Consider the following 404,071-nt stretch of genomic DNA (forward strand, 5'->3'; position numbering starts at 1 on the left):
CGGGCGGTTTCGCCGGCGGGTCATCGGGAGGAGCGTGGCCGATCGGGGACACGGCGAGTCCCGACCGACCGGGGTGATCGATTCCCACGTGAGGGAGTCTCTGGACTCCTGCGCTACTCCCTCTCAGTAGTCGCCGAGCGTCGACTGGCCGCCGTCGCTCTCGACCGCGCCAGCGATCTCGGCCGCCTTGCGGATCGCCCCCTCGAACGTCTCGGCCTGGCTCCGGTCGTACAGCGTCGCGGCGGGGTGGACCGAGATCAGCACCCGGCGGGAGGCGTCGGCGATGCGGGCGTCGACGACGTCGCCGGCCTCTTTCGTCACCGCGACGGAGCGATCGAGGAGGTGTTCACTCGGGACCTTTCCGAGGGTGATGACGAGCTCCGGATCGACGAGGTCGACCTCCCGCTCCAGGTACTCCCGGCAGTTGTTCAGCTCCTCCTTCGTCGGATCGCGGTTCTCGGGTGGCCGACACCGGACGCAGTTCGTGATGCGCACGTCGGGACGCGAGAGGCCGACGTCGCGGAGCGCCTCGTCGAGCACGGCGCCGGAGCGCCCGACGAACGGCTCGCCCTGCTTGTCCTCGCTCGCGCCCGGTCCCTCGCCGACGAAGAGCAGGTCGGCGTCCTCCGGCCCGTCCCCGTTCACGATCTGGCTCCGGCCTTCGACCAGCGCCGGACAGCGCTCGCACTCCAGTACGCAGAGACCCTCCATCGTTCCCATGTGCGGGCGTCCGGGCGGCAGCGGCTTAACTCTCCGCACTCCCTTCGCCGGCGATCTCTCGCGGCGTCACCCGTCGGCGCGACGATCTCCCGGACGACCGGCGTCGGCCCACCGCCGGGCGGCCCGGGCCGCCATGCGGGCGACGCGCAGCGGTTCCGGGCGTCCGCCCTCGGGGGTGTACGCGCGGACGATCCGCGCGGCCTCCCCGTCGCCGACGCCGACGGCGCGCGCGAAGACCGTCTCGCCGTTCACCTCGACCCGCCGACGCGGCGGCAGCGATCGGTACGTCGCCAGCCGCCGGTCGAGGTCGGCTCCGGAAAAGTGCTCGCGTAACGCCGATTCCAGCCCGGGGCTCGGTTCGAACGAGACCGAGACGACGGGGCGGCCGGTCGCCTCGCGGACCTCGCGGAGGTCCACGACGTTGAACCACGCGGGGGCGACGCCGGCGATCAGGAGGTGACGCACGTCCTCGCGGTCGAGGTCGCGGAACAGGTCCCCGACCGCGTCGGTGGCGTCGGTGCCGCCGACGGTACACGCGCCGAAGACGAGGCCGTCGACGACCCGGTCCGCCCGAACCAGCGCGCCGCACAGCACGCTCCGGTCGACGCCGTCCGAGGCGGCGACGCCGAGCGTCCTGGCCCCGGGTTTCACCTCACCGCTCCTTTATGTCCTGCAGGCGGTCGAGGAGTTCGTCGTTCGAGGCCCCGATCTCGAACTCGACGCTTCCCTCGTGAGCCGACTGGCTCGCCGACACCCCTTCGCCCTCGTCGATGTCGGTGTCGTACTCCTGTCGCTCTCGTTCGGACTCGTCGTAGCTCCCAAATCCCATACGTGAGAGTATTGTCGATTCGGACTAAAAAATCCGGCGCAGTATCAGCCGTTCGGTAATTCCGGGCGGCGACGTCCGGCTCCGTTTCCGACGCGCGGACGCGCCTCGTTCAATTACCGGGTGGTATTGTCCGCCGTCAGCGATTTTTTCACCGTCCGCCGCCTGGCTCCGCCTATGGAACCCATCGTCGTGACGGCCGACGCCGAGCAGTTCACCTGCAACGCGTATCTCGTCCCGGGCGAGCGGACCACGCTCGTCGACGCGGGGACGATGCCCGGCGTCGAGGACGTGATCGCCGACCACACGGACCGCCTCGACGCCGTCGTCATCACGCACCAGCACGCGGACCACGTCGAACAGCTCGACGCGGTGCTGGACGCGTTCGACGCCGACGTCTACGCGTACGGCGACCACCCCCGACGGACCCACGAACTCGAAGACGGCGACGCCGTCCCAGTCGGCGACGACGAGTACGAGGTCGTCTACACGCCGGGGCACGCCGCGGATCACGTCTCGCTCGTCGGCGAGCGGGCGCTCTTCAGCGGCGACGTCGTCGTGTACAACGACAGCGCCTTTTCGGACGGCAGTTTCGGCCGAACCGACATGCCCGGCCAGTCGCGCGAGCGCCTCATCGAGAGCCTCCGGACCCTCCTCGACCGGCTGCCCGACTCCGTGACGGCGATGTACGCGGGACACGGCGATCCCTTCGTCGAGAACGAGGGGGGCGAGGACACCGTTCGCGACGTGATCGAACGGGCGCTCGGGCGGGCGGAGCGGCGGGAGCCGAAGTACCCCGACGGGGCGTAGCGCCCCGCGGACGGTGCGCGGACGGGCGCGACCGCTCCGGTCCGCCGGTGCAGTTTATCCCTTCGGGCGACGTGTTAACGGTATGGCAACTGATTCGAAGATCTCCCGGGACGGGAACGCGACCGTGCGCGACGCCGACGCCGGAACGCGATCGCTCACCCGGCTCCACTACGTCGGCGTCGTCCTGGCGGCGGTGAGCGGGCTCATCCACCTCTTCCTGGGCGTCGCAAACCTCCCCTCGCCGCTGGCGATCGGCTTCGTCCTCGCCGGCCTCGGCTTCTTCGGCGGCGTCGCGCTGCTGGTCGCGGGCTACGACCGGCGACTCCTCTACGTCGCTGGGATCCCGTTCGTCGGGGTGCAGATCTTCGGCTACTTCGCCCTCAACTGGCCGGACGTCGTCTCCGCCGTCGGGCTCTTCGACAAAGCCGTCCAGCTGGCGCTCCTTGCCGTGCTCGTCGCGCTGTACCGTCGAGAGGCGTGAGAAAGGGCGGGGCTACGCGTTTCGCGGCTCCTTGGACTTCGGCCGGAGGTGCTTGTACCCGCACTTCCGACAGCGATCGGCCCGCTGGGGGTTCCGGGCGTTACAGCGCATGCAGATCTTCTTCTCAAGCGTCCGCTTGACGGCGTGCTCGAAGGTGGGCATACGGCGTCCTTGCGGGCCTGTTCGTATAATGCTTGCGAGACGACGCTCACCCCCGTCGGACCGTCGAGCGCGACGAGGGCGGTTTTCGGGGCCCGAGCCGTCGTCACAGGGAGTATCGGAGGTGTTCATAGCTCCCCGGCGAAGAACCGAGAGACGCCGCCGAGGGACGGGCTTCGGAACCGCCGGCTGGCTCCGATACTCCCTCTCAGTGGCCGCCGAAGCGCGCGTCGAGTTCCGCCCGGAGGTCGTCGAGGGTCACGTCCTTCGCCGCGAGCGTCACGAGGAGGTGGTACACGAGGTCCGCCCCCTCGGCGGCGATCTCCTCGCGGTCGTCGTCCTTCGCGGCCAGTATCAGCTCCGTCGTCTCCTCGCCGAGCTTCTCCAGGACGGCGTTGTCCCCCTTCTCGTGGGTGAAAAGCGAGGCGGTGTACGACCCCTCCGGGAGCTCCGCCTTCCGGCGCTCGATGAGCGCGAACAGCTCGTCGAGGACGTCTCCCTCCGGGCGATCGGGTGCGGGCGCGTCGCGATCGTTCATACCCCTTCGGTCGAAGGGGGGACGGAAAAACGTCTCCGTCCGTGGCGAACGGGACCGCCGTCGGCGTCGTGCGACCATCGACCTACCGTTCGGCTGCGTCCCGTCCGCCGATCGGAAAAAACGCGCGCCCGTCTCAGTCGAGCAGCGCCGAGGGTGCGACCACGTCCACGTCCTTGTTCGCCACGTGGTTGACGACGTTCCGGAAGTCGTCGGGCGAGGTTTCGAAGTCCTGCCCGTTTCCGATGTCGTGGTAGGTGACGACGGCGAGCTGGTTGAACTCCGCCGCGAGGTTCGTTATCCGGCGGGTTCCCTGCGGATCTCGGCCGAGGATGCGAGAGATCGTGTGCATGCCCGACGGCTGCTCCGCGTTGTTCGGACAGCCGGCGTACAGGAAGCCCGTCTCGTGGTGCTTCTGCAGGAGCTCCAGCGTCTCCCCGTTGATGCGGTGGTACGGCGTAACGAAGTGACGCGAGCCCTTCTCGAAGCCCTTGAGTTCGAGGTATCGCTTGGCCTCCGTGATCATCTTCTCCTGTTCCTTCTTCGGATACTCGGGCAGCGGTCTCCCGGTCTGCGGGTGCGACATGATGTCCCAGCCGGCGTCGCGCATCTCCCGCAGCTGACCAGTGTCCAGCTGTTCGGAGCCGCCGACCGTGTCCGGGATGACGGCAACTCCCCCCGGCCAGTTGCGCTTCTGGAACTCCTTGAAGGCGACGTCGTACTGGGTCACGTGGTTGTCGTCGAAGGTGAAGATGACCTTCCCCTTGTCGGGCTTTTTGATCTTCCGCAGGTCGTCGATCCAAAAGCGGATGGGCGTCCCCTGTTCCGACTCCACGACGATGCGGATCTCCTGTACGTGCTTCAGGTCCGGGTTCCCCGTTTTCCCCGTGTACCCGACGTCGAACCGGAGCCAGCCGTCGAACTCCTTGTTGATGTACCGCCTGCACGTCAGCATGTCGCTCCGTCCCGGCGCGAGCACCTCGATCGCGATCCGCCCCTCGGCCGGCTTCTCCAGTTGCGCGGCCAGCGTGAGGTCGTGCTTCGTGAGGTCCAGCCCGTCCGGGAACGCCCTGAACACCCCGGCGACGCGACCGTTCTTGTTCTCCAGCCGAAGCGACTGCGATCCCTGGTGCGCGTTCTGGCCGTCGAGCGCGGCGTTGCCCTCGATGACTCCCCACGAGGACTCCTGGAACTTCTCGAACTCGAAGTCCTCGACGACCTCGCCGCGCGAGAACGCGTTCTGCGAGGAGCCGCCGTTCCCGCCGTTCCCGTCGTCGCCGGGCGTCGCCGTCTCGGTGCCGTCGTTCGCGTCGGTTTCGGGGGCCGAGCTCGTCTGCCCGTCGTCGCTGCCGCCGCCGATTCCCATGCACCCGGCGACCGCGCTAGCACCTGCACCGAGCGCCGCAAGGAAGCTCCGCCGCTTCGTTGCTCGTTTCATCGACCGTGCCTCGTTCCGGAACCCAGTTTATAATGCGGTGGGTAAGGAAACGATTCCAACACGTCAACGTTCTCGAAACCGGATCGTTCAGCCGAATCGAAAGTCCCGCTCGTCGTCCGGTGACCGTTTATCGCCGCCGTTCGAAGTTCGAACGGTCCCGAAAGCCGCCGAACGGTGGCTTAGGACCTGAATAATCGGGACACTCGGTGGTTCGGTTCTCGGATCGCGGCGGTCCGTCGGCGGAGCGACCCCGACGGTCGCCCGATCTCCGCACCGCGCGCTGATCGGTACCGCGTCGCTCAGTCGAAGAACGCCAGTCGGTGGAAGCGGACGTCCGGCGTCAGTTCGGGGTGGAACGACGTGCCGACGACGGGACCCTCGCGCACGGCGACGGGCGTGCCGTCCCACGCCGCGAGCACCCGCGCGTCCGCCCCCACCTCGTCGATGAGCGGCGCGCGGATGAACACCGCGGGGAACGGCTCGTCGAGGCCGCTCACGTCGAGCATCGCCTCGAAGCTGTCCTTCTGTCGGCCGAAGGCGTTGCGGTCGACCGTCACGTCGAGGAGGTCGAGCGTCCTCACGCGCTCGTCCTTCGCGTCGCGGGAGGCGACGATGAGCCCGGCGCACGTGGCGAGAACGGGCTTCCCCGCCGCGACGTGCGCGCGGATCTCCTCGTCGATCCCTTCGTCCCGGAGCAGCCGCGAGATCGTCGTCGACTCCCCGCCCGGCAGCGCGAGCGCGTCGCAGTCGGGGACGATCCCCGACCGACGGATCTCGACGACCTCGGCCGTCTCCCCGCGGGAGCGGGCGGCGCGGTCGATCGCGGCGGCGTGCTCGCTCACGTCCCCCTGAACGGCGACGACACCTACGCGTGGCATGGCCGATCGTCGGGACCGGCCGGTCAAAAAGAACGCGACCCGAGGCGGGATCGTCCTCTCAGAACGCCAGGATGTTCAGGATCTCGACGCCGACGCCGAAGAGGACGCCGAACGCGACGACGCTCTTCGGGTCGATCCGGATGGCGTTGCGGTCCTCCGCGTCGAAGTATCGGACGAGCCCGGCGCTCGACATCAGCCCGCCGGTGTTCTGCCCTCTGCTCATGTGTGTGTCTCCACCGGTCACCCGCCTAAACGTTTCGCTCCGGGGCGACTCTCGCGGGAGACGATCCTCGGCGAGGGTCGCCCCCGATCGGGGACGGCCGGACCGCGGTGGGAAACCCTTATGCGCGCCGATAGGCAACTCCGAAGAGGGTACAATGACTGTTCGACTCAAGGACTTCTACGCCGACTGGTGCGGGCCGTGCAAGACGCAGGACCCGATTCTGGAGGATCTGGAGGGGGACTACCCCGACGTATCGTTCGAGAAGGTGAACGTCGACGAGGAGCAGGACGTCGCCAACGAGTACCAGGTCCGCTCGCTCCCGACGCTCATCGTCGAGAACGACGACGGGGTGGTCGACCGCTTCGTCGGCGTCACCCAGCGCGAGGACATCGAAGCGGCGCTGGCTGAAGCCGGCGCGTAGAACCGCTCGGCTTTTCGCCCGACGTCGCTCTCGATCCGAGAGCCGCGGCGCTCCGGTTCTCCGTCCCTCATCCGAGAGCGCTCGACCGCCTCGGACCTTCCTCGGAGGGCGCTCCGCCGCCCCCGGCGCTACACGAAGCGCACGCCGAGGTCGTGCATCCCCTCGTTGTTCATCGCGACGTTGATGAGAAGCGGCGTGATCGCCTCGATCTCGGGCGCGTTGGCGAGCCCGCCGGCGTCGAGGACGCGCAGCCCCTCGATCCCCTCGGCGAGCAGCCGCACCGTCTCCTTGGCGTCCTCGTCGTCGCCGACGAGCAGCGTGTCGACGCCGAGCTCGGCGTCGAGGTCGGCGAGGCGACCGGCCGCGAGGTTGTGGAACGCGCCGACGACCGGCACCCCCTCGGGGGCGGCGTCGGCCGCGAGCTGCGTCACGCTCCCGGCGCTCGGCCGGTGGTAGTGAAAGCCGTCCTCGTCGCGCTTCATCCCGGTCGCCGGGCTGACGAGCACGTCGCCGTCGTCGAGCCGCTCGGCGATGGCCTCGACGGTGTCGGCGACGTGGTACGGCGGGACCGCGAGGACGATCACGTCGGCGCGGTCGGCCGCCATCCCGTTTTCGAACCCCTTGATCGACACCTCGACGCCGCGGCTGTCGAGCTCGGTCTCGTACTCCTCGGCCTTCGTCCGCGCCCGCTCCGGGTCGCGGGAGCCGACGAGCACCTCGTGGTTCGTGTGGAAGGCCCACCGGAGGGCGAGCCCCTCGCCGATGTCGCCGGTGCCCCCGAGTAACGCGATTCGCATACCCCGTCTGCGGCCGGACGGGAAGTAAGCCTTGCGCGACCGGAGGCTTCTGCCTGCGTTACTCTCGATCGTCGCGGTCGTCGCCGACGACGCCGACGCCGAGGCGCTCGAAGCCGCCCCGGTAGACGAGCCAGTACGCGACCACGGGGACGACCGCCAGCGTCGGCAGCAGCACGACGAGCTGGGTGAACGGATCCGGCGGCAGCAGCATCGCTTCGACCGTGAGGACGACGGCGTCGAGCGCCAGGAGCGTCAGCACGTACGTCGGCAGGCGCCTCCGGAGCATCGTCAGTCGAGCAGGTCGGGGAGGTCGTTCACCGAGTCGATCACGGCCGCCGCGCCGACCGACTCGTACTTCCGTCGCCCCTCCTCGCCGGTGAGGCCGCCGGTGAGCACGCCGACGCCGTAGTACTCCCGGTCGGAATCGACCTCGGCGGCGTTCGTCGCGGTGCGCACGTCGTCGAGCGTGTCGCCCGCGAAGGCGACGGCGGCGGCTCCGAGCCTGTCCGCGAGCGTCGTCAGGGCCCGCGGGTGGGGTTTTCCCTCGTCCCAGTCGTCCATCGTGAACCGGCGCTCGTCCGGAACGTCGAGGCCGACGCGCGAGAGGGCGATCTCGGCCTCGGCCGCCGGCCGTCCCGTCAGCACGCCCACCTCGAAGCGATCCGTCAGCGCCTCGGCGGTCTCCGGCTCCAGGAGCGCCGGCTCGTCGTGGATGTACCCCGGCGCCTCGAACGGCGGCTCCCCGCCCTCGAGCTCCCGGTAGCGGTCGCTTCCGAGGTACAGCGCCTGGAACGTCTCCCGGAGCGCCTCGCGGTCCCACCGGTCCCGAACGCGCGCCTGCGAGACCCGCGGCAGCTCCGCGACGACCTCGCGCGCCGCTTCGAGGCCGCCCCCCCGCTCGGCGATCGCGTCCGTGAACTCGGCTACCGAGAGCTTCAGTCCCTCGCGCCGGCCGAGGACGAAGAGCGCCGCCGCGTCCGTCAGCTCCCAGTCGTTGTTGAATCCCCCGGCGTCCTTGAACAGCTGGACGTCGCCGATCTCGATCGTCCGCCCGTACAGCCGGTCGACCGACTCGACGATCGCCCGGCGGTACGAGCCGGCGACGTCGACCAGCACCCCGTCGATGTCCAGGACGACTGCGTCCGCGTGCATGCGTCTGGGGTGACCCTTCGAAACCAAGGGTGTTCCGGGTTCCCTCTCGTCGGGGGCGTCGCCCGCCTCGGCGGGCCCCGGTTCGTCGGAGACGCGGTCGCGGATGCGGCCGCCGGTTTGGACTCCCTGCCGGGCTTGGCGGCCTGCCGACGCGGCCGGCGGGCGTTGCGGGCGCTCACTTCGGGGTAGCGACGAACAGCGTCTCGCGCCCCACGGTCTCCCGACGTACCGGGATCGCGGGCTCGTCGTAGCCGAGGGTGGTGAAGAGGAAGTCGGCCCCGGCGGCGCGGGCGACGCGGCGCGTCGGCCGGTGGAGCTCCGGCGGGAGATTCAGCGCGTAGACGGCGTCGACGTAGTACAGCGGCCCCGGATCGTCCTGCTCGCTCCTGGCGACGACGTCGTCGCGGACGAACCGGACGCCCGCCGGGACCTCCCGGTCGTGGACGTCCGTCGCCGTCACCGCTTTCCCGGCCGCCGCGAGCGCGCCCGCCACGTCCGGCCGGCGGCCGATCCCCACCTCGACCAGCCGGTCGTACCGCCCGAGTCGCGCCGCCAGCGCCTCGCGTGTCGCGTTCGTCACGTCGGGATATTTATTGGCCGGCCCCGCTTAACGCCTTCCATGCTTGTCGATATCGTGCCCATCGGTGACGTTCCCGCGCAGGTCAAGCGGGAGGCGTCGGCGGCGCTGCGTTCAGTGTACGACGTCGACGTGACCGTCCACGACGAGCAGGGCATCCCCGAGGGCGCGTTTGACCGCGGTCGCAACCAATACCGGGCGGAGGAGTTCATCGAACTCGCGAGTCGGGTCGGGTCGGGCGAGAAGAACATCGGCCTCACGACGCAGGATCTCTACTACCGGCGCCGAAACTACGTCTTCGGGCTGGCGTACCTCAACGGTAACGGCTCGGTCATCTCGACGTACCGGCTCCAGACCTCCTCCGACGGCGGTATCTCGACGAAGCCGGCGAGCGAGGTGTTTTCGGACCGCGTCCGCAAGGAGGTCGTCCACGAGATCGGCCACACCTTCGGCCTCGAACACTGCGACAACTCGAAGTGCGTGATGAGCTTCTCCCCGACGGTCCGCGAAGTCGACGTGAAAGAGGAGAACCTGTGCGGGACGTGTAGCCGGATCCTCGGTTGAACGACCGCTGTCGTCCCGCTTCCCCTCTCGCGGCTCCCGGCTTCCTCTGTTTCTCGTCTCGTCCGCTCCGAACGCCGCGAGAACGCGGCGCGGGCGGAACTCGACGGCTGGTAGCACCGGTCCAGAGCGTGACTCGACCCCGTCCGCAGGACGTTTCCCCGTACGCGTCCCCCTTTTCGTCATGATCGAACTCGACGGCTCGGGCGGCGGCGGCCAGCCGGTTCGCACGGCGCTCGGCCTCTCGATGGTGACGGGCGAACCGTTCCGAATGGCCGGGATCAGGGCGGCCCGGCCGAATCCGGGGTTCCGGCCCCAGCACCTGACCGCGGTCGAGACGGCGGCGCGCCTCTGCGACGCGCGGGTCGAGGGGGTCGAACTCGGCGCGGACGAGGTGACGTTCCGCCCCGGCGCGGTTCGCGGCGGGGAACTGGCGGCCGACATCGGCACGGCCGGCAGCGTGACGCTGCTTTTCGACGCGCTGCTGCCGGTCGCGGCCGCCCTCGACGCGCCGCTCCGCGTCCGGGCGATCGGCGGCACCGACGTGAAGTGGGCGCCGCCGGTCGGGTACGTCCGACGGGTCAGGCTCCCGCTCCTCTCGCGGTTCAGGTTAGACGCGGGAATCGACGTCGAACGAACCGGGTTCTACCCGGCCGGCGGCGGCCGGGCGACGCTCCGCCTCGAACCGTCGGCGCTCGAGCCGATCGACCTCCGGTCGCGGGGTGACCTGGAGGCGGCGACGGCGTACTCGAAGGCGAGCGACTCGCTCGCCGGGGCCGAGGTCGCGGAGCGACAGGCCGACCGCGCACGGGAGCGCCTCGAAGCGCGCGGCGTCCCGATCGAGATCCGCGAACCGCGGTACGTCGAGACCCGTTCGCCGGGGTCGTCGTTCCTCCTCGTCGGCTCCTACGGGGAGTCGATCGCCGGCTTCGACGCGCTCGGCGAGCGCGGGCTCCCGGCCGAACGGGTCGCGGACCGCGCGGTCGATCGGTTCCTGTCGTTTCAGGAGGGGCCGGGGACCTCGACGAACACCTGGCCGATCAACTGATGACTCACCTCGCGCTCGCGGGCGGCGCGGTCCGAATCCCCGCCGTCACGGACCACGTGCGGACCAACCGCGAGGTCGTCGAGGCCTTCGGGTACGACCTCGATGTAGACCGGCGGGACGACGGCTCGGCGCTGCTGATCGCGTGATCGGTCGGCGGCCGCCGCCGTCGCCTCTCGAAGGCGGCTCGCGGGCTCAGGCGTCTCGACTCTCGCCGTCGTCCGGGTCGCCGCTCTCGACGTCGATGCGCTGAACGTCGCTCTCGCCCCGGCTCTCGCCGCCGCCGAGCAGCTTCGACCGCAACCCGTCGGCGACCGACTGGACCTGGTCCCGGAGCGTCTTGACCTCCTCCTCGAACGCCTCGACGGATCGCTCGACGTAGTATACCCGCTGGTAGGGGATTCGTCGGACGAGGTCGCGGCCCTGCTCGTCCTCGCCGGTCTTGACGATCCAGTGGTCCTGGAAGTAGGCGACGTGCTCGTTCTGTACCGTCCGCTCGACGGTGCCGTCGTCCGGATCCTCGTACGCGATGGTCGCCTGCCCGAGGTCTTCTTCCACCATATCGATACAGTGTCCTCGCACGCAGGTAGGCGCTGTGGCCGTCCCAGGGCGGTCGCTCGTCCCGAGGGAGACCGCTCGTCCCGGGGCGGCGTGCCGTCTACTCCGCCGTCGCCGGCGGTGGATGACGCGGTGGCGGACGACGCGGCAGATCGCTCAGCTCGGCGCGTACGTCCCCGTCAGCGTGGCCTCGGCGAGGACGTGCCCGTCCATCGCCTCCTGCACCTCGGCCTTCGTCGATCCGGGATCGAGCGGGAGGCGGGTGTCGAGCGCGTACAGCCGGAACCGGTACGCGTGCTCCCGATCCGGCGGGTTCGGCCCCCCGTACCCCCGCTCGTCGTAGTCGTTCCGGCCCTCCGCCGCCTCGTCGGCCGTCCAGTCCTCCGTGATCTCCTCCGTGTCGGGGTCGACGTTCCAGACCGCCCAGTGGGTCCACACTTTCCCCGCGGGCTCTCTCGCGTCCGGGTCGTCGACGAGGAGGACGAGCGACGCCGCGCCGTCCGGCACGTCCTCGATCCGCAACGGGGGGTTCACGTTCTCCTCCCTGTAGCCGTGCCGCCGCGGGATCGGCTCGCCGTCGCCGAACGCTGGGCTCGTGAGTCGCATGACGCAGTCGAGCGTTCGACCCCGACACCGAATACGTTTGCGGGTGGGTGCCAAAGCGCGCGCAGAACGACGCGATCTCAGGGCCCGCCGATCCGCTCCTCCGGCGGGACGAACGCCCCGACGGAGACGGTGTGGAGGGTGACCGTTCCGACCCGGAGGAGGTACGAAAGCAGGAGCGCGAGCGGCGAGAAGATGATCGCCGTCCCGACGCTCGCCACGAGCGGCAGCGACTGCGCCGGCACCGTGGTCGACGGCACCTGCCGGTACACCAGCGTCAGGTAGTACGCGACGAGCACCGCGAGCAGGCCCAGGTAGATGAGCCGCCGCGACAGTCGGGCGAGGTCCTGCTGGATGGCGATCGTCTTGAAGAACTGCCTGATCGTCGCGACGGCCTTGAGGAGCTCCAGGACCGCGTCCAGCTCGTCGCGGATCGACTCCGAGACGAGATCGCCGTACTCGCGCTGCAGGCGCATCGTCTCCGTGATGTACGCGGCGTAGGACGATCCGAAGATGACGAGCAGTGTGTCGACCGTGCTCCGGTTTTCTTCGGCCTGCTGGAGGTGTTCGGCGTACGACGCGAGGTCGTCGACGTACGAGTCGAACTCCCGGCGGACGTCGCCGTCGCGGCCGCCGCCGGACTCCTCGACGCGGCGACGAAGCTCCGTAACGCGGTCCTGGAGCGTATCGGCTACGAGGACGAGAAACGCCCCCGGATCGTTCGGGCTCGAAGCGCGGCCAGCGAGGCGTTCGACGTTCCGTCTGAATGCGAGGTTCCCCTCCAGCGTGTCCGTCAGCTCCGACGGGGAGCCGAACACCCGCGACAGGATGAGCTGGTTGATCGACAGCGTCACGGTGACGAGCGTGAGCAGTCCCGCGAGGACGCCGCTGCGGAGCATCGGCGCGAGCCGGCTGTTCGGTCCGAGATCGATCAGCGTCGCCTTGTTGAGCGCCAGCGTGAGCAGGAACACGCCGAGCACGATGACGGCCGCCACCACCGTTCGGCTGCCGCTCAGCAGGTACCAGTGGACGATCGTGGGATGCCGCTTTCCCTCGGCGGGCGCATTCATGGCGTCCCGGCGACCGCGCGATCGGCGGCGTCGCCCCGCGCGACTCGTCTCTCGGCGTCGAAGGCCGTCGCTCTCCGGCTCGAAACCCGACCCCGACCCGTCGTTCGTCCGTTCGTCATCTCAGTCGAGTGAACGAACCGCCGACGCGGAAATAAGTACAACGGCCGCCCGACGCGACCGTATGGGGCACTCGGGGACGACTGGAACCGCGGACCCGCCGCTCAGGGCGCGTAGTAGTACTCACCCTGTTTTTTCTGCTTGCGGTCGAGCTGGCTGCCGGGCTTGTTGATTCGCGGGCGGCCCGTCCGCTCGTCCCGGCGGAAGGTGATGTCGAGGTCGGCGAGGAAGTCGTTCATGCCGTCGCGCATCCCCTGCGGCTTCGACGCGCGTCCGCGCCGCGCGGGCTCGCCGTCGAACACCATCAGGCGGTCGGCGAGCAGGTCGATCATGTAGATGTCGTGGTCGATCACCATCACCGTCGCGTCGTGGTTCTCGGCGTACCGGCGGACGGCGCTCGTCGCCTGCACGCGCTGTTCGACGTCGAGGTGGGCGGAGGGCTCGTCCAGGAGGTAGAGGTCCGCCTCCTTCGAGAGGCAGGCGGCGATGGCGACGCGCTGCCGTTCGCCCCCCGAGAGGTCCGTGAGGTTCTGCTCCATGATGCGGTTGAGCTGGAGCGGCCCCGCGATCTCGGTGTTCCAGAACGACGTGCCGAAGTCGTCCGTGATCGACGAGAGGAAGGCGTCGACCCGCATCGGCTGGTCGATCTCGATGTACTGCGGCTTGTAGGAGATGTCGAGGTGGAAGTCGAGCTCGCCCTCGTCGGGTTCGAGCGCCCCCGCGAACATCTTCGCGAGGGTCGACTTCCCGATGCCGTTCGGCCCGACGATGCCGAGCACCTCGCTGTGGTGGATCGCGCCGCCTTCGACCGCCAGCGAGAACTCGCCCTCGCCGTAGGACTTCGTCAGGTCGGGGTACTCGACGAGCACGTCGTCCTTCGCGGTCTGTCTCGGGGCGTGCTCCTCGAAGGTGATCGCCTCCGGTCGGATGCGCATGTTCTCGTTCGTGAGGTACCCCTTCAGGTACTCGTTGATGCCGTTCCGGACGGATTTCGGGTCCGTGACGACGCCGAACGCGCCGGGCTCGCCGTACGCCACGTGAAGGGTGTCCGCGAGGAGGTCTAGCACCGCGAGGTCGTGTTCGACGACGAGCATCGACCGCTCGTCGTCCTCGGCGAGCTCCTGGATCAGCCGCGCCGCGACGACGCGCTGGCCGATGTCGAGGTACGGGGTGATCTCGTCCAGGAAGTAGAAGTCGGCGTCGCGGGCGAGCGTCGCCGCGATCGCGACGCGCTGGAGCTCGCCGCCGGAGATGGAGTCGATCGGCTGGTCCATCACCGGCCGGATGCCGAGCCGATCGACGAGGCCGTCGAGCACGCCGCGCTCGTCCGTCCGCTCCAGCAGCGCGCGGGTGTTGCCCGAGAAGCGCTTCGGAATCTGATCGACGTACTGCGGCTTGCGGGCGACCGTGATCTCGCCCTCCATCAGCTCCTCGACGTAGTTCTGGAGCTCCGTCCCGCGGTAGCGGTCGAGGACGGCGTCCCAGTCGGGCTCGGCTCCGTAGTCGCCGAGATTCGGCGTGATCTCCCGGGCGAGGATCCGAACGGCCGTGGACTTCCCGATGCCGTTCGGTCCGAGGATGCCCGTCACCCGGCCGCCTTCGGGAACCGGCAGCCCGTAGAGGGCGAAGGCGTTCTCGCCGTAGCGGTGGGTCGGCTCGTCGGTCAGCTCCTGCGGGAGGTTGATGATCTCGATCGCGTCGAACGGGCACTTCTCGACGCAGATGCCGCACGTCTCGCCGAGGCAGATCTCCTCGCTGATGCGGATCTGGTTCGGGTCGCCCTCGTCGGCGTCCTCGCCGCGGAGCGTGATGCACTCCTTCCCGGTGCGGTTCGGCGGGCAGTAGTTGCTGCACTCGTAGTTGCACCGGTCGGGCTGGCACCTGTCGAGGTCGACGACGGCGATGCTGTGTTCGGCCATGGTCAGAAGGTGACGCCGGCGGAGAGCAGGATCGCGTACGTGATGAACCAGAGCGTGAAGGTCATGAACGCGACGTAGATGTAGTCCTTGGGCCCGAACTCCTCCACGTCGACGCCGACCAGCCGCAGCAGCGGGAACTGCGCGAGCACGAAGGCCCCGAGCACCAGCACGGACTGGACGTCCCGGGCCGCCGCCACAGTCGTGCCGAAGAGGAATCCGGACACGAGGCCCGCAGCCACGCCGGCGAGGCAGGCGAGCGTCGTGACCGTCACCCCCCGCATGTGGTCGGAGAGGCCGGTAGCCGTTTGCGTAGCCATGTTCGAAGGTGCGGTAGCGGGCGTCAAAAGGCGTTCGATTGCGCCGGGATTCGGCTCGAAACGCGCGCTGCGCCGGACGGGTTTCCGACGCGTTCGTCCGTCCGTTGTCTCCGTCCGGCGTCTCCGTCAGACGTCTTCCCCCGCCCGACATACCAGTCGTCCGATCGGCGTCCCGCTTTTATGCGAGAACGGTGTACCCTCCACGTGATGACTTCGTCCGCCACCAGCGCGTGTCCGCTCTGCGACCACGCGTGCGCCGACCGGAACCACCTCCGCCAGCACCTGCACAGACACCACCGGAAGATCGAACTGATCGACACGTACCTGGAGACGACGGACCGGCGTCGACCCATCGAGGCGTAGCGAAAGTCCCGGCCCGTCCCCGTCCCCGCATCCGCTTGCTGTCGACGCCCCGTCCCGCTGTCGACGCTCCGCCGCGACGTCGGCCTCTCGTCGTTCGGTCGACGAACGTCCGGAGCGGCGGTCGGTCATCAATCTTTATGCCGGTGGCGCGTTTCGATTCGTAACGATGGCTGGAACAGACAAAGAGAGCCTCGACGATCTCCCGCCGAGCGCGAAGTTGGTGTTCAAAGTACTGGAGTACAACGGCCCGCTCACGCAGAAAGGGATCGTCGAGGAATCGATGCTGTCGGCCCGGACGGTTCGGTACGCCCTCGAACGGCTGGAGGGCATCGGCGTCGTCGACGAGGACGTGTACTTCGCCGACGCCCGCCAGAACCTCTACCAACTGAACACCGAGGCCGACGGGGGTCAGGAGTCGATCGACTCCCGGACCCGCGGAAACTCCGAGAGCTCGGAGGAGAAAACCGAGGCGTGCTGCGCCGAATAACTCAGTTCTGCTCGCCGTAGACCCGATCCTACCACCGCTCGGTCCGTCGCGCGGCCGGCACGGCACCCCGGACCCCACGTTTTTCGCGCCTCCGAGCCGCCGGGCCGCCTATCGTCCCCGTGGGATCCTCTCGTCGGCGAATTAGAGCGTTTCAGCGGCTCTGGGGTCGCCGACGCGGTGATCAGCTACTTCCAACCGGCCCGGAACGTCGAGTGAGAACACGGAGATCCAGGGGGCCGCGACGAGTCAGAAGCGATTCGTCGGTTTCGTACCCGATCGGGCGAATTGAAGCCACCGGGCCAGTTCTCGCCTACGTCCCGAAGTGAAGTCGCCCCATGCGCCGACGAACCCCCGTCGTCGCGGCTACGCCGGCACGACGGTGATCTGCCGCTTCCGATCGATCGCGTTCTCCAGTTCGTCGGCGATGGCGCTGCCGCGCGACACCTGGATGTCGCCGCCGCGGCCGACGGTCGCGGTGAAGAGGTACTCGCCGCCCGCCCGCACCTCGACGGTCTCGCCGACGTGCTCGTCCATCCGGATGACCACGTGGCGGGAGGTGATCTCGGGCGTGACGACCTCGCCCTCGGGCTCGCCGACCTCCCCGCCGTACGACGCGCCGCCGCTTCCGCCACCGCCACCGCGGCCGCCGCTACCGCCGAACTGCGGGTTGTCCTCGTGGGTCCGGACGTCGATGTCGATGCCGAGGCGCTCTTCGATGTCGTTGATGCGGCCGCCGCCCTTGCCGATGACGTAGGAGATGTCGTCCTCCTCGACGTACACGACCGCCTTGTCGCCCCCTTTGAGCCGCACGTCGACGTGCCCGCGGGCGACCGAGCGGATCTCGCGCTCGATCTCCTGGCGGGCGATGCGGTTGACGCCCGTGTCGTCGCCGTCGCCCTCCCGGAGCGGGACCGTGACGACCTGCCGGTTGAACGAGTAGATCTCGTACACCGGGCGGCCGGTCTCGAAGTCGCGGACCTGGATGACCGGGCGGGCGAGGTCTTCGGCCGTGAGTCCCTCCGGCACCTTCACCTCGGTCGTCACGTCGTACACCGTGTGGACCTCCCCCGCGTCGATGTAGACGACGGTGTCGACGACCTGCGGGATCATGCCGAGTTCGACGCGGCCGACGAGCCGCTGGAGCGCGTCGATGGCGCGCGTGGCGTGGACGACGCCGACCATCCCGACCCCGGCGAGGCGCATGTCGGAGAAGACGCCGAAGTCCTCCGTCTTCCTGACCTCGTCGTAGATCGTGTAGTCCGGGCGGACCAGGAGCAGCGAGTCGGCGGTCTTCTCCATCTGCCCGGCGAGGGCGGTGTACTGGGTGATCTCCGGGCCGACCTGCAGGTCGCGCGGCTTTTCCATCGTCTTGACCGCGTAGTCGTTGTCGTTGAGGAACTCGGCGACCGCCTGCGCGAACGTCGACTTGCCCGCCCCCGGCGCGCCGGAGATGAGGACGCCGCGCTGGCGCTCGGCGAGGCGCTCTTTGAGCTCGTCCGCGAACTCGTAGTCTTCGAGGTCGGTCTTGACGATGGGGCGGACCGCGGTGATCTCGAGGGCGTCCGCGAACGGCGGACGGGCGACGGCTATCCGGAAGTCGTGGAACTGGACGATCGTCATCCCGGGCTCCTGGAGCTCGATGAACCCCTCGGGGCTGGCGCGGGCGCTCTCCTCGACGTCGTGCGCCCACGACCGCAGCTGCTCCTCGGTGGTGACGTCGTCGCGGATGGTCTGGTAGTGCATGTCGCCGATCTCGCCGCGCTTTGCCTTCGGCCGCGTCCCCACCTTCAGGTGGACGCTCATCGTCCCCTCGTCGAAGAACTCCTCGATGGCGAGGTGTTCGACGTCGCGCCCGCGCGGCTCGACGTACTCGACCGCGAGGCCCTTCGCCTTGCTGACCTCCGCCTGGACGGCGTCGCTCGTCAGGAGCGTCGCGTCGTGTTCGGCCGCGATATCACGGATGAGGGCGTCGACGTCGCCCTCGTGGGCGGCGTCCTGTTCCCCCGCGCTCGGCCGACGGCCGACGAACTCGACCGACACCTCGCCCTCGTCGGCGTACCCGACGAGGCGCTGTAGCTCCTCGAGGCCCTCCCAACCGCTGTCGTGTCCGGCGTTCGCCTGCGATTCGAGCTCGCCGACGACCGCCTCCGGGACGAACACGGTCGCGTCGGCGTACGCCCCCGAGTCGATCCGCTCGGACACGCGACCGTCGATGACCGCGCTCGTGTCCGGCACTACGTTCATATGAGTACTGCGTAGGCGAGCCTGATAAGAGTATATAACGGCCCGCGTCCGCGGCCGGAGCCACGCGGCGCCTCGTCGCCGTCCCCGGGCGGAATCTGTCGAGCGCGGATTCTTCCGAGACGGCGTCCGCTCACAGGGGTTATCGTAGCCGACCGGAGGGAACGAGCCCCCGGCCGGGTACGGGAGATCGATCCCGCGAGAAGAGTGCCTTTGAACTCCTCCGATAACCCCTCTCAGCCCTCCTCGGCGTCGTCCGGCGAGCCGTGTTCCGATTCGACCCACTCCTCCTCGTCGGCGCTCGCCTCCCCGTCCTCACCTTCGTCCTCGCTTTTCTCCGCTTCTTTTTCCTCCTCCTCTTCCCCCTCGTCCGAGTCGCCCTCGCGGCGGTTCGTCTGTTCGACGGCGTCCACGTCCTGCTCGCCGCCGCCGTACTGTTCCTGATCCCCTTCGTTCTCCGAGTTGTCGGTGTCTTCGGTCACGATTGCTCCCTCCGCCTCCGAGTTGGGCGCGGCGGCGGTTAACTTCGCTGCGCGGAAAAGCAAGGGGCCGTCGGGTCGCTTAATGCGACGGGCGTCCGTGTCGCACCCATGCAAACGGTCACAGAACTCGCCCGCGCGCTCGTTTCGATCCCCAGCCACGAGGACGAGACCGCGGCGGGCGACGCCATCGAGGCGTGGCTCCGCGAGCACGCGGACGCCGACGTGCTGCGCGACGCCGCCGGGAACGTCATCGCCCGAAAGGGCTCCGGGGACGTCTCGCTCGCGCTGGTCGGTCACCACGACGTGGTCCCCCCGGCCGACGAACAGACCGACGAGGACGGCGGGTACGTCGTCGAGGTGCGCGACGGCCGGCTGTACGGCCGCGGCGCCGCGGACATGAAGGGGGCCGTCGCGGCCGCGATGGTCGCCTTCCGGGACGCGGACCCCTCGTGCGAGCTCGTCTTCGCCAGCTTCGTCGGCGAGGAGGTCGGCGGGACGGGCGCGCGGGCGGCCATCGAGGGGACCGCCGACGCACGCGGACGGAGCGGATCAGAAGCTCGCGGAGACGCGTCCGAAGCTCGCGGGAGCGGCGCCGACTCCCGCGGCGGGTTCGCACCCGACTACGCCATCGTCGGCGAGGGCTCGACGAACTACTCCGCGGAGGGCGTGACCGACGTGGTCGTCGCCCACAAGGGCCGCCGCGGGAGCACCATCACGGCGCGGGGCGAGGCCGTCCACGCGAGCGTCCCCGAAACCGGGGTGAACGCCGTCTACCGCGCGTGCGACGCGGTCGACGTCGTCCGGGACATGGCGTTCCCGGCGGTCGAGGTGTTCGGCGAGCGGGTCCGCGGGAGCGTCGCGGTCACCGGAATCGACGGCGGGTCGGCGTGGAACGTCGTTCCCGAGACGTGCACCGTGACGGTCGACGAGCGGACGGTCCCCGGCGAGCGCGCCCCGCTGGAGCGCGTCGAGGAGATCGAGGGCGTCACCTGGCGGGTGGATCAGGACCTCCCGCCGATGGCCTGCGACGACGAGGCGTTCGCCGAGACGGTGCTCGACGCCGCCCGCCGCGTCCAGGAGGGCGAGCCGCAGCTCGTGACGAAGCCGCACGCGACCGACGCCGGGTGGCTCGCGCAGGCCGGGACGACGTGCGTCGTCTGCGGCGCGTCCGAACCGGGCGAGGCGCACACGAAAACCGAGAGCGTGGGTCTGGACGTACTGGACCGCTGCTACCGGATCTACCGCAACGCGGCGGAGTCGCTGTGACGGGTGCCGTGACGGCTCCCACCGCGCTCTTTCGGGCCGCCCCGACTCGCGCTGACCGCCTACCCAGCCTGAAGCGCCTCGAACTCCGTCCCGTCGCGCTACCTCGACCGGCGCGCGCCGCCGACGTCGAGCACGCGGACGCTGTCGATTCCGACGACCGTGCACCCGTCGCGTGCGGACGCTCCGACGAGGATCAGGAAGGCGTCGTCGGGTTCGAGTTCGAGGTCACGGACGCGGAACTTGAACACCGTGTCGTTCGTGCCGCTGCCGTTGACGTCCTCGACCGTGAACCGGATCGGCTCGGCGTACCGGCCGTCGGACGTCTCCAGCAGGCCCCGGATCTCCCGGCAGTTGCGGTCGTACGTCGGGTCCCGGTAGTCCTGGCAGCGGCCGAACGCCGCGTCGTACTCCCCCTTGACGGGGTAGAGCTTCACCGATCCGGGGGCGAACCGCGGCCAGCCGGCGGCCACGCTCACCACCCCGTTACTCCCGGGGTTGATGGCATTCGGACAGCTGTCGGGCTTCACGTCGACCCAGCAGGCGCGACAGCAGTCGGTCGCCGCAGCCCGTCCCGCCACAGCCGGCAGGACGAGGGCGGCGCCGGCCGCGACGGCCGCGCCGCTCCGCAGGACGCGCCGGCGGCTGACGCCGGTTTCGATTTCCGCTCCGCTCGACACCGCTGATTCGTTCCCGCGAATCATAGTTCAGTATACACGTCGCGGGCGGGAATATCTCTTCCGCCTGTAAGTCCACCCACGCGTCTGTACGCCGCGGGGGTCTCTCGGGAGGACGCCGAGGCCGACTTGCGCCGATCCGCGCCAGTCGGCCAGCGCCGACGCTGGTTGCTGCCGATCCGCGCCGACCGACGCCGACCGACGCCCACCACCGTCGACTGACGCCCACCAGCGTCGACCGACGCCGCCCACCGCTCGACGCGGTCCCGTCGATCGATCCCGTCCCGTCGATCGATCTCTTCCCGGTCGCTCAGCCGTCCGTGCGGACGTCCACCGCGTCGATTCCGATGACGCTGCAGTCGCCCTCGGCGTCGTGGCCGGCGAGGATCAGGTGCGCGTCGTCGGGTTCGAGTTCGAGGTCGGCGACCCGGACGGTGAATATCGTGTCGGGCGTTCCGTCGCCGTTCATGTCGAGCACCGCCCAGCTCTCGGGCCGCGCGAAGCGCCCGTCGCGCTCCGCGAGCAACTCCCTGATCCCCCGGCAGTCCCTGTCGTACCGCGGGTTCTGGAAGCTCTGACACCCGTCGAAGCCGGCGTCGACGGACCCCTTCGTCGGAATGAACTTCACCTTCTCCGGGTCGAAATGCGGCCACCCGGCCGCGATCAGGATCACCTCGTCGTCGGGGACGATCGCGTTCGGACAGCAGTTGGGTTTCACGTCGACCCAGCAGACGCGACAGCAGGCGTGGGCGCTCGCTCGACCGGCGAGCGCGGGCAGGGCGACCGCGGCCGAGGCCGCGACGCCTCTCATGAACAGTCGGCGGTCGACGCCGCTCCGCGTTTCCGGGTCGCTCGGCGCCGTCTCCACGGGTTCGAAGGCCATGTGGGGTAACATCGTCAAACACGGAATTAGCACTGCCGGTACCGCCACGTCGAGCGATACGTCGTTTCGACGGGAAGAACGGTCGGTCCGTGTCGCGCGTTTCAACGGGGAGAGCGGTCGACTCGTGCCCGTCGCCCGCCTCGGCGGGGCGGGCGCGCGGGCGGCCCGTCCGTCCCGGCGATCACCAACGCGTCCCGGCGATCCTCTCCGCGCCGGGCGGCGACACCCCGAGCCGACGCCGACAGCGGTTCCGTGTTCCGGAAGCACCGAGTTGATAACGGACGCCCGCACACAGGCAGGGTATGGCAACCGAAGCGAGTTCGGAGGAGGCTCCGGACGCCTATCGTCGCCTGATCGAGAAGGTCCAGCGGATCACGAACGTCGGCAACGCCGCCGGTCTGCTCTCCTGGGATCAGCAGGTGATGATGCCCGACGAGGGGACGCCCGCCCGTTCGAAGCAGCTGTCCGCCCTGTCGGCCATCAGCCACGACCTCCTCGTCGACGACGAGATGGGCGAGCTCCTCGACGAGCTGGAGTCGTCGGAGCTCTCCGACGACCAGGCGGCCGTCGTCCGCGAGGTCCGCCGGCGCTACGAGCGGGAAGCCCGCGTCCCGACGGACCTGGTCGAGGAGATCTCCGAGACCTCCTCGGAGGCGCTCCCCGCGTGGAAGGAGGCGAAGGCGGAGAACGACTTCTCGACGTTCGCCCCGTACCTGGAGAAGCACGTCGAACTCAAGCGGGAGTACGCCGAGCACGTCGACCCCGACCGCGACCCCTACGAGGTGCTGTTCGAGGACTACGAGCCGTACCTGTCGCTCGAACGGGCCGAGGAGATCCTGGACCGCCTCAAGGAGACGCTGGTGCCGATGATCGACGAGATCCGCGAGTCGGACGCCGACCTCGCCGTCGACGCCTTCGCGGGGACGTTCGAGGAGGCCGAACAGGAGGCGCTGTTCCGCGACGCGCTCGACTTCCTCGGGTACCCCTGGGAGCGGGGCCGCCTCGACACCGCGCCGCACCCCTTCTCGATGGGGACGACGTTCGACGCGCGCGTGACCACGCGGTACGACGAGTCGGACCCCCTCGACGGGCTCATGTCGACCGTCCACGAGTTCGGCCACGCCACCTACACCCTCGGCCTGCCCGACGATGCGTACGGCACGCCGCTCGGCCAGGCGCGGGACCTCTCCGTCCACGAGTCGCAGTCGCGCCTCTGGGAGAACCACATCGGCAGATCGAAGGCGTTCTGGGAGGCGTTCCTCCCGACGTTCAAGGAGCACTTCCCGCAGAGCGAGGGCGTGACGGTCGAGGAGGCCTACGAGGCCGCGAACCAGGTGTACGAGGACAACGTCATCCGCGTCGAGGCGGACGAACTCACCTACCACCTGCACATCGTCGTCCGGTTCGAGATCGAGCGCGCCCTCGTCAGCGGCGACCTCGACGTCGAGGACGTCCCGGAGGTCTGGAACGACAAGTACGAGGAGTACCTCGGCATCCGCCCCGACACGGATTCCGAGGGTTGCCTCCAGGACATCCACTGGAGCCACGGCAACTTCGGGTACTTCCCGACCTACTCGCTCGGCAGCGTTATGGCCGCCCAGCTGTTCGCGGCCGCCGAGGAGGACGTCGGCGATCTCGACGGGAAGATCCGCGAGGGCGACTTCGACGACCTCCACGAGTGGCTGACGGAGAACGTCCACCGCCACGGTCAGCGGTACGAGACGAACGAGCTGGTGCGGAAGGCGACCGGGGGGGACTTCACCGCCGACGCCTTCGTCGAGTACGTGACCGACAAGTACGGCGAGCTCTACGGCCTGGAATCGGCCTGAACCACCCTCGCGTCCTCTCACCGTCCCCCTCGCTTTCTTTTTCCGCCCGTTTTCTCTCCCCCTCTCGATCCCCGACGCGCTCGATCGCCTCGACTACCCGGCGCTCGGACGCGTTCCGGCGGCGATCCGCGCCCCGCTCCCGCGCCGTCTCTACTGTGACAACAACTGTCAAAGCCAGTACCTCTAAGTACTGGTATGGCATAGCACAACGTGTATGGCGTCAGCACCGAGCAGAGACGACGAACTGTTCGACCAGTTCCTCTCCGATCGGGGTCACCAGACGGAACCCGTACGCTGGGACCGATCCTATAACAAGAAGCAATGTCCCGAGTGCGGCGCTCTTCACGACCAATCCGCGACGGAATGCTCGGTCTGCGGGTGGGGACCGGACGCCTGAATCGGCGCTTTCCGTTCCGGTAGAGTTATATTCTATTATTTCTGGAGTTATGCTCGGGGAAATATGCCTGAATGTCAGAACTGCGGTTCCTTCGTTACCGCGGACTACGTCCGCGTCTTCTCGCCGAACGACCTGGAGAACCCCCGCGTCTGCCCGCGCTGTAAGGACAAGATCCGCGACGGATCGACCATCCGCGAGGCCCGCTCGACCCGCCGGACGTAATCCGGCGGATCGATCCCGGTCGCGGGATCGCGGGCTCCGCTTCCGCGACGGTCGCCGCGCGCCCGGCGTTTCTTTCCGTTCCCGCCGTTCCTGTCATATGGTCTGCACCCGCGGCTGAGAAGCCACGCCGTTTATCAGGGGGCGGGGCGTGCACGGGGACAATGAGCGATTCCGACGCCCACATCACCCGCCTGTTCGGCGGACCGGGCAGCGGGAAGACGACGGCGCTGCTCGACCGCGTCGACGAGATTCTCGACCGCGACGACGTGGAGATCAGGGACGTGCTCGTCGTCTCGTACACCCGGGCCGCCGCCGCGGAGGTCCGCGAGCGCCTCGCGGAGCGACTCGACGCCTCGCCGCGCTCGCTGCAGGGGAACGTCTGCACGATGCACGCGAAGGCGTACGAACTGTTGAACCTCTCCCGCGGCGACGTGGTGAGCGAGAAGGACAAAAAGGGGTTCTGCGAGGAGTACGGCATCGAGTACGAGGACGAGTACGGCGGGGCCGGCCGCCGGACCGCCCGCTCGACCACCATCGGCAACAAGATCATCGCCACGAGCCAGTGGCTCCAGCGCACCCGCCGGGAGGTCGCGGACTGGTACGACGTGCCGTTCCAGTGGAACGTCGAGAAGGTCCGCCTCCCGCCGGAGATCGATCCGAACGCCCAGGAGGGCAACAAGTACACGCCGACCTGGCCGTCGGACGACGACCGCGTCGACGTGCCGGAGGCCATCAGGGCGTGGCGTGCGTACAAGGGCGAACACGGGCTTGTCGGCTTCGCCGACATGCTCGAACGCGTCAAGCAGCGCTCGCTCGTGCCGAACGTGGACTTCCTCGTCATCGACGAGTTCCAGGACATCACCTCGCTCCAGTACGAGGTGTACGAGGAGTGGAAGCCCCACATGGAGGGCGTTCTCATCGCCGGCGACGACGACCAGGTCGTCTACGCGTGGCAGGGCGCGGACCCGAACCTGCTCCTCGACGCCGACCGCGACGAGGACGTGGTGCTCCCCAACTCCTACCGGCTGCCGTCGCGCATCCTGCACGTCGTCAACCGGGAGATCAGGCACATCGACAAGCGCCAGGAGAAGGACCTCAAACCCCGCAAGGAGGGCGGGGCGGTCGAGGCGGTCGAGAGCCCCTCGATGCTCAACCTCGTCCGCAACGTGCGCTACACCGTCCAGCAGGACGAGGGGAGCATCATGGTGCTGTTCCGGGCGCGCTACCAGATGTTCCAGTTCATCGACGAGTTCATCCGCGAGGGGATCCCGTTCAAGGTGCTCACCGACCAGCGGATGTGGACGGACCGCCTCACGCAGTACGTCCGCGCCGTCGAGCGCCTCTCGGACGACGAGCCGGTCACGGCCCTCCAGGCGCGCCGCCTCGCCGACATGCTCCAGGAGTCGGCCTTCGGGACGAACGACCGCGACGACCTGTTCACCCTCGTCGACGACTACGAGGCCGAGGCCGACGTCGACGACCTGGCCGAGATCGAGGTGCCGGCCGACGAGGTCCGGAACCTCGCGCCGTTCATGCCCGACGCCGCCTCCGCCGGCGACATGGTCCGGAAGGTGACGAGCTTCCAGCGCAAGTCGATCGCCGCCTACTTCGCCGGCGACTACGACGGGATGGACCCCAACCGGGTTCGCGTCGGCACCATCCACAGCGCGAAGGGTCGCGAGGCCGACCACGTCTTCGTCTCGACCGACCTCACCGAGAAGGTGGTCGAGCAGATGGCGGCGACCATCGAGGACCAGGGCGACGTGGAGGGGGTCGAGGAGTTCACGAAGACGACCGACCCCGTGCCGGTCCTGACGGACAACGAGCGCCGCGTCTTCTACGTCGGGATGAGCCGCGCCCGCGAGCGCCTGGTGCTCCTGGAGAACCTGATCGACGGCGCGCCGACGCTCCCGATCAGCGTCCTCCTGTACAACGAACTCCGCGACGCGCCGGCCGAGGAGATGCTGGCCGAGGCGCAGGAGCCCCCCGCGCCCGAGCCGTGATCGAGTCGTGACCCCGCCAACCGGCGATCCCTCTCCGCCGTTCACCGACTCCCCCGAATCGTCCACTGACTCCTCCCCGTCGTCCACCGATTCCCCCCCGTCGCCGCCCGCGGGCTTCGACTTCCTCGACCGGGCGCTCGCCGAGCGCGGGGCGGCCGCGTTCGTCCACGTCGGCGACCGCTTCGACGCCGACCTCCGGTACCTCTGCGGCGTCGCCGGGTACGACGGCGAGGCGGCGTTCGTCTCGACCGGCGACCGGGCGGTCCTCTCGGTTCCGTCGCCCGCGAGCGGGCGGGCGGACCCCGCGTTCGGGGGCGAGGTGCGGGCGCACGACCTCGACGCCTCCGCCGGAGAGCGGGCGTCCCGGATCCTCTCCGATCTGCTCGACGGAACGGACGGGAACACGGTGCTGGTCCCGCGACACGTCCCGCACGACGCGGCGGTCTACCTGCGGCGGACGGGGCACGAGGTGGCGTCGACCCGCGCGGTCGCCCGCGCCCGCGCGGTGAAGACCGGCGACGAGCTCGACCGCCTCCGTCGGGCGCAGCGCGCCGCGACGCGAGCGATGGCTCGCGCGGAGGCGATCCTCGCCGAGTCGACGCCCGAAGGCGACGCGCTCGTCTGGAACGACGACCCCCTCTCGGCCGAGCGCCTCCGTCGGCGGGCGAACGAGACGCTCGCCGGCCGCGGCGCGAGCGACGCCGGGAACACCGCCGTCGAAGTCGGCGGAGGGGGAGGTTTCCCGGGCGAGGGACGAGACGCCGGCGAGGAGCGGTCGGCGGACGCCGCCGAACTCAGCCCGGGCGAAACCGTCACCGTCCGCCTCGCCCCGCGCGGGCCGCACGGCTACCACGGCTTTCTCCGCCGGACGTTCGTCGTCGAGGGCGACGGCGGCTGGGAGCGGCGAGCCCACGTGGCCGCCGAGGCCGCGCTGAACGCGGGGCTCGCGCACGCCAAACCGGGGGAATCGGCGCGAACCGTCCGCGAGGAGGTGCTCGCGGAGGTCGCGGCGTACGGGTTCGATCCGGACGCGTCGGTCGTCGGCGACGCCGGACACGGGGTCGGCCTCGACCGCCGCGAGGCCCCGCGGCTGACGGGCGAGAGCGCCCTCGAAGCCGGGAACGTCCTGGCAGTCACCGCGGGCGTCGACGACCCGGACGAGGGTCGCGTCCTGCTCTCGGATCTGGCGGCCGTCACCGACGAGGGGTGCGAACTGCTCGGCGAGTACCCGCGGTCGATCGTCCCTCGGAGCCGCTAGTCCTGTTCCCCGGAGCCGCTCGTTCCGTTCCCGGTACCACTACTCCTCCCGCGTCCGGCGCGCGTCGTCCCCCTCGGGGTCCTTCACCGCCTTTCCGATCGTCGCCTCGGCGAGTTTCGACGGCACGTCGCCCGGCGTCGTCAGCTTCTGCGGCAGCAGCACCATCAGGACCGCTACGACGAGCAGCGCCCCCCCGAGGAACGTCCGCCCGTCGAGCAGCGCGTTCAGCCCGAACATCCCGACCGGAAGCGCGAAGATCAGCGTCGCCCCCAGGCCGATCATCTCCAGAATACCTATTCTCGCCCGCATCGTTCGTGCGTACTCGGTCGGCGGTGAAAACACCCGCGCCTCGGCGCGCCGTTCGACAGCGGAACCCTTTCGGCCCGACCGCCCCAACGCGGGGGTATGTTCACCGGGATCGTCGAGGGGACCGGCGAGATCGTCGGGGTCGAGGACGCCGAGAGCGGCCGTCACCTTCGCATTCGGGCGTCGGATCTGGACGACCTCCACCACGGACAGTCGATCAGCGTGAGCGGCGTCTGTCTCACGGTCGAAGCGTTCGGCGACGACTCCGACGAGGGCGACCCGGCCGACCGCTGGTTCGAGGTGTTTCTCGCGGCCGAGACGGTCGACAGAACCTACCTCGGCGCGGTCGATGAGGGCGACCGGGTGAACGTCGAACGCGCCCTCCGGGCGGACGGTCGGCTCGACGGGCACGTCGTTCAGGGTCACGTGGACGCGACGACCACCGTCGAGGGGATCGAGCGAGTCGGGGACGACTGGCGCTTCGAGTTCGCCGTCCCCGAGGGCCTGGAACGGTACATCGTGAGCAAGGGATCGATCGCGCTCGACGGGATCAGCCTCACGGTGGCGGAGCGGACCGACGACCGGTTCGCCGCGGCGATCATCCCGACGACGTACCGGCTCACGACCCTCTCGGAGAAGGCGGTGGGGGACCCGGTCCACGTCGAGGTCGACGTGATCGCGAAGTACGTGGAGCGAATGCTCGGGGGGTACCGGGAGCGACTGACGGGCGTCGGGTCGCCGTCGCCGGAGTGATCGGCCGGGGGCGGCGGCGCTCTCTTCGGGACGCTTCCGCGCGCCGTCGTGCCCACCGGACCCATGGTAGGTGATCGCACAAACCGCAAGACGGCGGCGAGTTGGGCCGTACTCCGTATCGAAATGGTTTTAGGGCAAACGTCCGAAAGAGTCCCACAGAGCGCCTTAGCGCGTGAACTTACCATGAGCGAAGACAAACCGCACCAGAACCTGGCCATCATCGGCCACGTCGACCACGGCAAGAGTACGCTCGTGGGCCGACTCCTCTTCGAGACGGGGAGCGTCCCCGAGCACGTAATCGAGCAGTACCGCGAGGAAGCCGAAGAGAAGGGTAAGGGCGGCTTCGAGTTCGCCTACGTGATGGACAACCTCGCCGAGGAGCGCGAGCGCGGCGTCACCATCGACATCGCCCACCAGGAGTTCGACACGGACAAGTACTACTTCACCATCGTCGACTGTCCCGGCCACCGCGACTTCGTGAAGAACATGATCACGGGCGCGAGCCAGGCCGACAACGCCGTGCTCGTCGTCGCGGCCGACGACGGCGTCGCCCCGCAGACCCGCGAGCACGTGTTCCTCGCCCGCACCCTCGGCATCAACGAGCTCATCATCGCGGTCAACAAGATGGACGTCGTCGACTACGAGGAGTCCACGTACAACGAGGTCAAAGAGCAGGTCTCCCAGCTCCTGAAGCAGGTCCGCTTCAAGTCCGAAGACGCGACCTTCGTGCCGATCTCGGCGTTCGAGGGCGACAACATCGCCGACAGCTCGGACAACACCTCCTGGTACGACGGCCCGACGCTCCTCGAAGCGCTCAACGACCTCCCCGAGGTCGAGCCGCCGACGGACGCGCCGCTGCGCCTGCCGATCCAGGACGTCTACACCATCTCCGGCATCGGCACCGTCCCCGTCGGCCGCGTCGAGACCGGGACGCTCGAACCCGGCATGAACGTCTCCTTCCAGCCGTCCGACGTCTCCGGCGAGGTCAAGACGGTCGAGATGCACCACGAGGAGGTGCCGCAGGCCGGCCCCGGCGACAACGTCGGGTTCAACGTCCGCGGCGTCGGCAAGGACGACATCCGCCGCGGTGACGTCTGCGGTCCCGCCGACGACCCGCCGAAGGTGGCGGAGACGTTCAAGGCCCAGATCGTCGTCATGCAGCACCCCTCGGTCATCACCGCCGGCTACACGCCGGTCTTCCACGCCCACACCGCGCAGGTCGCGTGTACGGTCGAGGAGATCAACCAGAAGCTCAACCCCAAGACGGGCGAGGTCGCAGAGGAGAACCCGGACTTCATCAAGTCCGGCGACGCCGCCATCGTCACCGTCCGCCCGCAGAAGCCGCTGAGCATCGAGCCGTCGGGCGAGATCCCCGAGCTGGGCAGCTTCGCCATCCGCGACATGGGCCAGACCATCGCGGCCGGCAAGGTGCTCGAGGTCAACGAGCGATAAATGCAGCAAGCACGCGTTCGGCTCGCCGGGACGAAGCCGGAGGACCTCGACGAGATCTGCGACGACGTCCGCGAGATCGCGAACAAGACGGGCGTCAACCTCAGCGGCCCCATCCCGCTGCCGACGAAGACGCTCGAGGTCCCGACACGGAAGTCCCCGGACGGCGAGGGCACCGCGACCTGGGAGCACTGGGAGATGCGCGTCCACAAGCGCCTCATCGACATCGACGCCGACGAACGCGCGCTTCGCCAGCTGATGCGCATTCAGGTGCCCAACGACGTCAGCATCGAGATCGTCCTCGAGGACTGAGCACCGCACCGGACGGACGACGCTCTCGAACGCCCCGGTATCGCACCCCGCGGCGTTCGATTCGCCGCCCGTTCGGCTCCGATGGCCGCGCGATAGGCGCTAAGGCGTTTGCGCCATCGTCCTTTTCTTTCGCCGCGACGTCTCGGGAGCGCCGTTTTTGTTCCTCCGGATCCGACGTACCGTATGGGCCGACTCTCGGGCAGTCCGACGGTCGAGACGCTCGTCGCCTTCGTCGTCGTGTTCGCGCTGCAATCGGTCGCCCGACCGCTAGGTCTCGGCGGGCTGTTCGTCCTCGCTCCGCCGCTGTACGAGACTCCGGTCGCGCTCGTCCTGCTCGGGCTCCCGGTCGAGCACGAGACGACCCGCGCGCGGTTCCACGCCTTCTTCCTCGTCACGGGCTCGCTCGCTGCCCTCGCCGAGATCACCGTCGGCGCGCTGTTCGCGCCCCGCGCCGTCGGCGTTCTCGGCGCGAGCGGCGCGCTCTTCGCCCTGCTCGGGTACATGCTGACCGGGAACCCGCTCTCGGGGTCGGCGCTCGACCGGCTGAACCTGAGCCGGCGGGCGCAGCTTCTCGTCTTCGCGGCGGTCGCCGTGGTGATCACCTTCGCGACGAGCGCCCCCCGCGTCGCCCTCGTGGCGCACTTCACCGGCCTGTTGCTCGGTCTGGTCGCCGGCCGGACGCGGCTACTCCGGGTGCGGTGATCGGTTCGGAACCGTCCGCCCGAAACCGACGACGGTTGAAGCGGCGTCCTCGAAACCCCCGACGGCCGTCGGCGGGTGCCAATCGCTGTCGGGCGGCGCGGCGCCGTCGAAACAGAAGCTACAAGTAAACCGGCGGACTTGATTGGAGTGCGGGCTCGTAGATCAGCGGCAGATCGCTTCCTTCGCAAGGAAGAGGCCCCGGGTTCAAATCCCGGCGAGTCCACTTCCTTCCCTCACTTCGTTCGGTCAGTCGTGAACTCGCCGACCCTCGCGAACGCTCCGCGTTCGCTCAGTCCCGGCGAGTCCATCCGGAATAAAAGCGGTTTCGAACGCCCCCTGGGGCCCGTTCCGGCTGACGCTCCCTCGTCGTCCGTGCCCTGGTTCTGGAGGCAGGAGCCGAACATTCATCGGCCCATCTTTTCGGCGTTCAGCGCCGTCAGCACGATTGTCGCGTCCGCTTCCAAGGCTCGCACCTCGACAGAGGCACTCGTCCGGACGACGCCTGACGTCCCGATCGAGAGGTTCCATCGCTACCGGTGCGTCTACCGCAACCTCCGCAGTATCACACGGGAGAACAGCGACATCGACGGCCCGGAATGGTGTCCGAACGGGTGCGAACAGCAGGGAAGGGACGATCAGTAATGCGCGGTCTCGACGACCTCACGCGGGCCGAGATGGGCGGATGTGACGAGTCGGGTCACGAGATGGGGCGGCAGAAGAAGATTCCGGCGAGCGAACTGTTCGACGGATAGCTCAATCGAACGGATTCACCGCCGTGTTGAGCGGCGTCACCCACTCGATGGCGTCAAACTCGGAGTCGAAAGTGTAGATGTATTCGAGTCCGACACGGCGCATGTAGGCGGCGAGCACACCGTCGACGAACGACAGGCTCTGATGGCGCTGGTACAGGTCGACGCCGTTTTTGAAATCGCTCTTCGCCGCGTAGCGAAGCTCGAATCCGGCACTCTCGTTCAGGAGGTCGTAAGTCTCTTCACCCAGCTGATGCGCCCCACGGCTGTGCATGAGGTTCAGCGTCTCCGCGATCACGTAGTCGGTGACGTGAGCTGTGGGTAACTCGCCGCGGTCAATCGCGCGAACGATTTCGAGCGCTCGATCGTGCCGGTCTCCGGAATCTTCGTTCCGGGCGTAGATGATGACGTTGGAGTCGATGAGCGCCGCGCGCATCACTCGCTGCTCGCGTTGACGCCCATCGCGTCGATGTCGTCCTCGGTTACTTCTCCGAGATGTCCGGGTTCGGCGTCTTCCCAGACGCCGTATCGCTGTTTGACGACTTCGACGCGTAGGTGTCCGTCCTCGGTCGCGGTCCACCGGAGCTTGTCTCCCGGCTGGACGTCGATGCGTTCGCGAACGCGCGCGGGGATGGTCGCGGCGTAGTTGTCGTTAATCACCGTTTCGTCGGACGTTTCCCCGGTGTCCTCGGTCCCCATGCTTAGCCGTTTGATCCTCGGAGGGATAAGCAATTGGGGACTCAATTGGATAGGGAATCGTACGAATCCGAACGGACGGTGACACCGCTTATCGAATGGAGACGATCGAGCGAGATCGCTGCGGACGACCGTCTCGCCTCTTGCACTGCCCAGACGCAGGCCAGTTCGGCCTCGACGAGCGACGACTACTACGGCGAGGAGTGACTGATGACGCGCGACCGCGGCACCGTCGTGAAAGGTCCCGACCTCCTCGTCAGGTGTCAGATGATCGGTCTAGCAGTCCTCGTCAGCCGCGTTTTCTTCCTCCGGTCCGTCGTCTGACTCCTCCTCGTTCTGCTCACCGTCGTCGTCACGCTCGGAACTGCCGTCCTGTTCCTCGTCGTCACTCTCGTCGACTTCCGTCATCTCGACGGTGAGTTCCGTATCCCCGTCAACCTCGAAAGAGGAATCGTCGGAGGAGGGTTCGTATCCATCGACCTCGTAGATGTTGTAAGCGTACCTCCCTTGCTCGCGGACGACCCATGACGCCTGCCCGTCTTCGTCGAGCTCTCGTTCGCCGAGGATCTCGGCCTCGGTCCCGAGGAGCGTGATTTTCCCCTGTAACGGTTTTCCATCCCGATCGACGACGGTGATCGTGATATCGTACTCCTCGGGGCCGCTCTCGTCCTGTTCCTCCCCCTCGTTGGAGTCGTCGGCCCAGTGACTCTCGTCGTCGCTGCGGAGGATCTCCTCGCCGTCGGGGTCAAGGATCGCGATCACGTCACTTCCGTCGTCACGAATGAGGCCCCCGTCCGAGTCAAAGTCGACGTCGGCATCGACATCCTTGTAGCCCGTCGCGACCGTCAGCGTCTCACCCGCGCCGATCACGGTCCCGTCTGGGAAGGGTCGATCTTGTTCGTTCTCACCGTTCGCCTCGAAGTCGATCGCGTAGCCCGTCAGGTCGAAGTCACTCTCGGCGGGGTTCTTGAGCACGACATACTCATCTTTCGTGTTCACTTCTGCGAAGGCGAGCCCTGAGTGATCTGAGGCGACTACCGTACTGCCCGCCCCGAAACCCGCGAGACTCAGTGCTGCCCCTGCGCCGATCATGAACCGTCGTCGATTACTCTTCATGCTACGACTATCAGTGCTGCCAACAAGATATTAGTAATTTTTATATAATTTCAGGTATTAAAACACAACGTATTAACAGTTATCGCATGTCTGTTCAGTGACTGTTTTCGAGCGTGATGATCGCTTCTACAACCTAACTCTTGCCCAGCGTAAGCAAGCCGCTCCCGAGCGGTTTGATGTCTCTCTAGAAGGTCCGACGACTCAAAGGATTACACTCGCTTCGAAACGGTGCGGGAGGTAGTTTCCCCCGATCCCCCCGGCGCACACTGACACACCACACTCCTCTGGTGCCGAACCCCGTGTGGGGGATCGTTCTTATCGCTCATATATTATTCGCTTAAAATATAATGAAACTAAAATTCCGGGAGATTTTAATATAGTGGGCGATATCGTGAGTTTGAACGTGCTCAGAGGCACCACGAGGACGTTCACGGTTTGACACACCACCCCTCTGCCCCATTTTGACGGTACCGCGAAAGGCGTTAGAGTCCCTGCCGATGGTTGTGTTCGGCTTGGTCTGCAGCTTGCCGAAGCGAGTGGCCGAGTCGCCTGGCTTGGTAGGCGCTGATCTGCCGGACAAGGTCCTTCGTTTCATCGTCGTTGGTGAGGTACACTCCGCCACAAGGGGATCGATTCTCGAACTCTGAACCGGTCGTGGCTCGGCCAGTTGTTTTCACGGTGGAGGTCGAACGGGGGGTATGCCGTCTGCCGAGTTAGACGAGGTCGATCGGGGGATCCTTCACGTGCTTCAGCAGGACGCGCGTCGCATCACCACGCAGGAGATCGGCGAGAAGGTCGACGTTTCGGCGAGCACCGTTCGCAACCGCATCGGCACCCTCGAACGGTCGGGCGTCATTCGCGGGTACCACCCGAACATCAACTACGAACGGGCGGGTTACCAACTCCACCTCCTTTTCATGTGCGCTGCCCCCGCCACCGACCGGGAAAAGCTTGCGAGAGAGGCGACCGGCGTGAAGGGCGTCGTCCGGGTCGACGAGATCGTGGGGAGCGAGCAGAACATTCTCGTCGAAGCTGTCGCGGCGGACACGGATCAGCTGGGCGAAACGCACGATGGGCTCGCGGAATTAGGGTTGACTATCGCCCACTCGAATATATTCAGAAACCGATACGTCCAGCCGTTCAATCACTTCGGGATCGATCGGGCGACCGACTAAATGTCGTCGAAAAATCCTATTCGTCCTTAACTGTTGCTATTTTCGCAGCCGAACGGCGGAATGCTGCGGACCTGTCCGCGATCGAACTGCGAAAATAGCAACGAATTTCGTGGGGGACGGTTCTTCCTAGCGCATGGACGACCGCCGTAGAACGAGTGGAGAGCGCCCCGAAAGTGACGCGGGAGTTGATGAGTCGGACGACTAGACACGACCGTTAAACTACGAATATTCATGATTACAGCGAAATTCCTCGCCGAGATCCCCCTGCTCCGGCGGTCTCTCTCGTCGGTTCCGAACATGGTGCTAACCGTCGAACCCGGGCAGTTCCCGTTCGTCGGGAGCAAATCTGCCAAACTCCTCGTGTGGGCGACCGGAGACGAGTTCGAGCGCTTCGAAGCGGACGCTCGAGACGATCTCACAGTGATGGGGATCGATCTGCTCGTCAGCGAAGACTCGAGCCGTCTCTACCGAATCGAGTTCCTGAAAGAGGAGCTCGAAGCGCTCTTTGCGACGCTGTTCTACGATCACGATACGATCCTCGTCAAGTGTGAGATCACCGATGCGGGGTGGGAAATCCGGCTGCAAGCGCTCCACAAGTCCGCGATCTCGCTAATCCACGACCGGTTGGAAAGCCGGGACATTCAGGTCCACGTCAAGTCGATCTACTCCGATTCGTACCACAGATCGCCCCGGAACACCCTCTCCGAAAGGCAACACGAAGCGCTCTCGATAGCGTACGATCGGGGCTACTTCGACGTTCCTCGTCGAACCACCCTCGAGGAACTCGCGGAGGAGTTCTCGGTTTCGAGCCAGGCGCTGTCCGAGCGGCTTCGGCGAGGAACGGCGGCCGTCCTCGAAGAGGCCCTCGACGGCTCTACCGCTTAGTTCGACGACCGCGCGTGACGCGACCAAACGGTGCGGACGCGCCGACCGTCACCGCGTTTCCTCGCGCGGGCAACGTATGCCGCTCTCGAGAGCGTCATCAAGCACCGACGTGGAAAGTCGTCAGATTGAGGCGGGCCTACCCTGTACACCCGCGTGGGCATGGACAGGAAGCGTACGGACTCGCGGCTGGATTCGCGAAGCGAGCCGAACGGGCAGGCGAGCTCTCCGCCCGAGCCGGCGGCACCGGCGGAGCTGAACTCGTACCAGTTGGACTGTCTCGCCTGCTCCTACGCCCGGATCGTGGACGGAATTCAGCCCGCGCTCGAAACGAGCATAGAACACGAAGAGAAGCACGGCGACGATCACTTCGTCGAGCTCGAACTGCTCGAGGACTGAGCCGGAGTGGTAGACCAGGTAAATTCACGACTGACCGTGGGGATAATTAACGGCTGACTGTGCAAGCACCACCGTTAAACGGGACTCCCGAGTCCACGTGAACGGCGGGGCGCGGTCGGTGCCCGAGAGGATCCCAGCGAAATCCGTGAAGGTGGTGTGTCAAGCCAATCCTCGAAAACACAGTGAGCGCCTGCCCCCGCCGACTCGCTCTCCGCGTCTCCGAGCGAACATCGGTCCGAGAACCGGACCGTGAGCGTTCCCGCAAAAAGAGAACGTCCACGGACGCCCCGGCCGTTCGAGGCGGGAGGGGCTGTTCGTGTTAGGGACTCTCAGATAGGAGATTTCCGCTTTTGTAGCTGCGGCGCGTGCTTACGGAGGATGGGAGGGGCCTGAGATGGGAGGAACGAGGCGTTACACCGTCACTGTCCGCGGGACTACCGTCGTACTCGTGATCACGTACGACGGGCAGCGCGAGGCGATCCAGATGTGCCCGGATCGGGCCGAGAGTCTGGGCGTCTCTCTGAACCAGGCGGCCGACACCGCTCGAAACAACCGCGATAGCGGCTGAGCGACCGCGGCTTCCGAGGTCGCCGGGGTAGCGCGCGTCCGAAAAACGCGACGAGCGCGGCCCAACCCTCTCCGGTGGACCCGCATCCGGGTCGTCAGCGCGCGACGGCTCGGCCTGCCGGACGAAACCGTTCGCCGCCCCGACTTGCCGTTTGACGCGGGGTTCGGCGGTCGTCTCCCGAGCCGCCGGACAAAAGCGCGCTTCGATGTAAGGCCGGAGACTCATCCGCCCGGACGGTGACGTAGGTGGTACGGGTCGCTCGCAAAGCGCCACCACACACAATGCACGGGGAACTCGCCGACGAAGCCGGAACGCCGACGGGGGACGCGCTCCGGTCGCGAATCGCCCGCTGGGCGCTGCTCGACGGCGACCGGATGGAAGTCTCCGCGGCGCTCGTCGCCGGGATCTTCGGCGCGTTCGTGTCCCTCGCGGTCGCCGGCCTGATCGGCGTCAGCGCCTCGCGGATGATGTGGTTCCTCAACGGCACTATCAACGGGCTCCTCACGCTGATACCGATCACGATCGGAATCAACCAGATCATCCTCTCGCAGGAGCTCAATCCGCTCGGAACGTTCTCCGATCGGTTCGAGCAGACGGTGACGTTTCGCGAGCGAGTCGAAGCGGTCACCGACACGACCGTGAGCCCGTCGCAGGCCTCGGAGTTCTGCTCGGACCTCTTCGCCGCGCTCCGACGCCAGGCGCTCTCCTTCGGGGAGGCGTGCGACGCTATCGACGACACGGATCTGGAGGACGAGGCGTGCGACTACGCGGAGACGGTCGCGGACCTGGCCGAGCGGATGGAAGTCGAGATGGACCGGCTCGACTACGATCTCCTCGACACGTTCCTCGCGCTGCTCGACTACCAGGACACGGAGCAGTTTCACAGGACGCGAGAGCTCCGGAACGCGCACGCGGGGGCGCTCCCGGACGAGGCGACGGAGCGGCTCGATCGAATCGAGGAGCTGTTCAAGGACATCGACACGATCCGCGAGTACCTCAAGACGCTGTCCGTGCAGCGGGAACTCGCACAGCTCTCCCGGGTGCTGCTGTACACGGGTCTCCCGGCGATCGTGGTCGCCGGTCTCACCATCCTCGCGTACAAGAGCGCCCCCGGAATCGCGCTCTCCGACTCCGCCCTGATCCTCTTCGCCGGCGGTGCGTTCGCGCTCTCGCTGCTCCCGCTCGCGGTTCTCGTGGCGTACATGCTCCGCGTCGCGACGGTCGCCAGGCGGACCGCCGCGTTCGGTCCGTTCGTCTCCCGCGACGAGCGCCGTCGCATCCGTCGACAGAACCGCTGACTGTCACCCGCGCCGTCCGTTCGTGTCGCTAGATTATGTTTTTCCCCGACGTAGTAACGGTATGAACTTCCACCTGCCGTCGGTCTACACCCCGGAGGGAGCGTACGAGTACTACCTCGCGTTCATCTTCCTCGCGCTTCTGACGGTCTGTGCGCTCTTCGTCGTGACGGGAATCGTTCAGCTTCCGTGAGCGTGTCGGTGACGACCGCTGTCCGACCACCGCCGTCAGATCACTGTCGTCCGACCACAGCCGTCCGACGACTCCCGCCGACTCCCGCGGCGCTCGACCCGCCCCGAGGATCCGTCAGACCACGCCGTGGTGCTCGTAAAAGCGCCGAACGCGCGGGTCGGCGAGCAGCGGCCGGTACGTCTGCATCGCCTGGATGCTCGGCTTGTTGTTTCCTTCGACGATCGTGAACTCGCCCTCGCCGGTGACGACCACGTCCCAGCCGGCGTACGGCGCCTGCGAGAACGCGTCCGCGATCTCCAGCATCCCCTCGCGGATCTCCTCCCACCCGGGGATCCGAACCCCCTCGATCTGCGCGCCGGTCTCCGGGTGCCTCGCGTGCCAGTCCGTTCCGTAGGCCGGCTTCGTCGTCGCCGGACCGAGTTCGCCGGTCTCGACGTCGATCTCCGACATCACGCCGCCCTGCGACCAGTTGTCGAGCGGCGCGGAGTGCGACGAGCCGATGCGCTGGGTGGCGATCGGAATGAAGGGTTCGTCCGCTTCGTAATCCCACATGGTCATCACCCGGAGCGTGTTGGGCGTGTCGGGGAAGAACGCGTCGGCGTAGTCGGCCTGTTCGACGAACGCGGAGACGAGGTACTCGTCGAGGTCGTCGACGAACGATTCGAACGCCCCCGCGGACGTCGGCTCGCCGTCCACCACGTAGCCGCCGTCCGCCTTCGAGCAGATGTGGACGTCCTTGCCGAAGCCGCCGAAGATGGGCTTCAGCACGAACCGATCGCCCGCCGTCAGCTCCTCGGCGAACCACTCGCCGGCGTCAGTTCCGCCCGGTTCGGCGGCGCCGTTTTCGACCTCGGACCCGACGGTCCCGACCCCCGAGGGGATCGCGGATACCCGCGTCGGCCGGCTCGCCGCCGACAGGTCGGGCGCTCGAAACTCGCCGCCTCTGAGCACGCCGTGCACCGTCGATTGGTGCGCCGGGAACGCCCGCATCATCCAGTGGAACACGAGCTTGTTCTCGAACACCGTCCGCCACCGTCCGTTGATCCGCCCCGTGCGCTGTATCTGCAGATCGGAGAGATACTGCTCCGGCCCGTACGCGTCGAAGTCGTAGAACGCGGCGGTGCGGCTCTGAAAACCGTGTCGCCAGAGCCAGAGCCGTCGTCGCGGCGGCAGTTGGTACTCCGACATCGTCGCGACTTCCCCCTCGATCGCGTTCGCGACCTCGTGGAGCCGCTGCGTTGCGTCCGGTACGGACCGTCGCGCCGCCTTGTAGAGCTTTTCTGCGGCCTGACTCGGATCCATGTCGTCCACCTAGCGTACAGTTCCGACAACTGAATAATTAAATTCGACCATCATTCTCACGTAGCGAAACGAATTTCACGCGATGAGAACGCTCTCCGTCTCAACACTCTCCGTTCCCCGCTGATCCGAGAGCGCGCCGCAAGCGGCGTCCCCGTCCGAGTCGCCGCGGACGCTCAAAGGACGTCGTGGTGCTCGAAGAAGCGCCGGACGCGCCGGTCGGTCAGCAGCGGCCAGTACGCTTGCATCGCCTGGAGGCCCGGCTTGTTGTTCCCCTCGATGATCACGAACTCGCCCTCGCCGGTGACGATCGCGTCCCAGCCGGCGTACGGCGCCTGCGGAAGCGACGCCGTGATCTCCAGCGTGCGCTCGCGGATCTCCTCCCACCCGGGAATCCGAACCCCCTCGATCTGCGCGCCGGTCTCCGGGTGCCTCGCGTACCACTCCATCCCGTCGGACGGCTTCGGCGCCGCTGGACCGAGTTCGCCGGTCTCGACGTCGACTTCGGCCATCATTCCCCCCTGCGACCAGTTGTCGAGCGGCGCGGAGTGCGACGTGCCGATCCGGTGGGCGGCGATGGGAACGAACGGCTCGTCCGCGTCGACGTCCCACATCGTGATCACGCGGAGCGTGTTCGCCGCGTCCGGGAAGATCGCGTCGACGTAGTCGGCCTGCCGAGCGAACTCGGAGACGAGATAGCCGTCGAGGTCCGAGACGAATTCGGCGAACTCGCGGGGCGTCTTCGGGTCCCCGCCGACGACGTACCCGTCGTCGGTCTTCGAACAGATGTGGACGTCGTCGCCGAAACCGCCGAAGATGGGCTTCAACACGAACCGATCGCCCGCCGACACCTCCCGTGCGAACCACGCTGCGGCGTCGATCGGATCGCCCCTCGCCTCCGCACCTCTCTCGGCGTGCGTCGTACCGGACGACTCGTCGGTCGCCGGGACGCCTTCTCGCTCCGACGCCGCGGGCGGACCGATCGGGACGGCGTGCCCTTCCCGGAGCGCGCAGTGGACCGCCGGACGGTTCGCCGGGAACGCCCGCATCATCCAGTGGAACACGAGCTTGTTCTCGAACACCGTCCGCCACCGTCCGTTGATCAGCGGCGTCCGCTCTATCTGCCGGTCGGTGAGATACTGGCTCGGATCGTGCGCGTCGAGGTCGTAGAGCGCGCCGTTCCGGCTCTGAAAGCCGTGCCGCCAGAGCCAGAGCCGCCGGCGAAGCGGCATCGGATAGTTCGATATCGTCGCGGCTTCCACCTCGACGACGTTCCTCACCTCTCTCAACCGCCGCCGCAGCGACGGGAGTGCGCGTCGCGTCGCCGCCCTGTACGCCCTCTCTACGGTCTGGTTCGCGTTCATCTGACGTCCCCGTGAGTTACGGTTCCATCGAACGCACGGTTAGTTCTGTACGCCAGTCTCACTCGGTGAAAATTCTGCCCCGTCGAGCGACCCTCCGAAAGACGGTCACGTCGTAGCGGCGGGTCGTCGCGTGGCTTCGTCGTCCCACCGCGACCCAGATACCCCCGCGGCGTGCGATTTCGCGCCGCGCGTCGGTTTCGCGTTGTTCCCGCGGTTTCCCGACGACGAGGCGTGTGGGCGGTCGGCGGCCGTTTCGGGGGGCGAGTCGAGCTAGGTCGTCGCCCCGTCTTCGCCCCCGCTCGCGTCCGCTTCGTCCTCGACGACCACCAGTCCGCGGCTGTTCACGGCGTGGGGGTCCAGGCCGATCTCCTCCATGAACTGCTTGTAGAGCCGTTCGGCCGTCTCGGCGTCCTTCTGCTTGTCGGAGGCGCGGTCGCAGAGTTCGAGGAGATCCTCCGGCACGTCGTTCTCGTGGACGATCCAGTGGTTGACGAGGTCCGACAGGCGTCGGATCGGGCTGGTGAAGTGCCCGTAGATGTCGAAGTTGAGCGCGTGGTGGCCGCCGAAGGGATCGTTCATGTACTTCGCGCGGGGCATCACCCGAAGCACGGCGCGCTGGATCTTCCTGAGCGCGCGCGGCGGGGCCTCTTCCAGCGCCGCGTTGACCGCCTTTCGGGGGTCGTCGAGCGTGCCGCTCGGGATCTTGACGCCGTCCAGCTCCATGATCTCCCGGAGCGCCTTGTCCCACTGGTCGGGCGTCGGCTGCGGGTGGACCCGGTACATCGCCTCGACGCCGCGGTTCCACATGAGCTCGTGGGTGACGGCCTTGTTGGCCTTGAGCATGCACTCTTCGACGATGGTGTGCGCGCGGTCCCGGCGGGGGTTGAGCACGAGCGAGCCGTCCTCCTTGCGCTGTTCGTGCATCCGATCTGCGAGTTCGAACACGAGCGACACCTCCTCGTGCAGCGGCGCGTCCGGCTCGTCGAGCCGGTTTTCGCACTGGGTGTACGTCAGGCGCTCGTCGCTTCGGACGACGGACTTGTAGATGTCGATAGAGTCGAATGAGAGCGTCTCCCTGTCGACCCGCATCTCGACGGTGTGCGCCAGGCGGTCCTCCTCGGGCACCAGAGAACAGACCGTCTCCGCCAGCACCGGCGGGAGCATGTGCACCGTGTAGGCCGGCAGGTAGACCGTGTTACACCGCTTTACGGCCTCCTCCCACATCGCAGAGTCCGGGTGGACGTAGTGGCTCACGTCCGCGATGTGCACCCACAGAGTGTAGGCGTCGTCGCCCTCCTCGATGCTGATGGCGTCGTCGAAGTCCTGTGCGTCCACGGGGTCCGTCGTCCACGTCGTCAGGTCGCGGAGGTCCGTTCGACCCTCCGCTTCGTCCTGGATCTCCTCCTGGACGCCCTCGGTCCGATCTTTCGCCTCCCGGAGAACCGCCGCCGGGAACTCGTCGCGGAGTTCGAACTCCTCGAACAGCTCCTCGCGCTTGTTCTCCAGGTGCCTGGCCACCTCCGGGGTGATCTCCACGGGACCTTGGCCCTCGGCCGTTCCGGCCTGGGCCTGCGCGTCGTTCGACATAGTTCCGATAAGGGGGGAGAGGTAGTTAGTCGTGTCGGGGTACCGTCGTCCGGTTCGTCCGATCGACGAGTCCGATTTCCATCGAGGAGTCCGATCCGGACCGAGTACGCGCGCTCTCGAAACGGGAAGCTCCCGTTAGCGGCGGAGGTGCGTCACCGTTCCTCGGCCGAGTCGTAGCGCTCCTCTACCGCCCCGAGATACCGCGCGAGGAACTCTTCCTGGCTCGTCCCGTCCTGTTCGATCTCCAGCAGCATGGATTCGAGGCCGTCCCGGGGCTGATGACAGAGGTCACGATAGCACGCCTTACAGAGGTGCTCGAACTCCTTTCCGTAGCGGTCCCAGCGGTTGCCCTCCTTGTCGTACTCGCGCGCCTCCGAGCGGAGGACGGACGTGCCGCAGGCGATGCAGACGACCGTCTTCCGGTCCCGGTTGGTCCGGGGGCGCCACATGGATGGAATCTCGTCGCGCGGTCACTTAGCGTTTGTCACGGCTTCGGGTTCGGTCGACGACGTTCAGTCGGGCGATTATGACCGTATCCGCGACGTTCTCTCGAACCACAATTTGTCGATAAATGCCCTCCTAACCGGGGACTGTTCGACCGGCCGACCGATGCCCGCCGACCGACGGCCGGCTCGGCGCGACTGGTCGCCGGCCGTCGGGAGCGCGCCGCGGTAACGGATAGTTTAACCCTCGGGCGGCCGCACGCTGAGCCATGCAGGTCAAGTCACGTCACCACCTCCGAAGCGACGAGATCAGGGAGCTCGAAGACGTGCTCGCCTCGCAGCTCGGCGTCGAGCTCGACGCCGACACGTACGAGTTCGTCGAGCTGAAGGACTCGCCGTTCGACCTCGTGCTCGTCGACGGCGACCCGCTCGTCTTCTACGTCGACGACGAGCCGTTCCTCACCGTCCGCGGCGCGAACGAGCGCCCGCCGACCCGGGGCGTCGTCACCGTCGACAGCGGCGCTGTGTCGTTCGTCAGCAACGGCGCCGACGTCATGCGACCCGGCATCGTCGAGGCCGACGAGGGGATCGAGGCCGGCGATCTCGTCGCCGTCGCCGAGGAAGCGCACGGCAAGGTGCTCGCCGTCGGCCGGGCCCTGGAGGACGGCGCCGACCTCGTCGGCGACTCCGGCAAGGTCGTCGAGTCCGTCCACTACGTCGGCGACGAGCTGTACGGCTTCGACGTCTGAACCGCCCGAACTCTCCCCATTCCGCCGGATGTCTCTCTCCGGACGCGGTTCGCCCGTTCCTCCTCGGATCACTCCTCGATCGGCGAGCCGCGCGGCGACGCCTCGCGGCTCGTCACGTACACCGCCGGCCGGCGGCGGACGAACTCGTCGACGAAGGCGTCGACGACGACCGCCGCCTGGAGGCCCAGGTAGAGCGGGAGCGTGATCGGTACGAGGTACTCGCGCGGGTCGTGCGCGCGGCCCGCCCGCGCGTCGCGGAGAAAGACGGCGTAGGGCAGCAGTAGCGCCGCCGCTGCGGCCGCGGTCGACGCTGCGAGGGCGGACGGCGGCGGCGCGGGCGCACCGCCGAGAACCGACAGCGGGACGAGCGGCGACGCGAGCGCGAGCGCCGGGAGCGTCAGGACGGTGCAGAACGTGTAGAGCGCGTCGAGCCGGACCGTCGTCGGCAGGTCGGAATCGGCGGGGAGCCGCGCGAGGTACCGCCGGGCGACCTGCATCCCCCCGCGGGCCCACCGCTTGCGCTGGCTCCACCAGGCGGCGAGCGTTTCGGGGTTCCGCTCGGCGGTGACGATCCCCGGATCGACGCGGATCCGCCCGCCGCGGGCGTGGATGCGCGCCGCCATGTCCAGGTCCTCCAGGAGCACCGTCTCGTCGAACGGGCCGAGCGCGTCGAGCGCGGCCCGCCGAAAGAACGCCTGCCCGCCGGTGAAGAGGTCGAACCCGCCGCTCGCGTCCCGGGCGACGAACTCGATCCGCTCGACGACGTGTCGCTCGACCGTCGCGTGGAGCGCGACGAGCGACGCGGCGGCGTTCGTGCCGTAACAGCGGCCCTTCACGCACCAGGTCCCTCCGTCGGCGAGGAACCACCCCGCCGCGCGGCGGACCGCGCCGGGTTCGAACCGCTGGCCGGCGTCGATGCTCGCGACGATCTCGCCGCGAGCGCGCCGGAGCGCCCGATTCACCGCGGCCGCCTTCCCGGCCGGCGGGGCGTCCCGCCGGACCGCCTCGACTCGCGGGCTCTCGGCGGCGAGCCGCTCGGCGATCGCCGGCGTGCCGTCAGTCGACGCCGCCTCGTAGCCGACGACGACGTCGAGCCGCTCGGGCGGATACGACTGCCGGAGGCAGGCCGAGACGGTTTCGGCGAGCGCGTCGGCCTCGTTGTACGCGGTGACGACCACGGTGACGCTCGGGAGCGCGGCGTCGGAGTCGACCTCGGGCGGCCTGTCCGGCTCTCGGAGGGCGAACAGCGCGGAGAGGAGCATCCGGATCGCGAATCCCGTCGTCGCCGCGAGAATCAGCCCGGAGAGCAGGCGCGCGTACTCGCCGACGGCGAGGGCGGGGACGACCAGCCCGCCGCCGACGAGCGCGGCGAGCGCGGCGGTGCCGACGGCGTCCCGCGCCGAGCGCGCCGCCTCGGCGGGCGTCAGCACGTCCATGGGTCACTCGCCGCCGTCTCCCCCCTCGTCGCGGAGCCGCGATCCGACCCAGGTCCCCAGGGTGAGCCCGTAGATGAGGTGGCTGACGTGGAAGACGAGCGACTCGTCTGGCTCCAGTGACATCCCGAGCAGGCGTCCGAGCACGACGCGGGTCCCGAAAACGGAGAGGATCGCCCCGAACAGCGCGCCCGCGGCGACGCCTCTTCCCTCGGTCGGGGGGCGCTCGCTCGCCCGCGCCAGCGCGGCGAAGACGCAACCGCCGCCGACGCCGTACAGCAGGTGCAAAAAGAGCGCCACGACCGGGTAGTCCGACGGTTCTCCACCCCCGACGTACGTCGCCCAAAACTTCGCCGTGGGCGGAAGCGAGCGGGCGATCGGAAGCCGGTAGGCGGTCATGACGAGCGTCGCGAGCAGCCCGCCGACGACGCCCTCCTCGATCGTTCGCGCGGCGGTCCGTCCACTCGGCCGTCGGCGCGTGGGTCGGAGTATGCGCACGTCGGTTCGTTTCGACGGGACGGCCGTTATCCCTTCGGCCCGCCGACCGGACGGTCCGGCGGCGCGAACCGTCTGACGTAAGAACTAATGGCACCCCGGCGAGTGTAGGGCTCATGGGTATCATGAGCAAAATCCTCGGCGGGGGTGGTGCCCGCAGCACCGAGGACTACGTCGAATTGGACCTGGACGACTTCGACACCGCCCGCGGCGAGGCGGGGATGACGGTCCACATCGCCGAAATCGGCGGCCAGCAGGACGTGGTCGCGATCAAGGACGCGGTGTACGACGGCGACTTCGTCATCGCCGACATCACCCGCCTCCGGACGCGGGACCGCACGGTCGAGCACATCATCGACGAACTCCGGCAGGTCGCCCGCGAAGTCGACGGGGACATCGTCCAGAAGGGCGACGACCAGCTCATCGTCGCGCCGACCGGCGTGACCATCGCCCGGCGGAAGCTCGGCGCTAAGACGCGATAACGCGGACGTTCCGGATCGAACAGTCTCGTCCCGGGTCGGACGATCCCGTTCGGTTCCGTCGTCGATTCTGCCTCCGTTCTCCCGACTCCTCGCGTTCTCGGCCGGTTCGCTCCCGGCTCTCGGTGCCGTCGAAGCGCGGAGCGGGTGTGCTTCGGTCCATCACAATCAGGTTAAGTGCGTCCGCCCCCGAGGGTGGATCAGATGACGAGTCGCGAGCATCCGGTATCGCTGGCCGCACAGGCAGGGACGGGGACGCTTCCGATCGGGTGTCCATGAGCAAGGAGTACATCGAGGTCCGGGGCGCGGAGGAGCACAACCTGAAGGATCTCGACGTTCGGATCCCGCGGGAGTCCTTCAACGTCGTCACCGGCCTGTCGGGGTCGGGCAAGTCCTCCCTCGCGTTCGAGACGGTTTACGCCGAGGGGCAGCGGCGGTACATCGAGTCGCTGTCAGCCTACGCCCGGAACTTCCTCGGGCAGATGGACAAGCCGCAGGTCGAGTCCGTCGAGGGGCTCTCCCCCGCGATCTCGATAGATCAGAAGAACGCCGCGAACAACCCGCGTTCGACGGTCGGCACCGTCACGGAGCTGCACGACTACCTCCGGCTCCTCTACGCCCGCGTCGGCACCCCGCACTGCCCCGAGTGCGGCCGCGAGGTCGGCGAACAGAGCGCCCAGCAGATGGTGCGTCGACTGCTCGAACTCCCCGAGGGGACGCGGGCGATGATCGCGGCCCCCGTCGTGCGCGATCAGAAGGGCGCGTTCGAGGACCTGTTCGACGAACTCGTCTCTGAGGGGTACTCCCGCGTCGAGGTCGACGGCGACATGTACGACCTCACCCTGGAGCGCCCCGATCTGGACGAGAACTACGACCACACCGTCGACGTGATCGTCGACCGCGTGAAGGTGACGGAGGAGGCCCGCTCGCGCGTCACCGACAGCGTCGAGACCGCGCTGGAGGAGGCCGGCGGGGTGCTCAAGGTGATCCTCCCCGACCCGCCGGAGGGCGTCCACCTCGGGACCGTCGCGCGCTCGACCGGCGACCTCGCCGGCGAGGGCGACGACCGCCTCGTCGTCGAGTTCTCCGAGGAACTGGCCTGCACGCACTGCGGCATCGACTTCTCCGAGATCGAGACGCGGAGCTTCTCGTTCAACAGCCCGCACGGCGCGTGTCCGGAGTGCGAGGGCATCGGCAACACGAAGGAGATCGACGAAGACCTCGTCGTGCAGGATCCTTCGAAGCCCCTGAAACACGTTTTCGAGCCGTGGAGCTACAAGCGCTCGTACTACCGGACTCGGATCGACTCCGTCGCGGATCACTTCGGCGTGAGCGTCGACACGCCGTGGGAGGACCTCGACGCGGACGTCCGGCGGCAGTTCCTCCACGGCACCGACCGGCAGGTCGTGTTCAAGCGGACGACGCGAAACGGCGTCCGCCGGAAGGAAAAGCGCTTCGAGGGCGTCATCCCGAACCTCGAACGCCGGTACGTCGAGACCGACAGCGAGGGCACCCGCGACCACATCGAGGAGTACATGGCGGTCACGACGTGCCCGGCCTGCGACGGCACGCGCCTCAAGCCGCAGAGCCGGTCGGTCCTCGTCGACGGCACCGCCATCACCGAGGTCAACCGCATGAGCATCGGCGACGCTCTCGACCACTTCGAGGGAGTAGAGGCCGATCTCACGGAGCGCGAGCGGGTCATCGCCGAGGAGATCCTCAAGGAGATCCGCGCTCGGTTGGGATTCATGACGGAGGTCGGCCTCGAATACCTCACGCTCGACCGCGAGGCCTCGACGCTCTCGGGCGGCGAGAGCCAGCGCATCCGCCTTGCGACCCAGGTCGGCTCCGGCCTCGTCGGCGTGCTGTACGTCCTCGACGAGCCGTCGATCGGCCTGCACCAGCGCGACAACGACAAGCTGCTCGACACGCTGGAGGGGCTGCGCGACCTCGGGAACACGCTGCTCGTCGTCGAGCACGACGAGGAGACGATGCGCCGGGCGGACAACGTCATCGACATGGGACCCGGCCCCGGCAAGCGCGGCGGCGAGGTCGTCGTGCAGGGCGACTTCGACGAGGTGTGCGCCTGCGACGAGAGCCTCACCGGCGACTACCTCGCCGGCCGCAAGGAGATCCCCGTCCCCGACGCGCGTCGGGGGGCCGACGGCGAACTCGTCGTCCGCGGCGCGCGCCAGCACAACCTGAAGGACCTGGACGTGCCAATCCCGCTCGGGACGTTCACCGCCATCACGGGCGTTTCCGGGTCCGGCAAGTCGACGCTGATGCACGACGTCCTGTACAAGGGGCTCGTCCGCGAGATGAACGACAACACCTCGGTCGATCCCGGCGAGCACGACGCCATCGAGGGGATGGACGAGATCGAGACGGTGCGCCTCATCGACCAGAGCCCGATCGGGCGCACCCCCCGCTCCAACCCCGCGACCTACACCGGCGTGTTCGACTACGTCCGCGAGCTGTTCGCCGAGACGAAGCTGGCGAAGCAGCGCGGCTACGAGAAGGGCCGCTTCTCGTTCAACGTCAAGGGCGGACGCTGCGAGGAGTGCGGCGGGCAGGGGACGGTGAAGATCGAGATGAACTTCCTCTCCGACGTGTACGTCCCCTGCGAGGAGTGCGGCGGCGAGCGCTACAACGACGAAACGCTCGACGTCACCTACAAGGGCAAGACCATCGCCGACGTGCTCGCGATGGACGTCGAGGAGGCCTACGAGTTCTTCGAGGCGAACTCGCAGATCCGCCGGCGGCTCGAGCTGTTGAAGGACGTCGGGCTCGACTACATGCAGCTCGGCCAGCCCTCGACGACGCTCTCCGGCGGCGAGGCCCAGCGCATCAAGCTCGCGGAGGAGCTGGGGAAAAAGCAGACCGGCGACACGCTCTACCTGCTCGACGAGCCGACGACCGGCCTCCACAAGGAGGACGAACGGAAGCTCATCGACGTCCTCCAGCGGCTCGTCGACAACGGCAACACGGTCGTCGTCGTGGAGCACGAGCTCGACCTCGTGAAGAACGCCGATCACGTCATCGACCTCGGGCCCGAGGGCGGCGAGGGCGGCGGCGAGATCGTCGCGACGGGCGCGCCCGAGGAGGTCGCCCGCGACGACGAATCCCACACCGGTCGGTACCTCCGCGACCTGCTGCCCGAGGTGGAGATCGAAGGGCCGCGCTCGGACCGACGCAAACCCGCGAAGGTGGCGAGCGACGACTGAACGCGGTCCGTCGTGATGACGGACGAAAGAAAGATAGAGATTCGCGCGACGAGACCGATCACCCGCGCCCGACGGGTCAGCCGTCAGACGCGGTATGGTCCGATGGAGTGGCGAACAGGCGGTGCCTGCCGAACTCGCGGGCGGCGCACCGCACTCCCGCCTCGACCGACCCGCGACGAAGCGTCACATTCGAGACGGGTTGGTCGCCTTCTGGTTGATAAACCTTCGCACCGCTTCACATCCAGCGCAGAAGCCGCTCGCGGGTCGATCAGTGCCGACAGGCGACTGCTTCGAGCGCCCGCCGTCTCGTTTTTGCCCGCCGCGCCCGAAGTGTGCGGTATGCCCACCGTTTACGCCGCGCTGGATGACGCCCTGCTCGTCGTCCGCGGCGACCCCGGCGACCGCACCGCCGACAGAACGCTCGACGATCACGACCTCGACTGCCTCGCCGTCGCGCCCGGCGCCGGCGAAAACGGCGACCGCGTGTTCTGCGGGACGTTCGACGCCGGCCTGTGGCGCAGCGAGGACGGAGCCGACTCGTGGGAGCGCGTCGGCGAGGGAACCGTCGGGAACAAGGTGATGTCCGTCGCGGTCAATCCCGACGATCCCGACGAGGTCTGGGCCGGGACGGAGCCGAGCGCCGTCTATCGCTCGACCGACGGCGGAGAGGCGTGGACCGTGCGGGAGGGACTCACCGACCTGCCCTCCGCGTCGTCGTGGTCGTTCCCGCCGCGCCCGTACACGCACCACGTCCGGTGGATCGAGGTGGATCCGGCGGATCCGGCGCACCTCTACGTCAGCATCGAGGCCGGCGCGCTCGTCCAGACGTTCGATCGCGGGGAGACGTGGGAGGACCGCATGCCCGATTCTCGACGCGACAACCACAGCCTGACGACCCACCCCGAAGCGCCCGGTCTCGCGTGGGCCGCCGCGGGCGACGGCTACGCCGAGACCGTCGACGGCGGCGCGACGTGGTCCCACCCGCAGGAGGGGCTCGACCACCGCTACTGCTGGAGCGTCGCGGTCGACGCCGAGGATTCGCGGACGGTCCTCGTCTCCGCGGCCCGGGGGGCGCGCTCGGCGCACAACCCGGCGAGCGCCGAATCGTACGTCTACAGGAAGCGCGGGGACGAACCCTGGGAGCGCTGTGACGCCGACCTCCCGGCGGGAGAGGGGATGGTCAGGGCCGTCCTCGCCCGCGGCGACGACGGAGGCGAGTTCTACGCCGCGACGAACCGCGGGCTGTTCGAGACGGCGGACGCGGGCGAGACGTGGGAGGCGTTCGACGTCGAGTGGCCGGCGGCGTTCGAAGAGCAGACGCCGAGCGGACTGCGGGTGGTCTTCTGACCGGCCGGTTCGCACCCCGTCGCCCCGACTGACGCGCGACCGCGTCGCAGAGCGACGGTCGCGACGCGGCCCGACTGACAAGCTATTTACTCCGCCGGGAAGCAGAGGCGCGCATGTACGACTTCGTCGTGGTCGGCGTCGGGCCCGCCGGCGCGCGCCTCTCGCGGCGCGCCGCCGAGGCCGGATACGACGTGCTCGCCCTGGAGAAGGGAGAGGTCGGCACGCCGCTCGCGTGCTCGGGCCACGTCAGCACGGACGTCTGGTCGTTCGTCCCCGACGGCGCGAAGGACCGCCTCCTCCAGAACCGCGTCTACGGGGCGAACTTCCGGGTCGGGGGCCCCGACAGCGACGCGCACCCATTCTACAAGAACGAGGAGGTGTCGAACGTCGTCGACCGGGTCGAACTCGACCGGACGCTCGCCGAGGCGGCCCGCGAGGCCGGCGCGGACGTGCGCGAGGGACACACCGTGACGGCGGTCGAGGAGCACGCCGACCGGGTGACCGTGACGGCGAGCGTCGGCGGCGAGCGCCGGACGTTCGAGGCGCGAATGGTCGCCGGGTGCGACGGTCCCGTCTCCCGGGTCCGCCGGGCGGTCGGCCTCCCCGAACCCGCCGAGAAACTCCACGGCGTCCTCGCGTTCGACGACGAACCGGACTTCGGCGACTACGTCGACGTGCACCTGACCGTCCCGCGCTTTTTCGCGTGGCGCATCCCGCGGGGGGACGCCGGCGTCGAGTACGGACTGGCCGCGCCGCCGGGGCGCGAGGTGAACGAGCTCTTCGACCGGCTCACGGCGGCGTACGGCGTCGAAACCGACCGCTTCTGCTCCGGGGCGATACCGATCGGACCCCCGGAGACCGTCACCACCCGCCGGGTCTTCCTCGCCGGCGACGCCGCGGCGCAGACCAAACCGTTCACCGGCGGGGGCATCCTCTACGGGATGACCGCGGCGGACCTCGCCGTCCGGGTGATCGATCCGGATCGCCCGCGGACGCTCGCCGAGTACGAGCGGGCCTGGCGGGACGCGCTCGCGAACGAGATCCGCCTCGGCCACCTCATTCGCCGGGCGTACTCGCTTCCGGCCCCCGTCCAGCGGGCCGGGCTGCGAGCGCTCTCCGGCGAGATCGGCGTCCACATGGACCGCCCCTCGTCGTTCTTCTCCCGCGAGCACCTCCGGGCCGCCCTCTCGTCGATCGCCTGAGCGCGCCGCTCCGGTCGTGCAACCCCCCTGTTCATTCTCTTTCACGATAATGTTATGTAGCCGAAGAATCGATAGCGCTACGAGCGATGGTGGCGAGCGAACAGGGGGACGGTTCTCTCACGTCGACGGCCAGATCCATGGCGGAAGCGCTCTGTGCGGGATTTCGGGCGCACGACGACGCTCGGTACTCGGACGCGGTGGAGGCGTTCTACGCGGTCGACCGCCGGCAGTTCCCGCGCCTGGAGGACGCCGACGTCCGCGACGGGGCGACGGCATACGCGGACGCGCTCTGGGCGAAAGACGCGGCGGAGTCCGAGTGTCGGAACGCCGACGGGACCCTCCGCGCCGTCGACCTGGCGGACGCGGACTGGGGGGCCGTGCATCGGTGTTTCCGCCGGCGCGCGGACGCGCTCGGGATCGATCCGGCGTACGCGAAAAAGAGCGCTCTCGCCTGGCGGCGCCACAAGACGGGCGGCGACTACTGGACGCCCATGCAGGAGGCGCAGCTGTACGAACTCCGCGCCGCCCTGGGGACCGACCGGTACCCGGACAAGCCGAGCGAGGGACAGTCCGGGTTCGGCCCGGAAGCGGCCCGGTACGCGCTCGGCGTCGAACTCCACGACATGCACACGTCGCACCACTGGGCGCAGGCGGTCGCGGTCATGACGCCGTACTACGAGCGGATCCTCCGCGAGCACCGCGACCGGGATCGGCGCGACGCCGCGCGGTCGTCACCACGAAGTATTTGAACCGACCCCTCGACTTTCGAATATGTCCACGGACTTCGCCCCGCTCGTCGACCGCGCCCGCGAGGTCGCCGGCGAGGCGCTGTTAGGCGTCGGGCGATACGACGGCGACTCCTACGAGGTGCTGTACATCAGCGCCGAGTTCGCGGCCCGCTACCCCGCGGAGCGGCTCGAAAAGATCGCCCACGACATGTACCTCGAACACCTCTCGAACGAGTACCAGAAGACCCTCCTCTACGACTTCGGCGAGCTGCACGCCACGGTCAGGCTGTTCGACGGCGGGATCGCGATACACGTCCCGATGTCCGAATCGACCGGCGTCGCTTTCGGCGTGGAGGCGACGACCCTCTCCGTCGCCGAGGACCTGGTTCGAGCCTGCCGCGAGTACGCCGATTGAAGCCGACGGAGCTACTCGTATCGGGGGAGCCGCGCCGACCGGACGCTCCCTTCGACGAACGGCAGGGAGCCGCGCTCGGCGGGCACGTCCCGGCCGTCGACGCGGACCGAGAGGGCTGCGTCGGCCTCCAGGCCGAACTCGACGAGGGCGAGCGCGATCGGTTCGTCCCTGCTGGGGCTGTGGACCGCCCGCGTGACCTCGCCGACTGAGGAATCCCCGCGAAACACCGCGGCCCCCGTTTCGGGAAGCGCCTCGGGGAGCAGCCCGACGAGCCGGGTGCTCGGGCGACCGCGGTTCTCCACCTTCGAGACGACCTCCTGTCCGACGTAACACCCCTTCTCGAAGTCCAGCGCCGTCCGGAGCCCGAGCGCGTTCGGAACCCGCCCCTCGAGCTCCGTCTCGAACAGCGGGGTGCCCGCTTCGGTGGTGAGCGTTTCCCAGGTCCGGTAGCCGAACGGCGCCGCGTTCAGGCCGTAGTTGAGCAGCGCGTCGAAGACGTCCGCCGCGTCGGCGGCGGCGCAGACGACCTCGTACCCCTCCTCGCCGGTCGGCGCGTCGGTCGCGACGACGGTCACGCCGGCGTCGCCGATCGACCCGCGGACGAACGTCAGCGCCGGCTCGGGCGCGCCGGGGCCGGTGAGGACGCTCGCTATCTTCTCCGTCGATTTCGGCCCGTGGACGCCGAAGACGCCGAAGTCCGCCGAGGCGTCGCGTATCTCGACGTCCTGGATGAACACCTTGCCGGACCAGTCGTCGACCAGCGGTCCGGCGACGTCCGGAGGGGTGAAAAGCAGGAGTCGCTCGCCGGCGTTGTAGACGTACATGTCCGTCTCGATTTGACCCTGCGGGTCGAGAACGAGCGCGTAGCACCCCTCCCCGTCGGCGGTCGGGACGCGGTTGGTGACGACGTTGTCGACGTACTCGACGCGGTCGTCGCCCTCGACGACGACGACGCCGTAGCCCATCTCGACGACGCCCGCGGCGTTTCGGACCGCCTTGTGGGTTCGTTCGGGACGCCCGTAGTCGCGGACGACTCGCCGCCCGCCGCGCTCTTCGAACGTCGCCCCGTGGTCGGCATGGAGGTCGCCGATGACTGTCATCGCTCGTGTCGTGGGCGGCGAGCGATAAAACGTGGTGGTATCCTGTCAGAGTCCGAACCGCTCGCGCACGGCGTCGAAGATGCTCTGATCCGACGGGGGGTCCTCGTCGGGGTCCGGCACGACCCGCTCGTCCGGCATGATGACGACCCGCTCGCCGCTCTCCTCGACGGAGATCAGGTCGTCCGCTTTGAGTTCCGCGAGCGCCGATTCGAGCGAGTCGATGTCGGCGTCGACCGCTGCACGGAGTTCGAAGACGGTCATCCCCTCCTCGGCGCGGTCGACGAGCGCGTCGAGCACCGCGACCTCCGTCTCCCCCCGGTTCCGATACTGCCGCTTCGCTCTCATACCCTATGCATTGGCGGCCGCCGATTTACGTTTAACTCAGGCGCAGTGCCCGAACGCGGCCCGGTCGGCCGCCGTCTGCCGGGCGTCAGACGCCGAGGGGGTAACTTTTAGTCCGCCAACTCGGAACGTCCCTCAATGGGACTCAGGTGTCTGTTCGGCCACGATTTCGGCGACCCCGAGATCGAGCGCGAACGAGAGGAACAGGGAAAGGAGATGGTCGTCACCGTCCGGGAGGTCGAAACGTGCCGCCGCTGCGGCGAGCGGCGGATCGTGAGCGAGAACAAAGAAGTGACCGCGGTCGCGTCCCGGGACGCCGGATCCGCCGAGGGCGCGACCGCCGAAGGGCAGATCGGAGACGCCGCCGAAGGTCCGATCGGGGAGTCTCCCGAGCGACCGGCCGGAGGAGCTCCCGAGAGTTCGGTCGAAGGCCCTCCTGAGAGTTCTGCTGAGGACGCCCCTGAGAGTTCGGCCGAAGAACCGCCCGGGAGGGCGGACGATCCCGTCGACGGCATGCCGACGCACCCCGCGATGAAGGCGTCGACCGACGACGGCGGCGACGCCGAGGACTTCGCCGCGATGACCGCCGAGGAGGACGACGGCGTCATCCTCGACGAGACGGACGAGTCGACCCGGCGTCCGGGCGAGTGGCCCGACGCCGGCGACGTCGGCCGGCGAGACGATCGGGCGCCCACGCTCGAAGAGGTCGAAGCCTCGATGGGCGACGCCCGCGGCGATTCCGGTCGCGCCGGGGCCGCCCCCGAGTCGGGGACCGACGACGCCCCCGCCCCCTGGCCGGAGCCGACCGGCGAGGACGAGGGATTCGCCGCGGAGGTCTCCGACGGAAGCGTGACCGACGTGTCGTTCGGCGGCCTCGCGCCCGAAATCGCCCGCGACGAGGGCGGGGACGAAGCGGTCGAGGAGGGAGACGACGCCGAGTTCGTCGGACACGCGGCGGACCGGGGCGACCGCGCCGAGGGCGTCGACGAGGGGTTCGCCCGCGTCGACGACCCTTCGGTCGACTCGCAGACCCCGCCGGAGGTGTCGACCGAGTACTACTGTCCCGCCTGCGAGATGACCCGCGACGCCGCCAGCAGTTCGATGCGCGCCGGCGACATCTGCCCCGAGTGCCGGAAGGGGTACGTCACCGAGCGCGAACGCTGATCCCGCCCTCTCGGACGCGCCGTTCCCGGAGCTAACGTCCCGTTACTCCGAACGCGATTCGGAAACCGATTCTTGTCGGCCGAACCGTCCGGCGACCAGCCGCGACGGCGGTTTCCGCGTCGGAACTCGATCGTCGCCCAGCGGATCGTTACCCGGCGCGGGGTGCCACTACGACCCACTCTCGACCGGTGACGAAACAGGTAAACCATACCCTGCCGAACGGCCCCCCATGAAGGAGTACAAAATGCGGCGCGGAGAGACGCTGGAGGAGCGTGCGCCGGATCTGAAGGCGGTAATCGAACGATACTTCGGTCCGGTTACCGGGACCGAGGACGTCGAGGGTCACGAGCTCTACGTCGTCGACGAGCCCGACAACCCGGTCTTCGAGCGCATCGTCGCCGGGGCCGCGAAGTACAGCGGCAAGAAGGACAAGCTCGCCGTCCACTTCGAGGAGCGCCCGGCGGCGGAGGTCATCGCGGAGGGGCACGCCGACGCCGCCCAGGACGCCGTGGCGGCCAAGAACGACTTCCTCCTCGAAGTCACCGGCCGCGACGCGAAGTCGCGCCGCGAGTCGATGAAGCGGCAGGTCGAAGACGACGCGCCGGACTACTAGCGACCGTTTGCGCTGCGGGATGGCTTCGCCATCCCGCAGCGCAAACGGTCGCTCAAAAGCTCTCCTCCCTCACTTCGGCACGCGGAGCGTGCCTCCGTTCGGTCGTCGGCCCGCGAGCGCCAACGGCGCTCGCGGTACAATCGATCGCACCCCGTCCGCACGTGCTTCCCTCGGTGCGTGGTTTACCCGCGCGGAATCACATCATCGGCGTCCGCTCGTGTCGCGCGGGCTGCACCGCGAGTGAACGACCGGAGGGAGTGAGCGAGCGGACCGAGGAGCGACCGGAGGGAGCGACGAGGATTTTGGTCGAGCTTTTGCCGAGCGAGCGTAGCGAGCGCAGCGCAAACGGTCGCCTACAGGCGCTCGGGGATCCACCCGCCGTCGATCTCGACGTTCTCACCGCTCACATACCCGCTGTCCTCGTCGAGGAAGAACAGCACCGCCTGCCGGACGTCGTCGAAGGAGGCCGGGCGACCGCGGGGGAGTTCGTCGGGGAACTCCTCGGAGTTCTCGACGACGTACGGCGACACCGCGTTGACCGTGATGCCGTCGCCCTGCGTGTCGTTCGCGAGCATCCGCGTGAACATGATGACGCCCGTCTTCGCGACGAAGTACGGGAAGTTCTTCGGGTAGACCAGGGCCTTCTCGCTGCCGGCGTAGCCGACGTTGACGATCCGGCCGTAGCCGGCCTCGCGCATCGCCGGCAGCGCGCGCTTCGAACAGAGGTACGTGCCGTTGAGGTTCGTCTCCAGCACCCGGTTCCACGTCTCGAAGGAGATCTCCTCCCAGTGCTGCGGCGCGAAGTCCCCGACGTTGTTGATCAGCACGTCGACGGGACCGATGTCCTTCTCGACCGCGTCGAACATGTGATCGACCGCGTCCGGTTCCCTGACGTTCCCCCGAACCGTCGTCGTCTCCGGCGCGCCCCGGGCGCGCGCCTCCTCGACCGCCCTCTCGGCCGCGTCGCCGCTCGTGTGGTAGTGGACCGCGACGGACGCGCCGGCCTCGGCGAGGGCGAGGAGGAGCGCGCGCCCGATCCCTTTCGAACTTCCGGTGACCAGCGCGGTTCGCCCCGACAGGTCCGGACGTATCATACCCGTTCACTGGGCCGCCGGTGCCAAAGGCGTCCCGGTCGGGAGAAAATTTCAAGTATCGTGCTACCGATGCTCACCCTACCGGAAGCGACCGCGAAACTCCTCGGCAAACATTTATTCTCTTTCGAGTAAACCACCGCTATATTTAAATATCGCCCGGGAGAACCGGCGAGTATGGCCATCGACACCATCCTGTTGGCGATCGGACCGACCGACGCCGACCGCATCGACCGACTCGCGGAGGAGACGATCGAGGTCGCCGGCCCGACCGGCGCGACGGTCGTGCTGGCGCACGTGTTCACCACTTCGGAGTACGAGGACACCCTCGACAAGCTGGAGTTCGACACGACCGCCGAGGAGGTGTCGCCGGACGACGTCGCGAGCCGTCACGCGACGGTTCGGGAGCTCGCGTCGGCGTTCGACGACGCGGGCGTCGACTACGAGATCCGCGGCGCGGTCGGCAAGCACGGCACGGCCATCGTCGATCTCGCGACCTCGGTCGACGCGGACCGGGTCGTCGTCGGCGGTCGGCGGCGCTCGCCGACCGGCAAAGCCGTCTTCGGCAGCGTGGCCCAGGAGGTCATGCTCTCCGCGCCGTGTCCGGTGACGTTCGTCCGCTCGGACACGAAGTAGCGACCGCCGATCGCGGCCGTTCGAGATTCGAGGTCCGGGCGACTGGACGATCAGGACGAGCCGTCCGCCGCCGAGCTGACGGTTCTCGCCCCCCGTCGCCGGGATACCGGGCGATCGTCGTCCCCTCGCCGACCCGTATTTCTCCCGATCGGGTGTGTTGAAATATGTCGTGGGGTATGAGAGAGCGAGTCATTTACTCACGGATTGGGTAACGCTTATTCTGACCGGTACCCGATTCGGGCATAGAATGGGTAGTACCACGTTGGCGGACGAGTCCGGGCCGTCGCTCCTGCGATCGGGCGTCGCGGGCGCGAAGCGGAACCGGGGCGTGACGCCTGGTACGCGGCGTGTTTTCACTGACGACCGACCGACGACCGGAGCGTCGTCCCGCTCCGCCCTCCCCTAACGACAATGGCCTGTTACGTGGGTGTCGACCTCGGTGCGACGAACGTCCGTGCGGTCGTCGCCGACGGGAACGGAACGATCATCGGCCGGAGCGATCGGGGAACGCCGCGGGGGCCGACGGGCATCGCGGTGACCGAGGCCGTCCTGCAGGTCGTCCGCGAGGCGTGCGACGCGGCGGGCGTCGATCCCGACGACGCCGTCGCCGCCGGGATCGGCTCGATCGGCCCGCTCGACCTCGCCGAGGGCGTGATCGAGAACCCCGCGAACCTCCCCGACACGATCGATCGCATCCCCCTCACCGGCCCGATCTCGAAGCTCCTCGACACCGATCGGGTGTACCTGCACAACGACACGAACGCCGGCGTCATCGGCGAGCGCTTCTACAGCGACCGGAACCCCGACGACATGGCCTACCTCACGATCTCCTCGGGGATCGGCGCGGGCGTCTGCGTCGACGGCAACGTGCTCTCGGGGTGGGACGGGAACGCCGGCGAGGTCGGGCACATGACGCTCGACCCCCAGGGCTACCGCACCTGCGGCTGCGGCCACGACGGCCACTGGGAGGCGTACTGCTCGGGGAACAACATCCCCGAGTACGCGAAGGACCTCCACGAGGAGGACCCCGTGAACACCTCCCTCCCCATCGACGATCCGGACTTTTCGGCCGTCGACGTGTTCGAACACGCCGGCACGGACGACTTCGCCGACTTCGTCATCGACCAGGTCGCACACTGGAACGCGATGGGGCTCGCGAACATCATCCACGCCTACGCGCCGCTCGTCATCTTCGTCGGCGGTGCCGTCGCGCTCAACAACCCCGAGCTGACCCTGGAGCCGATCCGCGAGCGGATGGACGAGATGGTCTTCATCAACGTGCCCGACATCCAGCTCACCACTCTCGGAGACGACGTGGTCGTCCAGGGCGCCGTCGCCAGCGCGTTGACCGGCGGAACGGGCGACCGCTCGCGGCTCTGAGGGTTCGGCCATCCGCCGACGAAGCCGCGCCCTTTTGCCGCCCCGCCACCTGTTGGTGGTATGCGCAGACGCGACCTGCTCCGGACCGGGGTCGCGGCCGTCGGCCTCTCCGTCCTGGGCGACGCGGCGAGCGCCCATCCCGGTCCCTACCGCCCGTACGGGCGCGTCGGGATTCCGGGTGCGAGGGAGGCGGTCGTCGGCCCGGACGGCGAGACGGCGTACGTCGCCGCGACGAACGGCTACGCGGTGGTCGACGTCTCGGTCGCCGACCGACCGCGGCTGCTCGCCGAGCGGCGGAACCTCCTCGCCGACCGCGACGGCGGGCCGCTCCGGGAGATATACGACGTCAAGGTCGACGGCGACCGCCTCGTCGTCGTCGGCCCGGCGAACCCGCTGCCCGGCGCGCTCGCGGGGGTGCTCGTCGCCGACGTGAGCGACCCCACAGAACCCCGGACGGTCGCCTTCCACGAGACGGATTTCGCCATCCACAACTGCTTTCTCGACGGCGACTACGCCTACCTGACCGCCACTGACTTCGAGCGGAATCCGCTCGTCGCCGTCGACGTCGGCGGCGACGAGCCGGCGGAGGTCGGCCGCTGGTCTCTCCTCGATCACGACCGCCGGTGGGAGGCGGTCGCGCCCGAACTCCGAGTCCTCCACGACGTCCGGGTTCGGGACGGCGTCGCCTACGCGCCCCACTGGGACGCCGGAACCTGGCTACTGGACGTGAGCGATCCGTCCTCGCCCGCGTACCTGGGCCGCGTCGCCGAGTGGACGCGCGAGGAGCTGGCCTCGGTTCCCCCGCGCCGAACCAGCTTTCAGACGAGGGTCCCGCCCGGGAACGACCACTACGCCGCGACCGACGAGAGCGGGACGCTCCTCGGAATCGGGAGGGAGGCCTGGGCGGTGTCCCCCGACGGTGGAAGCGACGGCGACGACGGCGGGGGCGACGGCCGCGATGACGGACGCGACCTGATCGGCGGTCCCGGCGGCATCGACCTCTGGGACGTCTCCGATCCGACCGACCCGGTCCGCCGCTCGACCATCGACCCGCCGCCGTCGCCGGACCCGACGTTCGACGGCGTCTGGACGACCTCGCACAACTTCGAGCTCCGCGACGGCGTGCTGTACAGCTCCTGGTACCGCGGCGGCGTGAAGCGCCACGACGTGAGCGATCCCTCAGACCCGATCGAAGAGATGTGGTGGCGAGAGCCCGACGAGGCGAGCTTCTGGACCGCCCGCGTCGCGTTGCCGGGCGAGACGTTCGTCGCCAGCGCGACGGATCACGGGGGCGGACCGCCGGGGGCGCTGTACGTCTTCCCCGACCACGCGGGCGAACAGGCGAATCCGCCGTCGCTCGGCGCGGGGCGGCGCGGGAACGATTCGACCCGCGGTGCGTCCTCGGACTCGCCGTCGCGGACCGGCGGCGGAACCGCCGGGGGAGACGCCGGGGCCGCCGATCGGGTCGGTGAAACCGGCGCTCTCGCTCCGGGTTTCGGTGCCGGATCGGCGTTGGCCGGACTCGGGATCGGCGCGTGGTGGGTACGTCGCCGCGTCCGGTCGCGCGGCGGGCGTGACGATCCGTGACACAGATATTTGTTCGTGAAGCCGGAGGAGGAAAACCACAACATACCCATAGCTGGGACACGAACAGACGACAATGAGCGAGGAGAGCCTCAGAGACCGCATCGAGACGTGGATGGTCGGGCAGATGCCGATCATCCAGATGCACGGCGGGACGAGCGTCGTTCGCGAGGCCGACCCCGAGTCGGGCGAGGTGGTCGTCGAGCTCGGCGGCACCTGCTCGGGCTGCGGTATCAGCAACATCACCGCCCAGAACATAAAGCGCGACCTCATCATGGACTTCGACGAGGTCGAGGACGTGACCGTCCGCGTGCCGAGCACCGGCGAGGTCGGCTCCGAGACCGTCGAGGGCGGCCGCGGCGGGGACCTCCAGTTCTCGAACGAACCGGCGGACCACTTCTGAAGACGCGCGAAGCGGTCAGCGCCGAAGCCGCGCGATAGCCGATCTCCCTTTCGCCGACGCTTCAATCCCCCTTTTCGTCGGCGCTCCCGCCCGCTACCGTTTCCGTTTTCGGACTCGGCGGGACCGCGTCGCCCCGACGTCGATCTCTCCTGCGCCGACCATCCGTGCCCAGGTTTATGTACCGGGACGGGCCCACCGACGGTATGACCTGAGACTCGCCGAGGGACGGTTCGCGGGAGCACGGCACGCCGTTCCTCGTTCGCCCGCGCGCCCGAACGGCCCGCTCTGGATCCGACGGGCGTCGAAAGCTCAGCCGGTGTCGTCTGTCAGCCCCGTACCGCCTCACAGCGCGCGTTCCAGCGCCGACGCCACGCTCCGCGCCTTCTCCGCAAGCGGTTTCGGAACGGTCCCCGCTTCGACCGACGCGTCGAGTTCGTCGTCGTCGACGCGCTCGACCGTCCCGTCCGCGTGTTTCACGACGTCCACGTGGAGGTCGACGTAGCGGATCTCGTCCGGGAAGCACTCGACAGGCGTGCAGACGTTCACGTACGTCCCCTTGCGGTTTCCGTCGTCGTCGCGGTAGACGGTCGGGTACCACCAGCGTCCCTCGCGGAACTTCGTCAGCGCGACGTCGCCCGCCTCGCGCTCGGTTCCGAGCGCGTCGTACGTGCCGCCCGGGGACATCTCGCGGCGCACGGCGATCGTCCCGCCGGGGTCCCGTTCGAGGACCTCGCCCGCGCCGAGAACGACGAGCCGTCCGTCGGGCTTCCCGTGTCCGATTCTGACGGCGTCGCCTTCGACGGGGCCGAACTGCTCCGTGACGACGCCGAACGGAAAGTCCCCCTCCGGCTCGCACAGCGCCTCGACGAAATCGACGCCGGCGCTCGCGGCCCGATCGGCGGCCTTGATGCGGTGGTGTCCGGGCATCGTCGCCGTCACCCGCCGCCGGCGTTCGTCCAGCGAAAAGCGCGATTCGCGTCCGAACCAGATCCACGCCGTCGCCGACGGCGCGACGAGCACGCCCGATCCGTCTCCCTCGGAACCGAGAGCCGCGTCGATCGCGCCCGCCCGGTCGCGGGCGCGCTCCAGCGAGTCGCTCAGCGCGCCCATACTCGCCTCCGTCGCCCCTCGGCTCCAGCGGACGCCCCACCCGTCGGGTACGTCCGCGTCGAGGAGGTCGGTCATGCCGACGAGTTCCCGCCCCGCGGGATCGTCGTCCGTCCGCACGGTGACTCCTTCGTGCCCCCGAACGAGCGTCGCCAGGCCGCCGTCCGCCCGGAACTCGGTGTCGAGAAGCGGCCGGTCGTCGTCCCAGGGCGGCGCCCCTTCGACGACCTGAACGCGGACCGAGTCACCCTCCTCGACGTAGTCGGTCGCACTGTCGTAGGGGAGGTAGCCTTCGGTTTCGCCGAACTCGCCGGAACGTGGTGGATCGTCGCCGTCGAGATCGTCAGGATGAGACGACTCGTCGCCGTCGAGCTCGGCGGGGCGAGGCGGATCGCCTCCGCCGAGCTCCACGACCGCCCCGCCGCCGAGCGTCTCGGTCACGCGGCCGTCGAACACCGCGCCGGTCGGCGCGGGCGCCTTCCAGGCGAGCGTGTCGACGCCGACGTCTCCCAGGAGCGTCGTCGCCGCCGCGACGGCGTCGGGCTCCCCTTCGACGCCGACGCCCTGCCTGTCGCGCGTCGCGTCGACGGCGACGTCGTGGTTTCCGTCGGGGAGGTCGGCGTCGAACCGCCGCCGGATGGGTTCGGATGCCTGAACGACCTCGTGACCGGCGTCGAGGAGCAGCCGCGTCAGCGCCGTCGCGTAGATGCCCCTGACTCGCGCTCTCATCGATCGTCGGATTGAGACGGTCCGCCGCCGTCGAGAGCCTCCGGATCCCGGGCGAATCGGACCCGGTCGTGGACCGTGGGGCCGAGCGTGAGTTCGACCACGTCGCCATTCAGCACCCGGCCGTCCTCGACGTACGCGCCCCAGGTGTCGAAGCGGAGGTAGCCGCGGAGGCTCCCGCCGTGGGTGTAGAGGTCGAGGTACGCGACGCGGTGCTCCTGAACGTCGCTCTTGCTGTGGGCCATCTCCATGTCGGAGTAGAAGGCGCGACCGCCGCCGTCGCCGGACGCGGCCTCCGGCGGCCCGGACGAGTCGGTTCCGCCGAAGAACGCCTCCAGCGCCTCCGCCTCCTCCCGGACCGCCTCGGCGACGAGAGACGAGGCCGCCCGGAGGTCGTCCTGATCCAATCCGACTTCTCGAAGGGCCCGCTGCGTCCGTGGATCGAAGTGCATACCGGCCGTTCGACGGCAGGGGTTTTCAGCCTACCTCGTTTCGCCCGAGCTGTCCGCCGTCGCTTCGGTCCGTGCCGTTATGTTCCTGGGCGGAGATGTGTCGGTATGGCACGGAGACGGGACCCGGTCGAGGCAGCGTCCGACGGCTCTGTCGACCTCTACGACATCTCGACGTGGGAGGAGCGAACGTCGCTCGACGGGCTCGCGGTGGCGCTCTATCGACTCATGGTCGGCACGACCCGGGCGGCCGTCGTACTGGTCGCCTTGCTCATCCTGATCGGTATCGGCGGGCTGAGCGCGCTGACGGATCCACAGACCGGCGCTCTGACCATCCTGTCGGCCATCCCCGCGCTCGGCCTCGCGGCGTACGTCTGGTACAGCGACGCGACGACGAGCGAACCGCTCTCGCTGCTCGTGGCGACGTTCCTCCTCGGTGTCCTGATGGCGAACTTCGCGGCCGTCGTCAACAGCGTCGCCCAGCGGCCGTTTCAGGCGCTCGGCCCGCTCGGGGTGGTCCTGTTCTTCTACGTCGTCGTCGGTCCGGTCGAGGAGACGGTGAAGCTCCTCGCGGTCCGGTTTTACGCCTTTCGGAGCGACCGGTTCGACGCTGTGGTTGACGGCGCGGTCTACGGCGCGATGGCGGGACTCGGCTTCGCGACCATCGAGAACGCGCTCTACATCACCCGGAACATCGGGGCGACGAACCTCGATTTCGGCCTCGAACTGATCGGCGCCGGCGGCGGGATCACCGCCATTCGCGCGCTCGCCGGCCCCGGCCACGTCATCTACTCCGCGTTCGCGGGCTACTACCTCGGTCTGGCGAAGTTCAACGAGGAGAACGCCGGACCGATCGTCGTCAAAGGCCTCATCATCGCCGCGTTCATCCACGCCACGTACAACACCACCGCGGGCCTCGGAACCGGATTGCTGGCGTCCGTCCTCGGCCTGCCCGACCTCCTCGCGTACCTCTCGTACGTCGTGCTCTACGACGGGTTCTTCGCGCTCATCCTGCTCCGGAAGATCCACCGCTACACGCGCGCCTACCGGGCCGTTCAGGACGACGATCGGAGTCTCGAAGGGGCGATCCAGTCGGAGCGGACCGAGTCGGAGTAGTTCGGCGCCGGTTACCGAAGCCGGCTCACGTCGGAGAGCACCGCGGTCGCCGTCTCCGGCCCGCCCGCGCCGCGTCCGCTGATGTTCAGTCGGCCGGCGTTGGTCGTCTCCAGCTGGACGATGTTCCGCGTCCCCGTCACGGCGAGCGTTCCGTTCTGCGGGATCAACCGCGGGCCGACCCGGACGCCCTCTGGCGTCGCCTCGCCGATGAGTCGGACGGTCTGGCCGTCCTCGGCGGCCAGTTCGAGCGCGCTTCCGGGGATGTCGCGGATCCCCCGAACTTCGGCGTCGGCGAGGCTGTGTCCCCCGTCGCCGAGGACGTTCGCGAGGATGACGCACTTGAGCGCGGCGTCGGTCCCGTCCACGTCGAACGTCGGATCGGCCTCCGCGACGCCGAGATCCTGCGCCTCCGCGAGGACGTGCTCGTACCCGAGCCCCTCGGCGGCCATCCGCGAGAGGACGAAATTCGCCGTCCCGTTGAGAACGCCGCGGGCCGCGGTGATGTGGTCGGGTCCGAAGTCGCGGATCGCCGAGAGCACCGGGATCGCGCCGCCGACCGTCGCCTCGAAGAGCACCGACCCCGCGCTGTCGCGTTCGAGATCGCGCACGTCGTCGTACCGCTCGGCGACGGGTCCCTTGTTCGCCAACACGACGTGCCGGTCGGCTTCGAGCGCTGCCCGGACGTGCGAGAAGCCGGGCTCCGCGTCGCCGAGCGTCGTCGGCGTCGCCTCGACCAGCACGTCGGACGCCGCCGTCAGCGCGTCCGCGGGGGCCGCGTCGCCCACGGTCCCCTCCCGCTCCTTTCGCGCGAGCACCGCCTCGGGGTCGACCCCGTCGGGATCGATCGCGGCGCTTTCCGAGTCCGCGACCGCCGTCACCGTGTGGCCGTACTCGCCCGCCAGTTCGACGACGGAGCGGCCCACCGCCCCCACGCCGAGCACCGCGAGCTTCACGGCGATCCCTCCGAGAGCGGCTCGACCACGTGCAGCCCCTTCTCGGCGGCGATGTCGCGGACGATTCCGACGGCCCGCTGTGCCCGCCCCTCGCGGGCGGCGAGGCGCACCCGGGCGCTCGACGTGTCGTCCGTCCCCTGCGGCGCGGACAGCGACAGGTCGATCACCGAGGCGTCCGAGCACTCCTCGATGCGGCGGAGCGTGTCGGAGAGGTCGGAGTCGATGAGGTGACCGGTCAGGAGGACCGTCACCTCCTCGCCGTACCGCTCCGCGTCGGCCTGAATGACGTTGACCCCGCGGTCGCGGAGCGCGTCGACGATCGCCTCGAACCGCTCCGGCGGGCACTCCAGGTCGACCTCGACGGGGATGCGCCCGCGCGGCGTGATGTTGCCGCGCTCGTGGAAGATCGACAGGAGGTTCCCGCCGTTCTCGGCGATCGGTCGCAGCGCCCCGAGCAGCTGTCCCGGCTCGTCGATCAGCTCCAGACGGATCGTGTGGGTCTGGGACTCCCCCCCGTCCGTCTCGGGTTCGCCCCGGGCGACGCCGGAGGACGCCGGCGTCGGCCCGCCGATTTCGGTCATCGGTGCACCTCCGTGGCACGCGCGGTCCCTGTTGTCGGCGCGGAGCGGTCGAAGCGTGGCTCCGCGCCGATGCGAGTCGGGGTGTGCGTGCCCGTCTGCATGTTACGCACCTCTCGTCGCTGCCGCTATAAGCCTTCGTCGGTCGCAAAACTCTCCGGCTCGCCGGCGTGTCAGCACTCGACGCGGCCGCCGGTCTGCGAAATGAGCAGCGTCTTTTTCACCGCGATTGTGAAAACTGGCCGATAGGTTCAGGGGTCGAACGCGAGACTAGGGAACCATGGGGGAACTCGGTCTGAAGGAGGCCGTAGCGATGGCGCTGGGCGGCATGATCGGTGGCGGCATCTACTCCGCCTTCGGCATCGTCGTGGCCATCTCCGGGACGCTCGCGTGGTTCGCGTTCCTCCTCGCGGGCGCCGTCGCCATGTGCGCGGGGTACAGCTACGTGAAGCTGAACGAACTCGTCGAGGGCAACGGCGGCGCGCCGACGTACATCTCCGCGTTCGTGGGCAATTCAACCCTCGCCGGCATGACCGGCTGGACGCTGCTCTTCGGATACATCGGGTCGATGGCCCTGTACGCCTACGCGTTCTCGTCGTTCTTCTCGGAGCTCGTCGGTCGGCTCCACGTCGGCGGCGTTCCGGTCGCGAACGCCGTCTCGGTGCTTCTGATCGCCGTCTTCGTCGGGCTCAACCTGCTGGGGGCCGCCGAAACCGGCAAAGCCGAGGACGTGCTCACCTTCTTCAAGATCGCCGTCATCGGCGTCTTCGGCGTCTGGGGCGTCTGGTTCGCCTTCAACGGCCACGCGCTCTCGTTCGGCGTCTCCCGGATCAGCTTCACCCCGATCGTCGGCGCGGCGATGTCGTTCGTCGCCTTTCAGGGGTGGCAGCTCCTGATGTACGACCAGGGGCAGTTCGAGAACCCTCGGGACGACATCCGAAAGGCGATCTACGTTTCGATCCCCGCGGCGACGCTCCTGTACGTCCTCGTCGCGCTCACCACGGTGAGCCTGCTCGAAATCGCCGTGATCTCCGTCTCCCCGGAGGTGTCGCTGCTGTACGCCGGGCTGCAGTTCATGGGGAGGATCGGCGCGTTCGTCATCGGCCTCTCGGCGCTGTTTTCGACGGCGAGCGCGGTCAACGCGACGCTTTTCAGCAGTGCGCTGTTCTCGCGCGATCTGATAGCCATGGGGCTGATGCCCGAGTGGGCCGGTTCGGGAACCGATTCGGCCTCGAACGGCGACGACCGGGGGATTCCGAAGAAGATCGTGATCGTCCTCGGGATCCTGTCGGCGGCGTTCGCCGTCTTCGGCAGCCTCCGGAGCATCACCTCGTTCGCCTCCCTCGCGTTTATCGCCGTGTTCGGGGGGATGAGCTACCTCGCGTACGCGAACCGCGACGAAATCGACCTGCTCTCGCCCGTGCCGCTCTTCGGGTTGATCGGCTGCGCCGCGTTCTTCCCGCTGCTCCTGTACAGCCTCTACATCGACGATCCGACGACGCTCGCGCTCGTGTTGCTCATCGCGGCGCTCGTCGTCGGCACTGAACTGCTGTACTTCGAGCGGGAACCGGTCGAGGAAGCGCTCCCGTGGATGGAGAGAAAGTGAGCACGCCCGCAGAGACAGATGTCCGACGACACAACCTCACCGATGCGACTGACGCGACGTAACGCGCTGAAAGGATTCGGCGCTGCGGCCGCCGCGGCGTCGTCCGCCGGCTGCGCGGCGGTCTCCGGCCGAGCGTCGAAAAAGCGGATGCGCTACGCGCAGGTCCTCCCGCCGCTCACGCTCGATCCGATCGTCGTCCGCGAGCCGTGGTCCGGACAGGCGGCCTCGCTGGTGTTCGAGGGCCTGTACACCTACGACTGGGAGATGAACCCCGTCCCGCTCCTCGCCGAGGGGAAACCGAACGTCTCCGACGGCGGCACGACCTACGCCGTGACGCTCGCGGAGGGCGCCGCGTTCCACGACGGCACCCCGGTCACAGCCGAGGACGTGAAGTACACCTTCGAGGCGCCCGAACGCGAGGAGTCGGCCAACCGGTGGCGGACGGAGATGATCTCAGAGATCAGGACGCCGGACGAGCGGACGGTCGAGTTCTCCCTGGCGTATCCCTACCCGGCGTTCCGCCACTCGCTCACGCTCCCGATCGTGCCGAAGGCGATCCGCGAGGAATCGCCCGGACAGTTCGGCTTCGAGAACCCGGTCGGAACCGGCCCGTACAGCGTCGAGGTGTTCAAACGGGGCGAGCGCGCGCTGTTGAAACGACACCGGAACTACTGGCGCGGCGTCGAACCGGCGATCGAAGCGGTGACGTTCGTCGCCAACCACGCGGGGCTCTCGCGGACGATGAGCCTCAAGACCGGGCAGAACGATGTCGTCGAGCGGATCGAGGCGAAGCTGTGGGACGCGACGAAGAAGTTCCCGGACTCGCGGGTCGTTTCGACGCCCAGTTACCACTCGTTTTACCTCGGGTTCAACGTCACCGACGGTCCGACGTCGAACCCCCGGGTGCGCGAGGCGGTCGATTACCTGTTCACGATGGACGACTTCGTCCGGAACGACGTCGCTCCGGGGGGCGCACGGCAGCACGGGCCGGTGCCGGACCGCCTCGCCGAGCGGTGGGGACTGCCGCTCGACGAGTGGAAGGAGATCCCGCGCCGGGAGAACGTCCGGAAGGCGAAGCGGATCTTCGAGGAGGAGGGGGTCGAGGGCTGGTCGCCGAAGGTCGCCGTTCCGGGGACGAAAAGCTCCGGCGACAAGCTCCGGGAAAAGCTCGCCGAAACCGTCGTCTACGGGCTGAAGCGGGCCGGATTCAGGACCGCACGGACGGAGAAGTACGAGTGGTCGAAGTTCCACGGGAAGACCACCTCCGGGAACAGGCGGGACTACGCGATGTTCGTCGGCTCCTGGCCCGGCGCTCCCGACCCCGACGCGTACTTCTACCCCCTGTTCCACGAGAACATGCAGGGGATCACGAACGGGACCTACTACAACCGCGAGGCGGTCATGCGGCGGATCGACGAGGCGCGACGGACGCAAAACCGGAAGAAGCGCCGGCACCTGTACGCGAGGGCGGGCACGACGCTGCTCGAAGACCGGGTGGTCCTCCCCGCGTTCACGCTCGACAACAGCTTCGGCGTGAAGAACCGCGTGAAGGGCTTCCGCCCGCACCCGGACGCGAAACTGAACCCGCGGCTCGTCTCCCCGGACGGATCCGTCTCGCTCCGCTGAACGCCCGCCCGTCGCGGAGGGGTTCGTCGGAGACGAAAACGAGAAAGAAACGGCGAATCGAGACGAGTTCGGGACGATTCGGACGCGAACCGGCTCAGAGTGGACCGGCCGCGCCGGAGGTAAGCGAACGCGACGCGTTCGCGAAGGTCGCGTCGCCGACCGTTAGATGTAGTCGATGGAGGCCGGGAGTTCGAGCTTCATGCCCTTGCGCTCGCGGATCTCCATGATCTTCTCGCGCTGGAGGTTGTCGGCCATGACGCGGAAGCCGGCGTTCTCCGTGTTCCAGGAGGCGCGGCCCTCGGTGGCCGAGCGGATGTCGCTGGCGAAGCCGATCATCTCCTCGACGGGCGCGACGCCCTCGACGACCATGAGGTCGCCCTCCTGGTACATGTCGTCGACCTGGCCGCGGCGGCCCTGGATCTCGCCGGAGGCTGCGCCCATGTGCTCGGACGGAACGTCGATACGGACGTTCTGGATCGGTTCGAGGAGCCGCACCTGCGCGTCGATCAGCGAGCGGTGGACGGCCTCGCGGACCGCGGGGATGACCTGCGCCGGGCCGCGGTGGATGGTGTCCTCGTGGAGCTTCGCGTCGTGCAGCCGGATGAGCGCGCCCTGCACCGGCTCGCGGGCGAGCGGACCGTCGTCGAGCGCCTCCTCCAGCCCCTCGATGACGAGTTCCATCGTCTCGTTGAGGTGCTGGATACCCTTCGTGTCGTCGATGAGGACGTTGGTGCCGAAGATGTGCTCGACGTTCTGGGAGGTCTCCTTGTCCATGCCGGCCTCCTGCAGCGCCTCGCGGCGCTCCAGCTCGGGCATGTCCATCGAGGCGTCGCCGAGCTTGATGGCGTCGACGACCCCCTGCGGGAGGGGCTCGGCGGTGATGTAGAACTTGTTGTGCCGGTTGGGCGAGACGCCCTCGACCGTGTCGGACGCGCGGGTCGGCGACTCGCGGTAGACGACGATCGGTTCGCCGGTCGTCACCGGGATGCCGCGCTTGCGCTCGATGCGCTGGGTGATGACTTCGAGGTGGAGCTCGCCCTGCCCGGAGATGAGGTGCTCGCCGGTGTCCTCGTTGATCTCGACCTTGATCGTCGGGTCCTCCTTGGACACCTGCTGGAGCGTCTCGATGAGCTTCGGCAGGTCGTCCATGCTCTTTGCCTCGACGGACTTCGTGATGACCGGCTCGGAGATGTGCTCGATGGACTCGAACGGGGTCATCTCGACCGAGGAGACGGTCGAACCAGCGATGGCGTCTCGCAGCCCCGTGACCGAGGCGATGTTCCCGGCGGGGACGTGCTCGACCTCCTCGCGCTCGCCGCCCATGAAGATCCCGACGGACTGGATGCGGTTCGTCCCGGCGGTGCCGGAGACGTAGAGGTCCTGGCCGCGTTCGAGCGTGCCGGAGAACAGCCGCCCGGTGGCGATCTCGCCGGCGTGCGGGTCCATCGAGATGTCGGTCACCATGAAGACGACCTCGCCCTCCGGGTCGACCTCGCGCATCTGCCGGGCGATGTCGCTCTGGTCGTCGCCGCGCCAGATGGTCGGGATTCGCTCGGGCTGAGCGTCGAGCGGGTTCGGGAAGTGCTCGGCGACCATGTCGAGCACCACGTCGGACAGCGGCGACCGCTCTTTGAGCTCCTCGACGTTGTCGTTGCGGTTGTACTCGATGATGTCGCCGAAGTCGATCCCCGTCTCCTGCATCGACGGCAGGCTCACGGCCCAGTTGTACAGCGCGGAGCCGAACGCGACGGTGCCGTCCTGCACGGACACCTTCCAGCCCTCGTTCTCGTACTTCTCCTCGGCCATGCCGCGGATGAGCTCGTTGACGTCCGCGATGACGGACTGGAGGCGCTCCTGCATCTCCTGGGGGCCCTCCTGGAGCTCGTTGATGAGGCGGTCGACCTTGTTGATGAACAGCGCGGGCTTCACGCCCTCGCGGAGCGCCTGTCGGACGACCGTCTCGGTCTGGGGCATCGTCCCCTCGACGGCGTCGACCACCACGAGCGCGCCGTCGACGGCGCGCATCGCGCGGGTCACGTCGCCGCCGAAGTCGACGTGGCCGGGCGTGTCGATGAGGTTGATGAGGTGGTTCGTGCCCTCCCACTCGTGGGTCATCGAGACGTTCGCGGCGTCGATGGTGATGCCGCGCTCCTGCTCGTCCTCCTCGGTGTCCATCGCCAGCTGCTTGCCGGCGAGATCCTTGGAGATCATCCCCGCGCCCGCGAGCAGGTTGTCGGTGAGCGTCGTCTTGCCGTGGTCGATGTGAGCGGCGATGGCGATGTTCCGGATGTTCTCCGGTTTGTCCATCAGCCGCTCACACTCCTGTACGATCTTCTTTCGTCGGCCCATTATACTGGCTCCTACCGGCAGGAGGGTGAAAAGGGTAGTGTTTTGCCGACGCAGAAACCCCGGCAGCGGCCGGAACGGCCGCGTATGCGGGAATGTAACACGCGCGGATCTGTCCGCGGCACAAGAGCCATACCCGTCCGGTCCCTGTGAGTAGCACGCATGGACGTTCGCGTGCAGGGGCCCGCCGCCCCCGACCCGTTTCTGAGCGCGGCGGACCTGTTCGAGACCGAGTACGACCTCCAGTGGCCGGTTCGCGTCTACGTCCGGGCCGACCCCGACGAGCGGACGTGGACCGCCCACTACGACGAGTACCACGTGCTGAACATCTCGCGGCAGGCCGCGACGAGCGCGATGGCCCGCGAACTCGCCCTCCACGAGTTCTCACACATGGCCCGCAACGAGGAGGCCCACCCCTCGCACACGCAGTCGACCGAGGAGGCGCTGTACCTGGCGCTCACGGGCCGGTCAGTGGAACGGCGCAAGCTCGTCCACTGCTATCAGATCGCAAATCACATGAAGGACATCTACGCCGACGACATCACCCTCTCGGTCGCCCCCGCGGACAAACTCGTCTACTTTCTCGAATCCCAACTCGCGGCGGCGATCTCGGACCGACCGTCGCTGCCGCCGCGGCCGGGACTGCGCCGGCTGACGTCCGGATCCGACCCGGAGATCACCGCGGTCAACGCCGCCTTCGCCCTCGCGCTGGTCGAGCGGCACGGCCTCGTCGATCCGGACCACAGGCTGTACGACCTCGCCCACGCCGCGGCGGACGACGCCCCGACCGTCGGGTTCGACTCCTTCAGGCGGCGCTTCCGATCGCTGGTCGAGAACCCGACCGAGAGCGACTACCGGAAGGCGCTCGTCGACGTGACCCGGGAGTACGCGGCGGGCACCTGAGCGGCGGCGCTCCGCACGGTCGAGTCCTATCAGTTTTGCGTGCAGATTACATAACTGCCACGTAATATGTATGTTTGCAGCGGGCGGCGATCATATTCTCACGCGGTGAAAAACAGGCTGGAATGGCCTTCTCTCGCCCGAAAATGACCTCCTTTGAAGACACACCTCATCTCTCGATCGTCGGGTGACGGCGAGCGTCCGCGGATTCTATAAAAGAGAATATATTGTAATCGATCCAATATTACGACCGAGACATGACCACCGCCTGTTCAGCCACTCGACCCCGACGACCGCGGTGGACGACGCGACGCCGACTGCCCGCCAGTACCGTCGACGAACGACCGCGCGCGAACTCGACTCCGCGTCAGGAAGCGGGTGACGGCCGATGGTGACCATCGCCGACTTTCTCGTGCCCGCGGAGGGGTTCGTGCTCTCGGACGCGCTCTCTCGGACGAACGACGTGCGCGTCACCGCCGAGCAAGTGGTCACGCTGAGCGACGCCCGACTGTCTCCGTACGTCAGAGTCGACGGCGCGGACGTCGACGCGTTCGAGTCGGCGCTCGCCGCGGACGCGACCATCACCGAGATCGATCGCCTGCAGAACGGCGCCGAAGAGCGGTTCTACCGGATCGAGTGGGGACCGTCCTCCGCGCCGTTCCTCTCGATTCTCGACGACGGAACCGACGCCAGCGTCCTCAGCGCGAGGAGCGACGGGCGAAACTGGAAGCTGCGGCTCATCTTCGACGACCGGACGGACTTCATCGAGTTCTGCCGGCGGTGTCAGCGGGTCACGCCGCTGAAACTGACCCGCGTCACGGACGGGGCGATTTCGACGCCGATCGGGGACTATGGCCTCACCACCGCACAGCGGCAGGCGCTCCTGCGGGCGCTCGAATCGGGCTACTTCGACGTCCCCCGACGGACGACCCAGCAGGGGCTCGCCGACGATCTACACCTGTCCTCGCAGTCGGTCTCCCAGCGCCTCCGGCGGGGCCAGCGGAACCTCCTGCAGAACACGCTCGGCGCGCACGTGTTCGACTGAGCCCCCGCCGCTCGGCGGTTCTCGGCCGCGAAAACGGCGACGAAAATGGGGGGATTTTCACCCGCTTCGACCGACGCGTTACTTAGCCGCCGTTGTTGCTGCCGCCTTGGCTGATCGACGCTTCGACCAGGTTGAGTTGGTCGGCGAAGTAGTTCGCGCCTTCCGTGCCGAACGTCCACGTGCTCCCTTCCGAGACGTTGCCGACGTCGCCGGGGTCGACGAACATCATCGCGTAGAGCGCGGTGGGCGTTTCGGTGTAGCGGATGACGTATCCCTGGTAGTCGCCCGGGTTCTGGACGACGTTCAGGTCCCGACCCTGGCCGCCCTGCAGCAGGTCGATCGTCAGGCTGTTCGGGAGCTGCCCCGTGACGCTGAACTGCGCGCCCGGGATGAAGTCGTTGGCCTGCACGAGGACCGTGCCGCCGTCCTGGGCGGCCGCCGAGCCGGCGGCTCCGAGACCGAGCGCGACCGCGCCGGTCGCGACCGCCCCCTTCTTCATGAACGAGCGACGCGACTCGTCGCCGTTCGGCTGTTCGTCGAGTCCCTCCTCCTCCGTCTGATTGGTTACTTCCTCTGTCATGGTTTTTCGGGCGTTCGTTGGGGCGCCGATTCGCCCCCGACGCGAGTGAGGCGCCGACGGGGACCGCACGTCGTGCCGGGTCCACCCGTACCGTCGGAGCGGACGCCCTAATTGCGACGTATGCGTCCGCGCGGCACAAACCGCACGCTCGCATTTCAGCTACTTCAAGTGGGGAGGGACGATCCGGACCGCGCGCTGACGGTCGCGTGCGAGAAAAGCGAAAAGCGGGGTCAGATCAGCGAGCGGCGGCGGCGACGCGCTCTTTCTCCTCTTTCTGGGAGACGGCGTAGGTCTGCACGTCGTAGTTGGCCGCGCCGACGAGCTGCTGGGCGAGCGCCTCGGCGGCGCTCGTCTTCGACTTGTGCGAGCCGCTGTACGTCCCCTCGGCGATGAACTTCAGCGCCTGGTCGACGCGGCGCTGGGGCGCGACGTCGACGGCCTTCGGGACGGAGATGCCGCCGTACTTCAGGCGGACGGTCTCCTCGCGGGGGGCGGCGTTCTCGACCGCGCGGACGAGCACCTGCACCGGGTTCTCCTCGGTGCGCTCCTCGACGAGTTCGAACGCGTCGCGGACGATGTTGAGCGCCTTCTGCTTGTGGCCCGTGTTGTCCTCCGTCTGCATCAGCCGGTTGACCAGCCGCTCGACGACGCTGATCTCGCTCTTTTTGAACTGCTTGCCGGCGTGGCGACCCATCGTGTGGGCGACGGGCGTCACGGAGAGGTAGCGCTTCGTGCTCGGATCGCGGTACTCGATCTCGGTCACGTCCCAGACGCCGAACAGGAGCGCGTTCGAGGACGCCCCCTCGCTGTCGGCCGGCGCGTCCGGCTCGGGAGTTTCGCTCTCCGACATGGTTATCGGACCGGCTTCTCCGCGTTGCCGCGCACGAGCTCGATGAGCGAGACGCCGTTCACCTTCTCGACCTTGTAGTTCACGCCCGAGAGGTCGCCCATCGCGCGGCCCTTCGCGCCGCCGATGCCGGCGATCGTGACCTCGTCGTGCTCGTCGATGAAGGAGATCGCGCCGTCGCCGGGGCAGAACGCCGTGACCTGCTTGCCGTTCTTGATCAGCTGGACCCGGACGCACTTCCGGATCGCGGAGTTGGGCTGCTTCGCCTCGATACCGACCTTCTCGAGGACGATGCCGCGGGCCTGCGGCGCGCCCTCCAGCGGGTCTGACTTCTTCCGGAGCCCGCGCTCTCGTCGCGCGTACTTCGAGTCGGACCACCGGTGCTTCTGGCGGTCCTGTTTGAGTTTGCGGGCCGCGTACTTGCCGTTCGCCATAGTGACGGATTCTTCCTGACGGAGCTACTTAAGCCTCCCTTTTCGAACCCGGCGAGACGGCCGCAGGTTCGGTTAGCGGGGTGTAAGAAGGAATCTGAGACCGTTTCTCGGGCGCGAACGAACGCCGCTCCGGACGGGAGAGCGGACGAGCGGCGCGCAGAATCCGTCGATCCTACTCGGCCGGCCGCATCGCGATTTCGGCCTCCTCGAACCGCTCCTGCACGCGGCCGGCGTAGTCCAACCGGACGCCGGCGACGGTTTCGCGGGTCGGATCGACGATCCAGAACTGCGCCCGCAGCCGGATCGTCGCGTCGCCGAACTCGAGAAACCGGACGGACGGGGCGGGCGCGTCGAGGATCCCCGGGTGAGACCGGGCGACCTCGCGGAGGATCGCGGCCGCCTCGTCGACGTCGGCGGCGTAGTCCACGGCGACGTCGACGTCGGCGCGGTAGCGGTTCCGGCTGTACGGACGCGTGACGGCGTTCGCCGTCAGGTCCGCGTTCGGGACGCTCACGATCTCGTTGCTCGGCGTCCGGATGCGGGCCACCCGGAAGCTGATGGCCTCGACCGTGCCCTCCCGGCCGCTCCACGCGATCCAGTCGCCGACGTTGAAGTTCGGGTCGGCGACGAGAAACAGCCCGCTGACGAGGTTCCCGATGACGGCCTGCCCCGCGACGCCGACCGCGAGCGTCAGCGCCGCGATGATGATGCCCGACCGGGTCAGGACGTGTCCGTACCCCCGGCTGTCAGCGCCGCGGCCGCGGCGACGAGGACGACGAGCGCCTCGACGTACCGCGTCACCGCCTGCCGGAGCGTCGGGTTGTTCCGGTTCCGCGCGCGGACGACGCGGTCGACGGCCGGGACGACGAACAGCCGGCCCGGCAGGTAGACGAGCGCGAACGCCAGGACGGAGCGGACGACCGGCACGACGAAGCCGGCGCTCGGCGGGAGCGGAAACGGAACGGGCACCTGCGACGCGGGCGCGAACGACGTCATCGGCTCCCTGCGCTCGTTCGTCGCGTCGGGAGAAAAGCGCCGGGGCCGAACTCGCTCGCGGTGCCGCCGCGTCGGCTACGTCAGTTGGATGTCGTCGATGTCGTAGTGTCGCTCGGCCAGTCGACGGGCGGTGTCGATGTTCCGCCCGCCCTTCCCGATGGCGACGCCGCGGTCGTCCTCCGCGACCTCGACGTACGCCACGCGGTCGTTCTGCTCGCTTATCGTCACGTGCCGGACCGCCGCGGGCGCGAGCGCGTTGGCGACGAACGCCTCCGCGGTGTCGGCGTCCTCGACCAGCTCGACCGTCTTGCCGACCCGCTCTTCGAACTCGCGGACCGTCCGCCCGCCGTGACCGACGGCCTTTCCCATCTCGCCCGCGGGGACGAGCACGACGAGCCGGTCGTCCTCGACGAGGCAGTCGTTCGCCCCGGCGTCCGTCACCTCGTCGAAGAGGCCGATGTACCGACGGGCGGCGTCCGACAGCGTGACCTTCATCCGTCTGTCCCTCTCAGTCGTCCGACGGCCGCCCCGCCGCTCCGCCGTCGGCGCTGAACGAACCCATCTTGAGGTTCACGTCGCCGGTGCCGATCGCGACGGGCTTGCCGACGATGACGTTCTCGATGACGCCGTTGAGGTCGTCCTCCTCGCCGTGGATGGCGGCGTCGAGCAGGTGGTTGACCGTGACCTCGAACGCCGCCCGCGCCAGGACGGACTCCTTGCTGCCGGAGATGCCGTGACGACCGATGGACTCGATCGTCCCGCGGTTGGTCATGATGTCGGCGACGAGCATCAAGTGGCGGATGTTCACGTCGTCGAGACCCTGCTCCTCCAGCGTCTCCATCGTCTCCTCGATGATCGCCTCGCGGGCGGCCTCGACGCCGAGGTTCCGGTAGATCTCGTGGATGTTGTTGCACGTCGTCCGGGTGGCGTCGACGCCGTCGATGGCGAGCACGTCCCCGAACGCCGATCCCTCGGTGTAGAGGACGAACTCCTCCTCCTCGTCGCCGGTCTTCTCTTTGCGGATGACGACCCGGGTGACGTCTTCGATCCCCTTGAACACGATCTCGCGGAGCCGCTCGACGAGCTGCAGGAGCTCGCGGTAGCTCGGCTGTTCGGGGCCGAACTCGATCACGGTCCCGCTGCGCCGGGTCGTCACGCCGAGGGCGTCCTCGATCGTCTCGGCGATCTCGGTCGCGACCTCGTCGACGCTGTCGGCGCGGGGCCACCGCTCCATCAGCGTCTCCTCGTTCAGGTCGACGCGGACGAGCATGTCCGCGACGTTCGTGCTCACGTCGCCGAGCGCGAGGATCTTCGTGGACTCGATCGCCCAGACGACCTCGTGGGCCCGCTCGCGGTCGGTCGCGTACGGGACGCCCTCCTCGTTCTGCGCTTCGTCCTCGAGGTAGACCGTCATCATCGGCGTGTCGGGGGTTTTCCGGGCGTCGACGAGCTCGATGAGGCGCGGCAGGCCCTGCGTCACGTCGATTTCTGCAACGCCAGCATAGTGAAAAGTATTCATCGTCATCTGGGTTCCGGGTTCACCGATGCTCTGGGCGCTCACCGTTCCAACGGGGTCGAGCGGGTCGACCCGCGTGTCGAGGTAGCGGGCCTCGACCGCCTTCGCGATCTCGTCCGCCTGCTCGACCGTCACGCCGCCGCGCTCCTCTATCGTCCCGTACACTCGATCCTTGAGGCGGCGCGGGAGCTCCGTGTCCTCGACGACCGCCTCGACGTCCTCGTTCACGTGTTCGTACTCAGTCATCCGACTGCACCCCCTGTCCGCGGGCGACGCGCCGCGGCTCGGCGTGTTCGGAGAGGTTCGTCGGCTCCTCGCGCTCGCCGAGGAACCGCTGCTTTTCGGCCTCGTCGCCGAACTCGGCCTCCAGGATCCGGTCGGCGATGCTGTCCACGTCGATGTCGTTGGCGTCGCCGGAGGAGACGCGGACGGGGCTCGTGCCGTCCTCGCCGAACTCGAACTGGACGATGGTGCCGCTGGTGTCGCGGACCGTCCCGTCGTACTGCGTTTCGAGCTCGGACAGCGCGTTGATCAGACGGCGCTGGAGGTACCCGGACTTGGAGGTCCGGACCGCCGTGTCGACGAGCCCCTCGCGGCCGCCCATCGCGTGGAAGAAGAACTCCCGGGGGGTCAGCCCGCCGCGGTAGGAGTTCTCCACGAAGCCGTGCGCCTCGGCGGAGAGGTCGTTCTTCCGGTAGTGGCTGAGGGTGCGGTCCTCGTAGCCGCGGTTGATGCGCTCGCCCCGAACCGCCTGCTGGCCGACGCAGCCGGCCATCTGGGTCAGGTTGAGCATCGACCCGCGGGCCCCGGAGCGGGCCATGATGACCGCCGGGTTGTCGTCGCCGAAGTGGTCTTCGGCGATCTCGCCCGCGCTGTCGCGGGCCTTCCCGAGGGTCTGCATGATCTTCATCTCCAGCGTCTCGTCGACCGTCCGGCCCGGCAGGGACTCCAGCTCGCCGGCCTCGTACGTCTCGATGAGCTCCTCGATGCGCTCGTAGGCGTTCTCGATGGCCTCGTCGACCATCTCGCCGGCCTCGTCCGGGATGGACTCGTCGTCGATGCCGAGCGAGAACCCGAAGTGCATGATGGCGCGCATCGCCAGCGAGGCGATCTCGTTGATGAAGATCCGCGCGCGCGTCTCGGAGTACACCTTCGTGATGGTGTCGACGATCTCGCCGCCGAACGCGCCGACCGCGTCCTCGTCGATCGTCCCCTCGATCAGCTGGCCGTCCTCGATGACGACCGTGTCGCCGGTCGAACTCGGGAACTCGAGCGAGAGGTCGTCCGGCAGGAGCAGCGAGAAGATGGTCCGGCCGGTCCAGTACGGCTCGCCGTCGTCCCGACCATCGGGCTCGGGGAGCTCGTCGACGCTCGTCGCCCGCAGCAGGTCGAGCGCCTGCGTCTCGCTGAACCGCGGGTTCTCGTGCGTCAGCAGGTACGTCCCCGAGATGTGGTCCTGGATGGCCCCGATGATGTTCTCGCCGAAGCGCGGGCTGAGGATCTGCTCCTGCACGCGCATGAGGACGCGCGCCTCCGCGCGGGCCTCCTCGTTCTGCAGCGCGTGCATGTTCATCTCGTCGCCGTCGAAGTCCGCGTTGTACGGCGGGCAGACGGTCGTGTTCAGCCGGAACGTCTTGTACGGCATCACCACGACCTCGTGGGCCATGATGGACATCCGGTGCAGCGACGGCTGCCGGTTGAAGATGACGATGTCGCCGTCGACGAGGTGGCGGTTGACCTCCCAGCCGACCTCGACCTTCTCCGCCAGCTCCTCGCAGTTCTTCTCCGTCACCTTGAGCCGGCGGCCGTCCGGGCGCTTGACGTAGTTCGCGCCGGGGTGGCTCTCGGGCCCGTTGCGGACGTACTGGCGTGCCTCCTCGATGTTCCGCTCGGTGACGTTCATCGTCTGGGTCATCTCCTTGGCCACCCGGTCGGGGACGCCGACCTCGTTGAGCGACAGCGTCGGGTCGGGGCTGATCACGGTCCGCGCGGAGAAGTTCACGCGCTTGCCGGACAGCGACCCGCGGAAGCGACCCTCCTTCCCCTTGAGGCGCTGGCTGAGCGTCTTCAGCGGGCGGCCGGAGCGGTGTCGCGCCGGCGGCGTCCCGCTGATCTCGTTGTCGATGAACGTGGTGACGTGGTACTGCAGGAGCTCCCACAGGTCCTCGATGATGAGCTGCGGCGCGCCGGCCTCGCGGTTCTCCATGAACCGCTGGTTGATCCGGATGATGTCGACCAGCTTGTGCGTGAGGTCGTCCTCGGAGCGCTGGCCGTTGTCGAGCGTGATCGACGGCCTGGCCGTCACGGGCGGCACCGGCAGCACCGTCAGGATCATCCACTCGGGTCGGGAGCGCTCCGGGTCGATTCCGAGGGTTTCGATGTCGGAGTCCGGGATGTCCTCGAACCAGTCGCGGATGTCCGAGGGCATCAGCTTGTTCATGTCCTCCTCGGTCAGGTCGATACCGAGCGCCTTCTCGATGGCTCGGCGGTCGTCCTTGCGCGGGCGGAACTCGCCCGCGAGGATCTCGTTCACCCGCGCGAGGTCGATGCCGGTCTCCTCCGCGAGTTCCTGCGGGGAGGTTCCCTGGTCGTCCTCGTCGTCCGGGTCGGGCTGCATCGCCGAGGCGATGCGCTCGGAGTAGTCCCCCGAGAGGACGTCCTGCACCTCGTAGTACGTCGTCGGCTTCTCGTGTTTGATGTCGTGCTGTGGGGCGCCGCAGTACGGGCAGCGGCTGGCCTTCCGGGCCTGCCGAACCGCGGCCTTCAGCACGTCGTTGGGATCCTCGCCGAGCTCTCTGGTGCGCACGAGCCGGTCGCGGAACTCCGCCTGCTCCTCCTCCGTGAGCGCCAGCCGGCCGCACTCCCGGCAGGTGGCCCGGAGCAGCCGACGGATGAGCTTCGTGAAGCCGACGTGGATGACCGGCGCGGCGAGTTCGATGTGGCCGAAGTGACCGTTACACGACCCGGAGTGCTGACCGCAGGTGCGGCACTCAAGGCCGGGGTCGATGACGCCGAGCCGCGGGTCCATCAGCCCCATGTCGATGGGGTAGCCGTCGTCGTCGTACGTGTCCGCGGTGATGACCTTCGTCGCGGACATGTCCCGGTACGTCTCCGGGTCCATCAGTCCGAACTGAAGACCGCCGAGCTCTTTCGGTGTTTGCATTGACATGTGTGTTCCTCCCGGTTAGACCGCGTCCTCCAGTTCGAGTCGGGGTCGGATGCCGAGTGCGATCATCTCGTCGAGCAGGAGCTTGAACGCGTAGCTGACCTCGATCTGGTGGATGTTGTCCTCGTCCCCGGTGATGGGGTCGTAGATGCGCCGCTGTTCCCTGTCCTCGACCGCGACCATGCCCGTGTCGGCGCTGACGTACACGAGCTCTCGGTCGGAGGAGTCGAGGAGCCGCTCCTTGAGCGCCATCGCCGCGCCGTGGCCGATGAGCACCTCGCGTTCCATCTCGCCGACGCGCAGGCCGCCCTCGCGGGCGCGCCCCTCGGTGGGCTGCCGGGTGAGCACCTGCACCGGCCCGCGGGAACGGGCGTGCAGCTTGTTGCTCACCATGTGGTACAGCTTGTGGTACAGGATCACGCCGACGAAGATCTCGGCCTCGATCTTCTCGCCGGTGACGCCCGAGTACATGACCTCCTTGCCGGCGGAGTTGAAGCCGTGCTCCTCCAGCGCCCCGCGGAGCTCGTTCTCGCTTTCGCCCTGGAACGGCGTGCCGTCGACGCGCCGACCCTCCAGCGCGCCAACCTTCCCGCCGAGCATCTCCAGCACGTGCCCGACCGTCATCCGGGACGGGAGCGCGTGGGGGTTGATGACGAGGTCGGGGACGACCCCCTCGTCGGTGAAGGGCATGTCCTCCTGGGGCGCGAGGTGGCCGACGACGCCCTTCTGGCCGTGGCGCGACGCGAACTTGTCGCCCAGCTCCGGGATGCGCTCGTCGCGCACCTTCACCTTCGAGAGCTTCGAGCCGTCCTCGCCCTCCATGAGCGTGACCGTGTCGACGACGCCGTCCTCGCCGGAGCGCATCGTCACGGAGGTCTCGCGGCGCTTCTGGGGCGACAGGCCGCCCATGTCGTCCGGCTCCTCCAGGAAGCGCGGCGGACTGGTCTTGCCGAGCAGGACCGAGTTCTCGTCGACCACGGTCTCGGGGTTGACGAGGCCGTCCTCGTCGAGGTGCGTGTAGGCGTCCTCGCCGCGGGCGCCGCGCACGTCCTGGGAGGGGATCTCGAAGCGGTCCTCCTGGCCGCCGGGGTAGCGGCGCTCCTCGCCCTCGTAGGTCCTGAAGAAGTGCGAACGGGCGAGCGCGCGCTCCACGGAGCCCTTGTTCATGACGAGCGCGTCCTCGATGTTGAACCCCTCGTAGCTCATGACGGCCACGACGAAGTTCTGCGCCGCCGGCCGCTCGTCGAAGCCGATCTGCTCCGTCGTCTGCGTCTTGACCATCGCCACCTGCGGGTAGTGCAGGAGGTGCTGACGGGTGTCGGGTCGGATCCGGTAGTTCGCGGAGGGGATCCCGAGCGACTGCTTCATCATCCCCGCGCCCATGGTGATGCGGGGCGACGCGTTGTGCTCGGGGTAGGGGATCATCCCCGACCCGACGCTGAAGATGAGCGAGGGGTCGATCTCGAGGTGGGTGTGTTCCGGGGTGAGTTCGTCCTCGTCGACGGCGACGAAGATGTCCTCCTCCTCCTCGGCGTCGATGAACTCGACGTACCCGCGCTCGACGAGGTCCTGGAAGTCGAGGGTGCCGCTCTCGACCGCCTCTATCTCCTCGTCGCCCAGCAGGGGTTCGCCGTTCTCGACGACGAGGAGCGGGCGGCGAGCGCGCCCCGCGTCGGCGTTGACGATGACCTCCCGGGTGCGCTCCTTGACGCTCACGTTCACCATGCCGCTTATGTCGCCGCGCCGTCGCGCTTCTCGGATCTGTTCTGCGAGCTGGTTCGGGTCCGGGTGGGTCCCGACCAGGCTGCCGTTGACGTATACTTTCGCCTCTCGTGCCTGAGCCATGTGTGGGTTAGTCGTCCGCGGTCGTTGTCGTGGGTTCGACGCCCTCGATTCCGGGGATGCCCTCCACCCCCATCGACGCCAGCTCCCGTTTCAGCGACTGTTCGTCCTCGACGTTCTGCGACAGCTCCATCGCCTGCGCGAAGTTCTTCACGAGGCCGCAGTTCGGCCCTTCCGGGGTCTCGGAGGGTCCGATCCGACCCCACTGGGTCGCGTGCAGGTCGCGCGCTTCGAAGTGCGGTTGGCTGCGAGACAGCGGGCTGCGCAGCCGCCGCAGGTGCGACAGCACGCCCATGTAGTCCGTCCGATCGACGAGCTGGGAGACGCCCGAGCGACCGCCCACCCAGTTTCCGGTGGCGATCGGGTGTTCGAGCCGCTCGGTCAGCACGTCGGAGCGGACGACGGTGTTGACGGTGAGCCGCCGGTTGCGCATGTTGGCGCGTTCGAGCTGGTATTTCACGTCGCGCGCGAGCTTGTTCAGCGCCGTCCGGAACAGGTCCTTCATCAGGTCGCCGCTCACCTTCAGGCGCTTGTTCGCGTAGTGGTCCTTGTCGTCCGCCTCGCGGCGGTTGAGCGCGAGTTCGAAGCACGCCTCGGCCATCCGGCAGAGGTAGAACGCCTTGTTGATCCGGACCTCCTCCTCCTCGACGCCCTCCTCGTGGAGGTGCGGCAGGAGGTACCGGTCGATGACGTAGTTGGCCCGCTTGAGCTGGTAGTTCTTCCCCTGTCCGCTGGCGACGCGCTTGCCGAGCGTTTCGATGGCCTCCTCCTGGGTCTGGACCTCGGCCATCTCCAGGTTCTCCAGCATGAACTTCACGATCTCCGGGTCGTCGGAGACGCGGTGGACGATCTCCTCGTCGGATTCGAGCCCGAGGGCGCGAACGAGCGTGACGAAGTTCACGCTGCCCGACACGGAGGGGAACGACACCTCGAGGATGCCCTCGCGGTTCCGCTCGCAGAGGACCAGCGCGCGGTAGCCGCGGCGCTGGCTGAACGTCTTCGCCACCTGGATCTCGTCGCCGTACTTCGTGTCGTACTCGGCGAGAATCTTGTTCGGCGCGAGGTCCTCGCTCGTCATCAGCACCCGCTCCGAGCCGTTGACGATGAAGTAGCCGCCGGGGTCGACGGGGTCCTCGCCGATCTCGATGAGCTCCTCGTCGGAGAAGCCGGCGATGTTGCACTTGGTGGAGCCGACCATGATCGGCATCCGCCCGACCTTCGTCTCCGCGGAGTCGACGACGACCTCCTCCTCCTCCTCGCCGCCGCGGACGATGGACATCTCCATGAACACCGGGGCGGCGTAGGTGATGTTACGCAGGCGCGCCTCCTGCGGGTAGAGGAGTTCCTCGCTGCCGTCGGCTTCGCGGACGCGCGGCGTCACGACGCGGATGTCGCCGAGTTCGACCCAGACCGGCTCCTCGCCCTCTTTGTCGCCGATGTCCGTGTCGATCGTCGCCTTCTCGTCGACGACCTCCTGCATCCCCCGGTCGAGGAACGCGTTGAACGAGCGGAAGTGGTGCTCCGCGAGTCGGTCCTGCGAGAAGTACTCCCGCGAGATGTTGCGTCTGGCTGTTCGGTCCATCACTCGACCACCAGTCGGTACACGACTGCTCTTTCGGCCGTTCGGGAGTTGCGGACGATCTCGACCACGTCACCGGGTTCGGCGTCTGTCTCGCGCAGCGCCGGGTCGTTCTTCTTTATCTTGGGCAAGTTAGTTTTGTTGACGTTGTACTCTTCCAGCACCTCCTCGACGCGCTCGGGGTCGTCGAGGACGGTGTGCTCCGGAACCAGGTTGTGTTGGTTTACGTCTACCATGGATGGGTTCGGCTGTGGGGAGAAGCTATCACGAGATACTACAGCGGGCTAATGGCCCCATCCATTTAATACTTGCCAAGTCGAACGGGAAGCTCGGCTACTCGACCGCGACGTCGAACCGCGGTCTGCGGGCTTGTGTTATCCTCACGCATGGTCTCCCGCGGTATATGCGTTGCGGCGAGAGGCGTCGCGGTATCGTGGCGCACACCGGTCTGAGATGGCAAGCCTTATTTAACAGTCGGGGCAACGACTGAGTGCAGCAAGCCCGGGTGGTGTAGTGGCCCATCATACGACCCTGTCACGGTCGTGACGCGGGTTCAAATCCCGCCTCGGGCGCTTCTGCGGCGAACCAACGTGAGGAGCGAAGCGACCTCACGGCGGATTTGAACCAGAGAGGTCGCGGTCTCGCGAGCGAAGCGAGCGAGGAAGCGTCCCGACCGCGGTTCAAATCCCGCCTCGGGCGCATTTTTGCCGCAACCGATTCCGACGACCACCGCGTAGCGTGTGCTCGTCACTGTGTGAGCGGCAATACGGCTACCAAGGGATTTGAATCCTGCCAGTCGCGCGCAGCGACCGGCGGGAGCGAGCACGTCTGGCTCCGGTTCAAATCCCGCCCCGGGCGTACTTTTGCCGCGACCAACTTCCCGAGCGAGGCGTCTCGTCGCCGAGCGAAACGGCTTTTGGCCCGCCGAGGGTAACGCTCACAGTTCTCCGCCGATCGATTCCGGACCCTCGGCGAACGTGGACGACGAGCCGTCCGCCTGCCGGAGCGTCACGAGGAGCTGGTTCGCGTTCAGCCGGACTTCGATGGTTTCGAAGTTCGGTTCGTAGACACTGTAGTGGTGTCCCTCCCTGTCGACCTTCGTCTCCTCGCGGAGCAGCCCGTGGGTCGCCATGACGCCGACCCGCCGGTAGATCGACGACTCGCTCCCGTCGCAGATCCGGCTCAGATCTTTGACCGACCGCCGCTTGGCGCGCGTCTCGACGAGGATCCGCCGGACGTGCGGATCCGCGAGCACGTCGAACACGCCGTTCGGATCCCACTTGCGCGTCACTGCCCTTTCACCTCCGTCGACATCCGCGAATTCGGTAACTTCCCGGTAAGTGAGTGTTCCGACGCGATGAATCGCGCGCACGTTCCGGCGTCGGCTGGAATCTACCCATCGATTTATATATCAGCTTTCGTATCTCTATCGCATGCAACCCGTGCAGTCCGACGCGGAGGCGCACTACTTCACGTCCGAGGAGGACGGCGAGCTGAGCGTCGACATCGTCACCGCGGTCGCGGCGGTCAAAGGCGTCGATCCGCTGGAGATGCGGCCGCTGAACGACGTTCTCGACGGGGACGCGCTCGATCAGCTGATCCGGTCGATGGCGACCGACGCCGACGGAGCCGTCTCGTTCCGGCTGGCCGGCTGCGACGTGTACGTCCACGCCGACGGCGGCATCGTCGTCTACGGCGAGTGACGCCGACCCGGCCTCCCGGCGGCCATCGGGCGGATCGCGGAACCCTCGTCGCGACGCGGCAGCACCTGACGCCGGTGTCCAGCGAGTGCGAACGCCGGCGAGTGCGAACGGGCCCAGCGACGCGCCGGTTCCCGACGCGGGGCCGACCGGGCGTTAATCTTCCTCGGGAGACGGTGGCGACCTCCGGTCGCTCGCCCGCGGACTCGCGCCGCCGTGCGGCGTCTCGCGCTCGCGTATCCTGACGCCGTGGACCGCCTCGGTGGCGTCGTCGACGACGAGCGCGTCCCCCGGCCGGCGCGGCAGTCGCTCCCGCAGCGACCCGGCGAAGTACGTCGGCCGGGCGGCCGCGAGCGCCTCGATGTCCGCGCCCGACGTGAGGCGGTGGACGATCGCGAGGTCCGCCTGCGACACCGCGACGTCGGGAAGCGCGCTCGGCCGCTGGGTCGCCGCCACGAGGCTGACTCCCGGGACCCGCCCCCGCGTGAGAACCGTCCGGAGGGCGTCGGCGGCGATTCCCCCGAAGAACGCGTGCGCCTCGTCGACGAACAACCACGGAAGTCGGTCGAGCTTCCCGGCGGTTCGAGCCTCGTACAACCCCCGAGCCACGGCCGCGCAGACGGCGTTCATCGCCGCGGGAACGGCGTCCGTCAGGTCGAGGACCGTCGCCTCCGTCCCGACGAGATCGTCCACGCCGAGGCCGTCGCCCCCGAACACGTCCCACGATTCGGCGAGCCGGAGGTGGTTCTCGGCCGCCCGTCGAACGCCGTCGCCGACGGACGCTTCGGAGACGTACCCGCGCATTCCGGCCAACGTCGCCCGTTCGCTCGCCGCGCGCCAGACGAGCGCGCCGACCGGCGCTGCGGCGTCCAGTCCGAGCAGGTCGGGCCAGGTCGACGGCGGGAGCGCCGAGGCGCGGACGGTCGGCCGCTCGACGCGCTCCGCGGGGACGACCTCGTCCCGCGCCCCCGCGCCGTCCGCCAGCCCCGCGAACGCGCCCATCGGATCGATCACGACCGGGGCGACGCCGTCCGCGCGGGCCGCCGCCTCGGCGACGACCCCGATCGTGTACGACTTTCCGGACCCGCGCTTCCCCACCACGAGCCCGGCGTGCGGTCGGTCGAGGTCGATCCCGACCGCCGCGCCGCCGCTCCCATCTCGCGCGCGGTAGATTCCGAGCCGGCCGGTCGGCGCCCGCCCCTCGCGATCACACTGGTCCGGCGTCCGTCCAAGCACCTGCATCGTCGCGGTCTGGCCGCGGCTTCCCACGTAAACCTCCGGCCGTAGGTTCATAAGCGAAAACGGGACCACTTCCCGACATGTTCGACGCACTCCGCCGCGACGAGCGGGCGATCGAAGGCCTCCCCGTGCGGCTCGTCATCGCGCTCGTCGTCGGCGTCGCGAGCTTGAGCGTCATGATGAACATGATCTCGGGGCTCCAGGGGCTCTCCGTCACGGAGTTCGACGCGCGTCCCGAGCCCGATGTCGTGACCCCCGGCGCGCAGACGCTCGACGTCACCGTAGTCGGGACGAACGGCGACAGGGTCGCGGGCGCGACGGTCGTCGTCAAGAGCGGAACCGCCCGAATCGACGGCGTCGAGACGGCGAAAACCGGCGCGGACGGGACCGCGACCGTCAGCGTCGCTCCGTCGCTCGGACCGAATCAGGAGGACGGAACGCTCGTCATCGACGTGAAGCCGCCCGCCGGAAGCCAGTACGCCGATCGGCGCGGGAACACGGAGGTGCTGGTCGTTCGAGAGTGACCCGCCGGGTCACAGGTGCTCGTCCCAGTTCACCCAGTCGTACTCCCAGCCCGTTCGGGCGTGCCACCCCATCTCCGCGTACTCGCGGTCCTCGCGCTCGGTGCGGTTTCGCGCTGGACCGTCGGCCTGCTCGCCCTCGACGAGAAGCGGGTCGAACGCCGCCGGTCCGAACTCGCGGACGACCTCGAAATCCCCCGTCGCCGGGGCGGCACCGCCGCGGGCCGCGTCGGTCGGCTTCTCGATCGCCGCGAGCGTCTGGCTCGGACCGCCGAGCGGCATCGCGAGCCGTCCGTCGTCCGCGAGCTGACGGAGCAGCGCCTGCGGCGGACGGACCGCCGCCGCCTCGACGAGGATCCGATCGAAGGGGGCGTACTCGGGGAACCCGTTCGCCCCGTCCCGGCGGTCGACGAGGACGGCGTCGTAACCCGCGCGGTGGAGGTTGTGTCGCGCGTCGAGCACCATCCGCCGGTTGATGTCGACCGCGTGGACGTTCCGCTCCCCGACGATCTCGGCGAGCACCGCCGACGTGTAGCCGACGCCCGCGCCGACGACGAGCACCTGCTCGCCCGGTTCGGCGGCGAGCGCGTCGAGCAGGCGGGCGACCGTCGAGGGCGCGAGGACGCGCGTGCCGGCGCGTTCGCTGTCGCGGTTGTCGTAGGCGTGGTCGGCGACGAACTCGTGGCGCGGGACCGTTCGCATCGCCATGGCGACGCGCTCGTCGATCCCTCGACCGCCGAGGGCGTGTTCGAGGCCGTCGACCATGTCCTCGCGCAGCACCGCGGGGTCCATACACCGGGCTCGGAGCCCGACCTTAATCAACTGTGTGCTTGTAACCGACTGCCGCCGCTCGATCCGTCCCGGGAACGTCCCGGACGGCGACGTCGGAAAAGCCCGCGTCGGCGAGCCACGCGCGGAACTCCGCTTCGCCGTACGTGCCGCCGCCGCCCTTCGCCAGCGCCTCCGCGGCGATCCTCGTCGCGGCGTCCGACCGCCCGCGCACCGCGTCTACCAGCACGATCGCCCCGCCGGGCGCGAGCGCGTCGAACGCGGCCGCGCACAGTTTGCGGTTCCCGTCGATCGACCGCTCGCGGCAGGCGTCCGCGGCGAACGCGAGATCGAACGCCGCCGCGGGGAGCGTCGGCGGGTCCCCGGCGACGAGTTCGACCGGTCCGCGCGCCAACAGCGGTTCGACGATCTCGATCACCGCCGGATCGTCGACGAGCGTCGCGTCGAACCCCCGGGCCGCGAACTCGCGGGCGTAGACGCCCGAACCGCCGAAGAGGTCGGCCACGCGCTCCGCGTCGGGACGGGCGCGGACCGCCGCGGTCACCGCCGCCCGCACCAGCGCGTCGTCGGTGGCGGCGTGGGCTCCGAGCCGGTTTCGCGTCCAGTTCGGCGGCCGCGCGGGCGGATCGTCGGTCGCCATGGTTTCGGGGAGCGCGACCCACAGGTCGAACAGATCGAGCGCGTGCGGGAGGCGGCCGATGGACCGAACGTCCCGCTTGGCGAGGAAGCCGAGCGCGCGGTTCGTGAGCTCGTACTCGTCACCCACGCGCGCGAGAAAGCCGAGTTCGGCCAGCGCCTCGACGGTCGCGCGGGCGGCCCGGTCGGTCACGCCCGCCTGTTCGGCGACGGCCTCCGGCGTTCCGGCTCGGTCGGTCAGCGCTCCCAGGACGCCGGATCGCCGGGCGGCCCACAGCAGAAACAGCTCCTCGATGTCGAGTCCGGTGCGGTCGCGCGTCGGCATACCCGTCCGTGCGCGCGGCGTCTACAATCAGTTACCGGTCGTCAGTCGCCCCGCCGCATCGGGACGAACCGGACGCCCCCGTGGGTCTCGCGGTCGATCCCGCCGTCGGCGCGGCGGCGGAGCCGAACGAGCCGTTGGCGGGACTCCCCGACGGGTCCGACGATCGTGCCACCGGGTCGGACCTGTTCGACGATCGCGTCGGGCATCTCGGCCGGCGCGCACGTCAGGTACGCCGCGTCGTACGGCGCGTGGTCGGGCCACCCCTCGTGGCCGTCGCCGACGCGGACGCGCACGTCGTAGCCCAGGTCGTCGAGACGGCTCCGCGCGTTCTCGGCGAGATCGGGGTCGTACTCGACGCTGTAGAGGGAGCCGTCGTCGACGACTTCGGCGGTGACGGCGGCGTGGTAGCCGCACCCCGTGCCGATTTCGAGGACCCGATCGTCGGCGTCGAGCGCCAGCAGGTCGGTCATCATCCCGACCATGTGCGGCGCGCTGATGGTTTGCCCGCCGCCGATGGGGAGCGGACGATCCCTGTACGCGGCCTCGCGCCGGTCCGGCGGGACGAACTCGTGTCTCGGGACCGACCGAAGCGCCTCCGCGGTCGCGTCCCGATCGACGGCGCCCCGCGTCACGAGGCGGTCGACCATCCGCTCGCGGGCGGTCTCGAAGCTCATCGCGCCGTCACCAGGCGGACCAGGCGGTGGTCGTCTCGTCGCGGGCGTACACCCGCTTTGCGTCCTTTGCGAACACCATGTCCCCCTCGTGGTCGAACTTGTCGAAGCGGTAGCCGGCCGCGTCGTCGCGGACCTGTATCCCCTCGACCTCGAACTTCTCGTCGCCGAACTCCTCGACCTCGCCGACGGTGAACTCGTAGTCCCCCGGCACCTGCACCTTCAGACTGCGCGTCTCGTCGCGGCGGCCGTCCCTGGGGTGGACGGTGACGTTCACGCTCACGTTGTCGACCGCGCGCGTCCAGATCGTCTGTACGTCCTCGACCGCCGCCTCCTCGACCCGCCGATCGCCGCCGAGATCGAGAGCGGTGATGCGGACGAGCATGATCGCCTCCGGCGTGTCGACGATGAACTCCTCGCCGACGGCGACGATCTCGTCCGGCGGCGCGCCGACGGTCGTCGAGAACGATTCGTCCTCCTGGGAGACGATCACGTCCGTTTCCACCTCCGCCTCGCGCTCGATCGGTACTTTGTGCACGTGACCGCACGCCGTGCACCGCACGGTCGCCCGTCCGCCGCCTCCCGCTTTCAGCACCTCGTGGACGGTTTCCTCGGTCGGCGAGCAGGAGGGACAGACGACGGCCACCTGCTCCGCTGGTTCGCTCATACCTCGGCGTAGCCGGTCGCGCGGTAAAAACCCGTGCTTCCGTCCGCCGTTCGATCCGCTATTCGTTCGATCCACCCTCCGACCGATTCCCTGGCGGTCCGCCAGACAGACCCGACGCTACCGCCGCTCGGCGCTCCGGGGGAGTTCTACCTCCCCCCCGTCGGCGTACACCGTCGGCTCGCGGAGGATGCCGTCGAGGTGCAGCGGCGCGTCCGTGTCGCCGCCGATGCCCGCGTCGTCGCCGATGGCGATGTGAACCGTGCCGGCGGCCTTCTCGTCGAGCAGCACCGATCCGACCAGCTCCTCGACGCCGACGTTGGTGCCGATGCCGAGCTCGGCGAGGTTGTACGCGTCCCGGCCGGCCGCCTCCGCGGCCGCGCCGGACGAGAACTCCCGGCCCCTCGCCAACTCGGCGGCGGCGGCCTCGACCTGCTCGCGCACGGCGTCGTCGGAGATCTCGGTGACGTATCCGTCCTCGACTTCGAACCGGAGCTCCCGCCCTTCGTCGAGGAGTCCGTGCGGCATCATCGTCCCGTCGACGACGTAGGTGCCGTTCGCCGTCTCGGGGCTGACGAACACCTCGCCGGCCGGGAGGTTGGAGAACGCCCCGGGTTCGCGGACCATCCCGGTGTCGGCGAGCCACTCGCGGTCGCCGGGTTCGAACGTGATGTCCGTGCCACGCGGCGAGGTGACGCGGATCTCCTCCGCGCCGCCGACCTGCGCGAGCAGCTCCTCGCAGTGCCGCGCGATGGCGCGGTAGTCCGCGTCCAGGCCGACGACCATCACCTCCTCGGTGATCCCCGGAAGCGTCGCGCCCCGCGCGCCGGCGTCGTTCGCGGCTCCGCGGGCGCGCGTGTGGCTCAGGCTCTTCGTCGTCGGCGCGAGGAAGGCGTCCGCCACCTTCATCGCCGCCGCGACGGGCTCGGGCGGCTCCTCGCCGTGCTGGCTCCCCGGCGGATACCGGACGATCGCGGTGTCGTCCGTGATCTCGCTCGCCGCGTCGTAGAGCGCCTCGCCGATTCGTCGGCGCTTGTCGTCCGTGATCACGGCGCACGATTCGTCGCCCCCGAGGTTCAGACACTGCCTCACGGCCGTCCGAGCGGCCTCTTCGAGGGCCGCCTCGTCGATTCCGTGGCTCATGCCCGACGAAGGGGCCGGCGGGGGATTATGTCTTGCCCAACCGGAGCCGAACGGACGACCGAATCCGACGGGGAGGACGCCTACCGTACCGCCGGCGATTCCGTCGGTGGTCGCGGCGCGGTCCGTCCGGACCGCCGCCGCGCTGCTCCGCCCGCGGTCCAGTACTTACCCGTTTTTGGAAAAATCCCCGCGGATACTCGTCCGAGAGTTAATTTCTGGCTGATTAGACCCGGAATAACTATCTGTCTCGGTGCGGGACACCTGAACGAGTGCAAATGATAAAGGTGGGCGTCAACGGATACGGAACGATCGGAAAGCGCGTCGCGGACGCGGTCCGAGCCCAGCCCGACATGACGTTGGTCGGCGTCGCGAAGACGCGGCCGAACTACGAGGCGGAGGCGGCGGTCCGGAAGGGGTACCCGCTCTACGCGGCCATCCCGGAGCGTTCCGACCGATTCCGCCGGGCCGGCATCGACCTCGCCGGCGAGGTGGACGACCTCGTCATGCAGAGCGACGTTGTCGTCGACACCACCCCGTCCGGGATCGGCGCCGAGAACCGCGAGCTGTACGAGCAGTACGACACGCCCGCGATCTTCCAGGGCGGCGAGTCCGCGGACGTCGCCGACGTGAGCTTCAACGCGCGGGCCAGCTACGACGCGGCCGAGGGCGCGGACTTCGTCCGCGTCGTCTCCTGTAACACCACCGGCCTCTCCCGGCTCCTCGCACCCCTCCGCGAGGAGTACGGCGTCGAGAAGGCGCGCGTCACGCTCATCCGACGCGGCGGCGACCCCGGCCAGGCCGACCGCGGTCCCATCAACGACATCCTCCCGGACCCGGTGACGGTCCCCTCGCACCACGGCCCCGACGTGAACACGATCTTCCCCGACCTGGACATCGACACCGTGGGCGTGAAGGTGCCCGCGACGCTCATGCACCTCCACAGCGTCAACATCACGCTCGAAGGGTCGCCCGACACCGACGAGGTGAAGGAGCTGCTCGACGCGGAATCGAGGCTGTTTCTCGTCCCCGGCGAGGCCAAGATCGACGGGACGGGGAAGCTCAAGGAGTTCGCGATGGACACCGGCCGCCCGCGCGGCGACCTCTGGGAGAACTGCATCTGGGAGGAGTCGATCTCGATGGTGGACGACGATCTGTACCTCTTCCAGTCGATCCACCAGGAGAGCGACGTCATCCCGGAGAACGTCGACGCGATCCGCGCCATCACCGGCCGGGAGACGCAACTGGACAGCATGGCGACGACCGACGAGCGCCTGGGCGTCGGCCTCGAAAGCCTGTTCCGCGGCCCGCGCCAGCGGGTCGTTCCGGCGGACGACTGACAACCCCACCGCAGCGGCCCACCTCAGACTTCGGGCTTCGGGATTTCGCGTTCTGGAGTTTTGGGAATCGCTTTTGCGAACCGTCGGCCCGCCCCTCGGTCACTCGAGCCGGTGGTGCTCCACGGCGTCGGTCCCGTCGCGCTCCGTGTCGATCGTCGCGACGTGGAACGCGTCGTCGGCGTCCGGGATCGGCAATCCGCCGGGGTTGACGCGGACCGATCCGTCGCGGTCTTCGACCGCGCGCTCGTGGGTGTGCCCGTGCAGGACGTAGTCGTAGTCGCCGCAGTCGACCAGCGCGTCCCGCAGGACGGCGTTGGTCCCGTGGTAGGCCGCGACCGGGACGCCGTCGAAGCCGAGCGCCCCGCAGTGTCCGAGGTAGGTGCCGAACGACTCTACCGTCGACCGGAGCGCCCACTCCCCGTCGTTGTTGCCCCGGACGTAGTAGAAGTCGAACCCCGCGTCGAACGGCTGCGCCGAGAAGGGCGCGACCACGTCGCCGCAGTGGATCACCGCCTCCGCGCCCTCGTCCTCGAAGAACTCCACCGCCGCCTCGACCAGGTCGAGGTTGTCGTGCGTGTCGGAAACGACGCCGAGTTTCATGCTCGGCAGTTCGACGCGGCGCGGTAAAGATCCTGGCGGCGAACGGTACGCGGATACGTGGGTGCGCGGTTACGCCCCGGCCGACTCCTCCAGCGCCACCACCGCCACCAGCGGCTCGCCCGTCAGCGCCCGGATGTACGCCCCGCCGGCGATCGAGACGTGCGAGAAGTCGTCCTCGTCGAGGCCGTACATCTCGATCGCGCGAGAGGTGTCGCCGCCGCCGACCACGGAGAAGCAGTCGGTCTCGGCGATCGCTTCGAGCACGCCGACGGTGCCCTCCTTGAACCGCTCGTCCTCGAAGACGCCGAGCGCGCCCTTGACGAACACGGCGGCCGAGTCGCGGACGATCGGGTCGTACTCCTCGACGGTCCCGGTGCCCACGTCGAGGTACGACTCGGTCTTCTCGTCTATCTCCCCCACGTCGCGCTCGGCGCGTTCGCCGTCGTCGTCCTCGTAGGCGAGGTCGACCGCGAGGCGGATCTCGTCGCCGCGTTCCTCTAAGAGCGACTCGATCGTCCCGTGGTTCCTCTCCCACTGCTCGTCGAAGAGGTCCGTGCCGCCGACGTCGTACCCGACCTCGTGGCCCGCGGCGCGGAGGAACAACTCGCCCGCCACGCCGCCGAGGCAGAACGTGTCGACCCTGTCGCCGAGGTTGTTCATCACGTCGATCACGTCCGTCGCCTTCGTCCCGCCGACGACCATCGTCACGTCGCCGTCGAACTCCCGGCCCGAGATGCTCGTGTTCGCCTCGTACTCGGTCTCCATCACGCGCCCGGCGTACGCGGGGAGGACGAGCGGGAAGCCGACGAGCGAGGCGTGCGCCCGGTGGGCCGCCGAGTAGGCGTCGTTGACGTAGGCGTCGAACTCGGGCGCGAGGGTTCGGACGAAGTCGCTCTCGGCGTGCTCCTCGGGCTCCTTCTCGGGGAGTTCGTCGTCGGCCATCCGCACGTTGTCGAGCAGCAGCGCCTCGCCCGCGCCGAGGTCGCGGATCGCGTCGACGGCTTTCTCGCCGTAGACGTCGTCGACGAAGCCGATCTCCCGGCCGACGTGCTCGCCGAGAATCTCGGCGTGCCGGTCGAGGGAGACGAAGTCGTCGCCCCCCGGTCGGCCCTGGTGGGCCATCAGGACGACCCGGTGGTCGCCTTCGAGGAGCTCCGTCACCGTGGCGGCGTGCCGGGTGAAGCGGCGGTTGTCCTGTACCGCACCGTCCTCGACCGGGGAGTTCAGATCGAGTCGGACGAGGACGCGCTGTCCGGGTTCGAGGTCGTCGAGGGTTCTGAAGGGTGCCATCTCGTTCGGAGTGTCGTCGGTCGGTGACTTAGAGGTGGGCGAAATTCGATCGCGCGGGCGGATTCGTCCGTGCGGGAGGTCGGTTCGGCGGGTATCTTCGTCCGTCGGTGCGGTGGACGTGACGGTTCGTCGACAGCCTGTGGGCGCGAAGCCCCCGTCCCGCCCCTCGGCCTCGGCCCTCCCCAGCCTCGCGGTCGCCCCGAGAGTCGACCGCTCCCTCGCGCGACGCGCTCGCGCGCGGAGGCGCTCCGCCGCGCGCAATCGTGATGATCAAAGTCAAAGTTGACGCGGTGTACGGAACGAGACGAACGCGGTTCAGAGGTCGACGAGCACCGAACCGGCGGCGTCATACGTCCGGTCGCCCTCGGTTTCCGACAGCTCGAACTCGACGTCGACCGCGAGTTTTCGGGGCGGCCGATCGCCGACAGTCTGGAGCACCAACTCCGTCGTGAGCGTGCCCTGACCCTGCGCGCCGAGGTCGTCGACCTCGACGATCGTCCGACCGTTTCGGTCGTTGCGAAAGTGCACCTCGGGGAACTCGGGACCGCCGGGCGCGTTCAGGTACACCTCGCTCGCGTGCTCCGGATCGTCCGGAAGCACGGCGAAGCGATACCTGAAGCCGTCGAGGCCCGTGCCGTCGGCGTGCCACGCGCTGACGCGAAGCGGGTGAAAACGGTCGTCCTCGTAGACGTCGTGGCGTATCGTGGTCACGAGAAGGAGCTCGTCGCCCCGGCGAAACGTGAGATGGGTCTCGTCGCCGTCGTTCTCCGTGTCGGGGTCCGAGAGAGTCACGGCGCTCGATTCGGCGGTGGTGAACTGGCTACACCCCGAGAGTACGGTGGCTCCGAGGGCGACAGCGGGGAGGAACTGGCGGCGTCGCATATTCGGCTCGAACAGGTCAAACGATGATAAGCTTTCCCGGACTGGACGCTACACCGTGGAAAAACGCCGGCGGGGTCGACGGGAGCGACGGCGAAAAAACGCTATCGGCCGACGGCGGGCTTACTCAGCCTTGCCCGAGATGTACGCCGCGACGTCGAGCATCCGGTTCGAGAAGCCGTACTCGTTGTCGTACCACGTCAGGACCTTCGCGAGGCTCCCGCCTTCGAGCACCCGCGTCGAGTTCAGGTCGACGTAGGAAGAGAACGGCAGCCCGACGATGTCGGTCGAGACGATCTCCTCGTCGGTGTAGCCGAGCACGCCGGCGAGTTCGTTGTCCGCCGCGTTCCGGAACGCCTCGTTGATCTCCTCCGCGCCGGGGTTCCCTTCGAGGTCGACCGTGAGGTCCGTGATGGAGCCGTTCGGGACCGGCACGCGCATCGCCATGCCGTCGAGCTTCCCTTCGAGCTGGGGCAGGATTTCCGTCGTCGCCTGGGCGGCCCCGGTCGTCGTCGGGATGATGTTCTCGGCGGCGGCGCGGCCGCGGCGGGTCTTGCCCTTCGGGCCGTCGATGAGGTTCTGCGAGCCCGTGTAGGCGTGGACGGTCGTCAGCAGGCCGGCGTCGATGCCGAACGCGTCGTCGAGCACCTTCGCCACCGGCGTGACGCTGTTCGTGGTGCAGGAGGCGTTCGAGACGACCTCCTCGCCCCCGTACTCCTCGTGGTTGACGCCGTAGACGATCTGCTTGACCGGCTCGTCGCCCTTCGGCGGGGCCGAGATGAGCACCTTGTCCGCGCCCCCGGCGAGGTGGGCGCTCGCGTCCTCCCGCGTCCGGAAGATGCCGGTGCACTCCAGCGCCACGTCGACGTCCAGGTCGTCCCACGGGAGCTCGGCCGGGCTCTGGACGTTGAGGAGCGGGACGGACGTGCCGCCGATCGTCAGGTGGTCGTCCTCCAGTTCGACGCCGTCGAGCCGCCCCATGACGGTGTCGTACTTCGCGAGGTACGCCATGTCCGCGGGGTCCATCACGTCGTTGATCCCGACGAGGTCGATCCGCGGGTCGTCCATGACCGCGCGGAAGACGTTCCGCCCGATGCGTCCGAAGCCGTTCAACCCGACGCGCACGACCTCCGAGTCGTCTACGTCGTCCGCCGCGTTCAGGTGCGATTTTTCACTCATATACGAGTTAGTAGCGGTTTGGGCTACTTAAACCTGGGTGTAACCGCTCTCCGGTCGGTTCCCTCCGGCGCTTGTCGCCGGACCGGCTTAGCGGTTTGGTGGGATTTCGGGGTAGTTCACGCGGTCCGCACTGTCGGTCCTCGGCGCCGGCGTGACCGACGATATCGGGGAGCACACGTCAGAAAGTTTTTGGGCGAGAACGGCCTAGCGATTCCCATGGATAGAGACGACCGCGACGATCCGTTCGACAACATCTTCAACGAGATCGAACGGATGATGAACGAAATGACGGGTGGTCCCGGCGACCGGACGGGCTTCACCACCGAAACCCACGTCGACGTGTTCGACGAGGGCGACACCATCCGACTCGTCGCGGATCTCCCGGGCGTCGAAAAGGACGCCATCGAACTGAAGTGCGACGGCGAGGTGCTCACCATCAGCGCCGCCAGCGACCGCCGGGAGTACGACGAGCGCGTGCGCCTCCCGGCCCGCGTCGACGAGCACTCCGCGAGGGCGTCGTTCAACAACGGCGTCCTCGAAGTGACGTTCGAGCGCGTCGAGGACTCCGCCGCCATCGACGTCGAGTAGAACCGTTCTCACCCGTTCTCTACCGGCCGCCGAGCGATCGCTTTCGGTCGATCCCCCTGGCTTCGAGCATCCACTCGTCGAGACGTTCCCGGTAGGCCCTTCGCTCGGCCGCGTCCGGTCCCTCGAAGTCCGCGGCGTCCAACAGCGCCTCGATCGCCCGCTCCGCGCTCGACGCGAGCGCCGGATCGAGCTCGCCCCCGGCCCGCTTCGCGTCGACGAGTTCGTCGGCCAGGTCGGCGTCGCCGAGCACGGCGTCCGCGAGCGTCCGGACGTCCGCGACCACGTCGCTCCGCTCGGCGACGTAGTGTGCCGCCAGCGCCCCTCTGAGGGCGTAGAGGTACGTCTTCGCCGTCGCGTCGTCCCGCCGGCAGCGCTCGTAGTTGTGCCGCGCCATCCCCGCGTACCGCGCGGGCGCGTCGAGCGGCAGTTCCTCCCGGATCGCGTCCCTGAGCCATTCGACGCGCACTTCGGGCGCGTCCGTCACCACGATCCCGTCGAGCACGGCTTCGAGCGCGTTGACGTTCGACTCGGCGAGCAGCGTTCCGAACGTCCGCAGTTCGTAGCTGACGAGATCAATCTCGGCCCGATCCTCCTCGCCGACGGGATCGGCCTCGATCCTTCTGCCCTCGCCGTCCGGATCGGCTTCGGCCGGGCCCCCCTCGCCCGGCGAAACCGTCGCCGCGATCCGCTCGGCCGGCGGTTCGAGGAGCAGGTAGCGGACGCCGTCCGCGACGTGAAAGCCGCGCACGTCGACGTCGCTGTCGACGCCCGCGAAGCCGTAGATCCGGCTGCCGGTCACCGCGTAGAACCCCGGCGATCCCTCGGTGCCGACGGCGTCGGCGACGATCCGCGCCAGCCCCTCCCGCGACCAGCCGCCGAGTTCGTCCATGGAACCGCTTCGGGCGACCGGCACTTAATCGACCTGCCGCCTGCCTCAGTCGACCTGTCGCCGGACGAGCGCCGCGAGCCGATCGTAGAAGTCGGGGTCGTACTTCGTCGCGGCGTCGACCGTCGGCCGGGCGTTCGTCTCGTTGACGACGACCCGCCCGCCCGATTCGAGGAGGTCGACGCCGAGGTACGGGACGTCGAGAACGTCCGCGGTCCGCTCGGCGAGGCGTCGGTGCCTCCGGGGCAGGTCCACGGCCGTCGCCGACGCGCCGCGGTGGACGTTGTGCTTCCAGCGCCCCTCGACCAGCGCGTCGTCCGGCAGTCGGCGCTCCACCGCGCCGACGCACTCGCCGTCGACCACCATCGCCCGGTAGTCGCGCGCGTCGGGGAGGTACTCCTGGATCAGGTAGGACCGATCCCCCGTGGCGGGGTACTCGTGGAGCAGGTTCAGGTAGTCGACGACCCCGAGCGCCGAGTCGAGGTCGGACGCCTTCGCGACGCCGACGCCGCGGGTGGTCGAGTTCGGCTTCACGACGACGGGGAACGCCGCGTCCGACAGCGCCTCCTCGACCGCCGCGTCGCCCGCGGGGTTCGACACCATCGTGGTCTCGGGCACCGGCACCCCCGCCCGGCCGAGCGCGGCGAGCACGCCGGCCTTGTTCCGCGAGGTGAGCACCGCCTCGCGGTCGTTCACCCAGGGGATCCCGAGCAGCGCGTCGGCGACGCCGCCCTCCATCGGCCGGGGCGGGAAGACGAACCCGACGTCGAACGAGTCCGGCCACGGCTCCGCGAGGGGGACCGTCCGCTCGTCCGTCCGGAGGTGACGGACCTCGATGCCGCGCTCCGAGAGCGGGTCGCGAACGCGCTCGAACGTCTCCGCGCGCGTGGCGACCGCGAGCCTGAGCATACGCTATCGGGGGGGATGAGGGCCCAAAAAGGTGCGTCCGACGCCGATCAGGAGACGAGCAGCTTCTCGCCCTTCTCGACCACGATGCGGCACGGCGGCGACATCTTGTTGTACGCGCGCCGGAGGGCGTCCTTGGCGACCTCGGCGTCCTCGGGGTTGCAGTAGATCGTGAAGACGGTCTCGCCCGCGCCGACGCGCGCCGCGGTGCCGACCGGCTTCCCGAACGCCTGCCGCATGCCGTCGGAGACGCGGTCCGCGCCCGCGCCGGTCGCCTGCTTGTTCTCGCGCAGGACGTGGTGGGGGAACTTCCGCAGCACCATCTTGTAGTTCTCCTGCCCGACGTGCTTCAGCATGAGCCGGTTCGCCGACAGGCGCGCGGATTCGAGCGCGCCGTGGCGGATCTGACACTCCTCCTCGACCTCGAGGCTGATGTGGACGGGGTAGTCGTCCGGCCCCGTCTGGAGATTGCCCATGTTGTGCTGTGCGATCTTCGAGCCGGGGATCCCCGTGATGTACTCGCGTCGCGTGTACGGGGGGTTGGAGATCTCCCGGTACATGGAGGCCGGTTTGTCTGCCATGGTTACTTGTGCGGGACAAGGCCGACGCGGCGAATAAAGCCTTCGATGCGTCCGCTGCCGCCGTGGGAGCCGGTGACGCGCCGCCGACCGGTTTCGGCTACTCCTCGATTCCCCCCTCGTCGTCGACGATTCGATCCGCGGCGTCGGTCGGCTGGCCCGTGTCCAGGTCGATCGCGACGAACTCCAGCCCCGACTCGTCGAGCAGGTCCGCGGTCCGGTCGGTGATCGAAGGGGCGACGAGGATACCCCGCACCGGCGCGTCGTCCCCGACTTCCCTGCGGAGCGCGTCGACGTACCGACGGAGCTGGCTCGCGGCCGAGGGGCCGACCCGCCGCCGCTTGAGTTCGACGACGACCGGCGTGCCGTCGGCGTCCTCGCCGTAGATGTCCATCGGCCCGGCGGCGCTCGGTCGTTCGGTTTCCAGGGGTGTGAAACCCGATTCGAGCACCGACGGCGAGTCGAGGATGTGCTGTCGGAGGTCTTCCTCGCTTCCCCGGAGGTCAAGCGACCGACCGCCGGTCACGGCGAGCGCCGAGAACTGGTGGACGCGCTCGAAGTGCACGTCGAGCGTCTCGTCGGGGTTCGAACGCGTGCTCCGAACCCTGAGCGTCCCGTCGCGGACGCTCGCGCGGTGTTCGCTCCCCGGCGGCTGCCAGTTGACCGGCGTCCGCTTCTCGTCGGTGTGGACGAGCGCCGTCCCGTCGGGTTTGAGGATGACGAGTCGGTCGCCCGAGCCGAGCGTGCTCGCCGCCCGGCCGTCGTAATCGACGGTGCAGCGGCCGAACAGGGTGATCAGCTCGCCGCGCTCGAACGCCTCCTCCAGCGCCCAGAGGACTTCTCGGTGCGTCGGCCGGTACAGTGTCGTCGCGTGCATGTCCGTGATGGGTTCGTGACTCCTTCGAGCCCGGCGGACAAAAGCGGCGCGTCGTCGGTCGCCGACGCGTCGGTTTCCCCCTCCGCGGGCGGCGATTTAACCGGCGCTTTTCGACCGGCTAGTCATCGCCCGCGAGGCGATCGTTTCGCCCCTTTATCGCATCGTGTCCGATGTTCATCCATTTCGAGCGACGTGACGTTTAATCGACTAATAATGAAACTACCACTTCGACAGACTAGTTGCATGATTGACCGATTGACGGTCCTCGTTTCGGACCCCGACGCGCGCGTGATCGAAGCCGAGACGGGAACCTGGGTCGTCTCCGGCGTTCGGACCGGCGCGCTCGAATCGCTGATCCGGCGCGCCGAGTCGGTCGCGGCGGTGCGGCGTCGCGTCGGGTCCGCGACCGAGGACGCCGCGCTGGTACACGTCTCGGACGACCGCCGGACGGTGCGGGCGTACCGCACCGTCGTCGGCAGCCGCCGGCTCTACTTCCTCCGGGGGTCCGACGGCGGCGCGGTCGTCACGGACCACTTCAGGACCGCGCTCGCGCGGCTCGACGCCGGCGACCGGACCGTCCCCCGGTCGGCGCTCGCGGATCACCTCCTCTTCAGAGCGCCGATTCCCCCGTCGACGTTCGTCTCCGAGATCGGTTGCGTGCCGCAGGGCGAGTGGCTGACCTGGGACCTCGACGCGGACGAGCGCGCGCTCACCGCGGTCGATCGCCTCTCCCCCGGACCGCCGCTCCGCCCGAAAGCGGCGATCGACCGCCTCGACGGGCTGCTCGCCGACGCGCTCCGCTTCGACGACGATCGACCCGCGTCGAATCTCTACTCGGGCGGCGTCGACTCGACGCTGGTCCAGTCGTACCTCGGCGATTCGGTCCCCATGCTGAACGTGGGGATCGACTCGCCGGAGTACGCCTTCGAGGTCGAGTACGCCCGCGAAGGGGGAGCGCGGTTCGACGCCGAGTTCAGACAGGAGATCCTCGACGAGCGCGAGGTTCTGGAGCGCCTGGAGTCGAGTGTCGACGCCCTCGGATCGCCCGCGTTCCCGCTCATGACGCCGCTCATCGACGCGGCGTTCGCGCGGGGGAACGACCGGCGGTACATGATGGCGATCAACGCCGACACGCTCTGCGGCGACGCGGGGACGAAGGGCGCGCGGGTCGCGTCGTGGCTGGCCCCTGTCCTGCTGTCGCCGCTCGGCGCCCTCGCCGGACGGACGGCCCCGTCCGGGATCGGCTCCCGGATCCGCCGGCTCCGGTCGATCGCGCGCCGACAGCGGTACGACCCCTCCGACCCGCGATCGTTCCCCCAGCAGTTCGTCGCCTACACGAAGCCGGCGCTCGTCGCCGACGTTCTCGGCGAGGACGTCGTGAAGGCGCGGTGTCGCGCGCAGGTTCGGCACGTCCGCGACCGACTCGACTTCGCGCCCGCCGGCTCCCGGTTCGAGCGGCAGATCGAGGCGGCGCACCTGCTCTCCATGTACGCCCACCGCATCGGCTGCCGGTGGCGTCAGCTCGCGGCCTCTCACGGGAACGCGCTCGAGACGCCGTTCGAGACGCGAAGCGTGGCCGAGTGCGTCCTCTCGGTGCCCGCGTCGCGGCGGTACGTCGAGGGACCGCCCCGCGCCCGGCGGCTGCGCACGAAGCACCTCCTCAAGCGGCTTCTCGCCCGACGCCTCCCGTCGTATCCGACGACGCAGCCGAAGGGCGCGGGGGTGCTCCCGTTCGAGCGGTACTTCGAGGAGGGCGCCCTCACCGGGGTTTTCGACCGGTACGACGTCCCCGAGTTCGTCCCCGACGAGCTGCGCGAGGCGGCGATCGAAGACAGCGGCAGGCAGGCGTGGAACCTCGTCACGTACGCCGTCTGGCGCGACCGAGTCCTCCGCGATCCGGCGCTCGAACCCGCGCCATCGCCGATCCGACTGGAGTGGCGGGCGGCCCCCCGAGTCAGCTAGCCCGGCCGCGTCCCGTTCCGCCCTATCGGGCACAACACTTTCCCCCCGCGAGGGCGAACACTTCCCCCACAGCGATCCAGAGCCATGAGCGACACATTCACCACGAAAGCGAAGGAGAACGTGACGAAGTTGGCGCAGGAGACCGCGAGGGAATCCGCGAAGGAACTGATCAAGGAGGCGGTCCGCGAGGCGAACGAGGAGTCATCCTCGGGGTCGAGCCGTCGCGTCCCCGGCCTGCTGCTGCTCGGCGTCGGGGCCGGGATCGGCTACCTCCTCGCCGGTCGCCGGTTCGCGGCCGCCGCGCCCGACGACTCGACGGCCGGGGAGTCCGCGAAGGAGATCACCGTCGAAGCGCCGGACGAATCCGACGAGGGAACGGGCGGCGGTTCGTCCGGTCCCGGCCCGCTCCGACTCCTGCTCCTGCTCGGGGGCGTCGCGGTCGGCAGCTACCTCGTTCGGAAAAAGCGCGGCTCGAAGCCAGACGAGCTGAGCGACCTGGCCGACGACGTGGTCTCCGACGTCGAGGAGGTCGCGCCGTCCGGGGTCGAGGAGGACGGCGAAGCGTCGTCCGGCGGGACCGACGAGGAAGCGGACCGCCCGGCCGACATCGAGGAGCTGGGCGAGACTGACGAGGCCGCCGCGATCGGGTCGGACTCCACGGAGGTCGGTGCGTCGGACGAGGCCGAAGCGTCGGAGGAGGACGGCTCGGACTCGGACGACGCCGACGAAGAGGAGTCGGACTGAACCCGCGGCCGGCGACCGTAAACGCGGACGCCGCGGTACCGTCGCCGGCTCGGACTCCTCTTTCCGTCGCCGCCTGCGACCCCCGCTCTCTCCCGTCTCCGCCGTCCGAGCGGCGGCTCCGCGCGACCGCCGCCTCGTTCGTCTTCGACACGGCTCCGACCGGGTACACGCCCCGCCTGCTCGAACTCCCCGCGGTGGCGAGCGCGACGATGGACGCGACGCTCGCCGTCCGGCGACAGGTCCGGCGGATCGCCGATTCCACCCGCCGCGTGATGTTCGGTCCGGCCTACTACGCGGTCGGATCGCGCGCGGAACCGGACGCGAACGACGACCTCGTCGAGCTGAAATCGCGGATGGAGCGCGTGAAGGAGATCGTCCGGGATCCCGACCGAACCGAGTTCCGCGTCGTGCTGCTGCCCGAAGCGATGGCGATACGCGAGACGCGGCGGTTCGTCGATCGACTCCGCGCGTTCGACGTTCCGGTGCGAACGCTCCTGGTGAACGGGGTGCTGGAGGACGCCGACGACCGCTGCGATCGCTGCCGCGCTCGTCGGGCGCGGCACGAGCAGCGCCTCGACGAGATCCGTCGGCGGTTCCCGGGCCTCGACGTTCAGCGCCTCCCCGCGCTCGACGGCGAGGCCCGCGGGACCGAGTCGCTCGCGACCATCGCCGATCGACTTCGGATCTGAGCGACCGTCGCAGTTCTTCGTGGCGCTCGACGCCCCCTGACCCGTGGCCATTACACCTATTGAAACCGCCGGCGAAACTCTCGGACATGGATTACGACACCTTCATCGGCGAAGTGCAGAACCGCGCACAGCTCCCCTCGCGCGAAGACGCGGTCCGGGTGACCCGGATCACCCTCGAAACCCTCAGCAAGCGCCTGGAACCGGGCGAGGCGGACGATCTCGCCGCGCAGCTCCCCGAAGAGATCGGCCGCCACCTGAGCAAGGTCGACTCGGTCGAGGGCTTCTCCTGGGACGACTTCGTCGACCGCGTGGTCGAGGAAGGAGGGTACGACTCCCGGGACGAACGAGGCGACGCGGTACACCACGCCAGAGTCGTGATCGACGTGGTCGACGACGCCGCCTCGCAGGGCGAGATGACCGACGTTCGCGCTCAGCTCCCCCAGGAGTTCGAAGAGCTGTTCGCGCTGGCCGATCAGGAAGAAAAGCCCGTCGAGGAGGAACAGCGCCCCGAGTAGCCGGCGCGTCGCCGTCCCGGCGTTCGTCGGACGGCTCCCCGACGCCCCGTTTTCGGCCACCGGTTCCGAGACCAAAGCGGCGCGGCCGCTGTCGCGAACCGACGCTCCCCTGCTCGGAGTCCGTTAAAATGCGAAACCGTTTCGTTGCGCCGTTACTCGCCGGAGATCCGACTTACAGCCGCTGGAGGTTCGTCGCGCGCGGGCCCTTCGGAGCCTGCTCGATGTCGAATTCGACCTCCTGACCCTCTTCGAGATCCGGGCCGCCGATGTCCTCCATGTGGAAGAATACGTCGTCGTCCGCGTCCTCTGTCGAGATAAAACCGTAGCCGCCGGTGTCGTTGAAGAAATCAACGGTTCCTTTTGCCATTGCTTCTGACGGGAGACGCCGAACACTAATAACGCTTCCGCGAGACGAGGTACCACGGACTTCGGCTCACGCCCCGTCCGCCGATCGAGCGCGTATTTCGAGAACCCCGTTGTTGAACCAGACCCTGGTGATAACGACCGGATCCCACGGGAGGGACACCCGCCTCACGACCCGCCCGCGAACCGCGATGACGAGGGAGTTCGTTTTCTCCGAGAGCCCGACCGACAGGTCGTCCTTTTCGACGCCCGGAAGATCCGCGACGACGGTCATCTCGTCTCCGGACGTGTACGTCTCCACGTGGTACCCTTGCGCGCCCGCGGTACCGTCCGTGCCCGTCGTCGAATCGGTCGAGCCACCTTCGTACCCCGTCCACTCCCCGCGATCGGCCGGCCGACCGCGGTCCGGGTCGCCCTCTATCGGACGGTGGCTGACGTCGACGATGCCGCTCAGGAGGTCAGTTATCGGCCGTAACCCGATCTCCAGCCGGATTCCGGAGGGCCGCTCCCGACGGTCGTCGGACGACTCGGGGTTCGCTCGCTCGTTCTCGTCGTCGGTCGGGTCGGGATCTGTCATGGTGTTCGAACTCCGTTCGCGCGGCTTTCGATCCGTGATATTTGATGGCACGGGTAATAAGGTGTCCGGTACCTCCCCCTCTTCCGTGATCCGGACCGCTGACGTGTCGGCTTTCGGATTCGAAGCTATCAGCGAAATTTGACGTTCTCGCACGCGTCACCGTCGCTCACCGTGACGTATAATTAGCTCCACCGGAAAGCGGACACCCATGTCCGCCTCGTCGCGCTCGTCGCCGAACGACACTTCGTCCAGCGCCCGGCAGTCCGCGAGTTGGATACACTGGGTGCTTCTCGGCATCGGGGGCCTCTTCTTTCTCACCGGCATCCTGGTCGCCGCCGGCGTTCCCGACGTGCCGCTCGGCGGCCCGGTCGCGGACGACGGCGACACCCCGTCTCCGACGCCCGAGACGGGCGACGATTCGACTCCCGCGGACGCGAACGCCGGGAGCGACTCCGCCACGGCGGACGCGGACGGCGACCGGCGGTCCGGCGACGGCGCGCAGGAGTCCGATCCGCCGAGCGCGACCGGTACCACACCGCCCGCCGGGACCGCGACTCCGACCTCGACTGCGGTCTCGTCGCCGACGCCCGGGGCGGTCGCCGAGCCGGTGTACCGCGTCAACGTCGGCGGTCCGAGGATCGGCGCGGCCGACGGCCCCGACTGGTCTCCCGACCGCGCGGACGACCCCTCGCCGTATCTCAACTCCGGCGGGAGCGACACGGTCGCCCACTACACGCCGGACCGGATCACCGTCGACGACGGCGTGCCGCCGACCGCGCCCCGCGCGATGTTCAAGACGTACCGGTTCGACCGCGGTTCCGCCGACGGGCGGTACGAGGAGATGATCTGGCGCTTCCCCGTCGATCCGAACCGCGAGTACGAGGTCCGCCTCTACTTCCTCGAAGCGTTCTTCACGGACGGCGACTCGGGCCGCGAGTACGAGAAGCCGTACGCCGAGGGCGGGCCCCGATCGTTCGGCGTCGCCGTCGACGGCGAGGTCGTCCTGCGGAACTACGAACCGTTCCGCGAGCACGGCCACGACGTCGGCGGCGTGAAGTCCTTCCGGGTGACGGCCGAGGACGGCGTGATCGAGATCCGGTTCCTCCGCGAGGCGGAGAACCCGACCGTCTCCGGGTTCGAGATCGTCGACACTGGTCCGCGTAACGGCGGGACCGGCGGGAATAGTGGGAATTGAATCGGGCACCGCCTCGGACCGCTCACGCTAGGGACCCCAGCGGGAATGCTGCCCGAACAGGGCGTCGGGCTACCCGTTCGACCGGCCGGATTCGCGCTTCCCGCGCTCTATCGGGTACCGACGTCCGTCGGCCAGCCCCTCCAGCGCCGCGTCGGCGACCGATTCGACCGCCTCCAGGATGCCGTCCTCGAACTCGGCGACGAGTTCGTAGGTCAGTTTCCCGTCGGCGGTGACGCCCGCCGGCAGGATCTCCCCGTCGAGGCGGTCGGCGACGCCGTCGTGCTCGCCGCGGAGTCGCCGTTCGGCCTCCTCGAAGTGCTCCATCGCGGCACCGACCGAGTGGTGGAACTCCACGAGCGCCCCGTGGGCGCGGTAGAACCGCTCCAGTCCCCGCTCTATCTCCTCGATCGCCGCCCGTTCGTCCTCGGTCAGGTCGTCGATCGCGTCGGAATCGCTCATGCGCTCCGTACTCGGGTCGGACAGTTAGGGATTGCCTCGACTGTGCGGCTCGCCGTGGCTCGCTTCGATCGTCGGCAGAGTCGTTGATCGCTGTATCGTTCGGGAAGGATCGTGCCGCCTCCCGGATTGTGAACCTCGCCGAGACGTTCCTGCTCACTTCGTTGCGCGGGCTGCGACTCGTCTGGTTCAAATCGCGGTCGGGAGCAGTTTCACTGCTCACATCTCGGTCGCTTCGCTCCCTCGATAGTTCGCAGGAAAATGCCGCCTCCCGGATTTGAACCGGGGACAGCTCGATCTTCAGTCGAGTGCTCTCCCAGTCTGAGCTAAGGCGGCGCACTCGGAACGAGGACGAAGGGAGCAAAAAGGATTTCGAAACGGGGCGGTGCCCTACGCGACTTTTCGCCGCCTCGCGAACGTTTCCCTCCCGCCGTCCCACCTGACCGTCGCCGTGACCCGCACGTAGCCGTCGTTCCGCCTGATCTTGTCCGCGTCGAGGGGACCGACCCTGACGCGCTTCGTGCGCCTGATCCGCTCCCCGCTCGCCATCGGTCCGAGGCGCTCTCGGTCCCGCCAGAGCACGTCGTCGCGGACGGACATCCGCGCGCGGATCCTGACGTTCTCGGCTCTGCCGGGGCCCGTGTTCCTGATGGTCACGGCAACGTCTCGACAGCCCGGCCCGCACTCTTCGACCGCTCCGAGGGCCAGGCGGAACCGCCGTCGCTCCCGATCCGATCCGGTCTGTCCGCCTTGCCCGCTGCGGGGCCCGCCGTTCGGTCCCCCGCCGCCGTCGTCCGGCTGCCTCGCGGCTCCGGCGGTCGACGCGGCCGCCGATCTCTCGACCGCCGTTCCGTTCGCCGATTCGTCGGTCTCGCCGTCCGGCTGGCGCGTGACCGCGCGCGCCACCCCCGAAACGGCGACGAGCCCCACCGCCTGGCCGAGTACGTGTCTCCGTTTCATCGAACTCGATCTCCTCCCTGGTCCGGTACCGCGCGGTTTCGTGCGGGTGAGTCGTCCGCCCCACGCCATCTGTACCTGCCACCGCGACGGTTGAATACGTTCTGTCTCCCTCTCGGATACGTTCCAATCCAAGAACGGTTTGGGGGTTTCGGGGCGGGTGTCTCGTGAGCCGCAGAAACGTGGGTTCGGGCGGGACTAATTCGAATCCTTCCTCGCGTCCACGATTCACGCCTCGCTGTCGCTCGGCGAAAAGGAGTGGGCTCGGGCGGATTCGAACCACCGATTTCGGCCTTGTAAAGGCCGCGTCATGACCAGCTAGACCACGAGCCCGCGATTCAATAACTCGACCCCGGCCGAATAACTGTTACTTTCTGCCCCGGAACGTTTACGCGACTCCCTCCCGTTTCTCCGGTGTGGCATCCCGACGCGTCCTCGCCGCCATCGCCGCCGTGCTGCTCCTGGCAGTCGTCGGTGCCGGCGCGGCCTACGCCTTCGGCCTCTTTTCGCCCGGCGAGTACGAGCGGACGACCGTCACCGTCGTCGACGAGAACGGGACCGAACTCGCCACCGTCGACGTTCGGATCGCCGACACCTACGCCAAGCGGTACACCGGCCTGAGCAACACCACGTCGCTCGACGACGGCGAGGGCATGCTGTTCGTCCACCCCGAGGAGGACAGACAGGCGTACGTCATGCGCGACATGGACTTCCCGCTCGACATCGTCTTCGTCGACGCCAACGGCACCATCACGCGGATCCACCACGCGCCCCTCCCGCCCGAAGGGACGAGCGGTGCCGAGCTGAAGCGGTACGAAGGCCGTGGGAAGTACGTCCTCGAAGTTCCGTACGGCTACACGAACAGGACCGGCATCGAGGAGGGCGACCGGATCAGGATCGGGGGGAAACCCGCCTCCGAGTACGCCGGGACGGGCGCGTCGTTCGTCTCGCCGCCGTTCGTCTCATCTCCGTTCGTCTCACCGCCGGCCAACGCGGCCGCCCCGCGGATACCGGTGCATTTCGATTCGTAGCCAACGCTTTTCATCTGTCAATCCGTCCACGGTTGATAATGGGTGTCCCCGCCGACGAAGACGATCCGTTCGAGAAACAACGGGAGCGCACGGACAACGCCATGCGCCGGCTGTTCCGCGAGTACGGCCCCGAGAACGCCGTTCCGCTCGTCGTCGGCGTCGTCGCGAGCGTCCTCGCCCGGGTGCTCGACCTGATCCCGCCGGTGATCCTCGGCGTCACCATCGACGCCGTCTTTCGGAACGAGAAAACCTACGCCGAGGCGCTGCCCGTGATCCCGCCGTCGGTGAGTCAGCCGTACGTCCCCGACTCCGCGGCCGGCCAACTGTACTTTTCCGTCGGCCTCGTGGTTCTCGGCTTCTTCGGCGGGGCGGTCTTTCACTGGTGCCGGAACTGGGGGTGGAACGCCTTCGCGCAGAACATCCAGCACGCCGTCCGAACCGACACCTACGACAAGATGCAGCGGCTGAACCTGGATTTCTTCGCCGACAAGCAGACGGGCGAGATGATGTCCATCCTCTCGAACGACGTGAACCGCTTAGAGCGGTTCCTCAACGACGGGATGAACGCCTTCTTCCGGCTGTCGGTGATGGTCGTCGCGATCGCGGTCATCCTCCTCGACATGAACTGGCAGCTGGCGCTCATCGCGCTGCTCCCGGTGCCGCTCATCGCCCTCTTCACGTGGAAGTTCATCGAGATCATCCAGCCGAAGTACGCCGAGGTCCGCTCGTCCGTCGGCCGGCTGAACTCCCGACTGGAGAACAACCTCGGCGGCATCCAGGTCATCAAGACGTCGAACACGGAGAACTACGAGTCCGACCGCGTCGACGACGTGTCGTTCGACTACTACGACGCCAACTGGGACGCCATCTCCACTCGGATCAAGTTCTTCCCGGGCCTTCGCATCCTGGCCGGCGTCGGCTTCGCGCTCACCTTCTTCGCCGGCGGACTGTGGGTGCTCAACGGAGGCGGGCCCGGACCACTGAGCGGGGCTTTCTCGGCGGGCGTCTTCGTCACGTTCATCCTCCTCACCCAGCAGTTCATCTGGCCCATGGCGCAGTTCGGGCAGATCATCAACATGTACCAGCGCGCACGCGCCTCCAGCGCCCGCATCTTCGGGCTCATGGACGAGCCGAGCCGCCTGGCCGAACAGCCCGACGCCGAGGACCTCGTCGTGGACGAGGGCCGGGTCGAGTACGACGACGTCACCTTCGGCTACGACGACGGCGAGACGATCGTCGAGGGGATCTCCTTCGAGGTCGACGGCGGCGACACGCTCGCGCTCGTCGGGCCGACCGGCGCGGGCAAATCGACGGTCCTCAAGCTCCTCATGCGGATGTACGACGTGGACGAGGGCTCCATCCGCGTCGACGGGCGGGACGTCCGGGACGTGACGCTCACGAGCCTCCGGCGGTCGATCGGCTACGTGAGCCAGGAGACGTTCATGTTCTACGGCACGGTGAAGGACAACATCTCCTACGGGACGTTCGACGCGAGCGACGAGGAGATCATCGAGGCCGCGAAGGCGGCGGAGGCGCACGACTTCGTCACGAACCTCCCGGAGGGCTACGACACGATGGTCGGCGAGCGGGGGGTGAAGCTCTCCGGCGGCCAGCGCCAGCGCCTTTCGATCGCCCGCGCGATCCTGAAGGATCCGGAGATCCTCGTGCTCGACGAGGCGACGTCGGACGTCGACACCGAGACGGAGATGCTCATCCAGCGGAGCCTCGATCGCCTCACGGCCGACCGGACGACGTTCGCCATCGCCCACCGCCTCTCGACGATCAGGGACGCCGATTCGATCGTCGTCCTGGAGGACGGACGGATCGTCGAGCGCGGCTCGCACGGCGAACTCCTCGAAGAGGACGGGCTGTACGCCCACCTCTGGGGCGTGCAAGCGGGCGAGATCGACGAGTTACCGCAGGAGTTCATAGAGCGGGCGAGCCGCCGACAGGCGCGCACTGAGGCCGTCGACGACTAACCGTCAGAAGGATTCGTTTTCCGATCCCTCGCCTTCCGTCTCGACGCCCCGGTCGCTGTAGCGGTCGCGACCGACGGCCTCGCTGCCGACCATGTTGAAGACGGCCTGTCTCACCTCTTCGGCCTCCTGGAACTTCTCGCCGCTCTCCTGCTGGTACGGTTCGAGGATGTCGCCGAACGTCCGCGACCCGTCCGGCATTTCGAGCTCGTAGTCCCCGTACTCGTCGACGAGTTCCGACGCGGTGGCCGGGTACTCGTGGCCGTCCAGCTCGTCGTCGAGCTCGCCGAACTCAACGCCCTGCTCGCGGGAGTCTCCCTCGTCGCTCATGGTTTCTTCGATTACACGGTCGTCGCCTCGACACTAACGCCTTTGGGCCAGTCCGCCCGTTCCCGTCCGCGTCGGTGGCCGCTGTCCCCCCATCGTTACATACCGCCGCCGCCGATGCCACTCGTATGCGCCTCTCGGAACTCACCTGGACGGACGTGGCCGACCTCGACGCCGATCTCGCGCTCCTGCCGGTCGGCAGCACCGAACAGCACGGCCCCCACGCGCCGCTCGGAACCGACACGCTGAACGCAGTCGCCGTCGCGGAGGCCGCGGCGGAGGCGTACGAGGACGAGGTCGTCGTCGCCCCGGCGATCCCGGTCGCCGTCGCCGAGGAGCACCGGCAGTTCCCCGGCACGCTCTGGGTGACGCCGGAGACGTTTCGGAGCTACGTCCGGGAAACCGTCGCCAGTCTGGCCGACCACGGGCTCGAACGCGTGGTCGTCGTCAACGGCCACGGCGGGAACGTCGACGCCCTCCGCGAGGTGACCGGAACGATCACGCGACGCGACGACGCCTACGCCGTCTCGTTCACCTGGTTCGAGGCGGTCGGCGAGCACAAGACCCTGATGGGGCACGGCGGGGCGCTCGAAACGGCGATGCTCAGACACGCCGCGCCGGAACTCGTTCGCGAGGATCAGATCGAGGAGGCCCGGGCCGGCGCGAGCGACGGCTGGGGCGACTGGGTCTCGGGCGTCAACCTCGCGCACGACTCCGCCGAGTTCACCGACAACGGCGTCGTCGGCGACCCGGCCGAGGGCGACGCGGCGCTCGGCGCGGAGCTTCTCGAGCTCGCGGCCGACGCGCTCTGTGCGCTCCTCGCCGCCGTCGCGGAGCGGGACACGTCCCGTCCCGCGCGCCGGTAGCGTAGTCCGACTCGGGACCGCTCTTCTCCGGTTCCGGACTACTCCTCTTCCTCTTCGTCCTCCTCGCTCTCCTCGTCTCCTTCCTCCGCTTCGTCACCCGTCGACTCGCCCGCCTCGTCGAGCGCGCTCCGGAGCTCCGGGATGGTGCTCGTCAACCCGCCGACCTGCTCGCGCGCCCCCTCCAGCATCTCGACGACCTCCTCGACGGCTTCGATCTCCGCCTTGAGGTCGTCGGCGTCCTCGAACGCGTCGGCGCGCTCGCCCAGCGTGTACCACTTCTTCGCCTGCCGCAGGTGTTCCTCGGCGTCGCCCGCACTCAGGGCCGACCGCAGGCCGTTCAGCACGCCCAGGACGTTTTCGGCCTCGGTCTCCCAGACGTCGTCCCCGCCCGGGAGCGCCTCCCACGCCGCCTCCAGGTGCGCTTCGACGTCCTCGCGCATCTCCGCGGCCGCCTCGCCGAACAGCTCGTCGTCGCCAAGCGTTGACTGGCTCATACCTCCCGCTTGTACGCCTCACCGTTTAAATACGCGCCCGAAAGTGAAAGTGAAATCGCGCAACTCGTCCCCCCGAGGCGCGCGTCTTCCCGACCTCGCCGCCCCGGCGACGTACTCACTTCTCGTCGACCGAGACGAGCTTCATCAGCGGGTACCCCTCCTCCATCTCCATGCGCGTGCGCACCGACACGTCCTCGTACCGGATCCGCATCTCCGCCTCCACGAACCGCCCCGTGAGCTCCGCGTAACCGTGCTCGTGTTCGATCGCCGCGGCCACCTCCTCGTCCAGGATCTCGACGGTCACGGACTCGCAGAACGGCTGGTTCTCTATGGCCTCCTCCATCGCGCGTTCGAGGCTCCGCGCGCTGTCGGGGCTCACCGGCGTCCCCGCGAACTGGTGGTACAGCGATCCGAACTTGATCCCGGCTTCGAAACACGCCCGCTCGGCGTTCGTCGGCATGGTGAGACCGAACGGGGCGGACGGCTAAGTTCTGTCGTCGCGCGGCGGTTTCGCGCCCGACGAGTCGGGAAAGGGGACTGACAGTTCCGCCGGCGAGCGCCCGCGAAACCGGACCTTACTTAGCCTCCTCTTTTCCAATATCTACCCGAATGGACGACCCGGTTCTGCTGACGGGTGCCGGCGGGCGCGTCGGACAGGCGATCCTGCGCGACCTGGCGACCGAATACGACTGGCGGCTCCTCGATCGCGAATCGCTGCCGCGCGAGCGGCTCCCCGAGGGCGTCGACCGCGACGCGATGTACGTCGCGGACGTGACGGACTACGAGACGGTCCGCGAGGCGGCGGAGGGCGTCGGTGCGGTCATCCACCTGGCCGGCGACCCGCGGCCCCAGGCCCCCTGGGACAGCGTCCTTCGGAACAACATCGACGGGACGCAGAAGGTCTTTCAGGCCGCCGTAGACGCCGGCGTCGAGAAGGTCGCGTTCGCCTCCTCGAACCACGCCGTCGGCGCGTACGAGACGGAGGAACGGACCCCGGAGATGTACCGCCCCGATCACGCGTTCCAGCTCGACGGGACGGAGCTCCCCCGGCCGAGCAACCTCTACGGCGTGAGCAAGGCGGCCGGCGAAACGCTCGGCCGGTACTATCACGACGAGCACGGCCTGTCCGTCGTCTGCGTGCGCATCGGCAACCTCACGCGCGGCCACCCGCCGTGGGACTACGAGCGCGGCCAGGCGATGTGGCTCTCCTACCGCGACTGCGCGCACCTCTTCGATCGCTGTCTCGAGGCCGACTACGGCTACGAGATCGTCTACGGCATCAGCGACAACGACCGGAAGTACTACTCCATCGACCGCGCGCGGGACGTTCTGGGGTACGAGCCGCAGGACAACTCCGCCGAGTTCGAGTGATCTCGACTCGCGGGGGACGACCGGTCGCGTCAGCCCTCAGTGTTCTTCGCCCTCTTCCATCGCCCCGCGTTCCACCAGGTAGTCCGTGATGCTCTCTCTCGCCCGGTCGAGGTGCGTCCGCGGCTCCTCGTCGACCTCGTTCTCCAGAGCGCTGACTTTCTCGACCACCTCTTCGAGGCGATCGGCGCGCGGGGTTTCGCCCTCGGTCTTTTCGGTCTCGGTCATCTCCAGCAGCCCCTCGTCGATGGAGCGAATCTGTTCCTGCGTCTCGCCGTCCTGGAGATCCGCGGCCCGCTGAAGCTCCTCCCGGGCGTTCGTGAGATGGTCGGACATCGCACCGGTAACTTCGCGCCGGAGGCGGATAGGTGTGGGGTCTCAAGGTGTTCGCGGACGAAGGACGGACATGGTCACGGACACGCTCACCGAGGCGGACCGCGCGGTGCTCGCCTCGCTCTTCGACGGGCCGAGGGACGTCCCCGGCCTCGCGGCCCGGACGGACTGGACCCCCGAGGAACTCACAGAGCGCGCCGAGTACTTCGCGGACAACGGACTCGTGCGCGAACGGGACGACGGCCGCATCGAACTCACGGCTAGCGGCCGGCGGATCGTGTTGGCCCCCGGCGACGGGAGCGCGGACGACGACATCGACCTGCCCGAGCGCGCGAGGGAGGCGCTGGCGGCGCTCGGGCTCCGGGCCGACCAGGCCGACGCGGTCCGGCACGCGTTCGCGTTCCTCGCGTACTGGGGCGAGGCGACGGCCGCCGAGCTCAGGGAGGGCGTCTACACCGAAGCGCCGGCCGGGTACGGATCGCCCGACGACTGGTGGACCGACTGCGTGCGCGACGCCCTGGCCGCCCTCCCGGAGGTCGAACCGCCCGCGGAGGACGGCGGCCCGTGGCGGTACGCGCGGGACGCGGAGGGCGCGGATCCGGCGGCCGAAGGCTGGAAGATGCTCGACACGACCGCCCCGCACGAGCCGTACACGAGCCTGACGCACGTGCTGACCGACGAGTCGGCGTCTGCCGCCGAGCGCGCCGCGGTCGTCGCCGCCTTCGAAACCCTCCGCGAGCGGGGCGAGACCGACGACGAGTCGATCCGCGAGGCCGCGCGCCGCTGCGAGCACGGGGACGAACTCGACGAAGAGTGGTTCGAGGGCCGGTTGATCGAACTACTCGGATCCGTTCCCTTCGTCTTCCGCACGTCCGACGGTCGCTGGACCTACGTGTCGATGCGCGGCAGGGCCGACGTGGCGGCCGAGGGGACCGCCCCCGAGCCGTCGCCCGCCCCCGACAGGGGCGCGGAGGACGTGGGGGTGATCGCGGCCGCGGAGGACGTCGAGGACGCGGAGAGTGCGGAGGACGCCGAGGGCGCAGAGAGTACGGAGCACACCGGAGACGCGGACGACCGTTGAGCCGCGGCGACGTCTCCGCGGCTCACTCGAACAACCCGTCGACGTCGCTCTCGCGCTGTTCCCGCCGCTCGACGTGCTCGCGGAGCCGCCGGTAGACGATCGCCCGATCGCGTTCCCCCGCGGCGAAGTCCATGACGAACGCGATGTACCGGGTCCGCGCGCCCGCCGCCCGCTCCTCGCGGGCGAACTCGACGGCGTCGGCGAGCACCTCCTCGTCGAACCGATCGTCCTCCTCGGCGAGCGCCCGCGCGGCGACGGCCGCCGCCTCGAAGTCGAGGTCGGAGAGCGTCGGTGCGCGCCCGTCGATTTTCAGCGCCGGCGGCCGGGCGCGCTCTACGCGCTCTGGATCGGTCGCGAGCGCGGCGAGGTACTTCCTGACGCCCTCCACGTCGACGCCGCGGTACGTCGGGGGCAGATCCGCGAGGTACTCGCCCGCGCTCTCGGCGAGGCCGGTCGCCCCGAGCCAGTTTCCCCGGCGCGCGTGGTAGACCGCCGCCGTGAACTGAATCAGCCCGTGGAGGAACCGCTCGTCGTCGCTTCCCCGCTCCAGACCGAGCCAGCGGTCCTCCCAGGCGTCGTGGGCGGCGTGGTACTCCCCGGCGTTGTAGACGGCGATACCCGCCCGCAGCGCGTCGTCCATACCGATCGTACCGCGTCGCGCCGGAAAACGGTGACGAGCGGGCGGTAGGAACATCAGTCTGTGCCCTCTCCGTCCGTTGTCGCCGTCGGTGTCGTCAGATCCCGAGCGTCCCACTGGGAGACATGTTTATCTTGGTACCTGTCGAACTGGCTGTCAGATTCCGTATGAGTGGTCGGAGATCGGACCGAGGTCGGGAGTGCGGCCCGGGGAACCACGTGTACGAGATGCGTTCCTCGCGGGAACTGGAACCGCCCGAGCATTTCGAGGAGGACGACGTTTTCGTCGAACTGACGCTCGTAGTCGAAGAGATGATCTGTACGCGGTGCGGCAAGGAGCGAAAGATAGTGACGCACGAGTAGTGCTAGAACTCGATGCAAGTCGCCCTTCACGGATCTATCCCTCGGCGCGCCAGTGAAGGCGCCGACGTCACCAGTGACCGCTCCACTCGCGGTGACGTGCTGAAGAGAAACGTCCTGACGGAGGTTCACGCGAGTGAACCACGTCAGGGCGCGAACGAAGTGAGCGTCCTGACGGAGATTTGAACTCCGGTCCCTGGCTCCGCAAGCCAAGAGGATAGTCCACTACCCTATCAGGACTCATACTCGGATACACGGGAGTGGCATAAGACGGTTACGATGTTGCCGCCCCGTGTTTCGAAGGCACAAAGAACCTTTTGACCATACGAAAGTGCTTTGAAAAGAGGCGACGACGTAGGGGTATGAAACGACGAACGCTCCTCGCCACTGCGGCAGCGGCGACGGGTCTGGGGCTCGCGGGCTGCGTCTCCGACGGGGAGCAACCGGGCACCGGCGGGAACGACGACGAAGAAGGGACTTCGGCGGAGCAGCCCTCCGGCGGGACCGACGCACCCGACGGCGGAACAGACGCGCCAACCGAGGGCACCGGCGAACCGACAGCCGACGCCGACACCGACACGCCGGCAGCGGATACCGACGCGCCGACCGACGGAACGACCGACGCGCCGGCGGACGAAACCGGGACCGACGACGCGACCGAGACTCCGACGGACGGCTCGGACGGCGCGTCGGCTACCCCCTCCCAACCGTCGATCTCCGACCGATCGTTCGCCGAGACCGGTGACTGCTCGGAGCCGGAGACCGCCGAGATCGCGTACGGCGAGTCGTCCGTCGCGGCGACCGGCTGCATCCGCGGGCCGAACGGCTGTTCGGCGGCGAGGCTGAACGGCGCGACGCTCGACGGCGGAACGCTCGAAATCGTCGTCGGGATCGAGGACACGCGGGACGAAAACGAGGTGTGCACGGAGGCGATCGTCCACCTCGGCTACGAGGCGACCGTCGAGTTCGACGGCGGGCTCCCGGAGAAAACGATCGTGATCCACGACGGGATGGACGGACGGAAGACCGTCGCCACCGCCGAGCGACCCGCGTGAGGATCGGTTCGGGCGTAGGTTTATCACCGAAGGCGAGACCAGTACCACCCGTGACGGGGCCGACGCGAGGGAGGAGAAAATCGATAGACTGGCCGGCGGTATCGGCGCAAAGACAACGCTTAAGCGCGGCCCTTGCCTGGATTTCGACACGATTATGGGTGTAATTGAGGACGTGTACGAGGACCTCGACACCGACGTGCCCTTCGAGGAGTTCGAGGCCGCGGTCGCGGACAAGGTCGAGCAGATGGGGGGGCTCGCGGACGAGGAGACGGCGGCGATGCTCATCGCCCACGAGCTGAAGGACGAGGAGGTCAACGGCATCGCCGACATCGAACCGGGCATGGACGAGGTGAAGTTCATGGGCAAGGTCGTCAGCATCGGCGAGCTGCGAACCTTCGAGCGCGACGGGGACGACGAGGACGGGCGCGTCGTCAACGTCGAGGTCGCGGACGAGACCGGCCGCATCCGCGTCTCGTTCTGGGACGCGATGGCGCAGTCCATCGCGGACGGCGAGCTCGAAGTCGGCCAGGTGCTCCGGATCAAGGGCCGCCCGAAGGACGGCTTCAACGGCGTCGAGGTGAGCGTCGACAAGGCCGAACCGGACGAGGACGCCGAGATCGACGTGCAGGTCCTCGACGTGTACCGCGTCGACGATCTCTCGCTCGGGCTCTCCGACGTCAACCTCAAGGGGACGGTCCTCGACACCGACTCGGTCCGCACGTTCAAACGCGACGACGGGTCCGAGGGGCGGGTCGCGAACCTCACGCTGGGGGACGAAACCGGCCGCGTGCGCGTGACGCTGTGGGACGACAAGGCGGACCTCGCCGAGGAGTTCGCCCCCGGCGACTCCGTCGTGGTCGTCGACGGCTACGTCCGCGAGCGCGACGGAGATCTCGAACTCCACGTCGGGTCGCGGGGTGCCGTCGAGGGGATCGACGAGGAGATCGAGTACGTCCCGGACACCGCGGACATCGGCTCGCTGGAGATCGGCCAGACGGTCGACATCGCGGGCGGCGTGATCGAGACCGACCCGAAGCGCACGTTCGAGCGAAAGGACGGCTCGGAGGGGCAGGTCAGGAACATCCGCGTCAAGGACGACACCGGCGAGATCCGCGTCGCGCTGTGGGGGGAGAAGGCGGACGCCGACGTCGACCTCGCGGACCACGTCGTCCTCACGGACGTGGAGATCAAAGACGGCTGGCAGGAGGACCTCGAAGCCTCAGCGGGCTGGCGGTCGACGGTCTCCGTTACCGCTCGGAATCGCTCGGAGGGAGACGCCGCAGACTCCGCCGCCGCCGCCGCGAGCGGGCAGGGGCTCGACGCGTTCAGCGGCGACTCCGCGGACTCGGGGTCGGGGTCGGGAGCGTCCGAGACCTCCGCGTCGTCCGACGCCGGTGTCGGCGGTTCGTCCGGGGCGTCGGATCCGGCGAACGGCGAGACGGTCGAGTTCACGGGAACGGTCGTCCAGGCCGGCTCTCCCGTCGTTCTGGACAACGGCACCGAGACGCGGAGCGTCGACACCGACGAGAGCCTCCGCCTCGGTCAGGAGGTGACCGTCCGCGGTCAGCTTAGGGAGGGTCGTATCGACGCCGAGGAAGTCTTCTGAGCGATCGCGTCGGCGTCCTCGCGAACCGGACAGTTCAATGGCGGAGAACGCCTTAACGGAAAGGATTATACACGGCACGCGCTGGATATGTGGGTATGAGTGTTGAGTTGCCGTTCGCCCCGGTGGACACTATCATCCGCCGTAACGCCGGCGACCTCCGGGTGAGCGCCGACGCGTCCGAGGAGCTCGCCCGGCGGATTCAAGAGCACGGCGCGGCGCTCGCACGGGACGCCGCCGAGCGGGCGACGGCCGACGGACGGAAGACGCTGATGGCGGCGGACTTCGGCGTCGAACAGGTCGTCGACCGCTCGCAGCTCGAACTCCCGGTCGCTCCGGTCGACCGCATCGCCCGCCTCGAAATCGACAGCCGCTACCGCGTCGCCATGGACGCCCGCATCGCCCTCGCAGACATTCTCGAAGATTACGCCAACAACGTCGCGGCCGCCGCCGCGAAACTCGCCCGCCACGCGGATCGGCGAACGATCCAGGCGGAGGACATCGAGACGTACTTCTCCCTGTTCGAATAGGAATGAAATTCGGCTACAGCGACGTCTGCCTCGAGCACGACACCGGAAGCCGCCATCCGGAAACGCCCGACCGCCTCAGGGCGATCCGGCGCGGGTTAGCGAAGCGTCACGGCGTCGAGTACGTGGAGGCCGATCCCGCGACGGAGGACGCTGTAGCCGCCGTCCACGACCCCGGATACGTCGAGGAGGTCCGCGAGTTCTGCGCGAGTGGCGGCGGGAGCTGGGACCCTGACACCGTCGCCTGCGAGGAGACGTGGGACGCGGCGCTCATGAGCGCCGGGCTGGCTCAGTGGGCCGCCGCCGCCGCGCTGGAGGGCGACTCGGGCCGGGAGACGCCGTTCTCGCTCGGCCGCCCGCCGGGCCACCACGCCGTCGCGGACGACGCGATGGGCTTTTGCTTCTTCAACAACGCCGCGGTCGCCGCACAGAGCGCGCTCGACGCGGGCGACGCCGAGCGCGTGGCGGTGTTCGACTGGGACGTCCACCACGGCAACGGGACGCAGGACATCTTCTACGACCGCGGCGACGTGTTCTACGCCTCGATCCACGAGGACGGACTCTACCCCGGCACGGGTCGAATCGAGGAGACGGGCGAGGGGGCCGGCGAAGAGACCACGCTGAACGTCCCGCTGCCCGCCGGGAGAGCGGACGAGGACTACCTGCTCGTCGTCGACGAGGTGCTCGGTCCCGCGCTCGATCGGTTCGATCCCGACCTCCTGCTCATCAGCGCGGGGTTCGACGCCCACCGGCACGACCCCATCTCCCGCATGCGCGTCTCCACGGAGGGGTACGCGCTCCTGACGGACCGCGTTCGCGGCGTCGCGGACGACGTCGGCGCGGCGCTCGCGTTCGTCCTCGAAGGCGGGTACGGCCTCGACACGCTCGCGGAGGGCGTTTCGATGGTCCACGAGACCTTCGACGGCCGCAAGCCCATGGAGCCCGAGGACGAGGCCGACGACGACACACGGGATCTCGTCGAGGAGATCCGCGAGATTCAGGGCCTCGGGTCGAAGTAATCCGCGAGTTCGCCGCCGAACTCGTCCGCCAGTTCCGCGACCTCTCGACCGACGAGCACGTCGTACCCCCGTCGGAGTTCCCGCTCGACCCGCGCTCCGAGGGCCACATCGAACAGCGATTCGCTCCGCAGGAATTCCGCGGCCGTCGTGAACTCCCGGTCCCGCTCGACGACGTACCGATCGTCGACGAGGAACGGGCCGTACACGTCCTCGTCCTCGTACTTTCCGAAGAACCCCTCCGCGTGCTGTCGGACGTGCACCGGCGGCCCTTCGTGCCGTTCGATCGCCGGAAGCGAGGCGACCGCCAGCTCGACGAACAGCACCGCCCGCTCGTCCGCGAACGTCGCGGCGCGGAGGGGGGCGAACCCTCGTCGGTCGAGCTCCGAGACGACCCCGTCGAGCGACTTGTGGAGCTGCGGGTAGAGCTGGTCCTCGACGACGTCCGGCGCGTCGAAGACGACGGCGACGGGTGCGGTGCCGCGGGCGTCGACGCGCGCTTCGACCTCGGACTCCGCGAGCGGGGCCCGGTTCGGCGGGAAGAACAGCTCCTCCCGCGGGTCGTCGAGCAGTTCCCTGGCGTAGTGTTGCAGGCGGGCGACGTTCTCCGCCGAGAGGACGGCCGCGACGTTCCGTTCGGGGTCCGTGGGATCGATGACGACCACGGGGTCGTCGAACGATTTCCGACCGTGGTCCTCCGGGTCGAGTTCGACGGGGGGGTGCCAGTCGGCCGCGGCCTCGATCAGCGGTTCAAACCCGCCGTATTCGAGGACGAGCAGTTCCGACAGGTACCCCGAGAAGCCTCGCGTTCGGAGGTCGCTCCCGTACGCGCCGATCCCCTTCAGGAATCGCTTGAAGATCCGGACGTCGCCGGCGAGGTCGTCGTCGAGGCGCGCGTCGAGGTAGGCGTTGTGGAACGGCGTTCGATCGACCGCGGACCGGATGTCGGTCGCGGCGGGCACGCCGTAACACGGCACGAGATCGACGTCGAACCCCTCGAACTCGCCGGTGACGTAGGGGTGTTCGGCGAACTCCTCGCGGCCGTCCGGCAGGACGGCGCGTCCGACTTCGAGTCCGTAGCGCTCCAGTTCCTCCCGCGGGAGCGACGGCGGGAAGCGGACGAAGAGGTCGATGTCGCGGTCGCCGGCGAGCCACGTCCCGCGGGCGGTGCTCCCCACCTGTAGCACGTCGCCCTCGACGGGGAGGTCGGCGATCACGGCCTCGACGCGCGCCGAAAGCGCCTCCGCGGCCGCCGCGAGACGCTCTCTTTCGTCCTGGCTCGGATCGACGCGCTCGCGGACGGCCGCGACGACGCGGTCGAGATCGGAGGACGAGACGGTTTCGTCGCCGTCGAGATCGGAGGATGAACCGGCTTCGTCGCCGGGATCACCCCCCGGTTTCGTCTCGTCGCTATCGTCGTCGGTGCCGGTCATGTCCGCGGGTTTCGTTGCGGGCGGCGAAAGGGTGTCGGTGCGTCCGGGGTGAAAACGAAAGCCCTATCAAATAACCTCGAATACGGTAGAGTGCGAGCCGTCGTAGCTCAGTTGGTAGAGCACCTCGCTGTTAACGAGGTGGTCCCAGGTTCGAGCCCTGGCGACGGCGCTTCTTCGCACATCGACGCTCGAAGGACTATCGCCTCTCGGCTTCGACGACTCCTGTCCAGATCGGACGTCCGTATTTGACTGACTTGTATTTGCAGCCTCAACGGATAGTCACGCGCAGTTCGATTTTCGGCGTATGCGTTCAGTCGTCGGCGCCGTTCGGTCGGTGCTCCGCTCGGTGATCAACCTGCTGATCTTCGTCGTGACGCTCCCCCTCCGGTTGCTCCGGCGGATCCTGTGACCCGTATGTGGCGTCTCGGTGGAACCTTCACCGCGAGAGAGTAACGCTCAAGAGGGCCGCACCGGTAGTCGTTCCTGTCGGGCCCTTAGCTCAGTCTGGTTAGAGCGCTCGGCTCATAATGGCACCCGAAGCGGCGTCTTGACCTCGAACGCGAGGTTCGACGGTTCGGCGTCATGGGACACCGAGTGGTCGTTGGTTCGAATCCGACAGGGCCCATCTGAGTGCCTGAGCGACAGCGAAGGCCGACGTGCTCTCCCGAAGGATTCGAACGACAGAACGAGGGAGTAGAGCGACCGACGTTCGAGTCCCCGAAGCGAAGCTCGCCGTGAGGTGTCTCGGTGTTACAAAAACAAAAGTACGTGAGTCGTTTTGCCGCGTAACGCGGCGTACTAAACTGATTTACAGGCGCGTGAGGTTCGTCGCGCGCGGGCCCTTGGGGGCCTGTTCGATGTCGAATTCCACTTCCGTTCCTTCCTCGAGGTCAGCGCCGCCGATGTCTTCCATGTGGAAGAACACGTCGTCGTCCGCGTCGTCCGTCGAGATGAAACCGTAGCCGCCAGTGTCGTTGAAGAAATCAACGTTACCTTTCGCCATTGCTTTTGAACACAACGGGGGTACACGGATAAGGCTTGCGAGGGTCGTAGTACCACGATCGAGATTCAGTTGACACCCTGTTCCGAAGAGGAAGAAACAGTGAGCAAACGTACTCGGATCGTCGAACGGCGAGCGATTCGGCGACCACTCGGGCGGCGATCGATCGGACTCCTGTAGTACCCACGCTTTCGGCGGCCGTTTCGGCCGTCGAAAGTTCGAGGGGGCTTTACGGACGGCGCGTCAGAATTGACACCCGTGGATCCTAACGAGGTTCGTCGTCAGTGGGAAGAGCGGTCGGGAGAGTTTTCGCCGGAATACTACGCCTACTACGGCCAGAACGAGACGAGCGAATCGATCCGAAGAATCCTCGAACGGCGCGTCGGCCCCGACGCGGCGGTCTTAGAACTCGGTTGCGGCCCGGGTCGGCACCTCTCGTGCCTTCACGAACACGGCTTTTCGAACTTGAGCGGCGTCGATATCAACGACCGCGCGTTCGAGGTGATGGAAGACACCTACCCCGACCTCGCCGCGCGCGGAACGTTCTACGCCGACGCCATCGAGGACGTCGTCGACACCTTCGACGATCGCCACTTCGACGCGATCTTCTCGGTCGAGACGCTCCAACACATCCACCCGGACGACGGCTGGATCTTCGAGGAACTGGCCCGGATCACGGACGAACTCCTCGTCACGGTGGAGAACGAGGGCGACGAACACCGCCGTCCGAGCGAGCCCGCGGTGAACTACATCGACGGCGACTTTCCCTTGTACTATCGAAACTGGGGGCGGGTGTTCGCCGCGCTCGGTTTCGTCGAGGTGGAGACGGAGCGGGGGGAGAGAGACACGCTGAGGGCGTTCCGATCCCCGGAAGAGCGGGCTTCCCGCTCGGAGTGACTCTTCGCGCCGTCGACGACCCGCTCCCCGTGTTCGAGGATCTTCCCGGCGATTCCGCTCCGCGATCGACCGTGTGGTGCGGACGCGCCGAATGCCGCCGTGACCACGGCGGTCGGCGGCTGCAACTCCCCCGTCGTCGCTCGTCCGATCGCGCTCTCCGACTCCATTCGTCACTTGCTGTCGCCCGCGTCGGGATCACCGCGATCGAAACAGCCATATTAGCACACCATAATATTAGGAATAGCTAATATGACACCCAAACGAGAGCGGTATCACGCGACGAGCGCGACCGAGTCGTGCTGTTCGACCGGTCACCGGCTTTCGGACGCCGAACTGGCCGCCGACGTCCGGCTCCTGGCGGCCGCGGGGAGCGAAACGCGGTACGAGGCGCTCCGCCTCATCGCGGACGCCGACGGAGAGGTTTGCGCCTGCGAACTCGAACCCGCCCTGGCCGTGAGTCAGGGGGCGGTCAGTCAGGCGCTTTCCCGTCTCCGCGCCGCCGGGCTGGTCACGCGGCGAAAGGACGGGCGGTGGCGCTACTACGGCGTGACGCCCGAAGCGGAACGGCTGCTGAGCGCGCTAGACGAAATTAGAGAGTCCACCCATGAGTGAAGACGCGGCTTCGACGGAGGCTGAATCGGGAGATCTAACCGCGGCGGAACAGCGGCGGGCCGTCCGAGAACGGTACGCTCGCATCGCTACGGAGTCGTCCGGCTGCTGCGGCGAATCGACGGGCTGCGACGAGGCGGACGCGGACGATCGGGCGAAACGGCTCGGCTACGCTGAAGACGACCTGGCGTCCGTCGCGGACGGAGCCAACCTGGGACTCGGCTGCGGTAACCCGAACGCCCTCGCGTCGCTTCGGGAGGGGGAAACCGTTCTCGACCTCGGTTCGGGGGGCGGCTTCGATTGCTTCCTCGCCGCTCGGGAGGTCGGCGATTCGGGTCGCGTCATCGGCGTCGACATGACGCCGGAGATGGTTGAACGGGCGCGGGAGAACGCGGAGAAGAACGACGCGCGCAACGTCGAGTTCCGTCTCGGCGAAATCGAGCACCTTCCCGTCGCCGACGGGTCCGTCGACGTCGTCATCTCCAACTGCGTCGTCAACCTCTCGCCGTCCAAGCCCCAGGTGTTCCGCGACGCGTACCGCGTTCTTCGACCGGGCGGACGGCTCGCGATCTCGGACGTCGTGGTGACGGCGAGCCTCCCGGAAGACGTGAGGAGCGACCCCGAATCGGTCGCGGCGTGCGTCGCCGGCGCGTCGACTATCGACGCGCTCGAAGAGATGCTCGCCACCGCCGGCTTCGAGCGGGTTCGCATCTCGCCAAAGGGGGAGAGTCGGTCGTTCATCCGCGAGTGGGACGACGACCGCGACCTCGGCGACTACCTCGTCTCCGCGAGCATCGAAGGCCGAAAGCCGGCGCACTGAGCGATCCGCCGCGCTTCGGTCAGTGCGCACGGACCCGCGTCCGCGAGTCAGCGGCGGAGGACCGTCGGGACGCGGGTCCGCCGTGGAGCCGAACGGGCATCGGCGATCGACCGAGCGAACCTATTTGCGCGTATCCGGCGACCGACTAGGTATGACCGACGACCGCCGGGACTGCCCGCTCTGTGAACGACAGTTCGAACACCTCGACGACGTTCGCGTCCATCTGACCGACGATCACACGAAACAGGCCCTGGCGTACGGACTCATCGGGGCGACGGGAGGAGCAGGAAGCGATCGCTGATCGGCGAGTGTCGCTTTCAGATCGATTGTCCCTCTCCCTCACAGTCAAACGCGGTGACACGAATTCATCAGGTAAAACAATCTAAATTGAAGTTCGTTTCTTATTTATCATAGTCTTTGTATATCCTCACCCAAAATCGGGACATACGGAGCACACATGGCAACCACTACCGACGCGTGGTTCGGAGCCGGCGGTGGCGACAACCGATTCGTCTACGTCACCGCCGCCCTCGCCGCGCTGAACGGGCTACTGTTCGGATTCGACACGGGCGTCATCTCCGGGGCGTTTCTCTACATCAGAGAGGCGTTCGAGATGACCTCCCTTTTCGGGATCGCGATGGATCCCTCCTGGGTGCAGGGGCTGGTGGTGAGCGGCGCGCTGATCGGGGCGGTGATCGGCGCGGCCACCGGCGGCTACCTGGCCGACAGAATCGGGCGGCGGCGGCTCATCCTGATCGCGGCCGTCGTGTTCTTCGTCGGGTCGCTGACGATGGCGATCGCGCCGAACGTCGAGGTGCTCGTCGTCGGCCGCGTCGTCGACGGCGTCGCCATCGGCTTCGCCTCCATCGTCGGGCCGCTGTACATCTCGGAGATATCGCCGCCGAAGATCCGCGGGTCGCTCGTGTCGTTCAACCAGCTCGCCATCACCAGCGGCATCCTCGCGTCCTACCTGGTGAACTACGCGGTCTCGTACTTCGTGGACTCCGTGCTCACCGGCGAGCTCGCGTGGCGCATCATGCTCGGGACGGGGATGGCCCCCGCCGTCGTCCTGCTCGTCGGCATGCTGTTCATGCCCGAGAGCCCGCGGTGGCTCGTCGAGCGCGGCCGGGAGAGCGCCGCGCGCGACGTCCTCTCGCGGACCCGCGACGAGGCGGGCGTCGAGGCGGAGCTGAACGAGATCAAACAGACCGAGGAGATTCAAGAAGAGGGGCTCTCGGAGCTGTTCGAGCCGTGGATCCGGCCGGCGCTCGTCGTCGGCATCGGGCTCGCGGCGTTCCAGCAGGTGACGGGCATCAACACGGTCATCTACTACGCGCCGACGATCCTCGAATCGACCGGGTTCGGGAACTCCGCGTCCATCCTGGCGACCGTCGGCATCGGCGTCGTCAACGTCGCCATGACCGTCGTCGCGGTGCTGCTCATGGACCGCGCCGGCCGCCGCCCGCTGCTCATGGTCGGCCTCGCCGGGATGACGGTCACGCTCGTCGTGCTCGGTGCGGCGTTCTTCCTGCCGGGGCTGTCGGGCGTCGTGGGCTGGGCGGCCCTCGCGAGCCTGATGCTCTACGTGGCGTTCTTCGCGATCGGCCTCGGGCCGGTGTTCTGGCTCCTCATCTCCGAGATCTACCCGCTCAAGGTGCGCGGATCGGCGATGGGCGTCGTGACGGTCGTCAACTGGCTCGCGAACCTCGTCGTCGCGCAGACGTTCCTGCAGCTCGTCGACGCCTTCGGGCAGTCGGGCACGTTCTGGCTGTACGCCGCGCTAAGCGCCGTCGCGCTGGTCTTCACGTACTTCCTCGTGCCCGAAACCAAGGGCCGCTCCCTCGAAGCGATCGAGGCGGACCTGCGCGAGAGCGCGCTGGGCTCGGAGCGCACGGCGCTCGCCGAGGAAGGGACGCCGGAAGACAGTCTCGACTGAGGCCCGGCGGTCACTGACCGCGGACCACCGATCGCTGATCGCCGACCGCCGGCCACCGGCCACCGCCGCTCTCCGGCCGCGGGTCTCGAATACCGACCATCTCGTATTTCGGACGTGTTCGCCCGAGCGACGGCCGTCGTTTCGACCCGCGGTGAGCCCGAAATCCGCTCGTAAATCGCGACTGTATTAACATCCGAGCGAAAATAGGTCGGACAACGCATCCGTCTACTGTACCAACCCAATTCCGGCGTAGGCTGCCGATTTAACGAAGGATATCACTCATTTTAACACAGTATTAATTACCAGATAGTTATTTATGTAATGGCTTCGTGTACACGGGTGAACACGTCGGAACGGCGGGACGGTGGTCCGGCGCGCGGCCGATGCCCGGCTGCGCGCCCGGGGGGAGCCCTGGGAGGTGCCCCCGCAGCGTCCGCTGCCGGTGCGGCGTGGGAGAGGGAGATCATGCAACTGAGAAAACTATTGACGGAGAATCGCGCGGTGAGTCCGGTGATCGGCGTCATCCTGATGGTCGCCATCACCGTCATCCTGGCGGCCGTGATCGGCACGTTCGTCCTGGGACTCGGAGATCAGGTGCAGCAGACGGCTCCGCAGGCGAGCTTCTCGTTTGACTTCCATGACGGTAATCAAGTAACTATTACACATGATGGCGGAGACGCAATTGAAGAAGGGAATGACCTGACAACTGTGAGTTCAGGTTCGTTCTCAGGTTCTGATGACTGGGCTGACTCCTACGGTACAAGTAAAGTTACCGCTGGGGACTCAATAACGCGAACGCACGATACCAGCTGGGATGGGGAAACTCTCAGGGTTGTCTGGAATCGAGGCAACGACAATTCCGCAACTCTGGCCAAAGCGACGGCTCCGAGTGCGTAAATAGCGCACTCGTCCTTCTAACGCCGACAGAATTTCACCAGTTTACGAGTCCACGGACCCGTCCGAGACGTACGTCTCACGCACTGTCCTTGCAAGCAGCCCGTCCTTCTCGAACGCGATGTACACGACGACGAACGGCTCGTCCGCGGGTCGCATCACGAACACCTCGCGGTCGCCGTCGTCGTCCAGCCCCTCGTTCGCCCGTTCGATGAGCGGTTCGATCGGGAGCACGCCGCTTTCGAACTCTCCGAACACGTCGCGCGCGCCCGGTTGCGCCGCGAAGACGTAGAGCACGCCGTTCGGGTCGCCGTCGGTGTTGCGCGTCACGCGGGAGTTCATCGCGTCGCCGTCGGCCTCGGCCGCCATCCACGTCTCCCGGGCGGCCTCGAACAGCCCCGTCACGCCGTCGAGAAAGCGGATGCGCGTCCGCCGCAGCACGTCGATCGCCTCGAACCGCGGCGTCCCGTCGTCCCCCCAGGACAGCGTCGCGTCGACGAGGTAGCCCGGTTCGAGGCCGGCGACTGCCTCGTCGAGCGCCCCGTCGTACCCGTCGGTGCCGACGTAGGTCGGGTCGAACGACTCGGCGTCGATCAGCAGGAGCTCGTCCGGCGCGCGCGGCCGCCCGAGCACGCGGAACCGCCCGCTCGTCGAGAGTTCCATGCCCGGCGGTAGCCCGCCGGGAGACATAAGCCGGCCGACTCGCCGCACGGCGGCGCGGACGGGAGAGCAGACGGCGACGGACCGCCGCTCGGTCGCTCGGCCGTTCGCGACCGGGCCCCTCAGTCGTTCGAGACCGACTTGACCGCGCCCGCGATACCCGCCGTCGTCTCCTCGTCCTTCCTGGTGATGCGCCAGCCGGTGAGCCCCATCGCGACGAGGATGAGCGGCGAGAGGATGCCGAGGAAGTAGTACGGCGCGTACTGGAGCGTCGGCACGCCGAGCACGCCCGCCATGTACACGCCGCCGGCGTTCCACGGGATGAGCGCGCTTGTCGTCGTCCCGGCGGCCTCGACGGCCCGCGAGAGGTTGCGGCTCTCGAGGTCGAAGTCGTCGTACAGCCCGCGGAGGCTCATCCCCGGAACGACGATGCTCATGTACTGCTCCGCCGCGAGGACGTTCATCCCGAAGGCCGAAACCGCGGTCCCGGCCGTCAGGCCGGCGACGCTCGACACCGCCTTGCCGAGGTGGTACGCGAGCACCGCGAGCACGCCCGTCCGTTCGAGCAGCCCGCCGAGCGCCAGCGCGGCGATGACGATGGTGATGGTCCACGCCGACCCGATGAGCCCGCCCGTGGCGAGGAGCTCGTTCACGAGTTCGACGCTCGTCTCGGGCGAGGTGCCGTTCTGCGCGACGTCCCACGCCGCGACGAACCCCTCGACGCTCAGCGCCCCCTGGACGACGACCTGCGTCGCGACGCCGGCGAAGACGCCCGCGATCAGCGACGGGAGCGCCGGGTACCCCCGGAGCGCGAGCCCGAACGTCACGAGGAGCGGGAAGAACACGAGCGGCGTGACGGCGTAGGTGTTCGTGATCGCCGCCTGGATCTCCGCGACGCGCCCCGCGGGGATCGAGCCCGTGGCCGTCAGCCCGAGGTAGGCGTACCCAAGGAGCGACAGCCCGAGCGCGATCCCCGTTCCGACGCGCATCGTCCGAATGTGCGTCAGGAGGTCGGTGTTCGTCACCGCGGCCGCGAGGTTCGTCGTGTCCGAAAGCGGCGAGATCTTGTCGCCGGTGTACGCGCCGGTCAGCACCGCCCCGGCGGTCATCGGCTCCGGCACCCCCAGCCCCGCGCCGATCCCGATGAACGCGACGCCGAGCGTGCCGGCGGTGGTCCACGACGAGCCGACGGCGAACGCGACGCCCGTCGCGAGGAGCGCCGTCACGGGCAGGAACACGGTCGGCGAGAGCAGGTCCAGCCCGTAGTACACGAGCGCCGGGATCGTCCCGGCGGCGGTCCACACGGCGATGAGCACGTAGATGACGAAGATGATGAGGATCGCCTGCATCCCCATCCTGAGCCCGTCCACGATGCCCTCGTACATCCGCTGCCACGGGATGCCGACCCAGTATCGGCCGACCAGGCCGGTGAGCACGATGCCCCACAGGAGGGGCATGTGCGCGTCGAGGCCGAGGGCGATCGCCCCGACGCTGAGGAACGCGAGCATCCCGACGACCGGGACGAGCGCCTGGGTCAGCGTCGGGCGCTCGTCCTCGGGGATGTCGTCGTATGTCAGCGGCTCGAACGATAGTGTCGCCATACGGCCGACGGTATTTGGTTCGCGCATTTGTATTTGTGGATCTCATGCGCGTTAGTCATCGAATGTCGTGGTGCTCGGTAGCGCCCGGCTGGGACGCGGGGCTCGGCGACTCGGAGCGGGTCGCCCCACGCGGCGATGCGGATCGCGCCCGACGCTCAGCCGACGTTCGCGCTCGCGCCCCGGAAGAGCGCGTCGAGGATCTCCGGCGTCGTCGGGTGGTAGGCGCGGTCGGGGAGGTCGCGCACGTCGAGGCCGAGCTCGACGACGACCTGCATCGCCTTCGCCATCACGTCGGCGTGGTAGTGCAGCCCCTGATAGCCGAGTACGGCGCCGTCGTCGGCGTCGACGACCAGCGATGCCCGCCCGCGGGGGACGTTCTTCGTCTTGAACACGCCGTCGTCCTCGGCCTTCCGCGCGACGTGCACGTAGTCCAGTCCGGCCTCCTCGGCCGATTCGACGGAGTGGCCGACGCGGGCGTACGGGTAGACGCCGGCGGCCGAGAAGATCACGTGGTGGTGGACGTTCTCGTACGGCTCCGGCGGGTCGCCGCGGGCGTGCGCCAGGAGGTTCTCCGCCGCCCTGTACCCCTGCTCCTTCGCGACGTGGAGTATCGGCTCCTTGCCGTTTGCGTCGCCGACGACGAACGTCCGCGGATCGTCGGTGGCCTGCATCGTGTCCGAAACCCAGCCGTCCCCCGGCGACAGCGACGTGTTCTCCAGCGCGAGGCTGCCGAGGTTCGGCCGACGCCCCGTGAACAGGAACAGCGCCTCGGCGTCGACGGCGCGCGGTTCGCCGTCCGCGTCGACGTGCAACCGGACGCCCGAGTCCGTCGCCTCGACCGACTCTTCGTGCGTATTCGTGAGGATCTCGACGCCGAACTCCTCACGGTACAGCGACAGGAGTTCGTCGCCGTACTCGGGGTCAGCCTCGTCCAGCGGCCGTTCGTCGTGTTCGATCACCGTGAGATCCCCGACGCCGGCCTCGGCGAGGTACGGGACCATCTCCAGCCCGACGTAGCCGAAGCCCATCACCACGCCGGACTCGGGGAGGTCAGTCGCGTCGAGCACGTCCGCGCTCGTCCAGTAGTCCACCTCGTCCACCCCGGGGAGGTCCGGGACGTTCACCGTCGAGCCGGTGGCGACGACGACGTAGTCGGCCTCGAACGTGCGGTCGCCGGCGGCCACGACGCGGTCGTCGAGAAAGCGCGCGGTCCCGTGGACGAACTCTACGCCGTCGAGGTCGGCGAGCTGGTGGACCGCGTTGCGGCGGTGCTCGGCGAACGCGGCGACGTGTCGGTCCTTCGTGGCGACGACCTTCCCGAGATCCAGCGTCGGCGGGTCGCCCGAGAGCCGCGGGTCGTGGCGAACCTGGTACCGGTGCGCCGCGGCCGACAGCACCTCCTTCGAGGGCATGCAGCCGCGGAGGATACACAGTCCGCCGCCCGGCTCCCCGTCGTCGACGAGAGTGAGCCGATCTAACTCTTCCCCGACCCGTTCGCTCAGCGCTTCGGCCGCGGCCACACCGGCGCTCCCGTACGCGCCGACGATGACGACGTGCATACGGGTACGTTTCGTCCGGGGGGATTAGCAGTTTTGCCGATCGGACGCGCCCTCCGCAGAGCCGAGTATCTCGCGCCCGGTTCGAACGCCGTCGGCTCACGGGGCGGGGGAACCGTCACTCGGCGTGGAAACCGTCGCTCGGAGGTGAAATCGTCGCTCGGAGGCGGGATGCCGGTCAGAGGTACGAGCTGTCCCACTCGTCGGCGCGGTGGGTGTTTCCGCACTCCGCACACTCCATCCGGCCCAGGTCGTCCATGTCCACGTCGAGCGACCCGCAGTTGCCGCAGAAGTACCCGTACGGCTCCTCGCGCCCCTCGTCCGTGTACGCGCGGTAGAAGACCGCCTCGGTTCCCGGCTCCCGCTCGTCGGCGGCGACGTACACCCGCGTTCCGTCCTCGTCGGTGGCGGTCTCGGGCGGTTCGACGCCCTCGTCGTCGGACTCGTGGTCGGCTTCCCCCTCCGCGTCTCCGCCCTCCTGCGTCGACTCGTCGTCCTTCGGCCCCTCGCTCTCCGCTTCACCGGACTCGGCGTAGACGTGCTCGACGAACGTGTCGTCGCCGAGATCCGCCTCCCGATCGTCGATCCGCTCGAAACCCATGCGTTCGATGAAATCACCGCCGTCGGTGCTCTCCGCGAGGACGCTCGCCTGAACGTGTCTCGCCCCGCGCTCTGCGAGCGCGTCGACGGTTTCCTCGAACAGCCGGGTTCCGATGCCCTCGCCCCGGTGTTCGGGATCCACGAAGAGCCACCTGAGGTCGCCTCTCCCCTCGCCGAGATCCCCCTCGGCGACGCCGACGACCGTTCCGTCCTTCGCGGCGACGAGGAGCGTCGCGTCGGTCGCTTCCAGCTTCCGCTCGACGCTCTCGTCGCCGAACTGGTGGTCGATGATGCTGTCGATCTCCTGCGGACTGAGGGCGTACGACGTCGTCATCGAACTCCTCACGACCTCCCGTACCCGCGCGACGTCGTCCGGTTCCGGTTCGTAAATCTCCATGGTGGTTCGTGGTTTGGCGGCGTGGCGTGGTCGAACCGCGGAGCGCGAGCGGTCGAGAACCGCTCCGGCGGTCGAGGGGATCGCTCCGCGTTGCGGTGCGCTTTCTCCGCGGGTGCAACGTCGGCCGTTGCGGCAATCAGTCTGGCGGCCGACCGCGTCACCCGATCGGCGCGTCCCTCGCTCGGACCGCCGCCGTCGCGCCCGGCCTTCCGTCTCCCGCCGCCGCATCCTTCCGGATCTACCGCCGTCGCACCGACCCCCGGTCTACCGCCGTCGCGTCGCCAGCGCGGCGACGGCGAGCAGCGCGGCGACGGCGACGCCGATCCCGAATCCGGGGCTGTCGGTCTCCGTTTCCGACTCGTCGGCGGACTGCCCGCCGGAGTGTTCTCCCCCGGAGCCGTCAGTCGAGTTTCCGTTCTGACCCCGCTCCGCGCTTTGCACCGCCGCCTTCGCGTGCGGCCCGGAGTACAGGCCGAGCGAGCGCGACGAGAAGTGCGTCACCGCCATGAGCGCGTTCACGGTCCCGTTCGGGCCGGTTTCGGCCACGACGTATCGCGGGGTGTCCCCGTCGACGGCGCCGCCGAGCGCGCTGTAGGAGGGGGACTCCTCGGCGAGTCTCCCGTCCACCGTGACCGCGAGCGAGTCGACGTCGAGGAGGGTCGGCGAGACGGTCGCGAGGACCAGCGTTCCCTCCTCCGTCTCCCGATCGACGGTCAGCTCCACGGCGCCCTCGCTCCGGTTCGTCACGTCGACCGTCGTCCCGCCGTCGTACGCGACGACGTCGGCGACCGTCTCGTTCCCCCGATCCGTCACGTACACCTCGGCGGCCACCGCCCCCTGTCGAATGTAGCTCTCCTGTTGCTCCTCGGCGGTTTCGCGCTCGTCGGCGTACGAGCGAACGACGAGCTGGTCGTCGCCGTCGATGTTCGCCACGACGCTCCCGCCCTCGACGGACACCTCGCCGTCGCCGACGACGAACACGGACGCCCGCGTGCCGTTTTCGGTCGTCACGGAGGCCGCTCCGCCCTCGTACGCGACCTCGGCGCCCTCGCTGGCGTTGAGCTGCACGTACTGGCTGCGCCCTTCGCTGCGGACGACCATCACGCCGTGTTCGTTGTCGTGAACGCGGACCGTCGCCCCGCTCTCCGTGTTCAGCGTGGCGCCGGTGGCCGTCCGATCCGCCAGCGCGACGGGACTCCCCGAGAGCGGCGCGACCGACGACAGCGACGGCCCGATGTTGATGATGCCGCCGTTGTCGACCTCGCTTCTCGCCTGCACCCGAACCGACGACAGCAGCCGCTCCCCGCCGACGGTGTAATTCGTGACGCCGGTCGCGTCGGTGCCGATGGCGACGCGGGCGCCGTCGAACGACGCCGACCCGGCGCCGGGCTGCGACTGCGCCGTCGAGACGGGCGCGAAACCCGCCGTCGCGAGCAGCACAGTCATCGCTACTGCGAGGGCTCTCATCGGGTTCGACGCTCGGCGCTCTGCGGCGTATGCTTTCTGGCCACCTATCAACCGGATGACTCCCCGTCCCCGTCGTGGGGTGTCCGTTTGGGCCCGGAGCGAGCGGGGGTCGAGATCCGTCACGGCGTCGGGTGTGACGTACTGCTTGTACGGCGCCCCACCGCCTGACGCGGCTCGGGATCGACGAGGTGATCTACTGGTCGACGCTTCGCTCGCGGTCGCCACGCTCGCGACCGCCTGGGCGTTCTGGCCCGCCGCCGACCGGAAGCTGTTCCGCGTAGTCGACGCTCGTGTCCCTCATCATCGCCGCCGAAGACCGTCCCCGAGGAGCACTCCGAGTCCGCGCGGGTGTACGATCCGCAGAATCGGGATCCGATCCGCCTATTTTCGTCTCTAGGCGCCGCCTGGGCGCTACCGTGCGATCTCGGCGGTCTCCTCGCCGAGCACTTCCTCGACCTCCTCGCGCGTGACGACGGCGACGTCGCCCGGGATCGTGCGCTTCAGGGCCGCCGTCGCCGCGCCGTACGCCAGCGCGTCGGTGACCGCGTCGCCGGCCAGGCGGCGCGCGAGGAACGCGCCGACGAACGCGTCGCCGGTGCCCACCGGGTCGACGGTCTCCGTCTCGAAGGCCTCCTGCTCGTAGATCGTCCCGTCGTTCCAGGCCAGCGCGCCGTCCTCGCCCCGCGTCACGACGACCGTCTCGAAGCCCCACTCCTCCGCGAGCGCGGCGGCGACTTCGTCGGCGTCGCCGTCGTAGCCGAGCACGTTCTCCGCGTCGCGGATCGCCGTCACCAGCACGTCGACGGACGGGAAGAGCCCCGTCAGCGTCTCCCGGGCCTCCTCGGGCGACCACAGCTTCGACCGGTAGTTCACGTCGAGCGCCGTCGTCGCGCCGCTCTCGCCGGCGACGTCGAGGAGTTCCGCGGTGGTCCCCGCCAGCGCGTCGGAGAGCGCCGGCGTGATGCCGCTCGTGTAGAAGGTCCGCGCCTCGCGGACGCGATCGAGCGGGAGCTCCGCGGCCGTCGCGGTCGTGACGGCGCTGTCCTCGCGGTCGTAGATCACGCGCGTCCCGCGCGGAGCGGTCCCCCGCTCGACGAAGTACAGCCCCTGCCTTCCGGCGTCGCTCCAGACGATCTCGGTCTCGACGCCGTTGCCGCGGAGCTCCCGGACGACCTTGCGCCCCAGCGCCGTGTCGGGGAGCTTCGACAGCCAGGTCGCCTCCGCGCCGAGCTGGGAGGCCGCGACGGCGACGTTGCTCTCCGCGCCCGCGGGGTAGACCGCGAGCTCGTCCGTCGCCTCCAGGCGGTTCGTCCCGGGCGGCGACAGGCGGAGCATCGTCTCGCCGAACGTGAGTACGTCGGTCATCGCTCCCTCCTTCGCGTGCGGGTAAATAGCATGTGTAGTGCAAAGCCGGAGCTGATATAAGTGCTGTTCGTTGTCAGGCGAGCGACTGCGCCGGGTTCCCGCGGGCGAAACGAGCCGGATCGCCGGCCCTGATGCCGGTGCGGAATCAGCCGGCTTCCGATCCGGCGTGTTCCGTCTCCCGATCGTCGGTCCGGGTCGGCGTTTTTGCCGCTCCGCGCCGTATCTCCGCGTATGCCCCCGACGACGCACCTCGGCCTGACCGGGGACGTGATGCTGGGGCGGCAGGTCGACGCGCGACAGCGGACGCGGGACGTAGACGCCGTGTGGGGCGACGTGCTCCCCCGACTCCGATCCCTCGACGGGCTGTGCATCAACCTCGAGTGCTGCCTCTCGACCCGCGGCCGGCCGTGGACCCGGACGTACCGGCCGTTCCACTTCCGGGCCGATCCCGACCGTGCGCTCGGCGCGCTGTCCGCCGCCGGCGTGGACTACTGCAGCCTCGCGAACAACCACCTGATGGACTACGGGCCGGACGCGCTCGCCGACACGCTCGACGCGCTGGACGGCGCTGGGATCGCCCGGGCGGGCGCCGGGCGCACCCTCGCGGAGGCGCGCGAACCCGCCTCCCTCGCCGTCGATGGCCTCGACGTCGCGTTCGTCTCGTTCACCGACAACACGCCCGAGTACGCCGCGACGGCCGACTCGCCCGGAACCGCGCACGTCAGGTTCGACCTCGACGACCGGGAGTCGCGCCGCGCCGTGGAGGCGTCCCTGTCCGCCGCCCGCGGCGCCGACCCGGACCTCCTCGTCGCCTCCCTGCACTGGGGGCCGAACATGGTCACGGAACCGCCCCCGGCGTTCCGGCGGTTCGGCCGCTGGCTCGTCGATCGGGGCGTCGACGTCGTCCACGGCCACAGCGCCCACGTCTTCCAGGGGATCGAGGTGTACGGGGGCCGACCGATCGTCTACGACGCCGGCGACTTCGTGGACGACTACGTGGTCGACCCGGAGCTGCGAAACGACCGGAGCTTCCTGTTCGACCTTCGGATCGACGGCGACGGTACGCCGGTCGAACTCCGCCTCGCGCCCGTCGAGATACGCGACTGCGCCGTCCACCTCGCGGGCGGGGAGGCCGCCGAGTGGTGTCGAGAGCGGATGCGGGAGCTGTCGGACGCGTTCGGAACGACGTTCGATCGGGAGGGCGAGGAACTGGTGCTTCGGATCGACGACTGATCGCGGCCGCGCGGAAGGTCGCCGGTCGGGGGTAAGGAGTCGGCTTCAGTCCTCGCGCCGCCGACCCAGGTGGCCGGGGTAGTCGCGCTCGAACCGATCCTCGATGTCCTCCCGGTCGAACCTGATGATCACCGGGCGGCCGTGGGGGCACGCGTAGGGGTTCTCGCACGCGTCGAGCGCCTCCAGGAGGTCGACGACCGACCCCTCCGTGAGCGACGTGTTCCCCGTGATCGACGGGTAGCAGGCGAGGTCCGCGAGCAGCGAGTCGGCGACCGCGTCGACCGTCTCCCTCCCCCCGTCGCGCTCCTCGGCGACGAAGGCCGAGAGGGCGTCGCGCAGGAGCCCCGGGTCGAGCGCCGCGTCGAACACCGCCGGGACGGTCCGCACCTCGACGGTCCGCTCGCCCGTCCGGCCGGCGTGGAACCCGACCCGTGCCAGCGCCTCCGCGTACTCCTCGAACAGCGCCGCCTCGCGGGCGGTCAGTTCGAGTTCGACCGGCTCGGCGAGCGCCTGCGTCGGCGTGTCGCCCTCGACCTCGCGCCGCAGGCGCTCGTAGTTCACGCGCTCGTCGGCGGCGTGCTGGTCGACGAGCACCATCCCGTCGTCGGTCTCGGCGACGACGTAGGTGTCGTACAGCTGCCCGAGCACCCGCATCCGCGGGAGCGCGTCGAACTCCCGCTCGCCGGTCGCCTCCGCCCCGTCGAGCGTCCGCTGGGTCGTCGGGCCGACGACGCCGAAACGATCGCGACGGGAGCGTTCCGTCCCCCGACTCCCACCTGTCTCGCGGTCCCCGGTCTCCCCCTTCGCCCCCGAGACGCCGAACTTCGCGCTGCCAGCCGCGTCGTCCGCGTCGTTCGCGCCGTCTACGCCGTCTGCGTCGTCGGAGCCGACCGAGGACGAGGACTGCCACGGCCGGGGCGACGGTCTGTCCGCGCGCGGCGCGCCGACCGGCCGAGTCGGATCCGCCCGGCCGCGCCCCTCGTCCGCGGTGTCGGTGCCCGGAGCGTCGGTGGTCGTCGTGTCGGCGTCCCCCGACCCGGCGTCCGTCGCGCCGGCGTTCGCTTCGACGGTGTCGCCGATCGGCGCGTCGGGGTCCGAACCGTCGGTGCCCCGATCGGCAGCGGGCGGACCGTCGTCGGCCCGATCGTCCGGCCGGGTCGTCGACGACCCGGATTCCGCGGCTTCCTCGCTCGTCGGATAGCTCTCGCCGTCCGCGGTGCCGTCCGTCGCCGAGTCGCCCTCCGGCCGAACCCGGCTCAGCGTCCGCTCGTGACGGCTCCGGCCCGCGCGGACGCCGCTCGCCCGCTCGTGTTCGCTCCCGGCGCCGCCGACCACGTCGCCGCTCTCGGGCTCCGGTGCGACCTCGGCCTCGGCGGGCGCCGACCGCCCCCGCGGGGCCGTGGAGCGGATCAACCCGTGGTCGAGCAGCGCCCCCTCGACCGCGCGCTCGACGGCGCGCTTCACCGCCGACTCGTCGTCGAAGCGGACCTCCATCTTCCGCGGGTGGACGTTCACGTCCACCGCGCCGGCGGGAACGTCGACGAAGAGCACCGCGAACGGGTAGCGGTCGGGGGCGAGCTGCCCGCCGTAGGCGTCGAGCACCGCCTCGCGGAGCGCGCCCGCCGTGACGTACCGGCCGTTGACGAACGTCGAGAGGTACTCCCGGCCGCTCCGGGTCGTCTCCGGGTGGCTGACGAGCCCCGATACCGATTCGACGGGGGTTCCCTCGTCGGCGACGGTCCCCTCGACCGCCACCATCGACTCGGCGACCTCCCGGCCGTACACCGCGAGGACGGCCGATTCCAGGCCGCCGCCTCCCTCGGTGGCGAACACCTCCCGGCCGTCGTGCGTCAGCGAGACGGCCACGTCCGGGTTGGCGAGCGCGTACTGGGTTGCGACGGTGTTCACGTGGTCGAACTCCGTGGCGTCGGTCTTCAGGAACTTCTTCCTCGCGGGCGTGTTGAAAAAGAGGTCCTCGACCTCGACGACGGTCCCCGGCGGACAGCCCGCGGGCCGTACTTCGCCGACCTCGCCGCCCTCGACCGCGAGTTCGGCTCCGGCGCCGGTCTCGCCGCGGGGCTTGCTCCTGATCGTGGTCCGCGAGACGGCGCTGATCGTCGAGAGCGCCTCGCCCCGGAACCCGAGCGTGCCGACGCCCGCTTCGAGGTCGTCGACGCCCTCGATCTTGCTCGTCGCGTGCTCCTCGACGGCGAGTTCGAGGTCCGACGGGGCCATCCCGATCCCGTCGTCGCGGACGCGGATTCCCTCCTTGCCGCCGCGTTCGACGGCGATCGACACCCGCGAGGCGTCGGCGTCGAGGCTGTTCTCGACGAGCTCTTTCACGACCGATGCCGGCCGCTCGACCACCTCGCCGGCCGCGATGCGCTGCACCGTCGCCGCGTCCAGGGTCCGGATCGTCGGGCGGTCGTCGCCGCCGCCGGCGCTTTCGGCCGGCTCGTCGTCGCTCACCTCGCCGGCGTCCACGGCCGGCTCGTCGTCGCTCACGGCTCCACCTCCGCCTCGACTTCCGCCTCCAGCGCCCGTTCGAGCGCCGCCCGCTGCTGCCGCGTCGAGAGCCGGTCGCCGATCGCCGCCTCCGGCTCCTCCCACACCCAGTCCGTGTGTTCGTCGCTCAGCGTCACGGTCCGGTCGTCGGCCGCGCAGCGGTAGACGACGGAAAAGCGCCCCTTCCCGCGGTCGTTCAGCCAGGCGGCGGTGTACACGGGTGGGCCGACTTCGACCCCGAGGCCGGTCTCCTCGCGAACCTCGCGCAGCAACCCCTCGCGGACGGTTTCGTCGCGTCCGATGCGCCCGCCCGGGAACTCCCACGCGTCGTCACCGTCGCGGAGCAGCAGCACGTCGCCGCCGGGGCCGAACAGCGCCGCCTTCTGCGTGACCGTCGCGCGGAGGGGCTCGTCCGTCATCGGCCGTCTCCCCCCTCGTCGGCCAGCTTCGACTGCCACTCCTGCACCCGGGCCATCAGCTCGATCGGCGACACCTCGTTGACGTTCGTGCCGGCGAGGTCGGCGAGCACGCCGTCCGCGCCGTCGCCGTAGCGGTCGCGGAGGTCGTCGCTCGCCGACTCCCGGTCCGAAACCGAACCGGCTTCAGTCTCTGCGGCGCGGGTCGGGCGCGTTCCGTCGGGTCCGCCCGCGCCGTCCGCTCTGCCAGCGCCGTTCGTTCGGCTGCCGGCCGTCGCGCCGTCGCCGGCGGCCGGCTTGAAGCTCCCCGATCCGAGGTCGAACACGGCCTGCACCGGCTCGCCCTCGCCGCTTCCCTTCGCCTCGATGGCCTTCTCGGCGCGGAGCTTGTCGAGCACGTCCGCCGCCCGGTCGACCACCGGCTTCGGCACGCCCGCGAGGTCCGCGACGTGAATCCCGTAGCTCCTGTCGGTCGGTCCCTCCCGGACGGTGCGCAGGAACGTCACCTCGCCGTCGCGTTCGTCCGCCGCGACGTGGACGTTCCGGACCCGCTCCAGGTGGTCCGCGAGCGTCGTCAGCTCGTGGTAGTGCGTCGCGAAGAGCGTCTTCGCGCGCACCTCGTTGTGCAGGTACTCCGTCGCGGCCCACGCGATCGAGATGCCGTCGTACGTCGACGTGCCGCGGCCCACCTCGTCGAGGATGACGAGCGAGTCCTCGGTGGCCGAGTGGAGGATGTTCGAGAGCTCCTGCATCTCGACCATGAACGTCGAGCGCCCCTGCGCGAGCTCGTCGAGCGCGCCGACCCGGGTGTAGATGCCGTCGACGAGGCCGATCGTCGCCGACCGGGCCGGGACGAAGCTCCCCACCTGCGCGAGCAGCGTGATGAGCGCCGCCTGCCGCATGTACGTCGACTTGCCGCTCATGTTCGGCCCGGTGACGATGAGGAAGCCGCGGCCGCCGTCCGCACCCTCGGCGGCGCGCTCCGAACCGGCGGCGTCGCCGACCCCGTCCATGTGCAGGTCGTTCGGAACGAACTCCGTCGTCCGCTCGACGACCGGGTGGCGGCCGGCTTCGATGCGGAGCGGCCCGGGCTCCGTCAGCTCCGGCCGGACCCAGCTGTTGCCCGCCGCGTGCGCGGCGAGCGAGGCCAGCGCGTCGACCTCCGCGAGCGCCCGCCCCACGTCCTGCAGCAGGGCGGCCCGCTCCGCGACGCGTTCGCGGAGATCGCAGAAGAGCTCGTATTCGAGGTCGCCGCGGGACTCTTCGAGCCGCAGCACCTCGCGCTCGCGTTCCTCCAGCTCGTCGGTGACGTACCGCTTCGAGTTCTTCAGCGTCTTGATCTCCCGGAACTCCTCGGGCACCCGGTCGGCCTGCGACCGGCCGACCTGGATGTAGAATCCGTCCGTCTTGTTCCGGTCGACCGTCACGTGGTGGACGCCGTACCGCGACTTCACGCGCTCTTCGAGGGTGTCGAGCCACCGCTTCGCGTCCTCGTGGCGCTCGATGAGTTCGTCGAGGCCGTCGTCGTAGCCCCGCTCGAACAGCCCGCCCTGCGTCACGGTCTTCGGCGGATCCTCTGCGAGCGCGTCGGCGAGCTCGTCGCGCAGCTCGCGGGCGGCCTCTCGATCCGGTCGGTCGATCACCTCGGCGAGCGGCGAGTCGGCGAGTTCGGTCCCCTCGATCGCCTCCGCGAGCGCCGGGAGGATCGCGAGCGTGTCCCGGATCGACAGCAGGTCGTGCGCGCCCGCGCTCCCGCTGGCCGTGCGGCTCGCCAGCCGTTCGAGGTCGTACGCGCCGTCGAGCGCGTCTCGGACGCGCTTGCGAGCGAGGGCCGCCGACGCCAGCGCCTCCACGCAGTCCTGCCGCCGCTCGATCTCCGGCAGCGACCGCGTCGGGCGCGTCAGCCACTCCCGAAGCAGCCGGCCGCCGGGGCTCGTGACGGTGTGGTCGAGCGCGTCGAGCAGCGACCCCTCGCGCCGACCCTGCATCGTCTCCGTGAGTTCGAGGTTGCGCTGGGTCGTGGCGTCGAGTTCGACGTGGTCGCTCGTCCGGTACGCCTGCAGGCGGGTCATCGATCGGGCGACGCCGACGCCCGTCTCCTCGACGTACGACAGCGCCGCGCCGGCCGCCCGGACCGCGTCCTCGGCGTCGAGGCCGACGCTGTCGAGCGTCCGATCGCCGAACTGCTCGGTCAGGGCGTGCCGCGCCCGCCCGGGCGCGAAGCTCTCTGCGTCGTGCAGCGACAGCGACGCGTCGGTTCCCTCGCGGAGCGCCGCGAGGAAGCCGTCGTCGCTCCGGAGCGTCGGGCCGGGGAGGACCTCGACGGGGTCGAACCGGTACAGTTCGGCGTGCGCGTCGTTCTCGGTGTCGGCCGCCGTGACGAGAAACCGGCCGGTGGTGATGTCGGCGAAGGCGAGCCCGTACGTCCCGTCGTCGTCCCTGACGACGGCCGCGAGGTACTGCGCCTCGGCGTCGGTCGTCTCCAGGAGGGTGCCCGGCGTGACGACGCGCGTGATCGACCGGGCGAGGTCGCCGTCGTCGGTCTCGTACTGGTCCGCGACGGCGACCCGGTAGCCGCGCTCGACGAGGGCCTTGAGGTACGGCGTCAGGTCGTCAACCGGGACGCCGGCCATCGGGTACGAGGAGCCGTGGGAGGACTTCTGCGAGACCTTGAGGTCGAGTTCCGTGCCGACCGTCTCGGCGTCGTCGGCGAAGAACTCGTAGAAGTCGCCGCACTGCATCGCCAGGAGGTCGGCGGCGGTCTCCTCCTTGAGGGCGAGGAACTGCCCGACGATCCCCTGTCCCTGTGCGCTCATACGTCACAACGAGTCGCCGTCGGGTAAAACGCTGTGGGTTCCGCGCGTTCCGAACCGCGCGACCGCGCGCTCCTGCCCGATCGATCCGGGGGTGAAATCCACGGCGACTCCGACGGGTGAGCCGCTCGGTTCCCCGTCCCCTCAGAGCGGCGATTGCATCGTCGGTTCCAGCACGTCGTACGGGTCGAGCGTTTCGTCCGCTCCCCAGTGCTGCTCGCCGGGGGTGTCGTGGTTCAGTTCGAGCACCGTGAGGCCCTTCCCGATGTCGCTGCCGACGGTGTAGCGGGTCGGCCCCTCAGTCGGCAGATCCACGGCCGCCCAGTAGGCGGTTCCGGGGGGCGCGAACGCCGCGAGTTCCCGCGGGTTCGTCGGGTCCTCGATGTCGTACGCCCGGAGACCGCCCTGGTAGAACGAGGCGAACAGCTTCGAGTCGGTGACGTCGAAGTTGTGGCTGGTTCGCAGGGCGTCCGTCGGGCGCTCCGGCGCCGGGACGTAGCCGACGTGCCCCTCGTAAGGGGAGCCCGGCGTCGAGTCGGTCGAGACGTCGCTCGTGTCGAAGATCCGGATCCCGCCGTGGTCGCCGGGGATCGCGGTGTCTTCGAACGGCCCGGGGAACGTCTCCGCGCCGACGAGCGTGTAGTCCCCGTCGGGCGTCGGCCGGACGTAGTGGGCGTTCGTCTTCTCGCCGCCGAGGTACCGACGGTACCGCTCGGCCGTGTCGGCCGGTTTCTCCCCGGCGTCCGCCGCCGCCCCGAAGTGCGCCACGGCGGTCGGATCGGTCGGGTCGGTCACGTCGGCGACGACGACCCCCGCGTCCCAGAAACACATGTACGCGAGGCCGTCCTGCACGTAGATGTCGTGGATAGGGTTGATGCCGGCCTCCGCCATGTCCTCGTGTGCGTCGCGGAGCATCCACGCGCCCTCGGAGCCCCGCTCGTCGCCTTCGAGGCTCACGGGGTTCTCGGGGTCGCTAATGTCGACGACGACCATCCGCGAGTGCTCGAAGTCGTCGTTGACGCAGAGGTACGCGTAGTCGCCGTCGAGAAAGCAGTTGTGAACGCCGCTCGCGGCGTCGTAGAAGGACAGTTCGACGGGCGTCGTCGGGTCGCCCACGTCGAAGAACGTCACCCCGCCGGCGCTTCCGTCGTCCGCGAGGCCGGCGACGTCGCCGTCGACCTTGACGTCCTTGTTGTCGTCGCCGCGACCGGGCGCGACGCCGCCCACGACGGGGAGCGTCGGGTCGCTCAAGTCGACTGTCGCGATGGCCGCGCCGTTCGCCGTGTACGCCCAGTCGCCCTGGACGACGACCTCCTGAACCCCGGCGTCGAGCGCCTCGCCGACGAGTTCGTAGTTCCAGGTCGATTCCGCTGACGCCGCGCTCGACAGCGTCAGACCGCCGAACGCAGCACCGGTCGCCTTGATGAAGTCGCGTCTCTCGTAGCGCATGATCGTTCCCTTCGAGTCGGGTTTCGCCGCCGAACGCGCCGGCGCGAGCCGGTCGGCCCGCCCGAACGTTGTTTCGCCGGATACAGTCCCGATAAAATGATAGTGATATTAATTCCACCGGCCGCCAGTCGATCGAATCGCGGTTCGATTCTCTACGCGTCGGCGGATTCGACGGCGTCGCACAGCGTCAGCGTCCGCTCGACCAGCGTTTCGACGTCGGACGCGAGCAGTTTCACGATGGCCTCCTTGCCGACCTCGCCGCGGTCGATCACGGCCGCCGGGGACTCGTCGGCGCTCTCGAAGGCCTTCCGCGCGCCCCACTGCATCGTGCTCCCCTCGCGCTCCTTCACCGCCGCCGGCTCCGCCGCGCGGTCGAACTCCGACGTCGGCCCGTCGAGCGCCGCCAGCGCGTCCTCCACGTCGTCGTCGAACCGGCAGTTCACCGCGAAGCGGATCGATGGGTCGACCTCGCGGGCCGCGAGGAGGAACCGCGCCACGTGGCTCGACGCGCCCAGGCGGACGCCGCGGTTCGGCTTGACGCCGGAGAGCGTCCGGGTTATCCGCCCCTCGACGGCGGCGGTTTCCGGGACCGCCTCGGCGTAGGGCGTCGCCCCGACGACGTTCATGCCCACCTCGGGGACGAGCGCGCTCACGTCCCGGTCGACGAACCGCTCGACGATCCCCTCGACCCGCTCGATCGTTCGGTGGCGGTCGGCCTCCTCCCGGAGCGCGACGAGGTGGTGGACCGCGCCAGGACCCTCGCCCACGTCGAGCGAGTACCTGACCGCGCGCTCCATGAAGGAGACGCTCGCGGCGACCGCCGCGTCGAGCGGCTCGCCGAGGGCCAGGCGCGAGGCGATCGCGCTCGCGAGGGTGCAACCCGACCCGTGGCTCGCCTCGGTGTCGATCCGCGGGTGCTCGAACCGTTCGACCCCCTCTTCGGTCGCGAGCGTGTCGATCACGGTTTCGCCGCCGAGGTGGGATCCCCGAGACGATATATCGTCGTCGAGGTGTCCGCCCTTCACGAGCGCCGCCTCGACGCCCGTCTCCAGGAGCGCCTCGCCCACCTCCCGGGCCGACTCGGCGTCGGTCACGTCGACGCCCGCGAGCACCGCGGCCTCGTCGGCGTTCGGGGTGACGAGCGTCGCCTCCCCGAGCAGGTCGCCGTAGGCGTCCTCGGCCTCTTCGGTGAGCAGCCGGTCGCCGGAGGCGGCCACCATCACGGGGTCGACCACGACGGGGCCCTCGAAGTCCGCGAGGAGCTCCGTCACCGCCTCGATCACCTCCCGCGTCGCCAGCATCCCCGTCTTGACCGCGCCGAGGTCGAAGTCCTCGGCGACGGCCTCGTACTGGGCGCGGATCTCCTCGACCGGCAGGACGAACGAGGACCGCACGCCGCGCGTGTTCTGCGCCGTCGTCGCCGTGATCACGGAGGTGCCGAAGACGCCGTGGGCCTCCATCGTCTTCAGGTCCGCCTGGACGCCCGCGCCGCCGCCGGAGTCGCTTCCGGCGATCGTCAGCGCCGCGGGCGGTCTGACGGGAGCGGCCTTCCGCATCACTCGCTCTCCCCGTCGTCGCCTTCCTCGGCCAGCCTGCCCATGTACTCCTCGAACGCGCCCCAGAACGGGTCGACCTCGGGGTGGTCGACGGGCTCGCCGTCGACGCGGAGGCCGGACCCGTCGCGGACCTCGCCCGCGACGGCCGCCGGGATCCCCTCGTCGTCGAGGGCGGCGACCACCTCGTCCGCGCCGTCCGGATCGACCGCGAGCAGGAGCGTCCCCTCGCTGATCGACTTCCAGGGGTCGATGCCGAAGAACTCGCAGGCTTCGCGCACGCCCGGCAGCACCGGGATCGCGTCGCGGTCGACGTCGATTCCGACGCCCGCGGCGCGGGCCATCTCGTAGAGGCCGCCGTAAATGCCGCACTCGGTGGCGTCGTGCATCGCGGTCACCGGGCCGGCCGACGCCGCGACGAGCGCGTCCCTGACGGGGCTCATGTCGTAGAAGCGATCCTTCGCGGCCTCGACGACCTCGTCGTCCAGCGCCCCCATGAGCGGCTCGAACTGGATGGACATGAGCCCGGTCGCTTCCACCGCCGGCCCCTTCGTGACGATCACGGCGTCGCCGACGCGCGCCCCGTCGGGCCGGACGAGGTCGTCGGGGTCGCCGACGGCGATGCTCGTCGCGCCGCCGACCATCGGGTAGTTACAGCCCGCGTAGCGCGCCGTGTGCCCGGTGACGACGGCGACGCCGAGGTCGCGGGCCTCCCGGTCGAACGTCTCCAGCACCGTCCGGATCTGCTCGTCCGTGATCTCCGGCGGGAGGTTGAAATCGACGCTCAGGTGCGTCGGCGCCAGGCCCGAGACGGACACGTCGCTCACGAGGATGTGGAAGGCGAACCACGCCGCCCGCTCGAAGCCCAGCGAGGGCATGATGAACACGGGATCCGTCGCCAGCGCGACCGCCCGCCCGCCGACCTCCATCACGCCGAAGTCGACCCCGTGTTTCGGGCCGAGCGTCACGTCCTCGCGGTCCGCCCCGAGGTTCGGGTAGACGTACTCGTCGAAGAACGCGCGGTCGATCTTTCCGAGTTCGGTCATACCGAGTGGTATCGGAGGGTGATACTTAGCCGTAGTGGTCGGGAAAGCGGCGCGTCGGCGGCCGAACCGTCGAAACCGCCGCTCCGGGGCGAACGCGCCGTCCGGTGCGGAGATTTTTAACGCCCCCGCGCGTTCTACCGCTCATGAATCGCCCATTCAGTGCCATCGCAGGTGGCGTGGCCGGTATCTCGCTGATGTCGGTCCTGCTGCTCCTCCTGGAGGTCGAAACCCGCGAGGCGATCGGGCTGTTCGCCGCCGTCGCGCGGTTCGTCGGCATGCCCGGGAACCTCTTTCTGGGGTTCGTCATTTTCCTCCTCGCCGGCGCGGTCGCGTGGCCGCTTCTGTTCCTCGCCCTGGAGGACTACCTCCCGGGCGGACCGGACCCGGCGACGCGCGGCATGGCGTTCGCGTCGATCCTCTGGATCGCGTTCGTGGTCGCCGGACGGGGGGACATAAGCGGCGCGCTGTTCGTCGTCTACGCGGGGCTCACGCTCGTCGCCCACCTGGCCTACGGGTTCACGCTCGGCGCGGTGTACGCGCGGCTGTCGTCGGGCGACGAGTCGAGAGGCGAGCAGACCGGCTCGTTCGAGGCGTCCCGCTGACGACCGTCTCGAACGACCGTGTGCGTTCGAGAACCGCTCGAATCGAGGCCGAGAGAGTAGTTATTTCCCTCCCCGGTTCATAGTGCGCGCATGGTCCTCGGGACTCCGGTACGCAGGACGTGGTCCCCGTGGTAACGCTTCTCTCCGGGCTGCTGGCCGTCACGGCGCTGCTGTTCGTCCTCGCCGTCGCGGCGATCCACCGCGACGGCTGGCGAGGGGACGTCGCGTCCGACGGCGGGTACCTCCCCGGCACGATCTTCGAGCGCGAGAAGCCGGCGGGCTTCTACCGCTGGCTGACGACCGTCGACCACAAGGACATCGGCATCATGTACATCCTGTTCGGCGTCGCCGCCGGGCTGTGGGGCGCGACCGACGGGATGATGATCCGGGCGGAGCTTTTCACCCCGACGACGGACATCTGGAACGCCGAAACCTACAACGCGGTCTTCACGATGCACGGGCTCACGATGCTCCTCTTCATGGTGACGCCCGTGTTCACGGGGGTCGCGAACTACTTCGTGCCGATCCTCGTCGACGCCGACGACATGGCGTTCCCGCGGATCAACGCCATCGCCTTCTGGCTCCTCCCGCCGTCGCTGCTGCTCGCCCGCGGGGGGCTCATAACGGAGGTGATCGGGAAGGTTCTCGCGGCGGTCGGCCTCCAGCTCGACGTGCTGTTCGCGCTCGAACCGCCGGCGATCGGGTGGACGATGTACACCCCGCTGTCGGCGCAGATGGTCAACCCCCAGATCGACCTGCTCCTGCTCGGACTCCACCTGAGCGGGCTCGCCACGGTGATGGGCGCGATCAACATCATCGTCACCATCTTCACCGAACGCAGTGAGGAGGTCACCTGGGCCAACCTCGACATCTTCTCGTGGACGATGCTCACCACGAGCGGGCTCATCGTGTTCGCCTTCCCCGTGCTGGGGAGCGCGCTGCTCATGCTGCTCCTGGACCGCAACTTCGGGACGACGTTCTTCGCGGTCGACGGCGGCGGGCCGATCCTCTGGCAGCACCTGTTCTGGTTCTTCGGCCATCCCGAGGTGTACATCCTCGTCCTGCCCGCGTTCGGGCTCGTCAGCCTCATCCTCCCGAAGTTCGCGGGACGGCGGCTGTTCGGGTTCAAGTTCATAGTCTACTCGACGCTCGCGATCGGCGTGCTCTCGTTCGGCGTGTGGGCCCACCACATGTTCACGACCGGTATCGATCCGCGGCTCCGCGCCAGCTTCATGGCGATCTCCATCGCCATCGCGATCCCGAGCGCCGTCAAAACGTTCAACTGGATGGCCACGCTGTGGGGCGGGCGGGTTCGGCTCACCGCCCCGATGATCTTTTGCGTCGGGGGCATCGGCCTCTTCATCGTGGGCGGGGTCACGGGGATCTTCCTGGCGTCGATCCCGGTCGACCTCGTGCTGCACGACACCTACTACGTGGTCGGCCACTTCCACTTCATCGTGGTCGGGATCATCGCGTTCGCGATGTTCGCCGCCAACTACTACTGGTTCCCGCTGCTCACGGGCCGGATGTACGATCAGACGCTCGGGCGCATCCACGCGTATCTGAGCATCGTCGGCGTGTTCCTCACGTTCATGCCCCTGCTTCTGGTCGGGCAGCTCGGCCTCCCGCGCCGGTACGCGTCGTACCCCGCGGAGTTCGTCTTCGTCTCGCTCCAGCAGGTGGCGACGGTCGGCGCGTTCATCCTCGGGCTGAGCCTCATCATCTGGATGGTGAACATGGTGCAGTCGTACCGGCTGGGGCACATCGTGACCGACGCGGACGTGTGGGACCTCAAGGCGACGGGGCAGTTCACCCGCGAGTGGCAGTGGTTCGAAAAGCGCCTCGAAGAGCGGACGCGGATGCGCCGGTGAGTCGGCGGTGACGCGTCGGTGACGCGTCCGCCCCGTCGGCGCTGATCGGCCGCCGGACGGGTTCCGATCAGACGCCCTCGACGAGCCGTTTCAGCTGCTCCGGCGGAACCGCACCGCGCGCCGCGTAGCCGTCGTAGGCGAACGTGGGCACGCCCGTGACGCCTCGCTGCTGCGCTTCGCGGAAGCGCGCGTTCACCTCCTCGCGGAGCGTCCCGTCGTCGAGCGCCGAGCGGATCTCGTCGCCGTCGACGCCCGCGTCGTCCGCCAGCTCCGCGAGCAGCTCCTCGTCGCCGATGTCCCTTCCCTCCCGCCACAGCGCCTCGAAGATCGCGACGTCGAAGTCCAGCCACGTCTCGTACGGGTAGTGTTCCTTGACGTAGTACGAGGCGATCTGCGCGGGAAGCGAGTCGACGTCGGTTGCGAGGTCCTGCTCCATGTCGACCCCGTACCGCTCCCGAAGCCGGCGCACGTTCTGTCTGGCCTGCTCGTAGTACTGGTCGTCCTTCCCGTCGGCGGCGGAGTGGTCGATCTCGCCGTCCGGCCCCCGCTTCTGACTTCGGAGGTCGAACGGGTGCCAGTCCACCTCCAGTTCCTCCTCCCTCGATTCCTGGTACTGTCGCAGGGAGCGACGCCCGAGATAACAGAACGGGCACACGTAATCCGAGTACACCGTGATCCGCTCCTCGTCCCGTTGTTCCGACATGGTACCGCGTCGTAGTCGCCGACCGTAAAAGAGGCCGATCCGGAAGTGCGGCGCGGCCGCACGAGCGCGGTCGCGTCGGCCACGGCCCACCGCCCGCCGGTCCGCGGTGCCTCGCCTCTCTTCCACCCTTCGTGACCTCGATCTCTTCCGCCCCTCGTGGCCCTCATCTCTCTCTCGCGTCTCGTGACCCTCGCCTCTCTCGCGCCCCTCGTCGCTCTCGCCTCCGTTTCCGATCCTCGCGGCCGGTCGCGTCACGAATGTCATCCGATTCAAAAGTCGGCGAAGGCTGATTATCCCCCGGAACGAACGACCGGGCACTTCGATGCCGAGCGTCCGCACGTGGGTCGTCCTGGTCGTCGTCGCCGCGAGCCTCGCCACCGCCGGATACGTCGAGGGGCCGTACCAGCGGACCGCGCCGGACGAGCCCCGCGAGACGGTGCCGGACCGGCGGCTGGTCGAACCGCGGGACAACGGGAGCCACTTCTGGCCGTACACGAGCAAGCGGCGGTCGATCGACGGCCGGACGCTGGCGATCAACGTGGTGGTCCGCGGCGATCCGGAGACGACGCGGCGGGCGCTGACCGAGCGGACGTCCATCGAGTGGAACCGGACGACCGAAAACGAGACGGACGCGACCGCGGGGGCCCACTCCGCCGACGCGGTCGAGGTCACGGACGACGGCGTCGACTGGGACGACGCGCGCGGCTCGACCCGGTACACCTACGTCGACGTCGACGGGGACGGCGAGGGGCGGTGGCTCGCGGAGAGCTACCAGCTCCACACCGGCGCGTACCTCGGCTCGCGGTACCACATCCGCGCGTACGCCGACCCGGACGGCGAGTGGACCGCGATGCAGGCCCACCAGGAGTACTGGGACTGGTTCAGGCTCCGCCACACCGTCACGGGCGTCCAGCCCGCGGGCCGAGCCGTCGAGTCGGACTTCATCGACGAACCCTACGTGGCGGACGTCCAGCGGGTGTACCACGGCAAGCGCGGCGGCGGCAGCGACGGCTGGATGACCGTCGTGGAGCTCGCGCTCACGGTCGTCGCGGTCGGGTCGCTTCGTCCGCGAGCGGGACGGGGTCCCGCTCGCGTGGCCCGGGGGACGCTTCGCGTCCCTCGCTGTCCGCGCCGAGCCGCCGCGGGCTCGATCGAGCGCGTCCGCCGGGACCTCCCGTCGCCGGCGCGCGTCCGCGGGGAGGTCGTCGCGGCGGTGGCCGAGCACGGCCGCCGGGCGACGCTCTTTCTCGCGCTGGCGGGGCTGTATCTCGGCGTCCGGGCGGCCGGGATCGCGCTCGAAGGAGCCCTGCCGCGCGTCTCTCCGAAGATATTCGCCGCGTTCCTGTACCCGGTGCTCGCGGTCGGGACGCCGGTTCTCGCGGCCGGGATCGCGCGCCCGATCGACTCCACCGCCGCGTTCGTCCTGTCGATCGCGGGGCTCGGAACCGCGATCGTCCTCGACTTCGGCGCGCTCGGCGTTACGGCGCTTCCCGTGCCGCTCGTCCTGCACCGCGTCGCGCTGCTCGTCTCGCTCGGCCTGATCGCCGCCGGGGCGGCGAAGCGCGACGCGGGCGAGGGGCGGACGGTCGCGGCGCTCGGCGCGGTCGGCTGGGTCGCGTGCCTGGCGCTCCCGCTGTTCGGCGCGCTGTGACGGGACGAGGCGGAACTCGGACGACGGAGCGGAGCGCGCGGCGGACGGTCGCCGTCAGTCCCGTTTGACCCGGAAGATCACGACCCCGTCGTTCGCGAACACCTGCTCGTACCTGTCGGAGAGCCGCAGCGCCCGTTCGAGCGAGCCGTACTGGACCTCGTAGTCGCCGCGAATCGTGTATCCTCCCCGGGGGACGTACAGGTAGTCCGGATCGGAACCGCTCTCCGCGAGCCACCGGTTCACGCACGACTCGGCGGAGCACGCGGAGATGTTCGTGTAGGCGTCTAATTGATCGTAGTACGCCTCCGAGCTGACCCACTCGACCCCCCACGGGCCGATCAGGATGGTCCGGTGCGTGATCGCCGGGAACCACTCGGCCGCGTCGCCCATCACGACGAACGTGGCGTCGGGCCGAGTCTGCGAGGCGGCCCACTCCATCGCCTCCACGTCCTCCTCGTCGACGAACGACGGCGTCTCCGTGCCGACCTCGTCGGTCATGTCGTACGCGAGGTAGCCGATCCCGGCCGGCGCCGCGACGAGGAGGAACGCGACGAAAACCGGCGCGAACCGCCGCGGCGCGACCGTCCGCGGCAGCCGCCGCCGGCCGAGTTCGACGGCGGCGGCGACGATGACGATCAACCCGACCAGGTAGGCGAACCGCGACTGTCGGACCGCGAACTCGGCCACGAGGTACCAGAGCGGGAGGAAGACGTGCCCGGAGACGAGCAGGTAGACCGCGCCGAGCAGCGGTACGATCGCCCACGGGAAGAGCCCCGAGACGAACTCGTAGAGGCCGCCGCCGATACCGCCGTGGGTTCCCGACGCCGCGAAGAAGACCGTCGGGCCGAACGAGGAGACGACATGGATCCACCACGGGGCCGCGAGGATCACCGCGCCGACGCCGACGACCGCGCCCCGCAGGAGGCCGGCGACCGACCGGTCGAGCGTCAGCCACGTGAGCAGGTACGTCAGCACGAAGAACAGCGTGTACGTCGGGTGCGTGAGCACGGTCAGGAGGAAGAAGCCGAGGGAGGCGACGACCCACCGACGCTCCCCCGACCGGAACATGTGGTAGCCGGTGTAGATGCCGCAGAGCGCGAACAGCACCGCGGGCGCGCGGACGATGCCCCCGGCCGAGATGTGCCACTTGAGGATCTGGGGGTTCACGGCGATGAGCGTCGCCGCGGCCGTCGCCTGCGCTCGGGAGCCCTGCAGATCCCGGACGAGGAGGTACACCGGAACGAGGTACGCGATCGTCACGAGCCCCGGCAGGAACCGGCTGTAGGTGAACGGATCGACCCCGGTCAGATCCGTGATCACCGCCGCGACGTAGAACATGAGCGGCGGGTACGCGAAGGGGACGCCGCGTGCGGTGTAGTAGGGGATCCACTCCGGGAGCGCGTAGCCGTGTCCGACGATCTCCTCGGCGATGAGCATGTACAGCCCCGCGCCGAATGCGGGGTACTGGTGCGTCGCCAGGTAGAGGAGGTAGACGGCCGTTCCGACGGCGAGAACGGGCGCGAGCCAGACGGCGTCGGCCGTCCCGAGGAGCGTCTCCTCGTCCCGCTTCGTCGCGGTGGCCGGCCACGCGAACCGCGCCGTCCGCTTCGGCGTCTCGCTCGCCGCGGTCGACGACTCCTGCCCGGTCGATTCTGTCGAGTCTGTCATCCGAGATTCACTTCCTGTTGGTTCATTCCTTCGAAACTACTTTCTCCGCAGTTGCAGCGGCGATCGAACGGCGACGGCGAGCTTCCTCCGACGCCACTCGGTGACGGCCAGGGTCGCGCTTCCGACGACGAACGTGAACAGCGCGACGATCTCGAGCGCGCCCATCCAGCGCGGCAGGGCGTAGGCGATCGCGTTCACGACCTTCGGGGGAACCGCGGCTTCGATCCGGAGCCACGCGGAGCCCACCGCGCCGACGTCGCTCCGCTCGTCGGCGCGCTCCGAGGGCAGGTCCAGCGACTTCGCGCTGGGGCCCCCGGCGGATTCGTCGCCCGTGCCGAGGCGCTCCGCCTCGTACGGGAAGCCGACGTCGGCGCTCCAGACGACCTCGCCCCGCCGGTCGACTTCGAGCACCCTGTCGCCGTTCGAGTCGGTCATGAGCGTGTGGCCGTTCGGGAGGCGGTCGGCGTCGCGGACCCACTGCATCCGCGGGTCGCTCCACTCCCACGTCTTCACCCACTCGCCGTTCTCGCGCTGGTACTCGACAACGCGGCTGTTCTCGCTGTCGGCGACGAGGACTGCCGGGCCGCCCTCCTCCGGCGGGATGTAATCGGGGTTGTGCTGCTCGTACAGCGTCTCGTGGTCGTCGTCCTCGCCGAGCGTCCACTCCTCCATCAATCCCCGTTCGAGGTCGATGAAGACGACGCTGTCCTGGTTCCTGAGGCTCGCCATGACGACCGCTCGCCCGTCGATCTCGACGTACTCGACGTCGTTGACGTGGGTCCAGTCCTCGGGGTACGGACCGCCGCTCTCGGTCGAATAGTCCGCCTGCGCGTCCCAGGACCACTCGATCAGTTCGGTCGTCGTGTTGACGATGAACACGCGGTCCTGGTCGATGTCCGCGACGAGGTACCGGTGTTCGTCGATCCGATCCCCGTCGTGCCAGCGCGTCGAGTGCTTGTCGGGCGTGATCCGCGCGTAGACGTCGGTCACCTCGCCCGTCGTGAGGTTGACCCGCTCGATCCCGTTGCGCGTACAGACGGTGGACGCGTTGCAGTCCTCCTCGCTCAGGTGGTCCGCGTAGAGGTACTCGACGGTCGCTCTCGTCCTCGGGACGGGATCCACGTCCCAGTACCGGGTGTGGGAGTTGTTGTAGTAGTAGACGCTCCCGTCGGGAGCGAACGCGACGAGTTCGGCCTGCGCCCGCGGGCCGGAGCCGTCGTTGGAGACGAACGCGTTCGAGTCGGTGCCGACGACGGTGATGTTCTCGCGGGGCTCGGCGACGGGACTCCTGTCGCCGGTTCTGAACGCCTCTTCGGCCGATTGATCGCCCTGGATCTGCTGTCCGGCCAGCACCTCGCCGGTGACGTAGCCGGTGAGGAGTACCAGCGCTGACAGGCAGACCAGGCTCACGAGGATCGACCGCTTCACTCGCCGCGGCGACATACGTTCCGTATGACGATGCGGAATATGTAACTTCTTGCTATGTGCTCCGGAAAGTGGAGCTCCGGTGATACTAGCGGTGACCGGTACGGTCACACCGGATGAGAACGTGAGCCACAGAACTGTTATTGCGCCGCCCGCTAAACGTTCCGGGAAGCAGTACATGTCCTCGACCGACGGTCGAAGCGAACTCCGAGGGACGCGGAGAGCGGTGCTCGCCAGCGTCGCTGCCGCGTCGGCCGCCGGGACGTCCGGGTGCGTAAAGCGCCTCCGGAACGTCGTCGGGCGCGAGCCCTCGCGGCAGATCTCGCTCGAAATCAAGACCGTGCCGGCGGACAGCGACCCGTACGCCAGCCGGATCGCCCGCCACCTCGCGGAGAACCTGGAGACGGCGGGCGTCGCCGCCCGCGTCGTGCCGGTCGAGGTCGAAGAGCTCTACCGGCAGGTGCTCATCAACCAGCAGTTCGACCTGTACGTCGGCCAGTACCCCGAGGCGCGTCACCTCGACCCGGATTCGCTGTACGGCCTGTTGCACTCGCGGTTCAGCTCCGAATCGGGGTGGCAGAACCCGTTCGGGTACACCAACCTCACCGTCGACGAACTGCTCGAAGAACAGCGAACCACCGCCGGGAAGGCGCGCCGCGAGGCGGCGGCGGAGTTACAGCGGACGGTCGCACAGACGGTTCCGTTCCTCACGGTGGCGTTTCCCGACGTGCTCTGCGCCGTCCGGACCGACCGCTTCACCAAGTGGCGGACGTTCGGTCCGAACTCGGCGGTCGGGCTACTGTCGCTCGAACGCCTGCCCGGCGCGGACTTCTCCTCCGACTTCGCGTCCGACGGCGCGGAACTGCGGCTCGCGACGACCGACCCCCGGATCACCGAGAACAGAAACCCGATCGCCGCCGAGTTCCGCCGGCTCGGGACGTTCATCGACCTGCTCTACGACTCGCTCTGTCGCCGGTACAGCGGGACCGTCAACCCGTGGCTCGCGGAGACGGTGACCTGGGCGACGGACGGCCGGGCCCCGACGGTCAACGTCCGGCTCCGCGACGGGCTCTCGTGGCACGACGGGACCCCTCTCACGGCCGACGACGTCGCGTTCACCTACGCGTTCCTGGCCGACACGACGCTCGGCGCGGACGAGGGTTCCATTCCCGCACCGCGCTTCCGCGGCCGCGTCTCGCTCGTCGACAACGTGTCCGTCACCGACGACCGGACCGTCCGGATTCGGTTCTTACCCGGGTCCGAGGCGGTCGCCGACCGCGCCCTGACGATCCCGCTGCTCCCCGAGCACGTCTGGTCGGAGAAGACGGGGAAAGCCAGCATCGCGGGGATCGAAGTCAACGGCGAGACCACCGAGGCGCTGATCTGGAACAATCCGAACCCCGTGGGGAGCGGCCCGTTCCGGTTCGAACGGAGCAAGCCGGACGAGTCGCTCGTCCTCTCGCTCTTCGACGACCACTTCCTCGTCCGCGACCGGGGCGGCGAGGATCCGACCGGCCTCCCCGCGCGGCCGGCGTTCGATCGCCTCCGCGTGCAGGTCGTTTCGTCGGACGTGTCCGCGGTCGAACTGGTCTCGAACGACGACGCCGACGCGACGATCTCCAACCTCAGCGCGGAGACGGTGCCCCGGATCGCGCGGTCGCCCGACCTCGATCTGATCGCCCACCGGTCGCAGTCGTTCTACCACGTCGGCTTCAACGCGCGGCAGGCGCCGCTTTCCAACCCCCGGTTCCGCCACACGGTCGCACGGCTCGTCGACAAGTCGTTCCTCGTCCGGGACGTGTTCGGCTGGTACGCCGCGCCGGCGGCGAGCCCCCTCGCGGAGACCCGGTGGCTCCCCGAGGACCTCGCGTGGGCCGGCGCCGATCCCGTGACGCCCTTCCTCGGCGAGGCCGGGGAGGTCTCGCCCGAGCGGGCCCGCTCGGCGTTTCGCGAAGCCGGCTACCAGTACAGCGAGAACGGCAAACTCCTCACACGCTGATCTCCGTCGCCATGAGTTTCCTCACGATACTCGCGGAAGTCGTCGCGGTGGTGGCCGCGATGGTCGCCCTGGCCGCGGTCGGAATCGTCGGCGCGGACCGGCTTCGGCGGCTCCGCCGGACCGCCCGCCTCCGCCTGCGCGCCGTCGCGCCGCAACTCGCCGTCCTCGCGGTCGTCCTGCTCGTCAACAGCGCCATCAGGGACGTGGTGCCGGAGTTCTCCTGGATCATCGGCTGGAACATCACGGGGTACATCTTCGCCCTCGAGGGGACGTTCGTCGCGTTCGTCCAGTCGTTCGCCTCCCCGCCGCTGACCGCCTACTTCTCGTTCGTCTACGTCTACGGGTACGTGTTCCTCCTCGTGTTCCCGCTCCTCGCGTACGCCGCGCTCGACGACGCCCGCCCGCTCCGGGAGCTCGTCATCGCGTACAGCCTCAACTACGGGCTCGGCCTGCTCTGTTACGTCCTGTTCATCGCCTACGGCCCGCGGAACCTGCTGTCCGACCTCGTCGAGTCGCTCCTGTACACGACGTACCCGCGCTACCAGCTGTTGACGAGCCGCGTGAACACCAACACGAACGTGTTCCCGTCGCTCCACACCTCGCTGTCGATCACGGTCGCGATGCTGGCGTGGCTCTCGCGCGATCAGTATCCGAAGTGGACCGCGATCGCGACGTTCGGGGCGCTGAGCGTGGTGATCGCGACGATGTACCTCGGGATCCACTGGGCGACCGACGTGCTCGCGGGGCTCCTGCTGAGCGCGGCCAGCGTCGCCCTCGCCAGGCGGTGGGTCGGGGACGGGAGCTGGCGGTCCTGAGCGCCCGTCAGCCGTCAGACCCGCCTCCCAGTCCGCCGTCGAAGCCCCGCCGCCGGGCGGTCAGTCGCGCTCCCCGATCGGAGCGTCCAGCCACTCCTGCGCCCACGCCTCGATCTCGTCGAAGACGGGGCAGAGCGACCGACCCTTCGGCGTGAGGCTGTAGTACGTCGCGACGGGCGCGTCCTCCTCCAGCCGCCGGTCGACGAACCCCATCTCCCGGAGGTCGTCGAGCACGCGGGAGAGCGTCCGCGAGCTCGCCCCCGTCGATCGCTTGAGCTCGTTGAACCGCTTTTCGCCCTCCTGGAGGTCGTACAGGACGATGAGCCGCCACTGCGAGCCGATCTGCTCCAGTGAGTCGATGACGAAGCACGCCTCTTCGGAGTACCGATCCGCCGCTTCCCGTCCGTTCGCGTCCACTGGCACTGCTGTCACCTGGTTACGGGATTGTCCGCGAGGGTATATACAGGTTCGGAGGCGTACCTGGTAACGTAGTGAAAGCGCCGGCGCCGGCTGCGGCGATCGGCACGAGCACACGAACAGTACGACCAAAATCAACCCCCAGAATCACACCATGACAATCGAAACACCCGGAATTCACCACGTCACGGCGATCGCGGGCGATCCCCAGACGAACGTCGACTTCTACACCGACGCGCTGGGGCTCCGACTCGTGAAGCGGACCGTGAACTTCGACGACCCGACCACCTACCACCTCTACTACGGCGACGAGGTCGGCCGCCCGGGGACGATACTCACGTTCTTCCCCTTCGAGGGCGCCCGTCCCGGTCGCGCGGGAACGGGGCAGGCGCGGACCGTCGCCTTCCTCGTCCCACCGTCGTCGCTCGACTACTGGATCGACCGGTTCGACGAGCGCGGCGTCGAGCACGAAGATCCGGCATCGCGGTTCGACGAGCGCGCCGTCGCGTTCCGCGACCCCGACGGCCTCCGCCTCGAACTGGTCGCTCACTCCGCGGCCGACGCCGTCGAGCCGTGGGCCGACGGCCCCGTCCCGGCGGAGCACGCCGTCCGCGGCTTCTTCGGCGTCTCGCTCTCCCTCGCCGACGGGGGGCCGACCGCCGACCTGCTCCGCGCGATGGGCTTCGAGTCCGTCGGCGAGGAGGGCGGTCGAGCCCGCTACCGCGCAACCGACGCGGCGGGCGTCGACGCGGCGGATGGCGGGACGGTGGACGACGGGGCCGCGGACGGCGACCGCGCGGCCGTCCCGGGGACCGTCGTCGATCTCGCCGTCGACCCCGACGCCCCGCGCGGCCGCGTGGGCGTGGACGCCGTCCACCACGTCGCCTTCCGCGCGCCCGACGACGAGACGCAGCTCGCCTGGCGCGAGGAGCTGACCGACCGCGGGCTGGGGGTCACGCCGGTCCGCGACCGACAGTACTTCCGCTCGATCTACTTCCGCGAGCCGGGCGGCGTCCTGTTCGAGATTGCGACGGACCCGCCGGGGTTCGCGCTCGACGAGGAAGTCGAAGCGCTCGGCGCAGACCTGAAGCTGCCGCCGTGGCTCGAAGACGACCGCGAACGGCTGGAAGCCCGCCTCCCGCCGATCGAGGCTCCGACCGGCGGGCGAGCGGCGACCGACGGCGGCGAGGTCGCCTCCGCCGATTCGGGGGATCCGGCCGATCCGACCGATCCGGTCGATCCCGGCGGGACCGAGGGAGGTGACGCCGATGAGTGAAACCGACGACGGCTCCAACGCGCCGCCGTCGCTCCTCGGACGGCTGCTTTTCGCCGGGGTTCTCGCGTTCTCGGGGCTCGACAACCTCCGAAACCTCGACGACACCGTCGCGTACGCCGAGGCGAGCGGCCTTCCGAAGGCCGACGCGCTCGTCCCGTTCGCCAGCGGGCTACTTGTCGCCGGGAGCGTCGGCGTCGCGCTGTGGCGGCTCCCGACGCTCGCGGCCGGCGCGGTCGTCTCGTTCCTCGCCGGCGTCACGCCGGTCATGCACGACTTCTGGAACTACGAGGGCGAGGAGCGCCAGGGACAGCGGATCCACTTCCTGAAGAACCTCGGCCTCCTGGGCGCGGCGCTGGCGTTTCTCGCGCGCGGTCGCCGCGAGTAGCGGCTTTCGCGCGGCGGGACGCCTCGGCGACCGAATCGGAGTGCGCGGGGGTGAAGCGTCGCGGGAATCGCGGCGTCGTACCGCCGAGTGACAGGTATATCCGCTCAGCGGGCCTACTAGACGGGATATGCGAGTACGCAGTCACACGACCTCAGTCGCTCCGTCCCGAACGTCGATCGTCGAACGCGGGCTGATCGCGCTCGCGCTCGCGGTCCTCGCGAACGCGCTGATCCGCGGCATCGCCGTCGCCCTCGTTTCGGGTGCCGAGTCGGTCGACCCGCTCGGGTGGGGTCCCGTCCTCGTCAGCACGGCGGTCGCGGCGACGATGGCGACGGGCGTCTACGCCGCGCTCGTCCGCTTCACCGGCAGGCCGACCCGGAACTTCGTCGCCCTCGCGGCGGTCGTCCTCGTCGCCTCGCTGATCCCGATCGCCACGGTCGCCCCGTCGATCCCCGGCGTGACGACGCCGGTGCTCGGCGCGCTCGTCGCCATGCACGTCGCGAGCGCCGTCGCGATCGTCGCGGCGCTCACCGGCGCGGTGAACCGACGAACCGTCGGGCTCCGCGCCCGGAGCGGCGCGAAGCCGCGCTGAATCCTCCGCCTCTCGGAACCGAGTCCGCTCAGAACCGGTTCCGCCACCGCTCGGTCCGGAGCACCTCGTCTTTCATCGCCGAGGCCAGCTCCTTCGCCCGCTCCTCGCCGAACTCGTCGGTGAGGTCCTCGACGGCCGACTCCCACGACCCGCCGATCGACGACCAGTACTCCAGGACGCTCTCGCGGTCCCAGCCGTCGGGCAGGTCGTCGAGGCCGTTCACGTCCTCGCTCACGACGTCCGTCAGCGCCTCGCCGTCCACCTCCGGGGGGGGAGTCGTCGTCGAACGACGTCGCCCGCATCGCGGACGCGCGGTAGACCGCCGAACCGGGGGATTCGAGGCCGACGACGTGCGCCGGGCGGTCCGCGCGGGCCTCGACCGCCGCGAGGTCGCCGTCGCCCTCCGGAAACTCGAAGTCGTCGGTCAGCACCGCCGCGACGACCCCGCGCCCGTCCGGTGTCGCCACCGCGTCGCCCTCGTCGTACCGAGTGTCGTCCTCGGACATACCGTCGCGTAGGGTGACAGAACCCGTGGCCCTTACGGCCGAACCGTCCCCCGCCCGCTACTCGCCGTCAGACTTTCTCCGTCGGCCGTCGGTCCATCACCGTTCGCCACCTGTTCCTCGACGCTCGTCGTCAGTTCCCGGCCGTTCGTCGTTCGCCGTCCACCGGGCCTCCCCACGCGGTGTCCCCATGCCCGCCGCCCGTCTTGTACACGCCGCGGGCGGTCGCCACGCGCGTCCCCTCGGCGTCCCGGACGACCACGTCCGCCACCGCCACGCTGCCGCCGTCCCTGACGACCTCCGCATCCGCGACCAGGTCGGTCCGCGCGGGCGCGAGGTAATCCATCCGCATGTCGACGGTCGGCGTCGGCGCGCGGTGCAGCGAGATGACCGCCGCGCCGCCGACCGTGTCGGCGAGCGAGTACGCGACGCCCCCGTGGGCGACGGCCCGTCCGGGGACCGAGGAGTGCTCCGAGCCGAGTTCGAGCGACCCCTCGGCGCACCCGTCGGCCGCGACGCTCACTTCGATACCCAGGTGTTCGCAGAACGGCATCGCCGTGATCAGCTCCGGGAGGGTCATGCGCGGGCTTCTCGGCCGGACGGCATACGAGTACCGGACGCCGCCGCTCCGCCGTCGTCGCCGCGCGGCGAGACGTGACCGGATTTATCCCGCCGGCGCGCGTCCGCTAACGCGTGGCCCCGTCCGTCATCGTCGATCTCGCGCTCCTCGTCGTCGGCGTCGTCGCCCTCTGGGGCGGGTCGAGGCTGTTCGTCGACGGGGCGGTCGACCTCGCCCGTCGGCTCGGCCTCTCCGAACTCGTCATCGGCCTGACCGTCGTGGCCGTCGGAACCTCCGCGCCAGAGCTCGCGGTCACGGTCGACGCGGCGCTCGTCGGCGCGGCCGACCTGGCGGTCGGCAACGTCGTCGGGAGCGACATCTACAACACGGCCGTCATCCTCGGCGTCGTCACCCTCGTCCGGGCGGTTCAGGTCTCACGCCGAATGCTGCGCCGGGACGGTTTCGTGCTGCTCGCGACGACGGCGCTCCTGCTCGCCGTCGTGTGGGACCTGCGGGTGTCGCAGTTCGAAGGGGCGCTGCTGCTCGCGCTGTTCGGCGCGTACCTCCTCCTGTTGCTCCGGCTCGCGCCCGACGCGGCCGAACCGGATCCGAAATCGGAGTCGGAGTCAGCGCCGGGATCGGCGTCCGACTCGGAGTCGAAACCGGCGTCCGGGAACCCGACGGCCGGAGGCGAGCGGCGGGGGATCGTCGACCTCGCGCTGCTCGCCGTCGGTCTCGCCGTCGTCGTCGCCGGCGGGCACCTCCTCGTCGAGAGCGCGGTGTCCCTCGCCCGCGACGCCGGCGTGTCCGAGTGGCTCATCGGCGCGACGGTCGTCGCCGCCGGCACCTCGACGCCCGAGCTCGCCGTGTCGCTCGTCGCGCTCTCGCGCGGCCGGACGAACGTCTCGGTCGGCAACGTCATCGGGAGCAACGTGTTCAACGTCCTCTTCGTGCTCGGCGTCGCCGCGACGATCGCGCCGCTTTCGGTCTCCCGGGCGGCGTTCGACAGCGCCCTCTGGCTCCTCGGGCTGACGGTCCTGCTCGTCGTCGCGCTCTGGTCCGGCCGGCGGCTCTCGCGCCCCGAAGGCGGGCTGCTCGTCGGATCGGAGGCGCTCCGGTGGGTACTCGGATTCCTCTAGAACACGCTCCGTCTCGGCCCGACGGCCCTACTCCGCCTCGACCGCGCAGCCGCCGGCGTACTCGATCCCCTCGATCGAGTCGATGGGGTTCTCGCCGCAGACGGGGCAGTCCGGGTTCCGCCGGTACGGCACCGTCTCGAAGCTCATGTCCATCGCGTCGTAGAACAGCAGTCGCCCCTCCAGCACCTCGCCCTCGCCGAGGAGGAGCTTCACCGCCTCCGTCGCCTGCACGCAGCCGACCGTGCCCGGGAGGACGCCCAGGACGCCCGTCGTCGCGCAGTCGGGCACGGTCCCCGGCTCCGGAGCCTCGGGGAACAGACACCGGTAGCACGGCCCGCCCGGGACGAGCGTCGTCGCCTGCCCCTCGAACTTGTAGATGGCCCCGTGGACGACCGGCACGCCCGCCAGGCGGGCGGCGTCGTTGACCAGGTAGCGCGTCGGGAAGTTGTCCGAGGCGTCGACGACGATGTCGTACCCTTCGAGGAGCGACCCGACGTTCTCCGGCCCGAGGCGCGTCTCGTACGTCTCGACCGTCACGTCCGGGTTCAGTCGCTCGACGAACGCGGCGGCGCTTTCGACCTTCGGGACGCCCACGTCCGCGTCGGCGTGGATCACCTGCCGCTGGAGGTTCGACCGCTCGACCACGTCGTCGTCGACGATCCCCAGCGTCCCGACGCCCGCGGCCGCGAGGTACTGGATGACCGGCGCGCCGAGCCCTCCCGCCCCGATGACCAGCGCCCGCCCGTTCAACAGCTTCTCCTGGCCCTCCGGGCCCACCTCGTCCATGATGATGTGCCGGGAGTAGCGGTCGAGCTGCGTCGCGTCGAGTGAGAGGCTCATGGGCGTATCTTTCGGGCGATCCGGTATAAGGTCACGGCTCGCGCCGCGCTTCTGATAGGGAGTGTCGGAGGAGTTCGTAACTTCTCGACGAAGAACCGAGAGGCGTCACCCAGGGACGAGCTTCGGCACCGCCGGCTGGCTCCGATACTCCCTGCGAACGCCGGCGCGTCTGACGCGCCCTTAAGCCACGGGAGGGAGAACCGACGAACGATCCGCCGAACGATGGTGTCAGACGACGCGCCGAAGACGCACGACGAGCTCCTGTCGCGGGCGGCGTCCTACGCCGCGACGGTCGACGTCGACCTCGACCGCTCCGCGGTCGACTGGGAGGTGTCGACGCGGGCGAAGCGCCGGGCGGGCGCGTGCCTGTACGACCGCCGGACCGGCGACGTGACGATCCGGCTCACGTGGGACGCCTACCGCGCGTACGGGTGGGAGCGGTTCACCGAGGTCATCCGCCACGAGCTGATCCACGCGTGGGAATACCGGCGGTTCGGCGAGTCGAATCACGGCCCGCGGTTCCGGCGGAAGGCGCGCGAACTCGACGCCTCAGTCCGCTGTCCGCGGTTCAGCGAGGGACGGCTCCGGCTCGTCTGCGCGGACGACGGCTGCTCGTGGACCGCCGAGCGACACCGCGCCTCGAAGGCGGTGACGCGCCCGGAGCGCCGGCGGTGCGGCTCGTGCCGGTCCCCCTACGAGGTCGAACACGTGGCAACGGGACTGACCTGGCGGACCAACGCGGGGTATCGGCGCGCCCGAAAGCGGATCGGGGACGAGTGGTAAGCGCGCCCCGACCCCCGCGCCGGCGGCGTCAGACCGTCGAAACAGCTAACCTCTCGAGGCGACGAGAGTCGGACATGTCGGCTGCGGTCCTCCTCGCCCTGTTCGTCCTCGTCGGCGTCGGCGGCGGCCTCGCGCTGTACTTCCTCGTCGACGCGGAGACGAGCGGCCGACCGATCGCGGATCGCGACACCGCCGAGCGGTCGGTCAGGCGCGACGTCGACGAAGCGGAGCGCGACCCGCCCTCGAACCGCCGATGACCGAAGACCAATCCCTCGCGGAGCTCCTCGCCGACCTGCACGCGCACCTCGAAGCGACGGCGGAGCTGCCGATCCGCCGCGAGGCGAACCTGTGGCTCGGCGAGGCGGAGGCCGTCGCCGCGGACGTCGCCGGGGGCGACGCGAGCGAGGAGACGGTCCGCGCGCGGGTCGAACAGATACGGACGCTCCTGGAGCGGATCGACGAGACCGAGAACGCCGCGGCGGACGAGCGCGTCGAGGCGGCCCTCGAACTCGCCGCGGCCGTCGAAAACCGGCTCGGGCGGCGGTAGGTCGCCGGTAACCCCCGGGTCGATTCGACCGTGGGTCTTCGGCGGGTCGACGATAGGTCTTCGGTGGATCGCCGGTGAGTCGCCGGACGATCCGGCCGGCGTCGTCGGCTCCCACAAGTATCTCCGATTCCTCGGACGCGGCGGGCGTCGTCGTCGTCCCGCCGCCGCCGGGCGGTTTCTCCGAAGACGGCTCGGAAGCGCCCCCGTACCGCTTTCTTCGCGCCGTTCGCCCCGTCACGGCTGACGGCAGCGATGCCGGACTCAGTGCGGTTTTTCCGTTCGATCCCCCTACCCCGCTCCGAATGGTGTCGAACGCTCTCGTCGCGGTCGTCGTCGGCCTCGGCCTCGGCGTGTTCCTGCAGAAGGGTCGCTTCTGCTTCGTCCACGCGTTCCGCGACCTCTTCGCGTTCAAGGACACCCGGGTCACGAAGGCCGTGCTGGTCGCGACGACGCTCACGATGCTGTTCTGGAGCGTCGCGTACGCCCTCGGCTACTACCGGGAGTTCTGGACGCCCGGGTGGGGGCTGACGGGGCTCGTCGGCGGGTTCGTCTTCGGCGTGGGGATGACCTACGCCGGGGGCTGCGCATCCGGAACGCTGTACCGCGCGGGCCAGGGGTACCTCCACTTCTGGCTCACCCTCCTGTTCATGGGCGTCGGCTACGTCGCGTTCACCGTCGCCTTCCCGACGCTCGAACCGGCGTACTTCGAGCCGCTGACGTTCGGCGCGGGGGCGTCACTGTTCGCGCTCTCGCCGATCCCCGCCCCGGCGCTGGCGCTGCTCGTCGCCGCCGGGGTCGTGCTCGTCTACGCGACGATCGTCGGGCGGGCGCGGGAGCCCCGCGGCGATCGACCCCACGGACGGGCGGCGAAGCTCACCCTCGCCGCCGCGCTCGCGCCCGTCGCCGGACTCCGGTCGCTCGCACGCGGGACGAAGGCGTACCTACGCGGCTTCGCGGAGATCGACGACTGGAAGGCGGCGTCCAGGCGCCCCTGGGACCCCCGGACGGCCGCGCTCGGGATCACGGCGCTGGCGGTGCTGTGGTTCACGCAGGTGTCGATCGTCGGCGTGACGGGCCCCGAAGCGCGGTGGACGGGGTACCTGCTCCAGCAGGTCGGCGTGGACGCCGGAAGCTTCGAGTACTGGGGCTCGGTCCTGTTCCAGGGCGAGGGGATCGGGATCACCGTCGACATGCTGATGATCGCGTCGGTGATCGTCGGCGCGTTCCTCGCGGCGGTCTGGAGCGGCGACTTCTCCGTCCGCGTCCCGAAGCGCCGGCGCGTTCCGAACGCCGTCGTCGGCGGGTTCCTGATGGGCGCGGGCTCGCGGCTCGCCCCGGGCTGCAACATCGGGAACGTCTACTCCGGGCTCGCGGAGCTTTCGATCCACTCGTTCGTGGCGACGATCGGCATCGTCGCCGGCGTGTACGCCACGACCCACTGGATCTACCGCGAGGTCGGCTGCGCGATCTGAACGAACGGACAGACAACCGTCGAAGACACACACCGACACGAAACACCAATCATGAGCGGACCTTCGCTCGACGACTTCGTCGACATGCCCGACGAGGTCGACGACGAGACGGCCGAACGGCTCGCAGAACAGGCGGTCGAGACGCAGGACATGACCGGCGAGGTCTGTCCGTACCCGCAGGTCGAGGCGAAGAAGGCGATTCAGCGCCTCGACTCGGGGGATCTGCTGCTGCAGGAGACGGACCACGTCCCCTCGACCGAGAACGTCCCGCGGGCCGTCGGCGACGCGGTCGACGCCCGCGTCTGGCGCAGCGGCGACGGACTGTACCGCATCTTCCTCCGGAAGCGATAGCCATGGTCGCCGAAACCCCGCCCGAGGAAGTCCGTGCCCGGCTCGAAGCCGGCGAGGGGTTCGACCTCGTCGACATCCGTGACGCCGATGCGTACGACGAGGCGCACATCCCCGGCGCGGAGAACGTCCCCCTCGACGACCTGGAGGACGCCGTCGACGACCGGGAGTGGGCCGACGAGGTTATCGTCGCCTGTTACGTCGGCGAGAGCTCCGTACAGGTGGCGCGGTTTCTCGACGCCCGCACGGACGCCGAGGTGTCGAGCATGGCCGGCGGCTACGACGCGTGGCGCGGCGACCTGGAGTAGTCGAACCCGCCTTCCGCGTCGCAAACGGCTAAGTGCGCGACCGTGGTACGACCTCGCATGAGCGACGTGTTACGAACCGTGCTTCCCGTGAGTGAGTCGACGGAGTCGGAGCGCGCCGACCGAGAGGAGCCGGCGGCGGAGACCGACGACGAGAGCGGAGCGAAAGCGGGGTCGGGCGGCCCGCTCTTCCTCCTCGCCAGACTCCTCTTCGGCGGCGTTCTGGCGTTCATGGGGCTCAACCACTTTCTGAACCCCGAGTCGATGATCGGCTACGCGGAGTCGAAGGGCGTCCCCAACGCCTCGCTCGCGGTGCCGTTCTCGGGCGGCATGCTCGTCTTCGGCGGGCTGGGAATCGCGCTGTGGCGACTCCCGACGCTCGCGGCCGGCGCGGTCGCGACGTTCTTCGTCGGCGTCACTCCGAAGATGCACGACTTCTGGAACTACGAGGGCGAGGAAAAGCAGGACCAGCAGATTCAGTTCATGAAGAACCTCGGCCTCCTCGGCGGGGCGCTCGCCTTCCTCGTCCGCGCCGGGCGCGAGTGACAGTCCGGAGGCGTCGAACCCCCGGCGAGACACCTCGTCCCAGGTTTTCGGTCGGTTCCGGCAGACGACTCGCCCACCGGAAGGCCTGTCCGGCGCGCGACCCTCGGTTCGGTCGATGACCGACACCAACCGCCGATTTCTGCTCTCGAAGCGCCCCGAGGGGAAGCCGGAACCGGACGCGTTCGAGCTGGTCGAGACCGACGTTCCGGAGCCCGGTCCGGGGGAGGTGCTCGTCCGGACGCTGTACCTCTCGGTGGACCCGTACATGCGCGGTCGAATGCGCGACCGCGAGTCCTACGCCGAGCCGTGGGCGGTCGGCGATCCGCTCCGCGGCGGAGTCGTCGGCGAGGTTGAGGCGTCGAACCACGGCGACTTCGAGCCGGGCGACGTCGTCGTCGGCAACCTGGAGTGGGCGGACTACGCCGCCGTCGACGGCGACGACCTGCGGTCGGTTGACCCCGACCTCGCGCCGATCTCCACCGCGCTCGGCGTGCTCGGGATGCCCGGTCGGACCGCCTACTTCGGGATGCTGGAGGTCGCGCACCCGAGACCGGGCGACACCGTCGTGGTCTCCGGCGCGGCGGGCGCGGTGGGCTCGGTCGCCGGCCAGATCGCCCGGATGGGGGACTGTCGCGTCGTCGGAATCGCCGGCTCGGACGAGAAGACGTCGTTCCTGACCGACGAACTCGGCTTCGACGGTGCGATCAACTATGCCGCGACCGACGACTACCGCGCGGCGCTGGACGAGGCGGCCCCCGACGGGGTCGACGTCTACTTCGACAACGTCGGCGGCGAGATCACCGACGCGGTCTTCTCGCGGCTGAACGTGGACGCGCGGGTCGCGGTGTGCGGCCAGATCGCGCTGTACAACGAGAAGTCGGTGCCGACCGGACCGCGGAAGCTCGGGACGCTCATCGAGACGCGCGCGAGGGTGCGGGGCTTTCTGGTCAGCGACTTCGCGGCGCGGTTCGATCGCGCGACGGAGCGGCTGGGCCGCTGGGTGCGGAGCGGCGACCTCCGGTACCGGGAAACGGTGACGGAGGGGCTGGAGAACGCGCCGGAGGCGTTCATCGGGCTGTTCGAGGGCGAGAACGTCGGCAAGCAGCTGGTGAAGGTGGGCGACCGGAGCGGGTGAGAGGGCCGCCCCTCCCCGGTCGGTCGCCGAAAAAGTCGAAACGTCGGAGGAGCGGGAGATCGGGACCCGCCGGATCGTACCCGTCGGATCGTCCCCGCCGCTACTTCCCGCGCGCCTTGCCGCTCGTGACGCTGGGCCGGACGTGCTCGGTCCCCTTGCCGCGGTTGTTGAGCCCGCGGTTGTCCTTGCCCGCGTTGGTCAGCCCGCGGAAGGCGCGGCCCTTGTGCTTGTCCGAGCAGATCCAGTTGAGGTCGTCGTCGTTCTGGATCGCGGCGTGGTTCGGGTCGACGAGGATCACCTCGAACCACTTCTGCGACCCGTCCTCGCCCACCCAGTAGGAGTTGAGCACGCGGAGGTTCGGGTACTTGCGGGCGACGCGCTCCTCGCCGATGCGCTGGATGCTCTTGCGCCGCGTGATGCGGTTGACGCCCTGGCGCTTCGACCGCCGGCCCGCGCGGAAGCGCTCCTTGCGCGCCGTCCCCTTCCGGACGGCGACGCGGACCACGATCACGCCCTGCTTGGCCTTGTAGCCGAGCTCGCGCGCCTTGTCGAGTCGGGTCGGCCGGTCGATGCGCTCGATCGCGCCCTGGCGCCGCCATTCCTGCTTTCGCTGCCACTGGAGCTCCCCGAGCTTCCCGTCGTCGGGGTTCTTCCAGGCGTCCTTGATGTGCGAGTAGAAGCTTCGTGCCATCGTGTATCACCACGGGCGCTTGCGATTCAACCGGACTCCGGCGGCTTCGCCGCCCTCGAAGGCGCGACGATCCGACGGCCCGCCGATCGGTCCGTCGGCGGCGCGCCCGCCGGTCACATTTCGTCCCGTCCCGGACGGATCCGGTTACGGGTGCCCGCTGGCGGCCCGTCGTCCAGCGAGTTATCGGACGTTCTTCGGAGCGCCGTTTAAGGGCTTCGAAAGCAACCGTCGCGACCGCGCGCGATTCAGCCCTCAGAGTCGCGCAGGACGACCGGTCCGATTGCGAGGGTCCGCTTCGCGACGGTCGCGACGCGGAGGACGTAGGAGACGAACAGGAAGAAGGGGATCAGCGTGACGGTGAACGCCGCGCCGACGATCCAGAGGATGGTGGAGACGCCGAGGACCGCGCCGCCGAACGACTGTCCCTTCACGAACGCGAGCATGCCGCCCGCGACGAGCAGCGCCGGGATCGCGGCGTACAGGATCAGTTGCGAGAGGTCGACGAGCGCCCACTGGAAGTACAGGGTTTTGACGTGCTCGCGGACCGGGCCGAACATCGACAGCGCGGTCCGGAGCTCTTCGAGCGTCTCCCGCGTCTTTCGATTCAGGTCGTCGCCGTGCTTGTCCCGGATGCGCTCGACCTGGTGGATCTTCCAGGAGTAATTGAAGTTGAGGGCGGCGAAGAGCACGCCGAACGTCCCGAACTCGGCGTCTTCGAGCTGGTCCTTGACGATCTCGGAGTTGCCCGTGAGGCTGTCCGTGAACTCGTCGACCTCCCTCCGCAGCGTCTCGTTGTCGCTGTCCGCCACGCTCTCTGTGAGCTCGTTCGCCCGAGCTTCGGTCGCGTCGATCAGCTTGCGGAGGAGCGTCGACGGATCCGACGGCGTCGTCTCGCCGATGACCTCGCCGACGAACGCCCGCACGTCCATCGTGTCGCTCATGCGGCGGTGCTGGTCGCCCAGCGGGCCGTTCTCCTGGGAGATGACGAGCTGGCTGATGGTGACGACGAGCGTGACGCCGGTGATGACCGCGCTGAGCATCGTGGAGAACATCGTCCCGATCGTGTCGCTTCCCGTCACCGTCGACCGGAACGGCGGGTAGATCACCGCCCCGAAGAGGACGAACAGGGCGAAGAACGCGGCCGCGATGGCACCCGTGACGACGAGCCGATTGGCGCCGAGCAGCAGCCAGAGCTTGGCCCGGCTCTCGCCGGCCCGCTCGCGCATCGTGTTCTCGGTGCTGACGTCACTCATCGTCTCCCACCTCGTCGACGTGAACGGTCGGCTCGTCGTCGCTCACCTCGCCGGCGTTTCCGGCCGGCTCGTCGTCTCCCACCTCGCCGGCGGGTCGCTTCAGGACGAGGTACTTCGTCCCGCCGCCGACGTACTCGACCGAGCAGACGAGCTCCCAGCCGTCCGCGCCCAGCTCGTTCAGCGCCTCCTTGGGGTCCTCGGCCTCCTTCTTCGTCACGCCCCGCGGCGGCCGAACCGTCTCGTACTCCCAGCGTCGCGACTCGTCCATGGGTCGTGTTGGGTGCGGAGAATATTAGGGCTGTTCGCCGATCGAAACCGGCGGACGCGACGAACGTCGGTCGCCGATCCTCGCCGGCCTCAGGGCGAGAAGGGGTCCCAGTCGATTCTGATGAGGACGAACAGCCCCGCGAGCGAGGCCAAGATGATGCCGAGGCTGACGATCGAGATGGTCCACGAGGGCGAGCCCGGTCGCAGGAAGGGGAACGATACGGCGAGCAGCGCCAGGAGCACCGCGTTGAGCGCGAACAGCACCCGCCAGACGGTCACGGCCACGCGGTCTCACTCCGGCAGGAGGGTGACCGACTCGGCGCGGTAGTCCTCGATGAACGCGCCCCGGCCGCCGACGGTCACTTCGTCGGCGGCCATCGCCGGCTCATCGTCGCTCACTTCGCCGGCGTTCCCGGCCGGTTCAGCGTCTCCGAGCGCGCCGTCCGTCTCCACGACGATGCTGTTCTCGACGGGGAAGCCGCTCGTCACCGGCTCCGTGATCGCCTGCCGGACGCGGCTCACTCGCCCGACGATCTCCGGGCCGTCCTCGGTTTCGACCCGGACGCGCAGGTCGTTGCCGGCCCGCTTGTGGAGGCACGCCTGGAGCACCGCGTGGCGGAACGCGTCGAACGTCGCCGGCAGCGGGCACGGCTCCGTCACGTACGTTTCGGTCGCGACGGGCCAGAAGCTGCTGATGAACGATCCCAGCACCGACCCCGCGATGTGTTCCTGCGAGAGCGCGACCGCCGTCTCGTCCGCGTGCGTGCCGGATAGCAGCCCGGCGTCGCCGACGATCGCCGAACGGTTGTCGACCGTGAGCATGAACGGCGCGTCCTCGGTCCACCGCCGGACGACGCTCGCGGCCCCGTCGAAGCGACGCTCGTCCGCGTCGGCGTCGGCGCCGCCCACGAGCAAAAGCACCAGCGCGCCCCGCTCGACGGCCTCAGACAGCTCCGCCTGGATCTCCGAGTACGTCCGCTCGGGGATCGAGAGGAACGCCTCGCTCTCGGCCTCCGAGAGCATCGTCCGGAGCCGCTTGAGCGCCGTTTGCCTGGACCTCACCGTCTCGAACTGCGACGTCTGCGGCTCGGTTTCGGCGAATCGCTCCTCCAGCGCGGGCGTGATCGCCTCCAGCCGCTGGGACAGCGCGGCGATCGCCTCCCTGGGGGGGCGAGCGCGCACCGTCGTCGGCGCGGCGTGTTCGTTCACTCGAACCAGTCCGCGGCGTTCGAGCCGCTCGGCGATGCTGTAGACGTACCGCTTTGAGACGCCGGCGTCTTCCGAGATGACGCTCGCCTTCGCCTCACCGCGTTCGAGCACCGCGAGGTACGTCTCGATCTCCTTCTCCGAGAGGCCGAACGCGCCCAGTTCGCTCCGGAGGTCGCGGTCGCCGGCCGCGTCGCTCCGGCTCGAATCCCCGCTCATCCGTCAGTCGTCCGCCGCGGAGGGCTCGGCTCTCCGGCCCTCGTCGCGGAGGTGGCAGGCGGTCGGGTGGCGTTCGTCCCCCAGCGTCGGGCTCCGGCGCTCGCAGACGCTCTCGTAGTCCGCCCGGAGCGCCTCGGCGGCGGCGTCCCAGTCGCCGTCGACGACGGCGGCGAGCGCGCGGTCGACCCGTTCGCGGTGCGGTTCGGAGAGCGGCTCGTCGAACCGCTCATCGCGGAGGCGGGCGATCTCGGCGTCCCGCGGGGCGTCCTCGTCCGGACGAAGCGTCCGCTTTTCGACGGCGTTCCGGAGGTCCATGATCTCGTTGTAGAGGGCCTGACTGATATCCGTTCCCTCCGGCGGGATCACCTTCGGACAGCGGGTGTGGAACCGGCAGCCCGACGGCGGGCTCACCGGATCGGGGATGTCGATCGTCCGCACCGGCGGCTCCTCGACCTCGCCCTCCGGCTCCAGGTCGGCCGTCGCCCACCGGAGCACCTTCGTGTACGGGTGCTTCGGGTTCTGAAGCACCTCCTCCGCCGGCCCGATTTCGACGAGTTCGCCGAGGTACATGATGCCGACGCGCCCGCCCGACTTCTCGGCGAGGTACCGGGCGTTCGAGAGGTTGTGACTGATGAACAGGAAGGAGGTGTCGAACTGCTCCTGCAGTTCGAGGAGCAGATCCATCATCTCGACGCGCAGCGACACGTCGAGCGCCGACACCGCCTCGTCCGCGAGGATCAGGTCCGGGTTCATCAGCAGCGCCCGGACGAGCGCGATCCGCTGCTGCTCGCCGCCGGAGAGCTGGTGCGGGTAGCGGTGAGCGTAGTCCTCCGGCGGCTCCATCCCGACGCGTTCGAGCATCCGGAGCACGCGCGCCCGGCGATCCTCGGGGGACATTTCCGAGTGCCGCCGCTTCAGCGGCGCGGTCAGCGTCCGCATCACCGTCCGGTTCGGGTTGAGCGCCGAGCCGGGATCCTGGTGGATGATCTGCAGCGACCGGCGGATCTCCTCGAAGGGAATCTCCCCCTCTCCGTCCTTCGCCTCCCAGACGTCCTGGCCGCGGTACCGTACCGATCCCTCGGTGGGTCGCTGGATGCCGATGGCGGTCTTGCCGAGCGTCGTTTTCCCGCAGCCCGATTCGCCGACCAGCGCCACCACGTCGTTCTCCGCGATCTCCAGCGACACCCCGTCGACCGCGCCGACGGTGTCCGGCTCGCCGAAGAGCGAGTCGATGAGCCCCTGCTCCTTCTCGAAGTGGACCTTCACGCCGTCGAGGGAGACGACGGGCTCGTCCGCGCGGCTCACTCGCCCACCTCCGTCTCGAACGGGACGGCCTCGTCCGCCCGCCGCCAGTGGTGACAGGACACGGGGTGCTCGGGTCCGGCCCCGTAGCCGCCGGGGTCCTCCCGCAGACACTGGTCGTCGGCGAGTGGACAGCGCGAGGCGTACGAACAGCCGTCGGGGATGTTCACCGGGTCCGGCGCCGACCCCTCGATGGACCGCATCGTCGACAGCGGCGCGTCGAGGTTCGGCACCGCCTTGAGGAGCGCCCGCGTGTACGGGTGGGCCGCGTCGCGGATCAGCTCCGCCGCGGGTCCGCGCTCGACCAGTTCGAACGCGTACATCACGGCGAGGCGGTCGGCGAGACCCGCGACGAGCGGCAGGTCGTGCGTAATGAACACCACCGTCAGGTCGTACTTCTCCTGGAGATCAGACAAAAGCGCCAGGATCGACCGCTGCATCAGGAGGTCGAGCGCGGCGGTCGGCTCGTCCATCACGAGCACGTTCGGTTCGAGTACCAGCGACAGGGCGATGAGCGCCCGCTGGCTCATCCCGCCGGAGAGCTCGTGGGGGTACGAATCGAGGACGCGCTCGGGGTCGAGATACAGGTCTGACAGGAGCTCTCGCGCGCGCTCCATCCCCGCCTCCACGTCCGCGTCGTGGGCCCTCAGCGTCTCCGTGAAGTGCCCGCGGACGCTCATCGTGGGGTTGAACGACGAGAGCGCGCCCTGGAACACCATCGAGATCTCCTCCCAGCGCAGCCGCTTCAGCTCCGCCTTCGAGAGGTTGAGCACGTCGACCGGCTCGCCCTCCTCCGGATAGTAGATGATCTCGCCGGTCAGCCGACCCGGCTCCTCCACCGCGTCGAGCATCGCCGAGGCGAGCATCGATTTGCCGGAGCCGGACTCGCCGACGACGCCGAGGATCTCGCGCCGCTTCACGTCGAGGTCGACGCCGTTCAGCACGCGGGCCGTCCCGCGATCCATCTCGAAGCTCACCGTCGCGTCGCGCACGCGAAGGATCGTGTCCGCCGTCGATTCGGTCGCAGTCAGTCGTTCCGTCGTCGCCATTATCGGATCATCCTCGCGGGAGTGGGTTCGTCGGGTTCGTCGTCTTCGTGCTGTTCGTCCGGGGTCGTCTTGGTGTGTCTGGCCCTGACGCGCGGGTTGAACAGCCGGTCGGCCGCCTGCGCGAACAGGGTCAGCCCGAGCGAGAGAAGCACCACCGCGAGCATCGGGACGAGCAGCCAGTGGAACGCCTCCGGCGAGGAGACCGCCCCGGCCTGGCTCTGTGCGCTGTTCATCATCACGCCCCAGTTGACGCTGTCGTACGGCAGGATGCCGATGAAGTACAGCGCGACCGAGCCGAAGATGACCGCCCGCGCCTGCTGGACGAAGTTCATCGTGACGTAGGGCATCAGGTTCGGGACGATGTCCTTCGAGATGATCTCGGCGGTCGGGACGCCGAGGATCCGCGAGGCCTCGACGTACTCGGCGTCGCGGAGCGTGAGCACCTGCGAGCGGATGGCCCGGGCCAACCCGGCCCAGGCGTTGACGCTCAGGAGCAGCCCGATGACGTACGGGTTGCCGCTCAGAGACCCTTGCAGCGCCCCGGCGAGCACGATGATGAGCGGCAGCCCCGGGATGGTGAGCGCCACGTCGGTCAGCGTCATCAGCACGCCGTCGACCGCACCGCCCTTGTAGCCGGAGACGGTGCCGATGGCGGTCCCGAGGACGACGGTGAACACCGCGCCCGCGGTGATCATCTTCAGCATCGGCGGGGTCGCGTGGACTAGCTGCGAGAGGATGCTGTGGCCGGAGTAGGTCGTCCCGAACGGGTGTTCCAGGGTCCTGAACGCGCCGACGAGGGCCGGTCCCTGATTCGGCGACGGCTCGGGGACGAGCATCACGCCGACCGTCCCCATGAGGAGGAAGATCGACAGGACGAACAGCGCGATCCGGGCGCGCCAGTCGCTCCACACGATGCGGAGCGGGGCGAGCACCTGCTCGTCGAGCGTCTGCCGGTAGCGCTCGCGCTTCGAGAGGCTGGTCTCCGAAACCGCCTCGAAGTCGGAGGTGGCCTCAGTAGGACTCACGCGTCCCACCTCCTTCGGCCCGCGGATCGATCCAGCCGTACGTCACGTCGGCGATGAACACGCCGATCGTGACGGCCACGGTGATGAGGATGAACGCCCCCATCATCACCGGGTAATCTCTCGCGTTGATCGCCTGGATCATGTAGTACCCGACGCCGGGGTACGCGAAGATCTCCTCTAGGATGATCGATCCGCCGAACATGAACCCGATGGCGATGAGCAGCCCGGTGTACATCGGCAGGATGGCGTTCCGCCCGACGTACCGGAGGGCGATCCGCCGCTCCGGCAGGCCGCGCAGGCGCGCCACCCGGAGGTAGTCCTCGCCGAGCACCCGGATGCTGTTGCCGCGCATGTTCAGGGCCCACCCGCCGAAGCTCGCGAGGACGAGCGAGAGGATGGGGAGCGCGCCGTGGTGCAGCGCGCTCAGGACGAACTCGAGGTTGAGCCCGGGCGTCGTCTCCGAGGCGTACTGCCCCCCGGTGGGGAACAGCTCCATCCGGTACCCGAGGAACGTCAGGAGCAGCAGCGCGATGACGTAGTACGGGACGGAGTTCGTGAGGAGCGACACCCCCGTCGAGCCGACGTCGAAGCCGCTGCCCTCGCGGTAGGCCATGAACGCGCCGAGCGTGACCCCGAGGACGAACGCGATGAAGAGCGACGTCGCCATGAGGAACACGGTCCACGGGATGGCCGGGCCGAGCACCGCGATCACCGGCTCGTTGCTGTACCAGACGGACGTTCCGAAGTCCCCTCGGAGGATCGACGCCATGTAGTCGACGTACTGCACGTACAGCGGCTCGTCGACGGCGATGTTGGTCTGAGAGGCGATGCGCTGGTTGATCTGCTCCTGCGTGAGCGATCCCCCGCTTCGCTGGATGAGCTGCGCCCGCAGGTAGTCGGCGGGGCCGCCGGGCAGGAGCCGGATGATCACGAACGAAAGCGTGATGACCGCGAAGACGGTGAAGACCGCCTGCGCCGTCCGTTTGACGATGTAGTTCATCTGTTCTGTGCGCTCGGACGGATCACTCGCGCTTCGCCGACCAGCGACCCTGCCGCGGGAGCCACGACGTCGGCCAGTAGTACTGCAGACGCGGGCTGTCCCGCGGGGGGACGTTCCAGTCGTCGTCGGTGAGGAACGTCTGGGCCAGCTTCTCCTGGATCGGGAGCACCGGCAGCGTCTGGTTCGTGACCCACGCGAGCTCCTGGATCAGCCGATCGGCCTCGTTCCCGGTCGCCTGCGAGAGGTCCGACACCATGTCGGCCGGGACGACGGTCTGCGGCGATCCCTGCGGATCGTCGAGCGGGGGGACCTCGAACTCCGACGGGACGTTCCAGATGTCCGTCGCGTCGTGGCTCGCGTAGATCCAGTCGAAGTGGAAGTACGGGTAGCTCTGGTTGTAGTTCGCCCACCCCTGCAGCGCCAGTGCGAAGTCGCCGTCCGCGTAGTCTTTCCCCCAGTACGTCGCGGTGTCCTTCGCGAGCAGCTGCGATTTGATGCCGAAATCCTTGAGGTTGCTGACGAGCGTCTCCGCGCCGGCGACCCAGTCGGTGAAGCCCGCCGGGCCCTTCACGGGCGCGTTGAGGGCCTCGCCGTTTTCGTCGACCCACGCCCCGTTCTGTTTTTCGTAGCCCGCCTCGCGGAGGAGGCTCGCGGCCTTGTCGGTGTCGGGCTCGTACCGGTCGAACGTGTCGGCGACCCCCGAGAGCCAGCCGTTTTCGATCTCGTCGTTGAACGCGCCGGTGAGCCCGGACGGGATTTCGACGGGGAGCTTGGATTCGGTCCCCGCACCGGAGTTCTTCGCGACGTTCTCGCGGTTTATCACGTGCGCGATCGCCTTGCGGACCTCGGGCTTGCCGAAGTGCTCGTTCTCCAGATTGAAGACGAGCCCCATCCCCCAGTGCCGCGGGATCAGCCCGACGCGGACGTGGTCGGGAAGCTGGCTGAGCTTGTTCTTCGGCATGAAAAGGGTCGCGGACCCGTCCGTCTTCCCGTTGATGAGCGCGTCCCAGCGCTGGGAGTTCTCCGGCAGGTAGAGGTACTCCATCTTCGGGAAGTTGATGTTGTCCGCGTCCGGGTGGTCCTCGTACTTGGTGACGAGCGTCCGCCGGCTGTCGGCGTCCTCCCACCTGAACGGGCCGTTGCCGACGGGCTCCGGATCCGTGAAGTTCTGGAGCTCCGCGATCGCGTCGGCCTCCTCCTCGTCGCTCCCCGCGGTCTCGATCTTCTCGAGGAACTCCCCGTAGACGCTCTCCTTCGCGCGGAGGCGCGTGGGCTGGATGTGCGCGAGGACGACGTCCTCGTTTACGTCCTGGGCGAACTCGATCTGCGCCGTTCGCTCGTCGGGCGCGGTGACCGCCTCGGCGACGTCGTCGACGTAATTCTTGAGCGACGCGCCGGTGTACATGTCCAGTTTCAGCTGGATCATCACGTCCGTTCCGGTCACGGCGTCCCCGTCGTGCCACGTCAGCCCGTCCCGGACGGTCAATTTCAGCGTCCTGCCCTCGAACGACCAGTCGGAGACGGCGTACCCCTCGTACTCCTGGCCGCTCAGGTTGTACTGCATGAAGCGGTCGAAGAGGACGCGGCGCGCCTCGCCGTCGTTCTTGCCGTTCCAGACGTTGTACTGCGAGTCGCGGGGAACCGCCCACTGGGCGACCGTCAGCGCTTCGTCCTTCGGTTCGCCGCTCTGGTCGACCTCCACGTTTTCGGGCTGCGGGGTCGCCGTGTCGTCCTCCTCGTCGTCCGCGCTCGCCGCCTGCTGGCCGCCGCATCCGGCCAGGCCGACGGCGATTCCGGTCCCGCCGATCGCCTGAACCATCCGCCGCCGCGTCAAAGAACGTTTCCGCGAACGTTCACTGTCATTATTTCCCATAGTTCACGTTCTGTTGTGAAATACAGTCTAATAAAAACTCGGGTGTAATTCTACCACACGATTTTCAGTCAAATTAGTGACCGGATATCCCGCCGTCGCGCGACCGTCTCCGGGGCGTCGGCGGCCACGCGAGCCGCTCGCTCTCCTCGGCGAGGCGGGCGACGCTCGATCCAATCACGGCCGGTCCGGCCGGCGGGCTTGCCACCGCCTGCTCGACGCTTATCGTATCAGCGACCGTATATAGCGGCGGAAGCGAGTCGGCGGGCTTCTTCCGAGCGGTCATTTTCGTCTCGGGGCGCCGGCCGAGGCGCCGCGTACCGCGCCGCGAACACCCGCGTAGAGGGATACCAGATGAGCGTCGAATACCCACGTTACGGCGGCAGGAACGGCCTCTCGAAGGAGAGCGAACGCGAAGCGAACGGAGGAGCGGAGCGCGGGACCGACGGGGAATCCGTCCCGCGGCGCCTCGTCAGAACGAAGGAGGGCGAGCTGATCGATCCCGAGTCGGGGCTCATCGTCGAAGAGCGGTTGCTCGACTACGGGCCGGAGTGGCGCGCGTTCTCCGAGGGGGAGCGCGCAGCCAGGGCCCGAACCGGCGCGCCGATCACCGCGGCCGTCCACGACCGCGGTCTGACGACAGAGATCGGCTGGGCGAACCAGGACGCGAGCGGGCGAAACCTCTCCCCCGAGCGCCGTCGCCAGCTCTCCCGGATGCGGGTCTGGCACCGCCGCCTCCGGACGAGCGAAGCGGGCGAGCGCAACCTCCAGTTCGCGCTCTCGGAGATCGACCGGATGTCGTCCACCCTCGGGGTCTCGCGGACGACGCGGGAGACCGCGTCGGTCGTGTACCGACGGGCGCTGAAGGACGATCTCGTCCGGGGGCGGTCGATAGAAGCGGTCGCCTCGGCCGCGCTGTACGCGGTGATCCGTCAGGAGGGACTTCCGTTCAGCCTGACCGACGTCGCCGACGTCTCGCGCGTCGGTTCGGTGGAGATCGCGCGCGCGTACCGTCACCTGCGGACCCGTCTCAACCTCTCGCTCCCGCCGTCGGATCCCCGCGTGTTCCTCCCGCGGTTCTGTTCGGAGCTGGAGGTGGAGCGGACGGTCGAGCGGAGAGCGCGGTGGATCCTCGACGCGGCCGTCGCCGCGGGCCTCGACAGCGGTAAGTCGCCCGTCGGTATCGCGGCCGCCGCGATCTACCTCGCCGGCCTCATCCAGAACTCGAAGCGGTCCCAGCGGGAGGTCGCCGAGGTCGCGGGCGTGACCGAAGTGACGATCCGACACCGGTACCACGATCTCCTCGAACTCGTCGCCGAGTGACGCGGCTCCGGCGGGAAGCGCCTCGGTTTTCGGGCGATCGACGGAACGCCTTCTCCGGGACCGGCGGTCAGTTCGGCTCGAAGCCGGATGAGAGACGTATATGCTCTCGCGCGCTAATGGACCGTGTGACCGGAACGATAAGCGAGATCGAGATCCCGGCGGACGAGTTCGCGCTTCAGCAGACGCTCGCCGCGATCGACGACGTCGCGTTCGAGATCGAACGCGTCGTCGCGCACGAACCCGACCGCGTCATGCCGTTCGTGTGGGTGAGCGGGGCGGACGGCGACGCGATAGCGAGCGCGCTCGAATCGGACCCGTCCGTCGAAAACCTCCAACTGCTCGCCGACCTCGGCGACGAGCGGCTCTATCGGATGGACTGGGTCGACAAGATCCAGACCCTGATACGGATCCTCGTGGACGAGGAGGGGACGATCCTGGCCGCGTCCGGGAGCGAGGACCGGTGGACCCTCCGCGCGCTCTTCCCCGACCGCGGCGCGCTCTCGCAGACGCACGACTTCTGTCGGGACGCCGGGATCTCCTTCGACGTCAGGCGGGTCTACCACCTCGACGACGGTCGGGAGGGTCGGTTCGGGCTCACCGAAGAGCAGCAGGAAGCGCTCACCAGGGCGTTCGAAGGCGGGTACTACGACGTTCCGCGGCGGCGCTCGCTGACCGAACTCGCGGGCGAACTCGGCGTGTCGCACCAGGCGCTGTCGGAGCGACTCCGACGCGGGCACGGGAATCTCATCCAGAACGCCATCGTGATCGGCGACGGTGCCGAGGGCGAGAAAAAGCGGGCGTGAGCCGATCGACGGCGCTCGACGAGTCGGGGGTCCCGGAACTTCGACGCTATCCGTACGGAACGAAGGAATCGTCCGGCGAACGCACGCGTGAGACGCTCTCCGCGTCCGCGGGGGAGGCCGGCCCCGGCTGGGTTTTTCCTTCGACTAGTCGCGGCCGATCCCCGTGAACTCCGGCATCTCCGGCACCCGACTCGTATCGTGAGCCCCGGTCGGCGGGAGGTTCGCTTCGGCCGCTTCTGACGCGTCGATGTCCGTCGCGTCGTCGATAGTCTCCATCTCCCCGTCGGCGTTCCGAGCGTCCTGATCGATCCGCATCGAGCAGAACTCCGCGCCGCACATCGAGCAGAACCGCGCCTCTTTGTAATTGTCACCCGGGAGCGTCTGATCGTGGTAGGCCCGGGCCCGTTCGGGGTCCAGCGCCAGCTCGAACTGCCGGCGCCAGTCGAACTCGTATCGCGCCTCCGAGAGCGCGTCGTCCCAGTCTCTCGCACCGGGGAGGTCGTTCGCGAGGTCCCCCGAATGGGCCGCGATTCGATACGCCGCGAGCCCCTCTCGAACGTCTTCTTCCTCGGGCAGCCCCAGGTGTTCCTTCGGCGTGACGTAACAGAGCATCGCGGCCCCAGCTTCCGCGGCGATAGCGGCCCCGATCGCGCTCGTGATGTGGTCGTACCCGGGTGCGATGTCGGTCACGAGCGGTCCGAGGAGGTAGAACGGCGCGCCGTCGCAGACCTCCCGCTGCCGTTCGACGTTTTCCGCCACCTGGTTCATCGGGACGTGGCCCGGTCCTTCGACCATCACCTGCACGCCGTGGTTCCACGCGGTTCGAGTAAGCTCGCCGAGCGTCTCGAGTTCGGCGAACTGCGCTTCGTCGCTGGCGTCCGCAAGGGATCCCGGTCGGAGCCCGTCGCCGAGGCTGAACGTGACGTCGTGCTCGGCGAAAATCTCGCAAATCTCCTCGAACTTCGCGTAGAGGGGGTTTTGCATCCCGTTTTCCTCGATCCACTTCGCGAGGATCGACCCGCCGCGCGAGACGATGCCCGTCTTGCGACCGTCGGTCAGCGGGAGGTGCTCCATCAGCACGCCCGCGTGGATCGTCATGTAATCGACGCCCTGCTCGGCCTGCTTTTCGATGACTTCGAGCAGCAGCTCGTGCGTAATATCCTCCGGACTGCCGGCGCGCTTGACGGCCTCGTAGATGGGCACGGTCCCGACGGGCACCGGGGAGTGGTCGACGTTCGCCTCGCGTATCGCGTCGAGATCGCTGCCCGTACTGAGGTCCATCACGGTGTCCGCGCCGTAGTGAACCGCCGCGTGGAGCTTGCGAAGTTCGCCCCTGATGTCGCTGCTCGCGTCGCTGTTACCGATGTTCGCGTTGACCTTGGTAGCGAACTCCCGGCCGATAATCATCGGATCGAGCGCCTCGTGATGACGGTTGCGCGGAATGACCGCTCGTCCGGTCGCCACCTGCTCGCGGACGAATTCGGGATCGCGGTTTTCCCGCTCGGCGACCCGTTCCATCGCGTCAGTCACTTCCCCGTCCCGCGCTCGCTGGAGTTGCGTCATTTACAACCCGGTAATACCACTGGATTGTTAAAGGTGCTGGGGCCGGTGCAGGACGAAGACGGACGGGTCGCCTTTCCGACGCGTACTTCACCGGACGTACCCGGGCGAAAACGAGATCCGGAGCGAGCTGATCTCGGCAACGAAGCCGGACCGTCGAGAGGGCCTCGTCGTAGCGCTGCGCGAGCTCACAAGGGCTTGTGAACGCCGCCCGCTGCCGAGTTGACGCTCTCCGGGAGCGTCGGGTGGATGTGCATCGTCTCCGCGACGTCTTCGGCCGTCGCTCCGAGCCGGATTGCGAGCACGAGTTCGTGAACGATCTCTGCCCCCTGCTCGCCGACGATATGCGCGCCCAGCAGTTCGTCCGTGTCGGCGTCCGTGACGAGTTTCACGAACCCCTCAGTCTCTCCGAGCGCCTTCGGTTTCCCCTGCTCGGCGAAATCCTGCCGGCCGACGCCGACCTCGTGGCCCGCCTTGCGTGCCTCCCGCTCCGTCAGCCCGACGTGGCCCACCTGCGGATCGGTGAACACCGCCCACGGGACGACGCGACCTTCGGTGCTGATCTCCTCACCTTTGGCGAGGTGCCGATACAGCAGGTCCGCATCGTCCCGGGCCGAGTGGGTGAACATCGGCGGTCCGCTCACGTCGCCGATCGCGTAGACGCCGTCGGCAGTCGTTTCGAAGCCGTCGTCAGTCTCCACGAACCCGCCGTCGTCGGTCCGAACACCCGCGTCATCGAGCCCGATTCCGTCGGTGTTCGGCTCTCGACCCGCAGCGAGCAGCACCGCGGACGCCGTCACCTCGTCCGATCCGTCCGGACTGTCCGTTTCGACGATCGTCCGGCCTCCGCTCGACGCGAGGGCCGTCACGGACGTCCCGGTACGAACGTCGATGCCCTCGGCGGTGAACGCGTCCTCGATGACCTCGCTCACCGCCGGCTCCTCCCGCGGGAGGAGCCGGTCGGGGCGCTGAAAGACGGTCACGTCCGCGCCGAACCGGCTGTACATCTGGGCGTACTCGCACCCGACGTATCCGCCGCCGATCACGACGAGTGTGTCGGGGACCGCATCGAGATGGAGTGCGTCGGTGCTGTCGAGAACGGCTACCTCGCCGAGGCCGTCGATCGGTGGCTTCGCCGGGCGAGCACCCGTATTGATGACGATCCGATCCGCGGCGAGCGTCCGGTCGCCGGCGCGAAGCTCGCGGGCGGATTCGAACGCCCCGCGTTCTTCGATGAGTGTGACGTTATCGTTGCTCTCGACGCCCTCGTAGGCCCCCTCGCGGATGCTCTCGACGATGTCGTCCTTTCGGTCGACGACCGCCTCCACGTCGACGCGGGTGTCGCCACCGACGTCGATACCGAATTCCTCGCTTCGCCGTACGAGGTCCGCGACCTCCGCGCTCCGAATCATCGTCTTCGTCGGAATACAGCCCCGATTGAGACACGTTCCTCCGAGGAGGTTCCGCTCGACGAGCGCCACTTCCATCCCGGCGTACGCGCACTTCGTCGCGACCGGGAGTCCGGCCATCCCCCCGCCGAGAACGACGAGGTCGTACTCGTCGCTCATAGCGCGTTTCCTCCCAGCGTTGCGCACCGACTCGTGTCGAGTTTCGTCCGTCGGGAATCGTGCCTCCGCCCAACGGAGTGTGCTCTCGTAGGTGCCATTTCACTCACGATACAACTATTCAATGAACGTCGAATTAAAAGTGACGGGCGGTAACTACGCACGTGGCCGAGGCGGCACCGACGGATCAGTAGAGGGACCGGACTTGGACGTAGTAGTAGAGCATGTAGAGCCCGGCCCGATGAGCAGCAGGGCGCTCGCTCGCTCGACGTACGGGATGAGCGACCGAGTGCGTCGAGCCGTCTCCTCTTTCGCGACGGCGACGAGTGCGGTCGTGACGACGAACAACCCGACCATCCCGCTTGCGTAGCCGGTGAGGACGGTGACGGCCCCCGCGATCCCGCCGGTCGAGAGCGCCGTCAAGGTGATCCCGAAGAACACCGGGGCGGTACACCCGAGTGCGGCACCGGCAAACAGCAGCCCGAAGGTGAAAAACTGTCTCGGCGAGGCGTCGCCCCACTCGGGAAGCCGGACCGACTGCGAGAGAAAGCGAGCCCGGTTCGCGAGCAGCAGGACGCCCAGACCGAGGACGATCAGTCCGACGATCGGAATGAGAACTGGAACCACGCGCGTCAGTACGTCGCCGAGAACGCCCGCGACAGCGGCCGTGACGGCGAAGACGCTCAACATACCCAGGCTAGCGAGTCCGCCGAACAGAATGCCGCGTTGGAGACTCGCTGCCACGGACCGCCCGCCGCTCGTTCCGAAACCGGGTTCCACCGCGCGATCGTTTGTCGGTGCAGAATCCGCGGAGAGGTAGTACGAGAGATAGGCGGGCAGCATCGGGAGCGCACACGGTGAGAAGAACGATGCGACACCGCCGGAAAGCCCCCAGGCAAAGAGACCCCAGCTCACACCCCCGATCGCGAGCGGTGCGACCGTAGCCAGTGGCCCGCTACTCATGGGTTACACCAGTTTCTCGAATTCGCTCTCGAACCGGGCGACCGAAGTGACGTCCGAGTCCTTGTAGGTAGACACGCCGTTCCGATCGACGATGTAGGTCGTGTCGAGCGACGTCAGTCGATACGTCCGGACGAGTTCTCGCGTCCCCATCGCGTGAACCCACTCCCCGCCGTACCGCGTTTTGAATTGCCGGAGGTCCTCCATGCTGTCTCGATCGGGGTCCATATCGATCGAGATCAGTCGAACGTCGTCTCCGAAGATCTCGCGAACCCGTTTCAGGTTGTTCTCCTCCTGCTTGCAGGAGGTACACCACGCCGCCATGAAGAACAGCGCTGTCGGCTTCTTAACGGGGTGTAGTGTGACTTCGTTACCTGCGGTCGTCTGCAAGGTGAAATCCGGGGGCTTCTGTCCGACCCCCGGTCCGGTCTCCAGGTCGGAGTTACCGGAATCAGCAGCTTTAGCGCCGCCGTCATCGCTCGACGCATTCGATCGCTGTGTCGGATTTGACGGGGACTGGTTATCGCCGAGACAGCCCGCGAGTCCGGTTGCTGTGACGCCACCGATCGTCGTAAGTAGGGTCCGTCGGTTCATAGTTCAGCGATCGTTGAGGTATTGATCTGTTATGGTCTGCGTAAGCATCAGCCGATGGTGTCATTCGACGCAGCAGCTCATCGCCGAGGTTTCCCGCCGAAACGCCTGACAGGCACGTTTGAACGCCTCGCCGAACGTCGGGAACGGATGGACCGTGTCGATGATGTCGTCGACGGTGAGCCCGAACTTCACCGCGAGCGCGGCTTCCATGATCATATCCGCTGCCCGCGGCGCGACCGCGTGGACGCCGACGATCTCGTCTGTCTCGTGGTGTTTGACCACCTGGACGAGTCCCCGCGTGTCTTCGACGGTCCGCGCCTTCGGCACGTCCGCCATCCGGACCGTCCGACACGAACAGGTGCCGTACTCGCCCACGTACTCCGACTCGGTGGTCCCCACGCTCGCCACTTCGGGGCTGGTGAATACGACGGCCGGGACAGCGCCGTAATCGATGGTCCTCCCCTCGTCGCCGAAAGCGTTCTTCACCGCGTGGTTGCCCTCCTTTGCGGCGACTGTCTCCAATTCGGGCTCGCCGATGACGTCGCCCGCGGCGTACACGTCGGGATTGGTCGTGCGGAGGTGCCGGTCGACGAGGACCGCACCGCGCTCGTCAGTGTCGACGCCGATGGTATCGAGGCCGATGTTCTCGCTGTTGGGTTGCACACCGGTCGCCACGAACAGATCCTCGGCTGCGAACGTTCGACTCTCGCCATCGACGACGGTTTCGACGCTGACGCCGGCTCCCTGCACCGCCGCTCCGCCGTCGGTGACCGCCGACGTCACCCGTTGGAAGTCGTTGCCGGTGACGACCTCGATGCCCTCTTCGCGGAAGGACCGCCGTATCTCGCGGCCGAGTTGGCCCTCCATCCCGGACAGGACGCGCTCGGAGCGCTGGAGAATCGTCACGTCGACGCCGACGCGGCGGAGGATCTGGCCCCACTCCAGCGCGACGTAGCCGCCGCCGAGCACGATGATGCTGTCGGGGAGCTCACGGCGATCGAGGATCGTTTCGCTGGTCTCGTAGTCGATGTCCTCGAGCCCGTCGACGGGCGCCGCCCACGGCGAACTCCCGGTCGCGATGAGGGCCTTCTCGCCCGTGATGCGTGCGCCCTCGTCTCGACCGTCGACGACTTCGACGGTCGTCGACTCGACGAACCGACCGTAGCCCTCGTAGATGTCGGTCCCGGAATGCTCGGCGACGTCGACGTAGTTCTCCCGGCGAAGTTGTCGGACGAGCCTGTCCTTTTCGTCGATCGCGGCCGACCAGTCGATAGTCGGTTCGTCGCGACTGTACCCGACGGCGGTGAAGGGGTTGTGCGACGGCACAGAGGCGGCCTCCGCCATCGCGAGGAGATGCTTGCTCGGGACGCACCCGACGTTCACGCACGTTCCGCCGAGCGGGAGTCCCGCGTTCACCATCGCGGCCGAGAGTCCGCGACCGCCGGCTTCGGTGATGGCGGCGAACGCCGCCGCACCGCCGCCGAGAACGACTAGATCGTAGTCGATCCCCCCTTTCATTTCAATAGTCGTTTGAGTATTGTCCCATATGATAGTATCGATTCGGACTGATCGGTCACTCCATCCCTGCGAATCGTCAGAACGATTTCTCGGCGTTATTTCCCCGCTTCTCCCGTCTGACACGGGAACGGCTCGTAATCCGGAAGGACTATACTTTGATGGTCTAAAGGATGTTGTAATGAGTATCCGGCTGCTCCAGTCGACCGCTGACGTCCACGAAGCGCGCGCGCACATCTTCAGCGCGCTCAGCGACCCGACCCGGCTACGGATTTTCCAGGCACTCGTCGAGGCGGGCCACCCGCTAAACGTCACTGAACTGTGCGACCGAACGGGTCTAGAGCCGAATCTCGTGTCGCATCACCTTCAGTGTCTCAAGAACTGCCAGCTCGTCGACTCCGAGCGCGACGGTCGGAAAAAGTACTACGAGGTGAGTAGACCCGAGGCGGTCGAGATGCTCGCCCTCGCGGACGACTGCATCCGCCGGAACGTCGAAAGCGTCCTCGGGTGCGAGATCGTCACGAGCGACTCCGACGCCGCAGACGACGAGTGACGGCGCGGAACCGGCGGCGCGCGACCTCTGCTGTCCCGTTTCGAACTGCCCGGTGGTGCAGCGCTTCTCAGCGGACTCCCGGCGGTGCTCCCTCTGGTCGGTTCCCGGGGTCTCATCGCCACTTAGTAGCTACCTGTTCACTCTTCGGCCCCCCGGCGGGGGACGCAGTCGTGAGAGAAACCAGCCCTCCGGCGTCGTTTGACTCGGACGGATCGAAACGCCGAAACCCGCCGTCGAAACCCCGCGGGTCGATTTCCTATCGCAGTATGCGATTCATCCTTCGCTGAACGCCCGGACCGTCTCGAACGACGAATCGGCGACCGCGGCGGCGACCGCGGGCACGTCGATCGAATCGGACACCTCGGCCGGGTGCTTGCGCCGGAAGTAGCGGACGAGGTTCGACACGTCGCGTTCGAGCAGCTCCCGGGCGTTGTCGTGGTCGGTCGGCACCGCCTGCGGCCAGTCGAAGATCGTCACCCCCCGCTCGCTGACGGCCACGTTGTACTCGCTCATGTCCGCGTGGACGAACCCCTCCTCGTACGCGGTCGCGACCTCGCGGAGGACCAGATCGAGCACGCCGACGACCTGCGTCGAATCGAGTTTCGTGCGCGCGAGCTCCACCCCCTCGAGCTTGTCCATGACGATCGCGTGGCGGTTGTGATCGACCGGGCGCGGAACCGAGACCCGTGGGAAGAGCGTTTCGAGCGCCTCGTACTCGCGTTCCGCCGCCTTTCGCGCGGTGTAGAGCCAGGAGACGTGGTGCCGATCGGCGGTGTAGTCGCGCCCCCTGCTCACCTTCCGGAAGTTCGTGTACCCCTCGCGATGGAACTTCAGCGCGAGCGGCTTGTACGACTGCACCTCGTACACGTCGCTCTCCTTGCCGACTCCGAGGGACGCGCCGACTCCCCGGATCGTGTCGCGCTCGGAGAACGCCCGCAGCGCGAGCGCGTCGTACCCCTCGAACTCCAGCTGGTATCCCTCGTACTGGATCGTCTTCCGGACGACGAGGTCCCGCTTCATGCACCGATCGAGGCGGTACTCCACCTCCTCGGGCGTCAGCCCCGAGTACTCCGGGAGCTTCTCCCGGTTCACCCAGCGGCTGAAGCGCATGCCCTGCTCGATACCCGACAGCAGATAGAAGTCCTCGGGTTCGAGGTCGGCCATCACGCCCGCAACGTTCCGAACCATAGCGGAAGCAGGGCCCCGCGGCCTAAAAGAACCGCGAGTCGGCGTTTGCCCACCTGGTAAATGATATATCGATATATGAAATGTCGGGCGAAAGCGGTCGATCCAGGGACCGGAGAACGTCACCTCTCGGGATCGGTGAACCGACCGTCTAACTCGCCGATCGGCGAGAGACTAATCCCGTTCTCTTTCGACCGCTTCGCGATACGTCTCCAGCCACTCGGCGACGGCCTCCATGATCGGTTCGAGCGCCGAACCGGCTTCGGTGAGCGAGTACTCCACTTCGACGGGCCGCGTGTCCTTGACCTCTCGCCGTACAAGGTGAACCGCTTCGAGGTCCTGGAGCGACTGAGAGAGGACCTTGTCGGAGATGTCGTCGATCCGGCGTTTGAATTCGTTGTATCGGAGCGGGCCGTCGAGGAGAAGGTGCTCCAGGATGAGGCGGTTCCACTTCTTCCCGGTCAGGCGAACGACTTCCCAGTGCTCTCCGGACTCCGGCGTGAATATGTAGTCGTCTCGGCGCTTCATGTGACCAGTACGTCCACGACGACCTTACTCTTCCTCCGGGGGCCTCTCCGCCGCGTCGGAACTCCGAGAAACGCACGTCGGTACGTCGAAGGCCCGCGCGGGAGGGGGGACTCGAAACGGTAGTCGTAGGCGACTTCCCTTGCGGTACGTAACGCACTCCGATTCGAGTTACGGTCGTTTCGATCCGCCCGTAGACGGTTCGTGAGGTGCTCACCAACATGTTAGAATTATTTCATTATCTCGGCGACCCAACCGTCGTTTGCAGGTGAACCCAATGACAGAAACGACGAAATGGCTCTCGGCGGCTAACGCGCTCCTCGGACTGTGGCTGATCGTGGCGCCGTTCATCTACAGCACGACGTCCGCGGGGCTGTGGAACGACGTCATCGTCGGGGCGCTCGTCGCCTCCATCGGGGCGTACAACTACTACCTCACCACAAAAGGGAAGGAGGTCAGCGCGACGGGAGCGGGTGCGAACACGTTGCTCGGACTGTGGATGATCGCGGCTCCCTTCGTCCTCGGCGTGAGCGGTGCCGCGTTCTGGAGTGACCTCGCGGTCGGCGTACTCGTCGCGTCGTTCGCCGGGTACAACGCCTACGTGAGCCGTCGGGGCCCCGACGCGCAAGCGAGAGCGGACCATGCCGCGTAGGGGAGCGCGGGCGTTTCGGCCGTCACCGCTCTTCCTCCCGCTCGAACAGCAGCGCGAGCAGGCGGCTCAACCCGACCCGCACGTGCTCGTGGAAGGTAGCCGCCGAGATGTCGAACGAGGCGGCAATGTCCTCGCCGGAACGCTCCCGCGGCCACTCGAAGTACCCGGCGTAGTAGGCCGCGCTGAGCATCGACAGCTGTCGGTCCGTCAGTCTCCCCTCCAGTTCGCTCCAGTACTCGTCGACGCTCCGGGTCGGTCGGCGGACCTCCCGCTTCGCCGTCAGTTCCGCCCCGTCGAACGTCGACCGCACCGCCGCGACGATCCCGTTCACGTCCGCGTTCGACGGCGCTTCCGCGATCAGCCGCATCTCCCCCTCGGCGGCGACGGCGGTTCGAACCGTCGCTCCGCGGTCGGCGAGCGTGAGTACGATGGACGGCTCCGCGACCGTGCACTCCAGCCGGCACCCGTCGTCGTACTCGCGGACGACCGTCACGTTCTCGACGGGCGCCGACGCTCGGAGCCGATCTCGAACCGCCGCGGCGGACGCCCCCCGAACGGTGAGGTACTTCAGCACCGAACCGGCCGTGACCGGAACGAATCCGGTGAGCTCGATCTCGCAGTCCGCCGCGTCGGACACCGCGGCCAGAAACGACGCCGAACCGTCGAGGCGGAACGCGAGTTCGTTCACGTAGTCCGCGTACAGCAGCCGGCGGTTCTCGATGGCGTTGATCGCGTACCCGATCGTCTCGCCGAGCACTTCGAACGTCGATCGACCCGACGCGTCGAACGCGTCGGCCGCCGCGGCGTGGACGACGAGCGCGCCCGAAATGACGTTTCGGTAGCGGATCGGCACTGCGACGTAGGACCGGTACCCCCGATCGACGACCGCCGACAGGACCGGATCGTCGACCGACTCCCCCTCGGCGGCGCTGACGACCGTCGCGGAGCCGTCGTCGAACGCCGCCCCCACCCCGCTCCGGTCGATCGCGTCGCCGTCTCCGCCCGCACTCGTTCGCTCGCGCAGTCGGCCGGTGTCGGGGTCGCGGGCCGCGATCCAGACGAACTCGGAGAACGCCGAATCGGCGAGGCGCGAGCACACGATCCCCTCGAGTTCGTCCCGGGTCTCCACGTCGAAGAGCGACTGGACGATCTCCCGGACGAGGATCCCGATCCGGTTCACCGTCCTGAACTGCCGGTTCCGTCGCTCGACTCGAAGCTCTCCGAGTTTCCGTTCCGTGACGTCCAGGTGGTGTACGAGCGCGTACCAGTCGCTCTCGTGTCGGAATCGGACGATCCGCACGGTGAACCAGCGCCGTTCGTCGGGACCGTGGCAGGGATACTCGAAGGAGAACTCGTCGCGTTCGCCCGAGAGGACGGTTCGGACGCCGCGGGCGGCCGTCGCCGCGTCGTCGCGGGCGTTCCCGTCGCAGACGGTCAGGTAGCTGTCGCCGACCACGCCGGGCGAGCCGACGATTCCGTTTCGGTCGGCGAGGTCGCGCCACGCTCGATTCGTGTAGACGATCGTTCCATCGCGGTCGAGTATCGCGGTCTGCGTCGGCAGCGCGTCGAGTCCGGCCTGCGCGAACGGATGTGTTCCTAACTCCATGAGTACGGGCGGCGTTCGACCGAACGCGGCGTCTGCGCGGCGAGCGGCGGTCAGCGGCGGAGACGCCTCGGAGAACGCGTCCGGCACCTTGTGAACAGGACGGTAAAAGCGTGTTCCCTGCGTGTGCGAGGCCGATCAGCGGCCGCGGCTCGTAACCGATTTGCGGCCGCTCGCCGTAGCCCGGGTATGGACGATCCGTCACGGGCGGACTGGCGGCTCATCGGCGAGGAGTCGTGGTCCGGCCCGATGAACATGGCGCTCGACGAGATCGCGGCCGAAACCGCCGCCGCGGGCGGCCCGCGGACGCTTCGCGTGTACCGCTGGGAGCCGAGCACGCTCTCTCTGGGGTACCGGCAGGACCCGGACACGGTCGACTGGGACTACTGCGAGCGCGAGGGGATCGCGGTCACCCGCCGGCAGACCGGCGGCGGCGGCATCTACCACGACAGCTACGGCGACGTCTCGTACTCCATCGTCGGGCCGAAGGACGAACTACCCGGAAACCTCATGGACTGCTACCGGCTGCTTTTGACGCCGATCCTGGACGCGTTCGACCGAATGGGCGTCGACGCCGGGTTCGCCGACGAGCCGCTGCCGGCGATCCACCCGCCCGCCTGTTACCTCCGGGAACTTCACCCGGCCCACGACGTCACCGCCGGCGGCCGGAAGATAAGTGGGAACGCCCAGTACCGGCGGCGGAACGCCGTCATCCAGCACGGCTCTCTCACGTTCTCGGTCCGCGCGGCGCGCCACCTCTCGACGTTCGCGGCCCCCGCCACCAGCCCCGAGGAGTTCGAAGCGCGCGTCACCGGCATCGACGAACAGGCGGACGTGTCGCGCGGAGAGGCCGTCGCCGCGGTCGAATCCGCCCTCGCCGAGTGGGCCGACGCGACGCGCGGATCGTGGACGGAGGACGAAGTCTCTCTCGCGCGCGAGCGCGCGAGAGAAAAATACGAGAGCGACGACTGGGTCCGCCGCCGTCCGGACGACAGGTGAGCGCGCCGGCCGGTCGAATCAGGCTCGGAAGCCGAAGCGGTCGCCCTCGTCGCCGCCGAGCTCGGCCCGCACCGCGTCGTAAATCTCCCCCACGGGCGGCGCGGCGCGCGTCGGATCGAGCCAGTGGTCGCCGACCCACCGGTAACGAACGGTCCGCGATTCGTCGACGAGGAAGCACGAGCGCTTCGACCGTCGGACCAGCCCGAACGCTCGGTACTCGACGCCGAACGCGCGCGTTATTTCGAGGTCGGAATCGGAGTACAGCGGGAATCCGAGGCTCAGCCGGTCGATGAACCGCCTGTGCACGCTCGCGCTCGACTTGCTGACGCCGACGACCTGCAGTCTGTCGTCGCTCGCGAACCAGCCGAAGTCGCGGAAGGAACACCACTCGCGGACGCAGTCGGGCGAGAAGTCGCCCGTGTAAAAACACAGCAGGACCGGTCGCTCCGCGAGCAGCGCCGACAGCGGCGTCTCCGTTACGCCCCCGTCCGGCCGGACGAGCGTCCCCCCGACGTCCGGGGCGGTTTCCCCCACCGCCAGGCCGTCGGAGCCTCCCTTCGTTCGGTTTTCGAATCCAGCCATACCCCCGAGTCCCGAGCGACCCCTAAAGCTCTTCGCAAGCCGGACGCCTCGACGGGGACTCCGAAGCCCCTTTGAGGGTTCACTGCCTGCGCTCGGGCATGCGAGTCGGAGCACACGTATCCATCGCCGGCGGCGTCGACAACGCGGTCGAACGGCAGCTCGACGTCGGCGGCAACTGCGGACAGATCTTCACTCACTCCCCGCAGGTGTGGCGGGATCCCGACATCGACGACGGCGAGGCGGAGCGGTTCCGCGCGGGCACCCGAGAGCGCCTCGACGGCCCCTGGGTCATCCACTCGTCCTACCTCGTCAACCTCTGCACCCCGAAGGACGACCTCCGCGCGAAGTCCGTCGACAGCATGCAGAAGGAGGTCGACGCGGCGGCGCAACTCGGCGTCGAGTACGTGAACGTCCACCTCGGCGCGCACACCGGCGCGGGGACGGAACGGGGCCTCGCGAACGCCGCGAGCGCGCTCGACGAGCTCGACGTGCCGGACGGGGTGACGGTTCTCGTCGAGAGCGACGCCGGCAGCGGAACGAAGCTCGGCGGCGACTTCGAGCACCTCGCGACCGTCCTGGAGGCGAGCGACCAGGACCTCGACGTCTGTCTCGACACCGCCCACGCCTTCGCCGCGGGCTACGACCTCTCGACCGCGACTGGCGTCGAGAACGCCGTCCGCGAGTTCGACGACGTGATCGGCCTCGACCGCCTCAAGTGCGTCCACCTCAACGACTCGAAGCACGCCTGCGGAACCAACAAGGACGAGCACGCCCACATCGGCGAGGGGCTGATCGGCGAGGAGGGGATGCGCGCGATCGTCAACTACCCCGACCTGCGCGACGTGCCGCTCGTGCTCGAAACCCCGAACGAGGACGGCAAGGGGTTCGCGTGGAACATCGAGCGCGTGAGGGAACTCAGAGAGAACTGAGGCGTCCGGCTATCGCCGATCGGCCGTCGGACCGGGCATTTCGATCGGCCGTCGAGTCCGGCACTCCGATCGCGCCCGCTCTTTCGATCGCACCTGATCCCTCGACGGCGACCGGTCGACCGGTCGCGGCGCGAACTTTTGCCCGTTCGACCCCTACCCGGACCATGCGCATCGTGTCGCTCCTCCCGTCGGCGACGGAGATCGTCTACGCCCTCGGCCTGGAACCGGTCGCGGTCTCCCACGAGTGCGACTACCCGCCCGAGGCGGCGTCGAAGCCGGCGGTCGATCGCTCGCGGGTCGACCCGACCGCCGGCAGCGCCGAGATCGACGACCAGGTCAGGCGGGCCGAACGCGACCACGGCGGGGTTTACGAGATCGACCTCGACGCGCTCCGGGAGGCGGATCCGGACCTGATCGTCTCGCAGGGCGTCTGCGACGTCTGCGCGGTCGACAGCGTGCTCGTCGAGGAGGCGGTCGCGGAACTCGACCTCGACGCGGAAGTCCTGACCACTGACCCGCACGGCCTCGACGACGTCCTGGCCGACGTCGAACGCGTCGGCGCGGCGACGGGCCGGGAGGAGCGCGCCGCCGAACTGGTCGCCGATCTCCGCGCGCGGATCGACGCGGTCGCGTCCGCCGCGATCGGGGTCGACGACGCGCCCCGGACGCTCGTCCTCGACTGGACGGATCCGTCGATGGTCGCGGGGCACTGGATCCCGGAGCTGGTTTCGCTCGCGGGCGGGGAATACGGCCTCGCGGATCCGGGGGCCGCGTCGCGCCCAATCGAGTGGGAGGCGGTCCGCGGGTTCGATCCGGAGGTGCTGGTCGTCGCGCCGTGCGGGTTCCGGCTCGAACAGACGGCCGAGAACCTGTCGGACCTGACGGGGCGCGACGGGTGGGGCGACCTGACGGCCGTCCGCGAGGGGCGCGCTTTCGCGATGGACGGTCACCACTACGTGAACCGGCCGGGGCCGCGGCTGGTCGACGCGCTGGAGCACCTCGCGGCGCTCGTCCACCCCGAGCGGTTCGACGCGCCGCCGCCGGACGTCGCCCGCTCCCTCGAATCGCTCGAACCGCCGGCGGAGCCGTGAGGTCCGCGGTGGGCCGAAGTGGCGGTTTCGTGATTCTCTGCGAGCGACTGGAGCGCCCGCCGGATTTCGGGATCGTCACACGTTCGCCAGCAACTTCGGAGGTGATTACTGGCCGATACTGAGACCGAAAGTGAAACCGAGACCGCGCGGCGACTACTGCGAGAGAACCCAGTACATCCCGTACGCGACGCTGAGTAGCCCCCAGATCAGGATCGAGACCGAGAGGGTAGATGTCTCACCGCTGACCGCAATGGTTAGCAACGTGAACCCGCTGACGAGGATGCCGACGGCTGTGAGGAGGTGACCGGGGACGCGGGCGGCAAACGCCTGGCGCATAGCAAGTTCTACCGTTTGCAGAGATAATAAGATGGTGAAGAGATTTCGCGTGAAATCTCTTTCAAACGCGCCACGGGAGAGCCGTCTCAGTCGGACGACCGAACGGACCACTCCCAACGACAACTCACGTTTCGCGTTCGATCATCGGCCGAGTCGAAAGAGCGCTCCACCCGGTTCCGTGACGCTCTCCACGACCCGTCGAGATCCGATCGACACCGACCGGCTTTTGGCCCTCTCGCCGCAAGTGCGCCCATGCGCCGGTTCTCCGCCGAGTACCTCAGCCGGACCCGCGACGGGATGTGGGCGGACTCCAGAGCGGCGCTCTCCGACCTCGAACTCCCGACCCGCGAGCGCGTCCTCGACGTCGGCTGCGGGACCGGCGAACTCTCGCGGGTGCTCGCGGCCGAAGCCGGCCCCGACTGCGAGGCGTACGGCCTCGACGCGGACCCGTCGCTCCTCCGGGTCGCGCGCGGGGAGGCCGGAATACCCGCGATCGCGGGGGACGCGACCCGACTGCCGTTCCCCGACGATTCGTTCGACCTCGTCGTCTGCCAGGCGCTCCTCGTGAACCTGCCCGACCCCGCGGCGGCGGTCCGGGAGTTCGCGCGCGTCTCCTCGGACCTCGTCGCGGCGATCGAACCCGACAACGGCGACGTGGGCGTCGACTCGACCGTCGACCGCGAGGTGGCGCTCGAACGGCGGGTGCGGGCGGCGTACCTCCGCGGCGTGCGGACGGACGTCGCGCTCGGCGGTCGGGTCGCCGAACTCTTCGACGAAGCCGGGCTGTCGGACGTGCGGACGCGGCGGTACCACCACCGAAAGCTCGTCGAACCGCCGTACGACGAGCGCGAACTGGAGAGCGCGAAGCGGAAGGCGACCGGTGCCGGCATCGCGGACCACGAGGCGGAGCTCAGACGGGCGCTGCCGGACGCGGCGTACGACGACCTCCGCCGCCGGTGGCGGGAGATGGGCCGGTCGATCGTCGAACAGATGCGCGAGCGGGCGTACCGCCGCGCCGAGGTCGTCCCGTTCGACGTGACGGTCGGTCGGGTCTGACTCTCCGTTCCGTGGTCGGGGAGAGGACCGGGCCGGGAAGGACTACCCCGGGGGCTCGGAGGCGGCGCCGCCTCGGACGTCGTAGTTCCCTCCGCCCTCCTCGCCGTCGCCGCCCTCTCCGCCTTCTCCCTCTTCGCCGCCCGCGCCGTTCTCGCCTCCCCTGTCGTCGTCTTCGCCCTCTCCGCCCTCTCCGCCACCTTCCTCACCCTCACCGCCTTCGCCTCCTTCGCCGCCCTCTCCCTCGCCGCCGGGGCCGGCGCACCCCGCGACGAGCAGCGCGGTCGCGAAGCCGCCGAGTCGAAGCACCCGTCGGCGCGTCGCCGTCCGTCGCGGCACCTCCTGTCGCGTCGCCGCTTCTCGTTCCATACCGACGACGACGGGAGCGAGCGGCCTTAGCGTGACGGCCGCGGTCGGGACGATTTCGGAAACGGCGACGAGGACGGCGATCGAGATGGAGACGGAGGCGACCGGCCGATCAGACCACGTCGCCGCGGACGGTCGCGCCCGTCTGCCGCGCCCGGTACTCGCGCATCGCCGCCGCGGCCTCCCGCGCCGTCTCCTCGTCGAGTCCGAGCATCTCCAGCGCCCCGGAGAGCGTCGGGAAGGGCAACTCGCCGCCGCGGAGCTTCTCCATCGACTCCTCCCCGTACGTCCCGTCGATCCAGAGGCAAACGCCCCGCGGATCGAGGATCTGGTCGTAGGCCTCGCGGGCCATCGCCCCCCGGAGGCGCTGGGTGACGTTCTTGTCGAAGCTGGCGTTGCACACCTCGAGGTGGATCGGCTCCTCGTCGCTCGGCAGGAGGTGTGCGGCCAGGCACTTTTCGGGCGCGGCGTGACCGTTGTCGTTCGCGCGGAGGAACTCGGGGAACTGTTCGGCCCACTCGGCGGAGACGCTCTTGCCGACGCCCTTCACCCCGTACGATTCGACGAACTTCGCCTCCGCTTCCCCGTCGCCGCGGAGGAGGATGTCCTTCGTGAGGTAGACGTCCAGCCGGTCGATCGGGTCGAGCCCGAGAGCCACGTCGCCGTACACCCAGATCTCGCGGACGGGGACGGGCATCGGGTCGGACTCGACGGTCCGGACGATCTCCTCGACGCGGTCGAGGGCGGCGCTTCGGTCCATCGGGAGACAGTCGGTGCCGAGCCCGGAAAACGATTTCCGACCGGCGGCAGCCGCGGCGATCCTACTCGTTTCCGAGCGCCTCCGTCGCGTCGTCCCGGGGGCGGTAACCGATGGCCCGGTGGCCGTGCGTGAGCGAGAGGTAGCGGTCGTCGTTCCGCGAGACCGCGTGGACCGTGACCGGCGACTCCGACAGCTCGGCGGTCGCGGCGGCGCGGATCGCGTCCCGGCAGTCGCGGGGGCTGAGCCACATCGCCCGCGCGAACCGCGAGTCGGTCTCCGGGTCCGCCTGCGCCTCGGCGAGCTCGTCCGCCGACAGGAGCCAGCCGATGCGCAGGTTGACGACCTCGACGCCGCGACGGCCCGCGCGTAGTAGTTGCCGAGGGCCTCGCCGGCCACCTTCGAGACGCCGTAGTAGGAGTCTGGAAGCGGCGGATCGTCGGGCGTGACGGTCCGGTAGTCGTCGGCCAGCGACTCCGGTTCGGCGACGTCGCCGACGTTGTACATGTGGACCGCGTGGTTGGAGCTCGCGAAGACGACCCGGTCGAGGTCGTTTCGCACGGCGGCCTCGTAGGCGTTGTACGTCCCGCCGACGTTCACCTCGAACACCGAGTCCCAGCCGGCGCTCGGCGAGGGGTTCGCGGCGAGGTGGATCAGCACGTCCTGCCCCTCGAGGGTTTCGGCGAACGCGTCGCGGTCCTCGACGCTCAGGATCTCGCTTTCGAGGTCGTCGCGCTCGCGGTGCGTGATCGGCGTCACCTCGTGGTCGGCGTCTTCGAACGCTTCGAGGGCCTGCCTGCCTGCCGACGTTGCCCGCGGCGCCGGTGATCGCGATTCTGGCCATGTCGGGGCGTTCGGGCCGCCGCCGGATGACTGCCACGGCCCCGGTCGGCGGCGGATCATCGCGCCCCGTCGCTCGGCTGCGCCTCCGAGACGAAGGCGGCGACGACGAGCGCGTCGATGCCCCAGAGGAGGCCGACGCCGACGACGGCGACCGCGGGCGCGAACGCGTCCGCGGCGACCGCGCCGAGCAGCGGGCCCGCGGTCGCCCCGGCCGCGCCGAGGCTCCCGTACAGCCCGACGAACGCCCCTTCGCTGCCGCTCGGCGCGGTCTCGTACCTGAGCGCGCCGAGCGCCGGTCCGGAGAGCGCGGAGGCGACGCCCCCAAGCGCGAGGAGCGCCGGCGGGGCGAGCGGATGCCCCCCGACGACGAGTCCGACCGCCACGGCCGCCCACAGCGCCTTTCCGACGACGAGGCCCCGCTTTCGCCCGCCCCGATCGGCGAGGCTCCCGCCCACCGGGACGAAGAGCGCGAGGCCGATCCCGAGACAGCCCCACGCGAAACTGACGTACGACGGGCCGGCACCGACCGTCGCCCGCAGCAGCGGCGCGAGGAGCGGGTTGAGCGCGTCGGTGCCGACCGCCGAGACGGCCGCGCTGACGGCGAGCGCGAGGACGGTCGGCGTCGCGGCCGCCCGGAGGCGGAGATCGGACGCCGAAAGGCTCCGGATCGCCTCCGAGTTCGACGCGTTCCCCGTCCGCTCCGTCCCGGGGAGTCGAAGCAGCGCGAGGCTCCCGAGCGCCGTGAGCCCCCCGAGGACGAGAAACGGCGCGGAGAGCGTCGACGCGCCGACGATCGTCCCGCCGAGCGCGGGTCCGAGGGCCACGGAGAGCATGCCGAGCGTCTGGTACGCGCCCATGACGCTCCCCCGACTCCCGTCGTCCGCGAGATCGCCCAGGTAGGCGGTCGTCGTCGCGGTCCGCATCGCCGATCCGACCCCGTCGACGGCCCGGAACGCGAGCAGCCAGCGCGGGTCGGAGACGAACGCGAGCCCGACGACGCCGACGGCGCTCAGCGCCGTTCCCGCGACGATGAGGGGCTTTCGTGCGAGTCGATCCCCGACGTAGCCCGCGGGCGCGGAGAGGAGGGCGCTCACGGCGGTCGGCAGCGCGAACACGAGACCGAGGAGGATCGGGCCCGCGCCCAGCCGCTCGGCGTACAGCGGCAACAGCGGCACGACGATAGAGGTCGACGACTTGTCGAGCAGGTTCGCCGCCCCGAGCAGCGCGAGGCGCGGATCGCGGAGGTGTCTGAGCGAGCCGTAGTGGCCCGCGAACGGCGCGAGCCGGTTCGCAAGCGGTTCGAGTCGATCCGCGATCGGCGCGAATCGGTTTGCGAGCTGTTCGAGCAGGCGTGCGAGCTGTTCGAGTCGTTCCGCGAGTCGTTCGGAGAGGTGGTTTCTGGGGCCGCGTCTCATTCGTCGTCGTCGGAGGGTGCGGTCGGCTGGCGGTGGCTGCGATCCGAAAACGGGCTGACCGACTGCTCCGACGCGACGGGGCGTCCGACGCGGTCAGACGCGGACGGGGAGGGTCTCCATCTCGCTCGCACCGTCGCGGCTCGGCGTGATGAACGTTGGGGAGGTGTGAGACTCGGTGTCTCGGCGGCGCGGGGTGACCGACGCGCGGAGAACGCCCGCGGAGAGCGATGCCCGCCGATCGCGACCGGCGCGGCCGGCGGATCGGCGTCGGATCGGCGTCGGATCGGCACGGCGACCCCGGTGACAGAGACGAAACCGTCATACGCGCAGGCGCACAACCCGGCCGTGATGGAGTGCGACAAGTGCGACCGCGACGCGGTGATGCACGCGGCCTACGCCGGGACCCACCTCTGCGAGGAGCACTTCTGCGTCTCGGTCGAAAAGCGCGTCCGCCGCCGGATCAGGGAGGACGGTCTCCTCTCGTCCGATGCCACGCCGGAGGAACCGGAGACGTGGGTCGTCGGGCTCTCCGGCGGGAAGGACAGCGTCGTGCTCACGCACATCCTCGAGGAGACGTTCGGCAGGGACCCGCGCGTCGAGCTGGTCGCGCTGTCGATCCACGAGGGTATCGAGGGGTACAGGGACGAGAGCCTCGACGCGTGCGTCGAACTCGCCGAGAGTCTGGGGATCCGCCACGAGGTCGTCGCCTACGAGGACGACCTCGGCGTCCGGATGGACGACGTGGCGGAGAAGGACCCGATGAACATGGCCCCCTGCGCGTACTGCGGCGTGTTCCGGCGCGACCTCCTCGAATCGTACGCGGCGGCGTTCGGCGCGGACAAGCTGCTGACGGGGCACAACCTCGACGACGAGGCGCAGACCGCGCTCATGAACTTCCTCGAAGGCGACGTGAAACAGGTCGCAAAGCACTTCGACGCGAGCCTGGGGGGCTTCGACGAGCGCGAGGAGCAGTCGGACTTCGTCCCCCGCGCCAAGCCGCTCCGCGACGTCCCGGAGAAGGAAGTCGCGCTCTACGCCCACCTCCGGGACCTCCCCGCGCACGTCGCGGAGTGTCCCCACGCGAGCGAGGCCTACCGCGGCGAGATACAGCGGTTGCTCCTGAAGCTGGAGGAGAACCACCCCGGCACCCGCCACTCGATCATGGCGGGCTACGAGGAACTGGCCGAACTGGCGGCGCGCCGGTACCGGAACGGCGGCGAGGACGGCGCGGACGACGGCGACGCCGCCCTGGGCGAGTGCGAGCGCTGCGGATCGAAGACGGCGCGGGACGTCTGCCGGAAGTGTAGGCTGATCGAGGCCGTCGAGGCAGCCTGAATCGGCGCGCCGAGCGCTCTGCCTCGACATCGTTACGTACTCCCCCTGACGCTAAGGCGTATTGCGTTTCTCCGCGTAGGATCGTACGTGTCCGACGGACGCTGCGAGTACGAACAGGACGTACACGAGGTGGACGGACTGGGTCCCGCGTGCTGCTGGCGGGAAGTGTGGGGCGACCGAGAGCGGTGCGTCTGGCACGCGGACGAGTCGGACAAACCGCGCGAGGCGCTGGAACGCGACCGCCCGGACCGGGGAGAGCGCATCGACGGCGCGGTTCTCCGCGGCTCCCCCCTCTCGGGAGTCGACTGGTTCGCCGGGCGCACGCTCGCCAAGGCGGACTTCGCAGGGAGCGTGCTGCGCGAGAGCGACTTCAGCGACGCGGACCTGCGCCACGCGAAGTTCGAGGACGGCGACGTCTCTCGGGTGACCTTCGAACGGGCGAACCTCGAAGACGCCATGTTCGTCCGCACCGACGTTCGGGGGACGAACTTCGAGAACGCCAAGCTCTACCGAACCTACTTCTTCGACGCTCGGATGGACAACGAGACGGCATTCGGCGACCGGATCGTCTACGAACGGGCGCTCGCCGACGCGGACACGAACGAGGAGATGGTCGCCGTCGGCGACGCGGCGACGTGGACGTACCGCGGCATCCAGCGAGTTCTCGACGAAAACGCGCTCACGCGCCGCGAGCGCCGCTACTACGTCCGCGAAAAGGACGTCCTCCGTCGCGTCTCCTGGGCGAGAGAACAGTACGGACACGCGCTCATGCTGGAGGCGTCGCGGTGGGTGATGCTGTACGGCGTCAGCCCCTTCCGCGTGCTGGCGTCCTCCGCGCTCGTCATCCTCGTCAGCGCCGTCCTGTACCCGCTCACCGGCGGCCTTCAGGAGCCCGGCGCTGGATCGGCGATCCTGTACCCGATCGAGACGCTCGACGAGCGGACCCCCGGGAGGCTCGCCTACGCGTTCTTCCTGAGCCTTTACTTCAGCGTCATCACCTTCACGACGCTCGGGTACGGCGACGTCCAACCGCTCGGGCTCGCGGCCAGAGCGGTCGCCAGCGCGGAATCGCTTCTCGGGACGCTCCTGATCGCGCTCCTCGTCTTCACTCTCACTCGGAGCATCCGGTGACCGCACCCCGAACGAGCGCCCCGCTCACGCGTTCAGTTTCGATTTCCGGCGGAGAACGTCTGTCGTCCCGGCGAACGAAGAGTCGGCCGTCCGGACGACGGCACCGCATCGGCCTCGAAAACCGATCGAATCAGGATCGAATCAGAATCGGTTCCGCGTCAGCGGATCACGTCCAGCCCGTTGTTCTGTTCGAGCTGGTCCTGGCCGCCGTCGGACTGCCAGGAGGCGTTGGCTTTCGCGTCGAACTCCGAAACGTCCTCGATGCTCGCGCGCGACTTGTCGGCCTGCTTCTGCGTCGTCGGGCCGAGCACCTGCGCGCTCTGGACCCCGGTCATGATCGCCATGACCCGCACCTTGCCCTTGTACTCCTCCTGGATGCGCGCGCCCCAGATGACGTTGGCGCTCGCCTCCAGCCGCTCCGTGATGTTGTCGGCGATGCCCTCGGCCTCCTTGAGCGTGAGGTCGGGGCCGCCGGTGATGTGGACGAGTCCGCCGGACGCGCCGCGGTAGTCCACGTCGAGGAGCGGGTGGTTCATCGCGTCGCGCACGACCTCCTCGGTCTTGTTCTTGTCCTGCGTCTCGCCGACGAGCATCACCGCCACGCCGCCCTGGTTCATGATCGTGGACATGTCCGCGTAGTCCAGGTTGATCAGGGACGGCTGTGTGATGGTCTCGGAGATGCCCTTGACGGTCTCGGCGATGATCTGATCCATCACCGAGAACGCCTTCCCGATGGGTAAGTTCGGGACGTAGTCCAGGAGGCGGTTGTTGTCGAGGACGATGATCGAGTCGGCCTCGTTGCGGAGCTTTTCGAGCCCCTCCTCGGCCTTGACCGTCCGCGCGCGCTCGACGTTGAACGGGGTCGACACCATGCCGACGACGATCGCGCCCTGCTCCTTGGCGATCTTCGCGACGACGGGCGCCGCGCCGGTCCCCGTGCCGCCGCCCATGCCGGCGGTGACGAACACGAGGTCGGCGTTGCCGAGCACGTCCTTGATGGTTCCCTGCGCCATCTCCGTCGCGCGCTCGCCCATCTCGGGGTCGCCGCCGGCGCCGAGGCCGGCGGTCAGCGACTTGCCGACGAGGATCTTCGTGTCGGCTTCGATCATCTTCAGGTGCTGCTTGTCGGTGTTGATGGCGACCGTGTCGGCCCCATCGACGCCGATGTTGTAGAGCCGGTTTATCGTGTTGTTCCCGGCGCCGCCGCAGCCGACGATGACGATGCGCGGTTCGCCGAACTCCTCGGCGTCGGCAGCGCCCGTCTCGCGCTGCTCCTTTTCGGCGTTTTCCAGCGCGTCCTGTACGATGTCCTGCATCGTTACACCTTGGCCCAGCTACGGTCGGCGCTCTTCGGTTTGGAGGACTCGCGCTTTTCGCTCTGTTCTTTGAGCATGTCGCGGACGGCCGAGCGGATGGCCTCGCTTCGGTTCGGGAACTCTCCCGTTTCGACCATCTGCTCGACTTCCTCGATCTGCTGCTTCGGAATTCGTAGTGTCACACGCTCCATGTTTGCATTCCCCCGGTAAGACGGCGGACGTGTGTCCGTGCGACCGTCTTACGCGCCGTCGCCGGAACCCGGGCGTTCTCACCCCCCGGCGGGCGTTGTAAGACGACCGTCTTACGCGACAGTATGCACATAGCGATAGGTTATAAAACTAACGGCGGGCGTAAGACAACCCGCCGAAGACCGCGTATACGCGGCCGAAACGTGCGTTTACGGGCGGTCGAGGACGTCGGCGGCTGGCGTCCGACGGCCGCAGCTGGGGCAGAACGCCCAGTCGGATCTAACCTCGTCGCCGCACTCGCAGAAGACGCGGTGTGACGCCTTCTCGCCGCAGTTGGGGCAGTATACGTGCTCCCCGGCCATCTCCTCGCCGCACTGGCCGCACGTTTTCGCGCCCCGATCCGCGCCGCTCGCCCTGTCGGCCGATGTCTTACGCGCGTCGACGCGCGTCGACTCGTCCTCCGCGGCGGTCCGCGCGGCCGCGCCCTCGACGGTGACGTTGATGTTTACGTCCTGCGGAGGGCGGGAATCGGCGCCCGCGCCCGCCGCCCTGAGCCGATCGTCGAGTCGCTCCGCGATGAGCGCGTCGACGCGCTCGACCAGAACGTCCTCGAGCGTCCCCTCGCTCCCCCGTGACTCACGTTCCGCTCCGCCCCCGTCGGCGCTATCGAGATACGAGCGGAGCGCCTCCCGCATGACCTCGCTTTTCGAGGCGTCGAAGGCCTCTAACCGCTCGACGAGGTCGTCGTCGGCGCGGAACGTGATCTTGCTCATCGTACATCATTCCCATACGGTCGCGGGTATTTGAATCTTCCTCACCGTCCGACGTCGCCGTCCCGTGCGGCGGATACGATGGTAACCCTTAAACGCGTGACCGGGGTAGATTACTCTGACCGCGCTTAGCTCAGCCTGGCAGAGCAGCCGACTGTAGATCGGCTTGTCCCCCGTTCAAATCGGGGAGCGCGGATTCGCTCGCAAATCCGTCGATCCCGGTGAACGTTCGACCGGGGGTAGCGAAACCGGCGAAATCCGGTCCCGCCCAACACGCCTATTGCGGTCCTCTTCGTACGCCGAGCAGTACCTATGCCCGCTGAGAGTGACAACGGACCGTCGTTTCGCATCGGACTGATCGGGACGGGATACATCGGCACGACCGTCGGCGGCGAGTTCTACCGCCACTCGGAGGCGACGGTCGCCGCCCTCTCCGACATCGACGAGACCGCCCGAGCGGAGGCCGGCGACCTGTTCTCCGTGCCGGCCGACTCGCAGTATTCGGACTATCTGGAGATGCTGGACGCGGAGCAGCTCGACGCCGTCCTCGTCGGGACGCCTCACACCCTCCACTACGAGCAGATCAACGAGGCGCTCGACCGCGGCCTGCACGTCCTCTGCGACAAGCCGCTGACCACGGACGCGGCGGAGGCGCGGGACCTCGTCGACCGGATCGAGGGCGGCGATCAGACGCTCATGATCGGCTACCAGCGCCACCTCAACCCCTCGTTCGTCTCCGCGCGGGAACGGTGGAAGGAGAGCGACCGGACGCCCCGGTGGATCTCAGCCGAGGTCACGCAGAACTGGATCCGGCGGTTCGAGGGCACGTGGCGGCTCAACCCCGGACTGAACGGCGGCGGCTACCTCTGGGACACGGGCAGCCACCTCCTCGACGCGGTGCTCTGGACCTCCGGGCTGACGCCGACGGCCGTCTCGGCGGACATGGACTTCGTCGACGACGACCAGCGGGTCGACAGCCGCGCGCGGCTCACCATCCGGTTCGAGGAGGGCGCGACGGCGACGGTGTCGACGTTCGGTGACGCGCCCTGCACGCGCGAACACATCCACATGTGGGACGACGACGGCGCGGTGTACCTGGAGGGCCGCGAGTGGGAGCCCCGAGAGCTCGTCACCGTCGACGAGGAGAGCACCGAGCACAGGCCCTACGTCGACTACCGAACGCGGCAGACGAAGGCCGACGCGTTCGTCGAAGCGGTCCGGACCGGCGAGGAGCCCCCGGCGACCGTCCGCGACGGCCTGCGCGTCACGGCGGTCACCGAGGCCGCGTACGAGGCGGCCCGCTCCGGCGACTGGGAACCCGTGGAGCTCGAATAGCCGCGTTCCGGTTCTCCGCCGGATTCGACCGACGACGGTTCGAACTCCCGCTGCGGGAGGTGATCGGCCGGTCGCGACGGGGTCGTGTGATTCGCGTGGGTTCGCGCGATTCGCGTGATCTGGTTGCGCGAGACGCGGCGCGGCCGTGCCGCGTGCGAACGCGACAGCAGAAGTGCTTTAGGCCCGGATCGACTGTGGACTGTATGGATTATCAAGCCAGCCTCGACCGGGCGCTCGACGAGATGCCCGACCTCGGGGGATCGGACGAGCGCCTGGAGGTCCCCGACGCCCAGGCGCAGAAGGACGGCGCGTTCACGCGCCTGACCAACCTCGCCGCCATCGCGGACGCCCTCTCCCGCGACCCGGAGCACATCCACAGCACCATCCAGCGCGACCTCGGGACGAACGGTCAGTACGCGAACGGCCGCGCCCGTTACAACGGCACCTTCACGGGCGGGGACTTCGACACGGCCATCAAGAAGTACGTCGAGGAGTACGTCATCTGCTCGGAGTGCGGACTGCCGGACACGCGACTCGTCACCGAGGGGCGCACGCAGATGCTCCGCTGTGAGGCCTGCGGCGCGTTCCGGCCCGTCGCCAAGCGCAAGCGGACCCAGCAGCGCAGCGACCGCCCCGACGTGGAGGAGGGCAAGACCTACGAGGTGAAAATCACCGGCACCGGACGCAAGGGCGACGGCGTCGCCGAGAAGGGCAAGTACACGATCTTCGTCCCCGGCGCGAAGGAGGGACAGGTCGTCAACGCGTACATCGAGAACGTGAGCGGCACGCTCGCGTTCGCGCGCCTGGCCTGAGCGGACTGTCCGAATCCGGGTACCGTTCACGGCGGGCCGCCAGACCCATTTCCGTGCGCGACCAATCCCGAACCATGCCCGAAAACGACCCCGGCGACGTTCAGGACAGCGCGGCCGAGCGGCAGCGCGAGCGCGCGGACCACGTCGAGAACATCCTCGCCGAGACCGAATCGCTGCGGTCGCTCCTGGACGAAGCCAAGTACCCCGTGCGGAGCGAAGAGCTCGCGATGGAGTACGGCGACCAGCAGATCGAACTGGCGAACGAGACGGAGTCCCTCGGCGACGTGTTCGACCGACTGGCCGGCGAGGAGTTCGAGTCGCCCGAGGAGGCCCGCGAGGCGATCTACGGGGAGATCACGGGCGAGGCGGCCCGCCTCGGCGAAGCGGGCCGCGCGGAGTACAACGAGGAGCGCGACCTCCAGGCGCTCGCCGACGAGGCCGACGAGCGGGGCGACGCTGACGCGTCGTAGCGCTTCGGGGAACGCGCACCGATCCGATTCCGGAACGGGCCGCCGGTGAATCCAGCTTTTTACGGCGGTCGACCGACCAGGAGCCATGGCAACGAGACTCCCCGACGCGGAGTTCCGGCTCCGCCTCGACGCGGTTCGCGGTCGGCTCGCCGACACCGACGCCGACGCCGCCGTCTGGTTCGGCGCGACGAGCATCGAGTACCTGACCGGCTTTCACCACATCCAGACGGAGCGGCCGGTCGCGCTCGCGGTCGCCCCCGACCGCGTCGAGATCACCGTCCCCCGGCTGGAGGTTGAGCGCGTCGAGGGCAACGACCGCATCGACGCCGTCCACAGCTACTTCGACTACCCCGGCGGGAAGCCCGTGGAGACGGCCGTCGGGATGCTCCGCGGGCTCGGCGCGGAGTCCGTCGCAGCCGACGCCGACGGCGCGCCCGGCGTGATGGGGTACGAGGGGCCGGCCCTCTCGGAGTTCCTCGACGTGGAGACGCAGGACTGGGTCGCCCGGATGCGGTGGGCGAAGACGGACGCCGAAATCGACCTGATCCGCGAGTCGGCGAAGTGGGCGAACCTCGGCCACCGCTACCTCGCCGAGTACACCGCGGTCGGCGCGCACCCGATCACCGTCTCCCAGCGCGCCTCGACCGACGCCTCGCGCGCGATGCTCGACGCGCTCGGCTCCGAGTACGCCGTCCGCACGCGCGGCGACGGGCCGGTTCACGCGGGCTACATCAGCGGCGCGGAGACGGCGCTCCCGCACGGCCACACGCCGAACGAGCGGCTCTCCGAGGGCGACGTGCTGATCACCGGCGCGACGGCGAACGTCGACGGCTACCGCTCCGAGCTGGAGCGGACGATGTTCGTCGGCGAGCCGAGCGACGAGGACGAGCACTACTTCGAACTGATGCTCGAAGCGCAGACCGTCGCGATCGACGCGATGGGACCGGGGGTGCCCGTGAGCCGCGTCGACCAGGCGGTGTGGGACTACTTCAAAGAGCAGGGCGTGACGGACCTCGCCCGGCACCACGTCGGCCACAACGTCGGGATGGGCGGCCACGAACCGCCGTACGTCGACCGCGGGAGCGACGCGGAGATGGCCCCCGGCCACGTGTACACGATCGAGCCCGGCCTCTACACGGACGAGGCTGGGTACCGCCACTCGGACACTGTGGCCGTCACCGAGACGGGCACGGAGTCGCTGACGTACTTCCCGCGGGACCTGGAGTCGAACGTCGTCCGCGGGTGAGTTCGGCGACCGGCGTCGTGTGGCGTCGCGGCGTCGGTCGTCGAGGTGTCGGTCGCCGGGTATCGGTCGCATCCGTGGACACGATCGTGTCCTCGACCGTCGGTCGGAGAAAGGTTGACCACGCGTTGGGGCGTAGTCGCCCCATCGGACGCCCTCACGCGACCGGCGCGGGCCGTCGTTCGAGAGACCACCGATGACGCGCACTCCACCCCGGTTCTTCGACGGCCACAACGACACGCTGTTGCGCCTGTACGCGGCGGACGCCGAGGAACGGCTCTTCTTCGAGGGGTGCGACGGCGGCCACCTCGACCTCCCCCGCGCGCGCCGCGGCGGGTTCGCGGGCGGGTTCTTCGCCGCGTTCGTCCCGAGCCGCGTCGAGACGCGGCGCACCGACACCGCCGACGGGTACGAGGTCGAGACGCCGCCGCCGCTCCGCCCCGCCTACGCCCGACTGGCGACGCGTGAACTGCTGAGGCTGCTCTCGCGCGTCGAGTCGAACTCCGACGGGGCCGTTCGCGTCGTCCGGACCGCGGCCGAACTGGAGGACTGCCTCGACCGGGGCGTCCTCGCCGCGGTCGCGCACCTCGAAGGCGCGGAGGCGGTCTCGCGCGACCTCTCGAACCTCGAAGCGCTCTACGACGCCGGCGTCCGGTCCATCGGCCCCGTCTGGAGCCGCGAGAACGCGTTCGGTCACGGCGTCCCGTTCCGCTACCCCTCCTCTCCGGACATCGGTCCGGGACTGACCGACGCCGGGCGGCGACTCGTGCGCGCCTGCAACCGCCTCGGCGTCGTGATCGACCTGGCGCACCTGAACGAGCGGGGCTTCCGGGACGTGGCGGCGCTCTCGGACGCGCCGCTCGCCGTCACCCACACCGCCGCCCACGAAATCTGCCCCTCCTCGCGGAATCTGACGGACGAGCAGCTCGACGCCGTCGGCGACTCCGGCGGCGTCGTCGGACTCACCTTCGGCGTCAGGGACCTCTGTCCCGACGGGTCGAGCGATCCCGAACTGCCGCTGTCGGGGCTCGTCGACCACGTCGACTACGTCGTCGACCGGATCGGGATCGACCACGCCGCGTTCGGCTCGGACTTCGACGGCGCGACCGTCCCCTCGGCGCTCGGCGACGCGACCGGGCTCCCCGGGCTCGCCGCCGCGCTCCGCGACCGCGGCTACGGCGACCGCGACGTCCGGAAGCTCGCCTCAGAGAACTGGGTGCGCCTCCTGTCGGACACCTGGGCGGCCTGAGGGCGCGCGTCCGGGGCGTCTTGGCGCGTCCCACGCATCCGGAGCAGCCGCCGAGGTCGGCCGGCCCGTCCGCCGGCACCAGCAACGTTCAAGTCCGCTTTCGCCAATGCAACCGTAGTGGCAGTAACTTTCGACCTCTTCGGAACGCTCGTGGCGGTCGAACGCCCGGCGGACCCGGCGGCGGCGGTCGCCGCGGCGCTCGACGCGCGGGGCGTCGCGGTCCCGGACGACTGGGGCGACGCGTACCGGGAGGTCCACGTCGACGCGCCCGAGGGCGCGGAGGTCCCGCTCCCGGCGCACGTGAGCGCGGCGCTCGCGAGCAGGGGCGTCGACGCCCCCGGAAACGCCGCCCGGCGCGCGGTCGTGAGCGCGTTCGACCCCGCCGTCCGGACCCGGCCGGGCGCGGCCGCGGCCGTCGCCGCCGCCGGCGAGCGCGGTCCCGTCGGCGTGCTCTCCAACTGTAGCGTCCCGGAGCTGGTCGCCCGGACGCTCATCCGGTCGGAGCTGGTTCGGGACGCGTTCGACGCGGTGACGACGAGCGTCGCCTGCGGCTGGCGCAAGCCCCACCGGCGGGCGTTCGAGACGGCCGCCGCCGCGCTCGGCGCGTCGGTCGAGGACCTGATTCACGTCGGCGACGACCCGCGGACGGACGGCGGGATCGAGCGCGCCGGCGGTCGGTTCGTGGACGTGGCCGAGGTGCCGCTGACCGAATTTCCGGCGCGGCTGGAGGCGGACGGATGACCCCCGTCCGCCCGACCAACCGAATCGAGGTCTCGCCGGCGGAGGTGAGCCCGCCGTGCCCCTGACCGCCGCGGCGGCCGTCGGCCTCGCCGCCGGGCTCGACCGCGCGTTCGCCGAGCCGCCGACGCGGTTCCACCCGGTCGCCTGGTTCGGCCGGCTCGTCGCCCCGGTCGACCGCGAGTGGCGGCGACCGAAACCCGTCGGCGTCGCCGCCGCGGCGCTCCTGCCGCTTCTCGCCGGAGGCGTCGCGGCCGGGATCGTCCGCGTCGGCGGACTGATCCACCCTGTCGCGGGCGCGGCGGCGGCGGGCGCGGTCCTGTTTTCGACCACGAGCCTCCGGATGCTGCTCGACGCGGCCCGCGACGCGGTCGCGCTCGCCGGGACGGACCTCGACGCGGCCCGGCGCGGCCTCCGGGCGCTCGCCGGGCGCGAGGCGTCGGACCTCTCCGCGGGGGAGGTTCGGAGCGCCGCGGTCGAGAGCGCGGCCGAGAACCTCGCGGACGGACTGGTCGGGCCGCTCGCCGCCTTCGCCCTGCTCGCGCCCGTCTCGCTCCCGCTCGCGGCCGCCGGCGCGGCGTGGGTGAAGGGCGTCAACACCCTCGATTCGATGCTCGGCTACCGGACGAAGCCCGTCGGCTGGGCGAGCGCCCGGCTCGACGACCTCGTCATGTGGCTCCCCGCCCGCCTGAGCGCCGTGCTCCTCGCCGTCGCCGCCGGGGATCCGGGGGCGCTGCGGCGCGGCTCCCGGTGGGCGCGGGAGCCCCCCTCGCCGAACTCCGGGTGGCCGATGGCGACGCTCGCCGCGGCGCTGTCGGTCAGGCTGGAGAAGCCGGGCGTCTACGCGCTCGACCCGGACGCGGCCCTCCCGACGGAGGCGGAGGCGGCGCGCGGAATCCGCGCCGTCGGCGTCGCCGGCGCGATCGCGTACGTTCTCGCGGGGGCGGTCGCGTGGCTGTGACCGCTGCGGAGGTGGTCGCGTGCCTCCGCTCCGGGGGAGATCACGTCGCTCTGATCGCCGCGGGGGTGACCGCGCGGTGTTGATCCTCTCGGCGCTCCGCGGGGCGGTCGCGTTTCTCACCCGCCTCCCGGTCCGCGGCGACGAGCGCGCGTGGGAGGCGTTCCGTCGCACGCCCGCGTCGTTCCCGATCGCGGGCTACCTCGTTGGCCTCCTCGCGGCGCTGCCGCTCGCGCTCCCGATCCCCCCGACCGCCGCCGCGGCGCTGTACCTCGCGACGATCTACCTCGTCACGGGCGTCGCCCACGCCGACGGCCTCGCCGACCTCGGCGACGCCGCGGCCGTCCACGGCGACCCCGGCCGCCGGCGATCGGTGCTGAAGGATTCGCAGACCGGCGTCGGCGGGGCGCTCGCGCTCGCGCTGACGCTGGCCGTCCTCGCGCTCGGCGCGCTGGGGCTCGCCGGAACGGGGCGACTGGTCGGGCTCCGCCTCGCCGTCGCCGCCGAAGTCGGGGCGAAGGTCGGGATGGCGCTCCTGATCTGCCTCGGCGACGCCGCGCACGAGGGACTCGGGTCGGAACTCGTCGACGAGGCCCGCCCCGCCTCGCTCCCGCCGGTGCTGGTCGCGGCCGTCCCCGCCGTTCTGTTCGCCCCGTTCGGGAGCGGCGCGGCGCTCGCCGCGGCGCTCGCCGCCGGCCCCGTCGCCGCGCTCCTTGTCGGCCGGTGGGCGCGGATCCGCCTGGGCGGCGTCTCGGGCGACGTCCTCGGCGCGGCGAACGAACTCGGCCGGGCCGCCGCGGTCCACGCGGGGGTGATCGCGTGGACTGTCTCCTGATGTGCGGCGGCAGGGGGACGCGGCTCGACGCGGCGGTCGAAAAGCCGCTCGTCGAGATCGGCGGACGGCCGATGGTCGACCGGGTGTGCGACGCGCTCGCCGGGAGCCGCGCCGGGACGGTCCGCGCCGTCGTCTCGCCGCACACCCCTGCGACCCGCGACCACCTCGACGCGCGGGGCGTCGAACTCCTCGACGCGCCCGGCGACGGCTACGTCGAGGATCTTACCTGCGCGCTGGAGGCGGTCGGCTCGCCGGCGCTCACCGTCGCCGCCGACCTGCCGCTGCTCGCGCCGGAACTCGTCGATCGGGCCCTCTCGGCGGCCGGGGGGGAGTCGCTCGCCGTCTGCGTCCCGGCGGAACTGAAGCGCCGGCTCGGCGCGAGCGCGGACGCGACGTTCGAGCGCGGCGGGCGCGAACTCGCGCCGACCGGGCTGAACGTCGTCGCCGGCGCGGAGGATGCGATGCACGTAAGTTACGACGCGAGACTCGCTGTGAACGTGAACAGACCGACCGACATCGAACTCGCGGAGGCGCTGTGCGACTGATCCTCGTCGCCGGGACGACCCGGACGGCTGCGATCGAGGGGATAAGCGCCGCCGGCGCCGACCCGGACGTCATGGTCCACACGCCGAGCGCCGACGCCGAGATCGTCGAGTACGGGCGGACCGTCCGCGCGCCCGTCGTCCCGGTCAGTCCGACGGGCTGTCCGACGCCGGCGGCCGTCACCCGCGCCGCGCGGGAACTCGCGGGGTTCGAGACGCTCGTCGTCGACGGCGGCCTCGCGGAACCGACCGGCGCACCGACCGTCTCCGTCGGGGCGCGGCCGGGGCGCGACGTCCGCGAGCCGGATCCCGTGCCGACCGCGCCGGGGGCGTTCGCGGCCGCCAGGCGGTTCGGCCGACGGCTCCCCGACTCCGAGGTCGTCGTCGGCGAGACGATCCCGGGCGGGACGACGACGGCGCTCGGCGCCCTCCGGGCGCTCGGCGAGGAGTGGTCCGTCTCCTCGTCGTTCCCCGACAACCCCGCGGAGCTGAAGGCGGCCGTCGTCGCCGACGGACTGGCCGCGAGCGACATGTCGGCGGGCGACGCGGCGGGCGATCCCCGGCGGGCGCTCCGCCGGATGGGCGACCCCGTGTTGGCCGTCGTCGCGGGGCTCGCGGCCGGGGCGCTCGAATCCGGCGTCCGGGTGACGCTCGGCGGCGGCACCCAGATGCTCGCGGCCGCGGCGCTCGTGAGGCACGCGGGGATCGAGGAGCCGCTGTCGCTCGCCACGACCTCCTTCGTCGCCGACGACGTGCCGGACCTGCCGGTCGCCGCGGGCGCGCTCGACCTCGGGCTGACGGTGACCGATCCGGGGTTCGAGGGCCGCGACGAACCGGCGCTCGCCGCCTACGTCGCCGGCGAGGCGAAGGAGGGTGCGGGGATGGGCGGCGCGCTCGCGCTCGCGGACCGGGCGGACCGTCTCGACGGTGTCGCAGACAAAACGCTTGAGACGGTCGACGCGCTCGTAGCTGACGATGGACCCTGACTCCCTCTCGGATCTCGGCCACGTCCTCCACGGCGGCGTCTCGGACCACTCGGTCCTCGACTTCAGCGCCAACACGAACCCGCTCTGTCCCCGCGGCGTCGCCTCGGTGTACGACGCCGCGCTGTCGGCGTCCCGCCGGTACCCGACGGACGATTACACGTCGTACCGGACCGCCGCCGGCCGGTACGTCGGCTGCGCGCCCAGGGAGGTCGTCCCGACCGCCGGCGGTCTCGCCGCGATCCGGCTGGCGCTCGGCGTCTCCGTCCGCCCCGGGGACTCGGTGCTCGTTCCGTTCCCCAGCTTCGGCGAGTACGACCGCGAGGTTCGGCTCCAGGGCGGGACGCCAGAGTTCGTCCCGCACGACGCCGCCCTCGACGCCGACCCCGAGCCCCACGCGGCCGCGATCGTCTGCAACCCCAACAACCCGACCGGCGACGCGTACGACCCGCGCGCGCTCCGCGCGTTCGCCGAGCGCTGCCGGGACGCGGGGACGGTACTGCTGGTCGACGAGGCGTTTCTCGACTTCACCGACCACCCGAGCCTCGCCGGGACGCCGGGGGCGGTCGCGGCGCGGTCGCTGACGAAGATGTTCGGCCTGCCGGGCCTCCGCGCCGGCTTCGCGGTGGCGACGGGCGACCTCCGCCGGCGGCTCGAAGCCGCGCGCCCCACCTGGGCGCTCGGCACCCCGGCGGCCGACGTCGGAGCGTACTGCATGGGGCGGACGAACTTCGTCGAGGAGACGCGGAACCGGGTGTCGGCGGAGCGCGAACGGATGCGCGCGTCGCTCGCCGAGTCGTTCGACGTGCATCCGTCGGACGCGCCCTTCCTGCTTTTCGACGTCGGCGATCGGTCGGTGGGGGCCGTCGTCGACGCCGCCCGCCAGGACGGCATCGCCGTCCGGGACGCGACGACCTTCCGCGGGCTCGACTCGCACGTCCGGGTCGCCGTGAAGCGCCCGCGCGAGAACGACCGGCTGCTCGCGGCCCTCGCGGATGTTTGAGGCGACCGTCCGGGAGGGGGTGCTCCGCCTGCGACGGCCGGGGACGCGCTGGCTGTCGACGGGCCACGCCGGCGGCGAGTCGCGCGGCCCGGTCGCCTACAACGTCACCGTGCCCGAGGGGTGGCCGGAGACGGACCTCGACGCGTACGTCGCCGACCGGCGGGCGCGCGCGGGATTCGACGAGGCAGGGCCGGCCCTCCTGACCGGCGTCGACCAGCGGCACGCCCGGCGGGCGCGACTCGGCCCGGTCGAGGCGGTCGTCACCGCCGGCGTGTCGAACCCCGCGACGCTGCCGCTGTCGCCGACGGGAGATGCCGACGACCCCGATGGGGACCGCTCCGACGGGTCGCCGCGCGCCGGGACGATCAACGCCTTCGTCGGGACGACCCGGGCGCTCGACGCCGGGGCGCTCGCGAACCTGCTGACGGTGGTCGCGGAGGCCAAGGCGGCGACGCTGCTCGCGCGGACCGGTTTCTCCGGGACGACGACGGACGCGGTCGTCGTCGCCTGCGATCCCGACGGCGAGCCCGCGGCGTTTTCGGGGAGCGCCACGGCGGTCGGCGCGGCGGCGCGCGCCTGCGTGCGGGACGCGCTCGCGGCGTCGCTCGACGCCCGGTACGCCGAGGTCGAGATGCCGGAGTCGGTCGCGGAGGCGGCCTACGGCGTCGTCACCGACGAGCGGGCCGAGATCTCCGAGCCGTAGGCCGTCCGATTCCTCATCGAACAATTCAAGCATGGTTGCGGTAGATACACCGAGGTAGCACATGAGGGGATTCGTGATCGCCGGGACCGCGTCCGGCGTCGGCAAGACGGTGGCGACGCTCGCGACCTGTCGCGCGCTCCAGCGGGCGGGGTACGTCGTTCAGCCGGCGAAAGCCGGGCCGGACTTCATCGATCCCAGCCACCACACGGCCGCCACGTGGCGCGCCTCGCGGACGCTCGACCCGTGGTTGCAGGGCGAAGCGGGCATGCTGCGGAACTACCACCGCGGCGAGGGAGACGTCTGCGTCGTGGAGGGGATGATGGGCCTGTACGACGGGGACACGAGCACGGCGGCCGTCGCGGAGGCGCTGTCGCTGCCGGTCGTCCTGGTCGTCGACGCGAGCGCGGGGATGGAGAGCGTCGCGGCGACCGCGCTCGGATTCCGGGAGTACGCCGCCCGCGCCGGTTACGACGTCGACGTGGCGGGGATCGTCGCCCAGCGAGCGCACGGAGGCCGGCACGAGCGCGGGATCCGCGGCGCGCTCCCCGACGACCTCGCGTACTTCGGCCGGATTCCGCCCCGCGACGACCTCGAGATCCCCGACCGACACCTCGGCCTCGTGATGGGCGAGGAGTCGCCGCTGACCGCCGAGGCGCTCGACGCGGCCGCGGATTGTCTCAACCTGGAGGCGCTCGTCGAGGTCGCACGCGCGCCGCCCGAACCGGACGGGGCCGCCGGCGGATCGAACGGATCGACCGGGAGCGCCGGAAGCGCCGGAACTGCCGGGGGAACCGAAACGGCCGGGACGACCGAAAAGACCGTCGCGGTCGCCGACGACGCGGCGTTCCGGTTCGTCTACCCGGCGACGCGCGAACGCCTCCGCGAGCGAGCGGAGGTCGTCACGTTCGCTCCGACGCTCGGCGACGATCTCCCCGACTGCGACGGCGTCTACCTGCCCGGCGGCTACCCCGAGCTCCGCGCCGAGGCGCTCGCTGAGAGCCCCGCGCTGCGGACGCTCGCGGAACGGGCGGCCGACGGGCTCCCCGTCCTCGGCGAGTGCGGCGGGCTGATGGCGCTCTCCGAGTCGCTCACGACCGTCGAGGGGGAGACGCACGCGATGGCCGGGATCCTCCCCGCCGACGTGCGGATGCACGAGCGCTACCGGGCGCTCGATCACGTCGAACTCCGGGCGCGGACCGACGCGCTCACGGCCCGCGCGGGCGAGACGATCCGCGGCCACGAGTTCCACTACTCCGGCGCGGACGTCGGCGGCGACGCGCGCTTCGCGTTCGACGTCTCGCGCGGGAGCGGCATCGACGGCGAACGCGACGGCCTGACGGAGTACCGGACGCTCGGGACGTACGCGCACGTCCACGCCGAGAGCGGCGCGTTCGACCGCTTCGTCGAGGCACTCTGAGCCTGGGGAGACACCGAGACACGCCACGACCGCCCGGAGACACCGATACACACCATGACCGACGAAGACGCACGAACCAGAGACGAACTGCTGAAGAACACGCCCGGCCGGGGGATCACCCCCGAGGCGCGCCCCATCGAACCGAGCGCGCCGGAGGAGTTCGGCCTCGTGCAGGTCTGGTGGGGCGGCGGCAAGGGCAAGACCACCGCCGCGATGGGCATGGGCTTTCGCGCCGCGGGCCACGGCTACCGCGTCCACATGCTCCAGTTCATGAAGGGCGGGGCAAACAGCGTCGAGGCAGTCCGCGGCGAGTACAACGCGATATCGGCCATGCCGGGGTTCTCCTACGAGAACACGGGTCACTACGGCTGGCACGGCTTTCTCGACGGCAGTGACGACGACGAGCACGCCGCGAAGGCGGCGGGCGCGCTCGCGCGCGCGGAGGAGCTACTCGGGGCCGCGGGCGAGGCGGACCTCTCCGCACCCCTCGACCTCGCGGGGCCGCCCGAGGACGGAATGCACATGCTCATCCTCGACGAGGTGCTGTACGCCGCGAACTCGGGATTGCTGGAGCCCGAGGACGTGCTCGATCTGATCGACGCGAAGCCCGACGGCCTCGAACTGGTGCTCACCGGGAGCCACGAGGAGCCGGCGTACCTGCTGGATCGGGCCGACCTGGTCACGGAGGTTCGGAAGGCGAAACACCCGATCGACGCGGGCCAGCGGGCGCGGAAGGGAACGGAGTACTGACGGGGCGGCCGTCACCGCGCACCGATCGGCCGGGGATCACTCGGCGGCCGCGACGTCGGGAACGCCGCGGGTGCCGGTCGCGAGAACGGTGAGTGCGACCACGGCGACGAGCGCCGCGGCGAGGAACGCGGGCGTCGCCATCGCCGCGCCGATGCCGCGCGCCTCCGCGACGACGCCCATCGCCGTCGGCACGACCGCGAGTCCGAGGTACGTCGCGCCGGTGGTGAGCGCGTTTATCGGACCGCTGTAGGCGGGTTCGGCGTCGACGCTGTACGCCGAGAGGGTGGGGAAAAGTCCGGAGACGAGGACGCCTGCCGCGAAGGTGGCAGCGAGCATCGGGTATCCGGTCGTCGCGGCGAAGGCGGCGGCGAGGACCGGCACCGCGAGCAGCGAGACGACGCCGACGAGAGACAGGTAGGAGACGCGCTCGACGAGCCACGTGTATAGCAGGCGACCGGGGACGTAGCCGAGCAGGTAGACCGAGAGCGCCGCGTTCGCGAGCGTCCGATCGAAGAAGGTCGACGCGTAGTACGGGAGCCACGTGAAGACCGCCCCCTCGATACCACCGGTCAGCGCCATCGCGGCACCGGCGCCGAGTACGGCGGGGCGGCGGAGGAGCCGCCGGAGGGCCGCGAGAGAGAGCGTTCGCTCGCCGCCGAGGTCGTCCGGAACGTCGAGTCGCGCGACCAGCGCCGCGACCGGAACGAACCAGGCCGCGACGAGCAGGTACGTCGCGCGCCAGTCGGCGACGCGGAGCGCGCCGGTGACGACCAGCGGGCCGGCGACGGCCCCGATCGCCCACGCGAGCGAGTACAGCGAGAACAGCCGACCGCGACGGGTGGGGTAGAGGTGGCTCAACACCGCGCGATCGATCCCGCGGAAGACGCCGCCCGCGGTCCCCTGCACGAGGAGTGCGAGCAACAGCACCCGGTAGTCGGACGCGCCCGCGAGCAACAGTAGACCGGCGAGGGCGCCGGCGGTCCCGACCAGCATCGTCCGTCTCGCGTCGAGCCGCCCGGCGAGGAGGCCCGCGGCGAGCACCGCGAGGACGAACCCGACGGTTCCGGCGGGCGCCACGAGGCCGAGCAGTCCCTCCGAAACGCCGAACTCGGCCTCGAAACTGGCGAGCAGCGCGCCGCGACTCTGTAGCGCGACCGCGTCGCCGAAGACGAACAGGAAGATCGCGATTATCCAGGCGCGACGGCGGTCCATGGCTCGCCGTTTCCCGCACCTCGACTAAGCTACTCACGTTCCGGTCGGCTTCGCCGGAGATCGGTGGCAGTGCGACGTCGCGCTCGGCAGTCCGGAGCTCGTCGTCGCCCCTCCCGCCGCCGGCGGAGTCCGCTTCGTCGCCCAACGAGGCAGACGGATCCATCGACGACTTCGGGCCGGGGATTCGACCCTCAGTCGCCTTCGACCCCCAGCCGCCTTTACCTCCCGCGCGCGTAGACGGACCCATGAGCGAGGGAGTCGACGCCGTCGCGTACCACGAGCGGACCAAACACTCCCCGCGGAGCGTCAGGGAGTCCGGCCACCGCCTCGACTTCGAGAACAGGCCGCGGCCGTACAAGGCGTACGAGGGCCTGCCGGAGGTCCCGCTCCCCGAACCGGGCGACCTTCCCGACGTGCCGGCGCTCCGGGCGATCACCGGCGACTGGGGGGAACGGGGCGACTGGGGCGAAGGGCACAAAGGGAGTACTGGGGGCGAAGCGGACCGAGCGCCGGCGGAGATCACGCGCGAGACGGTCGCCGCGCTCTGCCACTACGCCACCGGGAACACGAAGGTGCTGCGCCGCGGCGACCGCGAGATCCCGTTCCGCGCCGCGGCCTGCACCGGCGCGCTCTACCACGTCGACCTCTACGTCGTCTGCGGCGACCTGGCGGACCTGGACGCCGGCGTGTACCACTTCGACCCGCGCGACCGCTCGCTCGACGTACTCCGGGAAGGCGACTTCCGGGACGCCCTCGCGGCGGCGACGGGTGGCGAGGACGCCGTCCGCGCCGCGCCCCTGTCGTTCGTCGCCACGTCGACCTGGTGGCGGAACGCCTGGAAGTACCGCGAGCGAACCTACCGGCACGCGTTCTGGGACTCCGGGACCGTCCTCGCCAACCTCGCGTCGGTCGCCGCGGTTCTCGGCCTGCCGACCGAGGTCGTCCTCGGCTTCGTCGACGGTGACGTCGCCGACCTGCTCGGCGTCGACCCCGTCCGGGAAGCGCCGCTCGAAGTCGTCCCCGTCGGCGCGGGTTCCGGCGCGCCAGCGTCGCCGCCGGTCGAACCCCTCGATCCCGAAACCCGGCCGCTCTCCGAGCGAGAGCGCGAGTTCGAGTTGATTCGGGAAGCCTACCGGGCGTCGGCGCTGCCCGACGCGTCCGCCGTCCGAGAGTGGCGCGGGACCGGCGCGCCCGCGGATCCGCCGTGGCTCGCGGCGGCGGGTGACGGCCCGCGGATCGACCTCGATCCGGTCGGCGACGATCGGGCGTCGAAGGTGCCCCTCGACGTCGCGATCGAGCGTCGGGGGTCCTGCCGGGAGTACGCCCGGGAGACGCTGAACCGGCGGAAGGTGGCGACGGTCCTGGACCGCGCGCTGAACCGCTCCCCCGCCCCGCTGGACGTGGCAGATCCCGACGGGCCGCCGCTGCAGTTCGCGGACTGCTACCTCGTCGTCCACGGCGTTTCGGGCGTCCCGAGCGGGGCGTACCACTACCACCCGACCGAGGGGGCGCTCGAACTGCTGCGCGAGGGGAACTTCCGCTGGGAGGCCGGCCACCTCGCGCTCGACCAGCGGCTCGCGGCAGACGCCGGCCTCGTCGCCTTCTTCGCGACGGACGTCGCGGCCGTCCGCGACCGGTTCGGCGACCGCGGCTACCGCGTCGCGCAGCTGGAGGCCGCTCTCGCCGCCGGCCGGCTCTACCTCGGCGCGTACGCCCACCGCGACCTCGGCGCGACGGGGCTGACGTTCTACGACGACGCGGTGACCGACTTCCTCTCGCCGCGCGCGGCCGATCAGACGCCGCTCTTCTGCTGGACGCTCGGGCGACCGGCGTGAGCGCGACGCGCGCGGAGCCCCGTCATCGCCGGTGTTTCAGCTTCTCGCCGACGACGCCGGGAACCGCCGTCATGCAGTACCGGCAGAACCACGACGACCGGGTGATCCCCTGTTGGCGGGTAAGGTCGTCCTTCGTTTCGAGCGTCGCCCCGCACCCTTTGCACCGGTAGCTCGTGCTCGACATACCCGAACGTCCTGTCGGGATGGTCCCGGATGAGCGTGACGGCCGGACGCTGCCGATCGACGCGAACTCGGTTCGACGCGCCGAACGCGCCGAACGCGCCGAACCCGCCGCGGACGGAAGCCGTTTTGCGGCGGCGGTCCGTACCGGGACGGACGAACAACCGTGACCCGCACGCTCCTCGTCGCCGGCACCGCGAGCCACGTCGGAAAGAGCACCGTGGCGGCCGGCCTGTGCCGCCTGCTGTCTGACCGCGGCGTCGACGTCGCCCCGTTCAAGGCGCAGAACATGTCGAACAACGCCCGCGCCGTGCCGCGCTCGGACGGCGAGGGGTTCGGCGAGATCGGCGTCTCCCAGTACGTCCAGGCCCGCGCGGCGCGGATCGCCCCGACGACCGACGTGAACCCGGTGCTGCTCAAGCCGCGCGGCGGGGGGGAGTCGCAGCTCGTCGTCGACGGCGAGGCCGTCGGTCACCTCCCGGCCGGAAGCTACTACGACGAGCACTGGCGCGACGCCCGGGACGCCGCGGTCGCGGCGCACCGCCGCCTGGCGGCCGAACACGACGCGATCGTCGCCGAGGGGGCCGGCAGCATCGCCGAGATCAACCTCCACCACCGGGACCTGGCGAACGTCGAGACGGCCCGCTTCTCGGACGCCGACGTCCTCCTCGTCGCGGACATCGAGCGCGGCGGCGTCTTCGCCAGCCTCGTCGGAACGCTCGAACTGATGCCCGACGACCTCCGCGGGCGCGTCGTCGGGGCCGTCGTCACCAAGTTCCGCGGCGACGCCTCGCTGCTCGAACCGGGGCTCGACGCCTTCGAGGAGCGGACGGGGGTCCCGGTGCTCGGGGTCCTCCCCTACGACGATCCGGGGCTGCCCGAGGAGGACAGCGTCTCGCTCCCGGCGGCGGGCGAGCGGGCGGTCTTCGGCGCGGACGACGGCGTTCCGGACGAGCGCGCGGTGACCGTCGCCGCGCCGCGGCTGCCGCGCGTCTCGAACTTCACCGACCTCGAACCGCTCGCGGCCGAGCCGGGCGTGCGCGTGGCGTACGTCCCGCTGGACGACCTCCTCGACGGGGCGGACGCCGTCGTCCTCCCCGGGACGAAGAACACGGTCGACGACCTGCTCGCGCTCCGGGAGGCCGGCTTCGACGCCGCGCTGGCCGACTTCGAGGGCCCGATCGTCGGCCTCTGCGGGGGGTACCAGATGGTCGGCGGGCGCGTCGCCAACGCCGGCGTCGAGAGCGCGCGCGACGTGGAGGCGGTCGAGGGGCTCGGCCTCCTGCCGGTCGAGACCCGGTTCTCGCCGGAGAAGCGGGTCGAGGCGGTCGATCTCCGCCTCGACGGCGTCGGCCCGCTGGCGGGGGCGGCGGGCCCCGTCTCGGGCTACGAGATCCACATGGGGGAGACGGCGGCGACCGGCCCCCTGCGGCTGCCGTTCTCGCGCGAGGGCGGTGACGCGACCGCGGCGCTCGGCGCGGCGACGGATCGCGTCCTCGGGACGTACCTCCACGGGCTCTTCGAAAACCGCGGCGCGCGGGAGGCGTTCGTCGACGCGGCGTTCGGGGCGGCCGGACGCGAGCGACCCGACGCGCCGAGCGCGACTGAATCCCCCTACGACCGCGCGGCCGACCTCGTCGCCGAGCACCTCGACGTAGCGGCGCTGGGCCTCTGACCGACCCGTCTCGAACCGCGGTTCCCCTCCGAACTCCGAAATTTTAACACCCCTGAGGAATCACTCCGGTGTATGGTGGAGGCGTTCGCGGTCGCGAGCGGCAAGGGCGGGACGGGAAAGACCACCAGCACGCTCGCGCTCGGGATGGCGCTCGCCGGGGAGTACGACGTGACGGTCGTCGACGCGGACACCGGCATGGCGAACCTCCTCTTTCACGCCGGCCTCGACGACGTCGAGGTGACGCTGCACGACCTGCTCGTCGAGGGAACCGGGACGGACGTCTCCGAGGCGGTCTACGAGCGGTTCGGCATGTCGGTCGTCCCGTGCGGGACGAGCCTCGCGGCGTTCGAGGCGGCCGACCCCGCCCGCCTCCGGGCGGTCGTCGCCGACCTCGCGGCCGACGCGGACGTCATCCTGCTCGACTCGCCCGCGGCGCTCGGATCGAAGAGCGCGGTGCTCCCGGTCGTGCTCGCCGACCGGATCGTGGTCGTCCTCCAGCCGACGATCCCCTCGCTCAGCGACGGCCTGAAGGTCCAGGAGTACGCCCGCTCGTACGGCAGCGAGACGGCGGGCGTCCTGTTCAACAGGGTGCGCGACGACGTCGGGATCGAGCGGGTGGCCGAGCGGGCCGAGCGGTACTTCGGGGGCGAGACGCTGGCGACCGTGCCGGAGAGCGACGCCGTCCGGGCGGCGCGGCGCGCGGGAAAGCCCCTGCTCGCGCACGCCCCCGACTCGGCGGCCGCGGACGCCTACCGCGAGGCCGCCGCCCGGATCGACGTCCGGGCGGGCGACGAGGGCGCGGTCGCGGATCGCTTCCGGAGCGCCGTCGTCCCCGACACGCCATGAACCTCCCGCGGGGCGATCTGATACGCTCTCGCGTCGTCCGCGACCCGGGGGTCGCGCTCGAAGCCGCCCTCGACGCCGAGCTGACGGGGTACGTCGTGCTCGAACCGCAGGACGCCCTGCTGCTCGGCGGCGAAACCAGGGGCGTGCTCACCTTCGAGGACGGCGTCCCGGTGCTCGCGTACGACGCCGCGAGCGACCGCGGCGGCCCCGACGCTCTCGCGGATCTCGCGCTCTCGGGGCCGTACCGCGCGGACCTGTACGAACTCCCCGGCGGTGCGCTCGCGGAGGCGCACGACACCCCCGAACTGCGAGTGCCGCCCAGGATGCCGGCGGAGGAGCTGGCCGACGCAGCCGACCTCGCGGCGCGGACCCGGGCGGCCGCGCCCGCCGAGCGCGCGGTCGAGGACGCGGCGCACGCGAGCGCCGTCGAGGCGTTCCTGGCCGACGAGGAGCGGATCGCGGCCCTCCGCGAGCGGGCCCGCGAGGAGGCGCGGACGCGCGCCGAAGAGTGGGGGCTCGGAGGCGAACTCCGGGACGGACCCTGACCGCGCCCGGTCGGCGCGGCGACAGCTTACAAACGTCGGCGCCGCGTGGAGTTCACCATGCAGTGGAGTCTCCCGTTCGACGCCGAGCGGTCGCGGGCCGGCTGGTGGCTCGTGGCGGTCGCACTCGGCGCGGCGTTCGCGTTCGTGCTGTACTCGTTCGTCGGGACGTTCGTCTTCGGACTGTTCGTCTACTACGGCGCGCGACCGATGCACCGGCGGCTCCTGCGGCGGATCGACTCCCGCGGCGTCGCCGCGACCCTGACGATGCTCCTCATCGTGCTGCCGACGCTCGCGCTGCTCGTGTACGCCGTCGGGGTGGGCTTCCAGCAGTTCACGGCCGCCGCCGGCCCCGGCCTCGCGGACGCGATCGCGGAGCGCCTCCCGGCGAACGTGCGGTCGCTCACGTCGCTGGCGAGCGAACCGCGGCGGGCGATGGGGGAACTCGGCACCCTCCGCGATCTGGAGGGCGAGATCACCGCGGGGCTTCAGACCGCCGGCGCGATCGCCAACGGGCTGTTCCACCTGACGCTGTCGCTCGCGTTCGCCTTCTTCCTGTACCGCGACGGCGACCGCCTCGACGCCTGGTTCCGCGCGGACGTCGGCGACCGGGGGAGCGTCGCGCACGCGTACGCCAGCGCGGTCGACGCCGACCTCGAGGCGGTCTACTTCGGGAACGTGCTGACGGTGCTTCTGGTCACGCTGCTGTCGCTCTTCGTCTACAACGGCTTCGCCACGATCGCCCCCTCGGGCGTCGGCATCCCCGCGCCGACGCTCCTGGCCGTGCTCACCGGGGTCGCGACGTTCATCCCGCTGGTCGTCGGGAAGGTGGTGTACGTCCCCGTCGCGCTGTACCTCGGCTGGCGCGCCCTCGAAGCCGGGCCGGATCGGCTGTGGTTTCCGGTCGCCTTCCTCCTCGCGGCGTTCCTGCTCCTCGACATCATCCCGCAGACGTTCCTCCGCCCGTACATCGCCGGGCGGACCCTCCACACGGGCCTCGTGCTGTTCGCGTACATCCTCGGCGCCGCGCTGTTCGGCTGGTACGGGCTCTTTCTCGGACCGCTCCTGCTCGTGCTCGTCGTGCAGTTCGTCCGCATCGTCCTCCCGGAGCTGCTCCACGGCGAACCGCTCACCCCGCTTCCCTCCCGGGCGCTGTCGATCGGGTCGGATCCGGCGTTCGACGACGCGGCCGCCGACGGCTCGGAGGAGACGCAGGGGGGGTGACGGCACCCCTTCGCTTACCTTCTGGTTCACCCTCATCCGCCTCCGGCGGCGTCTGGTCCCCGTCTCGCACGCCCCCGTCCCGCACCCGCCGCGCGGGACGCCGGCGAACCTTTAACTCCTCCCTCGAACAAGATCGTCGGGTGGCATACCGTTGCCACCTACGAACCAGCATGTCCGACAACAGCAGGCACACGACGGGAGAAAACCGACGGATCGCGGATCGCGTCGAGTACGCGACCCAGATGCGCGAGGAGCCGAACGGGCCGATCGCACGCGCCTCGCGGCGCGTCGAGCGCGGCGGTGCGGCGATCCCGGAGGCGGTCGGCCGATGACCGAGCGATCGCCGGGGTCGTCGCGGCTCGACGCGTTCAGAGACGCCCACGCGGGCGCGGACGTCGAGATGGCGTACGCCGGGTTGAAGACCTTCCTGAAGGCCGAACCCCGCCGGGTCGAGGATCTCGACGGCGCGGACGTCGCCGTCCTCGGCGCGCCGTACGACGGCGCGGTGAGCAACCGCCCCGGCGCGCGGTACGGCCCCGAGGCGATCCGGCGGGCGAGCGGCTGGTGGGCGTACCTCTCCGGGTACAAGGGCGGGCTCACGAACGTGAACACGGGCGCGCAGGTCGACTACTCGGACCTCTCGATCGCGGACTGCGGCGACGTTCCCGTCTTCCCCATGGACTACGAACTGACCGCCGAGAGCGTCGTCGCCCACGTCGCGACGGCCGCGGAGCGGGCCTTCCCGCTCCTGCTCGGCGGCGACCACTACTGCACGTACCCGGCGTTCCTCGGGTTCGCCGAGGGGAGCGGCGCCGAGACGGTCGGGCTGGTCCAGATCGACGCCCACAGCGACACCTCCGACGAGAGCACCGTCCTCGGCGAGCACTACCACGGCTCCAGCACCCACCACATCGCGAACTCGGCGTACTGCGACTACGAGCGCGTGAGCCAGGTCGGCATCCGCGGCTACGAGAGCCCGGGCTTCTTCGAGTTCGCCGACGAGACCGGCCTCAACCTCTTCACGATGCGCGACGTCCACGAGCGCGGCATCGACGCGGTGGTGGCCGACGCCGTCGAGGCCGCGGCGGCGGACGCCGACGCCGTCTACGTCACGTTCGACATCGACGCCGTCGATCCGAGCGTCGCTCCCGGCACCGGCACGCCCGAACCCGACGGACTGAGCGCGAACCAGGCGCTCCGGACGATGGAGATCCTCGGCACCCACGACGCCGTCGGTGCGGCGGACCTGATGGAGGTCGCCCCGCGGTACGACCTCTCCGAGGGGACGGAACGCCTCGCCGCGTACCTCCTGGTCACGCTGATAGAGCGGCTCTTCGCCGAGTAGTTCGTCACCTTCGGTGCGGTAGTCCGGTGCGGCGGGTCCGCGGAACCGACCCGGCAGGCGCTCCGCGATTATCGGCGGGGGCTCCGCGATTACCCGTCCGGGCCGCGCTCGGCGCGGACGACTCGCACGCTCTCGAAGGCGGCGCGGGGAACGAGTCCGTGCAGCGTCGTCCAGGAGTCGACGCACCCTTCCTCCGCCAGGAGCGAGATCGCCGTCTCGCCGATCCCACCGTAGGTCAGCGACGCGAACTCCCAGCCGGGCGCGCTCCGGGGGAACGGCCCGTTCTCGCGGGGGCGCCGGACGTCGAGGACGCCGCCGAGGTTCGCGCGGGCGTCGAGCGACAGGTCGCGCGTCTCCTCGTACCGCGTCAGCGGAAACTCCCGGTAGTCGACGACGAACAGCCCGGGGTGGTTCCCGGCGACCGTCCGTCGGACGGTCGTCCGCCCGGCCCCGATCAGGAGGCTCACGACGTCCATCGTGGAGAACTTCCCGCTTATCGCGTCGACGTACCGGAGGACCGTTCCGCCGCGGTCCGGGTCGGCCCCTCCCCCGTACGGCACCTCCGACGGGTCCGGATCCGGGTGGTACTCGACCAGCCCCGCGGTCTTGAGGTCGTTCTCGATCCCGCGCGAGAGGAGAATCCCGCCGAGCGTGATGCTGGAGGGGACCAGGAGCCGCGCGGTTCCGGGCGGCGCGTCGGCCGCGTCGTCCTCGACCGCGACGAGAACGGGGGCGAGCGGCGTCCGCGAGAGCGACGCCAGCGATTCGAGCGCGCCCTCCAGGTTCGACCGCGGAACGTGCGCGGCGCAGGCGATCACCTCGCCGGCGTCCTCCAGCGGGTCGTACGTGACTCGGCTCGTCAGCGTGGCGATGCGCTCGCGCACCTGTTCGAGCCGCCCGCTCACGTCCCCCCGTCCGAGCTCCGACCTGCCGGCCTCGGTCAACTTCCGACCCTTCCCCGGGATCTTCTCCGTGAGCCCCGCGTCGTCGAGTTCCGACAGGATCAGCCGCACGGTCCGCCCCTTGATCGAGTAGCCGTACCGCTGCAACAGGTCGACCAGTCGGATGCTCCCGATCGGTCCGTGGGCGTCTATGAGCCGGAGGATGTCGTACGTCCGGCGATCGAGGTCCTCGGCCATCGACTCACTCTGAACCCGCCCGACGAATAAGCGTGTCTCACCGCCTCGATACGACTGCCCTCTCTCGCGGCTCCGACGCACCCGGTGACGCCGAGGCGACGCCAATATTTAAGTATCATTGGGTGGCAACACCTTGCCATGGTAGCGTCACCCATCGACATCGGCGTCGTCCTCGCGTACGTGCTCGGGATGGTCGGCCTGGGCTACTGGGGGTACTCGCGATCCGAGACGCTGGAGGATTACCTCGTCGCCGGGCGGAACGTCCCGCTGTGGATGTACGTGCCGGTCATGTCGGCGGTCATCCTCGGCGGCGCGTCGACGATCGGCGGCGGCGGTCTCGGCTATCAGTACGGGATCTCCGGCGCGTGGCTCGTCGTCTGTCTCGGCCTCGGCACCGTCGCCCTCGGCCTGCTCGTCTCGACGAACCTGGCGAACCTGAAGGCCTACTCGCTCGGCGAGGTGCTGGAGCGGCGATTCGACCGGTACTCCGGGACGATCGGCGCGGTCATCGCCGGCGTCTACGCGCTCACCATCGCAATCACCCAGACCATCGCCATCGGGAAGGTGCTGAGCGTCCTTCTGGGGTTCGACCAGACGGCCATGATCGTCGCCGCGGGCGTGATCATCGTCGTTTACACCGGTCTCGGCGGGATGCTGACGGTGACGATCACCGACTTCGTCCAGTGGTGCATCATGACCGTCGGAATCTTCCTGCTCGCGATCCCGCTCGGGCTCGGCTCCGTCGGCGGCCTCTCGACGCTGTCGGCGCGGCTCGACCCCTCCTTCTTCGATCCGGTCGCCATCGGCTGGGACACCATCTGGGGCTACGTCCTGCTGTACGTCCTCGGCATCATGATCGGCCAGGACATCTGGCAGCGGGTCTTCACCGCGCGCGACGCGGAGGTCGCCCGCACCGGCACCGTCGTCGCGGGGGCCTACGCCGTCGTCTACGGCCTGGCGACGGCGTTTCTCGGGATGCTCGCGCTGGTCCTCCTGCCCGGCCTGCAGGATCCAGAACTCGCGCTGCCGCGGCTGATCCTCCAGGTGATCCCTGTGGGACTCTCGGGGATCGTCCTCGCCGGCTTCATCTCGGCGATGATGTCGACGGCGGACTCGGCGCTTCTCGCCTCCAGCACGCTCTTCACCAACGACGTGTACAGGCGGTTCATCGACCCCGACGCCGACGACCGCACGTACACGAACGTCTCGCGCGCGGTCATCGTCGCCCTCGGGGCCGTCATGATCTACGCCGCGGTGCGCATCGGCAACGTCGTCGACGCGCTCGTCCTCGCGTACGATCTGCTCACCGGCTGCATCTTCGTCCCCGTCTTCGGCGCGTTCTTCTGGAAGCGCGCGACGTGGCAGGGTGCGCTCGTCTCCATCGTCGGCAGCGGCGCGGTGGTCGTCGCCTCGCTGTGGCTGTACGGGTTCGCCTCGAACCTCCCGATCATCTACGGGCTGGCGACCAGCCTCGCCCTGTTCGTGGCCGTGAGCCTCGTCACCGGCCCCCCGGCGCGCGACAAGCTCGATCGCTGGCTCCGGAACCTCGACGCCCCCTCGATGGACTGAGGGCGGCCGATCCGGCGCCCGTTCTCACCCGTGCCCGAGGCGGTCGCGCGACCGTCGTCTCGTCGCCCGCGATCCCGCCGCTCAGACGCTCGGGGAGACGCTCCGTTTCACGTCCTCGACGGTCTTCATCTCCAAGACGTTGTACCGCGCGCCGACCGCCTCGCAGATCGGCTCGTACGACGGGAGCGGCCGGTGTTGATCCGCGGTCCCGTCGTTGTCGTGCAGGTGGACGACCCGGATCCGGTCGGCGAACCGATCGGCGAACGCCCGCCAGTCGAAGCCGTTGACCTTCGCGTGGCCGACGTCGAGCGTCACCCCGAGCGCGTCCGGGTCTGCGCCGACCGCGTCGAGCAGGCGCGCGAGGTCGTCCGGTGTCGTCGTGTGCCGCTCCTTCTCGGCCGAGCGGGGCTGGTTTTCGAGACACAGCGGGACGCCGACGTCGGCCGCGTGGGCGGCGCACTCGGCGAGCGACCGCCGCGCGTTCTCGCGCGCCTTCTCGCGGACGTGCTCGGGGTACCGCCGGGGAACGGACCCGCCGTGGACGACGACCGCGCCCGCCCCGGCCGCCGCGGCGTCGTCGAGCGTCCGCTTCACCTGGTCGACGCTCGCCGCCCGGGAGGCGTCGTTGAAGCTGCCGACGTTCCAGTCCCGAAACGGGGCGTGGTAGCTGACGCTGACACCGAACGCCTCGGCGAGCTCCCCCACCCGCGCCGGCGACGGGGCGTCGGGGTGGCCGTGGAGGTACTCCCGCTTGAGTTCCACGTGATCGAGGCCGAGATCCGTGATGCAGTCGAGGAACGTCTCGACGCGCGCCTCGAACCTGACGTCCATCGCCGCGCCGACGCTCGCGCTCATCGACCCCTCCCGGTTCGGCCGTCTCCGGTCCGGCCGTCCCCGGTCCGGCCGCCGTCGGATCGGGCGGTTCCGGCCGCGCGGGCGCGGTACACTTCGCGTCCCGCGACGACGGCGCGCTCGACGACCGGCGTCGGCTCCGGGTCCACGACGACGAGGTCCGCCCGCGCGCCCGGTTCGATGCGGCCGCGGTCGGTCAGCCCGACCGCCTCGGCGGGGTGTTTCGTCACCCGCGCCACGCGGGCGGGCAGGGGCTCGCCGGTGTCGACGAACGGCGCGGCGAGCAGCGACGGCGGGTGGTAATCCGCGCAGAGCACGTCGACGACGCCGGCGTCGATGGCGTCCGCGGCGTCCAGGTTCCCCCAGTTGCTGCCGCCGCGGACGAGGTTCGGCGCGCCCATCGCGGTCGTGAGGCCGAGTTCGTGCGCCCGCTCGGCCGCGTCGAGGGTGACGGGGTACTCGCTGATCCGGACGCCGCGGCCGTCGAGCCGCTCGACCTCCACCGTGGTCTCGTCGTCGTGGGACGCGACGGCCACGCCCGCCTCGCGGGCGCGCTCGACGATCCGGTCGATCCGCTCGTCGAGCGCCTCGTCGCTCAGCGAGGCCCGCTCGTCGAGGATCGACTCGGCCTCCTCGCGGCTCAGCCCGGCGTGGTCGACGTACCACCCGAGGAACCGCTCGCGGTCGCGGAACTGCCCCTTGCCGGGAACGTGGCACATGAGCGAGACGAGGTCGGCAGCGCCGCGGTCGAGGACGGCCTCGACGGCGTCGACGCTCCCGAGCTCCGTCAGTTCGCAGCGCGCGTGGACGAAGTGGTCGCCGAGGAGCGGGTCCGTCGCCGCGACGGCGTCGACCAGCTCCGCCGCCAGATCGGTCGATCGATCCTTCTCCGGGGAGTCCTCGAACGCGACGGCGTGGAACTTCGCCGTCACCCCGGCGGCGACGTTCGCGCGGTCCGCGGCGGCGAGCGCCATCGGCGTGTCGACCCGCGCGCCGCTGCGCGGGTGGAGGTGCGACTCGATGTCGTCGCCGTGCAGGTCGATCAGTCCGGGCAGGAGGAGTTTCCCGTCCGCGTCGATCCGCGCGTCGGCGCTCGCGCGCCCAGAGGTCGAGCCTTCCGACACCTCGACGATCCGGTCGCCCTCGATCAGGACGCCGCCCTGGACGACGGCGTCCGGCGCGACGATCCGCGCGTTCTCGACGCGGAGCGTCCCCTCGCGCGCGTCGGCCTCCCGGCGGGCTTCGCTCACGCGATCACCTCCTCGCGGTACTCATCGGCCGGGAGGACGCGCCGCACCCGCGCGTCGTCGAGTTCGACGACGCGGTCGGCGCTCTCGTAGCGCACCGACCCGGCGCTCGGATCGTACGTCCGGTAGAGGCACTTCAGGAGCGACGACTTGCCGCTCCCGCTCTCGCCGACGACCGCGAGGAACTCCCCCTCGCGGACGTCGAAGCTCACGTCGTCGAGGCCGACGACGCGGGTGCCGCCGACCGTGTGCATCTCGAATCGCTTCGACAGGTTCCGGACCGATAGGATCGTTTTCATATCACCGAGTTGATCAGCGTCTGGGTGTACTCGTGGTGCGGGTCCTCCAGGATGCGGTCGGTCAGCCCCGACTCGATCACGCGGCCGCGCCGCATGACCAGGGTCCGGTCGGCGAGCAGGCGGACGACGCCGAGGTCGTGCGAGACGACGATCGTGGCGACCTCCTCTTCGCGCTGAATCCGCCGGAACACGTCGAGCACGCGGGCCTGCACGCTCACGTCGAGGCCCGTCGTCGGCTCGTCGAGGATGACGAGCGACGGGTCGTTGGCGATCGCCTTGGCGATCTGCACCCGCCGCTGCATCCCGCCGCTGTAGGTCCGCGTCGGGTCGTCCATCCGCGAGACGGGGATCTCCGTCTCCTCGAACAGTTCGCGGACCCGGTCGCGGATCTCGCCGTAGTTCCGCCAGCCGGCCGCGAGCAGCTTCTCGGCGACGTTGCCGCCGCCCGAAAAGGAGAGGTTGAGGCCGTCGCGGACGCGCTGGTGGACCATGCCGATGTGCTCGTTCCGCAGCGCGAACCGCTCCTCATAGTTCGCGTCGAGGAGGTCGCCGTCGTAGCCGGCGTACTCGACGGTGCCGTCGGTGGCCGCGAGGTCGAGGGCGAGTATCTCGGCGAGGCTCGACTTGCCGGAGCCGCTCTCGCCGACGACGCCGAGCACCTCGCCCTCGCTGACCGAGAGGTCGACCGCCGCGCAGGCCACGACGCTCCCGCAGGCGGAACACCGGTTGTCGCCGGCCAGGTCACCTGTCCGTTCGACGCACTCCGAGCAGCCGTCGCCGTAGATCTTCGCCACGCCCCGCGCGTCGAGGACCGTCACCCGGCGTCACCCCCGTCCGGCGTCCCGGGGCCCCACGCGACCCCGGATCGGTCGAGGTGGTGGTCCTTCGGGAGGTCGGGGTCCCGACTCCGCTTCTCGCAGAAGCTCTCGTCGTTGCAGACGAAGCGCCGCTCGCCCCCGTCCGTCTCGATCTCCGTGAGGTAGGTGTCCTCGCTGCCGCACGCTGCGCAGCCGCGCTCGGGGAAGCGCTCGACCTGAAAGGACCGGTCCTCGAAGGCCAGCGGCTCGACGGACGTGTGCGGCGGGACCGCGTAGATGCGCGCCTCGCGCCCCGCCGCGAACAGGAACAGCGCGTCGGCGTCGTCGAGCTTCGGCACGTCTCAGCGCGGGATCGGCGAGGGATCCATCAGGTAGCGGTCGGCCACCATCACCGGGTAGCGCGCCGCGATGTCGATCTCGCCCCACTCGACGACGTTCTCGTACAGGGCGACCCACATCTTGCTGTAGTTTCTGTGCGCGTGTCGCCGCCGGTTGCGGTCGTCGCTGCCGTCGACGCGGCGGAGGGCGTCGGTGATCGGCACCTGCAACACGAGGATCTGCTCGTCCGTCAACACCTCCTCGGGGATGCGGTGGCGGGTCTGGATCACCGTCGCCTCCGTCGCGTCGGTCGTCGTCTCGACGCCCGCCGTCGTGCGGGCCAGCCGCCGGATGTTGGCGGCGTTCACGCTCTCGTCGCTGCCCTGGTCGATCACCTTGAACGCGTCGTCGGGCCCGAGGAGCGAGAGCGACGCCTGGATGCCGCCGGTCCCCCACCCGCGGGCCAGCGGCATCTCGCGGGAGGCGAACGGCACCTGGTGGCCGGGAATCGCGATCGCCTTGAGGGTCGCGCGGCGGACCTCGCGCTTCGTGTGCTCGTCCAGGTAGGCGTAGTTGTACCCCGACAACCCGTCGCGCTCGCAGGCGTCGAGCGCGTCGTCGACGGAGGTCGCGTCGACGGTCACGCCGCGCTCGGAGGCGGTCGACCCCGCCTCGCTCCCGGTCTCGGTCGCCTGGCTCCCGGTCCCGGATCCGGACTCAGTCACCGGCGCTCACCTCCGCGGCCGCGGCGTCGTCACCGTCACCGCCGTCGTCGCTGTCGTCACCGTCGCCGCCGTCGACCTCACCGCCCTCGTCGTCACCGCCGCCGCCGTCACCGCTCTCGTCGCCGGCGGCCCCCGTCCCCCGTTTCCGCTCCCTGATCGAGCGGATGCGGTCCAGGATGCTGCCGAAGGTCACGTAGTGGGGGAGCTTCAGGTGCTCGACGAAGCCGAACGAGTCGATCCCGTCGATCACGTCCAGCACGAACTCGGCGTCCTCGGCGGGCTCGTCCCCGTCCAGCTGGATCGAGGCGTCGAGCATCGTCATGCCGATCGCCTTCCGCTCGTTGCGGCCGAAGACGAGGCCGTAGCCGAAGGCGAACCGCGGGTCGTCGCGCGTTTCGTACGCCGGGACGACCCCCTCGAACTCGGTCACCTCGACGCTCGTCACCTCGACCGCCTCGCCCGTGTACGGGTGTTCGATCTCGACCGGGAGCTCGCCGATCCGCACCTCGGCGAGCGTCGGGTGGATCCGCCCGTACCCGCGGAGCGCGCTGTACCCGAGCGCGGTGATCGCGCCCGTCTCGCCGCGGGCGAGCTCCTGCAGGACGGCCGACCGCGGGGCCGGAAAGAGCACGGGCCGCCGCGTCGTGTCGTACGGTTCGTCGTCCTCCGACTCCGCGTCCGGATCCTCCCTCGGCTCCTCGACCAGGCCCTCCGCCCGGAGGACGTCGATCACGTTGCGGAGCGTCCGGGGTTCCTCGTCTTCGAGGTCCCAGTCGGCCGTCGGGTCCGTCGGCTCCCCGCCGTCCGCGAGGTCGAAATCCAGGAGGCGCTGGGTGTAGTCCTTCGTCGCACCGAGGATCTGCCCGCCCGGCACGTCCTTGAACGCCGGCGAGACGCGGCGGGTGGCGAACATCTCGTCGGGCTCCGCCGGCACGCTGTCGCCCCACCGCTCCAGCGTCGACCGGTACGCCCGGAGCAGGAACGCCGCCTCGGCGGCGTCCCCCTGGGCCTGCTTCACCGCCAGGGCGGCCAACCGCGGCGCGTACAGGCCGCCCTCGCTCATCGCCTGCGCGGTCAGGCGGCCGAGCTGGCCGCCGATCTGGTCGAGGTCGAGGTCCGCCGCCCCCTCCTCGACGCGGCGCTTCTCGAACAGCTCCTCGGCGCGCCGGATGACCTCCTCGCCGGCTTTGACCGCGACGTACCCCATTCAGACCACCTCCAGGGTGGCCGAGCGGGGCAGCGCGGCGACGCGGTCGGCCGCGGCCAGGACGACGTCGATCCCCCTCGGGTACCCCGACTGCGCGTCCGCGACGGCCGAAAGCTCGGTCGGCGGCAGGCCGCCGACCGAGAGCCTCCGGGTTCCGGGCACGCCCGGACCCGAGACGGTCACGCGACACCCGCCCTCGCCGTCGGGGTCGCCGGTCGCGCCGCCGTCACCCTCGGCGAGGGAGATCCGGGTGTCGCGGACGGGGTCACCCCCGCCCTCGCTCGGCACCTCGGGCGCGTTCAGGGAGGCGACGCGGTAGATCACCGTGGCACCCTCGCTCGGCTCCCTGAGCGTGCCGCGGTTCGCGTCGCGGACGCGCCCGTCCGTCGGTTCGGGGGCGTGGACGATCCGCGCCCGCTCGAACGGCGCTTCGGCGAGCCGCCCCTCGCGCGCGAGCAGCCCGCGGACCTCCTCGTCGGGCGTGTAGCACGTCACCTCGTGGTCGACGAGCGTCGCCAGCGCGGCGCGGTCGGCGGGGCCCGCGGGGACCCGGCGGACGGTTCCCGGGCGGCTCATCGCGTCGACGAGCGCGCGGAACGTCGCTCGGGCGTCGTGGACGGGGTCCATCCCGAGCGCCCTCATCCCTCGTCCTCCATCGCCTCGAACTCGACGGCGGTCGCGCGGCTCTCGGCCCACCGGCGGCGGCGGCGTCCGTCGCGCTCCGCGGCGGCGGCCCGGAGCTCGCCCGCGATCCGGTCGGTCAGGTCGTGGCCCGCGGCGACGGCGGCGTCGAGGATCGCCCCGGAGAGCGCCGCCCGTTCCTCCTTCCCGGGGACCATCGCGAACCCCTTCTCGCCGTCGAGTTCGACCTCGGCCGCCGTGACCACCACCTCGCCGAGGTTGAAGCGCCGCTTCTCGACGGGCTCTACGACCCGCTGCATCACGAGCCGCGGCGTCGGTTCCTGGAGGACGCGCAGGCGCGTCCCACAGTCGAGGACGCCGTCCGCCAGCCCGGCGAGCGTCTCCCCGTCGCAGGCGGCGAGCAACTCGAACCGCTCCGAGCGGTCGTACACATCGGTCATGTTCGTCCGCCAGGTCCCGGGAGACCGAGTTAAGGGTTCGCTGGGTACTCTCCGGGTCCGTCCGCGGGGTACGGCGCGATCCCCCGTCCCTCGCCGCCGGTTCGGACCGGTACGGACCGATCGAGACCGACCCGGCGAACCGTCCGGTCGAACGAGCGAGTACGGGCGAAAAAGTATCTGTCGCGCGATACGACGTCCGGCGGAGGCCGAACGCGACCAGTTGTACTCTACCCAGACAACTGTTAATCGACCCTCCCGCCTGGCGCAACCTGCATGTCGCATCCGACGGAGAACGCGGAGACGGCTCGGGGCACCGAGACATCCGGACGGGGAACCGACACGTCCGAAACCGGCGGGGGGCGGGGGTTCGACGCGACCGCCGCCCGCGCCGGTCGGCGGAAGTACCTCGTCGGGGCGGGAACCGCGGCGCTCGCGTCCCTGGCGGGCTGTGCCGGCGTCCTCGGCGGGGGCACGTCGGCGGAGGAGGTCACGATCCTCCTCACGCCGGAGAACCCCTCGGACGTGAAGAACGACTACATGCCGGTGCACAACTACCTCGAGGGGGAGATCGACGGTCTCGAAATCGAGTTCAGGGTCCCGACGGACTACTTGGCGATCCGGCCCGCGCTCGAAAGCAAACAGGCCGAGATCGGGATGGACGACATCACGCTGATCTCCTCCCCCGACCTCATGGACGTGTTCGGCACGGCCGTCACCGGGGGGACGGCGTGGTACTTCTCGATGATGCTGACCAACCAAGGCTCGGGTATCGAAAAGCGGACCGACCTCAAGGGGAAGAAGGTCGCCTTCGCCGACCGCCTCTCGACGAGCGGTTCGATCTTCGCCTGCTACACCCTGATGGAGGCGGGCCTCGACATCGGCGACGCGCCGGACGGCGAGCCGGTGGACTTCGAGGGCGAGTGGTCGAACCACAAGTTCGCGGTCGAGATGCTCGCCAACGAGCGCGCGGACGCCTGCTGTACGTGGGGCGGCAACGGGATGCCCCACGTCGAGGCGAGCGACGTCCCCGATCGGGTCAAGGAGAAGACGGCCTACCTCGATGACGCCGCGACCGAGGAGCCGATCTTCGAGCCGATCTGGTGGTCGTTCCCGATCCCGAAGCAGCCGATCTACGCCCGGAAGAGCTAGGAGTCCGACGCGAAGGGGAAGATCGAGAAGGCGCTGCACGACTGCACCGAGGAGAAGCTGGAGAGGTACAAACCGGACGACTACGACGCGACGCTGCCGTTCTCGACCCTCAAGGACACGTCGATAGCGGACTACCAGCCCGTCATCAAGCGCCTCAACGCTCTCGACGTCGACCTCGGGTAACGGCGCGTGCCGTCCCGCTCCCACGCGGCCACGGCGGATCCGCTCACTTCGACCATGAAACCATCGACCACCCCACCATGAGTACGCTTCGGGTAGAGAATCTGACGAAGACCTACGGCGACGTGACGGCGCTCCGGGACGTCTCCTTCGAGATCGAAGACGAGTTCGTCGTCCTGCTGGGCCAGTCCGGCGCCGGGAAGTCGACGATGCTGCGGTGTATCAACGGACTGACCGAACCGACCTCCGGCGAGATCTACCTCGACGGCGAGCCGCTTTCGGGCTCTCGACCGACCGTCGGGATGATCTTCCAGCAGCACAACCTCGTCGAGGGCGTGTCGGCGTACCTGAACGCGCTCACGGGGGCGCTGGACCGCGCGACGCTGATCGAGAGTCTCTTTCAGTGGAACGACCGGGCGGACAAGCTCCGCGCCCTCGAGGCGCTGGAGACGGTCGGTCTGCTGGACGAGGCCCACCAGCGCGTCTCGCGGATGAGCGGCGGTCAGCAGCAGCGCGTCGGCATCGCCCGGGCGCTCGTTCAGGATCCCGATCTGCTGCTCGCCGACGAGCCCGTGGCGAGTCTCGATCCGGCGAGCGCGGAGACCGTGATGCGCTACCTGAAGAAGGCGGCGACCGTCCACGAGGCGACCGCGCTCGTGAGCCTCCACCAGGTCAACGTCGCGGCGCACTTCGGCGAGCGCTTCGTCGGGCTGCGGGACGGCCGGCTCGCCTTCGACATCGGACGCGACGAGCTCACGCAGGAGCGCGTCGACGACCTCTACGGCGACGTCGAGACGGTGGCCCTCGCCGAGCGCCACGCCGTCGACGGATCGCCCGCGGTCGAGGACCGAAGGGTGCGGCCATGAGTCCCCGGCCGAGGTCCGCGTCCGGCCGCATCCGCGAGTACTTCGGGCTCGCCGACCTCGGAGAGTCCGCGGTCGAGAGAAAACTCACCGAGCTGAAGCGACGCAAGACCGTGCGGCGGCTCTGGACGGCCGTCGCCGCCGTCGCGCTCGCGATCCTGCTCGATTTCAGCCTCGACCGGGCCGAGTTCTCGCTCGGTATGCTGGTGCAGTACTTCCCCGAGTTCGTTCGCGCCCTCGGCGATTACTTCCCGCCCACGACGTACTACGGGATCCCGTTCGTCGACGTACGGCAGTACTGGGCGTTCATCCTCGCGGAGGACCTGTTCCACCAGTCGGTCGTGACCGTCTCCATCGCGTTCGCCGGCACGGTGATCGGCCTCCCGGGCGCGCTGTTGCTGGGTGTTCTCGCGAGCGAGCGGGTCGTCCCGTACCCGTTCAACTTCGTCTTCCGGCTGACGATGAGCACGATCCGGTCGATCCCCGCGCTCGTCTGGGCGCTCATCTTCATCCCGCTCGGCGGCGTCTCGCCCTTCACCGGCACGCTCGCCATCATCGTCGACACGACGGGCTACCTCGGCCGGCTGTTCACCGACGAGCTGGAGGAGATCGAGACGGGCCCGATCGAGGGCGTCCGAAGCACGGGCGCGAACAAGTCCCAGACGATCACCTTCGGCATGCTGAGCCAGGTGTTCCGGCAGTTCATCGCGTGGATCGCGTTCGTCCTGGAGCACAACGTCCGGGTCGCGATCACCCTGGGGCTCATCGGTGCCGGCGGCCTCGGCCTGGTGTTGGACACCCAGCGGCGGACGTTCAACTACACGGAGATGATGGCCTGCATCATCGTCATCGTCCTGCTGTCGGGCACCGTCGAGCTGCTCAGCCAGCGGCTCCGATCGTACCTCCGCGACGACGAGAAGGGCGAGGCCGACTCCCGAGGGTTCCTGCGGATCCTCGTCGAGACGCCTCGAAAGATCGCGGAGTCGGCTCTGAAGTAGCCTCGAAGGGCGCTCTCCTCCGCGATCGGAGGCGAGCCGGCGGCGGGAGCGAGGGATGCGCCCGCGACTCCCCCGGACGACTGACCGCTCCGTTTACCGCCCGAATCCGTCGATTTTCGCCGGTTCAGATCTCGACGTGGCCGGGGTCAACGCCGGCGTGGATCCGCACGGCGTACTCCGCCGCGTTCGCCCAGTAGTGGATGACGCGTTCGAGCGCGCGCGTCACGGTGACGAGGTAGCCGTAGGTGTCCGGGTCGTACGCCGTCGCGAGCTCGAACAGCTCCGCGAGATCCCGGTGAACGCGCTTTTCCTCGGCGTGCAGCTGCTCGATCCGCGCCAGGTCGCACTCGAACAGCGCGGCGCGGAAGTGGCGGTGGATCCGCTCGCCCGCCTCGAAAATCTCGAGTACGCGATCGTGAACGGTCCCCGCCGGCATCTCCTCCGTTCCGGCGATCGCGTCGGCGATGAAGCACGCGCGATCGCCGACGATATCCAGATTCTTCGCGATCGACGCGAGGTCGGCGGCGACCCGGTTACCCGGCCAGTCGACCGTCACCGTGAGCGACTTGAGCTCCCCGAGCACCGTCGAGTACCGCTCGTTCGCCAGCGGTTCGAGCTTGTCGGCCGTCTGTTCGGGCGCTTCTCCCGCGAACGTCGCCCCGGTCGCCGCGTACTGGTCGAAGGTCACGTCGTCGAGGCGTCGAAGCAGCGTCAGCAGCTCGTTCCCGCTCGGCGCGTCGGACCGCCGGGCCTGCTTCCACAGCTCCGACACCGATCGCGCCCGGTCGTACACCCGCTCGTCGTCGACGACGTACGCCTTGGTGACGATACCGTCCGCCTTCAGCTCCTGTAAGAGCTCGGAGAGGTAGTGCTGTGAGAGCCCCAGTCGATCCGCGGCCTCGGCTTTCGTCTCGGGGGCCGTCCGGTCGATCGTCTCGATGACCCGCGCGAGCGTCATGACGCGGCCGTCCACGCGTTCGTCCGTCGGCGCGTGCCAAGTCATACGCCGCCGTGCGGGGCCTCCCGGGATAGTGCTACCCAACGGACTGTCCGGACTAGTACGTAGCCACTTCGCGGACCGTCGGGGGGAGGACGCCCTCGCCCTCCCCGCGCGAGGTGAACGCGGCGCGCTCCGCGCGGGCGGTCGCCCCGTCGCGTCTCGGTTTCGAGGGCGGGGAACCGCTCCGAGAGAGCGAATCCCGCTCCGTGGTCGTATATAGCGGTACGGTCCGCTCATATCAACCGTTAAGCCCGAACCCCGAACTGCATCAGACGACTATGGAGACGCGAAAGGTGCAACTGTCGGGGGGCACCACCTACACCGTCTCGCTCCCGAAGTCCTGGGCGCAGGAGCAGGGGATCGACTCGGGGTCCCTGCTCTACCTTCATCCGGAGGGGGACGGGTCGCTCCTCATCGAGTCGGACGACCGCCGGGACGCCGCCGAGCGAACGGTCCGCCTCGACGTCCGCCGGTACGACGACGACGCGCTCCGGGAGACGATCGAGGCGATGTACGTGGTCGGCTTCGACCGGCTCGCGCTCGTGGACGCGACGGGCCACTCCGCGGACCGCCGCCGGATGATCCGCGATCTCACCGGCCGCTTCAGCGGGTTCGAGGTGCTCGAGACGACCGAGACGACGCTCGTCCTGGAGAACCTCATCACCGCGGACAACGTCTCCATCAGGAAGAGCGCGCTCAGGCTGCGACTCATCATGCTCGCGATGCACCGCGACGCCGTCCGCGCGGTCGTCGACAACGACCCCGCCCTCGCGCGGCAGGTCGTCCGCCGGGACGACGAGGCGGACAAGCTCTTCGCGATGATCACGCGGCACTTCCGGCGCGGGCTCTCCGACTTACAGGAGGTCGAACGGCTGGGCAACTCCCGCGCCGAACTGTTCGAGTACTACGCCGTCGCGCGGCAGTTCGAACGCGTCGCGGATCACGCGGAGAAGATCGCCCGCCTCGCTCACACCCGGCCGGACGCGCCCGCGGATCCGCTGGCGGAGGCGTTCTCCTCGGCGGCGGGGCGCGCACAGCGCGTCGTCGACACGGCCGCGGACGTCGTCCTCGCCGACGCCGACATCTCGGACGCGTACGACGCGCTGGGAGAGGTCGACGCGCTCGTCGGCGAACTGGACGAGCTCCACCGCGACCTGTACGATCACGAGTCGGTCGGCCGGGCGCACTTTTTCGGCCTCCTGTTCGACAGCGTCCGGCGCACCGCCGAGTACGGCGGAAACATCGCCGAGCTGTCCATCCAGCGCGCGATGCGGCGCACCGGCGACCGGGAACGCCGCCCGGAGGCGTGAGTTCACTCGGATCGGTCCGGTCTCAGCTCGGTCCCGTCGCGGGGGCAGTGGGTGAACTCCGGGTTCGCGGTCCGAAAGCCGCAGACCGGACAGCGCCTGACCGGGACTGACGACCGCCGCGACCGGAACAGAAACGGCACGAACGGGACGAAGAGAAACAGTGCCAGCGTGTCGAAGTACGCCCAGACGAGGTAGCTCACGAGCAGGCTCACCGCGATGCCGACGAGCGCCGTGAGGAGCGTCGAACTGGCCACATACCCCCTCCGCCGCGCGCAGGCAAAACGTCTGTGGCGCGTGGTCGCCGCCGTCGGAGCCCGAAAGTACTTACCGCTGCTCGGATCACCACCGGTGACTACGACGCGACTCGGGCGGCACCCCGGCGCGCCGTAGCTCCATTCCCCCGGAAATCTCCATGAGCACGACTCGACGCGCCTTCTTGAGACAAACCGTCGCCGCGACGGGAGGGACCGTCGCGCTCGCGGGCTGCTCCGGCCTCTCCGGCGAGCGGTCGGAGGCGAACGAAACGACCGACTCCGGCGTCGCGACGACCGTCCGGACCACCGACGAACCGATCCGCGAGCTCTCTCTCGAAAACGAGCTGCGGAACGACCTCGGCGTCGACGCCGCGGAGTTCGTCGAGCGGACCGCGCTCGTCGCGGACGGCGTTCTCCTCGTCCGAGCGACGGTGGCAGTCGTCGACGCGGAGAAGCTCTCGGGCCCCCTTCTCGTCAGGGCGACCCTCTTTCACCGACACGACGTCCGCGGCGGATCCGACATCGACCTCCTCCGGGAGTACGAAACCGGCGGCACGTACGATCTAGAGGCGCGCTTCCCAGACGCGGACCCCGAACGGATCCACCGGTACGAACTCGCCCTCGAACCGTCGCCCGGCACGCCGTCGAACTAGCGCCGCTCGTCCAGCGACGCGCCTGTTCCGTCCGAATCTCGGGCGCCGTCCCGGTTCGGCGATACCAGCCGAAAGCGACTCCGCGGACGTCACCGCGGGGGTGACGTCAGCCCCTCACCGACGCGTCAGGCGTCGCCGCTGCCCTGATCCGCGGTGCCGTCGTCGTCCGCACCGTCGTCACCGTCGTCATCCATTCCGTCGCCGTCCCGACCGTCGTCCATCGGGAGGACCTCCTCCCCGCCGACTTTCAGCTTCACCCGTTCGACGACTTTCAGATCGTCCTTCGTCCCCTTCACCTGGACGCGCTCTTCGAACGCTACTTCCTCCTCGTCGACCGCCTCGATCTGGCCCCTGATCTCGCCCGGCGGGTTCTGTTCGGTGTGGACGTTGACGTACGCGTTCTCCGCCTTCATCTCCTCGGCGAGCGCTTCGAGGTCTTCGCCTTCGAGCGGCCCGACGAGATCCTCCGCGGTGATGCTTCCGACGGCGAGGATCCCGTTCTCCGTCACCCCTTGTTCGAGAGGTCCGACGAACTCGCCGTTCTCGTCCTCCGCGCCGAAGAGGAACGCGACGACGTCGCCGTTTTCGCCCCGTTCGCCGAGGTGGATGTGCGCCTGCGTGACGTTCTCGATCCGCGCGACGAGAAGCGCGTAGTGGAGGTGCGGCCCCTCGCCGTGGTCCGCGAACCGGAACACCGCGGCCCCGGTCGCGTCCGTCTCGACCGGCGGGACCTCCTGGTCCCCGGAGAGGACGCCGGCGCTGAACAGCGTCCCGTGACCGCGTCCTTCGCCCGTCGAACAGCCGGCGCCCATCGCGGGGGCGCTTCCGACTCCGACGGTCGCTACCGTTCCGACCGTGATCGCCTTCAGTACGTCTCGTCGTGATGTGTCTTTCATCTGTATGTCCCTGCGTACGGACGATCGGCCAGATGGCATAAATAGATTTTTCAGAAAATATAGAAATAGTACGGTTTTTGTTAGTCACATTCGGATACAACTATTCGTAAAGGAAACAAAATGGGTGTCTCGACCGTAAATGTCTTCGAGATTCAATATACGGCGGTAGCGCACGGTCCGTCTCGCGGTTCAAAACGGTCGGATGTCCAGTGTGACGACCGACTCGTCTCCTGTGACGTCTGTCTCCCTCGACTGACCATTCCTTCTTCCGGCCTGTTCGGGATTCGTGACAGATTTCCGGGGTGGATCGCGCTCATAAACGGGCCGGACGCCGTCGAGGACCCGCCGCGCCCCGCGCGATGCCGATCGGGACATCGACTTCGTGCTCGGGATCTAGCGGCACCGAACCGCGATTCAGCTAACGGCCGGCGCGGAGAACTAACCCTCTGGGCGTCGTACCGACCACCGATGGACAGCGGAGCCGGCGCACGAGATCGAACCGATTCGTTTCGCTCGCTCGTCGGACGGATCGCCGCGCTCGCGCTCGTTCCCCTCTTGCTCGTCCCGGTCGGCTGACGCGCGGATCGGAACTCGGATCCGCAGACGGGCGGACCGGCGGGATCACCGCCACTCGGAGAGTTCCAGGGCGTCGGCTTCGGCGACCATGACCCACGCGTCGTCGCGCGTGATGTCGGCGATGATCGCCCGCTCGGGGGCGCTCTCGTCGTCCCCCCCGTCGACCGTGAATACGATCTCGGCCGCGTCGCCGTCGTTTCGACAGCCGGTGTCCGGTTTCGACTTGCTCATGTTGAACCCTCCGTGCGGTGCCACAGACCGGTCAGACCGCCGTGATCCTGCCCGGCGTGGTCACTGCGCATCTCCGGACCGCGTTATAAAATCGATTCTGACCGGTCCATCAAAACCCCTCTGATACCCCTGCTACCCGTCGATTTTCGGCACTACTCGGTGGCCGAGTGCATAATTGCGCGGGAGGTGCCGGGGTCCGAAACGGCCGGTCCGTTCCGCCCGCGAGGATCGTCGCTTCGATCCGCGAGATCGACGCACCGCGCTCCGGACGGTCAGTCGGCTCGGAAGGACGGCTGCGGGGCGATGAGCACCGGCCGAGGCGACGAGAGGATCACGTCCTGGGCGACGCTGCCGAAGAGCACCTTCCCCGTCGGGCTCCGCTTCCGCGCGTAGATGCAGACGAGGTCCGCGTCCCTGTCGCCGGCGGCGTCGAGGATCGCCGTCGACGCCGACTTTCCGCTCGTCTCGAAGCGCTCCACCGCGAAGCCGTTCGTCTCCAGGATCTCCTCGGCGCGACGGACCGCGCCCACGTCGCCGATCTCTCGCCCCTCAGGATTCTCGGTGAAGTTGTGGTGCACGACGACCTCGACGCGCTCCGGCGCGAAGAGCTCCGAGACGAGCTCGGCCTGGACGCGCGCCCGCTCGTCGTCGTCGCTGACCGCCACGAGTACTCGTTTGTCTGCCATACCGGCCCGTACGGACCGCCGGGAATTAGTTTTGTACGGCCGCCTCCCGAGCGACCCTTTCGGACCGGTCGATTCGCACGCCGGTTCCGGGAACCCCTCACGCGGGGCTCGGGTGGAGGTCGTCGATCGAGTTCCGACGGCGACGGCCGAGTTACGGGCGCAGGTACTGTACAGCGATATTTGTCCGCACTCTACCGCCCGATTGGATGGATTCCAATATTGGAGAAAATATGTTCTTTTTCGTGGTATTTCCTGTTCCATCGGGGTAAAATTCAAAAATAAGTTAGAAAATTCGAGTAGCGTCTCCTCCGCTCGGCTCCCCTCCCAACTGTCCAACAGTACCAATTGGACTAATGGGCCGTACACCCGGCGGTCGGCCTCACCGATTTCTCGCCCGTTCGATCGCTTCGAGAAATCGCTCCGCCGTTTCGGTGAGCCGCTCGAAGTCGCGGTCGGCGATCGCCTGCCGGTCGACGAGGGAGCTTCCCACCCCGACGGCGTCAGCGCCCGCGTCGACGTATGCGCCGACGTTCTCCAGACCGACGCCGCCGGTCGGCATCACCGGGATCTGCGGGAGCGGTCCCTTGATGCTCTTGACGTGGGCCGGCCCCCCGGTCGACGCCGGGAACACCTTCACGACGTCCGCCCCGGCGGCGTAGGCGTTCAGGGCTTCGGTCGGCGTGAAGACGCCCGGCGCGACGAGCGTTCCGTACCGGTTGCACGCCTCGACGACGCCTTCGTCCAGCGTGGGCGTGATGACGAACTCGGCTCCGGCGAGCATCGCCGTTCGGGCGGTTTCCGCGTCCAGCACCGTGCCGACGCCGAGCAGGACCTCGTCGCCGACTTCCTCGTCGACCGCTCGGAGCATCTCGACGACGCCGGGCGTGTCGGCCGTGATCTCGACCGTCCGAATCCCACCGGCTGCGAGCGCCCGGACGACCTCGACGGCGTCGTCAGCGTCTATCCCCCGGACGATGGCGACGACGCCGCCGTCCGCGATCCGTTCTAGCGTGCGCGCGCTCGATGTCGACATTGATTCGGACGTCCGGTCTCGCCCGGAGGAGTAAAGCGTTCTGCAACGGTTCGGCGTTCGCGGCGCGCGGCGGGTCGCGACCGTCGGCGCGGTCGGCCGGCGCGGTTGATCGTCGTCGGAAGCGTCACCGAGTCGTCTCCGAACGGGCTGTGGGGCCGTCTTCGAGCCGTCTCTGAGCCGTCTCCGCGCTGGTTCCGATCCATCGCCGGTCCGTCACCGGGCCGTTCCAGCGCGCCGTCGCGTCAGCGGTTCCGCCTGTACTCGACGAAGGTGTGGTCCTGCATGACCGCGGTTCGGCCCCCGTCGACGAGGAGGCTCGCCCCGGTGACGAACGACGCCTCGTCGCTGACGAGGAACGCGGTCGCGGCGGCGACGTCCTCGGGGGTTCCGATGCGGCCGACCGGGTGCATCTCCTCGATCCGGTCGCGGTCGTCGTGGCCCAGTTCCTCTCGGGTCCGCTCGACCTCGATCCACCCCGGGTTGACGGTGTTCACGCGGATCCCGCGCGGCCCGAGTTCGAGCGCCATCGCCCGCGTCATGCCGTTGATCCCCGCCTTGATCGCGTTGTAGGGGAACAGTCCGGGCGTCGTCAGGAAGGCGTGGTTCGAGGACGTGTTGACGATCGCGCCGCCCGGCGGCATGTGCTCGACGGCGTGTTTCGCACAGAGCCAGAAGGACCGGAAGTCCGTCTCCACGACGAAGTTCCAGTCCTCGATCGTCGCCTCGGTCGCCGTCGTCTCCGTCTGGACGCCGGCGTTGTTGACGAGCGCGTCGACCCGGCCGTACTCCTCGACCGTCGCCTCGACGAGGGTTTCGACGTCCGCGGGTTCGCGCATGTCGGCCCGGACGAAGACCGCGTCGCCGCCCGCGTCGCGGATCTCGTCGGCGATCGCTCGACCGTCGGCCCCGGTGCGCCCCGTCACGACGACGCTCGCCCCCTCGCGGGCGAGTCGACGGGCGATTCCGGCCCCGATGCCCTTCGTCGACCCGGTGACGACGGCGACCGTGTCGGTCAACCGCCGCGGGTGCTCGCCGTCGGTCATCGCCCCTCCGGGCGGTCGAACCGGGAGGCGCTGCCGGCGGACGCCGAGCGGACGGGGCCAGCCGCCCCGTTCTCGTCACCGCCCTCTCTTCGAATTCCCGTCACCATTCCGCGACGCTCCCGTCGGAGTGCCGCCAGACCGGGTTGTGCCAGTCGACGCGGCCCGCCCGCTCGCGGACGTGCTCCGCGTCGATCTCGATCCCCAGCCCCGGACCCGTCGGCAGGTCGACGAAGCCGTCCCGGTACTCGAACACGCTCGGATCGGCGAGGTAATCGAGCACGTCGCTCGTCTCGTTGTAGTGGATGTCGAGGCTCTGCTCCTGGATGAACGCGTTCTGCGACACCGCGTCCACCTGCAGACACGACGCGAGGGCGATGGGGCCGAGCGGGCAGTGGGGCGCGAGCGCGACGTCGTACGCTTCGGCCATCGCCGCAATCTTCTGCACTTCGGTGATCCCGCCGGCGTGCGAGAGGTCGGGCTGGATCACGTCGACGGCGCCGCTCTCGAACACCTGCTTGAAGTCCCAGCGGGAGTACATGCGCTCGCCGGTGGCGATGGGGATCGACGTGTGCGCCGCGATCGCTGAGAGCGCGTCGTTGTGCTCGGGGAGCAGGGGTTCCTCGAAGAACATCGGTTCGTACGGTTCGAGCGCCGCCGCCAGCCGCTTGGCCATGGGTTTCGTCACCCGGCCGTGGAAGTCGACGCCCACGTCGACCTCCGGGCCGACCGTCTCTCGAATCGCGCGGAGGCGATCGACCGCCTCCCGTACCGCCGCCGGCGAATCCACGCGCCGGATCTCGGAGGTGGCGTTCATCTTCAGCGCCGTGAACCCCTCCTCCACCTTCTCCCGGGCGGCGTCCGCGACGCCCGCGGGGCGGTCGCCGCCGATCCACTGGTAGACGCGGATTCGGTCGCGGGCTCGACCGCCGAGCAGTTCGTAGACCGGCGCGCCGTAGTGTTTGCCCTTGATGTCCCAGAGCGCCTGGTCGACGCCGGCGATGGCGCTCATGAGGACGGGGCCGCCGCGGTAGAAGCCCCCGCGGTACATCGTCTGCCAGTGGTCCTGGATCCGGAGGGGATCCGCCCCGAGGAGGTACGTCTCCATCAGTTCCTCGACGGCCGCCCGGACGGTTTTCGCGCGCCCTTCGACGACCGGTTCGCCCCAGCCGACGAGGCCGTCGCTGGTCTCGATGCGGAGGAACAGCCACCGCGGCGGCACCTCGTACAGCTCGTAGTCGGTGATTCTCATGTGTTGGTTGTCAGAGGTCGTTGATCAGCCGATTCAGCAGTAGCGTTCCGACGGGCTGGTCCCCGTACCGTTCCGTGACTCGGAAGGTACAGATCCGGAGCGGGCCGTCGCCGACGTCCGCGCGGACGAGGGGGCTCGACCAGTTGGCCAGCCACCCCTCGACGTAGCCGACTTCGATCGACTCGTCGCCGCCGAAGCCCGTCGCGACTTCGTACGGGTAGAGCCCCTCGAACGCCCAGCCGGGTCGACGGTCGACGGAGATCCCGTCCAGCAGTTCGCTGTCGTGGTAGAACAGCGAGGCGACGAGGTTCCAGCTCTCGGTCTCCGGAAGCTCTCGGTACTCGACCGCGTCGGTCGGCTCCATGTGGCCCTCCTCGTTCGGGACGAGTACCGCCGGCTTTCCGGCCCGGACGTGCTCTTCGATCCGCTCGGAGAGCGTCGACACGACCGCGACGTCCGCGTCCGCCGGCGACGCCGCGACGGGGTACCCGAACTCGCCGAGGCGGTCGGCGAGGCGGGACGAGTCCGCGTAGACCGCCTTCGCGTCGGCTTCGACTTCGGCCTCGGCCCGAGGGACGACGGCGACCGCCTCCGCGGTCTTCGCGGACGCCGCCGGCGCGTCGAGTTCGAGTTCGACCTCCTCGATACGGGCCGCCGGCGCGTCGGGAACGTCGATCCGGAACGCGCTGTCGACCCGCGTCGCGCCGAAGCCGTCGACGTCGACCTCGCGCGACTCGGTCGCGCCGAACGCGGACAGGGTGAGCGTCCCGGACAGGGGCTCGCCGGTGTCGTTGAAGACGGCGGCGTCGACGGACAGGCTTTCGCCCGCCCAGGTCGCGCGTCGCCGGGGGTCGAGCCGCACCGCGAGCGCGCCGTTCACCGAGGCGAACTCGTCGTGGAACGATTTCTCCTCTCTGAAGTAGTCGAGGATCCCGTTGAACTCCCACTCGATGTCGCTGAACTCGGTGAGGACGTACCCCGCGATCCCCTCTCGCGCTCGCATCTCCTCGATCACGCGCTTGATCGAGACGAACTCGCGGCCCTGCCACGTCTCGGCGAGGGCGTCGAAGTCGCCGAAGACCGCGGAGAGGTCGGTCGACTCGAACCGCTCTTCGACGCCCTCCGGGCGCTTGAGCTGCTCGTCGAGGAAGTCGTGCGAGAACCACGGCGGATCGCCGCCGTAGCGCTCCTCGATCGCGGGGACGTCGCACAGCCCCCACGTGCCGAACTCCGAGACGAGGATCGGCGCGTCCCCCGGGTCGGTTTCGGTCGCCCCGTAGTTGTCCTCCGGCGCGGCGACGATGCGGTCGAGGTCGTCGCTCCACGCATCGGCCCGGTCGGGGGCGACGAAGTAGCGGTGGTAGTCGTTGAGGTCCGTCGCGACGTGCGCCCACCCGGAGTTGTCGCAGACCAGCCGCGTCGGATCCCACCCCTTCGCCTCCTCGTACAGTTCGGCGAGGTACGCCTGCTTTTCTTCGTCCTCCCAGAGCGAGGTCTCCTCGGCGAGTCCCTGCGGGTTACCGATTCCCCACTCCTCGTTGTAGAGGCTCCAGACGACGACGCTCGGGCGGTTGTAGTCGCGCTCGATCAGGCCGCGTATCTGGTCTCTGACCGCCGCCTTCGAACGCTCGGTGCACACGGACGGGTTCGCGGGCTCCTCCCAGACGAGGATGCCGAGGCGGTCCGCCAGTTCGAGAAAGTCCGGGTGGGCGGGCTTGATGTGCTTGCGAAGGAGGTTGAATCCGAGTTCCTTCGCGGTCCGGATCTCCCGCTCGAACAGGTCATCGTCGAACGGCCGGTAGAGGGTGTCCGGGTAGTACGCCTGATCGAGCGCCCCGCGGACGTACAGCGGCTCCCCGTTCAGGTACAGCCGCCCGCCCTCGGCGTCGACGCTCCGCATCCCGAAGTAATCGCGCGCCTCGTCGACGGTCTCCCCGTCGGCTTCGAGGACGACGCGGACGTCGTAGAGCGCCGGGGTCTCGGGCGTCCAGTAGTCCGGATCGTCGAGGTTCACCGTCGCCGTCGCGGTCCCGTCCGAGCCGGGGGTCGCCGCGTTCCGCGCGACTTCCGCGCCCTCGCGCTCGACGATCACGGCGGCGTCGACGTCCCGCGGGTCGACGCCGTCGGACGTTCGGACCGACGCCTCGATCTCGACCGCGTCGTCGGTCAGGTCGGGCGTCGCGCGGATCGACACGACGTGCGTCTCGGGTCGCGTTTCGAGCGAGACGTCCTGCCAGATCCCGCTCACGCGGGTGTACCACGGCTCGCCCTGCTTTCCGTGCGGGATCTCGGAGAGGTCCTCCGGGTCGACGACGCGGACGACGAGGACGTTCTCCCCGTCTCGCAGCGCGTCGGTCGCGTCGAACTCGAAGGGGAGGTACCCGTCGCGGTGCTCCCCGAGGCGCGTCCCGTTCAGCCAGACGGTCGCCTCGTAGTCCACCGCGCCGAACCGGAGGTAGCGACGGGCGCCCGGCGCGTCCGCCGCGTCGAACGTTCGCCGGTACCACGCGATCCCGGCGTAGTCGCGGAGCCCGTCCAGCTCCTGCCAGGCGTGCGGAACGGAGACGTCCCTCGTCTCGGAGGGCCACGACGCTCCGGGGCGGTGCCACCCGTCGGCTTCGCCCGCGCCGTCGGGGTCGACGCTGAACTCCCAGCGCCCGTTCAGGCTGCGGGGCGATCGGCGTTCGTTCCGTTCGAGTCGCTGTCTCCTACTCATGTTCGGGTCGTACTGTCCTTCCGGTCATGTTCGGTTCGCACTGTCCTTCCGCTCGTGTTCGGTTCGTACCGTCGGTCTTTCGTGCACGTTGGTGGATCGTGATCGTCTCGTCGTTCGGCGAGGCTGTGCGGTCGACTGCTCCTCGTCCGCCGAAGCGGGCGAGGAGAACAGTTCGACGTGGAGTGAGAACGCCAGCGCGGGGAAGCAGGCGACGAACGCGACCGTCAGAACTGCGGTTCCGACGAGCAGACAGAGGGTGAAGAGGCCGGTCGTCAGCGTGAGCGTCGGGTGCGCCGCCGTCCACGTCCACCCCGTCCGGAGCGCGGCGGTCGGGGACTCGCCGCGGCTGAGCGAGACGAACGCGGGGATCAACACGAGTACCGCGTACACCGCCGCGTAGGCCGCGGCGACCGCGAGAACCCCGACGAGCGTCCCGCCTGTCGCCGCGAATTCGAGCGCGTAGACGAGACTGATCGCGCCGAGCAGGGCCGGCAGCGCACTCAGCGCCGCCGCGTGGACGCCCCCCCGCCGGACCGCGGTCGCGACCGCCCGCCGATCGATCCGCCCCGTCTCGCGCAGCGAGTCGATCGCGGCGTACGCGCCGAGCGTCGCCGGACCGATCGTGACGAGCGGCGCGGACGCGACGGACCACGCGAGGCTCAGCCCGACGAGCGGGAGGGCGTTCCCGTAGACGAAGCCGGCCGCGCGCTCGACGGCCCCGCGGAGCGTCTCGGCGTCCGAGTCCGTGTTCGAACTCATTCGGTCGTCCGAGTCGGCTCTCGAACTCATCCCGTCGTCCCCTGGATTCTGACCGCGCTGATCAGGTAGTCCTGCAGGAGGAGGAACACCACGAACAGCGGGAGCGACGCGAGCATCGTCGCGGCCATCATCAGCCCCGGCTGGAACACCTGGCTGCTCGACAGCGTGACCAGCCCGATGGGGAGCGTGTAGGACGCCTCCGACTGGAGGACGATCAGCGGCCACAGGAACTGGTTCCAGCTCGTCACGAACGTGAACAGCGCCAGCGCCGTCAGCGGCGACTTCATCAGCGGGAGCATCAGGCGGGAGTAGATCTGGAACGTCGAGAACCCGTCGAGCCGCGCGGCCTCCTCGATCTCGTCCGGGAAGTCCCTGAAGAACTGGACGAGGAGGAACACGCCGAGCGGTCCCGCCGTGAGCGGGAGGATGACGCCCGCGAAGCTGCTGACCAGCCCCAGATCCGCGACGAGCGTGTAGAGCGGGACGATGTTCACGTACGCCGGCACCATGAAGCTCGCGATGATGACGCTGAGCACGATCCGCTGTCCGGGCCAGTCGAGCCGCGTGAGCGAGAAGGCGATCAGCGAGTCGATGACGAGCACCAGGACCGTCGTCGCGCCCGCGATGGCGAACGTGTTCAGCATCCACCTGGCGAGCATCGACTCGGAGAGGACGAACGCGTACCAGTCGAAGGTGACCTCCGAGGGGATCCAGTGGGGGACCTTCGAGAACATTTCGTCTCTGGGTTTGACCGACAGAGAGAGCATCCACAGGTACGGCAGCAGGAACAGGAACGCCACGCCGTACAGGCCGACGTACAACCCGGCGGTCCGCAGCGATTCGACGTCGAGGAAGCGCCTCCCCTCCCGGCCGACGCCGGTTTCGTCACTCATCGGGACCCCCCGCGAGCCGGTAGTTGACGAGCGACACTCCGACGAGGACGACGAACAGGAAGTAGCCGACCGCCGCCGCGTAGCCGAACTCGTGCTGGTTGAACGCCGCCTTGTAGAGGTACATGACGACCGTCTCCGTGGTGTTTCCCGGGCCGCCGCCGGTCATGATGAACGGCTGCCCGAAGATCTGGAACGAGGCGATGAACTGCACAACGGTGACGAAGAGCAGCGCCGGTTTCATCTGCGGGAGCGTGATGTCCTTGAACGCGTTCCAGCTGCTCGCGCCGTCGAGTCGCGCGGCCTCGTACAGCCGCTCCGGCACGCCCTGGCGCGCCGAGAGCAGGATGACGAAGTTGAACCCGAGGGTCCACCAGATCGTGGTGAGCGCGAGGGCGGGCATCGCGAAGAGGTGCGAGTTCAGCCAGTTCGGGGCGCTGCCGAGCGCGAGTTCGATGTAGTAGTTGAACACGCCGTACTGCGGGGCGTACATCTCGATCCAGATGAGCGCCACCACCGAGACGGTCAGGATGTACGGGCTGAAGAAGACCGCCCGGAGGAACTTCCGCCCCTTGATCTGCCTGTTGACGCCGAGCGCCAGCAGCAGTCCGAGGATCACGAGCGTCGGGACGGTCAGTACCACGAAGTACACCGTGTTCTTCACCGCCACCCAGAAGAGCGGATCGTTCATCATCCGGACGTAGTTGTCGAGCAGGACGAACTCGGACTCGGACGGGTAGATGGCGTTCCAGTCGAACAGGCTCATGTAGAGTCCCTTCAGCAGGGGATACAGGAGGAAGATCGAGAACACCAGCAGGTACGGGAGCGCGAACAGGATTCCCTCGATCGCCTGGCGGTCGCGCACCGCGTCGGTGTTCTCTCTGACGCGGGAGAGCTGTCTGGAGAGGCGGTTCCCGACAGACATGCTCACTGGAGCGCCGAGTTGACCCCTTGCGCCGCCTTCTCGATCCCCTCCTGCGGCGAGACGTTCTGCGAGTAGATCTCGGCGAGGTTCTTCGCGATGGGCTCCTGGTACTCGCTGACCGATTCGGTTCTGGGAACGTACGCGAGCTGGTCGTCCTGCGCCATCTCGTAGAAGGTGTTCAGCGTCTTGTCCCACACGTCCGCGTTGCGGAGCTCGTCGGACTCGAGGATGGACTTGCTCGCGGGCAGGTGGCCGGCGTCAGTTCCCCAGGTGCCGGGTTTTTGCGTGAGCCAGGTTGCCGCTTTCAGTGCGGCCTGCTGGGTTTCCCCGCCGCGCTTCGGATTGCGCGGGATCGCCAGCGTGTGGCTGTCCGCCCACGTGTACTTCTGCCCGCCGCCGGGGTAGACGAACGGCTTGAACATGCCGAACCCGAAGTCCTGGTCGGCGGCGGGGCCGTAGAACCACGTCCCGTTCTGGAGGATGGCGAGGTCGCCCGCGTAGAACGCCTTCTCCCACCGGTTGTCGGCTATCTTCGGCTCGTCCCATCCCCACTCGCCGCTCACGTTCGCGAGGTACTCCGCGACGCCGACGCCGGTCTCGTTGTCGAACGCCGCCTTCGTCCTGTCGTCGTTCAGCAGCTGTCCTCCGTCCTGCCGGAGGAACATGAGGTACGTCCGGATGAGCTCGTGGGGGCCGTACGCGGTCGGTCCGAACGCCAGCTTGTCGGTCTCGCTGGCGATCGTATCGCACGCCCGTTTGAACGCGTCCGGGGTCGAAGGCGGCGATTCGGGGTCCAACCCCGCCTCCTCGAAGATGTCCTTGTTGTAGTAGAACCCGGCCGGGTGGGTGTCGAGCGGCAGCGCGAGCCGGTCGCCGTCCAGTTCGGTCGTGCTCCAGATCGAATCGACGTACGCGGACTTCGTCTCCGAGTCGATGAGATCGCCGAGCGGCTGGAGGACGTCCTTGTACGCCTCCAGCTGGGACGTGTGGACGACCGCCAGGTCCGGCGGGTTTCCGCCCGTAAGCGCGGTATACAGTTTGTCGTAGTACTGGTCCCACGGCAGCCGCTGGCGGTTGATCTGGACGTCGTGTTCCTCGTTGAACTGGTCGACCATCTTCTCCATGGCGTCGCCGTCGCCCCCGCCGAACAGCGTCCAGTACTCGATCTTCCCGGAGCCGCCGCCGGAACCGCCGCCACCGCCACCCCCGCCGCCGAGTCCGCCGAGGCACCCCGCGAGCCCGACCGCTCCGCCGACTCCGATCGTTCGAATAAACCGCCGCCTCTTCACCGTGCTTTCCGCTCTGGTTCCGCGTGGCATACGCTCCCAACCATATGATCGGGTGTATAAAAGGATTTCTCATGATCGACCAGGGACGTGATCGTTCGTTACGGATCACGGATCCGGTCGTCGACGCGTCAGCCGTCGATGACCGGGCCGGCGCGCTCTGAACTCGGCGAGCGCCCCTCGACCGTCGGCCACCCCTCTTCCCACGACAGCGGGTCGATCATCAGGCACCGCCGCGGGACAGAGTCGATCCACTCGTCGCCGCGCTCGTAGGCGTGGTAGACGAGCCACTCCGTCCCCGCGTCGTCGACGACCAGCGAGTTGTGTCCGGGGCCGACGAACTCGTCGTTCTCCTCCAGGACGAGTTCCCCGCCGAAGTCGCGCAGGTCCCTCCCCTGCCCGTTCAAGTACGGCCCGTCGAACGACTCGGCCCGACCGACCTCGACCCGGTAGGTGCTCAGCGGCCCCTCGCAGCACGTTCCCGCGGAGCCGAAGAAGTAGTAGTACCCGCCGCGCTCGTGGATGCAGGTCGCCTCGAACCGATCCCCCGCGATCCGGAACGGGTCGCCGACCGCCTCCGCGCCGTCGGGGGAGAGTTCCGCCCCGTACACGCCGTGGAAGCTCCCCCAGAAGAGGAACGGCGTCCCCTCGTGGACGTAGAAGTACGGATCGATCGAGTTCTCCACGCCGATCTCGTCGCTCGTGAACAGCTTCCCGCGGTCGCGGAACGGGCCCGCCGGGCGGTCGGCGGTCGCGAGGCCGATCCCGGGGTTCTCGTCCCCCCACGTCGAGATCGAGTAGTAGAGGAGGTACCGTCCGCCGCGACGGACGACGCACGGCGCCCAGATCGCGCCGTCCTCCTTCCACGAGGGGCGGGAGTCGAAGGCCTCGCCGACGTACTCCCAGTCGACGAGATTCTCGGACCGGACGACCGGGACCAGCCGCGGTCCCTCGCCGTCCCGCCAGTCGTCCTCGGTTCCGTAGGCGTAGAACGTCCCGTCCGACGCCCGGATCGCGGTCGGATCCGCGAGGATCGGCTCGAAGACGGGGTTTCGGTACGTCGGTCCGCCGCTCTCGGCGACGTCGAGGCAGCCCGCGACCGCCCCCGCGGTCGCGTTCGCCACGGCGGCGAGGCCGGCTCTCCGGACGAATGATCTCCGTCGCATGGGCGTGAGTTCGCCGCGTTGGAAATAACTGTTGGGCCGACCGGCGTCGTCGCGGGGCCGCCTTCGTCCGGGGCGCGTCGGGTCGCGGGCGGCGGCGACCGTGGGAAAACTATATAATTAGTAACCAAGAAATCTCCGGGCAGACGACTAGCCATGAGTGGCGTGAGCTTCACGGACGTACGGAAGACGTACAGTGACGGGACCATCGTCGCCGTCGACGACTTCAATCTGGAGATCGCGGACGGGGAGTTCGTCTCCATCGTCGGGCCGTCGGGGTCCGGCAAGTCGACGCTCCTGCGGATGGTCGCCGGTCTGGAGGGGATAAGCGGCGGGGAGATCCGGATCGGCGACCGCGTCGTGAACGACGTCGCGCCGCAGAACCGCGGCGTGGCGATGGTGTTCCAGAACTACGCGCTGTACCCGCACATGTCGGTGCGGAAGAACATGTCCTACGGGCTGAAGCTGACGACGGATCTCCCGAAGTCGGAGATCGACAGCCGGGTCGAGGAGGCCGCGCGGATGATGGGCATCGAGGGGATGCTGGAGAAGCGGCCGGGGAACCTCTCGGGAGGGCAGCAACAGCGCGTCGCCACGGGCCGAGCGATCGTCCGCGAGCCGGAGGTGTTCCTGATGGACGAACCCCTCTCCAATCTCGACGCGAAGCTGCGGCTCCACATGCGGACCGAGCTCCAGCGCATCCAGGAGGAGCTGGACACGACGACGATCTACGTCACCCACGACCAGGAGGAGGCGATGACGATGAGCGATCGGGTGGTCGTCCTGGCCGACGGACAGCTCCAGCAGGTCGCCCCGCCCGAGGAGGTGTACGACAACCCGGCCAACCGCTTCGTCGCGGAGTTCATCGGCAGCCCGACGATGAACTTCTTCGACGGGGTGCTGGGCGGCGGGACGCTCGTCGGCGAGGGGTTCCGGTACGAACTGCCCCCGGACCGCGTCGACCGCGTCGAGGAGCGCCGGACCGGCGACCACCTCGTCCTGGGCGTCCGACCCGAGCGGATCAGGCTCGCGGAACCGGACGACCGCGACAGCATCCCCGCCGTCGTGGACGTGGTCGAGCCGATCGGCAGCGACAACTACGTCTACCTGCTCATCGACGACGTGGAGTGTACGATCCGCGTTCCGTCCGACGTGAGGCCGACCGAGGGCGACCGCGTCCGGATCGCGTTCGACGACTCCGACGTCCACGTGTTCGACGGCGAGACGGAGGAGAACCTCCTCGTCTCCGCCGAACATCGGATACGGGAACCCTCGAAAGCGGCGCAGTGATCCGGACGACGGCGCGGTGAGCGGGCACGCGTGGCGGCGTCGGTGCGCCCCGCCCCGTCCGCTCACCGCACCTCGGTCACGCTCGCGCCCAGCTCGTCCGTCTTGGTCTTCACGGCGTCGCCGCTCTCCGGGTCGAAGAGGTACAGCGCCTCCTCGTCGAATTCGATCCGAACCGAATCTCCCGGCTCCGGCCTGAGCGAGCTGTCGATCCGGGCGGTCAGCTCCTCGCCGCCCATCTCCAGGTAGAGGAAGTTCTCGTTGCCCATGTGCTCTGTGACGGTGACCGTCGCCTCGTTGCCGCCGCGCTCTACGAGCCGCAGGTCCTCGGGACGGACGCCGACCCGGACGCGGTCTCGGTCCTCGACCGCCGACGCGTCGTCGAGCGCGTACGAGAACCCGCCCGGTCCGCGGAGCGTCGCGCCGCGGCCCTCGGCGGCGTCGCGCCGCGCCGGCCGCTCGACATCGGCCGCGAAGAGGTTGATGCTCGGGCTCCCGATGAAGTCCGCGACGAACTCGTTCGCGGGCGACCGGTACACCTCCTCCGGCGTTCCGACCTGCTGGAGGACCCCGTCGTTCATCACCGCGATGCGGTCGCCCATCGCCATCGCCTCGGTCTGGTCGTGCGTCACGTACACCGTCGTCACGCCGAGTTCGTGCTGGAGCTCCTGCAGCTCGGTGCGCATCTCGGCGCGGAGTTTGGCGTCGAGATTGGAGAGGGGTTCGTCCATCAGGAACACCTCCGGCTCGCGGACGATGGCGCGCCCGAGCGCGACGCGCTGCTGCTGGCCCCCGGAGAGCTCCTTCGGCTTCTGGTCGAGGAGCTCTTCGATCCCCATCATCTCGGCGGTGGATTCGACGCGGTCGTCGATCTCGGCCGCGGGCATGTCCGTCGAGAGCTTCAGGCCGAATCCCATGTTCTCCCGGACGTTCATGTGCGGGTACAGCGCGTAGTTCTGGAACACCATCGCCACGTCGCGGTTGCGCGCGCGGCGGTCGGTCATGTCCCTGTCGCCGAACAGGATCCGGCCGTCGGTGACGTCCTCCAGCCCCGCGATGCAGCGGAGCGTCGTGGTCTTGCCGCAGCCCGACGGGCCGACGAGGACGAGGAACTCCCCGTCCCCGATGGTCGCGTCGAGGTCTTCGACGGCGACGACCGCCTCGTCGCCCGAATGGTACTCCTTCGATAGGCCGTCGGTGGTGATCTGTGCCATTATCGGTCACTCCGTGTCCGTCTCATCGTCTGTCACTCCTTCAGGGAACCGGCGAGGATGCCGCTGACGAACTGCTTCTGTAGCGCGAGGAACAGCGCGAAGATGGGGAGGATAGAGATCGTCGCCGCGACCATGATCTGGTCGTAGTAGACGCGCTGGAACCCCACGAGCTGTGCGAACGCGACCGGGATCGTGTACATCGACTCCTCCTGCAGGACGACCAGCGGGTAGAGAAAGAGGTTCCACTGGAACAGAAAGAGGATGATCGCGAGCGCCGCCAGCGACGACTTCATCGTCGGCAGCGCGATGCGGTAAAACAGCTGGAACTCGGTCGCCCCGTCCATCCGGGCCGACTCCAGCAGCGCGTCGGGGATCTTCTTCATGTTCTGGCGCATGAGGAAGATGCCGATTGGGTTCGCCGCCCACGGCAGGATGATGGCCTGGTAGGTGTTCGTCCAGCCGAACCGGACCATGAGGAGGAAAAGCGGGATCACGAGCAGCTGGATGGGGAGGACGAGCGTCGCGAGGATCCCGTAGAAGATCGGCTCCTTGAACCGGAACTCGTACTTCGCGAACGCGAACCCCGCCATCGAGCACAGGAGCATCGACAGGAGCGTGTAGACGACGGCGATGAGGACGCTGTTCCCGACGCTCCGCAGGAAGTCGAGCCGACCCTGCAGCGCGTCGAGGTTGGCGAGGAACTCGGTCCCCGGCAGGAACCGCGGCGGGTACGACAGGAACGCCGGCTGGGGGAGCGACGCCGCGACGACCATCCAGTAGATCGGCACCAGCGTCAGCGCCACCGCCGCGAGGAGGAACGTGTACGTGAGGAACTGCCAGACGCCCTCGCGCCGGTCGGCCTCACGCATCGTCCTCACCCCCGATGCGGATCTGGATTATCGACAGGGCCCCGACGACGACGACGAGCGCGTAGGTGAGCGCGCTCGCGTAACCGAGATTGAAGTTGACGAACGCCTCGCGGTAGACGTACTGGACGATGGTCAGCGTCGCGTTCGAGGGGCCGCCGCCGGTGATGATGTACGGTTCGGCGAACAGCTTGAACGTCCCGATGGTCGAGAGGACGACGACGAACAGCAACACGGGTCGCAGCTGCGGCAGCGTCACGTACCGGAACTTCTGCCAGCGAGTCGCGCCGTCTATCTCGGCCGCCTCGTACAGCTGCCGCGGGACGTTCTGCAGCCCCGCGAGCAGGATGATCATGTTGTAGCCGACCCACCGCCAGGTGACGGCGCCGACGATCGTCATCCGCGCCCAGAACGGCTCCGTGAGCCACGGAATCGGACCGACGCCGACCCGCGCGAGCGCGTAGTTCACGACGCCGAGCTGCTCGTTGAGGAGCAGGAGGAACACCGTCGAGTAGGCGACGAGGTTCGCCGACACGGGAAGCGCGAGCGTCGTCCGGAGCACGCCCTTGAACCGCACGAACGAGGCGTTCAGCGCCAGCGCCAGCGCCAGCGCGAGCCCGATCATCAGCGGCACCTGCACGAGGAGGATGAACACCGTGTTGAAGAGCGCCTGGTGGAACAGCTCGTCGGTGAACAGGCGGGCGTAGTTCGAGAGCCCGACGAACTCCAGCGACGCGAGGCTCTTGATCTCGACGACGGTGAACCCGAGGTCGAACCAGAGGATCGTCCCGTCGCCGACCCCCTGGTACTCGAAGAACGACAGGTACAGCGTGTAGACGACGGGGAACGCGAGGAAGACGCCGAACAGGACGAAGAAGGGCGCGAGAAAGAGGTACGGGACGCCCGGAACGGCGGGGAGAGCGTCGCGCACACCCTGTCGGGCGTACCGCAGCCGGTCGGCCGCGGACGGCTCGTAGGTCCGCCGCGGCGCGTCCGACGTCGATGAGTCTGCTGTCATGGCCGTTACGCCAGGTCCCTGTCGGTGCGCTCTGCGACCTGCTCGGCGGCCTTCGTGACCGCCTCCTTCGGCCCGTACTTGCCGTCGAGCATCCGCTGCAGGTGCGTTCCCATCGCCTCCGTGACCTCCGGCGTGTCCGCGGTGAAGCGGTATCCCGGGATGTCGGCCGAGAGCTCCGCGAAGATCCGTCGTATCCGCTGCCCCCCGAAGAAGTCGACCTTCGCGCCGTAGAGGTCCGCGTCGTACGCGGCCTTCAGCGCGGGGAAGATCCCGTACTTCTCGTACATCTCGTTCTGCATCTCGGGGGTCGAGAGCGCGAACTTCACGTAGTCCCACGCGCGGTTCGCCACGGCGTCGTCGGTCTGCTTCGGGATGCAGAGGTTCGACCCGCCCCAGTTGGTCGCGCGGTTGCCGCCCGTCTCGAACGCGGGGAGGGCGTAGACGCCCCACTTCCCGGAGGTTTTCGGCAGCGAGTCGCGCAGCGTGCCCTCCATCCACGCGCCCGCCGGGAGCGAGGCGATCTTCCCCTCGCCGTAGGCGCTGAACCAGGACGAGGACCACGACTGCATGTTGGCCACGATACCCGCTTCCTCGAGATCTCGAATGTGCCGCGCGACGCGGACGCTCGCCTCGCTGTGGACGTTGACGGCCCCGTCGGCCGTGAACGGCTCCCCGCCGAGCTGGCGGAACTGCATCCGCCAGACCCCGGCGAGGTCGTTGGGCGGAAGGTTCCCCATGAAGACGTCGTCCGGGAGCTTCCTTCCGGCTTCGACGTACTGCTCCCACGTCTCGATGCTCGACGGATCGATCCCGTGCGCCTCGTAGACGTCGCGCCGGTAGAACACGCCGACAGGTCCGATGTCCCACGGGAGCGCGTACACGCCGCCGTCCTCGCCGGTGATGGCCTCCCACTTCCCGGAGACGAACGCGGATTTCAGCCCGGCGTCCGAGATCCGGTCCGAGAGGTCTCGCAGTCCACCGGTTCCGATGAACGACGGCGCCACCACGCTCTCGAGGATCGAAAAGTCGGGCGCGCCCGACCCCGACAGCAGCGCGGATTTGAACTTGTCGACGAGCGCGTCGTGGCCGTACTGCTCGATGGTCACGTCGGCGTTCCCGTTCGCCCGCTTTTCGTACGGCTCGTCGGTCAGGTCGAGCGACTTCGCCGCGACGTCCCACGCCCAGCCGGTGGCTTTTGCGGCCATGTCGTTTCCGCCGTCCCCCGCGGAGTCGTCCGCGGCGTTCGGATCGCCCGTGCCGACGCACCCGCCGAGGCCGGCGACCGCCGCCGCTCCGCCGAGTGCGAGCAACGACCGTCTGTCGATCGCGTTAACCTTTCCAGATATTCAGTCGCAATCATTACTGTTCTAGAATATAATTATAATGGTTTTTGTCACGCTCGCAACGAGTGTGGTAAGCCGCCTTCCCGGCTGCGAGACGGACGGCGCGTCTCGCGATCGACGACCCGTCGGCCGGGGGACGGGAGTGCCCGACGTCACCGGTTCTCGCCCCGGCGGCCGGCCGTACCGGTCGATCGACAGGACCGGTCGACCGACACCGACCCGAGATCCGCCTCGACGACGCTCACGTCGAACGCGCCGACCGCGGCGTCGCCGACGACCCAGGCGGCGTCGGCCGGGGCCGAGATCCGAACCGGATCCGAGGTGAAGTTCGTGATCCAGACGAATCCGTCACGCTCGGCCGCGCGGACGCCCGTCGGGAACCGGTCCGCGCACCCGACGCCGGCGCGGTCGAGCAGGTTGCCCGCGACCGCCGCAGCCAGATCGGCCTCGGGCCACGTGCCGACGTGGGTCGCGGATCCGCTCCCCACGTCGTTCCGGACGATCGCCGGCCTCCCCGCGGCGACGCCGCTTTCGTGCGTCCCGACGACGGTCGCGTCTCCCGGCGCGAGCCACTCCGCCCACGTGCGCGCCGGGTACGGTTCTGCGGTGCGGTTCGGCCGACCGGGCCGGTCGGTCTGATCGGACCGACCGGATCGACCCGACCCGCCGGAACCGTCGCTGTAGGACACCTCCGGCGCGATCGAGTCCGGGAGGCTCTCGTGGCGCTCGACCGTCGCGCCGACGAGGTCCGCGAGCGGTCCCGGCGCCGGTTCGGCGCGGAGCTTGTTCCACGGGTCCTTGACGCCCGACCGGATCGTCAGGAGGAGCTCGCCCCCCGCCTCGACGTAGTCGCGCAGGTGCGACGCGAGGGCGTCGTCGACGAGGTGGAGCGTCGGCGCGACGACCGCGGCGTACCCGTCGAGGTCCGCCCGCGGGTGGACCACGTCGACCTGCACTCCCCGCTCCCGCAGCGCCCGGTAGTAGGTCCGCGCGTGGGACCAGTACTCGAAGTCGGGCGAGTGCGGCTGGATCGAGAGCGCCCAGTGGTTCTCGTAGCCGTGCAGCAGCGCGACCGGCGCGTCGACCGACGCGAGGTCCGGGAGCTCCTGAATCTCCTTCGCCGCCCGCCGGGCGTCGTCGTACCCGCGATCCGGCGAGCCGTCGGCCTTCCTGAGCCCCGCGTGGTACTGCTCCTGTCCCTCCAGACACCGACGCCACCTGAAGTAGAGCACGGCGTCCGCCCCGTGCGCCGTCGCGTGGTGGGCCCACAGGCGCATCGCCCCCTCGGCGGGCTGCGGGGCGTGCGGCGGCCAGTTGATGTCGCCCGGCTGCTGCTCCATCACCCAGAACGGTTCGCCGTTCGTTCCCCGGTAGAGGTCGTGGTTCACGCCGACCTGGTCCGGGTCGCCCGCGCGGAGTTCGTCGGGCGTCGCCTCCTCCGGCCGTCGATACTGGGGGAACCCCGTCGGGTACGAATCCCACGCCACGAGGTCGAGGTCGTCGCTGACGGCGTGCGCGTCGAGCGTCCCGAAATCGCCCATGAAGTTGTGCGCGACGAACCACTCCGCGTTCGCCTCCCGCACGAGGCGGGCCTGGAGCCGGCTGTACTCGACGACGCTCTCGCTCGCGAACCGGTAGTACTCCAGGAGGTGCGAGGGGTGGTGGTCGGACGGGGTCGGCCGCGGCGGCTCGACCGCCTCGAAGCCGCCGTACCGCTGGCTCCAGAACGTCGTCCCCCACCGCCGGTTCAGCTCGTCGACGTCGTCGTAGCGGTCGCGGAGCCACTCGCGGAACGCGGCGGCGCAGTCGTCGCAGTAACAGCGGACCGTCCCGTGACACCCGAACTCGTTGTCGATCTGCCAGCCGACGACGCGCGGATCGTCGGCGTAGCGATCGACCATCCGCGAGACGACGCGCTCCGTCTCCGCGCGGTAGGCCGGGGAGTTGAAGCAGTAGTGCCGCCGGCTCCCGAACCCCCGGGGGGTGCCGTCCGGCTCGGCCTGCAGGATCTCGGGGCGCTCGTCGACGAGCCACTTCGGCGGCGTCGCCGTCGGCGTACAGAGGACGACCTTCAGCCCCCGCTGGCCGAGGATCTCCACGGCCTCGTCGAGCCACTCGAAGTCGAACTCGCCGCGGCGCGGTTCCAGCACCGCCCAGGAGAACTCCGCCATCCGGACGTACTCGATGCCCGCCTCGACCATCTGGTCCGCGTCGGTCTCCCACCGGTCCCGCGGCCAGTGTTCCGGGAAGTAGCAGACGCCGATTGTCATGCGCCAGCGATCTACGCGCTTCGGGTAAAACCTTCCCCTCCGGCGCGCTCTCTCGCGGGCGTCCGCGTCGGTCGCACCAATCGATCATCGATCCGTACTCGGTCGTACAACGGGTCCCCGTCGGACCGCGCCGCGGCTCCGGTGGTTACATACCCGCGTGCCGCCACGTAACGGCTATGACACGGATCGTCGACTACGAGCTGTACGAGGTGCCGCCGCGGTGGCTGTTCCTCCGCGTCGAAACCAGCGACGGCCTCGTCGGCTGGGGCGAACCGATCGTCGAAGGGCGCGCGAAAACCGTCCAGGCGGCCGTCGAGGAACTGATGGACGCCTACCTGCTCGGCCGGGACCCCTCTCACATCGAGGATCACTGGCAGACGATGTACCGCGGGGGCTTCTACCGCGGCGGCCCCGTCCTCATGAGCGCCATCGCCGGGATCGATCAGGCGCTCTGGGACATCAAGGGCAAACACTACGACGCACCCATCTACGAACTGCTCGGCGGGCGCGCGCGGAACCGGGTCCGCGTCTACCAGTGGATCGGCGGGGACCAGCCGTCGGAGGTCGGGGCGGCGGCGGCGGAGAAGGTGGAGGAGGGGTTCACGGCGCTGAAGATGAACGCCACCTCCGAGATCCGGCGCGTCGACTCCCCCGCCGCCGTCCGGGAGGCCGCCGACCGCCTCCGCGAGGTCCGCGAGACGGTCGGCCCGGAGATCGACGTGGGCGTCGACTTCCACGGCCGGGTGACGAAACCCATGGCCAAGCGGCTGGCGGCGGCGCTCGAACCGTATGAACCGATGTTCCTCGAAGAGCCCGTCCTCCCCGAGCACAACGACGCGCTCTCAGCGATCGCGGCGCACACGTCGATCCCCATCGCCACCGGCGAGCGCATGTACTCCCGCTGGGACTTCAAGCAGGTGTTCGAGAGCGGCGCCGTCGACGTGATCCAGCCCGACCTCTCGCACGCCGGCGGGATCACCGAAGTGCAGAAGATTGCGGCGATGGCCGAAGCGTACGACGTCGCGCTCGCGCCCCACTGCCCGCTCGGCCCCATCGCCCTCGCGTCGTGCGTCCACGTCGACATCTGCTCGCCGAACGCGTTCATCCAGGAGCAGAGCCTCGACATCCACTACAACGAGACGAATGACATCCTCGATTACCTCGCCGACCCGGACGTGTTCCGCTACGAGGACGGCTACGTCGACGTCCCGGAGGGGCCGGGACTGGGGATCGAACTGAACGAGGAGTACGTCCGCGAGCAGGCAGGCCGGACCGTCAACTGGCGGAATCCCGTCTGGCGGCACGACGACGGCAGCATCGCCGAGTGGTGAGGGCCTCCGAGCGGGGCGGCCGTCCTCGCCGCGGGACGTTTTCCGGTCGCATCGTCGATCCCGATCGGGCGGCTCCGTCCCGTTCTCAAAGTGAGAACGGGACGGATCGAACGGGCCCGCCGGGGCGAACTACTCGCCGCGAGGACGCCGCCGGCACCCGTCTCCGCTCCGAGCGCACTCGGTTCGGACCGCCGCTCGGATCGGAGTCGCGCCGTCGCGCGGCGTTCGGCGGCGGCGCGCGAACCGTTCGTTCGGCGCGGGCGGTCGTTCTCGTAACGAGAACAACTGTTATGTGGGCCGCCGTCGAAGGGGGCGAAAGACCATGAACGCCGACGGACCGCCGCAGGTGCGGACGACGACGACGAGCCTCCGGATCGTCGAGGCCCTCCGGGAGCTCGACGGGGCCGGCGTCACGGAACTGGCGAACCGACTCGACATCTCGAAGAGCGCGGTTCACAAGCATCTCACGACGCTTCACCGCCTCGGGTACGTGCGCCGGGAGGGGAACACGTACCAGGTCGGACTCCAATTCCTGCACCTCGGCCTCTACGCGCGCGACCGGCTGCCGGTCTTCGAAACCGGCCGCGACGCGGTAGAGCGGCTCGCCGAGGCGACCGGGCACGCGACGAATCTCATGGTGTACGACGGCGGGTACGGGGTGTACGTCCGCCACATCCCGGGCGGCGGGGACGATCCGATCCGGGAGGGCGAGCGGGTGTACCTCCACGCGACAGCCGCCGGCAAGGCGATCCTGGCGTTCCTCGACGAGGGCGAACGGCGGTCCGTGCTGGAACGGATCGGCCTCCCGGAGATGACGGAAAAGACGATCACCGACCGGGCCCGGCTCGAACGGGAACTCCGTTCGGTCCGCGACCAGCGCCTCGCGTTCGACCGCGAGGAGTACGCGGAGGGGTATCAGTGCGTCGCATCGCCGGTCGTCGGCCCCGACGGCGTCACCGCGGCGGCCGTCAGCGTCTCCGGGTCGATGGATCGGATGACCGGGAAGACGCTCGAAGAGGACGTGACGGGGCTCGTCGTGAGCACCGCCAAGTCGATCGAGAACGAGTTACTGTCCCGGTAACGCCCGATGGAGTGTCGCACGCGAGAACGCTTCGGCGGACTCGAACCGTCGCTCCCGGGGGGAGTAGCAGCGCGGGGACGTCGCTTTGCTCGCCGTCGATGCTCCCGGACGGCCCGCAGGGACGCTGACGCCCGGTCCGACCGTGTCTCGAACCCGATCGACGGTTCGCGAACGAGCCTCGGTTGTTCTCATATCGAGAACGGCCGTCGGCGATCCGAGACCGTCCTTACACCCGTAAGCCTGTAAACCCCCAGCGCTCGGCCGCGACCGACGAGTTCGGCGTCACCGACGGCTCCTCGTCGAACTGAGTTCGTCTACCGGTAGGTAATCCGTATGCGACCCGATAAATGATCGTCACGAACTGAAGTACCTGGATCACTCCTGGTGTTACAGTTCGACAGTCGGTAATATATTCTCTGCGAGAGTTCCGTTCGGGGGAAACGCTGCGAGAACGGTACTACCGAGAACGGTGATACGGGTCCGGTCGGTCCCCGCTACCGGCCGTTTGATCCGTCGGTAACGGGGACCAGTCGGTCGATCCCCGGAATCGTCGACGGACCGACGTCGCGGGCGGGACGTCGTCGGGAGTTCAAACGTCGTCTCCCGGACGCGATATCGAGCGTCTTCGCGGCGCGGCAGGGGTCATCTCGGCTCGACCGTTCGTTCGAAATCCGCGGTAACTGAAAGGCACTCCGGTACGGCGACTTCCGTCGACGAAGCGTTCCGTCCCGCGACAGCTCCGCCAGACGATCAGCGGCCGGCGGTTTTTCGGTGAAATCTCTATCGATCGGCGATCGCCCGAAGAGGTTTTGCCGTCGAACGCTGTCTGCGTAGCCGTGCATCGCGTTCACGAGAACCGGCGGACGGCGGCTTCCCGTCCCTCTCCGACGAGCGTCGCTCCCGACCGCGCCGGAGCGGGCGGAACTGATCGCCGCGCCCGCCGAACGGCGAACAGCGCGCGACGATGAACGGTAACACCGCACTCGCGACCGCGGCGGTGGTGTGCTGTCTCCTCCTAGCCGGCTGTGCGGCCGTCGAATCGGCGCCTCCCGGGACGCCGTCCCCCGTCCCGCAGGAGCCGACGACGGACTCCGGACCGACGACTGACCCGCCCGGGACGGAGCGGACCGACGCCCGTTCGACGACCGCCGCCCCGACGGAGTCGACGGCGACGGACACGCCCGCCGACACGCCGACGCCGACTCCGGAGCCGACGCCGACCCGGACCGAGACGGCCGTGGCGACGGAGACGCCGACGCCAACTCCGACTCGAACGCCGACGGCGTCGCCGTCTCCGGAGCCCACGACGGAAGGCCCGACGACGCAGCAGCCTACGCCGACTCCGGAGCCGACGCCGACTCCGGAGCCGACGGCCACGCCGACGGGGGAACCGACGACGACGGAGACGCCGACTTCGACTCCCCCCGACGAGTCGACCGCGACGCCGAACGGATCGGCGGAATCGTCGGCGACGCCCGACGAAACGGGAACGACCGACGCGTCGGGGACGAGCGCGGAGTGACCACCTTCCCGGTCGACCGAATAGAGCGCGGTGGAGAGGACGACCCGGCCGACGGGTCCCGGCTCGAACCGGGCAGAAAGCATTTATCGCACTGAAGCGGATACTCGGGAGAAATGTCATCTCACGTGGCGGACGAAGTGATCTGCAGGACGTGCACCGTGTGCGGGACGGCCCTCGAGATCGCCGTGACGACCGACGGGTCGTTGGAGGGCGGGGGGCACTATTTTGGCCCGCTGTTCGCCCACATCACCGACGCGACCGAGAGCGACGCCGCCGCCGAGTACTGGGAGTGCGACGAGTGTTTCGCCCGGTGAGCGGCGGCACGACCGCCTGACGGCCGGCGACGGCGGTCCGAACGGCGGCGGTCGCGCTCCGCTCACCTCCCTCCCGGTGACGTCTCCGAGACGTCGTGGCGTCTCGCGCCGGACGCGGGGGACTGTCGCCGTCGGCGTTCCGAAGCCGACAGTTCACGTTCGTTCTGCCACGTAATTATTGGAACACCCGGGCCGCGTCGTACTCCGACGGGAAAGCGCCCCGTGACGGACTTCGAACGAGAGGGGCCATCGGATCCGCAAGACGAAACGCGGTTCGCGCCGACGAGAGCCGCTCAGAATTTGTACACCGATCCAGCGCAGGTCGAATAGTCGCGCCTCGTTTCCAATCGCTTTCGTGCTTTCGGCCCGCTAACTCCGACCTCCAGCGGGACGCGCGCGGCGGGCGGCCGACCTGCTACCGATCGACTCTGTTACGAAATTAGGGCTGTAACGCGGTCGTTCGCCCGTTCGAAAGAACGAAACGACTAGGAGAACGTCAGGTTGATCTCGACCTCGTTCGCGGCCCCGAGCAGGAGGTCGGGGAGCTCCTTCGTCAACCGGTCGCCCTTCAGCCGATTCGCCGGCCCGGAGATGCTGATCGCGCCGGTGGCGACGCCCTCGTCGTCCGTTATCGGCGCGCCCACCGCGTGGAGCCCCGGTATCGACTCTTCGCGGTTGAACGCGTAGCCCCTGTCGGCGATCCGTTCGAGCTGTTCGAACAGGTCGTCGCGAGAGGTGATCGTGTTCGGGGTCCTCGCGGGGAGGCCGTGCTCGTCGACGATGCGCTCGACCCGCTCGCGCGGCGCGTGAGCGAGAATCGCCTTGCCCGCGGCCGTCTGGTGGAGGTAGCCGCGCTCGCCTTCGCGCGCCGTCGTCCTGACCGAGTGCTTTCCGGCGGCGCCGTAGAGGTGGACGCTCCGGCCCTGTTCCTCCGCCAGACACCACACTTTCTCGCCCGTCGTCGCCGCGAGTTCGTCGACCTTCGGCTTCGCGATCTCGTAGAGAGGTCGCAGGCTACGGGCGCGCAGCCCGAAATCGAGGAGTCGGAGGCCGAGGCGGTACCCGCCGTCGTGCTCGACGACCAGGCCGTGCGTCTGAAGCGTCGCGAGGTGTCGGTGGACGGTGCTCTTCGCCAGGCCCAGTCGGCGCGCGAGGTCGCTGACGCCGAGCGACTCCTCTTCCTCCGCCTCCTTCAGCTGTTCGAGGATTGCGAACGACGTTTCGGCGGTTTTCACCGGCCGTTTGTTCGGTTCGACGGGCATCCTACCGCCCGAGACGGAAACCATCGTAATAAATCTTGTTCGAGTAGTTCGAACGGTCGTCGGTCGATCGGTCGGCGATCGGCCACCAATAAAGCAAAGTCGCCGGGGTCAGAGGTAGCCAGTAACATGCTGAGGATGCTAGCCAAGCCGGTCCGCGAGGACAGTCACAGCTACGGAGCACCCGCGTCGACGGACGCGGCGGTTCGATCCGACGGACGCGACTGATGAACACCGCCGAACGAATCGTCGAAACGCTCGAGGCGCTCGGCGTCGATCGGGTGTTCGGCTACCCCGGCGGACGGATCATCGAACTGTTCGACCACCTGCCCGAATCGGACGTGGACCTCGTCCGACCGCGGGACGAGCGCGAAGCGAGCGTCATGGCCGAGATGCACGGCCGCCTCACGGGCGACCCCGGCGTTCTCGCCGGCCAGGGGCCGTGGATCGGTAGCCTCGGCGTCATCGGCCAGATGGAGGCGCGCCTCTCGTCGTCGCCGATGGTCGTTCTCACGGAGGCGAGCGAGCGCGGCGACTACTCGACGCTCGCGCCGTACCAGCAGTCCCGGGGCGACTACGGCGGCGTCTCGCTCCCCGAGATTCTCGACGCCGTGACGAAGGAACACTGGTTCCCGCGCACGCCGACCGAGACGGTACGGAGCGTGCAACTCGCGTTCAAGCACGCCGTCGCGAACCGGCCGGGGCCGACCGCGGTCATTCTGGACGGCGACGCCGTCACTCGTGAGGTCCCCGAGGGCACCGTGCCGCCGACGTGGGATCCGGAAGCGCAGACGCGGACGTGGCGCGCCCGCCCGACCGCCGCCGACCTCGCCGCCGCCGCCTCCGCCCTCGCGGACGCGGAGCGCCCCGTCGTCGTCGCCGGGAACGGGGTTCACGCGGCGGGGGCGTACGACGAACTGCGCGCCGTCGCGGAGGCGTACGGGGCCGCCGTCGCCACGTCGTACCTCGGCAAGTCGACGATCCCCGAGACGCACCCGCTCGCCGCGGGCGTCATCGGCTCGTTCGGCCACGAGGGGGCGAATCAGGTCGTCAGCGAGGCGGACGTCCTGCTCGTCGTCGGGTGCCGGCTCAACCCGATGGACACGAACTGGCAGTCCCCGGAGTTCATCCGCCCCGACGAACAGACCATCGTCCACGCGGACGTCGACACCAGGAACGCCGGCTGGGTCTACCCGGCCGACGTGGGGCTGATCGGAGACGCGGCCGAGACGCTCCGGGAACTCGCCGAGGCGGGCGGCGGCGACAACGACTGGGCCGCCGACCGCGCGGCCGAGGCGCGCGAGTCGTTCGCCGCGCCCGAGTGCGAGTCCGACGCGTCGCCCGTCCTGCCGCAGCGGGCGGCGAAGGAGATCGAGGCGGTCGTCGACGGGGACACGATCGTCACCGCCGACTCCGGCAACAACCGCTTCTGGCTGCTCAACTACCTGCAGGCCCCCGCCGTCCGGACCTACTTCGGCAGCGGCGGCGTCGGCGGCATGGGCTGGGCGAACCCCGCGGCGGTCAGCGCGGCGCTCGTCACCGGAAAGGACGTCGTCGCCGTCGCGGGCGACGGCGGGTTCGCCATGACGATGACGAGCGTCGAGACGGCCGTCGAGTACGGCGTCGCGCCGACGTTCGTCGTCCTCAACGACGCGAGCCTCGGGATGGTCAGACAGATGCAGCGCGGGGAGAACGACATCGCGGGCGTCGAGTTCCACGACACGGACTTCGCGGCCGTCGCCGAGGCGTTCGGCGCAGTCGGACTGCGGGCGGGAACGCCCGACGAACTCCACGACGCCCTGCGCGAGGGGAAGGCGAACGACCGCCCGACGGTCGTCGACGTCCGCATCGACCGCGAGCAGGACATGGCCGCGACGCTCCAGTCGTCGTTCTACGCCGAAGTCGGCGGGCTGCACGAGTAACGCGGATTGCACGGGTAGCGTACCGCGGGCGAACCCCGCCGCTGGGAAACCTTTTTACCGCCGTCGGGCGCTCTTTCGAGCGTATGTCAGCAACCGTCATGGTAACCGGCGGGACGGGGTTCATCGGCTCGTACGTCGCCGAGGACCTGCTCGAACGCGGCCACGACGTCGTCGCCTACGACCTCTCGACGGACACGCGGATCCTCGACAAACTCGGCATCGCCGACGACGTGGAGATCCGGCGCGGCGACGTCACCGACCCGACGGACGTGGTCCGCGCGGTCAGAGAAACCGGGACGACGCGCGTCGTCCACCTCGCCGCGCTTTTGACCACCAGCGCGCAGGCGAACCCGCGGCTCGCGCTCGACGTGAACGTGCAGGGGACGAACAACGTCTTCGAGGCGGTGCGGACGCTCTCCGATCAGGTCGAACGCGTCGCGTGGGCCTCCAGCGCGGCCGTGTACGCGCCGCCCGCGAACTACGGCGACGACTGGGTGACCGAGGAGGATCTCGTCTACCCGGACACGCTCTACGGCGCGACGAAGGAGTACAACGAACACCAGGCGCGCGTCTACCACGAGGAGTTCGGCGTCTCGCACGTCGGCCTCCGACCCACCGTCGCGTACGGTCCCTACCGCGAGACGGGCGGGTCGGCGTTCCTCGCGAACATCGTCGAAAAGCCCGCGCTCGGCGAGCCCTTCTCGGTCGAGTACGGCGACCAGTACATCGACTGGCAGCACGTCCGCGACATCGCGCAGGCGTTCCGCCGCGCCGCCTTCGCCGACGAGTCCGACCTCTCGCGGCGCGTCTACAACGTCCGCGGCGAACTCGCGACGATCCGCGAGGCCGTCGAGACGGTCCGCGGGATCGTGCCGGACGCGGATCTGGAGGTCTCCGACGAGGGCGAACTGCCGTGGACGCAGAAGCTGGACATGACGAAGGCGCGGGAGGATCTCGGCTACGAGCCCGAGTACGACCTCGAATCCGGGTTCCGGCAGTACGTGAACACGCTGCGCGAGGAGGCCGGGCTGGACCCGATCTGAAGATTCCCGTCGGCGCGGAGGGTCTCGTCGGTCGTATCGGTCCCCGTCGCTCGCACCGCTCTGCGCCGCGCTGCGCTATCGTCGCGTCTGGGAGTACTCGCGGACCCACTCCTTCAGGCTGATTCCCATCGTCGCCTGGGTGATGGCGTTCGAGGACGCCGAGTTGGCGCTCTTCACCAGCTCCGCCTCCAGCGTCCGCGTCGGGATCTCGCCGATGAAGTGGGGGATCGCGCGCTGGACGGCGAGCGGGCAGCCGACTTCGTGGGCGAGGGCGTACCCCGAAAGCGAGTGAGGGATCTCGCCGCCCGCGTACCGGGGGTCCGGATCCTCCAGCCTCTCCGCGTCCACGTGATCCACGTACTCGTAGCACTTCCCGACGTCGTGGAGCAGGCAGGCCGCCCGGATCACGTCGAAGTCGGGGGCCGCCCCGTGGAAGTCGCGCTGCTCTTCGGCCGCCCGGACGGCGATGCGCGTGACGCCCCGGACGTGCTCGACGTTCGTCACCTCGTGGATGTTCCACGCGTAGGGAACGTCCTCGACGTCCCGCCAGCCCCCGCGTTCGAGCCCGAGGCGCCACGCCTCGATCACCCGCTCGCGGAGGTCGTCGCTCTCGATCTCCCCGAGTTCGGGGTACGCCTCCTCCACCTGCGTGCGGCGGTCGATGTTCGTCATGGGCCCCGCTACCGCCCCGTCTCGTCCTTCTGGACGGTCTCTCGGCCGATGAACCGGGGCCGCCGTTCGACGTCGAGGAAGCTGTCCACGTCCTCGCGGGCCTCCTTCGCCTTCCCCCTCGCCGGGTCGTAGTCGCGCGACCCCTCGCTGCCGAGCGCGTCGTGCAGCGCGTCGAGGTCCTCGAAGTACAGCTCGGCGACGCCGTCGAACTCGGCGTGCTCGGGATCGACGGGGAGCACCGTGGCGTAGCGGACGACGCCCTCGATCTCGCGGGCGATCGGCGTGTGGTTAGTCTGCCAGTAGTCGACGAACTCCTCGTGGGTCATCCCCTCTTTCCGGACGAGGAAGGCCGAGTGCTTGTACAGCCCCGTCGTGTCGCCGCCCGTCTCGTCCTTCTGGACGATCTCCTCGCCGATGAATCGGGGCCGCCGCTCGACGTCGAGGAAGTTGTCCACGTCCTCGCGGGCCTCCTTCGCCTTGCCCTTCGCCGGGTCGTAATCGCGCGATCCCTCGCTGCCGAGCGCGTCGTGCAGCGCGTCGAGGTCCTCGAAGTACAGCTCGGCGACGCCGTCGAACTCGGCGTGCTCGGGATCGACGGGGAGCACCGTGGCGTAGCGGACGACGCCCTCGATCTCGCGGGCGATCGGCGTGTGATTGGTCTGCCAGTAGTCGACGAACTCGTCGTGAGTCATCCCCTCCTTGCGGACGAGCAGGGCTACGTGCTTGTACATGCCACCCGTACGATCTCCGGGCTGGACAATAAAACGTGAGGGATCCGTCGGGGAACGGTGGCGCGGCGGACGGCGGCGAGGACGAGTAGCGCGATCCACCCGATCGGCGGTTATCTCGCGCGGAACCGCCGGTTCACCATCATTAATATGCGAGGACGTAGACGGGCCGACATGGGCTTTTACGAACGCACCTTCATGGAAGGCACGCGCGGCACGATGGCCGTCGACTGGGAGGAGCGCATCGACGTGCGTCGGCTGCGCGAGGAGCGAAAGGAGCGCGCGCTCGAACGGATGCGCGCCGCCGGCCTCGGGAGCATGCTGCTCGTCGACGACCCGAACATCCGCTACGTCACCGGCCTCGCCATGACCGGCGGCAGCGGGGCCGACCACTACTCGCTGCTTCTCGAAGACGGCTCGGTCGTCCACTGGGACACCGCGGACCACGCGAGCAATCAGCGGTTCAACTGCCCGTGGCTGACCGACGTCCGCTACGCCTGCCCCGGCCTCGGGAACGTCCCGCGCGCCTCGGGCAGCGACTCGGCGCGGCGCTTCCTCCTCGACAAGATGGCAGAGACGGTGGTCGACGCCCTCGACGAGTACGGGCTGAAGGGCGAACCGATGGGGATCGACGTCGGCAACGCCGGCCTCGCCGGCGCGTTCGACCGGCGGGGGATCGACGTCCGTCGGGAGGAGTGCTCGGCGGCGATGGAGGACGCCCGGAAGGTGAAGACCCGCGACGAGATCGAGTGTCTTCGAACCGTGGCCGCGATCTGCGAGGCGGGCTTTCAGGCGATCAAGGAGGGCGCGAAGCCCGGGATGCGCGAGTCGGAGGTGTGGGGCGAGGCGACGCGGGAACTCTGGCGGCACGGCGCGATGGTGCAGGGCGGCTACCTCACCTCCGGCCCGAACACGTGGCCGAAGCACCAGGCGAACACGACGGACCGGCTGATCCGCCCGGGCGACCTCGTCTACGCCGACTTCTACAACATCGGCTACCTCGGCTACCGCTCCTGTTACTACCGCACCTTCTCGGTGGGCGAGCCGACCGAGGCGCAGGCGGCGGCGTACGAGACCGCCCGCGACAACCTCTACGCCGTCCTCGAACGCATCGAACCCGGCGCGACGACCGACGAGATCGCCGCGGCGTTCCCGGACCGCGAGGGCGAGCACATGGACTGGTACGGCGCCGACGAGCACTGGGAGATGACGACGAACCACTGGGCGCACGGGCTCGGCCTCCAGCTGTACGAGGTGCCGCTCGTCTGGCGCGGAATCTCCCCCGACCACCCGATCGAGATCGAGGAGGGGATGACGATGGCCGTCGAGACGCAGGAACCGGCGGACCGGCAGGGCGTCCGCGTGGAGGAGATGGTCGTCGTCCGGGAGAACGGCGTCGAGATCCTGAGCCAGTGGCCCGTCGAGGAGATCACGGTCATCGACCGCTGAGTCGCCCTCGTCGACCGCGACCCTCCGCTGTCGACCGCGGCTCGCCGTCGGCGCCCGCTGACGGCGTCGCCCTCGGCTCTCGGCTGTCGACCTCCGCTGTACTCCGAGCGGTAGCGTCGTCCGGGCAGCGTTCAGCTGAGCGGTCGCAGACGGCCCACCCGTCACGGGGGGACTTTCGAGACGGTCTCAGCGGTTCACTCCGCTGAACCGCTCGTCTCTGAACGCTGTCGACGTCCGGAGGGCGAAGGACTAAGCCCCCCGCGGCGACACCACCGGTATGCGACTCGGAACCGGCCTGTTCACCTGTCAGCGCCGCCCCGACGACGACCGTCCGACGACCGAGCTGTACGACGAGATGTGCGCCCTCGCGCGGGCCGCGGAGGACGCCGGCCTCGACAGCGCGTGGGTGTCGGAGCACCACTTCCTCGACGACGGGTACCTCTCGGGGACGATGCCCGCGCTCGCGGCGCTCTCCCGCGAGACGAGCCGCATCGAGATCGGCTCCTGCGTCGCCCTCGCGCCCCTGTACGACGCGGTGCGGCTCGCCGAGGACGCCGCGACGGTCGACCTGCTCTCCGGCGGCCGGCTCGTCCTCGGCCTCGCCATCGGATCGAACCCCCGCGAGTTCGCCGAGTTCGGCGTCCCCCGCGAGGAGCGCGCGGAGCGGCTCGCCGACGCCGTCGAACTGCTCCGCGGCGCGTGGTCCGACGGCCCGATCGGGTACGACTCGGCGTTCCACCCGGTTTCGCCCGACACCTCCGTGACGCCGAAGCCCGCGCGGGACGTCCCGATCATGCTCGGCGGCGCGGCGAAACCCGCGGTCAGGCGGGCCGCCAGGACCGCCGACGCGTGGTGCGCCCCCTCCTCGCTCTCGATCGACGGGCTCAGAACGCGCGTCGAGGACATCCGGGCCGTCCGCGACGACGAGGGCCTCGACGGCGACTTCGCGGTGTACGTCCTCCAGCACGGGTTCGTCGACGACTCGCGGGAGGACGCGTGGGAGGCGATGCGCGACGGCTACCTCTACATCCAGCGGCGGTACGCGGAGATCTTCTCCGGCGACTCCGTCCCGGAACTCCCCGCGGAGCGCCGCCGAGAGCTGAGAGAACAGGCGATCTTCGGCACGCCGGAACAGGTCGCGGCGCGGTTGAACGAGTACCGCGACGCGCTGGGCGACGACGTCCACTTCGTCTTCCGGACGTACCACCCCGGAACCGACACGGATCGGATGGTCGAGTGCGTCGAGCGGCTCGGCGACGAAGTCGCGCCGCTGGTGGCGTGAGGGGGCGACGGTTCGCGCCCGAGCGATCAGCCGGTCTTGTACACGCCGCGCGCCTCGGCCGTGTGCTCGCCGTCGACGTACACCGCCACGTCCACGACGCCGACGTCGCCCCCGAGGCGGACCACGTCTGCCTCCGCCGTCAGGTCGCCCGTCCCCGCGCTGAGGTAGTCGATCCGCATGTCGATCGTCGGGACGGGGCGATCCACGAGCGACACCAGCGCGGCCCCGCCGACGGTGTCCGCGAGGGTGAACGTCACGCCGCCGTGAGCCATCAGGCGGTCGGCGTTCCACGACAGCTCCTCGCGCATCTCGACCCGCCCCTCGGCGTGGCCGTCCGCCGCTTCGGTGAGTTCGATGCCGACGAGGTCGGCGAACGGCATCGTCTCGAAGAACTCCTCGATGTCCATGGCCGAAACTCGGCCACCGGTCACTTAACGCTCACTGTCGCGGAGGAGGCGTAGCGGCGGGATGAACCGGGACGCGGACGGAAGCCGAGGAGAGCGCGTCCGCACCGCACCGGCTGCGGACGCCTCGAACGTCCCTCCCCGGGCGCGCACACTCACCGGGGGAGGGGGTGCCGTGGTGAACGCGGGCGGAGGATTAATGGGTTCGACGACGAGAGAGGGGGTATGTCATCCCACGGCACGCCGATACGGGTCGACCACGTCGGCATCGCGGTCGAATCCATCGCGGAGGCGGAGCCGGTGCTGTTCGCGCTCGGGTGCGAGAAGACCCACGAGGAACCGGGTCCCGACGGCTCGTTCGCGTGGGCGACGTACGACTTCGGCGACGCCTCGCGGCTCGAACTGATCGCGCCGGCGGGGGACGGGGGGTTCCTCGCGGAGTACCTGGACGCGAATGGACCCGGCCTGCACCACGTCACGCTCGAAGTCGCGGACCTCGACGCCGTCGTCGACGCGCTGGAGGCGTCGGGGGCGCGGATCGTCGACCGGCGGGAGCACGACGACTGGACTGAGGCGTTCGTCTCGCCGCGCAACCCGACGGGCGCGCTCTTTCAGCTCATGGAGTACCGCGACGGCTACGCGGCCGATCGGGGCGGCCCGGAGCGCGCGTACGTGGGCGGCGAGCGGCTCGGGGCGGCCCGCGGCGGGGGCGATCGATGAGCGAAAACGGCGTTCCCGCCGAGGTCAGAGAGCGGATCGAGTCCGATCCCTACTGCCGGACGCTCGGCATCGAACTGCGGTCGCTCGAACCGGGCGCGGCGACGACGGCGCTCGCGGTGACGGAGGAGCTGTTGAACTTCCACGGGACGCCCCACGGCGGGGCGGTGTACTCGCTCGCGGACGCGGCCTTCGCCGCGGCGTCGAACTCGCGCGGCGAGGCGGCGGTGGCGCTGGAGACGAACGTGTCCTACCTGACCGCGGTCGACGCGGGGACCGAACTCGAAGCGCGGGCGACCGAGACCCACCGCACCCGCCGGACGGCCGAGTACGAGGTGGTCGTGACGGCGGCCGGCGAGCGCGTGGCGACGTTCCGCGGGCGCGTCTACCGACCGTAGACGGCGGCGACTGCGAGCGGCGACGAGAATCGCGAAGGGGCGGAAACTGTAACGGAACGACGACCGCGAGACGACGCCGGTCCGCGTCCGTCAGCGGTGGTCGAACACGCGCTTTACCTTCCCGACTTCGGTGCGCTCGATCGTTCCGGGGCCCGCCACGACGAGTTCGTCGGGCGTGACGTCGAGCACCTCGCGGAGGCGCGATTCGATGCGGTCGCGGAGCTCCTCGGCGACGCCGTCGAACTCCTCGTAGTGCTCGACGGTGATCTTCATCCGGTCGAGGGCGTCCTCGCGGGTGAGATCGATGCGGTAGTGCGGGGCGACGCCCTCGAAGTCGAGCATGACCTCCTCGATCTGGCTGGGGTAGACGTTCACCCCGCGGACGATCAGCAGGTCGTCGGCGCGGCCGGTGACGTTGTCCATGCGGACGCAGGTGCGCCCGCAGTCGCAGCGATCGTAGTTCAGCGAGGTCACGTCGCCGGTGCGGTAGCGCAGGACGGGCAGCGCCCGCTTCGTCAGGCTCGTCAGGACGAGCTCGCCCTCCTCGCTGGGCGGCAGCGGTTCGCCCGTGTCGGGGTCGACGACCTCGGGGTAGAAGTGGTCCTCCCAGACGTGCAGGCCGTCCTGCGCCTCCTCGCACTCGATGGAGACGCCGGGGCCGATGAGCTCCGAGAGGCCGTAGACGTCGATCGCCGTGACGCCGAGCGCCGCCTCGATCTCCTCGCGCATTGCGTCGGTGAACGGCTCCGCGCCGATGACGACCGTCGAGAGCGGGAGGTCGCGCGCGTCGACGCCGCGCTCCGCCGCCGCCTCCGCGAGGTACAGCGAGTACGACGGCGTGCAGGCGAGCACGTCGCTTCCGAGGTCCCGCATGAGCTCGATCTGCCGCCCCGTGTTGCCGCCGCCCGTCGGGACGACGCAGGCGCCCAGCTCCTCGACGCCGTCGTGGAAGCCGAGGCCGCCGGTGAACAGCCCGTAGCCGTAGGCGTTCTGGACGACGTGGTCCTCGCGGACGCCCGCGGCGTACAGCGACCGGGCCATCACCTCCCGCCAGACGCCCAGGTCCTCGGCGGTGTAAGCGACGACCTTCGGCTTGCCGGTCGTCCCCGACGAGGCGTGGATCCGGACGACCGCGTCCCAGTCGACGGCGAACAGCCCGTCCGGGTACTCGTCCCGGAAGTCCTCCTTCGTCGTGAACGGGAGCTTCGAAACGTCGTCGACGCTCTCTACGTCCTCGGGGCCGACGCCGAGTTCGTCCATGGCCTCCCGGTAGAACGGGACGTTCTCGTAGGCGTGCGCGACGGTCTCTCGGAGGCGGTCGCTCTGGAGGCTCCGCAGGTCCCCGCGGGACGCCGCCTCTACCTCATTATAGACCATACGAAATGCCGTCGTTACACCACTAAATAGGTTTGCGTCGAGCGGTCGCGGGGGTCGAGACATCCGCCGGGGTCGAGGAACCCGCCGGTGGGGGAGGTTCGCCCGCGAGCGTCGAGAGGCCCGCGGGACGGTACCTCCCGCGGGCGGCCGCGCCGCTCAGACGGTCACGCCGAGGTGTCGCTCCATCACCGACTCGTTCGCCTCCAGTTCGGCGGGCGCGCCCTCGAAGACGACGCGGCCGCGGTCGAGGATGTAGACGCGGTCGGCGAGAGACAGCGCGACGGCGACGTTCTGTTCGACGAGGAGGACGGTGATCCCCTCCTCGTTGATCTCGCGGATCAACTCGGAGACGCGGTCGACGATGAGCGGGGCGAGCCCCTCGGTCGGCTCGTCGAGGAGCAGCAGGTCCGCGCCCGCCACGAGCGCCCGCCCGATGGCGAGCATCTGCTGTTCCCCGCCGGAGAGATCGGTGCCGCGGGACCGCCGCCGACGCCCCAGGTTCTCGAACGTCTCGAGCACCTCCTCCGGGTCGCGCCGGTTCGCCGTCTCGCTCCCGCCGTACCGGCCGACGGCGAGGTTCTCCTCGACGGTCAGGCCGGGGAAGACGCGACGCTCCTCCGGGACGAGACCGACGCCGCGGCGGACGGTCTCGATCGGACCGAGGCCGGTGACGTCCTCGCCGTCGTAGCGGACCGTCCCGGCCGTCGGCGTGACGGCTCCGAGGATCGTCCGCAGCGTCGTCGTCTTGCCGACGCCGTTCCGCCCGATGAGCGCGACGGTCTCCCCCCGGTTCACGTCGAGCGAGACGCCGTCGAGCACCTGCGTCTCGCCGTACCCGGCGCGGACGCCGTCGAGCCGCAGGAGCGGATCGCCGTCGCTCATCGTTCGCCCCCGAGGTAGGCCGCCTGCACGCGCTCGTTCGCCGCCACGTCCGACGGCGAGCCGGTCGTGAGCTCCCGCCCCCGATCGAGCACCGTGACGCGGTCCGAGACGTTCATCACGAGGTCGATGTCGTGTTCGATGAGGAGCAGCGTGCGGTCGGCGAGCACGTCGTCGATGAGCTCCATCGTCGCACGCGTCTCCTCGCGGCTCATCCCCGCGGTCGGCTCGTCGAGGAGGACCACCTGCGGGTCCGTCGCGAGGACGAGGCCGAGTTCGAGCCGCCGCCGGTCGCCGTACCCCAGGGCGGCGGCCCGCTCGGTCGCCCGGTCGGCGAGGCCGACGCGTTCGAGCGTCTCCTCCGCGCGGGCGTTGATCTCCTCGAAGTCGGCCGTCGAGCAGAAAAAGCGCTCCGCGATGGGGAGACCCGCGTCGTAGACCGACTGCGCCGCGACCCGGACGTTCTCGTGGACCGTGAGCGCGCCGAAGACGTTCGTGATCTGGAACGACCGGCCGATGCCGCGGCGGACGCGTGCGTGCGGCGGCAGCCGGGTCACGTCCTCGCCGTCGAACCGCACCGTTCCGGACGTGGGCGGGAGCGCCCCCGATATCAGGTTGAAGAGCGTCGTCTTGCCCGCGCCGTTCGGACCGATGACGCTCCGGAACTCGCCCCGCTCGACTTCGAGGGAGACGCCGTCGACGGCGACGAGGCTGCCGAACCGCCGGGTGAGGTCCTCGGTGACGAGCACCGGATCCGCGGTCTCGCGGACCGTCCCCGATTCCGCCGCGGCCATCAGTCTGTCACCTCAGTCTCCTCCTCGGCGAGCACGTCGGTCCCGCCGCCGGGCGACCGGTCGAACCGCCCGGCGAGCAGTCCCGGCAGGGACACGAGGCCGCGCGGAACGAAGATGACGAACAGGACGAAGATCAGCCCGAGGACGCCCTGCCACTGCTCGGTGATTCCGAGCAGCAGTTCCTTGCTGACGAGGTAGACGCCCGCGCCGAGCATCGGCCCGTAGAGCGTCCCCATCCCGCCGAGGATGGTCATGACGATGACCTCGCCCGACCTGATCCACGCCAGGAACTCCGGCGAGACGCCGCCGGTCTGCACCGCCGCGAGTCCGCCCGCGAGCCCCGCCAGCCCGCCGCTGACGACGAACGCCCGGCGCTTGTACACGGTGACGTCGTAGCCGATGAACCCGGTGCGGAGTTCGCTTTCGCGGATGGCCTGGAGGACGCTCCCGAACGGCGCGCGCATCACCTGCCGGGCCAGGAGGTACGAGCCCACGACGGCCGCGAGGACGACGTAGTAGAAGACGCTGACGCCGCCGACGAGTTCGATGCTGCCGACCGACGGGCCGGCGAAGAGGCCGTAGACGGGGTCGAAGCCGAACAGGCCGTCGCTGCTGCCGGCCCACTCCAGCTTGAACACGGCGCTGAAGAACAGCTCCGCGAACGCGAGCGTGATCATGGAGAAGTAGACGCCCGAGACGCGGATGGAGAGGTAGCCGACCACCCACGCGATGACGGCGCTGACGGCGATGCCGACCGCGAGCGCGACGAACAGCGACGGCACGAGGTGCATGACCGCGAGCACCGTCGCGTACGCGCCGACGCCGTAGAACAGGACGTGCCCGAGCGAGACGAGGCCCGCGTACCCCATCACGAAGTCGAGGCTCAGCGCGAAGAGCGCCCAGATGAGGATGTTGACGACCAGCGTGTTGACGTAGTACGACGGCAGCCCGATGAGCAGCGGCGTCACCGCGAGGACGCCGACGAGTCCGACGCCGATCCGCCGTTTGAGGGCCGAATCGAACACGTCGGCGTCGCCGGCGGTCAGCAGGTCGCCGCCCTCCCCGCCGGTCCCCCACTCGGGGTTGCCGAACAGCCCCTGCGGGCGCAGGAGGAGCACGGCGATCATGAGCAGGAAGACGGCCAGCCCCTCGAGGAAGGGGAACTGGCTCCGGACGAACGTCTGGATGACGCCGATGAGCAGGCCGCCGACTACGGCCCCTCGGAAGCTCCCCAGGCCGCCGAGAACGACGACGATGAACGCGGGGATGATGACCGCGTTCCCCATCCCCGGCGCGACGTTCTGGCGGCCGGCGAGGACGACGCCGCCGACGGCGGCGAGCATCGCCCCGAACGCGAAGACGATCGTGTAGTAGCGGTCGATGTCGATGCCGAGGTAGCGGACCATGTCGCGGTCCATCGACCCCGCGCGGATGACGAGTCCGTACCGCGTGCGGGTGAGCGCCAGCCACGTCCCGAGCGCGATGAGCGCGCCGATTCCGATGACGAAGTAGCTGTAGAGGGCGTAGTCGAAACCGAACAGGGTGACCGTCCCGGAGAGCAGCGGCGGCTTGGCGAACTGGTAGGGCTGCTGGCCCCAGATGAGCGTGATGACGTCCTTGAAGATGAGGACCAGCCCGAACGTGAGTAGGATGTGATACAGCGGGTTGCGGCCGTACAGCGGCCGGATGGTGAACCGCTCGACGCCCGCACCGACGAGACCGACGAGGAGCGGTGCGACGAGCAGCGCCACCCAGAACCCGCCGCTGCCCGTCGCCAGCGCGACCGACAGGCCGACGTACGCGCCGAGCGCGAAGAACTCGCCGTGGGCGAAGTTGATCACGTCCATGACGCCGAAGATGATCGACAGGCCGGCGGCCAGGAGGACGTACACCATCCCGATGGTGAGGCCGTTGAGCACCTGCTCTAAGAGCGTCGTTGCGGCCGACATCTACCCGAGCGAGCAGCCGAGTTGTTCACAGGGCGGCAGCGCGTCCTTCCCCTCGACTTTGCTGAGGAGTTTCACGCCCGCGGTCTCGCCGCTGCCCTCGACGAGCTCTCCCATCCACGTGGGGTTCATCGCCTGGTGGTCGCACGCGCGGAACTGGTTCCTCCCGAAGATGGTGTCCATCTCCATGCCCGGGAGCTGGTCCTTGACCGCCGCCGGCTCGTTCGACTCCGCCGCCTCGATGCCCCTGGCGGTCATCCGCAGCGACTCGTACCCGACGCGCGCGAAGTTGTCGGGGTCCTCGCCGTCGTACTCCTCCCGGTAGGCCTCGACGAACGCCCGATTGTCGCCCGTTTCGAGCTGCGGCACGTACCGGACGCCGCCGTAGGTCCCCACCGCGGCCTTTCCGAGCGCGCCGCGGACGACGGCGAACGTCATCGTCGGGCTCATGAGGTTCACGCGGTCTTTCAAACCCTGACTGGCGGCCTGTCCGACGAAGTTGATGAGGTCGCTCCCGGTCATCCCCAGAACCGCGACCTGCGCGTCGGAGCCGCCGATCCCGCTGATGAACGAGTCGTAGTTGCTCGCGCCGAGCTGCGACCGCGAGACGCCGACGACTTCGAGGTTCGCATCGGCCGCCTCCATGCGCGATCGGACGCGCTTGAGGACCGACTCGCCGTACGCGTAATCGGAGATGTGGAACCAGACCCTGTTTCCGAGGTTCTTCACCGTGTACTCGGAGACGGCTTCGGCGACCTGGGCGGTGTTCGTCTCCGCGCGGAAGACCCACTCGTTGCAGGCTTCGCCCGTGATCGGCACTGCCGCGCCCCCCGGGTTGTAGATGATCTCCTCGTCCTGCGCGAACTCGTTGAGCGCCAGCGCGACCGAACTGGAGATGGCACCGAACAGGAACTGCGCGCCGTCTTTGTTGACGAGCCGCCGGGCCGCCTGCTGGGCCGCCGTCGGATCCGTCTCGGTGTCTCCCTTCACGAGTTTCAGCTCGAACCCGAACTCGTCGCTCTCGTTTATGTGCTTCGCGGCGAGTTCGGCGCCCTTCCGCTGCGTCGGACCCAGACTGTTGTACGTTCCCGACATCGGGTTGAGGGTGGCGTACGTGACGGTGTTCTCCGCGTCGCCGCCGATCGTGCCGAGACAGCCGGCGACCCCCGCGGCGCCGAGGGTGGCCGACGTTCCGACCGCCTTGAGCAACCGGCGCCGGGTTGGGGCGATACTACGGTCTCTCCGCTTTGAGGGGGGCGTGCCACTCATGACCATACCGACCGACGGGTTCATGGTGTATTAATTATTGTGATGATTCACACACGACGGGACGCAAATAACTCGAACGCCCCCGGACGTGGTCGAGGGGCCGCGACGAACGACTGTTTTCTCTACCGTCGGCAGCGGACGAGGCTCACGTTCCGCGGACTCGATCTCAGCGTCTGCGCCGGCGCGGGTTCCCCGGACTCGATATATCTACTTGTACTACCGGTGAGGATCCTTCGAGAGGCGTTCGTCCGATCCGACTGTGCTGACACTCGAAACTGACTCGATGTCGGTTATTTCCACATACTCGTTCGAATATTGGCCCGGTATTGTAACATACAGGCAAGCAATTTTCCGCACGTTCGTTCGGTCGGGTCCGGAGTACGGAGGAAACTCTTCGGATTGTACAACTAATTATACGGGAAGCCCACCGTACACTGTCGTCGCGCCGCAGCGGTGGCGAAGTCTGCGCCTTCGGACGTCGGTTCAGGGCGCGACTTCGGCGTCGAGTTCGAGCAGGAACTCCTCGCGGGCGAGTCCGGCGACCCCGACGATCGTGAGACACGGGTGCGGCTCCTCGGGGAACCGCTCCCGCCACGTTTCGAGGAACGGTTCCGTGTGCTCGGCGGGGTCGACGAGGTAGGCGGTCACCTTCGCCACGTCGGAGCGCTCGCGGCCGGCCTCCGACAGCACGGTTTCGAGGTTGTCGAACGCCCGTCGAGCCTGCGCGGCGAACCCGTCGGCGACGTCGAACTCGGCGTCCCAGCCGACCTGTCCCGAGAGGTAGAGCCGGTCGTCGACCTCGACCGCGTGGCTGTATCCGATACTCGTCGCGTCGATGACGCCCGGTGGAGCGAACGCGCGCATGCCGCGTGTTACCGTCCGCCGGAAGATAACTGTAGGCCGTCGATGCGCGGCCGGGGTTCCGGTCCGGCGACTACGCCTCCTCCACCTTTTCGAGCGCCTCGACGTCGCGCCTCTCCCAGCCGTAGAACGGCTCGTCGATCCGCTTCAGGATCTCGACGCACTCGTTGTGTCGTCGCCGAGTCTCCTCGGCGAGCGGGTCGTCCGGGTTCGCCCGGATCCACTCGCGGAGCTCGGCGAGCGCCTGCGGCGAGTAGGTGTCGATCTCCCCCTGCTTTTCGAGGAGTTCGAGCTTCCGGTCCTCGTCGCGCAGCGACCGGTACAGCGCCCACGTCGCCGTCCCCCAGAGGACGGCGACCGAACCGAGCAGCGAGATCCACCCGCCGACGGACAGCGCCACGATCAGTCACCCCCTCCGACGGCGTCGGTCGACTCGCCCCGGCCCCTGATCGCTCCCATGGCGGCGACGGCCGCCACGACGAGCCCCGCCATGAGCGCGACGCCGCCGGCGGTCTCCGCGAACGAGGAGCCGACGTTCGTCGCCACGTAGTACAGGACGATGAACGCCATGATCGCCGGGATGGCGTACGCGATCACCGGATCCCACCACGAGCCCACGTGGATGTCCGCGTTCTGATTCAGCGCGACGACGCGAATGCGCTCGGCGCCGATCTTCCACCCGACGGTGAGTACGATGAGCATCGTCGCCAGCGGGAGCCCGAAACTCCCGAACATGAAGTCCATCGTGCCGAGGAACGACGAGGAGTACGCGCTCGGAACGCCGAGCGACCAGATGATCCCCGAGACCGCCAGGACGGCTCCCGTCCGGCCCAGGCGGGTTTCTTCCTCCACGGTCGTGACGGCGACCTCGGTGATCGCCAGGCCCGAGGAGACGGTCGCGAAGAAGAAGCCCACGAAGAAGGCGATCGCCCAGAGCGGGCCGGCGGGCATCTGCGGGAAGACGTTCGGGAGCGTGACGAACGTGAGCTGCGAGCCTTCGGTCGGTTCGAGTCCGAAGGCGAACACCAGGGGGAACACCGCGAATATCGCCAGGAGGCCGACGCTCGTGTTTCCGACCGCGGTGAAGACGCCGCCGCCGAGCGGGACGTCGTCGTGCTTCGAGAGGTAGCTCCCGAAGGTGAGCGCGATCCCCCAGCCGAGACCGGTGGAAAAGAGCGCCTGCCCGAGCGCGGTGATCCACGTCTGTCCGCGCGTCAGGTACGTCCAGTCGGGGGTGAACGCGAAGGCCAACCCGGCCATCGCGCCGTCGAGAGTCAGCCCCGCGGCGGCGACGGCGACGAGCGCGAGGACCAAGAGCGGAACCATCCACTTGACGACGCGCTCGATGCCGTCTCGGACGCCGAAGACGAGGACGCCGGCGATCAGGGCCACCGCGAGCGTGTGGGTTCCGACGGTGAGCGTCGTCGACCCGGAGAAGGCCTCCCAGAACGCTTGCGGAGCGAATCCGGCCCCCGAGAAGGTGAACAGCAGCGAGTGAACCGCGTAGTAGAGCGTCCAGCCGATGACCGGCGCGTAGTACGACATGAGCGCCACGTTCACGAGCACGACGACGAGGCCCAGCCCCTCCGCCCGGCCTCGGCCGAACGCCGACCGAAACGAGCCGATGACCCCCCGGCCCGTGTAGCGACCGAACACCGTCTCGGCCATCAGTCCGGGAACGGCGATCAAAAACAGGAGGATAATGTACGCCAGGAGGAACGCCCCGCCGCCGTTCTCTCCGGTGATGTACGGGAGTCGCCAGATGTTCCCGGCGCCGACCATCGCGCCGAGCATGGCCATCAGGAAGCCGAACCGGCTCCCCCACTGTTCGCGTACCGTGCGCGCGTCTGGTTCTGACATGGGAATACGTGGCAACTTTCGCCGACTTCACTTATATCGGTTGCCCCGCGTGAACGTACGTTCGTCACGACCGCACTCGCCGTCAGTCCCCGACCGCCCGGAACACGAACGTCAGCACCGACCGCCGTCGCTCGGTCGTCACGCGCACGTCGAACCCGACCGCGAGCACGTGCGTCTCGCCGGCTCGTTCCTGGACGACGACGCCGCCCGAAGACCGACACTGGCCGAACTGTCGGTTCGGCCCGCGGGGGCAGTCGGCGGCCGCCCACCGATCCGCCGCCGTCGCGTTCCGCTCGATCTCGTAGATCACGTTCCGCTCGACCCGCGCGCCCTCGATCTCCCGAACGGAGGCGTCGAGGGTGCGGTTCAGCGCGTACACGGCGCGGTTTCGCTCGTCCCAGTCGTACTCCCCGACGACGGCGGCCGACGCGTTGTGGACCGCCCGCGAGAGCGCGCGTTCTGCGTTCGCCTCCGGCGTCCGGCGTTCGGCGCCCGCCTCGACGTCGGCGTGGTACCCGAGCTGGACGTACGCGACGACCATCGGCACGAGAGCGACGGCGACGACCGCCGCCGCCGCGAGCACGAGCTGCCCCCGCCTCCGGCTCACGCGTACCACACCCAGATCGTCACGTCGCCGTGGAGCGTCGTCACCGTCGCGTGGCCGACCGGAACGCCGGTCGGCCGCCGGTACCCGACCGCCCCGTGCGGCGTCCGAACCCGGAACATCAGGTTGTCCGGGAGGATCCTGTCGACGCGCCGGTCGAGCGCGTCGCGCTCCCGTTCGAAGCTCGCCTCGGAGCGGCTGACCTCGGCGAGTCGGGTCGCGCCGCCGTGTCTTGGCGGCTCCTGGGCGAGCACGGTCGCCGCGTCGGCCGCGTAGGAGTCGAGTTGGGCCTCCCGCGCGCCGGCGTCCGGGAGCCCGAGAGCGAAGCCCGCGGCGACCGCCAGCACGAACACGACGCCGACGCCGGCTTCGACGGCCGAGAGGGAGAGCTGCCCCCGTCGGCTACGCATCGACAGTCACCTCCAGCACCGCCTTCGTCGTCTCTTCCGGGAAGTACGTCACCTCGACGACGCCGGTCGCGGTTCGGTTCGTTTCGAACGCGAGCGTCGTCGTCTCGTACCGGGACGTGCGGACCGTCGCACTCCCGCGGAGCCCGCTCGCGTCCGGGCGGTGGAGGACGACGCGGTCGTTCGCACGAACCGTCCGGACGGTCGTGTCCGGCCCCGGTCGGAGGTCGAGCTCGACCGCCTCCGTCCGCCGGGGGAGCGTCACCGAATCGGACTCCGCCAGATCGACCGTTCGCTCAGCCGCCGATCGATCCGCCACGAGGACGGCGCGTCGGACGGTAATCCCGCCGACCGGGTCGCCGCGTTCGACGAGCGTGACGCCGCCGAGCCGAATCCTGACGGCGGCGTTCCGGACCGCCGGCGCGAGGCGGTCGACGCGGTCCGCGGTCAGCGCGTCGGCGTCCGTCCGGTTCAGCACGTTCGGCCGCTCCGTGATCGGCGCATCGGCGGCGACGAGGCGGTCCGCGACCGCGTTCGCCGCCCGCCGCTCCTGCGGGTTCCGGTCGGCGCTCAGGAGCGCCCCTTCGGCGAGCGTGACGCTCACGCCGGTCACGGTCGTCACGAGCACCAGCGCGACCGCGAGCGCCGGCAGATTGGCCTGGGCTCGCGACCGGCGGGACGCGCGGATCGCGCGCCACCCGCGCCCGCGAGTCATCCGTCCGCCTCCAGTTCGACGGTCAGCCCGTTCGGAACGCTCCGGACCGCGACCGTCGCGTTCTCGCGGCTCGACCACTCGCCCGAGACGGATACCACGGACGAGGGGAGGACCAGGCGCGTTCGCCCGCCGACCGCGGTGCTCGGGTGGTCGAGCGCGACCGCCGTGTCGTTCGCGCGGATCCGGTACGCCTCGCCCCGGATCGTCCGCGGCAGGTCGACTTCGACCTCGCTTTCGACGCGCGTCGCGTTCGGCGGAACCGCTCCCTCGATCCGCTCGGCCGCCGCGACGAGCGTCCTGTCGCCGATCTCGGCCCCGGCCGCGTCGCGGTACTCGGGGACGAGACCCCCGTACAGCGTCGCCGTCATCAGTCCGATGAACAGGACCACGAGGCTCGCTTCGAGAGCCTTGCCGACGACCGGCGTCACCGCGCGCTCGTCGGCCGTCGCTCGCCCGGGCCCGGACGGCGGTTCGTCCGCGTCAGCCACGGCGCACCTCCACGCGCATGTCGTGTTCGACGACGTACGCGGTCCGGTTCCCGGGGTACGCGGCGACGACGCTGGCGACGCCGTCGCCGTCGAAGTCGCGCCGGTCGACCGTCGCGTTGTGTCGGGCGAAGTACGCCTCCCACGGTTCCGGCGTCTCCGTCTCCACGGCGACGCGGTACGCGCCGTCGCCGACCGCCCGGCGGTCGTGCGTGACGTTCGTCCTGAGAACGACGCTCGTCGGGGCGCTGCCGCCGACCGCGTCGGATCCGGAGGCGTTGAGCCGCGCGACGCCGACGAGCAGCGTCCCCCGCGAGGCGGCGATCGGCGGATCGGCGTACATTCGCGCGGCCGACCCCGTCCCGCGAACGATCGCGCCCCCGACGAACGCGACGCGGTTGCGGTCGGAGGTGAAGACCAGGCCGCCGACCCGTTCCGTCGCGACCACCTCCGACCCGTCGAGGACGCGGACCGTCCGCTCGACGGTTCTGAGGCGACCGCCGGTGAACGAAATCCGTCCCCGTCCGGGGCCCGTCGCCGCGACCGGTTCCAGCGCGGCGTCCATGTCCGCCGCGACTCGGTCCGCGTTCGCCGCCGCGGCGTTGCTTTCGAGGACGGTTCCGATGCTGGCGGTCAGCGCGCCGAGGCTGAGCACCGTCACTCCGAGGAGGATCGCGACGCCCACGACGTTCGCCTGCGCCCGGCCGCGGTCGGCGGTTCGGCCCCGTCGTCCTTCGCCGGAGTGACGATTCCTCCGGGTCATATCATCCTCGCCCCCGCGAAGACGACGTAGCAGATTCCGACCAGCGCGCCCGAGTGCAGCAGCGCCTCGTACCGCCCCCTGCTCGCCGACCCGGCGAACCAGCCCGACGCGAGCATCGTCGACTGCGTGACGACGTAGAACCGGAACCGGTCGCGCGCGGGGCGAACCGCGTCGGGATCGAGCGCGAACCCGGACGTCCCGGAGAGCGCCGACAGCTGCGCGAACCCGTCGAGCACGTAGCTGTTGATCGCGACGGCGATGCCGATGACCAACAGCGCGGTCGTCCAGCCGACGGCGACGTAGACGAGCATGCCCGACCGAAGCGCCCGCTTCTCGTGGTAGAGCCGGCCGATCTCGGTCTGGAGCGTCTCGAACACCGCCTCCGCGTCGCTCCCCGCGTCGAGCGCGCCGGTGACGAGTCCGATGGTCTGTTCGGCCAGCGGCGTCCCGACCCGCTCGACGAAGCGGTCGAGCGCGGCGGATCGGAGGTCCGTCCCGTCGCGCCCCGGCTCTCTCGTGGTCAGGTTCAGGTTGAACGCGAGGTCCGCCACGTCGGGATCGAGCGCGCCGAGGTCGACGTCGCGGGCGACGAGTTCGACGGCCTCGGGGAACGGTCTCCCGAGTGACACGTGCCCCGACACCGCGTGGACGAAGTCCTTTATCTCCCGGTCCTTGGCGTCGTCCAGCCGCGCCCTGCGCACCGCGACGACGCCGACGGGGAGCGCGTAGGCTGCGTACGCGAGCAGCGCGACGTTCACGGGCTCGTAGCCGGCCGCGAACAGTCCGCCGGCCGCGAGGAGCGCGGGCCCGACCAGCGCGACCGCGGCGCTGGCCGGATTCCGCGTCGCAGTCGCCAGCATGCGGAGCGGTTCGGACGGGCGGCGGTAGACGACCGTCTGATCGGCCGGCCTGAGATCGCCGATGAGGACGCTCGCGCACGCGCCGACGAGGAGGATGAACGCCGCGCTGCCGTAGACGATAGCCGTCCGGACGGTCACCGTCCCGAGGGGCGTCCTCACCGGCTCGGAGAGCCCCGGCGCGAGGACGCTCATCACGGTCAGGACGATGACGAAGAGCGACGGCATCACGAGCAGGACGATGAACAGCTCCGCGAGGAGTTCGAGGAAGCCCTCCGCGCGCTGGCGGGCGCGAGCCTGGCGGTGACCGAGCATCCGGCTCTCCAGTCGGAGGTAGTTTCGGAGCGCGTCGGAACCCTGGTTCGCGTGTTCTCTGAACTTCAGGAGAAACGGGGCGAGCAGGTCCCGAGAGGGGGTGTCGCGGGCGACGCGCCGGAGCCCCTCCCCGACGCTCCCCGTGAGCGCGGCGGTGTTCAGCGCCTTCCGAACCGACACGGCCGTCTCGCCGTACGCGCCGCTGTCCGCGACCTTGCGGAGCATCGACCGCTGACCGTCGCTCCCGGACGACAGCGCGTGAAGGTACCTGACCGCGCCGGGGAGCGTCCGCTCGATGTCGGCCTTCCTGGCGGCGGTAACCCACCGCAGGTAGAGCCCGCCGAGCCGAACGACGCAGTACTTTCCCGCGCACGCGACTGTCACCGCCACCAGGAGGGCGGCGTACGCCCGCGGCATCGCCGGCACGCCGACCCGGTCGATCACCGGGACGCCGGCTTCGAGGAACGCCGCGATCGCGGCGAGCGTCTCCGCGGGCACCGCGACCGCGAGGCCGAAGGTCGGACCGAGAAGCGCGAGGAACGCGACCCACGAGAGGCCGTACACGCGGGCGAGATACACGTCGAAGCTCGTCCGGAGGTCGGTCCCGCGGTACTGACGGCGGTCGATCGCGTGCCGCTCCGCGTCGGCGTGGCGCGCGAAAAGCGCGTACAGCGCTCGGTCCGGCACGGAGAGCGAGCGCTCGCCGAACGTTCGCGTCCGTTCGACCCCGCCGGCGCTCATTCCGGTCCGCCCCCGTCGAACGCGACGTCGCCTCTCCCGTCTCCGCCGGCCGTCGCGGGTGGCCGCTCGTCGGTGTTGGCGTCGGCATCGGCGTCGGCGCCGCCGTCGGATCCGACCGTCGCCCCGTCGTCCGCCTCCGCCAGCTTGCGCGCGACGCGCTCGACCGTCGCGGCCTTGTCGGTCCTGAGATCGGCGAGGAACTCGAACAGCTCCTCGAAGTCGTCGACGCCGTCGCGGACGAGATACCGGACGTAGCGGTGCTTTCGGTGGAACTCGGCCTCGACCTCCTCGACCGTCCGGTCGGTCATCGCGGCGAGCCGGTGGAACGTCCGAAATCCGAGCCGCCTCCTGTCGTCGCCCAACTGCGGGTGGTCGTACGCGACGCGGTACTCGCCGTCGGTGTCGCGCCACGCGACCGCGTTCCAGTGGATCTTCGCCCCGCCCTTCTCGATGACGCCGCGGCGATCGCCGGGGGCGGCCGACGAAGGCGAGGAGCCGTCCGTGAGATCGGCGTACTCGCCCGCCGGAACGAGCTCGACGACCTCGCTCACGTACCGCTCGCCGTCGACGAAGCGGGGGAACACCACGAGGTCGAGCTCCCGGAGCAGGTACGGGGGGATCCCCCGTTCGATCACGCGGTTCACGAGCGTCTCGACGTCCTCGGCGTGGGTCGTCCCGATGACGCCGTGACCGGTGTTGAGCGTCTCCGCGAACGTCTGGAAGCTCGCGGGCGTGTTGATCTCCGCGATGACCTCCACGTCCGGGTTCAGGTAGTTCGTCTCGGTCATGAGGTCGGCCATCGTGACGCGCTTGAACTCGCTCTCGTGGTCGCGCGTCGTCAGCGAGACGCCCGTCTCGTGCGGGAGGCGCACCTCGCGCGAGCCCTCGTCGATGCTGATGGGCCGATCGTCGAACGGGACGAAGGGCATGTGGGCGTTCATGAGCGTCGTCTTCCCGACGCCCGTCGGGCCGGAAAAGAGGACCACCCCGTGGTGCTCGTACAGGAGCCACAGCAGCGCGACGAGCTCCGTGGAGAGCGCGCCCCGCGCGAGGAGGTCGACGGGCGTCATCGCGTCCGGCGACTGCTTCCGGATGGAGACGTGCGGGCCGTCCTCGGAGATGACCGGCAGCGCGACGGCGCAGCGGATCGTCTGCTCGACGCCGACCGGATCGAGGTTCACCTTCGCGCTCGGCGTGCTGGCGTTGAGTTCGGTCCCGTCGCTCGCCGCGAGCTGGATCGCGACGTTGACGAACTCGGTCTCCTCCTCGAAGACGAGGTTCGTCGGAACGCGGCCGCCGCCGGCCACGTCCGTCCGGGGGACGACCTTCACCCGTTCCCCGACGCGGTTCGCCTCGACGTCCTCCAGGTTCGGGTCCCGGATCGGGACCGTCAGGATGCCCTCCCCGACGTAGTCCCGGAGGACGTAGTACACGAGATCGTCGAGGCGGTCGGCGGCGTAGCGCCCCCCCCCCCGACGGGCGGCACCGCCAGCCCGTACTCGGCGAGCGCGCTCTTCAGCCGGTAGGCGGTCGCGTCCAGCCAGGCGCGGGTGTTTCGGGCCGTGAGTCGCCGCGAGAGGAACTGCCGTGCGCGCTCGTCGACGAACGCGCGCCGGTCGTCGACGACGCCGTCGACGTTGGTCTCCCAGATGCGCTCCTTGCACTCGGCGATGAGTTCCCCGTCGCCGGGGAGCAGATCGGGTTCGAGCACCGCGTACTTCGTGGCGAACTGGTCGCTCCCCAGGAGGCGCTCGCGGTAGACGATCACCTCGATCTCGAACCCGCAGAAGTCGACCGAGTACCGCTTCAGGCGCTCGCCGGCGACCCGCTCGACGAGATCGGCGTCGGCGTCGAACTCGGTCGCGGCGGGCGCGAAGTCGCGGGTGTGGACGACGAGCTCGCCCTCCTCGACGACGATCACGTCGATCCGGTCGTCGAGGGCGAGCGGCGTCAGCCCGCCGAGGAGGCGGAGCTCACAGAGCGCGTGGTAGTCGATCCGTCGGCGGGCGGCCGGTGATGCGTCGAGCAGCCGGTCGAGGACGCGGCGGTACTTCGGCTGGAACCCCGCCTCGGCGCGCTCGACGGTCCCCTCGCGCGTGAGCGGGCGACGGCGCTGCACCGCCGCGAAGTGCTCGCGGACGCGCTCCATCGCCCGTTCGCCCGTCGGTCCCAGCTCCGGCGTTCGGACCTCGTACCGGAACCCCCGTTCCGTCTCGCGCACCGTCGCGACGACGCCCGAGTGGACCTCGTACTGGGCGCGGACGTCGGGAGCGTACCACGCGTCCGGATCGTCCGGCGGGAGCGGCGGCGGGACGGGTAGCTCGTCACTCCCGTGGGCGGAGTCAGCCGGTCCGGGATAGGACCCGCTCATCCGGGCCCCGATCCTCCCGTGTCCCTTGACATGTGGTGAGATACCTGCACTCTGATATTTAAAATATGCGGACAGGCTCGGGTGGACTACCGGTCTCAAACCACCGATCGAACGAGCGAGATCGATCGTAAATAATTGTACCAACTTCGGCTGAGTCGGTCGCACCGAGCGTCTCATCCCGAAAACGAGCGTCGACCCAAAATCGGATGAAAGGGGGTGATTGAACCGGAATACGACTAGTAAGGGTTCAGACCGGTACGTTTACGACGTTATTCTCGATACCGGGAGTAAAATTGATGATATAGTGGTACTTCAGGTAGTTCATCCAAAATTTTATCGATGTAACGGGAGATAAACCCGTATCTCTGTTAAATAAGACTCACGTCACACGACGTCTCGAGAGAGTGTGTTAGTACGACCATTTTTGTCAAAATGGGGTGGGTCCGGCGGATGGGTCACTCGTACTCCGTCGCCGGACGGAGGCGAGGCCCCCTGATCGCCGACGCGTCGTTTCCGCGGAGGGGGTACTTCCCGTCGAGACGAACGGCGTCGCCCGGTTCGAGCGACGGATCCGCGAGCTGGGCGACCAGTTGGACGCCGAGATCGAAGCGTGCGAGGCCGAGCGCGTTGGGCGAGCGGACGTCCGGGGGCGTCACGCGGACGACTGTCCGGGTCACCAGTTCGCCGACGCCGAGGTCGATCGGTTCCGCGTCCCCTCCGCCGCAATCGGGGCAGGCGGGACGGGTGTAGTACCACCGTCGGTCGCAGTGTGAACAGCGGAATCCCCGATCGAGGGTCGCCGCCGTCGCGCGCTGACGTGTCATGCTTCGGAACTCCTTTCGAGGAGCGTACAGACGCTGTTGTTGCCGAATCCCGCGACGTTCACGGCGAGGCCGCGCCTGGGCGCTCCGGCTCGGCGCTCCGCCGGGAGATCGCCGCGGAGTTGCCAGACCAGCTCGACGAGCTGTGCTACGCCGGTCGCTCCGAGGGGGTGTCCGCGCGCCTTCAGTCCGCCGCCGGGATTCACCGGAAGCGCCCCGTCGCGAGCCGTCTCGCCGGCGACCGTCGCTCGCCAGGCGGTACCGGCATCGTAGAAGCCCAGCTCCTCCAGTTCGAGCCACTCGAGGATGGTGAACGCGTCGTGGACGCAGGCGACGTCGATCGCCTCCGGACCGAAGCCGGCGTCGTCGAACGCGCGCCGCCCGGCGACCCGAACGCTCTCGACGGCCAGCGGATCCGAGCGTTCGGCCACCGCGTGGGTGCCCGTGGCGCTCGTCGCCGCGGCCACGCGCACCCCGCCCTCGTCCGGCGCGAGCACCAGCGCGGCCGCCCCGTCGGTCATCGGGCAACAGTCGTAGAGCCGGAGCGGGTCCGCGACGACCGGCGAGTCGAGCACCCGGTCGACGTCGACGGCAGCGCGGAACTGGGCGATGGAGTTGTCCGCTGCGTTGCGGTGGTTCTTGACGGCGACGCGGGCCAGCGCCTCGCGCGGCACGTCGTATCGGTCGAGGTAGGCGGCCGCGGCCAGCCCCGCAAACGACGGGAGCGTCACTCCCTGGGCGTACTCTCGTTCGTGCACGAGGCGGCTGATGACCTCGGTCTGGGCGGCCGTGTCGCCGGCCGACATCTTCTCGACGCCGACGACTAACGCGGCCGTCGATCCGCCGCGGACCGCCTCGATCCCGCGGTGGACCGCGCTGGCACCGCTGGCGCTCGTGTTCTCGATCCGGTCGGCGCTGGCACCGCTCGTTCCCAGGGCGGCCGCGAGGGCGTTCGCCACGCCGGCCCGGCGGTTGCTCGCCTCCGCGAGCATCGTTCCGACGTGGACCGACGTGACGTCGGCGATCGACAGTCCTGCGTCCGCGAGCGCGTCGGTGGCGGCCGCGGCGGCGAGGTCGAGGAACGAATCGGGTGCCTCGTCGCGGAACGGCGTCGTGCCGACCCCCGCGATGCTCACGTTCGGTGCGGTCCCTCCGTGCATATCGGCGCACCTACTCCGCCGCGCGCTCGGGCGCCCCGAGAGCCCCCTCGCGCAGCAGCCGGTCGATGGTCGGTTCGTCGTATCCGAGCTCCCAGAACACTTCGCGGGTGTGTTCTCCGACCTTCGGCGGCGGCGCGTCGAAGCCGCTCTCCGCCCGCTCGAAGTTGAGCGGGTGTTCCAGGACCGGTACGGACTCCCCCTCCGGGCGCTCCAGTTCGGTGACGACGCCGCGGGCCTCGGTCTGTTCGTTCCGGAGCGCCTCTTCGACGCCGTAGACGGGACCCGCGGGGACGCCCGCCTCGTCGACGAGTACGGTCATCCACTCGTCGGTCGGACGCTCCCGGAGGGTGCGCTCCAGTTCGGCTTCGAGCTCGGCCATGTGCTCGACGCGGTCGGCGTTCGAGGCGAAGCGGGGATCGTCGACGAGGTCGTCGCGGCCGACGGCGCCGCAGAGCCGCTCCCAGAGCCGATCGTTGAGGCAGGCGACGTTGAGATAGCCGTCGGCGGTCTCGAACGTCTGGTAGGGGGCGAGCACGGGATCTTTGGTTCCCATGCGCGTCGGCTCCTCCCCGGCGAACACCTTGCCGGCCTGCTTCGTGAGCCAGGGGAGGGTCGCATCGAGCATGCCGAGGTCGATGTACTCGCCCTCGCCGGTCCGCTCGCGGCGGTACAGCGCGGCGAGGACGCCGAACGCGCCCCACATGGCCGTGATGAGGTCGGTGATCGGAAGGCCGGTCTTGACCGGCCGACCGCCGGGCTCCCCCGTGACGCTCATCAGCCCGCTCATCCCCTGGATGAGCAGATCGTACCCGGGGCGGTGACGCCACGGCCCGGTCTGCCCGAACGCCGAGATGGCGAGGTAGACGAGGTCGGGGTTGTGTTCGCGGAGGTCGTCCGGGGCGACGCCGAGCCGCTCTGCGGTCCCCGGTCGGTAGTTCTGGACGAACACGTCGGCGTCGGCGACGAGGTCGTAGAGGGCCTTGCGCCCGGCCTCGGTTTTCAAGTTCAGCTCGACGCTCCGCTTGTCGTAGTTCACGGTCCAGAAGTACGGCGACTCGCCGTCGATGAACGGCGGTCCGGAGTGACGAATGTCGTCGCCGGTCCCCGGCCGCTCGACCTTCACCACGTCCGCCCCCACGTTGGCGAGCATGGCGGAGCAGAAGCCGCCGGTGACGAACGTCGAGAGGTCGACGACGGTGACGCCGTCGAGGATACTGCTATCTACTGACACGGTGACCGATCGTTACCGCCGAAGATATATAATCATTCTCCCGGCGGAAAAACCGACGAGGACGCGAGCCGGTCGAGCGTTCGTTGCAAAGGCGGCGCGGCGGCGACCGTTCGATCCGAACCGACGCGACCCTCGCCCCGCTTCGGTCGATCTGCTTCGATCGATTTACTTCGGGCGACCTACCTCGGTCGAGGCGCTTCGGTCGACGTTACCCCCGTTCGACGTCGATCCGCCTCACCCGATATCGACGACGACGCGTCCGCGGAGGCCGGACTCGCCCAACCGGCGGTAGGCCGCCGCCGCCTCGTCGAGGTCGAACCGGCTGTCCACGCGGGGCCGGAACCGACCGTCGGCGAGGAACGGGGCGACCGCGCCGAGGACCGGCGCCTGCTCGTCCACCGCGGCGGCGAGCGACATGAACCGAACGTCGAGGTCCGCCTGCTTGGCGGTCATGGCGGTTCCCGGGTCGACGCTTACGGTCCCCTCCTCTCCGAGTACGACGATCCGCGCCCCGCTGGCGGCGGCCGCGATCTCCGGGACGAGGTTCGCGTCGGCGTGGGTTTCGAGCGCCACGTCGAGGCCGCCGCCCGTCGCCCCTTCGAGCGCCGCGGCGAGGTCGTCCCGCCGGTAGTCGACGACTTCGTCGGCCCCGAGGTCCCGGACGAAGTCGGCGGTCTCGGGGCGGGCGAGGCCGACGACGGTCGCCCCAGCCGCGGCCGCGACCTGGACGGCCGCGTGCCCGACGCCCCCCGCGGCGCCGGCGACGAGACACCGGTCGCCGATCTGTAGCCCGCCCCGGTCGCGAAGTCCGCGCCAGGCGGTTGCGAAGGCCATCGCCGCTGCGGCCCCATCGACGAACGGGACGGCCGAGGGGAGGTGTGCGAGCGCCGACGCCGGCACGACCGCGTACTCGGCGAGGCTTCCCGGACTGCGGAGGCCGAGCGCCGTCGCGTAGACGCGATCGCCCGACGCGAACCGCTCGACGCCCGGTCCGACGTCGTCGACGACGCCCGCGAGGTCCGATCCGGTGGTCGCCGGTAACCCGCCGGCCGGCGGCACGTTCCCCGCCATCACGTACGTGTCGATCGGGTTGACCCCGGCGGAGCGGACGTCGACCAGCACCTCGCCCCGACCGGGCGTCGGTCGCCGGACGGATTCGATCGTGAGCACGTCGGGGGTCCCGTGTTCGCGGTATCGAGCCGCGCGCATCCGCGCCACGGTCACACCTCCTCGCTCGGCGACGAGCGATCGCCGTCGGGGTACCGTTCGGCGAGTAGCTCCTCGTAGGACTGCACCTGGTGGACCGGGTACCGCCCGTCCGGCGGACTTCCGACGGCGACGAGCCGGCACGGCCGGTCGAACGGATTGTGGAGCAGGTGGACGGTATTCGGTTCGAAGAGCACCACCTCGTCGCGACCGAGATCGAACGAGTCGTCCGGCACCTCGACCCGACAGCGCCCCTCGAGGACGTGGAAGAACTCCGCCTGTCGTTCGTGGTAGTGGTAGGCGTTCTGCGAGAGCCGCTCGCCGGGCGCGAGAACCGCGACGTTGTAGTTGTACGCGTCGATGCCGAGCTGCGGGGAGACCTCCCAGCGCGTCCCCGGCTTCGCCTCTTCGGTGGGTGCGCGTGACAGTTCGAGGCACTTGTACTCGTGTTCCATACCATCACTTAGCACAACATTTATAATCAATGTTTTCATACAACGAATCGTTCGTATGCAGAGAGACACTCACGCGCTCGGCAGGCGAGCGTTCCTGCGCGCGGCGGGCGTGGCGGGAGCGATCGGTCTGGCGGGATGTGCGGCGGACGAATCACTCGGCGAGAGCCAGGGGAACGGCGGCAGCGGCGACGGGAGCGGCGGCGGCGCGGCCGAATGGACGCTCGGTACGTCCTCGGAAGGCTCGTCGTCGTTCCGCATCGGCTCGAACTTCGCGGAGTTCCTCAAGCGCGAGGGGTACACGGACACCGTGACGCTGGACGCGGTCGTCACCCCGGGGACGTCCGCGACGTACCGGATGGTGGACAACAAGGAAGTCGAGATCGGCGGGACGACCACCCAGTTGCTCGAAAACTCGCCGGACAAGGGGTCGTTCGAGGACGAACCGCTCAAGAACTTCGACTCGATCCGGCAGGTCCGCGGGTACATGAGCTTCTACAACTTCGCTCTCGCCAACACCGAAGCCGGCGTCGAGAGCTGGTCGGATCTGGAGGGGTCGGCCATCGCCATCTCCTCGCCGGGATCCGCGACCCGCCCGGCGGCCGAGTGGGTCGTCGATCAGGAGATCGGGCTCGACAGCGTCGACCCGCGATACATGGCGTTCGCCGACATCCCGTCCGCGCTCCGCGGCGGCCGCGTCGACGCCGCCTTCACCTGGGCGACGAACGGGACGCTCCCGCAGGGCTGGTTCCAGGAGATCGACTCGACGGTGAACTGGGCGCCGCTGCCGCTGTCGAAGGGGACGAAGTCGAAGCTCTCCTCCGACGTCGCGTACAGTTCGGTCGTCGAGATCGACGGGGCGAAGATATCCGAGAACCACGACGGTGCCATCGACGGGTTCACCCTCACGTATCTCTGGAACGTGCTGGCCGAGCGCGACCCGAAGGTCGTCTACGAGATCGCCCGCCTCTCCCACGAGCACGGCGAGGCGCTCGTCGAGCAGGACGACGTCATGGGCTTCTTCCCGGATCCCGACAAGTTCCTCGGGACCATTCACCCCGACGTGCCGGTGCACCTGGGCGCGTACCAGTACTACAAAGAAGCCGGCATCTGGGGCGACTACGACCTGACGAAGCCTCCCGAGGCCGAGTAGCGGCCCCGACAAGTCTTATCGAATCAAGATGGCAACCGACAGTTCACACGCAGACGACCGAAACACGACTATCGAGGAGATCGAACGTCGCATCGACGAGCAGTTCCAGTCCTCGTTCGACGAGCCCCTCCGGTCGAAGGGGTGGGTTCAACTCGCAATCTACGCGCTTGCGGTCGCGTTCTTCGCCTACCACATGTGGTACGGCTACACGTCCGAGCTACCCCGAAGCCGCCACGGTATCATTCACCTCGCGCTGGTTCTGGCGCTGTGGGGGCTTCTCAAGCTGGCGGCCGTCGATACGAGCGACTGGCGCGGCAAGGCGCTCGCCGTCGCCTACGGGGCGTACTCGGTGGCGGCGGTCGTTCCGCTCTACTACATGAACAGCAACTATCGGAGCCTCGTCATGCGGGCGGGGTCGTACAGCGGGACCGACATCGCCATGGGCGCGCTCCTCATCGTGCTCGTACTCGTCGCGCTCGCGTCCGTCTCCCGACTCATTACCGGGATCGCCGCCTTCGGGCTGATCTACTCGTACTTCGGCCCGCTGATGCCCGGAATCTTCCGCCACCGGGGGCTCAGCCCCAACCGCATCGTGACGATGAACACGGTCGAACTGCAGGGGCTGCTCGGTACGCTGTTACAGATTTCGGCCACCTGGGTCGTCATTTTCCTCATCCTCGCGGGGCTGATGGAGAAGTACGGCGGGATGGCGGCTTTCATCAAGGGAGTCACCCGCGTCGCCGCGCGGAGTCGCTACGTCGAGATCGGACAGGTCGCAGTCGCGGCCAGCGCGTTCATGGGTTCGATAAACGGCTCGACGGCCGCGAACACCGCGACGACGGGGGCGTTCACCATCCCGCTGATGAAGGAGAACGGCTACTCGCCGAGGCTCGCGGCCGCCATCGAGTCGGTCGCCTCCTGCGGCGGGCAGATTCTCCCGCCCGTCATGGGGGCGGGCGCTTTCCTGATGGCCGAACTTATCGACCCCACCTACTCCGAGATCATCATCGGCGCGGCGGTGCCGGCGGTTCTCTTTTTCCTCACCGTCGCCGTCTCCATCTCGCTGAACTCCCGGCGGACGGTCACGCAGGAGCACATCGAAATCAGCGACGAACGATCAGTCGGCGAGCGGCTATCGGCGCTGGTCAGCCACTACGAGTACATCGGAATGTTCGCCGTGCTGCTCTACTGGCTCATCTACGTGCAGGCCGACCCGATGGTCGCCGGCTTCTACAGCATCGTGACCCTCGTCGGCCTGCGGTTCGTCCGGCGGATGACGGGCGACGAGCCCCTCCGCGAGCGCCTCCGCCTGTTCGGCCGCGAAACGCTCTCAGGCCTCCATCGGGGAGCCGAGGCCACCGTGGACATCACTATCCTCCTCGCGAGCCTCGGCATCGTCATCCGGGCGCTCATCGTCACCGGCTTCGCTCAGCAGCTCTCGACGCAGATCATCCTCGTCGCCGGCGGGAGTCTCGCGGTCCTGCTCGTACTCGTGATGTTCTCGTCCATCGCTTTCGGCATGGGAATGTCCACGACCGCGGCGTACATGCTCGTAGCCATCCTCGTGGCGCCGTCGCTGCTCGACACCGGCCTCGAACCGCTGGTCGGTCACCTCTACGTGTTCTACTTCGCCATCGTGTCGAACATCACGCCGCCGATCGCGCTCTCGGTGGTCATCGCGCAGGGGATCGCGGGTTCGGACTACCTCGAAACCGCGGTCGAGGCGCTGAAAATCGGCTTCCCCATGTTCCTCCTCCCCTACGCGTTCGTCTTCAATCAGGCGCTCGTCTTCCCGGGACCGTTGACCCTCATCGCGTTCACGGTGGTTCTCGTGGGATTCGTCGCTATCAGCGCCAGCCTCGCCGGTCGGCTGACGCGACCGCTCTCGCTCCCCGTTCGACTGGGGCTCTTCGCTGCGGGCCTCTCTCTGCTCTTCGCTCCGCTGGGCGTTCAGGGCGTCCTCGCCGCTCTCGTCTTCGGCGCGCTGGTGTACGTCTCGCGCGGCGAATTCGGCCTCCGAACCGTGGTCGACTGACGTCGCCGTCCCGCGCTCTTCGCCTTCGGCCGCTTCCTCCGACCGGTCGTTCCTCTCCGGCCGGTTGTTCCCCTCCGGCCGGTCGTTTCCTCCGTCCTTCGAGGGACGCTGTCGCGCGCCTTCCTCTTTCCCTTCCCCCAGCCCGGTTCGTGTTCGGGAAGCGAACGCGTCGTCGCCGGCGTTCGCGGCGGCGAGGGGATCGCTCGTTCCGGGAATTCGAATCGAGAATCTCCGCGCGAACCCCCGCGTTTGGCCGCTTCCGGTCGGCTGAATCCCGTCCCGTCGAGGATGGCGCGAAATCCGCCTTCGGTCGGGTTTCCCGGAGGGCCGAGTTATTCCGTATGCTAGAACGTCCGCCCGCTGCCCGTTACAGGGATACGGATGTAATACTCAGAAGGCGATGTTGAGTTCAAGTTCGTTCGCCGACCCGCAGAGGAGCGCGGGAAGTTTGTCGTCGAACCACTCTCCCTGCATTCGGTTCGTCGGGCCGGAGATGCTGAGAGCGCCGATCACCTCGTCGTTTCGGTCACACACCGGCGCGCCCACCGCCCGCAGTCCTCGAATGTGACCCTGGTCGTTCACGCTGTAGCCGCGCTCGCGCACCGCCTCGAGTTCGTCGTAGAGGGCATCTCGCGTCGTGATCGTGTACTCGGTGTAGCTCGGGAGTCCGTGCCGTTCGATGACGTTCTCCACCGTCGCCTCGTCCATTTTCGCGAGGATCGCGAGCCCGGCCGCGCTCGCGTGGATCGGAGCGTGCTTGCCGACGTAGGTGTTCGTCGTCACGGCGTGGTCGCCGGCGGCCATGTGGACGTACACCGCGCGCCCGTTCTCCTCGACGATGAACTGCGCGCGCTCGTCGGTCTTCTCCGCCAGTTCCCGGACCTTGGGCTTCGCGAGGACGTATGCCTCCTCGCGCGTCCGCGTGAACTGCCCGATATCGAGAAATTTGAGGCTGAGCCGGTACTCGTCCCCCTCTCTGACCACGTACCCGCGGTTGATAAGCGTGGCAAGGTGGCGATGGACGGTGCTCTTCGCCACGCCGTGTCGCTCGGCGAGCGTCCCGAGCGACGCCGTCTCGAGTTCCCAGAGCGATTCGACGATGTCGAACGCCGTGTCTGTCGTTTTCACGGCGTGTCGTCCCGGTTGTGCCGAATTCATGTCATGCGTGACCACGGAGCTAGCCGTGCTAAGCTTTTCGATATGCGGAACGGGTTGCCGCGCTTCTCGATCCCGGCCACTCTATTAACGGAAGTATTCGTACCCAACTCGGCCGCCCTAACTGCCGGATGGTCGACCGGGACCAAGAGAGCTAAATACGATCGAAAGAAACTCGTTATTTGGACAAACGTGAACGTTAAACCGACATATAACTACTATTAGTCGGTGGAATGACCAGGTAGTACTCTGGTGGAGCCAACACCGATTTGGTGGTCTAATTACTATTGAGAAGGGAGGATCGTATTCCGCGTCCCACCCCGCCGTGAGAACGTTCGGCGACCCCGGGCCGGGAGTGCACCACGAGCGGCGCGACCAAGCGTTATGTGTCCAGGCCGCGGTGGTCACACCCATGAAAACGCGGCGACGCGGGAGGGCGTCCCCAGCGGCGACCGACGGGGGAAGGGAGAACGAGGAAGCGGACTCGCCGCTCGAACAGGTCGTCGGCGGCGTCGTCATCGGACTGATCCTCCTTACCGCCTTCGGCCTGTTGGCGGCGGGGTACGACTGGTTCTGGGTCGTCTTCCCCGTCGGATTCGCGGGGCTGCTGCCGGCGGCCGTCGGACTGGTTCGGTGGTACGAGCGCAGGAACCGCCGCGAACGGCCGCGCGAGGGCCGGCGCGCGGCCGAACGCGATCGGGCGCTCGCGACGCTCCGCGACCGGTACGCCCGCGGCGAGATCGACGACGAGGAGTTCGAGCGGCGGCTCGACCGGGTGCTCAGTACTGAGACGCTCGCGGACGCGGCAACTGAGCGCGACCGGCGCGGCAGAGGCGCGCCCGGCCGGGTCGGACCGGATACGGGTGACTCGGATCGGGTCGAGTCGGAAACAGGTGCGTCAGACGGGGTTGAATCGGAGAGGGACGCGTCCGGCGAGGGCGAGTCGGAGAGCGACGTCGAGCGAGGGTGACGGACCGAACCCGGCGCTCACCGCCGGTACGGCACCATCTCCACCGGCCCGTCGGGCCGAAGCGTGATGGACGGTGAAAACGACAGCCCCGGATCGACGGGATCGAGCGTCCACTCCCGCAGGATCGTCGCGAGGACGAGCCGCGCCTCCATCGAGGCGAACCGGTCGCCGATGCACCGGCGGGGACCGCCGCCGAAGGGGAAGTACGCGAAGCGCGGCAGCGACCGCTCGAACTCGTCCGTCCACCGCTCCGGACGGAACGTCTCCGGATCGTCGTAGGTGTCGGGGTCGCGGTGGACGACCCACTGCTGGAAGGCGACTGTGCTGCCGGCCGGGATGCGGTAGCCGCCGATTTCGTCGTCCTCGGCGGCTTCGCGGAGCAGTTCGTACACCGGCGGGTGAGCCCGCATCGTCTCCTTCACCGTCTTCTCGACGTACGGCAGGGCGCTGAGGTCGTCGGCCGTCGGCGGCCGGCCGCCCGGTCCGGAGGCGCTTCCCGCTCCGCCGCCTCCGAGAACGTCGTCGAGTTCGGCGCGGAGCGCCGCCGCGGCCTCGGGGTTTCGCGAGAGCAGGTGCAGCGCGTACGTCAGCGTCAGGGCGGTCGTCTCGTGGCCGGCGAGGAGCAGGGTGACGACTTCGTCGCGGATCTGCTCGCGCGAGCTTTCGACCCCCGCGTCCGCGTCGCGGAGGAGGGAGACGACGTCCGATCGGTCGCCGGCGTCGCGGTCGCGGCGTTCGTCGATGATCCGGTCGGCGACGGCGTCGAGGTCGGACAGCGCGCGGCGGTACCGGCGGTGCCCCGGCGTCGGAATCCAGGTCGGCACGTCTATCGGGCGGCGAACCGTGCGCTCGACGTGATCCATGACGGCCTCCAGCGCGTCGCCGATCTCCGCTTCGACGTCGCGGACGTCGACGTCGAAGAGCGCCTTCGCGGCGATTTCGACCGTGAGCTGCATCATGTCCGCGTGGACGTCGCGCGCCTCGCCGTCCTCCCACGACCGGAGCGTCCGCTCGGCGTAGTCGGTCATTACTTCGGCGTACCGGGTGAGCTGTTCGGGGTGGAACGCGGGCTGGATCGCGCGGCGCTGCGCGCGCCAGAACGCGCCCTCGCTCGTGAGCAGGCCGTTGCCGACCACCGGACCGAGCGCCTCCTGGAAGCGCTCACCTTTGACGTACCCGCCGTTGTTGTGAACGAGGACGCGCTCTACGTGTTTCGGATCGCTGAGCTGGTAAAACCCCTCTCCGCCCAGTTCGTAGTAGGCGACCGGACCGTGCTCCCTGGCCGTCTCGACGAAAAAGTCCAGCGGATCTCTCGCGTACTGGTGGGTGTTTCCGATCACCGGGAGGCCGGTCGGCCCCGGCGGGCGACGGGTCGCCGTCGTTCGATCGCCGTCTACCTTCGCCATCGTCGGTCGTGAGTCGGGTCGCCGCGGGGAAACCGTTTCTGCCGTCCGTCGGCGACCCGACCGCCGCCGAATTTCGGCTATCCGATCACCCTCGAATCCATGACGCTGATCCACTCGCGGCCGTTCCAGATGGCGAGCCCCCACAGGGCGTCGCCCGACCCGTCGTGCACGCCGAGGTCGCCGCGGTACGCGCCCGGCACGCCGCGGAGGTCGGTCTCCTGGACGACGCCGCTGCTCCGGACGCGCTCGGCTCCGTCCATCCGGAGGAACGTGGTGTCGTCGAGCGGCACGTGCGTCGCCCGGTGGACGTCGACGTCGCGGGCGTCCCGGACGAGGACGAACGCGTCCTCGTAGTTCCGGTACGTCGAGTTCTTGATCGACACGTTCGGCGCGCCGGAGACGGCGATGCACCCGTACGACTGCGCCCGGCCGTTCGGCGGATTCCTGAAGAACGCCCCCTGGAAGTAGCACGCCTCGACCGTGAATCCGGACGCCGTGCTGCTCATGAAGATCGCGTAGGGGTAGTCGAGTTTCGCCCCGTTCCCCTCGAAGTACGCGCCGTAGATGCTCTGTGTCGCGCCCGAACGGGCGTCGACGCCGAAGCCGCCGTTGCCCTGGATGGTGCCGCCGTGCCACCGCGTCGCGAACCCGCGCATGTGAACGCCCGGAAGCGTCGCGTTCCCGTACCGCCCGTTGAACATGGCGTGACAGCCGTAGAACGACGTGCTGTTCGGGACAGCATCGGTTTCAAGGCGGAACCCGTTGCCGCCGCAGCCCCACGCGACGCAGTACCGAAAGTTGACCCCGAAGGTCCGCTTTTCCAGGCCGTCGTCTGTGGTGTACTCGTCGATCTGCACCCCGTGGGACCCCGTCTGGTACAGGATGAGGTTCTGGTACATCGAGTAGGGGGCCGCGCGGATCCGCAGGCCGACGTTCCCGCCGGTGATCTTGAGATTTCTGACGATGGGATTGTTGCGGTAGTCGCTCTGGCCCCGGCCGATGACCTCGATCACGTTCGCGTCGACGTCGCCCGCGTCGATCACCGTCCCCGACGGGTGACCGCCCGAGAGCGTGACTTCCTTGACCCGGTTGTCGAGGACGATCGGGAACTGCTCGCCCGCCTCCTGGGCGTCGTACGACGAGTGGACGTAGACCTTGTCGCCGTCCTGCGCGTCGTTCCAGGCGGCCTCGATCGTCTCGTAGGCGAGTCCCTTCCCGACGATGAGTCGACCGCCGAGGTTCAGATCGGGGCCGATCTGAATAGCCGGGTTCTGCGCGTCCGCGCTCGTCGCCGCGTACGGTCCGGCGCTCCCGCGGTCGAGGGCCGCCCGCGCCCGGCCGCTTCCGAGCGCGAGCGATCCGACGCCGGCCGCCTGAAGGAACCCGCGCCGCGATAGATCCCGCCTCTCCGTCTCCCGTCGTTGTCCGTTATTATTTATTTTACGATATGAAAATACAATACTTCTAGTTTAAATTCTTTGATTTTGTGTTCATTATAGAATTGACGCTCCCGGATAAATCATCGATCGGATTCAACCGACGGAGAACCGGTGCTCGACGGCCCGTCCCGCCGTCGTCCGCAGACCGGGGACGGACTCGACGGCGGGATCGGGCGACAGTGATCGCCGATTCGGAGGCGGCTGTTGGCGGTTTGGAGGCAATAGTTGCCGTTTGCGCCTCAGTGTACAACCCGTGACTATGTAGCTCAAAGTGAAAGACGTACGACGTTTTTATCCCGGTCCGGCCCCCACCGACGGACGAACCGAACGCATGGATCGACAAGACAACGAACTAGTGCTCGCACGACTCGCCCGCCCGACCGCCGACGAGACGACGTTCGCCGTCGTCTCCGACGCGCACGTCGCGCCCGGCGCGGAGGGGACGTGGAAGGTGTTTCACCGGACGGAGCGGCGGCTCCGAACCGTCGTCGAGGACGCGAACCGCTCCGGCGTCGACGGCCTCGTCTTCGCCGGCGACCTGACGAAGGACGGCGCGCCCGAGGAGTTCGACCGCGTCGACGAGGTGCTCGCCGATCTCGACGCGTCCCTCTTCGCGGTCCCCGGCAACCACGACGTACCCAAGTCGTTCGACCCCCACGAGACCCCGCCGCTCGACGCGTTCGTCCGGAAGTACACCCCCGGATCGCTGCCGTACCGGACGCGCCTCGGCGGGCTCGACCTCGTCGGGCTGAACAGCGCCGCGGCCGAGGACGGATCGCTGGCGGGGACGCACGCCGGCCGCCTGGACGACGCGCAGCTCGACTGGCTCGACCGGACGCTCGATCCGGACGCGCCGACGATCGTCGTGCTGCACCACCCCCTCAGCGACGTGGCCGACCTCGTCGCCGAGTTCCCGCCGGCGGATCACTTCCAGCTGCGGAACGCGGCCGCGGTCGGCGAGCGACTCGCCGACAACGAGGTCGACCTCGTGGTCTCCGGACACGTCCACTGGCCGACCGCGGCTCGCGTCAACGGGGTGACGCAGGTGACGACTCCGGCCGCGTGTTCGTTCCCGCAGGCGTACCTGCTCGTCCGCGTCTCCCCGGAGGGGACGACGGTGTCGATGGTCCCGCTCTCCGACGCCGCTGGATTCGAAGAGGCGTGCTCGTACGCCCGGGAGGACGGCGGGCGCGACGGTGCGCTCGTCGAGTGCGTCGACCGGGGGTACTTCGGCGACTGCCCGCTGGTCGACGAGCGCGAGGCGTCGCTGACCGCCGCACAGGCGGACGGCGGTCCGGCCGTCCTGTATCGCTGACCGTCCCCGCGCCCGGGCGGGGGACGCTTCGCTCGCCTTCGTCGCCGCTTCCTTCGCTCCTCGCCGCGCCCCGAAACTTCTAAGCGACGTGTCACGCTACCCCGTGTCGTGGACAGAAACGCCGCCCTGACGGCGGGCCTCGCCCTGCTCGCCGTCGTCGCCCTCGCCCTCGCCGCCGCGACGCTCGACTCCGCGGTCGTCTCCACCGGCGGCGGCGGTGGCGGATTCGGCCCCGGCGACCCCCCCGGATTCGGCTCGGGCGATCGTCCCCCCGGCGGCGAGCCCGCGCCCGCCAGAGAGGGCGGACTGTTTCAGCCGCCGTGCGTTCCGGCGCTGGCCGACCCTCGACTCGTCGCCGGGGTCGTCGCGGCGTTCCTCGTCGCGACCGCCGCGGTCTACTGGCGGACGCGCACCCTGCTGGTCCCGGCCGCGTTCGCGGTCGCGTTCGGGATCCCGGTCGCGCTGGTCTACGCCCTCCTGACCGCGTGCGTCCGGTCGCCCGCCGGGCCCGGATCGCCTCTCCCGTCGGGTAACGGGACCGGCATCCTCCCGAACGCCGGCGGCGGCGGGCTCGGTCCGGCCGGGCAGGCGGTTTCGACGCCCTCGGTCGCGCTCGGGATCCTGCTCGTCGTCGCGCTGCTCGGGAGCGTCCTGCTCCTCTTCGTCTCGACGGGCGACGAGGACGCCGGATCGACGGCCGCGTCCGAGCCGGAACCGGAATCGGACGTCGACGCGGCGGCGATCGGGCGAGCCGCGGGCGAGGCCGCGGACCGCATCGAGGGGGACGCGGACGTGGAGAACGAAGTGTACCGCGCCTGGGCGGAGATGACCGCCTCGATCGACGTCGCTCACCCGCGGTCGAGTACGCCGGGAGAGTTCGCGAGCGCCGCCGTCGAGGCGGGGATGGACCGCGAGGACGTCGACGAACTCACGGCGCTCTTCGAGTCGGTCCGCTACGGCGGCGCGGAGCCGACCGAAGCGCGCGAGCGCCGGGCGGTCCGCGCGCTCCGCCGCATCGAGGCAGCCTACGCCGACGGGAGGGACGACGCGTGACCCGCGCGAACCGCGCGGTCGTCGTCGCGGGCGTCGTCGCCGTGTTCGCCGGCCTGGCGAGCGTCGCGACGCGCGGCTCGCTCGCCGCCTTCGACCTGAGCTACGCGTTCGTGACGCTCGTCGGCCTCCTGGCGCTCGTCCAGGGGCTTCGCCGCGCCGCCGAGCGGTGGTCGACGGCGGTCTTCGGGGCCGACGCGGGCGAGCCGGAGCGCCGGTATCGCGTCCCCGCCCCCGGCGACGAGTTCGACGCCCGACTGGCGGAGGCGCGCGCCCGGTCGGTTCGCGGGACGCGGACGCGGGGCGAGGTCCGCGCGCGACTCCGCGAGGCCGCGGTCGACGCCCTCGTGCTCCACGGCAACTACGACCCCGAATCGGCGGAGGAGCGGGTCGAAACCGGCGCGTGGACGGACGACCCGTTCGCGGCCGCGTTCCTGGGCGACGAGGCCCCGCGACCGCCCGTCTCCGCGAAGCTCAGGGAGCTGTTTCGACGCGGCTCGCGCTTCGAACGCGACGTGCACCGGACGCTCGCGGCCGTGGAGGCGCTTCAGGGACGCGGACGAGCGCGGGGGAGGGGACGGGACCCGAGCCGAGACCGGCGACGGAGGGCGGACCGATGACCGTCCGGGAGACGCGCCGGCTGACCGGCGTCGGCGCGGTGACGCTCCTCGCCGCGGGCGTCGGGGTCGTCTTCGGCCGGCAGCCGGCGCTCCTTCTCGTCGGCGCGCTCGGAATCGCCTACGCCGCGTACGCCCGAGCCGGCGGAGCGCCGACTCCCTCGCTCGCGATCGAGCGTGAGGTGAGCGACGCGAATCCGGAGCCGGGCGACGAGGTCGAGGTCACCGTTCGCGTGACGAACGCGGGCGATTCGACGCTGCCGGACCTCCGGTTGGTCGACGGCGTTCCGCCGGCGCTCGCCGTGACGGACGGCTCCCCCCGCCACGGAACGGCGCTCCGGCCCGGTGCGACCGCCCGGTTCGCCTACGCGGTCTCGGCGGTCCGCGGCGAGCACGCCTGGGAGCCGATGCAAGTCGTCGCGCGGAACGCGAGCGGGTCCGAAGAGCGGGTCGTCGAGGCCGCGTGCGAGACGGCGCTTCGCTGTCTGCCGGAGCTGACGCCGACGGCGGACCTCCCCCTGCGCGGACTCACGGCGCGGTACGCCGGCCAGCTTTCGACCGACGTCGCCGGCGCGGGCCTCCAGTTCCACTCCACGCGCGACTACCGACGGGGGGACCCGCGCAACCGCATCGACTGGAACCGCCGGGCGCGGACCGGTGAGCTCGCGACGCTCGAGTTCCACGAGGAGCGAGCGGCGACCGTCGTCCTCGTGATCGACGCGCGCGAGGAGGCGTACCTCGCGCCCGCGGCGGACGCCGCGAACGCGGTCGAGCGGAGCGTCGGCGCGGCGAACCGGATCTTCACGGCGCTGCTCGGCGGCGGCGACCGGGTCGGAATCGCGGCGCTCGGGCCGACGGAGTGCTGGCTCCCGCCCGGCGCCGGAAACGAACACCGCGCGAGGGCGAGACGGCTCCTCGCGACCCACCCCGCGCTGTCGCCGACGCCCCCCGACGGCGCGTTCTTCCCCTCGATCCGCCTGCGGCGGTTGCGCCGCAGGCTGCCGAGCGACGCGCAGGTGCTCTTTCTGTCGCCCGTCGCGGACGACTACGCGGCGTCGGCCGCGCGGCGACTCGACGCCCACGGCCACCGCGTGACGGTCGTCACCCCCGACCCGACGGCGGGCGGCGCGCCCGGTCGCCGACTCGCTCGGATCGAGCGCCGGAACCGCCTCAGCGAACTCCGACGGGCGGGCATTCGGGTCGTCGACTGGGGGGACGCCCCGCTCGCGATCGAAATCGACCGAGCGGCGAGGCGGTGGTCGAGGTGAGCGACGACGAGCCGGCGACGAGGGCCGGCGAGGTGAGCGACGACGCATCTCCCGTCGAGATCGACCGCTCGCCCGCGGTCGTCAGCTCCGCGCTGGCGCTGCTCGCCGGAACGGTCGGCCTGGCGGCGACCGCGTTCGGCTCGGCCGCGGCACTGGCACCCGGGACGCTCGGTATCGCCGCCGTCGCGGTCGGGGTGATCCGCGGGTCCAGGCGAGCGCTCCTCGTCGGGAGCGGCGCGCTGTTCGGCGGAGTGCTCCTCGCGGGGGCGTCCGGAGCCGGACCCGAACCGCTGTTCGTCGGTACGCTCGGGGCGGTGCTCGCGTGGGACGTCGGCGAGAACGGGATCGGCATCGGCGAACAGCTCGGACGCGCGGCGGAGACCGCGCGGGCGGAACTCGTCCACGCGGCCGCCGGCCTCCTCGTCGGCGCGTTCGCGACGGTCGTCGGGTACGGGGCCTACGTCGCCGCTGCCGGCGGACAGCCGATCGCGGCGCTCGTGTTCCTGCTGTTCGGCGTCGTCGCGCTCGTCTCCGCGCTCCGACCGTGATCCTGTCGGCGTTCGTGTCTTTCACGCGGATTCCGAAATAGATTTAAACCTAATGCTAATGGATATTATTTGAGGAGGTTCCAATGGTGATATTACGTCCGCGCTCCGATCGAACAGCACCTTCCGACAGAGAAACGTTCCGCGAGGAATGCGCCTCGGGATCGGCGTCACGGCTCCCCGGCGGTGGCTGGTCGGTGCGCCCATCCCCGCGAGGATGGCCCGACCGGTGAGGACGGAACATGTGCGAGTACAACTCGGACTGCGGACGCGAACCGGGGTACGTCATCGTCAACGGCCCCGACGAGGCGGTGCTCGAATGCTGCGGCGCCGTCGTTTCGCCGTCGTCGGTCCGCATCCCGCCCCCCTGAGCGGTCCCTCCCCGAAAGGAGCGACGACCGACGGGACAACGGTTATGGAGCGCGGACGCGGATGTTACCCCGAGAGAACCATGGAACTGAGTGGCAAGAATCAGGTAGCGGGGCTCGCACTGCTGATCGTCGGAGTCGCCCTCGTCGCGGGGCTCGTCGTCCTCGAAGGAACGCCGGGTCTGATCGCCGCGGTGCTCGGCGTCGCGGCGCTCTCCATCGGGACGGTGCTCATCGGGTTATCTCGCGGCAGTCGCCCGGTGTGACGCGTTTCGGGCCCCGAACGCGGCGACGGCGGCTCGATCGCACCGACCCGGATCACGTCGCGGGGCGCTCTATCGTCGGCACCTCGACCCGATCCAGCGCGTCGTCGACGACGTCGGCCTCGTCGGCGTCGTTCACCTTCGCGTCCGGGGTGAGGACGAGCCGGTGCGCCAGCACCGGCCGACAGACCTCCTTCACGTCGTCGGGGGTGACGAACTCGCGCCCGGCGAGCACGGCCCGCGCGCGGGCGGCCTCGAAGAGCCGCTGCGTCCCCCGGGGAGAGACGCCGACCGCGACCCGGCGGTCGCGCCGGGTCGCCCGCGCGAGCTCGGCCGCGTAGACGAGCAGGTCCCCGTCGACGGCGACGGTCTCCGGAACCCGACGGAGCGCCAGCACCTCCCGCCGGGACAGCACGCTCTCGACCGTCGGACTGCGTCGGTCGCGCCCCGCCCGCCGGCGGAGAAGTTCGACCTCTCCTTCGAGGTCGGGGTACCCGAGGTCCGTCTTCACCGCGAACCGATCCTTCTGCGCCTCCGGGAGGGGAAACGTCCCCTCCTGCTCGACGGGGTTCTGCGTCGCGATGACGAAGAACGGGTCCGGAAGGTCGTAGGTGTCGCCGTCGACGGTCACCTGCCGCTCCTCCATCGCCTCCAGCAGGGCGGCCTGGGTCTTCGGCGGCGCGCGGTTGATCTCGTCGGCGAGCACCACGTTCGCGAACACGGGGCCCTCCGCGAACTCGAACTGCCGCTTTTCCTCGTCGAAGACGTTCGTCCCCGTGACGTCGGACGGCAAGAGGTCCGGCGTGAACTGGATCCGCGAGAAGCTGAGGCCGAGCGCGGCCGCGAACGATCGGGCGGTCAGCGTCTTTCCCGTCCCCGGCACGTCTTCGAGGAGGACGTGCCCCCTCGACAGGACGCCGACCATGATCCGCTCGAAGAACTCGTCGTCCGCGATGACCGCGCTCCCGACCGCCTCCAGCACGTCCCGGCACGTCGCGCTCGCCTCGCCCACGTTCATAGGCTCTCTGAGCCTCACTCGGACTTAGTTTTCGGGGTGGACGCGTCCCGATAGGTCCGCGGCCGGCCAGTCCGACGGCGCGGCGAGTTGGGCGGGATGCGGGCGAATCGGACGGAGGGTCCGAATGTGATCGCCTGTCAGTGATCGCGAAAACCGAAACCGATTAAACGGGCGACGCCTCACGTACTGATGAGCCGAGGTAGCCTAGCCCGGCCAAGGCGGTAGATTCGAAATCTACTGTCCATTTCGGACACGTGAGTTCAAATCTCACCCTCGGCGCTTTTCGACGAACCCTGTTCACGGAGACGGTCGCGTCTCTCGGCCCTCGAACCGTTCCGTCGCGTTCGCGCTCGCGTCGATGCGCGCGGTCACTCCGCCTTCCGCGGGGGATCGTCCGATTCGGAACGCTCCGTTCCGTCCTCCGGCAGAAAGAAAAAGCGGTTGTTCCGCTTGATCACGTTCACGAGCGCGCCCAGAGCCGGCGGGTCGCCGAACGCCGACTCGGCCAGCGCCGCGTTCACGGTTTCCATGGCCGAAACGAGCGCCCGAACGGCCGTCTCCCTGGTCGTCACTCGGCCGAGCGGCCGGCTCGCCGTGTAGCGGTTTTCGATCCGGTGGACGAACAGGAGCGTCCACTCGGGACCGTCGAGGCCGCCGCTCGCAGTCGAGCGGGTTCTCCGGGCGTGCAGTTCGAAGCGACCGCTCTCGTGGCTCACCGCGACCTCGTCCCCTCGAAGCGGCGTCTGCGTCCAGCCGACGGGTAGCGCTTTCGGGTGCAACGTGGGTCCGTTCGAGAGGAATTTTCATTACAGTCGTGCTTGCTTTTGCCGCCCGCTTATATAATCGAAACTTCCCGGTCGGCCGGGACGCGCTCGCGGGGCGGTCCTCGTCGGAACATCACGCGGCGGCCGCGCGAGGCGAGATCGAACCGCGCGTTCCCTCCGAGTCCGACCGACCGGTTACGTCTCCGTTTCGTCGCCGGACCGCTCGCCCGCTGGGGTTTCGTCCCCCGCGTCCGGCCTCCCCTCGTCGACGTCGCCCCCCTCGTCGACGGCACTCCCCTCGCCGACGGGGATGTCGATCCGCTCGGCGTCGACGGTCGGCGGGACGTCGTTTCGCGCCACGGCGGATTTGAGCGCGCGCTTCGCCCCGAGATAGCCGAGCACGGCCGCCCCGCCGGCGACGACGCCGCCGGGGACTCCGTAGCGTTTGTATCCGAACTTCGCCGCTTTCTTACCCACCGTGAACGGGCCGATCATGATTACGCGTAGTTGTCCCTCCGCGCACGAAAGCGGCGCGCCTGCGAGCGCAAGTCCGCGCGGCGTGAGTGTCGCGACCGCAAGCGTCTCTCGGCTCCGAATCCGACGCGACGCCGTACCGCGAACCGATCGCCGGTAGAACCGCCACAACGCCTTTGCCGCTACTTTCCGAATTCCCGAGCATGGTGAGAGCGTCGACGGTCGTCATACTGGTCGGTATCGCGCTGTTGTTCGTCCCCGTACCGCCGATCGCGACGATTCTCGGGATCCTCGTCATCCTGCTCGGCGTCGCGCTGCGCTTCCTGGGCGGACGGTAGCGGGGGCGAACGCCCCTCCATCGACGCGAGCGCCGTCGTCGTCTCGTCGCCGCCACGGTTCGAGCGACTGCGGTGCGACTCCGGACCGGTCAGGGGTGGAAATCCCGGGGGCCGATTCGAGCGTCGCCCTCGCCTCGGAACTCGTGGACGCGACGGGGGTACGGGATCGCGATGCCCTCGCGGTCGAACGACGCCTTGATCGCCTCGATCGTCGCCGTTTTCGCGGTCCACCTCCGGCGCATCGTCGGCTCGCGGATCCAGACCCTGAGCTCCATCTCGACGGCCGACGAGCCGAACTCGCGGACGATCGCCCGCGGCGACGGCGAGGACTTCACCATCTCGACGCCTTCGGCGGCGCTTTCGAGGACGCTCCGCGCGCGTTCGAGATCGGTCTCGTAGTCCACTCCGACCGCGATCTCCACTCTGAGCTGGTTGTTCTTCGAAAAGTTCGTCACCTGGCTGCTCGTGATCTCGTCGTTCGGGATCATGACGTGCTCGTCGCGGAACGTCTGGATCTTCGTGTTGAAGATCGTCACGTCGGTGACGATCCCCGTCCGGTCGTTGACCTCGATCCAGTCGCCGACCTCGAACGGTCGGGAGAACAGGAGGACGAACCCGGCGATCATCCCGGCGAGCGTCGCGCGCGCCGCCAATCCGAGGATGACGCTCAGGACGCCGGCGCTGATGAAGGCGCTCGTGAGGTCGACCCCCCACACCGAGAGCACGACGCTCGCCGCCCCGAGGAAGACGCCGACGTCGGCGACGTGGTAGGCGATCTCGCTCTGGTGGTTGGTGATCGCCCCCGTCCGGGCCAGCTCGTCGATCGACCGGTTGAGAAATCGGACGAGGAGATACGCGACCAGGAACACGGCGACCGTGGTGAGCTGCTGCATGAGCGTCAGTCTCCCGACGGCGACCGCCTCCAGGACGAGGCGAACGACGAACTCGACGTTCCAGACGACCGCGAGCGCGCCGATGGCGCAGACGACGATCCCCGTCACGAGTACCGTCTGTACCGCTTCGGTGACGTTCGCTCCGTAGCGAGTCCGGAACCGATCGCCGCCCCTCCGTACGGCCCAGATCACGCAGACGACCCCGAGCGTCAACGCGGCGCTCGCGAGCAGCTTTCCCTCGAAGGTCGCGAAGTAGGTCGCCCGTAACGACTCGACGGTCCCCGTTTGAGCTACCGAATCCATCGTGTAGTCAGGCGACCACATTAGTTGCGGCTGTCGTGATAAGTACCGCGCTTGCGAACGACCGAGGCGCGTCGCCGGACGGCTGATCGGCGGCCTCCGGGCCGCCGCACGCGAGATCCGGCGGCGATCGTCGGGCGGTGATCGCCGTCCCGAACGCGAATCGAGCGCTCACCGCTCGTCGTCGACGGTCGCGCTGGTGGCGACGCCGCTCGTGACGATCGCCTGGATGCTCTCTTCGACGGTCATGTCCACGTCGTGGATGTGTTCGTCGGGGAGGTAGACGAGGTAGCCGCCCATGACGGGATTCGGGGCCAGCGGCACGAAGAGCGTGGTCATGTCCTCGTACCCGGCAGCCTCCCTAACCGCCGGAGAGGGGGTCCCGGTCACGTACCCGAGCGCGTACGTGCCCTCGTGCGGGAACTCGACCAGCTTCACCTCCTGGAAGCTGTCGGTGTCGTTTTCGAGGAGCACGTCGCTCATCCGGCGAAAGCTGTTGTACACCGAGCTGACGCCGGGAATCGACTCCATCACCCCGTGGAACACCCCGGCGAGGCGCTCTCCCGGCGTGTGCTCCGCGACGAGGCCGATGACGAGGACGACGGCTACCAGCGTCAGCACCGTGCTCGCCTCGATCAGCAGCTCCGGGAACGTCTCGATCGAGTAGTAGTTGACGAGGTCGACGACCGGGTTGAGCGTCCGCGAGACGAAGTCGAGAACGAAGCCGAGGACGATGAGCGTGATGATGAACGGGATCGTGAGCGCGGTTCCCGTGATGAACGCCTGCCGAACCGTCTCGCGTATCGAGTTTCTCATCTCCGTGGACTCTCTCGTTTCACACTCGTTATCGGGCGTTCTCACCCCTCAGCTCCGCACCGCGGGTCCGACGAGGGGACCTGTGCCGATCTGCACGCCCCGAACGGGGGACCAGCGGGGCGGTCGCCGCGCTCGAACGTTCACGGAGCCGAGTGCTTCGCGGAGGCACGCGAAAGAAGCGGATCTCGTTCCGCCGCGACGGATCACGGGCGTCGGAGCCGCACTTCGTCGTCGACGGCGTCGACGTGTTCCCGCCGCAGTTCGTGCGTCTCGTCGGCGTCGTCCCACCCGAGCATCGATTTGATCTTGTCGGTGAGGCCCTCGCTCTCGTCGTCGGTCGGCGTCACGCGCGCTCTCCCGTCTCTCACCTCCGAGATCGTTCCGACTCGGGTTCCCTCGGCGGTGACAACGGGCTTTTCCGCGTCGTCCGTCGTGAACTCTCGTGCCATCGCGTCGTAACGTACGACAGACGCGAAAGACTAGCTGTTGCCTGCATTTACTGGCACGGTGCGAAGGCTCAGTTCTCGGCGACTGACTCTCGGCGACCGACTCTCGCCGCCGACGAGCGGCGACGTCGCCGTCAGACGCTTTCGAGCCGGATCAGCCGTCGAATCCGACGGCCGGATAGCCACGATTTTTGTATCTCCGGTTCCTACTCGACGTTGGCGATTGCTGGGAGACCTTACACATGAGCGTACTGACGTGGATGATAGACGCGGTCGCCGAGGAGAAACGGGACGGGCTGGTACACGAATGTCGAGAGTGCGGCACGACGCTTCGTCCGGTCGACGAGCAGTGTCCGCAGTGCGGTTCGGTCGAGATCAGCCACTACGACGTTTCGTAGTTCTTCCGCCGCGAACCGCGGCTCCGGCCGACGCCGGTCGACCGGTATCGAGACCGAGGCGAGTACGGCTCGCTAGCTTCACGTGAACCGCTGGAGTCCCGCGTAGCCGCGTCGACGACGAGTCACACCACTTAAAACGAGTCACTTCCTCTGTGTACCCTGGTGAACACACGCTATGGGTGACCTCCCGGACGAGTTCAACTGCACGATCACGAACTGGGACTACATCTACGGTCTCTGCCGGGACGTGAGCGACCAGGTGAAAGCCTCGAACTTCGAGCCCGACGTGATCGTCGCGCTCGCGCGCGGGGGCTGGTTCGCCGGCCGGTGCATCTGCGACTTTCTCGGGCTCGACGACCTCACGAGCCTGAAGATGGAACACTACGTCGGAACCGCACAGAAGACCGGCGAGCCGGAGGTGCGCTACCCGATGCCCGAGGGGAGCGTCGAGGGCAAGGACGTGCTCATCATCGACGACATCGCGGACACCGGCGGCTCGATCAAGCGCGCCGACGAGTACGTCCACGAGCGCGACCCCGGCGAGGTCCGAACGGCGACGCTTCAGCTCCTGCAGACCAGCGAGTTCGAGCCGGACTTCATCGGCGAGCGGCTGGAGCAGTGGGCGTGGGTGGTCTACCCGTGGAACTTCATCGAGGACATGATCGACCTCACGAGCGGCGTGATGGGCAAGGCCGACGACGAGCGCTTCGAGAAGGACGACATCCGCCACTACCTCTCGGAGTACCACAACATCGACCGCATCGAGATGGAGATCGCCCAGCCGAACCGCCTCGACGAGGTCCTCGCGGAGATGGAGCGCCGCGGGTACGTCGAGCCCACCCCCGACGGGGCGACGTGGCGGCTCGTCGAGAACGAGGGGATCGGCGCGTAGCGCGTCCGTGACCGTGTCTTCGTCCGGAGACGCGATCGAGACGCTCCTGCGCGCGTACGGCCTGAAGGACGAGCGCCGGACCGGCTGGCAGCTCCGCGGCGTCGACGACCCCGAGTCGGTCGCCGGCCACACCTGGGGTGTGAGTCTCCTGTGTCTGCTCTTCGGCGAGCGCGCCGGCGTCGACGTGGGGCGCGCGCTCGAACTCGCGGTCGTCCACGACCTCGCGGAGGCCGAGACGGGCGACGTGCCGACCCGCGCGGACTCGACCGCGGAGACGGTGGACCCCGACGAGAAAGAGCGGCTGGAGCGCGAGGCGATGGCGGAGCTGGTCGCCGGCTTCGACGGTGCGAGCCCGCCGGTCGACGCCGACGGTCTCCTCGCCCGGTGGGAGGAGTACGAGGCGCGCGACACGCCCGAGGCGGTGTTCGTAAAGGAGATGGACCTCGTGGACATGTGCCTGCAGGCGCTGCTGTACGAGCTGGAGGGGCGGTACGACCCCGCCGAGGGCGACGCGTTCCGCGAGTACGACGACCTCGACGAGTTCTTCGCGACCGCCGAACCGCGGCTCCGGACGGAGCTCGGTCGCGAGCTGGTCGCGGATATCAGGGAGCGATACGAGTGGGCGAAGGGCGGCGACGGGACCGGCGACGGTGACGGGACCGACGGCGACGGAGCCCGCGGAGACGTCGGTGACGAACCCCGCGGCCACGCCGAACCGGCGGAGGTCAGGGATCGGTGGAACCGCTCCGCCGATCGATCGGGTACCGACGAGTGACCGGCGGTCGAGGACTCCGGGACGTTCTCGGCGACGAGCTCCCACCGGTCGCGCTCGGTGACGTTCTCTCTCGCCCGATTGTGACCCGTGTGGCCCCCTCTCGTGAGGATTCACGAACTATCACGAATGTAGTTACTCAAAAATGAGTAAATCTTTTCAGCGGCGATCTCCGAGCTGAAAGTGTCATGAACGGGATCGTCCTTCCGAACGCATCTACCGTTGCACAGGAGCGACAACCATGATCTGGCAGGACTTCGTCTTTCTCGCGGGGAGCACCTTCTCCATCGTCGTCCTCGCGCCGACACTTCGAAACTCGATGGCGCGGGTTCCCCTGGGGACGAGCGTTCCGTCCTGTCTCATCGGCCTCCTCTACGGCGTCACGTTTCTCACGATGGACATGACGTTCTCCGCCGTCGGATCGCTGCTCACGGGCGTCCTCTGGGCGCTCATCGCCTCGGTCCGATCACCCCGCGGCAGGGAAGCCGCGGCGGCTCTTTTCCCCGGTCGGTTCCGGAGCGACGCCGACGCGAGTCGGGCGGCGAGTCCCGGCGCAGACTGAACGGCGCGTCGGCTCGCCGATCGCCGATCGTCAGTGCGTGGCGTCGGTTCGGACGGGCGGGTCGTCGGCGGTTCGAACGGGCGATCCGTCGGCGGCCACCCCGTCGACGAAGTTCCGGAACACGCGTCGGCTTTTCAGCGAGGCGCGGTAGTTCTCCGCGGTGACCGTCGCGAGCGCCGCCTCTCGCGCCGCGTCGGACACGTCCATCTCCGCGAGCAGTTCCCGCGCGAACGCCGACCCGACCTCCGGGTGGAACTGGATCGTCGCGATCCGGTCGCCGATCCGGAGCGCCTGGATCCCGAAGTCGTTCTCGGCGAGCACCTCCGCGCCCGCCGGCGGGGCGGTGACCGCGTCCTCGTGGCAGGCGAAGGCGGTGAACTCCGCGGGGAGTCCGGCGAACAGCGGATCCTCCGGGCGATCGACGGAGACGGTCCGGTACCCCAGTTCCATCTCGGGCATCCGCGTCACCTCCCCGCCGAGCGCGTCCGCGATGAGCTGGTGGCCGAAACAGACGCCGAACAGCGGAACGTCCGCCGCCCGGATCCACCTTCGGAGCGCTCGCACGTACGCGAGGTCGTCGTTGACGCTGTCTATCGAACCGGTGACGATCGCGCCGTCGACGGCTTCCGGGTCGGGGAGGTCGAGGCCCCGCGCGTCGGCGACGGTCGGATCGATCCCCTCGATCTCCCCGAGCAGGCGGAGGAAGTTCCGCCGCACCGGCTCCGGTTTGTGGGAGACGTTCAGAAGTGCGATCTTCATTTCACGCGGAATAGTCCGTCGAGATCGGCCAAGAGTATTCACCGCCTACCGTTCCTCGCCACTCCGCCGGCCGAAACGCCGCTTTTCTGTCCTCTTCGTCACGGTCGGCGGACGACCGGAACCGGTCCGATAGTCCGCGCTTGACGGCGGTTACGCGGACGGTACCCCGATCGCGAAACGGACGTCGGGGCCGCGCAACCGACGTCGGAATCCGAACGACCGGCGTCGGGATCCGCGCGACCGGCGTCGGGGGCACGCGACCAGCGTCGGAGCGGCGGCTAGTGTCGGCGCGCGCGACCGGCGTCCGGACGCGCATCGGCGGCCCGAACGGCGCGCGTCGACGATCGGATCATCGCTCGCTCCGGACCCCGCCGTACGTCGCCACTAACTCGCCGTCGACGTACCGCTCCTGCCGGTACCCGAGCGCGTTCGTCAGCATCGTGTGGCCGAGGAACGTCGCCGTGTATTCGAGGAGCCCGAACGGGTGGAGGTCGCCCTGTTCGGCGGGCGGGAGCAACCCGGCTATGACGTGAATTCCGGCGTCGCCGTCGGCGCCTCCGGTGAGAGAACCGGCGGAGACCCACGACTCGGGAGCGGTGAACGGATCGTCCTCTGAGAGGCCGGCGACGGATCCGCCCGCGCGCTCGAACGCCTCGACGTCGACGACGGTCAACGGCGCCGTCCCGGGCACGCTGATCGGGTACCCGAGCGGGGCCGGCTTCCACAGCTCCCGCTGTATCGGACGCGTGCCGGCGAGGAGCGGGTGCCCCTCGGTTCTCTCGGAGAGGAACGCGCTGAACGTCCGGATCTCGGTGACGTCGTCGGCGGTCAGTTCGCTTGCCAGTCCGTTCGACAGCGGGCCGAGCAGCGCCACGCCGCGATCGGTGAGGACGAGGTTTCCGCCCGCCTCGACGAAGGCGTCGAGGGCCGCGACGTACCGGGGATCGTCGATCCCTTCGGCGTGACTGACCACGAGGTTGTCCACGGCGGGGACGTCGCTGCGCCCCCGGAAGAGCGCGCCGGACCGAACGTCGTCGATCGAGACGCCCGAAAACCGCGTCGATCCCCGTTCCGACGGCTCGCCTCGCCGCCTCCCGTCGCCGGGCGCGGACAGGGCGTCCGCGTAGTCGCGGAAGTACGCGAGCGGCGAGACGCTGTAGGCCCGCTGTTCGTAGCCGAGGACGTCCACCGGATCCGGCCCCTCGACGCCGTCGCTCGCCCCGTCCAGCACGACTGCGGACCGGATGGAGACCGCGGCTCCGCCGGTCCCGCGGAGGGTCTTGAGTTCGACCGACCACTCGCCGGCGGTCGGCGACTCCACGTACCACTCGGCGGTTCGCTTCGGCTGACCGCCCGCCCCCGCCGCCATCGGGTTGAACGTCCCGACCACGCGACCGGTCGGGTCCCGGAGCCGGACTTTGACGAACGCGGCGCCGTCGGGGCGGACGGACAGCGAGAGGCTCCGCGCTCCGTCCGGCACGTCGACCGTCTCCGTCGCGGGCCGGTTTCCGACGTCGACCTCCCGCGTTCGGACCCGCCGGGTCGCGTCGCTCGCGGCCAGATCCGCCGACGTGCGCGTCAGCGCGTCCGTCGTCACGTACGCCGTCCTCGCGTTCCCGGTCTCGACGGTCGCCTCGACGGTCCGGGCGGCGTGTTCGACCGTGGATCGGATGACCTCCTGGTAGCCGATCACCTGGAGCTCGATGAGCTCCTCGACGAAGGGCCGCCGGTCGAAGACGCGGTTGTCCCACCCCATCTCGTGGGCCATCATCCGCACCCCCAGGCCGCCCTTCTCCTCGGGCTGGCTCATCCAGCTGATTAGCGTGCCCGTGGTGGTGTACCCGATCGTGTCGAGAATGGTCCCGTACGCGTACGCCTCGTCCGGCGTGGGAAGCTCGTCACCGTCGACGCCGATCTCGTCGCCGATGTCCGCGTTCAGCTCCTCGAAGAAGTCGCGACGCTCGTCGAGCAGCGGTCCGAGCGCGGCTTCGAGGCGGCGGTCGGTCCGCCGGTTCCACTCGTAGAGGTCGTGGAACTCCTCGTGGGTGTACTGATCGTTGACCACGAGCCCCTCGATGAAGTCCTCAGACCAGAACATCCCGTGGAGGTCGGAACCGATGGAGAGGTTCTCGTAGTCCCGGAAGTGCTCGACCACGGCCAGGGCGTCCGGGACCGTCTCCGCGTACCTGTCCGGGACGTCCTCGTCGACGCCGGGGTCGTCGTCGGCGAGGTTCGTCCCGTTCGGCTCCGCGGGGTTGTACTCCGCGTCGATCCATCCAACGGTCGGGTACTGGCGGTTGGGGTCGACGCCCGTCGCGGTCTGGCGCTTGAACGAGTTGTTCGACAGGTCGTACTGCGGGTTCCGGGAGACCCACCCGTCCGGGTTGGCGTAGAGGAACACGAGCGCGACGTCGTCGAGCAGCCGCTCGATCGCCGGCTCCTCCCCGGCGAGTATTCGCTCGATCATCCTGGACCCGGCCTCGGCCCCCGACCGCTCGTCGCCGTGGATCGAGAGCACGAAGAGCGCCTTCTCCTTCTCGCGGAACCGCGCCCGATCGGTGACGTCGTTCGTGAGCTCGGCGACGACGAGATCCTTCGGATCCCTCTCGTCGAGAAAGAGGTTGTCGTGGCCGGGGCTCTCGCCGATGGGGGTGACGCGCAGCCGGTCGGGGTTGTCGGACCGCAGTCGATCCAGCCCGTCGAGGAGCTGTTCGTAGTCGACGAAGCCGACGCTGTCGCGCACGTCCGGGAAGACGCCGCGCGGGTACGCCCCGAGCCGCCAGAACGGGTTGGACCCCGGCGAGAACCGCAGCGATTCGACCGATTCAACCCCGACCGCGTCCGCAACCTGCGCCTCGGTCAACTCGGCGTAGGCGGCGATCGCGGGATCCGTGGTCGTGATCGGATCGATTCCCAGATCGCGGAGGTCGTCGAATCCGTCCGCGCTCGTCAGCGTGAGGAGCGTCGGCACCTCGTAGTCGGCCGGGGTTCGGTCGACCACGAACGCGTAGAGGTCCGTCAGCTTCGGCGAGGACGCCCCCTCGGCGGCCGTATCGGCCCTGGCTTCAGCCTCGCCGGCGGTCGGGTCGGTTCGCCCCTCGACCGCTCCGGTCGCCGCGCCGGGAAGCGCGATCGCGCCGGCGGTGATCGAAGAGAGGCGGACGAACTCCCGGCGCGAGACGGGGGCGTCGGCGAACCGGTCGGATCCGGACGCCGCGGCGTCCGACGCGTCTCCGGCGGATTGATTCATATCTTCTCTCGTATGGAAATTCATCGTTCAGAGATACAACAAACACGATGAATAATTAAATTTCCTAACTCGAATTCGCTGTCACTTCCGGCGAGGTCCGATCGACGCGTCGCCGACACCGAAGCGCTTGTAACGGCGGACGGGGTCGAACCACCCATGTCGCTGTTCTCCATCTTCGCGACGGCGATCCTCCCCATCGTCGCCATCGCAGCCGTCGGCTTTCTGCTCGGGCGGACGCGGGACGTGGACCCCGGCCCCCTCAACACGATCACGGTGTACGTGCTCGCGCCGGCGCTGGTGTTTCACAGCCTGGCGACGACGACGCTCGGCGGATCGACGCTGGTGCGCGTCGTCGCCGGCGTGGCCGCCTACGTCGTCGCGATGCTCGTCTTCACCGAGCTCGTCGGTCGGTTGACGGGCGAGTCCGAACCGCTCCTCAGCGCGCTCGTGCTCGTGAGCGCCTTCCCGAACTCCGGCAACTACGGCATCCCGCTGTCGGAGTTCGCCTTCGGGGCCGTCGGCCGGAGCACCGCGGTGCTGTACCTCGCCGCGCAGAGCGTGCTCATCTACACCGTCGGCGTCTACGTCGCCTCCCGGAGCGGCGGGACGGCCGGCCTCCGGGGGGTAAAGCGGGTGCTGAAGATCCCCCTCGTCTACGCCGTCGCGGGGGCGCTTTTCGTCCGCTGGCTCGGGGTCGTCCCCCCGGCGGACGCCACCGCCATGGCGACGCTGAAACTCGTTGGCGACTCCTCGATCCCGGTGATGCTCCTGATCCTCGGTATCCAGCTCGCCCGGACCGACTACGGCGCGGCGCTGTCGCGGGCGGGGAAGGCGAACGTGCTGAAGATGGTCGTCGCGCCGTTCGTCGGCCTCGGGGTCGCGTTGATCCTGGGGTTCGAAGACCAGACCGTCGCCCGCGTGTTCGTCCTGGAGTGTGCGACGCCCGCGGCGATCACGCCGCTCATCCTCCTCATCGAGTTCGCCGGCGGCGAGCGCGTCGGCGGCGTCTCCGTCGCCGAGTACGTCAGCACGGTGGTGCTCACGACGACCCTCGTGAGCGTGCCGCTTTTGACGCTGCTCATCGCGCTCCTTGACTCGGGGATGGTGCTGTAGCGCCGGCTCAGTCGTCGGCACCCTCGACGGCGGGGTCGGCCGCCGCGAGCGGGTCCCCGCCGGCCTCGTGGTCGACGATCCGCTCCTTCCACGTCCCGCGCGAGAGCCACGCGACCGCGGCGACCGCGCCGACCACGTCGCCGAGCGCGACGGAGATCCAGATCCCCGTCGGTCCCCACCCCTCGACGAAGACGAGGTAGTAGGTCGCGGGCAGGCGGCCGATCCAGAGCGTCACGAGCGAGAACGCCAGGGCGGTCTTCGTGTTGCCCGCCCCGCGGAACGTGCCGAGCGCGACCTGGAGGACGCCCATGAAGACGAACATGGCCGCCGCGACGCGGAGGTAGTCGCTCCCGTGGGCGACCGTCTCGGCGGCGCGGCCGGTCCCGCTCGTGAGGAAGACGCCGACGATCGGCCCCGGCGCGAGCACCGCGACGAGCGTCACCGGGACCATCACCGCCGCCACGAGCCCCATCGCGAGCCGCGAGGCCCGCTCGGCGCGATCGGGGCGATCCGCCCCGAGGTTCTGTCCGACGACGGTGTCGACGGCCTGTGCGAGCCCCATCGCCGGCAGGAACACGAGCGAGATCAGCCGGTTGCCCAGCCCGTAGGCGGCGACGACCGCCGGCGGGAACGTCGCCACCATCCCCGTCATGACGATCATGGCGAGCGAACTCGACGACTGTTCGAGCGCGCTCGGGACGCCGAGGCGGACGATGTCGGCGATCCGGGAGGGGTCGGGGACGAGGTGTTTCGCCCGGATCCGCGGACCGACGTCGGTGCCGAAGAGGACGTACAGGCCGACGGCGGTCGCCGCCATGCGCGACGCCACCGTCGCGACGGCCGCCCCCTCGATTTCGAGCGCCGGGAACGGTCCGACGCCGAAGATGAGGAGCGGGTCCAGCACGACGTTGACGGCGACGCTTATCACCATCACGCGCATCGGCGCGCGGGTGTTGCCGTAGCCGCGCATGAGCGAGACGAAGACGAAGAAGCCGAACAGGAACGGCGTGCCGAGGAAGAACACCCGCATGTACGCCGCGGCCAGCGGAACGATGGCCCTCCGGGTCTCCGGGTCCGTCGGGAGGAGTGCGAGCATCGGATCCGTGACGACGTATCCGAGAACGCCGAGCGCGACGGCGACGATCGTCACGAACGACAGCGTCTGTCCGGCGATCCGACCGGCGGCGTCTTCGCCGCCAGCGCCGGTGTACTGCGCGACCAGGATGCTCCCCGCGGCCGTGAACCCCGCGCCGACCGAGATGAGAAAGAAGATGATGGGAAAGGCGAGGCTCAGCGCGCCGACGGCGTCGGCCGACAGCGCCCCGAGCCAGAAGGTGTCGGCGACGTTGTAGGCGACCTGCAGGAGCTGGATGACCACCATCGGCCACGCCAGCCTGATCATCGGACGGACGAGATCCCCGTCCGTCAGATCGTTCTCGTAGGAGGGTCCGGTCACTGACGTCTCCACTTCGGGAGAGCACTTCAACTCTCCCGACCATCGGTAACGCGTGACAGTGCCGAATGCGGAAACGCTTGCTCGCTTCCGCCGCCCCCTCCGACCCGATCGTCCCTCCGAGGCGTCGACGACGCCCCGCGAACGGTCGGCCGCGACGCCCGAGGAGTACGCGACGACGTCCCACGAGGAGGCGACGACGGCGGCCGAAGCGCACCCTTTAGGTTGCCGGTCGAACCACTATCGGTCATGCCCATCGGCTTCATCGGCGGCAGCGGAATCTACGAGGCCCTCTCGCTTTCGAACGTCAGAGAAGAGCGCGTCGAAACGCCGTACGGCGAGCCGAGCGCGCCGGTCACGATCGGCGAGTTCGCCGACACCGGCCGCGAGGTCGCGTTCCTCCCGCGCCACGGCCCGGACCACCGGCACTCCCCGACGGACCTGCCGTACCGCGCGAACATTTACGCGCTCAAGGCGGTCGGCGTCACGCACGTCGTCGCGAGCAACGCGGTCGGGAGCCTCAGGGAGGAACTGCCGCCCGGAACGCTCGTCGTCCCGGATCAGCTCTTCGACCGGACGAAGCACCGCCGGTCGACCTTCTTCGGCGACGGCATCGTCGTCCACCAGCCGTTCGCGGACCCGTACTGCCCCGACCTGGTCGACCACCTCGCCGACTCGGTCGAGGCGGCGACCGACGCCGACGTCCGGCGCGGCGGCACGTACGTCTGCATCGAGGGGCCCCAGTTCTCGACGCGCGCCGAGAGCGAGTTCTACCGCTCGCAGGGGTGGGACGTGGTCGGCATGACGGCCGTCCCCGAGGCGAAGCTCGCCCGCGAAGCCGAGATGTGCTATGCGACCATCGCGGGCGTCACGGACTACGACGTCTGGAAGGAGGACAGCGAGGTCACCCTCCGAGAGGTGCTGGAGAACGCCGCGAAGAACGAGCGGGCGATCAAGGAGGCCGTCGAGCGCGCGATCCGAACCCTCCCCGAGGACCGCGACTGCGAGTGCCAGCACGCGCTCGAAGGGACGGTCAACACGCCGACGGAGTCGATCCCCGCGGAGACCCGCGAGCGCGTCGACCTGCTCGTCGGCGAGTACCTCGACGACTGAGCGCGCACCGCCGTCCTCGGAACGTCTCAGTATAACTGCTTTCGCTCAGAAAGACTATATATCGAGACGGACAATCTCGGCCCGGATGGATGGGGATGCAGCGGCCCTCGAACGGGAGTTGCGCGCGCTGAAGCGGCGCGGCGCGCACATCCTGCTCCTCGACGGGCCCGCGGAAACCGCCGCGTGCGATCGCCTGCTCGGAGACGAGGATCGGACGAGACGACACCTGTTCGTCTCGACGAGCGGCTGCCGCGTCGACCGCGCCGGCGAGCGGACGCGCGACCGCGACCCCCGGCGGTTCGGCTTCGTCGACGTCGGCGGCGGCGGCACGCGCTCGGCGGTCGAACCGTCGTCCCTCGACCCGGGGGAGGTCCCGCGTCCGCCGGAGCCGGTCGAGCCGATCGGACCCGTGGCCGGGGCGCGCGACCGCCGGGCCGCGGAGTGGTACAGCCGGACCGCGCCGACGGACGGGCTGCCCGAGATCGCCCGGCACGTCCACGTTCACCTGTCGCGGTTCGAGGCCGAAGCGCCGTCGCCCGGCGAGATCCGCGTCTGCTTCGACTCGCTCGACCCGTACGTCGAGGGTGTCGATCCGGCGTACCTCCGCCGGTTCCTGCGCGTCGTCACGGCGCGGACGCGATCGGCGAGCGCGATGGCGCACTACCACCTCTCGAAGACGGCCGACGACCGCGTCCGCGAGACGCTCCCTCCCCTGTTCGACGCTACCGTCGAGACTCGGGTCGCCGCCGACGGGCCGCGGCAGCGCTGGACGCTCCGGGAGCCCGGACTCCGAACGAACTGGCTCCCGCTGGAGTGACCGACCGGCGACCCCCCGACGATCGAAGCGTTTCGAATAGCCGGAACCGAGAGCGGCGATCAGTCGGCGGTCAGTCGGCGATCGCCTCGTCGCCCTCGCCGAAGGCGGCGGTCGCCGGGTTCCGCACCCAGAGGTCGCCGAACAGGTCGTCCTGCTGGAGCCGGACGCGGTCGCGGTGGGCCAGAAAGAGCAGCGCGAGGAACGTCTCGACCGGCCGCCCGCCGGCCTCTCTGATCTCCGCGAACAGCACCTCGTCGCGGCCGGCGTCGTAGTGGGTCCGGAGCGCCGCCTCGACCGCCTCGATGGTCGTCTCGATGTCCTCCGCGTGGGCCGTCCCGGTCACGTCGGCCTCGGTCGGCTCCTCGTCGCGCCGGAAGTCGTCGGCCGCGTGGTAGTCGAGCGTCTGCGTCCCGCGGCTGAACCCGCGCGGGGAGTCGCTCGTGTCGTACGTGCGCGACTCCTTCCACCACGTCCCCCGCTCGGCCTCGCGGAGCTCGCGGACGAGTTCGTCGAGCGTCTCCGGCGACCCGCGGGCCCGCTTCCGGTCCAATCGGCGGTCGATCTCGTCTTCGAGCGCGTCCACCGGATCGAACCCCGGGGCGCGGTCGTCGTCGGCGTCGCCGCCTTCCAGGGCCAGCTCCCACGGTTCGAGCTCCTCCTCGGGCTCGTCCTCCTCGCCGGCCGCGAGGAGCGCGTCGCTCTTCATCCGGAGGAGGACGCTCGCGTAGAAGAGCGCCCGGCCCGACGTGCGGAGGTCGGTCGCGTCGAGCCGTTCGAGGAACGCGTCCGTCACGCGGACGACGTCGATGTCCCAGGGCTCGATCTCGCCCTCCTCGGCGAGCTGGACGAGGAGCTCGACCGGTTCGACCTCGTCGGCGTCGACGTCGACGTCCGCCGGATCGACGTCGCCGGGCAGGCCGTCGAGCGCGCCGTTTGCTTCCGAGTCTCCGTTCGCTCCCGGGCCCCCGTCCGTCCCCGAGTCTTCGCTTCCCCCCGCGTCCTCGCCCGCTCTCGGGTCAGTCATCGGCGGGCACCTCCGCCTCCTCGTCCTCGTCGTCGCCGAGCCTGATTCCGGTCACCGCGCTGACGTTGTTGTCCTGCATGGTCACGCCGATGGCCCGCTCGGACCGCTCTAAGAGCGCCGAGCGGTGCGAGACGACGACGAACTGCGCCCTGTCGGCGAGGTCGTCGACCATCTGCCCGACGCGCTCGGCGTTGACCGCGTCGAGGAACGCGTCGACCTCGTCGAGCGCGTAGAAGGGGGCGGGGTTGTGCCGCTGGATCGCGAAGATGAACGCGAGCGCGGTGAGCGACTTCTCGCCGCCCGACATCGCGTCGAGCCGCTGGATCGGCTTGTCGCCCGGCTGGGCCTTCATCGTCAGGCCGCCCTCGAACGGATCCTCCGGATCCTCGAGGTGCAGTTCGCCCGTCCCCGCCGAGAGGCGGCCGAAGATCTCCTGAAAGTGGTCGTCGATCGCCTCGAACGCCGCCATGAACGTCTCCTTTTTCTGGGACTCGTAGGACTCGATGCGCTCCGTGATGGCGTCGCGCTCCTCGACGAGCACGTCCCGCCGCTCCCGGAGGTCCGCGAGGTCGGCCTCCACGCTGTCGTACTCGTCGATGGCGAGCATGTTCACCGGTTCGAGCGCCTCCATCTCGGATTCGAGGCGGTCGATGGTGCGCTCGACCGTCCCGTGGTCGGGAACCTCCTCGGGGTCGTAGTCGCCGACCTCGCCCTCGAGCTCGTCGATCTCCCAGTCGAGCCGCTCCGCGGCGCTTCGGAGGCTTTCGAGCCGCGACTCGACGGTCGAGACGCGCTCTCTCTGCTCGTCGCGCTCCTCTTTCGCCTCGCGGAGGTCCGCCTGCAGCTCGCGGCGCTCCTCCTTCAGCTCGACGAGCTCCGCTTCGAGCTCGGAGACGGCCTCGCGCTTCGCTTCGAGCGACTCCTCCTTCTCGGCGATCTCTGCCTCGAACGCCTCGATCCGCTCTTCGGCCTCGGCCTTCCGGTTCTGCGCCGACTCGACGGCGTCGTGGAGGTCGTCGATCGCCTCCTCGGCGTACTGCTTTTCGAGCTGGAGTTCGTTGAGCCGGCCGTCGAGGTCGTCCATCCGGGATTCGAGCTCGTCGACCTCGGCGCCGATCTCCTCCGCCCGGTTCGTGAGCTCGGGGATCTCCGAGTCCGCCAGTTCCGACTCCAGCTCGTCGATCTCGGATTCGACCTCGGCGATCGCGCCGTCCTTCGAGCCGATGCGGTCGTCGAGCGCCTGCATCTCCTCGTCGACGTTCTCCCGCTGGTCGCGGAGCTCCTCGAGCCTCGCTTCGAGCTCGTCGATCCGGGCCTCGGCGGATTCGAGGTCCCCCTCCGCCCGATCGATGTCGCTCCGGACGGAGCGGACTTTCTCGGCGGCGTCGGTCTGCCGGTCGCGAACGTCGTCGAGCTTCCCCTCGACCTCGCGGACCTCCTCGCGGAGGTCGCGGCGGCGGTCCTCGAGGCGCGCGATTTCCTCCGCGACCCGCTCCAGCCGGCCCTTGCCGGACTTGGAGAACGAGTAGCGCGACCCGCCGCCGCTGCCGCCGGTCATCGCGCCGGAGCGCTCGACCAGATCGCCGTCCAGGGTCACCATCCGGTAGTCGCCCATCAGGTCGCGGGCGGTCCGCATGTCCTCGACGACGAGGGTCGAGCCGAGCACGTACGAGAAGACCGACGCGTACCGCGAGTCGAAGTCGACGAGGTTGTACGCGAAGTCGACGACGCCGGGGTGGTCCGGCAGCCGGGGCAGGCTCCGGTTCTGCATCTTCGTGATCGGCAGGAACGTCGCCCGCCCGGCGTTGCGGGACTTCAGGTAGTCGATGCAGGTCGATCCGACCCCGTCGTCGTCGACGACGACGTTCGCCAGTCGGCCCCCGGCGGCCGTCTCGCAGGCCTTCGCGTACGTCCCGGAGACGCCGCCGAGCTGGCCGACCGCGCCGTGGACGCCGTCGATGTCCGCGTTGAGCACCGTCGTCACGGAGCGCGGATACGAGCTGTCGCCGTCGCGCCCGGCCCTGGCTTCGAGCTCGGCGTACTCGTTCTGCTTCGCGCGGAGCTCGTCCTCGACGTCGCTCAGCTCGTCTTTCAGCTCCCGCCGCTCGTCGCGCAGGTCGTTGACGACCGACTGGACCTTCGATTTGTTCTTCTCCGCCTTGTCCAGCTCCCCGCGCAGCTCGGAGATCCTGGCCTCGAGTTCGGGGATCCGCTCGCGGGCGGCTTCGATCTCGTCTCTCGTCTCGCTGAGTTCGTTCGACCGGCGGCGGGCGTCGTCGAGCAGGCGGTCCTTCTCGCGCTGGAGGTCGTTCTTCTCGGTCTTCAACTCCTCCAGCCGCTCTTTTCTCTCCGCCAGCGCGGCCTTCAGCTCGTCGAACTCCGTGTCGACGCTCTCGATCTCCGCCTTCACGTCGGCGAGTTCGACCTGCTTCGACTGGATGTCGCTCTTGACGGAGGCCTTCTCGACTTTCACGGAGCGGATCTCGTCGCCCAGCTCCTCGACGACCTCGCCCTTGCGGTCGATCTCGACGAACGCCCCGCGGCGCTCGTTTTCGGCCTCCTCGATGCGCTCCTCTGCGGTTTCGATCTTCCCTTCGAGGCGGCTGATCTCGCCTTTGACCTCCTCGATCTCGCTTTTGATCCGGAGCTGTTCGTCCTCGCCCTTCCGCTCGATCTCGCGGTTGAGCTCCGACAGCTCGGCGTCGAGCCGGGAGACGCGGCCCTGCTTCTCGTCGAGGGTCGACCGGAGGTCGGCGAGCTCCTCCTCCTTCGCGTCGATCTTCGCCTCGGTCCGTTCGCGGTCGGCCCGCTTGTCCTCCAACTCGGCGGCCTTGAGGTAGCCCTGGTACTCCTCCTTTTCCTCGCGCAGTTCCCGGTACTGCAGCGCCGTCTCCCGCTCGTCGGCGAGCTGGTCGAGCCGCTCTTCCTTCTCCTCGATGCGGAGGTCCGCCTCGCCGATGCGCTCTTCGACCGTCTCCAGCTCCTCGAAGGCGGCCTCCTTCTTCGCGTCGAACTCGGCGACGCCGGCGATCTCGTCGACGATGCCCCGCCGCTGGTACGGGGTCATGTTGATGATCTCCGTCACGTCGCCCTGCATGACGACGTTGTACCCCTCGGGCGTGACGCCGGCCTGCGACAGCAGGTCCTGGATGTCCGAGAGGTTGACCGACCGACCGTTGAGGTAGTAGTAGGAGTAGTAGTTGTCGTCGGTCTGTTTGACCCGGCGCTTGATCGTGATCTCGTCGACGTCGCCGACGCTGTCGGTCCCGGCGGCGTTGACCACCTGCGAGCGGTCGAGCGCGCCGTCGCCGTTGTCCAGGACGACGGTGACGCTGGCCTCGCGCGGGCCGCCGGTCCGCTCGTCGTCCTCGTGACCGGGGTTGTAGATCAGGTCCGTGAGCTTCTCCGCGCGGATGCCTCTGGTCCGCGCCAGCCCCAGCGCGAAGAGGACGCCGTCGATGATGTTGCTCTTCCCGGAGCCGTTCGGCCCCGTAACCACTGTGAAGTCCTCGTAGAACGGTATTCGGGTCTTCCGCCCGAAACTCTTGAAATCGTCAAGGACGAGCTCTTTGATGTGCATGGGTTGCTCGCGATGGGAGGAGTCGCGAGCCTACGCGACGATGATGTCGCTTTCCCCGGACTCCGTCCCGTCGTCTTTCTCCTCGGTTTCGGCGGCTTTATCCCCTTCGACCTCGCTTTCGTCCGCGGGCGACTCGGCGTCGACGACGTCGGTTTCCGCCGCCGCGTCGACCTCCACCGCGACCGCGTCTTCCAGCTGTCGGACCCGCTCTTTCGTCTCCACGAGCTCCTCGGTGAGTCCGTCGACGGCCGCCTGTAGTTCCGTCACTTTCGATTCGAGCTCCTCCACCCTGTTGCTCATGCCCTTACTCCGCGCCCCCGGAGGCATAAAAGTACGTCAGACGTTAAGTGGGGGCCGCGAGGAGGTCGCAGAATCCGAAACGTCGCGGACGGCGTCCCGTTAGCCTTTAGCCGGGCGCAGGTATAGCATGAGCAATGACCGCTCAGGCGCTGGAACAGCGTGATCTCGCCGTCGTCATCGGGCTGGAGGTGCACGTCCAGCTCGAGACGAACTCGAAGATCTTCTGCGGCTGTTCGACCGAGGCCGCGGAGGACGAGGAGCCGAACACCCGAACGTGCCCGGTCTGTCTCGGCCTCCCGGGCGCGCTCCCCGTGCTCAACGAGGGCGCGGTCGAGGCGGCCGTGAAGGTCGGCAAGGCGCTGAACGCCGACATCCCGGAGGAGACGAGCTTCCACCGGAAGAACTACTACTACCCGGACCTGCCGAAGAACTTCCAGATCACCCAGTACGACGCCCCGATCTGCCGCGACGGGACGATCGAGGTCGAGATCGAAGGCGAGCGCCGCGTCATCAACGTCCGCCGCGCCCACCTGGAGGAGGACCCCGGCAGCCTCCAGCACAAGGGCGGCAGCATCGACGCGGCGGACTACACGCTCGTCAACTACAACCGCGCGGGCACGCCGCTCATGGAGATCGTCACGGAGCCCGACTTCCGGAGCCCCAGGGAGGCGCGGCGCTTCCTCGCCAAGCTGGAGGAGGTGCTCGAGTACCTCGGCGTGTTCGACGCGACGCGCGACGGGAGCCTCCGGGTCGACGCCAACATCTCGATGGTCCCCGCCGACGAGGTGGACGCCGACGGGCGGATCGACGAGGAGGCGCTCGCCGCCGCGAACCGGACCGAGGTGAAGAACATCTCCAGCCACAAGGGCGCGGAGAAGGCGCTCGCGTACGAGGTCACCCGGCAGAAGAACGCCATCCAGCGCGGTCGCGCGGTCGAACAGGAGACCCGCCACTGGGACGAGTCCCGGGGCATCACCGTCTCGATGCGCTCGAAGGAGGAGGAGAAGGACTACCGCTACTTCCGCGAGCACGACCTCCCGCCGCTGCGGGTGTCCGACTGGAAGGAGAAGATCGACATCCCGGAGCTCCCGGACGCCCGCCGCGAACGCTTCCGCGAGGCGTACGGCCTCGACGTCGAGGCCGCCTCGAAGCTCACCTCCACCAAGGCCGTCGCCGACTTCTACGAGGACGTGGTCGAGGAGTTCGACCCCGACCTCGCGGCGACGTGGGTCGCCGACAACCTCCTCGGCGAACTCAACTACCGCGACATGGCGATCACCGACGTGGAGGAACGCCTCGGCGAGTTCACGCGCCTGATCGAGCTGGTCGACGCCGGGGAGATCACCCGCAAGAACGCCGAGGAGATCGTCCTCCGGCGGATGCTCGACGAGGGCGAGCCGCCCGAGGCGGTCATCGAGGCCGAGGGCCTCGGCACGGTCGGCGAGGACGAGGTCGAACGGGCCGTCGCCGAGGCGATCGAGGAGAACCCCGAAGCCGTCGAGGACTACCGCGGCGGCGAGGGCGGCGCGATCAACTTCCTGGTGGGACAGGTCATGCGGAAGACCGGCGGGAGCGCCGATCCCGGCGACGTGAACGCGATGCTCCGGGAGCGGCTGGACGAGTAGCCGCCCGCGGACTTTTTCGGCTTCCCCGCGGGTGAAGTCGGCCGAGCGCGGGTGGAACGGACGATTCCCGCGGGGAGCGTTTCGACTCGAACGAGTCGATAAACCGACAGAATGAGCTATACGCGCGCGCGAACCACGGTACCGTATGGCATGAAAGTCGACGGCGGGACGTTCGGCGCCGCGGATTCGCCGATCGACGACGTCGGGTACCTCGCGCGGTCAGAACACCGCGCCCCGACGCTCGTCGCGCTGAGCGCTCGCCCCCGGAGTCGATCCGAACTGTGGGAACTGACCGGGGTCTCGTCGTCGACGATCCGCCGGACCCTTCGGGAGTTCGAAAGCCGCAACTGGATCCGCAGGAACGGGTACCGGTACGAGACGACGCAGCTGGGAGCGTTCGTCGCGGACGCGATGGAGGAACTGCTCGACCGGGTCGAAACCGAGCGGAAGCTTCGGGACGTCTGGAACTGGATTCCGAGCGAGGAGAGCGGCTTCACCATCGAGATGTGTTCCGATGCGGTCGTGACGGTCGCCGAACCCGACGACCCGTACGCTCCGGTGAATCGATTCGCGTCGTTACTCCGGAAGACGAACGGGTTCCGGTTCGTCGGGTTCGACGTCGCCCTGCTCGAACCCTGCAAGGACGCGCTCCGAGAGCGGATCGTCGACGGCATGGAGACGGAGATCATCGATCCGCCGAGCGTCGCCAGGTACATCCTCTCGACGTATCCGGAGCACTGTTCGGAGCCGCTCGAAAGCGGCAACTTGACGGTTCTGCTACACGACGGGCTGCCGCCCTACGGGATTGGGTTCTTCGACGACCGAATCGCCGTTAGCTGCATCGATCAGGACAGCGGAACCGTCCGGGCGTTGATCGACACCGACGCGCAGGCCGCCCGGGAGTGGGCGGAGTCGACGTACGAGCGGTACCGACGCGAGGCCCGGCCGCTCGAATCGGTCGTCGAGTGACTGCACGAGCCCCTCCGGCGTGAGCAACCCCGCTCCGATTTCGGCGCTGACTGTCCGGCGGAGGAATAGTTATACCACCCGACCATGTACGTGAACCATGCTATCGAATACCAAAGATCCGGGTGGCACGGGATCGTCGATCGACGACGTCGCGTACCTCACGCGGGCCGATCACCGGATCCCGACGCTCATCGCGCTGACGGTACGTCCCCGGAGTCGATCCGAACTGTGGGAACTGACCGGGGTCTCGTCGTCGACGATCCGGCGAACCCTCCGGGAGTTCGAAGACCGCAACTGGATCCGCAGGGACGGCTATCAGTTCGAAGCGACGCAGCTGGGCGCGTTCGTCGCCTCCGCGCTGGCCGAGATGATCGAACGGGTCGAGACCGAGCGGCGGCTCCGCGACGTCTGGCGCTGGCTCCCCGGCGAGGAGTGCGGTTTCACGATCGAGATGTGCTCCGACGCGGTCGTGACGGTCGCCGACGCCGACGACCCGTACCGCCCGGTGAACCGATTCACGTCCCTGTTACGGGAGACGGATCGATTTCGGTTCGCCGGATTCGACGTGGCGTTGTTCGAGCCGTGTAAGGACGAGCTCTGTCGGCGGATCGTCGACGGCATGCAGACGGAGATCATCGATCCGCCGCGCGTGGCCAGATACATCCGCTCGACCTGCCCGGAGCTGTTTTCCGAGGCCCTGGAGAGCGGCAATCTCACGGTCCGGTTGCACGACGAGTTACCGCCGTACGGGGTCGGGATCTTCGACCGCCGAGTCGCGATCAGCGGCTACGATCCCGACAGCGTAACGGTTCGCGTGCTGGTCGATACCGACGCGTCGGAGGCCCGCGAGTGGGCGGAATCTATCTACAGGTCCTACCGACGCCAGACGCCGACGATTCCCCTCGAAACGGTCGCGGAGTGACGCTCCGGGCGCCGCGGGCGGGATCGAGGACGTCGCGTCGGCTGTTCTTACGTCGCGGCACCCGCCTCGGTGAGCGCCGGCGACTCGCTCGGGTGCAGAGGCGAATCGGCATCGCGGTCGGCTCCCCGCCTTCGACCGGTGACTCCCTTCCATCGGTTGCACGCCGGTCAGCGGCTGCCGCGACGCCACCAGATAGCTACCTGTCTCTCGGGCTCGTACCGTCCCTCGCGGAGGGTGACCCCCACCGATGACAAAAGCACACAAACTCGACTGTGAGGCGGCAGCGGCCGACTGCCGGTTCATCATCCAGTCGGAAAACGAGGCGGAAGCGATCGAACTGGCCAAGAAACACATGAGAGACGTCCACGGTCGGGAGTACACGGACGAGGAACTGCAGGAGAACCACCTGCAGGTCGTGTGACGATACCCGACCCCGACCTCCGCATTTTCCCGCTCCGCCTTCCCCTCGGAGCGCCGCGTTTTCGGGCGACCCGCCGGTCGCGGGGGCGCACGGCGTTCCGACTGCGGCGGGCGTTCACCACGGCGGCCACTCACCGGGAGGTACCGCCTCCAGCCGGTGACCATCTTCCATCGGCTGCACGGCGGGTAGTCGCCGCCGAAATCTCACGAGATAGCTACCTAACCCTCGCGCTCGTCTCCACTCCCGCCGGGAGGCGAAACGAAACCATGACAGACGACCAGCAGATCAGACACGGCGTAAACGTCGACAAGCTCGAAGGGTTCGCCGAATACGCGGCCGAAAACCCCGACGAGGTGCAGCTCGGCCTCGGGGCCCGATCTACCTACGAGGGGACCTGCGCTCACAGCCTGGCGAAGATCGACTCGTACACGCTCGGCGGCGAGACGATCGCGCGCGAGACGCGCGAGTACACGATCCCGTACGGGGGGTGGAAGGAAGTGTTGGACGCGGGCGGGTGGGTCGGCGGAACCGACCGGATGGAGCCGATAGAGGTCGCGCTCTCCGCGCTCGCCTCATGCATCAACGTCGGCATCACCATCAACGCCGTCGCGAACGGCGTCGAGATCGAGCGTCTCCAGACGCGCGTCCGGACCGATTTCGACCCCGGCGTCCTGTTCAGCCTCGCGGACCTCGACGAGGCCGACGCCGTCTTCGAGAACCTGACTGCCGAAATCGAGGTCGCGGGCGCGGACCTCGACGAGGATCAGATAGACGAGTGGGCGCGTCGAGCGCCCGTTTACACGCTCGTCTCGCTCGCCCAGGACGTCCAGCTGACCGTCAACACCCCGGCCGAGGTACCGGTCGACGACTGAGAGGGTGAGAACGGATGGCGAACACACTGGACGTCGAAAAACTCGAGCGGGCGGTCAAGAACGTCTACCGGGACGTCGCGGAGGCGCCGACCGGAGAGTACCACTTCGAGATGGGTCGTCCGCTGGCCGAGCGACTCGGCTATCCGGCGGACGACCTCGACCGGATCCCCGCGGAAGCCCTCGAATCCTTCGCGGGCGTGGGGTACCACTTCGACCTCGCCGACATCGGGGAAGGAGACGACGTGCTCGACCTCGGCAGCGGGTCGGGGACGGACGCGTTCGTCGCGGCGCTCCGCGTCGGCGAGTCGGGCAGCGTCACGGGGTTGGACATGACCGACGAGCAGCTCGAGAAGGCGCGGGGGTTGCGAGACGAGGCGGGAATGGACGCCGTCTCGTTCGAGGCGGGGTACATCGAGGAGCTGCCGTTCGAGGACGGGACGTTCGACGTCGTGATCTCGAACGGAGTCATCAACCTCTCGCCGGAGAAAACGCGGGTGTTCGAGGAAGCGAATCGCGTTCTCGCCTCGGGGGGCCGGCTCGCCGTCTCCGACATCATCAGCGAGAAACAGATGCCGGAGAGCATCAAGACCGACGCGGATCTCTGGGCGGCCTGTATCGGCGGGGCCGAACAGATCGACCGCTATACGACCCTCATCGAAGCGGCCGGATTCGAGGTGACGGACGTTCGGGAAAACACCACGTACGAGTTCATCTCCGATCAGGCAGCGAACGCGTGTCAGAAGTACGGCGTGAAGAGCGTCTCTCTCAGCGCACACAAGTGATCATGGAAGTAACAGAACAGGCGGTAGCGGGCGAACGGGAAGAACAGGTCGAGCTCAACGGAAAGCTCCGGAGCGGGTCCCTGCTGATGGCGCTCGCGGGCGTCGGATTCATCGGCTACGGAATCGTGTTCCTCGTCCTGAATTTCGTGGGCAGCGGATTCGAACTGGGAGTCGCCCACCTCGACGGAATGACCCCGGCGGATCTGAACCCGACCGTGGCGTTTTACATCAGCCACCTCCACGTCGCCACGGCGGCGTTCATCATCTCCACGGGGATCGCGGTCACCGCGCTCTCCTGGTACGGGGTCCGCCAGCGGCTGCGGTGGGCGTGGGCCACCGCCGTCGTCGCGGCCGTCGTCGGGCTGGCGCTCGCCCTGCCGATGCACTGGGTCGGCGGGTTCTCCCACGACTGGGTGACGCACCTCGGTCCGATCTACCTTGCCGTGGTGGTGTTCGTCGTCGGGGTCGCGCTGGCCTACCAGGGAATGCGAACCGAGTGACGCCGTCCGCGCGATGGCCGCGGCGTTCCCCGACGAATCCGTTTTACGGTCGCAACGACTCCGTTCGATCAATCCCACCGACCTCGGTGACGTGAACGCGACGCTCAGAGAGCGGCGGGACGAGTAGCCACCGGGACAGTTTTTCGTGTTCCCACCGAAGTGGGAACCGTATGCGCGCGGACGGAACTGAGCGTCACATCGACGAGAAGGGTCGCGTCACCATTCCGAAATCGGTCCGCGACCGGCTGAACCTGCGGCCGGGCGAACGCGTCGAGGTGTCCGTCGAGGACGGCCGCATCGTCGTCAAGCCGCGAATCTCCCGTGACTCGTTCGTCGACGCGATGCGCGGCTGTATCACCGAATCGACGCGTCGGCCCGACGCGGCCGAACTCTCCCCGGCCGACCTGAAGGCGGATTGGACGGGCGACCTCCCGACGGGTCGCTGACGAATGTACTGTCTCGACGCGAACATCTGGGTGTACTACTTCGACGCGGAGCGCTCCGAACACGAGGCGATCTCCGAGCCCGTCACCCGCCTGCTCTCCGCGGAGCCGCTTTTCACGACGACGGTGCTTCAGATGGAAGTGGTCCACTACCTGAACAACCAGCTGGCCGAGAGCGCCGACGCCGTCGAGCGCTTTCTGAACCTCGAAAACACGACGGTCGCGGCGCTCTCGCCCGAGGACGTTCGCGCCGCCGCGACCCTGCTCGACGCGTACCCGAACCTCGGAATCGACGGACGGGACGCTTCAGTCGTGGCTGCGATGGAACGGACCGACGTTTCGACGCTCTGGACGCACGACACCGGACTGAAACGGTTCGGGAGGCGACTCGACTGGCTGACGGCTCCCGATCCGGTCGAATCTCGTTCGACTCCGTCGTCCGAGTGAGCGGCACCAACGTATCCGTCGACGACCGCATTAATCGGTCTCGACGACCCCGGCCGCCCCCGTCGGTTCGCGGTCGATGACGCCCTCGCGCCACCTCCCGCGCTTGAACCACAGGACGGCCACGACGAACGACGCGGTCGCGCCGACGGAAAAGGCCCACCAGAGCCCGTTCACGCCCCAGTCGAGCGCAGACGCGGTCGCGCCGCCCGGCAGCGTCACGCTCCACGCGAACGCCAGCGCGAGCGCCGTCGGGACGCGGAAGACCCACCGCGAGAGAAACGACAGCGCCATCGCCACCTTCGTCCGCCCCGCGCCGCGGAACGCGCCCTGGATGACCATCGTGCCGCCGAAGAACGCCCAGAACGGGGCGATGATCCGGAGGAAGACGACGCCCTCGTCGACGACGGCGGCGTCGTTCACGAACGCGCGCATCGCGACGGCGGGGAACGCGACGACGAGCGCCGCCGCGGCGAACAGGAGCCCCATCGTCCCGACGGTCGCCTTCCACGTCACCTCCGCGGCGCGGTCCGGGGTCTCCGCGCCGAGGTTCTGGCCGACGCCCGTCGCCGTCGCCTGCCCGACCGCCCCGGCGACGGTCCAGGAGACCGACATGAGCCGCACGCCGATGCCGTAGGCGGCGATGGCTGCGACGGAGAACTGCGCGACGAGGGCGGCCATCGCGACGGCGGCGAAGCTCCGCGCCCAGCCGTCGATCGTCGCCGGGTAGCCGACCGCGACGAGTTTGCGGAGCGTCGGGCGGTCGGGGCGCAGGTCGCCGACGCGGAGTCGAACCCCCCAGTCGCCGCGCAGGAGGACGTAGACGCCCGCGGCGGCCGCCAGCCCGCGGGCGACGAACGTCGCGACCGCGGCCCCGCGGGTCCCCCACGCCGGAAACGGCCCCGGACCGAGGATGAAAAGCGGATCGAGCACGACGTTCAGCCCCGCGGAGAGCACCATCAGCCACATCGCGGTCTTCGTGTCGCCCGCGCCCTGCAGGGCGGCGCGGAACGCGAAGAACAGGAACGTGAAGGGGAGCGCGAGGAAGATGACCTCGATGTACGCCAGCGCCTCGACGAACACCCGCCCGGAGAGCCCCATCGCGCCGAGCAGGGGACGGCGGACCGCGAGACCGAGCGCCGCGAGCGTCACCGCGACGGCGACGGTGAGGAACGCCGTCTGCGCGACGACGTTGTCCGCCTCCCGATCCTCGCCCGCGCCGACGTACTGGGAGACGAGCGCGATCGTCGCCGCCGTGATGCCCATCGCCGTGGAGACGAACATCCACGACAGGGGGAACATGAGCGAGACGGCCGCGACCGCCTCGGGGCTCACGCGACCGACCCAGAACATGTCCGCGAGGTTGTAGAACGTCTGCAGGAGGTTGCCGGCGACGAGCGGCCACGCTAGCGCGGCGAGCTTCGGCGTCACCGCTCCGGTGGTCATGTCGACGCGACTGCCCTCTCGTCCGGACACGCCGTTGGTCACGGGAGGCCGACAAAAAAGGACGCACCTTCCGGCCACGGCGACCGGTTCCGCCCGGGGTGTGCCGGCGTTCTATCCCGTGCGTCGACGGTTGCGCGGTTCGCGCGGTTCGCTCTCGTCCTCCTCGCGCGTACGAGCGCGCACGACCGCCTCTGCTTGCGATTTTCCGCGGCGCGCCGCGAAAGATTTAGGCCGCCGCTTTTCCTACCCGCCCTCAATGAGTCGTGGCCCTGAGTTGATAATCACGGAGAAGGACAACGCCGCGAGACGGATCGCCGACATCCTCAGCGGCGGGTCCGCGGACGCCGAGCGGACGAACGGCGTCAACGTCTACAAGTGGGGCGGCAAGCGCTGCATCGGGCTGTCGGGGCACGTCGTCGGCGTCGACTTCCCGCCGGAGTACAACGACTGGCGGGACGTCGAGCCGGTCGAGCTCATCGACGCGCCCATCGCCAAACAGCCGACGCGGGAGAACATCGTGCGGGCGCTCCGCCGGCTCGCGCGGAACGCCTCCCGGGTCACCATCGCGACCGACTACGACCGCGAGGGGGAGCTGATCGGCAAGGAGGCGTACGAGCTCGTCCGCGACGTGAACGAGGACGTGCCGGTCGACCGCGTGCGCTTTTCGTCTATCACTCAGCGCGAGGTGACCGAGGCGTTCGAGAACCCCGACGAGATCGACTTCGACCTGGCCGCCGCCGGGGAGGCCCGGCAGATCGTCGACCTCGTCTGGGGGGCCGCGCTCACCCGCTTTCTCTCCCTCTCGGCGCGACAGCTCGGCGACGACTTCATCAGCGTGGGCCGGGTGCAGGGGCCGACGCTGAAGCTCATCGTCGACCGCGAGCGCGAGATCGAGGCGTTTGACCCCGAGGACTACTGGGAGCTGTTCGCCGAACTGCTGAAGGACGGCGAGGAGGACGCCTTCGAGGCGCAGTACTTCTACCTCGACGAGGACGGCAACGAGGCGGAGCGCGTCTGGAACGAGAACGCCGCCGAGGAGGCGTACGAGACGCTCCGCGGGGCGTCGAGCGCGACCGTCGAGTCGGTCCGGCGGCGCACCCGGACGGACCGCCCGCCCGCGCCGTTCAACACGACGCAGTTCATCCGCGCGGCGGGGAGCATCGGCTACTCCGCCCAGCGGGCGATGAGCATCGCCGAGGACCTCTACACGGCGGGGTACGTCACCTACCCGCGGACGGACAACACCGTCTACCCCGAGGATCTCGACCCCCGGGAACTGCTGGAGGAGTTCCTCGGGGACCGCCGGTTCGGCGACGACGCGGAGTCCCTCCTCGGACAGGACGAGATCTCCCCGACGGAGGGCGAAAAGCAGACGACCGACCACCCGCCGATCCACCCGACCGGCGAGCTTCCGAGCGCGGCCGACCTCTCCGAGGACGAGTTCGAGGTGTACGAGCTCGTCGTCCGGCGCTTCTTCGCCACGGTGGCGGAGGCGGCGAAGTGGGAGCACCTCCGGGTCGTCGCCGACGTCGGGTCCGGCGACTCGGCGCTGTCGCTCAAGGCGAACGGCAAGCGGCTCGTGAAGCGGGGGTACCACGAGGTGTACCCGTACTTCAACAACACGGAGAACTTCGTCCCGGCGGTCGAGGAGGGCGAGGTGCTCTCCGTCGCCGACACGCGGCTCGAAGAGAAGCAGACCCAGCCGCCGCGGCGGTACGGCCAGTCGCGGCTCATCGAGACGATGGAGAAGATGGGGGTCGGAACCAAGGCGACCCGTCACGACGTGATCCAGAAGCTCTACGACCGGGGGTACATCGAGAGCGACCCGCCGCGGCCGACGCGGCTGGCGAAGGCGGTCGTCGAGGCCGCCGAGGAGTTCGCGGACCTCATCGTGAGCGAGGAGATGACCGCCCGGCTCGAAGAGGACATGGCGGCCATCGCCGACGGCGACGCGACGCTCGACGAGGTGACCGACGAATCCCGCGAGATACTGGAGGAGGTGTTCGACGAGCTCATGGAATCCGGCGAGGAACTCGGCGACCACCTCCAGCAGTCGCTCAAGGCGGACAAGACGCTCGGGCCGTGTCCCGACTGCGGCAGCGACCTCCTGATACGAAAGAGCCGGCGCGGGTCGTACTTCGTCGGCTGCGACGGCTACCCCGACTGCACCTACACGCTCCCGCTCCCGTCGACCGGCAAGCCGCTCATCCTGGAGGAGACGTGCGAGGAGCACGACCTCCGGCACGTGAAGATGCTCGCCGGGCGCAAGACGTTCACCCACGGCTGTCCGCAGTGCAAGGCCGACGAGGCCGACGAGCAGGAGGACGAGGTGATCGGCGCGTGTCCGTCGTGCGGGGACGAGCACGGCGGGGAACTGGCGATCAAGCGCCTCCGCTCCGGCTCGCGGCTCGTCGGTTGCACGCGCTACCCCGACTGCGACTACTCGCTCCCGCTGCCCCGGCGCGGCGAGATCGAGGTGACGGACGAGCGCTGCGAGGAGCACGACCTCCCGCACCTCGTGGTGCACAACGGCGACGAGCCCTGGGAGCTCGGCTGTCCGATCTGCAACTACCGGGAGTACCAGGCCCGACAGAGCGGCTCCGAGCTGGAGGCGATTCGGGGGATCGGCAAGAAGACGGCGGAGAAGCTCAAGGAGGCGGGCATCGAGGACGTCGACGGGCTCAAGGACGCCGACCCGGACGACCTCGCGGCGTCGGTCGAGGGCGTCGGGGCGGACACGGTGCGGAAGTGGCAGGCGAAGGCGGACTGATCGGCGGGGCGTCCGACCTACGGGAACCCGACGAAGAGGAGCGTCGCCACCGGCAGCCCGACGACGGCGGCCGACTTGGGGACGGTGACCCCCCGCACCTCGGAGACGGCGAAGGTCCACGAGAAGATGGCCCAGAAGAGCGCGACGGCCGCCGCGGCCGCGAGGACCGGCGACTCCGCCGCCGGCGCACGGAGATACAGCGCGAGCGCATCGAGGCCGCGGTCGCCGGGCGGCGTGGCGTGGAGGGGCGACAGGTAGTACCCGATCTCGAGGAGACTCACGGAGAGCAGCGGGACGAAGCCCGGGAGGAGCGAGGTGGCCGTGGTCGCCGCGTTCCCCTTCGAGGCGAACGGCGCGGAGAGGAGGTGGAACGCCGCGGCGGAGACGGCGAGAAAGACGAAGGGGCGTGCGAGTTCGAAGAGGAGCCCCGAGACGGCGGCGAGCAGTCGCTCGGCGGCCGGGGAGAGTTCGACGGTGTGACGCCAGAACGCGACCGCGCCGAGGCCGTACGCGAACGCGAGCGAGAGGACGAGGAGGTATCTCCGCCGGCCGGACCGCTCCGCGGTCAGTTTGCGGACGAGCGCGTCGACGTAACTCCGTTTCGCTTCTCCCATCGGTGGTCCGCTATCGTTCGATTCCTCGCGTCGACACTTTATCATTCCGGCTGTGTTTGTACGTCAGTTGGACACTCAGCCGCTCTCATCATGTTCGATTTGACGAACGTGAGAGAATTTGTCCGGTCATCGAGACGACCGCTCCCGATCGCCCGAGCGGACCGCGCAGAGCCCGCCCCCGATGCCGACGGGCGAGTCGACGCGGCCCCGTCCGCCCGTTTCCCTCCGTCGCCCTGCGGCGCGTGAACGATGCTCGTGACGGCGGACAGGGAGGTTCCGCGGGCTTTTTAACCGCTCCACGGAGTAGAAAGCCGCAATGACCGCTCCCTGGGAACACTGGGATCACATCACCAAAATCGACCCGGACAAGGAACTCGTCGGCGACGAGACGTTCGCGGACGTGTGCGCCACCGGGACCGACGCGATCGAGATCGGCGGGACCACGGGCATGACCAAGGAGAACATGAGCGCCGTCATCGACGCGTGCGCCGAGTACGACGTGCCGCTCTACCAGGAGCCGTCGAACCCGGGCGTCGTGATCGACTCGGACGCGCTCGACGGCTATCTCATCCCGACCGTGTTCAACTCGCAGGACCACTTCTGGATCGTCGGCGCGCACAAGGAGTGGGTTCGGATCGAAAGCGGCCTCGACTGGAACCGGACGCACACGGAGGCGTACATCGTTCTCAACCCCGACTCGTCGGTCGCCGAGTACACCAACGCCGACTGCGACCAGACCGCCGAGGACGTCGCCTCGTTCGCCGCCGTCGCGGAGAAGATGTTCGGCCAGGAGATCGTCTACGTCGAGTACTCGGGCACCTTCGGCGACCCGGAGAAGGTCGCGGCCGCGCGCGACGCGCTCGATCGCGCGACGCTCTTTTACGGCGGCGGCATCCGGGATTACGACTCCGCACACACGATGGGACGGCACGCCGACACCGTCGTGGTGGGCAACCTGCTGCACGACAAGGGCGTCGACGCCGTCCGCGAGACCGTCGAAGGGGTCAAGGACGCGCACGCCGAGCGGATCACCTCCTGATCGGTCGGTCCCGATTCGAACGCCGGCGACTCCTCCGATCTCCGGGCGTCCCGCCGGTTACACCTCCAGTTTCCGGGCACACCGCCGGTTACGTCGATCTACTCCGTAGAATTCTCCTCGATGGCGAACCCGTGGTACGGGTGGACGTACTCGTTGCGGACGATGTCCTCGTCGACGATCTCGAAGCCGAGGGCGTTCAGGTCCTGTCCGATCCGGCTGAGGTCGTCGCTGTCGGTGCCGACCGCGACGATGTGGACGTTGCCCGCGCCGGTCATGATCTCCCGGACGCTGATCACGCCCGGAACTTCGACGGCGTCCTGTGCGAGCCGTTCCCGCTCGGGGATGGGCGCGGTGCAGATGATGAGCGTGTAGAGCTGGAAACCCGCGCGTTCGTAGTCCAGGTCGAGGTGGTACCCCCTGATGTACCCCTCGTCTTCGAGCCGGTGGATCCGGTTTCGCACCGTGCTGGGGGAGACGTCCATCACGTCGGCGATCTCGCGGGCCGACGTGTTGCGGGCGTCCCGCTGTAAGGAGTGAATGATGTATCGATCCAGTTCGTCCAGTGCGTCAGCGACCATACCGGGGTCTCACGCACCACCGGAATGAAACTTGCTCACTTCGACTCGGGGATCCGGGCGGCGGAGGCGCCCGGGCTACTCGATTCGGAGCGTCCCGTCGTCGCCCTCGTCGCCCTCGTCCCACTCGATCTCGAACTCGACGCTCAGTTCGCCCCGTCCGCCGCCGCTCGGCGTCTCCCGCTCCGCCTCCACTTCGAACGTGGGCCGCGTCGGGATCTGCAGCGTGACGTTCTGCTCGCCGGCGCTGAGCGTGAGTTCGCCGTCCGACTCGACGGCGTCGGCGACCGTTCTGAGGTACCGCGCGATCTCCGCCCGATCCATCGACTGTTCGACCGAAAAGATGGTCTCTTCTGGCACGAGTTCCGGTACGCGCTCCGGGCACATCAATTCGCGTATCGGCAACGTGTCCGGCGTCGATTCCCGATACGGAATCGAATCCGGGAGACGATTCGCGCATCCGCACCGAACGTCGGGAACCGGCGGCGCGTGGCTCGCTGTCGCCGCCGCGTCGCTCCTCGTCGCTGGAATAGTGTGACCGGGTGGGGCGGAAACCGACATGCCGATCGCAGGCACGACACGCCGGCGGCGAGAAGCGAAACGCCGACGGAACGGGCGCGCCGAGCCCGCGTGTCCCGCGGGACGGGGGCCGACCGAAAAGACCGTTTTTAAGACGAGCCGTCCAGAACTGGGGGACATGCGAAACAGAACCTACACGGCCGATGCCGAGCCGGGCCGGACGGTCACGGTCGCCGGGTGGGTCCACGAGATCAGGGACCTCGGCGGCATCGCCTTTCTGATCCTCCGGGACAAGACCGGGAGGATCCAGATCAAGTTCGAGAAGGACGAGATGGACGACGAGCTCGTCGAGACGGGCCTCGGCGTGCACCGCGAGAGCGTCGTCACCGTCACCGGCGACGTGGAGGAGGAGCCGCGCGCCCCGACGGGCGTCGAAATCGTCCCCGAGTCGATCGAGGTGCTCGCGGAGGCCGCGCCCGACCTCCCGCTCGACCCTTCCGGGAAGGTCGACGCCGAGCTCTCGACCCGGCTGGACAACCGGACGCTCGACCTCCGCAAGGAGGAGGTCAAGGCGATCTTCGAGATCCGCGCCGAGGTGCTTCGGGCCGTGCGCGAGCAGTTCCGCTCGATCGGCTGCACCGAGATCAACACGCCGAAGATCGTCGCCACCGGCACGGAGGGCGGCACGGAGCTGTTCCCGATCACCTACTTCGGCCGCGAGGCGTTCATGAACCAGTCGCCGCAGCTGTTCAAGCAGCTGATGATTGGCTCCGGGCTGGAGCGGGTATTCGAGATCGGGCCGATCTTCCGCGCCGAGGAGCACAACACGCCCCGCCACCTGAACGAGGCGACCTCGATCGACTTCGAGAGCGCGTTCATCGACCAGCGCGAGGCGATGGACGCCTGCGAGAGCGTCGTCAGGGCCGCCTACGAGGCCGTCGCCGACAACTGCGCCGAGGAGCTCGAAACGCTCGGGCTCGCCGACGAGTTCGAGGTTCCGGAGGACGACTTCCCCCGGATCAGCTACGAGGAGGCCATAGAGCGCATCAACGCGACGGGCGAGCTCGACGAGCAGCTCGTCTGGGGCGACGACCTCTCGACGGAGGCCGAGCGGGCGCTCGGCGACGACGTCGGCGGGCACTACTTCATCACCGACTGGCCGAGCGAGATCAAGCCGTTCTACATCAAGGACCACGACGCCGATCCGCAGTTGTCGACCGGCTTCGACATGATGCACCCCCGGATGGAGCTCGTCTCGGGCGGACAGCGCGAGCACCGCTACGAGAAGCTCGTCGAGGGCTTCGAACAGCAGGGGCTCGATCCGGACTCCTTCGAGTACTACACGAAGATGTTCAAGTACGGCATGCCGCCGCACGCCGGCTGGGGCCTCGGCGGCGAGCGCCTCGTCATGACGATGCTCGACCTGCCGAACATCCGCGAGGCGGTGCTGTTCCCGCGAGACAGACAGCGGCTGAGTCCGTAGCGCACCGGCCGTTTTGGTTCGATCTCGGTCGCCTCCGTCGATTCGAGGCGCCGGCCACGCCGCTTATCCCGAACAGGTCCTAAGCGCGCGTATGGCCGACCTGAACGATCGCGTCCTCGACGAGGCCGAAGGCAGGGGCGAAGCGTTCTCCGTCGAGAACCTCATCACGCTCGTCGAGCGACACGAGGCCGATCCGGAGCCGGGGGTGCCGGCGGACCGGCTCCGGGAGTACGCCGAGCACCTCGAAGGACACGGCGGACCGATGAGCGTCGACCAGGTCGACGCGGCGCTGGAGCTTCACCGCACCGACGCGGAGTCGTGGCAGGGGCCCGACGCGCTGTACGAGGTCGGCGACGGCCGCGTCAGCCTCTACCCCGCGTCGTGGTACGACCGGCTGGAGGGGGAGACCGATCCGGCGCGGTACCTCGAAGTCATCCTGGAGGACGTGGACGACAGCCGGAGCGCCTTCGCCACGGGCGGCGCCGGTAAAGGCGTCCCCGAGAACGTCCTGCTCAACGTCGCGACCGTCATCGGCGGCGTGAGCTGGCGGGACGCGGCGGCCGAGCTACAGGCGCTCGGTGACGAGGGGATCGTCGTCGCCGACGCCGAACAGCACCCGAACGCGCGGATCCGGCTCACGGAGAAGTACTTCGACGACCGCTGAGCGCGCGCGGCCGACCCGCGCGGCCGGTCGCCTCCGGCACCTCGCCTTCGCTCACTCGACTTCCCTCCCCCGGATCCGGCGCGGCGGGATAACAACGATTAATCGGGACCTCGCCATTTGACCGTTCATGAGCGACGAGGTAGCCGCGTTCGTCCCCGGGCACATCACCGGTTTTTTCAGCGCCCATCCGGCGGACGAGCCGACGAAGGCCGGGTCCCGCGGCGCCGGCTTGACCCTCTCTGACGGCGTCGAGGTGACGGTCCGGCCGGCGTCCACCACCCGGATCGCGCTGAACGGCTCGCCGATCGAGATGGAGCCGGTGGAGCGGGTCCTCGGCGCGCTCGGGGTCGACGCGCGCGTTTCGGCCGAGACCGACCTCCCCCTCGGCGCCGGATTCGGCGTCTCCGGGGCGATGTCGCTCGGGACGGCGCTCGCGGCCAACGCCGCGTTCGGGTGCGGCCACTCGGAGAACGAGCTCACGACCGTCGCCCACGGCGCGGAAGTGCAGGCGGGGACGGGTCTCGGCGACGTGGTCGCGCAGGCCCGCGGCGGGTTGCCGATCCGCCTGGAGCCGGGAGCGCCGGGGTACGGCCTGCTCGACGGAATCCCCGCGCGCGCGAGGATCGAATACGTCACGTTCGGCGACCTCCCGACGGAGGAGGTGCTCTCGGGCGACACGAAGCGGCTCTCGACGGCCGGACAGCACGCCCTCTCCCGCCTGGTCGCGGAACCGACCCTCCCGCGGCTCATGTCGGCTTCGCGGCGGTTCGCCCGCGAGGCGGGGCTCCTGACCGACGAGGTCGCGGCCGCCGTTCGGGACGTGAGCGAGGCGGGCGGCGAGGCGTCGATGGCGATGCTCGGCCGGACGGCGTTCGCGCTCGGAACGGGACTCTCGGACGCGGGCTACGACGCGACGGCGTGTCGGACTCACCCGACGGGGGCGGCACTCCTCGGAGACGAGGTGTAAGACCCGAGCCGGTACTGTCACCGGCGAGGTGTGAGACCCGAGGCGACACCGTCTGTCGCCTCGGTGTAGGACCCCGAACCGACACCGTCCGTCGGTGGGCCGCGAGGCGCGGAACGGATCCCGGGGGTTCGGAGTCGACCTTCTCGCCGCCGGGACGAAATGGCGGGCTTTTTCGGGAGGACGACCAACGTCGGGTATGAGCGAGATTCGAATCCCCGAGGACCACCCCCGGTACGAGTCGCTTCTCACGCGGCATCGCATCGAGAAGGGGGTAGACGAGGGGATCACGAGCCGGCAGGGGCTCATCGCGCAGGGGCGCGGGGAGGCGTTCGACTACCTCCTCGGCGAGCGGACGACGGACGGCGCGGACGCGGCCGAGCGGGCCGCGGCGGCGGCGCTCCTCCTCGCCGACCACGCCGTTCTCTCCGTGAACGGGAACGTCGCCGCGCTCGTCCCGGGAGAGATCGTCGAACTCGCCGAGGCGACCGGCGCGGACATCGAGGTCAACCTGTTCAACCGGACCGACGAACGGATGGCGGCCATCGCCGCCCACCTCCGCGAACACGGCGCGGAGGAGGTGAAGGGCCTGGACGCCGACGGCCGCATCCCGGGGCTCTCCCACGAGCGGGCGAAGGTCGACGCCGACGGCATCGGCGACGCGGACGTGGTGCTCGTCCCGCTGGAGGACGGTGACCGGGCCGAGGCGCTCTCCGCGATGGGCAAGACCGAGATCGTCATCGACCTGAATCCCCTCTCGCGCTCGGCGCGCGCCGCGGCGATACCGATCGTCGACAACATCGTCCGGGCCGTGCCGAACGTCACCCGCCACGCCCGCGAACTGCGCGACGCGCCGCGGGAGGAACTAGCCCGGATCGTCGACGGGTTCGACCGCGAGCGAGCGCTCGGGGAGGCGGAGCGCGAGATCCGCGATGGCGCGAGGAGCGACGTGAGTCCGACCGACCGATAGTCGCCGCCGTCGGCCGGCGGTCAGTGATCGGCGGTCGCGGTCGAGCGCTTTCCTCTCCGGTCGGCGCGCCGTCAGTCGAACCCGCTGACGAGTGTGACGAACCACTGCGCCGGATCCCGTCGGTCGCGGACCTCGACCGCCTCGACCCACTTCACCCACTGGAAGCCGCGTCGGCCGGGGGCGACCAGACGGAGGGGCGCGCCGTGGCCGTGGCTCAGCGGTTCGCCGCCGACGCGCGTCGCGAGCAGCGCGTCGCGAGCCTCGTCGAGCGGCAGGCTCCAGCGGTAGCCGGTGACCGAGACGAACCGGACCCACGCCCCCGCCGGGTCGGCGCCGGCCCGATCGAGCAGGTCGCCGACGAGGACGCCGCGCCAGTCCTGCACCGTGTACCACCCGCTCGTGCAGTCGAGGAGCGCCCGAAGCTCGTCGGCCCCGTCGAGATCCTCGGGGGCGAGTTCGTACGGTTCGTCGACGAGGCCGCCGACGCGGAGCCGCCACTTGTCGGGGTCTATCGGATCGGGGTCGTCAGCGACCCAGCTCGTCACGGGAAACGACGCCCCCTCGACCGGTTTCGATCCGGTGAATCGGCGGTCGGCGCCCGCGGTGTCGAGCAGGCGATTTACACCCTGTTGCGCCCGCCAGACCAGCGCGCCGCCGACGAGTAGCCCGGCGTACTGAAGCGCGGTTCGTCGCCCCCGGAAGTCGACCCGCCGCGGGGGCCGGGCGCGGGTCGCCGCGTGGACGAGCACGAGCGGCAGGAGCAGCAGTCCGAACAGGACGTGGGCGCTCAGCGCGTTCCAGTACAGGATCCGGACGTCCCCGCCGAACACCCAGAAGACGCCCGAGCCGAGCGCCGCGAGGGCCACGGCGGTCGTGAGCACCGACAGGCCGGTCGCCCGGTCCCACAGGCGGCGGACCCGCCGGAGCTTGTAGAACAGGAGGAAGACGAGCGTCAGCCCGGCGACGCCGTGAAGCAGGAAGACGGCTGAGCCGCCGGGGCGACCGACGGTGAGGCTCAGGAGGCCGCTTCCGAGTTCGAACGCGACGAGCAGGAGGATCGACCAGTCGACCAGGCGGGGCCGCGGCTCGAAGCGGCGAACCGCGCGGCCTATCGCGCCGCCTCTGCCCCGGTCTCGATCCATCTCCCGTGTCTTCGGTAGCTTCCGCGCGGACAAGAACTTCGCGTCGGCGGACCAACTCACCGCTTATTCCCTTCGACAACGTACCGAGCGTCATGGCACCGAACGACACCGGTGACCGGGCGGCGGTCGACGAGGCGGTCCTCGCCGAACTCAGGGAGCACGAGACGCAACACGGACCGCACATCGTCAGAGTCCTCGAACGGCACCACCCGGAGTATCACCCCGGAATCCCGCTGGAACTGCTGAACGCGTACGCCGAACGGCTGGGGTACGACGTGGAGCTGTCCGACCGCGACATCGAACGGAAGACGGTCGACGACGCGGCGTGGCGCGACGAGGACGTGTACTACCGGATCGGCGGGAACATCAGCGCGTACCCGCCGAGCTGGCACGAGCGGTTCGACGAGGAGGAGACGCTCCGGTCGCTCGTGGAGATCATGCGCGAACAGACGGGCAAGGACGCGATCGAGCGGGACGACCTCCTGCTCGCCGTCGAATCTATCGCCGGGCTCACCCGACCGGAGTCGGACGGCATGCTGACCGAGGCGCGCGAACGCGGCGAGCTGGAGGTCGAACCGTACCAGAATCCCGAGGCGCTCGTCTTTCTCCCCTCAGATTCATAACCGAGAACGGGGCCAGAACCCGCATGCGCTGACCAGTCGTCGTGAGGCGGTTCGCGGGTGCGCGGCGCCCCGCCTCGCGGTTCGGACGCGCCGCCGGCCCGCCATTCACCCGTTGTTCGGCACTTAGTCGCACCTATCCGTAGAGCGCCTCCGGGGGTCCGCCCGGTAAGCGATCGCGGTCGTGCGGCTCGGAGAAGTCGATGTCGGGGCCGATCGGTACGAGGCGTTTGGGGTTGACGTCCCCGTGGCTCTCGTAGTAGTGCCGAACGATGTGATCCACGTTCACCGTCTCGGCGATACCCGGCAGCTGGTACAGCTCCTTGGCGTAGTTCCAGAGGTTCGGGTACTCGTGGACCGCCCGTCGGTTACACTTGAAGTGCGTGTGGTAGACGTGGTCGAACCTGACGAGCGTGGCGAACATCGCGAGGTCCGCCTCGGTGAGCACTTCCCCGACGAGGTAGCGCTGCTCGTCCAACACGCCCTCCCAGCGGTCGAGCGCCTCGAAGAGCTCCGCGACCGCCTCGTCGTACGCCTCCTGGGTGCCGGCGAAGCCGGCGCGGTACACCCCGTTGTTGATCGGCTCGTAGATCTCGTCGATGATCCGGTCGACCTCGTCCCGATAGCCCTCCGGGTAGAGATCCACGTCGCGCTCGGCGAGCGCGTCGAACTCGGTGTCGAGCATCCGCATGATCTCCGCGGACTCGTTGTTCACGATCGTCTCGCGCTCTCTGTCCCACAGAACCGGCACTGTCACACGTCCGGTGTAGTCGGGATCGGCCCTCACGTAGACGTCGCGGAGGTAGTCCTCGCCGTGCAGCGGATCGGGGTACGATTCGGAAAACTCCCACCCGTCGTCGATGCGGACCGGTTCGACGAGGGAGAGCGAGACTGCGCGGTCCAGCCCCTTCAGCGCACGCGTCATCGCCGTCCGGTGCGCCCAGGGGCACGCGCGCGAGACGTAGAGGTGGTACCGCCCGGCTTCCGCGGGGAACTCCGCGTCCGGGTCGTCTTCCACCCAGTTCCGGAACGTCGTCCCCTGTCGATCGAACTCCCCCTCTTCCGTCGTTGACTCGTAGGCGTCGGTCCGCCACTCGCCCTCGACGAGCATGTTCATCGCCGCGTCCCCCGCCGAGCGGGCGGCTGTCGTCCCATGTGATCAGTTGCCGATGCGGACCGAAAAGGCTTCTGTCGCCGGCGCGAGCGAGGGGGGCGATCCGACCGTTACCGGCCGACAATCGGTCAGTCTTGCCGAAAGGTTGCACAACAGCTATGATCGATACTGATGATCTAATCATGTACCATGGTAACAGCAGACGTGGAAACGGCGGACGGACAGACGGAGATCCTCCGGCGGATGCTCACCATCCGGGAGTTCGACAGCACGGCCGGACAGCTCTTCGCCGACGGGGAAATCCCGGGGTTCGTACACCTGTACATCGGCGAGGAGGCCGTCGCCGTCGGGGCGTGCGCCGCGCTCGACGAGGACGACTACATCACGAGCACGCACCGCGGACACGGCCACTGCATCGCGAAGGGGCTCGATCCCGCGCGCATGATGGCCGAACTGTACGGAAAGCGCGACGGCTACTGCAACGGCAAGGGCGGTTCGATGCACATCGCCGACGTGGACGCCGGGATGCTCGGCGCGAACGGCATCGTCGGCGCCGGTCCGCCACTGGCGGCGGGTGCCGCCCTCACGGCCCAGCTCCAGGGCGACGAGCGCGTCGCGCTCTCGTTCTGCGGCGACGGGGCCGTCGCGCAGGGGCAGGTCCACGAGGCGATCAACCTCGCGGCGACCTGGGACCTCCCGTCGATCTTCCTCGTCGAGAACAACCAGTTCGGGGAGGGAACCCCGGTCGAGAAACAGCACAACGTCGAGAACCTGAGCGAGACGGCGGAGGCGTACGACATCCCGGGCTTCACGGTCGACGGGATGGACGTCGTCGCGGTGTACGAGGCCGTCGCCGAGGCGCGGAAGCGCGCGGTCGCCGGCGACGGTCCGACGCTCGTCGAAGCGGACACCTACCGCTTCCGCGGCCACTTCGAGGGCGATCACCAGCCGTACCGCGACGAGGACGACATCGAGGTGTGGCGGGAGCGGGACCCGATCGAGGCGTTCAAGCGGCGGCTGATCGACGCGGGCACGCTCACCGAGGACGGCTACGAGGAGCTGAAGTCGGAGGTCGAAGCGACGATACGGGAGGCCGTCTCGTTCGCCGAGAGCGCCGACGATCCCGCCCCGTACGAGGCGTACGACGACATGTTCGCCGCCTCGATCCCGGAGATCGAACAGTTCGCTCGGAAGGCCCGAACCGACGGGGGTGAGAGCCGATGAGCACCGAAGCGAGACCGGGAGCCGGTACCCCCGGAACGGAGACGATGACGGTGCGCGAGGCGATCCGCGCGGCGCTCCGCGAGGAGATGGAGCGCGACGACCGCGTCTTCCTCATGGGGGAGGACGTCGCCACGTTCGGGGGCGTCTTCGACGTCAGCGACGGCCTGCTCGACGAGTTCGGCGACGAACGGATCCGCGATACCCCCATAAGCGAGGCGGGATTCACTGGCGCGGGCGTCGGGGCCGCCGCGACCGGTTCCCGCCCCGTCATCGAGATCATGTTCTCGGACTTCCTCGGCGTGCCGATGGAGCAGATCATGAACCAGATGGCGAAGATGCGCTACATGTTCGGCGGGAAAACCGACATGCCCGTCACCGTCCGAACCACCGAGGGCGGCGGAATGGGCGCCGCCAGCCAGCACTCCGGCACGGTCCACACGTGGTTCGCGCACTTCCCCGGCCTGCTCGCCGTGACACCGGGGACACCGGCGGCCGCGAAGGGCCTGCTCAAATCGGCCATCCGGTCGGACGATCCGGTGTTCTTCTTCGAGAACAAGATGATATACGAGCAGGAGGGCGACGTACCGACGGATCCGGACTTCACGATCCCGCTCGGCGAGGCGCACGTCGAGCGCGAGGGTGACGACGTCACGGTCGTCGCGACCCAGCGGCTCGTCGGCGAGTCCCTGTCGGCGGCGGACGAGCTGGACGGCGAGGTGAGTGTCGAGGTCATCGATCTCCGCTCGCTGTACCCGCTCGACACCGACACCCTGGTCGAGAGCGTCGAGAAGACCGGACGGCTGGTCGTCGCCGACGAGAGCCCGCTGTCGTACGGCGTCCACGCCGAGGTGATGGCGCGGATCAACGACCGCGCGTTCTTCAGCCTCGACGCGCCGATGCAGCGGGTCGGCGTCCCGGACACCCACATCCCGTTCAGCCCGGCGCTGGAAGCGGAGGTGCTCCCCGACGCCGACGACGTGCGCGCCGCGGTCGAGAACGTGACGTGATCCGAGCCGACGGCGGGGTTCGGGCGTGACCGCGACGGTCGGGCTCGTCGTCAACCCGGCCGCCGGTCGCGACATCCGCCGGCTCACGGGCGGGGCGAGCGTGAGCGACAACTACGCGAAGCGTCGGACCGCGGGTTGCGCCCTCGCCGGTCTCGCGCTCGCGCCGGAGCAGACCGAGGTCGTCGTCATGCCGGACGGGCGTGGCCTCGCCCGCCGAATCGCGGACGACGCGCCCGACGGCCTCCCCGTTGACCTCCTCGACGTCCCCATCGAGGGAACCGCCGCGGACACGCGCCGCGCCGCCCGGTGGTTCCGGTCGAACGCCGACGCGGCGGTCGTCCTCGGCGGCGACGGGACGAACCGCGACGTGGCGGCGGAGATCGGCGACGTGCCCGTCGCGAGCGTCTCGACCGGCACGAACAACGTCGTCCCCGCCGCCGTCGACGGAACCGTCGCGGGCGCGGCCGCGGGGCTCGTCGCCACAGGCGCGGTGCCGGCGGCCGAGACCACGCTGCGGCACGGGACGGTCGAGGCGCGCGTGGCGGGCGCGGGCGGCGAACGGACGGTCCGCGGCCTCGCGACGGTCGGGGTGCTCGACCGGCCGTTCGTCGGCACGCGGGCGATCCTCGACGCGGAGGATTTCCTCGGCGGCGCGGTCTCCCGCGCGTTCCCGGCGGAGATCGGGCTGTCCGGCGTCGCCGGCGCGCTCGCGATGCACCGGCCCGACGACTCCGGCGGCGTCGGTCTCCGGTTCGGTCCGCCGGACGAGACCCCCGAAACCGTGCGCGCTATCACCGTCCCCGGCGTCGTCGAGCGCGTCGGCGTCGCGGAGTGGCGACGCCTGGACGCCGAGGAACCGATCCGCTTCGAGGTCCCGAGCGGCGTCGTGAGCGCGGACGGCGAGCGCGAACTCGAAATCCGGGACGCGACGGTCGAGATCCGTCCGGTCGACGCGGGCCCGCGGCTCGTCGAGTTCGACGCGGTGTTCGAACGCGCCGCCGAGGACGGCCACTTTTCTCGCGGCTGAACGGTCGGAAAACGGTACAGTCAGTTAACCGATGACAGTGCTATTTGTTATCTCGTGTCCATCGACTCACATGCGCCCGGAGATACCCGCGCTCGACGTGGAGATACCCGAGATATCGCAGATCGCGTTCGTCGTAGAGGAGATCGAGGACGGGATGGATCGGTTCGGCAGCGTCCTCGGCGTCGACACCTGGCAGCTGTACCGGTTCGAGCCGCCGACGCTCACGGACACGACGTACAGAGGAGAGCCGCACGACTACTCGATGGTACTCGCCCTGACCGAGGTCGGCGGGACGATGCTCGAACTCATCGAACCGCTGGAGGGCGAAAGCATCTACACCGAACACCTGGAGGAACACGGCGAGGGGCTGCACCACGTCGCCTGCTTCGCGTTCGACGATCCGGAGGCCGTGATCGAGGAGTTCGAGGACGCGGGCATGCCGGTCCTCCAGAGCGGCGTGTACGCCGACGTTCCGTACTGGTACTTCGACACCCAGGAGCAGCTCAACGGCGTCATCTTCGAGACGGCCGACAACGTGGACGCGATTCCGGAACCGGACGACACGTACACGGCGTCGCCGTAGCTCGCCAGTCGCGGGTCCGCCGTCGAAGCGGCGACGCCGCGAAAAACGCGGACCGGCGGCTACGCCCGCTCCCAGGAGAGCGACACCGGCAGGTCCTCGCGGAGGAGCTCGGAGACGTGACACGTCCGCTCGCCGTTCGTCACCATCCGTTCTACGGTGTCCTCGTCGGCGTCCGCGTCGACCGTCACGCGCACGTCGATCGATTCGACGGACCCGCGGTCGTCCTCCGCCGCCGTCGCCTCGACCTCGATACCGCCGGGATCGAGGTCGCGGATGGCCGCCTGCACGCCGATGCTCGACGCGAGGCAGGCCGAGAGCGATCCGAGGAAGAGATCGACCGGTCGCGGCGCGGACGGCGCTCCGTCGCCGAACTCCTCCGTGACGTCGAAGTCGTACTCGAAGGAGCCGGCGGCGACGCTGCCGGAGAGGTCCGAATCGACGCGGGCGGAGACGCGACCCTCGGGGAGTCGGACCGTCGCGCTCCCGCCCTCGGCGGCCGCGTCGGTCGTCTCGGTGGTCTCGGTCACCTCGACCGCCTCGGGTTCCACCCCGTCGAGGAGCGGCCACGGATTCTCGACGCGTTCGACGAGCGTCCCGAGGAAGCGCGCGGCGTCGGCGCCGTCGACGACGCGGTGGTCGAACGAGAGATCGAGCGGGAGGTGTCGGCGGAAGGCGACGCCTCCGTCCCCGTCCGGGACGGCCCGCCGCTCGACGGCGTTCACGCCGAGGATCGCCACTTGCGGCGGGTTGATCACCGGGTCGAACGACTCGACGCCGAGGACGCCGAGGTTCGAGACGGTGAATGTGCCGCCGGCGAGGTCGTCCATCGTGTACTCCCTCGACAGGGCGCGCTCGGTCACGCGCCGTCGCTCCTCGGCGATCTCGCCGAGCGACAGCGAGTCTATCCCGCGGACGACCGGCGCGACGAGGCCCCCGTCGGAATCAGCGGTCGAGACGGTTTCGTCGCCGGAGGAAGCGCCGGACGAGCCGGCGAGGTCCACCGCCACGCAGACGTTGTGAGATTCGTGCAGGTAGTGCACGCCCTCCTCGAACGTCGCGTTGAACGCCGGGTGCTCGGAGAGCGCCGCCGAGAGCGCGGCGAGCAGCACGTCGTTGACCGAGACGTCCGCGCCGTGGGCGCTCTCGGCCGCGTCGACGGCCGCGAACAGCGCCTCGGCGTCGGCGGTCCGGTGCTCTGTGACGTGGACGGCCTCGCGGTAGCTCTCTCCCAGCCGCTCGGCGATGGTGCGGCGCATCCCGGTCAGCGGCCGCTCCTCGCGGATCCGCCACGCGTCGGCCGACGCCGCGTCGCTCGCCTCCGCCGTCGCCTTCGTGCTCTCGGCGTCCGCGACCTCGATCACGTCGTCCTCCGTGATCGACCCCTGCGGGCCGGTCCCCTCGACGCCCGTGAGATCGACGCCCAGGTCCTTCGCGAGCCGCCGCGCCCGCGGCGACGCCTTGACCGATCCGGCGGTCGCCTCCGCCCCGCCGCCGGCCGTCTCCGCCTCGCCGCCTGTCGACGCGGCTTCGCCTGTCGACGCGGCGGCTTCGACGTCCCCCTCCGTGATCGATCCCTGCGGGCCGGTCCCCTCGATCGCGGTCAGGTCGACGCCCAGTTCCTCGGCGCGACGCCTGGCCCTCGGGGACGCCTTCGCGCCGTCCGTTCGCGCGCCGGCGGACGTCTCCGAGGTCGCGGCGCTCGACTCGGCGGTCGACGCCCCCGCGTCGACCTCGTCCGGCGCGGACGGCTCCGCGGCCCCGGCGCTCGCCTCCAGGTCCGACACGTCCTCGTCGGGGCCGGCGACGATGCCGATGGAGGCTCCCGGTTCCGCGCTCTCGCCCGCCGCGAGGAGCACCCGCCTGAGAACGCCCGACTCCCGCGCTGTGACCTCCCCGGTCGTCTTTTCGGACTCCACCTCCGCGATCACCTCGCCCTCCTCGACCGACTCGCCCTCCGAGACGTGCCACTCGACCAGCGTTCCACGATCCATCTCTAGTCCGAGCTTGGGCATCTTGACGGCGTATGCCATGGCACGAACTACCGCGGAGAGCGGGATAAACTTCCGCGTGGCAGCGATTCCGGGAGGCGGTCGACCGCCGCGGGGTCAGCGCCCCGGTTCCGCCCCTTCGAGCGCGGACCGCGGATTCGCGACGTGGTCGGCCAGCGCCCCGAGAAAGTCGTGACTGACGCGCTCACGGTGATACTGACGGATCATCCGGTTATCTCCTCCGCCGAGCGTCGAACAGCGCGTTCCCGACTCGTTCTCTCCCTCACGAGCGAGTCGGGACGACAAAGAGAGTGGCCGGGAGTGACACGCGAAATCCCGAGAAAGCTCCGTTTTCGACCGCTCCATCACCCTCTGAGCACCAGTTGATTCCCGGCCAAGTAGCTTCGAGGGAGGCGATCGACATAGCCGTTCGGCCTGCTGTGGCAGGGAGTTGAGATCTGACTGCGAAGCGAGAAATCGGACGGCTGCGACGTGCTTATCGCCTTCAGCGCCATATGATCTCTCAGAAAAATGCACGGTGGTGATGACAATGAGCGAGAAAGAGGTTCGAAAGAGCCAGACGATAGTCACGAAAGACGTACAGGGGATCCGAGCGGGAATCGGCACTGACTCCGCGGAAATTTTCATCGACTTTCCGCTTTCGAGCCCCCGATACTATCGAGTGCGGAGAGGTGATATCATCCAGGAGGGCGATATCGAAGCGAAAACCGGCGCCGAATTGGAGTCGCCGACGCTCACAAAGTGGATCGTGACCGACATTACATCGGAGAGCGTGATCGGCCGCGACACCGAGAGCGGCGATAAGCGCGTCTGGGAGCGAGACTGGTTCGAGGAACGGCTCATGATCGGGCAGTTCAGCACCTCTCTCACCGACTTCGAACGAGTGAGCGTCATCGAAACCGGCGACGCGTCCGAAACGATCGCCGGCCGGCGCGCCCTGTCCGAACGACCGTCATCCGGTTTACGGGTGGTTGTCACCGTCTACGGAGATAACGGACAGAAATTCGGCCGAACGTATCGATTCGCCGAAGGCGACGAGAGGTCCGAAATCCGATTAGAGTCGCAGACGCCGGCGCTCGAAGGGCTAGACGAAGAGCTCACAGCGCGACTCGAACGAGCGGTTCACGCCGCTCTCAATCGGAATGGGTACGTCGTCCGGAAGTGACGAGACTCGCCGCCCTTCCTTCTTTCTCGGCCGGGGGCTACTCTCGTCGAGGAGGGAAGCGAGGGAGGCACCCACTCGGTAGCGGGAACCCTCCGCACTCGGTTCGGATAATCGGACATACTCGGCGGGCTGTGACGCCGTTCATGTGTACGGCTCTTCTGAACCTACTAGGATGTACTCGAACGTTCTCATTCCGACAGACGGCAGCGGCGGGACGCACCAGGCGGTTCAGCACGGGCTCACCATCGCACAGCACTTCGAGTCGACGGTGCACGTTCTCGCGGTGATCGAGCTCGCACAGGTGTACGCTGATGGCCCTCCCGATTTACACGCGAAACTCGAAGAGAGGGCGACTGACGCGCTGGAGGCAGTCGCAAAGCCGGCGCACGACATGGGCCTTCGCGTTCGACGGCAGACGCGCACTGGCGCTCCCGAAACGGAGATAATTCGGTACGCAACCGAGAACGGGATCGACTTGATCGTGATGGGAAAACACGGTCGCTCCCGGTTCCACGAGTTCTTCGTCGGAAGCACGACCAGCCGAGTGCTGCGGAAAGCGTCCGTTCCCGTCCTCACCGCCCGGATCGGAGAGCCCGAACGGCGAACTTCTTTCGAGAACATCCTGATAGCGACCGGCGGGGGCCCGGAAGCTGAAGGCGCGATCGAACACGGACTCGGGCTCGCGGACGCATTCGGTGGGAGTATTCACGCGCTCTACGTACTTGATCCGCGAGTCGTACAGACGGACGCGCTCCGGGGGTACTTCGAAGAAGAGGGGAACCGAGCGATCGAAGCGGTGAGCACGCGGGCGACGAGGAACGGCATACAGGTCCACGGTGAGATGCGCGAAGGGAATCCCCCCGAGCGGATCATCGAGTACGCGACGCAGAACGGGTGCGACCTCATCGTTCTCGGAGCTCGCAGAAGAGGGGACGACAGTCGAGGATTCGTCGGTAGCGTCGCGGAACGAGTCGTGAGAGCGGCGCAGGTGCCCGTTCTCACGGTTCGCGACCGCTCGGTCGAGGAAACCGCGTGAACTCCTCGGTAACGGGCCTGTTCACGATCGCTCTGCGCTCTCTTCTCGAACCGTCGTGGGCCACGTAGCCTCTCAAACCGAACTACGGCACCGATTGACACGTCGAACAGACGCGTCTCGATTCGAACGCGAAGATGAGGTCCGCTCGGGAGTCACAACGAGTTCGCAACGGCGGTCAGCGCCCCGGTTCCGCCCCTTCGAGCGCGGGCCGCGGGTTCGCGACGCGGTCGGCCAGCGCCCCGAGAAAGCCGGCCGCGTCCGCGGGGGTGATCACGCGGTGGTCGAACGAGAGGACGAGCGGGAGGCGGCGTCGGTCAGTGGCCTCGCTCCGCTGGACTCCGGCGACGCAGAGCGCGGCGACCTGCGGCTGGTTGACGATCGGCTCGAACGACTCGACGGCGGAGTCGCTCAGATCGACGAGCGTGAACGTCCCTCCGGAGAGGTCGTTCGTCGTGTACCCGCCGGACAGGGCCTTCTTCGTCGCGCGCCGCCGCTCTTCGGCGATCCCTTCGAGCGACAGCGAGTCGACGTCGTAGACGACGGGCGCGACGAGTCCGTCGTCGGTGTCGACGCCGACGGAGAGGTTGTGCTCGACGTGGAGGCGGTGGGTGTGGTCGGTGTAGGTCGCGTTCAACTCCGGGTGTTCGGTGAGCGCCGCCGCGACGAGGGCGAGCATCGCGTCGACGGGTTTGATCTCGATCTCGGACTCGCTGTCGTCGTTCGCGGCGTCGACCGCGGCGAACAGCGCCTCGGCGTCGACGGTGCAGCGCTGGTTGGCGTGCACCACCTCCCGGTAACTCCGCCGGAGCCGACCGGCGACGGCCTGGCGCGACTCCGTCATCGGCCGCTCCTCCAGGGTCGTCCGCCCGCGGTACGGACTCGACTTCCAGGCGGCCTCGATGGTCTCGTGGTCCACGGCCGCGATGACGTCGTCGGCGGTGATCTCGCCCTCCGGGCCCGTTCCCTCGACGGTCGTGAGGTCGATTCCGTGGTCCCGCGCCAGCCGTCGGATGTAGGGCGAGGCCTCCAGCCTGTCGACCGCCGTCGCCTCGACGTCGGTTCCCGTGATCGCCCCCTGCGGTCCCGTCCCGTCGACGGCTCCGAGGTCGACGGCCAACTCGCGGGCCCGCCGGCGGGCCCGCGGCGACGCCTCCACCCCGGCTGACGCGTCCAGTTCGAAGTCGCCCTCCTCGTCCACTTCGGGCCCTCCCGCCTCGTCGGTCCCGGTGATCAGTCCCACTGGCGCGCCGGGACGGACGCTCTCGCCGCCTGTGAGGTAGAGCCGCCGCATCGTTCCGTCCGCCGGCGCGCTGATCGTGACCTGATCGGCCGCCTCGTCGAACCTGACCGTCGCGAGATCCTCCCCTTCTTCGATCTGGTCGCCCTCCGAGACGTGCCACTCCACCAGCGCTCCGCGGTCCGCTCCCGAGTCTGGCGTCGGCATCCGCACGATGTAGCCCATGGGTGAGGGTACCGGAACTGGAGTGATAAATGTCGGCTCGGAAGCGTCGGATCGGACGCCAATCTTTAACTACGCGGTTGTACTACTGAGTGATATGGCGGAATTCACCGGTTTCAGCGAGGCGAACGAGGCACAGGTCACGCGCGCGATCGGCCGCGAGTGGACGGCGGAGTTCATGGACTTCTCCGACAGCGACGTGATCGTCGTCGGCGGCGGCCCGTCCGGGCTGACGGCCGCGAAGGAGCTCTCGGAGCGCGGCGTGAAGACGATGGTCGTCGAGAAGAACAACTACCTCGGCGGCGGGTTCTGGCTCGGCGGATTCCTCATGAACAAGGTGACGGTCCGGTCCCCCGGGGAGCGGGTCCTCTCCGAACTCGACGTCGATTACAGGGAGGCGGAGGACGCCGAGGGGCTGTACGTGGCCGACGGGCCGCACGCGTGCTCCGCGCTGATCAAGGCGGCCTGCGACGCGGGCGCGAAGATCCAGAACATGACCGAGTTCACCGACATCGTGATCCGCGAGGACCACCGCGTCGGCGGCATCGTGATGAACTGGACGCCGGTCCACGCGCTCCCCCGCGAGATCACCTGCGTCGATCCGATCGCGGTCGAGGCGAAGCTCGTCATCGACGCGACGGGCCACGACGCGATGGCCGTGACGAAGCTCGACGAGCGGGGCGTACTGAACGCGCCGGGCATCGCCGACGCCCGCGAGCGCGGGCGGGTGATGGACCGGACGGAGGACGAGCAGTACGGCGCGCCCGGTCACGACTCGCCGGGGCACGACTCGATGTGGGTCGGCAGGAGCGAAGACGCGGTCGTCGAGCACACGGGCGTCGCCCACGACGGGCTGATCGTCACCGGCATGGCCGTCGCCACGACCTACGGCCTGCCGCGGATGGGACCGACGTTCGGCGCGATGCTCCTCTCCGGCAAGCGCGCCGCCCAGGTCGCGCTCGACGAGCTGGGCGTCGACGCCGAACCGGTCGAGCTGACGGGCCGCGCGCGGCCCGCGGACGACTGAACCGGACGGAGCGAGATCCGTGATCGAGCGCGTCACGCTGTACCGCGCCCCCGCGACCGCCGCGGACGCCGACCGGATCGCCGACTGGCTCCGCGACCGGATCGACGCCGAGGTCGCCGTCCGCGACCGGTTCCTCGACCTGTACCGCGAGGACTCCCTCCCGGAGGCGTTCGCGGCGGCGCGGGTCCTGTCCCCGCACGACCGCGAGACGGGCTCCGACATGCTCGGCGTGATCCGGTACGAGGAGCGCGCGCTCGACCGGCCGGGGCGCGCCGGCGGCGTGCTCTACGACGGGCTCGCGGTCCAGCGCGCGCTCAACGCCCTGCTTCCGGCGGACGAGCGCGGCCTCGACCACCTGCACGTCCCGCTCCTCGATCGCGCGCTCGCGACCTGGGGCGGTCACGACGGCCGGTGGCACAAGCGCGTGAACGTCCTCGGCCAGCCCGCGCTCGTCTCGATTCCCGGTCTGTACGAGGCCCCGGCGAAGCCCGAGGCGTACTACGGGGCGAAGCAGGGTCACGCCCTGCTGACCGGGGACACACCGCCGCGGGAGGTGCTCGAAGCCGCGGTCGACGGCGAGTTCCTCGTCGAGGGCGACCCGCGGGCGACCGAGGCGCTGAAGGGGTACGTTCTCCAGGCGGTTCACTACCTCCGCGCGGGTGAGGCGTTCTGCGACGACGAGCGGTGTCGGCTGCACAACGCCCACCGCCACTCGGGCGTCGTCCGGGCGCAACTCCGCCCCCCCGAGTTCTGCGACGCCCACGCCGAGGAGTACGCCTGAATGGAGCGGTCAGCGCCGCGCGCCCGGCTCGACCGGCAGTTCGGGAGAGACGCCGACGAGCCCGGCGCTGACGTCCCAGAGCCGCTTTCGGGTCCGCTCGTCGTACGTTTCGGGCGAGGACTGCGTCGGCCCGTCGTCGGTGAAGTACTTTCCGGTCACGCCCTCCAGTGTCGGGTCCGACGCGGCTCGAATCACCGGCCGCGCCCCCTCCTCGACGCTCCTCGTGAACGGCAGCGGCAGCAGGGAGAACAGCCGCAGCGCCAGCCGACCCCGGAGCGACGCTCCGCGGCTCAGCGCCGTCGAGGGGACGAATCCTGGGTCGACGGCGTTCGCCGTCACGCCCGTTCCGCGGAGCCGTTCGGCGAGTTCGTACGCGAAGAGCACGTTCGCCAGCTTCGACCGGCTGTACGCCGCCAGGCCGTCGTAGCCGCGCTCCAGTTGCAGGTCGTCGAAGCGGATCGCGGCCCGCTCGTGGAGCCCCGAGGAGACGACGACGACGCGAGCCGGGGCGCTCTCGACGAGCAGGTCCGCGAGGCGGCGCGTGAGCAGAAACGGCGCGAGGTGGTTGACCGCGAGCGTCTCCTCGACGCCGTCCGCCGTCTCCGACCGCCGATCCAGGGCGAGCCCCGCGTTGTGCACCAGCACGTCCAGCCGGTCGTGGCGCCCGCGGAACTCGTCGGCGAGGCGGCGGACGGTCGCCTGCGAGGCCAGACCGGCCGCGTAGAACTCCGCCCCGCCGCCGCGCGCTTCGAGTTCGCGGGCGACCGCCCGGCCGCGTTTCCGATCGCGGCCGACGATCGCGACGGACGCGCCCCGGTCGGCGAGCGCGAGCGCCGTCTCCCGGCCGATGCCGCTCGTCCCGCCGGTCACGAGGGCGACTCGTCCGTCGAGCGCCCGATCGGGTTCGACCATGCGGTCGCAGTACGCCCCGTCGGGGCATAGATCGATCGTACGGCCCGCCAGTCACATCGCGAATCCGTCGAACCGCCGCGCCGCGAGTCGATACGACACCCAGCCGAGTCCCCCGACGAGCGCGAGCGCCGCGGACGCGCCGCCGAGGCGGACGACGGCGGGCGCGATTCCGGTTATCTCGCCCGCGAAGGCTGCGAACGCCGGAACGCCCGCGACGAGTCCGGGGAGCGCGGTCGCGAGGAGAAGCGCCGAGTAGACCGCGAACGCGGTCACGCTCGGGACGACCGCCTCGCGGCTGCGGCTGATCCGCGCCGCTTCGAACCGCGGGAACGCGACGCCGACGCCAGTCGCTAACCCGGCGGCCCCGGCGCACGCGATCGGGGCGGCGGCCGTCAGCGCGACCGCGGTGGCGGCGGACAGCGGACTGAGCGCTCCGAGAACGCCCGCGAGAACGGCGGTCGTCGGGACCCCGCAGAGCGCCAGCCCGCGGAGGAACGATCGCCCGTCGACCCCCGTCGTCAGCGTCGACGGGAGTGCGGCGCCTTCGTCGCCAAGCGGGTTGAGCGTGAACGCCGCGCCGGTCGCCCACGCGCCGTACAGGACGAGGAACGGGGGGAGCGTCGCCGGCACGGCGCGGGTCTGGACGGCCTCGAAGAGGGGCTGCACGACGAAGAACAGCGGGTACGCCACGAAGACGAGCTTGATCGGAGCGCGCCGCGCGCGGAGCCAGCTCTTCCGAGCGACCGCCGCGGTCGGGCGGTCGGCGAGCCGGTCGAAGACGCCGACGGCACTGCGCGTCGGCGCGCCGGACCGCTCGACGTCCGCCGCCGCGGACTCCGGGCGAACGCCGTCGGCGTACCAGAGCGTCCCGGCGAGCGACACCGCGGCCGCGAGCGACAGCGGCACCGCCGCGGCCGTCAGAGACACCGCGAGCGCCGCCCGGACGGCGTTCGCGTCCGGTGTCGCCGCCACCAGCGCGAGATCGGCGAACCAGCCGAGCGGCGAGTCCGCGAGCGCGCCGACGACCGGCGCGAACACCGTTCCCTGCGATTGCGTCGCGAACACGCCGACGTAGGCGAGGAACGCGACCGCCCAGAGCAGCCCCCGTCGGCGGGCGACGAACGCCGAGCGGACGGCGAGGTTCTTCGCCGCGAGTCCGGCGGCGAACCCGGCGAGCAGGCCGGTCGCGGCGAGCGCCAGCGCGACGGTCGCAACGCTCGCGGCCGATCCCGCCCCGACCCCGAAGGCGACCGCCACGACCAGCGTCGGCGCGCCGATGTAGGCGAGTAGGCAGGCGAACTCCGCGAGGGCGAGGCCGCCGACCAGGTCGCGGTGCGGCACGGTCGTGAGGAGGCCGTCGAGCGCGTCGGGGGTCGCGCCCTTGGTCAGCGTGCGGAAGAGGACGACAGCGGTCACCACGAACCAGCCGCCCGCGGCCGCCGTGCGCGCTGCGCCGACGGCGTCGAGTCCGCCGTCGCGGACCGCCCGTCCCGCGAAGAGCGCGGCGAGGCCGGCGGCGCCGACGAAGACGAGCAGAAAGAGGCCGGCGATGGCGAGAGCCACGGCCTGAAGCGGATTATCGGCGAGGGCCCGCCGGCGGCGTCGGATCTCGACGCGGGCGATCAGCGCCGCGCGGCGCGGGTCGGGGAGGGCGATCACGCCGTCGGGGAGCCGACGGCGTTCTCGGCCGTCAGTTCGAGGAACGCGTCCTCCAGCGTCCGCCCCTCGCCGCTCTCGGCGCGGCGCTTGAGCGACGCGGGCGACCCTTCGGCGACGAGCTCGCCGTCGTAGAGGACGCCGACCGCGTCGGCGAGCTCGTCGACGACGGGGAGGATGTGCGTCGAGAGGAACACGGTCGCGTCGTCGTCGGCGAGGTCGGCGATCGTGTCGCGCACGGTCCGCGCCGCCCGCGGGTCGAGTCCGCTGGTCGGCTCGTCGAGGAACAGCACCGCCGGGTCGTGGAGCATCGCGGCGATGATCCCGGTCTTCTGCTTCATCCCCTTCGAGTACGACGAGATGCGCTTGTCGGCCTCGTCGGCCAGGTCGAAGCGGTCGAGGAGCCGCCCGATTCGCTCGTCGGCCTCGTCGCCCGGGACGTTCCGCAGGCCGGCGACGTACGTCAGCTGTTCCCGCCCGGTGAGCTCGTCGAAGAGCGGCGGCTCCTCGGGGAGGTAGCCGATTCGGCCGACGACGGCGTCGCGGTCCGTGATCGGCCGGCCGGCGACGCGCGCCTCGCCGGTCGTCGGCCGGGTGAGCGTCGTCAGCATCCGCATCGTCGTCGTCTTGCCGGCGCCGTTCGGGCCGAGAAACCCGTAGACGGTTCCGGCCGGGACCGAGAGGTCGAGCGATTCGACCGCCGTCTCGTCTCCGTAGCGCTTCGTCAGACCGTCTGCCGCGATCGCGGGGGAGGGCACGGTCCCCGCATTGGACGGGGGAACAATAGCGTTGTCCGTTTGACGTTACCGCGCGGTCCCCGCGCTCAGCCGAGCGAACCCGAGCGCGTGCGTCGAGTAGTGAGCGTCGTCGCACGCCTCACGGAGCGCCCGGTGGGCGGCCGCGACCCGCGCGTCGAGCGCCCGCGTCGCCTCGCGCCCCCGCCTGCGCGAACCCGGCGGCGACCCGGCGAGCACGAGCGCCTCGAAGACCGGGTTCAGCGCCGCGGCCGCCGGGCGGGTGCTCCGAGCCAGGTCGAGCAGCCCGATCCGGCCGCCCGGTCCGACGAGATCGGCCCACGTTCGAACCGCAGCGGTCGGGTCGGGGAGCATGCCGGAGACGAACGACGAGAAGACGGCGTCGGGCCGCCGAGACGGCATATCGCCGTCGCGTTCGCCTCGGCCCGAGACCGGCGGCCGGATCGCGTCGCCGCGAACGGCGTGGACGTTCTCCCACCCCTCGTGGCCGATCCGCGCCCGCGCGCGGCGGAGCACGCCCGGCGAGAAGTCGACGCCGACGACCGCGCCGTCGGGGCCGACACGATCGCGCAGGTAGGGGAAGTTCGCCCCGGTCCCGCAGCCCACCTCGACGACCGCGTCCCCCGGTTCGAGCGCGAGCGCGTCCGCCGCGCGCGAGCGGAGGCTCCCGACGCCGGGAGCGCGAGTGGCGAGCGCGTCGTACAGGCGGGCCCACCGGGTGTAAAACGCCTGCGCGGTCGCCGCGCCGTCTCCGGCGGTCATCGCTCGGACAGCAGCACGTCGCGGACCGCCGCCGCCGCGGTCGGGGCGTCGGGCGCGAGGACGTACGTGATCGGCTCGATGCCGTACCCGCCGGTCTGATAGAGCACGAACGTCTCGCCCGCGTCGCGCTCGCGGAGCGCCTCGACGATCGGATCGGTCGGCGCTTCCGGATCGAACTCGACCGTCTCGTACCCCGCCCCCGCGAAGGAGTCGACGATGTCGGGATCGTAGCGGATGTTGACGGCGGCGCGGGCGTCCGCGCCGGCCTCGCGCGCCGAGAGCAGCACGCCCGCGACGTGCTCGCTGACGCCGAACTCCGGATCGCCGGGCAGCGTCGCCCGCCCCTTCACGTCGACGATCCGCCCCGGCACCGCCGCGACGTCGTCGATCGTGGCGGCGTCGGGCAGGCACTCGACGAGGTTCGAACCGACGTTCGGAACCAGCCCGGCGAACCCGCTCGCGTTGGTCAGCGTCCGCAGGCCGCGCCGGACGGACGAGAGCACCCGCTCGGTCGCGCGCAGCGCGCTTTCCGGATCGTGGATGTCGAACTCGCCCTCGAACGCGGCGAGTGCCGGCATCGCCTCCTCGTGCATCACCGCCAGGAGGTCACTGTCCTCCAGCCGGCGGATGAGCACCTCGGCCTCGACGAGCGCCTGAACCTGGCTCATTTCGCCCGTCGCGAGCCCCTCGCCGATGCGCTCGACGAGGCCCCTGACGCGCTCGTCCTCCAGGAACTCCCGCCTGCGACCGACCTCGCCGTGGGCGTACTTCGACACCGCGCTCTGGCTGATCCCGAGCGCGTCTGCCACCTCGCGCTGGGTGAACCCGCGATCCCGGAGGTCCTCCGCGAGCATCGAGCGGAACGTCGGCAGGAACTCCTCGACGACGATCTCCTCTATGAACTTCATTTGCGTCCGAACTCGGGGTCGTCCTGAATGCGCGACGCCTGCGGCCCGACCTGGTCCTGGTACTTCGAACCGCGCTCCGCGCCGTAGGGGCGCTCGGCGGGGCTCTTGAGCTCGGTGAACACGAGCTGGGAGATGCGCATTCCGGGCGTGAGCGCCACGGGCGCGGTGCCGAGGTTCGACAGTTCGAGCGTCACCTGCCCGCGGTACCCCGGATCGATGTAGCCGGCGGTATTCGAAAGGAACACGCCGCCGAATCCTCCCAAGAAGTTCTCGATGTGACGCCCGTTCGGCTGAACCTCCAGGTCGTATGTAGTCTCGTACCGCTCGGTCGCTTCCACAGAGACGACACGTTCGAATCGGACAGATTCGGCCAATATGTCATCGAGACGAGTTACGTCTGCTCCGTGCTCGGCGTAGCAGTCCCGTAACTCGCGCAGCGTGTCCCGCTTGACCGCGTCATACGCTCTGTTTTCGACGTTCGAGATACTCGATTTTGAAGACCGCCCTATCGCCTCTGCGGCGTCAGCCATCGTAAGCCCGGCCTCTCTTCGGAGCGAACGCAATAGGGTGGACGGATTGGGAACGCACTGTCCGCGCTTGTAGGCGTCTTCACAGAAGTCGATCGCCCATTGGGTCCTCGTTTCGCCGTTCCCGTTGCTCCTGTCGCGACAGTACGTCGATGTGTACTTTCCAAGACGACTTCCGAGGTACGTCACACGGTTCGCGAGGTCTTCATTGGCTGTGAAAAGCGTGCTTCGTCCGTCACGACGATGGCCGTCGCCGTCGAGCAGTCCGTCGAGGAGCGAAGCGAGGACTTCGTTACTCCAGTTCCACGCGTGTTCTGGAATGTTCTTCTCACTGCCGGCACCAGCTAGCTCTTCGAAGATCTTAGACCAGAGTGCGGAACAAACAGTGAGATAGCTCACACCGTCCGGACCCTCTTGCCGAGATAGCGGCACGTCTCGCTGGCCGAACCACGCGGCAACGCGGTCTAGATACGCGTCCTCCTTATTTGTGAAAATAAGTTGCTTGCGTCGAGCATACCCCTCTGCGATATAGAATCCGAGGATCCAACCGAGTTCAGGCGTCACCGAAAGGTGCCGAGACGTGCGGGTTTCGCTTTGCTTGAACGCAATCTCTGCGTCTTCCGGGGCGGCACGCCATCCCACCGCGGGGAATGGAGCGCTCACACGCCGTTCGTAATGTTGACGGGAGCCCGAGGGAACACTCGACCAGTCTACTTCGGCGAAACCATCGGTCGCGTAAACGACGATGTCTTCGTCGTCGTCGTCAATCAGCGACAGCAGATCGATTTCCGTCTCTTCGCCCCGTGGTCCGGGGAGTACACCCGGGACCATCACAAGCTCACCCACGGCGTCTTCGCTGGCGAGGCGGGTCACTCCACCGTCGGCATCGAGTGTGAACACGTTGTGATCCTTCGTGACGTGTACTTCGCGTCCGGACTCTAACGTAACGCGATAGATGCGCGTTCGAGGGTTAGTGATGTAATCCGTCACATCGTGTGTTCGGACCCGGAGCGTGGCCGGATTGAACGAGACTGCGCGTGCGTCGATTTCGTTCTCGACAACGTGACCGATCTCATAGAACCCGAAACCATCCTTCGGCGTCCAGAGGAACACTTCTTCGTCGTATGGCAGTGACGCATGCACCACGACCGCCAGCCGCCCGAGCGACGAGCGCCCCTCGACGTTGGCGACGAGGTCCGGCGGGACCTCGACGCGCTCCTTCGTCGTTCCGAGGACGAAGTCACCCGGGTGGAGGATGAACTCGTCGCCCTCGTCGACGACCGTCTCCCTGATGTACTCGCTCACCTCCTCCTCGCGGTTCGGGTGGATGCAGGAGATGTTGGTCCGCTGGAACTCCAGGAACTCCGAACCGAGCCGGAGGTCGATACTCGCCGGCTGGACCTGCGTGTCCACGTCGTCGATCGGGTCGACGACGAGGTCGCCGTCGCGGAGCCGCGCGAGCAGGTCGGTGTCCGAGAGGATCATACAGTGGTGGGCGCGCTCACGCATGTAAAGTTTCCCGGTCACGCGGCGGAGGGGGCGGCCGCGCGGTGGCGGCGACGACCGCGCGGCGGCGGGGACGACTGCGCGGCGGAGGGAACGTTCGCGCCGGACGCCACCGGACACCCGATCGCGGGGCTGGACGCCGCCGGACTCGACCACGGGGAGCGAGCCGGTAGCGGGAAGGTGGATCGAACGGGTCGAAAGACTCGATAGCAGGAGATTTACCGCCGCGCCGGGGATGGGGTGGCATGAAACAGGCCATCGTCGCCCGCGCGGATCTCGGGATGGGCCGGGGAAAGCTCGCCGCGCAGGTCGCCCACGCCTCGCTGTCCGCCTACGAGGACGCCGACGCGAAGACCCGCCGCGCCTGGAAGGGCGAGGGCCAGAAGAAGGTCGTCCTGAAGGCGAGCGGCGAGGCGGAGCTGTTCGAACTCGCCGACGCGGCCGAGCGGGAGGGCCTCCCGAACGCGATCATCCGCGATGCGGGCCACACGCAGCTCGAACCGGGGACGGTGACGGCGCTCGCGGTCGGTCCCGGACCGGACGATGTCGTGGACCGCGTGACCGGCGACCTCTCTCTGTACTGATTGCCGGCTCTCGGAGCTCTCCGCACTGACCGTCGGTTCCCCGCGCTGTCTGATCCGACCCGACGGACATCGACCGCCGTTTCCCCTCTCCTTCGGCGGCTCCCGCGGTCAGACCATCTCCTCCGCCGTGTCGACTCCGACGACGACGCCCGCCGTGTCGCCGTCGAACCGGCCGCTCTTCACCGCCGCGTCGAACAGCAGCCGCGCCTGCTCCGCGTGGGCGCGACGGACCGCGTCCGCGACCCGGCCGTCGACGTCGAGATCGGCCGTCAGCGATTCCCACTCGTCGGCGTCGACGAGGTAGGCGCGCCTGCCCGACGCGGTGACGTAGTCGTACTCCGCCTCGTAGGCCGAGTGACGGCCCAAGAGCTCCGCGTCGAGCACGACGAGCGCGTCGGCCAACTCGTCCGCCGGCACCCCGCTTTCGTCCGCGACCCGGCGGACGACCGCGACGTCGATCGGCGACTCCCGCGCTTCGGTGGTCGGATCGTCTGACATCGTGTCGTCCGTCCCGTTCGGGGGCGGTGCGGTTGGAAGTTCCGGCCGAGGCGGGAGAATCGACGAGGCGGGAAGACGCGCGGACGAGGTGAGGAGAGCGACGAGGCGGGGAGACGCGCGGACGGGGCGGCGGAGGGAACGCTCCGGCCGGAGGAGGGGAACCGCGGCCGGCGGATGGTGAGTTTAACCTCGCTCCGGAAGAACGGTCGGGTACGATGCACTGCGAGCACGCGATCGGAGGGGCCCCCTGATGCGCGAGGCGCACCCCGTCGAGCGGCAGGTCGGCATGGAGTACTACGCGAGCGACGCCGACGGGATCGGCGGCGTCCTCCGGGTCGAGCCCGAGGACTTCCGCGTGCGCGAGCTGGAGCGGTTCGACCCCGAGCCGATCGCCGCGGACCCGGGGGCGTACGGCCACCTCGTGCTCCGGGTCACGCTCCGGGGCTGGGACACGAACGACTTCGCGTCCCGGCTGTCCGACGCGCTCGGGATCAGCCGCGAGCGGGTCTCCTGGGCGGGCACGAAGGACAAGCACGCCGTCACGACCCAGCTCTTCACCGTCCGCGGGGTCGACCCCGACGACCTCCCCGAGATCCGCGACGCGGAGATCGAGGCGCTCGGCCGCGCCGGCCGATCGCTCGGGTTCGGCGACCTCGCCGGTAACGCGTTCGAGATCCGCGTCCGCGACCCCGACCGCCCGGACGGCGTCGACGCGATCACCGGGGAGCTCCGGGCGTTCGCGTCCGGCGGGCGAGGGGACGGGGAGGCAGGTGGAGACGGAAACGAAGACGGAGACGGAATCGGAACCGGGACGGAGAGCGCCGCCGGTGACGACCGGGGCGACCCGGTCGGCGCGAACGACGGCGCGGCGGGCAAAAACGGCCCGATCGGCGTCCCCAACTACTTCGGCCAGCAGCGCTTCGGCAGCCTGCGGCCGATCACCCACCGGGTCGGCCTCCGCGTGGTTCGCGGCGAGTGGCGAGAGGCGGTGCTCGCGTACGCGGGCACGCCGTTCGAGACCGAACCCGAGGAGACGCGGGAGGCGCGCGCGTTCGTCGACGACCAGGCCGCGAGCGACGAGCCGGACTGGCGGGCGGCGCTCGAACGGATGCCCTCGCGGCTGGGCTACGAGCGAGCGATGCTCCACCGACTCGCGGAGGACGGGGCGGAGACGGACGCGGACTTCCGCCGCGCGCTCGAAGCCGTCCCCTCGAACCTCCAGCGGCTGTTCGTCAACGCCGCCCAGTCGTACGCTTTCAACCGCATCCTGAGCGAGAGGCTTCGCCGGGGGCTGCCCTTTCACCGCCCCGTCGAGGGGGACGTGGTCTGTTTCGCGGACCGCGACGCACCCGACGGGGTGGTCGTCCCCGTCCCGGACGCGGACCGCACCCAGCGCGTCACCGGGCGGCGGGTCGAAATCGTGGCGAAACACTGCGAGCGCGGCCGGGCGTTCGTCACCGCCCCGCTCGTCGGCACCGAGACCGAACTGGGCGGGGGCGAACCCGGCGAGGTCGAGCGCGACGTGCTCTCCGACCTCGGCGTCGAACCGTCTGACTTCGCGCTCCCCGGGAACTTCGAGTCGACTGGCACGCGGCGGGCAATCCTCGTCCGGACGGACGTGGGGATCGAGCGCGATCCGCTCTCGTTCTCGTTCGCGCTCCCGAGCGGGTCGTACGCGACGGTCGTCATGCGCGAGTACCTGAAGGCGGGCCCGCTCGACCTGTAGCCGGCGGCCGACGGTCTCTCCCTTTCCCTTCCCCCTTCCTCTCCCCGCGACCGAAACCGTCATCCGCCTCGCGCGCAACCATCGACCGATACCACCGATGAATGTCGACTGGCGGACCTACCTCATCACGCAGGCGGACCTGTCCGCGGGGCGGACGACGCCGGAGATCGTCGGAGCCGCGATCGAGGGCGGCGTCGGCGTCGTCCAGTTGCGCGAAAAGCACGCGACCGTCCGCGAACGGCTCCGCGTCGGCCGCGAGGTTCGATCGCTGACGGCGGACGCGGGCGTCCTGTTCGTCGTGAACGACCGGGTCGACCTCGCGCTGGCGATCGACGCCGACGGGGTCCACCTCGGCGACGACGACCTCCCGATCGACGCGGCGCGCACCCTCCTCGGCGACGACGCCGTCGTCGGACGGTCGGTGTCGACCGTCGCGGGCGCGGAGCGGGCCGAGGCGGCGGGGGCGGACTACCTCGGCGTCGGCGCGGTGTTCCGAACGGAGTCGAAGGACGTGACGCCCGAGCAGGCGGAACGCGGGGTCGAGACGGTCCGGCGCGTCGCCGACGCGGTCGACCTGCCGCTCGTCGGCGTCGGCGGGATCACCCCCGAGAACGCGCGCGAGGTCGCGGCCGCGGGAGCCGACGGCGTGGCCGTCATCACCGCGATCGCGGCGGCGGACGATCCCGCGGAGGCGACGCGGGCGCTCCGCGGGGCGGTCGACGCGGGGCGCGCGGAAGGCGGGAACGGCGCGAGCGCGGCGGGACCTGAGCGAGGTGCCGGCCGATGACGGACGCGACGCCCGCGGTGAGCGAGTCGCTCGCCGAGATCGCGGCGGCGAGCCCGCTCGTGCAGTCCATCACGAACGAGGTGACGGTGAACGACGTTGCGAACGTCACCCTCCACTGGGGCGGCCTGCCGGTGATGGCCGACGACCGTCGGGAGGTGGCCGAGATGGTCGCGGGCGCGGACGCCCTGCTCCTGAACATGGGAACGGTGAGCGAAGCCGGCGAGCGCACGATGCTGGCGGCGGGGCGCGCGGCGAACGAGTGCGGCGTTCCCGTCGTCTTCGACCCGGTGGGCGCGGGCGCGACGCCGACGCGGACGGCGGTGGCGACGCGCGTCTGCGAGGAGCTCGATCTCGCGGTCGTGAACGGCAACTACGGCGAGGTGAGCACGCTCGCCGGGGCGGACGGCGCGGTCCGCGGCGTCGAGTCGGTCGGCGAGTACGACGACGTCGCGGCCAGCGCGCGGGCGCTCGCGGCCGAGACCGGCGCGGTCGTCGTCGCCTCGGGCGAGACGGACGTCGTCGCCGACGCGGACCGCGCGGTCGAGGTGCGCGGGGGGCACCCGTCGCTCGGCGAGGTCGTCGGCACCGGGTGCATGCTCGGCGTCACGACGGCGACGTTCTGCGCGGCCGTCGCCGATCCGTTCGCGGCCAGCCTCGACGCCGTCCTCGCGTTCGGGCTGGCGGCCGAGCGCGCGGCGGAGACCGACCCGGCCGGCCCGGCGAGCTTCAAGATCGCGTTCCTCGACGCGGTCGCGGCGCTCTCCGCGGAGGCCGTCGACGACGCGTCGCTGGCCGGCCGCGTCGAATCCGCGTGACGATCGCGTCGAATCGGCCTCGCGGGGGAGATCTCGTCGGGGTCGCGCGGCGGAGTCGATCGTTCGCCCCCAAACGAACGGAGTTATAGGCGGAGGCGGCCACGCCTCCGTATGGACTGTCGGCGGTGTCGCACCCCCCTGGAGAAGCCGGGAGACTACTGTCTCACGTGCGACACCGCGAACTGCGACGCGGTCGTCGTCGACTTCGCCCGCGACCGGGCGACGATCACGATGCTCGACGGGGACGAGATCGTCGGGGAGACGACCGTGACGACCGTCCCCGAGAGCGGCGAGGAGGCGGGCGTCGTCGAACTCCGGAACTTCGCGGGGCGCGTCGCCGACGAGATCCGGCGCAAGCGTCCGGAGACGGTGTTCGCCGCCGGCGACCGGGAGGTCCTCCGCGAAGCCCGCGCGCAGCTGCGCTACGAGTTCTACCGCGTGGCCGACGAGCGCCCGGTCGAGGCCGCGCTCGACCGCCGCGGGGAGCGGTCGCTCGAAGTCGTCGACGCCGCGCCCCGCGAAAAGCTCGGCGGCACCCACAGCACGCTCATCGGCGGCCGCAAGGGGCGGAAGGCGATCGGCGTCGTCGCCGCGCACCCGCACGTGAAGAAGATCGTCCCCGGCCCCATCGACGCCGGCGGGAAGGGCTCGCGGACCGGGCTGCGGGCGAAGGTCACCCGGGCCGACGGCAACGGGAACGTCCGGATGCTCCTGCGCGACGGCTCCAGCGTCCAGGAGAACCGGATCGTCACGACCGGCATGGACCGCGAGACCGGCGAGCTGATCCGCGACGACCTGAACGAGGCGCTCGCGGACGCCGGGTTGCGGTAGGAGGAACGCGGCCGGGGCGCACCCGGTTCGGTGAACTGGAGGGGAGCGCCGCGCTCAGCCGAGCGGCGGGGTGAACTGCTGCTCGGGCTGGGTGCGGTGGCACTCGTTGTAGAGCGCGTTCGTCACGAACGTCTTCAGCGCGCGGCGCAGGCGCTCGGAGGCGGCCTGCCCGGTGATCCCGAGCGAGTCGCCGAGTTCTTCGAGCGACGCGCTGCGCGGGATGTCGAAGTAGCCCGTCTCGATCGCCTGCACCAGGATGTCGCGCTGCGCCTCGGTGAGCCCGTAGGGCACCTCCTCGTCGGTCGATCCCTCCGAGTACAGCCCGCGGAGCGAGAAGCCGACGTCGCGCTCGCGGCACCGCTCCCTGTAGGTGATGAGCGCGTCGTGGTCCGGAAAGCGCATCCGCATCTCCCAGCCGTCCGGCGTCCCGGTTCCGTTGAGCAACACCCCGTCCAGTTCGGCCCACGCGTCGTACGTGGCGGACCGGCAGCCCTCCTCCGACAGTTCGATCCGGTACCGCGGCGCGTCGTCCGTTTCGGCGAGCAGCGCGTAGTCCGCCACCGTCGGGTCGTCCGGGAGGGCGGCGTCGAACTCCTCGACGCCCTCGCCGCAGGCGCGAAATTGCATCCGAAGGGGGATGCGTTCGGTCTCGTACACCCGATCGAGCGCGAGCGCGACGTCGGGCGCCGCCGCTAACGCCGAACCGAGAACGGGGGTCGCGAGGTGGAAGTCAGCGACGATCACGTCACTTCTTCCGTTCAACAGATCCGCGTAAAACGCTACGGGCCACGTACACGCGATCCGATACGACCGCGGACGCGGTGAACGAAACCTCGACGCCGGGAGGGCCCGCGCGCCGTCGCGTCTCGACTCAAAGCCTTTTTGTGCGCGCTCGGGATACTTCGCAGTACTATGGCCGACAAGAAGGCACGAAAGACCGGGAGCGCCGGCCGTTTCGGCGCGCGGTACGGGCGCGTCTCGCGCAAGCGGGTCTCCGAGATCGAATCGGACATGCGGAACGCGACGCTCGACGGCGACTCGGTGAAGCGGGTCGGGACGGGCATCTGGGTGAACGAGGAGACGGGCGAGAAGTTCACGGGCGGCGCGTACCGCCCGCAGACCCCCGGTGGCCGCACCGTCCGGCGTTCGATCCGCGCGGCGCTCGCGGGCGACGAGGACCAGGAATAAACCCCTCCGGCACGAAATACGACTATGAGCTACAAGTGTTCCCGCTGCAAGCGCGACGTCGAACTCGACGAGTACGGCGGCGTCCGCTGTCCGTACTGCGGCCACCGAGTGCTCCTCAAGGAGCGGAGCCGGGACATAAAGGAAGTCAAGGTCGAGTAGTCGCGTGCCCCCCGACGACGGGCGCGACTCGGCATTCCGTCGAGCCGACGACGAGCGCGACTCGGCATTCCGTCGAGCCGACGACGAGCGCGACTCTCGACTCCGCCGCCCCGACGACGAGTCCGCGACGCCTCTTTCCCCCGACCGGCCGCACCGCGCTTCTCTCCGTTTCGACTACCTCGACGAGCGGCGCGCGCGGATCGTCGCGCGCAGCGTCGGCGTCGAGGTCGGCGAGATCGACGCCGACCGCTCCGGGGCGACCGTCGAGCGCGACGGCGACGCCGTGGTCGTCCGCGTCGCGGCGGCGGACCTCGTCGCGCTCCGGGCGGGGCTGAACACCTGGACGCGACTGGTGTCCGTCGCCGAACGGGCGATCGACGCCGCGTCGGCGGCGGACGCCTGAGGAGCGACGGACGAGGACCGGTCGGATGCGGTCGGGCGCGGATCCGGCGCGGCCGAGGACCCACACCCGGTGCGGCCGACCGCCGCGGCCGCCGATCGCCGTCGGTCAACGGTTATCTCTCCGCTCGACGTACCGAGAGCGGAGTGTTCCATGAACACCGCAGACAGATTCGTGGCAATCATCGAGCGGATGACGGAGCGCGGCGGCGCGAACTCGGTGTACGGCGAGCCCATCGTCACCGAGGGGCGGACGACGGTCCCCGTCGCGAAGGTCGCCTACGGCTTCGGCGGCGGCTACGGGTCGGGCGACCGCGGCGCGACGATCGACGACGCGCCGCCCGACGTCGAGCGGTCGCCGGGAGAGGGTGCCGGGTTCGGCGGCGGGATCGCCGTCAGCCCCGTGGGGATCGTCGAGATCACGGACGAGGGGAGCCGGTTCGTCCGGTTCGGCTCGCGGCGGCGGATCCTCGCGGCCGCAGGGGCCGGCGCTGTCGCCGGTTTCCTGCTCGGTCGCGGCCGACGCCCGTCGAGCTAGTCCGTTCCGAACGCGGACCGGAATACGGGGCTTTTTCAGTCCGGGACTCGTCGTTGCGCTCATGCAGGGAAATCTTCCGCCGGAAGCGCAGGAGAAACTCGAACAGCTGCAGGACCTTCAGGAAACCGCCCGTAAGGTCGCCGCGCAGAAACAGCAGGCCGAATCGACGCTCTCGGAGTCGCAGACCGCCCTCGACGCGCTGGACGACATCGACGAGGACACGGTCATGTACCGCGAGGTCGGCGAACTCCTCGTCGAAACCGACTACGCGGAGGCGCACGACGACCTCCAGGACAAGGTCGACAGCCTCGAAATCCGCGTCGAGCAGCTGAAAAAGCAGGAAAAACGCGTCCAGGAGCAGTTCGAGAGCCTCCAGAGCGACCTCCAGCAGATGCTCCAGGGCGGTGCCGGCGGCGGCGGTCCGAGCGGTCCGATGGGCCCGGGCGGCGCGGGCGGCGCGTAACGCGCAGATGGCCGACGCGAACGCGGCGAACGAAGGCGACGGCCCCTCCGACGAGCGGGTCGTCGAGGTCGCGTCGGACGCCGCCGAGGGCGTCATCTTCGCCAACTACCGGCAGTCCGAGGTCCGCGACTTCGACGTGACCGTGACCTTCGAAGAGGGCGTCCTCGAGGTCGACGTGTACCTCAACGCGCCGGACGACGAGGTCGATCCGGACGCGGTCGCCGACGAGGCCGCCCGGGCCGCCCGGGAGGCGGTCGACGACCTCTTCGAGGGCGCGTAACGCCTCGCGGCGGTTCTTTTCGACGCTCCCTCGACCGGGGGAAGCGTTATGTATTATCGTGATAATTGTTAGCGTATGTCTGTCCACAGGGCCATGGGGACGACGGCGCTGGATCGGCTCAAGGCGCGGTACGACGCGGAGGAGCGGACGTGTCGGCAGTGCGGGTACGTCGACCGCGAGGGCGGTTGGCAGGTCGAAACGACCGGGAGCCGCGTCCTGTACCGGCACATCTGTCCGAGTTGCGGGGCGATAGACCGGCGGGAACTCCGGCTGTAGGTCCGGGCGCGGCGACCGCGTATCTGAACACTACCTGACGCTCTCGCCCACAGGATTATGTAGTTCGATCTCCGAACAGTGCGACCATATGGTCGAAGAGACCCGCGAAAAAACGGAGGCACAGGCGACCCGAACCGAGGCGTTTCCGTCCTCGACCGGGTGGACGTTCTTCTCGGAGCGGACGACGCGGGCGCAGCGACGGCGGTACCTCGCCCACGCGCTCGTGTACGCGCTCGGGCTGAGTCTCGTCGTCTGGCCCGGGGTGCTCCCGTTCAATCGGGTGGAGCCGCTCGTTCTCGGGCTCCCGTTCGTCTTCTTCTGGACGGCCGCCTCGCTCGTGATCGTGCTCGTCAACAGCCTGCTGCTGTACCGCTTCGAGTACGGCAGCTTCCTGGGGTGAGAAACCGTGGACACCGAATCGCTCATCGTGCTCGGCGTGCCCGCGGCGTACCTCCTCGTCGCGCTCGCCGTCGGCGTCGGTAGCCGCGGGAAGGCCGAACAGAACACGACCGAGGGGTTCATCGCGGGCGATCGAGCCCTCGGCCTGGTCGTGCTCTACTTCGTCATGGGCGCGAGCATCATGAGCGCGTTCGCGTTCCTCGGCGGGCCCGGCTGGGCGTACAGCCGCGGTTCGGCGGCGTTCTACATCCTCGCGTACACCGGCTTCGGGATGGTGCTGTGGTACGTCTTCGGTCCGAAGGCCGCCCGCCTCGGCCGGAAGTACGGCTACGTCACGCAGGCCGAACTCGTCGCCGACCGGTACGACAGCAACCTCCTCGCCGCGCTCATGGCCGTCGCGAGCATCGGGGCGTTCATCCCCTACACGGTGTTACAGATGAAGGGCGTCGGGTTGATCCTGAGCCAGGCCAGCGGCGGCCTGCTCCCGTTCTGGCTCGCCGCGCTCATCCCGTTCGTCGTCATCGTGGCCTACGTCTTGTCGAGCGGCATGATGGGCGTCGGGTGGTCGAACGTACTGCAGGGCGTGATGATGCTCGCGCTCGCGTGGGGGCTCGGCGTCTACCTCCCGATCGAGCTGTACGGCGGGATCGGCCCGATGTTCCGGCAGATCGCCGCGGAGAACCCGGGATTCCTCGTCATCGGCGATCCGGCGACGGGGATGCCGATGCTCCAGTACTCGAGCTACGTCGTCGTCTCCGTGCTCGGCTTCGTCATGTGGCCGCACCTGTTCATGCGGGCGTACACGGCGAACAGCGAGCGGACCCTGAAGCGGACCATCGCCATCTACCCGACGTTCGGGTTCATCATGATCCCGATCCTGCTGATCGGCTTCGCGGGCGTCCTCTACGTGCCGGATCTGCCGAACCCGGACAACATTCTGCCGTACATGGTGACGACGCTCGAACTCAACCCGTGGATCGTCGGCTTCTTCTTCGCCGGCGGGCTCGCGGCGGCGATGAGCAGCGCGGACTCCATCATCCACGCGGCCGCGAGCGTGTTCACCCGGGACTTCTACCGCCGCGTGATCGATTCGGACGCGAGCGACCGGACCCAGACGCGCATCACGCAGGCGGCCGTCGTCGGCGTCACGGCCGTCGCGTACTACTTCGCCGTCGCGAGCGAGGTCGAGATCGTCCAGCTCCTGGCGGGCGCGTACGGCGCGATCATCCAGTTCCTGCCGCTCATGGTCGGGGCGTTCTTCTGGGTCCGGGCGACCAGGGAGGGCGCGATCGCCGGCCTGGTCGCCGGGAGCGCGGTCACGGTGTACTACACGTTCTTCGCGCCGTCGCCGTACGAGTTGCACGCGGGCGCGTGGGGTCTCCTCGTCACGACCGTCGTGTTCGCCGTCGGAAGCCTCGCGACGGAGGTCGACGACGTCGAGAGCGCCCGGCGGTTCATCCGCGACTCGCGGCCCGACCGCCCCGCGCCGTCGCGGTCGACCGACGGCTCCGCGCCGGCGGACGACTGAGCGGCCCGCCGCCGCGAGGGTAAGCCGACGACCGCGCGGCTACGCCAGGAAGAAGATCAGCACGCTCACCGCCATCGCGGCGATGATGACCGCGGCGGCGAGCGCGCCGCCCATCGAGATGGCGACGTTCGCGTGACTGGCGAGGGTCTCCGTCCGGTCGTTGCCGAAGACGGTGACCTCCGCCCGCTCGACGGCCATGCCGGCGCTCACGGGTTCGAGGTCCGCGCGCGCCTCGCGCACGAGCCGGGAGACGAGCGCGAGAAGCTCCCCCTGGTCGATGGCGGCTCCGACCTGGTTCTCGGCCTTCACGGTGTTGACGATGTGCGTGTCGGTCGTCATGACCTCCGCGGCGTCGACCGTCGCGGGGGCGGGAGCCCCGCCGGCCCCGTCGGCCGCGAGGGGCGCGCGCTCCGCCTCGCGCTCCCCGCCCTCGCCGTCGCACAGCGATTCGACGATGCGGTCCCGCAGCCCCGGTTCCATGTTGTTCCCGTCGATGAGGACGTAGGCAGTCGTCTGCCCCGCGACCTCGGTCACGGCGACGCGGACGCCGAGCGGGCCGATGCCCTCCGTCGGCGTCCACGCCGTCCGATCCCACGCGACGCCGAGTCGCACCGCCCCGCCCTCGGCGTCGCGGATCGCCTCGCCGGCCAGCCCGGCCGCCCGGATCATGTCGAACGAGCGCTGGCTGCCCGGGGTGACGTGCCCGAGGTCGGGGCCGTCGAGGCCGTCGTTGCAGTTGTGCGCGTCGGCCAGGAGCACGTCGTCGAGCCCCTTCGTGCGCGCCTCGGTCGCCGCCGTGAGGCCGACGGCGTACTCGACGTCGTCGGCGCACCCGGGCGCGAAGGTGGAGACGAGGAGCGCGTCGTCGCCGAACCCCTGCCCGAGCATCGACGCCTCGCCGGCCGTCACCTGGACGCTCCGCGTCCCCTCCGTCGCGTACTCGATGCGCTCGTGCGCCTCGTCGACCGCGTCGAGGACGGTGTCGACCTCCCGCTCGGTGACGAGGTTGAAGTCGTGGCCCGCGGTCGCGTGCGGCGGGAACGCGAGGCCGTCGGACCGCCTGGCGACCCGCTCGGGGAAGTTCCCGCCGCCGATCTCGCCCATCGGGCCGGGGTGGATCATCGGCAGGACGAACCGCGCCTTCTCGGTTCCGTCCCCCCGGCGGAACGCGAGCACCGTGACGGGGACGACCGCCCGCTGGCCGAGCTGCTCGAAGAAGTCCTCCAGCTCGCGCGAGCCCTCGGCGATGTGGCCGATGAACCCGCGGAGGAAGTCGAGCCCCGAGACCCCGAGACTGTTCCGCCACGGCCGGTCGATGACGGTGAGGAAGACGTAGACGGCCCCCGCGTACACGAGACAGGTGACCGCGAGGAGGAGGAAGTGGTCCGGGCTAATCGCCGACAGCACGGGCGGGGCGTGGTCCGCCCGCGAGAGGTACCGCAGGAGGTACGCGTCGAAGATGTCGCCGCCGACCTCCACGTAGCGGATGGTGCCGCTGTAGACGAAGAGCAGCACGGCGGACGCGACGGTCTGGAGGCTCGCCGGCACGCTCGCCACCAGCAGCGACGAGCGCGAGACCGCCATGACGACGAGGAGCCGGAGCGCGAAGATGGACGCGAGCGCGACGACGAGCGCGTCGAAGACGAACCGCTGGCCGAGCCACGGGACGAGCACGGCGAGGATGGCCGCGAGGGTGACGACGGCGACGACGACGACCTCGCAGGTGAGCGCGAGCAGCGACGACCGGTTCCGGGTGAGCTTTCCGCCGACCAGCCGGTCGACGCCGGCGGTGCCGAAGCTGGCGATGATCGTCGGGATGCCGATGAAGAAGATCCCCTCCCAGGCGTCCTTGCCGAGGAAGAACACCCCCTCCCACACCCACGTCCGCCGGGAGATGCCGAACCCGAACGCGGCGACGCCGGCCATCGCGGCGACGACGAGCGCGAACGCGAGACTAGAATACCAGTTGGGCGCTCGAAAAATAAAGCGCGACAGCCCCGCGAGATTGCTTTGAGTGGCGGTCATCGGTCGGTGTTTGTCCGGGTCTGTCGTAAAACCCAGCGTCTCGTGAAAGTCCGCAGTCCGGACGGGTCCGGCTGACGATCCGGCTTCGCGTTCGAAACGCGGCGTCCGTGGCCTCGGTCGTACGTACGGGGCGGGGCCTCTTAAGCTACGACCGGCAGATCGCGAGGAAGTTCTCGAAGACCTCCTGTCCCCGCTCGGTGTGGGCGACCTCCGGGTGCCACTGGACGCCGTAGAGGTCGCGCTCGGCGTCGCTCATGGCCTCGATGCCGCACACGTCGCTCGTGGCAGTGTGGGAGAAACCCTCGGGGAGCGCTTTCACCTCGTCCGCGTGGCTGGCCCAGACGCGGGTTTCGGGGGCCAGAGAGCCGACCAGCGGGTCGTCCTCGTCGACGATCTCGACGGTCACGTCCGCGTAGCCGCCGTACTCGCCCCCGCCGACGCGGCCGCCGAGTTCGTGCGCGATGACCTGCATGCCGAGACAGATGCCGAGCACCGGCACGTCGAGGTCCAGGTAGTCGGCACAGCGGCCGGCGCGCTCGATGTCCGGCCCGCCCGAGAGGACGAGCCCGTCGGCGTCGATCTCCTCCGGGGGCGTCGCGTTGTCGACGATCGCGGCGTCGACGCCCGCGTCCCGGAGGGCGCGCCCCTCCAGGTGGGTGAACTGCCCGTGGTTGTCGATGACGGCGATCCGTGTCATGGGCGGTGTTGCACGCCCGGGCTCAAAAGGCAATCGAAATCCGGGAGAGATGTGCGCGTTCGTGCATTCTCGTCGGGGGACGGGGGATCGTCCGGTTCACGGGAGGTCGGCGGGATCGAACCGCGCGTTCGTCCCCCGCCACTCGCGCCGATCGTTCTCCGCGCGCGTGTCGAGGTACACCTCCACGCCGTTGCCGTCCGGGTCGTCGAAGTACAGGGCCTTGCTGATCCCGTGATCCACGGGGGAGACCGCGACGCCGCGCTCGCGGAGGCGGTCGTGCGTCGCGGCCAGCGCCTCGGGCGTTTCGACCTCCCAGGCCGTGTGGTAGAGGCCGACGCCCTCGCCGGGGCCGGGGGCGCTCTCTCCGAGCGCCTGGAGCGCGAGGTCGTGGTGGCGCTCGCCGAACGAGAGGAACGCGAAGTTCACGTACCGCTCGGTAACGGCGAGGCCGAGCAGGTCTGCGTAAAAGTCGATCGCGCGGTCGAGGTCTCTGACCTTGAGGTGGACGTGACCGAGGCGCGCGGCGGTGGCCGTCATCGGGGGCAGTACGTCCGGGTGGCACGTCAGCCCGTCGGTCGCGGCTCAGGCGGACGCGCGTCCGCCCCGAAGCCCCCTGACGAGCTTCCGGAGCAGTTTGAGCGACCGGACGACGCTGCGGACGTCGTCGAGGACGCGCACGAGCCGGATCAGGCGGCGGAGTATCGAAGCCATACGAGTGGATCGTTAGCACGGAGCAATAAGGTTGTGGCCCGGTCGACTGCGGTCCGAGCGGCGTTCGGTCGTCCCGGCGGCGTCCACCCGCTCGCGGTCTCGGTCTCACTCGCGGTCGCGGTCGTTCGCGTACCGCTCCGCGGCCGACGCGAACCCGAACTCGGCCATCTCCCTGCCGCGCCGCTCCTCGCGCGCCGCGGTCGCCTCGGGGTCGGGGCTCGCGTCGTCGGTGATCCGCGCGAACGAGTTGTGGATCTTGGCGTGACACCACCGGCAGAGCGCGACGGTGATCTCGTGGCTCGTCCCGCCGCCGTCGGCGTAGGAGAGGTGGTGTTCCTCCAGCAGCGGTCGGGCGTTCTCGTGGGCCATCCGCACCTCCTCCAGTCCGCAGCGGACGCACTCGCGACCGTCCGTCGTCGAGCGGTAGTGCGGGCAGTCGCGCCACTCGCAGTCATCCTCGCCGACCGGGCACGCGTAGTCGTCCGCCGCCCGCTCGGCGGCGAACTCGGGGTCGTGGCCGGCGTACCCGAGCGCGTACCGACACCGACCGTCGCCGGTGAGGTGGTCGCACCGGCCGGCGAACTCGTACGGGTCGTCCGCGCCGACGGGCGTTCCCGCGGGCGTCTTCTCCATGCCGCCACTTGTCCGTCGACGGATTTGAATCCTCACTTCTTTTTGTGTTCCCCGCCCGTCGGGCTGCTGTGCGTCTCGTACACCGACACGGAGGGAGGGAACGCGTCCTGGCGACGCGCGTGGAGACGGCGGATTCGGTTCTCGCAAAGGCCCGGGGGCTGATGTTCCGTCGATCGGTCCTCGACGACTACGCGCTCGTCTTCCGCTTCGACGCGCCGACGACCCGGAGCCTCCACATGGTTTTCGTCCCGTTTTCGATCGACGCGCTCTGGCTCATCGAGGGCGAGGTCACCCGGAAGCGACGACTCCGGGCGTGGACGGGCCTCGGCTGGGGGACCGCCGACGCGATCGTCGAACTCCCCGCCGGCGCGGCGGACGGGGTGGAGGAAGGGGACGTCGTCCGGCTCGAAGGCGCGCGCGAGTCCGGGTGAGCGCGTCGCGCCCCGGTCCGGACCGGGAATCCGACGGGGCGCGACGCCCGCCGGGAGGTCCGCGGGTAGCCCGCCGCCGACGGATCAGGCTCCCGAAGCCCCATCGTCCGTCGCGTCGCCGATCTCCTTCAGCTGTTCGGCGTCGGTGAAGACGTACGTGCCGATCAGGAGGCTGCTGGTCACGCTCGTCAGTCCCCCCGCGCCGAAGATCATCGCCATGATGACGAACTGGTAGAGCGCGGCGTAGATCGGGTTCTCGCCGGAGAGGATCATCCCCGCCATGATGCCCGGGATCCACACCCACCCGAGGCTCTTGAGCGAGTCGACGATTGGGATGAGCGAGGCCCTGACGCCCGTCCGAACGTGCTCTGCGATCACCGCCGACGGGGGCGCGCCGAGGGCGAGCCCGGCCTCGATCTCCGCCCGGTTCGACCGGAGCTCCCCCCTGAAGCGATCGAGCGCGAGCGAGTTGATCTGCATCGAGTTGGCGATGATCATACTCCCGACCGGCACGAGGTTCCTGACGGTCGGCTCGATCGCCCCCGCGATCGTCATCACGACGATGACGAGGCCGGCCCCGAAGGCGATCGCCGCGAACGAGACGCGGACGACGCCGGGCAGCCCCTCCCCCCGGTTCTTCGAGATCCAGGTCGCGCCGCCGATCATGAGGAGGAGGATCGCGCCGCTCCAGACGAAGTCGACCGTGAGCAGGACGCCGACGATCGACCCCATGGCGACGATCTGCACCAACCCCCTCGTCAGCGCGACGCCCAGCTCCCGTTCGAGGTCGAGTCCGCGGAGGCGGGAGACTCCGACCACGAGGGCCGCGAGTACGGTCGCCGTGGCGACCTGGGAGACGCCCTTGGCGAGCACCGGGTCGCGGAACTGGTCCGCGAACTCGGCCGCCTGGGCGACCGCGCTCACGCGACCACCTCGCGTGCCGTCCCGATCCGCTCGACTCGCCCGTCGCGCAGTCTCATCGCTCGCTCGCCCAGCCGCTCCGCCTGCCTCTCGTCGTGCGTCACCAGGACGACGGTGAGGGACAGATCGCGCAGGAGCGACTCGACGCGGGCTTCCGCCCGCGAGTCGAGGCTCGACGTCGGCTCGTCGAGCAGGAGCACTTCGGGACCGTTCACCAGCGTCCTGGCGAGCGCGACGCGCTGGGCCTCCCCGCCGGAGAGGTCGGCCGCGTCCCGCTCCGCGTACCCGTCGAGGCCGAGCCGCCGGAGCGTCGTCTCGACCCGGCGATCGTCCACCGCTTCGCCCCGGAGTCCCGGGCCGCGGACGACGTTCTCGTAGACGGAGCCGTCGACGAGGGCCGGATCCTGCGGGACGAGCCCGACGCGCTTCCGGAGCTCGCGGGGCGGGTACTCGCGGTAGTCGACGCCGTCGAGGAGCACCGTTCCCTCGGTCGGCTCGTCGAGCCGGTTCAACAGCCTGAGGAAGGACGACTTCCCCGACCCGGACGGGCCGACGACGACGAACACCTCGAACTCGCGGATTCGAACCGAGATCGAATCGACGATTCGCACCCCGTCGACGACGCGCGTGAGCTCTCGCGCCTCCAGTTTGATCGACGGGGATCGGGACTCCGCCTTCCGGTGTTCGGGGCTCATTCGCTCGGATCTTCGGGCGCTCGCACCGTAAGCGCACGGCATCAGATCGAGCCGGCCGGTTCGATCGGACACCAAGTTCTGTCGGAACCGCCTCCTTTATCCGCCGACCGACCCTGGTGTGAGACACCATGTCGGATGACACCCCGACGTCGGAGGATAGAGTAAGTCGAGGCGACTCGGCTGGCCGTGAAATTCTCCCGCGCGCATGACTCTCACGACGGCGATCGAGGCGTGACCGGACCGTTCGGCGGTCTCGGACGCCCGCTCGCCTCCGGAACCGAGGTACTGCTTCTCGACACGACGCTCCGCGACGGCGAGCAGGCGCCGGGCGTGTCGCTGTCGCCCGACGAGAAGGCCGAAATCGCCCGCGGGCTGGACCGCGCGAACGTCTCCGTGATCGAGGCGGGGAGCGCCTGCACCGGGCCGGGCGAGCGCGAGACGATCAGCCGGGTGACGGACCTCGGCCTCGACGCGACGGTGACGAGCTTCACCCGCGGCGTCCGCGGCGACGTCGACCTCGCGCTCGACTGCGACGTCGACGGGGTGAACCTGGTCGTGCCGGCGAGCGACCGCCACGTCGAACGGAAGGTCGGGGCAACTCGCGAGGAGGTGGTCGCGAGGACCGCGGACCTCGTGGCGTACGCCCGCGACCACGGCCTCTGGGTCGAGGTCATCGGCGAGGACGGGTCGCGCGCGGACACGGCGTTCCTCGAACGGCTCATGTCCGCGGCGTTCGACGCCGGCGCGGACCGCGTCTGCTACGCCGACACCGTCGGCCACGCGAGCCCCGAGCGGACCTACGAGGTCGTCTCGACGCTCGCGGCGCTCGGTCCGACGAGCACCCACACGCACGACGACCTCGGGCTGGCGATGACGAACGTTTACGCCAGCCTCGCGGCCGGGGCGGACCTCGTCCACGCGACGGTCAACGGCATCGGCGAGCGCGCCGGCAACGTCGCGCTGGAGGAGGTCGCCATCGCCCTGCACCACTGCTACGGCGTCGACACCGTCGAGCTCGACGAGCTCCACGACCTCGCCCAGCTGGTGGCGCGGGCGACGGGGATCGACCTCCCGCCGAACAAGGCGGTCGTCGGGCAGAACGCCTTCACGCACGAGAGCGGCATCCACACCGACGGCACGCTCAAGGACGACGCGATGTACGAGCCGTATCCGCCGGAGACCGTCGGCCGGGAGCGCCGACTCGTCCTCGGCAAGCACGCGGGCCGGGCCGGGGTCCGCGCCGCGCTGGACGAACACGGGGTCGAGGCGACGGACGAGGAGCTCGCGGCGGTCGTCGAGCGCGTGAAGGCCCTCGGCGACCGGGGCAAGCGCGTCACCGACGCCGACCTCCTCGCCGTCGCCGAGGACGTGCAGGGGCGCGAGCGAGACCGGCGGGTCGAGCTGCTCGACCTCACGGCCGCGAGCGGCGGCGGCACGCCAACGGCGAGCGTCCGGCTGCTCGTCGACGGCGAGGAGCGCGTCGCCAGCGGCACCGGCAGCGGGCCGGTGGACGCCGCGGTCGAGGCCGTACGGGGCGCGCTCGGGGCGAGCGCGGACGCGCAGCTCGACTCCTACCACGTCGACGCCATCACCGGCGGCACCGACGCGGTCGTCACCGTCGAGGTCGAGATGTCCCGCGGCGACCGGCGCGTGACGGTCGCCTCCTCGGACGCGGACATCACCCGCGCCAGCGTCGAGGCGATGGTCGACGCGCTCGACCGGCTCCTGGCGGCGGAGCCGAAACCCGCGCCCGCCGACGACTGAGGGCGGCGATCCCGCGGAGCGGGCGGATCGACGAGCGAAAAATCGGAGCGCCGGGGTCGCTCAGAAGTTCGAGAGGTCGTAGTTCTTCGGGATCCCGCTCCTCACGTAGATCTCGTCGTCGTAGTCGCCGGCGACGTACTGGTCGCTCCCGTTCTGCTCGACGGCGAAGTGGACGTGCGGCCCGGTCGAGTTACCGGTGCTCCCCATCGTGCCGATCTGTTCGTGCCGACCGACGGTCTGGCCGCCGGAGACCCACACTTCCGAGAGATGGCAGTAGAGGGTCTGATAGCCGTTCTCGTGATCGATCTTGACGTAGTTGCCGCAGCCGCCGGACTCGTAGCCGGTGTAGGCGACGGTGCCCGCGCGCGACGCGAGGATCGGGGTGCCGGTGTCGTTGGCGATGTCGAGCGCGTAATGGTAGTAGCTGCCGCGGTCCTCGCCCCAGACCGAGGTGACGATGCCCGTCGCCGGGTACGCCATGTTCGCGTGCGCCGTCCAGTTCTCCGCGGACCAGCCCTCGAACCGGCCGTTGTCGCCGTCGCCGTTCCAGCGGAACTTCCACCAGCGGTACCCGTCGCTGTCCACCGGCCCGTCGATCACGTACCCGCCGGTGTACTGTTCGACGGTCGCGATGACGCCGTACCCCGTCCCCGGTCCGGTCCGGGCGTTCAGGTCGTCCGTCGTGTACACCGGCAGCCCGTCGTAGTGGGCCGACGCGGTCCCCGACAGGGTCGCCGTTCCGCCGATCGCCGCGGCCGTCGCTCCCAGGAACTTCCGTCTGCTGAGGTTTTCTTTCATCTTTGAACCTCAACCGCCGAATAATTTCATTTCAACATTAATTTTTCTTAAAATAAATTTCATAAAACGTGTCATTAGTGTCCGTGTGAGAAACGGTGACATCGGCAGCCCCGGCTGCGCGCGGCCGCTCGTGGCTGTGTGCGGACAGCGGCGGTCGACCCTCTCCGCTGATCCTGACCCGTAGTTTGATGGGCCCCTACTGCGACCACGGCCCATGGAGACGTGCCGCGCGCTGCTCGTCGACGCGTTCGCTTCGGAGCCGTTTTCCGGCAGGGCGGCCGGGGTGGTCCCCGACGCCGAGGGGCTCTCCGCGTCGCAGATGCGGGCCGTCGCCCGCGAGCTGGGCGCGGACGCGACCGCCTTTCTCCTCCCTTCGAGGTCCGCCGACCGCCGCGTCCGGTATTTCACCCCCGCGGGGGAGGTCGACCGCTGCTGCCACGCCGCCGTCGCCGCGCACGCGCACCTGCACGAGGAGAGGGGCATCGACGCCGGAACGCACTCGCTTGCGACGAACGCCGGCGATCTGGCGGTCGAGGTGACCCCGGAGGGCGTCGTCTGGGTGCCGCAACCGCGGCCGACCGTCGCCGCGATCGACCTCGATTACGACCGCGCCGCGGCGGCGCTCGGCGTCGATCCGGCGGCCCTCTCCGACGTGGCCGCGGAACTCCCCGCGGCCGTCGCCTCCGCCGGGCCGTCCTTCCTCGTCGTCCCCGTGAGCTTCCTCGAACCGCTCGGCGGCGCGGAGCCCGACGCGGACGCCGTCGCGGCGCTCGCGGACGAGCACGCCGTCGACGGGGTGTACGCGTTCACCTTCGACGCGCTCTCCGCGGAGTCGACGCTGCACGCGCGCGCGTTCGCGCCCGGTTTCGGCGTCCGCGAGGATCCGGCGACGGGTCCCGCGGCCGGGGCCTGCGGGGCGTACCTCCGGCGCGTCGGTGCGTTCGAGGGTGAGGCGGGCGGGGGCTCGGAACGCCCGGTCGGGGACCGAGTCGACGCGCGGGGGATCCCGGCGGAGATGCGGTTCGAGCAGGGCCACTTCGTCGACCGACCGAGCGCGGTTCTGGTTCGCGTCGGCGAGACGGTCCGGGTCGGCGGCCGCGCCGTCGCGGCGTTCGACGGGTCCGTCGCGGTTCCCGCTGACGAGGACGACGGGATCATCGAGGCCTGACCGCACAGGGGCGTCCGGTCGTATACGGCACCGGCCGACGAACGTCCGCCGAGCGCGACAATTCTTACTCGCCACCGAGTCAGTATTTTTCACCGCCGCACCGGTCGCAAGCTTCTTTAGCGAGTTTGTCGACCCTCCGAATGCGCAATGGCTGTACTTTGGCTGGACGACATCCGCGCCGCCGACCTGGAGACGGTCGGCGGCAAAGGGGCCTCGCTCGGCGAACTCACGGCGGCAGGACTGCCCGTCCCGCCCGGATTCGTCGTGACGGCCGGGACGTACCGCGCGTTCATCGAGGACTCCGGCATCGACGACGAACTCTTCGCGGCGATGGACATCGATCCGGAGGACTCCGCCGCGCTCGCGGGCGCGCAGGACCGCGCGCGCGAACTCATCATGGGAACGGAGCTCCCCGCCGAGGTGCGCGAGGAGATCCTGGAGGCTTACCGGTCCATCGGCGACGAGGACGAGGAGGCGTTCGTCGCGGTCCGCTCGTCGGCGACGGCGGAGGACCTGCCCGACGCCTCCTTCGCCGGCCAGCAGGAGACGTTCCTCAACGTGACCGAGAGGGACCTCCTCCGGCGCGTCAAGGAGTGCTGGGCGTCGCTGTTCTCGCAGCGGGCCATCTACTACCGGAACCGCCAGGGCTTCCCGCACGAGGAGGTCGACATCGCGGTGGTCGTACAGCGGATGGTCGACGCCGACAAGAGCGGCGTCATGTTCACGAGCCACCCCTCGACCGGCGAGCCGCGGATCATCATCGAGGCCGCCTGGGGGCTCGGCGAGGCGGTCGTCTCCGGCTCCGTGTCCCCGGACAACTACGTCGTCGACCGGGAGACGGCCGAGGTCGAGGAGTTCACCGTCGCCGACAAGAAGCTCATGCACGTCAAGGACCCCGAGAGCGGCGAGACCGTCGAGCGCGACGTGCCCGAGGACAAGCGCGAGGCGCGGGTGATCTCCGACGAGGAGATCGGCGAGCTCGTCGGGCTCGGCGTCCGGGTCGAAGAGCACTACGGCACCCCGCAGGACGTCGAGTGGGCGATCGCCGACGGGGAGATCTACATGCTCCAGTCGCGGCCGATCACCACCATCAGCGAGCAGGGCGACATCGACGACGCGAGCACCGACTCCCCGGAGGCCACCGTGGCCGCCAACGGCGGTTCCGAGTCGGCGCAGCAACAGCGACAATCGTCCGGCGACGACGTCCTCCTCCGCGGGCTCGGCGCGAGCCCGGGTATCGCCTCCGGCGCGGTCCGCATCGTCACGAAGCTCGACCAGCTCGACAAGGTGAACGAGGGCGACATCATCGTCACCGAGATGACGATGCCCGACATGGTGCCCGCGATGCGGCGGGCGGCCGGGATCATCACGGACGAGGGCGGCATGACGAGCCACGCGTCCATCGTCTCCCGCGAGCTCGGCGTGCCGGCCGTCGTCGGCACCGGCAGCGCCACCCGCCAGCTCGAAGACGGGCAGGTCGTCACTCTCGACGGCGACAAGGGCACCGTCCGCGAGGGAAGCGAGGAACCCCCGGAACGCGAGCGCGAGCCGGTCGAGGAGGTCCGTCCGAAGACGCCGGTCAAGCCGATGACCGCCACGGAGGTCAAGGTGAACGTCTCCATCCCCGAGGCGGCCGAGCGGGCCGCGGCGACCGGGGCGGACGGGGTCGGCCTCCTCCGCATCGAGCACATGGTGCTCTCGCTCGGCAAGACGCCGGAGAAGTACATCGCGGACCACGGCGAGCGGGCGTACGTCGACGAGCTCGTCGAGGGGATCCGCACTGTCGCCGAGGAGTTCTACCCCCGGCCGGTGCGCGTCCGCACCCTCGACGCGCCGACCGACGAGTTCCGCGAGCTGGAGGGCGGCGAGTCGGAGCCGCGCGAGCACAACCCGATGCTCGGCTACCGGGGCATCCGGCGGAGCCTCGACACCCCGGACGTGTTCACACACGAACTGGAGGCGTTCCGCCGCCTGTACGACATGGGGTACGACAACGTCGAGATCATGTTCCCGCTCGTCAACGACGCCGAGGACATCTACCGCGCCAAGACGCTCATGCGCGAGGCGGGCGTCGACCCCGACAAGCGCGACTGGGGCGTGATGATCGAGACGCCCGCCAGCGCGCTGTGCATCGAGGAGCTCGCGGACACCGGCATCGCGTTCGCCTCCTTCGGGACGAACGACCTCACCCAGTACACGCTCGCGGTCGACCGGAACAACGAGAACGTCGCCGACCGGTTCGACGAGCTGCACCCGGCCGTGCTCGAACTCATCGGCTCGACCATCGAGACGTGCCGCGAGCGGGGCGTGAAGACGAGCATCTGCGGGCAGGCCGGTTCGAAGCCGAAGATGGCGCAGTTCCTCGTCGAGCGCGGCGTCAGCTCCATCAGCGCGAACATCGACGCCGTCCGCGACGTCCAGCACGAGGTGAAGCGCGTCGAGCAGAAGCTCCTGCTCGATTCGGTGCGCTGAGCCACCGCTCCGCCTCGACGCGTCGAACGCGCCGCCGGCGTACCCGCGGTGCGGCGGACAGAACCGATGCGGCCGGCGGACGAAGCTCTCCGGCCCCTTCGAGGGTAGAAGAGGACGGACCAGAACGGAACGGATAAGCGGTGGGACGGGTTACGGAGGGAACATGCAGCGCGCCGCGCCGCAGGACTTCCGGCGGGTCCTTTCTTCGATGTGCACGGAACCGCACCCCGTCGCGCGGGAGGCGGCCGAGCGGTTCCTCGCGACCAACCCCGGCGACCCGGCGACGTACCGGCGGGTGGCCGAACTGGAGGAGCGGGCCGTCTCCCTCCTCGGCGAGATCACCGGGCTCTCCGATCCGCACGGCTACGTCGCGAGCGGCGGCACCGAGGCGAACATCCAGGCGGTGCGGGCGGCGCGGAACCGGGCGCGGCGGGACCGCGGGTGCGGCGCTCGAAGCGGCTCGTCGCGGCCGCTCAACGTCGTCGCCCCGAAGAGCGCCCACTTCAGCTTCCACAAGGCGGCCGACGTGCTCGGCGTCGAACTCCGGACCGTCCCGGTCGACGACGAGTTCCGCGCCGACGTGGACGCGGTGCAGGCGGCGCTCGACGCCGACACCGCGCTCGTCGTCGGCGTCGCCGGAACGACCGAGTACGGCCGGGTCGATCCGATCCCCGCGCTCGCCGACGTGGCTCACGACGCGGGCGCGCTCCTGCACGTCGACGCCGCGTGGGGCGGGTTCGCGCTCCCCTTCGCCGACGTCGCCTGGAACTTCGAGCACGCCGATATCGACACCATGACGATCGACCCCCACAAGCTCGGGCGAGCGGCGGTTCCCGCGGGCGGGTTCCTCGCCCGCGATCCGGAGACGCTCGACGCGCTGGCGGTCGACACGCCGTACCTGGAGACGACCTCGCAGGCGACGCTCACCGGGACGCGCAGCGGCGCGGGCGTCGCGAGCGCCGCCGCCGTCCTGGAGGCGCTGTGGCCCGACGGGTACCGCCGGCAGTTCGAGGCGTCGATGGCCGACGCGCGTCGGCTCGCCGACGCGCTCCGTGCGCGCGGCTTCGAGGTGGTGTCGCCGGAACTGCCGCTCGTCGCGGCGGGGCTCTCCGAGCCGCTCTTCGAGGCGCTCCGGGAGGTCGGCTGGCGGATCTCGCGCACCGCGCGCGGGGAGACGCGCGTGGTCTGCATGCCGCACGTGACCCGCGAAACCCTCGACGCGTTCCTCGCCGACGTCGACGCGCTCGCGTAGCGGACTCGTGTCGTTCGGCCTGACGTTCTTTCGAGGAGTCGCTTGGCGGAACCTCAACGCTTACGTGAGCGTGTTCACGAACTCCTACCGTGTCACTCATCCCGCTCCTGTTCGACGCGGTCGCGGGCGGCCTCTTCGAGCTCCCCTGGCTCGAAGGGCTCGTCGAACGGGCGACGGGGTGGGGCGGTCTCGTCGTCGTCTTCGTCTACTCGTTTCTCATCGCGTTCGCGCTGCCCGGCGTGAGCGAGGTCGTCCTCGCCGCGCCGCTGGAGCTCGGCATCGGCGAGGCGGCGACGCTCGCGGTCATCATCCTCGTCAGCAGCGTCGGCAAGGCCGCGGGGAGCGTCTTCGCGTTCCACCTCGGCCAGGAGGCGAAGGAGTCCGGGCCGATCATCCGCGCGCTCCGGCGCTCGCCGATCGACGTCATCGAGTGGTCGGAGCGGAAGTCGGTCGAAATCGCCCAGAAGTACGGGTACGCGGGACTCGCGCTCGCGCTGTGCGTTCCCGCGTTTCCCGACACGCTCTCGATCTACGCCTTCGCGGTGCTGGAGGAGGACTACGTCAGGTTCGCGATCGCCACCTTCGTCGGGAGCGCCGGGCGGCTGCTCGTCTGGCTCGGCGGGTGGAACGTGTTCGTCGCGCTGACCTGACCCGTGCTGCCACAGGTCACCGCGAACCGCGGCCCTTCGCGGCGCGCGGTTTAAATACGCTCGCCGGCTCTCTCCGAACGTGACGTACGCGCCCCCGCCCGACACGCGCTCGATGCGCCCGCTTCCTTTTAGCGCCGGGTGGACCCGTCCCGCGACCGTCGGCCGGTAGCACGGCCCGACGGCGACCGTCGGCGAACCCCGCCGCGCCCCGTTCCGGTGCAGCACGGGCAGCCGAAACCAGCGGGCTTTAGGCCCGCATGCGTGATGAAAGAGACAGAGACGCAACCATGAGCCACGAGGACTTCCCCACCGAACAGCACGCGGTGGTGACGTGCGGGCTGCCGTACGCCAACGGCGACCTGCACGTCGGCCACCTCCGGACGTACGTCGGGGGCGACGTGTTCGCGCGCGCCCTCCGAAAGCTCGGCCAGCGCACCGCCTTCGTCAGCGGGTCCGACATGCACGGGACGCCCGTCGCGGTCAACGCCGAGAAGGAGGGCGTCGATCCCGAGACGTTCGCCCTCCGCTGGCACGAGAAGTACGAGGAGACGTTCCCCCGCTTCCGCGTCGAGTTCGACAACTACGGGCACACGCACGACGAGACGAACGCCGAACTCACCCGCGAGATCGTCCGCACCCTCGACGAGAGGGGGTACGTCTACGAGAAGGACATCATGGTCGCCTACGACCCCGAGGAGGACCAGTACCTCCCCGACCGCTACGTCGAGGGGACCTGCCCGTACTGCGGCGCGAAGGCCCGCGGCGACGAGTGCGACGAGGGGTGTCAGCGACACCTCGAACCCGGCGAGGTCGTCGACCCCGTCAGCACCATCACCGGCAACCCCGCCGAGTACCGTGAGCGGACGCACAAGTTCTTCCGCGTCTCCGAGCTTCAGGAGTACCTCCAGGGGTTCATCGACCGGCTGGAGGGGACCGCGAACGCGCGGAACCAGCCCCGCGAGTGGATCGAGGGCGAACTGCAGGACTGGTGTATCACCCGCGACATGGACTGGGGGATCGACTACCCCGAGGGTAGCGTCGCTCCGGAGGAGCAACGGGACGGAGACGGTGATAGCGCGGAGCGTAGCTCCGCGGATCATTCGAGCGGGCGAAGCCCGCGAGAAGAAACCGTCGACGGGGAGGACGACCTCGTCCTGTACGTCTGGGTCGACGCACCGATCGAGTACGTCTCCTCGACGAAGCAGTACACGGAGCGCGTCGGCTCGGACGTCTACGACTGGGAAGCGGTGTGGAAGGGCGAGGACGTCTCCGAATCCGACGCGGATTCGGGGGCTCGCCCGACTCCGTCCGGCGGCGAGATCGTCCACGTCATCGGCCGGGACATCATCCAGCACCACACCGTCTTCTGGCCGGCGATGCTCCGCGCGGCCGGCTACAACGAACCCCGCGCCGTCATGGCGAGCGGGTTCGTCACCCTCGGCGGCAAGGGCTTCTCGACGAGCCGGAACCGCGCCGTCTGGGCCGACGAGTACCTCGACGAGGGGTTCGACCCGGATCTCCTCCGCTACTACATCGCCACCAACGGCGGGTTCCAGCAGGACGTGGACTTCTCCTGGGAGAAGTTCCAGGAGCGCGTCAACGGCGAGCTCGTCGGCACCGTCGGCAACTTCGTCTACCGGTCGCTCCTGTTCGCCCACCGGAACTACGAGGGGGCGCCGGCCGGGGTCGAGGGCGTCTCCGACGGGGTGCGCGAGCGCATCGAGGGCGCGGTCGCGGACTTCGGCGAGGCCGTCAACGACTACTCGGTCCGTGAGGCCGGCGGGGCCGCCGTCCGCCTCGCGCAGTTCGGCAACGAGTACATCCAGCGCAACGAGCCGTGGAAGCTCGTCGACGACGAGCCCGAGGCGGCCGCGCGGGTCATCTACGACTGCGTCCAGATCGCCAAGGCCGTCGCCGTGCTCTTCGAGCCGATCGCGCCCGGCGCGTGCGAACGCCTCTGGGAGGACCTCAACGAGGACGGCTCGGTCCACGAGGTCGGACTCGACGCCGCGCTCGAACCCCCGGCGGAGCGGTTCGACGAGCCGACGGAGCTGTTCGAGAAGATCCCGGACGAGCGCGTCGAGGAGCTGAACGAGAAGCTCGAAGCCCGCGTCGCGGAGGCGACGGCGGCCGACGAGGAAGGGGACGAGGCCGAGGACGCCGAAGCGACGGCGAACGACGAGGAAGCCGGTACCGACGACCTCGAACCCCTCGCCGACCAGCGCATCAGCTTCGAGGAGTTCCAGGCGCTCGACCTCCGCGTCGGCGAGATCCTCGACGCGGAGGGGATCGAGGGCGCCGACAAGCTCGCGAAGCTCACCGTCGACATCGGCCTGGAGGAGCGGCAGATCGTCGCCGGCATCAAGCAGCTGCACGACCTCGACGAGCTCGTCGGCGAGCGCGTGATCGTGGTGGCCAACCTGGAGAGGGCCGAACTGTTCGGCGTCGAGTCGAACGGCATGCTGCTCGCCGCGGGCGAACAGGCGGACGTTCTGACGACGCGTGGCGACGCGGTTCCGGGGACGAAGGTGCGGTAGGCGCGATCCCCGTCCGCCCGTCAGAACTCGCCGGAGAGGCGGACGACGTCGTCCTCGACCGACTCGATCTGGTCGGCGCGCAGCGACAGGCGGTCGTCCTCGTCGGGGGAGACGCTCGCCTCCGTGTCGGCCGAGACGCCCGTCTCGCCCTTCAGAATCGCCCTGTCGTCCTCGACGGCGGTTACCTTCCCGACCTCGTCGCCGTCGGCCGTCACGACCCGCTTGCCGACGACCGCGTCGGTGATGTGCTCCATACGCCGCCGTTCGACGGCCGATCGCCTAAGCGCTGTGGCCGGATTTCGGTCGGTCGGCGCCGGAGGACACGTACCGATCGGAACCCCTCCGAAGCGCTCGGTTCGGGACCGTTTCGCACCGCTCGAATCTGTAACTCGGGAGCGAGTTCTACCGCCGGGCTTTTTGAGAGGGTCGGCCGTAGAGCCCGGCATGAGAAACGCGAAAATCGTCTGTACGCTCGGTCCAGCTTCCGACGACCGGGCGACGATTCGCGCGCTGGCGGACGCCGGCATGTCGGTCGCCCGGCTGAACGCCAGTCACGGCACGCCGGAGCACAGATCGGAGGTCATAGAGCTGATCCAGTCGGTCGACGGGGCGACGGAGCACCCGCTCGCCGCCATGGTCGACCTCCAGGGCCCCGAGGTCCGAACCGCGCCGCTCGACGAGCCGATCGACCTCGAAACCGGCTCAGAGGTCCGGTTCGTCGAGGGCGACACGGCCACGCCGGAGGAGATCGGTCTCTCGCTCCCCATCGACGCCGCGGAGGTCGGCGACACGATCCTCCTCGACGACGGCCGCATCGAGGCGACCGTCCGGCGCGTCGAGGAGGGCGCGGTCGTCGCCCACGTCGACTCCGGCGGTCCGCTCGGCGGCCGAAAGGGCGTGAACGTGCCCGGCGTCGACCTCGACATCGACCTCATCACCGACAAGGACCGAAAGGAGCTGCGGATCGCCGCCGAGAAGGGGGCGGACTTCGTCGCCGCGAGCTTCGTCCGCGACGGCGGCGACGTGTACGCGATAAGCGACGCGCTGGAGGAGTACGGCGCGGACGTCCCCGTGATCGCGAAGATCGAGCGCGCCGGCGCGGTCGAGAACCTCGACGGCATCATCGACGCCGCCTACGGGGTGATGGTCGCCCGGGGCGACCTCGGCGTCGAGTGCCCGCTGGAGGACGTGCCGATGATCCAAAAGCGGATCATCCGCAAGTGCCAGGCGGCGGGCGTCCCCGTCATCACGGCGACCGAGATGCTCGACTCGATGGTTCACGCCCGCCGTCCGACCCGTGCGGAGGCGTCCGACGTGGCGAACGCCGTCCTCGACGGGACGGACGCGGTGATGCTCTCCGCGGAGACGGCGGTGGGCGACCACCCCGTGCGGGTCGTCGAGACGATGGACCGCATCGTCCGGGAGGTCGAGGCGAGCGAGGAGTACTACGACAGCCGGGAGCAGCGCGTCCCCATGGCGAGCGAGGAGTCGCGCACGGAGGCGCTGGCGCGGGCCGCCCGCTACCTCGCGCGCGACATCGGGGCGTCGGCGGTCGTCGCGGCGAGCGAGTCCGGCTACACCGCCCGCAAGACCGCGAAGTTCCGCCCGGTCGTGCCGGTCGTGGCGACGACGCCGAACGACCGCGTGCGCCGCCAGCTGGCCCTCTCGTGGGGTGTTCACCCCCGGTACGCCGACTACGCCGAGGGCGTCGATTCGGTCATCGACGGGGCGGTCTCCGCCGCGCTGGACGCCGGCGTCGCCCAGAGCGGCGACACGGTGGTCGTGCTCTCCGGCATGATGACGGAGCTGGAGGGGACGAACACGACGAACATGCTGAAGGTCCACGTCGCCGCCGAGGCCGTCGCGACCGGCCGGAAGATCGTCGGCGGCCGCGTCGCCGGTCCCCTCCACCGGATCGACGGGGGCGACCTCTCGTCGGTTCCGGAGGGCGCGCTGCTCGCGGTCCCCGCCGGGTTCGAGGGCGAGTTCGCCGGCGACCCGACGAAGCTCGCGGGGATCGTCGACGCCCGTCCCGGCATGACCGGCTACCCGGCGCTCGTCGCCCGCGAGCTCGACATCCCCATGATAAGCGGCGCGCCCGTCCCGGACGGCCTCGACGACGGCACCACGGTCACGCTCGACGCCGAGCGCGGCGTCGTCTACGAGGGCAACGTCCTCAGACCCGCGCGGTACTGATCCGGCCCTCCTTCGATCCGTTGCCGATCCGCCGCCGATCCGCCGGGACCGCGTCGCGTCGGATCCGCGGACGGTCTCGCCGTCGGTAGGCCTTTGACGGTCCGCGGCCTAGTGGACCTATGACACGTCCGCCCGACGATCGGGAGGGAGAGAGCGGACCGACCGAGTCGCCCCCGGAGACGAGCGATCCGGAGCGGGACGCCGGGGACCGTTCGGGCGACCGACCGCCGCAGGACGCCGAGGGTGAGAACGCGGACCGAGACGCCGACGACGAGGGCGAGGAGTGGCGGTTCGGACTCGACGAGGTCGGGGAGGACGCGGCCGAAGCGCGGCCGCCGCTCGAACCCGGCTCCCCGTCGCTCGAAAACGCCCTCTTCGTGCTTCTGGGTGCCGTCGGAACGCTGTTCGTCCTCGTCGCGATGGTGTGAAAAGGGTTAATCGGCCTCGTTCCTAACGTTCGAATATGTCACTCTCCCTCACGGTCCTCCAGGTGGATCTCCTCGACCCGGGGACGCTTCCCCTCCTGTTAGTCATCGCCGGGCTCGGCCTCTCGCTGGCGGAGGCGCTCGCCCCCGGGGCGCACTTCGTGGTCCTCGGGGTCGCGCTGCTCCTGGCCGGGCTCGTCGGGCTGGTGCTCGGGCCGCTCGCCAGTCCGATCGTGCTCGCGCTTCTCGTGCTCGTCTTCGGTAGCCTCGCGCTGTGGGGCTACCGCGAGTTCGACGTCTACGGGGGGAAGGGATCGGGTCGGACGAGCGATTCGGACTCCCTGACGGGGAAGACCGGACGCGTCACGGAGCGGGTCACGCCGACCGAGGGGCAGATCAAGCTCGACGGGGGCGGGTTCAACCCCTACTACGCGGCCCGAACGGTCGAAGGGGAGATCCCGGCGGGGACGGAGGTGATGGTCGTCGACCCCGGCGGGGGGAACGTCGTCACCGTCGAGGCGCTGTCGGTCGTCGAGGACGACATCGACCGCGAACTCGCGCGCGGCCGCCGCGAGCCTCGGGACCGAGAACCGAACGAGAGGGAGCGGGAGACAGAGCAGGCGTAGCCGCGATCGATCTCCCCCGGCGATCTGGCCCCGCATTTATGGGCAAGTCTTATCATATCAACATCCCAAGAGCCGAGTATGGCCCCCGTACTACAGGCAGGACTCGGCTTCGGCGTCGCGGCCGTCGGGTTGCTGCTGCTGTTGCTCGCGATCGTCGTGGTGTACAGCATGGTCGAGATCGTCAACGCGTACGAGAAGCGCGCGCTGACGGTGTTCGGCGAGTACCGCAAGCTGCTCGAACCCGGTATCAACTTCGTTCCCCCGTTCGTCAGCCGCACCTACCCGTTCGACTTGCGGACCCAAACGCTCGACGTCCCGCGCCAGGAGGCGATCACTCGCGACAACTCGCCGGTGACCGCCGACGCCGTCGTCTACATCCGCGTCATGGACGCCAAAAAGGCGTTCCTCGAGGTCGAAGACTACAAGACCGCCGTGTCGAACCTCG

The 404,071-nt window shown here is 69.3% G+C and carries 410 protein-coding genes, 9 tRNA genes and 8 pseudogenes; 207 read left to right on the forward strand and 220 right to left on the reverse strand.

What is annotated here, in order from left to right:
* Positions 1–123: 123 nt before the first annotated feature.
* From CNO20_RS06575 to CNO20_RS06585, 3 genes are all read right to left on the reverse strand, one after another.
* The gene (locus CNO20_RS06575; protein WP_101295337.1) at positions 124–720 is read right to left on the reverse strand and encodes a uracil-DNA glycosylase; all 597 of its coding nucleotides are present in this window, start codon (positions 718–720) and stop codon (positions 124–126) included.
* A gap of 66 nt (positions 721–786) precedes the next feature.
* Complete coding sequence (locus CNO20_RS06580; protein WP_101295338.1) at positions 787–1,371, reverse strand: endonuclease dU; 585 nt, start codon at positions 1,369–1,371, stop codon at positions 787–789.
* Between the two features lies 1 nt (position 1,372).
* Positions 1,373–1,549: a DUF5786 family protein gene (locus tag CNO20_RS06585; protein ID WP_101295339.1), complete on the reverse strand. Its 177-nt coding sequence runs from the start codon at positions 1,547–1,549 to the stop codon at positions 1,373–1,375.
* A 174-nt stretch (positions 1,550–1,723) separates the two neighbouring features.
* On the opposite strand from CNO20_RS06585, the gene CNO20_RS06590 reads away from it, so the two are divergent.
* Both CNO20_RS06590 and CNO20_RS06595 read left to right on the forward strand, forming a co-directional pair.
* The gene (locus CNO20_RS06590; RefSeq protein WP_101295340.1) at positions 1,724–2,356 is read left to right on the forward strand and encodes an MBL fold metallo-hydrolase; all 633 of its coding nucleotides are present in this window, start codon (positions 1,724–1,726) and stop codon (positions 2,354–2,356) included.
* An 82-nt stretch (positions 2,357–2,438) separates the two neighbouring features.
* Positions 2,439–2,837: a DUF7475 family protein gene (locus CNO20_RS06595; protein ID WP_233203952.1), complete on the forward strand. Its 399-nt coding sequence runs from the start codon at positions 2,439–2,441 to the stop codon at positions 2,835–2,837.
* 12 nt (positions 2,838–2,849) lie between these two features.
* On the opposite strand, the gene CNO20_RS06600 is transcribed toward CNO20_RS06595, so the two are convergent.
* From CNO20_RS06600 to CNO20_RS06620, 5 genes are all read right to left on the reverse strand, one after another.
* Positions 2,850–2,999: a 50S ribosomal protein L40e gene (locus CNO20_RS06600; RefSeq protein ID WP_101295341.1), complete on the reverse strand. Its 150-nt coding sequence runs from the start codon at positions 2,997–2,999 to the stop codon at positions 2,850–2,852.
* A gap of 205 nt (positions 3,000–3,204) precedes the next feature.
* Positions 3,205–3,534, reverse strand: coding sequence for a phosphoribosyl-ATP diphosphatase (hisE, locus tag CNO20_RS06605; RefSeq protein WP_101295342.1), 330 nt, complete (start codon positions 3,532–3,534; stop codon positions 3,205–3,207).
* 133 nt (positions 3,535–3,667) lie between these two features.
* Positions 3,668–4,969 (reverse strand): polysaccharide deacetylase family protein, encoded by a 1,302-nt coding sequence (locus CNO20_RS06610; protein ID WP_101295343.1) that lies wholly within the window; start codon positions 4,967–4,969, stop codon positions 3,668–3,670.
* 299 nt (positions 4,970–5,268) lie between these two features.
* Positions 5,269–5,847, reverse strand: coding sequence for a pyridoxal 5'-phosphate synthase glutaminase subunit PdxT (gene pdxT, locus CNO20_RS06615; RefSeq protein ID WP_101295344.1), 579 nt, complete (start codon positions 5,845–5,847; stop codon positions 5,269–5,271).
* Positions 5,848–5,905: 58 nt separating this feature from the next.
* Positions 5,906–6,070 carry a preprotein translocase subunit Sec61beta gene (locus CNO20_RS06620; RefSeq protein WP_101295345.1) on the reverse strand — a complete coding sequence of 55 codons (165 nt, stop codon included), beginning with the start codon at positions 6,068–6,070 and terminating at the stop codon, positions 5,906–5,908.
* 154 nt (positions 6,071–6,224) lie between these two features.
* Between CNO20_RS06620 and CNO20_RS06625 the strand changes: the two genes are divergently transcribed.
* A complete protein-coding gene (locus tag CNO20_RS06625) occupies positions 6,225–6,491 on the forward strand; it encodes a thioredoxin family protein (RefSeq protein ID WP_101295346.1) in 267 nt (88 codons plus the stop codon).
* A gap of 128 nt (positions 6,492–6,619) precedes the next feature.
* Here CNO20_RS06625 and npdG read toward each other — a convergent pair whose 3' ends face one another.
* The 4 genes from npdG to CNO20_RS06645 form a co-directional block, all read right to left on the reverse strand.
* The gene (npdG, locus tag CNO20_RS06630) at positions 6,620–7,288 is read right to left on the reverse strand and encodes an NADPH-dependent F420 reductase (RefSeq protein WP_101295347.1); all 669 of its coding nucleotides are present in this window, start codon (positions 7,286–7,288) and stop codon (positions 6,620–6,622) included.
* A gap of 58 nt (positions 7,289–7,346) precedes the next feature.
* The gene (locus CNO20_RS06635; protein WP_101295348.1) at positions 7,347–7,574 is read right to left on the reverse strand and encodes a DUF7534 family protein; all 228 of its coding nucleotides are present in this window, start codon (positions 7,572–7,574) and stop codon (positions 7,347–7,349) included.
* A 2-nt stretch (positions 7,575–7,576) separates the two neighbouring features.
* Positions 7,577–8,440, reverse strand: coding sequence for a TIGR01548 family HAD-type hydrolase (locus CNO20_RS06640; RefSeq protein WP_101295349.1), 864 nt, complete (start codon positions 8,438–8,440; stop codon positions 7,577–7,579).
* A 175-nt stretch (positions 8,441–8,615) separates the two neighbouring features.
* Positions 8,616–9,020 (reverse strand): UPF0146 family protein, encoded by a 405-nt coding sequence (locus CNO20_RS06645; protein ID WP_101295350.1) that lies wholly within the window; start codon positions 9,018–9,020, stop codon positions 8,616–8,618.
* A gap of 39 nt (positions 9,021–9,059) precedes the next feature.
* Between CNO20_RS06645 and CNO20_RS06650 the strand changes: the two genes are divergently transcribed.
* The 3 genes from CNO20_RS06650 to CNO20_RS23665 all read left to right on the forward strand — a co-directional run bounded on the left by CNO20_RS06650 (position 9,060) and on the right by CNO20_RS23665 (position 10,772).
* Positions 9,060–9,581: an archaemetzincin family Zn-dependent metalloprotease gene (locus tag CNO20_RS06650; protein ID WP_101295351.1), complete on the forward strand. Its 522-nt coding sequence runs from the start codon at positions 9,060–9,062 to the stop codon at positions 9,579–9,581.
* Between the two features lie 181 nt (positions 9,582–9,762).
* Complete coding sequence (rtcA, locus tag CNO20_RS06655; RefSeq protein WP_233203954.1) at positions 9,763–10,626, forward strand: RNA 3'-terminal phosphate cyclase; 864 nt, start codon at positions 9,763–9,765, stop codon at positions 10,624–10,626.
* The gene (locus tag CNO20_RS23665; protein WP_233203959.1) at positions 10,626–10,772 is read left to right on the forward strand and encodes a hypothetical protein; all 147 of its coding nucleotides are present in this window, start codon (positions 10,626–10,628) and stop codon (positions 10,770–10,772) included. Before rtcA ends, CNO20_RS23665 begins: the two co-directional genes overlap by 1 nt.
* A gap of 46 nt (positions 10,773–10,818) precedes the next feature.
* Here the strand turns inward: CNO20_RS23665 and CNO20_RS06660 are convergent, their stop codons facing one another.
* From CNO20_RS06660 to CNO20_RS06680, 5 genes are all read right to left on the reverse strand, one after another.
* Positions 10,819–11,184 carry a hypothetical protein gene (locus CNO20_RS06660; RefSeq protein ID WP_101295352.1) on the reverse strand — a complete coding sequence of 122 codons (366 nt, stop codon included), beginning with the start codon at positions 11,182–11,184 and terminating at the stop codon, positions 10,819–10,821.
* 153 nt (positions 11,185–11,337) lie between these two features.
* Positions 11,338–11,787: a YbhB/YbcL family Raf kinase inhibitor-like protein gene (locus tag CNO20_RS06665; RefSeq protein ID WP_101295353.1), complete on the reverse strand. Its 450-nt coding sequence runs from the start codon at positions 11,785–11,787 to the stop codon at positions 11,338–11,340.
* Positions 11,788–11,864: 77 nt separating this feature from the next.
* Positions 11,865–12,854 (reverse strand): DUF7972 family membrane protein, encoded by a 990-nt coding sequence (locus CNO20_RS06670; protein WP_101295354.1) that lies wholly within the window; start codon positions 12,852–12,854, stop codon positions 11,865–11,867.
* Between the two features lie 221 nt (positions 12,855–13,075).
* Complete coding sequence (locus CNO20_RS06675) at positions 13,076–14,890, reverse strand: ribosome biogenesis/translation initiation ATPase RLI (protein ID WP_101295355.1); 1,815 nt, start codon at positions 14,888–14,890, stop codon at positions 13,076–13,078.
* Positions 14,891–14,892: 2 nt separating this feature from the next.
* Complete coding sequence (locus tag CNO20_RS06680; RefSeq protein WP_101295356.1) at positions 14,893–15,207, reverse strand: EMC6-like membrane protein; 315 nt, start codon at positions 15,205–15,207, stop codon at positions 14,893–14,895.
* A gap of 207 nt (positions 15,208–15,414) precedes the next feature.
* Here CNO20_RS06680 and CNO20_RS22925 point away from each other — a divergent pair, with 207 nt between their 5' ends.
* Positions 15,415–15,570, forward strand: coding sequence for a hypothetical protein (locus CNO20_RS22925; protein ID WP_158237370.1), 156 nt, complete (start codon positions 15,415–15,417; stop codon positions 15,568–15,570).
* Positions 15,571–15,736: 166 nt separating this feature from the next.
* Positions 15,737–16,057, forward strand: a complete 321-nt coding sequence (locus CNO20_RS06685; RefSeq protein ID WP_101295357.1) for a MarR family transcriptional regulator — start codon at positions 15,737–15,739, stop codon at positions 16,055–16,057.
* A gap of 363 nt (positions 16,058–16,420) precedes the next feature.
* On the opposite strand, the gene CNO20_RS06690 is transcribed toward CNO20_RS06685, so the two are convergent.
* Complete coding sequence (locus CNO20_RS06690) at positions 16,421–18,301, reverse strand: PINc/VapC family ATPase (protein WP_101295358.1); 1,881 nt, start codon at positions 18,299–18,301, stop codon at positions 16,421–16,423.
* Between the two features lie 233 nt (positions 18,302–18,534).
* Entirely contained in the window at positions 18,535–18,780 is a 246-nt protein-coding gene (locus tag CNO20_RS06695; protein WP_143423157.1) for a hypothetical protein, read from the reverse strand.
* Between the two features lie 108 nt (positions 18,781–18,888).
* Between CNO20_RS06695 and CNO20_RS06700 the strand changes: the two genes are divergently transcribed.
* Positions 18,889–20,046, forward strand: a complete 1,158-nt coding sequence (locus CNO20_RS06700; protein ID WP_101295360.1) for a M20 family metallopeptidase — start codon at positions 18,889–18,891, stop codon at positions 20,044–20,046.
* A 98-nt stretch (positions 20,047–20,144) separates the two neighbouring features.
* On the opposite strand, the gene CNO20_RS06705 is transcribed toward CNO20_RS06700, so the two are convergent.
* On the reverse strand, positions 20,145–20,747 hold the full coding sequence (locus CNO20_RS06705) for a hypothetical protein (protein WP_101295361.1): 603 nt from the start codon (positions 20,745–20,747) through the stop codon (positions 20,145–20,147).
* Positions 20,748–21,030: 283 nt separating this feature from the next.
* Positions 21,031–21,603 carry a hypothetical protein gene (locus CNO20_RS06710; RefSeq protein ID WP_101295362.1) on the reverse strand — a complete coding sequence of 191 codons (573 nt, stop codon included), beginning with the start codon at positions 21,601–21,603 and terminating at the stop codon, positions 21,031–21,033.
* A gap of 302 nt (positions 21,604–21,905) precedes the next feature.
* Between CNO20_RS06710 and CNO20_RS06715 the strand changes: the two genes are divergently transcribed.
* The 5 genes from CNO20_RS06715 (at position 21,906) to CNO20_RS06730 (ending at position 27,312) form a co-directional block, all read left to right on the forward strand.
* Complete coding sequence (locus CNO20_RS06715; protein ID WP_101295363.1) at positions 21,906–23,432, forward strand: carboxypeptidase M32; 1,527 nt, start codon at positions 21,906–21,908, stop codon at positions 23,430–23,432.
* Between the two features lie 214 nt (positions 23,433–23,646).
* Positions 23,647–23,829, forward strand: coding sequence for an HVO_0416 family zinc finger protein (locus tag CNO20_RS23670; RefSeq protein WP_101295364.1), 183 nt, complete (start codon positions 23,647–23,649; stop codon positions 23,827–23,829).
* A 63-nt stretch (positions 23,830–23,892) separates the two neighbouring features.
* Positions 23,893–24,051 carry a DUF7563 family protein gene (locus tag CNO20_RS23245; protein WP_199174753.1) on the forward strand — a complete coding sequence of 53 codons (159 nt, stop codon included), beginning with the start codon at positions 23,893–23,895 and terminating at the stop codon, positions 24,049–24,051.
* A 161-nt stretch (positions 24,052–24,212) separates the two neighbouring features.
* The gene (locus tag CNO20_RS06725; RefSeq protein WP_101295365.1) at positions 24,213–26,054 is read left to right on the forward strand and encodes a UvrD-helicase domain-containing protein; all 1,842 of its coding nucleotides are present in this window, start codon (positions 24,213–24,215) and stop codon (positions 26,052–26,054) included.
* A gap of 7 nt (positions 26,055–26,061) precedes the next feature.
* Positions 26,062–27,312 carry a M24 family metallopeptidase gene (locus tag CNO20_RS06730; protein WP_101295366.1) on the forward strand — a complete coding sequence of 417 codons (1,251 nt, stop codon included), beginning with the start codon at positions 26,062–26,064 and terminating at the stop codon, positions 27,310–27,312.
* Positions 27,313–27,351: 39 nt separating this feature from the next.
* Here CNO20_RS06730 and CNO20_RS06735 read toward each other — a convergent pair whose 3' ends face one another.
* Positions 27,352–27,621, reverse strand: coding sequence for a DUF7533 family protein (locus CNO20_RS06735; protein WP_101295367.1), 270 nt, complete (start codon positions 27,619–27,621; stop codon positions 27,352–27,354).
* Positions 27,622–27,717: 96 nt separating this feature from the next.
* Between CNO20_RS06735 and CNO20_RS06740 the strand changes: the two genes are divergently transcribed.
* The 5 genes from CNO20_RS06740 to CNO20_RS06760 all read left to right on the forward strand — a co-directional run bounded on the left by CNO20_RS06740 (position 27,718) and on the right by CNO20_RS06760 (position 31,057).
* Positions 27,718–28,371, forward strand: a complete 654-nt coding sequence (locus CNO20_RS06740) for a riboflavin synthase (protein WP_101295368.1) — start codon at positions 27,718–27,720, stop codon at positions 28,369–28,371.
* Between the two features lie 183 nt (positions 28,372–28,554).
* The gene (gene tuf / locus CNO20_RS06745) at positions 28,555–29,823 is read left to right on the forward strand and encodes a translation elongation factor EF-1 subunit alpha (protein ID WP_101295369.1); all 1,269 of its coding nucleotides are present in this window, start codon (positions 28,555–28,557) and stop codon (positions 29,821–29,823) included.
* The gene (gene rpsJ, locus CNO20_RS06750; RefSeq protein ID WP_101295370.1) at positions 29,824–30,132 is read left to right on the forward strand and encodes a 30S ribosomal protein S10; all 309 of its coding nucleotides are present in this window, start codon (positions 29,824–29,826) and stop codon (positions 30,130–30,132) included.
* Between the two features lie 183 nt (positions 30,133–30,315).
* On the forward strand, positions 30,316–30,834 hold the full coding sequence (locus CNO20_RS06755; protein ID WP_101295371.1) for a rhomboid family intramembrane serine protease: 519 nt from the start codon (positions 30,316–30,318) through the stop codon (positions 30,832–30,834).
* A gap of 151 nt (positions 30,835–30,985) precedes the next feature.
* Positions 30,986–31,057: transfer RNA gene (locus CNO20_RS06760), tRNA-Ala, on the forward strand.
* 530 nt (positions 31,058–31,587) lie between these two features.
* Here the strand turns inward: CNO20_RS06760 and CNO20_RS06770 are convergent.
* A complete protein-coding gene (locus CNO20_RS06770) occupies positions 31,588–32,019 on the reverse strand; it encodes a type II toxin-antitoxin system VapC family toxin (protein WP_101295373.1) in 432 nt (143 codons plus the stop codon).
* Positions 32,019–32,282, reverse strand: coding sequence for an AbrB/MazE/SpoVT family DNA-binding domain-containing protein (locus CNO20_RS06775; RefSeq protein WP_101295374.1), 264 nt, complete (start codon positions 32,280–32,282; stop codon positions 32,019–32,021). Before CNO20_RS06775 ends, CNO20_RS06770 begins: the two co-directional genes overlap by 1 nt.
* Before the next feature lie 114 nt (positions 32,283–32,396).
* Here CNO20_RS06775 and CNO20_RS24265 point away from each other — a divergent pair.
* Positions 32,397–32,486, forward strand: a pseudogene (locus tag CNO20_RS24265) (MarR family transcriptional regulator); the annotation flags it as partial.
* Between the two features lie 69 nt (positions 32,487–32,555).
* On the opposite strand, the gene CNO20_RS06785 reads toward CNO20_RS24265, so the two are convergent.
* Positions 32,556–33,371, reverse strand: coding sequence for a lamin tail domain-containing protein (locus CNO20_RS06785; RefSeq protein WP_158237371.1), 816 nt, complete (start codon positions 33,369–33,371; stop codon positions 32,556–32,558).
* Between the two features lie 722 nt (positions 33,372–34,093).
* Between CNO20_RS06785 and CNO20_RS06790 the strand changes: the two genes are divergently transcribed.
* The 6 genes from CNO20_RS06790 to CNO20_RS24060 all read left to right on the forward strand — a co-directional run bounded on the left by CNO20_RS06790 (position 34,094) and on the right by CNO20_RS24060 (position 37,907).
* A complete protein-coding gene (locus CNO20_RS06790; protein ID WP_101295376.1) occupies positions 34,094–34,570 on the forward strand; it encodes an Lrp/AsnC family transcriptional regulator in 477 nt (158 codons plus the stop codon).
* Positions 34,571–34,801: 231 nt separating this feature from the next.
* Positions 34,802–35,455 (forward strand): helix-turn-helix domain-containing protein, encoded by a 654-nt coding sequence (locus tag CNO20_RS06795; RefSeq protein WP_101295377.1) that lies wholly within the window; start codon positions 34,802–34,804, stop codon positions 35,453–35,455.
* Between the two features lie 159 nt (positions 35,456–35,614).
* Positions 35,615–35,851 (forward strand): hypothetical protein, encoded by a 237-nt coding sequence (locus CNO20_RS06800; protein ID WP_101295378.1) that lies wholly within the window; start codon positions 35,615–35,617, stop codon positions 35,849–35,851.
* 394 nt (positions 35,852–36,245) lie between these two features.
* A complete protein-coding gene (locus CNO20_RS22930; protein ID WP_158237372.1) occupies positions 36,246–36,419 on the forward strand; it encodes a hypothetical protein in 174 nt (57 codons plus the stop codon).
* A gap of 281 nt (positions 36,420–36,700) precedes the next feature.
* A complete protein-coding gene (locus CNO20_RS06805; RefSeq protein ID WP_101295379.1) occupies positions 36,701–37,717 on the forward strand; it encodes a DUF7972 family membrane protein in 1,017 nt (338 codons plus the stop codon).
* Positions 37,718–37,778: 61 nt separating this feature from the next.
* A complete protein-coding gene (locus CNO20_RS24060; protein ID WP_269844124.1) occupies positions 37,779–37,907 on the forward strand; it encodes a hypothetical protein in 129 nt (42 codons plus the stop codon).
* 114 nt (positions 37,908–38,021) lie between these two features.
* On the opposite strand, the gene CNO20_RS06810 is transcribed toward CNO20_RS24060, so the two are convergent.
* From CNO20_RS06810 to CNO20_RS06825, 4 genes are all read right to left on the reverse strand, one after another.
* Positions 38,022–39,209 carry a sugar-transfer associated ATP-grasp domain-containing protein gene (locus tag CNO20_RS06810; RefSeq protein ID WP_143423158.1) on the reverse strand — a complete coding sequence of 396 codons (1,188 nt, stop codon included), beginning with the start codon at positions 39,207–39,209 and terminating at the stop codon, positions 38,022–38,024.
* A 173-nt stretch (positions 39,210–39,382) separates the two neighbouring features.
* Entirely contained in the window at positions 39,383–40,570 is a 1,188-nt protein-coding gene (locus tag CNO20_RS06815; RefSeq protein WP_101295381.1) for a sugar-transfer associated ATP-grasp domain-containing protein, read from the reverse strand.
* 270 nt (positions 40,571–40,840) lie between these two features.
* On the reverse strand, positions 40,841–42,157 hold the full coding sequence (locus CNO20_RS06820; RefSeq protein WP_101295382.1) for an RNB domain-containing ribonuclease: 1,317 nt from the start codon (positions 42,155–42,157) through the stop codon (positions 40,841–40,843).
* Between the two features lie 152 nt (positions 42,158–42,309).
* Positions 42,310–42,606, reverse strand: coding sequence for a DUF7562 family protein (locus CNO20_RS06825; protein WP_101295383.1), 297 nt, complete (start codon positions 42,604–42,606; stop codon positions 42,310–42,312).
* Positions 42,607–42,869: 263 nt separating this feature from the next.
* Here CNO20_RS06825 and CNO20_RS06830 point away from each other — a divergent pair, with 263 nt between their 5' ends.
* Positions 42,870–43,349 (forward strand): RNA-binding protein, encoded by a 480-nt coding sequence (locus CNO20_RS06830; protein ID WP_101295384.1) that lies wholly within the window; start codon positions 42,870–42,872, stop codon positions 43,347–43,349.
* A 68-nt stretch (positions 43,350–43,417) separates the two neighbouring features.
* Here the strand turns inward: CNO20_RS06830 and CNO20_RS06835 are convergent, their stop codons facing one another.
* Positions 43,418–44,785 (reverse strand): glycosyltransferase family 2 protein, encoded by a 1,368-nt coding sequence (locus tag CNO20_RS06835; protein ID WP_101295385.1) that lies wholly within the window; start codon positions 44,783–44,785, stop codon positions 43,418–43,420.
* A 3-nt stretch (positions 44,786–44,788) separates the two neighbouring features.
* Complete coding sequence (locus CNO20_RS06840) at positions 44,789–45,280, reverse strand: hypothetical protein (protein ID WP_101295386.1); 492 nt, start codon at positions 45,278–45,280, stop codon at positions 44,789–44,791.
* A 113-nt stretch (positions 45,281–45,393) separates the two neighbouring features.
* Between CNO20_RS06840 and CNO20_RS06845 the strand changes: the two genes are divergently transcribed.
* The 6 genes from CNO20_RS06845 to CNO20_RS06870 all read left to right on the forward strand — a co-directional run bounded on the left by CNO20_RS06845 (position 45,394) and on the right by CNO20_RS06870 (position 52,672).
* Positions 45,394–45,759, forward strand: a complete 366-nt coding sequence (locus tag CNO20_RS06845) for a cell division protein SepF (protein ID WP_101295387.1) — start codon at positions 45,394–45,396, stop codon at positions 45,757–45,759.
* Positions 45,760–46,031: 272 nt separating this feature from the next.
* Positions 46,032–48,980: an excinuclease ABC subunit UvrA gene (uvrA, locus tag CNO20_RS06850; RefSeq protein WP_101295388.1), complete on the forward strand. Its 2,949-nt coding sequence runs from the start codon at positions 46,032–46,034 to the stop codon at positions 48,978–48,980.
* A gap of 339 nt (positions 48,981–49,319) precedes the next feature.
* Positions 49,320–50,327 (forward strand): WD40/YVTN/BNR-like repeat-containing protein, encoded by a 1,008-nt coding sequence (locus CNO20_RS06855; protein WP_101295389.1) that lies wholly within the window; start codon positions 49,320–49,322, stop codon positions 50,325–50,327.
* A 113-nt stretch (positions 50,328–50,440) separates the two neighbouring features.
* Entirely contained in the window at positions 50,441–51,529 is a 1,089-nt protein-coding gene (locus tag CNO20_RS06860) for a geranylgeranyl reductase family protein (RefSeq protein ID WP_101295390.1), read from the forward strand.
* 137 nt (positions 51,530–51,666) lie between these two features.
* Positions 51,667–52,278 carry a hypothetical protein gene (locus CNO20_RS06865; RefSeq protein ID WP_199174754.1) on the forward strand — a complete coding sequence of 204 codons (612 nt, stop codon included), beginning with the start codon at positions 51,667–51,669 and terminating at the stop codon, positions 52,276–52,278.
* Between the two features lie 22 nt (positions 52,279–52,300).
* Positions 52,301–52,672 (forward strand): DUF7522 family protein, encoded by a 372-nt coding sequence (locus CNO20_RS06870; RefSeq protein ID WP_101295392.1) that lies wholly within the window; start codon positions 52,301–52,303, stop codon positions 52,670–52,672.
* Between the two features lie 11 nt (positions 52,673–52,683).
* On the opposite strand, the gene ygfZ is transcribed toward CNO20_RS06870, so the two are convergent.
* Both ygfZ and CNO20_RS06880 read right to left on the reverse strand, forming a co-directional pair.
* Positions 52,684–53,772 (reverse strand): CAF17-like 4Fe-4S cluster assembly/insertion protein YgfZ, encoded by a 1,089-nt coding sequence (ygfZ, locus tag CNO20_RS06875; RefSeq protein ID WP_101295393.1) that lies wholly within the window; start codon positions 53,770–53,772, stop codon positions 52,684–52,686.
* 45 nt (positions 53,773–53,817) lie between these two features.
* The gene (locus tag CNO20_RS06880; protein WP_101295394.1) at positions 53,818–54,117 is read right to left on the reverse strand and encodes a DUF6432 family protein; all 300 of its coding nucleotides are present in this window, start codon (positions 54,115–54,117) and stop codon (positions 53,818–53,820) included.
* 135 nt (positions 54,118–54,252) lie between these two features.
* On the opposite strand from CNO20_RS06880, the gene CNO20_RS06885 reads away from it, so the two are divergent.
* Both CNO20_RS06885 and CNO20_RS06890 read left to right on the forward strand, forming a co-directional pair.
* Complete coding sequence (locus CNO20_RS06885) at positions 54,253–55,278, forward strand: DUF7093 family protein (protein WP_101295395.1); 1,026 nt, start codon at positions 54,253–54,255, stop codon at positions 55,276–55,278.
* A 229-nt stretch (positions 55,279–55,507) separates the two neighbouring features.
* Complete coding sequence (locus CNO20_RS06890) at positions 55,508–55,891, forward strand: DUF5611 family protein (protein ID WP_101295396.1); 384 nt, start codon at positions 55,508–55,510, stop codon at positions 55,889–55,891.
* 353 nt (positions 55,892–56,244) lie between these two features.
* Here the strand turns inward: CNO20_RS06890 and CNO20_RS06895 are convergent, their stop codons facing one another.
* Complete coding sequence (locus CNO20_RS06895) at positions 56,245–56,985, reverse strand: SDR family NAD(P)-dependent oxidoreductase (RefSeq protein ID WP_101295397.1); 741 nt, start codon at positions 56,983–56,985, stop codon at positions 56,245–56,247.
* A gap of 174 nt (positions 56,986–57,159) precedes the next feature.
* On the opposite strand from CNO20_RS06895, the gene CNO20_RS06900 reads away from it, so the two are divergent.
* From CNO20_RS06900 to CNO20_RS06915, 4 genes are all read left to right on the forward strand, one after another.
* A complete protein-coding gene (locus CNO20_RS06900) occupies positions 57,160–57,618 on the forward strand; it encodes a universal stress protein (protein ID WP_101295398.1) in 459 nt (152 codons plus the stop codon).
* Between the two features lie 411 nt (positions 57,619–58,029).
* Positions 58,030–58,998, forward strand: a complete 969-nt coding sequence (locus tag CNO20_RS06905) for an ROK family protein (protein ID WP_101295399.1) — start codon at positions 58,030–58,032, stop codon at positions 58,996–58,998.
* A gap of 60 nt (positions 58,999–59,058) precedes the next feature.
* Positions 59,059–60,585 (forward strand): LVIVD repeat-containing protein, encoded by a 1,527-nt coding sequence (locus CNO20_RS06910; RefSeq protein ID WP_101295400.1) that lies wholly within the window; start codon positions 59,059–59,061, stop codon positions 60,583–60,585.
* Positions 60,586–60,658: 73 nt separating this feature from the next.
* Positions 60,659–60,985: a NifU family protein gene (locus CNO20_RS06915; protein ID WP_101295401.1), complete on the forward strand. Its 327-nt coding sequence runs from the start codon at positions 60,659–60,661 to the stop codon at positions 60,983–60,985.
* Positions 60,986–61,327: 342 nt separating this feature from the next.
* On the opposite strand, the gene CNO20_RS06920 is transcribed toward CNO20_RS06915, so the two are convergent.
* Both CNO20_RS06920 and CNO20_RS06925 read right to left on the reverse strand, forming a co-directional pair.
* Positions 61,328–62,821: a ribonuclease FAU-1 family protein gene (locus CNO20_RS06920; RefSeq protein WP_101295402.1), complete on the reverse strand. Its 1,494-nt coding sequence runs from the start codon at positions 62,819–62,821 to the stop codon at positions 61,328–61,330.
* Complete coding sequence (locus CNO20_RS06925) at positions 62,818–63,270, reverse strand: DUF7532 family protein (protein WP_101295403.1); 453 nt, start codon at positions 63,268–63,270, stop codon at positions 62,818–62,820. The genes CNO20_RS06920 and CNO20_RS06925 overlap by 4 nt, the downstream gene beginning before the upstream one ends.
* 105 nt (positions 63,271–63,375) lie before the next feature.
* Here CNO20_RS06925 and CNO20_RS06930 point away from each other — a divergent pair, with 105 nt between their 5' ends.
* A complete protein-coding gene (locus tag CNO20_RS06930) occupies positions 63,376–64,383 on the forward strand; it encodes a PrsW family intramembrane metalloprotease (RefSeq protein ID WP_101295404.1) in 1,008 nt (335 codons plus the stop codon).
* 11 nt (positions 64,384–64,394) lie between these two features.
* Here CNO20_RS06930 and CNO20_RS06935 read toward each other — a convergent pair whose 3' ends face one another.
* Both CNO20_RS06935 and CNO20_RS06940 read right to left on the reverse strand, forming a co-directional pair.
* Positions 64,395–65,336, reverse strand: a complete 942-nt coding sequence (locus tag CNO20_RS06935; RefSeq protein ID WP_101295405.1) for a homoserine dehydrogenase — start codon at positions 65,334–65,336, stop codon at positions 64,395–64,397.
* Positions 65,333–65,917, reverse strand: a complete 585-nt coding sequence (locus tag CNO20_RS06940; protein WP_101295406.1) for an amino acid-binding protein — start codon at positions 65,915–65,917, stop codon at positions 65,333–65,335. Before CNO20_RS06940 ends, CNO20_RS06935 begins: the two co-directional genes overlap by 4 nt.
* Positions 65,918–66,194: 277 nt before the next feature.
* Between CNO20_RS06940 and CNO20_RS06945 the strand changes: the two genes are divergently transcribed.
* Both CNO20_RS06945 and CNO20_RS06950 read left to right on the forward strand, forming a co-directional pair.
* On the forward strand, positions 66,195–67,520 hold the full coding sequence (locus CNO20_RS06945; RefSeq protein WP_101295407.1) for an APC family permease: 1,326 nt from the start codon (positions 66,195–66,197) through the stop codon (positions 67,518–67,520).
* Positions 67,521–67,562: 42 nt separating this feature from the next.
* Positions 67,563–69,146 (forward strand): ABC transporter substrate-binding protein, encoded by a 1,584-nt coding sequence (locus CNO20_RS06950; protein WP_158237373.1) that lies wholly within the window; start codon positions 67,563–67,565, stop codon positions 69,144–69,146.
* 162 nt (positions 69,147–69,308) lie between these two features.
* Here the strand turns inward: CNO20_RS06950 and CNO20_RS06955 are convergent, their stop codons facing one another.
* Complete coding sequence (locus tag CNO20_RS06955; protein ID WP_101295409.1) at positions 69,309–71,495, reverse strand: elongation factor EF-2; 2,187 nt, start codon at positions 71,493–71,495, stop codon at positions 69,309–69,311.
* Positions 71,496–71,654: 159 nt separating this feature from the next.
* On the opposite strand from CNO20_RS06955, the gene CNO20_RS06960 reads away from it, so the two are divergent.
* Complete coding sequence (locus CNO20_RS06960; RefSeq protein WP_101295410.1) at positions 71,655–72,395, forward strand: DUF5781 family protein; 741 nt, start codon at positions 71,655–71,657, stop codon at positions 72,393–72,395.
* Positions 72,396–72,780: 385 nt separating this feature from the next.
* Positions 72,781–73,437 carry a bacterio-opsin activator domain-containing protein gene (locus tag CNO20_RS06965; protein ID WP_101295411.1) on the forward strand — a complete coding sequence of 219 codons (657 nt, stop codon included), beginning with the start codon at positions 72,781–72,783 and terminating at the stop codon, positions 73,435–73,437.
* Between the two features lie 82 nt (positions 73,438–73,519).
* Here CNO20_RS06965 and CNO20_RS06970 read toward each other — a convergent pair whose 3' ends face one another.
* From CNO20_RS06970 to CNO20_RS07020, 11 genes are all read right to left on the reverse strand, one after another.
* Positions 73,520–74,017: a twin-arginine translocation signal domain-containing protein gene (locus tag CNO20_RS06970; RefSeq protein WP_101295412.1), complete on the reverse strand. Its 498-nt coding sequence runs from the start codon at positions 74,015–74,017 to the stop codon at positions 73,520–73,522.
* 235 nt (positions 74,018–74,252) lie between these two features.
* On the reverse strand, positions 74,253–74,867 hold the full coding sequence (locus CNO20_RS06975; RefSeq protein WP_101295413.1) for a 30S ribosomal protein S7: 615 nt from the start codon (positions 74,865–74,867) through the stop codon (positions 74,253–74,255).
* Positions 74,868–74,869: 2 nt separating this feature from the next.
* Positions 74,870–75,298 (reverse strand): 30S ribosomal protein S12, encoded by a 429-nt coding sequence (locus CNO20_RS06980; protein WP_101295414.1) that lies wholly within the window; start codon positions 75,296–75,298, stop codon positions 74,870–74,872.
* A gap of 172 nt (positions 75,299–75,470) precedes the next feature.
* Positions 75,471–76,022 carry a mechanosensitive ion channel family protein gene (locus CNO20_RS06985; RefSeq protein WP_101295415.1) on the reverse strand — a complete coding sequence of 184 codons (552 nt, stop codon included), beginning with the start codon at positions 76,020–76,022 and terminating at the stop codon, positions 75,471–75,473.
* Positions 76,019–76,294 (reverse strand): hypothetical protein, encoded by a 276-nt coding sequence (locus CNO20_RS06990; RefSeq protein WP_101295416.1) that lies wholly within the window; start codon positions 76,292–76,294, stop codon positions 76,019–76,021. The genes CNO20_RS06985 and CNO20_RS06990 overlap by 4 nt, the downstream gene beginning before the upstream one ends.
* 75 nt (positions 76,295–76,369) lie before the next feature.
* Positions 76,370–76,789 carry a NusA-like transcription termination signal-binding factor gene (locus CNO20_RS06995; RefSeq protein ID WP_101295417.1) on the reverse strand — a complete coding sequence of 140 codons (420 nt, stop codon included), beginning with the start codon at positions 76,787–76,789 and terminating at the stop codon, positions 76,370–76,372.
* Between the two features lie 13 nt (positions 76,790–76,802).
* Positions 76,803–78,056, reverse strand: coding sequence for a DNA-directed RNA polymerase subunit A'' (gene rpoA2, locus CNO20_RS07000; protein ID WP_101295418.1), 1,254 nt, complete (start codon positions 78,054–78,056; stop codon positions 76,803–76,805).
* Positions 78,049–80,973: a DNA-directed RNA polymerase subunit A' gene (locus CNO20_RS07005; protein ID WP_101295419.1), complete on the reverse strand. Its 2,925-nt coding sequence runs from the start codon at positions 80,971–80,973 to the stop codon at positions 78,049–78,051. Before CNO20_RS07005 ends, rpoA2 begins: the two co-directional genes overlap by 8 nt.
* Before the next feature lie 21 nt (positions 80,974–80,994).
* Positions 80,995–82,821, reverse strand: coding sequence for a DNA-directed RNA polymerase subunit B (gene rpoB, locus CNO20_RS07010; protein ID WP_101295420.1), 1,827 nt, complete (start codon positions 82,819–82,821; stop codon positions 80,995–80,997).
* A gap of 7 nt (positions 82,822–82,828) precedes the next feature.
* Entirely contained in the window at positions 82,829–84,400 is a 1,572-nt protein-coding gene (locus CNO20_RS07015; protein WP_101295421.1) for a DNA-directed RNA polymerase subunit B'', read from the reverse strand.
* Positions 84,400–84,633, reverse strand: a complete 234-nt coding sequence (locus CNO20_RS07020) for a DNA-directed RNA polymerase subunit H (RefSeq protein ID WP_101295422.1) — start codon at positions 84,631–84,633, stop codon at positions 84,400–84,402. The genes CNO20_RS07015 and CNO20_RS07020 overlap by 1 nt, the downstream gene beginning before the upstream one ends.
* A gap of 263 nt (positions 84,634–84,896) precedes the next feature.
* On the opposite strand from CNO20_RS07020, the gene CNO20_RS07025 reads away from it, so the two are divergent.
* Positions 84,897–84,969: transfer RNA gene (locus tag CNO20_RS07025), tRNA-Asp, on the forward strand.
* Between the two features lie 365 nt (positions 84,970–85,334).
* Here the strand turns inward: CNO20_RS07025 and CNO20_RS07030 are convergent.
* Positions 85,335–85,688, reverse strand: coding sequence for a winged helix-turn-helix domain-containing protein (locus CNO20_RS07030; RefSeq protein WP_101295423.1), 354 nt, complete (start codon positions 85,686–85,688; stop codon positions 85,335–85,337).
* A 142-nt stretch (positions 85,689–85,830) separates the two neighbouring features.
* Between CNO20_RS07030 and CNO20_RS07035 the strand changes: the two genes are divergently transcribed.
* Entirely contained in the window at positions 85,831–86,100 is a 270-nt protein-coding gene (locus tag CNO20_RS07035) for a HalOD1 output domain-containing protein (protein WP_101295424.1), read from the forward strand.
* Between the two features lie 153 nt (positions 86,101–86,253).
* Here CNO20_RS07035 and CNO20_RS07040 read toward each other — a convergent pair whose 3' ends face one another.
* Complete coding sequence (locus CNO20_RS07040; RefSeq protein WP_101295747.1) at positions 86,254–87,339, reverse strand: ATP-binding protein; 1,086 nt, start codon at positions 87,337–87,339, stop codon at positions 86,254–86,256.
* A 77-nt stretch (positions 87,340–87,416) separates the two neighbouring features.
* On the opposite strand from CNO20_RS07040, the gene CNO20_RS07045 reads away from it, so the two are divergent.
* Complete coding sequence (locus CNO20_RS07045; protein WP_101295425.1) at positions 87,417–87,860, forward strand: DUF7382 domain-containing protein; 444 nt, start codon at positions 87,417–87,419, stop codon at positions 87,858–87,860.
* Between the two features lie 9 nt (positions 87,861–87,869).
* On the opposite strand, the gene CNO20_RS07050 is transcribed toward CNO20_RS07045, so the two are convergent.
* The 5 genes from CNO20_RS07050 to CNO20_RS07070 all read right to left on the reverse strand — a co-directional run bounded on the left by CNO20_RS07050 (position 87,870) and on the right by CNO20_RS07070 (position 92,085).
* Positions 87,870–88,649, reverse strand: a complete 780-nt coding sequence (locus CNO20_RS07050) for a protein-L-isoaspartate O-methyltransferase family protein (protein WP_101295426.1) — start codon at positions 88,647–88,649, stop codon at positions 87,870–87,872.
* A 22-nt stretch (positions 88,650–88,671) separates the two neighbouring features.
* A complete protein-coding gene (locus CNO20_RS07055; RefSeq protein ID WP_101295427.1) occupies positions 88,672–89,607 on the reverse strand; it encodes a methyltransferase in 936 nt (311 codons plus the stop codon).
* A 41-nt stretch (positions 89,608–89,648) separates the two neighbouring features.
* Entirely contained in the window at positions 89,649–90,281 is a 633-nt protein-coding gene (locus CNO20_RS07060) for a protein-L-isoaspartate(D-aspartate) O-methyltransferase (RefSeq protein WP_101295428.1), read from the reverse strand.
* Positions 90,282–90,288: 7 nt separating this feature from the next.
* Positions 90,289–90,945 (reverse strand): HVO_0476 family zinc finger protein, encoded by a 657-nt coding sequence (locus CNO20_RS07065; RefSeq protein ID WP_101295429.1) that lies wholly within the window; start codon positions 90,943–90,945, stop codon positions 90,289–90,291.
* Positions 90,946–91,062: 117 nt separating this feature from the next.
* Positions 91,063–92,085: an aminopeptidase gene (locus CNO20_RS07070; protein ID WP_101295430.1), complete on the reverse strand. Its 1,023-nt coding sequence runs from the start codon at positions 92,083–92,085 to the stop codon at positions 91,063–91,065.
* Between the two features lie 275 nt (positions 92,086–92,360).
* Here CNO20_RS07070 and CNO20_RS07075 point away from each other — a divergent pair, with 275 nt between their 5' ends.
* Entirely contained in the window at positions 92,361–93,422 is a 1,062-nt protein-coding gene (locus CNO20_RS07075) for a type II glyceraldehyde-3-phosphate dehydrogenase (RefSeq protein WP_101295431.1), read from the forward strand.
* 99 nt (positions 93,423–93,521) lie between these two features.
* On the opposite strand, the gene CNO20_RS07080 is transcribed toward CNO20_RS07075, so the two are convergent.
* The 4 genes from CNO20_RS07080 to gap all read right to left on the reverse strand — a co-directional run bounded on the left by CNO20_RS07080 (position 93,522) and on the right by gap (position 97,370).
* Positions 93,522–94,022, reverse strand: a complete 501-nt coding sequence (locus CNO20_RS07080; protein WP_101295432.1) for a metallophosphoesterase — start codon at positions 94,020–94,022, stop codon at positions 93,522–93,524.
* A 69-nt stretch (positions 94,023–94,091) separates the two neighbouring features.
* Entirely contained in the window at positions 94,092–95,312 is a 1,221-nt protein-coding gene (locus CNO20_RS07085; RefSeq protein WP_101295433.1) for a phosphoglycerate kinase, read from the reverse strand.
* Positions 95,313–95,627: 315 nt separating this feature from the next.
* Complete coding sequence (locus CNO20_RS07090) at positions 95,628–96,194, reverse strand: DUF8121 family protein (RefSeq protein ID WP_101295434.1); 567 nt, start codon at positions 96,192–96,194, stop codon at positions 95,628–95,630.
* 120 nt (positions 96,195–96,314) lie between these two features.
* Positions 96,315–97,370, reverse strand: a complete 1,056-nt coding sequence (gap, locus tag CNO20_RS07095; RefSeq protein ID WP_101295435.1) for a type I glyceraldehyde-3-phosphate dehydrogenase — start codon at positions 97,368–97,370, stop codon at positions 96,315–96,317.
* Positions 97,371–97,586: 216 nt separating this feature from the next.
* Between gap and CNO20_RS07100 the strand changes: the two genes are divergently transcribed.
* Positions 97,587–97,958 (forward strand): Hsp20/alpha crystallin family protein, encoded by a 372-nt coding sequence (locus CNO20_RS07100; protein ID WP_101295436.1) that lies wholly within the window; start codon positions 97,587–97,589, stop codon positions 97,956–97,958.
* A gap of 19 nt (positions 97,959–97,977) precedes the next feature.
* Here CNO20_RS07100 and CNO20_RS07105 read toward each other — a convergent pair whose 3' ends face one another.
* The 4 genes from CNO20_RS07105 to nucS all read right to left on the reverse strand — a co-directional run bounded on the left by CNO20_RS07105 (position 97,978) and on the right by nucS (position 101,205).
* Positions 97,978–98,847, reverse strand: coding sequence for a nucleotidyltransferase domain-containing protein (locus CNO20_RS07105; protein ID WP_101295437.1), 870 nt, complete (start codon positions 98,845–98,847; stop codon positions 97,978–97,980).
* A 45-nt stretch (positions 98,848–98,892) separates the two neighbouring features.
* Positions 98,893–99,753: an ATP-grasp domain-containing protein gene (locus CNO20_RS07110; RefSeq protein ID WP_101295438.1), complete on the reverse strand. Its 861-nt coding sequence runs from the start codon at positions 99,751–99,753 to the stop codon at positions 98,893–98,895.
* A gap of 47 nt (positions 99,754–99,800) precedes the next feature.
* The gene (locus tag CNO20_RS07115; RefSeq protein ID WP_101295439.1) at positions 99,801–100,331 is read right to left on the reverse strand and encodes a 50S ribosomal protein L16; all 531 of its coding nucleotides are present in this window, start codon (positions 100,329–100,331) and stop codon (positions 99,801–99,803) included.
* A gap of 97 nt (positions 100,332–100,428) precedes the next feature.
* Positions 100,429–101,205, reverse strand: coding sequence for an endonuclease NucS (gene nucS / locus CNO20_RS07120; protein ID WP_101295440.1), 777 nt, complete (start codon positions 101,203–101,205; stop codon positions 100,429–100,431).
* A 243-nt stretch (positions 101,206–101,448) separates the two neighbouring features.
* Here nucS and CNO20_RS07125 point away from each other — a divergent pair, with 243 nt between their 5' ends.
* The 4 genes from CNO20_RS07125 to CNO20_RS07140 all read left to right on the forward strand — a co-directional run bounded on the left by CNO20_RS07125 (position 101,449) and on the right by CNO20_RS07140 (position 105,115).
* Positions 101,449–103,167, forward strand: a complete 1,719-nt coding sequence (locus tag CNO20_RS07125) for an asparagine synthase-related protein (RefSeq protein WP_101295441.1) — start codon at positions 101,449–101,451, stop codon at positions 103,165–103,167.
* Between the two features lie 84 nt (positions 103,168–103,251).
* Positions 103,252–103,911 carry a hypothetical protein gene (locus CNO20_RS07130; protein ID WP_101295442.1) on the forward strand — a complete coding sequence of 220 codons (660 nt, stop codon included), beginning with the start codon at positions 103,252–103,254 and terminating at the stop codon, positions 103,909–103,911.
* Positions 103,908–104,600: an ArsA family ATPase gene (locus CNO20_RS07135; RefSeq protein ID WP_101295443.1), complete on the forward strand. Its 693-nt coding sequence runs from the start codon at positions 103,908–103,910 to the stop codon at positions 104,598–104,600. Before CNO20_RS07130 ends, CNO20_RS07135 begins: the two co-directional genes overlap by 4 nt.
* Before the next feature lie 86 nt (positions 104,601–104,686).
* Positions 104,687–105,115: a DUF2267 domain-containing protein gene (locus CNO20_RS07140; protein WP_101295444.1), complete on the forward strand. Its 429-nt coding sequence runs from the start codon at positions 104,687–104,689 to the stop codon at positions 105,113–105,115.
* Between the two features lie 172 nt (positions 105,116–105,287).
* Here the strand turns inward: CNO20_RS07140 and CNO20_RS07145 are convergent, their stop codons facing one another.
* Both CNO20_RS07145 and gvpH read right to left on the reverse strand, forming a co-directional pair.
* Positions 105,288–105,482, reverse strand: coding sequence for a cold-shock protein (locus CNO20_RS07145; protein ID WP_101295445.1), 195 nt, complete (start codon positions 105,480–105,482; stop codon positions 105,288–105,290).
* A 66-nt stretch (positions 105,483–105,548) separates the two neighbouring features.
* Positions 105,549–106,055 carry a gas vesicle protein GvpH gene (gene gvpH / locus CNO20_RS07150; protein WP_101295446.1) on the reverse strand — a complete coding sequence of 169 codons (507 nt, stop codon included), beginning with the start codon at positions 106,053–106,055 and terminating at the stop codon, positions 105,549–105,551.
* A gap of 208 nt (positions 106,056–106,263) precedes the next feature.
* On the opposite strand from gvpH, the gene CNO20_RS07155 reads away from it, so the two are divergent.
* Positions 106,264–107,250 (forward strand): malectin domain-containing carbohydrate-binding protein, encoded by a 987-nt coding sequence (locus CNO20_RS07155; protein WP_101295447.1) that lies wholly within the window; start codon positions 106,264–106,266, stop codon positions 107,248–107,250.
* A 69-nt stretch (positions 107,251–107,319) separates the two neighbouring features.
* Here CNO20_RS07155 and CNO20_RS07160 read toward each other — a convergent pair whose 3' ends face one another.
* The 4 genes from CNO20_RS07160 to CNO20_RS07175 form a co-directional block, all read right to left on the reverse strand.
* Entirely contained in the window at positions 107,320–107,709 is a 390-nt protein-coding gene (locus CNO20_RS07160) for a hypothetical protein (protein WP_101295448.1), read from the reverse strand.
* Between the two features lie 259 nt (positions 107,710–107,968).
* Positions 107,969–108,042, reverse strand: a tRNA-Phe gene (locus tag CNO20_RS07165).
* A gap of 54 nt (positions 108,043–108,096) precedes the next feature.
* On the reverse strand, positions 108,097–108,666 hold the full coding sequence (locus CNO20_RS07170) for a hypothetical protein (RefSeq protein ID WP_101295449.1): 570 nt from the start codon (positions 108,664–108,666) through the stop codon (positions 108,097–108,099).
* Positions 108,667–108,922: 256 nt separating this feature from the next.
* Positions 108,923–108,996, reverse strand: a tRNA-Val gene (locus CNO20_RS07175).
* 83 nt (positions 108,997–109,079) lie between these two features.
* On the opposite strand from CNO20_RS07175, the pseudogene CNO20_RS07180 reads away from it, so the two are divergent.
* Positions 109,080–109,565 (forward strand): annotated as a pseudogene (locus tag CNO20_RS07180) (DUF192 domain-containing protein); the annotation flags it as partial.
* 167 nt (positions 109,566–109,732) lie between these two features.
* Positions 109,733–111,673: an ABC transporter ATP-binding protein gene (locus CNO20_RS07185; RefSeq protein WP_101295451.1), complete on the forward strand. Its 1,941-nt coding sequence runs from the start codon at positions 109,733–109,735 to the stop codon at positions 111,671–111,673.
* Between the two features lie 3 nt (positions 111,674–111,676).
* Here the strand turns inward: CNO20_RS07185 and CNO20_RS07190 are convergent, their stop codons facing one another.
* Complete coding sequence (locus CNO20_RS07190; RefSeq protein ID WP_101295452.1) at positions 111,677–112,000, reverse strand: DUF5789 family protein; 324 nt, start codon at positions 111,998–112,000, stop codon at positions 111,677–111,679.
* Positions 112,001–112,125: 125 nt separating this feature from the next.
* Here CNO20_RS07190 and CNO20_RS07195 point away from each other — a divergent pair, with 125 nt between their 5' ends.
* A complete protein-coding gene (locus CNO20_RS07195; RefSeq protein WP_101295453.1) occupies positions 112,126–112,863 on the forward strand; it encodes a creatininase family protein in 738 nt (245 codons plus the stop codon).
* 38 nt (positions 112,864–112,901) lie between these two features.
* Here the strand turns inward: CNO20_RS07195 and CNO20_RS07200 are convergent, their stop codons facing one another.
* On the reverse strand, positions 112,902–113,357 hold the full coding sequence (locus CNO20_RS07200) for a DUF5790 family protein (protein WP_101295454.1): 456 nt from the start codon (positions 113,355–113,357) through the stop codon (positions 112,902–112,904).
* 115 nt (positions 113,358–113,472) lie between these two features.
* Entirely contained in the window at positions 113,473–113,817 is a 345-nt protein-coding gene (locus tag CNO20_RS07205; RefSeq protein WP_101295455.1) for a dihydroneopterin aldolase family protein, read from the reverse strand.
* Positions 113,818–113,966: 149 nt separating this feature from the next.
* Between CNO20_RS07205 and azf the strand changes: the two genes are divergently transcribed.
* Entirely contained in the window at positions 113,967–114,728 is a 762-nt protein-coding gene (gene azf, locus CNO20_RS07210; RefSeq protein ID WP_101295456.1) for an NAD-dependent glucose-6-phosphate dehydrogenase Azf, read from the forward strand.
* A gap of 36 nt (positions 114,729–114,764) precedes the next feature.
* Here the strand turns inward: azf and CNO20_RS07215 are convergent, their stop codons facing one another.
* Positions 114,765–115,061, reverse strand: coding sequence for a DUF7553 family protein (locus CNO20_RS07215; RefSeq protein WP_101295457.1), 297 nt, complete (start codon positions 115,059–115,061; stop codon positions 114,765–114,767).
* Positions 115,062–115,131: 70 nt separating this feature from the next.
* Between CNO20_RS07215 and CNO20_RS07220 the strand changes: the two genes are divergently transcribed.
* Positions 115,132–116,139: an FACT complex subunit Spt16 family protein gene (locus CNO20_RS07220; RefSeq protein ID WP_101295458.1), complete on the forward strand. Its 1,008-nt coding sequence runs from the start codon at positions 115,132–115,134 to the stop codon at positions 116,137–116,139.
* A 22-nt stretch (positions 116,140–116,161) separates the two neighbouring features.
* Here the strand turns inward: CNO20_RS07220 and CNO20_RS07225 are convergent, their stop codons facing one another.
* Positions 116,162–116,779 (reverse strand): DUF309 domain-containing protein, encoded by a 618-nt coding sequence (locus CNO20_RS07225; protein WP_101295459.1) that lies wholly within the window; start codon positions 116,777–116,779, stop codon positions 116,162–116,164.
* Between the two features lie 215 nt (positions 116,780–116,994).
* On the opposite strand from CNO20_RS07225, the gene CNO20_RS23675 reads away from it, so the two are divergent.
* Positions 116,995–117,138 (forward strand): hypothetical protein, encoded by a 144-nt coding sequence (locus tag CNO20_RS23675; protein ID WP_233203965.1) that lies wholly within the window; start codon positions 116,995–116,997, stop codon positions 117,136–117,138.
* Between the two features lie 164 nt (positions 117,139–117,302).
* Here the strand turns inward: CNO20_RS23675 and CNO20_RS07235 are convergent.
* Positions 117,303–117,375, reverse strand: a tRNA-Arg gene (locus CNO20_RS07235).
* A gap of 122 nt (positions 117,376–117,497) precedes the next feature.
* Between CNO20_RS07235 and CNO20_RS07240 the strand changes: the two genes are divergently transcribed.
* From CNO20_RS07240 to CNO20_RS07255, 4 genes are all read left to right on the forward strand, one after another.
* A complete protein-coding gene (locus CNO20_RS07240) occupies positions 117,498–118,190 on the forward strand; it encodes a hypothetical protein (RefSeq protein ID WP_101295461.1) in 693 nt (230 codons plus the stop codon).
* A gap of 154 nt (positions 118,191–118,344) precedes the next feature.
* On the forward strand, positions 118,345–119,796 hold the full coding sequence (locus CNO20_RS07245) for a single-stranded DNA binding protein (RefSeq protein ID WP_101295462.1): 1,452 nt from the start codon (positions 118,345–118,347) through the stop codon (positions 119,794–119,796).
* Positions 119,797–119,891: 95 nt separating this feature from the next.
* A complete protein-coding gene (locus tag CNO20_RS07250) occupies positions 119,892–120,323 on the forward strand; it encodes a histone family protein (protein ID WP_101295463.1) in 432 nt (143 codons plus the stop codon).
* 2 nt (positions 120,324–120,325) lie between these two features.
* Positions 120,326–121,339, forward strand: a complete 1,014-nt coding sequence (locus tag CNO20_RS07255; RefSeq protein ID WP_101295464.1) for a histone deacetylase family protein — start codon at positions 120,326–120,328, stop codon at positions 121,337–121,339.
* On the opposite strand, the gene cca is transcribed toward CNO20_RS07255, so the two are convergent.
* On the reverse strand, positions 121,318–122,769 hold the full coding sequence (cca, locus tag CNO20_RS07260) for a CCA tRNA nucleotidyltransferase (RefSeq protein WP_101295465.1): 1,452 nt from the start codon (positions 122,767–122,769) through the stop codon (positions 121,318–121,320). The two genes, CNO20_RS07255 and cca, sit on opposite strands and share 22 nt — an antisense overlap.
* 96 nt (positions 122,770–122,865) lie before the next feature.
* Between cca and CNO20_RS07265 the strand changes: the two genes are divergently transcribed.
* A tRNA-Asn gene (locus CNO20_RS07265) sits at positions 122,866–122,938 on the forward strand.
* A gap of 319 nt (positions 122,939–123,257) precedes the next feature.
* A tRNA-Ile gene (locus CNO20_RS07270) sits at positions 123,258–123,394 on the forward strand.
* Positions 123,395–123,577: 183 nt separating this feature from the next.
* Here CNO20_RS07270 and CNO20_RS07275 read toward each other — a convergent pair.
* Positions 123,578–123,772 carry a cold-shock protein gene (locus CNO20_RS07275; protein WP_101295466.1) on the reverse strand — a complete coding sequence of 65 codons (195 nt, stop codon included), beginning with the start codon at positions 123,770–123,772 and terminating at the stop codon, positions 123,578–123,580.
* A gap of 255 nt (positions 123,773–124,027) precedes the next feature.
* On the opposite strand from CNO20_RS07275, the gene CNO20_RS07280 reads away from it, so the two are divergent.
* The 6 genes from CNO20_RS07280 (at position 124,028) to CNO20_RS07300 (ending at position 128,928) form a co-directional block, all read left to right on the forward strand.
* On the forward strand, positions 124,028–124,666 hold the full coding sequence (locus CNO20_RS07280; protein ID WP_101295467.1) for a class I SAM-dependent methyltransferase: 639 nt from the start codon (positions 124,028–124,030) through the stop codon (positions 124,664–124,666).
* A gap of 249 nt (positions 124,667–124,915) precedes the next feature.
* Positions 124,916–125,278: an ArsR/SmtB family transcription factor gene (locus CNO20_RS07285; RefSeq protein WP_101295468.1), complete on the forward strand. Its 363-nt coding sequence runs from the start codon at positions 124,916–124,918 to the stop codon at positions 125,276–125,278.
* Complete coding sequence (locus CNO20_RS07290) at positions 125,271–126,095, forward strand: arsenite methyltransferase (RefSeq protein WP_101295469.1); 825 nt, start codon at positions 125,271–125,273, stop codon at positions 126,093–126,095. Before CNO20_RS07285 ends, CNO20_RS07290 begins: the two co-directional genes overlap by 8 nt.
* Positions 126,096–126,246: 151 nt before the next feature.
* Positions 126,247–126,396 carry a hypothetical protein gene (locus CNO20_RS22935; protein ID WP_158237374.1) on the forward strand — a complete coding sequence of 50 codons (150 nt, stop codon included), beginning with the start codon at positions 126,247–126,249 and terminating at the stop codon, positions 126,394–126,396.
* A 156-nt stretch (positions 126,397–126,552) separates the two neighbouring features.
* A complete protein-coding gene (locus CNO20_RS07295; RefSeq protein WP_101295470.1) occupies positions 126,553–128,031 on the forward strand; it encodes a sugar porter family MFS transporter in 1,479 nt (492 codons plus the stop codon).
* Positions 128,032–128,496: 465 nt separating this feature from the next.
* On the forward strand, positions 128,497–128,928 hold the full coding sequence (locus tag CNO20_RS07300) for a type IV pilin domain-containing protein (protein ID WP_101295471.1): 432 nt from the start codon (positions 128,497–128,499) through the stop codon (positions 128,926–128,928).
* A gap of 42 nt (positions 128,929–128,970) precedes the next feature.
* On the opposite strand, the gene CNO20_RS07305 is transcribed toward CNO20_RS07300, so the two are convergent.
* The 6 genes from CNO20_RS07305 to kdgK1 form a co-directional block, all read right to left on the reverse strand.
* A complete protein-coding gene (locus CNO20_RS07305) occupies positions 128,971–129,588 on the reverse strand; it encodes a DUF6663 family protein (protein ID WP_101295472.1) in 618 nt (205 codons plus the stop codon).
* Between the two features lie 119 nt (positions 129,589–129,707).
* A complete protein-coding gene (gene arcD, locus CNO20_RS07310; protein ID WP_101295473.1) occupies positions 129,708–131,186 on the reverse strand; it encodes an arginine/ornithine antiporter ArcD in 1,479 nt (492 codons plus the stop codon).
* Between the two features lie 155 nt (positions 131,187–131,341).
* Complete coding sequence (locus CNO20_RS07315) at positions 131,342–132,745, reverse strand: dihydrolipoyl dehydrogenase family protein (RefSeq protein ID WP_101295474.1); 1,404 nt, start codon at positions 132,743–132,745, stop codon at positions 131,342–131,344.
* Between the two features lie 175 nt (positions 132,746–132,920).
* A complete protein-coding gene (locus CNO20_RS07320; RefSeq protein WP_158237375.1) occupies positions 132,921–133,676 on the reverse strand; it encodes a GNAT family N-acetyltransferase in 756 nt (251 codons plus the stop codon).
* A gap of 327 nt (positions 133,677–134,003) precedes the next feature.
* A complete protein-coding gene (locus CNO20_RS07325; RefSeq protein WP_158237376.1) occupies positions 134,004–135,185 on the reverse strand; it encodes a PGF-CTERM sorting domain-containing protein in 1,182 nt (393 codons plus the stop codon).
* 432 nt (positions 135,186–135,617) lie between these two features.
* Positions 135,618–136,571: a bifunctional 2-dehydro-3-deoxygluconokinase/2-dehydro-3-deoxygalactonokinase gene (kdgK1, locus tag CNO20_RS07330; protein ID WP_101295477.1), complete on the reverse strand. Its 954-nt coding sequence runs from the start codon at positions 136,569–136,571 to the stop codon at positions 135,618–135,620.
* A 231-nt stretch (positions 136,572–136,802) separates the two neighbouring features.
* Here kdgK1 and CNO20_RS07335 point away from each other — a divergent pair, with 231 nt between their 5' ends.
* A complete protein-coding gene (locus CNO20_RS07335; protein ID WP_101295478.1) occupies positions 136,803–137,804 on the forward strand; it encodes a CapA family protein in 1,002 nt (333 codons plus the stop codon).
* A gap of 45 nt (positions 137,805–137,849) precedes the next feature.
* On the opposite strand, the gene mutL is transcribed toward CNO20_RS07335, so the two are convergent.
* The 6 genes from mutL to CNO20_RS07365 form a co-directional block, all read right to left on the reverse strand.
* Positions 137,850–140,273, reverse strand: a complete 2,424-nt coding sequence (mutL, locus tag CNO20_RS07340) for a DNA mismatch repair endonuclease MutL (RefSeq protein WP_101295748.1) — start codon at positions 140,271–140,273, stop codon at positions 137,850–137,852.
* Between the two features lie 32 nt (positions 140,274–140,305).
* A complete protein-coding gene (locus CNO20_RS07345; protein WP_101295479.1) occupies positions 140,306–140,728 on the reverse strand; it encodes an NUDIX hydrolase in 423 nt (140 codons plus the stop codon).
* Positions 140,725–143,541, reverse strand: a complete 2,817-nt coding sequence (gene mutS / locus CNO20_RS07350; RefSeq protein WP_101295480.1) for a DNA mismatch repair protein MutS — start codon at positions 143,539–143,541, stop codon at positions 140,725–140,727. The genes CNO20_RS07345 and mutS overlap by 4 nt, the downstream gene beginning before the upstream one ends.
* A 141-nt stretch (positions 143,542–143,682) precedes the next feature.
* A complete protein-coding gene (locus tag CNO20_RS07355) occupies positions 143,683–144,987 on the reverse strand; it encodes an LVIVD repeat-containing protein (RefSeq protein WP_101295481.1) in 1,305 nt (434 codons plus the stop codon).
* A gap of 152 nt (positions 144,988–145,139) precedes the next feature.
* The gene (gene thiD, locus CNO20_RS07360; protein ID WP_199174755.1) at positions 145,140–146,543 is read right to left on the reverse strand and encodes a bifunctional hydroxymethylpyrimidine kinase/phosphomethylpyrimidine kinase; all 1,404 of its coding nucleotides are present in this window, start codon (positions 146,541–146,543) and stop codon (positions 145,140–145,142) included.
* A complete protein-coding gene (locus CNO20_RS07365) occupies positions 146,543–147,586 on the reverse strand; it encodes an AIR synthase family protein (protein WP_101295483.1) in 1,044 nt (347 codons plus the stop codon). The genes thiD and CNO20_RS07365 overlap by 1 nt, the downstream gene beginning before the upstream one ends.
* A gap of 143 nt (positions 147,587–147,729) precedes the next feature.
* On the opposite strand from CNO20_RS07365, the gene CNO20_RS07370 reads away from it, so the two are divergent.
* On the forward strand, positions 147,730–148,188 hold the full coding sequence (locus tag CNO20_RS07370) for a DUF6789 family protein (protein WP_101295484.1): 459 nt from the start codon (positions 147,730–147,732) through the stop codon (positions 148,186–148,188).
* Positions 148,189–148,316: 128 nt separating this feature from the next.
* Positions 148,317–150,059 carry a cbb3-type cytochrome c oxidase subunit I gene (locus CNO20_RS07375; protein ID WP_199174756.1) on the forward strand — a complete coding sequence of 581 codons (1,743 nt, stop codon included), beginning with the start codon at positions 148,317–148,319 and terminating at the stop codon, positions 150,057–150,059.
* Positions 150,060–150,126: 67 nt separating this feature from the next.
* On the opposite strand, the gene CNO20_RS07380 is transcribed toward CNO20_RS07375, so the two are convergent.
* On the reverse strand, positions 150,127–150,762 hold the full coding sequence (locus tag CNO20_RS07380) for a DsbA family oxidoreductase (protein ID WP_101295485.1): 636 nt from the start codon (positions 150,760–150,762) through the stop codon (positions 150,127–150,129).
* Between the two features lie 322 nt (positions 150,763–151,084).
* On the opposite strand from CNO20_RS07380, the gene CNO20_RS07385 reads away from it, so the two are divergent.
* Positions 151,085–152,413: a hypothetical protein gene (locus tag CNO20_RS07385; protein ID WP_101295486.1), complete on the forward strand. Its 1,329-nt coding sequence runs from the start codon at positions 151,085–151,087 to the stop codon at positions 152,411–152,413.
* Positions 152,414–152,467: 54 nt separating this feature from the next.
* Here CNO20_RS07385 and CNO20_RS07390 read toward each other — a convergent pair whose 3' ends face one another.
* Positions 152,468–154,081 carry an ArnT family glycosyltransferase gene (locus tag CNO20_RS07390; RefSeq protein WP_101295487.1) on the reverse strand — a complete coding sequence of 538 codons (1,614 nt, stop codon included), beginning with the start codon at positions 154,079–154,081 and terminating at the stop codon, positions 152,468–152,470.
* A gap of 36 nt (positions 154,082–154,117) precedes the next feature.
* Positions 154,118–155,524: an aryl-sulfate sulfotransferase gene (locus CNO20_RS07395; protein WP_101295488.1), complete on the reverse strand. Its 1,407-nt coding sequence runs from the start codon at positions 155,522–155,524 to the stop codon at positions 154,118–154,120.
* Between the two features lie 160 nt (positions 155,525–155,684).
* Here CNO20_RS07395 and CNO20_RS07400 point away from each other — a divergent pair, with 160 nt between their 5' ends.
* Together CNO20_RS07400 and CNO20_RS07405 are read left to right on the forward strand one after the other, a co-directional pair.
* Complete coding sequence (locus tag CNO20_RS07400) at positions 155,685–157,505, forward strand: ABC transporter substrate-binding protein (protein ID WP_101295489.1); 1,821 nt, start codon at positions 155,685–155,687, stop codon at positions 157,503–157,505.
* Between the two features lie 11 nt (positions 157,506–157,516).
* Positions 157,517–158,320: a phosphatase PAP2 family protein gene (locus tag CNO20_RS07405; RefSeq protein ID WP_101295490.1), complete on the forward strand. Its 804-nt coding sequence runs from the start codon at positions 157,517–157,519 to the stop codon at positions 158,318–158,320.
* Positions 158,321–158,380: 60 nt separating this feature from the next.
* On the opposite strand, the gene CNO20_RS07410 is transcribed toward CNO20_RS07405, so the two are convergent.
* Positions 158,381–158,743, reverse strand: a complete 363-nt coding sequence (locus tag CNO20_RS07410; protein WP_233204016.1) for a winged helix-turn-helix transcriptional regulator — start codon at positions 158,741–158,743, stop codon at positions 158,381–158,383.
* A gap of 148 nt (positions 158,744–158,891) precedes the next feature.
* On the opposite strand from CNO20_RS07410, the gene CNO20_RS07415 reads away from it, so the two are divergent.
* The 3 genes from CNO20_RS07415 (at position 158,892) to CNO20_RS07425 (ending at position 160,990) form a co-directional block, all read left to right on the forward strand.
* Complete coding sequence (locus CNO20_RS07415) at positions 158,892–160,013, forward strand: ring-cleaving dioxygenase (RefSeq protein ID WP_101295491.1); 1,122 nt, start codon at positions 158,892–158,894, stop codon at positions 160,011–160,013.
* On the forward strand, positions 160,006–160,398 hold the full coding sequence (locus CNO20_RS07420) for a DoxX family protein (RefSeq protein WP_101295492.1): 393 nt from the start codon (positions 160,006–160,008) through the stop codon (positions 160,396–160,398). The genes CNO20_RS07415 and CNO20_RS07420 overlap by 8 nt, the downstream gene beginning before the upstream one ends.
* A 127-nt stretch (positions 160,399–160,525) precedes the next feature.
* Entirely contained in the window at positions 160,526–160,990 is a 465-nt protein-coding gene (locus CNO20_RS07425) for a DUF6069 family protein (protein ID WP_101295493.1), read from the forward strand.
* A 28-nt stretch (positions 160,991–161,018) separates the two neighbouring features.
* Here CNO20_RS07425 and CNO20_RS23250 read toward each other — a convergent pair whose 3' ends face one another.
* Positions 161,019–161,252, reverse strand: coding sequence for a hypothetical protein (locus CNO20_RS23250; protein ID WP_199174757.1), 234 nt, complete (start codon positions 161,250–161,252; stop codon positions 161,019–161,021).
* Between the two features lie 88 nt (positions 161,253–161,340).
* On the opposite strand from CNO20_RS23250, the gene CNO20_RS23255 reads away from it, so the two are divergent.
* Positions 161,341–161,508: a hypothetical protein gene (locus tag CNO20_RS23255; RefSeq protein ID WP_199174758.1), complete on the forward strand. Its 168-nt coding sequence runs from the start codon at positions 161,341–161,343 to the stop codon at positions 161,506–161,508.
* Positions 161,509–161,626: 118 nt separating this feature from the next.
* Here the strand turns inward: CNO20_RS23255 and CNO20_RS07435 are convergent, their stop codons facing one another.
* Positions 161,627–162,073: a PaaI family thioesterase gene (locus CNO20_RS07435; RefSeq protein ID WP_101295494.1), complete on the reverse strand. Its 447-nt coding sequence runs from the start codon at positions 162,071–162,073 to the stop codon at positions 161,627–161,629.
* A 113-nt stretch (positions 162,074–162,186) separates the two neighbouring features.
* Here CNO20_RS07435 and CNO20_RS07440 point away from each other — a divergent pair, with 113 nt between their 5' ends.
* Positions 162,187–163,191 (forward strand): calcium/sodium antiporter, encoded by a 1,005-nt coding sequence (locus CNO20_RS07440; RefSeq protein ID WP_101295495.1) that lies wholly within the window; start codon positions 162,187–162,189, stop codon positions 163,189–163,191.
* Between the two features lie 27 nt (positions 163,192–163,218).
* Here the strand turns inward: CNO20_RS07440 and ubaA are convergent, their stop codons facing one another.
* The gene (ubaA, locus tag CNO20_RS07445; protein WP_101295496.1) at positions 163,219–164,031 is read right to left on the reverse strand and encodes an SAMP-activating enzyme E1; all 813 of its coding nucleotides are present in this window, start codon (positions 164,029–164,031) and stop codon (positions 163,219–163,221) included.
* A 222-nt stretch (positions 164,032–164,253) separates the two neighbouring features.
* On the opposite strand from ubaA, the gene CNO20_RS07450 reads away from it, so the two are divergent.
* The 8 genes from CNO20_RS07450 (at position 164,254) to CNO20_RS07485 (ending at position 169,167) form a co-directional block, all read left to right on the forward strand.
* Entirely contained in the window at positions 164,254–164,814 is a 561-nt protein-coding gene (locus CNO20_RS07450; RefSeq protein ID WP_101295497.1) for a SprT-like domain-containing protein, read from the forward strand.
* Positions 164,815–164,888: 74 nt separating this feature from the next.
* Entirely contained in the window at positions 164,889–165,071 is a 183-nt protein-coding gene (locus tag CNO20_RS07455; protein WP_101295498.1) for a DUF8143 family protein, read from the forward strand.
* Positions 165,068–165,361: a DUF8152 family protein gene (locus CNO20_RS07460; protein WP_101295499.1), complete on the forward strand. Its 294-nt coding sequence runs from the start codon at positions 165,068–165,070 to the stop codon at positions 165,359–165,361. Before CNO20_RS07455 ends, CNO20_RS07460 begins: the two co-directional genes overlap by 4 nt.
* 302 nt (positions 165,362–165,663) lie before the next feature.
* Positions 165,664–166,833 carry a YeeE/YedE family protein gene (locus CNO20_RS07465; protein WP_101295500.1) on the forward strand — a complete coding sequence of 390 codons (1,170 nt, stop codon included), beginning with the start codon at positions 165,664–165,666 and terminating at the stop codon, positions 166,831–166,833.
* A gap of 51 nt (positions 166,834–166,884) precedes the next feature.
* Positions 166,885–167,184, forward strand: coding sequence for a sulfurtransferase TusA family protein (locus tag CNO20_RS07470; RefSeq protein WP_101295501.1), 300 nt, complete (start codon positions 166,885–166,887; stop codon positions 167,182–167,184).
* A gap of 2 nt (positions 167,185–167,186) precedes the next feature.
* Positions 167,187–167,489 carry a rhodanese-like domain-containing protein gene (locus tag CNO20_RS07475; protein ID WP_101295502.1) on the forward strand — a complete coding sequence of 101 codons (303 nt, stop codon included), beginning with the start codon at positions 167,187–167,189 and terminating at the stop codon, positions 167,487–167,489.
* A gap of 57 nt (positions 167,490–167,546) precedes the next feature.
* Positions 167,547–168,032: a DoxX family protein gene (locus tag CNO20_RS07480; RefSeq protein ID WP_101295503.1), complete on the forward strand. Its 486-nt coding sequence runs from the start codon at positions 167,547–167,549 to the stop codon at positions 168,030–168,032.
* Positions 168,033–168,147: 115 nt separating this feature from the next.
* On the forward strand, positions 168,148–169,167 hold the full coding sequence (locus CNO20_RS07485; protein WP_101295504.1) for an NADP-dependent oxidoreductase: 1,020 nt from the start codon (positions 168,148–168,150) through the stop codon (positions 169,165–169,167).
* 100 nt (positions 169,168–169,267) lie between these two features.
* Here CNO20_RS07485 and CNO20_RS07490 read toward each other — a convergent pair whose 3' ends face one another.
* The 10 genes and pseudogenes from CNO20_RS07490 to CNO20_RS07535 form a co-directional block, all read right to left on the reverse strand.
* The gene (locus tag CNO20_RS07490; RefSeq protein WP_101295505.1) at positions 169,268–169,858 is read right to left on the reverse strand and encodes a 50S ribosomal protein L15e; all 591 of its coding nucleotides are present in this window, start codon (positions 169,856–169,858) and stop codon (positions 169,268–169,270) included.
* 245 nt (positions 169,859–170,103) lie between these two features.
* Positions 170,104–171,111, reverse strand: a complete 1,008-nt coding sequence (locus CNO20_RS07495; protein ID WP_101295506.1) for a DUF7972 family membrane protein — start codon at positions 171,109–171,111, stop codon at positions 170,104–170,106.
* Positions 171,112–171,187: 76 nt separating this feature from the next.
* Positions 171,188–171,379: pseudogene (locus tag CNO20_RS07500) on the reverse strand (DUF4177 domain-containing protein); the annotation flags it as partial.
* 89 nt (positions 171,380–171,468) lie between these two features.
* Positions 171,469–171,663 (reverse strand): hypothetical protein, encoded by a 195-nt coding sequence (locus CNO20_RS07505; RefSeq protein ID WP_101295508.1) that lies wholly within the window; start codon positions 171,661–171,663, stop codon positions 171,469–171,471.
* Between the two features lie 6 nt (positions 171,664–171,669).
* Complete coding sequence (locus tag CNO20_RS07510) at positions 171,670–172,803, reverse strand: TrmB family transcriptional regulator (protein WP_101295509.1); 1,134 nt, start codon at positions 172,801–172,803, stop codon at positions 171,670–171,672.
* A gap of 3 nt (positions 172,804–172,806) precedes the next feature.
* Positions 172,807–174,108 carry an ABC transporter ATP-binding protein gene (locus CNO20_RS07515; RefSeq protein WP_199174759.1) on the reverse strand — a complete coding sequence of 434 codons (1,302 nt, stop codon included), beginning with the start codon at positions 174,106–174,108 and terminating at the stop codon, positions 172,807–172,809.
* A complete protein-coding gene (locus tag CNO20_RS07520) occupies positions 174,105–175,154 on the reverse strand; it encodes an ABC transporter ATP-binding protein (protein ID WP_101295510.1) in 1,050 nt (349 codons plus the stop codon). The genes CNO20_RS07515 and CNO20_RS07520 overlap by 4 nt, the downstream gene beginning before the upstream one ends.
* Positions 175,154–176,179: an ABC transporter permease gene (locus CNO20_RS07525; protein WP_233203973.1), complete on the reverse strand. Its 1,026-nt coding sequence runs from the start codon at positions 176,177–176,179 to the stop codon at positions 175,154–175,156. Before CNO20_RS07525 ends, CNO20_RS07520 begins: the two co-directional genes overlap by 1 nt.
* Positions 176,166–177,179, reverse strand: coding sequence for an ABC transporter permease (locus CNO20_RS07530; RefSeq protein ID WP_101295512.1), 1,014 nt, complete (start codon positions 177,177–177,179; stop codon positions 176,166–176,168). The genes CNO20_RS07525 and CNO20_RS07530 overlap by 14 nt, the downstream gene beginning before the upstream one ends.
* A 22-nt stretch (positions 177,180–177,201) precedes the next feature.
* Positions 177,202–178,998 carry an ABC transporter substrate-binding protein gene (locus CNO20_RS07535; RefSeq protein WP_233203974.1) on the reverse strand — a complete coding sequence of 599 codons (1,797 nt, stop codon included), beginning with the start codon at positions 178,996–178,998 and terminating at the stop codon, positions 177,202–177,204.
* 405 nt (positions 178,999–179,403) lie between these two features.
* Here CNO20_RS07535 and CNO20_RS07540 point away from each other — a divergent pair, with 405 nt between their 5' ends.
* The gene (locus tag CNO20_RS07540) at positions 179,404–180,372 is read left to right on the forward strand and encodes a transcription initiation factor IIB (RefSeq protein WP_101295514.1); all 969 of its coding nucleotides are present in this window, start codon (positions 179,404–179,406) and stop codon (positions 180,370–180,372) included.
* A gap of 125 nt (positions 180,373–180,497) precedes the next feature.
* The gene (locus tag CNO20_RS07545) at positions 180,498–181,175 is read left to right on the forward strand and encodes a helix-turn-helix domain-containing protein (protein ID WP_233203976.1); all 678 of its coding nucleotides are present in this window, start codon (positions 180,498–180,500) and stop codon (positions 181,173–181,175) included.
* A 144-nt stretch (positions 181,176–181,319) separates the two neighbouring features.
* Here CNO20_RS07545 and thiC read toward each other — a convergent pair whose 3' ends face one another.
* The 5 genes from thiC to merA all read right to left on the reverse strand — a co-directional run bounded on the left by thiC (position 181,320) and on the right by merA (position 187,372).
* Positions 181,320–182,738, reverse strand: coding sequence for a phosphomethylpyrimidine synthase ThiC (gene thiC, locus CNO20_RS07550; protein WP_101295516.1), 1,419 nt, complete (start codon positions 182,736–182,738; stop codon positions 181,320–181,322).
* Between the two features lie 185 nt (positions 182,739–182,923).
* A complete protein-coding gene (gene lpdA, locus CNO20_RS07555) occupies positions 182,924–184,303 on the reverse strand; it encodes a dihydrolipoyl dehydrogenase (protein ID WP_101295517.1) in 1,380 nt (459 codons plus the stop codon).
* A 153-nt stretch (positions 184,304–184,456) separates the two neighbouring features.
* Complete coding sequence (locus CNO20_RS07560; RefSeq protein WP_449405039.1) at positions 184,457–185,044, reverse strand: hypothetical protein; 588 nt, start codon at positions 185,042–185,044, stop codon at positions 184,457–184,459.
* A gap of 222 nt (positions 185,045–185,266) precedes the next feature.
* A complete protein-coding gene (locus tag CNO20_RS07565; protein ID WP_101295519.1) occupies positions 185,267–185,854 on the reverse strand; it encodes a TlpA family protein disulfide reductase in 588 nt (195 codons plus the stop codon).
* A gap of 60 nt (positions 185,855–185,914) precedes the next feature.
* Entirely contained in the window at positions 185,915–187,372 is a 1,458-nt protein-coding gene (gene merA / locus CNO20_RS07570) for a mercury(II) reductase (RefSeq protein WP_101295520.1), read from the reverse strand.
* Positions 187,373–187,550: 178 nt separating this feature from the next.
* Here merA and CNO20_RS07575 point away from each other — a divergent pair, with 178 nt between their 5' ends.
* Complete coding sequence (locus CNO20_RS07575) at positions 187,551–187,922, forward strand: ArsR/SmtB family transcription factor (RefSeq protein ID WP_158237377.1); 372 nt, start codon at positions 187,551–187,553, stop codon at positions 187,920–187,922.
* Positions 187,923–188,195: 273 nt separating this feature from the next.
* Here CNO20_RS07575 and CNO20_RS07580 read toward each other — a convergent pair whose 3' ends face one another.
* Both CNO20_RS07580 and CNO20_RS07585 read right to left on the reverse strand, forming a co-directional pair.
* Complete coding sequence (locus CNO20_RS07580; protein ID WP_101295522.1) at positions 188,196–189,110, reverse strand: serine/threonine-protein kinase RIO2; 915 nt, start codon at positions 189,108–189,110, stop codon at positions 188,196–188,198.
* A gap of 171 nt (positions 189,111–189,281) precedes the next feature.
* A complete protein-coding gene (locus CNO20_RS07585) occupies positions 189,282–189,635 on the reverse strand; it encodes a winged helix-turn-helix transcriptional regulator (RefSeq protein WP_101295523.1) in 354 nt (117 codons plus the stop codon).
* Positions 189,636–189,909: 274 nt separating this feature from the next.
* Here CNO20_RS07585 and CNO20_RS07590 point away from each other — a divergent pair, with 274 nt between their 5' ends.
* Positions 189,910–190,284: an SPW repeat domain-containing protein gene (locus CNO20_RS07590; protein ID WP_101295524.1), complete on the forward strand. Its 375-nt coding sequence runs from the start codon at positions 189,910–189,912 to the stop codon at positions 190,282–190,284.
* 22 nt (positions 190,285–190,306) lie between these two features.
* On the opposite strand, the gene CNO20_RS07595 is transcribed toward CNO20_RS07590, so the two are convergent.
* On the reverse strand, positions 190,307–191,890 hold the full coding sequence (locus CNO20_RS07595; RefSeq protein WP_143423160.1) for a bacterio-opsin activator domain-containing protein: 1,584 nt from the start codon (positions 191,888–191,890) through the stop codon (positions 190,307–190,309).
* Between the two features lie 186 nt (positions 191,891–192,076).
* Here CNO20_RS07595 and CNO20_RS07600 point away from each other — a divergent pair, with 186 nt between their 5' ends.
* A complete protein-coding gene (locus CNO20_RS07600) occupies positions 192,077–192,886 on the forward strand; it encodes a lipoate--protein ligase family protein (RefSeq protein WP_101295526.1) in 810 nt (269 codons plus the stop codon).
* Positions 192,887–192,904: 18 nt separating this feature from the next.
* Here CNO20_RS07600 and CNO20_RS07605 read toward each other — a convergent pair whose 3' ends face one another.
* On the reverse strand, positions 192,905–193,468 hold the full coding sequence (locus tag CNO20_RS07605; protein WP_101295527.1) for a redoxin domain-containing protein: 564 nt from the start codon (positions 193,466–193,468) through the stop codon (positions 192,905–192,907).
* A 98-nt stretch (positions 193,469–193,566) separates the two neighbouring features.
* Between CNO20_RS07605 and CNO20_RS07610 the strand changes: the two genes are divergently transcribed.
* Together CNO20_RS07610 and CNO20_RS07615 are read left to right on the forward strand one after the other, a co-directional pair.
* Positions 193,567–194,397 carry a deoxyribonuclease IV gene (locus tag CNO20_RS07610; RefSeq protein WP_101295528.1) on the forward strand — a complete coding sequence of 277 codons (831 nt, stop codon included), beginning with the start codon at positions 193,567–193,569 and terminating at the stop codon, positions 194,395–194,397.
* A gap of 164 nt (positions 194,398–194,561) precedes the next feature.
* Positions 194,562–195,488 (forward strand): cobalamin-binding protein, encoded by a 927-nt coding sequence (locus tag CNO20_RS07615; RefSeq protein ID WP_101295529.1) that lies wholly within the window; start codon positions 194,562–194,564, stop codon positions 195,486–195,488.
* Positions 195,489–195,641: 153 nt separating this feature from the next.
* Here CNO20_RS07615 and CNO20_RS07620 read toward each other — a convergent pair whose 3' ends face one another.
* A complete protein-coding gene (locus tag CNO20_RS07620) occupies positions 195,642–195,824 on the reverse strand; it encodes a hypothetical protein (RefSeq protein ID WP_101295530.1) in 183 nt (60 codons plus the stop codon).
* A gap of 252 nt (positions 195,825–196,076) precedes the next feature.
* Between CNO20_RS07620 and CNO20_RS07625 the strand changes: the two genes are divergently transcribed.
* Entirely contained in the window at positions 196,077–196,880 is an 804-nt protein-coding gene (locus CNO20_RS07625; RefSeq protein ID WP_101295531.1) for a class I SAM-dependent methyltransferase, read from the forward strand.
* A gap of 42 nt (positions 196,881–196,922) precedes the next feature.
* Here the strand turns inward: CNO20_RS07625 and CNO20_RS07630 are convergent, their stop codons facing one another.
* From CNO20_RS07630 to CNO20_RS07645, 4 genes and pseudogenes are all read right to left on the reverse strand, one after another.
* On the reverse strand, positions 196,923–197,246 hold the full coding sequence (locus CNO20_RS07630; RefSeq protein ID WP_101295532.1) for a hypothetical protein: 324 nt from the start codon (positions 197,244–197,246) through the stop codon (positions 196,923–196,925).
* A 109-nt stretch (positions 197,247–197,355) separates the two neighbouring features.
* Positions 197,356–198,003, reverse strand: coding sequence for a DUF7095 family protein (locus tag CNO20_RS07635; RefSeq protein WP_101295533.1), 648 nt, complete (start codon positions 198,001–198,003; stop codon positions 197,356–197,358).
* Positions 198,004–198,064: 61 nt separating this feature from the next.
* Positions 198,065–198,844 (reverse strand): annotated as a pseudogene (locus CNO20_RS24270) (NAD-dependent epimerase/dehydratase family protein).
* 55 nt (positions 198,845–198,899) lie between these two features.
* Positions 198,900–200,258 (reverse strand): MFS transporter, encoded by a 1,359-nt coding sequence (locus tag CNO20_RS07645; protein WP_101295534.1) that lies wholly within the window; start codon positions 200,256–200,258, stop codon positions 198,900–198,902.
* Positions 200,259–200,606: 348 nt separating this feature from the next.
* Between CNO20_RS07645 and ncsA the strand changes: the two genes are divergently transcribed.
* Positions 200,607–201,593, forward strand: a complete 987-nt coding sequence (ncsA, locus tag CNO20_RS07650) for a tRNA 2-thiolation protein NcsA (protein ID WP_101295751.1) — start codon at positions 200,607–200,609, stop codon at positions 201,591–201,593.
* Between the two features lie 87 nt (positions 201,594–201,680).
* Positions 201,681–202,724, forward strand: a complete 1,044-nt coding sequence (locus tag CNO20_RS07655; RefSeq protein ID WP_101295535.1) for a pentapeptide repeat-containing protein — start codon at positions 201,681–201,683, stop codon at positions 202,722–202,724.
* A gap of 158 nt (positions 202,725–202,882) precedes the next feature.
* Here the strand turns inward: CNO20_RS07655 and ftsZ are convergent, their stop codons facing one another.
* The 3 genes from ftsZ to CNO20_RS07670 all read right to left on the reverse strand — a co-directional run bounded on the left by ftsZ (position 202,883) and on the right by CNO20_RS07670 (position 205,002).
* Positions 202,883–204,040, reverse strand: coding sequence for a cell division protein FtsZ (gene ftsZ, locus CNO20_RS07660; RefSeq protein WP_101295536.1), 1,158 nt, complete (start codon positions 204,038–204,040; stop codon positions 202,883–202,885).
* 2 nt (positions 204,041–204,042) lie between these two features.
* Entirely contained in the window at positions 204,043–204,231 is a 189-nt protein-coding gene (locus CNO20_RS07665; RefSeq protein ID WP_101295537.1) for a ribbon-helix-helix domain-containing protein, read from the reverse strand.
* Between the two features lie 207 nt (positions 204,232–204,438).
* Positions 204,439–205,002 carry a double zinc ribbon domain-containing protein gene (locus CNO20_RS07670; RefSeq protein WP_101295538.1) on the reverse strand — a complete coding sequence of 188 codons (564 nt, stop codon included), beginning with the start codon at positions 205,000–205,002 and terminating at the stop codon, positions 204,439–204,441.
* Between the two features lie 119 nt (positions 205,003–205,121).
* Here CNO20_RS07670 and CNO20_RS07675 point away from each other — a divergent pair.
* The 15 genes from CNO20_RS07675 (at position 205,122) to CNO20_RS07745 (ending at position 218,037) form a co-directional block, all read left to right on the forward strand.
* Positions 205,122–205,195, forward strand: a tRNA-Tyr gene (locus CNO20_RS07675).
* A gap of 116 nt (positions 205,196–205,311) precedes the next feature.
* Positions 205,312–206,334: a Gfo/Idh/MocA family protein gene (locus tag CNO20_RS07680; RefSeq protein ID WP_101295539.1), complete on the forward strand. Its 1,023-nt coding sequence runs from the start codon at positions 205,312–205,314 to the stop codon at positions 206,332–206,334.
* A 203-nt stretch (positions 206,335–206,537) separates the two neighbouring features.
* On the forward strand, positions 206,538–207,146 hold the full coding sequence (locus CNO20_RS07685) for a translation initiation factor IF-2 subunit beta (RefSeq protein ID WP_101295540.1): 609 nt from the start codon (positions 206,538–206,540) through the stop codon (positions 207,144–207,146).
* Between the two features lie 74 nt (positions 207,147–207,220).
* Positions 207,221–207,616, forward strand: a complete 396-nt coding sequence (locus tag CNO20_RS07690) for a DUF5789 family protein (RefSeq protein WP_101295541.1) — start codon at positions 207,221–207,223, stop codon at positions 207,614–207,616.
* A gap of 85 nt (positions 207,617–207,701) precedes the next feature.
* On the forward strand, positions 207,702–208,862 hold the full coding sequence (locus CNO20_RS07695; RefSeq protein ID WP_101295542.1) for a M24 family metallopeptidase: 1,161 nt from the start codon (positions 207,702–207,704) through the stop codon (positions 208,860–208,862).
* A gap of 193 nt (positions 208,863–209,055) precedes the next feature.
* The gene (locus tag CNO20_RS07700) at positions 209,056–210,108 is read left to right on the forward strand and encodes a dipeptidase (protein WP_101295543.1); all 1,053 of its coding nucleotides are present in this window, start codon (positions 209,056–209,058) and stop codon (positions 210,106–210,108) included.
* Positions 210,109–210,225: 117 nt separating this feature from the next.
* Entirely contained in the window at positions 210,226–210,849 is a 624-nt protein-coding gene (locus CNO20_RS07705; RefSeq protein ID WP_101295544.1) for an HAD family hydrolase, read from the forward strand.
* Between the two features lie 55 nt (positions 210,850–210,904).
* On the forward strand, positions 210,905–211,807 hold the full coding sequence (gene cbiB, locus CNO20_RS07710) for an adenosylcobinamide-phosphate synthase CbiB (RefSeq protein ID WP_101295545.1): 903 nt from the start codon (positions 210,905–210,907) through the stop codon (positions 211,805–211,807).
* Between the two features lie 79 nt (positions 211,808–211,886).
* A complete protein-coding gene (gene cobS / locus CNO20_RS07715; protein ID WP_101295546.1) occupies positions 211,887–212,639 on the forward strand; it encodes an adenosylcobinamide-GDP ribazoletransferase in 753 nt (250 codons plus the stop codon).
* A complete protein-coding gene (locus CNO20_RS07720) occupies positions 212,639–213,184 on the forward strand; it encodes an NTP transferase domain-containing protein (protein WP_101295547.1) in 546 nt (181 codons plus the stop codon). The genes cobS and CNO20_RS07720 overlap by 1 nt, the downstream gene beginning before the upstream one ends.
* Positions 213,175–214,167 carry a nicotinate-nucleotide--dimethylbenzimidazole phosphoribosyltransferase gene (locus CNO20_RS07725; RefSeq protein WP_101295548.1) on the forward strand — a complete coding sequence of 331 codons (993 nt, stop codon included), beginning with the start codon at positions 213,175–213,177 and terminating at the stop codon, positions 214,165–214,167. Before CNO20_RS07720 ends, CNO20_RS07725 begins: the two co-directional genes overlap by 10 nt.
* On the forward strand, positions 214,157–215,167 hold the full coding sequence (cobD, locus tag CNO20_RS07730) for a threonine-phosphate decarboxylase CobD (RefSeq protein WP_101295549.1): 1,011 nt from the start codon (positions 214,157–214,159) through the stop codon (positions 215,165–215,167). Before CNO20_RS07725 ends, cobD begins: the two co-directional genes overlap by 11 nt.
* Entirely contained in the window at positions 215,160–215,870 is a 711-nt protein-coding gene (locus CNO20_RS07735; protein WP_101295550.1) for an adenosylcobinamide amidohydrolase, read from the forward strand. Before cobD ends, CNO20_RS07735 begins: the two co-directional genes overlap by 8 nt.
* A 61-nt stretch (positions 215,871–215,931) precedes the next feature.
* Positions 215,932–217,287 carry a cobyrinic acid a,c-diamide synthase gene (locus tag CNO20_RS07740; protein ID WP_101295551.1) on the forward strand — a complete coding sequence of 452 codons (1,356 nt, stop codon included), beginning with the start codon at positions 215,932–215,934 and terminating at the stop codon, positions 217,285–217,287.
* Positions 217,288–217,341: 54 nt separating this feature from the next.
* Positions 217,342–218,037 (forward strand): cob(I)yrinic acid a,c-diamide adenosyltransferase, encoded by a 696-nt coding sequence (locus CNO20_RS07745; RefSeq protein WP_101295552.1) that lies wholly within the window; start codon positions 217,342–217,344, stop codon positions 218,035–218,037.
* A 36-nt stretch (positions 218,038–218,073) separates the two neighbouring features.
* On the opposite strand, the gene CNO20_RS07750 is transcribed toward CNO20_RS07745, so the two are convergent.
* A complete protein-coding gene (locus tag CNO20_RS07750; protein ID WP_101295553.1) occupies positions 218,074–219,249 on the reverse strand; it encodes an MFS transporter in 1,176 nt (391 codons plus the stop codon).
* A gap of 245 nt (positions 219,250–219,494) precedes the next feature.
* Between CNO20_RS07750 and CNO20_RS07755 the strand changes: the two genes are divergently transcribed.
* Positions 219,495–221,084, forward strand: a complete 1,590-nt coding sequence (locus CNO20_RS07755) for a SagB/ThcOx family dehydrogenase (RefSeq protein WP_101295554.1) — start codon at positions 219,495–219,497, stop codon at positions 221,082–221,084.
* Positions 221,085–221,106: 22 nt separating this feature from the next.
* Here CNO20_RS07755 and CNO20_RS23260 read toward each other — a convergent pair whose 3' ends face one another.
* Entirely contained in the window at positions 221,107–221,268 is a 162-nt protein-coding gene (locus tag CNO20_RS23260; RefSeq protein WP_199174760.1) for a hypothetical protein, read from the reverse strand.
* 162 nt (positions 221,269–221,430) lie between these two features.
* On the opposite strand from CNO20_RS23260, the gene CNO20_RS07760 reads away from it, so the two are divergent.
* The 6 genes from CNO20_RS07760 to CNO20_RS07780 all read left to right on the forward strand — a co-directional run bounded on the left by CNO20_RS07760 (position 221,431) and on the right by CNO20_RS07780 (position 226,896).
* Complete coding sequence (locus CNO20_RS07760) at positions 221,431–222,939, forward strand: cobyric acid synthase (RefSeq protein WP_101295555.1); 1,509 nt, start codon at positions 221,431–221,433, stop codon at positions 222,937–222,939.
* Between the two features lie 72 nt (positions 222,940–223,011).
* Positions 223,012–223,785, forward strand: coding sequence for a nucleotide-binding protein (locus CNO20_RS07765; RefSeq protein ID WP_101295556.1), 774 nt, complete (start codon positions 223,012–223,014; stop codon positions 223,783–223,785).
* Positions 223,782–224,330, forward strand: a complete 549-nt coding sequence (locus CNO20_RS07770) for a DUF8054 family protein (RefSeq protein ID WP_101295557.1) — start codon at positions 223,782–223,784, stop codon at positions 224,328–224,330. The genes CNO20_RS07765 and CNO20_RS07770 overlap by 4 nt, the downstream gene beginning before the upstream one ends.
* Before the next feature lie 57 nt (positions 224,331–224,387).
* Entirely contained in the window at positions 224,388–225,551 is a 1,164-nt protein-coding gene (locus tag CNO20_RS07775; RefSeq protein WP_101295558.1) for an AI-2E family transporter, read from the forward strand.
* A gap of 140 nt (positions 225,552–225,691) precedes the next feature.
* A complete protein-coding gene (locus tag CNO20_RS22525; protein ID WP_143423161.1) occupies positions 225,692–225,883 on the forward strand; it encodes a hypothetical protein in 192 nt (63 codons plus the stop codon).
* Complete coding sequence (locus tag CNO20_RS07780) at positions 225,880–226,896, forward strand: agmatinase family protein (RefSeq protein ID WP_101295559.1); 1,017 nt, start codon at positions 225,880–225,882, stop codon at positions 226,894–226,896. Before CNO20_RS22525 ends, CNO20_RS07780 begins: the two co-directional genes overlap by 4 nt.
* 89 nt (positions 226,897–226,985) lie before the next feature.
* Here the strand turns inward: CNO20_RS07780 and CNO20_RS07785 are convergent, their stop codons facing one another.
* Positions 226,986–228,035 (reverse strand): NrpR regulatory domain-containing protein, encoded by a 1,050-nt coding sequence (locus CNO20_RS07785; RefSeq protein ID WP_101295560.1) that lies wholly within the window; start codon positions 228,033–228,035, stop codon positions 226,986–226,988.
* A 138-nt stretch (positions 228,036–228,173) separates the two neighbouring features.
* Here CNO20_RS07785 and CNO20_RS07790 point away from each other — a divergent pair, with 138 nt between their 5' ends.
* Positions 228,174–229,604, forward strand: a complete 1,431-nt coding sequence (locus CNO20_RS07790) for a sodium:solute symporter family protein (protein ID WP_101295561.1) — start codon at positions 228,174–228,176, stop codon at positions 229,602–229,604.
* A gap of 81 nt (positions 229,605–229,685) precedes the next feature.
* Here the strand turns inward: CNO20_RS07790 and CNO20_RS07795 are convergent, their stop codons facing one another.
* From CNO20_RS07795 to phnG, 8 genes and pseudogenes are all read right to left on the reverse strand, one after another.
* A complete protein-coding gene (locus CNO20_RS07795) occupies positions 229,686–230,459 on the reverse strand; it encodes a sugar phosphate isomerase/epimerase family protein (RefSeq protein ID WP_233203979.1) in 774 nt (257 codons plus the stop codon).
* A complete protein-coding gene (locus CNO20_RS07800) occupies positions 230,456–231,706 on the reverse strand; it encodes an alpha-D-ribose 1-methylphosphonate 5-triphosphate diphosphatase (protein ID WP_101295562.1) in 1,251 nt (416 codons plus the stop codon). Before CNO20_RS07800 ends, CNO20_RS07795 begins: the two co-directional genes overlap by 4 nt.
* Positions 231,703–232,002: an ATP-binding cassette domain-containing protein gene (locus CNO20_RS07805; RefSeq protein WP_199174761.1), complete on the reverse strand. Its 300-nt coding sequence runs from the start codon at positions 232,000–232,002 to the stop codon at positions 231,703–231,705. Before CNO20_RS07805 ends, CNO20_RS07800 begins: the two co-directional genes overlap by 4 nt.
* Entirely contained in the window at positions 231,999–232,820 is an 822-nt protein-coding gene (locus CNO20_RS07810; protein WP_101295563.1) for an ATP-binding cassette domain-containing protein, read from the reverse strand. Before CNO20_RS07810 ends, CNO20_RS07805 begins: the two co-directional genes overlap by 4 nt.
* Positions 232,817–233,863 (reverse strand): annotated as a pseudogene (locus CNO20_RS07815) (alpha-D-ribose 1-methylphosphonate 5-phosphate C-P-lyase PhnJ). Before CNO20_RS07815 ends, CNO20_RS07810 begins: the two are co-directional and overlap by 4 nt.
* Entirely contained in the window at positions 233,856–235,070 is a 1,215-nt protein-coding gene (locus CNO20_RS07820; RefSeq protein ID WP_101295564.1) for a carbon-phosphorus lyase complex subunit PhnI, read from the reverse strand. The pseudogene CNO20_RS07815 and the gene CNO20_RS07820 overlap by 8 nt, the downstream one beginning before the upstream one ends.
* Positions 235,071–235,712: a phosphonate C-P lyase system protein PhnH gene (gene phnH, locus CNO20_RS07825; protein ID WP_101295565.1), complete on the reverse strand. Its 642-nt coding sequence runs from the start codon at positions 235,710–235,712 to the stop codon at positions 235,071–235,073.
* Positions 235,709–236,152, reverse strand: coding sequence for a phosphonate C-P lyase system protein PhnG (gene phnG, locus CNO20_RS07830; protein ID WP_101295566.1), 444 nt, complete (start codon positions 236,150–236,152; stop codon positions 235,709–235,711). The genes phnH and phnG overlap by 4 nt, the downstream gene beginning before the upstream one ends.
* 273 nt (positions 236,153–236,425) lie before the next feature.
* On the opposite strand from phnG, the gene CNO20_RS07835 reads away from it, so the two are divergent.
* From CNO20_RS07835 to phnE, 3 genes are all read left to right on the forward strand, one after another.
* Entirely contained in the window at positions 236,426–237,301 is an 876-nt protein-coding gene (locus CNO20_RS07835) for a PhnD/SsuA/transferrin family substrate-binding protein (RefSeq protein WP_199174762.1), read from the forward strand.
* A gap of 260 nt (positions 237,302–237,561) precedes the next feature.
* Entirely contained in the window at positions 237,562–238,347 is a 786-nt protein-coding gene (locus CNO20_RS07840) for a phosphonate ABC transporter ATP-binding protein (protein ID WP_101295567.1), read from the forward strand.
* Positions 238,344–239,342, forward strand: coding sequence for a phosphonate ABC transporter, permease protein PhnE (phnE, locus tag CNO20_RS07845; RefSeq protein ID WP_101295568.1), 999 nt, complete (start codon positions 238,344–238,346; stop codon positions 239,340–239,342). Before CNO20_RS07840 ends, phnE begins: the two co-directional genes overlap by 4 nt.
* 124 nt (positions 239,343–239,466) lie before the next feature.
* On the opposite strand, the gene CNO20_RS07850 is transcribed toward phnE, so the two are convergent.
* Positions 239,467–240,345, reverse strand: coding sequence for a MarR family transcriptional regulator (locus tag CNO20_RS07850; protein ID WP_101295569.1), 879 nt, complete (start codon positions 240,343–240,345; stop codon positions 239,467–239,469).
* A 275-nt stretch (positions 240,346–240,620) separates the two neighbouring features.
* Between CNO20_RS07850 and CNO20_RS07855 the strand changes: the two genes are divergently transcribed.
* Positions 240,621–241,652, forward strand: a complete 1,032-nt coding sequence (locus tag CNO20_RS07855; protein ID WP_101295570.1) for a phosphate uptake regulator PhoU — start codon at positions 240,621–240,623, stop codon at positions 241,650–241,652.
* A 2-nt stretch (positions 241,653–241,654) separates the two neighbouring features.
* On the opposite strand, the gene CNO20_RS07860 is transcribed toward CNO20_RS07855, so the two are convergent.
* Positions 241,655–241,906, reverse strand: coding sequence for a hypothetical protein (locus tag CNO20_RS07860; RefSeq protein WP_101295571.1), 252 nt, complete (start codon positions 241,904–241,906; stop codon positions 241,655–241,657).
* Between the two features lie 158 nt (positions 241,907–242,064).
* On the opposite strand from CNO20_RS07860, the gene CNO20_RS07865 reads away from it, so the two are divergent.
* On the forward strand, positions 242,065–242,559 hold the full coding sequence (locus CNO20_RS07865; RefSeq protein WP_101295572.1) for a hypothetical protein: 495 nt from the start codon (positions 242,065–242,067) through the stop codon (positions 242,557–242,559).
* Positions 242,560–242,684: 125 nt separating this feature from the next.
* Here the strand turns inward: CNO20_RS07865 and CNO20_RS07870 are convergent, their stop codons facing one another.
* From CNO20_RS07870 to CNO20_RS07930, 12 genes are all read right to left on the reverse strand, one after another.
* Positions 242,685–243,455, reverse strand: a complete 771-nt coding sequence (locus CNO20_RS07870) for a CHRD domain-containing protein (protein WP_199174763.1) — start codon at positions 243,453–243,455, stop codon at positions 242,685–242,687.
* A 621-nt stretch (positions 243,456–244,076) separates the two neighbouring features.
* Positions 244,077–244,262 carry a DUF7556 family protein gene (locus CNO20_RS07875; protein ID WP_101295573.1) on the reverse strand — a complete coding sequence of 62 codons (186 nt, stop codon included), beginning with the start codon at positions 244,260–244,262 and terminating at the stop codon, positions 244,077–244,079.
* A gap of 272 nt (positions 244,263–244,534) precedes the next feature.
* Complete coding sequence (locus CNO20_RS07880) at positions 244,535–244,948, reverse strand: universal stress protein (protein WP_101295574.1); 414 nt, start codon at positions 244,946–244,948, stop codon at positions 244,535–244,537.
* Between the two features lie 379 nt (positions 244,949–245,327).
* On the reverse strand, positions 245,328–245,981 hold the full coding sequence (locus CNO20_RS07885; protein WP_101295575.1) for a bifunctional 4-hydroxy-2-oxoglutarate aldolase/2-dehydro-3-deoxy-phosphogluconate aldolase: 654 nt from the start codon (positions 245,979–245,981) through the stop codon (positions 245,328–245,330).
* Positions 245,982–246,223: 242 nt separating this feature from the next.
* Complete coding sequence (locus CNO20_RS07890) at positions 246,224–247,024, reverse strand: SDR family NAD(P)-dependent oxidoreductase (RefSeq protein ID WP_101295576.1); 801 nt, start codon at positions 247,022–247,024, stop codon at positions 246,224–246,226.
* Positions 247,025–247,124: 100 nt separating this feature from the next.
* Complete coding sequence (gene dgoD, locus CNO20_RS07895; protein ID WP_101295577.1) at positions 247,125–248,273, reverse strand: galactonate dehydratase; 1,149 nt, start codon at positions 248,271–248,273, stop codon at positions 247,125–247,127.
* 10 nt (positions 248,274–248,283) lie between these two features.
* Positions 248,284–250,989 carry a glycoside hydrolase family 2 protein gene (locus tag CNO20_RS07900; RefSeq protein ID WP_101295578.1) on the reverse strand — a complete coding sequence of 902 codons (2,706 nt, stop codon included), beginning with the start codon at positions 250,987–250,989 and terminating at the stop codon, positions 248,284–248,286.
* 24 nt (positions 250,990–251,013) lie between these two features.
* The gene (locus CNO20_RS07905) at positions 251,014–251,748 is read right to left on the reverse strand and encodes a hypothetical protein (protein ID WP_143423162.1); all 735 of its coding nucleotides are present in this window, start codon (positions 251,746–251,748) and stop codon (positions 251,014–251,016) included.
* A gap of 26 nt (positions 251,749–251,774) precedes the next feature.
* A complete protein-coding gene (locus tag CNO20_RS07910) occupies positions 251,775–252,641 on the reverse strand; it encodes a carbohydrate ABC transporter permease (RefSeq protein ID WP_101295580.1) in 867 nt (288 codons plus the stop codon).
* Positions 252,634–253,563, reverse strand: a complete 930-nt coding sequence (locus tag CNO20_RS07915; RefSeq protein WP_101295581.1) for a carbohydrate ABC transporter permease — start codon at positions 253,561–253,563, stop codon at positions 252,634–252,636. The genes CNO20_RS07910 and CNO20_RS07915 overlap by 8 nt, the downstream gene beginning before the upstream one ends.
* Before the next feature lie 2 nt (positions 253,564–253,565).
* Positions 253,566–254,882 carry an ABC transporter substrate-binding protein gene (locus CNO20_RS07920; protein ID WP_158237378.1) on the reverse strand — a complete coding sequence of 439 codons (1,317 nt, stop codon included), beginning with the start codon at positions 254,880–254,882 and terminating at the stop codon, positions 253,566–253,568.
* A 98-nt stretch (positions 254,883–254,980) separates the two neighbouring features.
* The gene (locus CNO20_RS07930; RefSeq protein WP_101295583.1) at positions 254,981–256,015 is read right to left on the reverse strand and encodes a family 43 glycosylhydrolase; all 1,035 of its coding nucleotides are present in this window, start codon (positions 256,013–256,015) and stop codon (positions 254,981–254,983) included.
* Positions 256,016–256,168: 153 nt separating this feature from the next.
* On the opposite strand from CNO20_RS07930, the gene CNO20_RS07935 reads away from it, so the two are divergent.
* Positions 256,169–257,302, forward strand: a complete 1,134-nt coding sequence (locus tag CNO20_RS07935) for an ABC transporter ATP-binding protein (RefSeq protein ID WP_101295584.1) — start codon at positions 256,169–256,171, stop codon at positions 257,300–257,302.
* A gap of 62 nt (positions 257,303–257,364) precedes the next feature.
* Here CNO20_RS07935 and CNO20_RS07940 read toward each other — a convergent pair whose 3' ends face one another.
* The 5 genes from CNO20_RS07940 to CNO20_RS07960 form a co-directional block, all read right to left on the reverse strand.
* On the reverse strand, positions 257,365–258,513 hold the full coding sequence (locus CNO20_RS07940) for an ABC transporter ATP-binding protein (RefSeq protein WP_101295585.1): 1,149 nt from the start codon (positions 258,511–258,513) through the stop codon (positions 257,365–257,367).
* A gap of 32 nt (positions 258,514–258,545) precedes the next feature.
* Complete coding sequence (locus tag CNO20_RS07945; protein WP_101295586.1) at positions 258,546–259,382, reverse strand: carbohydrate ABC transporter permease; 837 nt, start codon at positions 259,380–259,382, stop codon at positions 258,546–258,548.
* Positions 259,375–260,397, reverse strand: coding sequence for a carbohydrate ABC transporter permease (locus CNO20_RS07950; protein ID WP_101295587.1), 1,023 nt, complete (start codon positions 260,395–260,397; stop codon positions 259,375–259,377). Before CNO20_RS07950 ends, CNO20_RS07945 begins: the two co-directional genes overlap by 8 nt.
* A gap of 5 nt (positions 260,398–260,402) precedes the next feature.
* A complete protein-coding gene (locus tag CNO20_RS07955; protein ID WP_233203980.1) occupies positions 260,403–261,707 on the reverse strand; it encodes an extracellular solute-binding protein in 1,305 nt (434 codons plus the stop codon).
* A gap of 185 nt (positions 261,708–261,892) precedes the next feature.
* Positions 261,893–264,010: a beta-galactosidase gene (locus tag CNO20_RS07960; protein ID WP_101295589.1), complete on the reverse strand. Its 2,118-nt coding sequence runs from the start codon at positions 264,008–264,010 to the stop codon at positions 261,893–261,895.
* 176 nt (positions 264,011–264,186) lie between these two features.
* Here CNO20_RS07960 and dgoD (CNO20_RS07965) point away from each other — a divergent pair, with 176 nt between their 5' ends.
* Positions 264,187–265,341, forward strand: a complete 1,155-nt coding sequence (gene dgoD, locus CNO20_RS07965) for a galactonate dehydratase (RefSeq protein ID WP_101295590.1) — start codon at positions 264,187–264,189, stop codon at positions 265,339–265,341.
* 322 nt (positions 265,342–265,663) lie between these two features.
* Complete coding sequence (locus tag CNO20_RS07975) at positions 265,664–266,422, forward strand: IclR family transcriptional regulator (protein ID WP_101295592.1); 759 nt, start codon at positions 265,664–265,666, stop codon at positions 266,420–266,422.
* Positions 266,423–267,202: 780 nt separating this feature from the next.
* On the opposite strand, the gene CNO20_RS07980 is transcribed toward CNO20_RS07975, so the two are convergent.
* A complete protein-coding gene (locus tag CNO20_RS07980) occupies positions 267,203–268,027 on the reverse strand; it encodes a hypothetical protein (RefSeq protein ID WP_101295593.1) in 825 nt (274 codons plus the stop codon).
* Between the two features lie 30 nt (positions 268,028–268,057).
* On the opposite strand from CNO20_RS07980, the gene CNO20_RS07985 reads away from it, so the two are divergent.
* On the forward strand, positions 268,058–268,258 hold the full coding sequence (locus tag CNO20_RS07985) for a hypothetical protein (RefSeq protein ID WP_101295594.1): 201 nt from the start codon (positions 268,058–268,060) through the stop codon (positions 268,256–268,258).
* 485 nt (positions 268,259–268,743) lie between these two features.
* Here the strand turns inward: CNO20_RS07985 and CNO20_RS07990 are convergent, their stop codons facing one another.
* A complete protein-coding gene (locus CNO20_RS07990; protein ID WP_101295595.1) occupies positions 268,744–269,520 on the reverse strand; it encodes an IclR family transcriptional regulator in 777 nt (258 codons plus the stop codon).
* A 224-nt stretch (positions 269,521–269,744) separates the two neighbouring features.
* On the opposite strand from CNO20_RS07990, the gene CNO20_RS07995 reads away from it, so the two are divergent.
* Together CNO20_RS07995 and CNO20_RS08000 are read left to right on the forward strand one after the other, a co-directional pair.
* The gene (locus CNO20_RS07995; RefSeq protein ID WP_101295596.1) at positions 269,745–271,439 is read left to right on the forward strand and encodes a thiamine pyrophosphate-binding protein; all 1,695 of its coding nucleotides are present in this window, start codon (positions 269,745–269,747) and stop codon (positions 271,437–271,439) included.
* Between the two features lie 98 nt (positions 271,440–271,537).
* Positions 271,538–272,482: an NAD-dependent epimerase/dehydratase family protein gene (locus CNO20_RS08000; protein WP_101295597.1), complete on the forward strand. Its 945-nt coding sequence runs from the start codon at positions 271,538–271,540 to the stop codon at positions 272,480–272,482.
* 75 nt (positions 272,483–272,557) lie between these two features.
* Here the strand turns inward: CNO20_RS08000 and CNO20_RS08005 are convergent, their stop codons facing one another.
* Both CNO20_RS08005 and CNO20_RS08010 read right to left on the reverse strand, forming a co-directional pair.
* Positions 272,558–273,154 (reverse strand): HD domain-containing protein, encoded by a 597-nt coding sequence (locus CNO20_RS08005; RefSeq protein WP_101295598.1) that lies wholly within the window; start codon positions 273,152–273,154, stop codon positions 272,558–272,560.
* A gap of 8 nt (positions 273,155–273,162) precedes the next feature.
* Positions 273,163–273,885 carry an EthD domain-containing protein gene (locus CNO20_RS08010; protein ID WP_101295599.1) on the reverse strand — a complete coding sequence of 241 codons (723 nt, stop codon included), beginning with the start codon at positions 273,883–273,885 and terminating at the stop codon, positions 273,163–273,165.
* Positions 273,886–274,080: 195 nt separating this feature from the next.
* Between CNO20_RS08010 and CNO20_RS08015 the strand changes: the two genes are divergently transcribed.
* Both CNO20_RS08015 and CNO20_RS08020 read left to right on the forward strand, forming a co-directional pair.
* Positions 274,081–275,331: a M24 family metallopeptidase gene (locus CNO20_RS08015; protein ID WP_101295754.1), complete on the forward strand. Its 1,251-nt coding sequence runs from the start codon at positions 274,081–274,083 to the stop codon at positions 275,329–275,331.
* Positions 275,332–275,608: 277 nt separating this feature from the next.
* Entirely contained in the window at positions 275,609–276,613 is a 1,005-nt protein-coding gene (locus CNO20_RS08020) for an LLM class flavin-dependent oxidoreductase (RefSeq protein ID WP_101295600.1), read from the forward strand.
* A gap of 26 nt (positions 276,614–276,639) precedes the next feature.
* Here the strand turns inward: CNO20_RS08020 and CNO20_RS08025 are convergent, their stop codons facing one another.
* The gene (locus CNO20_RS08025) at positions 276,640–277,020 is read right to left on the reverse strand and encodes a PaaI family thioesterase (protein ID WP_101295601.1); all 381 of its coding nucleotides are present in this window, start codon (positions 277,018–277,020) and stop codon (positions 276,640–276,642) included.
* A 222-nt stretch (positions 277,021–277,242) separates the two neighbouring features.
* Between CNO20_RS08025 and CNO20_RS08030 the strand changes: the two genes are divergently transcribed.
* A complete protein-coding gene (locus CNO20_RS08030) occupies positions 277,243–277,737 on the forward strand; it encodes a VOC family protein (protein ID WP_101295602.1) in 495 nt (164 codons plus the stop codon).
* On the forward strand, positions 277,734–278,132 hold the full coding sequence (paaI, locus tag CNO20_RS08035; RefSeq protein WP_101295603.1) for a hydroxyphenylacetyl-CoA thioesterase PaaI: 399 nt from the start codon (positions 277,734–277,736) through the stop codon (positions 278,130–278,132). The genes CNO20_RS08030 and paaI overlap by 4 nt, the downstream gene beginning before the upstream one ends.
* A gap of 90 nt (positions 278,133–278,222) precedes the next feature.
* On the opposite strand, the gene paaK is transcribed toward paaI, so the two are convergent.
* The 20 genes and pseudogenes from paaK to CNO20_RS08135 all read right to left on the reverse strand — a co-directional run bounded on the left by paaK (position 278,223) and on the right by CNO20_RS08135 (position 299,249).
* Complete coding sequence (paaK, locus tag CNO20_RS08040) at positions 278,223–279,509, reverse strand: phenylacetate--CoA ligase PaaK (RefSeq protein WP_101295604.1); 1,287 nt, start codon at positions 279,507–279,509, stop codon at positions 278,223–278,225.
* A gap of 156 nt (positions 279,510–279,665) precedes the next feature.
* Complete coding sequence (locus CNO20_RS08045) at positions 279,666–280,391, reverse strand: ABC transporter ATP-binding protein (protein WP_101295605.1); 726 nt, start codon at positions 280,389–280,391, stop codon at positions 279,666–279,668.
* Positions 280,388–281,182, reverse strand: coding sequence for an ABC transporter ATP-binding protein (locus CNO20_RS08050; protein WP_101295606.1), 795 nt, complete (start codon positions 281,180–281,182; stop codon positions 280,388–280,390). The genes CNO20_RS08045 and CNO20_RS08050 overlap by 4 nt, the downstream gene beginning before the upstream one ends.
* Positions 281,182–283,131: an ABC transporter permease gene (locus tag CNO20_RS08055; RefSeq protein WP_101295607.1), complete on the reverse strand. Its 1,950-nt coding sequence runs from the start codon at positions 283,129–283,131 to the stop codon at positions 281,182–281,184. Before CNO20_RS08055 ends, CNO20_RS08050 begins: the two co-directional genes overlap by 1 nt.
* Positions 283,132–284,403: an ABC transporter substrate-binding protein gene (locus CNO20_RS08060; RefSeq protein WP_269844126.1), complete on the reverse strand. Its 1,272-nt coding sequence runs from the start codon at positions 284,401–284,403 to the stop codon at positions 283,132–283,134. It lies immediately after the preceding gene.
* 477 nt (positions 284,404–284,880) lie between these two features.
* Entirely contained in the window at positions 284,881–285,261 is a 381-nt protein-coding gene (locus CNO20_RS08065; RefSeq protein ID WP_101295608.1) for a Rid family hydrolase, read from the reverse strand.
* Between the two features lie 70 nt (positions 285,262–285,331).
* Complete coding sequence (locus tag CNO20_RS08070; RefSeq protein ID WP_101295609.1) at positions 285,332–285,658, reverse strand: DUF8026 family protein; 327 nt, start codon at positions 285,656–285,658, stop codon at positions 285,332–285,334.
* A 2-nt stretch (positions 285,659–285,660) separates the two neighbouring features.
* Entirely contained in the window at positions 285,661–287,118 is a 1,458-nt protein-coding gene (locus CNO20_RS08075; protein WP_101295610.1) for a sodium-dependent transporter, read from the reverse strand.
* 82 nt (positions 287,119–287,200) lie between these two features.
* Positions 287,201–287,734 carry a DUF7261 family protein gene (locus tag CNO20_RS08080; protein WP_199174764.1) on the reverse strand — a complete coding sequence of 178 codons (534 nt, stop codon included), beginning with the start codon at positions 287,732–287,734 and terminating at the stop codon, positions 287,201–287,203.
* Positions 287,722–288,132 (reverse strand): DUF7262 family protein, encoded by a 411-nt coding sequence (locus CNO20_RS08085; RefSeq protein ID WP_101295612.1) that lies wholly within the window; start codon positions 288,130–288,132, stop codon positions 287,722–287,724. Before CNO20_RS08085 ends, CNO20_RS08080 begins: the two co-directional genes overlap by 13 nt.
* On the reverse strand, positions 288,125–288,844 hold the full coding sequence (locus tag CNO20_RS08090) for a DUF7263 family protein (protein WP_101295613.1): 720 nt from the start codon (positions 288,842–288,844) through the stop codon (positions 288,125–288,127). Before CNO20_RS08090 ends, CNO20_RS08085 begins: the two co-directional genes overlap by 8 nt.
* Positions 288,841–289,332, reverse strand: coding sequence for a DUF7266 family protein (locus CNO20_RS08095; protein ID WP_101295614.1), 492 nt, complete (start codon positions 289,330–289,332; stop codon positions 288,841–288,843). The genes CNO20_RS08090 and CNO20_RS08095 overlap by 4 nt, the downstream gene beginning before the upstream one ends.
* Positions 289,325–290,092 carry a DUF7289 family protein gene (locus CNO20_RS08100; protein ID WP_101295615.1) on the reverse strand — a complete coding sequence of 256 codons (768 nt, stop codon included), beginning with the start codon at positions 290,090–290,092 and terminating at the stop codon, positions 289,325–289,327. Before CNO20_RS08100 ends, CNO20_RS08095 begins: the two co-directional genes overlap by 8 nt.
* Positions 290,089–292,005, reverse strand: a complete 1,917-nt coding sequence (locus CNO20_RS08105; protein ID WP_101295616.1) for a type II secretion system F family protein — start codon at positions 292,003–292,005, stop codon at positions 290,089–290,091. The genes CNO20_RS08100 and CNO20_RS08105 overlap by 4 nt, the downstream gene beginning before the upstream one ends.
* Positions 292,002–294,376: pseudogene (locus CNO20_RS08110) on the reverse strand (type II/IV secretion system ATPase subunit). Before CNO20_RS08110 ends, CNO20_RS08105 begins: the two are co-directional and overlap by 4 nt.
* Before the next feature lie 455 nt (positions 294,377–294,831).
* On the reverse strand, positions 294,832–295,200 hold the full coding sequence (locus tag CNO20_RS08115) for a Zn-ribbon domain-containing OB-fold protein (protein WP_101295617.1): 369 nt from the start codon (positions 295,198–295,200) through the stop codon (positions 294,832–294,834).
* On the reverse strand, positions 295,197–296,357 hold the full coding sequence (locus tag CNO20_RS08120) for a thiolase C-terminal domain-containing protein (RefSeq protein WP_101295618.1): 1,161 nt from the start codon (positions 296,355–296,357) through the stop codon (positions 295,197–295,199). The genes CNO20_RS08115 and CNO20_RS08120 overlap by 4 nt, the downstream gene beginning before the upstream one ends.
* A gap of 10 nt (positions 296,358–296,367) precedes the next feature.
* Positions 296,368–297,588, reverse strand: a complete 1,221-nt coding sequence (locus tag CNO20_RS08125; RefSeq protein WP_101295619.1) for a CaiB/BaiF CoA transferase family protein — start codon at positions 297,586–297,588, stop codon at positions 296,368–296,370.
* 234 nt (positions 297,589–297,822) lie between these two features.
* A complete protein-coding gene (locus tag CNO20_RS08130; protein ID WP_233203986.1) occupies positions 297,823–298,812 on the reverse strand; it encodes a zinc-binding dehydrogenase in 990 nt (329 codons plus the stop codon).
* Complete coding sequence (locus tag CNO20_RS08135; RefSeq protein ID WP_101295620.1) at positions 298,809–299,249, reverse strand: cupin domain-containing protein; 441 nt, start codon at positions 299,247–299,249, stop codon at positions 298,809–298,811. The genes CNO20_RS08130 and CNO20_RS08135 overlap by 4 nt, the downstream gene beginning before the upstream one ends.
* 55 nt (positions 299,250–299,304) lie before the next feature.
* Between CNO20_RS08135 and CNO20_RS08140 the strand changes: the two genes are divergently transcribed.
* Together CNO20_RS08140 and CNO20_RS08145 are read left to right on the forward strand one after the other, a co-directional pair.
* Complete coding sequence (locus CNO20_RS08140; protein ID WP_101295621.1) at positions 299,305–300,399, forward strand: TAXI family TRAP transporter solute-binding subunit; 1,095 nt, start codon at positions 299,305–299,307, stop codon at positions 300,397–300,399.
* 28 nt (positions 300,400–300,427) lie between these two features.
* The gene (locus CNO20_RS08145; protein WP_101295622.1) at positions 300,428–302,434 is read left to right on the forward strand and encodes a TRAP transporter permease; all 2,007 of its coding nucleotides are present in this window, start codon (positions 300,428–300,430) and stop codon (positions 302,432–302,434) included.
* Positions 302,435–302,824: 390 nt separating this feature from the next.
* Here the strand turns inward: CNO20_RS08145 and CNO20_RS08150 are convergent, their stop codons facing one another.
* Entirely contained in the window at positions 302,825–303,562 is a 738-nt protein-coding gene (locus tag CNO20_RS08150; RefSeq protein WP_233203988.1) for an IclR family transcriptional regulator, read from the reverse strand.
* A gap of 439 nt (positions 303,563–304,001) precedes the next feature.
* On the opposite strand from CNO20_RS08150, the gene CNO20_RS08155 reads away from it, so the two are divergent.
* On the forward strand, positions 304,002–304,559 hold the full coding sequence (locus CNO20_RS08155) for an SHOCT domain-containing protein (RefSeq protein WP_101295624.1): 558 nt from the start codon (positions 304,002–304,004) through the stop codon (positions 304,557–304,559).
* 17 nt (positions 304,560–304,576) lie between these two features.
* Here the strand turns inward: CNO20_RS08155 and CNO20_RS08160 are convergent, their stop codons facing one another.
* Complete coding sequence (locus tag CNO20_RS08160; protein ID WP_101295625.1) at positions 304,577–305,965, reverse strand: cytochrome P450; 1,389 nt, start codon at positions 305,963–305,965, stop codon at positions 304,577–304,579.
* Positions 305,966–306,042: 77 nt separating this feature from the next.
* Positions 306,043–307,008, reverse strand: a complete 966-nt coding sequence (locus CNO20_RS08165) for a right-handed parallel beta-helix repeat-containing protein (protein WP_233203990.1) — start codon at positions 307,006–307,008, stop codon at positions 306,043–306,045.
* A gap of 727 nt (positions 307,009–307,735) precedes the next feature.
* On the opposite strand from CNO20_RS08165, the gene CNO20_RS08170 reads away from it, so the two are divergent.
* The 7 genes from CNO20_RS08170 to CNO20_RS08195 all read left to right on the forward strand — a co-directional run bounded on the left by CNO20_RS08170 (position 307,736) and on the right by CNO20_RS08195 (position 312,833).
* Positions 307,736–308,719: a metallophosphoesterase family protein gene (locus CNO20_RS08170; protein WP_101295627.1), complete on the forward strand. Its 984-nt coding sequence runs from the start codon at positions 307,736–307,738 to the stop codon at positions 308,717–308,719.
* Positions 308,720–308,827: 108 nt separating this feature from the next.
* Positions 308,828–309,772 (forward strand): DUF4129 domain-containing protein, encoded by a 945-nt coding sequence (locus CNO20_RS08175; protein ID WP_101295628.1) that lies wholly within the window; start codon positions 308,828–308,830, stop codon positions 309,770–309,772.
* Positions 309,769–310,389 carry a DUF7269 family protein gene (locus CNO20_RS08180; protein ID WP_101295629.1) on the forward strand — a complete coding sequence of 207 codons (621 nt, stop codon included), beginning with the start codon at positions 309,769–309,771 and terminating at the stop codon, positions 310,387–310,389. The genes CNO20_RS08175 and CNO20_RS08180 overlap by 4 nt, the downstream gene beginning before the upstream one ends.
* The gene (locus tag CNO20_RS08185) at positions 310,386–311,654 is read left to right on the forward strand and encodes a DUF58 domain-containing protein (RefSeq protein WP_101295630.1); all 1,269 of its coding nucleotides are present in this window, start codon (positions 310,386–310,388) and stop codon (positions 311,652–311,654) included. Before CNO20_RS08180 ends, CNO20_RS08185 begins: the two co-directional genes overlap by 4 nt.
* Positions 311,651–312,202 carry a DUF7519 family protein gene (locus tag CNO20_RS08190; RefSeq protein ID WP_233203992.1) on the forward strand — a complete coding sequence of 184 codons (552 nt, stop codon included), beginning with the start codon at positions 311,651–311,653 and terminating at the stop codon, positions 312,200–312,202. The genes CNO20_RS08185 and CNO20_RS08190 overlap by 4 nt, the downstream gene beginning before the upstream one ends.
* Positions 312,203–312,441: 239 nt before the next feature.
* The gene (locus tag CNO20_RS24075; RefSeq protein WP_269844127.1) at positions 312,442–312,570 is read left to right on the forward strand and encodes a hypothetical protein; all 129 of its coding nucleotides are present in this window, start codon (positions 312,442–312,444) and stop codon (positions 312,568–312,570) included.
* 80 nt (positions 312,571–312,650) lie between these two features.
* Positions 312,651–312,833 (forward strand): hypothetical protein, encoded by a 183-nt coding sequence (locus tag CNO20_RS08195; RefSeq protein WP_101295631.1) that lies wholly within the window; start codon positions 312,651–312,653, stop codon positions 312,831–312,833.
* 52 nt (positions 312,834–312,885) lie between these two features.
* Here the strand turns inward: CNO20_RS08195 and CNO20_RS08200 are convergent, their stop codons facing one another.
* Positions 312,886–313,848 carry an AAA family ATPase gene (locus CNO20_RS08200; RefSeq protein WP_101295632.1) on the reverse strand — a complete coding sequence of 321 codons (963 nt, stop codon included), beginning with the start codon at positions 313,846–313,848 and terminating at the stop codon, positions 312,886–312,888.
* A gap of 193 nt (positions 313,849–314,041) precedes the next feature.
* Here CNO20_RS08200 and CNO20_RS08205 point away from each other — a divergent pair.
* Positions 314,042–314,127: transfer RNA gene (locus tag CNO20_RS08205), tRNA-Ser, on the forward strand.
* A gap of 89 nt (positions 314,128–314,216) precedes the next feature.
* On the opposite strand, the gene CNO20_RS08210 is transcribed toward CNO20_RS08205, so the two are convergent.
* Positions 314,217–314,627 (reverse strand): hypothetical protein, encoded by a 411-nt coding sequence (locus CNO20_RS08210; protein WP_101295633.1) that lies wholly within the window; start codon positions 314,625–314,627, stop codon positions 314,217–314,219.
* Positions 314,628–314,807: 180 nt separating this feature from the next.
* Positions 314,808–315,089 carry a hypothetical protein gene (locus CNO20_RS08215; protein WP_143423163.1) on the reverse strand — a complete coding sequence of 94 codons (282 nt, stop codon included), beginning with the start codon at positions 315,087–315,089 and terminating at the stop codon, positions 314,808–314,810.
* 200 nt (positions 315,090–315,289) lie between these two features.
* On the opposite strand from CNO20_RS08215, the gene CNO20_RS08220 reads away from it, so the two are divergent.
* Positions 315,290–315,424 (forward strand): transporter, encoded by a 135-nt coding sequence (locus CNO20_RS08220; RefSeq protein WP_101295635.1) that lies wholly within the window; start codon positions 315,290–315,292, stop codon positions 315,422–315,424.
* Positions 315,425–315,513: 89 nt separating this feature from the next.
* Here CNO20_RS08220 and CNO20_RS08225 read toward each other — a convergent pair whose 3' ends face one another.
* From CNO20_RS08225 to CNO20_RS08235, 3 genes are all read right to left on the reverse strand, one after another.
* Positions 315,514–316,620, reverse strand: coding sequence for a mechanosensitive ion channel family protein (locus tag CNO20_RS08225; protein ID WP_101295636.1), 1,107 nt, complete (start codon positions 316,618–316,620; stop codon positions 315,514–315,516).
* A gap of 168 nt (positions 316,621–316,788) precedes the next feature.
* Entirely contained in the window at positions 316,789–317,433 is a 645-nt protein-coding gene (locus tag CNO20_RS08230; protein WP_101295637.1) for a DUF502 domain-containing protein, read from the reverse strand.
* A 203-nt stretch (positions 317,434–317,636) separates the two neighbouring features.
* On the reverse strand, positions 317,637–317,882 hold the full coding sequence (locus tag CNO20_RS08235; RefSeq protein WP_101295638.1) for a hypothetical protein: 246 nt from the start codon (positions 317,880–317,882) through the stop codon (positions 317,637–317,639).
* A gap of 239 nt (positions 317,883–318,121) precedes the next feature.
* Here CNO20_RS08235 and CNO20_RS23265 point away from each other — a divergent pair, with 239 nt between their 5' ends.
* The 4 genes and pseudogenes from CNO20_RS23265 (at position 318,122) to CNO20_RS08250 (ending at position 320,503) form a co-directional block, all read left to right on the forward strand.
* Complete coding sequence (locus CNO20_RS23265; RefSeq protein ID WP_199174765.1) at positions 318,122–318,277, forward strand: hypothetical protein; 156 nt, start codon at positions 318,122–318,124, stop codon at positions 318,275–318,277.
* A gap of 175 nt (positions 318,278–318,452) precedes the next feature.
* Entirely contained in the window at positions 318,453–319,169 is a 717-nt protein-coding gene (locus CNO20_RS08240; RefSeq protein ID WP_101295639.1) for a phosphoribosyltransferase, read from the forward strand.
* Positions 319,170–319,176: 7 nt separating this feature from the next.
* Positions 319,177–319,803 (forward strand): annotated as a pseudogene (locus CNO20_RS08245) (HD domain-containing protein); the annotation flags it as partial.
* Positions 319,804–320,182: 379 nt separating this feature from the next.
* Positions 320,183–320,503, forward strand: coding sequence for a hypothetical protein (locus CNO20_RS08250; RefSeq protein WP_101295641.1), 321 nt, complete (start codon positions 320,183–320,185; stop codon positions 320,501–320,503).
* Between the two features lie 30 nt (positions 320,504–320,533).
* Here CNO20_RS08250 and CNO20_RS08255 read toward each other — a convergent pair whose 3' ends face one another.
* Both CNO20_RS08255 and CNO20_RS08265 read right to left on the reverse strand, forming a co-directional pair.
* Entirely contained in the window at positions 320,534–321,262 is a 729-nt protein-coding gene (locus CNO20_RS08255; protein ID WP_101295642.1) for a type 1 glutamine amidotransferase, read from the reverse strand.
* A gap of 349 nt (positions 321,263–321,611) precedes the next feature.
* Positions 321,612–324,512 carry a M14 family zinc carboxypeptidase gene (locus CNO20_RS08265; protein WP_101295644.1) on the reverse strand — a complete coding sequence of 967 codons (2,901 nt, stop codon included), beginning with the start codon at positions 324,510–324,512 and terminating at the stop codon, positions 321,612–321,614.
* A gap of 156 nt (positions 324,513–324,668) precedes the next feature.
* Between CNO20_RS08265 and CNO20_RS08270 the strand changes: the two genes are divergently transcribed.
* A complete protein-coding gene (locus CNO20_RS08270; RefSeq protein WP_101295645.1) occupies positions 324,669–325,625 on the forward strand; it encodes an AEC family transporter in 957 nt (318 codons plus the stop codon).
* A gap of 7 nt (positions 325,626–325,632) precedes the next feature.
* Here CNO20_RS08270 and CNO20_RS08275 read toward each other — a convergent pair whose 3' ends face one another.
* Positions 325,633–327,027: an MATE family efflux transporter gene (locus CNO20_RS08275; protein WP_101295758.1), complete on the reverse strand. Its 1,395-nt coding sequence runs from the start codon at positions 327,025–327,027 to the stop codon at positions 325,633–325,635.
* 300 nt (positions 327,028–327,327) lie between these two features.
* On the opposite strand from CNO20_RS08275, the gene CNO20_RS08280 reads away from it, so the two are divergent.
* Together CNO20_RS08280 and CNO20_RS08285 are read left to right on the forward strand one after the other, a co-directional pair.
* Positions 327,328–328,191 carry an S-methyl-5'-thioadenosine phosphorylase gene (locus CNO20_RS08280; RefSeq protein WP_101295646.1) on the forward strand — a complete coding sequence of 288 codons (864 nt, stop codon included), beginning with the start codon at positions 327,328–327,330 and terminating at the stop codon, positions 328,189–328,191.
* Positions 328,192–328,276: 85 nt separating this feature from the next.
* Positions 328,277–329,008 (forward strand): DUF7504 family protein, encoded by a 732-nt coding sequence (locus CNO20_RS08285; protein WP_101295647.1) that lies wholly within the window; start codon positions 328,277–328,279, stop codon positions 329,006–329,008.
* A gap of 70 nt (positions 329,009–329,078) precedes the next feature.
* Here the strand turns inward: CNO20_RS08285 and CNO20_RS08290 are convergent, their stop codons facing one another.
* The 3 genes from CNO20_RS08290 to CNO20_RS08300 are packed head-to-tail and all read right to left on the reverse strand — an operon-like array spanning position 329,079 to position 333,912.
* On the reverse strand, positions 329,079–330,032 hold the full coding sequence (locus tag CNO20_RS08290; RefSeq protein ID WP_101295648.1) for a segregation and condensation protein A: 954 nt from the start codon (positions 330,030–330,032) through the stop codon (positions 329,079–329,081).
* Complete coding sequence (gene smc / locus CNO20_RS08295; protein WP_101295649.1) at positions 330,025–333,612, reverse strand: chromosome segregation protein SMC; 3,588 nt, start codon at positions 333,610–333,612, stop codon at positions 330,025–330,027. Before smc ends, CNO20_RS08290 begins: the two co-directional genes overlap by 8 nt.
* A 30-nt stretch (positions 333,613–333,642) precedes the next feature.
* Entirely contained in the window at positions 333,643–333,912 is a 270-nt protein-coding gene (locus tag CNO20_RS08300; protein ID WP_101295650.1) for a DUF7518 family protein, read from the reverse strand.
* Positions 333,913–334,046: 134 nt separating this feature from the next.
* Between CNO20_RS08300 and gatB the strand changes: the two genes are divergently transcribed.
* The 9 genes from gatB (at position 334,047) to CNO20_RS08345 (ending at position 340,893) form a co-directional block, all read left to right on the forward strand.
* Entirely contained in the window at positions 334,047–335,537 is a 1,491-nt protein-coding gene (gatB, locus tag CNO20_RS08305; protein WP_101295651.1) for an Asp-tRNA(Asn)/Glu-tRNA(Gln) amidotransferase subunit GatB, read from the forward strand.
* Positions 335,538–335,687: 150 nt separating this feature from the next.
* Complete coding sequence (locus tag CNO20_RS08310; protein WP_101295652.1) at positions 335,688–336,506, forward strand: helix-turn-helix transcriptional regulator; 819 nt, start codon at positions 335,688–335,690, stop codon at positions 336,504–336,506.
* A 97-nt stretch (positions 336,507–336,603) separates the two neighbouring features.
* The gene (locus CNO20_RS08315) at positions 336,604–337,428 is read left to right on the forward strand and encodes a helix-turn-helix transcriptional regulator (RefSeq protein WP_101295653.1); all 825 of its coding nucleotides are present in this window, start codon (positions 336,604–336,606) and stop codon (positions 337,426–337,428) included.
* A 247-nt stretch (positions 337,429–337,675) separates the two neighbouring features.
* Positions 337,676–337,849 carry a DUF1059 domain-containing protein gene (locus CNO20_RS08320; RefSeq protein WP_101295654.1) on the forward strand — a complete coding sequence of 58 codons (174 nt, stop codon included), beginning with the start codon at positions 337,676–337,678 and terminating at the stop codon, positions 337,847–337,849.
* A gap of 266 nt (positions 337,850–338,115) precedes the next feature.
* Entirely contained in the window at positions 338,116–338,721 is a 606-nt protein-coding gene (locus CNO20_RS08325; protein WP_101295655.1) for an OsmC family protein, read from the forward strand.
* Positions 338,722–338,735: 14 nt separating this feature from the next.
* Positions 338,736–339,503, forward strand: coding sequence for a methyltransferase domain-containing protein (locus tag CNO20_RS08330; RefSeq protein WP_101295656.1), 768 nt, complete (start codon positions 338,736–338,738; stop codon positions 339,501–339,503).
* 2 nt (positions 339,504–339,505) lie between these two features.
* Complete coding sequence (locus CNO20_RS08335) at positions 339,506–340,003, forward strand: hypothetical protein (protein ID WP_101295657.1); 498 nt, start codon at positions 339,506–339,508, stop codon at positions 340,001–340,003.
* Positions 340,004–340,173: 170 nt separating this feature from the next.
* Complete coding sequence (locus CNO20_RS08340) at positions 340,174–340,449, forward strand: AbrB/MazE/SpoVT family DNA-binding domain-containing protein (RefSeq protein WP_101295658.1); 276 nt, start codon at positions 340,174–340,176, stop codon at positions 340,447–340,449.
* A gap of 3 nt (positions 340,450–340,452) precedes the next feature.
* Positions 340,453–340,893: a type II toxin-antitoxin system VapC family toxin gene (locus CNO20_RS08345; protein WP_101295659.1), complete on the forward strand. Its 441-nt coding sequence runs from the start codon at positions 340,453–340,455 to the stop codon at positions 340,891–340,893.
* 30 nt (positions 340,894–340,923) lie between these two features.
* Here the strand turns inward: CNO20_RS08345 and CNO20_RS08350 are convergent, their stop codons facing one another.
* A complete protein-coding gene (locus CNO20_RS08350) occupies positions 340,924–342,336 on the reverse strand; it encodes an MATE family efflux transporter (RefSeq protein WP_101295759.1) in 1,413 nt (470 codons plus the stop codon).
* 256 nt (positions 342,337–342,592) lie between these two features.
* On the opposite strand from CNO20_RS08350, the gene CNO20_RS08355 reads away from it, so the two are divergent.
* Positions 342,593–345,106 carry a DNA topoisomerase I gene (locus CNO20_RS08355; protein ID WP_101295660.1) on the forward strand — a complete coding sequence of 838 codons (2,514 nt, stop codon included), beginning with the start codon at positions 342,593–342,595 and terminating at the stop codon, positions 345,104–345,106.
* 17 nt (positions 345,107–345,123) lie between these two features.
* Here the strand turns inward: CNO20_RS08355 and CNO20_RS22940 are convergent, their stop codons facing one another.
* The gene (locus CNO20_RS22940; RefSeq protein ID WP_101295661.1) at positions 345,124–345,720 is read right to left on the reverse strand and encodes a hypothetical protein; all 597 of its coding nucleotides are present in this window, start codon (positions 345,718–345,720) and stop codon (positions 345,124–345,126) included.
* A 316-nt stretch (positions 345,721–346,036) separates the two neighbouring features.
* Between CNO20_RS22940 and CNO20_RS08365 the strand changes: the two genes are divergently transcribed.
* Positions 346,037–346,759 (forward strand): phosphoglycerol geranylgeranyltransferase, encoded by a 723-nt coding sequence (locus CNO20_RS08365; protein ID WP_101295662.1) that lies wholly within the window; start codon positions 346,037–346,039, stop codon positions 346,757–346,759.
* 98 nt (positions 346,760–346,857) lie between these two features.
* Here the strand turns inward: CNO20_RS08365 and CNO20_RS08370 are convergent, their stop codons facing one another.
* Together CNO20_RS08370 and CNO20_RS08375 are read right to left on the reverse strand one after the other, a co-directional pair.
* Positions 346,858–347,337 carry an Lrp/AsnC family transcriptional regulator gene (locus CNO20_RS08370; RefSeq protein WP_101295663.1) on the reverse strand — a complete coding sequence of 160 codons (480 nt, stop codon included), beginning with the start codon at positions 347,335–347,337 and terminating at the stop codon, positions 346,858–346,860.
* A 75-nt stretch (positions 347,338–347,412) separates the two neighbouring features.
* The gene (locus CNO20_RS08375; RefSeq protein ID WP_101295760.1) at positions 347,413–347,694 is read right to left on the reverse strand and encodes an amphi-Trp domain-containing protein; all 282 of its coding nucleotides are present in this window, start codon (positions 347,692–347,694) and stop codon (positions 347,413–347,415) included.
* A gap of 337 nt (positions 347,695–348,031) precedes the next feature.
* Here CNO20_RS08375 and aspS point away from each other — a divergent pair, with 337 nt between their 5' ends.
* From aspS to CNO20_RS08395, 4 genes are all read left to right on the forward strand, one after another.
* Positions 348,032–349,336, forward strand: coding sequence for an aspartate--tRNA(Asn) ligase (gene aspS, locus CNO20_RS08380; RefSeq protein ID WP_101295664.1), 1,305 nt, complete (start codon positions 348,032–348,034; stop codon positions 349,334–349,336).
* A gap of 91 nt (positions 349,337–349,427) precedes the next feature.
* Positions 349,428–350,000: a hypothetical protein gene (locus tag CNO20_RS08385; protein ID WP_101295665.1), complete on the forward strand. Its 573-nt coding sequence runs from the start codon at positions 349,428–349,430 to the stop codon at positions 349,998–350,000.
* 127 nt (positions 350,001–350,127) lie between these two features.
* Positions 350,128–350,967 carry a pantoate kinase gene (locus CNO20_RS08390; RefSeq protein WP_101295666.1) on the forward strand — a complete coding sequence of 280 codons (840 nt, stop codon included), beginning with the start codon at positions 350,128–350,130 and terminating at the stop codon, positions 350,965–350,967.
* A gap of 196 nt (positions 350,968–351,163) precedes the next feature.
* Entirely contained in the window at positions 351,164–351,934 is a 771-nt protein-coding gene (locus CNO20_RS08395) for a 4-phosphopantoate--beta-alanine ligase (RefSeq protein ID WP_101295667.1), read from the forward strand.
* Positions 351,935–352,005: 71 nt separating this feature from the next.
* Here the strand turns inward: CNO20_RS08395 and CNO20_RS08400 are convergent, their stop codons facing one another.
* Positions 352,006–353,076 (reverse strand): molybdopterin-dependent oxidoreductase, encoded by a 1,071-nt coding sequence (locus tag CNO20_RS08400; protein WP_101295668.1) that lies wholly within the window; start codon positions 353,074–353,076, stop codon positions 352,006–352,008.
* 92 nt (positions 353,077–353,168) lie between these two features.
* On the opposite strand from CNO20_RS08400, the gene CNO20_RS08405 reads away from it, so the two are divergent.
* Positions 353,169–353,699, forward strand: a complete 531-nt coding sequence (locus CNO20_RS08405) for a hypothetical protein (RefSeq protein WP_101295669.1) — start codon at positions 353,169–353,171, stop codon at positions 353,697–353,699.
* A gap of 133 nt (positions 353,700–353,832) precedes the next feature.
* Here the strand turns inward: CNO20_RS08405 and CNO20_RS08410 are convergent, their stop codons facing one another.
* Positions 353,833–354,813 (reverse strand): glutathione S-transferase family protein, encoded by a 981-nt coding sequence (locus tag CNO20_RS08410; protein WP_101295670.1) that lies wholly within the window; start codon positions 354,811–354,813, stop codon positions 353,833–353,835.
* Between the two features lie 186 nt (positions 354,814–354,999).
* Between CNO20_RS08410 and CNO20_RS08415 the strand changes: the two genes are divergently transcribed.
* From CNO20_RS08415 to CNO20_RS08430, 4 genes are all read left to right on the forward strand, one after another.
* On the forward strand, positions 355,000–356,034 hold the full coding sequence (locus CNO20_RS08415; protein ID WP_101295671.1) for a thiamine pyrophosphate-dependent dehydrogenase E1 component subunit alpha: 1,035 nt from the start codon (positions 355,000–355,002) through the stop codon (positions 356,032–356,034).
* Positions 356,031–357,041 carry an alpha-ketoacid dehydrogenase subunit beta gene (locus CNO20_RS08420; protein WP_101295672.1) on the forward strand — a complete coding sequence of 337 codons (1,011 nt, stop codon included), beginning with the start codon at positions 356,031–356,033 and terminating at the stop codon, positions 357,039–357,041. The genes CNO20_RS08415 and CNO20_RS08420 overlap by 4 nt, the downstream gene beginning before the upstream one ends.
* Before the next feature lie 25 nt (positions 357,042–357,066).
* Positions 357,067–358,068 (forward strand): NAD(+)/NADH kinase, encoded by a 1,002-nt coding sequence (locus CNO20_RS08425; RefSeq protein ID WP_101295673.1) that lies wholly within the window; start codon positions 357,067–357,069, stop codon positions 358,066–358,068.
* 70 nt (positions 358,069–358,138) lie between these two features.
* On the forward strand, positions 358,139–358,651 hold the full coding sequence (locus CNO20_RS08430; RefSeq protein WP_101295674.1) for a VOC family protein: 513 nt from the start codon (positions 358,139–358,141) through the stop codon (positions 358,649–358,651).
* A 59-nt stretch (positions 358,652–358,710) separates the two neighbouring features.
* Here CNO20_RS08430 and CNO20_RS08435 read toward each other — a convergent pair whose 3' ends face one another.
* The gene (locus CNO20_RS08435; protein WP_101295675.1) at positions 358,711–360,681 is read right to left on the reverse strand and encodes a 2-oxo acid dehydrogenase subunit E2; all 1,971 of its coding nucleotides are present in this window, start codon (positions 360,679–360,681) and stop codon (positions 358,711–358,713) included.
* A 409-nt stretch (positions 360,682–361,090) separates the two neighbouring features.
* On the opposite strand from CNO20_RS08435, the gene CNO20_RS08440 reads away from it, so the two are divergent.
* Together CNO20_RS08440 and CNO20_RS08445 are read left to right on the forward strand one after the other, a co-directional pair.
* Complete coding sequence (locus tag CNO20_RS08440) at positions 361,091–361,825, forward strand: hypothetical protein (protein WP_143423164.1); 735 nt, start codon at positions 361,091–361,093, stop codon at positions 361,823–361,825.
* A 172-nt stretch (positions 361,826–361,997) separates the two neighbouring features.
* Positions 361,998–362,861 (forward strand): universal stress protein, encoded by an 864-nt coding sequence (locus tag CNO20_RS08445; protein WP_101295677.1) that lies wholly within the window; start codon positions 361,998–362,000, stop codon positions 362,859–362,861.
* A gap of 175 nt (positions 362,862–363,036) precedes the next feature.
* Here the strand turns inward: CNO20_RS08445 and CNO20_RS08450 are convergent, their stop codons facing one another.
* The gene (locus CNO20_RS08450) at positions 363,037–364,323 is read right to left on the reverse strand and encodes a 2-oxo acid dehydrogenase subunit E2 (RefSeq protein WP_101295678.1); all 1,287 of its coding nucleotides are present in this window, start codon (positions 364,321–364,323) and stop codon (positions 363,037–363,039) included.
* Positions 364,324–364,417: 94 nt separating this feature from the next.
* On the opposite strand from CNO20_RS08450, the gene CNO20_RS08455 reads away from it, so the two are divergent.
* Both CNO20_RS08455 and CNO20_RS08460 read left to right on the forward strand, forming a co-directional pair.
* Positions 364,418–365,347, forward strand: coding sequence for a sulfide-dependent adenosine diphosphate thiazole synthase (locus CNO20_RS08455; protein ID WP_101295679.1), 930 nt, complete (start codon positions 364,418–364,420; stop codon positions 365,345–365,347).
* 22 nt (positions 365,348–365,369) lie between these two features.
* Positions 365,370–366,128 carry a DUF7001 family protein gene (locus CNO20_RS08460; protein WP_394337249.1) on the forward strand — a complete coding sequence of 253 codons (759 nt, stop codon included), beginning with the start codon at positions 365,370–365,372 and terminating at the stop codon, positions 366,126–366,128.
* Between the two features lie 9 nt (positions 366,129–366,137).
* Here the strand turns inward: CNO20_RS08460 and CNO20_RS08465 are convergent, their stop codons facing one another.
* From CNO20_RS08465 to dcd, 6 genes are read right to left on the reverse strand one after another with little or no spacing between them, the layout of a single operon-like run.
* Positions 366,138–367,040 (reverse strand): SDR family oxidoreductase, encoded by a 903-nt coding sequence (locus CNO20_RS08465; protein WP_101295681.1) that lies wholly within the window; start codon positions 367,038–367,040, stop codon positions 366,138–366,140.
* A gap of 51 nt (positions 367,041–367,091) precedes the next feature.
* Positions 367,092–368,699, reverse strand: a complete 1,608-nt coding sequence (locus CNO20_RS08470) for a hypothetical protein (RefSeq protein ID WP_101295682.1) — start codon at positions 368,697–368,699, stop codon at positions 367,092–367,094.
* The gene (locus CNO20_RS08475) at positions 368,696–369,454 is read right to left on the reverse strand and encodes an ABC transporter ATP-binding protein (RefSeq protein ID WP_199174766.1); all 759 of its coding nucleotides are present in this window, start codon (positions 369,452–369,454) and stop codon (positions 368,696–368,698) included. The genes CNO20_RS08470 and CNO20_RS08475 overlap by 4 nt, the downstream gene beginning before the upstream one ends.
* A gap of 45 nt (positions 369,455–369,499) precedes the next feature.
* Positions 369,500–370,213, reverse strand: coding sequence for a class I SAM-dependent methyltransferase (locus CNO20_RS08480; RefSeq protein WP_101295684.1), 714 nt, complete (start codon positions 370,211–370,213; stop codon positions 369,500–369,502).
* Entirely contained in the window at positions 370,210–371,121 is a 912-nt protein-coding gene (locus tag CNO20_RS08485; protein WP_101295685.1) for a thiamine-phosphate synthase family protein, read from the reverse strand. The genes CNO20_RS08480 and CNO20_RS08485 overlap by 4 nt, the downstream gene beginning before the upstream one ends.
* Positions 371,118–373,157 carry a dCTP deaminase gene (gene dcd, locus CNO20_RS08490; protein WP_394337248.1) on the reverse strand — a complete coding sequence of 680 codons (2,040 nt, stop codon included), beginning with the start codon at positions 373,155–373,157 and terminating at the stop codon, positions 371,118–371,120. The genes CNO20_RS08485 and dcd overlap by 4 nt, the downstream gene beginning before the upstream one ends.
* 242 nt (positions 373,158–373,399) lie before the next feature.
* Between dcd and pth2 the strand changes: the two genes are divergently transcribed.
* Entirely contained in the window at positions 373,400–373,738 is a 339-nt protein-coding gene (pth2, locus tag CNO20_RS08500; protein WP_101295688.1) for a peptidyl-tRNA hydrolase Pth2, read from the forward strand.
* Between the two features lie 108 nt (positions 373,739–373,846).
* Here pth2 and CNO20_RS08505 read toward each other — a convergent pair whose 3' ends face one another.
* Entirely contained in the window at positions 373,847–374,236 is a 390-nt protein-coding gene (locus tag CNO20_RS08505) for a DUF8048 family protein (protein WP_101295689.1), read from the reverse strand.
* A 250-nt stretch (positions 374,237–374,486) separates the two neighbouring features.
* Between CNO20_RS08505 and truD the strand changes: the two genes are divergently transcribed.
* The 4 genes from truD to CNO20_RS08525 all read left to right on the forward strand — a co-directional run bounded on the left by truD (position 374,487) and on the right by CNO20_RS08525 (position 378,395).
* Entirely contained in the window at positions 374,487–375,962 is a 1,476-nt protein-coding gene (gene truD, locus CNO20_RS08510) for a tRNA pseudouridine(13) synthase TruD (RefSeq protein WP_101295690.1), read from the forward strand.
* A 97-nt stretch (positions 375,963–376,059) separates the two neighbouring features.
* Entirely contained in the window at positions 376,060–376,749 is a 690-nt protein-coding gene (gene thiE, locus CNO20_RS08515) for a thiamine phosphate synthase (RefSeq protein ID WP_101295691.1), read from the forward strand.
* Positions 376,746–377,564: a hydroxyethylthiazole kinase gene (thiM, locus tag CNO20_RS08520; protein WP_101295692.1), complete on the forward strand. Its 819-nt coding sequence runs from the start codon at positions 376,746–376,748 to the stop codon at positions 377,562–377,564. The genes thiE and thiM overlap by 4 nt, the downstream gene beginning before the upstream one ends.
* Before the next feature lie 111 nt (positions 377,565–377,675).
* Positions 377,676–378,395, forward strand: coding sequence for a DUF2103 domain-containing protein (locus CNO20_RS08525; RefSeq protein ID WP_101295693.1), 720 nt, complete (start codon positions 377,676–377,678; stop codon positions 378,393–378,395).
* A 54-nt stretch (positions 378,396–378,449) separates the two neighbouring features.
* Here the strand turns inward: CNO20_RS08525 and CNO20_RS22945 are convergent, their stop codons facing one another.
* Positions 378,450–379,139 (reverse strand): helix-turn-helix domain-containing protein, encoded by a 690-nt coding sequence (locus CNO20_RS22945; protein WP_158237379.1) that lies wholly within the window; start codon positions 379,137–379,139, stop codon positions 378,450–378,452.
* Positions 379,140–379,307: 168 nt separating this feature from the next.
* Here CNO20_RS22945 and CNO20_RS22540 point away from each other — a divergent pair, with 168 nt between their 5' ends.
* From CNO20_RS22540 to CNO20_RS08570, 9 genes and pseudogenes are all read left to right on the forward strand, one after another.
* Positions 379,308–379,583: an eL43 family ribosomal protein gene (locus tag CNO20_RS22540; protein ID WP_143423165.1), complete on the forward strand. Its 276-nt coding sequence runs from the start codon at positions 379,308–379,310 to the stop codon at positions 379,581–379,583.
* A gap of 24 nt (positions 379,584–379,607) precedes the next feature.
* Positions 379,608–379,742: a DNA-directed RNA polymerase subunit P gene (locus CNO20_RS08535; protein WP_101295695.1), complete on the forward strand. Its 135-nt coding sequence runs from the start codon at positions 379,608–379,610 to the stop codon at positions 379,740–379,742.
* A 163-nt stretch (positions 379,743–379,905) separates the two neighbouring features.
* Positions 379,906–380,145 (forward strand): annotated as a pseudogene (locus CNO20_RS23685) (KEOPS complex subunit Pcc1); the annotation flags it as partial.
* Between the two features lie 150 nt (positions 380,146–380,295).
* Positions 380,296–380,679, forward strand: coding sequence for a spore germination protein GerW family protein (locus tag CNO20_RS08545; RefSeq protein WP_233203996.1), 384 nt, complete (start codon positions 380,296–380,298; stop codon positions 380,677–380,679).
* A 61-nt stretch (positions 380,680–380,740) separates the two neighbouring features.
* Positions 380,741–381,142, forward strand: coding sequence for a prefoldin subunit beta (locus CNO20_RS08550; RefSeq protein WP_101295697.1), 402 nt, complete (start codon positions 380,741–380,743; stop codon positions 381,140–381,142).
* 7 nt (positions 381,143–381,149) lie between these two features.
* Entirely contained in the window at positions 381,150–381,422 is a 273-nt protein-coding gene (locus CNO20_RS08555) for a DUF3194 domain-containing protein (protein WP_101295698.1), read from the forward strand.
* A 75-nt stretch (positions 381,423–381,497) separates the two neighbouring features.
* A complete protein-coding gene (locus CNO20_RS08560) occupies positions 381,498–381,698 on the forward strand; it encodes an HVO_0649 family zinc finger protein (protein ID WP_101295699.1) in 201 nt (66 codons plus the stop codon).
* A gap of 88 nt (positions 381,699–381,786) precedes the next feature.
* Complete coding sequence (locus CNO20_RS08565) at positions 381,787–382,098, forward strand: hypothetical protein (protein WP_101295700.1); 312 nt, start codon at positions 381,787–381,789, stop codon at positions 382,096–382,098.
* 6 nt (positions 382,099–382,104) lie between these two features.
* Entirely contained in the window at positions 382,105–383,625 is a 1,521-nt protein-coding gene (locus CNO20_RS08570; RefSeq protein WP_101295701.1) for a sodium:solute symporter family protein, read from the forward strand.
* A gap of 39 nt (positions 383,626–383,664) precedes the next feature.
* Here CNO20_RS08570 and CNO20_RS08575 read toward each other — a convergent pair whose 3' ends face one another.
* The 5 genes from CNO20_RS08575 to CNO20_RS08590 form a co-directional block, all read right to left on the reverse strand.
* Positions 383,665–385,650, reverse strand: coding sequence for a DUF2070 family protein (locus CNO20_RS08575; RefSeq protein WP_101295702.1), 1,986 nt, complete (start codon positions 385,648–385,650; stop codon positions 383,665–383,667).
* Between the two features lie 145 nt (positions 385,651–385,795).
* Complete coding sequence (locus tag CNO20_RS08580) at positions 385,796–386,347, reverse strand: GMP synthase subunit A (protein ID WP_101295703.1); 552 nt, start codon at positions 386,345–386,347, stop codon at positions 385,796–385,798.
* 96 nt (positions 386,348–386,443) lie between these two features.
* Entirely contained in the window at positions 386,444–386,884 is a 441-nt protein-coding gene (locus CNO20_RS08585; protein WP_101295704.1) for a VOC family protein, read from the reverse strand.
* 45 nt (positions 386,885–386,929) lie between these two features.
* Positions 386,930–387,058, reverse strand: a complete 129-nt coding sequence (locus CNO20_RS24080) for a hypothetical protein (RefSeq protein WP_269844128.1) — start codon at positions 387,056–387,058, stop codon at positions 386,930–386,932.
* Positions 387,059–387,163: 105 nt separating this feature from the next.
* Positions 387,164–387,691 (reverse strand): DUF7097 family protein, encoded by a 528-nt coding sequence (locus CNO20_RS08590; RefSeq protein WP_101295705.1) that lies wholly within the window; start codon positions 387,689–387,691, stop codon positions 387,164–387,166.
* A 68-nt stretch (positions 387,692–387,759) separates the two neighbouring features.
* Between CNO20_RS08590 and CNO20_RS08595 the strand changes: the two genes are divergently transcribed.
* Positions 387,760–388,122 carry a DUF192 domain-containing protein gene (locus CNO20_RS08595; protein WP_101295706.1) on the forward strand — a complete coding sequence of 121 codons (363 nt, stop codon included), beginning with the start codon at positions 387,760–387,762 and terminating at the stop codon, positions 388,120–388,122.
* Positions 388,123–388,206: 84 nt separating this feature from the next.
* Here the strand turns inward: CNO20_RS08595 and CNO20_RS08600 are convergent, their stop codons facing one another.
* Both CNO20_RS08600 and CNO20_RS08605 read right to left on the reverse strand, forming a co-directional pair.
* Positions 388,207–389,046 (reverse strand): ABC transporter permease, encoded by an 840-nt coding sequence (locus CNO20_RS08600; protein WP_101295707.1) that lies wholly within the window; start codon positions 389,044–389,046, stop codon positions 388,207–388,209.
* Positions 389,043–389,738: an ABC transporter ATP-binding protein gene (locus CNO20_RS08605; protein ID WP_199174767.1), complete on the reverse strand. Its 696-nt coding sequence runs from the start codon at positions 389,736–389,738 to the stop codon at positions 389,043–389,045. Before CNO20_RS08605 ends, CNO20_RS08600 begins: the two co-directional genes overlap by 4 nt.
* Before the next feature lie 231 nt (positions 389,739–389,969).
* Here CNO20_RS08605 and CNO20_RS08610 point away from each other — a divergent pair, with 231 nt between their 5' ends.
* Positions 389,970–391,502, forward strand: coding sequence for a (R)-citramalate synthase (locus CNO20_RS08610; protein ID WP_101295708.1), 1,533 nt, complete (start codon positions 389,970–389,972; stop codon positions 391,500–391,502).
* 60 nt (positions 391,503–391,562) lie between these two features.
* On the opposite strand, the gene CNO20_RS08615 is transcribed toward CNO20_RS08610, so the two are convergent.
* The gene (locus tag CNO20_RS08615) at positions 391,563–392,300 is read right to left on the reverse strand and encodes a M23 family metallopeptidase (RefSeq protein ID WP_101295709.1); all 738 of its coding nucleotides are present in this window, start codon (positions 392,298–392,300) and stop codon (positions 391,563–391,565) included.
* Positions 392,301–392,514: 214 nt separating this feature from the next.
* On the opposite strand from CNO20_RS08615, the gene CNO20_RS08620 reads away from it, so the two are divergent.
* The 5 genes from CNO20_RS08620 (at position 392,515) to metG (ending at position 400,379) form a co-directional block, all read left to right on the forward strand.
* A complete protein-coding gene (locus CNO20_RS08620; RefSeq protein WP_101295710.1) occupies positions 392,515–393,468 on the forward strand; it encodes a PhzF family phenazine biosynthesis protein in 954 nt (317 codons plus the stop codon).
* A gap of 147 nt (positions 393,469–393,615) precedes the next feature.
* Complete coding sequence (ppsA, locus tag CNO20_RS08625; protein ID WP_101295711.1) at positions 393,616–395,940, forward strand: phosphoenolpyruvate synthase; 2,325 nt, start codon at positions 393,616–393,618, stop codon at positions 395,938–395,940.
* 163 nt (positions 395,941–396,103) lie between these two features.
* Positions 396,104–397,192, forward strand: a complete 1,089-nt coding sequence (gene mfnA, locus CNO20_RS08630) for a tyrosine decarboxylase MfnA (RefSeq protein ID WP_101295712.1) — start codon at positions 396,104–396,106, stop codon at positions 397,190–397,192.
* 89 nt (positions 397,193–397,281) lie between these two features.
* Positions 397,282–397,842, forward strand: coding sequence for a YqaA family protein (locus CNO20_RS08635; protein ID WP_101295713.1), 561 nt, complete (start codon positions 397,282–397,284; stop codon positions 397,840–397,842).
* A gap of 287 nt (positions 397,843–398,129) precedes the next feature.
* Entirely contained in the window at positions 398,130–400,379 is a 2,250-nt protein-coding gene (gene metG, locus CNO20_RS08640) for a methionine--tRNA ligase (protein ID WP_101295714.1), read from the forward strand.
* A gap of 20 nt (positions 400,380–400,399) precedes the next feature.
* Here the strand turns inward: metG and CNO20_RS08645 are convergent, their stop codons facing one another.
* Positions 400,400–400,633, reverse strand: a complete 234-nt coding sequence (locus tag CNO20_RS08645) for a DUF2171 domain-containing protein (protein ID WP_101295715.1) — start codon at positions 400,631–400,633, stop codon at positions 400,400–400,402.
* A gap of 190 nt (positions 400,634–400,823) precedes the next feature.
* Here CNO20_RS08645 and pyk point away from each other — a divergent pair, with 190 nt between their 5' ends.
* The 4 genes from pyk to CNO20_RS08665 all read left to right on the forward strand — a co-directional run.
* Positions 400,824–402,575: a pyruvate kinase gene (gene pyk, locus CNO20_RS08650; protein ID WP_101295716.1), complete on the forward strand. Its 1,752-nt coding sequence runs from the start codon at positions 400,824–400,826 to the stop codon at positions 402,573–402,575.
* A 119-nt stretch (positions 402,576–402,694) separates the two neighbouring features.
* Positions 402,695–403,003 (forward strand): DUF7312 domain-containing protein, encoded by a 309-nt coding sequence (locus tag CNO20_RS08655; RefSeq protein ID WP_101295717.1) that lies wholly within the window; start codon positions 402,695–402,697, stop codon positions 403,001–403,003.
* A 35-nt stretch (positions 403,004–403,038) separates the two neighbouring features.
* Complete coding sequence (locus tag CNO20_RS08660; protein ID WP_101295718.1) at positions 403,039–403,626, forward strand: NfeD family protein; 588 nt, start codon at positions 403,039–403,041, stop codon at positions 403,624–403,626.
* Between the two features lie 78 nt (positions 403,627–403,704).
* Positions 403,705–404,071, forward strand: a 367-nt coding sequence (locus tag CNO20_RS08665; protein ID WP_269844129.1) for an SPFH domain-containing protein, incomplete at its 3' end; no start/stop codon positions are given.

This window comes from Halegenticoccus soli, assembly GCF_002844195.1.
Taxonomy (GTDB): Archaea; Halobacteriota; Halobacteria; order Halobacteriales; family Haloferacaceae; genus Halegenticoccus; species Halegenticoccus soli.

Bases quoted from the DNA above. Each gene is read 5' to 3' on its own strand.
- CNO20_RS06575 (WP_101295337.1), bottom strand. From the start codon at position 720: ATGGGAACGATGGAGGGTCTCTGCGTACTGGAGTGCGAGCGCTGTCCG.
- CNO20_RS06585 (WP_101295339.1), bottom strand. From the start codon at position 1,549: ATGGGATTTGGGAGCTACGACGAGTCCGAACGAGAGCGACAGGAGTAC.
- CNO20_RS06590 (WP_101295340.1), top strand. From the start codon at position 1,724: ATGGAACCCATCGTCGTGACGGCCGACGCCGAGCAGTTCACCTGCAAC.
- CNO20_RS06595 (WP_233203952.1), top strand. From the start codon at position 2,439: ATGGCAACTGATTCGAAGATCTCCCGGGACGGGAACGCGACCGTGCGC.
- CNO20_RS06600 (WP_101295341.1), bottom strand. From the start codon at position 2,999: ATGCCCACCTTCGAGCACGCCGTCAAGCGGACGCTTGAGAAGAAGATC.
- hisE (WP_101295342.1), bottom strand. From the start codon at position 3,534: ATGAACGATCGCGACGCGCCCGCACCCGATCGCCCGGAGGGAGACGTC.
- CNO20_RS06610 (WP_101295343.1), bottom strand. From the start codon at position 4,969: ATGAAACGAGCAACGAAGCGGCGGAGCTTCCTTGCGGCGCTCGGTGCA.
- pdxT (WP_101295344.1), bottom strand. From the start codon at position 5,847: ATGCCACGCGTAGGTGTCGTCGCCGTTCAGGGGGACGTGAGCGAGCAC.
- CNO20_RS06620 (WP_101295345.1), bottom strand. From the start codon at position 6,070: ATGAGCAGAGGGCAGAACACCGGCGGGCTGATGTCGAGCGCCGGGCTC.
- CNO20_RS06625 (WP_101295346.1), top strand. From the start codon at position 6,225: ATGACTGTTCGACTCAAGGACTTCTACGCCGACTGGTGCGGGCCGTGC.
- npdG (WP_101295347.1), bottom strand. From the start codon at position 7,288: ATGCGAATCGCGTTACTCGGGGGCACCGGCGACATCGGCGAGGGGCTC.
- CNO20_RS06635 (WP_101295348.1), bottom strand. From the start codon at position 7,574: ATGCTCCGGAGGCGCCTGCCGACGTACGTGCTGACGCTCCTGGCGCTC.
- CNO20_RS06640 (WP_101295349.1), bottom strand. From the start codon at position 8,440: ATGCACGCGGACGCAGTCGTCCTGGACATCGACGGGGTGCTGGTCGAC.
- CNO20_RS06650 (WP_101295351.1), top strand. From the start codon at position 9,060: ATGCTTGTCGATATCGTGCCCATCGGTGACGTTCCCGCGCAGGTCAAG.
- rtcA (WP_233203954.1), top strand. From the start codon at position 9,763: ATGATCGAACTCGACGGCTCGGGCGGCGGCGGCCAGCCGGTTCGCACG.
- CNO20_RS23665 (WP_233203959.1), top strand. From the start codon at position 10,626: ATGACTCACCTCGCGCTCGCGGGCGGCGCGGTCCGAATCCCCGCCGTC.
- CNO20_RS06660 (WP_101295352.1), bottom strand. From the start codon at position 11,184: ATGGTGGAAGAAGACCTCGGGCAGGCGACCATCGCGTACGAGGATCCG.
- CNO20_RS06665 (WP_101295353.1), bottom strand. From the start codon at position 11,787: ATGCGACTCACGAGCCCAGCGTTCGGCGACGGCGAGCCGATCCCGCGG.
- CNO20_RS06670 (WP_101295354.1), bottom strand. From the start codon at position 12,854: ATGAATGCGCCCGCCGAGGGAAAGCGGCATCCCACGATCGTCCACTGG.
- CNO20_RS06675 (WP_101295355.1), bottom strand. From the start codon at position 14,890: ATGGCCGAACACAGCATCGCCGTCGTCGACCTCGACAGGTGCCAGCCC.
- CNO20_RS06680 (WP_101295356.1), bottom strand. From the start codon at position 15,207: ATGGCTACGCAAACGGCTACCGGCCTCTCCGACCACATGCGGGGGGTG.
- CNO20_RS22925 (WP_158237370.1), top strand. From the start codon at position 15,415: ATGACTTCGTCCGCCACCAGCGCGTGTCCGCTCTGCGACCACGCGTGC.
- CNO20_RS06685 (WP_101295357.1), top strand. From the start codon at position 15,737: ATGGCTGGAACAGACAAAGAGAGCCTCGACGATCTCCCGCCGAGCGCG.
- CNO20_RS06690 (WP_101295358.1), bottom strand. From the start codon at position 18,301: ATGAACGTAGTGCCGGACACGAGCGCGGTCATCGACGGTCGCGTGTCC.
- CNO20_RS06700 (WP_101295360.1), top strand. From the start codon at position 18,889: ATGCAAACGGTCACAGAACTCGCCCGCGCGCTCGTTTCGATCCCCAGC.
- CNO20_RS06705 (WP_101295361.1), bottom strand. From the start codon at position 20,747: ATGATTCGCGGGAACGAATCAGCGGTGTCGAGCGGAGCGGAAATCGAA.
- CNO20_RS06710 (WP_101295362.1), bottom strand. From the start codon at position 21,603: ATGGCCTTCGAACCCGTGGAGACGGCGCCGAGCGACCCGGAAACGCGG.
- CNO20_RS06715 (WP_101295363.1), top strand. From the start codon at position 21,906: ATGGCAACCGAAGCGAGTTCGGAGGAGGCTCCGGACGCCTATCGTCGC.
- CNO20_RS23670 (WP_101295364.1), top strand. From the start codon at position 23,647: ATGGCGTCAGCACCGAGCAGAGACGACGAACTGTTCGACCAGTTCCTC.
- CNO20_RS23245 (WP_199174753.1), top strand. From the start codon at position 23,893: ATGCCTGAATGTCAGAACTGCGGTTCCTTCGTTACCGCGGACTACGTC.
- CNO20_RS06725 (WP_101295365.1), top strand. From the start codon at position 24,213: ATGAGCGATTCCGACGCCCACATCACCCGCCTGTTCGGCGGACCGGGC.
- CNO20_RS06735 (WP_101295367.1), bottom strand. From the start codon at position 27,621: ATGCGGGCGAGAATAGGTATTCTGGAGATGATCGGCCTGGGGGCGACG.
- CNO20_RS06740 (WP_101295368.1), top strand. From the start codon at position 27,718: ATGTTCACCGGGATCGTCGAGGGGACCGGCGAGATCGTCGGGGTCGAG.
- tuf (WP_101295369.1), top strand. From the start codon at position 28,555: ATGAGCGAAGACAAACCGCACCAGAACCTGGCCATCATCGGCCACGTC.
- rpsJ (WP_101295370.1), top strand. From the start codon at position 29,824: ATGCAGCAAGCACGCGTTCGGCTCGCCGGGACGAAGCCGGAGGACCTC.
- CNO20_RS06755 (WP_101295371.1), top strand. From the start codon at position 30,316: ATGGGCCGACTCTCGGGCAGTCCGACGGTCGAGACGCTCGTCGCCTTC.
- CNO20_RS06770 (WP_101295373.1), bottom strand. From the start codon at position 32,019: ATGCGCGCGGCGCTCATCGACTCCAACGTCATCATCTACGCCCGGAAC.
- CNO20_RS06775 (WP_101295374.1), bottom strand. From the start codon at position 32,282: ATGGGGACCGAGGACACCGGGGAAACGTCCGACGAAACGGTGATTAAC.
- CNO20_RS06785 (WP_158237371.1), bottom strand. From the start codon at position 33,371: ATGATCGGCGCAGGGGCAGCACTGAGTCTCGCGGGTTTCGGGGCGGGC.
- CNO20_RS06790 (WP_101295376.1), top strand. From the start codon at position 34,094: ATGCCGTCTGCCGAGTTAGACGAGGTCGATCGGGGGATCCTTCACGTG.
- CNO20_RS06795 (WP_101295377.1), top strand. From the start codon at position 34,802: ATGATTACAGCGAAATTCCTCGCCGAGATCCCCCTGCTCCGGCGGTCT.
- CNO20_RS06800 (WP_101295378.1), top strand. From the start codon at position 35,615: ATGGACAGGAAGCGTACGGACTCGCGGCTGGATTCGCGAAGCGAGCCG.
- CNO20_RS22930 (WP_158237372.1), top strand. From the start codon at position 36,246: ATGGGAGGAACGAGGCGTTACACCGTCACTGTCCGCGGGACTACCGTC.
- CNO20_RS06805 (WP_101295379.1), top strand. From the start codon at position 36,701: ATGCACGGGGAACTCGCCGACGAAGCCGGAACGCCGACGGGGGACGCG.
- CNO20_RS24060 (WP_269844124.1), top strand. From the start codon at position 37,779: ATGAACTTCCACCTGCCGTCGGTCTACACCCCGGAGGGAGCGTACGAG.
- CNO20_RS06810 (WP_143423158.1), bottom strand. From the start codon at position 39,209: ATGGATCCGAGTCAGGCCGCAGAAAAGCTCTACAAGGCGGCGCGACGG.
- CNO20_RS06815 (WP_101295381.1), bottom strand. From the start codon at position 40,570: ATGAACGCGAACCAGACCGTAGAGAGGGCGTACAGGGCGGCGACGCGA.
- CNO20_RS06820 (WP_101295382.1), bottom strand. From the start codon at position 42,157: ATGTCGAACGACGCGCAGGCCCAGGCCGGAACGGCCGAGGGCCAAGGT.
- CNO20_RS06825 (WP_101295383.1), bottom strand. From the start codon at position 42,606: ATGTGGCGCCCCCGGACCAACCGGGACCGGAAGACGGTCGTCTGCATC.
- CNO20_RS06830 (WP_101295384.1), top strand. From the start codon at position 42,870: ATGCAGGTCAAGTCACGTCACCACCTCCGAAGCGACGAGATCAGGGAG.
- CNO20_RS06835 (WP_101295385.1), bottom strand. From the start codon at position 44,785: ATGGACGTGCTGACGCCCGCCGAGGCGGCGCGCTCGGCGCGGGACGCC.
- CNO20_RS06845 (WP_101295387.1), top strand. From the start codon at position 45,394: ATGGGTATCATGAGCAAAATCCTCGGCGGGGGTGGTGCCCGCAGCACC.
- uvrA (WP_101295388.1), top strand. From the start codon at position 46,032: ATGAGCAAGGAGTACATCGAGGTCCGGGGCGCGGAGGAGCACAACCTG.
- CNO20_RS06855 (WP_101295389.1), top strand. From the start codon at position 49,320: ATGCCCACCGTTTACGCCGCGCTGGATGACGCCCTGCTCGTCGTCCGC.
- CNO20_RS06860 (WP_101295390.1), top strand. From the start codon at position 50,441: ATGTACGACTTCGTCGTGGTCGGCGTCGGGCCCGCCGGCGCGCGCCTC.
- CNO20_RS06865 (WP_199174754.1), top strand. From the start codon at position 51,667: ATGGCGGAAGCGCTCTGTGCGGGATTTCGGGCGCACGACGACGCTCGG.
- CNO20_RS06870 (WP_101295392.1), top strand. From the start codon at position 52,301: ATGTCCACGGACTTCGCCCCGCTCGTCGACCGCGCCCGCGAGGTCGCC.
- ygfZ (WP_101295393.1), bottom strand. From the start codon at position 53,772: ATGACAGTCATCGGCGACCTCCATGCCGACCACGGGGCGACGTTCGAA.
- CNO20_RS06880 (WP_101295394.1), bottom strand. From the start codon at position 54,117: ATGAGAGCGAAGCGGCAGTATCGGAACCGGGGGGAGACGGAGGTCGCG.
- CNO20_RS06885 (WP_101295395.1), top strand. From the start codon at position 54,253: ATGGGACTCAGGTGTCTGTTCGGCCACGATTTCGGCGACCCCGAGATC.
- CNO20_RS06890 (WP_101295396.1), top strand. From the start codon at position 55,508: ATGAAGGAGTACAAAATGCGGCGCGGAGAGACGCTGGAGGAGCGTGCG.
- CNO20_RS06895 (WP_101295397.1), bottom strand. From the start codon at position 56,985: ATGATACGTCCGGACCTGTCGGGGCGAACCGCGCTGGTCACCGGAAGT.
- CNO20_RS06900 (WP_101295398.1), top strand. From the start codon at position 57,160: ATGGCCATCGACACCATCCTGTTGGCGATCGGACCGACCGACGCCGAC.
- CNO20_RS06905 (WP_101295399.1), top strand. From the start codon at position 58,030: ATGGCCTGTTACGTGGGTGTCGACCTCGGTGCGACGAACGTCCGTGCG.
- CNO20_RS06910 (WP_101295400.1), top strand. From the start codon at position 59,059: ATGCGCAGACGCGACCTGCTCCGGACCGGGGTCGCGGCCGTCGGCCTC.
- CNO20_RS06915 (WP_101295401.1), top strand. From the start codon at position 60,659: ATGAGCGAGGAGAGCCTCAGAGACCGCATCGAGACGTGGATGGTCGGG.
- CNO20_RS06920 (WP_101295402.1), bottom strand. From the start codon at position 62,821: ATGAGAGCGCGAGTCAGGGGCATCTACGCGACGGCGCTGACGCGGCTG.
- CNO20_RS06925 (WP_101295403.1), bottom strand. From the start codon at position 63,270: ATGCACTTCGATCCACGGACGCAGCGGGCCCTTCGAGAAGTCGGATTG.
- CNO20_RS06930 (WP_101295404.1), top strand. From the start codon at position 63,376: ATGGCACGGAGACGGGACCCGGTCGAGGCAGCGTCCGACGGCTCTGTC.
- CNO20_RS06940 (WP_101295406.1), bottom strand. From the start codon at position 65,917: ATGACCGAAATCGGCGGGCCGACGCCGGCGTCCTCCGGCGTCGCCCGG.
- CNO20_RS06945 (WP_101295407.1), top strand. From the start codon at position 66,195: ATGGGGGAACTCGGTCTGAAGGAGGCCGTAGCGATGGCGCTGGGCGGC.
- CNO20_RS06950 (WP_158237373.1), top strand. From the start codon at position 67,563: ATGCGACTGACGCGACGTAACGCGCTGAAAGGATTCGGCGCTGCGGCC.
- CNO20_RS06955 (WP_101295409.1), bottom strand. From the start codon at position 71,495: ATGGGCCGACGAAAGAAGATCGTACAGGAGTGTGAGCGGCTGATGGAC.
- CNO20_RS06960 (WP_101295410.1), top strand. From the start codon at position 71,655: ATGGACGTTCGCGTGCAGGGGCCCGCCGCCCCCGACCCGTTTCTGAGC.
- CNO20_RS06965 (WP_101295411.1), top strand. From the start codon at position 72,781: ATGGTGACCATCGCCGACTTTCTCGTGCCCGCGGAGGGGTTCGTGCTC.
- CNO20_RS06970 (WP_101295412.1), bottom strand. From the start codon at position 74,017: ATGACAGAGGAAGTAACCAATCAGACGGAGGAGGAGGGACTCGACGAA.
- CNO20_RS06975 (WP_101295413.1), bottom strand. From the start codon at position 74,867: ATGTCGGAGAGCGAAACTCCCGAGCCGGACGCGCCGGCCGACAGCGAG.
- CNO20_RS06980 (WP_101295414.1), bottom strand. From the start codon at position 75,298: ATGGCGAACGGCAAGTACGCGGCCCGCAAACTCAAACAGGACCGCCAG.
- CNO20_RS06990 (WP_101295416.1), bottom strand. From the start codon at position 76,294: ATGACGTCGTTCGCGCCCGCGTCGCAGGTGCCCGTTCCGTTTCCGCTC.
- CNO20_RS06995 (WP_101295417.1), bottom strand. From the start codon at position 76,789: ATGAAGGTCACGCTGTCGGACGCCGCCCGTCGGTACATCGGCCTCTTC.
- rpoA2 (WP_101295418.1), bottom strand. From the start codon at position 78,056: ATGACTGAGTACGAACACGTGAACGAGGACGTCGAGGCGGTCGTCGAG.
- CNO20_RS07005 (WP_101295419.1), bottom strand. From the start codon at position 80,973: ATGCAAACACCGAAAGAGCTCGGCGGTCTTCAGTTCGGACTGATGGAC.
- rpoB (WP_101295420.1), bottom strand. From the start codon at position 82,821: ATGGCTCAGGCACGAGAGGCGAAAGTATACGTCAACGGCAGCCTGGTC.
- CNO20_RS07015 (WP_101295421.1), bottom strand. From the start codon at position 84,400: ATGGACCGAACAGCCAGACGCAACATCTCGCGGGAGTACTTCTCGCAG.
- CNO20_RS07020 (WP_101295422.1), bottom strand. From the start codon at position 84,633: ATGGTAGACGTAAACCAACACAACCTGGTTCCGGAGCACACCGTCCTC.
- CNO20_RS07035 (WP_101295424.1), top strand. From the start codon at position 85,831: ATGCAACCCGTGCAGTCCGACGCGGAGGCGCACTACTTCACGTCCGAG.
- CNO20_RS07040 (WP_101295747.1), bottom strand. From the start codon at position 87,339: ATGCAGGTGCTTGGACGGACGCCGGACCAGTGTGATCGCGAGGGGCGG.
- CNO20_RS07045 (WP_101295425.1), top strand. From the start codon at position 87,417: ATGTTCGACGCACTCCGCCGCGACGAGCGGGCGATCGAAGGCCTCCCC.
- CNO20_RS07050 (WP_101295426.1), bottom strand. From the start codon at position 88,649: ATGGACCCCGCGGTGCTGCGCGAGGACATGGTCGACGGCCTCGAACAC.
- CNO20_RS07055 (WP_101295427.1), bottom strand. From the start codon at position 89,607: ATGCCGACGCGCGACCGCACCGGACTCGACATCGAGGAGCTGTTTCTG.
- CNO20_RS07060 (WP_101295428.1), bottom strand. From the start codon at position 90,281: ATGAGCTTCGAGACCGCCCGCGAGCGGATGGTCGACCGCCTCGTGACG.
- CNO20_RS07065 (WP_101295429.1), bottom strand. From the start codon at position 90,945: ATGAGCGAACCAGCGGAGCAGGTGGCCGTCGTCTGTCCCTCCTGCTCG.
- CNO20_RS07070 (WP_101295430.1), bottom strand. From the start codon at position 92,085: ATGAGCCACGGAATCGACGAGGCGGCCCTCGAAGAGGCCGCTCGGACG.
- CNO20_RS07075 (WP_101295431.1), top strand. From the start codon at position 92,361: ATGATAAAGGTGGGCGTCAACGGATACGGAACGATCGGAAAGCGCGTC.
- CNO20_RS07080 (WP_101295432.1), bottom strand. From the start codon at position 94,022: ATGAAACTCGGCGTCGTTTCCGACACGCACGACAACCTCGACCTGGTC.
- CNO20_RS07085 (WP_101295433.1), bottom strand. From the start codon at position 95,312: ATGGCACCCTTCAGAACCCTCGACGACCTCGAACCCGGACAGCGCGTC.
- CNO20_RS07090 (WP_101295434.1), bottom strand. From the start codon at position 96,194: ATGCGACGCCGCCAGTTCCTCCCCGCTGTCGCCCTCGGAGCCACCGTA.
- gap (WP_101295435.1), bottom strand. From the start codon at position 97,370: ATGAGTGAAAAATCGCACCTGAACGCGGCGGACGACGTAGACGACTCG.
- CNO20_RS07100 (WP_101295436.1), top strand. From the start codon at position 97,587: ATGGATAGAGACGACCGCGACGATCCGTTCGACAACATCTTCAACGAG.
- CNO20_RS07105 (WP_101295437.1), bottom strand. From the start codon at position 98,847: ATGGACGAACTCGGCGGCTGGTCGCGGGAGGGGCTGGCGCGGATCGTC.
- CNO20_RS07110 (WP_101295438.1), bottom strand. From the start codon at position 99,753: ATGCTCAGGCTCGCGGTCGCCACGCGCGCGGAGACGTTCGAGCGCGTT.
- CNO20_RS07115 (WP_101295439.1), bottom strand. From the start codon at position 100,331: ATGGCAGACAAACCGGCCTCCATGTACCGGGAGATCTCCAACCCCCCG.
- nucS (WP_101295440.1), bottom strand. From the start codon at position 101,205: ATGCACGCGACGACACTGTACCGGCCGACGCACCGAGAAGTCCTCTGG.
- CNO20_RS07125 (WP_101295441.1), top strand. From the start codon at position 101,449: ATGATTGACCGATTGACGGTCCTCGTTTCGGACCCCGACGCGCGCGTG.
- CNO20_RS07130 (WP_101295442.1), top strand. From the start codon at position 103,252: ATGAGCGACACATTCACCACGAAAGCGAAGGAGAACGTGACGAAGTTG.
- CNO20_RS07140 (WP_101295444.1), top strand. From the start codon at position 104,687: ATGGATTACGACACCTTCATCGGCGAAGTGCAGAACCGCGCACAGCTC.
- CNO20_RS07145 (WP_101295445.1), bottom strand. From the start codon at position 105,482: ATGGCAAAAGGAACCGTTGATTTCTTCAACGACACCGGCGGCTACGGT.
- gvpH (WP_101295446.1), bottom strand. From the start codon at position 106,055: ATGACAGATCCCGACCCGACCGACGACGAGAACGAGCGAGCGAACCCC.
- CNO20_RS07155 (WP_101295447.1), top strand. From the start codon at position 106,264: ATGTCCGCCTCGTCGCGCTCGTCGCCGAACGACACTTCGTCCAGCGCC.
- CNO20_RS07160 (WP_101295448.1), bottom strand. From the start codon at position 107,709: ATGAGCGATTCCGACGCGATCGACGACCTGACCGAGGACGAACGGGCG.
- CNO20_RS07170 (WP_101295449.1), bottom strand. From the start codon at position 108,666: ATGAAACGGAGACACGTACTCGGCCAGGCGGTGGGGCTCGTCGCCGTT.
- CNO20_RS07185 (WP_101295451.1), top strand. From the start codon at position 109,733: ATGGGTGTCCCCGCCGACGAAGACGATCCGTTCGAGAAACAACGGGAG.
- CNO20_RS07190 (WP_101295452.1), bottom strand. From the start codon at position 112,000: ATGAGCGACGAGGGAGACTCCCGCGAGCAGGGCGTTGAGTTCGGCGAG.
- CNO20_RS07195 (WP_101295453.1), top strand. From the start codon at position 112,126: ATGCGCCTCTCGGAACTCACCTGGACGGACGTGGCCGACCTCGACGCC.
- CNO20_RS07200 (WP_101295454.1), bottom strand. From the start codon at position 113,357: ATGAGCCAGTCAACGCTTGGCGACGACGAGCTGTTCGGCGAGGCGGCC.
- CNO20_RS07205 (WP_101295455.1), bottom strand. From the start codon at position 113,817: ATGCCGACGAACGCCGAGCGGGCGTGTTTCGAAGCCGGGATCAAGTTC.
- azf (WP_101295456.1), top strand. From the start codon at position 113,967: ATGGACGACCCGGTTCTGCTGACGGGTGCCGGCGGGCGCGTCGGACAG.
- CNO20_RS07215 (WP_101295457.1), bottom strand. From the start codon at position 115,061: ATGTCCGACCATCTCACGAACGCCCGGGAGGAGCTTCAGCGGGCCGCG.
- CNO20_RS07220 (WP_101295458.1), top strand. From the start codon at position 115,132: ATGGTCACGGACACGCTCACCGAGGCGGACCGCGCGGTGCTCGCCTCG.
- CNO20_RS07225 (WP_101295459.1), bottom strand. From the start codon at position 116,779: ATGGACGACGCGCTGCGGGCGGGTATCGCCGTCTACAACGCCGGGGAG.
- CNO20_RS07240 (WP_101295461.1), top strand. From the start codon at position 117,498: ATGAAACGACGAACGCTCCTCGCCACTGCGGCAGCGGCGACGGGTCTG.
- CNO20_RS07245 (WP_101295462.1), top strand. From the start codon at position 118,345: ATGGGTGTAATTGAGGACGTGTACGAGGACCTCGACACCGACGTGCCC.
- CNO20_RS07250 (WP_101295463.1), top strand. From the start codon at position 119,892: ATGAGTGTTGAGTTGCCGTTCGCCCCGGTGGACACTATCATCCGCCGT.
- CNO20_RS07255 (WP_101295464.1), top strand. From the start codon at position 120,326: ATGAAATTCGGCTACAGCGACGTCTGCCTCGAGCACGACACCGGAAGC.
- cca (WP_101295465.1), bottom strand. From the start codon at position 122,769: ATGACCGGCACCGACGACGATAGCGACGAGACGAAACCGGGGGGTGAT.
- CNO20_RS07275 (WP_101295466.1), bottom strand. From the start codon at position 123,772: ATGGCGAAAGGTAACGTTGATTTCTTCAACGACACTGGCGGCTACGGT.
- CNO20_RS07285 (WP_101295468.1), top strand. From the start codon at position 124,916: ATGACACCCAAACGAGAGCGGTATCACGCGACGAGCGCGACCGAGTCG.
- CNO20_RS07290 (WP_101295469.1), top strand. From the start codon at position 125,271: ATGAGTGAAGACGCGGCTTCGACGGAGGCTGAATCGGGAGATCTAACC.
- CNO20_RS22935 (WP_158237374.1), top strand. From the start codon at position 126,247: ATGACCGACGACCGCCGGGACTGCCCGCTCTGTGAACGACAGTTCGAA.
- CNO20_RS07295 (WP_101295470.1), top strand. From the start codon at position 126,553: ATGGCAACCACTACCGACGCGTGGTTCGGAGCCGGCGGTGGCGACAAC.
- CNO20_RS07300 (WP_101295471.1), top strand. From the start codon at position 128,497: ATGCAACTGAGAAAACTATTGACGGAGAATCGCGCGGTGAGTCCGGTG.
- CNO20_RS07305 (WP_101295472.1), bottom strand. From the start codon at position 129,588: ATGGAACTCTCGACGAGCGGGCGGTTCCGCGTGCTCGGGCGGCCGCGC.
- arcD (WP_101295473.1), bottom strand. From the start codon at position 131,186: ATGGCGACACTATCGTTCGAGCCGCTGACATACGACGACATCCCCGAG.
- CNO20_RS07315 (WP_101295474.1), bottom strand. From the start codon at position 132,745: ATGCACGTCGTCATCGTCGGCGCGTACGGGAGCGCCGGTGTGGCCGCG.
- CNO20_RS07320 (WP_158237375.1), bottom strand. From the start codon at position 133,676: ATGACGACGTCGTACGCCCTCAGTCCGCAGGAGATCGACAGCATCATC.
- CNO20_RS07325 (WP_158237376.1), bottom strand. From the start codon at position 135,185: ATGACTGTGCTGCTCGCGACGGCGGGTTTCGCGCCCGTCTCGACGGCG.
- kdgK1 (WP_101295477.1), bottom strand. From the start codon at position 136,571: ATGACCGACGTACTCACGTTCGGCGAGACGATGCTCCGCCTGTCGCCG.
- CNO20_RS07335 (WP_101295478.1), top strand. From the start codon at position 136,803: ATGCCCCCGACGACGCACCTCGGCCTGACCGGGGACGTGATGCTGGGG.
- CNO20_RS07345 (WP_101295479.1), bottom strand. From the start codon at position 140,728: ATGACGGACGAGCCCCTCCGCGCGACGGTCACGCAGAAGGCGGCGCTG.
- mutS (WP_101295480.1), bottom strand. From the start codon at position 143,541: ATGAGCGCACAGGGACAGGGGATCGTCGGGCAGTTCCTCGCCCTCAAG.
- CNO20_RS07355 (WP_101295481.1), bottom strand. From the start codon at position 144,987: ATGCGCTACGAGAGACGCGACTTCATCAAGGCGACCGGTGCTGCGTTC.
- thiD (WP_199174755.1), bottom strand. From the start codon at position 146,543: ATGCGGAAGGCCGCTCCCGTCAGACCGCCCGCGGCGCTGACGATCGCC.
- CNO20_RS07365 (WP_101295483.1), bottom strand. From the start codon at position 147,586: ATGACCGAACTCGGAAAGATCGACCGCGCGTTCTTCGACGAGTACGTC.
- CNO20_RS07370 (WP_101295484.1), top strand. From the start codon at position 147,730: ATGAATCGCCCATTCAGTGCCATCGCAGGTGGCGTGGCCGGTATCTCG.
- CNO20_RS07380 (WP_101295485.1), bottom strand. From the start codon at position 150,762: ATGTCGGAACAACGGGACGAGGAGCGGATCACGGTGTACTCGGATTAC.
- CNO20_RS07385 (WP_101295486.1), top strand. From the start codon at position 151,085: ATGCCGAGCGTCCGCACGTGGGTCGTCCTGGTCGTCGTCGCCGCGAGC.
- CNO20_RS07390 (WP_101295487.1), bottom strand. From the start codon at position 154,081: ATGACAGACTCGACAGAATCGACCGGGCAGGAGTCGTCGACCGCGGCG.
- CNO20_RS07395 (WP_101295488.1), bottom strand. From the start codon at position 155,524: ATGTCGCCGCGGCGAGTGAAGCGGTCGATCCTCGTGAGCCTGGTCTGC.
- CNO20_RS07400 (WP_101295489.1), top strand. From the start codon at position 155,685: ATGTCCTCGACCGACGGTCGAAGCGAACTCCGAGGGACGCGGAGAGCG.
- CNO20_RS07405 (WP_101295490.1), top strand. From the start codon at position 157,517: ATGAGTTTCCTCACGATACTCGCGGAAGTCGTCGCGGTGGTGGCCGCG.
- CNO20_RS07415 (WP_101295491.1), top strand. From the start codon at position 158,892: ATGACAATCGAAACACCCGGAATTCACCACGTCACGGCGATCGCGGGC.
- CNO20_RS07420 (WP_101295492.1), top strand. From the start codon at position 160,006: ATGAGTGAAACCGACGACGGCTCCAACGCGCCGCCGTCGCTCCTCGGA.
- CNO20_RS07425 (WP_101295493.1), top strand. From the start codon at position 160,526: ATGCGAGTACGCAGTCACACGACCTCAGTCGCTCCGTCCCGAACGTCG.
- CNO20_RS07435 (WP_101295494.1), bottom strand. From the start codon at position 162,073: ATGACCCTCCCGGAGCTGATCACGGCGATGCCGTTCTGCGAACACCTG.
- ubaA (WP_101295496.1), bottom strand. From the start codon at position 164,031: ATGAGCCTCTCACTCGACGCGACGCAGCTCGACCGCTACTCCCGGCAC.
- CNO20_RS07450 (WP_101295497.1), top strand. From the start codon at position 164,254: ATGGTGTCAGACGACGCGCCGAAGACGCACGACGAGCTCCTGTCGCGG.
- CNO20_RS07455 (WP_101295498.1), top strand. From the start codon at position 164,889: ATGTCGGCTGCGGTCCTCCTCGCCCTGTTCGTCCTCGTCGGCGTCGGC.
- CNO20_RS07460 (WP_101295499.1), top strand. From the start codon at position 165,068: ATGACCGAAGACCAATCCCTCGCGGAGCTCCTCGCCGACCTGCACGCG.
- CNO20_RS07465 (WP_101295500.1), top strand. From the start codon at position 165,664: ATGGTGTCGAACGCTCTCGTCGCGGTCGTCGTCGGCCTCGGCCTCGGC.
- CNO20_RS07470 (WP_101295501.1), top strand. From the start codon at position 166,885: ATGAGCGGACCTTCGCTCGACGACTTCGTCGACATGCCCGACGAGGTC.
- CNO20_RS07475 (WP_101295502.1), top strand. From the start codon at position 167,187: ATGGTCGCCGAAACCCCGCCCGAGGAAGTCCGTGCCCGGCTCGAAGCC.
- CNO20_RS07480 (WP_101295503.1), top strand. From the start codon at position 167,547: ATGAGCGACGTGTTACGAACCGTGCTTCCCGTGAGTGAGTCGACGGAG.
- CNO20_RS07485 (WP_101295504.1), top strand. From the start codon at position 168,148: ATGACCGACACCAACCGCCGATTTCTGCTCTCGAAGCGCCCCGAGGGG.
- CNO20_RS07490 (WP_101295505.1), bottom strand. From the start codon at position 169,858: ATGGCACGAAGCTTCTACTCGCACATCAAGGACGCCTGGAAGAACCCC.
- CNO20_RS07495 (WP_101295506.1), bottom strand. From the start codon at position 171,111: ATGAGTGACGTCAGCACCGAGAACACGATGCGCGAGCGGGCCGGCGAG.
- CNO20_RS07510 (WP_101295509.1), bottom strand. From the start codon at position 172,803: ATGAGCGGGGATTCGAGCCGGAGCGACGCGGCCGGCGACCGCGACCTC.
- CNO20_RS07520 (WP_101295510.1), bottom strand. From the start codon at position 175,154: ATGGCGACGACGGAACGACTGACTGCGACCGAATCGACGGCGGACACG.
- CNO20_RS07530 (WP_101295512.1), bottom strand. From the start codon at position 177,179: ATGAACTACATCGTCAAACGGACGGCGCAGGCGGTCTTCACCGTCTTC.
- CNO20_RS07535 (WP_233203974.1), bottom strand. From the start codon at position 178,998: ATGGTTCAGGCGATCGGCGGGACCGGAATCGCCGTCGGCCTGGCCGGA.
- CNO20_RS07540 (WP_101295514.1), top strand. From the start codon at position 179,404: ATGAGCGTCGAATACCCACGTTACGGCGGCAGGAACGGCCTCTCGAAG.
- thiC (WP_101295516.1), bottom strand. From the start codon at position 182,738: ATGACGCAACTCCAGCGAGCGCGGGACGGGGAAGTGACTGACGCGATG.
- lpdA (WP_101295517.1), bottom strand. From the start codon at position 184,303: ATGAGCGACGAGTACGACCTCGTCGTTCTCGGCGGGGGGATGGCCGGA.
- CNO20_RS07565 (WP_101295519.1), bottom strand. From the start codon at position 185,854: ATGAACCGACGGACCCTACTTACGACGATCGGTGGCGTCACAGCAACC.
- merA (WP_101295520.1), bottom strand. From the start codon at position 187,372: ATGAAAGGGGGGATCGACTACGATCTAGTCGTTCTCGGCGGCGGTGCG.
- CNO20_RS07575 (WP_158237377.1), top strand. From the start codon at position 187,551: ATGAGTATCCGGCTGCTCCAGTCGACCGCTGACGTCCACGAAGCGCGC.
- CNO20_RS07580 (WP_101295522.1), bottom strand. From the start codon at position 189,110: ATGGTTCGGAACGTTGCGGGCGTGATGGCCGACCTCGAACCCGAGGAC.
- CNO20_RS07585 (WP_101295523.1), bottom strand. From the start codon at position 189,635: ATGAAGCGCCGAGACGACTACATATTCACGCCGGAGTCCGGAGAGCAC.
- CNO20_RS07590 (WP_101295524.1), top strand. From the start codon at position 189,910: ATGACAGAAACGACGAAATGGCTCTCGGCGGCTAACGCGCTCCTCGGA.
- CNO20_RS07595 (WP_143423160.1), bottom strand. From the start codon at position 191,890: ATGGAGTTAGGAACACATCCGTTCGCGCAGGCCGGACTCGACGCGCTG.
- CNO20_RS07600 (WP_101295526.1), top strand. From the start codon at position 192,077: ATGGACGATCCGTCACGGGCGGACTGGCGGCTCATCGGCGAGGAGTCG.
- CNO20_RS07605 (WP_101295527.1), bottom strand. From the start codon at position 193,468: ATGGCTGGATTCGAAAACCGAACGAAGGGAGGCTCCGACGGCCTGGCG.
- CNO20_RS07610 (WP_101295528.1), top strand. From the start codon at position 193,567: ATGCGAGTCGGAGCACACGTATCCATCGCCGGCGGCGTCGACAACGCG.
- CNO20_RS07615 (WP_101295529.1), top strand. From the start codon at position 194,562: ATGCGCATCGTGTCGCTCCTCCCGTCGGCGACGGAGATCGTCTACGCC.
- CNO20_RS07620 (WP_101295530.1), bottom strand. From the start codon at position 195,824: ATGCGCCAGGCGTTTGCCGCCCGCGTCCCCGGTCACCTCCTCACAGCC.
- CNO20_RS07625 (WP_101295531.1), top strand. From the start codon at position 196,077: ATGCGCCGGTTCTCCGCCGAGTACCTCAGCCGGACCCGCGACGGGATG.
- CNO20_RS07630 (WP_101295532.1), bottom strand. From the start codon at position 197,246: ATGGAACGAGAAGCGGCGACGCGACAGGAGGTGCCGCGACGGACGGCG.
- CNO20_RS07635 (WP_101295533.1), bottom strand. From the start codon at position 198,003: ATGGACCGAAGCGCCGCCCTCGACCGCGTCGAGGAGATCGTCCGGACC.
- CNO20_RS07645 (WP_101295534.1), bottom strand. From the start codon at position 200,258: ATGAGACGCGGCCCCAGAAACCACCTCTCCGAACGACTCGCGGAACGA.
- ncsA (WP_101295751.1), top strand. From the start codon at position 200,607: ATGGAGTGCGACAAGTGCGACCGCGACGCGGTGATGCACGCGGCCTAC.
- ftsZ (WP_101295536.1), bottom strand. From the start codon at position 204,040: ATGCAGGACATCGTACAGGACGCGCTGGAAAACGCCGAAAAGGAGCAG.
- CNO20_RS07665 (WP_101295537.1), bottom strand. From the start codon at position 204,231: ATGGAGCGTGTGACACTACGAATTCCGAAGCAGCAGATCGAGGAAGTC.
- CNO20_RS07670 (WP_101295538.1), bottom strand. From the start codon at position 205,002: ATGAGCAAGATCACGTTCCGCGCCGACGACGACCTCGTCGAGCGGTTA.
- CNO20_RS07680 (WP_101295539.1), top strand. From the start codon at position 205,312: ATGCCCGCTGAGAGTGACAACGGACCGTCGTTTCGCATCGGACTGATC.
- CNO20_RS07685 (WP_101295540.1), top strand. From the start codon at position 206,538: ATGGATTATCAAGCCAGCCTCGACCGGGCGCTCGACGAGATGCCCGAC.
- CNO20_RS07690 (WP_101295541.1), top strand. From the start codon at position 207,221: ATGCCCGAAAACGACCCCGGCGACGTTCAGGACAGCGCGGCCGAGCGG.
- CNO20_RS07695 (WP_101295542.1), top strand. From the start codon at position 207,702: ATGGCAACGAGACTCCCCGACGCGGAGTTCCGGCTCCGCCTCGACGCG.
- CNO20_RS07700 (WP_101295543.1), top strand. From the start codon at position 209,056: ATGACGCGCACTCCACCCCGGTTCTTCGACGGCCACAACGACACGCTG.
- CNO20_RS07720 (WP_101295547.1), top strand. From the start codon at position 212,639: ATGTGCGGCGGCAGGGGGACGCGGCTCGACGCGGCGGTCGAAAAGCCG.
- cobD (WP_101295549.1), top strand. From the start codon at position 214,157: ATGGACCCTGACTCCCTCTCGGATCTCGGCCACGTCCTCCACGGCGGC.
- CNO20_RS07735 (WP_101295550.1), top strand. From the start codon at position 215,160: ATGTTTGAGGCGACCGTCCGGGAGGGGGTGCTCCGCCTGCGACGGCCG.
- CNO20_RS07740 (WP_101295551.1), top strand. From the start codon at position 215,932: ATGAGGGGATTCGTGATCGCCGGGACCGCGTCCGGCGTCGGCAAGACG.
- CNO20_RS07745 (WP_101295552.1), top strand. From the start codon at position 217,342: ATGACCGACGAAGACGCACGAACCAGAGACGAACTGCTGAAGAACACG.
- CNO20_RS07750 (WP_101295553.1), bottom strand. From the start codon at position 219,249: ATGGACCGCCGTCGCGCCTGGATAATCGCGATCTTCCTGTTCGTCTTC.
- CNO20_RS07755 (WP_101295554.1), top strand. From the start codon at position 219,495: ATGAGCGAGGGAGTCGACGCCGTCGCGTACCACGAGCGGACCAAACAC.
- CNO20_RS23260 (WP_199174760.1), bottom strand. From the start codon at position 221,268: ATGTCGAGCACGAGCTACCGGTGCAAAGGGTGCGGGGCGACGCTCGAA.
- CNO20_RS07765 (WP_101295556.1), top strand. From the start codon at position 223,012: ATGGTGGAGGCGTTCGCGGTCGCGAGCGGCAAGGGCGGGACGGGAAAG.
- CNO20_RS07770 (WP_101295557.1), top strand. From the start codon at position 223,782: ATGAACCTCCCGCGGGGCGATCTGATACGCTCTCGCGTCGTCCGCGAC.
- CNO20_RS07775 (WP_101295558.1), top strand. From the start codon at position 224,388: ATGCAGTGGAGTCTCCCGTTCGACGCCGAGCGGTCGCGGGCCGGCTGG.
- CNO20_RS07780 (WP_101295559.1), top strand. From the start codon at position 225,880: ATGACCGAGCGATCGCCGGGGTCGTCGCGGCTCGACGCGTTCAGAGAC.
- CNO20_RS07785 (WP_101295560.1), bottom strand. From the start codon at position 228,035: ATGGCCGAGGACCTCGATCGCCGGACGTACGACATCCTCCGGCTCATA.
- CNO20_RS07790 (WP_101295561.1), top strand. From the start codon at position 228,174: ATGGTAGCGTCACCCATCGACATCGGCGTCGTCCTCGCGTACGTGCTC.
- CNO20_RS07795 (WP_233203979.1), bottom strand. From the start codon at position 230,459: ATGAGCGCGAGCGTCGGCGCGGCGATGGACGTCAGGTTCGAGGCGCGC.
- CNO20_RS07805 (WP_199174761.1), bottom strand. From the start codon at position 232,002: ATGAAAACGATCCTATCGGTCCGGAACCTGTCGAAGCGATTCGAGATG.
- CNO20_RS07820 (WP_101295564.1), bottom strand. From the start codon at position 235,070: ATGGGGTACGTCGCGGTCAAAGCCGGCGAGGAGGTCATCCGGCGCGCC.
- phnH (WP_101295565.1), bottom strand. From the start codon at position 235,712: ATGAGGGCGCTCGGGATGGACCCCGTCCACGACGCCCGAGCGACGTTC.
- phnG (WP_101295566.1), bottom strand. From the start codon at position 236,152: ATGACCGATGTGTACGACCGCTCGGAGCGGTTCGAGTTGCTCGCCGCC.
- CNO20_RS07835 (WP_199174762.1), top strand. From the start codon at position 236,426: ATGTCGCATCCGACGGAGAACGCGGAGACGGCTCGGGGCACCGAGACA.
- CNO20_RS07840 (WP_101295567.1), top strand. From the start codon at position 237,562: ATGAGTACGCTTCGGGTAGAGAATCTGACGAAGACCTACGGCGACGTG.
- phnE (WP_101295568.1), top strand. From the start codon at position 238,344: ATGAGTCCCCGGCCGAGGTCCGCGTCCGGCCGCATCCGCGAGTACTTC.
- CNO20_RS07850 (WP_101295569.1), bottom strand. From the start codon at position 240,345: ATGACTTGGCACGCGCCGACGGACGAACGCGTGGACGGCCGCGTCATG.
- CNO20_RS07855 (WP_101295570.1), top strand. From the start codon at position 240,621: ATGGAGACGCGAAAGGTGCAACTGTCGGGGGGCACCACCTACACCGTC.
- CNO20_RS07865 (WP_101295572.1), top strand. From the start codon at position 242,065: ATGAGCACGACTCGACGCGCCTTCTTGAGACAAACCGTCGCCGCGACG.
- CNO20_RS07870 (WP_199174763.1), bottom strand. From the start codon at position 243,455: ATGAAAGACACATCACGACGAGACGTACTGAAGGCGATCACGGTCGGA.
- CNO20_RS07875 (WP_101295573.1), bottom strand. From the start codon at position 244,262: ATGAGCAAGTCGAAACCGGACACCGGCTGTCGAAACGACGGCGACGCG.
- CNO20_RS07880 (WP_101295574.1), bottom strand. From the start codon at position 244,948: ATGGCAGACAAACGAGTACTCGTGGCGGTCAGCGACGACGACGAGCGG.
- CNO20_RS07885 (WP_101295575.1), bottom strand. From the start codon at position 245,981: ATGTCGACATCGAGCGCGCGCACGCTAGAACGGATCGCGGACGGCGGC.
- CNO20_RS07890 (WP_101295576.1), bottom strand. From the start codon at position 247,024: ATGACCGACGGCGAGCACCCGCGGCGGTTGACCGACACGGTCGCCGTC.
- dgoD (WP_101295577.1), bottom strand. From the start codon at position 248,273: ATGAGAATCACCGACTACGAGCTGTACGAGGTGCCGCCGCGGTGGCTG.
- CNO20_RS07900 (WP_101295578.1), bottom strand. From the start codon at position 250,989: ATGAGTAGGAGACAGCGACTCGAACGGAACGAACGCCGATCGCCCCGC.
- CNO20_RS07905 (WP_143423162.1), bottom strand. From the start codon at position 251,748: ATGAGTTCGAACACGGACTCGGACGCCGAGACGCTCCGCGGGGCCGTC.
- CNO20_RS07910 (WP_101295580.1), bottom strand. From the start codon at position 252,641: ATGAGTGACGAAACCGGCGTCGGCCGGGAGGGGAGGCGCTTCCTCGAC.
- CNO20_RS07915 (WP_101295581.1), bottom strand. From the start codon at position 253,563: ATGTCTGTCGGGAACCGCCTCTCCAGACAGCTCTCCCGCGTCAGAGAG.
- CNO20_RS07920 (WP_158237378.1), bottom strand. From the start codon at position 254,882: ATGCCACGCGGAACCAGAGCGGAAAGCACGGTGAAGAGGCGGCGGTTT.
- CNO20_RS07930 (WP_101295583.1), bottom strand. From the start codon at position 256,015: ATGCGACGGAGATCATTCGTCCGGAGAGCCGGCCTCGCCGCCGTGGCG.
- CNO20_RS07935 (WP_101295584.1), top strand. From the start codon at position 256,169: ATGAGTGGCGTGAGCTTCACGGACGTACGGAAGACGTACAGTGACGGG.
- CNO20_RS07940 (WP_101295585.1), bottom strand. From the start codon at position 258,513: ATGGCACAGATCACCACCGACGGCCTATCGAAGGAGTACCATTCGGGC.
- CNO20_RS07945 (WP_101295586.1), bottom strand. From the start codon at position 259,382: ATGCGTGAGGCCGACCGGCGCGAGGGCGTCTGGCAGTTCCTCACGTAC.
- CNO20_RS07950 (WP_101295587.1), bottom strand. From the start codon at position 260,397: ATGACAGCAGACTCATCGACGTCGGACGCGCCGCGGCGGACCTACGAG.
- CNO20_RS07960 (WP_101295589.1), bottom strand. From the start codon at position 264,010: ATGACAATCGGCGTCTGCTACTTCCCGGAACACTGGCCGCGGGACCGG.
- dgoD (WP_101295590.1), top strand. From the start codon at position 264,187: ATGACACGGATCGTCGACTACGAGCTGTACGAGGTGCCGCCGCGGTGG.
- CNO20_RS07975 (WP_101295592.1), top strand. From the start codon at position 265,664: ATGAACGCCGACGGACCGCCGCAGGTGCGGACGACGACGACGAGCCTC.
- CNO20_RS07980 (WP_101295593.1), bottom strand. From the start codon at position 268,027: ATGCTTTCTGCCCGGTTCGAGCCGGGACCCGTCGGCCGGGTCGTCCTC.
- CNO20_RS07985 (WP_101295594.1), top strand. From the start codon at position 268,058: ATGTCATCTCACGTGGCGGACGAAGTGATCTGCAGGACGTGCACCGTG.
- CNO20_RS07990 (WP_101295595.1), bottom strand. From the start codon at position 269,520: ATGCCCGTCGAACCGAACAAACGGCCGGTGAAAACCGCCGAAACGTCG.
- CNO20_RS07995 (WP_101295596.1), top strand. From the start codon at position 269,745: ATGAACACCGCCGAACGAATCGTCGAAACGCTCGAGGCGCTCGGCGTC.
- CNO20_RS08000 (WP_101295597.1), top strand. From the start codon at position 271,538: ATGGTAACCGGCGGGACGGGGTTCATCGGCTCGTACGTCGCCGAGGAC.
- CNO20_RS08005 (WP_101295598.1), bottom strand. From the start codon at position 273,154: ATGACGAACATCGACCGCCGCACGCAGGTGGAGGAGGCGTACCCCGAA.
- CNO20_RS08010 (WP_101295599.1), bottom strand. From the start codon at position 273,885: ATGTACAAGCACGTAGCCCTGCTCGTCCGCAAGGAGGGGATGACTCAC.
- CNO20_RS08015 (WP_101295754.1), top strand. From the start codon at position 274,081: ATGGAAGGCACGCGCGGCACGATGGCCGTCGACTGGGAGGAGCGCATC.
- CNO20_RS08020 (WP_101295600.1), top strand. From the start codon at position 275,609: ATGCGACTCGGAACCGGCCTGTTCACCTGTCAGCGCCGCCCCGACGAC.
- CNO20_RS08025 (WP_101295601.1), bottom strand. From the start codon at position 277,020: ATGGACATCGAGGAGTTCTTCGAGACGATGCCGTTCGCCGACCTCGTC.
- CNO20_RS08030 (WP_101295602.1), top strand. From the start codon at position 277,243: ATGTCATCCCACGGCACGCCGATACGGGTCGACCACGTCGGCATCGCG.
- paaI (WP_101295603.1), top strand. From the start codon at position 277,734: ATGAGCGAAAACGGCGTTCCCGCCGAGGTCAGAGAGCGGATCGAGTCC.
- paaK (WP_101295604.1), bottom strand. From the start codon at position 279,509: ATGGTCTATAATGAGGTAGAGGCGGCGTCCCGCGGGGACCTGCGGAGC.
- CNO20_RS08045 (WP_101295605.1), bottom strand. From the start codon at position 280,391: ATGAGCGACGGCGATCCGCTCCTGCGGCTCGACGGCGTCCGCGCCGGG.
- CNO20_RS08050 (WP_101295606.1), bottom strand. From the start codon at position 281,182: ATGGCCGCGGCGGAATCGGGGACGGTCCGCGAGACCGCGGATCCGGTG.
- CNO20_RS08055 (WP_101295607.1), bottom strand. From the start codon at position 283,131: ATGTCGGCCGCAACGACGCTCTTAGAGCAGGTGCTCAACGGCCTCACC.
- CNO20_RS08060 (WP_269844126.1), bottom strand. From the start codon at position 284,403: ATGGTCATGAGTGGCACGCCCCCCTCAAAGCGGAGAGACCGTAGTATC.
- CNO20_RS08065 (WP_101295608.1), bottom strand. From the start codon at position 285,261: ATGCGCGCGTTCGCTCCACCGGGCGTCATCGACGCGACGAGTATCGGA.
- CNO20_RS08075 (WP_101295610.1), bottom strand. From the start codon at position 287,118: ATGTCAGAACCAGACGCGCGCACGGTACGCGAACAGTGGGGGAGCCGG.
- CNO20_RS08085 (WP_101295612.1), bottom strand. From the start codon at position 288,132: ATGCGTAGCCGACGGGGGCAGCTCTCCCTCTCGGCCGTCGAAGCCGGC.
- CNO20_RS08090 (WP_101295613.1), bottom strand. From the start codon at position 288,844: ATGACTCGCGGGCGCGGGTGGCGCGCGATCCGCGCGTCCCGCCGGTCG.
- CNO20_RS08100 (WP_101295615.1), bottom strand. From the start codon at position 290,092: ATGACCCGGAGGAATCGTCACTCCGGCGAAGGACGACGGGGCCGAACC.
- CNO20_RS08105 (WP_101295616.1), bottom strand. From the start codon at position 292,005: ATGAGCGCCGGCGGGGTCGAACGGACGCGAACGTTCGGCGAGCGCTCG.
- CNO20_RS08115 (WP_101295617.1), bottom strand. From the start codon at position 295,200: ATGACACGTCAGCGCGCGACGGCGGCGACCCTCGATCGGGGATTCCGC.
- CNO20_RS08120 (WP_101295618.1), bottom strand. From the start codon at position 296,357: ATGCACGGAGGGACCGCACCGAACGTGAGCATCGCGGGGGTCGGCACG.
- CNO20_RS08135 (WP_101295620.1), bottom strand. From the start codon at position 299,249: ATGGAACACGAGTACAAGTGCCTCGAACTGTCACGCGCACCCACCGAA.
- CNO20_RS08140 (WP_101295621.1), top strand. From the start codon at position 299,305: ATGCAGAGAGACACTCACGCGCTCGGCAGGCGAGCGTTCCTGCGCGCG.
- CNO20_RS08145 (WP_101295622.1), top strand. From the start codon at position 300,428: ATGGCAACCGACAGTTCACACGCAGACGACCGAAACACGACTATCGAG.
- CNO20_RS08155 (WP_101295624.1), top strand. From the start codon at position 304,002: ATGAAAACGCGGCGACGCGGGAGGGCGTCCCCAGCGGCGACCGACGGG.
- CNO20_RS08160 (WP_101295625.1), bottom strand. From the start codon at position 305,965: ATGGCGAAGGTAGACGGCGATCGAACGACGGCGACCCGTCGCCCGCCG.
- CNO20_RS08170 (WP_101295627.1), top strand. From the start codon at position 307,736: ATGGATCGACAAGACAACGAACTAGTGCTCGCACGACTCGCCCGCCCG.
- CNO20_RS08185 (WP_101295630.1), top strand. From the start codon at position 310,386: ATGACCGTCCGGGAGACGCGCCGGCTGACCGGCGTCGGCGCGGTGACG.
- CNO20_RS24075 (WP_269844127.1), top strand. From the start codon at position 312,442: ATGTGCGAGTACAACTCGGACTGCGGACGCGAACCGGGGTACGTCATC.
- CNO20_RS08195 (WP_101295631.1), top strand. From the start codon at position 312,651: ATGGAACTGAGTGGCAAGAATCAGGTAGCGGGGCTCGCACTGCTGATC.
- CNO20_RS08200 (WP_101295632.1), bottom strand. From the start codon at position 313,848: ATGAACGTGGGCGAGGCGAGCGCGACGTGCCGGGACGTGCTGGAGGCG.
- CNO20_RS08220 (WP_101295635.1), top strand. From the start codon at position 315,290: ATGGTGAGAGCGTCGACGGTCGTCATACTGGTCGGTATCGCGCTGTTG.
- CNO20_RS08225 (WP_101295636.1), bottom strand. From the start codon at position 316,620: ATGGATTCGGTAGCTCAAACGGGGACCGTCGAGTCGTTACGGGCGACC.
- CNO20_RS08230 (WP_101295637.1), bottom strand. From the start codon at position 317,433: ATGAGAAACTCGATACGCGAGACGGTTCGGCAGGCGTTCATCACGGGA.
- CNO20_RS08235 (WP_101295638.1), bottom strand. From the start codon at position 317,882: ATGGCACGAGAGTTCACGACGGACGACGCGGAAAAGCCCGTTGTCACC.
- CNO20_RS23265 (WP_199174765.1), top strand. From the start codon at position 318,122: ATGAGCGTACTGACGTGGATGATAGACGCGGTCGCCGAGGAGAAACGG.
- CNO20_RS08240 (WP_101295639.1), top strand. From the start codon at position 318,453: ATGGGTGACCTCCCGGACGAGTTCAACTGCACGATCACGAACTGGGAC.
- CNO20_RS08250 (WP_101295641.1), top strand. From the start codon at position 320,183: ATGATCTGGCAGGACTTCGTCTTTCTCGCGGGGAGCACCTTCTCCATC.
- CNO20_RS08255 (WP_101295642.1), bottom strand. From the start codon at position 321,262: ATGAAGATCGCACTTCTGAACGTCTCCCACAAACCGGAGCCGGTGCGG.
- CNO20_RS08265 (WP_101295644.1), bottom strand. From the start codon at position 324,512: ATGAATCAATCCGCCGGAGACGCGTCGGACGCCGCGGCGTCCGGATCC.
- CNO20_RS08270 (WP_101295645.1), top strand. From the start codon at position 324,669: ATGTCGCTGTTCTCCATCTTCGCGACGGCGATCCTCCCCATCGTCGCC.
- CNO20_RS08275 (WP_101295758.1), bottom strand. From the start codon at position 327,027: ATGATCAGGCTGGCGTGGCCGATGGTGGTCATCCAGCTCCTGCAGGTC.
- CNO20_RS08280 (WP_101295646.1), top strand. From the start codon at position 327,328: ATGCCCATCGGCTTCATCGGCGGCAGCGGAATCTACGAGGCCCTCTCG.
- CNO20_RS08285 (WP_101295647.1), top strand. From the start codon at position 328,277: ATGGATGGGGATGCAGCGGCCCTCGAACGGGAGTTGCGCGCGCTGAAG.
- CNO20_RS08290 (WP_101295648.1), bottom strand. From the start codon at position 330,032: ATGACTGACCCGAGAGCGGGCGAGGACGCGGGGGGAAGCGAAGACTCG.
- smc (WP_101295649.1), bottom strand. From the start codon at position 333,612: ATGCACATCAAAGAGCTCGTCCTTGACGATTTCAAGAGTTTCGGGCGG.
- CNO20_RS08300 (WP_101295650.1), bottom strand. From the start codon at position 333,912: ATGAGCAACAGGGTGGAGGAGCTCGAATCGAAAGTGACGGAACTACAG.
- gatB (WP_101295651.1), top strand. From the start codon at position 334,047: ATGACCGCTCAGGCGCTGGAACAGCGTGATCTCGCCGTCGTCATCGGG.
- CNO20_RS08310 (WP_101295652.1), top strand. From the start codon at position 335,688: ATGAAAGTCGACGGCGGGACGTTCGGCGCCGCGGATTCGCCGATCGAC.
- CNO20_RS08315 (WP_101295653.1), top strand. From the start codon at position 336,604: ATGCTATCGAATACCAAAGATCCGGGTGGCACGGGATCGTCGATCGAC.
- CNO20_RS08320 (WP_101295654.1), top strand. From the start codon at position 337,676: ATGACAAAAGCACACAAACTCGACTGTGAGGCGGCAGCGGCCGACTGC.
- CNO20_RS08325 (WP_101295655.1), top strand. From the start codon at position 338,116: ATGACAGACGACCAGCAGATCAGACACGGCGTAAACGTCGACAAGCTC.
- CNO20_RS08330 (WP_101295656.1), top strand. From the start codon at position 338,736: ATGGCGAACACACTGGACGTCGAAAAACTCGAGCGGGCGGTCAAGAAC.
- CNO20_RS08335 (WP_101295657.1), top strand. From the start codon at position 339,506: ATGGAAGTAACAGAACAGGCGGTAGCGGGCGAACGGGAAGAACAGGTC.
- CNO20_RS08340 (WP_101295658.1), top strand. From the start codon at position 340,174: ATGCGCGCGGACGGAACTGAGCGTCACATCGACGAGAAGGGTCGCGTC.
- CNO20_RS08345 (WP_101295659.1), top strand. From the start codon at position 340,453: ATGTACTGTCTCGACGCGAACATCTGGGTGTACTACTTCGACGCGGAG.
- CNO20_RS08350 (WP_101295759.1), bottom strand. From the start codon at position 342,336: ATGACCACCGGAGCGGTGACGCCGAAGCTCGCCGCGCTAGCGTGGCCG.
- CNO20_RS08355 (WP_101295660.1), top strand. From the start codon at position 342,593: ATGAGTCGTGGCCCTGAGTTGATAATCACGGAGAAGGACAACGCCGCG.
- CNO20_RS22940 (WP_101295661.1), bottom strand. From the start codon at position 345,720: ATGGGAGAAGCGAAACGGAGTTACGTCGACGCGCTCGTCCGCAAACTG.
- CNO20_RS08365 (WP_101295662.1), top strand. From the start codon at position 346,037: ATGACCGCTCCCTGGGAACACTGGGATCACATCACCAAAATCGACCCG.
- CNO20_RS08370 (WP_101295663.1), bottom strand. From the start codon at position 347,337: ATGGTCGCTGACGCACTGGACGAACTGGATCGATACATCATTCACTCC.
- aspS (WP_101295664.1), top strand. From the start codon at position 348,032: ATGCGAAACAGAACCTACACGGCCGATGCCGAGCCGGGCCGGACGGTC.
- CNO20_RS08385 (WP_101295665.1), top strand. From the start codon at position 349,428: ATGGCCGACCTGAACGATCGCGTCCTCGACGAGGCCGAAGGCAGGGGC.
- CNO20_RS08390 (WP_101295666.1), top strand. From the start codon at position 350,128: ATGAGCGACGAGGTAGCCGCGTTCGTCCCCGGGCACATCACCGGTTTT.
- CNO20_RS08395 (WP_101295667.1), top strand. From the start codon at position 351,164: ATGAGCGAGATTCGAATCCCCGAGGACCACCCCCGGTACGAGTCGCTT.
- CNO20_RS08400 (WP_101295668.1), bottom strand. From the start codon at position 353,076: ATGGATCGAGACCGGGGCAGAGGCGGCGCGATAGGCCGCGCGGTTCGC.
- CNO20_RS08405 (WP_101295669.1), top strand. From the start codon at position 353,169: ATGGCACCGAACGACACCGGTGACCGGGCGGCGGTCGACGAGGCGGTC.
- CNO20_RS08410 (WP_101295670.1), bottom strand. From the start codon at position 354,813: ATGAACATGCTCGTCGAGGGCGAGTGGCGGACCGACGCCTACGAGTCA.
- CNO20_RS08415 (WP_101295671.1), top strand. From the start codon at position 355,000: ATGGTAACAGCAGACGTGGAAACGGCGGACGGACAGACGGAGATCCTC.
- CNO20_RS08420 (WP_101295672.1), top strand. From the start codon at position 356,031: ATGAGCACCGAAGCGAGACCGGGAGCCGGTACCCCCGGAACGGAGACG.
- CNO20_RS08430 (WP_101295674.1), top strand. From the start codon at position 358,139: ATGCGCCCGGAGATACCCGCGCTCGACGTGGAGATACCCGAGATATCG.
- CNO20_RS08435 (WP_101295675.1), bottom strand. From the start codon at position 360,681: ATGGCATACGCCGTCAAGATGCCCAAGCTCGGACTAGAGATGGATCGT.
- CNO20_RS08445 (WP_101295677.1), top strand. From the start codon at position 361,998: ATGTACTCGAACGTTCTCATTCCGACAGACGGCAGCGGCGGGACGCAC.
- CNO20_RS08450 (WP_101295678.1), bottom strand. From the start codon at position 364,323: ATGGGCTACATCGTGCGGATGCCGACGCCAGACTCGGGAGCGGACCGC.
- CNO20_RS08455 (WP_101295679.1), top strand. From the start codon at position 364,418: ATGGCGGAATTCACCGGTTTCAGCGAGGCGAACGAGGCACAGGTCACG.
- CNO20_RS08465 (WP_101295681.1), bottom strand. From the start codon at position 367,040: ATGGTCGAACCCGATCGGGCGCTCGACGGACGAGTCGCCCTCGTGACC.
- CNO20_RS08480 (WP_101295684.1), bottom strand. From the start codon at position 370,213: ATGACCGCCGGAGACGGCGCGGCGACCGCGCAGGCGTTTTACACCCGG.
- CNO20_RS08485 (WP_101295685.1), bottom strand. From the start codon at position 371,121: ATGAAGTTCATAGAGGAGATCGTCGTCGAGGAGTTCCTGCCGACGTTC.
- dcd (WP_394337248.1), bottom strand. From the start codon at position 373,157: ATGCGTGAGCGCGCCCACCACTGTATGATCCTCTCGGACACCGACCTG.
- pth2 (WP_101295688.1), top strand. From the start codon at position 373,400: ATGAAACAGGCCATCGTCGCCCGCGCGGATCTCGGGATGGGCCGGGGA.
- CNO20_RS08505 (WP_101295689.1), bottom strand. From the start codon at position 374,236: ATGTCAGACGATCCGACCACCGAAGCGCGGGAGTCGCCGATCGACGTC.
- truD (WP_101295690.1), top strand. From the start codon at position 374,487: ATGCGCGAGGCGCACCCCGTCGAGCGGCAGGTCGGCATGGAGTACTAC.
- thiE (WP_101295691.1), top strand. From the start codon at position 376,060: ATGAATGTCGACTGGCGGACCTACCTCATCACGCAGGCGGACCTGTCC.
- thiM (WP_101295692.1), top strand. From the start codon at position 376,746: ATGACGGACGCGACGCCCGCGGTGAGCGAGTCGCTCGCCGAGATCGCG.
- CNO20_RS08525 (WP_101295693.1), top strand. From the start codon at position 377,676: ATGGACTGTCGGCGGTGTCGCACCCCCCTGGAGAAGCCGGGAGACTAC.
- CNO20_RS22540 (WP_143423165.1), top strand. From the start codon at position 379,308: ATGGCCGACAAGAAGGCACGAAAGACCGGGAGCGCCGGCCGTTTCGGC.
- CNO20_RS08535 (WP_101295695.1), top strand. From the start codon at position 379,608: ATGAGCTACAAGTGTTCCCGCTGCAAGCGCGACGTCGAACTCGACGAG.
- CNO20_RS08545 (WP_233203996.1), top strand. From the start codon at position 380,296: ATGAACACCGCAGACAGATTCGTGGCAATCATCGAGCGGATGACGGAG.
- CNO20_RS08550 (WP_101295697.1), top strand. From the start codon at position 380,741: ATGCAGGGAAATCTTCCGCCGGAAGCGCAGGAGAAACTCGAACAGCTG.
- CNO20_RS08555 (WP_101295698.1), top strand. From the start codon at position 381,150: ATGGCCGACGCGAACGCGGCGAACGAAGGCGACGGCCCCTCCGACGAG.
- CNO20_RS08560 (WP_101295699.1), top strand. From the start codon at position 381,498: ATGTCTGTCCACAGGGCCATGGGGACGACGGCGCTGGATCGGCTCAAG.
- CNO20_RS08565 (WP_101295700.1), top strand. From the start codon at position 381,787: ATGGTCGAAGAGACCCGCGAAAAAACGGAGGCACAGGCGACCCGAACC.
- CNO20_RS08575 (WP_101295702.1), bottom strand. From the start codon at position 385,650: ATGACCGCCACTCAAAGCAATCTCGCGGGGCTGTCGCGCTTTATTTTT.
- CNO20_RS08580 (WP_101295703.1), bottom strand. From the start codon at position 386,347: ATGACACGGATCGCCGTCATCGACAACCACGGGCAGTTCACCCACCTG.
- CNO20_RS08585 (WP_101295704.1), bottom strand. From the start codon at position 386,884: ATGACGGCCACCGCCGCGCGCCTCGGTCACGTCCACCTCAAGGTCAGA.
- CNO20_RS24080 (WP_269844128.1), bottom strand. From the start codon at position 387,058: ATGGCTTCGATACTCCGCCGCCTGATCCGGCTCGTGCGCGTCCTCGAC.
- CNO20_RS08590 (WP_101295705.1), bottom strand. From the start codon at position 387,691: ATGGAGAAGACGCCCGCGGGAACGCCCGTCGGCGCGGACGACCCGTAC.
- CNO20_RS08605 (WP_199174767.1), bottom strand. From the start codon at position 389,738: ATGAGCCCCGAACACCGGAAGGCGGAGTCCCGATCCCCGTCGATCAAA.
- CNO20_RS08615 (WP_101295709.1), bottom strand. From the start codon at position 392,300: ATGAAAGAAAACCTCAGCAGACGGAAGTTCCTGGGAGCGACGGCCGCG.
- CNO20_RS08620 (WP_101295710.1), top strand. From the start codon at position 392,515: ATGGAGACGTGCCGCGCGCTGCTCGTCGACGCGTTCGCTTCGGAGCCG.
- ppsA (WP_101295711.1), top strand. From the start codon at position 393,616: ATGGCTGTACTTTGGCTGGACGACATCCGCGCCGCCGACCTGGAGACG.
- mfnA (WP_101295712.1), top strand. From the start codon at position 396,104: ATGCAGCGCGCCGCGCCGCAGGACTTCCGGCGGGTCCTTTCTTCGATG.
- metG (WP_101295714.1), top strand. From the start codon at position 398,130: ATGAGCCACGAGGACTTCCCCACCGAACAGCACGCGGTGGTGACGTGC.
- CNO20_RS08645 (WP_101295715.1), bottom strand. From the start codon at position 400,633: ATGGAGCACATCACCGACGCGGTCGTCGGCAAGCGGGTCGTGACGGCC.
- pyk (WP_101295716.1), top strand. From the start codon at position 400,824: ATGAGAAACGCGAAAATCGTCTGTACGCTCGGTCCAGCTTCCGACGAC.
- CNO20_RS08655 (WP_101295717.1), top strand. From the start codon at position 402,695: ATGACACGTCCGCCCGACGATCGGGAGGGAGAGAGCGGACCGACCGAG.
- CNO20_RS08660 (WP_101295718.1), top strand. From the start codon at position 403,039: ATGTCACTCTCCCTCACGGTCCTCCAGGTGGATCTCCTCGACCCGGGG.